At 57.7% G+C, this 424,980-nt stretch carries 414 protein-coding genes and 22 pseudogenes; 264 read left to right on the plus strand and 172 right to left on the minus strand.

Annotation, left to right across the window (positions count from 1 at the left end; translation table 11 throughout):
* The first annotated feature begins 100 nt into the window (after positions 1-100).
* From LDZ21_RS26315 to LDZ21_RS26340, 6 genes are all read left to right on the plus strand, one after another.
* Positions 101-709: a hypothetical protein gene (locus LDZ21_RS26315; protein WP_244797541.1), complete on the plus strand. Its 609-nt coding sequence runs from the start codon at positions 101-103 to the stop codon at positions 707-709.
* Between the two features lie 190 nt (positions 710-899).
* Entirely contained in the window at positions 900-1,961 is a 1,062-nt protein-coding gene (locus tag LDZ21_RS26320; RefSeq protein ID WP_238551644.1) for a toprim domain-containing protein, read from the plus strand.
* A 152-nt stretch (positions 1,962-2,113) separates the two neighbouring features.
* The gene (locus LDZ21_RS26325; RefSeq protein WP_244797542.1) at positions 2,114-2,626 is read left to right on the plus strand and encodes a hypothetical protein; all 513 of its coding nucleotides are present in this window, start codon (positions 2,114-2,116) and stop codon (positions 2,624-2,626) included.
* Between the two features lie 161 nt (positions 2,627-2,787).
* Complete coding sequence (locus LDZ21_RS26330; protein ID WP_244797543.1) at positions 2,788-4,752, plus strand: DNA topoisomerase IV subunit B; 1,965 nt, start codon at positions 2,788-2,790, stop codon at positions 4,750-4,752.
* Between the two features lie 16 nt (positions 4,753-4,768).
* The gene (gene parC / locus LDZ21_RS26335; RefSeq protein ID WP_244797544.1) at positions 4,769-7,195 is read left to right on the plus strand and encodes a DNA topoisomerase IV subunit A; all 2,427 of its coding nucleotides are present in this window, start codon (positions 4,769-4,771) and stop codon (positions 7,193-7,195) included.
* Complete coding sequence (locus LDZ21_RS26340; RefSeq protein WP_244797545.1) at positions 7,182-7,730, plus strand: YcbK family protein; 549 nt, start codon at positions 7,182-7,184, stop codon at positions 7,728-7,730. The genes parC and LDZ21_RS26340 overlap by 14 nt, the downstream gene beginning before the upstream one ends.
* 318 nt (positions 7,731-8,048) lie before the next feature.
* Here the strand turns inward: LDZ21_RS26340 and LDZ21_RS26345 are convergent, their stop codons facing one another.
* From LDZ21_RS26345 to LDZ21_RS26360, 4 genes are all read right to left on the minus strand, one after another.
* Positions 8,049-8,945 (minus strand): hypothetical protein, encoded by an 897-nt coding sequence (locus tag LDZ21_RS26345; protein ID WP_244797546.1) that lies wholly within the window; start codon positions 8,943-8,945, stop codon positions 8,049-8,051.
* 29 nt (positions 8,946-8,974) lie between these two features.
* Complete coding sequence (locus LDZ21_RS26350) at positions 8,975-10,318, minus strand: type IV secretory system conjugative DNA transfer family protein (RefSeq protein ID WP_244797547.1); 1,344 nt, start codon at positions 10,316-10,318, stop codon at positions 8,975-8,977.
* A 28-nt stretch (positions 10,319-10,346) separates the two neighbouring features.
* Positions 10,347-12,101 (minus strand): type IV secretory system conjugative DNA transfer family protein, encoded by a 1,755-nt coding sequence (locus LDZ21_RS26355; protein ID WP_244797548.1) that lies wholly within the window; start codon positions 12,099-12,101, stop codon positions 10,347-10,349.
* A 138-nt stretch (positions 12,102-12,239) separates the two neighbouring features.
* Positions 12,240-13,142: a hypothetical protein gene (locus LDZ21_RS26360; RefSeq protein ID WP_244797549.1), complete on the minus strand. Its 903-nt coding sequence runs from the start codon at positions 13,140-13,142 to the stop codon at positions 12,240-12,242.
* A 248-nt stretch (positions 13,143-13,390) separates the two neighbouring features.
* Here LDZ21_RS26360 and LDZ21_RS26365 point away from each other — a divergent pair, with 248 nt between their 5' ends.
* From LDZ21_RS26365 to LDZ21_RS26425, 13 genes are all read left to right on the plus strand, one after another.
* Positions 13,391-13,999 carry an OmpA family protein gene (locus tag LDZ21_RS26365; RefSeq protein ID WP_244797550.1) on the plus strand — a complete coding sequence of 203 codons (609 nt, stop codon included), beginning with the start codon at positions 13,391-13,393 and terminating at the stop codon, positions 13,997-13,999.
* Positions 13,996-14,280: a type IV conjugative transfer system protein TraL gene (traL, locus tag LDZ21_RS26370; protein ID WP_011876142.1), complete on the plus strand. Its 285-nt coding sequence runs from the start codon at positions 13,996-13,998 to the stop codon at positions 14,278-14,280. The genes LDZ21_RS26365 and traL overlap by 4 nt, the downstream gene beginning before the upstream one ends.
* Before the next feature lie 82 nt (positions 14,281-14,362).
* Entirely contained in the window at positions 14,363-15,070 is a 708-nt protein-coding gene (locus LDZ21_RS26375) for a TraE/TraK family type IV conjugative transfer system protein (RefSeq protein ID WP_244797551.1), read from the plus strand.
* Complete coding sequence (locus LDZ21_RS26380; RefSeq protein WP_244797552.1) at positions 15,067-15,918, plus strand: type-F conjugative transfer system secretin TraK; 852 nt, start codon at positions 15,067-15,069, stop codon at positions 15,916-15,918. The genes LDZ21_RS26375 and LDZ21_RS26380 overlap by 4 nt, the downstream gene beginning before the upstream one ends.
* 1 nt (position 15,919) lies before the next feature.
* A complete protein-coding gene (locus tag LDZ21_RS26385; protein ID WP_244797553.1) occupies positions 15,920-17,137 on the plus strand; it encodes a TraB/VirB10 family protein in 1,218 nt (405 codons plus the stop codon).
* A gap of 15 nt (positions 17,138-17,152) precedes the next feature.
* The gene (traV, locus tag LDZ21_RS26390) at positions 17,153-17,821 is read left to right on the plus strand and encodes a type IV conjugative transfer system lipoprotein TraV (protein ID WP_244797554.1); all 669 of its coding nucleotides are present in this window, start codon (positions 17,153-17,155) and stop codon (positions 17,819-17,821) included.
* Positions 17,822-17,849: 28 nt separating this feature from the next.
* The gene (traA, locus tag LDZ21_RS26395; protein ID WP_011876137.1) at positions 17,850-18,137 is read left to right on the plus strand and encodes a TraA family conjugative transfer protein; all 288 of its coding nucleotides are present in this window, start codon (positions 17,850-17,852) and stop codon (positions 18,135-18,137) included.
* Between the two features lie 135 nt (positions 18,138-18,272).
* Positions 18,273-20,732: a type IV secretion system protein TraC gene (gene traC / locus LDZ21_RS26400; protein WP_244797555.1), complete on the plus strand. Its 2,460-nt coding sequence runs from the start codon at positions 18,273-18,275 to the stop codon at positions 20,730-20,732.
* A gap of 191 nt (positions 20,733-20,923) precedes the next feature.
* Positions 20,924-21,403 carry a hypothetical protein gene (locus tag LDZ21_RS26405; protein ID WP_244797556.1) on the plus strand — a complete coding sequence of 160 codons (480 nt, stop codon included), beginning with the start codon at positions 20,924-20,926 and terminating at the stop codon, positions 21,401-21,403.
* A gap of 6 nt (positions 21,404-21,409) precedes the next feature.
* Positions 21,410-21,973, plus strand: coding sequence for a signal peptidase I (gene lepB, locus LDZ21_RS26410; protein ID WP_244797557.1), 564 nt, complete (start codon positions 21,410-21,412; stop codon positions 21,971-21,973).
* 44 nt (positions 21,974-22,017) lie between these two features.
* Positions 22,018-22,965: a conjugal transfer protein TraF gene (gene traF / locus LDZ21_RS26415; RefSeq protein WP_011876133.1), complete on the plus strand. Its 948-nt coding sequence runs from the start codon at positions 22,018-22,020 to the stop codon at positions 22,963-22,965.
* A gap of 16 nt (positions 22,966-22,981) precedes the next feature.
* A complete protein-coding gene (locus LDZ21_RS26420) occupies positions 22,982-24,433 on the plus strand; it encodes a conjugal transfer protein TraH (protein WP_244797558.1) in 1,452 nt (483 codons plus the stop codon).
* Positions 24,434-24,445: 12 nt separating this feature from the next.
* Positions 24,446-27,958, plus strand: a complete 3,513-nt coding sequence (locus LDZ21_RS26425) for a conjugal transfer protein TraG N-terminal domain-containing protein (RefSeq protein WP_244797559.1) — start codon at positions 24,446-24,448, stop codon at positions 27,956-27,958.
* A gap of 179 nt (positions 27,959-28,137) precedes the next feature.
* Here the strand turns inward: LDZ21_RS26425 and LDZ21_RS26430 are convergent, their stop codons facing one another.
* From LDZ21_RS26430 to LDZ21_RS26445, 4 genes are read right to left on the minus strand one after another with little or no spacing between them, the layout of a single operon-like run.
* Positions 28,138-28,695: a thiol:disulfide interchange protein DsbA/DsbL gene (locus LDZ21_RS26430; RefSeq protein ID WP_244797560.1), complete on the minus strand. Its 558-nt coding sequence runs from the start codon at positions 28,693-28,695 to the stop codon at positions 28,138-28,140.
* Entirely contained in the window at positions 28,658-30,307 is a 1,650-nt protein-coding gene (locus tag LDZ21_RS26435; protein ID WP_244797561.1) for a GspE/PulE family protein, read from the minus strand. Before LDZ21_RS26435 ends, LDZ21_RS26430 begins: the two co-directional genes overlap by 38 nt.
* 4 nt (positions 30,308-30,311) lie before the next feature.
* The gene (locus tag LDZ21_RS26440) at positions 30,312-30,578 is read right to left on the minus strand and encodes a hypothetical protein (RefSeq protein WP_011876128.1); all 267 of its coding nucleotides are present in this window, start codon (positions 30,576-30,578) and stop codon (positions 30,312-30,314) included.
* Positions 30,575-31,018: a lytic transglycosylase domain-containing protein gene (locus LDZ21_RS26445; protein ID WP_244797562.1), complete on the minus strand. Its 444-nt coding sequence runs from the start codon at positions 31,016-31,018 to the stop codon at positions 30,575-30,577. Before LDZ21_RS26445 ends, LDZ21_RS26440 begins: the two co-directional genes overlap by 4 nt.
* Before the next feature lie 45 nt (positions 31,019-31,063).
* Between LDZ21_RS26445 and LDZ21_RS26450 the strand changes: the two genes are divergently transcribed.
* Positions 31,064-32,047: a tetratricopeptide repeat protein gene (locus LDZ21_RS26450; RefSeq protein ID WP_244797563.1), complete on the plus strand. Its 984-nt coding sequence runs from the start codon at positions 31,064-31,066 to the stop codon at positions 32,045-32,047.
* Between the two features lie 58 nt (positions 32,048-32,105).
* Here the strand turns inward: LDZ21_RS26450 and LDZ21_RS26455 are convergent, their stop codons facing one another.
* The 5 genes and pseudogenes from LDZ21_RS26455 to LDZ21_RS26475 form a co-directional block, all read right to left on the minus strand.
* Complete coding sequence (locus LDZ21_RS26455; protein WP_244797564.1) at positions 32,106-33,353, minus strand: DUF1173 family protein; 1,248 nt, start codon at positions 33,351-33,353, stop codon at positions 32,106-32,108.
* 187 nt (positions 33,354-33,540) lie between these two features.
* A pseudogene (locus LDZ21_RS26460) lies at positions 33,541-36,034 on the minus strand (adenosylcobalamin-dependent ribonucleoside-diphosphate reductase).
* Between the two features lie 126 nt (positions 36,035-36,160).
* Positions 36,161-36,532 carry a hypothetical protein gene (locus LDZ21_RS26465; RefSeq protein WP_244797565.1) on the minus strand — a complete coding sequence of 124 codons (372 nt, stop codon included), beginning with the start codon at positions 36,530-36,532 and terminating at the stop codon, positions 36,161-36,163.
* Between the two features lie 45 nt (positions 36,533-36,577).
* Positions 36,578-37,102 (minus strand): hypothetical protein, encoded by a 525-nt coding sequence (locus tag LDZ21_RS26470; protein ID WP_244797566.1) that lies wholly within the window; start codon positions 37,100-37,102, stop codon positions 36,578-36,580.
* Positions 37,089-37,499: a metal-dependent hydrolase gene (locus LDZ21_RS26475; RefSeq protein WP_342346305.1), complete on the minus strand. Its 411-nt coding sequence runs from the start codon at positions 37,497-37,499 to the stop codon at positions 37,089-37,091. Before LDZ21_RS26475 ends, LDZ21_RS26470 begins: the two co-directional genes overlap by 14 nt.
* Positions 37,500-37,718: 219 nt before the next feature.
* Between LDZ21_RS26475 and LDZ21_RS26480 the strand changes: the two genes are divergently transcribed.
* From LDZ21_RS26480 to LDZ21_RS26520, 9 genes are all read left to right on the plus strand, one after another.
* Positions 37,719-38,138: a hypothetical protein gene (locus tag LDZ21_RS26480; protein ID WP_011876120.1), complete on the plus strand. Its 420-nt coding sequence runs from the start codon at positions 37,719-37,721 to the stop codon at positions 38,136-38,138.
* On the plus strand, positions 38,135-39,358 hold the full coding sequence (locus LDZ21_RS26485) for a hypothetical protein (RefSeq protein WP_244797568.1): 1,224 nt from the start codon (positions 38,135-38,137) through the stop codon (positions 39,356-39,358). Before LDZ21_RS26480 ends, LDZ21_RS26485 begins: the two co-directional genes overlap by 4 nt.
* A gap of 23 nt (positions 39,359-39,381) precedes the next feature.
* Positions 39,382-41,076, plus strand: coding sequence for a conjugal transfer protein TraN (locus LDZ21_RS26490; RefSeq protein ID WP_244797569.1), 1,695 nt, complete (start codon positions 39,382-39,384; stop codon positions 41,074-41,076).
* Between the two features lie 210 nt (positions 41,077-41,286).
* A complete protein-coding gene (locus LDZ21_RS26495; protein WP_244797570.1) occupies positions 41,287-41,706 on the plus strand; it encodes a hypothetical protein in 420 nt (139 codons plus the stop codon).
* Positions 41,707-41,846: 140 nt separating this feature from the next.
* The gene (locus LDZ21_RS26500; RefSeq protein ID WP_244797571.1) at positions 41,847-43,757 is read left to right on the plus strand and encodes a helicase-related protein; all 1,911 of its coding nucleotides are present in this window, start codon (positions 41,847-41,849) and stop codon (positions 43,755-43,757) included.
* 20 nt (positions 43,758-43,777) lie between these two features.
* Positions 43,778-44,347: a hypothetical protein gene (locus LDZ21_RS26505; RefSeq protein WP_011876115.1), complete on the plus strand. Its 570-nt coding sequence runs from the start codon at positions 43,778-43,780 to the stop codon at positions 44,345-44,347.
* Positions 44,347-44,697: a hypothetical protein gene (locus LDZ21_RS26510; protein ID WP_244797572.1), complete on the plus strand. Its 351-nt coding sequence runs from the start codon at positions 44,347-44,349 to the stop codon at positions 44,695-44,697. The genes LDZ21_RS26505 and LDZ21_RS26510 overlap by 1 nt, the downstream gene beginning before the upstream one ends.
* A 164-nt stretch (positions 44,698-44,861) precedes the next feature.
* Positions 44,862-46,733 carry a vWA domain-containing protein gene (locus tag LDZ21_RS26515; protein WP_244797573.1) on the plus strand — a complete coding sequence of 624 codons (1,872 nt, stop codon included), beginning with the start codon at positions 44,862-44,864 and terminating at the stop codon, positions 46,731-46,733.
* Between the two features lie 192 nt (positions 46,734-46,925).
* On the plus strand, positions 46,926-47,990 hold the full coding sequence (locus LDZ21_RS26520; protein WP_244797574.1) for an AAA family ATPase: 1,065 nt from the start codon (positions 46,926-46,928) through the stop codon (positions 47,988-47,990).
* 312 nt (positions 47,991-48,302) lie between these two features.
* On the opposite strand, the gene LDZ21_RS26525 is transcribed toward LDZ21_RS26520, so the two are convergent.
* Positions 48,303-48,515: a hypothetical protein gene (locus LDZ21_RS26525; protein ID WP_244797575.1), complete on the minus strand. Its 213-nt coding sequence runs from the start codon at positions 48,513-48,515 to the stop codon at positions 48,303-48,305.
* A gap of 310 nt (positions 48,516-48,825) precedes the next feature.
* Between LDZ21_RS26525 and LDZ21_RS26530 the strand changes: the two genes are divergently transcribed.
* The 3 genes from LDZ21_RS26530 to LDZ21_RS26540 all read left to right on the plus strand — a co-directional run bounded on the left by LDZ21_RS26530 (position 48,826) and on the right by LDZ21_RS26540 (position 50,951).
* Positions 48,826-49,383 (plus strand): hypothetical protein, encoded by a 558-nt coding sequence (locus tag LDZ21_RS26530; protein WP_244797576.1) that lies wholly within the window; start codon positions 48,826-48,828, stop codon positions 49,381-49,383.
* Entirely contained in the window at positions 49,380-49,712 is a 333-nt protein-coding gene (locus LDZ21_RS26535; protein WP_244797577.1) for a hypothetical protein, read from the plus strand. The genes LDZ21_RS26530 and LDZ21_RS26535 overlap by 4 nt, the downstream gene beginning before the upstream one ends.
* A gap of 159 nt (positions 49,713-49,871) precedes the next feature.
* Entirely contained in the window at positions 49,872-50,951 is a 1,080-nt protein-coding gene (locus tag LDZ21_RS26540) for a DUF3150 domain-containing protein (protein ID WP_244797578.1), read from the plus strand.
* 82 nt (positions 50,952-51,033) lie between these two features.
* On the opposite strand, the gene LDZ21_RS26545 is transcribed toward LDZ21_RS26540, so the two are convergent.
* The 3 genes from LDZ21_RS26545 to istA (LDZ21_RS26555) all read right to left on the minus strand — a co-directional run bounded on the left by LDZ21_RS26545 (position 51,034) and on the right by istA (LDZ21_RS26555) (position 54,241).
* Positions 51,034-51,669: an XRE family transcriptional regulator gene (locus tag LDZ21_RS26545; protein WP_244797579.1), complete on the minus strand. Its 636-nt coding sequence runs from the start codon at positions 51,667-51,669 to the stop codon at positions 51,034-51,036.
* A 259-nt stretch (positions 51,670-51,928) separates the two neighbouring features.
* On the minus strand, positions 51,929-52,717 hold the full coding sequence (istB, locus tag LDZ21_RS26550; protein WP_244797580.1) for an IS21-like element helper ATPase IstB: 789 nt from the start codon (positions 52,715-52,717) through the stop codon (positions 51,929-51,931).
* Between the two features lie 6 nt (positions 52,718-52,723).
* Positions 52,724-54,241, minus strand: a complete 1,518-nt coding sequence (gene istA / locus LDZ21_RS26555) for an IS21 family transposase (protein WP_244797688.1) — start codon at positions 54,239-54,241, stop codon at positions 52,724-52,726.
* A gap of 332 nt (positions 54,242-54,573) precedes the next feature.
* On the opposite strand from istA (LDZ21_RS26555), the gene LDZ21_RS26560 reads away from it, so the two are divergent.
* The 9 genes from LDZ21_RS26560 (at position 54,574) to LDZ21_RS26600 (ending at position 63,901) form a co-directional block, all read left to right on the plus strand.
* The gene (locus LDZ21_RS26560) at positions 54,574-55,557 is read left to right on the plus strand and encodes a hypothetical protein (RefSeq protein WP_244797581.1); all 984 of its coding nucleotides are present in this window, start codon (positions 54,574-54,576) and stop codon (positions 55,555-55,557) included.
* Positions 55,558-55,785: 228 nt separating this feature from the next.
* Positions 55,786-58,467 carry a DNA topoisomerase gene (locus LDZ21_RS26565; protein ID WP_244797582.1) on the plus strand — a complete coding sequence of 894 codons (2,682 nt, stop codon included), beginning with the start codon at positions 55,786-55,788 and terminating at the stop codon, positions 58,465-58,467.
* Positions 58,464-61,055, plus strand: a complete 2,592-nt coding sequence (locus tag LDZ21_RS26570) for an HD domain-containing protein (RefSeq protein ID WP_244797583.1) — start codon at positions 58,464-58,466, stop codon at positions 61,053-61,055. The genes LDZ21_RS26565 and LDZ21_RS26570 overlap by 4 nt, the downstream gene beginning before the upstream one ends.
* 4 nt (positions 61,056-61,059) lie before the next feature.
* On the plus strand, positions 61,060-61,299 hold the full coding sequence (locus tag LDZ21_RS26575; protein ID WP_244797584.1) for a hypothetical protein: 240 nt from the start codon (positions 61,060-61,062) through the stop codon (positions 61,297-61,299).
* Between the two features lie 49 nt (positions 61,300-61,348).
* Positions 61,349-61,888, plus strand: coding sequence for a hypothetical protein (locus tag LDZ21_RS26580; RefSeq protein ID WP_244797585.1), 540 nt, complete (start codon positions 61,349-61,351; stop codon positions 61,886-61,888).
* Between the two features lie 76 nt (positions 61,889-61,964).
* On the plus strand, positions 61,965-62,606 hold the full coding sequence (locus tag LDZ21_RS26585; protein WP_244797586.1) for an HAD-IB family hydrolase: 642 nt from the start codon (positions 61,965-61,967) through the stop codon (positions 62,604-62,606).
* Between the two features lie 183 nt (positions 62,607-62,789).
* A complete protein-coding gene (locus LDZ21_RS26590; protein ID WP_244797587.1) occupies positions 62,790-63,068 on the plus strand; it encodes a CppA family protein in 279 nt (92 codons plus the stop codon).
* Between the two features lie 128 nt (positions 63,069-63,196).
* Positions 63,197-63,511 carry a DUF7673 family protein gene (locus LDZ21_RS26595; RefSeq protein ID WP_244797588.1) on the plus strand — a complete coding sequence of 105 codons (315 nt, stop codon included), beginning with the start codon at positions 63,197-63,199 and terminating at the stop codon, positions 63,509-63,511.
* A 225-nt stretch (positions 63,512-63,736) separates the two neighbouring features.
* Positions 63,737-63,901, plus strand: coding sequence for a hypothetical protein (locus tag LDZ21_RS26600; protein ID WP_244797589.1), 165 nt, complete (start codon positions 63,737-63,739; stop codon positions 63,899-63,901).
* Between the two features lie 932 nt (positions 63,902-64,833).
* Here the strand turns inward: LDZ21_RS26600 and LDZ21_RS26605 are convergent.
* Positions 64,834-65,280, minus strand: a complete 447-nt coding sequence (locus LDZ21_RS26605) for a hypothetical protein (RefSeq protein ID WP_244797590.1) — start codon at positions 65,278-65,280, stop codon at positions 64,834-64,836.
* A gap of 454 nt (positions 65,281-65,734) precedes the next feature.
* Positions 65,735-66,178, minus strand: coding sequence for a CreA family protein (locus LDZ21_RS26610; protein WP_244797591.1), 444 nt, complete (start codon positions 66,176-66,178; stop codon positions 65,735-65,737).
* A 233-nt stretch (positions 66,179-66,411) separates the two neighbouring features.
* On the opposite strand from LDZ21_RS26610, the gene LDZ21_RS26615 reads away from it, so the two are divergent.
* Both LDZ21_RS26615 and LDZ21_RS26620 read left to right on the plus strand, forming a co-directional pair.
* Positions 66,412-66,873: a carboxypeptidase regulatory-like domain-containing protein gene (locus tag LDZ21_RS26615; protein WP_244797592.1), complete on the plus strand. Its 462-nt coding sequence runs from the start codon at positions 66,412-66,414 to the stop codon at positions 66,871-66,873.
* A gap of 360 nt (positions 66,874-67,233) precedes the next feature.
* Positions 67,234-69,525 (plus strand): heavy metal translocating P-type ATPase, encoded by a 2,292-nt coding sequence (locus tag LDZ21_RS26620; RefSeq protein ID WP_244797689.1) that lies wholly within the window; start codon positions 67,234-67,236, stop codon positions 69,523-69,525.
* Between the two features lie 181 nt (positions 69,526-69,706).
* On the opposite strand, the gene LDZ21_RS26625 is transcribed toward LDZ21_RS26620, so the two are convergent.
* The 7 genes from LDZ21_RS26625 to LDZ21_RS26655 all read right to left on the minus strand — a co-directional run bounded on the left by LDZ21_RS26625 (position 69,707) and on the right by LDZ21_RS26655 (position 74,973).
* A complete protein-coding gene (locus LDZ21_RS26625; RefSeq protein WP_244797593.1) occupies positions 69,707-70,657 on the minus strand; it encodes a universal stress protein in 951 nt (316 codons plus the stop codon).
* Between the two features lie 94 nt (positions 70,658-70,751).
* Positions 70,752-71,231 carry a hypothetical protein gene (locus LDZ21_RS26630; RefSeq protein ID WP_244797594.1) on the minus strand — a complete coding sequence of 160 codons (480 nt, stop codon included), beginning with the start codon at positions 71,229-71,231 and terminating at the stop codon, positions 70,752-70,754.
* A gap of 102 nt (positions 71,232-71,333) precedes the next feature.
* The gene (locus LDZ21_RS26635; protein ID WP_244797690.1) at positions 71,334-72,683 is read right to left on the minus strand and encodes an ATP-binding protein; all 1,350 of its coding nucleotides are present in this window, start codon (positions 72,681-72,683) and stop codon (positions 71,334-71,336) included.
* On the minus strand, positions 72,683-73,354 hold the full coding sequence (locus LDZ21_RS26640) for a winged helix-turn-helix domain-containing protein (protein ID WP_244797595.1): 672 nt from the start codon (positions 73,352-73,354) through the stop codon (positions 72,683-72,685). Before LDZ21_RS26640 ends, LDZ21_RS26635 begins: the two co-directional genes overlap by 1 nt.
* Positions 73,355-73,378: 24 nt before the next feature.
* Positions 73,379-74,107 carry a cytochrome b/b6 domain-containing protein gene (locus LDZ21_RS26645; protein WP_244797596.1) on the minus strand — a complete coding sequence of 243 codons (729 nt, stop codon included), beginning with the start codon at positions 74,105-74,107 and terminating at the stop codon, positions 73,379-73,381.
* Complete coding sequence (locus LDZ21_RS26650; RefSeq protein WP_244797597.1) at positions 74,079-74,567, minus strand: diheme cytochrome c; 489 nt, start codon at positions 74,565-74,567, stop codon at positions 74,079-74,081. The genes LDZ21_RS26645 and LDZ21_RS26650 overlap by 29 nt, the downstream gene beginning before the upstream one ends.
* A 46-nt stretch (positions 74,568-74,613) precedes the next feature.
* A complete protein-coding gene (locus LDZ21_RS26655) occupies positions 74,614-74,973 on the minus strand; it encodes a DUF1924 domain-containing protein (RefSeq protein ID WP_244797691.1) in 360 nt (119 codons plus the stop codon).
* A 370-nt stretch (positions 74,974-75,343) separates the two neighbouring features.
* On the opposite strand from LDZ21_RS26655, the gene LDZ21_RS26660 reads away from it, so the two are divergent.
* A complete protein-coding gene (locus tag LDZ21_RS26660; protein WP_244797598.1) occupies positions 75,344-75,841 on the plus strand; it encodes a hypothetical protein in 498 nt (165 codons plus the stop codon).
* Between the two features lie 129 nt (positions 75,842-75,970).
* Here LDZ21_RS26660 and LDZ21_RS26665 read toward each other — a convergent pair whose 3' ends face one another.
* A complete protein-coding gene (locus LDZ21_RS26665; RefSeq protein WP_244797599.1) occupies positions 75,971-76,924 on the minus strand; it encodes a cation diffusion facilitator family transporter in 954 nt (317 codons plus the stop codon).
* A 200-nt stretch (positions 76,925-77,124) separates the two neighbouring features.
* On the opposite strand from LDZ21_RS26665, the pseudogene LDZ21_RS26670 reads away from it, so the two are divergent.
* Positions 77,125-77,451: pseudogene (locus LDZ21_RS26670) on the plus strand (transporter substrate-binding domain-containing protein); the annotation flags it as partial.
* Between the two features lie 593 nt (positions 77,452-78,044).
* Here LDZ21_RS26670 and LDZ21_RS26680 read toward each other — a convergent pair.
* The 3 genes from LDZ21_RS26680 to LDZ21_RS26690 are packed head-to-tail and all read right to left on the minus strand — an operon-like array spanning position 78,045 to position 79,746.
* Complete coding sequence (locus tag LDZ21_RS26680; RefSeq protein ID WP_244797601.1) at positions 78,045-78,923, minus strand: ADP-polyphosphate phosphotransferase; 879 nt, start codon at positions 78,921-78,923, stop codon at positions 78,045-78,047.
* A gap of 57 nt (positions 78,924-78,980) precedes the next feature.
* On the minus strand, positions 78,981-79,349 hold the full coding sequence (locus LDZ21_RS26685) for a universal stress protein (RefSeq protein WP_244797602.1): 369 nt from the start codon (positions 79,347-79,349) through the stop codon (positions 78,981-78,983).
* Complete coding sequence (locus tag LDZ21_RS26690) at positions 79,321-79,746, minus strand: hypothetical protein (protein WP_342346306.1); 426 nt, start codon at positions 79,744-79,746, stop codon at positions 79,321-79,323. Before LDZ21_RS26690 ends, LDZ21_RS26685 begins: the two co-directional genes overlap by 29 nt.
* Before the next feature lie 67 nt (positions 79,747-79,813).
* Here LDZ21_RS26690 and LDZ21_RS31355 point away from each other — a divergent pair, with 67 nt between their 5' ends.
* Positions 79,814-80,233: a hypothetical protein gene (locus LDZ21_RS31355; RefSeq protein WP_342346307.1), complete on the plus strand. Its 420-nt coding sequence runs from the start codon at positions 79,814-79,816 to the stop codon at positions 80,231-80,233.
* Positions 80,234-81,043: 810 nt separating this feature from the next.
* Here the strand turns inward: LDZ21_RS31355 and LDZ21_RS26700 are convergent.
* From LDZ21_RS26700 to LDZ21_RS26725, 6 genes and pseudogenes are all read right to left on the minus strand, one after another.
* Complete coding sequence (locus LDZ21_RS26700; protein ID WP_244797604.1) at positions 81,044-82,276, minus strand: molybdopterin-dependent oxidoreductase; 1,233 nt, start codon at positions 82,274-82,276, stop codon at positions 81,044-81,046.
* 220 nt (positions 82,277-82,496) lie between these two features.
* Positions 82,497-83,312, minus strand: a pseudogene (locus LDZ21_RS26705) (sulfurtransferase); the annotation flags it as partial.
* 12 nt (positions 83,313-83,324) lie between these two features.
* Positions 83,325-84,143, minus strand: coding sequence for a sulfite exporter TauE/SafE family protein (locus LDZ21_RS26710; protein WP_244797605.1), 819 nt, complete (start codon positions 84,141-84,143; stop codon positions 83,325-83,327).
* 54 nt (positions 84,144-84,197) lie between these two features.
* Positions 84,198-84,653: a YeeE/YedE family protein gene (locus LDZ21_RS26715; protein WP_244797606.1), complete on the minus strand. Its 456-nt coding sequence runs from the start codon at positions 84,651-84,653 to the stop codon at positions 84,198-84,200.
* Between the two features lies 1 nt (position 84,654).
* A complete protein-coding gene (locus tag LDZ21_RS26720) occupies positions 84,655-85,089 on the minus strand; it encodes a YeeE/YedE family protein (RefSeq protein WP_244797607.1) in 435 nt (144 codons plus the stop codon).
* Between the two features lie 14 nt (positions 85,090-85,103).
* The gene (locus LDZ21_RS26725) at positions 85,104-85,421 is read right to left on the minus strand and encodes an ArsR/SmtB family transcription factor (protein WP_244797608.1); all 318 of its coding nucleotides are present in this window, start codon (positions 85,419-85,421) and stop codon (positions 85,104-85,106) included.
* Between the two features lie 83 nt (positions 85,422-85,504).
* Between LDZ21_RS26725 and LDZ21_RS26730 the strand changes: the two genes are divergently transcribed.
* Complete coding sequence (locus LDZ21_RS26730) at positions 85,505-86,365, plus strand: MBL fold metallo-hydrolase (RefSeq protein WP_244797609.1); 861 nt, start codon at positions 85,505-85,507, stop codon at positions 86,363-86,365.
* Between the two features lie 83 nt (positions 86,366-86,448).
* Positions 86,449-88,119: a bifunctional protein tyrosine phosphatase family protein/NAD(P)/FAD-dependent oxidoreductase gene (locus tag LDZ21_RS26735; protein ID WP_244797610.1), complete on the plus strand. Its 1,671-nt coding sequence runs from the start codon at positions 86,449-86,451 to the stop codon at positions 88,117-88,119.
* Positions 88,120-88,554: 435 nt separating this feature from the next.
* Here LDZ21_RS26735 and LDZ21_RS26740 read toward each other — a convergent pair whose 3' ends face one another.
* Together LDZ21_RS26740 and LDZ21_RS26745 are read right to left on the minus strand one after the other, a co-directional pair.
* Positions 88,555-89,118, minus strand: coding sequence for a cytochrome b (locus tag LDZ21_RS26740; protein WP_244797611.1), 564 nt, complete (start codon positions 89,116-89,118; stop codon positions 88,555-88,557).
* Between the two features lie 34 nt (positions 89,119-89,152).
* The gene (locus LDZ21_RS26745; RefSeq protein WP_244797612.1) at positions 89,153-89,527 is read right to left on the minus strand and encodes a cytochrome b562; all 375 of its coding nucleotides are present in this window, start codon (positions 89,525-89,527) and stop codon (positions 89,153-89,155) included.
* A gap of 151 nt (positions 89,528-89,678) precedes the next feature.
* Between LDZ21_RS26745 and LDZ21_RS26750 the strand changes: the two genes are divergently transcribed.
* The 10 genes and pseudogenes from LDZ21_RS26750 (at position 89,679) to LDZ21_RS26795 (ending at position 103,574) form a co-directional block, all read left to right on the plus strand.
* Positions 89,679-90,341, plus strand: a complete 663-nt coding sequence (locus tag LDZ21_RS26750; RefSeq protein WP_244797613.1) for a response regulator transcription factor — start codon at positions 89,679-89,681, stop codon at positions 90,339-90,341.
* Positions 90,341-91,690, plus strand: a complete 1,350-nt coding sequence (locus LDZ21_RS26755; protein WP_244797692.1) for an ATP-binding protein — start codon at positions 90,341-90,343, stop codon at positions 91,688-91,690. The genes LDZ21_RS26750 and LDZ21_RS26755 overlap by 1 nt, the downstream gene beginning before the upstream one ends.
* Positions 91,691-92,372: 682 nt before the next feature.
* Positions 92,373-92,824 (plus strand): annotated as a pseudogene (locus tag LDZ21_RS26760) (thiolase family protein); the annotation flags it as partial.
* 272 nt (positions 92,825-93,096) lie between these two features.
* Positions 93,097-94,863 carry an arsenical pump-driving ATPase gene (gene arsA, locus LDZ21_RS26765; RefSeq protein ID WP_244797614.1) on the plus strand — a complete coding sequence of 589 codons (1,767 nt, stop codon included), beginning with the start codon at positions 93,097-93,099 and terminating at the stop codon, positions 94,861-94,863.
* A gap of 549 nt (positions 94,864-95,412) precedes the next feature.
* Positions 95,413-98,349, plus strand: a complete 2,937-nt coding sequence (locus LDZ21_RS26770; RefSeq protein ID WP_244797615.1) for a Tn3 family transposase — start codon at positions 95,413-95,415, stop codon at positions 98,347-98,349.
* 458 nt (positions 98,350-98,807) lie between these two features.
* Positions 98,808-99,161 (plus strand): IS66 family insertion sequence element accessory protein TnpB, encoded by a 354-nt coding sequence (gene tnpB / locus LDZ21_RS26775; protein WP_244797616.1) that lies wholly within the window; start codon positions 98,808-98,810, stop codon positions 99,159-99,161.
* A gap of 31 nt (positions 99,162-99,192) precedes the next feature.
* Positions 99,193-100,776: pseudogene (tnpC, locus tag LDZ21_RS26780) on the plus strand (IS66 family transposase).
* A 113-nt stretch (positions 100,777-100,889) separates the two neighbouring features.
* Positions 100,890-101,915: a MerR family transcriptional regulator gene (locus LDZ21_RS26785; RefSeq protein WP_409015123.1), complete on the plus strand. Its 1,026-nt coding sequence runs from the start codon at positions 100,890-100,892 to the stop codon at positions 101,913-101,915.
* Between the two features lie 128 nt (positions 101,916-102,043).
* The gene (locus tag LDZ21_RS26790; RefSeq protein ID WP_280519449.1) at positions 102,044-102,505 is read left to right on the plus strand and encodes a GNAT family N-acetyltransferase; all 462 of its coding nucleotides are present in this window, start codon (positions 102,044-102,046) and stop codon (positions 102,503-102,505) included.
* Positions 102,506-102,632: 127 nt separating this feature from the next.
* Positions 102,633-103,574: an IS5 family transposase gene (locus LDZ21_RS26795; protein WP_244797694.1), complete on the plus strand. Its 942-nt coding sequence runs from the start codon at positions 102,633-102,635 to the stop codon at positions 103,572-103,574.
* Between the two features lie 274 nt (positions 103,575-103,848).
* Here LDZ21_RS26795 and LDZ21_RS26800 read toward each other — a convergent pair whose 3' ends face one another.
* From LDZ21_RS26800 to LDZ21_RS26810, 3 genes are read right to left on the minus strand one after another with little or no spacing between them, the layout of a single operon-like run.
* Complete coding sequence (locus LDZ21_RS26800) at positions 103,849-105,051, minus strand: aminotransferase-like domain-containing protein (protein WP_244797618.1); 1,203 nt, start codon at positions 105,049-105,051, stop codon at positions 103,849-103,851.
* Positions 105,052-105,089: 38 nt separating this feature from the next.
* The gene (locus tag LDZ21_RS26805; protein WP_244797619.1) at positions 105,090-108,041 is read right to left on the minus strand and encodes an FAD-binding and (Fe-S)-binding domain-containing protein; all 2,952 of its coding nucleotides are present in this window, start codon (positions 108,039-108,041) and stop codon (positions 105,090-105,092) included.
* On the minus strand, positions 108,038-109,072 hold the full coding sequence (locus tag LDZ21_RS26810; protein ID WP_244797620.1) for a DUF1338 domain-containing protein: 1,035 nt from the start codon (positions 109,070-109,072) through the stop codon (positions 108,038-108,040). Before LDZ21_RS26810 ends, LDZ21_RS26805 begins: the two co-directional genes overlap by 4 nt.
* A 119-nt stretch (positions 109,073-109,191) precedes the next feature.
* On the opposite strand from LDZ21_RS26810, the gene LDZ21_RS26815 reads away from it, so the two are divergent.
* On the plus strand, positions 109,192-110,127 hold the full coding sequence (locus LDZ21_RS26815; protein WP_244797621.1) for a LysR substrate-binding domain-containing protein: 936 nt from the start codon (positions 109,192-109,194) through the stop codon (positions 110,125-110,127).
* 65 nt (positions 110,128-110,192) lie between these two features.
* On the opposite strand, the pseudogene LDZ21_RS26820 reads toward LDZ21_RS26815, so the two are convergent.
* The 4 genes and pseudogenes from LDZ21_RS26820 to LDZ21_RS26835 all read right to left on the minus strand — a co-directional run.
* Positions 110,193-110,430: pseudogene (locus tag LDZ21_RS26820) on the minus strand (IS110 family transposase); the annotation flags it as partial.
* Between the two features lie 82 nt (positions 110,431-110,512).
* Positions 110,513-111,301: an IS21-like element helper ATPase IstB gene (istB, locus tag LDZ21_RS26825; protein WP_244797622.1), complete on the minus strand. Its 789-nt coding sequence runs from the start codon at positions 111,299-111,301 to the stop codon at positions 110,513-110,515.
* 2 nt (positions 111,302-111,303) lie between these two features.
* Positions 111,304-112,830, minus strand: a complete 1,527-nt coding sequence (gene istA / locus LDZ21_RS26830) for an IS21 family transposase (protein ID WP_244797695.1) — start codon at positions 112,828-112,830, stop codon at positions 111,304-111,306.
* A gap of 218 nt (positions 112,831-113,048) precedes the next feature.
* Positions 113,049-113,566 (minus strand): annotated as a pseudogene (locus LDZ21_RS26835) (IS110 family transposase); the annotation flags it as partial.
* Between the two features lie 674 nt (positions 113,567-114,240).
* Between LDZ21_RS26835 and tnpB (LDZ21_RS31455) the strand changes: the two are divergent.
* On the plus strand, positions 114,241-114,441 hold the full coding sequence (tnpB, locus tag LDZ21_RS31455) for an IS66 family insertion sequence element accessory protein TnpB (protein ID WP_409015122.1): 201 nt from the start codon (positions 114,241-114,243) through the stop codon (positions 114,439-114,441).
* Positions 114,442-114,816: 375 nt separating this feature from the next.
* Here tnpB (LDZ21_RS31455) and LDZ21_RS26845 read toward each other — a convergent pair whose 3' ends face one another.
* From LDZ21_RS26845 to LDZ21_RS26885, 9 genes and pseudogenes are all read right to left on the minus strand, one after another.
* A complete protein-coding gene (locus LDZ21_RS26845; RefSeq protein ID WP_244797697.1) occupies positions 114,817-115,680 on the minus strand; it encodes a tetrahydrofolate dehydrogenase/cyclohydrolase catalytic domain-containing protein in 864 nt (287 codons plus the stop codon).
* A gap of 20 nt (positions 115,681-115,700) precedes the next feature.
* A pseudogene (gene purU / locus LDZ21_RS26850) lies at positions 115,701-115,856 on the minus strand (formyltetrahydrofolate deformylase); the annotation flags it as partial.
* Complete coding sequence (locus LDZ21_RS26855) at positions 115,838-116,365, minus strand: hypothetical protein (protein ID WP_244797623.1); 528 nt, start codon at positions 116,363-116,365, stop codon at positions 115,838-115,840. The gene LDZ21_RS26855 and the pseudogene purU, both read right to left, overlap by 19 nt.
* Before the next feature lie 127 nt (positions 116,366-116,492).
* A complete protein-coding gene (locus LDZ21_RS26860; RefSeq protein ID WP_244797624.1) occupies positions 116,493-119,183 on the minus strand; it encodes a DUF2169 family type VI secretion system accessory protein in 2,691 nt (896 codons plus the stop codon).
* Positions 119,184-119,186: 3 nt separating this feature from the next.
* Positions 119,187-122,009: a type VI secretion system tip protein TssI/VgrG gene (tssI, locus tag LDZ21_RS26865; RefSeq protein WP_244797625.1), complete on the minus strand. Its 2,823-nt coding sequence runs from the start codon at positions 122,007-122,009 to the stop codon at positions 119,187-119,189.
* A gap of 39 nt (positions 122,010-122,048) precedes the next feature.
* Positions 122,049-122,444 carry a DUF4150 domain-containing protein gene (locus LDZ21_RS26870; RefSeq protein WP_244797626.1) on the minus strand — a complete coding sequence of 132 codons (396 nt, stop codon included), beginning with the start codon at positions 122,442-122,444 and terminating at the stop codon, positions 122,049-122,051.
* A 10-nt stretch (positions 122,445-122,454) separates the two neighbouring features.
* Complete coding sequence (locus LDZ21_RS26875; protein ID WP_244797627.1) at positions 122,455-123,123, minus strand: DUF3540 domain-containing protein; 669 nt, start codon at positions 123,121-123,123, stop codon at positions 122,455-122,457.
* A 20-nt stretch (positions 123,124-123,143) separates the two neighbouring features.
* Positions 123,144-124,151, minus strand: a complete 1,008-nt coding sequence (locus tag LDZ21_RS26880; protein ID WP_244797628.1) for a pentapeptide repeat-containing protein — start codon at positions 124,149-124,151, stop codon at positions 123,144-123,146.
* A 101-nt stretch (positions 124,152-124,252) separates the two neighbouring features.
* On the minus strand, positions 124,253-125,200 hold the full coding sequence (locus LDZ21_RS26885; RefSeq protein ID WP_244797629.1) for a hypothetical protein: 948 nt from the start codon (positions 125,198-125,200) through the stop codon (positions 124,253-124,255).
* A 1,139-nt stretch (positions 125,201-126,339) separates the two neighbouring features.
* Here LDZ21_RS26885 and LDZ21_RS26890 point away from each other — a divergent pair.
* From LDZ21_RS26890 to LDZ21_RS26900, 3 genes and pseudogenes are all read left to right on the plus strand, one after another.
* Complete coding sequence (locus tag LDZ21_RS26890) at positions 126,340-127,125, plus strand: hypothetical protein (RefSeq protein ID WP_244797698.1); 786 nt, start codon at positions 126,340-126,342, stop codon at positions 127,123-127,125.
* Between the two features lie 223 nt (positions 127,126-127,348).
* Positions 127,349-129,082 (plus strand): annotated as a pseudogene (locus LDZ21_RS26895) (ATP-dependent nuclease).
* Positions 129,018-130,492 (plus strand): annotated as a pseudogene (locus LDZ21_RS26900) (UvrD-helicase domain-containing protein). The pseudogenes LDZ21_RS26895 and LDZ21_RS26900 overlap by 65 nt, the downstream one beginning before the upstream one ends.
* Before the next feature lie 32 nt (positions 130,493-130,524).
* Here the strand turns inward: LDZ21_RS26900 and LDZ21_RS26905 are convergent.
* Positions 130,525-131,121, minus strand: coding sequence for a hypothetical protein (locus tag LDZ21_RS26905; protein ID WP_244797630.1), 597 nt, complete (start codon positions 131,119-131,121; stop codon positions 130,525-130,527).
* 269 nt (positions 131,122-131,390) lie between these two features.
* Entirely contained in the window at positions 131,391-131,891 is a 501-nt protein-coding gene (locus LDZ21_RS26910) for a hypothetical protein (protein ID WP_244797631.1), read from the minus strand.
* A 519-nt stretch (positions 131,892-132,410) separates the two neighbouring features.
* On the opposite strand from LDZ21_RS26910, the gene LDZ21_RS26915 reads away from it, so the two are divergent.
* Entirely contained in the window at positions 132,411-132,848 is a 438-nt protein-coding gene (locus LDZ21_RS26915; protein ID WP_244797632.1) for a hypothetical protein, read from the plus strand.
* 307 nt (positions 132,849-133,155) lie between these two features.
* On the opposite strand, the gene LDZ21_RS26920 is transcribed toward LDZ21_RS26915, so the two are convergent.
* From LDZ21_RS26920 to LDZ21_RS26940, 6 genes and pseudogenes are all read right to left on the minus strand, one after another.
* Entirely contained in the window at positions 133,156-133,437 is a 282-nt protein-coding gene (locus LDZ21_RS26920; RefSeq protein ID WP_244797633.1) for a hypothetical protein, read from the minus strand.
* Between the two features lie 1,435 nt (positions 133,438-134,872).
* Positions 134,873-135,198 (minus strand): annotated as a pseudogene (locus tag LDZ21_RS31460) (transposase); the annotation flags it as partial.
* Between the two features lie 148 nt (positions 135,199-135,346).
* Positions 135,347-136,093, minus strand: coding sequence for a hypothetical protein (locus LDZ21_RS26925; protein WP_244797634.1), 747 nt, complete (start codon positions 136,091-136,093; stop codon positions 135,347-135,349).
* 863 nt (positions 136,094-136,956) lie between these two features.
* Positions 136,957-137,325, minus strand: a pseudogene (locus LDZ21_RS26930) (hypothetical protein); the annotation flags it as partial.
* Between the two features lie 92 nt (positions 137,326-137,417).
* Positions 137,418-137,693, minus strand: a pseudogene (locus tag LDZ21_RS31230) (transposase); the annotation flags it as partial.
* Between the two features lie 70 nt (positions 137,694-137,763).
* Positions 137,764-138,632: pseudogene (locus LDZ21_RS26940) on the minus strand (IS630 family transposase); the annotation flags it as partial.
* 973 nt (positions 138,633-139,605) lie between these two features.
* Here LDZ21_RS26940 and LDZ21_RS26950 point away from each other — a divergent pair.
* Entirely contained in the window at positions 139,606-140,136 is a 531-nt protein-coding gene (locus tag LDZ21_RS26950; protein WP_244797635.1) for a helix-turn-helix domain-containing protein, read from the plus strand.
* Between the two features lie 187 nt (positions 140,137-140,323).
* Here the strand turns inward: LDZ21_RS26950 and LDZ21_RS26955 are convergent, their stop codons facing one another.
* Complete coding sequence (locus LDZ21_RS26955; protein WP_244797636.1) at positions 140,324-141,373, minus strand: IS110 family RNA-guided transposase; 1,050 nt, start codon at positions 141,371-141,373, stop codon at positions 140,324-140,326.
* Positions 141,374-141,378: 5 nt separating this feature from the next.
* Between LDZ21_RS26955 and LDZ21_RS26960 the strand changes: the two are divergent.
* The 4 genes and pseudogenes from LDZ21_RS26960 to tnpC (LDZ21_RS26975) all read left to right on the plus strand — a co-directional run.
* A pseudogene (locus LDZ21_RS26960) lies at positions 141,379-142,341 on the plus strand (IS3 family transposase); the annotation flags it as partial.
* A 41-nt stretch (positions 142,342-142,382) separates the two neighbouring features.
* Complete coding sequence (gene tnpA, locus LDZ21_RS26965; RefSeq protein ID WP_244797637.1) at positions 142,383-142,805, plus strand: IS66-like element accessory protein TnpA; 423 nt, start codon at positions 142,383-142,385, stop codon at positions 142,803-142,805.
* Entirely contained in the window at positions 142,802-143,146 is a 345-nt protein-coding gene (gene tnpB / locus LDZ21_RS26970) for an IS66 family insertion sequence element accessory protein TnpB (RefSeq protein WP_014194162.1), read from the plus strand. The genes tnpA and tnpB (LDZ21_RS26970) overlap by 4 nt, the downstream gene beginning before the upstream one ends.
* A gap of 30 nt (positions 143,147-143,176) precedes the next feature.
* Positions 143,177-144,761: pseudogene (tnpC, locus tag LDZ21_RS26975) on the plus strand (IS66 family transposase).
* A gap of 173 nt (positions 144,762-144,934) precedes the next feature.
* Here the strand turns inward: tnpC (LDZ21_RS26975) and LDZ21_RS26980 are convergent.
* The 10 genes from LDZ21_RS26980 to LDZ21_RS27025 all read right to left on the minus strand — a co-directional run bounded on the left by LDZ21_RS26980 (position 144,935) and on the right by LDZ21_RS27025 (position 158,443).
* Positions 144,935-145,879, minus strand: a complete 945-nt coding sequence (locus LDZ21_RS26980; protein WP_244797638.1) for an electron transfer flavoprotein subunit alpha/FixB family protein — start codon at positions 145,877-145,879, stop codon at positions 144,935-144,937.
* Positions 145,876-146,628 carry an electron transfer flavoprotein subunit beta/FixA family protein gene (locus tag LDZ21_RS26985; protein ID WP_244797639.1) on the minus strand — a complete coding sequence of 251 codons (753 nt, stop codon included), beginning with the start codon at positions 146,626-146,628 and terminating at the stop codon, positions 145,876-145,878. Before LDZ21_RS26985 ends, LDZ21_RS26980 begins: the two co-directional genes overlap by 4 nt.
* 40 nt (positions 146,629-146,668) lie before the next feature.
* Positions 146,669-148,447, minus strand: a complete 1,779-nt coding sequence (locus tag LDZ21_RS26990; RefSeq protein WP_244797699.1) for an acyl-CoA dehydrogenase family protein — start codon at positions 148,445-148,447, stop codon at positions 146,669-146,671.
* 73 nt (positions 148,448-148,520) lie between these two features.
* Positions 148,521-150,164 carry an acyl-CoA synthetase gene (locus LDZ21_RS26995; RefSeq protein WP_244797640.1) on the minus strand — a complete coding sequence of 548 codons (1,644 nt, stop codon included), beginning with the start codon at positions 150,162-150,164 and terminating at the stop codon, positions 148,521-148,523.
* Positions 150,165-150,263: 99 nt separating this feature from the next.
* On the minus strand, positions 150,264-151,268 hold the full coding sequence (locus LDZ21_RS27000; RefSeq protein ID WP_244797641.1) for an NADP-dependent oxidoreductase: 1,005 nt from the start codon (positions 151,266-151,268) through the stop codon (positions 150,264-150,266).
* Positions 151,269-151,328: 60 nt separating this feature from the next.
* Positions 151,329-152,486 (minus strand): iron-containing alcohol dehydrogenase, encoded by a 1,158-nt coding sequence (locus LDZ21_RS27005; protein WP_244797642.1) that lies wholly within the window; start codon positions 152,484-152,486, stop codon positions 151,329-151,331.
* A 104-nt stretch (positions 152,487-152,590) separates the two neighbouring features.
* The gene (locus LDZ21_RS27010) at positions 152,591-154,090 is read right to left on the minus strand and encodes a flavin-containing monooxygenase (RefSeq protein ID WP_244797643.1); all 1,500 of its coding nucleotides are present in this window, start codon (positions 154,088-154,090) and stop codon (positions 152,591-152,593) included.
* Positions 154,091-154,099: 9 nt separating this feature from the next.
* Complete coding sequence (locus LDZ21_RS27015; protein WP_244797644.1) at positions 154,100-154,987, minus strand: alpha/beta fold hydrolase; 888 nt, start codon at positions 154,985-154,987, stop codon at positions 154,100-154,102.
* A gap of 145 nt (positions 154,988-155,132) precedes the next feature.
* Positions 155,133-156,629 (minus strand): cytosine permease, encoded by a 1,497-nt coding sequence (locus LDZ21_RS27020; RefSeq protein ID WP_244797645.1) that lies wholly within the window; start codon positions 156,627-156,629, stop codon positions 155,133-155,135.
* Positions 156,630-157,078: 449 nt separating this feature from the next.
* Entirely contained in the window at positions 157,079-158,443 is a 1,365-nt protein-coding gene (locus LDZ21_RS27025; RefSeq protein ID WP_244797646.1) for a TetR family transcriptional regulator, read from the minus strand.
* A gap of 285 nt (positions 158,444-158,728) precedes the next feature.
* On the opposite strand from LDZ21_RS27025, the gene LDZ21_RS27030 reads away from it, so the two are divergent.
* Entirely contained in the window at positions 158,729-159,829 is a 1,101-nt protein-coding gene (locus LDZ21_RS27030) for an AraC family transcriptional regulator (protein WP_244797647.1), read from the plus strand.
* A 1,027-nt stretch (positions 159,830-160,856) separates the two neighbouring features.
* Here the strand turns inward: LDZ21_RS27030 and LDZ21_RS27035 are convergent.
* The 5 genes from LDZ21_RS27035 to LDZ21_RS27055 all read right to left on the minus strand — a co-directional run bounded on the left by LDZ21_RS27035 (position 160,857) and on the right by LDZ21_RS27055 (position 165,009).
* On the minus strand, positions 160,857-161,717 hold the full coding sequence (locus tag LDZ21_RS27035; RefSeq protein WP_244797648.1) for an NAD(P)-dependent oxidoreductase: 861 nt from the start codon (positions 161,715-161,717) through the stop codon (positions 160,857-160,859).
* A 112-nt stretch (positions 161,718-161,829) separates the two neighbouring features.
* Complete coding sequence (locus LDZ21_RS27040) at positions 161,830-162,123, minus strand: hypothetical protein (protein ID WP_244797649.1); 294 nt, start codon at positions 162,121-162,123, stop codon at positions 161,830-161,832.
* 19 nt (positions 162,124-162,142) lie between these two features.
* The gene (locus tag LDZ21_RS27045; protein WP_244797650.1) at positions 162,143-162,481 is read right to left on the minus strand and encodes a DMT family transporter; all 339 of its coding nucleotides are present in this window, start codon (positions 162,479-162,481) and stop codon (positions 162,143-162,145) included.
* Positions 162,482-162,627: 146 nt separating this feature from the next.
* Positions 162,628-164,067: an aldehyde dehydrogenase family protein gene (locus LDZ21_RS27050; protein WP_244797651.1), complete on the minus strand. Its 1,440-nt coding sequence runs from the start codon at positions 164,065-164,067 to the stop codon at positions 162,628-162,630.
* Positions 164,068-164,136: 69 nt separating this feature from the next.
* On the minus strand, positions 164,137-165,009 hold the full coding sequence (locus LDZ21_RS27055; protein WP_244797652.1) for a phytanoyl-CoA dioxygenase family protein: 873 nt from the start codon (positions 165,007-165,009) through the stop codon (positions 164,137-164,139).
* 348 nt (positions 165,010-165,357) lie between these two features.
* Between LDZ21_RS27055 and LDZ21_RS27060 the strand changes: the two genes are divergently transcribed.
* The 6 genes and pseudogenes from LDZ21_RS27060 to LDZ21_RS27085 form a co-directional block, all read left to right on the plus strand.
* The gene (locus tag LDZ21_RS27060; RefSeq protein WP_244797653.1) at positions 165,358-166,719 is read left to right on the plus strand and encodes a flavin monoamine oxidase family protein; all 1,362 of its coding nucleotides are present in this window, start codon (positions 165,358-165,360) and stop codon (positions 166,717-166,719) included.
* A gap of 275 nt (positions 166,720-166,994) precedes the next feature.
* Positions 166,995-168,143 carry a porin gene (locus tag LDZ21_RS27065; protein WP_244797654.1) on the plus strand — a complete coding sequence of 383 codons (1,149 nt, stop codon included), beginning with the start codon at positions 166,995-166,997 and terminating at the stop codon, positions 168,141-168,143.
* Between the two features lie 129 nt (positions 168,144-168,272).
* Positions 168,273-168,659: a nuclear transport factor 2 family protein gene (locus LDZ21_RS27070; RefSeq protein ID WP_244797655.1), complete on the plus strand. Its 387-nt coding sequence runs from the start codon at positions 168,273-168,275 to the stop codon at positions 168,657-168,659.
* 80 nt (positions 168,660-168,739) lie between these two features.
* Positions 168,740-169,492 carry an SDR family NAD(P)-dependent oxidoreductase gene (locus LDZ21_RS27075; RefSeq protein WP_244797656.1) on the plus strand — a complete coding sequence of 251 codons (753 nt, stop codon included), beginning with the start codon at positions 168,740-168,742 and terminating at the stop codon, positions 169,490-169,492.
* 63 nt (positions 169,493-169,555) lie between these two features.
* Complete coding sequence (locus LDZ21_RS27080) at positions 169,556-171,022, plus strand: NAD-dependent succinate-semialdehyde dehydrogenase (protein ID WP_244797657.1); 1,467 nt, start codon at positions 169,556-169,558, stop codon at positions 171,020-171,022.
* 206 nt (positions 171,023-171,228) lie between these two features.
* Positions 171,229-171,664, plus strand: a pseudogene (locus LDZ21_RS27085) (IS110 family RNA-guided transposase); the annotation flags it as partial.
* A gap of 98 nt (positions 171,665-171,762) precedes the next feature.
* On the opposite strand, the pseudogene LDZ21_RS27090 reads toward LDZ21_RS27085, so the two are convergent.
* Positions 171,763-171,990, minus strand: a pseudogene (locus tag LDZ21_RS27090) (transposase domain-containing protein); the annotation flags it as partial.
* 790 nt (positions 171,991-172,780) lie between these two features.
* Between LDZ21_RS27090 and LDZ21_RS27095 the strand changes: the two are divergent.
* The 3 genes from LDZ21_RS27095 to LDZ21_RS27105 are packed head-to-tail and all read left to right on the plus strand — an operon-like array spanning position 172,781 to position 173,648.
* Entirely contained in the window at positions 172,781-173,101 is a 321-nt protein-coding gene (locus LDZ21_RS27095; RefSeq protein WP_244797658.1) for a site-specific integrase, read from the plus strand.
* Positions 173,044-173,262: a tyrosine-type recombinase/integrase gene (locus LDZ21_RS27100; protein ID WP_244797659.1), complete on the plus strand. Its 219-nt coding sequence runs from the start codon at positions 173,044-173,046 to the stop codon at positions 173,260-173,262. The genes LDZ21_RS27095 and LDZ21_RS27100 overlap by 58 nt, the downstream gene beginning before the upstream one ends.
* Complete coding sequence (locus LDZ21_RS27105) at positions 173,259-173,648, plus strand: hypothetical protein (protein WP_244797660.1); 390 nt, start codon at positions 173,259-173,261, stop codon at positions 173,646-173,648. The genes LDZ21_RS27100 and LDZ21_RS27105 overlap by 4 nt, the downstream gene beginning before the upstream one ends.
* Positions 173,649-173,675: 27 nt before the next feature.
* On the opposite strand, the gene LDZ21_RS27110 is transcribed toward LDZ21_RS27105, so the two are convergent.
* The 3 genes from LDZ21_RS27110 to istA (LDZ21_RS27120) all read right to left on the minus strand — a co-directional run bounded on the left by LDZ21_RS27110 (position 173,676) and on the right by istA (LDZ21_RS27120) (position 177,417).
* Entirely contained in the window at positions 173,676-174,986 is a 1,311-nt protein-coding gene (locus LDZ21_RS27110; protein WP_244797661.1) for an IS256 family transposase, read from the minus strand.
* 113 nt (positions 174,987-175,099) lie between these two features.
* The gene (gene istB / locus LDZ21_RS27115; RefSeq protein ID WP_244797662.1) at positions 175,100-175,888 is read right to left on the minus strand and encodes an IS21-like element helper ATPase IstB; all 789 of its coding nucleotides are present in this window, start codon (positions 175,886-175,888) and stop codon (positions 175,100-175,102) included.
* 2 nt (positions 175,889-175,890) lie between these two features.
* Entirely contained in the window at positions 175,891-177,417 is a 1,527-nt protein-coding gene (gene istA, locus LDZ21_RS27120) for an IS21 family transposase (protein WP_244797695.1), read from the minus strand.
* Between the two features lie 730 nt (positions 177,418-178,147).
* On the opposite strand from istA (LDZ21_RS27120), the gene LDZ21_RS27125 reads away from it, so the two are divergent.
* Both LDZ21_RS27125 and LDZ21_RS27130 read left to right on the plus strand, forming a co-directional pair.
* A complete protein-coding gene (locus LDZ21_RS27125) occupies positions 178,148-178,300 on the plus strand; it encodes a hypothetical protein (RefSeq protein ID WP_244797663.1) in 153 nt (50 codons plus the stop codon).
* Positions 178,293-179,300, plus strand: a complete 1,008-nt coding sequence (locus LDZ21_RS27130; protein WP_244797664.1) for a tyrosine-type recombinase/integrase — start codon at positions 178,293-178,295, stop codon at positions 179,298-179,300. The genes LDZ21_RS27125 and LDZ21_RS27130 overlap by 8 nt, the downstream gene beginning before the upstream one ends.
* A gap of 100 nt (positions 179,301-179,400) precedes the next feature.
* Here the strand turns inward: LDZ21_RS27130 and LDZ21_RS27135 are convergent.
* Positions 179,401-179,823, minus strand: a pseudogene (locus LDZ21_RS27135) (IS66 family transposase); the annotation flags it as partial.
* Positions 179,824-179,830: 7 nt separating this feature from the next.
* On the opposite strand from LDZ21_RS27135, the pseudogene LDZ21_RS27140 reads away from it, so the two are divergent.
* From LDZ21_RS27140 to LDZ21_RS27160, 5 genes and pseudogenes are all read left to right on the plus strand, one after another.
* Positions 179,831-180,196, plus strand: a pseudogene (locus tag LDZ21_RS27140) (IS66 family transposase); the annotation flags it as partial.
* Between the two features lie 373 nt (positions 180,197-180,569).
* Positions 180,570-181,592 (plus strand): site-specific integrase, encoded by a 1,023-nt coding sequence (locus LDZ21_RS27145; protein WP_244797665.1) that lies wholly within the window; start codon positions 180,570-180,572, stop codon positions 181,590-181,592.
* On the plus strand, positions 181,589-182,536 hold the full coding sequence (locus tag LDZ21_RS27150) for a tyrosine-type recombinase/integrase (protein WP_244797666.1): 948 nt from the start codon (positions 181,589-181,591) through the stop codon (positions 182,534-182,536). The genes LDZ21_RS27145 and LDZ21_RS27150 overlap by 4 nt, the downstream gene beginning before the upstream one ends.
* Positions 182,533-183,528 (plus strand): tyrosine-type recombinase/integrase, encoded by a 996-nt coding sequence (locus tag LDZ21_RS27155; protein WP_244797667.1) that lies wholly within the window; start codon positions 182,533-182,535, stop codon positions 183,526-183,528. The genes LDZ21_RS27150 and LDZ21_RS27155 overlap by 4 nt, the downstream gene beginning before the upstream one ends.
* 88 nt (positions 183,529-183,616) lie before the next feature.
* Positions 183,617-183,865 (plus strand): annotated as a pseudogene (locus LDZ21_RS27160) (transposase domain-containing protein); the annotation flags it as partial.
* On the opposite strand, the gene LDZ21_RS27165 reads toward LDZ21_RS27160, so the two are convergent.
* A complete protein-coding gene (locus LDZ21_RS27165) occupies positions 183,854-184,162 on the minus strand; it encodes a hypothetical protein (protein WP_244797668.1) in 309 nt (102 codons plus the stop codon). The pseudogene LDZ21_RS27160 and the gene LDZ21_RS27165 overlap by 12 nt on opposite strands.
* Positions 184,163-184,304: 142 nt before the next feature.
* On the opposite strand from LDZ21_RS27165, the gene LDZ21_RS27170 reads away from it, so the two are divergent.
* A complete protein-coding gene (locus tag LDZ21_RS27170; RefSeq protein WP_244797669.1) occupies positions 184,305-185,351 on the plus strand; it encodes an IS110 family RNA-guided transposase in 1,047 nt (348 codons plus the stop codon).
* 993 nt (positions 185,352-186,344) lie between these two features.
* Here the strand turns inward: LDZ21_RS27170 and tnpB (LDZ21_RS31465) are convergent.
* Positions 186,345-186,497 (minus strand): IS66 family insertion sequence element accessory protein TnpB, encoded by a 153-nt coding sequence (tnpB, locus tag LDZ21_RS31465; RefSeq protein WP_425306866.1) that lies wholly within the window; start codon positions 186,495-186,497, stop codon positions 186,345-186,347.
* 262 nt (positions 186,498-186,759) lie between these two features.
* Positions 186,760-188,076 (minus strand): purine-cytosine permease family protein, encoded by a 1,317-nt coding sequence (locus tag LDZ21_RS27180; RefSeq protein ID WP_244797670.1) that lies wholly within the window; start codon positions 188,074-188,076, stop codon positions 186,760-186,762.
* A gap of 356 nt (positions 188,077-188,432) precedes the next feature.
* Between LDZ21_RS27180 and LDZ21_RS31470 the strand changes: the two genes are divergently transcribed.
* Positions 188,433-188,795: an acyl-CoA thioesterase gene (locus LDZ21_RS31470; protein WP_409015121.1), complete on the plus strand. Its 363-nt coding sequence runs from the start codon at positions 188,433-188,435 to the stop codon at positions 188,793-188,795.
* Positions 188,796-188,996: 201 nt separating this feature from the next.
* On the opposite strand, the gene LDZ21_RS27185 is transcribed toward LDZ21_RS31470, so the two are convergent.
* The gene (locus tag LDZ21_RS27185) at positions 188,997-189,686 is read right to left on the minus strand and encodes a TetR/AcrR family transcriptional regulator (RefSeq protein WP_244797671.1); all 690 of its coding nucleotides are present in this window, start codon (positions 189,684-189,686) and stop codon (positions 188,997-188,999) included.
* Between the two features lie 160 nt (positions 189,687-189,846).
* Between LDZ21_RS27185 and LDZ21_RS27190 the strand changes: the two genes are divergently transcribed.
* A complete protein-coding gene (locus LDZ21_RS27190; RefSeq protein ID WP_244797672.1) occupies positions 189,847-190,608 on the plus strand; it encodes a TetR/AcrR family transcriptional regulator in 762 nt (253 codons plus the stop codon).
* 742 nt (positions 190,609-191,350) lie between these two features.
* Here LDZ21_RS27190 and LDZ21_RS27195 read toward each other — a convergent pair.
* The 12 genes from LDZ21_RS27195 to LDZ21_RS27250 form a co-directional block, all read right to left on the minus strand.
* On the minus strand, positions 191,351-192,082 hold the full coding sequence (locus LDZ21_RS27195; protein ID WP_244797673.1) for an SDR family oxidoreductase: 732 nt from the start codon (positions 192,080-192,082) through the stop codon (positions 191,351-191,353).
* A 359-nt stretch (positions 192,083-192,441) separates the two neighbouring features.
* Positions 192,442-192,849, minus strand: coding sequence for a nuclear transport factor 2 family protein (locus LDZ21_RS27200; protein ID WP_244797674.1), 408 nt, complete (start codon positions 192,847-192,849; stop codon positions 192,442-192,444).
* A gap of 49 nt (positions 192,850-192,898) precedes the next feature.
* Complete coding sequence (locus LDZ21_RS27205) at positions 192,899-194,086, minus strand: porin (protein WP_244797675.1); 1,188 nt, start codon at positions 194,084-194,086, stop codon at positions 192,899-192,901.
* A gap of 49 nt (positions 194,087-194,135) precedes the next feature.
* Positions 194,136-195,638, minus strand: a complete 1,503-nt coding sequence (locus LDZ21_RS27210) for an APC family permease (RefSeq protein WP_244797676.1) — start codon at positions 195,636-195,638, stop codon at positions 194,136-194,138.
* Between the two features lie 413 nt (positions 195,639-196,051).
* Positions 196,052-197,362, minus strand: a complete 1,311-nt coding sequence (locus LDZ21_RS27215) for an IS256 family transposase (RefSeq protein ID WP_244797661.1) — start codon at positions 197,360-197,362, stop codon at positions 196,052-196,054.
* A gap of 193 nt (positions 197,363-197,555) precedes the next feature.
* Positions 197,556-198,713, minus strand: a complete 1,158-nt coding sequence (locus LDZ21_RS27220; RefSeq protein ID WP_244797677.1) for an iron-containing alcohol dehydrogenase — start codon at positions 198,711-198,713, stop codon at positions 197,556-197,558.
* Between the two features lie 425 nt (positions 198,714-199,138).
* Complete coding sequence (locus LDZ21_RS27225) at positions 199,139-200,668, minus strand: flavin-containing monooxygenase (protein ID WP_244797678.1); 1,530 nt, start codon at positions 200,666-200,668, stop codon at positions 199,139-199,141.
* Positions 200,669-200,675: 7 nt separating this feature from the next.
* A complete protein-coding gene (locus LDZ21_RS27230; RefSeq protein ID WP_244797679.1) occupies positions 200,676-201,557 on the minus strand; it encodes an alpha/beta fold hydrolase in 882 nt (293 codons plus the stop codon).
* Positions 201,558-201,909: 352 nt separating this feature from the next.
* On the minus strand, positions 201,910-203,700 hold the full coding sequence (locus tag LDZ21_RS27235) for a hydantoinase B/oxoprolinase family protein (RefSeq protein ID WP_244797680.1): 1,791 nt from the start codon (positions 203,698-203,700) through the stop codon (positions 201,910-201,912).
* Between the two features lie 2 nt (positions 203,701-203,702).
* Entirely contained in the window at positions 203,703-205,775 is a 2,073-nt protein-coding gene (locus LDZ21_RS27240) for a hydantoinase/oxoprolinase family protein (RefSeq protein ID WP_244797681.1), read from the minus strand.
* A gap of 326 nt (positions 205,776-206,101) precedes the next feature.
* Positions 206,102-207,430, minus strand: a complete 1,329-nt coding sequence (locus LDZ21_RS27245) for an aspartate aminotransferase family protein (protein WP_244797682.1) — start codon at positions 207,428-207,430, stop codon at positions 206,102-206,104.
* A gap of 144 nt (positions 207,431-207,574) precedes the next feature.
* Entirely contained in the window at positions 207,575-208,351 is a 777-nt protein-coding gene (locus LDZ21_RS27250; RefSeq protein ID WP_244797683.1) for an SDR family NAD(P)-dependent oxidoreductase, read from the minus strand.
* 306 nt (positions 208,352-208,657) lie between these two features.
* Between LDZ21_RS27250 and LDZ21_RS27255 the strand changes: the two genes are divergently transcribed.
* Positions 208,658-209,593: a phytanoyl-CoA dioxygenase family protein gene (locus tag LDZ21_RS27255; protein WP_244797684.1), complete on the plus strand. Its 936-nt coding sequence runs from the start codon at positions 208,658-208,660 to the stop codon at positions 209,591-209,593.
* Between the two features lie 105 nt (positions 209,594-209,698).
* Positions 209,699-210,127 (plus strand): HAD family hydrolase, encoded by a 429-nt coding sequence (locus tag LDZ21_RS27260; RefSeq protein ID WP_244797685.1) that lies wholly within the window; start codon positions 209,699-209,701, stop codon positions 210,125-210,127.
* A gap of 379 nt (positions 210,128-210,506) precedes the next feature.
* On the opposite strand, the pseudogene LDZ21_RS27265 reads toward LDZ21_RS27260, so the two are convergent.
* The 6 genes and pseudogenes from LDZ21_RS27265 to LDZ21_RS27290 form a co-directional block, all read right to left on the minus strand.
* Positions 210,507-211,014: pseudogene (locus LDZ21_RS27265) on the minus strand (transposase); the annotation flags it as partial.
* Positions 211,015-211,889: 875 nt separating this feature from the next.
* A complete protein-coding gene (locus LDZ21_RS27270; RefSeq protein ID WP_244797686.1) occupies positions 211,890-212,291 on the minus strand; it encodes a Cif family virulence factor in 402 nt (133 codons plus the stop codon).
* A gap of 42 nt (positions 212,292-212,333) precedes the next feature.
* Positions 212,334-213,557, minus strand: coding sequence for an acyl-CoA dehydrogenase family protein (locus LDZ21_RS27275; protein WP_244797687.1), 1,224 nt, complete (start codon positions 213,555-213,557; stop codon positions 212,334-212,336).
* 19 nt (positions 213,558-213,576) lie between these two features.
* Positions 213,577-214,236, minus strand: a complete 660-nt coding sequence (locus tag LDZ21_RS27280) for a hypothetical protein (RefSeq protein ID WP_244797322.1) — start codon at positions 214,234-214,236, stop codon at positions 213,577-213,579.
* Entirely contained in the window at positions 214,200-214,709 is a 510-nt protein-coding gene (locus LDZ21_RS27285) for a flavin reductase family protein (protein WP_244797323.1), read from the minus strand. Before LDZ21_RS27285 ends, LDZ21_RS27280 begins: the two co-directional genes overlap by 37 nt.
* Positions 214,710-214,772: 63 nt before the next feature.
* Positions 214,773-216,260 carry an APC family permease gene (locus LDZ21_RS27290; protein WP_244797324.1) on the minus strand — a complete coding sequence of 496 codons (1,488 nt, stop codon included), beginning with the start codon at positions 216,258-216,260 and terminating at the stop codon, positions 214,773-214,775.
* A gap of 867 nt (positions 216,261-217,127) precedes the next feature.
* On the opposite strand from LDZ21_RS27290, the gene LDZ21_RS27295 reads away from it, so the two are divergent.
* Together LDZ21_RS27295 and LDZ21_RS27300 are read left to right on the plus strand one after the other, a co-directional pair.
* Positions 217,128-218,234, plus strand: coding sequence for an S-(hydroxymethyl)glutathione dehydrogenase/class III alcohol dehydrogenase (locus tag LDZ21_RS27295; RefSeq protein WP_244797325.1), 1,107 nt, complete (start codon positions 217,128-217,130; stop codon positions 218,232-218,234).
* 84 nt (positions 218,235-218,318) lie between these two features.
* Positions 218,319-218,702 carry a VOC family protein gene (locus LDZ21_RS27300; RefSeq protein ID WP_244797326.1) on the plus strand — a complete coding sequence of 128 codons (384 nt, stop codon included), beginning with the start codon at positions 218,319-218,321 and terminating at the stop codon, positions 218,700-218,702.
* A 33-nt stretch (positions 218,703-218,735) separates the two neighbouring features.
* On the opposite strand, the gene LDZ21_RS27305 is transcribed toward LDZ21_RS27300, so the two are convergent.
* Positions 218,736-219,728: a GlxA family transcriptional regulator gene (locus tag LDZ21_RS27305; protein ID WP_244797327.1), complete on the minus strand. Its 993-nt coding sequence runs from the start codon at positions 219,726-219,728 to the stop codon at positions 218,736-218,738.
* 657 nt (positions 219,729-220,385) lie between these two features.
* Between LDZ21_RS27305 and LDZ21_RS27310 the strand changes: the two genes are divergently transcribed.
* Positions 220,386-222,089 (plus strand): site-specific integrase, encoded by a 1,704-nt coding sequence (locus LDZ21_RS27310; protein WP_244797701.1) that lies wholly within the window; start codon positions 220,386-220,388, stop codon positions 222,087-222,089.
* 265 nt (positions 222,090-222,354) lie between these two features.
* Here the strand turns inward: LDZ21_RS27310 and LDZ21_RS27315 are convergent, their stop codons facing one another.
* A complete protein-coding gene (locus LDZ21_RS27315) occupies positions 222,355-222,732 on the minus strand; it encodes a hypothetical protein (RefSeq protein WP_244797328.1) in 378 nt (125 codons plus the stop codon).
* A 538-nt stretch (positions 222,733-223,270) separates the two neighbouring features.
* Here LDZ21_RS27315 and LDZ21_RS27320 point away from each other — a divergent pair.
* From LDZ21_RS27320 to LDZ21_RS27345, 6 genes are all read left to right on the plus strand, one after another.
* The gene (locus LDZ21_RS27320; RefSeq protein ID WP_244797329.1) at positions 223,271-224,389 is read left to right on the plus strand and encodes a ParA family protein; all 1,119 of its coding nucleotides are present in this window, start codon (positions 223,271-223,273) and stop codon (positions 224,387-224,389) included.
* The gene (locus LDZ21_RS27325; RefSeq protein WP_244797330.1) at positions 224,386-225,537 is read left to right on the plus strand and encodes a ParB/RepB/Spo0J family partition protein; all 1,152 of its coding nucleotides are present in this window, start codon (positions 224,386-224,388) and stop codon (positions 225,535-225,537) included. Before LDZ21_RS27320 ends, LDZ21_RS27325 begins: the two co-directional genes overlap by 4 nt.
* A 983-nt stretch (positions 225,538-226,520) precedes the next feature.
* Positions 226,521-227,000, plus strand: a complete 480-nt coding sequence (locus tag LDZ21_RS27330) for a hypothetical protein (protein WP_244797331.1) — start codon at positions 226,521-226,523, stop codon at positions 226,998-227,000.
* 157 nt (positions 227,001-227,157) lie between these two features.
* Complete coding sequence (locus tag LDZ21_RS27335; protein WP_244797332.1) at positions 227,158-229,740, plus strand: EAL domain-containing protein; 2,583 nt, start codon at positions 227,158-227,160, stop codon at positions 229,738-229,740.
* Between the two features lie 103 nt (positions 229,741-229,843).
* Complete coding sequence (locus LDZ21_RS27340; RefSeq protein WP_244797333.1) at positions 229,844-232,498, plus strand: bifunctional diguanylate cyclase/phosphodiesterase; 2,655 nt, start codon at positions 229,844-229,846, stop codon at positions 232,496-232,498.
* Positions 232,499-234,096: 1,598 nt separating this feature from the next.
* On the plus strand, positions 234,097-235,587 hold the full coding sequence (locus LDZ21_RS27345) for a RepB family plasmid replication initiator protein (protein WP_244797335.1): 1,491 nt from the start codon (positions 234,097-234,099) through the stop codon (positions 235,585-235,587).
* 8 nt (positions 235,588-235,595) lie between these two features.
* On the opposite strand, the gene LDZ21_RS27350 is transcribed toward LDZ21_RS27345, so the two are convergent.
* Complete coding sequence (locus tag LDZ21_RS27350) at positions 235,596-236,813, minus strand: hypothetical protein (RefSeq protein ID WP_244797336.1); 1,218 nt, start codon at positions 236,811-236,813, stop codon at positions 235,596-235,598.
* Between the two features lie 121 nt (positions 236,814-236,934).
* Between LDZ21_RS27350 and LDZ21_RS27355 the strand changes: the two genes are divergently transcribed.
* Positions 236,935-237,153 (plus strand): hypothetical protein, encoded by a 219-nt coding sequence (locus tag LDZ21_RS27355; RefSeq protein ID WP_244797338.1) that lies wholly within the window; start codon positions 236,935-236,937, stop codon positions 237,151-237,153.
* Positions 237,154-237,181: 28 nt separating this feature from the next.
* On the opposite strand, the gene LDZ21_RS27360 is transcribed toward LDZ21_RS27355, so the two are convergent.
* From LDZ21_RS27360 to xseA, 5 genes are all read right to left on the minus strand, one after another.
* Positions 237,182-237,847, minus strand: coding sequence for an XRE family transcriptional regulator (locus tag LDZ21_RS27360; RefSeq protein WP_244797339.1), 666 nt, complete (start codon positions 237,845-237,847; stop codon positions 237,182-237,184).
* Between the two features lie 11 nt (positions 237,848-237,858).
* Entirely contained in the window at positions 237,859-238,683 is an 825-nt protein-coding gene (locus LDZ21_RS27365; RefSeq protein ID WP_244797341.1) for an HDOD domain-containing protein, read from the minus strand.
* A gap of 86 nt (positions 238,684-238,769) precedes the next feature.
* Positions 238,770-239,741 carry a 5'-3' exonuclease family protein gene (locus LDZ21_RS27370; RefSeq protein WP_244797342.1) on the minus strand — a complete coding sequence of 324 codons (972 nt, stop codon included), beginning with the start codon at positions 239,739-239,741 and terminating at the stop codon, positions 238,770-238,772.
* Positions 239,738-239,965, minus strand: coding sequence for an exodeoxyribonuclease VII small subunit (xseB, locus tag LDZ21_RS27375; RefSeq protein ID WP_244797344.1), 228 nt, complete (start codon positions 239,963-239,965; stop codon positions 239,738-239,740). The genes LDZ21_RS27370 and xseB overlap by 4 nt, the downstream gene beginning before the upstream one ends.
* A gap of 14 nt (positions 239,966-239,979) precedes the next feature.
* Positions 239,980-241,338, minus strand: a complete 1,359-nt coding sequence (gene xseA / locus LDZ21_RS27380) for an exodeoxyribonuclease VII large subunit (RefSeq protein ID WP_244797345.1) — start codon at positions 241,336-241,338, stop codon at positions 239,980-239,982.
* 120 nt (positions 241,339-241,458) lie between these two features.
* On the opposite strand from xseA, the gene LDZ21_RS27385 reads away from it, so the two are divergent.
* The 11 genes from LDZ21_RS27385 (at position 241,459) to LDZ21_RS27435 (ending at position 251,701) form a co-directional block, all read left to right on the plus strand.
* Positions 241,459-242,832, plus strand: a complete 1,374-nt coding sequence (locus LDZ21_RS27385) for a phosphoadenosine phosphosulfate reductase domain-containing protein (protein ID WP_244797346.1) — start codon at positions 241,459-241,461, stop codon at positions 242,830-242,832.
* A gap of 137 nt (positions 242,833-242,969) precedes the next feature.
* Positions 242,970-243,578 (plus strand): hypothetical protein, encoded by a 609-nt coding sequence (locus LDZ21_RS27390; RefSeq protein WP_244797347.1) that lies wholly within the window; start codon positions 242,970-242,972, stop codon positions 243,576-243,578.
* Positions 243,579-243,767: 189 nt separating this feature from the next.
* Positions 243,768-244,484, plus strand: a complete 717-nt coding sequence (locus LDZ21_RS27395) for a hypothetical protein (RefSeq protein ID WP_244797348.1) — start codon at positions 243,768-243,770, stop codon at positions 244,482-244,484.
* A gap of 181 nt (positions 244,485-244,665) precedes the next feature.
* Positions 244,666-245,427 carry a hypothetical protein gene (locus LDZ21_RS27400; protein WP_244797349.1) on the plus strand — a complete coding sequence of 254 codons (762 nt, stop codon included), beginning with the start codon at positions 244,666-244,668 and terminating at the stop codon, positions 245,425-245,427.
* 157 nt (positions 245,428-245,584) lie between these two features.
* A complete protein-coding gene (locus LDZ21_RS27405) occupies positions 245,585-246,217 on the plus strand; it encodes a hypothetical protein (protein WP_244797350.1) in 633 nt (210 codons plus the stop codon).
* A gap of 93 nt (positions 246,218-246,310) precedes the next feature.
* A complete protein-coding gene (locus LDZ21_RS27410) occupies positions 246,311-246,727 on the plus strand; it encodes a hypothetical protein (protein ID WP_244797351.1) in 417 nt (138 codons plus the stop codon).
* 18 nt (positions 246,728-246,745) lie between these two features.
* On the plus strand, positions 246,746-247,210 hold the full coding sequence (locus LDZ21_RS27415; protein ID WP_244797352.1) for a phage protein NinX family protein: 465 nt from the start codon (positions 246,746-246,748) through the stop codon (positions 247,208-247,210).
* A gap of 175 nt (positions 247,211-247,385) precedes the next feature.
* Positions 247,386-248,438: a hypothetical protein gene (locus LDZ21_RS27420; RefSeq protein WP_244797353.1), complete on the plus strand. Its 1,053-nt coding sequence runs from the start codon at positions 247,386-247,388 to the stop codon at positions 248,436-248,438.
* A 174-nt stretch (positions 248,439-248,612) separates the two neighbouring features.
* Complete coding sequence (locus LDZ21_RS27425; RefSeq protein WP_244797354.1) at positions 248,613-250,187, plus strand: DNA cytosine methyltransferase; 1,575 nt, start codon at positions 248,613-248,615, stop codon at positions 250,185-250,187.
* A 243-nt stretch (positions 250,188-250,430) separates the two neighbouring features.
* Positions 250,431-251,078 (plus strand): hypothetical protein, encoded by a 648-nt coding sequence (locus LDZ21_RS27430; protein ID WP_244797355.1) that lies wholly within the window; start codon positions 250,431-250,433, stop codon positions 251,076-251,078.
* Positions 251,078-251,701: a hypothetical protein gene (locus LDZ21_RS27435; protein ID WP_244797356.1), complete on the plus strand. Its 624-nt coding sequence runs from the start codon at positions 251,078-251,080 to the stop codon at positions 251,699-251,701. Before LDZ21_RS27430 ends, LDZ21_RS27435 begins: the two co-directional genes overlap by 1 nt.
* Before the next feature lie 47 nt (positions 251,702-251,748).
* Here LDZ21_RS27435 and LDZ21_RS27440 read toward each other — a convergent pair whose 3' ends face one another.
* On the minus strand, positions 251,749-252,393 hold the full coding sequence (locus LDZ21_RS27440; protein WP_244797357.1) for a DUF6939 family protein: 645 nt from the start codon (positions 252,391-252,393) through the stop codon (positions 251,749-251,751).
* A 117-nt stretch (positions 252,394-252,510) separates the two neighbouring features.
* Here LDZ21_RS27440 and LDZ21_RS27445 point away from each other — a divergent pair, with 117 nt between their 5' ends.
* From LDZ21_RS27445 to LDZ21_RS27460, 4 genes are all read left to right on the plus strand, one after another.
* Positions 252,511-252,891 carry a hypothetical protein gene (locus LDZ21_RS27445; protein ID WP_244797358.1) on the plus strand — a complete coding sequence of 127 codons (381 nt, stop codon included), beginning with the start codon at positions 252,511-252,513 and terminating at the stop codon, positions 252,889-252,891.
* 4 nt (positions 252,892-252,895) lie between these two features.
* Positions 252,896-253,459, plus strand: a complete 564-nt coding sequence (locus LDZ21_RS27450) for a hypothetical protein (protein ID WP_244797359.1) — start codon at positions 252,896-252,898, stop codon at positions 253,457-253,459.
* A 103-nt stretch (positions 253,460-253,562) separates the two neighbouring features.
* Entirely contained in the window at positions 253,563-254,066 is a 504-nt protein-coding gene (locus LDZ21_RS27455) for a hypothetical protein (protein ID WP_244797360.1), read from the plus strand.
* A 138-nt stretch (positions 254,067-254,204) separates the two neighbouring features.
* Positions 254,205-254,879, plus strand: coding sequence for a hypothetical protein (locus LDZ21_RS27460; protein WP_244797361.1), 675 nt, complete (start codon positions 254,205-254,207; stop codon positions 254,877-254,879).
* 104 nt (positions 254,880-254,983) lie between these two features.
* On the opposite strand, the gene LDZ21_RS27465 is transcribed toward LDZ21_RS27460, so the two are convergent.
* From LDZ21_RS27465 to LDZ21_RS27490, 6 genes are all read right to left on the minus strand, one after another.
* Positions 254,984-256,126, minus strand: a complete 1,143-nt coding sequence (locus LDZ21_RS27465; protein WP_244797362.1) for a hypothetical protein — start codon at positions 256,124-256,126, stop codon at positions 254,984-254,986.
* Between the two features lie 29 nt (positions 256,127-256,155).
* On the minus strand, positions 256,156-256,440 hold the full coding sequence (locus LDZ21_RS27470) for a hypothetical protein (RefSeq protein ID WP_244797363.1): 285 nt from the start codon (positions 256,438-256,440) through the stop codon (positions 256,156-256,158).
* A gap of 177 nt (positions 256,441-256,617) precedes the next feature.
* On the minus strand, positions 256,618-256,902 hold the full coding sequence (locus LDZ21_RS27475) for a hypothetical protein (RefSeq protein ID WP_244797364.1): 285 nt from the start codon (positions 256,900-256,902) through the stop codon (positions 256,618-256,620).
* Between the two features lie 375 nt (positions 256,903-257,277).
* Entirely contained in the window at positions 257,278-257,904 is a 627-nt protein-coding gene (locus LDZ21_RS27480; RefSeq protein WP_244797365.1) for a hypothetical protein, read from the minus strand.
* 105 nt (positions 257,905-258,009) lie between these two features.
* Positions 258,010-258,762, minus strand: a complete 753-nt coding sequence (locus tag LDZ21_RS27485) for a hypothetical protein (protein ID WP_244797366.1) — start codon at positions 258,760-258,762, stop codon at positions 258,010-258,012.
* A gap of 122 nt (positions 258,763-258,884) precedes the next feature.
* On the minus strand, positions 258,885-259,877 hold the full coding sequence (locus LDZ21_RS27490; RefSeq protein WP_011876205.1) for a YqaJ viral recombinase family nuclease: 993 nt from the start codon (positions 259,875-259,877) through the stop codon (positions 258,885-258,887).
* Positions 259,878-260,189: 312 nt separating this feature from the next.
* Between LDZ21_RS27490 and LDZ21_RS27495 the strand changes: the two genes are divergently transcribed.
* Both LDZ21_RS27495 and LDZ21_RS27500 read left to right on the plus strand, forming a co-directional pair.
* Positions 260,190-260,909 carry a hypothetical protein gene (locus LDZ21_RS27495; RefSeq protein WP_244797367.1) on the plus strand — a complete coding sequence of 240 codons (720 nt, stop codon included), beginning with the start codon at positions 260,190-260,192 and terminating at the stop codon, positions 260,907-260,909.
* Between the two features lie 123 nt (positions 260,910-261,032).
* On the plus strand, positions 261,033-261,299 hold the full coding sequence (locus LDZ21_RS27500; protein WP_014194192.1) for a hypothetical protein: 267 nt from the start codon (positions 261,033-261,035) through the stop codon (positions 261,297-261,299).
* Positions 261,300-261,411: 112 nt separating this feature from the next.
* Here the strand turns inward: LDZ21_RS27500 and LDZ21_RS27505 are convergent, their stop codons facing one another.
* The gene (locus tag LDZ21_RS27505) at positions 261,412-261,834 is read right to left on the minus strand and encodes a hypothetical protein (protein WP_014194193.1); all 423 of its coding nucleotides are present in this window, start codon (positions 261,832-261,834) and stop codon (positions 261,412-261,414) included.
* Positions 261,835-261,862: 28 nt separating this feature from the next.
* On the opposite strand from LDZ21_RS27505, the gene LDZ21_RS27510 reads away from it, so the two are divergent.
* Positions 261,863-262,573 carry a hypothetical protein gene (locus LDZ21_RS27510; RefSeq protein WP_244797368.1) on the plus strand — a complete coding sequence of 237 codons (711 nt, stop codon included), beginning with the start codon at positions 261,863-261,865 and terminating at the stop codon, positions 262,571-262,573.
* A gap of 34 nt (positions 262,574-262,607) precedes the next feature.
* Here the strand turns inward: LDZ21_RS27510 and LDZ21_RS27515 are convergent, their stop codons facing one another.
* Positions 262,608-263,291: a hypothetical protein gene (locus tag LDZ21_RS27515; protein WP_244797369.1), complete on the minus strand. Its 684-nt coding sequence runs from the start codon at positions 263,289-263,291 to the stop codon at positions 262,608-262,610.
* Between the two features lie 772 nt (positions 263,292-264,063).
* On the opposite strand from LDZ21_RS27515, the gene LDZ21_RS27520 reads away from it, so the two are divergent.
* Entirely contained in the window at positions 264,064-265,065 is a 1,002-nt protein-coding gene (locus tag LDZ21_RS27520; protein ID WP_244797370.1) for a DUF4238 domain-containing protein, read from the plus strand.
* 538 nt (positions 265,066-265,603) lie between these two features.
* Here the strand turns inward: LDZ21_RS27520 and LDZ21_RS27525 are convergent.
* From LDZ21_RS27525 to LDZ21_RS27570, 10 genes are all read right to left on the minus strand, one after another.
* A complete protein-coding gene (locus LDZ21_RS27525; RefSeq protein ID WP_244797371.1) occupies positions 265,604-265,987 on the minus strand; it encodes a hypothetical protein in 384 nt (127 codons plus the stop codon).
* 89 nt (positions 265,988-266,076) lie between these two features.
* Entirely contained in the window at positions 266,077-267,150 is a 1,074-nt protein-coding gene (locus LDZ21_RS27530; RefSeq protein ID WP_244797372.1) for a PD-(D/E)XK nuclease family protein, read from the minus strand.
* Between the two features lie 89 nt (positions 267,151-267,239).
* A complete protein-coding gene (locus tag LDZ21_RS27535) occupies positions 267,240-267,647 on the minus strand; it encodes a hypothetical protein (protein WP_244797373.1) in 408 nt (135 codons plus the stop codon).
* A gap of 87 nt (positions 267,648-267,734) precedes the next feature.
* Positions 267,735-268,181, minus strand: coding sequence for a hypothetical protein (locus LDZ21_RS27540; protein ID WP_244797374.1), 447 nt, complete (start codon positions 268,179-268,181; stop codon positions 267,735-267,737).
* A 31-nt stretch (positions 268,182-268,212) separates the two neighbouring features.
* Positions 268,213-268,842 carry a hypothetical protein gene (locus tag LDZ21_RS27545; protein ID WP_244797375.1) on the minus strand — a complete coding sequence of 210 codons (630 nt, stop codon included), beginning with the start codon at positions 268,840-268,842 and terminating at the stop codon, positions 268,213-268,215.
* A gap of 99 nt (positions 268,843-268,941) precedes the next feature.
* Positions 268,942-269,532, minus strand: a complete 591-nt coding sequence (locus LDZ21_RS27550) for an RDD family protein (protein WP_244797376.1) — start codon at positions 269,530-269,532, stop codon at positions 268,942-268,944.
* Positions 269,533-269,543: 11 nt separating this feature from the next.
* Positions 269,544-270,386, minus strand: coding sequence for a DNA/RNA non-specific endonuclease (locus LDZ21_RS27555; protein ID WP_244797377.1), 843 nt, complete (start codon positions 270,384-270,386; stop codon positions 269,544-269,546).
* Positions 270,387-270,396: 10 nt separating this feature from the next.
* Positions 270,397-270,897, minus strand: a complete 501-nt coding sequence (locus tag LDZ21_RS27560; RefSeq protein ID WP_244797702.1) for a VRR-NUC domain-containing protein — start codon at positions 270,895-270,897, stop codon at positions 270,397-270,399.
* Between the two features lie 5 nt (positions 270,898-270,902).
* Positions 270,903-271,580: a hypothetical protein gene (locus LDZ21_RS27565; RefSeq protein ID WP_244797378.1), complete on the minus strand. Its 678-nt coding sequence runs from the start codon at positions 271,578-271,580 to the stop codon at positions 270,903-270,905.
* Positions 271,573-272,595, minus strand: a complete 1,023-nt coding sequence (locus LDZ21_RS27570; protein ID WP_014194206.1) for a ParM/StbA family protein — start codon at positions 272,593-272,595, stop codon at positions 271,573-271,575. The genes LDZ21_RS27565 and LDZ21_RS27570 overlap by 8 nt, the downstream gene beginning before the upstream one ends.
* A 238-nt stretch (positions 272,596-272,833) precedes the next feature.
* Here LDZ21_RS27570 and LDZ21_RS27575 point away from each other — a divergent pair, with 238 nt between their 5' ends.
* The 31 genes from LDZ21_RS27575 (at position 272,834) to LDZ21_RS27725 (ending at position 293,002) form a co-directional block, all read left to right on the plus strand.
* Entirely contained in the window at positions 272,834-273,355 is a 522-nt protein-coding gene (locus LDZ21_RS27575; protein ID WP_238551665.1) for a hypothetical protein, read from the plus strand.
* A gap of 1,886 nt (positions 273,356-275,241) precedes the next feature.
* Entirely contained in the window at positions 275,242-275,541 is a 300-nt protein-coding gene (locus tag LDZ21_RS27580; protein ID WP_244797379.1) for a hypothetical protein, read from the plus strand.
* A 26-nt stretch (positions 275,542-275,567) separates the two neighbouring features.
* Entirely contained in the window at positions 275,568-277,367 is a 1,800-nt protein-coding gene (locus tag LDZ21_RS27585; RefSeq protein WP_244797380.1) for a UvrD-helicase domain-containing protein, read from the plus strand.
* A gap of 59 nt (positions 277,368-277,426) precedes the next feature.
* Positions 277,427-277,879 carry a hypothetical protein gene (locus LDZ21_RS27590; protein ID WP_244797381.1) on the plus strand — a complete coding sequence of 151 codons (453 nt, stop codon included), beginning with the start codon at positions 277,427-277,429 and terminating at the stop codon, positions 277,877-277,879.
* A gap of 145 nt (positions 277,880-278,024) precedes the next feature.
* Positions 278,025-278,636 carry a hypothetical protein gene (locus tag LDZ21_RS27595; protein WP_244797382.1) on the plus strand — a complete coding sequence of 204 codons (612 nt, stop codon included), beginning with the start codon at positions 278,025-278,027 and terminating at the stop codon, positions 278,634-278,636.
* 71 nt (positions 278,637-278,707) lie between these two features.
* On the plus strand, positions 278,708-279,061 hold the full coding sequence (locus LDZ21_RS27600) for a holo-ACP synthase (protein WP_244797383.1): 354 nt from the start codon (positions 278,708-278,710) through the stop codon (positions 279,059-279,061).
* A gap of 150 nt (positions 279,062-279,211) precedes the next feature.
* Complete coding sequence (locus tag LDZ21_RS27605) at positions 279,212-279,751, plus strand: hypothetical protein (protein WP_244797384.1); 540 nt, start codon at positions 279,212-279,214, stop codon at positions 279,749-279,751.
* 93 nt (positions 279,752-279,844) lie between these two features.
* Positions 279,845-280,414, plus strand: a complete 570-nt coding sequence (locus LDZ21_RS27610) for a hypothetical protein (protein WP_244797385.1) — start codon at positions 279,845-279,847, stop codon at positions 280,412-280,414.
* An 89-nt stretch (positions 280,415-280,503) separates the two neighbouring features.
* Entirely contained in the window at positions 280,504-280,953 is a 450-nt protein-coding gene (locus tag LDZ21_RS27615) for a hypothetical protein (protein ID WP_244797386.1), read from the plus strand.
* A 77-nt stretch (positions 280,954-281,030) separates the two neighbouring features.
* Positions 281,031-281,213 carry a hypothetical protein gene (locus tag LDZ21_RS27620; protein ID WP_244797387.1) on the plus strand — a complete coding sequence of 61 codons (183 nt, stop codon included), beginning with the start codon at positions 281,031-281,033 and terminating at the stop codon, positions 281,211-281,213.
* 233 nt (positions 281,214-281,446) lie between these two features.
* Positions 281,447-281,725 carry a hypothetical protein gene (locus tag LDZ21_RS27625; protein ID WP_244797388.1) on the plus strand — a complete coding sequence of 93 codons (279 nt, stop codon included), beginning with the start codon at positions 281,447-281,449 and terminating at the stop codon, positions 281,723-281,725.
* Positions 281,726-281,737: 12 nt separating this feature from the next.
* A complete protein-coding gene (locus tag LDZ21_RS27630) occupies positions 281,738-282,403 on the plus strand; it encodes a hypothetical protein (protein ID WP_244797389.1) in 666 nt (221 codons plus the stop codon).
* Positions 282,404-282,611: 208 nt separating this feature from the next.
* Positions 282,612-282,917, plus strand: a complete 306-nt coding sequence (locus LDZ21_RS27635) for a hypothetical protein (protein ID WP_244797390.1) — start codon at positions 282,612-282,614, stop codon at positions 282,915-282,917.
* Positions 282,918-282,938: 21 nt separating this feature from the next.
* Positions 282,939-283,121, plus strand: a complete 183-nt coding sequence (locus LDZ21_RS27640; protein WP_244797391.1) for a hypothetical protein — start codon at positions 282,939-282,941, stop codon at positions 283,119-283,121.
* A complete protein-coding gene (locus LDZ21_RS27645) occupies positions 283,084-283,446 on the plus strand; it encodes a hypothetical protein (RefSeq protein ID WP_244797392.1) in 363 nt (120 codons plus the stop codon). The genes LDZ21_RS27640 and LDZ21_RS27645 overlap by 38 nt, the downstream gene beginning before the upstream one ends.
* Before the next feature lie 41 nt (positions 283,447-283,487).
* On the plus strand, positions 283,488-283,778 hold the full coding sequence (locus LDZ21_RS27650) for a hypothetical protein (RefSeq protein ID WP_244797393.1): 291 nt from the start codon (positions 283,488-283,490) through the stop codon (positions 283,776-283,778).
* A 488-nt stretch (positions 283,779-284,266) separates the two neighbouring features.
* The gene (locus LDZ21_RS27655; protein WP_244797394.1) at positions 284,267-284,800 is read left to right on the plus strand and encodes a hypothetical protein; all 534 of its coding nucleotides are present in this window, start codon (positions 284,267-284,269) and stop codon (positions 284,798-284,800) included.
* The gene (locus tag LDZ21_RS27660) at positions 284,801-285,292 is read left to right on the plus strand and encodes a hypothetical protein (RefSeq protein ID WP_244797395.1); all 492 of its coding nucleotides are present in this window, start codon (positions 284,801-284,803) and stop codon (positions 285,290-285,292) included.
* A 67-nt stretch (positions 285,293-285,359) separates the two neighbouring features.
* Positions 285,360-285,686: a hypothetical protein gene (locus LDZ21_RS27665; protein WP_244797396.1), complete on the plus strand. Its 327-nt coding sequence runs from the start codon at positions 285,360-285,362 to the stop codon at positions 285,684-285,686.
* Positions 285,687-285,906: 220 nt separating this feature from the next.
* Positions 285,907-286,197, plus strand: a complete 291-nt coding sequence (locus tag LDZ21_RS27670; RefSeq protein ID WP_244797397.1) for a hypothetical protein — start codon at positions 285,907-285,909, stop codon at positions 286,195-286,197.
* Positions 286,198-286,256: 59 nt separating this feature from the next.
* On the plus strand, positions 286,257-286,508 hold the full coding sequence (locus LDZ21_RS27675; protein WP_244797398.1) for a hypothetical protein: 252 nt from the start codon (positions 286,257-286,259) through the stop codon (positions 286,506-286,508).
* Positions 286,509-286,890: 382 nt separating this feature from the next.
* Positions 286,891-287,277 (plus strand): hypothetical protein, encoded by a 387-nt coding sequence (locus tag LDZ21_RS27680; protein WP_244797399.1) that lies wholly within the window; start codon positions 286,891-286,893, stop codon positions 287,275-287,277.
* 72 nt (positions 287,278-287,349) lie between these two features.
* Positions 287,350-287,907, plus strand: coding sequence for a hypothetical protein (locus LDZ21_RS27685; RefSeq protein WP_244797400.1), 558 nt, complete (start codon positions 287,350-287,352; stop codon positions 287,905-287,907).
* 116 nt (positions 287,908-288,023) lie between these two features.
* The gene (locus LDZ21_RS27690; protein WP_244797401.1) at positions 288,024-288,287 is read left to right on the plus strand and encodes a hypothetical protein; all 264 of its coding nucleotides are present in this window, start codon (positions 288,024-288,026) and stop codon (positions 288,285-288,287) included.
* Between the two features lie 52 nt (positions 288,288-288,339).
* Positions 288,340-288,891 carry a hypothetical protein gene (locus tag LDZ21_RS27695; RefSeq protein ID WP_244797402.1) on the plus strand — a complete coding sequence of 184 codons (552 nt, stop codon included), beginning with the start codon at positions 288,340-288,342 and terminating at the stop codon, positions 288,889-288,891.
* A 79-nt stretch (positions 288,892-288,970) separates the two neighbouring features.
* A complete protein-coding gene (locus tag LDZ21_RS27700) occupies positions 288,971-289,423 on the plus strand; it encodes a hypothetical protein (protein WP_244797403.1) in 453 nt (150 codons plus the stop codon).
* Positions 289,416-290,156, plus strand: coding sequence for a hypothetical protein (locus tag LDZ21_RS27705; protein ID WP_244797404.1), 741 nt, complete (start codon positions 289,416-289,418; stop codon positions 290,154-290,156). The genes LDZ21_RS27700 and LDZ21_RS27705 overlap by 8 nt, the downstream gene beginning before the upstream one ends.
* Before the next feature lie 194 nt (positions 290,157-290,350).
* On the plus strand, positions 290,351-291,154 hold the full coding sequence (locus LDZ21_RS27710) for a hypothetical protein (protein WP_244797405.1): 804 nt from the start codon (positions 290,351-290,353) through the stop codon (positions 291,152-291,154).
* A gap of 19 nt (positions 291,155-291,173) precedes the next feature.
* Positions 291,174-291,446: a hypothetical protein gene (locus tag LDZ21_RS27715; protein ID WP_244797406.1), complete on the plus strand. Its 273-nt coding sequence runs from the start codon at positions 291,174-291,176 to the stop codon at positions 291,444-291,446.
* 113 nt (positions 291,447-291,559) lie between these two features.
* Positions 291,560-291,946 carry a hypothetical protein gene (locus tag LDZ21_RS27720; protein WP_244797407.1) on the plus strand — a complete coding sequence of 129 codons (387 nt, stop codon included), beginning with the start codon at positions 291,560-291,562 and terminating at the stop codon, positions 291,944-291,946.
* 291 nt (positions 291,947-292,237) lie between these two features.
* On the plus strand, positions 292,238-293,002 hold the full coding sequence (locus LDZ21_RS27725; protein ID WP_244797408.1) for a hypothetical protein: 765 nt from the start codon (positions 292,238-292,240) through the stop codon (positions 293,000-293,002).
* 400 nt (positions 293,003-293,402) lie between these two features.
* On the opposite strand, the gene LDZ21_RS27730 is transcribed toward LDZ21_RS27725, so the two are convergent.
* Positions 293,403-293,705 carry a hypothetical protein gene (locus LDZ21_RS27730; RefSeq protein WP_244797409.1) on the minus strand — a complete coding sequence of 101 codons (303 nt, stop codon included), beginning with the start codon at positions 293,703-293,705 and terminating at the stop codon, positions 293,403-293,405.
* A 286-nt stretch (positions 293,706-293,991) separates the two neighbouring features.
* Here LDZ21_RS27730 and LDZ21_RS27735 point away from each other — a divergent pair, with 286 nt between their 5' ends.
* From LDZ21_RS27735 to LDZ21_RS27750, 5 genes are all read left to right on the plus strand, one after another.
* The gene (locus tag LDZ21_RS27735) at positions 293,992-294,984 is read left to right on the plus strand and encodes a G1 family glutamic endopeptidase (protein WP_244797410.1); all 993 of its coding nucleotides are present in this window, start codon (positions 293,992-293,994) and stop codon (positions 294,982-294,984) included.
* 218 nt (positions 294,985-295,202) lie between these two features.
* Entirely contained in the window at positions 295,203-295,508 is a 306-nt protein-coding gene (locus LDZ21_RS31555; RefSeq protein WP_483305731.1) for a phiTE_015 family protein, read from the plus strand.
* Positions 295,508-296,260 (plus strand): hypothetical protein, encoded by a 753-nt coding sequence (locus tag LDZ21_RS27740; protein WP_244797411.1) that lies wholly within the window; start codon positions 295,508-295,510, stop codon positions 296,258-296,260. Before LDZ21_RS31555 ends, LDZ21_RS27740 begins: the two co-directional genes overlap by 1 nt.
* Positions 296,261-296,276: 16 nt before the next feature.
* Positions 296,277-296,855 (plus strand): hypothetical protein, encoded by a 579-nt coding sequence (locus LDZ21_RS27745; protein WP_244797412.1) that lies wholly within the window; start codon positions 296,277-296,279, stop codon positions 296,853-296,855.
* Positions 296,855-297,763: a hypothetical protein gene (locus LDZ21_RS27750; protein WP_244797413.1), complete on the plus strand. Its 909-nt coding sequence runs from the start codon at positions 296,855-296,857 to the stop codon at positions 297,761-297,763. Before LDZ21_RS27745 ends, LDZ21_RS27750 begins: the two co-directional genes overlap by 1 nt.
* 18 nt (positions 297,764-297,781) lie before the next feature.
* Here LDZ21_RS27750 and LDZ21_RS27755 read toward each other — a convergent pair whose 3' ends face one another.
* The 4 genes from LDZ21_RS27755 to imuA form a co-directional block, all read right to left on the minus strand.
* A complete protein-coding gene (locus LDZ21_RS27755) occupies positions 297,782-298,690 on the minus strand; it encodes a DUF72 domain-containing protein (RefSeq protein WP_244797414.1) in 909 nt (302 codons plus the stop codon).
* A 361-nt stretch (positions 298,691-299,051) separates the two neighbouring features.
* Positions 299,052-302,195, minus strand: a complete 3,144-nt coding sequence (locus tag LDZ21_RS27760) for an error-prone DNA polymerase (RefSeq protein WP_244797415.1) — start codon at positions 302,193-302,195, stop codon at positions 299,052-299,054.
* A 4-nt stretch (positions 302,196-302,199) separates the two neighbouring features.
* Positions 302,200-303,666, minus strand: coding sequence for a Y-family DNA polymerase (locus LDZ21_RS27765; protein WP_244797416.1), 1,467 nt, complete (start codon positions 303,664-303,666; stop codon positions 302,200-302,202).
* On the minus strand, positions 303,596-304,297 hold the full coding sequence (gene imuA, locus LDZ21_RS27770; protein WP_244797417.1) for a translesion DNA synthesis-associated protein ImuA: 702 nt from the start codon (positions 304,295-304,297) through the stop codon (positions 303,596-303,598). The genes LDZ21_RS27765 and imuA overlap by 71 nt, the downstream gene beginning before the upstream one ends.
* A 139-nt stretch (positions 304,298-304,436) precedes the next feature.
* On the opposite strand from imuA, the gene LDZ21_RS27775 reads away from it, so the two are divergent.
* Entirely contained in the window at positions 304,437-305,183 is a 747-nt protein-coding gene (locus LDZ21_RS27775) for a DUF5677 domain-containing protein (protein ID WP_244797418.1), read from the plus strand.
* On the opposite strand, the gene LDZ21_RS27780 is transcribed toward LDZ21_RS27775, so the two are convergent.
* Positions 305,171-305,494, minus strand: a complete 324-nt coding sequence (locus tag LDZ21_RS27780) for a hypothetical protein (protein ID WP_244797419.1) — start codon at positions 305,492-305,494, stop codon at positions 305,171-305,173. The two genes, LDZ21_RS27775 and LDZ21_RS27780, sit on opposite strands and share 13 nt — an antisense overlap.
* A 158-nt stretch (positions 305,495-305,652) precedes the next feature.
* On the opposite strand from LDZ21_RS27780, the gene ligD reads away from it, so the two are divergent.
* Positions 305,653-307,560: a DNA ligase D gene (ligD, locus tag LDZ21_RS27785; protein ID WP_244797420.1), complete on the plus strand. Its 1,908-nt coding sequence runs from the start codon at positions 305,653-305,655 to the stop codon at positions 307,558-307,560.
* A gap of 26 nt (positions 307,561-307,586) precedes the next feature.
* Here the strand turns inward: ligD and LDZ21_RS27790 are convergent, their stop codons facing one another.
* The 3 genes from LDZ21_RS27790 to ku form a co-directional block, all read right to left on the minus strand.
* Positions 307,587-308,087: a hypothetical protein gene (locus tag LDZ21_RS27790; protein ID WP_244797421.1), complete on the minus strand. Its 501-nt coding sequence runs from the start codon at positions 308,085-308,087 to the stop codon at positions 307,587-307,589.
* 96 nt (positions 308,088-308,183) lie between these two features.
* Positions 308,184-309,005, minus strand: a complete 822-nt coding sequence (locus LDZ21_RS27795) for a tetratricopeptide repeat protein (RefSeq protein WP_244797422.1) — start codon at positions 309,003-309,005, stop codon at positions 308,184-308,186.
* 2 nt (positions 309,006-309,007) lie between these two features.
* A complete protein-coding gene (gene ku / locus LDZ21_RS27800) occupies positions 309,008-309,946 on the minus strand; it encodes a non-homologous end joining protein Ku (protein WP_244797423.1) in 939 nt (312 codons plus the stop codon).
* Positions 309,947-310,083: 137 nt separating this feature from the next.
* Here ku and LDZ21_RS27805 point away from each other — a divergent pair, with 137 nt between their 5' ends.
* Complete coding sequence (locus LDZ21_RS27805; RefSeq protein ID WP_244797424.1) at positions 310,084-310,320, plus strand: hypothetical protein; 237 nt, start codon at positions 310,084-310,086, stop codon at positions 310,318-310,320.
* A gap of 718 nt (positions 310,321-311,038) precedes the next feature.
* Here the strand turns inward: LDZ21_RS27805 and LDZ21_RS27810 are convergent.
* Together LDZ21_RS27810 and LDZ21_RS27815 are read right to left on the minus strand one after the other, a co-directional pair.
* Complete coding sequence (locus LDZ21_RS27810; protein ID WP_244797425.1) at positions 311,039-311,371, minus strand: FxLYD domain-containing protein; 333 nt, start codon at positions 311,369-311,371, stop codon at positions 311,039-311,041.
* 97 nt (positions 311,372-311,468) lie between these two features.
* Complete coding sequence (locus LDZ21_RS27815; protein WP_244797426.1) at positions 311,469-312,335, minus strand: hypothetical protein; 867 nt, start codon at positions 312,333-312,335, stop codon at positions 311,469-311,471.
* A 589-nt stretch (positions 312,336-312,924) separates the two neighbouring features.
* Here LDZ21_RS27815 and LDZ21_RS27820 point away from each other — a divergent pair.
* The 8 genes from LDZ21_RS27820 (at position 312,925) to LDZ21_RS27855 (ending at position 318,468) form a co-directional block, all read left to right on the plus strand.
* The gene (locus tag LDZ21_RS27820) at positions 312,925-313,362 is read left to right on the plus strand and encodes a hypothetical protein (RefSeq protein ID WP_244797427.1); all 438 of its coding nucleotides are present in this window, start codon (positions 312,925-312,927) and stop codon (positions 313,360-313,362) included.
* A gap of 132 nt (positions 313,363-313,494) precedes the next feature.
* Complete coding sequence (locus tag LDZ21_RS27825; RefSeq protein WP_244797428.1) at positions 313,495-314,334, plus strand: hypothetical protein; 840 nt, start codon at positions 313,495-313,497, stop codon at positions 314,332-314,334.
* On the plus strand, positions 314,327-314,866 hold the full coding sequence (locus LDZ21_RS27830) for a hypothetical protein (RefSeq protein WP_244797429.1): 540 nt from the start codon (positions 314,327-314,329) through the stop codon (positions 314,864-314,866). Before LDZ21_RS27825 ends, LDZ21_RS27830 begins: the two co-directional genes overlap by 8 nt.
* 86 nt (positions 314,867-314,952) lie before the next feature.
* On the plus strand, positions 314,953-315,171 hold the full coding sequence (locus tag LDZ21_RS27835; RefSeq protein ID WP_244797430.1) for a hypothetical protein: 219 nt from the start codon (positions 314,953-314,955) through the stop codon (positions 315,169-315,171).
* A gap of 94 nt (positions 315,172-315,265) precedes the next feature.
* A complete protein-coding gene (locus tag LDZ21_RS27840; RefSeq protein WP_244797431.1) occupies positions 315,266-315,610 on the plus strand; it encodes a hypothetical protein in 345 nt (114 codons plus the stop codon).
* 302 nt (positions 315,611-315,912) lie between these two features.
* A complete protein-coding gene (locus tag LDZ21_RS27845; RefSeq protein WP_244797432.1) occupies positions 315,913-317,142 on the plus strand; it encodes a site-specific DNA-methyltransferase in 1,230 nt (409 codons plus the stop codon).
* Positions 317,143-317,280: 138 nt separating this feature from the next.
* Positions 317,281-317,715, plus strand: coding sequence for an SET domain-containing protein (locus LDZ21_RS27850; protein WP_244797433.1), 435 nt, complete (start codon positions 317,281-317,283; stop codon positions 317,713-317,715).
* Positions 317,716-318,138: 423 nt separating this feature from the next.
* On the plus strand, positions 318,139-318,468 hold the full coding sequence (locus LDZ21_RS27855) for a hypothetical protein (protein WP_244797434.1): 330 nt from the start codon (positions 318,139-318,141) through the stop codon (positions 318,466-318,468).
* 3 nt (positions 318,469-318,471) lie between these two features.
* On the opposite strand, the gene LDZ21_RS27860 is transcribed toward LDZ21_RS27855, so the two are convergent.
* The 3 genes from LDZ21_RS27860 to LDZ21_RS27870 are packed head-to-tail and all read right to left on the minus strand — an operon-like array spanning position 318,472 to position 320,766.
* The gene (locus tag LDZ21_RS27860; RefSeq protein WP_244797435.1) at positions 318,472-319,065 is read right to left on the minus strand and encodes a hypothetical protein; all 594 of its coding nucleotides are present in this window, start codon (positions 319,063-319,065) and stop codon (positions 318,472-318,474) included.
* A 10-nt stretch (positions 319,066-319,075) separates the two neighbouring features.
* Positions 319,076-320,032 (minus strand): nucleotidyl transferase AbiEii/AbiGii toxin family protein, encoded by a 957-nt coding sequence (locus LDZ21_RS27865; protein ID WP_244797436.1) that lies wholly within the window; start codon positions 320,030-320,032, stop codon positions 319,076-319,078.
* Positions 320,029-320,766 (minus strand): type IV toxin-antitoxin system AbiEi family antitoxin domain-containing protein, encoded by a 738-nt coding sequence (locus LDZ21_RS27870; RefSeq protein ID WP_244797437.1) that lies wholly within the window; start codon positions 320,764-320,766, stop codon positions 320,029-320,031. Before LDZ21_RS27870 ends, LDZ21_RS27865 begins: the two co-directional genes overlap by 4 nt.
* 431 nt (positions 320,767-321,197) lie before the next feature.
* Here LDZ21_RS27870 and LDZ21_RS27875 point away from each other — a divergent pair, with 431 nt between their 5' ends.
* The 6 genes from LDZ21_RS27875 to LDZ21_RS27900 all read left to right on the plus strand — a co-directional run bounded on the left by LDZ21_RS27875 (position 321,198) and on the right by LDZ21_RS27900 (position 334,153).
* The gene (locus LDZ21_RS27875; RefSeq protein WP_244797703.1) at positions 321,198-322,310 is read left to right on the plus strand and encodes a hypothetical protein; all 1,113 of its coding nucleotides are present in this window, start codon (positions 321,198-321,200) and stop codon (positions 322,308-322,310) included.
* A 112-nt stretch (positions 322,311-322,422) separates the two neighbouring features.
* Entirely contained in the window at positions 322,423-323,613 is a 1,191-nt protein-coding gene (locus LDZ21_RS27880) for a hypothetical protein (RefSeq protein ID WP_244797438.1), read from the plus strand.
* 529 nt (positions 323,614-324,142) lie between these two features.
* A complete protein-coding gene (locus tag LDZ21_RS27885; protein ID WP_244797439.1) occupies positions 324,143-324,871 on the plus strand; it encodes a hypothetical protein in 729 nt (242 codons plus the stop codon).
* 499 nt (positions 324,872-325,370) lie between these two features.
* Positions 325,371-326,750: a group II intron reverse transcriptase/maturase gene (gene ltrA / locus LDZ21_RS27890; protein WP_244797440.1), complete on the plus strand. Its 1,380-nt coding sequence runs from the start codon at positions 325,371-325,373 to the stop codon at positions 326,748-326,750.
* Between the two features lie 355 nt (positions 326,751-327,105).
* Positions 327,106-328,452: an autotransporter strand-loop-strand O-heptosyltransferase gene (locus LDZ21_RS27895; RefSeq protein ID WP_425306867.1), complete on the plus strand. Its 1,347-nt coding sequence runs from the start codon at positions 327,106-327,108 to the stop codon at positions 328,450-328,452.
* A 166-nt stretch (positions 328,453-328,618) separates the two neighbouring features.
* A complete protein-coding gene (locus LDZ21_RS27900; protein WP_244797442.1) occupies positions 328,619-334,153 on the plus strand; it encodes an AIDA repeat-containing protein in 5,535 nt (1,844 codons plus the stop codon).
* Between the two features lie 87 nt (positions 334,154-334,240).
* Here LDZ21_RS27900 and LDZ21_RS27905 read toward each other — a convergent pair whose 3' ends face one another.
* Positions 334,241-334,738, minus strand: coding sequence for a protein-disulfide reductase DsbD domain-containing protein (locus tag LDZ21_RS27905; RefSeq protein ID WP_244797443.1), 498 nt, complete (start codon positions 334,736-334,738; stop codon positions 334,241-334,243).
* Positions 334,739-334,874: 136 nt separating this feature from the next.
* Between LDZ21_RS27905 and LDZ21_RS27910 the strand changes: the two genes are divergently transcribed.
* From LDZ21_RS27910 to LDZ21_RS27920, 3 genes are all read left to right on the plus strand, one after another.
* A complete protein-coding gene (locus tag LDZ21_RS27910) occupies positions 334,875-335,354 on the plus strand; it encodes a DUF2726 domain-containing protein (protein ID WP_244797444.1) in 480 nt (159 codons plus the stop codon).
* 33 nt (positions 335,355-335,387) lie between these two features.
* A complete protein-coding gene (locus tag LDZ21_RS27915; RefSeq protein WP_244797445.1) occupies positions 335,388-336,284 on the plus strand; it encodes a helix-turn-helix domain-containing protein in 897 nt (298 codons plus the stop codon).
* Positions 336,285-336,487: 203 nt separating this feature from the next.
* Positions 336,488-337,558 carry a hypothetical protein gene (locus tag LDZ21_RS27920; protein ID WP_244797446.1) on the plus strand — a complete coding sequence of 357 codons (1,071 nt, stop codon included), beginning with the start codon at positions 336,488-336,490 and terminating at the stop codon, positions 337,556-337,558.
* Between the two features lie 152 nt (positions 337,559-337,710).
* Here LDZ21_RS27920 and LDZ21_RS27925 read toward each other — a convergent pair whose 3' ends face one another.
* Positions 337,711-338,082 carry a hypothetical protein gene (locus tag LDZ21_RS27925; protein ID WP_244797447.1) on the minus strand — a complete coding sequence of 124 codons (372 nt, stop codon included), beginning with the start codon at positions 338,080-338,082 and terminating at the stop codon, positions 337,711-337,713.
* Between the two features lie 159 nt (positions 338,083-338,241).
* On the opposite strand from LDZ21_RS27925, the gene LDZ21_RS27930 reads away from it, so the two are divergent.
* From LDZ21_RS27930 to LDZ21_RS27970, 9 genes are all read left to right on the plus strand, one after another.
* The gene (locus tag LDZ21_RS27930; RefSeq protein WP_244797448.1) at positions 338,242-338,946 is read left to right on the plus strand and encodes a hypothetical protein; all 705 of its coding nucleotides are present in this window, start codon (positions 338,242-338,244) and stop codon (positions 338,944-338,946) included.
* Positions 338,947-338,960: 14 nt separating this feature from the next.
* Entirely contained in the window at positions 338,961-339,146 is a 186-nt protein-coding gene (locus LDZ21_RS27935) for a hypothetical protein (protein WP_244797449.1), read from the plus strand.
* Positions 339,147-339,547: 401 nt separating this feature from the next.
* Positions 339,548-339,913: a hypothetical protein gene (locus LDZ21_RS27940; RefSeq protein ID WP_244797450.1), complete on the plus strand. Its 366-nt coding sequence runs from the start codon at positions 339,548-339,550 to the stop codon at positions 339,911-339,913.
* A 128-nt stretch (positions 339,914-340,041) separates the two neighbouring features.
* Positions 340,042-340,392, plus strand: coding sequence for a hypothetical protein (locus tag LDZ21_RS27945; protein ID WP_244797451.1), 351 nt, complete (start codon positions 340,042-340,044; stop codon positions 340,390-340,392).
* A 191-nt stretch (positions 340,393-340,583) separates the two neighbouring features.
* Complete coding sequence (locus LDZ21_RS27950) at positions 340,584-341,093, plus strand: hypothetical protein (protein ID WP_244797452.1); 510 nt, start codon at positions 340,584-340,586, stop codon at positions 341,091-341,093.
* Positions 341,094-341,115: 22 nt separating this feature from the next.
* Positions 341,116-342,234: a hypothetical protein gene (locus tag LDZ21_RS27955; RefSeq protein WP_244797453.1), complete on the plus strand. Its 1,119-nt coding sequence runs from the start codon at positions 341,116-341,118 to the stop codon at positions 342,232-342,234.
* Positions 342,235-342,345: 111 nt separating this feature from the next.
* On the plus strand, positions 342,346-342,849 hold the full coding sequence (locus LDZ21_RS27960) for a hypothetical protein (protein WP_244797454.1): 504 nt from the start codon (positions 342,346-342,348) through the stop codon (positions 342,847-342,849).
* Positions 342,850-342,994: 145 nt separating this feature from the next.
* A complete protein-coding gene (locus LDZ21_RS27965) occupies positions 342,995-343,543 on the plus strand; it encodes a hypothetical protein (RefSeq protein ID WP_244797455.1) in 549 nt (182 codons plus the stop codon).
* A 186-nt stretch (positions 343,544-343,729) separates the two neighbouring features.
* Positions 343,730-344,254: a hypothetical protein gene (locus LDZ21_RS27970; RefSeq protein ID WP_244797456.1), complete on the plus strand. Its 525-nt coding sequence runs from the start codon at positions 343,730-343,732 to the stop codon at positions 344,252-344,254.
* Positions 344,255-344,308: 54 nt separating this feature from the next.
* Here the strand turns inward: LDZ21_RS27970 and LDZ21_RS27975 are convergent, their stop codons facing one another.
* Positions 344,309-344,998, minus strand: coding sequence for an endonuclease NucS domain-containing protein (locus LDZ21_RS27975; protein WP_244797457.1), 690 nt, complete (start codon positions 344,996-344,998; stop codon positions 344,309-344,311).
* 143 nt (positions 344,999-345,141) lie between these two features.
* On the opposite strand from LDZ21_RS27975, the gene LDZ21_RS27980 reads away from it, so the two are divergent.
* From LDZ21_RS27980 to LDZ21_RS27990, 3 genes are all read left to right on the plus strand, one after another.
* The gene (locus LDZ21_RS27980; RefSeq protein WP_244797458.1) at positions 345,142-345,456 is read left to right on the plus strand and encodes a hypothetical protein; all 315 of its coding nucleotides are present in this window, start codon (positions 345,142-345,144) and stop codon (positions 345,454-345,456) included.
* Between the two features lie 51 nt (positions 345,457-345,507).
* Complete coding sequence (locus LDZ21_RS27985; RefSeq protein WP_244797459.1) at positions 345,508-346,209, plus strand: hypothetical protein; 702 nt, start codon at positions 345,508-345,510, stop codon at positions 346,207-346,209.
* Between the two features lie 152 nt (positions 346,210-346,361).
* On the plus strand, positions 346,362-347,330 hold the full coding sequence (locus LDZ21_RS27990; protein WP_244797460.1) for a deazapurine DNA modification protein DpdA family protein: 969 nt from the start codon (positions 346,362-346,364) through the stop codon (positions 347,328-347,330).
* Between the two features lie 55 nt (positions 347,331-347,385).
* Here the strand turns inward: LDZ21_RS27990 and LDZ21_RS27995 are convergent, their stop codons facing one another.
* Positions 347,386-347,670: a DUF4031 domain-containing protein gene (locus LDZ21_RS27995; RefSeq protein ID WP_244797461.1), complete on the minus strand. Its 285-nt coding sequence runs from the start codon at positions 347,668-347,670 to the stop codon at positions 347,386-347,388.
* Between the two features lie 16 nt (positions 347,671-347,686).
* The gene (locus LDZ21_RS28000) at positions 347,687-348,298 is read right to left on the minus strand and encodes a hypothetical protein (protein WP_244797462.1); all 612 of its coding nucleotides are present in this window, start codon (positions 348,296-348,298) and stop codon (positions 347,687-347,689) included.
* Between the two features lie 273 nt (positions 348,299-348,571).
* Here LDZ21_RS28000 and LDZ21_RS28005 point away from each other — a divergent pair, with 273 nt between their 5' ends.
* The 10 genes from LDZ21_RS28005 (at position 348,572) to LDZ21_RS28045 (ending at position 355,806) form a co-directional block, all read left to right on the plus strand.
* Positions 348,572-349,213: a hypothetical protein gene (locus LDZ21_RS28005; RefSeq protein ID WP_244797463.1), complete on the plus strand. Its 642-nt coding sequence runs from the start codon at positions 348,572-348,574 to the stop codon at positions 349,211-349,213.
* 456 nt (positions 349,214-349,669) lie between these two features.
* Positions 349,670-349,957 (plus strand): hypothetical protein, encoded by a 288-nt coding sequence (locus tag LDZ21_RS28010; RefSeq protein ID WP_244797464.1) that lies wholly within the window; start codon positions 349,670-349,672, stop codon positions 349,955-349,957.
* Positions 349,954-350,202, plus strand: coding sequence for an Rmf/CrpP family protein (locus LDZ21_RS31360; protein WP_309957947.1), 249 nt, complete (start codon positions 349,954-349,956; stop codon positions 350,200-350,202). The genes LDZ21_RS28010 and LDZ21_RS31360 overlap by 4 nt, the downstream gene beginning before the upstream one ends.
* Before the next feature lie 55 nt (positions 350,203-350,257).
* Positions 350,258-350,437, plus strand: a complete 180-nt coding sequence (locus LDZ21_RS28015; protein WP_244797465.1) for a hypothetical protein — start codon at positions 350,258-350,260, stop codon at positions 350,435-350,437.
* A 393-nt stretch (positions 350,438-350,830) separates the two neighbouring features.
* Positions 350,831-353,311: a spermine/spermidine synthase domain-containing protein gene (locus tag LDZ21_RS28020; protein ID WP_244797466.1), complete on the plus strand. Its 2,481-nt coding sequence runs from the start codon at positions 350,831-350,833 to the stop codon at positions 353,309-353,311.
* Positions 353,312-353,387: 76 nt separating this feature from the next.
* A complete protein-coding gene (locus LDZ21_RS28025; protein WP_244797467.1) occupies positions 353,388-353,633 on the plus strand; it encodes a hypothetical protein in 246 nt (81 codons plus the stop codon).
* Between the two features lie 28 nt (positions 353,634-353,661).
* Positions 353,662-353,835 carry a hypothetical protein gene (locus LDZ21_RS28030; RefSeq protein WP_244797468.1) on the plus strand — a complete coding sequence of 58 codons (174 nt, stop codon included), beginning with the start codon at positions 353,662-353,664 and terminating at the stop codon, positions 353,833-353,835.
* A gap of 127 nt (positions 353,836-353,962) precedes the next feature.
* A complete protein-coding gene (locus LDZ21_RS28035) occupies positions 353,963-354,217 on the plus strand; it encodes a hypothetical protein (protein ID WP_011876319.1) in 255 nt (84 codons plus the stop codon).
* A gap of 34 nt (positions 354,218-354,251) precedes the next feature.
* Positions 354,252-354,713, plus strand: coding sequence for a hypothetical protein (locus tag LDZ21_RS28040; protein WP_244797469.1), 462 nt, complete (start codon positions 354,252-354,254; stop codon positions 354,711-354,713).
* A 160-nt stretch (positions 354,714-354,873) separates the two neighbouring features.
* A complete protein-coding gene (locus LDZ21_RS28045) occupies positions 354,874-355,806 on the plus strand; it encodes a hypothetical protein (RefSeq protein ID WP_244797470.1) in 933 nt (310 codons plus the stop codon).
* Between the two features lie 153 nt (positions 355,807-355,959).
* Here LDZ21_RS28045 and LDZ21_RS28050 read toward each other — a convergent pair whose 3' ends face one another.
* Entirely contained in the window at positions 355,960-356,280 is a 321-nt protein-coding gene (locus tag LDZ21_RS28050) for a hypothetical protein (protein ID WP_011876322.1), read from the minus strand.
* A 97-nt stretch (positions 356,281-356,377) separates the two neighbouring features.
* Between LDZ21_RS28050 and LDZ21_RS28055 the strand changes: the two genes are divergently transcribed.
* The 27 genes from LDZ21_RS28055 (at position 356,378) to LDZ21_RS28185 (ending at position 376,840) form a co-directional block, all read left to right on the plus strand.
* Positions 356,378-356,707 (plus strand): DUF3846 domain-containing protein, encoded by a 330-nt coding sequence (locus tag LDZ21_RS28055; RefSeq protein WP_244797471.1) that lies wholly within the window; start codon positions 356,378-356,380, stop codon positions 356,705-356,707.
* Positions 356,708-356,854: 147 nt separating this feature from the next.
* Entirely contained in the window at positions 356,855-357,223 is a 369-nt protein-coding gene (locus tag LDZ21_RS28060; RefSeq protein WP_011876324.1) for a hypothetical protein, read from the plus strand.
* Positions 357,224-357,649: 426 nt separating this feature from the next.
* On the plus strand, positions 357,650-358,195 hold the full coding sequence (locus LDZ21_RS28065) for a hypothetical protein (protein ID WP_244797472.1): 546 nt from the start codon (positions 357,650-357,652) through the stop codon (positions 358,193-358,195).
* Positions 358,196-358,455: 260 nt separating this feature from the next.
* Positions 358,456-358,707 (plus strand): hypothetical protein, encoded by a 252-nt coding sequence (locus LDZ21_RS28070; protein ID WP_011876326.1) that lies wholly within the window; start codon positions 358,456-358,458, stop codon positions 358,705-358,707.
* Positions 358,708-358,804: 97 nt separating this feature from the next.
* Complete coding sequence (locus LDZ21_RS28075; protein ID WP_244797474.1) at positions 358,805-359,347, plus strand: DUF1643 domain-containing protein; 543 nt, start codon at positions 358,805-358,807, stop codon at positions 359,345-359,347.
* Between the two features lie 14 nt (positions 359,348-359,361).
* Entirely contained in the window at positions 359,362-359,730 is a 369-nt protein-coding gene (locus LDZ21_RS28080; RefSeq protein WP_244797475.1) for a hypothetical protein, read from the plus strand.
* 993 nt (positions 359,731-360,723) lie between these two features.
* Entirely contained in the window at positions 360,724-361,062 is a 339-nt protein-coding gene (locus LDZ21_RS28085) for a hypothetical protein (RefSeq protein WP_011876330.1), read from the plus strand.
* 48 nt (positions 361,063-361,110) lie between these two features.
* Positions 361,111-361,362 carry a hypothetical protein gene (locus tag LDZ21_RS28090; protein ID WP_011876331.1) on the plus strand — a complete coding sequence of 84 codons (252 nt, stop codon included), beginning with the start codon at positions 361,111-361,113 and terminating at the stop codon, positions 361,360-361,362.
* A 501-nt stretch (positions 361,363-361,863) separates the two neighbouring features.
* Entirely contained in the window at positions 361,864-362,904 is a 1,041-nt protein-coding gene (locus LDZ21_RS28095; protein ID WP_244797704.1) for a toxic anion resistance protein, read from the plus strand.
* A gap of 11 nt (positions 362,905-362,915) precedes the next feature.
* Positions 362,916-363,656, plus strand: coding sequence for a VWA domain-containing protein (locus LDZ21_RS28100; protein ID WP_244797476.1), 741 nt, complete (start codon positions 362,916-362,918; stop codon positions 363,654-363,656).
* 39 nt (positions 363,657-363,695) lie between these two features.
* On the plus strand, positions 363,696-364,718 hold the full coding sequence (locus tag LDZ21_RS28105) for a DUF475 domain-containing protein (RefSeq protein ID WP_244797477.1): 1,023 nt from the start codon (positions 363,696-363,698) through the stop codon (positions 364,716-364,718).
* 92 nt (positions 364,719-364,810) lie between these two features.
* On the plus strand, positions 364,811-365,467 hold the full coding sequence (locus LDZ21_RS28110) for a TerD family protein (protein WP_011876335.1): 657 nt from the start codon (positions 364,811-364,813) through the stop codon (positions 365,465-365,467).
* A gap of 61 nt (positions 365,468-365,528) precedes the next feature.
* A complete protein-coding gene (locus tag LDZ21_RS28115; protein ID WP_244797478.1) occupies positions 365,529-366,503 on the plus strand; it encodes a hypothetical protein in 975 nt (324 codons plus the stop codon).
* 55 nt (positions 366,504-366,558) lie between these two features.
* Positions 366,559-366,912, plus strand: coding sequence for a hypothetical protein (locus tag LDZ21_RS28120; protein ID WP_244797479.1), 354 nt, complete (start codon positions 366,559-366,561; stop codon positions 366,910-366,912).
* A 105-nt stretch (positions 366,913-367,017) separates the two neighbouring features.
* A complete protein-coding gene (locus LDZ21_RS28125) occupies positions 367,018-368,085 on the plus strand; it encodes a phage Gp37/Gp68 family protein (RefSeq protein ID WP_244797480.1) in 1,068 nt (355 codons plus the stop codon).
* Positions 368,086-368,177: 92 nt separating this feature from the next.
* Positions 368,178-368,906: a GIN domain-containing protein gene (locus tag LDZ21_RS28130; RefSeq protein WP_244797705.1), complete on the plus strand. Its 729-nt coding sequence runs from the start codon at positions 368,178-368,180 to the stop codon at positions 368,904-368,906.
* A gap of 81 nt (positions 368,907-368,987) precedes the next feature.
* Entirely contained in the window at positions 368,988-369,707 is a 720-nt protein-coding gene (locus LDZ21_RS28135) for a hypothetical protein (protein ID WP_244797481.1), read from the plus strand.
* A 270-nt stretch (positions 369,708-369,977) separates the two neighbouring features.
* Positions 369,978-370,949 (plus strand): signal peptidase I, encoded by a 972-nt coding sequence (lepB, locus tag LDZ21_RS28140; RefSeq protein WP_244797482.1) that lies wholly within the window; start codon positions 369,978-369,980, stop codon positions 370,947-370,949.
* Between the two features lie 122 nt (positions 370,950-371,071).
* Positions 371,072-371,359, plus strand: coding sequence for a hypothetical protein (locus LDZ21_RS28145; protein ID WP_011876343.1), 288 nt, complete (start codon positions 371,072-371,074; stop codon positions 371,357-371,359).
* 538 nt (positions 371,360-371,897) lie between these two features.
* The gene (locus tag LDZ21_RS28150; RefSeq protein ID WP_244797483.1) at positions 371,898-372,713 is read left to right on the plus strand and encodes a hypothetical protein; all 816 of its coding nucleotides are present in this window, start codon (positions 371,898-371,900) and stop codon (positions 372,711-372,713) included.
* A 112-nt stretch (positions 372,714-372,825) separates the two neighbouring features.
* The gene (locus tag LDZ21_RS28155) at positions 372,826-373,056 is read left to right on the plus strand and encodes a hypothetical protein (RefSeq protein ID WP_011876346.1); all 231 of its coding nucleotides are present in this window, start codon (positions 372,826-372,828) and stop codon (positions 373,054-373,056) included.
* Positions 373,057-373,061: 5 nt separating this feature from the next.
* Positions 373,062-373,685 carry a hypothetical protein gene (locus LDZ21_RS28160; protein ID WP_244797484.1) on the plus strand — a complete coding sequence of 208 codons (624 nt, stop codon included), beginning with the start codon at positions 373,062-373,064 and terminating at the stop codon, positions 373,683-373,685.
* Between the two features lie 263 nt (positions 373,686-373,948).
* Positions 373,949-374,491 carry a retropepsin-like aspartic protease family protein gene (locus LDZ21_RS28165; protein WP_244797485.1) on the plus strand — a complete coding sequence of 181 codons (543 nt, stop codon included), beginning with the start codon at positions 373,949-373,951 and terminating at the stop codon, positions 374,489-374,491.
* A 3-nt stretch (positions 374,492-374,494) separates the two neighbouring features.
* A complete protein-coding gene (locus LDZ21_RS28170; RefSeq protein ID WP_011876351.1) occupies positions 374,495-375,070 on the plus strand; it encodes an HD domain-containing protein in 576 nt (191 codons plus the stop codon).
* A 15-nt stretch (positions 375,071-375,085) separates the two neighbouring features.
* Complete coding sequence (locus LDZ21_RS28175) at positions 375,086-375,490, plus strand: hypothetical protein (RefSeq protein WP_244797486.1); 405 nt, start codon at positions 375,086-375,088, stop codon at positions 375,488-375,490.
* Between the two features lie 78 nt (positions 375,491-375,568).
* Complete coding sequence (gene cheY / locus LDZ21_RS28180) at positions 375,569-376,006, plus strand: chemotaxis response regulator CheY (RefSeq protein WP_244797487.1); 438 nt, start codon at positions 375,569-375,571, stop codon at positions 376,004-376,006.
* 225 nt (positions 376,007-376,231) lie between these two features.
* Positions 376,232-376,840, plus strand: a complete 609-nt coding sequence (locus LDZ21_RS28185) for a type II toxin-antitoxin system MqsA family antitoxin (protein WP_244797488.1) — start codon at positions 376,232-376,234, stop codon at positions 376,838-376,840.
* A gap of 438 nt (positions 376,841-377,278) precedes the next feature.
* On the opposite strand, the gene LDZ21_RS28190 is transcribed toward LDZ21_RS28185, so the two are convergent.
* Complete coding sequence (locus LDZ21_RS28190) at positions 377,279-378,241, minus strand: ParB/RepB/Spo0J family partition protein (protein WP_244797489.1); 963 nt, start codon at positions 378,239-378,241, stop codon at positions 377,279-377,281.
* Positions 378,242-378,367: 126 nt separating this feature from the next.
* Positions 378,368-379,342 (minus strand): DUF8359 domain-containing protein, encoded by a 975-nt coding sequence (locus tag LDZ21_RS28195; RefSeq protein ID WP_244797490.1) that lies wholly within the window; start codon positions 379,340-379,342, stop codon positions 378,368-378,370.
* A gap of 173 nt (positions 379,343-379,515) precedes the next feature.
* On the opposite strand from LDZ21_RS28195, the gene LDZ21_RS28200 reads away from it, so the two are divergent.
* The gene (locus LDZ21_RS28200; RefSeq protein WP_244797491.1) at positions 379,516-380,256 is read left to right on the plus strand and encodes a metallophosphoesterase; all 741 of its coding nucleotides are present in this window, start codon (positions 379,516-379,518) and stop codon (positions 380,254-380,256) included.
* 40 nt (positions 380,257-380,296) lie between these two features.
* On the opposite strand, the gene LDZ21_RS28205 is transcribed toward LDZ21_RS28200, so the two are convergent.
* A complete protein-coding gene (locus tag LDZ21_RS28205; RefSeq protein ID WP_244797492.1) occupies positions 380,297-381,082 on the minus strand; it encodes a hypothetical protein in 786 nt (261 codons plus the stop codon).
* Positions 381,083-381,183: 101 nt separating this feature from the next.
* Here LDZ21_RS28205 and LDZ21_RS28210 point away from each other — a divergent pair, with 101 nt between their 5' ends.
* On the plus strand, positions 381,184-381,738 hold the full coding sequence (locus tag LDZ21_RS28210) for a hypothetical protein (RefSeq protein ID WP_244797493.1): 555 nt from the start codon (positions 381,184-381,186) through the stop codon (positions 381,736-381,738).
* Positions 381,739-381,753: 15 nt separating this feature from the next.
* On the plus strand, positions 381,754-382,374 hold the full coding sequence (locus LDZ21_RS28215; RefSeq protein WP_244797494.1) for a YkgJ family cysteine cluster protein: 621 nt from the start codon (positions 381,754-381,756) through the stop codon (positions 382,372-382,374).
* Positions 382,375-382,950: 576 nt separating this feature from the next.
* On the opposite strand, the gene LDZ21_RS28220 is transcribed toward LDZ21_RS28215, so the two are convergent.
* Entirely contained in the window at positions 382,951-383,484 is a 534-nt protein-coding gene (locus tag LDZ21_RS28220) for a site-2 protease family protein (RefSeq protein WP_244797495.1), read from the minus strand.
* 189 nt (positions 383,485-383,673) lie between these two features.
* Here LDZ21_RS28220 and LDZ21_RS28225 point away from each other — a divergent pair, with 189 nt between their 5' ends.
* The 3 genes from LDZ21_RS28225 to LDZ21_RS28235 all read left to right on the plus strand — a co-directional run bounded on the left by LDZ21_RS28225 (position 383,674) and on the right by LDZ21_RS28235 (position 385,340).
* Positions 383,674-384,399 carry a hypothetical protein gene (locus LDZ21_RS28225; protein ID WP_244797496.1) on the plus strand — a complete coding sequence of 242 codons (726 nt, stop codon included), beginning with the start codon at positions 383,674-383,676 and terminating at the stop codon, positions 384,397-384,399.
* Complete coding sequence (locus LDZ21_RS28230; RefSeq protein WP_244797497.1) at positions 384,396-384,620, plus strand: hypothetical protein; 225 nt, start codon at positions 384,396-384,398, stop codon at positions 384,618-384,620. Before LDZ21_RS28225 ends, LDZ21_RS28230 begins: the two co-directional genes overlap by 4 nt.
* A 195-nt stretch (positions 384,621-384,815) precedes the next feature.
* Positions 384,816-385,340, plus strand: coding sequence for a hypothetical protein (locus LDZ21_RS28235; protein ID WP_244797498.1), 525 nt, complete (start codon positions 384,816-384,818; stop codon positions 385,338-385,340).
* 83 nt (positions 385,341-385,423) lie between these two features.
* Here the strand turns inward: LDZ21_RS28235 and LDZ21_RS28240 are convergent, their stop codons facing one another.
* Positions 385,424-385,882 carry a hypothetical protein gene (locus LDZ21_RS28240; protein WP_244797499.1) on the minus strand — a complete coding sequence of 153 codons (459 nt, stop codon included), beginning with the start codon at positions 385,880-385,882 and terminating at the stop codon, positions 385,424-385,426.
* A gap of 287 nt (positions 385,883-386,169) precedes the next feature.
* Positions 386,170-388,464 carry an autotransporter domain-containing protein gene (locus tag LDZ21_RS28245; protein ID WP_244797500.1) on the minus strand — a complete coding sequence of 765 codons (2,295 nt, stop codon included), beginning with the start codon at positions 388,462-388,464 and terminating at the stop codon, positions 386,170-386,172.
* 148 nt (positions 388,465-388,612) lie between these two features.
* Between LDZ21_RS28245 and LDZ21_RS28250 the strand changes: the two genes are divergently transcribed.
* From LDZ21_RS28250 to LDZ21_RS28290, 9 genes are all read left to right on the plus strand, one after another.
* Complete coding sequence (locus LDZ21_RS28250) at positions 388,613-389,047, plus strand: hypothetical protein (RefSeq protein WP_244797501.1); 435 nt, start codon at positions 388,613-388,615, stop codon at positions 389,045-389,047.
* An 8-nt stretch (positions 389,048-389,055) separates the two neighbouring features.
* Positions 389,056-389,658, plus strand: coding sequence for a hypothetical protein (locus tag LDZ21_RS28255; protein WP_244797502.1), 603 nt, complete (start codon positions 389,056-389,058; stop codon positions 389,656-389,658).
* 94 nt (positions 389,659-389,752) lie between these two features.
* Positions 389,753-390,487: an N-6 DNA methylase gene (locus LDZ21_RS28260; protein WP_244797503.1), complete on the plus strand. Its 735-nt coding sequence runs from the start codon at positions 389,753-389,755 to the stop codon at positions 390,485-390,487.
* 14 nt (positions 390,488-390,501) lie between these two features.
* Entirely contained in the window at positions 390,502-390,729 is a 228-nt protein-coding gene (locus tag LDZ21_RS28265; protein WP_244797504.1) for a hypothetical protein, read from the plus strand.
* Positions 390,730-390,912: 183 nt separating this feature from the next.
* Positions 390,913-391,362 carry a hypothetical protein gene (locus tag LDZ21_RS28270; RefSeq protein WP_244797505.1) on the plus strand — a complete coding sequence of 150 codons (450 nt, stop codon included), beginning with the start codon at positions 390,913-390,915 and terminating at the stop codon, positions 391,360-391,362.
* Positions 391,359-391,613 (plus strand): hypothetical protein, encoded by a 255-nt coding sequence (locus LDZ21_RS28275; protein WP_244797506.1) that lies wholly within the window; start codon positions 391,359-391,361, stop codon positions 391,611-391,613. Before LDZ21_RS28270 ends, LDZ21_RS28275 begins: the two co-directional genes overlap by 4 nt.
* Positions 391,614-391,769: 156 nt before the next feature.
* Positions 391,770-392,249 carry a hypothetical protein gene (locus LDZ21_RS28280; protein WP_244797507.1) on the plus strand — a complete coding sequence of 160 codons (480 nt, stop codon included), beginning with the start codon at positions 391,770-391,772 and terminating at the stop codon, positions 392,247-392,249.
* A 111-nt stretch (positions 392,250-392,360) separates the two neighbouring features.
* Positions 392,361-392,618 (plus strand): hypothetical protein, encoded by a 258-nt coding sequence (locus LDZ21_RS28285; protein ID WP_244797508.1) that lies wholly within the window; start codon positions 392,361-392,363, stop codon positions 392,616-392,618.
* Positions 392,619-392,652: 34 nt separating this feature from the next.
* On the plus strand, positions 392,653-393,000 hold the full coding sequence (locus tag LDZ21_RS28290; protein ID WP_244797509.1) for a hypothetical protein: 348 nt from the start codon (positions 392,653-392,655) through the stop codon (positions 392,998-393,000).
* A gap of 70 nt (positions 393,001-393,070) precedes the next feature.
* Here LDZ21_RS28290 and LDZ21_RS28295 read toward each other — a convergent pair whose 3' ends face one another.
* A complete protein-coding gene (locus LDZ21_RS28295) occupies positions 393,071-393,928 on the minus strand; it encodes a hypothetical protein (RefSeq protein WP_244797510.1) in 858 nt (285 codons plus the stop codon).
* A gap of 248 nt (positions 393,929-394,176) precedes the next feature.
* On the opposite strand from LDZ21_RS28295, the gene LDZ21_RS28300 reads away from it, so the two are divergent.
* From LDZ21_RS28300 to LDZ21_RS28320, 5 genes are all read left to right on the plus strand, one after another.
* Positions 394,177-394,500 carry an H-NS histone family protein gene (locus LDZ21_RS28300; protein ID WP_244797511.1) on the plus strand — a complete coding sequence of 108 codons (324 nt, stop codon included), beginning with the start codon at positions 394,177-394,179 and terminating at the stop codon, positions 394,498-394,500.
* Between the two features lie 71 nt (positions 394,501-394,571).
* Positions 394,572-395,204 carry a hypothetical protein gene (locus LDZ21_RS28305; RefSeq protein ID WP_244797512.1) on the plus strand — a complete coding sequence of 211 codons (633 nt, stop codon included), beginning with the start codon at positions 394,572-394,574 and terminating at the stop codon, positions 395,202-395,204.
* Between the two features lie 18 nt (positions 395,205-395,222).
* A complete protein-coding gene (locus LDZ21_RS28310; protein WP_244797513.1) occupies positions 395,223-395,438 on the plus strand; it encodes a hypothetical protein in 216 nt (71 codons plus the stop codon).
* Between the two features lie 163 nt (positions 395,439-395,601).
* Positions 395,602-397,407: an adenine nucleotide alpha hydrolase family protein gene (locus LDZ21_RS28315; RefSeq protein WP_244797706.1), complete on the plus strand. Its 1,806-nt coding sequence runs from the start codon at positions 395,602-395,604 to the stop codon at positions 397,405-397,407.
* A gap of 181 nt (positions 397,408-397,588) precedes the next feature.
* The gene (locus tag LDZ21_RS28320; protein WP_244797514.1) at positions 397,589-398,065 is read left to right on the plus strand and encodes a hypothetical protein; all 477 of its coding nucleotides are present in this window, start codon (positions 397,589-397,591) and stop codon (positions 398,063-398,065) included.
* Positions 398,066-398,130: 65 nt separating this feature from the next.
* Here the strand turns inward: LDZ21_RS28320 and LDZ21_RS28325 are convergent, their stop codons facing one another.
* A complete protein-coding gene (locus LDZ21_RS28325; RefSeq protein WP_244797515.1) occupies positions 398,131-399,051 on the minus strand; it encodes a hypothetical protein in 921 nt (306 codons plus the stop codon).
* A gap of 253 nt (positions 399,052-399,304) precedes the next feature.
* Here LDZ21_RS28325 and LDZ21_RS28330 point away from each other — a divergent pair, with 253 nt between their 5' ends.
* From LDZ21_RS28330 to LDZ21_RS28350, 6 genes are all read left to right on the plus strand, one after another.
* A complete protein-coding gene (locus tag LDZ21_RS28330; RefSeq protein WP_244797516.1) occupies positions 399,305-399,643 on the plus strand; it encodes a hypothetical protein in 339 nt (112 codons plus the stop codon).
* 23 nt (positions 399,644-399,666) lie between these two features.
* Positions 399,667-399,798, plus strand: coding sequence for a hypothetical protein (locus LDZ21_RS31235; protein ID WP_280519447.1), 132 nt, complete (start codon positions 399,667-399,669; stop codon positions 399,796-399,798).
* A 145-nt stretch (positions 399,799-399,943) separates the two neighbouring features.
* Complete coding sequence (locus LDZ21_RS28335) at positions 399,944-400,408, plus strand: hypothetical protein (RefSeq protein ID WP_244797517.1); 465 nt, start codon at positions 399,944-399,946, stop codon at positions 400,406-400,408.
* A 119-nt stretch (positions 400,409-400,527) separates the two neighbouring features.
* Entirely contained in the window at positions 400,528-401,319 is a 792-nt protein-coding gene (locus tag LDZ21_RS28340) for a hypothetical protein (RefSeq protein WP_244797518.1), read from the plus strand.
* A 114-nt stretch (positions 401,320-401,433) separates the two neighbouring features.
* A complete protein-coding gene (locus tag LDZ21_RS28345; RefSeq protein ID WP_244797519.1) occupies positions 401,434-401,982 on the plus strand; it encodes a hypothetical protein in 549 nt (182 codons plus the stop codon).
* A 396-nt stretch (positions 401,983-402,378) separates the two neighbouring features.
* Complete coding sequence (locus LDZ21_RS28350; RefSeq protein WP_244797520.1) at positions 402,379-403,221, plus strand: cysteine protease; 843 nt, start codon at positions 402,379-402,381, stop codon at positions 403,219-403,221.
* A gap of 127 nt (positions 403,222-403,348) precedes the next feature.
* On the opposite strand, the gene LDZ21_RS28355 is transcribed toward LDZ21_RS28350, so the two are convergent.
* Positions 403,349-403,948, minus strand: a complete 600-nt coding sequence (locus tag LDZ21_RS28355) for a hypothetical protein (protein WP_244797521.1) — start codon at positions 403,946-403,948, stop codon at positions 403,349-403,351.
* A 308-nt stretch (positions 403,949-404,256) separates the two neighbouring features.
* On the opposite strand from LDZ21_RS28355, the gene LDZ21_RS28360 reads away from it, so the two are divergent.
* From LDZ21_RS28360 to LDZ21_RS28375, 4 genes are all read left to right on the plus strand, one after another.
* On the plus strand, positions 404,257-405,198 hold the full coding sequence (locus tag LDZ21_RS28360; RefSeq protein ID WP_244797522.1) for a tyrosine-type recombinase/integrase: 942 nt from the start codon (positions 404,257-404,259) through the stop codon (positions 405,196-405,198).
* 447 nt (positions 405,199-405,645) lie between these two features.
* The gene (locus LDZ21_RS28365) at positions 405,646-405,984 is read left to right on the plus strand and encodes a hypothetical protein (protein WP_244797523.1); all 339 of its coding nucleotides are present in this window, start codon (positions 405,646-405,648) and stop codon (positions 405,982-405,984) included.
* A gap of 79 nt (positions 405,985-406,063) precedes the next feature.
* Positions 406,064-406,318, plus strand: a complete 255-nt coding sequence (locus tag LDZ21_RS28370) for a hypothetical protein (protein WP_244797524.1) — start codon at positions 406,064-406,066, stop codon at positions 406,316-406,318.
* 523 nt (positions 406,319-406,841) lie between these two features.
* Positions 406,842-407,264, plus strand: coding sequence for a hypothetical protein (locus LDZ21_RS28375; RefSeq protein ID WP_244797525.1), 423 nt, complete (start codon positions 406,842-406,844; stop codon positions 407,262-407,264).
* 41 nt (positions 407,265-407,305) lie between these two features.
* Here the strand turns inward: LDZ21_RS28375 and LDZ21_RS28380 are convergent, their stop codons facing one another.
* Positions 407,306-407,797, minus strand: a complete 492-nt coding sequence (locus tag LDZ21_RS28380; protein ID WP_244797526.1) for a hypothetical protein — start codon at positions 407,795-407,797, stop codon at positions 407,306-407,308.
* A 29-nt stretch (positions 407,798-407,826) separates the two neighbouring features.
* Positions 407,827-408,684 carry a SprT-like domain-containing protein gene (locus LDZ21_RS28385; protein ID WP_244797527.1) on the minus strand — a complete coding sequence of 286 codons (858 nt, stop codon included), beginning with the start codon at positions 408,682-408,684 and terminating at the stop codon, positions 407,827-407,829.
* Positions 408,685-408,829: 145 nt separating this feature from the next.
* Here LDZ21_RS28385 and LDZ21_RS28390 point away from each other — a divergent pair, with 145 nt between their 5' ends.
* The 5 genes from LDZ21_RS28390 (at position 408,830) to LDZ21_RS28410 (ending at position 412,928) form a co-directional block, all read left to right on the plus strand.
* Positions 408,830-409,546, plus strand: a complete 717-nt coding sequence (locus LDZ21_RS28390) for a DsbC family protein (protein ID WP_244797528.1) — start codon at positions 408,830-408,832, stop codon at positions 409,544-409,546.
* 165 nt (positions 409,547-409,711) lie between these two features.
* A complete protein-coding gene (gene traW, locus LDZ21_RS28395) occupies positions 409,712-410,341 on the plus strand; it encodes a type-F conjugative transfer system protein TraW (RefSeq protein WP_011876026.1) in 630 nt (209 codons plus the stop codon).
* Positions 410,338-411,375, plus strand: coding sequence for a TraU family protein (locus LDZ21_RS28400; RefSeq protein ID WP_011876027.1), 1,038 nt, complete (start codon positions 410,338-410,340; stop codon positions 411,373-411,375). The genes traW and LDZ21_RS28400 overlap by 4 nt, the downstream gene beginning before the upstream one ends.
* Positions 411,323-412,054: a type-F conjugative transfer system pilin assembly protein TrbC gene (gene trbC / locus LDZ21_RS28405; protein ID WP_244797529.1), complete on the plus strand. Its 732-nt coding sequence runs from the start codon at positions 411,323-411,325 to the stop codon at positions 412,052-412,054. Before LDZ21_RS28400 ends, trbC begins: the two co-directional genes overlap by 53 nt.
* Positions 412,055-412,115: 61 nt before the next feature.
* Positions 412,116-412,928: a hypothetical protein gene (locus LDZ21_RS28410; RefSeq protein ID WP_244797530.1), complete on the plus strand. Its 813-nt coding sequence runs from the start codon at positions 412,116-412,118 to the stop codon at positions 412,926-412,928.
* A 100-nt stretch (positions 412,929-413,028) separates the two neighbouring features.
* Here the strand turns inward: LDZ21_RS28410 and LDZ21_RS28415 are convergent, their stop codons facing one another.
* Together LDZ21_RS28415 and LDZ21_RS28420 are read right to left on the minus strand one after the other, a co-directional pair.
* Positions 413,029-413,271 (minus strand): hypothetical protein, encoded by a 243-nt coding sequence (locus tag LDZ21_RS28415; RefSeq protein WP_014194380.1) that lies wholly within the window; start codon positions 413,269-413,271, stop codon positions 413,029-413,031.
* A gap of 249 nt (positions 413,272-413,520) precedes the next feature.
* Positions 413,521-413,796, minus strand: coding sequence for a hypothetical protein (locus LDZ21_RS28420; protein ID WP_011876030.1), 276 nt, complete (start codon positions 413,794-413,796; stop codon positions 413,521-413,523).
* A 139-nt stretch (positions 413,797-413,935) separates the two neighbouring features.
* Here LDZ21_RS28420 and LDZ21_RS28425 point away from each other — a divergent pair, with 139 nt between their 5' ends.
* Positions 413,936-414,802, plus strand: a complete 867-nt coding sequence (locus LDZ21_RS28425; protein WP_244797531.1) for a hypothetical protein — start codon at positions 413,936-413,938, stop codon at positions 414,800-414,802.
* A 93-nt stretch (positions 414,803-414,895) separates the two neighbouring features.
* Here the strand turns inward: LDZ21_RS28425 and ssb are convergent, their stop codons facing one another.
* The 3 genes from ssb to LDZ21_RS28440 form a co-directional block, all read right to left on the minus strand.
* Positions 414,896-415,417 carry a single-stranded DNA-binding protein gene (gene ssb, locus LDZ21_RS28430; RefSeq protein ID WP_244797532.1) on the minus strand — a complete coding sequence of 174 codons (522 nt, stop codon included), beginning with the start codon at positions 415,415-415,417 and terminating at the stop codon, positions 414,896-414,898.
* 195 nt (positions 415,418-415,612) lie between these two features.
* Positions 415,613-416,518, minus strand: coding sequence for a recombination-associated protein RdgC (locus LDZ21_RS28435; RefSeq protein ID WP_244797533.1), 906 nt, complete (start codon positions 416,516-416,518; stop codon positions 415,613-415,615).
* Between the two features lie 62 nt (positions 416,519-416,580).
* Positions 416,581-416,847, minus strand: coding sequence for a hypothetical protein (locus tag LDZ21_RS28440; RefSeq protein ID WP_244797534.1), 267 nt, complete (start codon positions 416,845-416,847; stop codon positions 416,581-416,583).
* 932 nt (positions 416,848-417,779) lie between these two features.
* On the opposite strand from LDZ21_RS28440, the gene ligA reads away from it, so the two are divergent.
* Positions 417,780-419,798, plus strand: a complete 2,019-nt coding sequence (gene ligA / locus LDZ21_RS28445; protein WP_309958123.1) for an NAD-dependent DNA ligase LigA — start codon at positions 417,780-417,782, stop codon at positions 419,796-419,798.
* Between the two features lie 215 nt (positions 419,799-420,013).
* On the opposite strand, the gene LDZ21_RS28450 is transcribed toward ligA, so the two are convergent.
* From LDZ21_RS28450 to LDZ21_RS28465, 4 genes are all read right to left on the minus strand, one after another.
* Positions 420,014-420,760: a hypothetical protein gene (locus LDZ21_RS28450; protein WP_244797535.1), complete on the minus strand. Its 747-nt coding sequence runs from the start codon at positions 420,758-420,760 to the stop codon at positions 420,014-420,016.
* A 215-nt stretch (positions 420,761-420,975) separates the two neighbouring features.
* Entirely contained in the window at positions 420,976-422,433 is a 1,458-nt protein-coding gene (gene dnaB, locus LDZ21_RS28455) for a replicative DNA helicase (protein WP_244797536.1), read from the minus strand.
* Between the two features lie 25 nt (positions 422,434-422,458).
* Positions 422,459-423,382: a YdaU family protein gene (locus LDZ21_RS28460; protein WP_244797537.1), complete on the minus strand. Its 924-nt coding sequence runs from the start codon at positions 423,380-423,382 to the stop codon at positions 422,459-422,461.
* Positions 423,373-423,909, minus strand: a complete 537-nt coding sequence (locus LDZ21_RS28465) for a hypothetical protein (RefSeq protein WP_244797538.1) — start codon at positions 423,907-423,909, stop codon at positions 423,373-423,375. The genes LDZ21_RS28460 and LDZ21_RS28465 overlap by 10 nt, the downstream gene beginning before the upstream one ends.
* A gap of 368 nt (positions 423,910-424,277) precedes the next feature.
* On the opposite strand from LDZ21_RS28465, the gene LDZ21_RS28470 reads away from it, so the two are divergent.
* Both LDZ21_RS28470 and LDZ21_RS28475 read left to right on the plus strand, forming a co-directional pair.
* The gene (locus LDZ21_RS28470) at positions 424,278-424,490 is read left to right on the plus strand and encodes a hypothetical protein (protein WP_244797539.1); all 213 of its coding nucleotides are present in this window, start codon (positions 424,278-424,280) and stop codon (positions 424,488-424,490) included.
* 12 nt (positions 424,491-424,502) lie between these two features.
* Positions 424,503-424,910, plus strand: a complete 408-nt coding sequence (locus LDZ21_RS28475; protein ID WP_244797540.1) for a hypothetical protein — start codon at positions 424,503-424,505, stop codon at positions 424,908-424,910.
* Positions 424,911-424,980 lie beyond the last annotated feature (70 nt).

The following is a 424,980-nucleotide window of genomic DNA, read 5'->3' on the forward strand; positions in this document are numbered from 1 at the left end:
CGATCGCGGGCTTTTTCATTGCCCGTGTCGTTAGGCCGCTGTATCGGCCCATGTTCTGCATCTCTTCCCGCATGAAAAACCCTTCAACTGGAGATGCAACATGAATCAGCAGAACGACGGTCAAATCGCAACGACGACCCGCGCATATCGCGTCCATTTGTACGCTGTCATCCGCGTGCCGGTGAATGTGCCGGATGCTGTGTCGCAGCTTGACGCGATTGAAAAAGCCGAGGAATCCGTGAATCTCGAGCTCGACTGGAAAGGTGGTGAATATGCCGACGAAGTTGTCGGCGTGCTCGTCGACGAAGTTGGCGATGGCGAGTACATGAACACGCGCAACTACGTGGCGGACGCAGACTCCGGCAAGTGGGTTGAGGAGCGCCCTCAAACAAACGGGGCCCAGCAAACCGTCAACCCTGACGGCGCCTCGAGTGTCGAGCTCCGCCAGGCGCTCCGCAAGTTGATCGATGCGACAGCGAGTGCGAACACGAACAAGGCAATGGAGGCTCGCGAGACAGCCTATGCGGCTTATCGCAATTCCCTCAGCGCCAGCGAGCGTGAACGCGTCGTAAAGGAGGCGCAGTCGCAGCAGAAGTCGGCCCCTAACGGCCATTTTCTGAATGATCTCGATCCGATCGAAAGCTACGACGACGCCCTCCGAACCTTCGGAAACAGCCTCATTTACGAAGTTCTGGGCGCCGACGCCTGATCGCAACTACCCACCCCGTGCCTGTTCAAGTCAGTCACGGGGTTTTTCTTTTCTGGGGTCCCGTCGACGCCTTACCCACACGATCACCGGCGACCGTTTCTGATCTGACCGCGCCGCTGCCCGGCCGCCGCACTTACGCATCCGCGTTAGACATCACGCTGCACCAAGGATTTCCATCAGGAGCATCGCGATGAGTCAAAGCAATACAACAGCGGCCAGACCGGCACGCGTCGATTTCTCGAAGGTGCGCGATAAAGTTCCTCTCGACTGGTTCTTTGAGCATCTTCTGGGTGGAACCCCCAAAAAAATGAGTGGCTCGATCCGTTACACGGTCTGCCCGAATCCTCAGTGCGGTGAGTCGTCAAAGGATTCGGTAAAGATCAAGGTCACGGGCGACAGGTGGCAGTGTTACGCCTGTCGTGAGCATGGTGATGTGGTTGAGGCTGCTTCACTTTATTGGGGGAAGTCGCTCGCTGATGCAGGTGCCGAGCTGCTTGGTGCGGACGAGGACATTTTGAGGTCCTACGTCCCTCCCAAGCCGCTGCCTGCTATCAATCGAGACGACTCGGCCCTCGCAGAAGCCATCTCACGGCTTGTTGCGGCGCTGCCTGAGCCTTCGCGCGACGGTATCGAGTATCTCGCTGGACGGGGCATCCCTCCAGAAGTGACTCGCACCGGATGCAAGAAAGGCATCGTTCTGACGCTTCCATCGAAACCGAACGAAGCGAAGGAATTTCTTCTGGAGACACTCGGTCAGGAGCTCATGCTCCGAGCCGGGTTGTGGAAGGAGGGGGCCAAGGCGCCGTCGGCAGCCTTCCGCCCTTTGGTGTTCGTATCGAACAGCAAAAAGGCGGCGGAGTTTCGGTACCTGCGCAAGACCAAGCCTGGTGAGGTGAAGTCTTTGCGCTACGGATCGATTGCTCCGTGGGGATGGCTGGGCGAATCGGATCGGCGGATCTTGATTGTCGAGGGCTGCATGGACCTGTTGTCTGCTGTCGCGCTTGGAACGAAGCGCAGCATCATGGGCCTTCCGGGCTGCGAGAACTGGCGACCTGAGTGGTTTTCCAGATTTCGTGGCGCTGATGTCCTGACTGCCTTCGACGACGACGACGCAGGGCGCACTGCGTTCGAGAAAATTCGCCCCGTGCTTGAGGAAGCCGTAGGTGGCCCCATAGGCGCCTACAAGCACATGACCGGGGCGGAGGATCTTAACGAGGAGCTCTGCCTGAAACTGGGCCTCGCAATCGCCTAATCCACCCATGCCCGGCATTTTTTGCCGGGCTATTTTTTTGCCCGTCGTTTTCTCACCTCGCATCTCCTTGGCCGGTGCATTAGCGCTAGCTGTGGCCCATCACCTGGGTATGAGGACTATCCCGGTCCTCGCTACCACTCAGGAGAAGAGCAATGGAACAGTTTCACCTTTTTGATGAGGCCCGCCCCGATCACCATGACGTGCAAACGCTGCCGCCAGTATCACACCCCGTCGCCGCAAGCCCCGCAGCGCGACCTGACAACCCGTACGTGCAGCTTGCGTACGACAACGGGTGGTGGTCGGACATTCTCGCGTTGAGCGTTCACAAGGGCGAGATCCATCAAAGCATCAAGTCGCAGATGATTCTCAATATCGCGGATCGGACCGACGATCTGAGTGATGCTCGCCGCGCAGTCCGCCTGATCAGCGAGCGCATAATTGCCCTCATCCAGCAACATGTTCAAAACGAGCACGTGATCAAGGCAAAAGAGGGAGGCGTTTGGGACGACCCCGAGTCGCTTCACGTCCTGCTGACCGATCTTCAGGGCGCGTTACCGGACCGCAGGGCAACTGTCGCAAACAAGAGTCCAGCCGTCGCGGAGACCCGTCTGGCCGTGGCTGTTTTCGCTGCTCGGCTATCTGTTCTCCGTCAGCGCTTCAATTGATCACCGCCCCGGCTCCGCTTATAGCGGCCGGGGCTTTGTCATTCCGCCCCGGGAATTCTGTTCCCGTGATGTTGGTGCAGAGACTTGACAAAAAAAACGCGTTGCCCATCCATTACACGTGCCTATAATACCGTCTGTATTTATTCGATACAGGCGATGATATGACTCAGGAAGGCAAGGTCTACGACGAGTCCGATTTTGATGTGCTCGAAGGTCTGGAGCCGGTTCGACAGGTACCCGGCATGTACACCCGTACCGAAAACCCGATGCACATTATCCAGGAGGTTCTTGACAACGCCGCAGACGAGGCGCAGAACGGGCATGCATCCCGGATCGACGTGATCGTCCACAGGGACAACTCCGTCACCGTCGCGGACAATGGCCGCGGCATCCCCGTTGGTCTTCACCCAACGAAGCAGATTCCCGTTGTCGTACTCGCCTACACGAAGCTCCATGCTGGCGCCAAGTTTCGCAAGGGCAATTCATACCAGCGATCTGGTGGCTTGCATGGCGTTGGCGTAGCCGTTACAAACGCGCTATCGACCAAGGTCGAGGTCGAAGTAAAGCGAGAAGGGAAGGTTCATCGCGTTCACTTTCTGGACGGCGACCGCGAGATCTCCGATGTTGAACTGGTTGGCGATTGCGGACCTCGCACAACGGGAACTCGCGTACGTGCATGGCCAAACCCCAAGTATTTTGCATCGCCCCAAATCCCTCTCGCCAAGTTTGAAGAACTCCTCCGATCCAAGGCGATGCTGATGCCCGGGGTCACCGTTAACTACCGGAATGATGAAACCGGTGACGAACGCAACTGGTGCTACAAGGACGGAATTGGCGACTACCTCTCCGAACGCATTGCAGATCTGGAGCTCGTTGGAGAAGTCTTCACGGGTCAGGGGTACGTCGCTGAGAGCGTGGGCTCGATCGTTGAAGGTGATGGAGCGAAATGGGCGATCGCATGGACCGTAGAGTCAGGAAGGGGCGAATCGTATGTGAACCTCATCCCTACGCCGCTGGGCGGCACCCACGAAGCTGGATTGCGCGCTGGACTTTTTGAAGCTCTGAAGGCGTATTGTGAGCACCACGCCATGCTTCCCCGCGGCATCACGCTCCAGGCTGAAGATGTGTGGTCGCACGCGCAGTTCATCCTGTCGGCCGCCGTCACAAATACACAATTTCAGGGACAGACCAAAGACAAGCTCAACAGTCGGGAAGTTGTGCGTCTGCTGTCCAGTGTGGTGAGGGACCCCTTCGATCACTGGCTTATCGATCATCCTGAGGCCGCGAAGAAAGTCGCTGAGCTGGCGATCCGGCAAGCCACCGCACGTGCACGCCAGGGCAAGGTAGTCGAAAAGCGCAAATCGTCCGGTGTTGCGACGCTGCCGGGCAAGCTGACCGACTGCGAATCAACTGACATCACTCGCAATGAACTCTTTTTGGTCGAAGGCGATTCCGCCGGCGGCAGCGCTAAGCAGGCACGAAATCGTGAGTATCAAGCGATCCTCCCGTTGCGCGGAAAAATCCTGAACACGTTCGATACCGCTCGCGATCAACTCTTTTCGAACAACGAGGTGCACGACATCTCAGTCGCCATTGGCGTCGATCCCCACGAGCGCGGATCGGCAGTGGATCTGGCCGGATTGCGTTACGGCAAGATCGCTTTGCTCACTGACGCAGATGTGGACGGATCGCACATCCAGACCTTGCTGCTCACCCTCTTTTTCATTCATTTCCCGGAGTTGGTCGAACGGGGGCACGTCTATATCGCCCAGCCACCGCTATTCCGCATCGACGTGGGCGCACAAGGGAAGGGGCGCCCCGCGCGGAAAATCTACTGCCTCGACGACGCCGAGCGGGTCGCGGTACTTCGACAGCTCGCCGATGAAGGCGTGCGGGATTCAGCGCTGTCCATATCACGTTTTAAAGGTCTCGGCGAGATGAATCCCGAACAACTCAGAGAGACGACCATGCACGCTGATACACGGCGCATGTTGCAGGTCGGCGTCCCGGATGACGGACTAGCCGATACGCTGAAGGCGTTTCATCTACTGATGGCCAAGGGCGAGGCGGGGTCTCGTCGCGCATGGCTCGAAGAAAACGGCGATCTGGCAGAGCTGGACGTTTAATCGGGGAAACACAATCATGATCGAAGCAAACGACAACGGAACCGGCGACCTCTTCGCAGTCGTAGAGGCTGAACGCGAATCGCCCCAGCCAAACTCCGCCGACGCTGCAACGCCTGTCGCCGGTGGCGCCGATACGCCACCGCCGTCGCGCACCGTCGATATAAGCGAACTGCCCAACGGCCGAATCCCGATCGGCCGATGGGCCGAACGCGCGTACCTCGATTACGCGATGAGCGTCGTGCGCGGTCGCGCCCTCCCTGACGTTGAAGACGGTCAGAAGCCGGTGCAGCGCCGTCTCCTTTATGCAATGAACGACATGGGCCTGACGGCGACTGCAAAACCCGTCAAGTCAGCTCGCGTAGTAGGTGACGTTCTCGGTAAATACCATCCACACGGCGACCAATCCGCCTACGACGCTCTCGTTCGACTGGCACAAGATTTCTCGATGCGCTACCCCCTGATCGACGGCCAGGGGAACTTTGGGTCCCGCGATGGCGACGGCGCCGCAGCCATGCGATATACCGAGGCCAGGCTCACTCCGTTTGCCGATCTGCTGCTTGCGGAAATCGATCAGGGCACCGTCGACTTTCAGCCCAACTATGACGGGGCATTTGAGGAGCCATCGCTGCTTCCGGCTCGCCTTCCAGTGCTTCTCCTGAACGGTGCATCAGGTATCGCTGTGGGTATGGCAACCGACATTCCAAGCCACAACCTGCGTGAAGTCGCCGACGCATGTTCACTGCTAATCCGCCGTCCAGACGCAACCTTCGGTGACGTGATGTCGGTTCTTCCCGGTCCAGACTATCCTGGCGGCGCACAGATCATCTCCGACATCGCGGACATCCATAAAGTGTACGAAGGGGGCCGTGGCAGCCTCCGCGTCCGCGCCCGATGGTCGCTGGAGCAACTCGCAAGAGGGCAGTGGCAGATCGCGGTTACGGAACTGCCGCACGGGGTGTCAACTCAAAAGGTACTCGAGGAGATCGAGGAACTCACGAACCCGAAAATCAAGGCCGGAAAGAAAGCGCTGACGCAGGAACAGGGAAACATGAAAGCCCTTCTCCTGTCGGTGCTGGACAGCGTTCGTGACGACTCTGACGAGAAGCATCCCGTGCGCATCGTTTTCGAGCCGCATTCGTCCCGCCAGACGCCCGAGCAACTGATGAACGTGCTGCTCGCCCACACGAGTCTCGAGTGCAACGCATCCGTCAATCTCGTGACGATCGGCTTGGATGGCCGCCCACAGCAGAAGGGCATTGTGCCGGTCCTGACTGAATGGGTTGAGTTCCGATATCAGACAGTCACTCGTCGAACCGCGCATCGCCTCGCCGAGGTTGAACGTCGAATCCACATCCTCGACGGACGCATGGTTGCGTTCCTGAACATCGACCGGGTCATCAAGGTCATTCGCGAATCAGATGAACCGAAGCGCGATCTGATAGCAACGTTTCACCTGTCTGAAGTGCAGGCAGAGGACATCCTCGAAATCCGCCTGCGGCAACTAGCCCGCCTCGAAGGTATCAAGATCGAGAAGGAATTGGCACAGTTGCGAGACGAACAACGCCACCTTCAGTCGTTGCTCGCGGATCGAGCAGCCATGACAAATCAGATTCTCAAAGAGATCGAAGCGGACAAACAAAAGTTCGGTGACGACCGTCGCACGCTCATTGAATCCGCGGAGAAGGTAACGTCAGGCGCCGTCGTTCCTACCGCCGATGATCCGGTCACGATCATCGTTTCTCGGTCTGGTTGGCTTCGAGCGAGGAGCGGCCACGGCATCGACATTTCGACCCTCACGTTCAAGGCGGGGGACGATCTTCTCGCCAGCATCGAGACGCGCACCTCGACGAGTTTGGCCGTCTTCGACACGAACGGACGTTGCTACAACGTCGCGTCTGCTCTTATTCCCACCGGCCGCGGCGATGGCGTACCGCTCACATCGTTGATCGAGCTCCAAGGCGGCGGCCGACTGACGCACGTTATCGTCATCGACCAGACGGCGAATTACCTGATCGCCTCAAGTGGTGGCTATGGCTACGTCTGCGCAGGAGCGGATATGCTGACCCGCCAAAAGGCCGGCAAAGCATTTGCAACGCTTGAGCCGGGCGAAGTCATGCACGCGCCCGCGAAAACCGCAGGCAATACGGTTTCCGCCGTTTGCAGCGGTGGCCGCCTCGTTCTTTTCCCACTGTCCGAAGTCAAGGTGATGCCGAAAGGCAAAGGCGTGAAGCTGATGGAACTCGAAGCTCGCGAGACGCTGGTTGCTGTTGGGATCGGAGACGGAGCGTCCTGCGTCGTATCGACTACCAGCGGTAAACCAATCACGTTGACAGGGACGGCCTTGGACAAGTATCGCTTGCACCGCGCAAGAAAGGGTTGCCAGCTACCGGGCAAAGCCAAGCCCACCGGATTCGAACAGGGAGAGCCCAGTGGAGAGGCGTGATTTTCTTCGCATGGCGACGGGGGGCGTGCTGGCCGCCTGCACCGAGCCACTATTCGCCGCCACGCGGAATGACTTCTGGGACAAACCACGCAGTTTGTGGGTTAAGCATGAGATCAAGAAAGGCGTCTGGGAGGAGGTGAACGAAGTCTATTTTGCCAGTGGCAAGCTAGTCTGGCCCGGTTATGCCGCTATCTGCCGCCTTATGCGTGACACCCATGCGGACAAGGCGGTGCAAATGAGCCCCGTCCTGTTCGACATTCTGTATGGCATGCAGGGCTTCTTTGCCTTGCACAACCAGCACCGGGTGATTGTGTTGAACTCCGGTTATCGCACCAGGTTGACTAACGAGGCGGTCGGCGGTGTCGGCGATTCGCGTCATATGCGAGGGGAGGCAGCTGACATCGAGTTTCCAGGCGTACCAGTAAACTACATGGGGCGGCTCGCGCTGTACCTGCAAGGAGGCGGCGTAGGGTTCTATCCCTCACGAGGCTTCGTTCATGTCGATGACGGTGCTTTGAGAAAATGGAATGGATAGTAGCTGGGCACACACTTCCCGCTACAAAAACCCGCAACTCGTATTTATACCCTTGCTGTATCCTTTCGATTCTTTTAGAATTACGCACATTAGCTGATCATAATTGATCGCTTTTAGTGCAGCAGTGGTTTTGGGATCGTGACTGTTCCCTCCCATCGGCCTCTCTTCCTGACATGCTGAGAAGGCTACTTTTAAAGCCAGCTTCCCCCGAGGCTGGCTTTTTTTTTCGCTCGCTCAGCCCGGGTATGGGTCGCTTTCGACACACCGATAAAAAAGCCGCGCTTTGCGCGGCATTCCTTTTCATCAGCGAGCGACTCGTCAGAATTGCTTGGACCACGAGATCTGGCTGGTCAAGGGACGATATGGCGACGTTGACAGGTCGATCGCCCGCAGCATCGGGTTCCGGCCGGTCAGATACCACGAGTCAGCCTGCTGCGACATCAGATATCGCTCTGCCAACAGTTCAAGCGCGTGACGGTATCGGTCGACATTCTCGCCCGCTGAAGCCTCTTCAAGCAGGGCAGCCGACCGAATGCCCGGCTGAAGCCACGCAACCCGCGCCAAGTCGTAGCCCTCGTCGCCGGCGACGATGTAAACCTCCCCCTCGACCGCGTCCGGGACTGGATCGATCATGAACGGAAATTCGACCGGGAACACATACCAGCGCCGCCAGAACTCGTAATGAACACGCAACCGGATAACGTCCTTTCGTGCGCAAAGGGTCTCACAGCACTGCTGGAAACTGAAGTCTCCAAACGTTCGGCCGAATACCCATTGAGCAGCCTTCACATGGTCGGCTGCCTTCCGCTTCTTGTCGAAGAGCGCCTCCACATTTGCTTTGATGATCTGGAAGCTGAGCCGCTCCATCCCGGGCTCGAAGTCTTCTTCCGTGAGATTTCTCAGGTGTTCGTCTTTTTTCGGCCTTTTTGTTGCTCCAGCGTTGGGAACACCACTGAGCGCGGCGAGAGCAAGTTCCTGATTAAAAGGCTGTGTGAGTCCCACAGCTTCTTCATCCCCCAAAGAAGCCACTTCGCCGTCGCCGTCAGAATCGCCAAGATCGAAGGCGTCAAGATCTTTGAAAATATCGGAACAATCAAAGCTCTCAAGCCAGCTACGCACATCAGCAGGGTTAGACAGATCCCCCCGATCACCAGAAACACCATCAAGTCCGACGAGATCATCGCCTGCTCCTTTCGTTGCGAAAAAATCGCTCATATTGCACTCCTTTATTCTTCAGGCGAGGCTTACGCCATGCTCGTACGGGTGAAGCGGTCGGCACCGTCGCGCGGGGTGCCATGGCCGCGATTGAGTTGTTCGCGCGTGAATACGTCTTGACCATCATCGACACGCGGCGCGAAGCCGCGACGAGCCCTCGCATCCGGGGAAAGAAGCACGAACTCCCGCGACGCAAGATCGTGTAGATCGTCGGGGCACGAGACAACCGGATCGTTCATCTCATTGCTCCCACCGCCGGTGACCTCACGACCGAGGTAGCCGGCAAACAGGAGCGATTCGTCGATTCCTTCCAGGTTGAACACAATCTGAGACCCTGTGTTGGCGAGCACAACTTCGGCCAGTACCGCGCTCTTCTTCGCCAGATCACCCATGGATGCAACGCGAAGCCACGTCGATACACCCATGCTGCGTCCTTGTGCCAACAGGCGGTTTGCGAGAGCACGATCGCAGCTCGCCGCACCGTTGAAAACGATAATCGGCGGGACTCCCCCGACATCGCGCGATCGGTTGCCGAGTGCGCCCGCTACATCGAGATAGATCATTTCCCGAAGTGCCGTCGCGACAAGATGCTGTGCCGAACCAGGAACATCCATGTAGATGACCTTGGATTCATCGAGTGCACGCCGGACATCGACTTCGGGCGAATACGTGTTCAGAACCTTCCCCAATTTGCCGCTGGCGAACATGTACAACCGTCCGGCAATCCCTCCCATTCGTTGCTTGAGGGGGAGCGGATCGATCACCCCATCTTTGCGAAACTCATCAAGCCACGCGGACAACGCGTTGGTTTCAGCGCTGTCGGGCGCTATTTGTTCCAGTGACGCAAGCAGGTCCTGCAAGGATTCCGGCTTGATGATGAACAACGATAGGTCGAGGAAGCTGTAAGCAAGGCCTGCGCGTTTGAGCGCAGATATGATTACAAAAATGCCTCGGCGGATCTCTTCCCGGTTGTGGCGGGCCCCTTCGTTGTCTTCCTCTTCCGGCACCGTGGTGAACGCCTGGGCAACTGCCGCCTCCACGTCGCTCGATAGGATCACGTTGTAAGTGTTGCTGAGATCGGGATCGTGAGGCCTCACGACAAGGAGATCCTGCTGGCGAGAATGCTTTCTGCAAGCGCCTGCGAGCGAGTTGAGAATTGCTGTATCGGAGTCACCGTCGAACAGGATGATCGCGCCACCTCGTTCGATCTGTTGTGACAGCGCCTGCGCAAGCAGTTCTCGGGAGCCCGCGCCAGTAGGGTCGACGATCAGCACATGACGCTCCAAGTCTGCATCCTGAAGATGTACCGCAACAGCCTTGTCATTTTCTTCACCGAGCACGATGCCATCGGCTCGGACAATTTGTCCTGTCATAGTATGGATTCCAGAAGTTGTGAGTTACTTATTCGTTGGCAAGCTCTTGCGCGAAGTCGCGTTTTCGACCGCCTGTGGGAACGCTACTTCCGCCAAGGTACTTGTCACTGTTCTTGAAGAAATCTGCCCCTTCTACGCTTGGCTTACGGAAGTGATTGATGCGCACGCGGCCGATTTCCTTCTGAAGTTTCTTGTCGATCGAGATCATCGGCACGCGCAGGTTGAAGATCGTGTCACCTCCGTACATCACAATGCACTCGCCTTTGCTCAATGCCTTCAGATCATCCGGCGACACTTTGTATTCTTCCTGCTCACGCTCTCCCTCAGACAGCCCCGCGCCGCTGCCGGCACCGCCTTCTGGCGTCATGTTTAGCATCGGGCTGTTGATCGACTCATTTTGCGTCGCGCTTAGAGACTTCGCGATCCCAATCTGCATGCCTATCAGCTCCGCGAATTCCTTCGCAGTCTCTTGTGAACCCAGCTTGAATATGATCTTGGTCCATGTATTTCCGATCACCATTTCCTTGAAGTCAGCCGATACAACTTCAAGGTTCGCCAGCGTTTGTGCTGCCGGAAAGAGCGCGATGTGAGCACTGCGTGCCTGCTCAAAGGGGCGCGCGAGCGATGCAACTGCGTACGAGCCGAGTTCGTCCATGAAGACGAGAAAGGGCGGATTGGGCCGAAGGTTTTCCGGCAAAGCCTGTACCCATGAGATTGCGGTACGGAGATCCCCCAAAAACATCTTGCCGAAGTTCGACGCCGCTTCGTTCTTGCCCATCGTGGGCAGGGCGACGTATATGATCTTGTTGCTCCTGATGGCCTCAAACAGGTCAATATCCGGCGTATAGGTGTTCATCACCTTGCCAAAATTACCTGTCCCGAACATATACATCCGGCCGCCGACGCCACCAAACGTATCCTTCATCTTTTTGATGTCGACCATGTTCTCAAGGCCGGAGCCGGGCTTCCCGCCCCCCTTGTACTGCTCGAGGAACAGCGACAGGTTCTTCGTCGCGTCATGGTGAGGTTGCATCTTTTTCAAACGCGTTTCGAGCTCCTCGATCGCCTTGTGGTTCATCAGGAGGATCGAGAAGTCGATGAAGTTATACGCGAGGCCTGCCGTCTGGAGCGCCGCTACTAGCGTTGAAATGCCTTGGTTTGCACTTTGCTTGTAGTGGTCCGCTCCCGGATTATTTTCCGTGGATGGGATGAGCGACAACACGCGGGCCGAGACTTCATCCGGCTCGCCGCGAAGAATTGGGTTGTAGCTGTTGCTCATCGCCGGATTGCCCGGGTTGAGAATCAGAAGATCCTGTTCGCGCCCGCACCAGCAGCAATACTGATAGATCGTCTCGATATCGTCGGCGTTCATTTTCCCGTCAATGAACGCCAGTCCACCGCCACGCTGGATCTGCTGAAACATGAGCAGCTTCCCCAGCACGGTCTTACCGACACCCGACTGTCCACCAATGAAACCATGACGCATCAGGTCCTCATCGGGGATGTACATGGGCTGACCCGTGTCAGTCGTATATCCAATGAGTAACCCATCCGGTCTCGTCAGATCCGCAGCGGACTGGATGCTGATTTTCGATTCGAGAACGCTCTGTTGGCGCCAGAAATCAAACAAACGATTCCCGAGATAGGCGCTTCCCGCGGCGCCCAATGCCATTGGTACTGTGGCTGGCATGCTGGAGAAATATGGCGAAGACAGAAGTGCTCCCGTCCCGAGAGAGCTCAAGGCGAGCGTGTCCAACGACCCGCCAAGTTTCGTGCGGTACATCTGAGCTATGCTCACGCGAACGACCTCCAAAGAAACGCCGGTGCAAGCGGTACACACATCTTGTTCGGTGCGAGATTGCGCATGCCTTCGCCCAGCAAAAAAGCCCCGTATCGCGAAAGCGATCGGGGCTGGGTAGAGTTAAAGGAAAACGCCGTCGCCGCTGGGTTGCTCGGCTTCGGACAGTTTCAGGCGTTTATGGGACAGCAAAAGCGCACGCTCGATTTCCGTAAGCAACCCATCCGCTTGCACAGTCTTGCGCGCAAGCGAAACATCTGCGATGGGCTGGTTTTCGTTATCGAGACGCGACTTCAACTGGTTGTAGCGCTCAGAAAGCGTCTGCTGATCGCCGACATTTCCTCCGCCTTGCTTTGAGGGATTGGTAGCCTGTTGCGCAGATGGTGTCGAGTTCATCCCTCGAGCGCCAGCCGGCGCATTTCGCGATAACGGGGGAGCGTCGTCGTCGGCTTCTCCGTACACGGCCTGAAGACCTTCAACGTACTTCACGTCGCTGAAGAGATTCATGTGCACATCCGCTCCGAAGCCCAGCAGCGAAAGACATTTCGACATGCCGTCCGTGAGACTCTTCTTCGGCGCTTCTTCATCGGTGAAGATGCCGTGTTGGGTCTTGCCGACAAACGTCGTCTGACCGAAGTGGACGATTTCACCTTTCTGAGACTCGCCTGAATTGCTCTTCACCACGTACCACAGCTTCACCTTGAGGCGATGGATGATTTCCCGGCCCCAGAAGTTGCCATTGGGGTCCCAGCCGAGCGGAGCACCCTCCAGAAAATCCTCCTGGAGAATATCCATTCCCCAACCTATTCCCATCGGGCCAAAAATCTTGGTGGCCTTCATAGCAAGATAGGTCGGAGTGATCGCGGTTCCCGAGAAGCCACCTTTACGGTTGAAGCTCTTCGTGTATGCCGGGTCCGTGCTGAATACCTTGTCCCAGATCTCCGAACAACCTTCACCAAACGGCTTTAGCTGCGCGCTATCCGCGTTCTGGCTTTCGCCAGACTTCTTGTTGCCTTGTTCACTCATTCATCGACCTCCTGTGACTAATTCCGGGGAATTCCTTGCGATCGGATATGCGTCACAGACGCGGATAACTGCGCCATCACGTATCGACCACCACACCGATACAGATGCAACGCTTGCGCATACTTAACACGTCGTTATAATTATAGAAACGACACCGACAGTTTGCAATCTGATACACGTGTTGTTGTATTCGTTATCGTTACGTGTTAGCCTTCGCAACAATCAATTTCTGTATTCGAGACTACGTGATGACCAGATTTCCCAAACTGGCCCTTGTTGCGACGCTCGCCACCCTCGCATCTCAGGCTTGGGCAGTGGACGCACATCAGATGGTCGTTCCCCAGAACGACGGCATCGCGATCGAACCCGCTCACCGGGCTCAGGTGCTGGCGAACCCGAACCGGGACTTCGTGCTGCATCGGGAAGATGCGTCATGGCTCGTCACCGAGCCGCCTCGGACGCGTGCGATGATGCCGTTCGACGAAGCGCAACTTGCCGCGGAAGAAGCAAAGCTGAACTCGGACACGGAACTGGGCAACCAGGTGGTTCTCCACTACCGATTCAACTCGGTCATTCCGACTTCATGGGCTCCGCTCAGCAGCATCTTGACTCGGGCGCGCGACGACGAATCACCGATCAAGGTGGTAGGCCACGCCGACGAGGTGGGCGGTGATGATTACAACCAACGACTCTCCGTTCGACGCGCGACTGCCGTCAGCAACTATCTGGTCGCGAAGGGCGTCTCACGCAACCGCATCGAGTCCGAAGGGCACGGCAAGCGGGAACCCGTTTCTCCCGGCGTTGGCGCACAGAATCGCCGCGTCGTCATCGGCTTGATCGGGGAGGGCGCAGAATGACCGAGATCGACATCCCACGTTACATAGACAACCAGCCGCAACTGTTCTTCTGGGAACTGGACGAAGCGATTATTTTCATCGGTTGCCTCGCGGGTGGCATCTCACTGGGGGGCTATTTCACCCTCGTGAGCATGGCAATGGGCATCTTTGCAGTAAAGGCGTTCAAGCGCTTCAAAAACGGCGCCTTGGAGGGAATCCTCTATCACCTCTGTTATTGGGCCGGGGTTATTGGGCTGAACAAACAGTACCCGGACTCCTCGAAGCGCGACTTCTTCTTTTAAATCAGCAAAACGGTCGTTTTTCACGCAGCTAAATTATTGGTACGTGTTATGTATCGTTTTGCAGTCTGAAACCGGAGATTTGATGAAACTGCCTTTGCTGACCTCCTCATGGGAAGGGGCTAACAAGTTCGCGGGAGCGATGCTCGTCTCAAACGTCATCCTCGCGTCGCTGCTGGCCGTGTCCACCGTCGGGAATCTTTCCAGGCACGAGACGACGCGTCTCGTACCTCCGTATCTCGCTAAGGCGGTCTCTGTCGGCTGGGACACGGCCGACATGGACTACCTCGAGGGTATCGGGCTGTATGTCGCCACGCTGACGGCAAACGTAACGCCTAAGAACGTGAATTTCGTAGCCGATCGACTTTCGCAACTGTTGACGCCACGCGTTTACCAAGGTGTTCGCCAGCAGATTCTGGCGCTCGCGCAAGACCCTGTCTTCAATAGCAACGGCGGGTCAGTGCGCTTTGAAGCCACCAAAGTCGTTTCGGAAAAGGAGACGCAAAAGGTTTACGTGATCGGCCAGATGACGACCCAAAGCGTCAATTCGCGCGATACCAAGTCGGCCGTCATTGAAATGAAGATCGTCATGAAGGACGGTCGTCCGTGGGTCGACTCAATGGATCACTACGACGGGGCCGATCCGCACACGCTCACATGGATTGAAAAGAACCCGGGCAAGTTCCAGCAAATCCAGAAGCAGCAGGCCGATGTCGCCGCTAGTGCGACGCAACCGGTCCCCGAACAGTCTGCCCAAGCTTCGGCTCAAACCAACTCGGAGGTCGCGCAATGAAGCGCATTGCATTCGTCGTTGCTGCGCTGTTTGCGCTGCCAGCTCTCGCACAGGAGCTCCCCCCGCTTCCCAAATCCGCCAATGCTCAGGTGCGTCTCAATGCGCTTGCGGCCAAGCACGTCCGGAAGGTTGCTGCTCAACCGATGCCAGGTCTCGGAACGATGCCCGGTGATTCGTCGGTCTATAAGACAAACGTTGTCCGCGTCAGCACTGATCGGACCGAAGTGATCAATGTTTCCGGGCTGTTGCCGAACCGCATCGCGACGCCGTTCGCTAACCCGCAATCCATCGACAACCAGTCTGAAGACTTCGAGGTTCAGGCGGTAGGCCAGTCGCTCTATGTGACGATGAAGTCCGACAAACCCGTCGCGCTCTACGTCACAGGCGACAAGCCGAATGATCCCGTCATCTCGCTGACTCTGGTTCCGAAGAATCTGCCCGCGCAGACGGTGACGCTGCAACTGGACAAGCCGACGACAGGGGGCAGCGGTGATGCGTCCGACGGCAGCGAGCAGGCCCCCGACAGCAACGTCTACACCGACAAACTCCGTTACGTACTGCGGCAACTGGCGATCGGCAAGGTTCCTGAGGGGTTCAGCGAAGGTGCACTTCCGCGCTCTGTCGCACGTATGGGACAGGTCGTGGCGTACCCGCTGACCCGCTACAGCGGACCAAGCTACGACATTTTCCGCTATCGCATCGAAGCCGTCGCCGACAACGTCGAACTCGGCGAAGACGCGTTCTATTCCGCTGGCGTACGAGCGGTTGCGTTCTTCCCGAATGCATCGCTGCATCGCGGTGAGTCGACCGAAGTGTTCGTCGTGTCCGACAAGACGGAGAGCAACTGACATGGCTGGCAACCTCAAAGACATTCTGAAGAAAAAGTGGCTCGAACTGCCACCGAAGACGCGTACCGCGATCGCCATCGGTGCGCTTTTTACCGGCCTCGTTGCAGTAGGGTCGATCTTCGTTCATCCGGGTAACGCGCCGCGAAAGCAGAAGGTTGCGCCGACCGTAAGCAATCTTCTCCTTCCGAAACCGAAGGATCAGACAAGCGAGCAACTTGCGGCGGCAAACAAGGCGACCAACGACGAGGTCGCCAAGATCAAGACCGAACTCGACAAGAGCAACGACGAGAAAGCGGCCCTTCTCAAGAAGATCGACGAGATGCAATCGAACAGCGCTCATCCGGACGTGGGGGTCAATTCGGACATGATGAAAGAGCTCATGGCCATGAAGTCCCGTCTGGACGATCTCGAGAAGTCGAAGGGCAATGGGAAAACACCGGGTCTTAACGATCCGCTGCCGCTGCCATCGGCCGGCGGAAAGACCGACGACGACGCTCCCGTGGCGGCGGCCCAGCCCGAAAAGCCGCATCTCCGTGTGACGACGAACACGAAGGCAATTACGAAGGTGTCGGCAAAGCAGGACACGACGCCTGCGGCGTACCTCACGGCCGGCTCGATGTTTGAAGGCATCCTCCTGAACGGTATGGACGCGCCAACGAGCTCGGTCGCACAGAAAAACCCCGTTCCGGCCGTCATGCGGATCAAGACGGACGCGATTCTTCCCAACAACTACAACCACGACGTAAAGGAATGTTTCGTTCTGGTCTCTGGCTACGGCAGCCTGTCCAGCGAACGCGCACAACTGCGCACGGAGACATTGTCGTGTGTTGGTGACGGCGGGAAGGTGTTGGAGACCAAACTCGATGGATACGTCGTGGGTGAAGACGGTCGCGTTGGAGCTCGCGGTCGTCTCGTGTCCAAGCAAGGGCAATTGATCGCCAAGTCGCTTGCTGCCGGCGTGCTAAGCGGCTTCAGCGACGCGCTCACGCCTCAGCAAATCCCGCGTCTCGATCTCGGCTCCGGCAGTGGTTACATCAGCACCGAACGCGCAACCGCCGGCACCATCGCCGAAACCGGCGTTGCAAAGGGCTTTTCGACGGCCGCCAAGTCAGTTGCCGCTTTCTATCTCGATATGGCCAAGGAAATGACGCCTGTCGTGGAAATCGATGCGGGCCGGAAACTCACCATCGTCCTTATCAAGGGCGTGGAACTCAAATAAGCAAGGAAGCTAGTCATGTACAAGCGACTTCTGGTGGCCTCGCTGTTGCCGCTTTTGGCAACCGGGTGTTCCTCCGTGTTCAACACGGCCGACAACGATTCGTTTTCGTGCCCCGGCATGCCACAGGGAATCATCTGCAAGACACCGATGGCAGTCTACAAATCGACCAACCACATGCCGGCCCCGACGGACAGCGATACGCCGTACGGCCCGAACGTGAAGCAAGTGGGTGTGAAGTTCGGAGACGACCAGGGAAACGTTGTTCGCCCTGAGCTCGCTGCTTCTGCTTCCAGCAGCTTGCCAGGGCTGACCCCTGTCTCCGCGTCTGCGTCCGCCCGGCCAGTGCGTACACCAGCGCAGGTTATGCGTATCTGGATTGCGCCGTGGATCGACAGCAAGGACGACCTCCACTACCCGTCTTACCTCTTTACCGAGGTACAACCCCGTCGCTGGTCATACGGCAAGACTGAATTTGCCGGCAAAGGGATGGTTGTACCTCACCGCGAACTCGTCGCGGTCGCACCGGTTCAGCAGCAAGAATCGGCGCGACAGCGCGGGAAACCTGCTGCGCACGAATTGCCCGATGGGGATGCGCAACAGGTTGACACCGGCCTGACCGCGCCAAAGAGCGCAGACCTTTCAGTGCCGGGAATGCCATCCCCTTCGGACATCAATCTAGATTGATTCACCACTACGTTAGGAGAAGTTCTTCATGAAGCGTAACAAGCAAGCTCTGCTGACCCTCGCACTGTTCGCCGTCGCTCTCGCACTCGACGCGTCCGCCGCCAGCGATGGCACGTTCAGCGAAATCGTCGACCGCCTGACCGGCTGGATGACCGGCTCGCTGGGCACGACCTTCGCACTCGGTTCGCTGGCGGTCGGCCTGGCCATGGGCGTCGTCAAGCAGTCCGTCATGAGCGTCGTGACGGGCGTGGCCGTCGCACTGAGCGCATCGCTCGGCCCGAACGTTCTGCAAGGTCTTTTCACCGCAACGCTGTAATGGCGCCCGCCCGGTGCCCTGGGCTGACCCCGGGGCACCGCGGGGCGAACCATGTCGAACACGGGTTCGCGGCTATGCCGCGGACTTCTCGCCACCATCCCAATATCCAACATTTCGAAGTAAGAGAGGCTTCATATGCTCGGCTTTTTTAAATCGAAGGGTTCAAACGCCTCGCCGGTCATCGAGGGAAGCCGGGAGGACCTCCCTTACCAGAAGGTCACGGTTCAGGCGTGCGACCCGGAAAGCAAGGTGTTTCTCGCCTCTGACGGAAGCGAACACTATCTGGGGGCCTGTTTCGTCGCCGATCCCCTTAAAGGTGCTGACGACTCGACTGTAGACAAGTTTCGCTCGGCACTGAGCATGCCGTTCCCGGCCGGCACTTTCGTGCAGATCGGGTTGCTCGCTTCACCGGACGCCGACGACTATCTCGACGCCTACCTCGAAGGCAAATACCATGACAACGAAGTGCTCCGTGCGCTCGCGTTGCAGCACGCGGCGCTGGTTCGCAAAGGCAAGGATCAGGCCCTCGTGTCTCGTAGCGGCGTCCTGCTGAACCGACAGCGTCTCATCGTCACCATTAAGACGCCGTGCGCACGTGCATTGCCTACCGACGGCGATATCGCCGCGGCACGCGAGACCGCGGATCGTGTTCAGGAAGCGTTCAAGGCCGCGGAACTCCAGACCGTGCAACTCGACGCGGAGGGATATCTCGTCCTCTTGCGCCTCCTTACGAAGTTGTGGGATCACCCGAGCCACCACTACGACGAAACCCGACCGATCAAGGAACAGGTGTACTTCCCTGGCGACGCGGTCAACTTCGACGACCCGACAACCATCAAATTCAACGACGGCTCTCATTACGCGAAAGTGATGAGCGTCAAATACTTCCCAAAGAGGGCCAGTCTGGCGATCATGAACCATATGATCGGCGATCCGCTGGGGCTGTCGAATCAGATCACCGATCCGTATTACATGGTCCTCACGCTCCACTATCCGGACCAGGTGAAGAAGGTCGACTGGGTCAAGGGACGCTCTTCCATGCTGAATCATCAGGTCTTCGGACCGACTGCCCATATGATTCCCGCTTTGGGGTACAAGAAGCACGGCATGGATGTGCTGATCCACGATATCGAAGGAAAAGGCTCGATCGTTTGCGAGGCCAACTTTACGTTGTTCCTTTTCTCGCGCAGTCGAGAGAAGCTCAACAAGCTAGTTGCCGGTCTCCAGGCCTACTACACTTCGCTTGCGTTCGAAATCCGCGAGGATCGGCGCATCCTTGAACCGCTCTGGAATAACCTGCTGCCGCTGAACACGTCCCGCGAAGGGATCAAGAACCTGTTCCGCTTTCACACGATGGGCATTTCACACGCCGTCCAGTTCATGCCCGTGATCGGGGAATGGACCGGTAGCGGGCGAAGCGGCGCACTCTTGCTGGTCACGCGTCGTGGCCAGCCCGCGCTCATCGACCTGTATGAATCGAGCACAAACTACAACGGGGTGGTATTCGCCGAAGCAGGCGCCGGCAAGAGTTTTCTGACGCAAAAAATCGTCAGCGACTATCTCGCGGAAGGCGCCAAGGTATGGGCAATCGATGCAGGGCGCTCGTACTTCAAGCTGTGCAAGGCAGTAAAGGGCACGTTCGTTGAGTTCAAGCAGGATTCCGATCTCTGCCTGAACCCGTTCACGTTCATCGAAAACCTCGAGGAAGAGATGGACATCCTCAAGGCGATGCTCGCGAAGATGGCGGCCCCAGACGAGACGCTCGACGCGTATCCGATGTCACGCCTTGAGGAGGCGATCACTAGCGTCTATACCAAGTACGGCAAGAACGCGACGGTTAAAGCTGTCGCCGAATTTTGCCTCGCCCAGCCCGACGAGGACACTCAGCGCCTCGGGAAGCAACTGTTCCCGTTCGCTGGCGGCGCCTACACGCGATGGTTCGAGGGCGACAACAACCTGGACATGGACAACGCGTTCGTGGTCCTCGAGCTCAGCGATCTCAAGGGCCGCAAGGCATTGCAACAGGTCGTGCTGCTCCAGTTGATGTCGCGGATCAACTACGACATGTTCCTGACGCGCGGCCGAAAGAAGATCCTCATTATCGATGAGGCGTGGGAGCTTCTGGACGATCCGTTGATGGGAAAAGCCATGGAAGCCCTCTACCGTAAAGCTCGGAAAGAAGAGGGTGCCGTTCTTATCGTTACTCAATCGATTGAGGATCTCTACAACTCGCCGAATGCTCGCGCCATTGCAGCCAACTCGGCGTGGCAGTTCATCCTGAAGCAAAATAGCGAATCCATTGACGGCGCGATCGCTGGTGGGCAGTTCAAGATCGAGCCGTACGGAGCGGCAATGTTGAAGACTGTGCACACCGTGCCGGGTAAGTATTCCGAAGTGATGGTCAAACGCAGCGAGAGTGAGTGGGGAATCTTCAGGCTCACTGTTGACCGCTTCACGCAGGTGCTGTTCTCAACGAAAAACGACGAGCGCAATGCCATCTTCGACGCGATCGACCGAGGTGATAGCGTCGTAGACGCTGTCCACCAGTTCATCGACCGTGAGAATTCAGAGAAGGCCGAGTTGGAAGCTGCATAGACGTTCCGCCATACTCGTGCGTCCAGCCCGCCCCATGGCGGGCTTTTTTGTTGTTGATATTCCTATGCAAAAGCGGCAAAAACACGTTTCCAATACTGTTGGCGTATCTACACGTGTTATGATTCGATGCAATCAGCAGCGCTTTCCGAACCACCAAATTCTTCGTGTAATCAACGATCAAAGAGGCCGCAATGTCCGACCAGAACCAACTCCCGACCGAGGAACGCAAAGAGCCGACCGTATCTGGCACACAACCCACGCGCGCAATTGATGCGTCGACAGCAGACGCCAGCGCCACTGCATCCCGCGCTCCGGCCGGCGGTGTTTCGCTGATTACGGTCGTCGTTGTGTCCGCCTTACTCGCCGCATTCTCGGGTGTGCTCTCGTGGCAATTCTCGACAGCGAACAAACAGCAGGCGCCCCAGTTCGTCACGCTTGATGCACCAAAATTGGTGGCAATGCAGGCGAAAATCTCTCTTTCCCAACCGGGCATGACTGCGGAGCAAGCCGCGAAGGAGGGGCAGCAATTCGTCCAGCGTCTGAATCAAACCCTCGATGAATACACCCAGGCCGGCATTCCGGTTTTTAACGCCTCCGTTGTCCTGAACAGCCCCGGACAGTCGGACATCACTGCTCAAGTCGCGCAAAAGCTCGGCCTGAAGATGGAGTAAAAGCCCATGTTCAGCCTCTTTGATGTCAAGGCTTTTCCTGCGCGGTGCTCTTCGCTAGTGCGCGACCGCAGCCGGATGCGCTTCCTCCGCAATTCCCTGGTCGGAGTTGCTCTAGCCACCCTCGTCGCGGTAGCGGGTGTCTCCGCGTTTCGCGAACACTACCGGGTCGGGATTGACCTCACGTCCATCCGCTGCCTGCCGGAGCGCCTCTACTGGGTCAAACTCGGTGCGCCGAAGGAGCTGAAGCGAGGCGACGTGGTTGCCTTCTTTGCACCCAAGGGCCTGATGCTCCCGCGCTTCGACGGGAAGATGATCGCAAAGCAGATTGCGGGCTTGCCGGGCGATGTCATCACTGTGCGCAACGATCGCGCCTACGTGAATGGCAAGCTGATCGGCGCGTTGATCTTGAATAGCAAGCTTGGGCGCGGTCCAGGCGCGTTCGATCGCCAGGAGGTCGTGCCGCCCGGGAAGGTGTTCCTCGTGGGTACGATGCCCCGCAGTTACGACGGCCGCTATTGGGGATTTTTGGACCAGCGGGAGTTGGTTGGAAGCGTAACGCCCATCATCTAGCCGATCGATTTCGTCGGCTCGTTCGTATTGCTACGAGTAAAGGCATGAAATTAAATAAATTTGTATCGCTTCTGCTGCTCGGATCGCTGGCACTGCCGCTGTTCGCCCAGGAGCCCACAGACCAGTCAGGCCGATTCCTCGAGCGCAAGTCAGAAGGGTGGTTTTGGTACAAAGACCCCAAAGACGAGGTGAAAAAGGAGGTCCCACCGCCTCCGCCGCCCCCTCCTTCTCCGGAGGTTGATGCCAAGCAGCAACCCGCCGAGAAGCCGGATCAGCCTTTTTCAGTCGAATGGCTGCGCAAAAACATGCCGAGGTTTCTCGATGCTGCAATCAACAATCCGACCAAGGAAAACGTAGAAACCTATCTCTACGCCCAGCGTGTCGCCATGGACAAGTCGCAGCGCTACGCGGAGATGACGCAGCGTGTCGTGGCCGCCGACCCGTTTCTTGACGAAAACAACCGCGTGCCTATCGCGGCCTATACGAAATCGTTCTTCCTGCGTCAGTTCAATGCGGGCAACGCTGAGGCACTCAAGCACATCGCGAAGGTCGGCGGGTTGTGGGTCTTTTTCGATTCGAAATGTGAGTATTGCCGACCGCAGGCAAACAGCGTCCAAGAGATCACCAAGAAGTATGGCTTCGTAACGAAGTTCATCTCGATGGACGGCAAAGGACTGCCCAACGTAACCGAGTTCGTGAAGGACAAGGGCCAAGCAAAGCTTTTGAACTTGCGTCTCACACCAACGACGGTTCTCGTGGTTCCCCCGAACAACTACTTCATTGTTTCGCAGGGAATGATGGCGCAGGATCAGCTCGAACAGCGGATCGTTCTCGCTGCCGACTCCAACAACCTGTTGCCACCGGATATCGCAAAGAAGATTCGTACCTACGATCGCGGCGTGCTTTCAAACGACGACATGCAGAAGGGTGCAACCAAAGATCCGAAGGAATGGGTGAAGTATCTGAAAGACCGCCTCGAAGGGCGTTACTAACGCGGAGCGCAAGCACATGAAAATGAGATTCAAGCGAGTCATCCTCCTGATGTCGCTCGTTTGCAGCGTGGGGATGTCCTCGACGGCAAACGCTGGGCTTCAAGACGCCCTCGACGGCATGTTTATGTCGAACTCGACCACGCCGGACAGCTTTACTAACCAGTCGCGTGGGGGACTGGTCGGGGGTGGTGCGTCGGTACGCATGCCTATCCGGAACATCAACCTGATCTCTTTTGATCCGCCACGACTGTCGGCCGGTTGCGGCGGGATCGACCTCTTCGGGGGTGCTTTCTCGTTCATCAACGCTGACCAGCTCGTCGCGCTGTTCCGCCAGATCGCCGCCAATGCGGTTGGCGTCGCGTTCAAGGCAGCGATCGACGCGATCAACCCGGCACTCGGCAAGTTGATGCAGGACTTCCAGAACAAGATCGCCGCGTTGAACTCCATGATGAAAAACACGTGCGCGCTCGCGACTACGATCATGGACAAAACCGGCGTCAGTGGCGCGATTCGGTCATTTGTCGACGAGAACGTGTCGTCCGAGACGGGATCGAAGTCCGGCATGCTCACCGACATGTTCTCTGGTATCGATTCGTTCCTGTCCAACGCGAACACAGTCACGCGAAACGTCCAGAAGTCCGGCAAAGAGCCCGAGCTCGGCAACCTGACGTGGATGGCCCTGAACACCACGCAAGCGGGACAAATGCTCGGTAATCCCCAGACCGGCGAGACCGATGCCAACGGCGCCAACGAGATTGTCATGAGCCTGATCGGCACTGTCGTGAACGGCCCGGAGAACAGTTCTGACACTACCGCTTCAGATGGCAGCGTCGCCGTCGACAATGGCCGCTATTGGGCGCCGACCATCCGCCTGTTGGACCTCAAAGACGGAAACATGAGCGGCAACAAGCCCATGTATGCGCTGCGATGCGCTGATGGATACGACCTCAACAAGTGCATGAAGATCTCGAAACAGAATCTGTCATTCGGCGGTGTGAGTGGCTACGTCAATCTGATGCTGTTTGGCGATGCAGCCGGCCGATCCATCTCGACTGATTCGATCGTCGGCAAGCTGGTCTCGTGCTCAGGCAACGCTTGTGACTTTACGTCCGCGCAGAAGACGTTCATCGGCAACATCAGCGCCCCTGTGCTGGGTCTGATGAAGAAAGTGCAGTCGATGCCCGGGGCCGCCGCGCAGATGGCCGTGCTCACGGCGCCGATCGTGACCGACGAGCTCACACTCAAATATGCCGAGTCAGCACTTGTCGCTGCGCAAGCCGCGTTCAGTGGTACGACATACACGAAGGACGAGAAGATTTCTTCTGCCGAGCGTGACCTCTTGAACGAGGTTATTCAGCTCCGCACCAGCTCCTCTGCCGACTTCGAAAAGTTGAATGCTGCGATCGCCTACTCGAAGGCAATCAGTGAAAACAACCCGGCTGTCTTCGTGAAGCCGCCGATCAAATAACGAGGGGCGCACATGCCGAGCTTCAATATCTACGTCTTGGGGGACGTTAGCTCCTTCTACGCGACGCTGAATGCCGTCGCCATGATTTTCGCTCAGAAGGGCTTTCTGAATAGTGCGTTCATGGTCGGCGGTCTCGTGATGCTGATCTCCGGCATCCTGTACATGATCGGGAAACAGAGTGATGGATCTGTGCCCGGCGTTATGGGGCCGATTAGCGGGATGTTCGGGCTGTTCGCTGTCGTTTGGACTTCGACCATCCCGACTTCCGTCATGATCAACGACATCTACACCGGCAACGTTGCCAAGGTGGACAACGTGCCGTTGATCATTTCGGTGCCAGCGAGTGCATTCACCACGGCGAGTAACCGGATCTTCCAGTTGGCTAACACCGCGTTCCAAGCTACGAGCGGAAGCTACATGGCCGTCGGTGAGCAGGGCTTCATGATGCCCCTCAAGATTCTCTTCTCACTGCGAGGAGGCTTCGACAACGCCGATGCGAATCTCGACGCGAGCCTGCGATCGTTCATCCTGGACTGCATCCCGAATTCCGACACTTTCTCCATGGATGCACTGAAGCAATCGGCCAACTCGGTCGACTACATCCTTCAGAACGGGCGCCCCAACGGACTGACCACGTATTGGCCGTCCGCCGATGCCGCTGGCAATCCTTCGCCGACACCACAGGCGCAATCGGTGTCTTGCAGTCAGGCAAAGGCATTGATCGATACAGACGTGTTCGGCAAGTTCTTCTCAGGCTCTAACAAGAACCTCATGAACCTGATGAACCAGAACATGAAGGACAAGAATCCGCACGGTGCGTCCTATACACAGGACGATGCGGCGAACGCGTGGGCGGGCCTCATTCCCGCAACGTGGCAGGCAGCCCAGTCCGCCACGACCTTTATGTCCAACGCACTGACGTACAACACGATTACCAATACGTTCAACTGCATGGGAGCGAACGGGTCCCAGGCGAGCTATGACATGTGCAACGTGCAGATGACGCAGGCTTTCGAGCAGAGTCGTACCGACGCTGCTGCGGCCGGCTCGTTCTTCTCGAAGATGATGATGCCTGCAATGATCTTCATGCAGCTCATGTTCTTCGGGTTTGCGCCCTTGGTTGTCATTTACGGCGTAATGAAGGGCGGTGGTGCGCTCGGGATGTATGTGAAGTATCTCCTGTTCGGTATCTGGACCTCGAGCTGGCTCCCGTTCGCCGCTGTCATCCAGATGTACATACAGAATGACGTTCTCAGCAAATTCGCCGAGATCAAGTCGAACGGTCTGACACTCGGCAACTTCTCACCGATCTACTACGATCTGCTGGCCTCCCGCCTATCGGTGGCGTCAGATATGCTTGCTGCCACGCCGCTTGTGTCATTGGCGATGCTCACCGGTTCAGCGATGGCAGTCACGTCACTCGCCGGTCGCTGGTCTGGGCGTGACCACGTCGACGAGAGGCAATCGAGCCCTGATCTGCTGAAGAATGGCGGGCTCGTCGACGTAGGCGCGGCGGCCAAGTACGGCCCTTCTCAAACGGGGGATCGACTGTCGGGCTCGCTGCGCACCGACGCATCGCTTCCGAGCTTCCGGATGGGTGAAGCGACGGACAACAGCGTGTCTAGCGCATCAGCGCAGGTTGCGTCGAGTCGTGCAGAAGCCGCACAAAGCTTCGAGCGACTGCTGAATCAGATGAAAACCCACTCCACTGGCTCCAAGGTGTCGGATTCCGACATCAGCGGCATCGCCAAGGACTATTCGAGCCGGGCAAGTCAGGTCCACGAGCAGGCAAACGCAATGATGGACCGGCTTGGCTTCAGCCAGGAGCAGAAGTCGTCCGTGCAAGCAGGGGTGGAGGCTTCCGGCGGCTTTAGTAGCCCATTTGGCGGCGTAAAAGTAACTGCACAAGCTATCGCCAACGCCAGCAAGGGCAAAGTGAGCGCTGAGGAGGTTCAGAGCTCGATGTCCTCGAAGATCGGGACAGACGAAAGCTGGGCGACCAGCATTACCAACAAGGCGCAGCACGCGGTTGATCACTATGTCGGCGACGACAACAAGACTGCCCAAGGTCTGGCTGCGTCTGCTCGCGAGTCCATTGGGCGCGTCCAGCAAGCCGAGCAGAGCTTCCAGCGAGCCACCAGCCTGAAAAACTCCGTCGGAGCGGATTTTTCCGTTCAAGGATCGGAGCTGGGCGCGAAAATTCTCGCGAACCCGGCCGCGAAAGCAGAACTGGACAAGGATCACGCTGAACACCTGAACGACAGCGGTTATCACGCACGCTATGAGGCCGCGAGGGGGCAGGTGGCGCGTGCAGGTGACATTCGCGGAGGCGAGGAGCTTGCGCGCTTCATGGCGCTCGCGGGCCATAAGGGCGGCATGGTTGGTGCGGCGACGGTGCTGTCGATGTTGAGTGGCGTCAGCGCTCCGAAAGACTTCGACGCTAACGCTAACCAAAATGTCGGCGCAGCCGCGAACGCAGTCCCCGCGGACCCGTCACGCCGAGCGCTCAGTCTGCGCGACCCTCACGTGCTAGCTCACAGCGCCCCATCGCCCTCGGGCGGAGCGTCGGCGCCGGGGAGTGGTCCAACCGCAACAGGCGGCGGTAGCGGCCCGGCAGCCCGGCAACCAGCGAATCATCGGGTGGCACCGACCCGCGCCGCTGCACCGAGTGCACCGACTGCGGGCGGCAGCCCTGCCAACATGAACGACCTTCAGTCACGGGTGAACGCGCTTGCGGCAAACTCAATCCCCGATTTCGACGCACATCGGGCCGAGCTCGGTGCAAAGACCGGTGGCGTGGACCAGGCGATTGCGGATCAGCGTGCTGATCTTGGGGCATCGGTTCCGGTGCTCTCGGCTGAGCAAGTGCAGGACGTGTTCCATCGCGAAGTTGGAACCGTACAGAATGCGCTTGCCGGTGCCGGAATGGCATATGGGGACTTTGAGCAGGCGCATCCAGTACTTGCGGCTGGAATCGAGATCGGTATGACGATGATTCCGGCGGTACGTCTCGCAAGCGGCGGCATGAAGGTGCTGAAGTTGTCTCGCGTCGCGCAAGAAGGCTGGAAGGGTGTCGAAGCGGCCAAAGCGGGGGTGTCGGCCGCACTGAAGGAGAAGACAGCGATGGAGGCAGCCTTCACGTCCAAGAATGGCGCATTGCTGGGCGGGGGACGGACGCTTGACGCTCGGCGAGTTGCTGATATGGGCTTCAAGAGCACTGACGAATTCCTTGACGCATACGCGAAGGCTGGCAAGAACGTCATCGGCGCCGAGAAACACCTGGCGGAAACGGCCACCGATTACACGAAAAAATTCGGTGCTAGCCTCGGCGAAGGTGGGCTGCCCAAAGATGCCACCATCGGCTTCGTTGCCAAGAACGCATCTTCACAGGTTGCGTCTGCCGGGAAATCCGCCGGCGGAGCGGCATGGCTGTCGATGTCCAAGTACGAGGCGAACGTGCATCAACAGGAGCTCGAGCACGAGAAGGAAGTGCGCGACCTTCGAAAGGGTGTGCGCGGCCGATAGCGGATCTGCATCGCTCAAACTGAAGTCCTGCCCCTCTCCAAAGAGGGGCTTTTTTTTGGGCAGTGCTCGCGCCGATCGGCAGGGGAAGGTCCACATAGATACTTCCCCCGCTGAGCGACCAACAAAAAGCCCAGCAGCTTTCGCTTGCTGGGCTTTCTTACGTCGAGAGACGCGGGCGATCAGTTCATCGACTTCGACACCATCCCATTTGCCAGCTTGAAGAACAGTTCCTGATCCCCGTTAGTGTTGTCCGGGGTAATCACGTAACGCCCGCCAATCGCGATCGACGGCGTCGCGTCGATCCGATAGCTGACCAGCTTGTCGAATGCATCTCTGAGCGACTTCTCATCCACCTTCTTCCACGCTTCGTCGAAGCCATCGAGGTGCGAACTGCGAGCAATGTAGTCCCACGTCTTGCCGTCGTCGACAGGCATCCCACGGTCCTGAATTGCCGAGAACGCGTACGTCATCCACGTCGGAACGTAACTCGCATTCACGAGCTTGGCTGCATAGAAGGCTCGCGCAGCAATCACCGTGTCCCGCTGCGGCTCCACGACGGGAACAAACTCTGCCTTCCATCCCGGCGGCAAGGATTTCGCCCACTTTGCCAGTTGTTCGTGATATCCCGCGCATACCGGGCACGTGAATGAAATGAAGATCAGCGCTTTCTTGCTGTCCTCCGCCTTCGGCGCGACCTCCCTATACGGTAGCTGCGGCTGCGTTGACACCTGCTGCATTGCTTCCTGAGCCATTGTAAGGGCGGGCAGTGCGAGCAACGCGGCGGCCAAAAAATTGAATGAGCGACGGATCATTGAAATCATCCTGTGTGAGGTGGTTGAGTTCGAAGTAAAGATGAAACAGTGACTGGCCAGCCCTTTCATGCCGCCATCGCGCTTCGACCTCAATGCTGAGACTCTGGGAAACCCGCCCGTTCAAAACAAAGTAGCGGATCATTTCCGGGGCGCCTTCGGTGAAACCGATCGCCTCGATAACCTGCTGTGCGGTACACACACCGGTCTCAATCAGAATCTCGCCGATACGTCGCACCTTGCCGCGCTTTCGCAGTTCAACCTGCTGCTCCGCGGCAGCGAACGTCTGCTCGGGTGTGGCGCATCCAAGATCGACCAGAACCTGCCCCAGGCGTTTGATCTCCGGAACGGGTGGTTCATCGCGGTCCAGTTTCATCGCGCGTTCCAGAGTCGTGAAGCCGGCCGCCGCCAATCGCGTCGAGGCCTGCGCCATTGTCTCGAACTGCACTTGTCGCATCGCCGCATTGAACACATCGATCTCGCCACCGCGAGAGAGGATTGCCTCGCGCACGCGGCCATCGGCGCGGAAGATCTCCATGACGGGCATACGTCCGGCGTAGTCTTCTTCGGTCACGTTCGCGGGGAAGCGCAGGCCAGCATGATGGATTCCGGCATTCTCCATCCAGTGCATTTCGGCTTCAGTTGCTTCGCGCATCATCCGTTCCGGATTCGGCGTCAGCTTGTCGACGAGCCGCTGCGACAACACGCCGCGAAGGGCGTCCGCAATCGTCTTTGGATCAAGACCCATGTCTAACAGTCGAGTGACCGCCATTCCGGAATTGTTCGCATGCACAGTTGCCAGCACAAGATGCCCGGTGTTAGCAGCCTGTATCGCGATCATGGCCGTTTCAAGGTCTCGAATTTCACCGACCAGCATGACATTCGGTGCCTGCCGTAGCCCAGCTCGCAGGCCGCCAGCAAACGTCATGTGCTGATTGATAGGCACTTGCGTGATGCCCGGAATGATCTTTTCGACCGGATTCTCAAGGGTGTATATATTGCGGGTTCCATCGTGCAACTCCATGATGGCCGCATATAGCGTTGTGCTCTTTCCGGAGCCTGTGGGACCGCAAACGAGGAAAATCCCGTTTGGCTCCATCAGGATGTCCAAGAGACATTGACGCACCATCGGGGTCATCTCGATCTCGGCCAGCGTCGAGACCGATTCCGAATCGTCTGTCAGGCGAACGACGATTTTCTGGCCGGAGATCGTGGGCACGATCGAGACGCGACCGTCGACGATGCGGTCCTCGAATTTGAGGCGCAGCCTGCCGTCCAAAGCGGTATGACGATCCGATGCTGCAATGTTCGCGCGAGCGCGCAACTTGTCATCGAGTTGTTTCGCGAGTGAATTCGAGACACGGTCAACTTCGACCAGTCCGCCCGAGATACCGTACTGGATCAGTGTGGTATCGGACTCAAACAACATATGAACGTCTGCGGCCCGCCGTTGCGCTGCTCGCAAAAACATATTGTTCAAATAGTCCGCAGCAACGCGATCGTGCGAACCGGTCGGGAAAAAGAGGTCTGGTTCTTTCATGTTGTCACTGACGGCAATCGAGGGAAGGGCCGTAAAAAAGACGACCAAGGAATTTTTGCGTAACGCCGTCGGCAGAGATGCTCCATGAAATCAACCGGAGCCTGCTGTCCTGCGTGAGGAAGTTGTGACCTCCCCATCGAACAGCGTCGAAAGCGATTCGCACAGGTGCGGCGCCACGATAGATGCGTTCGCACGGCTGCTCGGCGAAAGCTGCATAGAGCAGCCAGCCAACGAAGACCACAACAAAGGCACCACCAAATATCTGCTTCATCTACTCTCCTTATTGAAATTCCGCCAAACCTTGGTGATGTACCGTCGTTGCGCGGCTGTGTCGTCCGAATACTTTCCGGTGTTGAAGGCGCCCACCGACTTCCATGTAGCGCCATACCGAACTTGAGCGTCGCGAAGCACCCATGCCCCCACATTGACGTTGATGCACGGGTCCATCAGCCTCTCGCGATCGATCCCATATTTCTTCAGCTCCGGCAGCCAGATCGTGCTGATCATCATCAGGCCGATGTACTCCCAACCATCCTTATCCCGGATCACTAACCGAGGGTCATACGCCGCGTTTTCTGTTCTGGCAATCGCCCGCAGGAGGCGTTCATCGACCTGGTAGCGGTCCGCGGCTTCCTTGAAACAGAAAGCCAATGCGTGCGTGCTCGCGACCGCGAGTACGGCGAACAGTAACGTGGTCAGTAGCTTTTTCATCGCTCGAATAATACAATACACGTATCTATAATCCAAGGGTATCACATGACACACTGGAAGTTTCACGGCGGAAACGTGATCGCCGCGGCGGCGCTGGTCCTGTCATCCTGCCCGGTATATGCGGATCAAGTCGTCTCCGCCCCGGACACACCGTCAACCGAGGCCGTACGCCAGGTGGTTGGCGGCGCCCGACCCGATTCGTTGCCGGCCGAAACGGGCACGCTCGATATCACGGAGAAGATGGGCAATCTCCTCACTACGGCCAAAGAAACTGGTGAGGTGATGAAGCTATACGCGGACTGGAAGTCCGGTCGAGCCGATGCGGTCGCCGACATCTTCACGCTTGCGAAGAACGGGAACGCTCGAGCTCAGAATCTCGCCGGCTACATGCTGGATAATGGCGAGGGCGTCAAGCAGGACAGCAAGGCCGCCGCTGCCTACTTTAAACACGCTGCCGATCAGCTTCCTCTTGCCAAATACAACCTCGCGGTCCTGAACTTCTACGGGCGCGGCGTCAAGAAGGATGAGCGGACCGCTATGGCGCTCTTCAAAGACTCCGCAATCCACGCCGGGGTAGAACAAGCCTGTGTCCAGTTGGCCCTCTATTATTTGCGCACGAAGAACGAGGCAGAGGCTTACAAATGGGCGAACGAGGGCGCCAACCGGGGTAATGTGAAAGCGTTCTATATCTTGGGGCGCATCCTCTATCAACGAAAGCAGTATCAGGCTGCGTGGACATGGATACAGAAGGCGGCGAGCGCATCGGAGCCCAATGCACCCGCCATCGTGTCGCTTATGTATCGCGACGGTCTCGGCACAGGGAAAAACCCGATGATGGGCGCGGCGTGGTGGCTGGTCTATACGGGGATGAGCCGCAAACAGGTTGGCAATAACCTCGCGTCAATCTCCTCCTTCAATCTCACCGAGGACGAACAGCGCCGCGCGATCAACTTCGCGAACAACTGGATCGCCAATCATGGCAGAGACAAGCGTGTCGACTACCAGAAAACTTTGCTTCAGACGAGTTGAGCAGTGGGCGGCGGCCAGGCAGTCCGGATACTGCACCGCTGCATCTTTAGTCACTCAGTCAATCACCGGTCTCAAAGTCTGGAGCGGGGAAGGGTGGCATCTCCGTGCCTGTCAGTGGCTCCCATTTCCACCATTGGGATACTCCGTAGACCCTGTTGTAGTACTCCTCCTTAACCGTCTTCCGCGCCGCGTAGTCGAGGTCGCTTCGTCCAAAGACCTCCATGGGGGTCCCGCGCTCACCACCGGCGTCCCGCAGCACGAAGTCAGGGAAAACCTCCTCGAGATCGGCATCAAACTTGAGTGGTTTCTGAAACGATCGCGAAGCGGTAACCAAGGCATTCGCAACCTCGCGCTCGTAGCTCGACTCAACACTGATCCAGTGATCTGTTATCTGCATTAGAGCGATTCCAACTATTTCACCCCTATAGCTTGACGCTGTCTGACGGTTGGGTTCGAACTGCGCGATCGCCAAGACTTTGTGACCGTTTCGCCATGCCGAAACCGCCAACGGGAAGCGATTGAGCGCCTGGCGCCAGACATCGCCCAGCAATGTAAACTCGATTTGCGGTAAAAAGTCAGCAAGCCCGAACTGTTCCGCCTCCGGCCGGCTTGAGTTCCAACCAGAGAGCGGTGCAACAAGGAAGGCGCGTCTTTGGCGCTTTACCGATGTCTCCAAGACGGCTTTGCTGGCTTTAGTGTTTGAGAAGACCATCAGGCATTCAGATAGACGCACCTTGCCAACAAACACGCGCTCGGCGCTTTTCAATAGCCTGAATCCGACGTTTCCACGTAGGTCGACTGTCGCCGGCGCACAGTGGTTCAGGCGGGATTTCTCCCATAAAAGATGAAGCAAGCCGACGAGGGTCACTCGAGGCACCTTGGAACCGGGAACACCCGTTTCCGTCTGTCGATGAAAGCTGGAGGCGGGCGTTTCGTCAGCCATCTTGAGGCCCATACCAACGCGAATCGTGAATTCACCTGAGTCGTCGTCGACCACGCCCACCGCATAAGCCCCCAAGCCCGATTTCGATCGGTCTGGCGCGTAGAAACGGCATTCATCATCGTGTTCCTGCCCAGTCAGTTTCTTCTTGGCCAGAAAGAAGATGCTCTCCAGGTTGCGCACTTCCAGTTCACGCTCACCATCGCCCCTCGCGCCACGGCAAAGACACTGAAGGCGCTGACCGGCTACATGCGCCGTCTTCAGGACGCTTTGCCAGCTTGCCCGGGTATTGGTTTCCGTTTGAAAGCCTGCCGAATATGTCTTTTGATTTGACGGGTTGTAGATCGTGCGATGGTTGTCTACCATGATTCTCGGGACGGATTGGGTTCTAGAAGGCTATCACGACCGCAAACGGACGTAAAAAAGCCCCGAATCTCGCGATCCGGGGCCTGTCAAGCTAGTTTTGCTTATGTCGAACGACATTTCACCTATCGTTTTTCATATATCAACTTATGGTGTCTTGTCGGCCGATTTTTTGTGATGGCGCCGTGGCTTAGCCGCAGGAACCTACGTAGCCACACTGGCCGCACTTCTGGCATCCGTCCACTTTGTGAAGCTCGTGGGCACCGCAGTCGGGACACTTCTTACCAAGACCCGATAGCGGAACAGGACCGTTTTCCAGACTGCGGTTCTCTTCCACCTGGCCGATCGCGTTGTCTGCATCCCTGCGTGCCAGACGACTTGCAAGCGCCGCAACGGGTACTTGATTGCCGTCTGCGTCCAGAAGCCCGCGTTTAATCAGGATGCGTTGGAGCGCATAGCCGAGCGCCGCGACCTCGGAATCATGGTACATCGGAACCTGCGTGCCGTCTTCCTTGGTGAAGAAGCCGTAACGCACCGTGCCTTTGTTCCCAGACAACTTCCCGCATGTCTGCCAGCGCTTTGGCCACTGATCCGCCCGAGCGGGCAACCATCGACAGCAACCGCATGTTAGACGTGATCCACTGTTGGCCGTCATTGCGCTGGCCAGCAGGCATGAAGAACTCGACCGGACGTTCGATCTCGACCTCATTGCCATCAACCACGCCGTTCACACGCATGAAGTTCACAGTCAGGTAGACCGTCGATTTGCCTTCGTAGGTCATGTACTCGACTTTTGAAGTGACACCTTCCAGATCACCAGCCGGACGACTGTCGAACTGCTTGCGCAGTGGGTCTTCTCCGACAATCGGCGTTACCTCTGCTGCTTTCTCTGGTGCCGCTGGTGCATCGACCGACAATACCGAACCGAGAACCGAGTTCGGACGGTAGGTAGCCAAGCCCTTCAGGCCCGCCTTCCAGGCTGCGAAGTACAGGTTCTGAAAGTCCTCGTACGGGTAATCCGCGGGGACGTTGACCGTCTTGCTGATACTCGTATCGATGTAGGGCTGGACCGCCTGAAGCATGCGCAAATGGTCCATCGCAGACATCTCGAGTGCCGTCACAAACGAACCTGGCAGGCTGTCGGTATTGCCACCGCGGTGGCGATACAGTCGATAAGCATGATCGGCAACTTCGAAGATCTCATGCGTCCCGTCTGCCATACGCTTCTTGCGGTTGTAAGTCCACGAAAACGCGGGCTCAATCCCGTTCGATGCATTGTCAGCAAACGCCAACGTGATGGTGCCAGTCGGCGCGATCGACAACAGATGCGAATTGCGAATACCGTGCTCGCGAATCTGCGCACGGATGTGCTCCGGAAGACGCTTTGCAAAGCCGCTTTCCAGATACTGCTCGACCTCGAGAGCCGGGAATGCGCCTTTCTCCTTCGCAAGTTCGATCGAGGCAAGATAGGCTTCGTCTCGCATCACTTCGGAGATCTGCGCGGCCATCGAGCAGCCTTTGTCGCTGTCGTAACGAATCCCCAGCATGACTAATGCACTTCCGAGTCCGAGAAACCCGAGACCGATCCGACGCTTCGCCATCGCCTCATCCCGCTGTTCCGGGAGCGGCCAAAACGTAGCATCGAGAACCAGATCAAGCATGCGCACACCGACACGAACCAGATCTTTGAACCCCTCGAAGTCGAAGTAAGCCTGGTCTGTGAACGCGTTACGCACGAACATGGTCAGGTTGACGGAACCGAGATCGCAGCACCCATACGGCGGCAAGGGCTGTTCACCGCACGGATTGGTCGTGCGAATCGTTTCGACGGCGTGAAGGTTGTTTTCTTCGTTAATCCGCGAAATGAACAGGATGCCTGGCTCAGCATGATCGTAGGTCGAGAGCATTACGGCCTCCCAGATTTCCCGGGCACGCTGCTTTCGATATACCCATGTCCCGTCCTCACGACGGTACGTATCGGGCTGCTTAACATCCGGGTGCGGCTCCGCCGCATGCCAGAGTTCAACTTCCTCGTCCCGCTCAACCGCACGCATGAATGCGTCCGTCACGCCGATGGAGATGTTGAAATTCGTCAAGTCACCCTTGTCTTTCGCGTGAATGAAAGTCAGGATGTCGGGGTGATCGACGCGAAGCGCGCCCATCTGTGCACCGCGCCGGGCGCCCGCCGACTCCAAGGTCGCACAAGATGTGTCGAAGACTTTCATATAGGAAACGGGGCCAGATGCGCGCGAAAACGTTCCGACTACCAATGCACCCGCGGGACGGATCTCACTGAAATCATAGCCGACTCCTCCGCCGCGACGCATCGTCTCCGCCGCCTGCAAAAGCGCGGGGTAGATACCCGGCACACCGTTTTTGTACTCCGAGACAGAGTCACCGACCGGCTGGACGAAGCAGTTGATGAGCGTCGCTTTGATGTCCGTGCCGGCAGCCGAGTTGATGCGTCCGGCCGGAACGAATCCGTGCTCCAGCGCTTCGTAGAACACAATCTCCTTCTCCGCTCGGATCTCCGGGCTTTCCACTGCCGCCAGAGCGCGAGCAACGCGGCGACGCACGTCTGCTACCGTGACTTCATCGCCCTTCGCATACTTCTCCCGCAGAACTTCGACGGAGATGGTTTGATCCGGCATCGCGCCATGGACAATCTTTTCATTTGCATTCATCTTGATACTCCTGAGTGAGTTGAAAATTTCGGCGCTAAGTCGCCGTGCTCCTTGCAATCGGTAATGTGATTCACGTGGCAATAAAAAAGCCCTCTCGCAACAAGACGAGAGGGCTTTGCTGCTGGATTAGAGAAAGAAATCCGGAGAGAAAGCCTCTCCCTTGTTCGGTGGCGGCTCAGCCTCTGGCTGCTTATCGCGCGTCGGCTCGGGCAGATCCCAAGGCAGAATCGACTCGTCTGGCTGGCCGTTGCCTTCAGGTACGGCGGGGGCGGGCGCCTGCGGCGATTCGATGACCGCGTCGGGAATAGGTCCGACGCGAAGGTTGAAGTCGCCGCAGCCGGCGCGATTGGGATTCAGATACACGGCCTGGACAGTGATGATCCCGGCTCGACGCGCAGCCTGGCCGGTCTGGCACCACAGCATCCCCTCCATACCCCTCACGGTCGCTCTTGCGGAGGACGTGCAGTTTCCGCACGTTTTGCCGCCTTCAATGTTCATCTTGAACTCCTGATGCAAGGTTGTTTTGACGGTGGGATATGCGACTCATGGATGCGGAATCCATGCGAACCAGGCGATTGCGCCAGCCGCGAGATAGATAGGCCAGGAAAGGAGAGAAAGACGCAGATCCGTCGAAGACGGCCAGCACGTCAGAAACTGCGGTGCAAGAAGCGCCCATAGCAGGATGTCCAACGCTTCGAAATGCCAGCCGCCGTTCACTCGCAGCCATGCCACGAACGCCAGCAAAGGCAAACCGAGCAGGGGAGCAAGGCAAGCTGGCGCTGCGTTGTACCAGGTAAGATTCTCAAATGTCACTGATCCCATGACGTAGCCGCGCTTATCCGCCGATCTACGGGGAAACAGACTCATTGAGATGGGGCGAGCGCCCGTCAAGGCTCCGACAATGGCATGGAGGAGCTCGTGAACCATCGTGCCCGTGAGCGTTGCAAGCGCGAAGACGGCGATCCGTCCAGAAAGCGATCGCAACATCAGCGCTGCAATCGCGGGCGGGACCAGGTAGGTGAGCATCGCGGCCTCGATGGCCGTCAGTCCGAGATTATCGGCAGCCACGATGCCTCCTCGACCGCCTGTAAGGGTGAAGCACCGGAACACCCATCGGTGTCGTGGCATCCATGATCACGTGGCACAGGCCGCTCAGACAGAAGCCGAAGGCGACGCACCAACCAAACGTTCCGACCTCAACCGCTCGTACTGCGACCCACAAGCACACGCAAATCCATCCGAGGAGCCAGTGCGTAATCGTGCGGTGAGGAATCAGAGAGATCCGCTTCCCCCATATCCACGACTTGATTTCCAGCGTATCCGGGGCGCTTGAGCCCATGAGGCATCCCACAAAAATGGTCAGCAGTTGCCAGCCTGAGAAGACATCGACGGTTGCATAAACAACGCCGGCGCCGAGCACGACTCCCGCCGCGTAATGGGCCGTTTTTGAACTCATCTCCCGCATCCATCCCTATTTATTTCTGGAACCCACTATTCGTTGGGAAAAGACCACGAACGAACTCATAAAAACAATACATAACGCGTACTAATACGTTTTCACGGTGAAAACGCCCGCAACGGGCAACGCTCCCCGCTACCTGTCCCCCTTGCAAATACAGACAACACGCGCGAGAATACATAACATTTACGCGTACTACAACAGTATCCATTTTGAGGGATTTCAATGTATTCGAGTCATGCTCGCCGGTTCGCCCGCGGCTTAATCGGGCTAACGGTGCTGATCAGCTGCGGTCAGGCCGTCGCGGCGGAACCGAAAGACATTCTTTTTGCGGCGATCCGCAACGGGTCCGCTTCCGAAACACTCAGCGGTGCCTTCCTCGAAGGCTGGCAGTCAAGGACCCATTCGACCTCACCAATCCTGATGACCGCAGAGGTCGTGAAGCGCTACCAGCAGCAGGATTGCGCGCGGCTGCGAGTGACGATGCGACAGGAAAACATTCCGAAAAAGGATGGAAGCACCGGTCCGCTCCAGTTTTCCTACGAACTGAACCTGTGCACCGATGGAATGCCGCCGGCTGAAGCGGTCGACTGGTCGAAAGTGCCGCCGGAAAAATCGGCAGCTTCTCCGGAGCAGATCAAATGAGACGATTTCTACTACTCGGTGCTCTTAGCTGCGCTTTGGCCTTGCAAAGCGGCCTCGCTCTGGCTGACGCGCACTCAGACGGGCTCAGCTATGGCAAAGGCCAGCTCGACAAGCTGAACGGCAATATCACGAACAACAACGCCAAGAACGTACCTTTCTATACGACGACGCCGAGCCAGAGCTCAAGCTTCGGCGGCCCGTCGCTCTTCGACGTGGGCGTGAGCCGGATCACGTCGTGCAAAACAGCGACCCACGGAAGTGACGCCGTCGCCAACCAGGAGTGCGACGCTGTCAATTTTCTCGCCAAGAACCCGGATAACCGGGTCAAGGTGCCGATCGGCAACGACGATCCGATTATCAAGGGCATTGGCGACACCATCAACAACGCGAACGGCCATTACAACGACAACGGCTGCGTGCCGGCGACGACCACGACGCCCGATCAGCACTCGACCGAAGTTTGTAATGAGTATCTGGTCACGGACGACAAGTTGTGCAACATGGGCCAAGTGGTTGAGGTCGACGCGGACAGCAACTACCAGTGCAACGTGACGAAGAACAGCCTTTACACGCAACAGTGCGACAAGGTGCTCAACGTATGGTGTCAGCCTGGGCAGGACGGCTGCGATAACGGGGGCATTGTTCCCGGATCAACGCAGGGCGACATGCGCGTCTGGCTCGGTCCGGTCGGGGGAGGCACATGGGATCTTCAGTTCGGCACATTCGCGGACAACTACTGGGCCGGTGATAAGACCAACGGTGCTGTCTTCGACCGATCGCTGAGCTTCAACATTCGCGACATCACTCAACTTACCCAGTTCACTCTCGTCAGGGCGGCATTCGACGACTGGCTGTGGGTACAGGTCAACGGCATCACCGTGTACGTTGGTCCATACGGTGGCGACCGTCTTTACCAAGTCCAAACGTCGTATCAGGCTAGCTGTGGCGGCAAGGACTCGGGGATGTGTACCTACTACCACACACAGATCCAGTACGGGCCGAATTCCTTCGGCAACGCCGAACTGGGTAGCAGTTGGAACATGGGGCTGAACATCGACTTGCGACCGTTCCTCCATAACGGCGAAAACACCATCTGGACTCGCACGATCGTCGCAGGCAATGGCGAAAGCGCGCTCGATATCTACGCGCGCATGTATTGCCCGGCCGTTTGCTACGACAGTTGGGATAACCAGTGTCAAAACCTCGAGTCGCGATCGTGACCTCAGGCTACCAGGAGCCTCGCATGACAAACAACCGAAACGGCCTTTGGGCACGCGCCATTTGCGCGTTTGCTCTCTGCCTCGTTTCCGCATTCCTATCTTTGCTCGGTCCGCAGAATGCGACCGCGGCCGAGTGCCGTCGCACCGGTGAGGTATGCGTCGAGGGCGGGGGCACGCGCAATATCTCAGGCGTCGACGTCTATCGCGATTGCTGGCGCTATCGGGATACCTACGAATGCAAGAAGCCGGAGTCGATCGATTACTGTGCGCCTTTTTACGCGATGGCGGGATGCTGGCAGACTTCTACCACCTGCGTTGCGACTGCGTGGGACGGTACCTGTTTGACCGAGCAGCGCACATACCGATGCGGCGATCCTTCTACGCCACCTCCGACTAACACGGTCAAGCTCGGCGACACCTACACAATTGTGAAGGATGCCCTTGACACCAAGCAATGCGATCCCTACAGCCAGAATCCGCTCTGTACACTCGCATCGCATACATGCGTTGAAGGCGCAGAAACGCGAGTGATCAACGGGCTGCCGGTGTACAAGGATTGCTGGAAGTGGCAGGACGACTACGCCTGTATCAACACGACACCCAAAAACGATTGTCAGGAGTACATCGACAAAGGTTGCAAGAAGCTCGACGAAACCTGTGTTGAGAGCACCGATCCTGTTGGTTGCGTAATGAAGCAGATCACCTATAGCTGTGTTACGAAACAGGGTACGACGACGACAGGCGAAGATTGTAGTGCGCGCACGTCCTGCTACGACGGGACTTGCTGGGATACTGGCTATCCGCCCGATACCGATTTTGCTACCGCGGTAGCAGGCATGGAGGCGGGCCGCGAAGCCGGTGTCTATGGCGCAAAGGCCATGGACCTGTTTAAGGGTGAACACGAAGAATGCCGCAAAGGCTATGGTGGTCTGAAAAACTGCTGCAAGACCGATCCGGGTGGCAAGAGCAACAACACCATCATGCTTTCCGCGGGTCTTCAGGGCGCTAAAGTGGGCTCGAAGTACATGTTCGACTACATGTATCAGAACACTGAGTGGATGCAATCGGCATTCAGCTCGATGGGCTTTGACGGCATTGACATGGCTTCGCACTTTGGCTCGTCGTTCTCGATGTACGGCCTTTCGTGGACTGCTGGATCGACCGCCCTTGCGGCCGGCGAGACCGGAACAGGCGCGTTAGGGCAGACCGTCTACGGCCTCGGTAACGGCTTTGCGTTCGACCCGTACTCCTTTGCAATCATGGTCGCCATCCAGATTGTCATGTCGCTGATGGAGTGCAATGCAGGCGAGCAGCAGCTCGGCATGCATCGTGGCTCAAATCTTTGCCACTATGTCGGCGACTACTGCTCGAAGAAGACGTTCGGTGTTTGCCTGCAAACCAACCAGTCGTACTGCTGCTACAACTCGAAGCTGGCCAAGATCATCAACGAGCAAGGCAAGCCGCAGATCGGCAAGGGTTGGGGAACGCCCGAAGCGCCGAGTTGCGACGGCTTCACCGCTGAGGAGTTTCAGAAGATCGATTTCTCGGCAATTGATATGAGCGAGTTCGTCGGCGACATCATGGATGCAACGGACATCCCGGACATCGGGAATCTCCAGAAGACCATGTCCGACAAAATGAAGGGGCTTTCGACCAATCCGATTGGCAACACCTCTGGCGTGTCGACTGGCTCCGCGCAGACCGGCTCGACAAAGTAATAATCCTCCGCAGCAACCGCAAGTGGCCCGCATGATCTGCGGGCCATTTTTTATCCTCGCACGACTGGCTTCGAGCGCAAAACTCACCTGTTCTGGTTGTGTATTGCGCAATCCACATCCTCCGGGGGTTTCTTATTCTGCGTTCTGCATCTCCGGGCTGTCAGGTCATCGCAAGTGGCTTGGCGCTCTCAAATCACACAGGAGATCGCTATGTTCCGCGCAGGAGAATGGGTTGGAGCAGGGAAGTGGGCAAACCGGGAATCGCATCCGAGCGCTTGGGGGCGACCCTTTCTCGGTTGCGTGCTGGACCCTGCCGATTTCAGGGCATGGGCCAACTCGTTCGAGTTTCCTGAAAGTCAACCCGATCTGGGGCAGATCATGTCCCTCGTAATCAGACTCAAGGCAGAGAACAAACTCGCAGACCGGGTGCCCGTTGAATGGAACTTCAACAACGTTCGCATCGTGAAGTGGGAGCTGATCAGCAAACTTCGCACGGCAAAAGAGGAGCACGCCTTGTGGAATGCTATGAAGCTGCAACGCATCGACGAGCTGAATCACCCACGCCGTAGGAAAAAGCGCCCTTTAGCCGACTTCCTGTCCGACGGATTCACGCACCTTGTCACGGCTTGAAAATTGATCATCCGCGCCCTTAAGCTTCATGCTTTGGGGCGCGTTTTTCTTGATACCCATAGACTGGATTGTCTTCACATTGCCTTACGCTTACGTGTGATGTATTATTTTTCCCACTGCAATCAAAACCCGCACGCGCCATGACTGACAAGATTGGCAGGTTGTCGCGGCTCGGCTTCCGCTCGCTGGCTGAGTGCCTCCTGTCGGCGCCGAAGGAATATCGCGACTACCTCGAACCACTTCACATCCTGCCGATCCCTGACACCGGCATAAAGCATTACCTCGTCCTCACGCTTACCGAGAAGACCCTCTACGACAAGCAGCGAAATGTGACGAGTCTTTGGAAAAACGCTAGCCGCCTTGTGATGCGTGGCGTTGACGGGCGCGGAGACGGGATTTCGATCACCGTATTCGGTAGTGTCTGGCCGTGGAAGGAATTCAAACTCGGCGACGAGCTTCACCTCTTCGGCGAGGTGACGACCTGGGAAGGGCGGCGTCAGCTCAACAATCCGGACCTCGTTCTCGCTTCAGATCGCGGGCGGGTTGTCCCGCTTTACCAAGGGAAACCCGGGCAGGTGAAAGGCGAGTTGCTTTCGCAGGCAGTCGCTCAGGCGTTACCGATGGTGAACGATGCCTCGTGCATGCTGCTGGAGCAGGCAGGCATGCGTGAGTCTGACTTTCGAAATGCCACTGGTTTCAACGATCCCGCCGACCTGATTCGCATGCTCCACCTGCCGCCATCAGTTCGGGAAGGGGCTGCTGCCGTCGATACGGCACGCAGCCTGTCACTGAAGGCCATACTGAACCGTGCGATCAGAAACCAGTCGCACCAGCCGGTCGCGGGCTCGTCGATCGCCGTCGATCGCGACAAAGTAGGCAGACTTGTCGCTGCACTCCCGTATCCACTCACCTTGGACCAGGCGAAGGCCATCGACGAGATCGTTGCAGATCTGCGATCACCCTTTCCGATGCGTCGCCTCTTGTCCGGTGATGTCGGCACTGGCAAATCCGTCACCTTCATGGTGCCGGCCGTTGCTGCGCATCTGGAGGGGGCGCGCATCGCTATCATCGCGCCGAGCCAGCTTCTTGTTGAGCAGCTCGCAGGGGAAATCCGCCAACTCTTCCCGGGGACGCCCGTGTGCGAAGTTGTATCCGGTTCGAAGATTGGAGAGGGAATCGTGGTCGGCACGACCGCCGTCATCTCCGCAGCGAAAAAGAGCGCCATTCAGTTTGACCTCGTCGTCGCAGACGAGCAGCACCGGTTCTCTGTCGATCAGAAGGCCAGTTTGCTCGCATCTCACACGAACTTTCTGGAGGCCACCGCCACAGCTATTCCCCGAACCCTTGCACTCGTGCAGTTCGGTGGCGTCGCGGTCTCGATCCTGCGGGAGTGTCCGGTGACGAAGCGAGTACGGACACGCATCGTCAACCGGAAAGACGGCGGGAGGCTATTCGACTTCGTCTACCAGCAGATCCAGGAGGGTGGTCAGGTCGCGGTCATTTATCCTCTGGCCGAGGACAAGGGCGACGGAGATCGCAGTTCCGTTGAAGCCGCGTACGCGCGATTCCACGCGAAGTGGGGTGATCGGGTCGGGATGCTTCACGGAAAACTATCGGATGACGAGAAGAATACAGTTATTGCTAAAATGAAGGCTGGCGGCATCGACATACTCGTTAGTTCGACCGTCATCGAGGTCGGAATCACACTGCCGTCGCTCCGGGCCGTGGTTGTGGTGAATGCGGATCGGTTTGGCGTGTCACAGCTCCACCAGCTCCGCGGACGGGTGGCCCGGAAGGGCGGAGACGGGTTCTTCTTCCTGTATCTTCCCGAGGACGCGGAAGACGACGCGATGGCGCGGTTGCGACTCGTCGCGGAATGCAACGACGGATTCACGCTCGCCGAGCGCGACGCCGATCTCCGCGGGTTCGGGGATGTCGAGAGTTCGAGCGATGCCCAAACGGGCAATTCGCGGCTGTTGTTCTGGGGAGTAACGATTGAGCGGAAGGAAATAGAAAGCGGCGCAAGAAGCATGGGGCTGGTGTCGGCGTAGGAATCTGAGAGGCGTTTAGCTTGGCAAAGGCAACACCGCTACCGATCAAGGTGGCGATCTACCACAGAATCATCAACGGAGACATCTCCCGCGTGGTTGCGAAGGACTTTCGGATCAGTCAGCCGACAGCCCTGAAATACGCCGCGGATGTCATCGAGATGCTGAGGGGGCGGGATGACGTAGAGTCCGCGCCCAGCCTTCGCGCGTTCATGGCCCGAACGATCAAGAACCAGTCCTTCCAGTACGCCGACGAACCAGAGGTTCGTGCGCTGCTTGAGCCGATTCTTGCCCCGTACCTCGCGCAAGCCGAGACGATCGATTTCGCCGAGCGCGAAGGGGCTGATAACCCGCTTTCCACACGTGTCAATGCGACAACGTTCGAGCGGTTTCAGGGGATCGTCGCTGAAATGTCGGTGGATCGGCCCGACCTGACGCCTTCTGAACTTCTCCGCGAAATTGTCGAATCGTTCTGCGAACAGGCGGTCGTTCCGGCGCCGACCGTGAATATTGCTGATCCGAAGCACTTCCGTGACGCACTCACGGATTCGATCACGGATGTCCTTCGGAAGTTTGGCATTTCGGGCGTTTGATGGCCGCAGATAACCCGTTCGACCGCCCATCAGACGGCCCCGCCGTGCACATCGCAGCAGACGGCGCTCTTATCCGCCCTGCGCCGGTGAAGGATATGGTCCGCGAGCTCGCGTCTTCGCTCTCCGACCGTAGGCTGAACATTTTCGCTCCTCCCGACCTCAACTACTGGCACGCCTTTACGTGGGACGGCCAACGCTACGCCGCCAACCTGTACATCTGCGACAGCACCGCTGAGACCTTTCTCGACCTATTTCCGCTTGTCGCTGACGCGGCCGATATGGGTATGCCCCTTGCCATCGGACAGCGCGTTGCAGACTGCATTTTTCTCCTGCCTGCCGGAAACGCGTAGCTGATCGTTCGATCTCGCTCGCGGCACATCACGTTCCTATACACACCACGCCGAATGGGGGCGCGGAGCACGTCCGGCGCACGATTCCGTCTGCCTGTAGTTCATCCCGGAGTGCAAGGCTTTCGCGCGTAAGCGCGGCTACCAACTTCACTCAGGAGATCAACATGCAACAACAGAAGAAAGTGTCAATGCGGCACCTGTACCTGTACGCACATCTGCTGCTGGCAGAAGCAAGCCGCAAAGGTAAGGCCGTCCGTATCCAGTGGGCGAATATCCCTACCGCGTGCATCGGCCCTGATCCGGCGAATCCCAGCGGTCTGGTGATGACGCTTCCGCACATGGCGGCCGTGGGGACCGAAGAGGACGCGAAGTTGCTCAAGGCATTGGTATCGCATGAGATTCTTTGTCATGGGCACCATACCGACTTTACAGTTGTTCCAGCAAAGGGTATCGCAGGCGATCTTTCGAACGTTCTCGAAGATCCTCGCGGTGAACTGCTTGCGGCCAAGAAGTACAAGGGCTCGCAAAAGGTAATCCGAGAGGGAATCGAGATCCTGGTCGATCGGCAGATCTTCCGTGGTCCTGACCCTGACAAGGATACGCCCGCCTCGATCCTCGTGAGCTGGCTGGTCACCGAGCTGCGTTCTGAACTGCTTGGGCAAAACTGTCTGGAGCAATTCTCTATCGACTTCCGCAAGCTTGCGATTGAGCAGTTTGGCGCGAAGTTGACGGGTAAGGTGAAGGCCATCGCACTTGAAGGCGCCACCGCGATCGATACGCTTACCGCTGATAACGCGGCGCGGAAGATCGTCGAGTTGTTGAAGATGGCCAAGGAGGAACAGGAGAACCAGCAGGGACAAGACCAGAGCAACGGTCAGTCACAGCAAGGTGATCAGGGCTCCAACGACGCCGGCAATCAACAGCAGCAGAGCGATTCTGGCTCTGGGAGTGGCGATAGTCAGCAAGGCGGAAACCCGGGAGATCAGGGTGGCAAGCCGTCAGGTAGCAGCGGCCAGGGCGACCAACAGGGCTCCGGCTCGACGGCGAGTGACTTTGAACCAGCCCCCGGAGACTTGATCAAAGCGATCGACGATGTCCTGAACGCTGACTCGGCCGACCTCGGCAACTACGGCAAAGGGCTGGAAGATGTGCTGTGCTCCGGTAACGAAGCGATGCAGGAGGCGAAACAGGGCGGTCACGGTCAGAGCCACACTTCGGAAATGACGGAACGGCAAGCACCTTCGTATGCTTCCGCCGACAACCGGTCGCGTCTTCGCGCGGGTGCCAAGGCTACTGCCGCAGCACTGGCTCTGAAGATGGAAGATCTCCTCGAGGCGTTTTCGGCAGCCGTTCGGCGCAATTCGTCATCGGGTAAGCTTCGACCGAATCGCGTCTACCGCGTCGCGCTTGGTGACACTGACGTGTTCCGGAAGAAGGCTCGAACCGAAGAGCTCGATACCTGCATGTACCTGCTCGTGGACGAATCGTCGTCAATGAGTACGTGCTTCGACAGGGAACGGGCGCCGCAACTTCATAAGGCACAGGCCAGTCCGAACGATCCGCACCAGCATTTCGACGTATCGAGGGCTGTCGCGGCAGGACGCGTTGCTGTCGCGGCAGGTGAAGTACTCGATGGTGCGCAGATCCCGTTTGGCGTGGCGAGCTATAACACCGCAGTTCGTGAGTGGCAGGATTTCGACGGTAACTGGTCGAACACGCTGCAACGTTACGAGGCCGCAGCAACTGGCAGCACGAACACACACCTGGCTGTCGTGTGGGCGCTGCGCAAGTTTGTGGACCGGAACGAGCAACGGAAGGTACTCGCTGTGGTCACTGATGGCGATCCCGGCGACGCTACCGTTCTTGAGGCTGCGCTGAAAGAAGCGGAGATGTTTGGTGTCGAAGTTCGCTTCATCCTGATCGGTGCCAGCGAAGAGGTCCGTTACAAGGGCCTTTCTGCTGCGTACGGCGTAGCGACCAACGTTCGAGAGCTCGCCAAGGCAGTGTTCGGTTCTCTCGAAGCGGCAATCTGCTAACCCACGACCCCAGCGACTTTTGTCCTGGGGTTTTTTTTTGTTTCCTCGCCTCTCATCTCCGGGCGCTGACCGACAATATTCCGCGCACACACGCACCCACGCCGCGTCTCGCGATTGCATACCCGTGTTTCACATCACCCTCCTGTCAGGCCTTCGCAAGGGGCCATTCATTCCCACCTCAGGAGAAAAAGCATGGAAGCAATCGTTCGCAAGACAATCGACGAAGTTTTTGGTGTCGACGCAGCACCGTTCAAGGCAAGTGGCAACCAATCGACGACCTCGGTTCGCGTCTTTGCTGCCACACCGGAGACACCCGAGACAATCGACGGTTTCGCGTTTGAAGCAGACACGCTGCGTCGCGTGATGGTCTGGATGGCATCGGGCACGCTCCCGGCAACGTTCGCGAAGGCGAAGATGAAGCGTAACCTGATGGTATTTGGGCCGACCGGATGCGGCAAGACGGCGATGATCAGCCAGGTCTGCGCGCGAACCGGACGCTCTATGTTCCGCTATCAGTGCAGCGAAGACTCTGAGGCATCGCAACTGTTTGGCACGTGGAAACTGTGCGGCCCACAGGAAGTTAGCGAAAGCCAGTCGAACGCGCCTCAGATGACGTTTGTTGATGGGCCAGTTCTTCGCTGGGCGCGCACGCCGAATTCGATTCTGCTTCTAGACGAATTTGACCAGTTGGCCCCGTCGGTCGCGATGAGCCTCAACGGCGTGCTCGATGGAGACGACATCCTCGTGCCGGAAACCGGCGAGCGTATCAAGATCGCCGCCGGCTCGCTCATCGTAGCTACGGGTAATACCAACGGCCGTGGCTCGGCTGGCGGTAACGGAGGGAGCGCATCGCTGTATAAGGGCGTCAAGCGGCAGAACATCGCCAGCCTCGACCGCTTCTTTGTCATCAACGCAACCTACCTCGGCGAAGACGAAGAGAAGAAGCTGCTCCAGCATCAAGTCGGGATGGCAGAGAAGGCCGCCGAAGCGATGGCGAAGCTTGCAGCAACCGTTCGAAGCCAGTTTCTTGGGCTGAACGAAGATGCCGGTCAGAATGGTGAACCGTTGGAATTCACGATCACCACGCGCAACCTGCTCAACTGGGGCCTCACCCATCGTTTGCTGATGGCGATGGGTCTCGACAGCACGAGCGCCTTCAAAGAGGGCCTCCGCATGACGTTGCTGGACTTCGGGACGGTAGCTGAACGCTCGGCGATTCTCGACTCGTGGGACAACATCATCGGAGACATCTCCTAACCCCCATACCCTCGGCTTCGCGCCGGGGGTTTTTTATTTTGCAAACATCACCTCGCAGCGCAAATAAAAAACCCCTCAAGCGACATAGTCGACATGAGGGGCGGTCACGTTAGCGTGCATCTTTTTGGGGAGGCGTTGTCCTTGACCTCCATTACCGGCTCGTGCAAATACCACGATCCATGCGCTTTACAGCAATTCCCACACAACTGATCACCAAGCCTACGCTTGCGACCAAGCTGGCTAGGAAAAGTTGTGCTGCGTTAAGACTTTCCATGTCTAATTCCCCAAAAAAGGCGCTTGCCTAAACAGCTCTTACTCGTCTTTCAGCAGCCACAGAGCGACTGCGTTGAAGGTTACGAAAAGAACTGCGCCGAGGATAGCGAAGCCCACATCCGACAGGGTCAGGGCGGTGCCATTCAACATCTTTTGAACAGCGCCGAAGCCGAGCAGACCCCAGGTTGCGACTCCGATATCCTTCAACAGGCCAGCGAGATGCTCAATGACCTTTACGTGCTTCTTGGCCATGATTGAGCCGTCCTTTCTACAGTTCGTCTCCCGCGAGACGGTTGATGATAGCCCCTAGAGGCGGGACGAGAGTGTTGCTCTCGCACTAGGTTTGTCTGTGCGAGATAGATATGAAGAACACAGTCGTGTAATCGATCGTGTCTTAGGAGAAGAGAGAAGAGCGGGGCAGGGAGGAGGATACGGTACGCGGCAAAGAGCAAGCGACGAATATAACGACGCCGCCGCCTATACGTTCCCGCGCTTACGGACTTCGTATAGCCCGGCGTTTCGCATATCCATCTGCTATTTCAACCCATCAAGGAGCTATCCCATGAATCAGCAGAAAGATCATGCGTTAACAGAATCATCCGAAGTTGTCGAGCTGACCGTCGAAGCTTTACTGACTGGCGATCGGGTCGATCTACGGTCGTGTCCATTTCTGCGGACGCGTGCTACGGTCGAGTTCGAGTACGCGGTCGTCGAGTCGGTAGTGCGTGAAACACCCGACTGCGTCGCTGTCGCATACGAGGACATCGATGTCGTTGGCTATCGCGTCGGTACCAAGCTGAAAGTGTCGCCCGTAAAAGTAGAAGTGCCCGACATCATCTGGGAACACGCCTTCTGTACCGGAACCGCCAAAGTGAATGGAATGGCGATCGGCCATATTTCACTCCGCGGCAGGCCGGACCAGAAGGGCGCATTTGAGGTGGTGCTCTATAACTCTAACGGGGAAAAGAACAGTTGGTCCGGCAAACCTTTGCCGGCGGCCACCGCGAACGTCACTGGAGAACAGGCTGCTACTGCGCGTTTCCAGAGGTTGGTCAAAGACGCTCTTGTAAAACGGACGCCCAGTGATGTACTGAATGCCGTGGCGGGAGACAAAAAATGAAGAAACTTGCTATCAACACGCTCACCTTGTCAGTGGCTCTCGCCCGTCTTCTCGTAGCAAATATCGCGCATGCAGAGGATCAAGCTTCTGCTCCTGATAGCAGCGTGACGGTCGTCACACTCCACAGCGAATGGCGACCTGTCAACGGTGCCATCACACGCAACGGAGACCAGCTTTCGCATCAACCCATCAGGATCGTCGATGGGGGCGTGAAGAGCGCTGGCGATTCGTGCTGGAAATTGAGCGACACGGGTCAGTTGGTGTCCGTGCCAGGCAATTGCTACATGCTACGCTCAGCAGAAATCGGCGAGACTACGCCGGCACGATGACTGGTTTGGACCGGTCGACTTTGGTAACCCTCGAAGCCCTCTTTCTCACTGAGATTGAGGGTTTTTTCTTTTCGTTGAGCGATTACGCGTGCATGTCCTGCATCCCGGGTCACCAGGCCTTCGCAAGGGGTCTGTCTTTTTAACTCCTGGGAGATTCAGATGAGCCAAGCAGCAAACGACGCAGTCGCTGAAATGCAAGTTTTGAACAACGTCGCACTCTTCGACTTCATCATCGGCGGCAGCACGGGTGAAAAAACGGTGGAAGCCGACGATTTCATCCGCGAAGTCGGCAAGATGCTTCCCCGCGGTACCTTTTCGTGGGTATCGAAGTATCGCTCCGAAGCCAAACGCGAAATCCTGAAGGTCGGGGTTGCTCGTCGCGTCAACAACCGTGTTCGAGGCTACTTCGTGCCACTCGAGCAGGCGGGTTCTCTGTCGACAAAGCTGAAGAAGATTAAGGCTGATTTTCAGGCCGAGAAATCAAAGTTCCTCGCCAACCTGCCGATCATCATCGAAGATTGGGCTAACAGCCCGGTCAATTCCGGTGTGACCAGCAGCGGCCAGTCGAGGGCGACTTTGATCCGTCAACATGCGCCGAAGCGAGAGGATCTCGATCGCTTGCTGTCATTCGACACGTCGGCGATCCGGGTCGGTTCAACCGAATTCTTCGGGGCAGACGACGCATTGCAGACGGAAGTGAAGGGCTTGGTCGGTCAGGCAGCACTGGAAATCGCCGACGATGTGAAGAAGTCGTGGAAGGGTCCGAACGCAGGCCGCACGAGCAGCCGGGTGCTCGGTCTGATCCGTCGCATTCGCAACAAGGCCGTCGCGATGGGGGTTCTCTCCCCGAAGTTCAGTCGACTGGCCGAGATGTGCGACAAAGTGCTGTCCGCTGTGCCTGAAGGACAGAACATCGAGGGCATCGAATTTCTGATGGTCTCATCGTTGCTGTCGCGCTGCATGAAGCCGGAAGACATCCTCGCCGAGGACTCTGTCAAGTTCGATCCGCTGGATGTTCAACTGCCGGATACGGGTGTCGAAACACAACAACCCGCAGCTCTTGCACAGCCGGACACGTCCGATCTCTTCCTTGTGATCGGCGACGCAACGCCTAAAATTGAGGCAGCCCAAGCCACCGACCAAGGTGACGCTGAGCAACCTGCTTCGGAACCGGTGACCGCCGAGCCCGTTGCTGAAGCCCCAGTCGAGCCGCAGACCACGCTGGAACTGGTCCTGTAAAGTAAATCGCCCCAGTCTTCTTTCGAGAAAACTGGGGCGCTTTTTTTGTACGGGACTGATCGAGCGACTACTTATCCACAGACTACTCCACAGTTTCTGTGGATTCCTGTTCTCCCGGCGGACCAGCCAACTCGGGCACTTCGATCTGGGCCTTCTTCGTCAGCACCCTGTTGAATTCACGTTCATACAGCGCAGCAAAACCGGCCCGAAGCTTGATCGGGAGCGCGTGCCACTCCTCCTTCGTCGGGGCGTATGCGGTCCACTGCGTGTCTGCGGTCATCTTGACGATGGAGAGCCACATTTGATCATCCAGCGCCTTCGAATTCATGAAGTCCGATGGATCGAAGAAGTCAGCCAGAATGTAGACCTGAATCGTGGGGAGCCCCAAGAATTCTGCGACCTTCGAGAGCTTGTCCTTCCCGAGAGATTTGATCGTCCGGTTCCCGTTGGTCATCGAGTTCCAGTAAATCGGCGTGACACCCATGATGTCGGAGATGGTGCGCTCTGGGAGGTCACGTTCGACGAGCGTCTTCTTGATCAAGCGGATCAATCGGAGGCCCTCAACCTTTCGCTTATCGACTGCGGGCTGCGACTCCGCCTCTGCCAACTCGAGTTGCTCCGGGGCCTTCGAACCTCGCCCTTTGACCGTTTTGGCCGAAACTCGACGCTTGGGAGAGGGCGTGTTGGCCGCCGATGCGGCTTGCTTTTTGGTGGTCATAGCTCGACTCCAGGAAGGCTACGGCTCGTTAATAGGGTCCGGGGTCTTTGTACACCTTGAGTCGGATGCATCTACCCCGCATTTTCTTAGCAATTCGATTCTACACACATAACAACAAGATACAAGCACTTTTGCCGCTGAAACAAGTGGCTTTTTCTTACGTTACGCCACCTATGTCACGGATCGTCGTAATGACGCCGGGGATGATCGCCGTAATGGCGCCAGTTTGAAGTGGAGTAAAACGCGGATTCGAACGTACTCAAGGATGCGTTTTTTTAGCCGATTTCGCAAGCCGCATCTGGTCGGGTTCGGGCATTGGTCTGGGCGCCCGGAAACTGTCACCATCAAGCACGATGCGATAGGCGCCGTGTCGTAGGCGATCGAGTGTCGCAGCGCCCAGGATGCGGTTGCCGGCGAACGCATCGCCCCATTCGCTGAAGTCGAGATTACTCGTCAGGATCGTCGCGGCGCTCTCGTACCGTTCCGCGATCAGGTCGTGGAAGTCTTCATCCTGCGGCGAGCGCAGCGGCTTGAGCGCGAAGTCGTCGACGATCAGGACCGGTACGCCTGCAAGCTGCTTCAGTTTGCGCTCATAGGTACCGGTCGCGCGCGCTGCCTGCAGACTGTTCAATAGCCTAGTCTGCGTGGCGAACACGACATCACGCCCCTGCCGGGCGGCGCAATTGCCGAGCGCCTGGGCTAAGTGCGACTTGCCGGTACCGGTTGGCCCGGCAATGAGAATCGCGACCTTCTCATCGATATAGCGACCGGTAGCGAGGTCGTGGATATGGGCTCGATTCAGGTTCGGCAGCCGGTCGAAGTCGAACGTTTCCAGGGTCTTGCCCATTGCGAAGCCAGCACGGGCCAGACGGGTGCGCAGCTTCTTCTGGTCACGTCGGGCGACTTCATCGTGCAGCAGCATGGCGAGGAACTCCGTGTAGGCGAGCTGGCCGTCAATGGCCTGCCGGTTGCGTTGCTCAAGGGAATCGAGCACGCCAGACAGGCGCAACTGCTTGAGGGTCGTGTTAAGTTCAGGACTGGGATTCATGCGCGTTTAGTGGATCAGCAGGGATTGGAGATTGCGACCGAAGCGGCCACCGTTGACGTAGGTATCGGTGAGCGTTTGCGGGGACTCTGCGATGGGCTCGCTCTCCAGACCTTTGTCCAGAATCGTCTTGACGGTTCGCCACCTCGGGCTGGCATGCGCTAGCGCCCGTTCGCATGCAGCATCCAGCCGGGTGTCACCAACCTTGCCGCGAAGCCGGATGATGCCCTGCGCGCCGCGCAGGTTGACGAGCACCTCATCGTTGAAGAGCGCTAGAACCAGCGCGTGGCAGGACGGACCGATTTCTTTGGCCTGCGCCAGACACCATTGCGGATCGTGTTCGAGCCACGCCTGTGCTGCCGGCGGCTGATGATCGCGAACGGTTGAGCGCGCACCGGGTTTGCGCAGCCGGGGATGGGTGGCGACGAGTTCGTGCTGATGGAACAGCTGCACGACCGTGTCTGTTGCCTTCACCCACAGCGTCTTGCCGACCAGGGCGAACGGCACCGAGTAGAGCGCCTTGTGATGCTGGATGTGAGCATCACGATGAACGGTGACCGTGGACCATGCTGCGAGCACCGGCGGCACATCGGGCAACGCCGTCAACAGCGGCTTCTCGATGGCGAAGCGTGCCAGCGGCTGTTCGCGTGTCGTGCCGTGTTCACGAACGCTGGCTTCCCGCATGATCCATTCGCGCAGTTGCCGATTGGCATCCGGAAGATCACGAAACGCGCGCAGCGGCATGAAGGACTTCTTGACGTATTTGACGCCCGATTCAACGACGCCCTTCTTCTGCGGGTCGTGCGGGGGACAGGCATCGATCCTGAAGCCATATCCTTCAGCGAGGCCCGCGTATGAGCGCTGGACCTCGGGGTCGTACGTGCATGCCCTGATGATCGCGCACTTCGCGTTGTCGATGATGATTCGCCCGGGGCAGCCGCCGAACCACTCGAAGGCGCGCCGGTGGCAGGCCAGCCACGTCTCGACGGTCTGATCGAACACAAGTTCGACATACTGATGACGCGACCAGCATAGCGTCATGACGAAGAACCACGTCTTGAGCGTGTGACCTGATTCGTGGATGAGCGCGGGACCGGCGCCGAAGTCAACCTGCGCGGCATCGGCCGGCGGGAAGTCCAGAATCGTCGTCGCGGTGACACTGCGTTCGGCCTCCAGATGCTTGAGGAAGCGGCGCACAGCCGAGTAGCTGCCGGTGTAACCATGGTTACGTTTGAGTGCACTGTGAATCGTCGTGCCCTGCACGTCAGCCGCGAACCAGTTGCGGATCTGCTCGCGAAAGGGCTCGAGGGTCGACACGCAGGTGCTGGGCAGATGCGGCGTGCGGCCGAACTGACCGGCGATCACAGTGTCTTGCGGCAGCGGCAGCGCCGGATCGAGCCAGCCGAGCTCTTGCGCGGTGCGCCTTACGGCGGTGAGCTTCTTGCGGCCCATGAGCCCGGCGCGCGCTATGTCGCGGTCGGAATCGCCTTGCCGCATACGGACAAGGACTTGGCGGTACTCAAACAATTCGAACCTCCGGTTGGCCATGGGCGCTCCGCTCAGAAAAGAGCGAAGCGTACCCAGCTGGGAAAGTTCGAACCGCGTTCTGCTACACGGCGCAGGTGGCGCCTATACGCCGATCATCGGGTGGCGCCATTACGGCGATCATGGACTGGCTCCATTACGCCGATCCTGCGCTGGCGCCTATGCGCCGATCATCAATTGGCTCCTATACGGCGATCCGTGACAACCTATGACAAACGATTGGTATAGCTTTGTCGTTTCGTTGTATTATCGATACGTGTTCAGTATAATTTCTGTGCGCGAACGTACCGATCAACTCAATCAGGAGATTCTCCATGCTGCCCATGGACGCCAAGAAGAACGCCGACTCCTATTCGTATCCGAACGGGATGCTGAATTCGGGGTATATCGGCGGTGTGCTCCGCAAGCCGGGTGATGGCGTGTGCTACATCCAGCAAACCCGCAGTGAAAACCACATGCTTCCGATCGAATTCGATCCGAAGAAGACGCCGCTGCCCCGAAACCTCCAGGAAGGCGATCTGGTCTTTGCGATCTGCCACGCCTTTGGAGACAAGGAAGGCGACCAACGCGTCGTGCGGCTTCGCAGTATTTCGTTCGAGCAGCCGAACACCATGCATATGGACAAGCGCTATGCAGAAGACCTGCTGCGCAAGTGGGGTACGCTCGTGCACGAAGCGGCGAAAGACTCTGGGGTTCCCAGCTCGATCAAGCGCCTCGAAGAGCAGTTCGGACGGCCGGAAGACACTCAAAAGCGACTCGACGCAATCGACTGGCGCGTCATGGGGCTGAACCGCAACGCGACCAACAACGTGCGTGTTGCTGGCTTCATCCAAGCGAAATCGCTTGAACGCAATCGCGTCGGCCCCGAAGGCAAGCCGCTCAACGATCGACTCGTGGTGCTGTTGCGCCAAACCAAGGACGCCGACAAGTGCCTCTCGATCCGCTGGTACGGGAAGAACCTTCAGCCGCTCGCCGACAAACTCCAGCGCGGATTTGCGGTCAGCGTCAGTGCTGAATTCCGGCTCGACGTGAAGGCCATTGGCGCCCCCGATCCGGAAACGAAGATCGCGCCAGTGTCGATCATTCCTTTTCTCCAGGCGAAGGATTTTCCGGCTCCCGTTCCTCCGGGTTCGGAATTCATCAAGGTCATCCCCGCGTGGGCCGTCGAGCTGTTCGAGCGCGAAGCACGTCCGGTCCGCGAAGCCGCAGCAACGGCCACGAGCGCGGAAACGCCCGCCGGCGGGGATGTGGATCGCACGGCACTTTTCGCCTCCGCCTTCAACCAGCCCGAGCAGTAAAGCGCGGAAGGCCCCTGTAAGTCTTGAGGGCGCAGGGGCCAACGCAGAAGCGGAGTAGGCTGCGCTCGCTGTAAGAACAGGCGCCGCAAGCCGATGTGGGCTGCCACATTCAGCAGCCTTGAACGGAACACCCTATCTTGCCCGGTGGCCGGCCGGCAAATTCAGCCACCCTGCGGCTGGCCCCCTGAGCAGTAATCACACACCCAAATTCAGAGGGGAACACAGTCGATGGGGAAAACTCTCATCATTGCCGAAAAGCCTTCAGTTGCTAAGGACATCGCTCTGGCGCTGGGGGGGTTCGGGCGCGTCGATAATTGGCTTGAAAGCCCGGATGTCATCATCTCATCGGCGCAAGGCCATCTGGTTGAGGTTTTCTCGACGTTGATGGACACATCCGGCAAGGATCTCCAGTCACTCCCTGTCATCCCGCCTTCATTCGATCTGCGCGTGATCGACGGTGCCAACAGGCCTCAACTATTTGCGCAACTCAAGCGTCTTATGTCTCGCCAAGACGTTGACGCCGTAGTTAACGCTTGTGACGCGGGGCGGGAAGGTGAACTGATCTTCCGCCTGATTTACAAGCTGGCGGGCTGTACGAAACCAATGAAGCGCATGTGGTTTCGATCAATGACCCCCGAGGCTATTCGGGAATCGTTCCACTCGATGAAACCTGGCGCGGATTTCGACGGGCTATCAGACGCCGCGTTCTGTCGCACCGAGGGCGATTACCTTGTCGGGATCAACGGGTCACGTGGCGTAACTCGCCTGTACGAACGACAGACGGCATCTGTCGAGAATCGTTCGGTTGGTCGCGTCCAGACGCCGACGGGTGCGCTGGTCTACGATCGGGAAATGGCTATCCGAACCTTTAGAGCCAAGGACTATTGGGAAGTCCATGGTCATTTCGGCGTCGCTGCCGGAAACTATGTCGGAAAGTGGTTCGATCCTAATTTTAAGGCCTCCGGCGAACAACAAGAGCTGGGTGAGGGCGGCGGCAGCGGAAAATCGGACGAGACCGCTAACCGGTTCTTTGAGAAGGACAGGGCGGACGCGATTGTCGCAAAGTGCAGCGGGACGAACCCAACCGATGTCCGCGAAGAGTCGAAGCCGACTGCGAAGGGATCACCGCGGCTATACGACCTGACGAGCCTACAGCGCGAGGCCAACCGCAAGCTGGGCCTTTCGTCCAAACGCACTCTCGACATCGCGCAGGCGCTCTACGAGAAGCACAAGGTCACAACCTACCCTCGCACTGACTCCAGCTTCCTGCCGGAGGATTACGTCGCAAAAGCGCAATCCACGATCGAGTCACTGGTGGGCACGACATACGAACCGCACGCGAAGCGCGTGATCGATGGTGGCTGGGTAAAACCGGACAAGAAGATATTCGACAACGGCAAGATTAGCGACCACTTCGCCATTATTCCGACGGGCAAGCGTCCCGAAGGCCTCACGCCGGAAGAGGGAAAGGTGTACGACATGATCGTGCGCCGCTTTCTCGCCGTGTTTCACCCGGCGGCGCAATACCAGGTCACAACCCGAATCACGGTCGTCGCTGGCGAGCATTTCAAATCATCCGGCCGCGTGCTGATCAGCGAAGGCTGGATGGCTGTCTACGGCGCAGATGTCGACGATGAAGATAAGAAGACGCCAGCCTTGGTGAAGTATGAAGCGGGCGAGGCGGTAACGACAGTCAGGATCGAGCTGAAGACGCTCAAGACGAAGCCGCCTCTTCGGTACACCGAGGACACGCTTCTTGCCGCCATGGAGAGCGCCGGCAAGTTCGTCGATGACGACGAGTTAGCGGATGCCATGAAGGAAAGGGGGCTCGGCACCCCCGCGACGCGTGCAGCGATTATTGAAGGGCTGCTCGCAGACAAAGACGGAAAGGGTAATCCGAAAGAACCGTATCTGAAGCGCGACGGCAAAAGCCTGGTGCCCACGCCCAAACTCATCAGCCTGATCGAGTTCCTGCGTAATAACGGGATCGAACTGCTTGCGTCGCCAAAGCTGACTGGGGAATGGGAGCACAAGTTGCGTCTGATTGAGCGGGGCGAATATCGACGCGATGCGTTCAACAACGAGATCGGTGATTTGACGCGCCAGATCATCGACGCAATTCGCAAGAAAGCAGCTGAGGTCGTAGTAAAGAAGCTCGACGCCAAATGCCCTCAATGCGGCGGCGAGATCGCGATCGGTGCAAGAACGTTTGACTGCGAATCGGCCTGCGGCTTCCGACTGTGGAAAGAGATTGCAGGGCGTCAACTGAAGCCATCAGAGGCCAATACGTTGCTGACCACGCGCGTGGTCATGAACCTCAATAACTTCATCAGCAACAGCAAAAAGAAGTTCACCGCGTGCCTGCGTCTCAATGACGAGCACAAGGTGGAGTTCTTCTTTGACGAAACTGTAAACACCACCGATGCATCTGGCAATCCGGTGCATTGCCCCGTCTGCGAGAAGCTGATGCGTCGGATTTCCGGTGCTAATGGTCACTTCTGGTCGTGCACTGACCGTGAAAATTGCAAGACGACACTGGATGACAGTGCGGGAAATCCCGTGCCGAAGGTGGCCGCTCAGCCTTGCCCCAAATGCAGCTCAGACATGAACCGCGTCCGGGGAAAGAAAGGTTACTTCTGGTCTTGTACAGATCGGGAAGGCTGCAAAAACACGATGGACGACAAGGACGGTGCCCCGGTGACCAGGCCCGATCCAATTGCGTGTCCGGATTGTGGAGCGCAGATGTTCAGGCGCGAGCGCCGCGATAAGAAGGGCTACTTCTGGGGTTGTAGCGCGTTCAAGAAGGATGGCGGTGGATGCGGCTGCATTTTGCAAGATGACAACGGCAAGCCGGTAATGAAAGCTGGTGCTAGTGCTACCGGTGCCACGAGCGAAGGAGCATTCCTGTGAACTCGAAGAACCGGATCTTCCGGGCCGCACTCATGGTCTTCGGCTTCTGGTGGATCATACTGACCCTGGTCGAGTTCGGCGGCTCGCCGCTCGAAGTGATTCAGAACTGGGGCTACGTGTCCTACTCCCTTGGGTACTGGTTAGCCGGCACCTTGGGCGGCTTCGGCATCGGCGTCTGGCTGATCTGGTTCGAACGAGTTCAGGCGATGAACCGGCTCTACAAGGGCCGGGGCGGCAACGCCGTCAACGGGATATGGTCGACACTCGGTCATGTCCCCATGTTGGCGCCCGCGTCCCCGCGCGTCCCGACTGCTTCTCAGCGCCTTCCGATTCAAAGCAAGATCGTGTCCGGCTGGGTAGAGAAGACCAAGGTCGAACACCCCGAGCATGCGGCATTCTTCCTTGCAGTATGGGATGTGTACTCTGCTCACAAGGGGCACCCGGCAACCCACCGGAAGGGCGGCCATGCAAATCGCCGGTTGTGGGAGCATTGCCTCGCGGTGACCGAGATGGCTCTCCAAGAGGCTGGAGCTTGGACATACGAAGGCGTGCACGCGAAGAAGCGCGGGAAAGCCAAGCGTCTCATCATCGCCAAGCGCAATCCGGAATATGTGTTTGATGCGGCAGACCCGCTGGTGCCGATCATCGCGCTGGCTCACGACTTCGGCAAACTCGAAGCCTATACGATCAACGAAGACGGCAGCATCGCCACGCGCGAAGAAGGGTCGAGTACCGACCACGATGACGACCGCATCTTTCATGACTCGTTGGGCGCCCGGATGCTCGCGCGTCTCCCGGAATATTGGAAGCTGTCTGCACGCGATCGCCGTGCCATCAACCTCGTGATTGGACATTACCATCATCCGAGCGCCTTTCCCGTGGATGAAAATGGCCTCGCAATAGATGACCGGATGTCGGCGTTGATGGAATTCCTGATCTATGTCGACAAAAAAACTGGGCTGATCGAGAGCGGCCGTGATGCCGCGGACGAGGATGACGAAATCACGGAAGAGCAAGCGACCTCTATCTACAACGCCTTTGTTGAAGTGGTCACGGAATTCGGCCGCGTCAACGGCACTGGCGACAAAGCGCGCGATGCCACGTTCAAGATCGGGCAAAAGCACGACGGGCTGATTGTCGTGAAAGAGCTTGAACTCCGGCGCCTCATTCTCGCGAAGCTTGGATGGTCTCTCGACGAGGGCGAATCCCGTTATCGCGTGACCATGAACCTTCTGTTCACGCTGGGCGAGAAGGGGTTGCTCTACGACCAGCACAACGGCATCGATTTTGCGCGCTACCACCCAATGTATGCGGTCTCTTTCCGCAGTAGCAAGAACGGGCAGCATATTTCGACGTGGGAACCTGTCGTCATCTTCAAACCGCTGACGACAACGCCTGAATTTGCGGAGCTAGGTGGCTTGCCGAATTTCGGCTCACGAATGGTGATCAATAAGCCTATCTATACGCACAATCCGGGCATTCGTGATCCCGAGGTGCTTCGTGACCTCGTCCGCCGCGCGTTTGGCGACGACGTAGCCCGTGGTATCAAGATCAGTGGCAGAAGCGAGACCAAGGCGCAAACGAAGTTGCGGCTTGAGAAGGGCCCGGTCGCGACCACCACAGAGCCTGCGGTGACACCTGCCCCAGCCGCGACACCTGCCGCGTCCCCCCCTGTGAACCAGTCTCCGGCGGCTGTTTCGGCGGCTGTTCCGGCTGCTGTTCCGGCCACCGCAGCGGTGAAGACGGCAGCGAACAGCGTATCCGAGAACTCGAGTGCCAACGTCAAAAACCCGGATGCGAGCGCAGTCGCGGCGCCGGTGGACGTGCCTTCCGTCCCAGTGAATGATTCTGAGGCACTCTCAGTAGCCGCGGATGCAGATGAGGATAACAACCACGAGCTCGACGCATCCGATATACCAACGATCGGGGGCGATTCAGACTCCGCTGTTGAGGGTGATTTGCCGACGATCGGACCCGTCGAAGCATCGCACGCTGAAGATCCGTTCGACGATATTCTGCCCAAGGCTGGCGAAGGCGCTGAAGACATGGGCTCGATATTTGATGGCGGAGACTTCGCTGACTTCCCGTCATCCTCAGTGGGTTTAGACGGCACTCCGCCACAGGCCTCAGTGCCAACGGTCGAGGTTCCGCCGGCGCAGCCCGCCGCTGAAGACTTTACCGCTAGCCAGGCTTCGGAACAGCCGCTGATCGTTGACCGGCCGGGGATCGCCATACCCGACGCCGATATGCCGAACGTCCGGAAGAAACAGTCACCCGAGAAGGAGGCTGCCGCGCTCGAAGCCCTGTCTGCGCTAGGAGCGATGACCGATCCGCTGTTATTCAGCAAACGAACACCAAAGGTTAAGCCAGTCAAACGTACCGCGACGAAAACGCTCGAACGGTTGAAGGATCTTATCGCCTCGAAGCAACTGGTCGTATGCGGCAACAGAAATGGCTTCAACTATGTTCTCGCCACTGACATCCCGAAGGTCGCGAGCGACATCGATATCGAGGAACTCGCCAAATCCGCCAAACTGCCAAGCATTGAGCCTCAGCCTGGCGCAATGATGGTCGGCATCCCGGAGTGACCACATGGATACGTTGCTGCGTAGGCCGACAAACGCTCGTGAGCAGATGCCGGAGACCACGGCGTTTATCGATGCGCTTCGCCAGGCATTCGGACGCGAGACCATCGACGACGCGTATAGCAAGGGTAGAAAGAACGGGGAGTTCTGGGCGATCGAAGGGGAATTTGTAGTTGGCCTGCCGCCGACCAGTGTGATCGAAAGGCATTCTCATCGGCTTGCGGAGAACAGTTCGCTTGTCGAGTAGATGCGGCTGTTGTGCATCACACGCACACGGTCAATGAGGAGAATCAACCATGCACTACGCCAGTGAAATCCAACATCTTTCCCGTTTCCTAGCGGCGCGGGGCTTTAAGGCCGAAGTTGTGCCCGGGTCAGTCCCGGGAGAGAGCGCGTCTCTCATTGCTTCGAATGGCAACGTGATCGAGCCGGACGCCGCTCCCGAGGGGGTAGCGGCAGCCGCACATCTGTGGTCCCTACTGCACGATCTGCGCGATAACGTCATCACCAAAGAGGCATTCGACAGTTTCGGCGGGAAGCGCTGCCGAGATCTCGTGCGGAGAGAATGGTCACTGTCGCCCAAGGCGCCGAAACCACAGAAACTGTTAGAGAGTCTCGCGGCGAAGTTGCACGGTGCGAGATTCAAGCTGTCACAACGGCGTACACCGCTTGTTGTGGTCGGAACGCGCAGCATCTGTTGGTTTGGAACGAACCGTGTCTATCGGGTATTCGACGATCACGGTGTTTTCACAACGAAGCAAAAAAAACGTGATTTCCCGTCGGAAGAGGAAGTGTTGAGCTTCTTCGAGTCACAGGGTATCTCTGTAACCCGATGAACCGCCATGCCCCGATGCGCGTCATAGCGCGCTCGGGGCTTTTCTTTTTTTATCCCGCAAAACTTCCATTGCCTGAATGCCATCAGATCAGACAGTAGCCGCGTTCGACTTCGACGGCACCATCACCACCCAGGACTCGCTCAAATCTTTCATACGTCACACAGTGGGACGCACGCGCTTCGCATTGGCCGTTGCTGCCGCGCTGCCGTGGCTAATAGGGGTGCCATTGGGTCTCACCGATCGCGGCAGCGCCAAGGCCCGATTCCTCCGTCATGCTCTGCACGGTGTCTCTGTTGGTGCCTTACAAAGCGCGGCTGAACGCTTCTGCTCGACGCGGCTGTTGGAAATCGTCCGGCCAGAGATGCTTGTTCGAATCCGCGATCATCAATCTCTCGGACACACCGTGGTTATCGTAAGTGCCTCTCCATCGCTTTACCTAGAGATCTGGGCGAGAACCCACGATATCGATACGGTGCTGTCCACAGAGCTCGAGATCGGTGAGCGAGGCTTTTCCGGCCGGCTACTCTCGGCCAATTGCTGGGGACCTGAAAAGGTTCGGCGCCTGACGCGATGGTGGAATTCGATGCCTCCCTCGACACTATATGTGTACGGAGACAGTAGAGGGGACCGAGACATGGCCGCGATCGCTACGTTCGCATGGATTAGAGGAGAGCGGCAGTTACCTGCACTGGCCAACTGGACACAAACGTCGCGTTGACACCCGAAAAGAAAGGCCCGCCAGAAGCAGGCGGGCCGAATCCATATCAGGAGGAGACATGGAGGAGACGGAGTAAGTATAAACCCTCATGCCGACAATACAAGCTACATTTCGCGCCTCATTGATGTTTTGGGCGATACTGTTTATATTTACAGCACTGTGTTTACGTACAGGATAGCGCGAATGGAGCACCTTATCCGTGTGCAAAACGAGCGAGATCGAAAGCTCATGTGCTGGCTGCGGGAACGGGTCAGCGACGAATCGATTACCGCTGCTGCAAAGCGTTGCGGCGGTAGCTCGAAACCATATCTTTCTGCTGTCTGCCGCAAACTCGGACTGACGGCGCCTTCATATCTCTTGCACCGTCACGCAAACCCGAGTCCGATTGCCGAGAAATCGCTTGCAGCGATCCGGGAAATTCTTGCCGCGAAGACGAACGCTCCCGGCCGATCACCTTATTGATCGACTCGACTCGCCGATCTGAGGCTGCCTGGGACCACCGCATTTCCGTCGGGGCAAGCAAACTTTCCTCTAGTTGCCGCGAGTGCTCGTTTCCGCCCATACTCTCCAAAAACGATGAAGGAGAGCGTATGCGCCCCGAACAAATGCTGCCTGCGGAAAAAGAGGCCCTCGAACGACTTTTGGCAATCGCGTCCGGCTACACCGACCAGAGTCGCCGCGTCGCCGATTTCCTGCTGGCATGGTGGAACCCAGCGAACTGCGGCAGCTATGACATTACATCTGGCTGGGGTCTCGACGAGGACATTACAGAGGACGTGTGTACTGTGTTTCGGCTTGCTACGCGTGCAAATAGTTACCCAGACACCCTGGGATACGAATCGCAGTTCGAATCGGTGGTACGCGCATGGCGCCCCGAACTCGTTGACAATAGCGAGGCCGTGTAGACCTTTGCGCACAATCTGGGCGCAAACACCTTGTTTTAGCGAACGCTGCCTGCCCCAAAACGCTACACATCGTTGCTGTTGATTCTTGGCACTTATGGCGTGGTGTTGCGCGCGATCTACCGGATAATATGCTCGTCTATATCTCAGGAAGGCTCTCGGCGCGGTAGCGTCTACCAGAGGAGGTTTCAGCATGTCGCGCTATCTAGAGACGAGCGTAGCGCCATCTTGGCGAAAAAAGTAAAGCAGTTCCGCGAAGATCTAGGCGAGCTGGGTTTCGAGTCCTCGTTTTTTTATCGCTCGCCAGGATCAGCAGAAGCTCCCGTCGCCTATCTGCTGATTGGAGAAACTTCCGGCGACGTAGAGGAAGCGCGCACCGAGAAGGCCCGGTAACGCTGAGTAACAAACGCCGATGAGGTGTTGCGTGGTTCGACGGTCGGTTTCTGTTGCGCGAATTCTGGCCGTGCGCCTTGATCGACCGTCACCGGACGCCCGAAAAACGCAACAGCCCCAAACATACCAACAGCGGTGATAATTTATATTATGTCAAATTAATCAGGGCAATTGTCAAAAACCGACAGCCGAGTCGGCTTGGGCAACCAGACAGGTGTGACTTTGATTTCTGAGCAATTTTCCGGTTAGGGGCATCTAGGCATGGCGGGGGTCTGCCTTGTGGACCTGTATAAATTACCTTTGCAATCAAACACGTGCTGACTAACTGTTTAGTCTCGACAGCAGACCTCCAGATCGTGGAAGTGACAGCGACGTTACCGCTACTTCGAACTGGCATCGATAGCTGCGACAGGCGGCTCGGCCCCGTGGCGGTCTATGGTATCTGCGCGTTTCATGTTTCGCGGGGCATGTGCTTGATGTGGCAGGCGCCGACGCAATAACGACTGTGCACCCGAGGAGCCACCTGTGCTTTTCAAGTCCCAGGCTTCCTGGCGGGGTGCGTCCGATGCAACTGGAGCCTTGCACGGATTCCTGAATACTTATCCCGCGCCCGGGTCAATGGAGCGGACAGACCGCTGAGGCTGGCGATCTGCCTGCGAAGGCTTGGATGAATGCAGGCCAGTCCCAAGACGAAGAAGGCTCCGGGTAGCATCAAAAGGCCAACGATTGCTGCGCTTTTCAACATAACTCCTCCAGAAACCGCATTTGTGTCGCCATGGACCCAGCATAGGTTTCGTGTGTCCTGACAGATTGACGTGTGTCAAGACCATCGTAACGCGTGTGCTGTTCCTCGCATCCGATTCTCGTCGTCTGATGGAGCCGTTCGTTGAAAGTGAAAACGGCATCCCATTGGAGCATCATGAGTGGTCCAACTACATGAGGAGAGCAGGCTGACGCAGATGATTTGTAGAGAGTGTTATAAGAAGGGCGACGGCACCGATGGTGACACCGGTGACGATCAACCATATAGAAAGCACGTAGCCGATCCGCTTCCAAAACTCGGCAACGCGTTCTAGGAGAATCAAACTTGTATAGGAAGTTGTGTCGCCGGCGGCGTTGTGTCCTGTCGCCCGGTAGAAAAAGTACGAATGACGGGCGTCGTCGTCGGTCAGGGATGCGAAAAGCACGGAGCCCGGCGCTATGCGTCCGACTCTCCCGCACTCAGATGACATCATTCTAGTCACAATTGCGTTTTCCGTTGGATGATTGACGACCGCGCTCAGCCAGGTCGTGGCGATCGCCAACAACGTCTTCACAGCGGTCGCATATACGAATCCGGTTCGCCGATTTTGCCGGCGGCGATCGCTTTCGAGTTTCAACGCGCTGCTCCGTGACTATATTCACCCGGACTTTCTCGCTGGCAAGGGGCACATGACCCGGCTCAAGCGACGCGTAATATAGAGCCCTTGGACCTGGCATGGGCAGAAACAGGCGTCTCCCTCCTGGCTTGATCTGAATCAATAATTCAAATAATTCGCGCGACGCGAGTGATAGTTTGAATTCGACCGGGGTCATCCATGTTGTGATGCACCGGATTCAGTCTCGGTGCGTCTTCAAGGGGGCGACATGGTCAGGTGGCTTCTTATCGGATTTGCATTCATTGCATTGATCGCCATCGCGGCGTTTGCGGTGATGCAGTACGTCATCTGGCAGAATGCGGATTGAAGCGATAGCGGTCGCTATGGCAAAAATGGCAGCTTGAAGTCGACGGCTAACGGGAGTCGAGCAGATACGTTGCATCTATTCCGCAGTCGGCTTGCCACGCGCTGGCAGTCAGATGACGTCAACATGACCGGGCAGATCGCCGGCGAGTTCACTTTCCGTGTAAATAAGGTAAAGCATCACCAGCCGCTCTGAATCGAGGATGCGGATCACGTGCAGGGCTTTGAAGATCGGGGCTCGCGACTCGTCAAACACAATAGCCTGTTTTGGCACTTGCCCCGATACACTCAATTTCCCGACCTGATGACAGGAGACGTCGGCTTGGGACATTGACCTTGTTTGGGCGTTCCCGGACCGGTTGTCTTCGTGATTCCTGGAAAGGTAGCAGGTTACGCCCTTCAGGAGGGGATCGTCATATGCCGATATTTCTACTTCACCACCATAGCGTTGCGAATGGGTCGAAATTCTGGCGAGTTCTTCGCCGTGCGCAGCCTGGTTCGCGAATAGCGCTACCGCTATCACCAGGCTGCGCTGCAGCACAAGGTATCGTGTCATGAAGTATCTCCTCACCAGCGGTTGGACGCCGACATAAAGTCGTGAACATCTTTCGCGCGCCACTGGCATCACACTACGTCGACTCATCCATCAGAGCTTGACGCACGTCAAACGATTATTGGTCCCGGGCACCATGCTGGTGTGGTGAACACTCTTTTCTCTGGGCCAGCGCTTCTTCTGTATATATGCGTGGCAGTTGCCACGCGCCCGAGAAGCGGGGCCGGGAGGTATCCATGTTGATCTTTCTTGCTCGAGTATTTTCAACGTCGCTTCTCTTTAGCGCAATAGTTTGCGCCAACGTGTCGGCGCAGCCGCTGCCCGTGCCTGCAGAGCACAACGGTATCCGATATGTAACGGGCGGCATCGGAGAAGATGAAGTCAAGGCCTTTCGTTCAGTCGCACCCAGATACAACGTGCGAATCACGCTCTCGGCCAAGTCTGGTCATTACCTGTCCGATGTCGATGTGAAAATCTCGGCGAAAACACGATCTCTTCTGTCGGTGCGGACGGCAGGCCCATTCCTCTTTGTGCATTTGCCCGCTGGCCAGTATCAGATCTCTGCGCGTGACAGGCACGTGACAGAAACAAGGAAGATCGTGGTTCCGCCACGAGGCGGCATCGACGTTCATTTTTCCTGGGAGGATCCGGACAGGCATGACGTCATGCAGATATGTACTGGATGCCGCGCTCCTTGATCACCAGGTATTCTCCTTGGCGAACAATTCGTGCTCGCTACGGCATCAGCGCCTATCGGTCTGTTGCTCGGATATGGCATCTGCGCGTTGCTGATACGACGCCTGCCACCGATCTGTACCGTCTGCCGCTTGTTAGTGTTGTGCGCGGGTCGGTTCGATTATCCGCGCAATCAGTTTCAAGCTCGTCACATCGACGTTCAATGTTTCGCGATGAGCCTGCAGTCTGATCTTCCCGGAAATATCGGTTCGACGCAGGCCGCGTACCGCACGGATGCATTCATACCTTATGCTGAAAGCAGCGATTTCAAATCAGCTCCAGCTTTTTCATTTGAAACTCGAACCCCTTGTGATCTTTCCGCCATGCCACGTCCGTTTCACTCAGTCGAGCTTGTCCTGCTGGCCGTCTCGGCCGGAAGCCTCGTAACGGGCATCGTGCTTGCCGCGCTCGGACACGTCGCGCTCGCGCAGGTACTTTGGGCCGTTGGAACCTTGCCTGTCCTGCTGGCGCTGCTGGTGTCGACCGTCAAGGCGCTGCGGCGGCATGAAGCGGGCGTCAATGTGCTCGCGCTTCTTGCCATCGGTTTCGCACTAGGCCTCAGCGAGTTTCTCACCGCCGCCGTGATCTCGCTGATGCTGGCGAGCGGACGGGCGCTCGAAGCGTACGCGCAGGAGCGGGCACGCCGCGAAATGACTGCCTTACTAAGCCGCGCTCCGCGTCACGCCAACCGCTTTGAGGGCGGTGAGTGGCGCCGAGTCGAACTGGATGCGGTACATCCCGGCGATCGTCTGCTGGTCCGAAGCGGTGATCTCGTTCCTGTCGATGGCTCGCTAATCGGCCACGCTCAACTGGATGAGTCCACGCTCACCGGGGAGTCCATCATCCAGCAACGCTCACCCGGCGAACCGGTCAATAGCGGCGTCGTAAGTGTCGGTGCGGCGTTCGAGATGGTCGCTGCGGCGAGCGCGGCAGACAGTACGTTCGCCGGGATCGTGCGAATGGTGCAGTCAGCGCAGCGCGAGCGCAGTCCGGCAAGCCGTCTTGCCGATCGCTACGCGCTGTGGTTCGTGTTTGCCGCCCTTGCCCTTGCTGCAGGTAGCTGGCTGATCTCCGGAGAAATCACCAGGGCGCTTGCGGTGCTTGTCGTTGCAACCCCGTGCCCGCTGATTCTTGCGGTTCCCGTGGCCATTGTTTCCGGCATGTCGCGTTGCGCGAAGCGCGGCGTGCTCGTCAAAGGTGGGGCTGCATTGGAAAGGCTCGCGCAAGCGAGCGTGCTGTTCTTCGACAAAACGGGAACGCTGACGGGAGGGCACGCGCGCCTCGTCGCAATTGAAGCCGCTACCGGCACCTCTCCCGAGACGGTCCTGCGCCTTGCTGCATCTCTTGGCCAAGCGTCTGCGCACGTCATATCCGAAGCGGTGACTGTGGCTGCACGCGAGCGCAATCTCGTCTTGTCACTACCTGGCCGGGTCGAGGAGCAGCCCGGTGCCGGGGTAAAGGGCGAAGTGGATGGCCATTTCGTCGCGATCGGCTCTTATGTCTTTGTGGCGTCGCTCGCGACGCCAGCACCCTGGAGCGAAGTTTTCCTTCAACGCCTGACGTACGAGGGCGCTTCCGCCGTGTTCGTCGGGGTGGACGGCAGCATGGTCGGGGCCCTACAGATGGCTGATCAGATCCGGCTTGAAACCCCACGCGCGCTGCGGCTGCTCAGGCACGAGGGCATCAAACGGCTTGTCATGCTCACGGGCGACAGACGCGATGTGGCCGAAACGGTGGGGGCAATGCTGGGCGTCACGGAGGTGCGATCCGAGCTGTCTCCGGCGGACAAGCTTGCAGCGATCCAGGCGGCACGCCGTGAAGGGCCCGTTGTCATGGTTGGCGATGGCATCAACGACGCGCCCGCGCTTGCAGCTGCGGACGTCGGCGTTGCGATGGGCGCACGAGGCGCGGCGGCGTCCTCCGAGGCGGCGGACGTGGTGCTGCTGGTCGACCGGCTGGACCGGCTTGTCGAGGGGTTTCGGGTGGCGAAACACACGCGGCGAATCGCCGTCCAGAGCGTGATGGCGGGCATTGCACTGTCGGTGGCGGCAATGATCGTCGCCGCGTTCGGGTTTCTGCCGCCCCTGCCGGGCGCGTTGCTTCAGGAGCTAATTGATGTGGCTGTCATCGCGAACGCGCTACGGGCGTTGCGGATTCGTTCCACGGCAATGGTGGGCAGCCTTGCCCGTGACGACGAAGATCGCCTGAAGACCGAGCATGTTGAACTCGGCCCAGTAATCGAGCAGATCAGGGAACTCGCGGACAAACTGCCCGGTTTGCCGGGACCATCTGTGGCGGGCGCCCTGGCCAGCATGAACGATTTGCTGGCACACAAGCTCGTTCCGCATGAACAGCACGACGACCTGGAAGTCTATCCGGGCCTTGCAGCCCTTCTCGGCGGAGAAGACCCGATGGCGGCGATGAGTGCTATGCACCGAGAAATCTTCCGGATCTCCCGCTTACTTCGGCTGATGACGGACACAGTACCAGCCGCGGGACCCGATCCCGATTGCATCCGCGAATTCCAGCGCCTGCTGTATGGACTCGATGCGATCGTACGCCTGCATTGTGCCCAGGAAGAGGAACTGTTCCATACGCTCGGGGAAGGAGCGTAAAGACCGATTTCCTGTATGTGTGCGCTGGTATCGATGCGGGCAGCGAAATACATCAGGGTCGATTACCCGGCATCCTGACCGCGAATATAGGAATTCCGTCTGAGTTCAACGGCACTGTCGCGGCAGTGCAGGTTTGGTCCCACGATAATTGAAATTGCAATCGGTTTATGTGCGCTGCGGCTCAGGCGTCCTGTGTGCCGACGAGCAGTAGTGGGGATTGCGCAAGATGCGCGACTCGCCCCGCAACGCTACCAAACAGCCAACGTGATATACCACGCCTGCCATGCGTGCCCATCACAATCAGTTGCGCGTGACAGTTGCTGGCTTCGCGAACGATGGTATGGGCCACATCGTCGCTGGTACGCCGCGTCTTGACAAGTGCGGTACTCGACCGTATCGACACATGCGAAAGAACCGGCTCCGCGGCCGCGAGTGCATGCCTGCCTTCATCGAAGAAAGCGTCCTCCAGTGCGTCGATGGGAACGAAGTCGCTCAGCCGTACCGCGCGATCGATCACATAGATGGCTCGCAAAGAAGCGTCGGGTGCCGCAAACCGCACACCAAAGCGCAGCGCGGTTGCCGCATGTGGACTTCCGTCGACCGCGAACAGGATGCGCTCCGGCAAGTGTTCGTTCTCGACGTTATAGCCTTCGGGTACTACAAGCAGCGGGCAGTGCAGAAGCTTTGACAACGCCTCGGAGACGGTCCCCTCAACCCAGCGCGTCAGCCCATGGTGGTGGCGCGCGCCTACGACCATCAGTTCGGCTTGCCATGCATTGGCTGCATTCACCAACGCTTGAACAACGACCCCGCCGCGCTTCGAGAGGTCAACCACTTCCGTCTCGATGCGTACGTCACATGACGCCAGTACAGCTTGGGCCTGTTCGAGCGCCGCGGCCGCATCCTTCAGCAGTTCTTCGCGCACTGAATCGAGCGTGTGGCTGACATGCCGACCGCTCGGAAAGAGTGTATGCGGATTCTCGGCCACGCTCACGAGCCGGACTTCGCCACCGTGCGGCAGGAGGTGACTCGCGTACGCGAGCGCGTTCCGCGATGCTTTCGATGAATCAACGGCGATGAGTACTCGGCGTGGCAATGCAGGATTGATGTCGTCGGGTCCGTTCGAATTCATGGTTTACCCAGTAAGGTTATCGACCGCCATCCGTCAAGCCGGACGCTTTTGCCGCGGCTCGCTCAAGCCGGCATAGCCGGGAGACATACCAACTTCAGAAGCGATGGTCGTAGTTGAACCGGATCTTTGTCGGCTTCGGCTGATCCTTCTGCGTAACAGTCAGATCAACGTGATAAATGCCACTCCACGGCATCTGGAAGTCGTTGTCATAAGTGACGGCGCCGCCCACCTTGACGGCATCCAGACGCTTCTCCACAGGCTTCGTGTGAAAGTGTGTATCGTGGGCGCGGGGGCCTTTGACGCTGGCAAGTACGGTGGCGTCGCTCAAGCGTCTGCCCGTGGCCGCCTCAAAGATTGCGACGGTCAGATGGTACTGGTTGGGACTCGGAGCGGTGATGTTGCTTGCTGCGTTCGATCCGGATTCTCCCAGCTTGCTGGATGGAATCACGCCGTAGTGAACAGTGAGACCGTGTGCAGTGACACTGTGCGAGAGATCGTCTGCGTAAGCGACAGCGCATACGCCAAGAAGAAACGTCGTAAAAATCGCGCTGATCAGCTGTAGCCTGATTCGCATGTGCACCTCCCACCTGTTTGATCGTGCAGACTATGGATACCTTTGATCCAAGACTCCTCAATGGTATGGTCAGGCCTTGTGGGTATGGCGCCTTGATTCAGATCAAGCATTGCCAGCATGCCACTTTACCTCGACTTCGAGACCCCCGAGGGACTTCGAGCGACGCACGTCGACGGTTGCCGCGTGAAGGTCGACAATTCGCTGGACGATCGACCAGCCAAGACCACTTCCGCTTTCGTTGGTACCCGGAACCCTGAAGAAGCGCTCGCCCAACCGCGAGCGATCCGCATCGGCGAGTCCTGGGCCGCTGTCTCCAACCGACAGGGATGCGGTGGCGCCATCTGTCGTCGTTCTGATCAACACGGATGCGCCAGACGGGCTGTAACGGATGGCATTGTCCACGAGGTTGCGCACCAGGGCCGCGAGCAACATTTCGTCGCCTGCGACGTGGCAGGGTCTTTCGCCTTCGAATTCCAGTGACAGCTGCTTCGCGATCGCCGTTGGCGCCAGTTCTGCGACGACGCGCTGTGCAAGCGCACTCAGGTCCACCTTCGTGAGTGCGAGGGTTGCCCCGGACTCGAGTCTTGAAAGCACCAGCAGCTGGCTCACGAGACGCGTCGCGCGATCACACCCTTCGAGAGTGGCGCGTAACGCGTGCTGACGAAGGGCGTCATCCGTTTCGGCCAGCGCAACTTGAGCCTGCGTCCGAATCGCCGCAATAGGCGTGCGCAATTCATGTGCGGCGTCCGCAGTGAACCGGCGTTCTGCTTCCCATACCGTCTGGATACGCTCGAAGAGCTGATTGAGCGCGTCGAGCACCGGGGACAGCTCGGCAGGGGGTTGGGGCATCACGACGGGAGCAAGATCATCCGGGCCACGCTGGGCAATGCTTCGGCCCAGTTTCTTGAGCGGCGTCACCCCTTGCCGCACGGCCCACCAGGTGGCAAGTCCAAGAAGGGGCAGGGCGGCGGCCATAGGCCATAACGTACCGCGCAATACCGCTAGCAGTATCGCGGTGCGCGAATCGATACGCTCTCCGACATAGATGCGTGTATCTTCATCCGTCCCGCGCACGGAAAACACACGCCACGCATTACCATCAATCTGCACGGTGGCGAAACCCTGCCCGAACTCACCACCGGAGGGAATCATGGGCTCAGCCGGTGCATTGGCCGAACGCACGATTGCCTGTCCCTCATGAAAGATCTGGAAGGCAACCTTAGGCGCATACGGATGCGGTACGCGTGTATCGATCTCATCATCATCGTCAATCGATTGCGTCTGCTGGACAATCAGCAACGCCGCTGCCTGAGCAAGGTGGCTATCGAGCAGTTCGTCGAGCTCGCTGCGGGCGTCACGCCAGATGAACACCGCGGTAACCATCCATATGCCGATCACGCTCCCGATCACCAGGACCAGCAGACGCCCCTGCAATGAGCGCGGCAGGAGCATCACGTAGCGCAACCCTCTCGCATCAGTACGTACCCGACCCCACGAACTGTCCTGATCAGATCGCTGCCGAGTTTGGACCGCAGGCGATGGATGTGCACTTCAACTGCGTTGCTCTCTACTTCCTGACCCCAGCCGTACATGGCCTGTTCCAGCTGTTCGCGCGACATCACACGGCCCGCATTCAGCATCAGCACGTACAGGAGGTCAAACTCTCGGGTGGAAACGGACACGGTTTCTCCATTGCGGTAGACAAGCCTCGCTGCCGGTTCAAGTGTGACGTCCTGCACTTCCAGCTTTTCCTGCGGCTGGCCGTGCGCGCGGCGCACGAGCGCTCGCAGGCGGGCGGCAAGCTCCAGAAGGTCGATGGGCTTGACGACGTAGTCGTCGGCGCCGATGTCGAGTCCACGGACGCGATCGGGAACCGTGTCGCGTGCGGTCAGCACCAGTACGGGCATGGTCACGCCCGCGTGACGTACCGACGACAGGACGTCGATACCATCCTTGAGCGGAAGTCCGAGATCGAGCACGGCCGCCGCGTAGGACCGGGTACGCAGTTCCGTTTCGGCAGCCTGACCGTCGCGAACCCAGTCGACCTGAAACCCCGCTTGCCGAAGGCCCGCGCGAATTCCATCGCCAAGCAACAGATCGTCTTCGACGAGCAGGATACGCATTATGTCCTTGACCTTTGAGGGGCATCAATCGGCATCATCGCGGTCGGTCTGGTGTGAAGTCGCTGCGTTGCTACCGGGCGCTATTGGCGCAGGTGCGACTTGCCACTGCCACCACCAGAACGCAAGCACACTGGCGAGCACAATCGCCGCGACGCTTCGCCACACGCGCTTGATGCCTGCGTCGGGGTGCCCGGACTTATGTCCGCTCAGCATCGCGCCGACCAGGTTTTCCCGATGAAGCCAGCTGCTCACGACGACGCCGGCCACATGTACGCCAACCAGCGCAAGCATGATGCTGGCCAAAGCCTCGTGCACTTCACCTGGCCAGTTTCCTCCGACATCGTTATAGGTCGCCCAGCCCGTCATGGTCAATGCGCATGCCAAAGCTAGCATGGCGACGATGACGACGGCGCCGGCCGGGTTGTGTCCGACATGGCGTTGCGGGTGGCCACGCAATATCCCCAGGAGATACCTCCACACGGAGGCCGGGCCGCAAACGAAGCTGGAAAAACGGGCGTATTTCGTTCCGACCAGCCCCCATGCAAGTCGAAAGATCACGAGACCACCTGCCGTGTAGCCTAGCGCGACATGGACGAGCCGCCAATGCTCGCTTTCCGCGGTCAGCCATGCACCGGCAAAGCAGGCCGCGAACAGCCAGTGGAAAAGCCGTACGGGCGCATCCCAGACCAGAATGCGACGTTGCTTCGTATCGCCTGCGCTGCTGCTATTGCGGTATGCGGATGAAGTGTTCATTGAAGTTTCCTTGTTCGGCGCGGGTATGGCACGCCGCGCAATTTGACGCACTCTTGATCATGGGACGTTTCCACACAGCGGCGGGCACTTCTGCATGCTCCTGCCGGAACCAGTTCGCGCGGGTGATGCGATCTTCGGGCAGGAGAGCGTGCGCGGCCGCGTCTCCTGCCGAATTTGCGGCGAGCCACGTTGAGATCTGCCTGACCGAGTCTGCGTCGAGTGACGCATCGTTGCCGAAATGGTGCTGCAGGTTGTCGAGAATGCGCTGCCATGACGCGGCAGGCAGCATGCCCGGCGGATAGGCAATATGGCAGGTTGCGCACTCTTGCCGATACCTGGGCAGCACATTGACCTGACCAGGCGTCACTTCAGATTCGGCGGCGGCGATCGAGGCCGTCAGGGCAGCCACAAGCGCGACGGCACAAACATGAACAGGGCGGGGCACAAGGTGAAAAAGCATGGGAAGCGCTCCGGCGGAAAGAACCTTCGATAGTGGAGAAAGGCGCCTACGGCTTCAGCGTCAAAAGCCACGCAAGCAGATCCGCCTTCTCGGCTGCGCTGCACTCACGTCCGACGACGTCGTTGCAATTGCGACGGAACCATTTCTCGGTCTTGGAGGCGTCCGTAAAGCGCTCCGGGTTGAACGCAGGGGCCAGAGGTCCAATCGATTTACCTGTTACAGCATGCCTGCCAGCCTGTGTGGGCACTGCGCCGTGGCACGAAGCGCAACGCCACTCATGGCCATGTGACGCATTGAAGAACTGTTGCCCACGCGACGGGTCCGCTTCCGCATTGCCCGACTGGTTACGGTAAGAGACGAGAAGATCCGATGGCGTGGCAGCGTTGGCTGTCGACATTGAAGTCATGGCAAGGACCAGCAGAAGTGCCCCGTACAAACCCTGCGGCAAGAGAGGCGATTTGCTCACGAGAATCTCCGGTAGATGCTGATCATCCTGGGCGAACTTCCTTACCGGAGTCTTAACGCTTCAATCTCGCCGTTTGCTCACGATGCGATTGCTGTAACAGCGCATCGGCTCCGACTTCGGCTTTCCGAAGTCCGTTAGCGGCACGCGCATAACGGCGGAAATCACGCCTCCTCTCACCTTTTTGCGGGAGGTGCAGACCGTGCTCGCAGCGCGTCAATCCTTTGATGCGCGTCAAGGGGCGGCGCCGATCGGCGGGTAATGTTGAATAAAGACAGCTTCAATCCCGCTTGCCGCCACCGCGGAAACTTCCATGAAAAAGCTTCTGTTTCCTGTCGCAATCTGCATTGCGTTGAGTTCGCCGATGCTTCATGCGGCGTCAAAGGACGCAACTGCCGCACAAAGCACGTCAAAGGCCCAGAGCACGGATACGGCGGCATTCGACAAGAATCTGGCTCAATTCCAGGAGCAGATGAAGACGATGCAGGCGCAGATGAACCAGATCCGACAGGCGCAGGATCCGAAGGAACGCCAGAAGCTTCTGCAGCAACACTGGGCGACAATGCAAAGTGCGATGACCACCATGCACGGGATGTGGGGCTCCGGCACGATGGGGCACGGAATGATGGGGCAGGGGATGATGAGCGGCGGCTGGGGCCATATGGGAGGGTACTACTCCAGACTCAGTCCCGAGCAACTGCGGCAGCGTCAGTATATGACCGACCAATACCTGCAGATGCAACAGGAAATGATGAACAACATGATGTGGCAACAGCAGTATTCAACGCAGCCTCCCGCCTCGCCGCAGTGAAGTGCACGACGGCCGGTGGTCGGATTACCTGCAGGACTGGTAACTGCCGCCGATAAGCGCGGTTGTTCCCGGACTCCGCAAATCAAAAGGTTTGCTGTTTGAAGAGCGCACCGGGCGTAGTTTGGGTTGTCACACACCCTGTTGTATAGCGGCGCCGTCAACCCCGTTCAACTTGCGCGGATCCACATGGGTCATGACATTCAGCACGCGATGGCGGGCCAGCACATGCTGGCGCGCAGCGACCGCAATTTCGTGTCCCGCCTCAACCGAGATCGCAGCGTCGACCTCGATGTGCACGTCGACCACAATCATATCGCCCATTTTTCGCGTCCGAAGATCATGCACGCCGATTACGCCGGGCGTGGCGAGCAGCGTCTGGCGGACGGCGATTACCTCATGCTCGTCGGCCGAACGGTCCATCAGATCATGCAGGGCATCCCAGCCGAAGTGCCATCCCATCTTAACGACAAGCAATCCGACGATCAGTGCCGCGATCGGATCCAGTATCGGGTAACCAGCCAGATTTCCGACGATGCCAACTCCCACAACGAGTGAGGAGGCAGCGTCCGACCTGGCGTGCCATGCGTTGGCGACGAGCATGCTTGACTTCGCACGCGTCGCCGCCGCCAGCATGTAACGGAACAAGAGTTCTTTCGCAATCAATGCGCCAATGGCAACCCAGAGTGCGGCAATGTGAACGCGCTGTACGGTTGCGGGATCTTCGAGCTTGCGAACCGCGGACCAGAGCATGCCGATGCCCACTGCGGAAAGCAGGGCGCCCAGCGCCAACGACGCGCCAGTCTCGAAACGCTGGTGGCCGTATGGGTGCTTTTCGTCAGCGCCCTTCCCGCTATGATGGCTGGCGAAGAGCACCACGAAGTCGGCGACGAGATCGGACAGTGAGTGAACGCCATCGGCGATCAGGCCTTGAGATCCGGAAAAGATGCCGGCGATAACCTGGGCAAGCGTAAGGCACAGGTTGACGCCGACGCTCACCCACGTGCTGCGGGCAGCAACAGCGGATCGCTCGGCGGGGGAGTGTTCCGGATTCTCAGAGTCGTCGAAGAGTGCTTCGGATTTCATAAAGTAGGCCTTCCGGTGCGGTGAATGCTGGCCATCTCTCGCTGGGTGACAGCGGTCAAGGGGCAGCAGTTGTAGCGCCCCCGCTCTGGCACCGGGGAAGAAACGGCAGGACGCCGCCAGCAAGGTTCAAAGGTACAGCCTTCAATTTTGCTCGACGCTTCAGTTGCGTCAATGGCGAAACCCCGTTCCAAGGCAACGGCGCCGGCGACAGGGCAACAGCGCTGGCAGTCGACGACGTTCTGCTCTAAGGGCTGCGTGCGAACGCGAGCGATCCGCATACGTGGTAGGTCGTCGGTAAGACGGCGCAGATTGAACCGTATGCGTGCATGGTCCGAAAAGATGATCCGACGTTCAAGCAGCTCGTCGATGGTACGCTCGCAAGGCTGATGAAGAGCGGCGAATTCGCGCGTCTCTACGCAAAGTGGTTCGAATCGCCGATCCCACCGCGCGGCGTGAATCTCAAGATGCCGATGAGCGTCGAGTTGAAGGAGAACCTGACTGAACGCAGCGACCGCCCCACACAATGAGTAGAGGCGATCACCCGGACATGAGCGTGTCGTCGATCACTCGTTGCCCCGCGCTAAACCCTGCCATGAGTGCTGCCGCTTCTGTTCCAAACGGTTTCTGATTGTCATTCATCAGGCGAATAGGAGACAACAGCGCAGCAGGCAAGCCCTTTACTCCGATCGATACGATCGCGACATAGCCATCCAGTGGCGATGGAACGGCGCGGCGGGAGGATAACCATACGGGTTCGAGGGATACAGTTACTTCGAAGCAATTGTAGGGGTAAGTCCTTTGCATAGGGGGCGTGGATAGTCCTTCAACAGGGCCGAAGTGTACGCGTTATGCGTCATTTAAACCTGAAGGCGACATTAAGATACGCAGAATGCGTTTGCCGAAACGTCACCCGGACTACGCGCCGCGTTGCGAACTGATTTCAGAAATGCCGAATCAAAGAGTTGCTTTTCAAGCACCGATCTAGGTGGGCAGATTTAGTCCCATAATGTCACTCAGCTTTCATCATTGGGCGCCTCATAGGCTCCAAATGGCGTTCGCGAAGAGGAAGAACATAAACGTGTCTTCCGACTTTCGCCTGAGCGCGACTTCTTGGCGCTACCTATGACTGCTCCCGGTCGAGCCCCGCACGAATCTGGGCCAATTCATTGCGGCGCTGAGTCGTGGCTTCGGGATACCGAAGATTCAATTTCTCCAGCATGTTGAGAATGATCTGGGAAACTATTAGCCGAGCGTTTTCCTTGTCATCGGCAGGCACGACATACCACGGGGCGTTTTTTGTGCTGGTCGCACTGAGACACTGCTCATAGGCTTTCATATACTCCGACCAGAACTTGCGTTCTTCGACATCGGCGGTACTGAATTTCCAGTTCTTGTCGGGTTCGTCGATACGCGCGAGGAAGCGCTTTCTCTGCTCTTCCCTTGAAAGGTGCAGAAAGAACTTGACGATCCGCGTGTCGTTGCGATGAAGATGACTCTCAAGATCATTGATGGAGCGATAACGGCCCTGCCAGAGGGCCGCCTCCGCGCCTGGAGAGCCAGATAAACCCTCTGCGCGAAGTATCTCCGGATGGACACGCAGGATCAAGACCTCTTCGTAGTATGACCTGTTGAAAATCCCGATTTGTCCACGCTCAGGGAGGTCGCGCGTAGTACGCCAAAGAAAATCATGTTGAAGCTCAGTCGCGCTCGGATGTTTGAAACTGAAAACCTTGCAACCCTGCGGGTTGACGCCCGACATGACGTGCTTGATCACCCCGTCTTTTCCTGCCGCATCCATTGCCTGAAGTATGAACAGTACCGCGTAGCGGTTATCGGCATACAGGACGCTTTGCAATGCGCGCAACTGTTTGATGTGGTCCGCCAGCATGGCGTGATAGTGCTCTTTCGATCCGTATGCGGGTGCCACACGCGATGGCCATTTGGCCAGGTCAACTGCCGCACCTTCGTGGATGCGAAATGCATCTGAGTCGATCTTCATGCCTATCCTCCCGACCGGGACCGATTGAATACTTAAGCAATCCGCGTACCGGCCGGCTCAGACCGCTGGCGGTGAGACGACCGCACCAATCTCTCTTGAGCTTTCTGCATGGTTCCGCAGCGGCACAATGAGCACCGGAATGTCGGCGCTGCGCAAAAATGATTCGGCGGTACTGCCGAGCAGGATGCGCTCGACACCACTGCGGCCATGTGTGCCAAGCACCATCAGATCTGCGCCCCATGGCGTTCGGTTGTGCGCTGCAGGGTCATTGAACCCGGGGCCGGGCCAAACGATGTCCGGCGCGCTTTCGACCACGCTGACCGCGTGAATGGCAGCCCCGTCCATCGCAGCAAGACGGATCGCCTCGGCGAGTGCCGAAACAGCGATCTGACTGCCGTCAATTCCAACCGGGATGCGTCTGAACATAGGCGTTCAAGGGCGTGTGACCCTTCCTCCGAAGCAAGGCAAGGATGGCGGCTTTGGCCGTCTCCAGCACACCAGCAAAAAAGAGCGTAGCAACAAGCAACGCCGAAATGGCCAACGGCCGCAGCGGCGCCATCATTACACCGCTGGTGGCCAAGCCAATCGTAAGTGCGATGTCGATTAGAGAGGACGCGACGAGCCATGCACCCGGACGTGAATGCAAAACGCCATACCGCTCGCGCGCCACATAGACGATCGCTTGGCTGCCGAATACCAGTGTGACGAAGGCGAGGGTACGCAGCGAGTCCAAGGTGAAATGGAGACCATAAAGCGCTGCAGCGATCACACCAGTACCCAACGTCAGCTGGCAGACGTCATATAGCGTTGCGAGCGGTGTCACGTATCGCGTATCCCATGCCGCTGGAGATGACGAGGGCGTCACTCGGTCGACTGTCAAGGCCATAGTAATGAAGTCCCCCGTCACGAGCAGCAATGCCATGAGCAGTGGCGTCAGGATAGCGTGGCCGGTCATCACAACGCCCGGCGGCGAGGAACAGCACCAGATGGAATTTTTTGGCGAGTGCATTCAGTACATAGGTTGTAAGTCGCTCAAACGCGCATCGCGCTTCGATAATCGTCGTGACGATTCAATTAAAACCAGGCTTCGCGAGGACAACCGCAGCGGCCGCTCTCGCGACATCGGTCGCTGTCGCCACTGCGATTCCTGCCTGCGCCTGACGAAGCGCGGGCGCATCGTTGAGCCCGTCTCCGCACATGGCGACCACGTGCCCGCGATCCTGAAACGTCCTGGACAGCCGGAATTTGTCTTCCGGATAAACCTCAGCATAGACGTCGGCGTCTTGCCACTGGCCGCCGCGATTTCTTGACCGACCGCCGGTGCGCACTCGAGTCCACCGCAGCGAGCATTCCAATACCCGTCGTTCAGTACGGCCACCTTTTGAACGTGCGCGTAACGGGCACCTCTGAGCCTTGAGCGTCCGCTTCAGGAACTCTCCTCGAATAGACCTTCTCGTGGATTGATCATCGTCAACCGGAAGGCGTTTATCACGAAGACGAGCGGTTCCATGAGAGTTGCACTCTCATACCGGCGGTGAGCCCCTTATCATTAACGGTGGCAGGGACGGGTTCCGTCGCACGCTGCGGGGTGTTGGGCACGTTCTCCGGACTGTTTGTCGACGAAGCCTGCGGGGCAGGCGGACGGCTCCCGACCGCCTTTGCGTGCGTGTCATCAGGTGGCGCAAGCGGAGTGTTCGGCGGCGTGATAGGACTATAAACCCAGGCGCCCGTGGGCTTGATACGGCGGCGACGGTGTGTGAAGTCAGCTACGGCTTCCCGTTGATCGCTGACAGGTACCGCGCTATCTCCTCGATCTTGTCGGCAGGAAGCGGCGCTGCATAGACCACCCGCATCTTGTCGACCTCAGCCTTCCACTCTCCGAACGACAAGGGCGGTTGTCGCAATACCATTCCGGGAGAGTGGCAAATTACGCAGTGGGCGTTGGCCAGTTCAGAGCCCGGGGCGGGCGGAAACGTAGTCCGACCGGTAGGCAGCGACACTTCGACCGTTTGCCGATCAGGGGCAGTCGGGGGCGGGGCGGCCCCCGTTGTCTCTGACACGGCGAGGCAAGTGAAAGTCGCCATGGAGAGAACGGCCATCTGAGCCTTCATACCATCTCCTCAAGCAGCAAACACATCAAGCTGTTCGACTGCATTACGCATGTAGCCGCCGGGGTTCCAGTTTGGCGTGTCCGGCTGGGCAATGCCTTCTGTGTTGGTCGCCTTCACCTTCAGTACGTACTGGCCGCCTTGTCGGGGTGAGAACTGCGATTCCCATCGGCGGAAGCTGTACTTGCCGAAGTCACGACCGAGTCGCGCAGGCGTCCACGTCGTCCCGTTATCGTGCGAAAAAAGGACCTCGCGCACACCGGCATCGCCCCCAAACGCGATCCCGCGCACTATCTGCGTCCGGCTCAGGTCGAGCACGGCGCCATCACCGAGGTTCGTGAAGAATGACCTCGGTACCATCGCGCCGATCGGAATCGTCTTTACGTTCGCCTGTCCTGGCGATACGTCTGCGTGAGGTGTATCCGGTATCTGGTAGGCCTTGGCCATCCAGAAGTTGGTATCCGGGGTGTCAATGACCTCGATATCCGCGAGCATCTTCATCCAGTACGTGGAGTACCATCCGGGTACGACGAGGCGAAGCGGGTAGCCATTCAAAAGCGGAAGGGGCTTGCCGTTCATGGCAAAGGCGACCATGACTTCGCCATCACGCGCGTGATCCACGCTGAGCGTCTTGACAAAATCGGGCGTGTCGGCAATGACGCCCGTGTCAAGGCCGTTGAAGCGTACCTGCACGGCGCCTGGCTTTACGCCGGCGCGGTCGAGAATGTCCCTGAGACGCACCCCTGTCCATATCGCGTTGCCCATTGCGCCGTTGGCCCATTCACCTCCCGCGACACGGGGCCTGAAAAACCCACGCGAGTTCCCAGCGCACTGGTTCACGGCAGCGATCTCGACGCGCTCGAATTTTCTCGACAGGTCGTCAAGACTGAGGTCTAGTTCACGGTTGACCGATCCCCGCACTTTCACGTGGAACGCCCGGGCATCAATGCGTGTAGGAATGCTTGCGAGGTGCCAGCGGACGAAAAAGCGATCGTTCGGCGTGAACACGCCTTCGTCGAAGACAGAGAATGGGGTCTCCAGGAGAGGCGGGCGGCTGCGGAGGAGCAGCATTTCGCCCTTTTGCGGAAACGCGGTTGTCAGTTCGCGCAGTCCGTTTTCGAAGGGAAGGGTGACCGCATTGGCGGCTTGCGTGAGCCTCGGCAGTCCCAATGCCAGACAACCTGCGCTTCCTGCCATGAGTGATTGCAGCACGCGGCGGCGCCTGGTATCGCATCGGTCGTTCATCACCGCTCCCTATCCTCTGTCCACATCCCGCTCTTGCGTCGGGACCTGACTCAATATATGCGCCGCGAAGCGCCTGCTCCATCAGGAATACCCGCAATCGCGCTATGCCGACAAGGTAGCCCGGCGGCCGGCGATGCACGACGGTGCAAATGCGAGGGTGGCGCATCGGTGCAAGCTTGCGGCTACCGAGTCGCGTGCCGGTTTCGCGGAAAATCAGGCCCTACGCCATGGCGACGACGCGATCGTCCTTGTACGGCAAACCCTGTTCGATGGGAAGGCGCGGGTCACGCGACCATTCGTTCCACGAGCCAAAATACAGCCTGACGTCTTTGATGCCCGCCTCCTCCAAGGCGAGGAAGGTATTCGAAGCACGGGCACCCTTGAAACAGAAGACAATGACAGGCGTGGCCCGGGAGATGCCGACGGTGGCGCATTCTGCAAGAATCTCCATGGGTGACTTGAACATCTGCCCCGTGGGTGTGGGCTTCATCATCCGGTACCACTCGATCCAGACTGAACCCGGAATACGCCCCTTGCGCGGGCAGAAGTCCTTGCCGTACGGTGAGGAACTTTCTCCAATCCACTCGTCGACGTCACGGACGTCAAGTTTGACCACGTCTGGCCTCGATACAGCATCTTTCATCGCAGTGAGATCCACAAGTATCCCGCTGCCTGCCGGATCGAATGGAAACGTCCCGGAATGCCTGGCAGGTACTTCGGTTGTGGCTGGCAAGCCTGCCGCGCGCCAGGCGGCAAAGCCGCCGTGCAGGACCTTGATCTTGTCCTTTGGATAGCAGAGATAGCGCAACAGCCCATAGCCGCGACATGACTGGCCGAAACCTGTTGCCATGGACTGTTCGTAAATGACAGCGGTTTCGTCTCCAGACAGGCCCGGGTCGCCGAATGCCCTCGTGAAGGTCTCGCGCAAGGCGGTCAACCCCTCGCGTGTCGATGTCGCGAGATACGTAAAGATCTCGTGGATGTTCACGGCGCCGGGCAGGTGTGCTTCGGCGTAGCTTGCCGCATCTCGCGCTTCTGATCGGAGAACTCAAACGGACATGGCGACCTTGGCGACCATGCCGACGGCAATGAGACCGGCGACGACCGCGAAGCCCTGTTGCAGCCTGTTGGCGCTCAACCGGCTGGCAACGAGCCGCCCGGCCAGCATGCCGCCCAGGGCGCCTGCAGCAAAGGGCACGCCCACTGGCCAGTTCATGTGGCCTGAGATCGCCGTCGAGATGACGCCGGAAGCGGACACAAGTGTGATGACCGCGAGCGATGTCGCCATGATTGCCGGTACCGGCGCATTGGTCGCTTTCCTCAGCGCAGGGACAATGACGAACCCTCCACCCACGCCAAGCAGGCCTGACAAAAAGCCCGCGCCGATACCCGCAAGGGCAAGTGCGCGTGTGCAGGCCGCGGTCCACACGAAACGGCCTGTGCCGCTATCGAGCTGACAGGGTTGTAAAGCAAAACCGCTGCGAACTTCAGGAGGCGTGACGACGGCAGCCTGTCGGAACATCCGGAGCGCGACGTACGCCAGCACGCCGGCAAAAACGAGCGTGAGAGGTCCGTTCGGCAGTCGATGGGCAAGCCACAGGCCGACGGGAGAGAACACCGTGCCTGTCACGGCCATCAGCGCTGCGGCGCGGTACCGCACGATGCGGGCCTGCAGCCCCATCAATGCACCAAACGCGGCGGAGATGCCTACGGCCAACAGGGCGATGGGCGCGGCCTCGGTGATGTCCAGATGCAGCACAAACAGCAGCAAGGGCACTGCAAGGATGGCACCGCCTGCCCCCGTGAGCGCGAGGATGAGGCCGACGACAAGACCGAGTGCGGCGCTGCTGGCAATCACGTGTTCCATCTGACAACCTCTGTTTATTCAACTGCGAGCCTTGGCAGTCGGCGCAGGCCGCACTCACGCGCGTTGCGTCGTGGCTTTCGTCCGCTCGATCAGTTCAAAAACGGCCATGCCGGCGACCATTGCCGCCACGAAACCGACGGCTTTGGGGTAGCCCGCGCCCAGCGCAACGAGCGCGGGACCCGGGCAGAAACCGGCCAGCCCCCAGCCGATACCGAAGGTGGCGCTACCCAGCACGAGTCTCGGCGTAATGGCCGTGCTGACGGGAAGTTGCATTGGCAACCCAAGGTATGACCTGTCACGGCGTCTGGCTGCGAAAAATGCAAGTGAGCCGACCGCGATGGCGCCAGCCATCACGAAGGCGAGTGATGGATCCCATCGGCCTGCGAGATCGAGAAAACCCAGCACCTTGGCCGGGTTCGCCATACCTGACACCATCAGGCCAACGCCGAAGAGAAGGCCGGCCAGCAATGCCGTAACCGGCGCGATGAGCGTTGTCTTGAGGGCTGCCATATCAGCCTCCGATCAGGTGACGTTGTACGAAAACAGTCAGAAATCCCGCGGCCATGAAGGTTGCGGTAGCGACGAGCGAGCGCACGGACCCTCGGGAGAGACCACATACGCCGTGGCCACTGGTGCAGCCGCTGGCATAGCGGGTGCCCATACCGACAAGAAGCCCGGCCGCAAGGATCGTGACCCAGCTCGCCTCGATCTCTGCCTGCGCAGGCTTGCCCAGCAGTCCTGCGATGACCGGCGCGCCCACGAGCCCAGCCAGAAACGCGAGACGCCAGTTGATGTCATCGCGCGGCCAGCCCAGCAGGCCGCCGAAGATGCCGCTGATGCCGGCGACGCGTCCGTTGACCAATATCAGCACAGCAGCCGCGGCACCGATCACGAGCCCGCCTGTCAACGAGAGGCCCGGTGTGAAATGTTCAAGATCGACCAGCATGATGAGCCTCCTTACTACTTCGGGCAGAACTGTTCATAAAGTACGGCCATCACGGCGAGCGCCTGCGGACTCGCCACCGAATAGAAGATGTTCTTGCCTTCCCTGCGAGTGGCGACGAGGTCGTTTTCCCGTAATACGCCCAGTTGCTGCGACAGCGTGGGCTGACGGATCCCAAGTTGCTCCTCGAGCTCACCGACCGACATCTCGCCTTGGGAAAGCTGGCACATCAGCAGCAGGCGGTCAGGATTGGCGAGCACCTTCAGCAGGGCGCACGCATTCGCGGCGCCGGCCTGCATCGTGGCGAGATCGATGGTCAAACGAGGTTTTTTCATGGGCGATGTTCAATCTATGTCAACATAGTATATTGCAAAATAGATTGTATGTGAATAGAATGATTTCATTCCCGGAGATAGCCATGCGGCCGACCATTCATCCTTTCTTTGACCCAGCCACCTGGACCGTGACTTACGTGGTGTTTGCCGAGGGCCATGCCGGGTGCGCCATCATCGACCCGGTGCTGGACTACGATCCCAAGGCTGGACGGACATCGACAGCCAGTGCCGACAAGGTGATCGCTTTCGTACGTGAGCGTGCGTTGCGTGTCGAATGGATTCTGGAGACACATGCCCATGCCGACCATCTTTCTGCTGCCGCGTATCTCAAGCGGGAACTGGGTGGTCGGGTCGCGATCGGCCAGCACATCCGGCGTGTGCAGGGGGTGTTCAAGACGCTCTTCAACCTCGAGCCGGCGTTCCGTCTGGACGGCTCGCAGTTCGACCACCTTTTCGAGGACGGCGAGACGTTTGCCATTGGAGAGCTGACGGGCAGGGCGATGCATGTGCCAGGGCACACGCCGGCCGACATGGCGTACCAGATCGGGGACGCTATGTTTGTCGGGGACACGCTTTTCATGCCCGACGTCGGCACCGCGCGGTGCGACTTTCCAGGCGGTGATGCGTATGAGCTGTATCGCTCGATCCGCAAGCTGCTGGCCCTGCCGGCCGACATGCGGCTATTCATGTGCCATGACTACCCGCCCGAGGGACGCGAACCGGCATGGGAAACGACGGTCCGCGCACAGCGGGAACGCAACATCCACGTGCACGACGGTGTAAGCGAAGAGGAGTTCGTTGCCATGCGCCAGGCACGCGATGCGACCCTCGCGATGCCGACGCTGATCCTGCCCGCGGTGCAGGTCAATGTTCGCGCGGGCGAGTTTCCACCACCTGAGGCGAACGGATTGCGGTACCTCAAGATCCCTCTGAATGCTGTCTGACGTACCACAGATCGTGCGCGTCCGGCAGGTGAGGGCGCATCCCGGTGTGATGTCCACAGTTCAACTGTTTCAGGAAGCAGGCCATGGATGTACATTCCCTCACTCCAGATGTTTCGGTCTCCCCGCAGATTTCCGTCGCTGACGTCTCGACGCTACATACGCTAGGATTCAGATCAATCGTTTGTCATCGGCCGGATGCGGAAGCTCCGGACCAGCCTAACTTCGATGTAATTGCGCAGGCGGCAAAGACCGCCGGACTGAAGGCAGTTCATCAGCCGGTGCCCGCAGGCCAAGCCTCAGATAGACAGGTGGCCGCCTTCGCAGCGCTTCTCGCGGAACTACCCAAGCCGGTGCTGGCTTATTGCCGCACGGGTACGCGGTCCGCGACGTTGTGGGCGTTGTCACAAGCGAACACGCTGAGCGTGGCGGAAATTGAGCGAACGGCGGCGAAGGCGGGCTACGAACTCGAGGCAGTGGTGCGGCGTATTGCCAATGCCGGAAAAGTACCGCCAGGCGTTGTCGAGGCAGAACATACTGTAGTGATTGTCGGTGGCGGTGCAGCCGGTATTGCCGTGGCCTCCAGCCTGCGCGCCCGCGATCCTTCACTGGATATCGCGATTCTCGATCCCTCCGACGTGCACTATTATCAGCCCGGCTGGACGCTCGTGGGAGCGGGAGTATTCGAAGCGGGGGACACCGCGCGCACGATGGCGTCGCGTGTGCCTCGCGGCGTGCGTTGGCTCAAAGCCGCGGTGGTGGCATTCGAACCGGACAGTCACGTGGTGGTGCTTGAGGGGTGCCGGAGCATACGCTATCAGCGGCTCGTCGTTTGCCCGGGCATCAAGGTTGACTGGCACGGTGTCGAGGGCCTCGTCGAGACGATGGGGCAAAACGGCGTGACGTCGAACTACCGTTTCGACCTCGCGCCGTATACGGCGGAACTTGTCAAGACGCTCCGCGGTGGCAAGGCACTGTTTACGCAGCCGCCGATGCCAATCAAATGTGCCGGCGCCCCGCAGAAGGCCATGTATCTCTCGTGCGATACGTGGCGCAGAAACGGTACCTTGCACAATACGCAGGTGCAGTTCTTCAACGCGGGCGCGGCGCTGTTCGGCGTGCCTGACTACGTACCGGCGCTGATGAAGTATGTGGAAGCGTACGGCGTTGACCTGCGTTTTGGCCATACATTGAAGAGTATCGATGGTCCTCGCCGGCGCGCTGTATTCGAACGCGCGTTGCCTGACAGCCGCAGGGAAACAGTCGAAACCGACTTTGACATGATTCATGTGGTGCCGCCACAGACGGCCCCGGATTTTGTTCGCGCGAGTCCGCTTGCCGACATTGCTGGCTGGATAGATGTTGACGCTGGCACATTGCGCCACAAGCGGTACGAGCACATCTATGCGCTGGGCGATGCCACCAGCACAACGAACGCCAAGACGGCGGCAGCTGCGCGCAAACAGGCACCCGTCGTTGCCCATAACGTGCTGGCGAGTCTTGGTCGCGCCAGCGGATTGGCGACCTACGATGGCTACGGTTCGTGCCCGCTCACGGTCGAGCGGGGTAAGGTGGTACTGGCCGAGTTTCTTTATGGCGGCAAGGTCGCGCCCAGTTTTCCCGCGTGGCTGCTCGACGGCACACGGCCGTCGCGTCTTGCCTGGTTTCTCAAGGAGCGGATCCTGCCGTCGCTCTACTGGGACGGCATGCTCAAGGGGCGCGAGTGGCTGGCGCGACCCGCACTTGATGATCGATAGCGCGACGGAAAGAAACCGTCCGATGGGAAGAATCGCGGCAGCATCGCGGTCAATGCCGAATCGGGCCTGGCCCACTGCCGCAAGTAGCTGTGTGAACAATCAAGGAAGGTGCCGTGGTCAGCCTGACCGAGATTTTTGACGAAAACAAGCTCTATCGGGTCTCTAAGGTGAGCCGACGGTCGAAAGCTGGTTGCGCACTATCAAAATCGTCGTCAGCGTTGCCCTTACTCCGTTTAACTGAATTTGCTTTCCTCGTGCTTTGAATTATCAGAGGAGTTCGTCGAAGACCGCTGCTCGTGACCGCGGGTACTCGTACCATGCCAAGAGCGAAAATGACCTTCGAAAAAGGCAGCGAGCAGTCGTTGCTATTTTCTGAATGCAGAGCGTGCCAGCGGCTTGTCCAGTCGCATTTGATCTGATTACCGCGCGGACGACTCAACCTCGATCACTTGTTGGCATCTTCTGCTCGACACGCCTGGGCAAAGGCAGGATCCGGGGAAGAATGTTTTCCGACTTGAGTACCCGGTGCGCCAGCGCCCCCAACACGTGCAACCCGACGAGTGCAGCCAGCCCGTAGGCCGTCAGCGCATGCAACTCCCCCAACCAGTGCGACAGATCGCGGCTTTTCGATACCAGCGTTGGCAGCGAGAAGAGTCCGAAGCAACTTGCCACGTGTCCTGCAGCATTGGTCTTCAGCCAACCGAGCAGCGGAATAGCGAGCATCAACACGTAGAGGAGGTGATGAACGGCCTTCTCGGCGAGGTAAGCGGGCGTACCGGGCCGGTTGGTCGACGGCGGCAGCCGTCGCCGCATCCGCAACCGGTTCGCGACGCGAACCGAGACCAGAAAGAGGATGACGATGCCGATCGACTTGTGGAGTGTTAGCAGATCCTCGTTGTCGTCGAGCATCCAGCCGATGATCAGATTGCCAAGCAGCGCGACCGTCACCAGCCAGTGCAGCAAGCTGATCGAGAAGGGGTAGCGGGACGTGTGTTTCATGTAGGGATTCCTGTGCAAACGCGTTTCAGGTTTGTCAGCCCAGCAGGTCGTGATAATGCTTCCTCGTACCGTTAATCCGGCGCAATGCGCGCTTGGCGGCGTCCATGTCGTCTGCCTGGATTGCACGGTCGACCTCGGCCAGTTCCTGCTGCAGCGCCTGCATGCCCTCATCGTAGGTGGATGGGTCGCTGCGATAAGGCTGATGGCTTGCCCGCTGCGCGTCGCTTTCGAGCCTGGTCACGTAGCCGCGCAGCTCGGGTATCGTGGTGCTGGACATCGCGCCCTGCATGGCCAATTTCATGTCCTTCATCAGTGTTTTGATCTCGCCTGCATGGGCCAACGGCGCGGCCACAAGCAGCGAGACGCACAGCAACGTGCGGAAATGTGGGGGGAACGGCAGCTTAGCCATGGGCATTGATCCTGTAAGGACGGTGAATGCCCGCGAGAATAAGCAGGTCAGGTTAACGGAATCTTAACGAACCGCCATGGCGGCGCACGGGCTTGATACACGCCCGTTTAAGCGGTTATCGTTGCCGCCTGGAACGAACAGGAGCACCACGATGCGCGTATTACTGGTCGAGGACGACAGGCTGATTGGCAGCGGCGTGGAAGACGGCCTGATCGAGGCTGGCATGACGGTCGACTGGGCGTGCGACGGCAAGCACGCACAACTAGCGCTGGAAACCACGCCATACGACCTGGTCGTACTCGATCTTGGCCTGCCCCGCGTGTCGGGAACCGAACTGCTCGACTGGATTCGCAAGCGCCGTGATCATACTCCCGTGCTTGTCATGACCGCGCGCGACACCGTTGCCGACCGGGTGAGTGGCCTGAGCGCCGGCGCCGATGACTATCTCGGCAAACCGTTTGACCTGACGGAACTGGTCGCGCGTTGTCGCGCGCTCGTGCGGCGTTCGCAGGGCCGAAGCACGGATACGATTGAATACGGCGACCTGCTGGTTGATCCCGAGCGCCTGACGGTTATGCGCGGAAGCGAGCGCATCGCGCTCAGTTCGCGCGAGTGCGCACTGCTGGTCGAACTGCTGGCGAATCAGGGCCGTCCTCTTTCTCGCGCGCGTCTCCAGGACAGCCTTTACGGCTGGAACGAGGAGATCGAAAGCAATGCGATCGAGGTGCATATCTCGAACCTGCGCAAGAAGCTTGGCGCCCAGTTGATCCGGACGATCCGCGGCGTCGGCTATGTGGTGGAGAAGGCAACGTGATGCGGTCGATCCGGCGACGTCTGACCTTGCTGGTGTTATCTGCCATCGTACTGGTGTGGTTGTACTCGCTTTATTCGAGCTATCACCAGGCAATCCATGAAGTCGAGGAATGGGACGAAACACGCATCGAACAGGTCGCCCGTGCGCTGCTCGTGCTCGACGTGCGCGATCTGCCGGCTTTTGCGGGCGCGAGCCTCGCGCCTCGCGACGACGACGGAGACAACGATTCGTCAATGCGGCTGCTGTATGAGGTGACTGCTGCAGATGGACGGTTGCTGGCCGCGAGTCCCGGTCTATCGTCGCTTGGCCTGCCGGCACGGCCGGCCCAAGCATCCGGCCTGCTACGGGTCGACGATGCGAAGTGGCGTGTCTACGTGCTCGGCGATACCGCGCGCGGCCGTACCGTGCGAATCTTCCAGCAGCGCATGCATCGCTCGGAGCTCTCCTCGATGGTCGCGCTGCGCATCGCCCGTCCACTCGCTTTGGTGTTGCCTGTGCTGGCCATGCTTGTCTGGTTTGCGATCGGCCGCAGCCTGACACCCTTGCGCACACTATCGGAAGCGATCGAGGCACGATCACCCGACAGTCTCGACGCCGTCGCGGACAAAGGCGTTCCAGACGAGGTCTTTCCGCTCGTCGCTGCGCTCAATACGCTGTTGCAACGTCTGCGCCAGTCGCTGGATCGCGAGCGCGCTTTTACCGGTGACGCGGCACACGAACTCAAAACCCCGCTCGCCGCTATCAAGGTCCAGGCACAAGTCGCGCTCACCGCGCGCGATCCGGAACGTCAGCGTCGCGCCATGCAGCGCGTCGTGGAAGCGGTGGACCGGAGCACGCACCTGGCCGATCAGTTGCTCGCGCTGGCGCGGCTCGAGGAAAGCGCGCCGCTTCCCAGTGCGCGAGTCGATCTCGCGAACATGGCCAATGCATGCATCGTCGACCAGCATGCCTTTGCGGATCACAAGCAGATTTCGCTGACGCTGCAGGCCGATGCAGCGACCATCGTGCGTGCGCCGCCCGCGCTGGTGCGCATACTGCTAGACAATCTCGTCGACAATGCAATCAAGTACGGGCACGCGCAGGGGCGCGTGGAAATTGCTATCTGGAGCGATCCCGACGCGGTGTTTCTCGAGGTGCGCGACGACGGCCCCGGTGTCGCGCAGGAGAACCTGCCACGTCTGCACGATCGCTTCTTTCGTGCAGCGAATCACGTCGAGAAAGGAAGCGGGCTGGGCCTGTCGATCGTCGCACGCATCGTGGCCAAATTGCGCGGGAAACTGGCGTACACGTCAGGAATTGATGGGAAGGGGTTCGGCGTGAGCGTCGCGCTTCCTTTGCATATGCCCTAGTCGACAGAGAGGCAGGACCAGACGGTTCGTGACATTATCGTTGACGAACTCTTCATCGACGCCCCGACAGAGCCGATTGGTCATCCGCGTATCGAATATCTCGTGAACAGCTGCCGCACACGTCGGCGAGTCTCCTACAGCCGGCATTGCTGCCTGAAGTACGGTCATCATCGCGTCCGCCTGCGCCTGCATGAGACTGATCCGTTTCCACAGTCCGCCGATTTCCCGCTCGAAACCTTTCAACTCGGCTTCCTTGCTCTGTTGCAGATGCTGTGGCCCAACCTCGTCGTGTCAGTTCGCCCATCGGCGTCGGTACAGGCATTGACACACGTCAAAATGAATCGAACTCCCGCAGGCATGATGAAAGGCCATCCGATGCAAGACCACGACACGTCATCGTGATGAGGCCCGGCCATGTACCCGATGCAATGAGGCGCTCCCGGTCAACGGACACATATGCTATGTCGAGATGCATCTCGTGAAGTCCGCCAGGACCGCCCCCACGTCTCGAATCAATCGACGAAGATTGTTGTCGACACTGACGAGACCTATCGGTAAGGGAATCGCTGCACCTGAACGTAGAGAAAGATCGGGTGGTATTCGATACATCCGCTCCCACATTGCCAGGACACGGTCCGCCGTGCCACGTCGTTCACGCGTCATTCCTGTCAGGAGCAAAGTCATAAGCAACGTCGAAGTCGTCTTGTGCAGCCCGGTGCGCACCGCGATAGGCACCTATGGAGGAGCACTCAAGGACCTGCCCGCGCCAGCGCTGGGAGCTCCGTTATCCGCGAATGCCTCAAGCGCGCCGGATTGCCGGCCGACAAAGTGCAGGCGCTGGTCATGGGAAATGTCATTCAAGCAGGCGTGAAGATGAATCCGACGCGACCGGCCGGTATCTCCGGCGGAATGCCGATCGAGGTCCCGGCGCTCACGGTTAACCGCGTCTACGGATCGGGCACGCAGGCGATCGCCAATGCTGCTACCGAAATCGAGGCCGGCATGATTGATTGCGCGATCGTGGGCGGCATGGAAAACATGGAACGTAGCCCCTACTTACTGCCGCCGGGGCGCTGGGGAGCACGAATGGGCGATGTGACGCTGTTCGACAGCATGCTGCTCGATGGGCTCAACGCGGAAGGCGGGGCGGTCATCCGATCGGCGCGAGCTGTGCGGTACTGACCACACGGTTGCTGCAACCAGATGCAGCGCGGCGGAGGCCGACGCGGAATCGTGACGCTGTGCTTCGGCGGAGGGCAGGGCATAGTGCTGGCGCTTGAGACGCTGTGATACGCGCACTGATTCTTCCTCGGAGCGCCCCGGCCATAGCGTTATTGTTGCGGTGAATCTCAGACGGTGACAACCGAATGCAAGATGATTAAAGGTCAATCAGAACGGGAAACCACATGCCATCACGACTCGCGTTACTGGAAGCACCGACCAGATACATGTTCTTCACCGGAAAAGGTGGAGTGGGAAAGACTTCGGTTTCCACCGCCGTGGCTATCGCGCTGGCCGACGCCGGCAAAAAGATCTTGTTGGTTAGCACAGATGCCGCGTCCAATCTTGGCGAAATGCTCGGTATTGAATTGATCAATACTCCGGTCCCGGTACCGGGCGTGGTCGGACTGCGCGTACTGAACATCGACCCAGACGTCGCCGCGGAGAACTATCGCGTTCGCGTTGTCGAACAGATGGACCCCGAGGCGAGTGCCGACGAAATTGCGACCGTGCGAGAACAGCTATCAGGTGCCTGCACCACCGAGATTGCCACGTTTGATGAGTTTTCCAGCTTGCTTTCTCACGGCGCCTCTGACTTTGATCATGTGGTATTCGACACAGCCCCCACCGGGCACACGCTGCGGTTGTTGAGCCTGCCCAAAGCGTGGAGCGGGTTCCTTAAGGGTAATGACCGAGGGGCGTCCTGCCTGGGGCCGCATTCCGGCTTGAAAATGCAGGAGAAACTCTTCAATCAGGCGTTGGCGGCACTTAACGACGCGAGTATGACAACCATCGTGCTGGTAGCCCGGCCCGAAACTGGCGCATTGGAAGAGGCCGCGCGTACGTCATCCGAGCTACGAGATCTGGGGCTGGCAAATCAGCGCCTTGTCCTGAACGCGGTTTTCCAGGCAAGCCAATCCCATGACCGCATTGGCGACGCTCTTGATGCCTTGGGAAAGAAGGCTCTCGCAGCCATGCCGGAAGCGCTGCGCCGGCTTCCTACGGATTATGTGCCGCTGCGCGCAGTGGACTCAGTGGGCTTACCTGCGCTCCGAGCCCTCTTGGCCCCGGAATTGACATGGGTAAGCAATGTTCCTCGCGGCGTGCCCACGCACCTTGCACACCACCCGATGTCGGAATTGGTTAAGGAATTGGCCCACGCCGATCGGGGGCTGATCATGGTCATGGGCAAAGGTGGCGTCGGCAAGACAACTATCGCGTCCGCTATCGCCTTGGGGCTGGTTCGCTGCGGGAAGTCGGTGCATTTGACCACTACTGATCCAGCTGCGCATCTGGCGATGACCCTTCAGGGAAATGTCCCGGGACTCACTGTGGGGCGCATTGACCCCGAAGTGGAAACCAAGAAGTATGTGGACAAGATCGTGGCTGCACGTGCGCCCCGAATGACAGAGGACGAGAAGGCACTGCTCATTGAGGACCTACGATCCCCCTGTACTGAAGAGGTCGCTGTGTTTCATGCCTTCTCGCATGTCGTGTCTCAGGCTGGCAGCTCATTCGTGGTACTGGATACCGCTCCGACCGGTCACTCTCTGTTGCTGATGGACGCCGCGGGCGCCTACCATCGTCAGATGGTACGCGCGTTTGACGACAAGGCTCCCGGCCGGATCGTGACACCGTTGATGCGATTGCAGGATACTAACTACACGAGGATCATCTTGGTCACGTTGCCAGAAACGACGCCGGTGTCACAGGCAGCGGCATTACAGGAAGATCTACGCAGGGCCGATATCGAACCATTTGCATGGGTGGTCAACCGGTCATTGCTGGCCACGGATACTAATGACTCAGTGCTGCTGGCGCGTTTGAACAGTGAAAGAAAGCAAATGGAGCGGGTGGCAACGCTATCGAAACATGGGGTCTATGTGGTTCCATGGCGAGCCGATCCACCGGTGGGAATCCTTGGGCTTGAAAAGCTACTTGAAGGCGACTGACGGCCGAGGCTGCCTTTGAAGCATATACACGCGCCTTGGCTCGGGTGACAGTCGCGAAAGGGTTCGCACTGTTCGCCGTCACATTCGTGCCAGCGACATCGGTCGGCCGCTCATCGCAGCCGCCCGACACGTGGACCGACGAGTCGGTCATACGTCAGAGATCGCGTGATGAAGAAGCATAGGGCGTGGCACACCCAAGCGAATCTTGAATAGGACTCTACGTATTTGACATAAGCTTTATTATCAATTTTTAATAGGAGTCCTATATTTTGCTACGACACCTCATCGACGAAAAAATTCGTTGTATTGGATGTCAGCTGCGGATTGGAAATCTCGGGCGTGGCCACTGAGCCATCCGGCTAACGCCGCGCGTCACGCGATCCAAATGAGAAACGATCAAACGTGCAGAAGCGCCGATCAACCGACGCCGTGTTCCGGCACCATCCTTAGTCGTTGCGCTCAGGACAGCCATCCCGATTTCTACTGTAGCGCAACTGATTTTGCCTCGCTACGCTTGGTCGCTCTCATCGTCGATGCGGAGCACTCGAGATGGATCACTGGCGAATGGCATATCTCGGGATCCGGCAGGTGCCGCGTGAACTCAGCGAATTCGAACTCAATACGTTCTTCACGTTTTCCAGACGCGAACTTGCGAGCATCGACTCCCGGCGCTCCGATCTCTACCGTCTGGCCATGGCATTGCATGTCGGGTTTATACGGATGACCGGTAGGACACTCGACTCGTACAAGCAGATCCCCACCGTCCTCCTGCGACACCTCGGCCGACAATTGGGCATACAGTCGCCGGACGTCGGGACGCTTCGATCGATCTACGATGGCAACCTGAAAACGTTGTCTGATCACCAGAGGTTCGCCCAGACCGTCGTCAATTTCCGGTCGATCGCAGAGCATCAGCGTCGATACGTCATCAGATGGCTCAAGGAACAGCTCACTGGCCGTCCGGAACGCGGCCAGCTGATGAGTGAGCTCAAGCGCTGGTTCTACGAGCACCGGATCGTGATACCACCCGATCGCATGCTGAGACAGTTTATCGTTCAGGCAGTGCATGATATCGAGGCACTCCTGCACGAGACGCTTCAGCAGTCGCTCGGTGAGGAGAGGCTGGACAGCTGGGCGCGCCTTCTCCCCCTGCCGCATGGAGACCATTCCAGTTTGCAACGCTGGTTGTGGGCTGTGCCTCTTCGCGGATCGACTCACCAGATGGGCGAAGTGCTCGACAAGGTCAATCTGCTCACCATGTACGGCGTGGCCGCGAACTGGCCGGCTGGGTGTAACGATGCGATCGTTCGTCACTACGCGCGCCGTTGCGCCAGCCGGCCACCGTCGATCAGCAAGCGGATCGAGCCGCACGGCCGAAGGCTGGAGGCCGCATGCTTTATGCGATATGCCCTGTGTACATCGACAGACCAGGTGCTTTCAATGCTGCGACGCTGGGTACAGAAAGCCGTCAACGACGCATCTCATACCGTCGACGCTGCAAGGGTAAAGGCCGCGGACCAGCTCCACGAATTTGCTGTCGCCGTGAAAGCATTGGCCACCGACGATTCGCTGTCGCATGAAACCCTGCGTATAGAGCTTTGCGTGTTGGCCGATCAGGTTCTGCAACCCCATACGCCAAACAGGCGCAGCCAGATCCGTCAACGCCTCATTCTTAGACGTCATTCCGCGCGCAATCTGCTCATGCGTCTTGTGCAATTGCCGTTCGAAGCGGAAGCGGCACATCCGGTCCTCGACGCGATTGTCCTGCTGCGAGGTCTCTATCGACGTCATGTTTATCTGCTGCCCGATGGCGTGAACGTCCGGCTCGGTCGGGCATGGCGCGAAGCGATCGACGGCTACGACCGCCTCAAGGCAATGATCGCTTTTGAATGGGCCACGCTGTTTGCCCTCCGGGTCGCGTTGCGCAATGGCACCATCTTTGTCCGGCACAGTTTCTCGTTCCGCAGCCAGACTCACATGCTGATCCCTGCCGACGAGTGGCCAACGAGGCGGAACAATCTGTACGGGCATCTCGGCCTACCTCAGGACCCCAAGGAATTTCTGGATCCGATCCTGGCGCACCTTGACCAGCGCCTTGAGTTGCTTCGCCACGCAGTGGACGACGGTAAGGTGCGGATCGACACGGCGGTACATCTGGATCCGTTGCAGGCCCAGCCCGAAAGCGCAGAGACCGATCACCTGCGGCGCGCAATCTTCGAAGCCCATCCGCCCGGCCAGTTACCAGAAATCATTCTCGAGATTGATAGCGCGACCCGCTTCAGCTGGGTCCTGCTGGGACGTGAACCCCGATCGCGGATCGAATTGCTGATGGTTTATTCGGCTGTACTGGCGCACGGAACTTCGCTTTCGGCCGCAGATATCTCCCGGATGGTTCCGGAGGTCTCGCCCGCCGCGATTCGCCAGATGATGAAGCGACTCGAGGATGAAAGGATGCTTCGTCTTGCAGCCGATGCCGTTCTCGAGTTCATGCATGAGCATCCTGTCGCTGCTCATTGGGGGCGGGCAGATCTCGCATCATCCGACATGATGTCACTTGAGACAACGCGCTCTGTCTGGCAGGCCCGCGCTGATCCACGGCGTCGTACAGCATCGATCGGAATGTATACGCACGTGCTCGACCGTTGGGGCATCTTCTACGATCAGCCCATTGTGTTAAATGAGCGTCAAGCCGGCGCGGCAATCGAAGGTGTCGTGCGTCAGAGCGCAACCACCGATATTGCGCAGCTTGCGGTCGACACGCATGGATACACTGATTTTGCGATGGGCATGGCGCGGATACTCGGCTTTGATCTGTGCCCTCGCCTGTCGCATCTTCGCGACCGTCGCCTTCACGTTCCCCGCAGGCACAACGTCCCGCCGCAACTTGCATCGATTACTGATCGCGATGTCAGAGTCGATCTCATCGCGGAAGTCTGGGACGAGTTTGTGAGGATCGCCGCCTCCATACGTTCGGGAAAGTGCACAGCAGTCGACGCCCTCACCCGCTTCGGCTCGGCAGCGCGTGGACAGACCGTGTACGAGGGTGGCGTTCACATCGGCCGTCTGTTCAGAAGCATCTTCCTGATCGACTACTTCACCAACATGGCGTTCAGGAGCGAGCTGCAGCATGTGCTGAACCGGGGAGAGGCAGTGCACAACGTCCAGCGTGCGATCCATATCGGCAAGATTCCTGTTGAACTCGCTCGACGTCAGGAATCACTGTCTGCGGTCTCCTCCGCACTTACACTTCTTTCGAATATCCTGATGGCGTGGAACACCACGCACATGCAACGTGCCCTAGATGAAATACAGATTGCCACGGGTCAGCCACTGGATTCTGAACAGTTAAGGCGGATTGCCCCGACGCACCTCGAGGGCATCAATCTGCGCGGGACATTCAATTTCCCGGTGGCTCGGTACGCGCGACGAATCTTGCCAAGTCTCGCGAGTGATCCGCGCGCCTCTGCCGCTAGTCGCCAAGCGTAATCGATCGAATCCTGCGCGCTGAACCGATATTCCAGACAGCGTCTGGAATTTCGCTCATTTACGCCGCACGCAAACTGGAGGGCTTCGACCGGGTAGTCAGCAGGTGCTTGATAGAAAGATGAATTTATACGGGGACACAAGGCGGAGCCGCGTCTGGCTTGGGCAGCCCTACCCGGAAAAATGCACCGAAATCAAGGGCACCCCTTTACGGGAAACCAAGGCAATCGACAATGTGTCGATCGACATGGCACCCGCCCGGTCACGAGCGATCGATCCTCCGCAGCAGCCTTTTGTGCCGGTTATTGCGGCACCACCACCGATATTTCCTTCACCGGCGCCACCGTCGATGACGCTCGCGTTGCAGGTTCGGCTGCCCAACGGTGTCGAGCTCGAACTCGGCGGAACGATTGCAACTCAGGACGAACTGAGACACTCGTCCAGATTCTGGGGAGGTTGCCGTGTTCCGGTTCGACGAAAAGCTGAAAGTGTATCTGCATCGCGATCCGGTCGACTTCCGCTACGGGATGAACAACCTGTCGATACTCGTTGAGCAGGCGATGCACCTCAATCCGATGGACTCCTCGCTCTACATCTTCGGAAACCGGCGTCGCGACAGAATCAAGATCCTTTGCTGGGATGGTAGCGCGTTCTGGCTTATGACGAAACGCCTTGAAACAAGCCGCTTCTGCTGGCCTGACAACAAGGCGGAGGTCGTGACGCTGACAACCAGCGTATTGCACGCACTGCTCGACGGTGATGACATCACGACGATTCGCCGACACCCGAAGCATGACTATCTACGTGTGAGCTGAACAGCCGGTCGGCATCATGGTCTAATGCAGCATGTCGGTCAACGTCACGATCACCGCCGAGGAACTGAAAGCGCTGCTCGCCGAGCGCGATGCTGCTCGCGCATTGCGCGAAGAGCAGGAGGCGTTGCGCGGGGCCTTGCGGTTGGTGACTGCGGAGCGCGATCTTGCCGAGGAGCGCCTGCGTGCGTACCGCCACGAGTTATTCGGCGCCAAGAGGAAGCACGGAATTTCGATCAACCCGGCCTGTTCAACGAAGCTGAAACGCTCGGCTTGAATGCAACGCCTGCGCGGGAGCACACTCCGGCAACGACGGTGGCCGCACACACGCGCAAGAAGCGTGGTCATCGCAAGCCACTCGATCCTAACCTGCCGCGCGATATCGTGCGACATGAACTGCCAGAATCCGAACGTTTCTGCGCCAACGACGGGCACGCACTCGTCGAGTTTGGCGTGGAAATCAGCGAGCAGCTCGACGTAATACCTGAACAGCTTCGCGTGATTCAGCATCAGCGCGTCAAATACGCCTGCCCGTGCTGCGATCTCGGTATCAAGGTCACACCCGCGCCGGCACGCATCATCCCGCGCGGACTGTTGAGCGAATCGGCGCTCGCGTGGATCGCCACGGGGAAGTATCAGTTCGGCATGCCGCTGTATCGTCAGGCTGGTTTGCTGCGTCGGTTCGGCGGGGACATCTCGTCGAACACGATCGCAGCCAGCATGGTCCGTGTCGGCCTCGCAGCACAGCCGGTGGTGAACCTCATGCGCGACGTGCTGCTTGATGCCGGGCTGATCTACTGCGACGAGACGACACTCCAAGTGCTAAAGGAGGAAGGTCGTCGGCCACAAACGAAAAGTTACCTCTGGGCGCAGATGACCGGTTCGGGCGTTCCCGTTCGTTGCTTTACCTATACCCCGGGGCGAGGCACGAAGCTGGCCGACAGGCTGTTCGCCGGCATTCGCAGGGGAACAGTCCTGATGACGGACGGCTACGAACCCTATAACGACATCGCCCATCGCCACGGACTGGAACACCTTGGATGTTGGGTTCACGTTCGGAGGTACTTCGTTAAGGCTGAAGACAGTGTGCCGAAAAAAGCGCGCACGCCCGACCTGCTCGCCACGCGTTTCATCAAGCTGATCGGAAAACTGTTCGCTGCCGAGGCACGCAGTGAAACGTGGTCTGCACAACGACGACAGCGGCTACGACGACGATACACACGTGTGCTCGAAGCGATCAACACTCTGATGATAGAGCAATCACCAGGTGTAGTACCCAAAAGTCTGCTTGGCAAAGGGCTGACCTACCTACGCGCGCAGTGGCCCAAGCTAATTCGTTACGTTGAGAACGGGGACCGGCCGCTTAGCAACAATCCTTGCGAAAATGCGATTCGTCCATTCTGTGTTGGACGCCGCAGCTGGCTGTTCAGTGCCACCGTCGACGGCGCAAACGCGAGCGCTAACCTTTATACGCTCGTCGAATCGGCAAAGGCCAACAGCATCGACCCATATCGTTACCTGACCTGGTTGTTCGTGCGACTCCCACTGGCAAGCCGCCGAAGACTACGACGCGTTGCTGCCTTGGAACATGCCCGAGTCAACCAAGGCGACTCCGTAATGGTGGTGAGGAAACAGGCAGTGTCTCGGAAAACAGTCCGATAATGTGTTGACTCGGCCCTTGGGGCCGCCCTCATGCTGGCTGCACTTGGTCAACACAAGGACGACGGACTTATGTGCTCTTCTAATTCGTGGCTGAACGCTTCGGAAGCAGCCAGACGGCTTGGCGTATCGATCAAGGCTTTGCGCATATACGAGCAGCAGGGCTTGATAAATCCCGGGCGCACACCGGCAGGGTATCGGACGTACAGACCTGACGATATAGTCCGAGCTGCCGAGATTGTGACTCTGCGCACGCTCGGACTCAGCCTGGCTCAAGTTGCGCGCGTATTGGACGGTGACCCCGAAAGCCTAAACGCGGCGTTGTCGACACACGAAGCGGCACTCGACAATGAAATCCAAGGGCTTATCCATAAACTGGACAAGCTTCGAAGTATCCAAGCTGATCTGGCTCGCGGCCAGATGCCGTCCGATGGAGAGTTGACCGGTTTGCTGAATCGATCCGCCGAAATCGGTGCGGCGTTTGCGCTCCCATGGCCTTGGGATGGTGAGTGGTTCGAAGTTCGGGATATTCGTCCTCTGAACTACATCATTGGCTCGCTAGGCAGCGGAAAGACCCGGCTAGCCCATCGTCTCGCGGAGACTCTGCCAAACGCAGCTTTCGTTGGTCTGGATCGGCTCGACAATGGATGCGCCGCAGCGAAGACCTTGCTGGAAACTGAGCCTGCTCGCAGATTGCGCATCACCCAGATCATGGACTGGCTCGTTGACGAGGGGACAACAGAATCTGATGCGCTGACTGCGTTGCTTGTTGCTCTCGAAACGGAAGGCCCCGCTGTATTGGTGATCGATATGGTCGAACAGGATCTCGACCAGTCATCTCAGGAAGCCTTGATGGTCCACCTTCGTCAACGTGCGAAGATCGGAGGACGGCCACTGTTCTTGATGACACGTTCATCAGCAATCCTGGATCTTGCGGCCGTTGGACCGGATGAGGCAATCCTGCTTTGCCCCGCAAATCACAGTCCTCCGAGCCGCGTAGAACCGTACCCTGGCGCGCCGGGGTACGAGGCTGTTGCGACATGCCTGGCATCGCCAGAAGTACGTGAGCGGATAGCGCGACGCCGCGAGCCGGCCTGACCGCGCGTATTACCTCGAAATTCGGCGACGCCAAGCGCTCTCGCTAGGTTGGCCTCGCTGTTTAGGGCCTTATCGAAGGCAAACTCTAAGCGACTACGAAGATCTTCTACCTTGGAACTCTGTACGTGATGAAGACCTCAGGCATTCTCATCCGTGAATCGCGATCATCGGATCACGTAACAATCGCGCTCTTGCTGCAGCAACTAGGCTACCAGACAACCCCGGCCCTAGTCCTCCAGAGGATTGAAGCGATGCTTCTGAGCCCGATGGATAAAATCATTGTGGCATCTGTACGAGAACAAGTCATCGGTAGTATCAGCCTTCACGCCCTACCGTTGTTCCACGTGGCGGGCAGTCTCGGACGCATAACTAGCATGGTCGTTGACGAGCGATATCGAGGAAAGGGAGTTGGTAACGCACTGATTGACGCTGCAGAACACTGGTTTCGGCAGGTCGGATGTGTAAAGTTGGAAGTGACGAGCGGAGACCACCGACAGGCTGCTCACCACTTCTACGAGCGCCATGGTTTCTTGAGAGAAGGCCAGCGACTCTCCAAGACGGTCCCTTCATTGAGGGGCGTCATTACCTGACCGCATACGATCTATCAGTATTCGCCCGCTAGAACGGTTGCATGAAGTTCGGGAACCTCTGCATAACCCCCACCATTGAGCGAAGATGAGAGAAGATTGAATCATGCTCAACGAACGAGGTGTGATGATGACGCAACTGGATCTGGGCTTGAATCTGTCGACCAAACGCACCCGCAAGCGTGAATTTCTCGATGAGATGACCCGCGTGGTGCCGTGGCAAAAGCTGATTGCGCTCATCGAGCCGTACTACCCCAAGGGTAAAACGGGGCGTCCGCCGTTTGGGATCGCGACGATGTTGCGCATTCACTTCATGCAGCAGTGGTTCAGCCTGTCGGACCCGGCGATGGAGGAAGCGCTGCATGACATCCCGCTGTATCGGGAGTTCGCGCTGCTGGAAGGGGGCGTGAGGAGGCTGCCTGATGAGAGCACGATCTTGCGGTTCAGGCATTTGCTCGAAGCACACGCGTTGTCGGGCGCAATGCTCGCGACGGTCAACGAGATCTTGCAAGCGAAGGGGTTGATGCTCAAGGTGGGCTCGGCGGTCGATGCGACCCTGATCGCAGCACCCAGTTCGACGAAGAAGCCCGGCACGCGAGACCCTGAGATGCGCCAGACGCAAAAAGGCGGCAGTTGGTACTTTGGGATGAAGGCGCACATCGGAGTCGATGCCGATTCGGGCTTGGTGCACACCGTGAAGTGCACGTCGGCGAACGTGCACGACATTACGGTGGCGCATGAGTTGCTGCATGGCGAGGAGCGCATTGCATTTGCCGATGCGGGCTATCAGGGCATCGAGAAGCGAGGCGAGACGGGCGCGCTTGAGTGGCACGTGGCGATGAGGCCGAGCAAGCGTCGCAAGCTGGACAAGAGCAAACGGCTCGATGGGATCTACGAGAAGATCGAGCGTTTGAAGGCGAGCGTGAGAGCGAAGGTGGAGCATCCGTTTAGAGTGCTGAAATGCCAGTTTGGATATTTGAAAGCGCGGTATCGCGGCTTGGCGAAGAACACGGCTCAGATCGAGACGCAGTTCGCGCTGGCCAATTTGTGGATGGTGCGCAAGGTGCTGTGACGGTCGAAGAAGATCGAATGCACAGCGCCAGCGCGCGGCTGCACTTATCAAAGCGCGCGCAGCAGCAGTCCAAGCGATGCGGATGGCAAACCGATCTTCATGTCGAATGCGTTCAATTAGAGATCCAAAGCAGAAAATGGGTTGTTCAGAGGTTCCTTCGCTTTTTACACAATGCGTTAGCAGTTTTCTGCCGCTTGAACAGATACTAGTCGGCTTCAGCCGGAGGAAAATCGGCACGCCCGTAGCTCGTCTCCTATGTTTTTAGCCGACGCGATCAGCGACTAATATCCGCGAACGCCGCGGTAAGTCGATTCACGCCTTCTTTGATGTCGGCGACCGACGGAGCCGCGAAGGACAGTCGAAGTGAGGATAATTCAGCGTCGCTTGCGAAGAACGCAACGCCGGGTACAAAAATCACGCTGCGATCAATCGCACGCTTCAGAAGCTCGCTTGCATCAATCCCGCTGATGAGCCTGGCCCACACGAACATGCCTCCCTCAGGTCGAAGAAACTCGATTCTCCCATCCAGTAACCCCTGAAGTTCATTGCACAATGCGTCGCACTTCGCTTTATACGCATCACTGATGAAATTCAGATGTCCGGGCAACCGACCGCTCTGCAGATACTTGGCAGCCGTCAACTGGGTCCAAGGAGTGCTGCACAAATCAGCCGTTTGCTTGGCAATCGTGCATCGTCTCGTTACCTCTAGCGGTGCGACTGTCCAGCCCACTCGCAAGCCCGGGGCAACAACTTTTGAGAGGCTCGAGAAGTGCACTACCCAGTTCTTGGACCCGGGAACGTCCTCCGTCATAGCCAACAATGAGGGAATGGGTTCGCCCGCAAACCGCAGGTCGCCGTATGGATCGTCCTCGACGATGAAGAGCTCATAGCGAGTAGCGATTTCCAGAAGACGAAGGCGACGCTGTTTCGAGAGTGTCGCGCCAGTGGGATTGGCGAAGTTGGGTACCGTATAAAGAAATTTTGGCCGCTCGGTCTTCGGGAGCGTGCTCAAAAGCTCTTCTAGCGCGTCCACGTCAAGCCCATCACGATCAATGCCTACGGCTCTCACCTTCGCTCGTTGCAATTTGAGGGCTTGGAGCGTTGCCGGGTACGCCGGCTGCTCGACGACAACGGAGTCACCCGGTTCCAACAGAACGCGAAGAAGGAGATCAAGGCCTTGCTGAGAACCGGTCGTGACGAGAAGTTCCGGCCCAGCGACCTTAGCTCCTCTACAAGCCATCAAGCGGACCAGTTCATCCCGCAGTTCTGGAATGCCATCCGTTGGGCCGTACTGTAGACATACGTTGCTCCGTGCGTATGCCGCTTCGGCGGCCACGCCGAGACCTTCGACGTCAAAAAGATCCGAGGCCGGATAACCACCGGCGAACGATATCATTCCCGGCTCGCTCAAGTATTTAAACAGTTCTCGAATGGGGGAACCGATCGGGTTGGTAAATGGGGCACTGAATTTATACATGTAGATTTCTCGGAGGGTGGCGTATCAGTTGTTCGCCCTTAGGCACACACAGGTTCAATTTGAGGAAAATGAACGTCTCTCGCACTAAGCACTTCGAGAACGAACTCGGCAATGTGCATGACGCGCCTGCCTGTGCCATCGTGAATTTGTTCACGGCAACTGAAGCCGTTTGTGATCACGACCGTGTCGCTGTCCGTTTCACGAATAGCCGGAAAAAGGACGTTTTCTCCGATTTTTTGCGACAGGTCGTAATGCTTTGTGTCGAAGCCGAACGATCCTGCCATGCCGCAGCATCCGGAGTCCAAAACCGTGAAGTTAGCTCCGATCTTCTTCAAAATGGCAACGTCGCCGGCCATTCCGAAAACAGACTTTTGGTGACAGTGCCCGTGAAGAAGTACGCGCGTCTCGACCCTAGGCCAATCGATGTGGGCAGTACAGAGGAATTCAGAAAAAAGATGCGTCTGCGACGCCAGCCTGCGGGCCAGCAAGTCGTCCGGTAACTGCTTGAGGAGCTCATCTTTGAACACTGAGAGGCATCCAGGCTCCAGTCCGATGAGCGGCAGCCCCGCCCAGATCTCTTGACTTAGGTTTGTAAGGACCCGCTTCAATTGCTCTTTTGCTTTCTTCAAGAGCCCGAAATCATAAAGTGGACGTCCGCAGCAGAGCCCCTCCGAGGGAATGATGACCTCATAACCCAGCCGCACAAGAACCGTAAATGCAGCACGGGCGACTTCGGGCGTGAAATTGTCGTTGAAGGTGTCGACCCAAAGGATGACTTTCCTTTTAGCCCCGTCGGAAACTGCTGCCCTCTTCGCCGGCGCCACGCCCCTTCGGAACGTCGTCGTGGCGAACCGCGGGAGATTTCGCTGCGGGGCGACTCCGGCGATGCGCTTGCCGATAGACGCTAAGACAGGCGCAGAAGTCAGAAAATTCATCAAGCGCGGAAACTTCGAAGCTATCGGTGCCCATTGTCCGATCCGTCCCATGAAAGCCGCTTGCCGTGGGCGCACATGAGTCTCGTAGTAATGTGAAAGAAATTCGGCCTTGTACGATGCCATGTCTGTGTGCGTCGGGCAGTCAGATCGGCACCCCTTACAGGCGAGGCAGGCGTCAAGTGCCTCCTTCACTTCTTCACTTTTCCATCCGTCGACGATGACGTCGCCTTGAAGCATTTCCCAAAGCAGGTGAGCCCGGCCTCGAGTCGAATATCGCTCCTCTCGCGTCGCTCGGAAGCTGGGACACATGGTGCTGCCTTCTAGGGAGCGGCACTTACCCATCCCTATGCAGCGTTCGATTCCACGTTGGAGGCCATCCCCTTCTCGGCTTTTGAAATCTAGTTGAGTGGTCAAGCTGACCACCTTGTACGCCGGTCCCATACGAAGGTTTTCGTCGGCGCGATAGGCTCGTACCACCTTGCCGGGATTCAACCGGTTCTTGGGGTCCCAGATCGATTTGAACTCTTCCATTGCGCGCATCAGGTCCGGACCGAACATGATGGGAAGAAACTCAGCTTTTGCTTGGCCGTCTCCGTGCTCGCCCGAGAGTGAGCCACCATACTCAACGACAAGCGTGGCAGCTTCCCGCAAGAAATTCCGCCACTTCGCGACACCGTCGGCGGTTCGAATATCAAAGGTGATTCGTGCATGAACGCAGCCATCGCCGAAGTGACCGTAGAGGCACGTCTCATAGCCGTAACGATCGACTAACGCTTGGAAGCCACGAAGGTAGTCCCCCAGCCGAAGGGGATCGACGGCTGCATCCTCCCAGCCGACGATCGGGTCCGGCTTGTCAGGATCGATCGTCAAAGCGACAGCCGAGGCGCCCGTCTCCCTGATCGACCAGATTTTTCTCTGAGATGCTGCGTCAGCGAAAGCTCTCGTCGATATAGGGCTTTCAGCTGCCTCCCTTTCGAAATATTCCTGTGCCTTCTCTGCGCGTTCGACAGCTTCCACGAGTGTGTCGGCGCCGAATTCAAGAACGACCCATGCATCTCCTTCTGGAAGAAGCGAGATCTCTTCTGCTTTCAGCCCTCGCGCTTGCAGACCCCGGATAATGCCACGATCAAGTCCCTCAATCGCGATTGGTGTCAGACGCATGAAATGCGAGACGGCGTCGGCGGCCACGAAGATGTTGGGAAAGCTGACGACGACAATTGTCCTGTGCTGCGGGCTCTTCACGAGCCTTACTTTCGCGTTTAGGACGACAGCGCAAGTGCCCTCGCTGCCGACCAGTGCGCGGGCGACATTGAAGCCATTCTCAGGCAGCAACTGATCGAGGTTGAATCCCGACACCCGCCGCTTAATGTTTGGAAACTTACTACGGATTAAAGATGCATACCGATCGCGCAGAGACAAGAGTTGCGCGTAGATTTGACCCCGGCGGCCACCGGACGCGATGATTGCGCGGAGTTCCTCCTCACTCGTCGGACCGACCCAGAAGCGTGCTCCGTCATACGTCAAGATTTCGAGGGCTTCGACGTTCTCTACTGTTTTGCCTGCCATAACCGAATGCGCGCCGCAGGAGTTGTTCGCAATCATGCCTCCTAGCGTGCATCGACTATGCGTCGCAGGGTCCGGCGCGAACGTCAAGCCGTGCTTCTCGGCTTCATCGCGGAGTGTGTCGCAGATGGTGCCCGGCTGGACGATCGCGTAGCCCTCGTCAGGAACCAGATGGGTCACTCTGTTGAGGTATTTGCTGGTATCCGCAACGACGGCGACATTAACGCCCTGTCCGTTCTGAGATGTGCCGCCACCTCGTGCGAGAAACGGTACGTCATGCTTGGCGCAAAGCGCCACCGTCGAAACCAGGTCGTCGACAATTTTCGGAATAACCACACCAATCGGCACCTGCCTGTAATTCGACGCGTCCGAAGAATACAGAGCCTGACTTGCGCGGTCGAATCGGACCTCACCCTGAATCACGCGTGCAAGATCCGACGTGAGCGCTGTTAAGACCCCGGCCTCGATGCGAAATGGCGTGGCATTGCTCATTGGGTACCTGCCTGACCTGCCGTCATCTTGAAGATTCCTTGCGCGTTTGCAGCATCGAACCGCAGATCGACTTTCCATGCTCCAGTAGTGCGATCGAGCTCCCGACGACGAGTGATGAACTCGTAGAACGATCCGGGAACCTTTCGCGCAATCCGCGTTCCGCCAGCATCGATGAGTTCGCGCTCTACGATGTCTGCACGGTAAGCCGTCTGGAACACTCGGCCCGATCGTGAGCGCTCTACTTCCTCCTTCATGGGCCGGCCCTTGCGTTTTTCCGCATCGCTGAGCGCGAATACATCGGTGACGCGATCGGTCGCATGATTGAACGCGTTCCCTTCGGTCGCGATCCACGCCATTTCGGGGGACTCCTGGAGCAGCATTTCGTAATCGGAGACAGTTGGAACGTCATGCTGCCGATTGAAGCTTCTGACGAGGACCGGGAGCAACGCGGCGGCCACTTCCAACGGCAATGTTCCGTCCCGCTGTAACTCAAGCAGTTGCGACTGCGCGAGGGGAGTGAGCGGGTCACGCGACGATTTCACGACGTTCGTTACAGCATCCTGGAACTTCGTCGAAAAGCGCTCGGGATGTAACTCGCTAACGAAGAATTGAGCGATTTCTTCCGGGTCGTCGATGTGTGCATAGGCGCGCCCCGTCATTCCAAGCCGATCGAGCGGATAGCGGCCATTCAACTTGAAGCCGAGAGGAAGCAAGATGCGAGTAAATGCCGCTTCGCCCGGTGGCAACGCGCCGTTGTTGGCCCATCGCACCGTACGAATTGCACCGTGATCGAAAAATACACCGCCGCCCTGGGCAACGGCGTCCTTGGTGTACTCACGACCCTGCGGCGAGCGTTCGACGAGATCGTCGAACAAAGCCATATTCATAGCCTGAGCGAGTTCTGCGCGGGTAACGATTCCGGGCTCGAAGTCGCGAAGGGATTTCGGAAAGTTGAGGATGGACGTCAGATACTCGGCCTTCTCCGGGCCGACAGCACCGTCGAGGAGCCGCTGGATATTAGGGTTGTACATGGGACAAGCTCCGCTATGAGATAAGAAGGAATCGTCTCGATGTATCTATTCTCGACCCCTCCGCATAGGGCGTAAAGCGAGTTAAACTTGCTAGTTAATGCGTTTTTGGAACAGGCGACGTGAGACGTTATCGAATTCCGAGCGTGGGGGCGCTGGTCGCTTTTGAGGCGGCCGCTCGCCACGAGAGCTTCACGCTGGCTGCCAAAGAGCTCTCGCTTACTGAAAGCGCAGTGTCGCGCCAGATCAACGGCTTGGAGGACAGTTTGAACATACAGCTGTTCGTTCGCGTCAAGCAGCGCGTGGTCTTGACGAAAGCGGGACGCCTCTACAGCTCTCAGGTCCGAGACGCGCTACAGACATTGGATCGAGACACTCTCTCGATCGTCGCCCACGGTTCAGGCGGAGGCTATTTGGAACTGGCAGTACTTCCGACGTTCGGTTCCGAGTGGCTCATCCCTCGGCTATCTGACTTTTACAACGACCGTCCTGACATCCGGGTAAACATGGGCGTCCGGACCAATCCATTTTCGTTTGACGAAGCGCACTTCGAGGCTGCCATTCATTATGGTCAACCTACGTGGCCGAGGACGACGGCTGACTTTTTGTTCGGCGAGCGCATGATCCCCATCGTCAGTCCTGCGCTGGTCGCTGATGTCCGCAAGCCCGTGGACCTACTGCGCTATCCTTTACTGCACTCGACCACTCGGCCAGAAGCTTGGACGCATTGGTTCGACGTCGCGGGCGTCGAGGACGAGCGCACGACAAGAGGCGTGCGATTCGAACTCCATTCAATGCTCATCCGCGCTGCCGAGAGCGGTTTAGGCGTTGCACTGGTGCCGGAATTCTTAATACCCGCCTACCGCAACGAGGGAAAATTTGTGCAGCCGTTCGACTTCGCGCTGACGAGCGAAGACGCCTACTACCTCGTCTATCCCACGGACTTGAGCCACAGTGCCCCTTTGCAGGGATTCCGCGAATGGATACTCAAAGCGGCTAAGGAATTTGAACAAGCCCCGCACAGTGACGACCTAAGGAACGGCTTATTGACATTGTGACGAACTGCATCGTCATAAGCGCATCTTTTACGACGAAGACGGGCACTCTGCAGTTTTTGTGTGGCACACTCGTCGATACGCTGCTGATAAAAGTCGTACAGCGCAAGCGCCTGCTTCAAAGCGAAGACGTGCTCTGGCTGGGTAGTTACCCACCAGCGCGCTGCGAATGGTCTCAAGGCTTTCCTTGCAGCGGACGTCGCGCATCGCGGCCAAATTGTCTGGATCGCGTTCACCGGCGACGATCGTGCGGATGATGCGCATTCCAGTGAAACCTGTGATGTTCGTGATCACGTGTTGCAACTGTTGCTTTTCGCCGTAAAGGAGCCGGGTGTTTTCGGCGTAATGGCGCCAGCGAAAGGCGCCTGATTCGGGGCTCGAACGGGGATCAAGAATCCTTGTTTTTACCTCCTTTCGCAAGTGTTGATTTGTTGCTCTCGGGCATCGGGCGTGGAACACGGTAGCTCTCGCCGTCGAGCACGACGCGGTATGCCGCGTGTCGCAGGCGATCAAGCGTTGCGGCGCCGAGCATTTTGTTGGTCGCGAATGCGTCACCCCATTCCGTAAAATCCAAATTACTCGTTAAGACAGTCGATGTACGCTCGTACCTCTCGGCAATCAGATCGTGGAAGTCTTCGTCTTCGGGCGTGCGCATGGGTTTCAGTCCAAAGTCGTCAATGATGAGCAACGGCACCTTGGCAAGCGCCTGGAATCGCCGTTCAAAGGAGCCCACGGCTTGCGCGTTGCGTAGCGTGCTGAGAAGCCGGGTCTGAGTCACGAACAGGACATCGTGACCTTGCCGGGCAGCGGAGTGGCCCAGTGCCTGCGCCAGATGGCTTTTGCCCGTTCCGCAAGGACCGGCGATTAGCACGCTGACCTTCTCATCGATAAAGCGACAGGTCGCGAGATCATGGACGACGGCGCGATTAAGATTGGGTAGACGGTCGAAGTCGAAACCTTCCAGTGTCTTCTGTCCACGGAAGTTCGCGCGGCGCATGCGGGCGTCGAGCTTTCGGTGATCGCGCCGTGCGATCTCGTCCTGGATAAGCAACGTCAGGAAATCGGTATAGGCGAGCTTACGGTCGATGGCTTCACGGTTGCGTGCTTCGAGCGTGTCGAGGATGCCGGACAGTCGCAATTGCTTAAGAGAAGACGTGAGTTCGGGAATTGGATTCATGTTCAATGGATCAGGAGAGTCTGAGTATCGCGGCAGAAGCGGCCGCCGTGGGTGTAGGTGGTCGCGCCTGATTCAACAGGTTCAATCGACAGCCAGGTCTGATCGAGGCCTTTCTGCAAGATCAGCTTGACGGCTTTGTAGCTCGGCGTGCCGAAGTGATTCGCGCGACGGCAGGCCGCCTCCAGGCGCGATGCGCCGAACTGCTGAGCGAAGCGCAGCACGCCCTGGACGGCGCGCAGCTTGATGAGAACCTGATCGCCGAAGAGCGCGTGAACAAGCGCGTGGCATGATGGCCCGATACGTTGTGCTTCTCTCAGGCACCATTGAGTGTCGTGCATTTGCCAGGCCTGTGCTGCTGGCGGCATGTGATCGGCCACGGTGATACGCGTTCCCGGCGTAGTCTGGCGGACATGCGATGCCGACAGTTCGTGCTCGTAGTAGAGCTGCACCATGTTGGCGGTCGCCTTGAGCCACAGATCTTTACTGGCAAGCCGGAACGGCACAGAATAGTAGGCGCGCTCGAATTGCACATGGGCGTCGCGATGGACCTTCACGCGCGCCCAGGTTGCCAGCTCGGGCGGCACATCGGGAAGCGGCTGCAACAGCGCCTGTTCGACATCCTCGAAACGCTTGAGCGGCACTTCGCGCGTCGTGCCATGCGTCCGGGTGCTGGCCTCGTGCATCACCCAGGCTCGTGCTTGCCGGTTGGCGTCGTCAAGGTCACGGAATTCGCGAAGAGGAAGGAAGCTCGACTTCACGTATTTGACGCCCGACTCGACAATTCCTTTTTTAGCCGGGTCCCTCGGCGGACACGGATCGATCTTGAACGAATACCCTTCGGCGCATTGCGCATAGGCCCGCTGGACTTCGGGTTCGTAGATACAGGCCTTGACGATGGCACACTTGGGGTTATCGATGATGACGCGCCCCACTACGCCGTTGAACCATTCGAAGGCGTGACGGTGACATAGCAACCATGTGTCGACGCTCTGATCGCGGACAAACTCAACGTATTGATGCCGCGACCAGCACAACGTCATCACGAAGAACCACGTCTTGTGGACCTCGCCGGTGTGTGCATCGATGATGGTCGGACCTGCGCCGAAATCAACTTGCGCGGCTTCTGCAGGTTTGAACTCAAGCCGCATCGGAACATCCGGCGTGAGCTCCGCCTTCAATTGCTGAAGTAGCCTGTAGACGGATGAGTAGCTTCCCGCGTAGCCGTGGTTGCGCACCAGCGCGCTGTGAATCGTCGTGCCGGGGACGCCCGCGTCGTGCCACTGGGCAATCTGTTCGCGCCACGGTTCGGCCGACGAGATACAGCTCGCGGGCAGGAACTCCTTGTGGCTGAACGCTGTAGCAAGCTGCGCGTCATCCGGCAGAGCGTTGTTCGGAGAAAGCCACCCGCGCTCGGTTGCGATCTCCCGCACGGCTGCCAGCTTCTTACGGCCCATGATCTTCGATCGGTCGATATCCCGGTCGGAGTCACCCTGGCGCATTCGCACCAGAACCTGTCGATATTGGTACATCTCGAACTTCCTCTTCAAGCCACCCTCCGGAGCAAATGCGTGCCGGGAGGGTAGCGGTTGGCGGAGTTCGAGCGCCCGACTCAGACGCCAGTGGCGCCTTTACGGCGAAAATCTACTGGCGCCTATATGCCGAAAAACTTGCGGCGCCTAAACGCCGAAAACTCCCTGGCGCCTTTATGCCGAAAACGGTTTGGCTCCTTAACGGCGAAAGTTCACAGCAACTGGATATTTATGAAGGTAAGCACCCTTTGCATGTGCTGAATTTGGGCAGCAGCATAGTCGGTGTGCTTTTCGCGGCAGCGCAAGTACCCGCGTAATTCCGTAATTCCGCTATATCCCGGCCAGGCCGGAAACTCGCCCGTAGTAGCCCACACGCGTGCAATCGCTGCAGCCACTGAGCGTCGTTGACATCACTCTTCCTTCCAGGAACTGCGCGCGCCTCGCGCGCATTCGCAAGAACGACTTCAAGCCCTCGGGACTCCAGCACCTCGTACGCGGCGACCCAATCCATGCCGGTCGATTCCATCACAACCGTCTTCGTGCCGGTCGAAACGAGCCAATCGGCCATGCGTTGCAAATCAGCGGTAAAAGCCTGAAACGTCTGCACCTGCTGGCTCGTCGCTCAAATCCGGACGACGGCGACCACGTGGATCCGTGGACCGATATCAATACCGGCCGCAAACGGATGAATGATCGGCAACCCTGAGGGCTCCGATCGGGTTCGGACTTCTGGCATCACCCACCTCCTGATAATCAGGCGCAGAACGGGGTCTCGGAATAGATCAATTTCCTGAACGGGGTTGCCCAAAGACGCTACTACAGATGAGTCCGCAGCTTCCTCTGGGCCAGGTTTTTTGACGGGGTTCAAACCTCCAAGAAGCTTATGGGCACGGTCTCTGCGTGAATCGAGTGTACTCCTTGAGAGTTTCTACTCACGAGGGAGGCGCGCAAGCGCCTGGGGCGGTTTATTAGAACGTCACGCTCCATCGTGACTGCTGCGAGCTCTCGCTTCACCCGTGCCAATTCCGCTTTGAGTTCGCTTTGCGGCTTTTACGTCTCACCAACTTTGGCCAGCGTCCCCTTGCGCTCAGCAACCACCCAGGCGCCCAGCGTCTTGACCGACAACGATGAACGGCTGGCGGCTTCCCGCTGCGTGAGTCCATCACAACCACGAGTCTCACCGCCTGCTCGCGACATTCCTTCGTGTAGGTGCCCTTCGGTACCCGATTCATTTGATCTCCGTTTTCGCTAATTCTGCGAAACATTGATCTCTACTTTCGTCAGCCTATCTCAAGTGTCCACTGATTCGAAACAGTGGACATAGCCTGCACGCTCAGATCAACGAGTTCCAAACGTCCATTTCTTCGCGCTTACGGTACGCGTATCTGGCAAGCGGCCGGCGTGACCGACATGCGCTGCGGGTTCCAGGGGCTGGCCGCGAAAGTGCAGACAGCACTCGAAGAGAATCCGCTGGGCGGCCACCTGTTCATCTTCCGCGAGCGTCGCGGTGATCTCGTAAAGGTAGTGCATGTCTTGAAGCCGCGTCGCCGGCTATTGCAAGGGAGGCGGATGCGTTGGCGCCTTGAGTCTGCGCGCGCTACATGTCTGTAACGCCGCGTCTGGCGGCCAGATCTTCGAGTTGGGTCTCAAGGGTAAGCGTGGGCTTTCCGCCGGGGAATACTCGCTCACCGACTCTACCGTATCTCGTTCGACCAATAACGATCATGGCAGAAGCGAAGCTGACCTCACTCAATTACGGCGATAGCTGGCGATGTCTTGCTGCGGAGCGCGCATTGCCAGCGCACGACCGCGCCCTTCTGCCGACGCGATTCTCATTGCCACTGCGCATGAACAGTCAAGACCATATCCGGTGCAGCGTGGACGTGCACTAGCCGGGCAGGCCGTTCACGGCGACCACGGTTTATCTTTTGCGACTTTTTCTTTAGCCCCCCGCGCGATGTGGCCGCCGTGACGCTTAAAGGGAATCTACTGAGCGGCCTGCCAGGCATTCTTGGCTGCTTGCACCGTCTGGGCGATCAAGGTGATGATGGTCATTGGACCGACGCCGCCTGGCACGGGCGTATATGCGGCAGCTCGTGCTGGCAGCTGACTTGGCTCGACATCACCGTAACCACCCGGGTGAAACCCTGCGTCGACGACAATCGCGCCTTGCCTCACCCAGTCGCTTCGAATAAAATGAGGCTTCCCAACTGCAGCAACTACGATTTCGGCACGTCCCACCTCCTCGGGGAGGTCAATGGTTCGCGAGTGGCAAACTGTCACCGTTGCATTCGCATTGGTCAGCATCTGCGCCATCGGACGACCGAGGATCGGACTACGACCAATCACAACTGCACGGCGCCCTGCGAGTTCGATTCCGTACGCCCCCAGTAGAGACATTATCCCCGTCGGCGTCGCGCTGCCATAAGCACGCTCACCTAGCGCCACCAGCCCGAACCCTTGGCTCGTCACACCATCGACGTCCTTTGCCAGCGCAATCCGATCGAAACAGAGCCGCTCGTCTATCTGTGCCGGCACCGGATGCTGCAGCAAAATCCCATGCACCGATGGATCAGCATTGAGGTCGTCAATGCTTGCCAGCAGTTGCGCGGTCGTAGTATGTTCCGGCAGGACAATCGCTTTGGACTCGAGTCCGGTTCGCTGACAGGCATTGCGTTTCATCCTTACATAGGTAGCCGATGATGGATCATCACCGACCAGGATGGTTGCGAGAACTGGAATATTGAATCCCGGCTGTTGCCGTAGCAACGCTACTTCGCGTGCAAGTTGTTCAGCCCATTGTGTAGCGACGGCTTTACCGTCGAGCACGGCTGCTGCAGATCTGTTCATGATCGGACGGGCATAAAAATTTAGTCGGGAAAAACCACCGTCTTTTTTTCGTTCAGCATTACGCGAGCGCGTAAATGCCACGCTACTGCTCTGGACAAGACTCGTCTCTCGATATCGCGTCCTTTCCTGACAAGCATGTCCGGACTGTCGACATGTGTCACACGTTCGACATCCTGCTATTGATGAAGCGCCGCGCCGACGTGTAGTAGACCCACGTCGCGCCCGGCAGATTCGCCATGATCGTCTTGAACGGTCCGTTCAGGCTCAGCGCCATTTGCAGTTCGCGATCGAGCGCCGGCGTGCGCGGACCGACGAGGCCCGTGAGATTGCCGGCGTCGGCGGGGGTCCACGGCACGGGCAGCGCATCGAGCTGGATGCTGCCCGGCTCCTTTCCCGGCATGAGCGCGTTGAGCAACGCCGTATCGGGCGCGCCTTGCGGATGCAGCCGCAGCCATGTCTCGCCCTGGATCCGCATCGCGTTGACGGAATTGGTGCTGCTGCGCACGAGCGCGTCGAGTGCGATCGCCTGTTCCTGCATGCGCTGGCTCACGCCGGAGGTCTGCGCCTGCAGCGTCATCCGGTATCGCAGATACACGAGCGCGCACGCCACGACGAGCACGCCGACGAGCGCAATGCGCATGACGCGGTTATAGCGGGCGAACAAGGCCGCCGTCAGATCGGACATACGCTGTTTGAGTTATCGGTCGGAATTTGGCAACACGAGTGTAACGACGCACGGCGCGCCCGATATGCCGAAACAAGCGCCAAAAAAGGCGACTGTTCGCGGCTTTGGACGCGCCTTCACGCTACGTTCAGACGGCCGGCGGACGGTACTTGAGTATCGTGCGCTCGATGTTCGAGCCTTCGACGGTCGCCAGCGTCGGCCGCGTCTCGTCGAAATTGACGCCGTACAGGTTTGCGTGCGTGAGCAGCGTGCCGTCGAGTCTGGCCTTGCGCAGCGATCCCTTGAACAGATTGATCGCGCTCAGATCGGCGCCGCTCAGGTCGGCCTTCGCGAACTTCGCGCCCTGCGCCGATGCGCGGCGGAAGTTCGCCGTCACGGCTTGGGCTTCGCTGAAATCGGCGTCGTCGAGCAAGGCACTTTCGAAGTTCGCGCCGTGCAACTGCGCGCCCTGCCAGTTCGCACGCACGACGTTCGCGCCGCCGAATTGCGCGCCGTCGAAACACGCCGTCTGCGCGCGCGACGCACTGAGATTCGCGCCGATGAACACCGCCTTTCGCGCCTGTGCGCCATGAAAGACCGCATGCTCGCCGCGCGCGCCTTCGAAGTTGCCGCCATCGATCACGCTTTCGCGGAACGTCGCGCGGTCCAAAGCCGCCTCGCGGAAGTTCGCGCCGGTGAGATCGGCGGCATCGAACTGGGTTTCGTGCGCATGGCACGCCGATGCATCGACGCCCGCCATCTTCGCATTGCCGAACAGCGCCCGATCGAGCCGTGCACCGCCGAGGCGCGCGGCGCTGAAATCGGCTTTCGAGAAATCGCCGGCCGCGAGGTCCGCGGCACGCAAGTCGGCATCGGCGAATAGTGCGCCGCCGCCGCTCGTATCGATCAGTTCCGCATGCTGCAAATCCGCGCCGCTGAAGTCCGTCTCCTTGAGCAACGCCTGGCTGAACTTCGCGCCTTTCAGCGTGCTCTTCGCGAACGAGGTCTTTTCAAGGAGCGCCGTCGCGAAATCCGCACCGGACAAATCGAGTTCCGACAGATCGACGCCCGACAAGTCGTACCCGGCGATGCTCTCGCCTGCCGCGTGCCGCGCGATCACCTGCTCGCGCGTCAGCTGCGCCGTGTGCGGTTGCGGCATCGCCGGCTCGGGAAACGGCGGCGCATCCGGCATCGCGGGCGCGGCCAGCGCGGCCAGCGCGGCGAGCGCGGACGGATCGACGGCGGGAAGCGGCGAGCCGGCCGGCGGCAGCGCCGCGAGATCGGCGGTCGACGGATTCGACGCCAGCCATCCCGACACTTCGCCCTCGCTCATGCCGGCCTTCTTCAACATCTCGCGCGTGGCGTCCTGCATCTTCGCCGCCATCGACGGCAAATTGGCGAGGCTCGGCTCCGGTCCCGGATCGGCCGCCTTCAGCAACGGCGCGAGATCCGCGTCGCTCAGACCGTGCGTCTGCATGAACGCCTGCGTGCGCGCGTTCTGCGCCGCCGTCATCCGTTCGATCTCGGCAAGGCTCACCGGAGCGGGCGGCTCGTCGACCTTCAGGAACGGTTCGAGATCCTTCCCGGTCAGTCCGTGCCTGCTCATGAACGCGCCGGTCTGATTGTTCAGTTCCGCGGTCATCGACTCGACCTGCGCCAGTTCCTTCGCCGCTTCGTCGGAGACCGGCGCGGGCATCGCTGGGACGGCGGGGAGAGCGGGCATGTCGGGCGCGGTGGCTGACGTCGTCGCCGTAACCGGCGCGGCGGGCGCGGCGGGCGCGGCATCGGCCGGCTTGGCGAGGCTGCCGAGCAACTCATCGCGATAATGCTCGAACGGCAATGGCGTCGACGTCAGCGTTTCCCATGCGGCCAGCATGTGCGTGACGTCGCTCGCATCCGAATCCGTGACCGCCGCGAGCGCGCGATACAGCACGATGCCGAATCCGAGTTCGGGAAAGAGCCACACGGTATCCGCGCGCGCTTCGACCTCGCGCACGAGCGGCGCTGCCGCCCCCGTCGAATCGATCGCCGGACCGTACACGAAGCAGCGCGCGCGCAAGCCCGGCAGACGGCCTTGCAGCGCCGGACGCCGCGCATCCATGCCTTGAAGCTCGAAGGTCTCGTCGCCGCTGAAATAGCCGGACGCGAGCCATTGATCGGAAGGCGCGCTCATGAAGAATTGCTGGCGCGTATCGGCGGGCAGATGCGGCCAGTCGGTCGCGAGCCAGCGCTCGTCGCACGTGCCGAGGTATTGCCGGCGCTGCGGCGACATCGGTTCGAAGGCCCAGAAGCCCGCCGTCTCCGGACGATCGCTACGGCCGATCATGCGCCGCGCTTCGTATTCGACGTTGGGCAGCGCCTGCCGCGCGCCGCCGTCCTGCCCGGGCGACACCCAGCCCTTGCCCGCCGGATTCGCGGCCCAGTCGGCGCCGCCGAACGCGGTCGCGGGAATGATCGGCATACGCGTGTACGGCGCCGCGCGCGTCGGTATGCCGCCGATGCCGAAGTGCCGCTCGCCGCTGACGACGAGCGTCTTCGCAAGCCGCCCCACGCGCACGCTCACGCGCATCTGTTCGACTTCGGTGCCGTGCGGCGCGCAGGCCGCGCCATAGACGAGATATTCTCCCGACGGCTTCGGATAGCCCTGATCGAGCAAGCCGTTCTGTCCGAGCGCCTGTTCGACGAGCGCCCAGACTTCGTTTTCGCAAACGAGGCCATCGACGCCGCCTGGCGCATCGAAACGAAAGCACGCCATCAGGCTCAGTGCGAGCGAATCGCGCCGCGCAAAGCGCAACGTGCGATAGAGCAGCGCCATGTCGAGCGGTTTCAGGACTTTCATCGATCAACCCAACTGAATCAGTTTGCCGGTGCAGGCGACCCACGCGTCGGCGTACAGGAGCACCGTGGCGCCGCTCACGGTGGTCGGGCCGAGGCCTCGCAGCACGGCCTTGCCCGCGGCGTTGATCTCGACATCGGTCACCGCATCGAGCGAAACGGACTTGCCGGCGCTCAGGCTCGCGTCCGCGACAGCCTTGAGCGACAGGCTTCCCGCCGCCTCGACGGTGACGGCCGGCGCCTTGATCGTCGCCGTGGCGACGCCGGTGATCGCGACGTCGCCGCCCGTCGCGCCGAATTTCGTCGGCGTGTTCATCGCGATGCCCGCAGCCGACATCGACAGCTTCGCGAGCGAGCCCGCCAAACCCACGGTCATGTCGACGCTGGCGTTCGCGCCGGAATCGGGCGTCGACATCGCGAGCTTCGCGCCCGCGCCCGCTACGCCGACGCTGAGATTGACGCCACTGCTGTCGAGCGTGGCGTTGCTCACGTAGGCGACTTCGGTGTTGAGCGTCGTGGCGAGCGATCGCGCCGCGTACTGCATGAAGCCATACACGCCGAGCGCCTCGGCACCGGCGAGCGCGTACTGCGCGTCCAGCAGCCCGGTCGTGTTCGGCGTCCACGCGCCGGCTTTCGCGCCGTCGCTCTGATAAGCCTTGTAGGTCGAGGCGATCGCGAGCGCCGCCTGCGCGGCGAGCGCCGTGCTGGCCGCGATCTTGACGCCCAGCTTGACCTTGTTCACGGTCTCTTTGACGACCGACAACTGCCCTCCGGAAAGCGTCACTTTGTCCACCGCGCGCTGGTTCTGCTTCTGGTTCAGCGTGATGCCGGTCGAATCGTCGATCGTCAGCGACTGCACCGAAGGCGACAGCCACGAGCCGACGCCCGCTGCGCCCGCCGCCGCGCCGATCAGACCGCCGACCGCCGCACCCGCGACGGCACTCGGCGCAACCGACGATCCGCTGTCCGATGTCGCGGCGATCGCCCCCATGCCCGCGCCGCCCGCCGCGGCGCCCGCGATGCCGCCGACCACCGCCGCGTTGGGAAGCCCGGCGAACACGCCGTTCCACGTCACGCTCATGCCTGCCGACATCGCGAGCGTCGCGCCGAGCGTCGCGTTGTTGTTGACCGCCGCCGACAACGTCGTCGCCGCGCCGACCGTCAGCGTGTTCTTTCCGCCGACGCTCGTCGCGTTGGTCGTGCCGAGCGTGACGGTTTCGCTGTTGCCCGCCGTGCTGCTCCAGATGCTGCCGCCGCCCTTCGGATCGATCGAGCCCAGGCCGATCGTGCTGTTATGGAACGGTGAATGCAGCCACATGACTTCCTTGCCTTCGCTGTCGCCCATGTGCAGCATGTTGCCGCCCGCCGTGCTGATGCGGTTTTCGTGCGCGCTCGCCTGTTCGACGACGCTCGGATTCTCCGAATTCGGCACCGCGCCGACGATCACGGGCCGGTCCGGATCGCCGTCGGAAAACGACAGCAGCACTTCGGCGCCCTTGTGCAGCGGGAAATGCATGCCGTGATCGCTGCCCGCGTAGGGCGTCGCCATGCGCACGCGCGCGGAGCCCTTGTTCGGATTCTTGTCGGTCAGATCGAACGGCAACTGCACCTTGTACTGGCCGAATTCGTCGAGTTCGGCGTACTGGCCCGAGCCTTCACTGTCGATGAACGCGGTCATCGTGCCCGCGACACGCGGCTTCGATGTCGTGCGCGGCGGACGGAACTGCACGTTCGCGGGAATCGCGCGGAAGCTGTTGCGATACGACGTCGCGCCGCTCGCACCGCTTTCGCCCGCGAGAAGCGCGCCCGCCTGCGTGCCCCGGTGATGAATCTCCGTCACGAGATAGGTGTCGTTGAAGTCCTGCCGGTAATGGCCCGCGAGACGCGCGAAGAAGCCGCTGCGCAAGCCGACCGCCGTCGCTTCGCCGGAAAACACCCGGCCCTGGCAGACGAGCGCCTGCGCGCGCACCTTCGCGTAGCGCCGGCCTTCGGACTCGCCGCGAAAATTCTCGCCGTAGAGCATGACCTGCCCGAGCCCGTCGCCGGATACGGTTTCGACGATCTTCAGCGGCACCGCCGCCTTGCGATGATTGAACTCCTGCAGGATCACTTCCTTCGGCAGCGGCTTCTGGCGGCTCACGAAATCGCGCACGGAGCGGCCGGAAACGCCGGTGTCCATCTCGTCGTCGGGACGATAGTCGACCTGCACCGCGTTCGCGTCGTGCATCACGCGGTCGTCGACCACGATCAGTTGGCCGCCCGCGTCGTGATCGAAGTAGTAGTACATGCCTTCGTTTTCGAGCCAGCGCGACAGAAAGTCGAGATGCGTCTCCTCGTACTGGCAGACGAAACTGCGCGGCCGGTATGCGCCGTTGCGCTCGAAATCGCCGCTCAGCCGGAACGCGTAATCGCTGTCGGTGAACTGGCTGTCCTTCAGCACGCGTTCGAGCGTGGCGGGAATCGGCTGTTCGTCGAGATACACCTCGGAGATGCGATACAGCGACAGCCGCCAAAGACGCGGCACCAGCACGGCGCGATAAAACACGTAGCCGTCGGCGCGATGCAACTGGTCGAATTCGGCGAGCACGCCGTGATACGGCACGCTGTCGCGTCCGTCGGGCGGATAGATCAGGAACGTCGCCGGATGCTTGAGCATGGCGTCGGAATCGATCGACGGATCCTCCGACACGAGCGTCAGCGTGAAGCGGAAGGGCTGCGAGATCGCCTCGAAGCCTTCCATCTCGACGACGGCAAACTTGCCGTCATCCTGTGCGGCGGACCGGAAATCGAAGCGCCGGTTCGCCAGTACCTTGTCAGACAGTGCATTCACAATGCGTTCCTCGCAGGCTCTTCCTTGTTCGAACGAGCCTCAGCTCATCACCATGACGATCGCCTGGCTCGGGGCCACCACCGAGCCGACGATATTGCCTTCGTTGTGCTGCGTCATGTCGCCGAGGCGCACGGCGGGCGCGCCTTCGAGCATCACGCACACGCTGCCGAGCGGGAAAGCGACCGGCCCCATCACCCGATTCGATACGACGCCGCCCGCGACGCCCGCCTGATCTCCGTCGCTCATCGAGATCTGCGACGCGGTGGTCAACGCCGGCATGCCGCCGATCATCACCTTGGTCGTCGCCGGATTGCCGAGCATCGGCATGCCGATGTTTGGATACGGAATCGGCACGGGCGGCGCGGGCGGCGCCGGCGTCTTGCAGACATCGGGCGCGCCCATGCATTGCCCGGCCTGTTTGGTGACTGCGAACATGTGGGTTCTCCTAGCCGAGATCGATCTTTTCACCGTCGATACGCACGTGGCCTTCGGCCAGCACGCTCGCATGCTGCGCGGTGACGTGCAGCCGCTCCTCGACCTGCATCCGCACGCGGCCCGCGCGCGTTTCGTCGATGTCCTCGGTCCAGCGAAAGCTCGTGCGCGCTTTCTGCACGAGCCGCCCGACCGTCGACGTAACCTGCTGCGCGACCGTTCGCACGATGCCCAGGCGCGCCGCAGTTTCGCGGATCGACAGGTTCATGCGGTCGAAGGCGAGATCGCCGATCACGCCCTCCACGGCCACGCGCGGCGCAGCGATCGCGACCTCGGCACTGGCGTTCATGCGGATGCGCACGGCATCGATCGTCAGGCCGCCTTGCGCCGCGTGCAGCGCGACGCCGCCCGGCAGCACGAGATCGGCGCTGTCCGCAGCGGCGCGCGCGAGCACGGCCAGCACGTAGGCCGCGACGTTGGCGCCCGCGTGGCAGACCAGTACCGAATCGCCGCAATCCGGCTCGACGAGGCAGCTATCGGCGCGCAGCGCGCGTTCGAGCGAGCCATCGGCCGCGCTCAGGAAATACCATTGGCCCGCGCGCCCGGTCACGGTCGCATAAACGAGACTGGCGGCTTCGTCGTTGCCGGCCCGCATCATCGGGACAAGATTGTTGTGCTTCATAGTTCGCTCCACTGATCGTGTCATCGGGCACGCCACTGTTCGGCCTGCAGCAGCAGGTCATCCGTCGGACGCATGTGGTTCAGGTTCGCGCCGTCCCAGCGCGTGCCGTCTTGCTTCAGCGCATGTGCGTTCGAGCCGCTCAGATCGGCGCGGGAGCCGTCCGCGCCCGACACGTCCGCATGCGAAAGATCGCAGTAGACGAACCGCGCGGTCTTCAGCGATGCGCGCTGCCAGCACGTCTTCTTCAGTACCGAACGTTCCCACTGCACGCCATCGGCGCGCGCCGAGGAGAAGTCCGCGCCGCTCGCATCCGACATGTCGAAGCGCGCGCCCTGCAAGTCCGCTTGCGCGAGCCGCGCGCCGAGCAGCGCCGTGTACTGGCCGTTCACGCCCGCGAGAACCGCGCCGTCGAGCTGCGCGTCGATGAAGCTCGTGCGGTCGAGCGCGAGTCCGCCGAGATTCGCGCCCTGCAGTTGCGCGGCGTCGAGAATCGTCATGCTCAGGTCGCACGTGCGCAGATCGTGGCCTCGCAGATTCGCGCCCTTCAGATACGCATTGCGCAACGACGCGCCGCCCAGCTTCGCGCTGGCGAGATCGGTGTCCATCGCGGTCCAGCGCAACAGCACGGCCCTGGTGAAATTGGTTTCGGCGAACACGCTGCCATAGGCATCGGCGCGGACGAAACGCGCTCCGGCGAACGATGCGCCGCTGCAGTCGCACGCATTGAAATGCGCGCCGGAGAAATCCGCGTCCTGTGCGAGCGCCGTGCGCAGATCGGCTCGCGTGAACGTCGCGCCGGCCGCCTGCGTGCGCGTCATGTTCGCGCCGCGGAGATCGGCTTGCTGGAAATCCGCGTTGGCGAGCTTCGCGCCGGAGAGGTTGGCGCCGGCGAGCGATACGTTCGTGAAGCGGCTGCCGGACAGATCCTGCCCGGACAGATCGATGCCGCCCAGATCGAGATCGGCGATCTGCCGGTCGCGCGCGAGCGCCTGCTTCACTTCTTCCGGCGTCATGCCGCTTCGGTTCATCGCTTGCTCCATCGTTCTTGCTCGTGCATCAGTCTCGCTCGCCGGTGCTACCGCCGTGTTGCAATTCCCGCTTGCCGCGTTACGGATGTAACCGGACACGTTCACGCGGCGATACCCGGCAGGCTGTCGACGGTTTGGGTCCGCTCCTGCCGCGCGCCGCCGTGGCCGAGCAGCTCGAGGCGCTTTTGCAGCACGCTCGCGCTGGTCAGTTCGAGGATCTCGGAGAACGCCATGCGCGTCATGGACTTCGGGTCCGCCGCGCGCGCGCCCTGCTCCGCCTTCAACGTGACGATCACCTCGCAATAATTCTCGATGCCCGCCACCATGATGTCGAACCAGCTCAGCCACGCGGCCTCGATGGTCTCGTTCTGCATGAGCAGCTTGCACAGACGACCGATGCGCGTTGCCTGATCGAGCAGGATCACGTCGATCTCGCTCTCATTCGCGGCGAGACGCTCGCGCAGGTCCACGTCCCATCGGACGCTGATCTCGGGAAGAAAGATATAGCGCAGCCCCTGCACGATGCCGATGCGGCTGTCGGCCGAGGGAATCATCGTGAAGCCGTCGATGGCCCAGCCTTCGCCCGGAAAGCCGACGATCTGCCGCACCAGTTCGACCGTATCCGCGATGCGCGTGGGCGCCTTGAAGAGGATCGTGAGGCCGGGACGCGCGTTGTCGGTCCATTCGCCGGGCGGCAACACGCGGCCGACGAACGCATCGGTCTGCGACGCGCCGTTCGCGAGCGAGAACACGCTTGCGGCGAGGCGGGCGGCGTCGAAGCCGGTGTCGGCCTTCACTTCGAGCCCGACGGACAGCTCCTGGCTCGATCCATACCGGCCGAGCACGGGACGCAAAACGATCTCGCGCACGCGCTGATCGCGTTCGAGCAGCGTGACCAGCGGCTCGACGAAATTCCTGAAGCGCGCGCCGACCGGATACACGAGCGACGCGGGCATCGTGGGCGCGCCGTGACCGCGCAGGCGCGCGAGTCCGCCAGCCGAAACCTGCTGTGTCAGGCCCACGAAATAATGATCCACAGCGTCGGCCATCGCCGTTCCTTTCCTGTGTTTAAGCCGCTTCTTCGAGTAGGTCGCAGTGTAGCGATGCGCGGCGCGGCCAAAGCCCCGAGCAGAGCCCCAAAGAGGCGACTATTCGTGGCTTTGCCGCGCCGCTGGTTTTACTGCGCGCTTACCCGCAAGCGGAGCGGCGTGGCGTGGCTTACGGTAAGGTCCGCGCTTACGTTCGTGTCGGGTGACACAGGAAGTGAAATTCGCGCCAGCTAGGTGAAGAATTGGCGACGTGGTTAGTGAAGAGATCGGGGCGGCGCGCCCTTCCCCGACGGACAGTTGACTGCCAAGACTGACCACTCCGGTCAGACCGCCGTCTCTGAAGCGGTACGTTAGTCGAAGCGAGGGCTTGGGATTGGAGTGCCATGTAGCGGCCGTTGGCGAGCTGGCCTGATCGGCCATGAAAGGACGTTCGTCCGGTTCCGCGCTCGGACGTTGAGACGGCCGTTTCACTCATCAAACAGCCATTCGATCTACGACGGCTGGCGCACGGTCGTCGGCCTTTGCCGTCATTCGAGCATCGGCTCTCGTCAGGCGCCTGACCACCGCTTTCCGGCCGTTCGCATCTCAGACTGTCTCCAACGACCGGTCACGCCGTCCGCCAATGCGAACTCCCGACCCACTGCAGCCGCTCGAGTTCCGACCGCCAATGTCCGCTTGGTCACGAGCCGCGGCCGGTGAAATAATGGTCCTGCGCAAGGTTGCCGACGCCTGGATTCGCCGGCCCTGAATGGGGCACGCGCGCGAATCCCATCGGATCGCTGTGAGCTTTGATGTAATGGAGCGGGACGCCCTGCGGAAGGGGCCGCCGCTGCGCGGCACCGCCACCGTTGGCAACTCGCAATACTGCTGACGTTCAAGAAAGCCGCGTCGAACGTCCCGCAAAGGCCGAAGCTCGCACGCCGGTCACCCGACCGGGGTCGGCCATGAAGGGAAATTCCTTGCTTGCGGCGCTTCGCCATTCAAAGGTGGCTCAGTGTTCGTTATCCGCTGCTCGATGCGGATCTGGTCGAAGGCAACTCGGGGTCGGCAAGCGAAAGCGGTCTGGGTAATCGCGGCATCGCCGGCCCTCGCGACCCCACCACACGTTAGAATGCGGCTTTAAGCGCCTTGAGATCATGATGCTCGCGCTCAAGCTGACGCTGGTCCCGCTGTTTCTGCTTGTCGTTTCGATGTCGGGGAAGTGGTGGGGACCGTCGATCGCTGGCTGGTTGGCTGGATTGCCGGTGGTAGCTGGGCCGATCTTGTACCTCTTGACGCTTTCACACGGGTCTGCCTTCGGAGCCCGCGCGGCGAACTTATCGCTGGCGGCAATCCTAGCGTCCGAGGCGTTCAATTTCGCTTATGCGTGGACGTGCCGATCGCGCAGTTGGCCAATCGCGTTAATTGCAGGCGTCGTCGTCTGGTTCCTGTCCGCATGCGGTCTCTCGCTCCTGCCGACCTCGCCTTTGTGGGCCTCGATCGCTGCAGTTACAGCAGTTTGCTGTGGTCAGTCGTTCTTGCCGAGGACTTCGGCCGTTACGGCCGGTGCGCCTCTTTATCGGTTTGATCTGCTCGGCAGAATGACCGCCGGGGCCATTCTGACTTTGTGTGTCACATCGGTGTCGGCCTGGGTCGGCCCAACGTGGAGCGGGTTGCTTGCGGTCTTCCCGCTGCTCGGGATCATCCTTTCCGTTTCGTCCCATCGCGCGCACGGTCCGGCTTTCGTGATTTCGCTATTGCGAGGTATGGTGCTGGGGCGTTTCTCATTCGCGGCGTTTTGTCTGGTTCTGACGTTCGCGCTTCCGTTCCAACGACCCATCGTGGCGTTCCTCGAAGCGGCGTTGCTCGCGATGATTGTTCAATGGTGCACGAGGCGCATTGCAGCGAGGCAAGAACAGGCGTCAGTCGTCGTTGCCGCTGAATGACGCATTGCTTCCCGTGCCAGTTGAGCGTGGCGGATCGGGAGGCGAGCACCGGCCACTAAAAGATACAATCTGAGCGGCCGATTTAGGCTGCATGCGGTCGGCCGCGTCTAGATCCTCGGTGGCCGGTTCGCCTGAGACAGCTGACGTTAAGGGATACCTGACAAGTTATCCGTGCATCCCTTCGGCAGCTTCCGTCGGGATGCCAGACCAACTAAGAGGAAACATGACGCGCGTCCGTCGCCTTGAAATTCGCAATTTCCGCTCGATACAGATGCTCGACTGGATACCGTCCAACGGCGTGAACTGCCTTATTGGACCGGGTGATAGTGGCAAGTCGACCATTCTCGATGCCATTGACCTGTGCCTTGGAGCGCGGAGGAGCGCACCTTTCGGTGACACGGACTTCTTCGGCCTGGACGTCACCCGGACCATCATGATTGCGGTCACGCTCGGCGCACTACCCGACGCGCTGAAGAACATCGACACCTACGGAGAGTTCCTTCGCGGATTTGATCTCGGCACCGGGCTACTTGAAGATGAGCCGCGCGCGGGACTTGAAACGGTTCTGACGCTGAAGCTCGAGGTCAAGAGCGACCTCGAGCCGAGTTGGACCCTCTATTCCGACCGAGGCGCCCGCCAGCAACTGGAACGGCCTCTGGCCTGGAAGGACCGCAGCCTCCTAGCACCAGCCCGAATCGGCACCTACGCAAACACGAACCTTTCCTGGGCCAGGGGCTCCGTGTTGAACCGGCTCACGGAAGAGCGCGCGAACCTAGGCTTGGAACTCGCCGGCGCGACACGCGCCGCCCGGGTCACTTTCGGCGCGCAGGCTGGTCCTCAACTCGCCCAGACCCTGCAAGTGGTCACCCAGACAGCTACAGGCCTAGGCGTAGCCGTCGGTGCGAGCGCTCAGGCGCTACTCGATGCTCACTCGGTGTCGATTGGCGACGGTGCTATCGCGCTCCACAGCGAGACCGGCATTCCGCTGCGGTCGCTGGGCACCGGTTCGGGGCGGCTCCTTGTCGCGGGGTTGCAAAGGGCCGCAGCGGCGGCCGCCACCGTTGCCCTGGTAGACGAAGTCTAGTACGGACTAGAGCCGCACCGGCTCATGCGGCTGCTCGACTCACTCGGAGCGAAGGACGCGACCCAACCGCTGCAGGTCTTTTTGACAACCCATTCACCAGTGACGCTCAGGGAGCTCGCTGGCAACCAGCTTTTCGTCGTGCGCCAGCGTTCGGGTATCCATACGGCCACATGCGCCGGTACGGACGATGGCATTCAGGGCACACTGCGCAAGGCGGCCGAGGCCTTCCTGTCCAAGTCCGTCATCGTCTGTGAAGGCGCCAGCGAAGTCGGATTCGCTCGCGGGATGGACCAGTGGTGGGTCCACTGTGGCGCGACGTCATTTCTGGCCCACGGAGGCTCATACGTGGACGCAGGCGGAGGAACCCCCGTCCAATGCTTCACACGAGGGGAGGCGTTCCTCAAGTTGGGCTATCGCGTCCTCGTCTTCGTCGACGCGGACAAGCCCGTTTCGACCGTCGGACTCGTCGAGAGATTCGTTGCGGCTGGCGGTCAGTACCTCACGTGGCGGCCTGGTTTGGCACTCGAGGACGAGCTATTCCGCCATTCAAGCAATGACGCGGTGCACGCGCTGCTTAATAAGGCGGATGAGATGGTCGGCCGCGAGCTCATGGCCGAGCACATCAAGTCGAAATCAAACGGACAAGTCACCTTGGATGCCATAGAGGCCGAACGGCTGAATGGTGGCTTTACACCTGCGAGCCGAGCATTGCTCGGACTTGCCGCTCGCAACAACAAGAACGGCTGGTTCAAGTCTGTGAGCGGTTTCCAGGAAATCGCCAAGGACGTCGTCGGCCCTCATATACTGAATGCAGAGGCGGGCTTCGTCCAAATTACGAACCAGCTCTGGGGGTGGACCAGTGCCGCCGCCTGAAATCAACATCTTTCAGGCGCGCCTAGGCTCAGTTACCGCCCCAGCCGGATGCGGCAAGACTCAGCTCATCGCGGACGCGCTGGGTCAGCACACCCACAACAAGCCAGTCTTGGTGCTGACGCACACCAACGCTGGAGTTGCCGCTCTGCGTGCTAGGCTCCTGCGTGGCGGCGTCCCGAGTTCGGCGTACAGGGTATCTACCATTGACGGTTTCGCGATGCGGCTAGCGGGCAAGTTTCCGCTCCGCACGGGCCTCGACGCGCGCGTTCTCGAACTGGCCAACCCGAACGCCGACTACCCTGCTATCCGAGGTGCGGTGCAAGGGCTCCTACAGGCCGGTCACATCAGTGACCCCATAACCTCGACATATTCGCGCTTGCTGGTCGACGAGTATCAGGACTGCAACACCGCGCAGCACGCCATCGTCTGTTTCATCGCGCGGCTACTGCCCACTTGCATCCTTGGTGACCCGATGCAGGCGATATTCGGCTTTCGCGACCCACTGGTCCACTGGGAACGTGAGGCTCAAGCTGCGTTCCCGCCCATCGGTGCACTGCAGACGCCTTGGCGATGGCGACTCGCCGGCATGGACGCGCTGGGTGCCTGGCTACTTCAAGTCCGCGCGTCATTGCAGGCTGGCCAAGCTGTGGACCTACGTGGAGCGCCAGAAGGAGTCCAGTGGGTCCAATTAACCCAAGGCACGGAACTTCAGCAGCGACTAGTGGCCGCCCGGACGGAAGCGCCAAACCGAGATGGCCGCGTTCTCGTCATTGGCGCCTCCATCAATGTCAATGGTCGCCATCAACTCACCATGCAGACGCCGGGCGCTACCTCCGTCGAGGCGGTCGATCTGAAAGACCTGGTGAACTTCGCCCGCCAGTTCGATTTGACAAGTCCCAACGCGCTGCGACAAATCGCCGAGTTCGCGAGTTCACTGATGACCGGCGTAGGTGCTGCAAACTTCGTCACGCGAGTCGAAACGATACGAGGCGGCCGAGCCCGCACTACCGCGACGCCTGCAGAAGCCGCGGCAGTGGCGTTCATGGCGGCTCCGAGCCTCACGCGCTCAATTGACCTGCTCCATTCTCTCGCGGACCAACGCGGTGCGCGCGTCATCGACCCGAAGTACTGCACTGCTGTATCTCAGCGCTGAGAGCGGCTGGGGGCGAAGGTGGGTTCATTGGCGCGGCGATTCAGGCCCGCGAGCGAAACCGCCAGCTGGCTCGGCCGCTGGGCCGGCGCGCCGTTGGCAGCACGCTTCTTCTGAAAGGGCTAGAGGCTGACGTGGCGGTCATTCTTGAGCCCGAGCGCATGACTGCGCAACACCTCTACGTGGCTCTCACGCGAGGCGCAAGGCGAGTCGTGGTTTGCTCGTCGACGCATTTGCTCACGCCCGCTAGGGGGCGCTAGCGAACGCTCATTCAACGACCGAGCTCACCCTCTCAGTGGTGGCATTCGGGCCCTCGACGGCCGCTGTGCGCTGCGAATCGGACGTGTGTGCTACCGGGCACCGAGCTTCTTCTTCCGGTCAACATTGACACGCGTGGGTCGAGGTCGAGCGCGGATCGCGGGAAGACGAAGACAGCGAGCAAGTTTTCCACTTCACGGATATCGGCGACCACGACACCGAAACAGTGACGTACGAACGCGGCGTCGGCTGGGCGAAGGCGAGCTAGACTCGAACTACTGAAGTAGCGCAGACCCGGCAGGCGGGATCCTGCAGGGTCAGTTTCCGGTGTACTGATCAGCACGTTTTCTGAATGGATCACTGTCCATTCTTTGCCTTCATACATGGCCGCTTCTGCATGTGCGACGTCCTGTCCTTGCTTTCGCGCTACCGTGTACACGGCATCACCCATATCCGAACAGTACGCCGGCTGCGGTGTAGTGCGGCGAATATCATCACGATGGATCATAAATGCCACGCCTGCTCCAAACACAACGGCTGCGACCACGATAAACCCCAATGCTACTCGCCAGAACGCCACTAGTAGAACCAACAGGATTATCAGTAGAATTCCACCAATTAGTACTTGCATCTTCCGTTTCCAAAACGGTCGCGTGACCGCTGACCGAGTTCCGTTAATTTCTCTGCGTGCTTTGTCCAGCGCAGATCGGTGCGAGCGACCGGCGACCTATTCTTCTCGACTCCGGATCGTATAAGGCCCATCCGCCCGGGCAAGTATCATTTTTGGAACTAACGAACCTCGCGGTATCTCCACCAGCCACACGCCTGATACTTCAAAGGTGCGGATAACTGCTACGTGAAGTTCCAGAAGCCCATGCATTGCGTCTACCGTTTTAGCAATCAATTCAGGAAGGCCCTCGAGCGCATCGCCGGTATTCCACGGATTGTGACCGTGGAGATGCTTGCCCAGACGGTCATACACGCTGATAAATTGCGCTTTGGTAAGGCAGCCGGATTCCCTTCGCTCGAAATGGAAATGATTGCGAGGCGCCCCTTTGGAGCTATGTTCTTGCCGGGCAAAACCGCTACCGGATAAAAGTCTGGGTTGATCCTGCCTAGATCGTTGAATATCCGCTTTACATGATAGTCCTTGGTAAAGTCCTGATTGTTTTCCGCTTTCGCGCGATGCGCCGCGTATGCGGAATGATTCGGGGCTATAGCGGCGAAGGCCATCGCCTCTAGTGCTTTACGCAATTGCAGCGCGGACGCTTCCACATAGCCAACGCCCTTACCATCGCTGAACGATTCCAGGAATGTGGTCGCTGCGGCAAGCCGGGAAGCCGCTTCGCTAACCATCGCGGCGCATATGTCGGTCAGCAGTTGCGTCGAGAGAGTCATCATGCCGACCTTATTGCATTCCGCGAGAAAACTTCAGAGAAATGCAGCAGCTAAATCCTCGCCTTAATAGTCATCGTCGTCGCCTTTGTCAGTACTGGCTGCTGGATCTGATGACTCTTTGTCCTCCATGATCTTACGAAGGCCGGGGAAGTACACGTCGCATCTCACGTTCATCGACGCGCTTCGGCTTGAGCAGCGGTCACAAGCCAAGTAATTGTAAAAATATTGAAAGTCCTCTAAAACTGCGTATCCGCGCTAGTCGCGTACTGGCGGTCGAGCGCTCAAAACCTCCGCCAATATCGCGTCCGGGCTTCCGTAGCACATGCGCATTTCTCGGCAGCCGTTTGAGGGACATGTTTTACTGCTCGCATTGAACGGGCGGCAGGGGACGCCGCGCGGCGCGCGCGATCGCGGCGATTCTGGCGACCCGCTTCAAGGCGTACGCGCGTTCGATTTCGCGCCGCGGACTTGCCGGCGATAGTGTCTACCGAGTGCGATGGGGTCGCGGACGAGGGAACCAAAATGTCAGAGTTAACGGTGATAGTGGTCGCGGCAATCGGCGCTTACCTTGGTAGCGTCTATGCCTTTATGCGACATTCAGGCGGCGTGACAGCACCGGAGACGACCGCGCAGGCATACCGCGACGTGATCACGGTGCTCGTTGATCTCCGAAGTTCCGCCGTTACTGTAAGCTTGAACCCTAAGGAAAGGCCGCGCGAGCGGGAGGATAGGGACGAGGATTGGATCGCATACGACCACGCCTCTTTCCGGTTAGGAAGTCTCAAGGAGAGTACGAGATTTTTGCTTTCGCAAAAAGACTTCGATGCGATTTACGAAGTACACGAGGCGCTCTACGGCGTCCACCTTTCGAAAAACTACCACGACGCTATCGAACCGATTGACAAAGCGATCGAGGTGTTGCAGCAATCGGCGTTCCGATTATTCCCGCGTCGAGCTTGACGAGCGACGTCAACCGAGCGCGGTTGGACCGTGATGGCTTCCCTCCCCACCGAGTAGCCTTGCCGGCCATGCGTGTCTATACCTGCGCACATGCGGGAGACTATACGTTTGAGAGCTGCAGCGGCGGCAGCAGCGCCGGCGTGCAGTCCAGTGGCTCCCCCCAACGACCTCGAGCAATACTCCAAGACCGACATTTTCGAGACGGCGACGAGCCGCGCCCCTGGATTTGCCCCCTGCATGACCGGTCAAGCGGTTACGCTTCGGTCGGGGACGCCCTCATCGGCGCTCTTTTCAGTCTGCTGACCCTTCATTCCCCCGTGACCAATGCCGAGTTGCCGGTCGTAAGGTCCGTCACGAGGTTCCCCGATCGCATCATTTGGTGCAGGTCGCCAGTCTGCATGTCCATTACCGTGTTTTTCCCGGTTTGCATGTACATGTCGCCAGTGCTCATGTTGGTGGTCATGTTGCCGTTCGTCGAGTATTGGTTAAGCTCGCCCGACTGCATGTCCAGCAACGTATAGTTGCCAGCGTATGCAGGCATCATTGCGACGAGAAAAGCTACCGCAAGTCCCGTTCTTGTCGTCTTCATTTTTCCCGTCCTTTTCGTTGTTTGTTTTATGGACAGTGTAGCTGCCTGTCGCCCGCCGTTAGGTACGGTGCCAAACCAATCGCTGCGACTGCATTTCCTCTATGTATCACCCCTTGCGTGGGCGAATCGGCGACCGCGGCGTTGCGTCCACCGGGGCTTTGCCGATCGTGGAAACCTATCCCTCGGGACTTGGCGCTAAGGCTGTAGTACTAAGGCGCTCAAAACGGCGGCAACGGGCGTCCTCGAGCGGCTGCCCGCATTGTCGTTCCAGGTCACCTCTCCCACCTCGTAGAATCTCATGTTCTCGTCTATTCGCAATCGCGAATCTTCGCAGCTTCCATTGCTGCCGTCGTTGGGGACTTCGCCATCAACACCGGAGTGCATCGCGCGTTCACCAATGGTGGGGCTTTCGCATGCCGACGTCATCCACAGATGGGCCCGCTGTGTTCGTTCGGGTACTGCACTACCCCGGTAGAGATGCGACTCTCGCACCTGCTTGGCACTCAGAACAATAACTACACATTGGAGCATATTGAAGATTATGCATATCTCCTGTATACGTTCCCTGCTGATTCTCGCCTCTATGGCTTTTTCCTCGCCAGCACTTCCAAATGACGCTTGCGTCGAGAAGCAGCTAATAGACCTTAACAAGTATGTTGGTGAAGTCCGAGCTAACTTGCCGCGAATCTCGAAATTCCAAGAGGCAACATTCTTATCAATTGTTCAAAGGCGTGCTACTCCTGATATTGAGGTTGCCTCAAGATCGGAACCCACGCGTAGTCCGTGGCTCATTTGGTACTTTTCAGACCGCGTAAGAGCAAGTTTCGAGGCAGCCTCGAAGGCAACGAAGATCACTAACAAAATTGACAACGTGGTCGGCGCTATCACCCTTTCAATTGCATTGAGGGCCAACCTCGAGGAGTATGATCGTCGGACAGACAACGTTGTCGCGCGGGATGTACTTTTCGTGAAACTTTCAGGATCACTAGCGCATCACATTGCGACTTCCGGCGTCGAACAGGCTGTCCGCTGTTATGTCGCCCTATTAGACAAGTAGCGGCTTACCACGTTCCGGCGAATAGGTCGTTGGGCTTGGGCCAATGAAGATTGAGATGGCAAGCTCCGGCAGCAAGGCCGGACGCGAGAAATAGTCTTCGTTGGTGTGTAGACGCTCTGACAACCCGCTGGACATTCGAGAATGTCTTGTTATCCCCAAGACTTTCTGACATGCGTCGATGCGCAGTTTCGACCCCTTGTCGTTAGAAGGACTCCTTTCGCTGCGCGGCGCCGTCGCTGTCAACGATCTGCCAAACTGCCGACTTTCAGAAGGCGTTCGTCGAACGTCCGCAAAGGCCGAAAGGATGCGCCTGCGTCGACTTTCCGGCAGGCCATCAGTCGACAGAGTTGACGGATGGGATGACCCCGCGCTACGTGCCTAAGATTCGTCTTCAGTTAATGTCGACATCGTTCTCAGTTTAAATGAGACTATTGTCGCGCAGATGTTGCCAAGACTGGATCGAACGCAGGCGTGTGCCTTTTTGCGTTCGTAGAAGCGTCTGGCCTGCGGGCAACAGCGCAGGGCCGCAGCCGCGGCTTCGATGAAGGCCAGGCGAGATAGCGGTTGCCATTCTTCGCGTTGCCCTCACCCTTCGTCCTGCCGTTCGACACGCGCCGGCTTTCGACGCAGCGGCAGTACGAGCTGAACTGGCCTGGACGGGGGAACCGCATGATGGTGCCGGTCTCCAGCCGAACGGTACGAGCAAACTATTGCATGAACCGGGGTTGACTCCGCCATAAACAGCCGGCCTCAGGCCAGCCTCCGATTCTTTCAAGAGCCGATGATCTGTTCTTCGGCGAATCGCTTCGGCCTGACACGGCGGCATGGCCACAGGCATCCGTGATCGATGAATCAACTATTCCCGCCGCCGGTGATAAACTTCACGAGTGCTTGAACCGGCTCGCTGAGAAGAAACGAACCTATATTGCCCGCGGCGGCGGCTACCTCTGCCGCTTTAAAGACAGCCTTCATGAACTTGTTGCCTGCTTCGGTGCCCTTGATGGCATCCCGGTAGCCGGGATCAATCAGTGCGTTCCCAATGGCACCATTCAGGGTGTCCATCAGTGAAAATATCCCGGTGATAAAGTATTCATCGATGCTGGCGATTATGAGGTTCAAATGGCGAACCATCTGCAACTTCACATCATCTGGAATATCGCCTGCTTCAATGATCTGCTTCCGTGCTTCCTCGAACGAGATCCGCTGATCGCGCAGCGTCACGCTTGGCGCCTGCATGCTCTCACGTTCGTTTAGCATCGTGACCATGAAATGCAAATGGGTGATCGTCTGCGGGTGAACGTGCGTGAGGAAAGTATCCCATTGGCCGTTAAGATTTTGCTTGGACACGGCGTCGATCAGCTGGTGTTGCACCCCTTTCATGTAGGAGAGGTACGCCGGGAAGACCCTGTTGGTTTCAATGACGACATCTTCCGCGAGCAACAACAGTTTAGCGAGGCGACTAAGCAACTCGTCTTCCTTGTCCGTCTGAAGCAGTTGCCGCCAATGATCACGGCAATTACTCTGCGGCGCAAGGGAATGAATCCCTTTCAAGATTTCGTAAAGGCGGGCTGCGGGATTATCTTTTACTTTTTCGGTCATTGGTAGGTTGTTCGCGATTTGCCCATCGAAGATTATATCGGCCCAAGCTGAGCGACGGGGCGGGCGAACGCCCTAGCCCCGCCATAGGTGCGGAAAACTTGTCACGACTCTCGCTCTGAGCTGGAAGTGGCCATCGGCCTCGGCTGGCCCGCGTCCCGGTCAAACACTTCGCATATTTCCAAGCGTCTGCATTCAGACACGTCGAACGTCCCGTGTGGGTCGTGATGTCTCATTCGCGCTTGCCGAGGTGTCGTTCTCCAGCGCGGGCCGGCGAACGACAGCAAACGAACGTGCAGCAGCCGCACAATCGGTGACCGGCCAAGGTCGGCTACGGCCGACAAGCGACCTGCATCAACAACGCGGCCGACGCGCCGATCGCGTCTTGATACCTTTTTACTGAGTACAGGTTCACCAGCTGCACATATCATGTTAGCGACGAAAATCGGTCCGTCACGACGCTGACACGAACGGCCTTGAACGCGAGCGTCCCTGGTTTGTGCTCAACCGGCAATTGGGATTGGGGTTCTGAGCGCCTGCGGTCCCGCTTCGACCCGGATACCTGGGAACCTTCCATGGCCATTCCGAAGATCGGCTCTGCAGAATGGGTTGAGACCCAGATTCGGCACTACCTCACGACCGGAGACTATGACGGCTTTTTCGTCGGCTGGCCAGGGAAGGCTTTGAATAACACTGCTTCGCGCGCCACACAGCAGTTGCGCGCTGCGCTCATCGCTGACACTCTGCTCCGCGCGAGGGATTTAATAGGAAGAGGCGCGACATGTGCCGGCGAACGTGCTGACCTCGGTGTTGCCCGCGGATTCCGCGCGCAAGATCGACACGGCATCGGCCAGATAAGCGTCGGGCTAGTGCGGTCGATAAGCATCGAGCAGGCCTTGCACGATGTCCGCCGACACGTAATGCGGCCCGTCGAAGAGATACGTCTTGTAGCCGCGATACGCATCGATCTGCGGCTTCAGCTCTTCGACGGTCGCCGAGCGGAAACCGCCGCCCATTTGCGGCCTGAACGCCTCCGCGATGATCCGCACGCGCTTGCGCCCGAGCTTCGCCGCAAGCTGATCCGCATATTCCCGCGCAATCTTCGGCTCGCGTGCATACACGCCGCATCCGTCCTGGAGCAACACGCCCACATCGCGCGGCAACCACTGATCGAGCCATTCCGCGATGGCCGCGCCGCCCACGTTCGCGCGGTCATACACGCTGACCCAGAGCGGGCCTGAACAAGCGTGCGCAGCAGCGCAACAATCTGTGCTGCCGGCACGCTCTCGCGACGTGGCTCGACAAGATGTAGTGCCAGCGACGCCGGTTCGGCCTTCTCGTCTGTCGGTACATCCGGCAGCGCGACGGGCAGCAACACCGCCGTGCCACGTGTTACGCCGTCAAACAGGCCCGCCCGCAGTTGCCGGCGCCACTTGAACACCATATTGGGATTCAGTCCATGCGCCTGCGCGAGCTTGGCCACAGAAATACCCGGCTCGCTCGCCGCCACTGCAACTTGCCGTCGGTACTCCGGTGCATAATTCGGTCGCCCCTTGCGGTTCGATGGTCTCGCATTCCGTGTGTCCAAAGTAGTCCCCACCACTTGAAGTAACGGACATCACTTTGGACACCGGGAACAGCTCTGTCCATGCGGCCTTCAAATGACGCTTACAAGACGTGTACGTCGGTGTGAATGCAACCGCACGTTGCGGTGTTGCTGCAGAAACTCCTGCACACGTGCGGTTTTGTGGCTGCTGACGTTGTCGCAGATCACATGAATTTCTTGCTTAGGCCGTTGGCTGGCGATCACGCCGGTGAGGAAGGCGACGAACTGCTCGCTGGTATGCCGTGGCGCGGTTTTGCCGATGACTTCCCCGGTCGCCGTGTTGAGCGCAGCGAACAGGCTCAGCGTGCCGTTACGTTTGTATTCGAAGCCATGGCTCTCGGCTCGGCCTGGCGACAGCGGCAACATCCGGTCCTTACGATCCAGGGCCTGAATGGCCGTCTTCTCATCCACACAGAACACCGCCGCATGAGCGGGCGGGTTCAGATAGAGGCCTATGACGTCTGCAGCCTTGGTCTCGAAGTCAGGGTCGTTCGAGACCATGTGCGTATCGAGTCGATGAGGGCGCACGCCATGCTTGCGCCAGATACGCTGTACCGTCGAGGCGCCCACGTCGCCCAATGCCGCAGCAAGCTTATAGCTGCTCCAATGCGTGGATCCGTCCGAGGGCCGGCGCGTGAGCGTGAGCTTTAGCACGCGCGCCTCGAGCTTATCAGGCGGATGCACGGGAGCTCGTCCAGGATGGCGCGCATACAGGCCTGCCAGCCGCTCGGCCAAGAACCGACTCGACCATCGCGAAATGAAGCGCGAGTCACATTGCAGCCGCTGCATGATCGCCTCGCGTGTTTCGCCGTTGTCAAGCATCAGAATCAGCCGAGCGCGCCGGGCGTCAGCTGCGCGCACCGTCTGGCTACGAGTTGCTGACAGCAATTGTTCGCGCTCGAGCGCGCTTAAATTCATCTTTTCCATGCGTTTCATTGAATACCAAATCGGGTGCTATTTCAATGACGCAACGGACTAGTCTGGGACGTCGTACGGCTTGATGGCGACCGGATACGGAGCTGCCTCGTCAGCCGAACCTCAGAAAATAGCGCTGAGCGGCCCGCTTAGCGCCTTGTATCTGGGAGCCGAAGCTGGAGCCGCTGCGATTGTACGGGAGAAGCTGCACTCACCACTCATTTCTATAGATACGCTGGACAGGATCCGCTTAGTGCTTGAAGACGCAAGTTATTTTTCGCGATGACAACCGAGCCCCCCGCTCGTGAAGCAAGCGTTTTGTATCCACACTGAACCGTTCGAAATATCGATGGCATCACACTCATCAACGGTCGAACGCCGGGCCAGTGGCAAAGCCCCAGGAATTGTCTTTTGCACCTGGCAATTTCGTAATGTTACCAGGCTTCGTATCAAACCACGGCACCGCTACCACTTTGCGCTCGTTTTGGATGTCCGACAGATAAACAGAACACGTTTGATTCGAAACGAAATTTATTTAGGGTTGCAACGGAGTGGTGCGCCAGGCTTAGGGGCGTCTAACCGGAACCATGCACGAAAATCAAAGGGATACCGTGGCGGACCTTCGTGGCGGCGACCGAACGCGGCTAAAGCTCCAGCTCAAGCCCGTTGCAAAAATCAAAATGCGGATTGCGGGGGCGGTGAAACGTTGTCATGCGTCTTTTCGAGCGGCGCGCCGCAACAACCGCCGGTCGGTTTCCCATTCATCGCGGGCTCCGGGCACGATTTGCGTGAAGTCTGGATGACTGGGGTTGAGGAGATAGTTTATTTCGGCAGGGACGACCGCGCTCGGCACCGCAAGCACCGCGCTCGTTCGCTTCTGCACCGTATGCGTCTCACGTCGGCCGTTCTCCGGGCAGCAGTGAACGGGGGTAATTTGGTTCCCACCAAATGTTTGAACTGAACCCCGAAGGTTGGACATCAACCAGAGGGGTTTATGGGAAAATATACGGAGCAAGTCAAGCTTGCGGCAGTCAGAGATTACTGCTCTGGCGAGGCCGGTCTGAAGACTATCGCTCATCGGCATAACGTCGGCGTTTCATCGCTGCGCCAATGGATCGCTGGCTATCGCGCACACGGTGAAGCTGGTGTAGCCGGGAAGAAGCGGGAGTTCTATAGCGTCGAATTGAAGCTTGCAGTTTTGAAGCGAACGCGTGACGAGGGGCTGTCGCATCGACAAGCCGCCGCATTGTTCAACATCCGGCGTTTCAACATTATTGGCCGCTGGGAGCAGCAATATAATCAAGGCGGACCGGAGGCCCTGTCGTGGGGTTCCAGGGGACGTCGCAAGAAGATGATGAAGAACGCTCCATTACAAAACAAAGCGCGGGAAGCCGATGATGCGAGAAGCCGCCAGGAATTGCTGGACGAGCTGTGCTGTCTCCGGATGGAGAACGCATATCTAAAAAATGTATGGTCCGCCCCGGTTTTGCAAGCAGGCACTTTTCATCCGAAGCAGTTTGCGTAAATGTATCCGGCCTCTCGCGAGTCAGCCGCTTTTGACGGCAAGGCCATGATGGGATATGCGCGTCCGGTTCCCGCTAAGCTTCGTCGGCCTCTGAGGCCGGTTTTTTTGAGCCGGGTTTACCGAACGCCGTCGCGCTGTTTCGTCATCAGGTGCAGGCAAGCAAACTATGAAGGGGTTGCAAAGCCTTTTATTGCTGCTGCGGTTGTCGCAGATACAGTGAGCCGTGTCGTGTGAGTACAGCCCAGGCAATGCGTGCGAGTTTGTTGGCCAGCGCCACGATCACCTTGTTCCGGTGTATTCCTTTCGCTTCCATCTGGTTCAGCCAGACACCGAGATGATCTTTGGTTCGATCGAGGTGCAGGACGCACGTTCGGGCACCATGCACAAGCAACTTGCGCAAATATGAGTTTCCGCGTTTGCTGATACCGAGTAGACGCTGTTTGCCGCCTGTAGAGAATTCGCGCGGCACGAGCCCTAGCCATGCAGCCAGATGGCGCCCAGACTTGAACTGCGTGCCGGTGCCCGCAAACGCGGTAATGGCCGTCGCTGTCAGTTGACCGATGCCGGGCACAGACGTCAACCGGGTGGCGACATCGTCGGCACTCGCAATAGATTCGATCTGATGCCGAAGCTGAAGCAGCCGCTCCTCGATGGCACGGTATTCCTGCCACAGTTGGTCAAGCAGACTGCGCATTGCGGGCGTAAGCCCGTTCTGGTCGTCTGACAAAACCGATGGCATGTCGCGGACGAAGTAAGCCGCTCCAGCCGGCAGAGTAAGCCCGTATTCGAGCAGGAACGCACGCGTCTGGTTAATGACGGCGGTCTTGTTGTAGACAAGCCTTTGCCGTACACGATGTAGCGCCTGCAGATCGAGCTGTGCTTCGGTCTTTGCTTGGACGAAGCGCATCGTGGGACGCGAAATCGCCTCAGCTATGGCTTCCGCGTCGACAAGATCAGTCTTGTTCGACTTGACGAATGGTTTGACAAACTGCGCGGGAACAATCCGGACCTCATGCCCTGCAACGGTGGCTTTCCTCGCTAGCCAGTTACTGCCGGGACAGGCCTCCATTCCAACGATAGTGGGCGATGCGCGCGTCAGAAATTCAATGAGACGCTCGCGCGTGAAGCGCCCCCTGAAAATCGGCTTCCCAGTGGCGTCGAGACCGACGACGTGGAATGCCGATTTGCCAATGTCGATGCCCATACGGGCCACGGCAGGTGTAACGCGCTGAGTCATGACACACCTCCTCGGAAGCTTCCGTGTCAGCCCTGATTATGCGACTACGGGAGGGGCGGACCATCCTATTAGCTGAAGGCCTTGGTTCAAGCGAACGAGCTGTCAGCGCGAGAGAGCGAACGCAAATCGTGCTTGAGCTAAGGCAACAATATCCGCTCGCAGGCCTCTTGAAGGTGGCAGGCCTTGCGCGCAGCACTTTCTATTACCAGCAGAAGACATTGCAGACGGCCGACAAGTATGCGGATCTGAAAGTGAAGATTCACACATTGTTCGATCTACATAAGGGACGGTATGGCTATCGGCGGATCACTGCCGCGATCCGGCGCGACGGTCACTTGATCAATCACAAGACCGTCCGACGATTGATGCTCCAGCTGCAATTGAAATCCTGCGTGCGGGTGAAAAAGTATCGCGCCTACAAAGGGCAGCTCGGTCACGTGGCGCCCAATGTACTTGAGCGAAGATTCGACGCGAGCCGGCCGAACGAAAAGTGGGTGACGGATGTCACAGAGTTCAACGTGGGCGGTCAGAAGCTGTATCTGTCGCCGATCCTGGATCTCTACAATGGCGAAATCGTCTCGTATGAGATGGCCAGGCGTCCGTTGTTGAATATGGTGAGCGCGATGCTAGGAAAGGCGTTCAACCGGTTAAATCCCGGCGATAAACCAGTCCTGCATTCTGATCAGGGCTGGCAGTATCGGATGCCCGAATATCGACGTCGCCTCGAAGAGCGCGCAATTGTTCAGAGCATGTCTCGCAAAGGAAATTGCCTCGACAACGCAGCCATTGAAAGCTTCTTCGGTACCCTCAAATCAGAGTTCTACTATCTCAATGAATTCCGCAATGTGGAGGAGTTACGAACCGGTATCGACAGCTATATCAGGTACTACAATCACGACCGTATCAAGATCAAGTTGCAAGGATTTAGCCCGGTGGAGTACCGAGCTCGGTTTGCCAAGGCTGCCTAGTCGTTCACTGTCCAACTTCTCGGGTTCAGTTCAGTTTTTTGATGGGAACCAAAGTGGCCGAGATTGTGGATGGCAAATGCGAGGCACCGGGCAAGCGCCCCAACTTTGCGCGCGAATTCAAACGACAACTGGTCGAACAGACGTTCGAGCCCGGGGCGTCTGTATCGCTGGTCGCGCGTCGCAACGACATAAACACCAACCTGCTGTTCAGATGGCGTCGCCAGTATCTTCAGGGTGCATTTGGGGCGCCGCGTCCTTTGGGGCCTGTCAGACAGGAAGCCGATGGTGACGTTGCATCGTTACTTCCAGTCAGCATTGTCCCGGAAGCCGAGGCCTCGATGCCGGCCCGCGAAGCCGTGTCGGAGGACGCCTGCGAGATCGAATTTGACCGTGCACGCTTGCGCATTCGCGGTAACGTGTCGCCGGATATGCTGCGGCTGCTGATCCGGGAGCTGTCCCGATGATCGGCCTGCCGCCTGGCACTCGCATCTGGATCGCCGCAGGCGTCACCGACATGCGTAGTGGTTTCCCGGCTCTTGCCGCGAAGGTGCAATCGGCACTCGAAGAGAATCCGCTCGGCGGCGACGTGTTCATTTTTCGGGGACGTCGCGGCGATCTTGTAAAAATTCTATGGGCAACAGATGACGGACTATGGCTTCTCGCGAAGCGGCTTTCGCATGGGCGGTTTATTTGGCCCCAGGCGGATGGCGGCAAGATCTTTCTGACGTCGGCGCAGCTGTCGATGTTGCTGGAAGGCATCGATTGGCGACAGCCCCGTCGCACGGCCGCATTGTCCATGTTGTAAACCGCATCGAAGGCTCGTAAACTGCGGTGCATGCCCGATCATGCTCCGCTTCCGGACACCATTGCCGAGCTCCACGCCTTGGTGCTCGAGCAGCAGGCATCGATGGCAAAGATGCGCCAGGAGATCGCCGAACGCGACCGGGAGATTGTTGAACGGGACCAGGAGCTCGAGCGCCTGAAGGCGCAGATCGACAAGCTCAGGCGCATGCACTTCGGTCGCAAATCCGAACAACTCGACCGGCAGATCGATCGGCTCGAAACCCAACTCGAGGATTTGGCAGCGGGCAGCGGCGTCGCCGATGTTCGCCGTGCGCGCGCTCGTGCATCGAGCTCGGGCGTATCTGCAGCATCCCCGAAGGAAGCCTTGGCGCCCCATCTGCCACGCGAAGAGCACGAGCTTGAGCCCGATTCCATCTGCCCGAAGTGCAACAACGCCATGGAGTTGCTCGGCGAGGATGTGTCTGAGCAGCTCGCGCGCGTCACGGCAATGTTCAAGGTCATCCGCACTATCCGTCGCAAGCGGATCTGCACCGGTTGCGGCCATATCGCGCAACCTCCTATGCCGGGGCTGCCGATCGAGCGCAGCATCGCGCATCCGAGCTTGCTGGCCGAGAACATCGTCGCCAAGTATGCAAATCACACGCCGCTCTATCGGCAATCCGAGATCGCAGCGCGCGACGGCGTACGTCTCGATCGGGCCACCATGGCACGTTGGATCGGGCAATGCGAAGAACTCTGCCGGCTGCTGACTGAAGCCCTGCGTCGCTACACAATGGCGACTGCCAAGCTCCACGCGGACGACACGCCGATCCCGGTGCTCGCGCCTGGGAACAAGAAAACCAAAACCGGTATTGTGGGTCTACGTGCGCGATGATCGCCGCTCAGGTTCGAACGAACCTGCTTCTGTCTGGTTCGCTTACTCGCCGGACCGCAAGGGCATTCACCCCCAGACCCATCTCGCCGGATTCAAAGGCATCCTTCAGGCGGGCGGCTATGCCGGCTTCAACGAGTTGAACGAAGGCGGCAAAGTTCGTCTGGCATTTTGCTGGGATCATGCGCGCCGATACGTATTCAACGTCCATGAGACAGCCCCGTCGGACACCACGAAGCAATGGCTCGACATGATTGGCGAGTTTTATGGAATCGAGGCTGATATCCGCGGCAAACCGCCGGATGAGCGGCGACGCGTCAGGCAAGAAAAGACCAATCCATTGCTCGCGGCCCTCAAGACGTCAATGAGGGAGAAACTAGCGACTCTTTGGCCGAAGGCACCGCTGGTCGAAGCGATCAACTACTCTTTGAACCGCTGGGACGGGCTCACACTGTTCTGCGATGACGGCCGCGTGGAGATCAGCAACGTGCTCGCCGAAAATGCTTTGCGCTGCGTGGCCCTCGGCCGGCGCAATTTCATGTTCGCTGGCTCTGACAGCGGTGGCGAGCGAGCCGCCGCAATGTATAGCTTGATCGGCTCGTGCAAGTTGAATGGCATCAACCCACGCGCCTACCTGGAATACGTCCTTACGCACATTGCGGATCACCAGGCCAACCGCATCGACGAACTGTTGCCCTGGAACGTCGCGAAGCACCTGCTTCCATCTGCACCTTCATCGGGTTGATCCCTTCTGTCTGCGGCAGGCTTAGCCTGCCGCATTCTCCAACGCTTGTCCAAAGAATTCTCAACGGCCCTGGCGCGACGCATACTCTGCACCCACGGTAAGCACCCAGGCTTTTTGGGCGGTAAGCGACAGCGGTTCCGGGCCGTCGGCGCTCATCCGTCACCAAAATCACATCAGAGTAGTTGTACAAACTCGGGGATGGCACTGAAAAGATCATCGACGAGACCGTAGTCCGCGATGTTGAAGATCGGCGCCTCAGGATCCTTATTGATCGCCACAATGACCTTGCTGTCCTTCATGCCAGCTAAGTGTTGGATCGCGCCCGAGATTCCAACAGCGACGTACAACTGCGGGGCCACTATCTTACCCGTCTGTCCGACTTGATAGTCGTTCGGCACGTATCCCGCGTCCACTGCCGCACGCGAAGCCCCCAGCGCCGCGCCCAACTTGTCTGCAAGCGGTTCGAGCGTCGCCGCGTAAGCCTCGCCGCTCCGCAAACCACGGCCTCCCGACACGATCGTGTGAGCGCTGGTTAGTTCGGGGCGAACCATTTGGATGATTTCTCGCGACATGAACGACGAAATGCCTCTATCCGCCGCCGCCTCAACTTGCTCAATTGGTGCATTGGCACCCTCAGCTGCCACAGGTTCAAACCCTGTTGTACGGACGGTGATAACCTTGATTGCGTCATTCGACAACACGGTAGCAATGGCGTTTCCCGCGTAAATCGGGCGCTCGAAGGTGTCGGTAGAAACGACTTTAATGATGTCGCTGATCTGCGCGACATTCAGTTGCGCCGCGATACGCGGCGCGACATTTTTACCGTAAGCGGTGGCTGGAACGAGGATGTGCGAGTAGTCGTTCGCTAGCTTCAGCACCGTTTGTTCGAGATTCTCAGCCAAACCTTCAGCGAGTTGAGGAGCATCAGCGAGCAGCACCTTAGACACGCCTGCGATCTTTGCCGCCGCGTTAGCTGCGCCCAGGGCGTTGTAACCTGCGATCAAAACATGGATGTCCCCGCCGCCGAACTTTATAAGTTCTGAGGCCGCCGCCACCGTGTTCAACGTTGCCGCTTTGATCGACGCGTTGTCGTGTTCCGCAATTAAGAGGCTTGTCATCGAATAACCCTCGCTTCGTTCTTCAACTTTTCGACCAGTGTGTTGACGTCTGGCACGATGGTGCCTGCGTCGCGCTTAGCAGGCTCGACGACCTTCAATGTCACCAAACGGGGCGTGACATCAACACCTAGGTCCGCAGGCATCATTGTCACCAGTGGCTTCTTCTTTGCCTTCATGATGTTCGGCAGCGTCACATAACGCGGCTCGTTGAGCCGCAGATCCGTTGTGATGATGGCAGGTAGCTTCAGCCACAACGTTTCGTCGCCGCCATCAACTTCACGTGACACGGTGGCTTCGCCTTCCCCGACCGTGACTTTCGAAGCAAACGTCGCCTGCGGCAGATTAGCGAGTGCGGCGAGCATCTGGCCAGTTTGATTCGAGTCGTCGTCGACTGCCTGCTTGCCAAGAATGACAAGCTCCGGCGCCTCCTGATCGACAAGCGCCTTCAGAATCTTGGCAACAGCGAGCGGCTGCAGTTCGTCTGCCGATTCGACTAGAATTGCGCGATCCGCGCCAATGGCGAGCGCTGTGCGAAGCGTTTCTTGACATTGCGTCACCCCGCATGATACGGCGATCACCTCGCTCGCGAAGCCCGCTTCTTTCAAACGCACCGCTTCTTCTACTGCGATCTCGTCGAACGGGTTCATCGACATTTTCACATTGGCAAGGTCTAAACCGGAACCGTCAGCTTTAACTCGTGGCTTGACGTTGTAGTCGAGCACCCGCTTTACTGCCACCATGATCTTCACAAATATTCCTTCTAACAAGGAGTGCGATGGACGCACCCAATTACAATTGTTCGTCTGCGAGTGCGAGCGTGCTGTCGGCGCCCTTAAGAACAATGTCTCGTTGGTGAAACGCCTCCCCTAGGAAGTGGGCAGCGTAATGTCCGGCAGTCACGAGCTTGGCTGACATGAAGACCGCGTCAGCACCTTGTTCGAGTTTGGTGAGGGCTGCCTCGCCCAATCTCGCTGAAAGCCATCCGCCGATGACCGTCCCTGAAAGACGCAAGAATGGAACAGCCCCCGCGGCACAACGACTGAAATCAGTTTGATTATCCAAGACCCAGTCCAAGGCTTCACGCAGCGCAGAGATGGCCGCTTGCAACCTCATGCCGATCTGGGACAACATCTCATTCTCTCGCTGGTTCATGCGTCGCGCGTCTTGACGCATCCGATGAATCAAAGCTTTCATCGTGGCCCCATTGTCGCGTGCTAACTTTCTTCTAATGAGGTCGTTGGCTTGAATACCCGTAGTTCCTTCATAGATGGTTGTGATTCGTGAATCGCGCAGGTATTGGGCCGCACCCGTCTCCTCGACGTATCCCATGCCTCCATGAACTTGGATGCCATCTGAGGTGATCTGCAGCGCACTATCGGTGCACCAACCTTTCACTACTGGAGTGAGTAGGTCGACCAATGCACCAGCTGATAAACGCTCGTTCGCATCAATGGAGCCCTTCGATTGGTCCATCAGTCCTGCACAGAAATACGCGAGCGCTCGCATGGCCTCGATACGCGCTTTCATGTCCATCAGCATACGTCGAACATCCGGGTGGCCAGCTATTGTGCTGCTTCCCTCGAGTGACGGGCGTCCTTGTTGGCGCTCAAGCGCGTAAGCACGCGCATGTTGATATGCACGCTCCGATATACCCACTCCCTCGAGGCCAACGTTCAGCCGAGCGTGGTTCATCATCGTGAACATGCAAGCGAGCCCCTCATTTGGCTCCCCAACCAGATATCCTATCGCCCCGTCCGCTTCACCGAAAGTCATTGATGCGGTCGGACTCGCGTGGATGCCCATTTTGTGTTCGATCGAAGTACACACTAAGTCGTTCTTTGCGCCCAGTGAGCCATCGCTATTAACAAGAAATTTCGGACATAAGAACAGCGAAATGCCCTTGACCCCCGGAGGCGCTTCGGGAAGCCGGGCAAGCACAAGATGCACTATGTTTTCCGCCAAGTCGTGCTCGCCCCAGGTTATAAAAATCTTGGAGCCGCTGATTCGGTAGTGGTCATCTTCGGGAACTGCGCGACTCGCGAGGGCGGATAGATCCGAGCCCGCTTGGGGCTCGGTTAAATTCATGGTTCCCGTCCACCGTCCTTCAATCAACGGCGCAAGAAAGCGGCTTTTTAGCGCAGCGCTGCCATGATGTGAGATGGCCTCAACAGCGCCCATTGTCAACATTTGGCATAGACTAAACGCCATGTTCGACGACTTCCACATCTCGAGTACCGCAGTTGAGACTAAAGTTGGTAATCCTTGACCGCCCCATTCGACGGGGGCGGGCATACCGTTCCAACCGTTTGCGCAAAAGCTCTCATAGGCCTCGCAGAATCCGTCAGCGGCAAACACGCGGCCTTCGCGCCACTTCGCGCCCTGAACGTCGCCAATGCGATTGAGCGGATCCAGGACTTCTCGGGCAAAGCGTGACGCCTCCTCCATAATGGCCATGACGACGTCTGGTGTCATATCCTCGTTGCCGCGATAAGCGCAAACTTCATCCAGCCTTCCAACCTCCTGCATGGTGAAAAGCATGTCTTGCAGTGGCGTGGCGTATGTTGACATCATCGATCCTTATGCCTATCGGTCTAATTGGTCGCGACCGGTGCTTGACTCTACAAATCCTTCGTGTGACTGCCTATGCGATGGCATTGACTGATTGGACGCGATCGCGCAACTGGAATTTCTGAATCTTTCCAGTTGACGTCTTGGGCAATTCACCGAAGCAAACCCGCTTTGGGAGCTTGAATTTAGCTAGTCTCGACCGACAAAACTCGACGATCTCTTGTTCGCTCACCTCATAACCATCTCTGAGTTCAACAAACGCACAGGGAACTTCGCCCCATTTATTATCGGGCAACGCGACAACCGCGGCTAGCAAGACCGCCGGGTGGCGGTGAATAACATCTTCGACCTCTATCGAGCTAATATTCTCGCCCCCGGAAATGATGATGTCTTTGCTTCTGTCGACGATCTTCACGTATCCGTCTGGGTGCAAAACGCCAAGATCCCCAGTGTGGAACCACCCTCCGGCAAGCGCTTGCGCAGTAGCGGTCGGATTTTTCAGATAGCCCTTCATAACGCAGTTGCCGCGGAAGAAGACCTCACCGATCGTCTGCCCATCTGCCGGCACAGCTTGCAACGTGTTGGGATCAAGTACCGTTACGGACTGCTGAAGTGGATAAGTCACTCCTTGCCGACCGTTGAGCTTTGCTCGTTCCTCCACTGAGAGGTCTTTCCAGTACTCTTGCTTAGCGCAAACCGCCGCTGGCCCGTACGTCTCGGTGAGACCATAAACATGCGTCAGCGCGATACCGTTTTCCTCGCAGCCCTCAATGACGGACGCCGGAGGAGAAGCGCCGGCGACAAGTCCGTGCATAGGATGGTCGATGCCGTTGCGATCTTCGCTCGAAGCGTTAAGTAGCATGCTGTACACGATTGGCGCTCCGCAAAGATGTGTGACTTTATGGCGACGAATAAGGGCCCATGTAACGGAGGGATCTACTCGACGCAAACAAACATTCGTTCCCGCAACCAGCGCTATCGTCCAGGGGAAACACCACCCGTTGCAGTGAAACATAGGGAGAGTCCACAGGTAGACCGGGTGATGCGGCAGAGCCCACGCAATCACATTGTTGATCGCATTGAGATAGGCGCCTCTGTGGTGCGTGACAACTCCTTTCGGATCACCGGTAGTACCGGACGTGTAGTTGAGTGCGATAGCACTCCACTCGTCGGTTGGCAATTTCCACTCATAGCAGGGGTCGCCGCCTTGTAGAAATTGCTCGTAAGCCGCTGCGCCCGCCAGCTCAACACTCGGCGCTGTCTCGTCCTCCACCGCAACGACGTACGGTTGTGTCCCTTCTAGCAATGCGAGCGCCGCAGTCAGTAACGGCGCGAACTCACCGTCTACCAGTACAACGCGTACGTTTGCGTGTGCAAGCATGAAAGCAATGGCAGATGCATCGAGCCTCGTATTGAGGGTATTTAACACTGCTCCGCACATGGGAACGCCGAAGTGTGCCTCGAACATCGCGGGTACGTTCGGCAGGAGCGTGGCAACGGTGTCACCAGCGCCAACCCCACAGCTTGCTAGTGCGCTACCTAAGCGTCGACACCGCTCATAGGTCGTCCGCCAGTCCTGCTCAATATTTCCGTAAATCACCGCGGTGCGTTTCGGATATACGATTGCTGTTCTTTCAAGAAAGCTTAAAGGCGAAAGAGCAATGTAGTTAGCTGCGGTACGGTCGAGGTCCACATTGTAGTGATTGAACTTCTGCATGATCTCCTCCTCAGGCGATGGGCCTCTCGGGGCCTTTGGCAACAAGTCCGCCCGTGCCGTCGGTCATTATTCGTTCCCTAAATACAATGGAATTGCGAACTAAGCGAGCTTTACTAGCTGTTTTCCGAAGTTTAGACCCCTAAGCAAACCGAGAAACGCTTCTGGCGCATTTTCAAGACCTTCTACGATCGTTTCCCGATAGACGAGCTTCTTGTTTGCCACGGACTCAGCTAATTCTTTTAGCGCCTGCGGCCATACGTCCATGTGCTCCGTCACGATAAAACCTTGAAGAGCGAGGCGTTGAGTAAGTAGCAGACGTGGCCAGCGTAAGGGCGCGGCGTCGCCCTGGTAACCGGAAATCATTCCACAAAGTGCGATACGTCCGTGAGCGTTCATGCATTGAAGAACGGCGTCGAGTACCGGTCCCCCGACGTTTTCGAAGTAGCCATCGATGCCCCCAGGAGCAGCGTTCTGCAAATCGCCCGCAAGCTGACCTGCTTTGTAGTCCACGCACGCGTCGAACCCGAGCGTGTCGACGACATAGCGGCATTTTTCCACACCGCCCGCGATGCCTATCACCCGGCAGCCAACAGCCTTCGCTAATTGGCCGACAACGCTTCCAACTGCGCCACTTGCAGCGCTGACTGCAATCGTCTCGCCCGCAACAGGAACGATTATCCTGTTTAGTCCATACCACGCGGTAACTCCCGGCATCCCGACGACCCCGAGATACGCTGAAAGCGGAACCTTACTTACGTCCACCTTTCTTAAGTCGCTACCATCGGACGTCCCGATTTCTTGCCACCCCGACATGCCCACAACATGGTCGTGGACCACGAAAGCGGGATTCAGCGACTCAACAACAACTCCCGCCGTGCCGCCGATCATCGCCTCGTTGAGCGGCTGAGGCGTTGAATACGATCTCGCTTCGCTCATCCGACCGCGCATGTACGGGTCTAACGACAGATATAGGTTTCTTACGCGCACCTCGCCAGCTTTTAAGGCTTCGAGCGGCCTTTCAACGAGTTTGAAATTCGAAGTCGACGCCTCTTTTTCCGGGCGCGACACAAGTAACACCTGCCGATTCATCTTCGTTCCTTTCATCCGGGAAGCTCCTTCTTCGAGCGCGCCACGACGGGAGTTTGTATCGTCTTGACGTCTGCGTCAGAAAGCTGACTGATAGATATTCAGGGCATCGCTCTCGGTGACCTGTCGAGGGTTGTTCACGAGTAGCCGCGTTTGCTTCATGGCATCAGCCGCTAGTTTGGCCAATGCCGTCACTGGGATACCGACATCACGCAATCGCGAAGGAAGTCCCAACTCCCCCGACAAAGCAGCTAAGCTTTCAATGAAACGGGACGCCCTGTCCGATTTGGTCACGCTTAGCAACTCAGGGAACGCATCAGCCGCGATCTCGCAATAGGCGGACGACGCAGCATCCAGGTTGAAACGTAAGACATGCGGAAGCACCAACGCATTCGAAAGTCCGTGGGGCACATGAAATTGGGCGCCGATCGGGTACGCAAGGGCATGCACGGCGGCAACCGGCGAATTTGCGAACGCTTGACCAGCCAACATTGATCCAAGCAGCATCGATTCGCGCGCCGCCACGTTTGTACCTAGGGACACTGCATCACGAATATTCGCGCCGAGAATTTGCAAGGCCTGCCGTGCAAGCCCTCGAGAGATTGGGTTGTTGGATGTGGAAGCAGACGAAAAGGCTTCAATAGCGTGGACCATCGCATCGATGCCCGTAGCGGCCGTAATGTGGGCTGGCAGGCCTAGCGTCAACTCTGCGTCAAGTACGGCGACGTCCGGTAGCAACAGTTTGGATACAATGCCTTTTTTCTCGGCGGCCCCGGTCGTCAAGATGGCGATAGGTGTCACTTCAGAACCCGTACCGGCCGTGGTCGGCACTAAGACTAAAGGAATACGCGGACCCTGTGCTACCCCGACGCCATATACGTCGCCCAAGGACGCTTTGCTACCAAGCAGTAGCGCGGCAACTTTTGCGACGTCCATCGGAGATCCGCCTCCGATGCCGATCACACCTGTCGCGTTAATGGACTGCGCCGCTGCCACGGCACTCATCACATTACTTTCGGGCGGGTCCGCATCGACACCGTCATACACAACGAGTTCATGGTTAGCTTCTCGAAACTTCGCAAGGATCGGGTCAAGTAAGCCAAGTTTCACCAGCCCCGCATCGGTCACTATCAGCAAGCGCTTACCAAGGCCGGGACCGAGTGTCGATGGCATTTTAACACTGCAGCCGCGACCACAGATTATCGACGGTGTTGTGTTGAAGGCGAAACTTGACATGGATTCGTTCCCATAGAGTCTGCGTAATTCCGGTGCCGATGCCGCTAAAAGCGAAAAAGCGTGCTGCACCGTCTCAATCGGGCGCAGCCAGGTAGGAAGCACATTTAGGCGAGCTGCTCGGCGTCAACGTGGAGTTTGTAATCGGCCGCGCGAAAGGGCGTAACCTCATCCTCGAACGTGTGTGAGTAATCGGGCCACAGCGTCGTCAGCCGGCCATTTCGCTCGTCGACGTACCACGCAGTGCAACCGCCAGTCATCCAGACAGTGGTCGCCGCACGCTTATCCAAACTGGCCCGGAACCTATCTTCAGCATCCGAACGCACTTCGATCGCTTGCGCCTTCGAATGATCGAGATACTGAATAACCTTAAGCACGTGTTGAATCTGGGCCTCGAACATGTAGACCTGGGAGTTATGACCAATGCCCGTGTTTGGACCGCCTAGGACAAAGAAATTAGGGAATCCGCTGACTGACGTCGTTGCGAACGCCTCTGCCCCCTGATCCCATCTTTTGGCCAGCGAACGACCTCCCAAACCAACTATGCGTTTCGCAATGGGCAAATCCGTGGCCTCGAACCCAGTGCTTAGTACGAGCGCATCAAGCTGGTGCCGCACACCATCTGTTGTCACGATCGCGTCCGAATCAATGTAGTCGATACGATCAGTCACCAGATCGACATTGGGACGGCATAGCGCTGGGTAGAAGTCACTTGACTTAAGGATTCGCTTACAGCCAATCTCATAGTCGGGGGTCAGCTTGCGGCGCAACTCCGGATCGGGTACTTGATCCTCCAGATGCTTAAGGGCAATGGCCGTGGCCTTTGCAAGCAACGATGGAACCGCTGCGCGTTGGGCATAACGTTCTTCGTTTTCCCAAAAAATAGCGGTGCGAAGCTCTTGCATCTTCTCTGGAAGCTTCCTAAACATACCCTTCTCTGCATCAGTGAAGTCGCGATCAGGACGCGGAACGACCCATGATGCAGTCCTCTGGAATACCGTCAGGCGAGATGCAACCTTTGCCACTTCGGGGATAATTTGAACGGCGGACGCGCCGGTACCGATGACACCAACTCGTTGTCCTTCCAGCGGAATACTGTCGTTCCATCGCGCCGAATGAAAGATTGCTCCTTTGAAGGAGGATAGCCCTTTAATATCGGGTAGCTTCGGCTCTGACAGTAGGCCCGCAGCGCTGACGAGTAGTCTAGCGGTAAACATTCCTCGTTCAGTCTTGACATCCCAACTCCTACGCGAATTGTCCCATCGAGCTTCTACCACTTCTTCATTGAAGCGGATATGCGAAAGCAGTCCTTCTTCTTTGGCGACGTTGCGCAAGTATTCGTGAATCGCAGGCTGCGCCGAGAAAACGCTAGGCCAATCGGGGTTCAGTCGAAAAGAGAAGGAGTAAAGATGCGAAGGCTGATCACACGCTGCTCCGGGGTACCGGTTATCGCGCCAAGTCCCGCCGACATCACTCGCGCGCTCAAGAATCAAGATGTTGTCATTTCCCCGACGCTTCAACTGCGCGGCCATGCCAAGTCCCGAGAAGCCCGTGCCGATGATGATTACATCGTAGACTGCACTGTTTCGTTCAATTTGATCGTTCATACTGACCTCCTACAATTGAAAACCGGCAAGCTGTTTCAGGCTTGGATCCGTGAAAACGGGGAACGAATCGCTTGTAGCGTTCAGACGCACAAATCGATCAATGATTCGGAATAGTTCCGCAGGTCGCTCAGTGACGGAGCCGTGGCCCGACTTCACTTCGGCAAGCAACGCGTTATCAATACCGCCTGCAAGTTCGAGGCTGTATTCGAGAGGTATGAGTTGGTCATATGTACTTCCAACCACTAAGGTCCGTGCCTTAACTAAACCCAGTCGGTCCACGATATCCAAGTTTAGGTTCAGGGCCATTTGTTTGTCGCTTCCGGGACCGACGACATAGTCGCTGCGCAGTTGCTCAATATCTTTCCAGCCGCGAGCATTCAAAAAGGCTCTGCCATAGACACTCGAGATCATGAATTCCGCGAGTGCAGCGCGGTCCTCAGAGTCGCGAAGGCGCTTCCAGAGCGACAGTCTCAACTTCAACGCATTGTCTGTTTTCGCCCAACCGTTGAGCAAGACCAAGTTGCTGACCTGTTGCTTTAGCTGCAGGGTGGCTTCTACTGCGACTGCAGCACCAAGCGAATACCCGATCAGATTAACTTTGCCGTCAGACACGAGATGTCTTATCGCGCCCGTCACCTGAGCACCGAGCGCCTCGACGGACAACTGCCGGGATGAACCCCTGCCACCGGGTTCATCCGACAGATCCAGACCAATAACGCGATGCCTCGATGCAAGCATCGGAAAGAGCGTGAAGAAGTGCGTCTCTGCCCTTCCGCCGGTGCCGTGCACCATGACGATTGGGGCGGCGCTACTGTCGACCTGACCGCCGTCACAAAACCGCACGGTGAACCCGTCGACATTGACGGTACCCTCGGTCACGCCGGGATAGATACTCATTGCCAAACTCCTCCACAAATCTCGGTTTGCTGATTCGCGCACTCGAATAAAAGCACCGCTTACAGCTACGATGTTAGTTGTCCTATAGGACTGTCGGAAAACCTCGGACGCGCTCTAGATCATTCTCGCAACCGGCGTCTAGCGACTACAGTGATACGGTTACAGAGCCCGACTCCGCAGGCCGCCCGACTGTGGCCCTGCTTAAAGGTCCGACGTCTTCGCGATAACCACCGAGTGCCAAAGGAACCAGTATCACTTTGGTAGCGATGTAATACACAAAGCCTGACAGAACTACGACGGGAATGGATGCTCCGAAATATTTGAACGGCTCGGCAGTCGCGCTAGTCACCGGGTTATAGAGCCACAGATACAGCAAGACCGAAAGCCCAGTGATAACTATCGCTATCCAGTTCACCCCACCCCAGAACGTATATTTACTTCCGCTGGAAGCGAAAAGGTGGGCAGGATCGATGCGTTCCTTCCGAAGGAAGAAGTAGTCGACCAAAGTAATACCTGTGATGCCAACGAACATTACGCCGTTATAAGAGAGCCAGCTCATGACAGCGGACAGCAACCATTCTGTCTTGAACGCAAAATAGATACCTGGCAAAAGCATGGCAGCAAGAAGAAGCTCCCATTTAATTCTCGCGAAGAGTGGGATCTGCTGCACCGAGACTCCAGCGAGATAAATCATGACGACCATCGTTGCGATATTCGCTAAGAGGACAACGCCCATAGTTACACTGCCGAATATCGGGCCGGCAAGTTTAATCATCCAGATCGTCGGATCATGGGTTCCTGCGCTGATCGCTGCAAGAGCTGCAACTGTCGAAACGAAGGCGGCGCCAAGCAAACCCACACCCAGTACAGAAGGACCCATTACGTGGGAACGTCGCTTAACAAGACGGCTCAAGCCGCCCATTACCGGCCACCATGTCAACGCGTTTGAGAATCCAAATTCGACGGCTAATGCAAGTCCACGAGTCTTGTCATGTGTGAGCATTTGGTCTGCGGGAAGTTGGTTCACCCACAACGCATGCAGTCCGAAGCGATAGACGAGAATGCCGAACATTCCAACGGTGATCAGCATATGTAACGGGCCGATGTATCCGTTTAACCGTTCAAAGAGCTTAGGACCTTTCGCAGCGATGAGCCAGACTATGACCAGGGCTCCAAGCGCGACGATTATGACGAGTTTCTCATGCGCCGCACTGGACGGACCCGTGCCGGTGATAGTGGCGGCTATGTTGGCCGCGCCTCGAGAGGTTAAAGCCTCGACAACAAAAGACCACCCAATGAGCGTCGCTAGCAAACCGATAAGTGGAACAATGATGCCCCGATAGCCAAAGGTCGCCTTTGCGCTATCGATGACGTCGGTGCCGTATTTAAAACTCGCAGCGCCGGAAGCCAGGGTGACAATCGACATACCGATGACTAGCCCAATGACGTACCCGGCGACGCCCAATCGCCAATCTCCAACATACGGAAGGAATCCGCCGATCAGGAACGCCCACGTCGCCGCACTGAAAGCGCAACAGGTCCAGAGGAATGATCCATACGACCGGTAGATCCGCTCATTGAACAGAACCGGTAACCGCCCTGCCAAAGCTTCCTGCTCGACGCTTTTCGCATTGTGTTCCATGGCACGGCTCCTAGGAGAAAAGATAGAGCGTTGCTACCCAAAGGGCTGCTCCGAACGCGCTCCAAATGGCGCCTTCAAGCAGCATTAGGCGGCCCGATTGCCAGCACTCAGATGATGCGTGGGCGCCACTGACCATCTCGTTTATCTGAGCGGCCAAATCTATGTTCAATTGGAGCCCGGAGTCAGTGAGATCTGACACCAGCTCGGCAGGGGACGTCGTCATTACTCGCTCCGCAAAGTTAGGAAAATGGCCCGCGCTTCAAGAGACGCTGTTGGCTAGCGCTCGTAAGTTCTTTGCAAGGAGCGCTCAACTGCACGGTGAAGCATCAGAGTAGTTGCCACACAATCCCTGAGGAATGTGATCGAAGGTCAAAATGTGTGTGGCGCATGGACACGGCATCGGACAAGTTGACAACGCTGGCGCGCTCGTCGTCAACAACCTCATGATTCTACGACGCGGAATCTTGGGGAAGACCCTGCCCGATAAGGACCGCCAGCGACGTCAGCACACGATTCACAGCTGCAAACCGACCCGGAGCGCCAGCGAGGCTTCTTCGATAGAGCATCAACCCCTCGAGCGTTGCGGCGATCAGCGTCGCCCGGGCGTAGCACTCCTTGCTTGATGCTGCAGGATCGAGCTCATGAACCAGCGACACGAAGATCTCTCGGTACGCCCGGTAGACGCGGATCAGAAGCTCGTTGGCAACCTCGTTGCGCTGTGCCAGAGCAAACATCTCCAGCGAAAAAGAGACGACATTTGGGTTCTTAATTTCTGAGACCAAATCAGTAGTTATTTCGTCCATACGCGTCACCGGAGATTTATTGGACGCGACGCTGATCGCGGAATAACGAACTAGGTAGGTGCTCATCAGAGCGTGTAAGGTCGCGTGGAGGAGTTCGTCGTGAGTCTTGAAATAGTGTTGCAAGTTGGAAGTCAGGATACCCGCCAACTTTGCGACCCGTCCCTGCGTGAAATTTGCGTACCCTTCCGTCGACAGGAGGCCGGCGGCAATTCTGATGATTTCACGGACCTTCTCCGCACGTCTGATGCTCTGCATCGTCGGCCGTCGATGTGCCGTGGCGCTTTCCGTTGATTGGGGGAAGCTAAGAGTAAGGGGTGCCTGGCCCGCGGTGCTGAGATCCGAATGAGAGGCTTCGGGTACTCCATCCTCGAATTCGTCGTGAATTTGCGGCGGCAGCGAAGCAAGATACCGCGCGCTCCGCTTCATCGTCCTTGCTACCTCAAGATTATCCTTCTCCGTGTCACCGCCGCGGAAAGCGAAGATCATCAGCCCCTCGGTTTGGGACGCGACAAGGGTCGCTCGAACAATGGACTCTTCTTGAGATAGCGCCGGGTTGATCTCCAAAATCAAACGCGCCAGGATCAATCGGTAGTGCGCGTAAGTGCGCTCAACGATTTCCAGCACCTCCGGCTCGTGTTGAGCTACCGCCCACGCTTCAAACATCAGCCGCGGCACGTTTGGCTCGTTCACGTCATCAAATATCTTTTGTAAGAGATCATTTAACTTGCGCTGTGGCAGCCCATGACCCTCAGCAATAGAACTGTAGGCATGTAGGTAAGCCTCAAGAAACGATTCCACCGTCTCCCGCAGCAAGTCCTCTCTGCTCGGAAAGTAGTACTGCACGGTACTTAACGTGGTTCCAGCCTTTGCCGCAACGCGACGCGCCGAGAAGGCCGCGTACCCCTCCTCACTAAAGACGTCTCGTGAGAACGCGAGAAGTTGATCGATCCGGCTTGCCCGGTTTCGCGTTTGCGTCGAGCCTTCCGTGCCAATTTTTTCATCAAGTTCCACTATCCGCCCCCAATTATCATAACAAACCACGCGCTTGGCGCCGTGGAATTATAGGTCGCTTAACCCGCTGACGATAAGAATACAGACCGCTTACCTGCAACAAAACTCATTTGCCCTCGCCACGGGGCGCCCCAACGTAGGGAATGTCCTGAGCCGAAAGTATTTTGACGCGCTGGAAATTCGGTCGGTTAGCCAATAAACTTCGGTCACGTAACCAAGTTGTCACTGTAACCGCACGAAGCCTGCTTGTCGACAATGTAGGCGTGCCTTTGGCTCGGAGCATCAATGCAACGGTTCGAACTTTCGTTAAACGCCCCCTTTGCGGCTTCACAGTTAGCAGAGGTGGCTGTAGTCACCGACGTCGCCCGCAAGCTTGGGGTGTCGCCCCTGTGCGTCTTGGACCGTACGGGGATAACCTTGGGAAGCCTGGAGGGCAGCGAACAACGTCTGGTCTCGATGGACCAATTCATCGGCGCCTTGACAAACGGAGTCGAGCGAACGCATGACAGATGCTTTACCGTTCGGGCAGGCAGCAGAGTGCACCTTTCAGCATTCGGGCTCGCCGGATACGCGCTATGGAGCGCGGCGTCGCTGCGAGCCGCGCTAGAACTCGCTTCCCGCTATAAACCTCTGCTTAACCTGAAATGCGGACCCACCTTATCGGTTGAAGATGAGGTGGCAAACCTATACTTCTCCGCGCCTCAAGGACTGACCCAAGACGAGGCCGATATGTGTCTTGAGTTTGAAGTCGCAAAAGTCCTGACGTTTATTGCAGACCTCCAGGTCCAAGCTTTTGATCCAGAGATCCATATTGCATCAAGCTCATTGCCCATCAAGGGCACAAGCTTGATGCTCATGGAACGCCCCGTTCACTGTTCTGAAGGGGTTACGAAGATCGTCTTCAAGTCGAGCCTCCTCGATCAACCGCTCGTGCAATTCAATCCGGTCACGAATAAGGCGTGTATCCGGTCATGCGACGAGACCCTCTTGAACTTCGATAGCTCGACCGACCTTGTTAGTAGAGTCCGCACGATACTCTGCGATGCGTCGTTGGGCGCAATACCTACGCTGCCTGAAGTTGCGAGCCAGTTATGCATGTCTGCACGCACGCTGAGACGACGTCTTGAAACAATGGAAACCTCGTATAGCGAAATACTCGACGGGGTGCGCCGTAGTCTCGCAATTCGCTACGTCTCAACCACGCAGATGACAACCGAATGCATCGCAGAACGGCTGAACTATAGTGACGCCGCAAACTTCAGCCATGCGTTTAAGCGTTGGACAGGACACGCTCCAAGAGCATACCGGACGCGTGCTGTAACCGAACAGCAAACTATCCATTCACGACATTCACCACCTGAACTCCTTGCAAGTGCCGTTGCTTGAGCAACTAAAGAGAAACTGCCTTCCAGTTCGCGGTTGCAACAGCCTTTCGGTTTAACCGCTCGCTGTTTACTCGCGCGGCAGGAAGCACCCTAAAATTACGGAATCGAATCCATTTGTCTTCGAGCGATGGGCGGAGCGGACGGCGGCGCCGAATCGACGATCATGGCGGCGAGTTTGTATGACCATCAAGGATGGTCGCACGCTGCGACCGATTCGGATGTGGGGAAACAAAACACTTGCCCGCTTGGACGCAGTATTCTCGCGCACGTACCAGAGCGACGCGGAATGAGGGTCGTGTAGGGTCGATCCTGAAAAGCGAGGCTCGCGCCCATCGTTGCGAGTGCGACAGGATCGAGACCATCGAGACGGCGCTTGTAGCGAACTCCCAGCATTCAGATTACAAATACGTTTCCAGCTCCCATCGGCAGCCTCCCAAATCCTGAACGCGAAAGCATATTGCATTTGACCACTTGGAATGCCTGAGTGGAAATTACGCTCCATCCATCTAACGGAGGTTCGTAAGACTCGCGCCATGGCACGACGCCTTGCCACACCTGCCGCGAGCTAGGTGAGCCGGAATGGTCTCGTGCTGGCAGCACAGGGGACGGAGGACCAAGGCATCGGCAAGCGGGATCACTGCTAGTTGCAAATGCTGCGTGACCCGCGGCCATTCTAATGCGCTCGGTGGCAAGAACTTTGAACTTCGACTCTGCCGGCTTCATGGCAAGGTGCCCATCAATGTGATGCCCAATTTGGTGCAAAACATTCTCGCGGGCACCTTGGCGATCGACCCACGAACCGCGCGACGGTCTAGTCACGCTATCAGTGAGCGGAAAACGTAGGAGTCGCATCAAAGTCAGCATCAAATCATCCGACACTATCTCGCTTAATTTCTTTCAAAAAATTTCGAAAAATTGGGCGTTTAACAATGAGGATTCGAACGCCTTGCCTAAGATTTTCTCGTATGTCGCCAGTCCGCCTGGTGGCGGAACTCAGCGATCGAACAATATTGCACGAAATCCGCTGCTCACAATACCTTGATTATCGAGGCCATTGTGTTGCCACCATGCCCTGCGGACGACGCTTTCGCGAGATCGTTCGCAATAATGCTCGCCAGAAGGGCTCGGCCAGGCAATGCCTTCTCCATGACCTTGCTCGCCATCTGCACTGCGCCCAAATGTACGTCGACAGTTGCCTGGTCGGTACTGAAGTCTTCTTTGCTGATCGCGTCGATCGCGACCGAGATTTGTTCCTCCAAGACGGGGATCAGCGCAGGAACGGCCCGCTTGATGCTATCAATGCTTACTCCTTCACGCAACGCATACGTTGCGGATTCAATGAAAGCCCCTAATGCCGTATGGAAGAAGCTGATGGCCATAGCCATATCAATGACAGCGGGTGCGCTGATCTTTTCCCCTGCGTACCATGTCGCGCCTCCGAGCGCACCAAGCACATCACGGATCTGCTCCCATTTTTGTTCGGGACCCGCGACGATGACTCCAGCGCCGGACTTTCCGATCTGGTCCGGAAACGCCGGAATCGTCCCGTCCAAGTAAGTCGCACCTACTTCGGTGAATAAACGCGCAGTTTTATTTGCATCCTCAGGCGTGCTTGTATTCAGATTCAACACCGTCTTGCCCCTCGCCGCTCTCTTTGCATTCTCATCCATAAATGCGTCGATAACGTCATTGTTAAGTACGCAGATTACGGTCAGCTCGCTCGCAGCGAAGGCGTCCGCGGGGCTTTCCGCAATGCGAGAAGCACCGAGCCCTTCCGATGCTGCGCGGGTGCGGTTCCACACGGTAACTTGATGTCCTTCTTCGATAAAAGCACGCGCAAGCGCTCGTCCCATGTTACCTAGACCAATAACAGATACTGCATACGACATAGTAGACCCCCAATAAAAATAAAGCCGCCGTGCGGATAATCGGTGCGATTAAACGCTAAACCCTCTATGCGCCCGGCAGCACGCTGTGGAGCGAAGCCGCGTGAGAAAACACCTACTCAATCGAACAGCGGAGAAAAACCGGCTTGCCGCTTGTCAATTCGTGCCCAGTCAATCGAATTGGTCGAGTCGCATTCGCTCGTGCAAGAGCTGCAGCCACCTCAAACACAATCGGCTGCACGCGCGCAAAAGCCTCTTGACGAGAGACGACATAACTAACATCTGCAGCCTCGATCAGCGCTTCCTCGCAAAGCTCGCACGGCACGACCTCGTCATCGATCTGCAGATCGAAGCGGATCGCGCCATTTTCTAATTCGATGTTTGTTACGTTTTCTCTATTCCGATTCATTTCGACTCCTGTTCACGGTTTAATGGGTGTTCATCTTTGAGAGACCATTAAGCACCATGACGCCCGTAACAATTAGTCCCATTCCGAGTACTGCAAATGCATCGGGCTTTTGCTTGAAGAGAAAAATTGCAATGAGTGTAATAAGCGTCGTTCCCGCTCCTGACCAAATTGCGTAAACGATCCCAACTGGCAACGTGCGAAGGGTCAAGGATAGCGAATAGAAAGATATGCCATAGCCAACCGCGACAATCACCGAAGGTAGTACGCGAGTGAATCCTTCAGATGCTCGAAGCGCGGAGGTCGCAATGACTTCTGCAGCGATCGCCACCGTAAGCAACAAGTAAGCGGTGGAACGCATTAGGATACTCCATTCTCAATTTCGCTACGGTAAGTGCTTTTCCAACTGCCGTGGGCACTGATTACACGAGCGACAGGTGCCGCGCTAACAGATGCTGCATCTAGGCGAGTAGACCCTCACGCATCCACTCGCCCACAAAGGCTTGGTCAAACGTTGAAACCCATGATCGCTTTGGTTTCCAAGAACTCTTCTAGTCCTGCGCGTCCCCACTCGCGACCGTTGCCGGATTGTTTATAGCCGCCAAACGGCGCATTGAAGTCGGGTCCCGCGCCGTTGATGTGGACCATTCCGGTGCGCATCCGACGTGCGATAGCGCGCGCCCGATCCAAATTCGACGAACTAACATAACCCGACAGTCCATAGACGGAGTCGTTGGCGATCTCCACTGCCTGATCTTCGGATTCGTAGCCAATGATAGTGAGAACTGGGCCGAAAATCTCCTCACGTGCAATGCGCATCGTAGGTGCAACGTCTACGAACACCGTTGGCCTAACGTAGAAACCCTTTACCAGCCCGTCCGGTCGCCCGGGACCTCCGGCGACGAGCCTTGCCCCCTCTTCGATTCCGATGTCAATGTAACGTTGAATCGAATCAAACTGCTTTCTCGACGCGACGGGACCTAACGCGACGTCGGTGTCGAAGGGGTCGCCCACGCGGATGTTCGCAGTTACTGTCCGCGCTACTTCCGCCGCCTCGTCCATGCGATGCATCGGAACCAACATTCGTGTCGGCGCGATGCAAGTTTGCCCAGAATTATTAAAGCAGGCGGCAACTCCAGCCGACACGGCACCCGCGAACGAATCGTCGTCGAGAATAATATTCGCCGATTTTCCGCCCAACTCCTGCGACACGCGTTTCACTGTCTCAGCGGCATTAATCGCTACTTGAATGCCAGCGTTTGTTGATCCGGTGAAGGAGACCATGTCCACCTCGGGATGCGAGGACATTGCGGGTCCCAACTCTCGACCCGAACCGTTGACCAGATTAAAGACGCCCGGTGGGAAGCCGGCCTCCTCGACACACTCCGCAAAGATCATCGCTGACAGAGGTGAATTTTCGGCTGGCTTGACGATCATCGTGCACCCAGCCGCGAGGGCAGGAGCGACCTTACACACTAGTTGATTAATGGGCCAATTCCAGGGGGTGATTATCGCGCAAACACCGATCGGTTCTTTGACGATGGTGGTAGTGCCTGCCTGCTGCTCGAATTGATAGCTCTTCAGTAGTTCGATCGCGACGCCAATGTGCCAAACTCCGCACATCGCTTGCAAGCCCTTGGAGAACTCATACGGCGCGCCCATCTCAATCGTGATGGCATAGGCGAGCTCTTCGTGCCTCCTTTCAAGAGCCGCAACGGTGCGTTGAAGCAACGACACTCTTTCGTCCTTGCTCACACCGGACCAATGGGCAAACGCGCGCCTTGCCGCGAGCACTGCTCGATCGACTTCTTGCGTCGTGCCTTGTGGGATGACCCCGACAATTTCCTCTGTCGCTGGGTTGACCACGTTTGTGCGTCTATCGCTGAACGGCTCAACCCATTGGCCGTCGATAAAATGCTTGGCACGCCCTGCAACCTTCAGTTCCATCGCTGTCTCCGTCGTCTACCTCAATGCTTCAGCCGGCCCGAGGGCGGTGCCAGAATGTCGAATGAGGAATTAGTAAAGGTTGGTGGCCGTGGCTACGCTGAAGTCTTCGTTCTCAAGCGTAATCGCCGGGCTTTGCATTTCGACCCAGCCACAAAACGGCGGGCAGACCGAGTAACCAAGGAGTTGCTGAATGTGTGGCGGATACTTGAGGACGGTTTCCTTTGGCACTACGAGATATTGGTTTTCTTCTTGTCGAAGGTAACCAAGCGTGAGCGAGATGGCGATAGCGGTACGCGTTTCGGCCTCTGTAGTATTGAGGCCGCCCGCGTGATAGGTCCCACCAAGATAGATCAGACCTGAACCTTTTTTCATCACAGCCGGTACGGCCTCCTCCATTTTCGGGAGGCGCTCGTTGTCCCATTTGTGACTGCCTGGAACGACGAGCGTTGCCCCGTTCTCCGCAGTGAAGCGGGTCCCCGCGTAAATGACTTGAACCTGCGACTCCGGCCCGGGATGCGGGCGGTGATGAATGGCGTCGTCACGATGCAAAGACTGTGCGCCTTGCCCTGGCCAAATCTGAATCGCTTGCGTAACGCTCAGCTGTAGTGTAGGCAGCATGCCTTCGCCGCTTACACCAACGAACTTATAGGGCTGTTGCAGTAGGATTTTCTCGGCGGCACCGTGAAAATGCTTCTGCGTAAGGAACTCAGCGGTGTGAAGGGACTTGGCCATCAACGCCGAGCACCGGCGAGTCTTATTACCAGTGAAGCCCTCCTCGCCATAGGGCGTGCGCTCTAGATACGGACCGATGTCCGCAAAAAAGCGTTCCAGCAACTCGGGGCTGAGCATGTCTTCAACAATGACGCCGCCGTCCCGATCAATAACTTCCACAACGTCATCTACGTTCGCACTCGCAGGGAGTGTCGTCAGACCTTTTGCCATGTTGAGCCTCACTTGTTCGTCAATGTGTGACACAGATGTGCCAGTGAGGCCAGATTAGTGGTTACAGAATCCCAGAACCATGTGTCGAAGGGTCAGCGTCTTTGTGTCGCAAGGACAAAAGCTTCGATGCAGAACCAGCAGCCTACGACTGTCGTCCGTCTTGTTACCAGCCTACGATGCGACGACCGGGGCCCTTAGCGGCCAAGACTGCTGCACTTTTGGCCTCCTGCAACATTTCCAATCGCACTGCCGCTCCGTATGCTGCGACTACGAATCGAAGCGTTGCTTTGCCCGGCAAAAAATTTGCCGAGGACAGACGACTGAACCAACTATCAGCAGGAGCCGACCATGCAGAAATTGGATTGCGACATCGTTATTGTGGGCGCAGGAATGTCCGGCCTTTCGGCCGCCCGAGCGGCCACACGTGCCGGTAAATCAGTGATAGTTCTGGAGGCCCGCGACCGCGTCGGCGGGCGTACCCTGAGCAAGACGCTTGACAACGGTGTCACTATCGACCTCGGGGGTCAATGGGTCGCGCCAACGCAAAAGAGAGTACTTGCACTCATCGAAGAGTTTGGGCTGAAAATCTTTAAAACTTACCAAACTGGCGATTCCATCGCGTATCTCAACGGAGAGAAGGTCCGCTACGAAGGCGTAATTCCGAAGCGAGACCCTGAAACGGACGCCGACATCGAGAACGGCATGGCGCTCCTAGAAGAATTGGCTGCGAGTATCCCACTGGAGGCGCCTTGGACTCATCCAAGGGCTCTTGAGTTAGATCGCCAAACCTTCGCCGATTGGATCAACGCAAATCTCAAGACGGAATTCGGACGCTGGGTGTATGACCGCTTGGCTCCCGGTGTATTCTCCGTCGAAGCGTGTGAGCTCTCGCTGTTGCATGTCGCGTTCTACTTCGGTGCTGCCGGAGGGGTCGACCGACTCACATCGACAGACGGCGGTGGCCAGGACAGCCGTTTCCAGACGGGTGCACAACAGCTTTCAATCAATCTTGCAAAAGAGCTCGGCGAGCGAATTAGACTCGAGCAAATTGTGACCAAGATTGAACAAGACTCCGTCGGCGTCACCGTCACGACAGAGGATCGCAAATACGTTGCTCGGCGCGTTATCGTCGCATTGCCGCCGACGCTTACGGGACGCATCCGCTATGTACCTGCACTTCCCGCATCGCGCGACTCCCTCACTCAGCGTATGCCGATGGGAACAGCATTGAAGACAATGGTTCGTTACAGGACGCCATTTTGGCGAGCCGATGGCCTGAGTGGTCTTGTCTTCACCGATCACGACACTCCGCAACTGGTCTACGATAACTCGCCGGACGACGGTTCATGCGGAATCCTCCTTCTCTTCACGGAAGGCATCGCGGCTCGAAAATGGAGCGAGAAAACTGCAGAGGAACGCGAAGCAGCTGCTATCGAGGTGCTTGTGAAGTGTTTCGGGGCGAAAGCAACAGAATACGAAGAATTTATCGAAAAATACTGGGTAGACGAGGAGTTTTCGCGCGGATGCTACGCAGGAACCATGCCGGCGGGCGCATGGACAAGTTTTGGGCCGGTTTTGTCTAGACCTGTTGGTCATATTCATTGGGCGGGAACCGAGACTGCCACCTGCTGGAATGGCTATATTGAGGGGGCAATTCAAGCCGGCGAGCGCGCATCGCTAGAAGCTATAACTTCAATTGATGACGCTTGATCCACCGCGTCTACCCATCGATGCACTCGGTCCGCCTGTCGATCAACGCGCGGGCCGATAGCGTTTCCCCTGGCATGCCACGAAGTGAAACTGCTGTTGGCCTCATTTAACCGGTCGCGCGTCCTTTCGTAACATTTCGTCATCCCGATTACGACGTTACCATTTGACGTCAGGTCATAGAGATGCGGCGCTGCCACCCGTTGTTTTTTTAGCTGGACTCCCCCGCAAACGATCGCAGACGGTGATCACCGATCCACCTTATTAAACAGGGCGTTATGAAAACTCAGGCTTGCTTGATCGCTGCGATGCTCGGAGTATCTGTCCAAGCGTCGGCGCAAAGTAGTGTCACCCTCTTCGGCGTCTTGGACGAAGGGGTGAACTACACGAACAACGCGGGGGGCAAGTCAGCATGGCAGACGTCGAGTATCGATCTGACGACGAGCCGGTGGGGCTTGAGGGGTGTAGAAGACCTTGGCGGGGACCTGCACGCCGTTTTCGATGTTGAAAGCGGAGTAAGCTTGGATAGTGGTCAAGCATTATATGGCGGCCGTCTTTTCGGCTACCAATCGTACGTAGGCTTGCAGTCCGATTCTTTGGGTAGTGTAACTGTCGGGCGGCAATATGATTCGGTCACTGACGTAATAGGGCTGGCCACAGCTAACGGCAATTGGGGCGGCTATCTTTTCTCCCACCCCCTGGACAACGACAACACGGATGCAACGTTCCACGCGAACAACTCCGTCAAATATCAAAGCCCCGTCATTGCGGGATTCTCTGCTACCGGGCTCTACGCGTTAAGCAATCTGGCGGGCGGGTTCGCGACAAACCGCATGTACAGCGCTGGAATCAAGTACGCCACTGATACGCTTACGATCGGAGCAGTCTTTGAGAATCTTTCAGCTCCTGGCAGTACAACGGTCGGTGCCGTGCCGTCTGATGATTATGTGACGTTTGCGGCAAACAACCAGAAGATCTATGGTATCGGGGCAACCTACGGATTAGGTCAGTCGAGCTTCGGCCTTGTCTACACTCACGTCGTTCTTCAACAACCGACGTCGTCTGTCTTCATCGGGTCACTCGGAACACCAACGGCCAATCCCGATAGCCTGCGGTTCGACAACGTGGAGATAAACTGGAAATACAATATTCGCCCGGATCTAGCGGTCGGCGCGATGTATACGTACAGCTTAGCTCATCTAGCGTTGGGTGAATCTCGTGCATCTCTGCATTGGCATCAAGCCGGGCTTCTTGGTCAATACCTTCTTTCCAAACGAACCGCGGTTTACTCTCAGGTTGTCTACCAGCAAGTGAGTGGCGGAAATACGGGAACTTCACTGGACCACGCATATATTCCTGGTTCGGCGGGACCGTCGTCTAACTCACATCAGGTGGTGGCTCGGATAGGTATCAACCATTCGTTCTGATTGACGCGTTTTGTTATGTTTCCAATTTTGCAAGTTGGCCTACGGGCACCTCTACGGCGCCGGAAGGTTCACTTATCTTTGTTCGCGCTCGGCCAGACGACCGACGCTATCATCTTTTAGGATTCTTTTATGCAGACCTCTGAACACTTTTCCCGCCAAGAGCTCCTCAACAACCTGACTGATGCATGGAACACGCAGGACGTCGATAAGGTGATGAACTGCTTCGTCGATCACGCGACGTACCACATCGCGTTTGGTCCCGAAGCGCTCGGCCAGTCGTACGAAGGAAAGACTGCGATTCGGAGCGCGGTAGCCCAAGGTTTTGCTTCCTATAAGGACGGCAAGCTTAGCGTTACGTCGATGTTCGTCGCCGGCGAGCAAGGGGCAGCGCGTTGGCTCTTTTCCTATACAGGCGTCGATGGCAAGCCTGCTGTCATTCATGGAGTCGACGTCTATGAATTTTCAGGCGACAAGCTTAAGAGCAAAGACGTTTATGTGAAGTACTTTGTTGCCTGAGGCATCGCAAGGCTGCAATTGCCTGGTGGCCGCATCGTAAGCGCCACCGGATCCAATGAACGAATCCGAGAGCGAAAAACATGCTTGAGTTCGCCGATTTCAACTCGAAAGTTGCCGTTGTTACGGGCGCCGCAGGGGCGATTGGACAGTCTGTTGTGAAGCTGCTTGCGTCAAATGGAGCCTCCGTCGTCGCAACCGACTTGCACGAGGCGCAACTCCGCGAGACCTATGAGCATCTACTTGGCTCAGTCGACATTCGTTGCCTTGACGTGACAAACGCCGAGGACTCGCGGCGTCTTGCCGCCGACATACAAGCGCAGTATGGGCGACTGGACGTGTGGATCAACAACGCTGGAATTCTCGAACGGCAAGCTGCTCTCGAAATCAGCGCCGACGATTGGCGTAGACATATCGAAATCAACCTCAACGGAACGTTTTTTGGCTCACAAGCTGCGGCCAGTGTCATGGCGAAAAATGGCGGAGGCTCCATCGTGAACCTGAGTAGCTTTGCCGGAACTCGCGCCCGACCTGGTGTGCCCCACTATGCTACAGCCAAGGCAGCGGTCGCACACCTGACACAGTGTCTTGCGCTTGAGTGGGGCAAAGTCAAGATCCGGGTAAACGCAATCGCACCGGGTTATATACAGACGCCAATGACGAGCTGGCTCCATTCTGATCCGGCTTACGCAGCACCGTTTCTTGAGAAAACTCCGCTGGGACGACTTGGTCAACCAGACGAAATCGCTGAGCATATCCTTTATCTGGCGTCCGATGTGTCGTCGTTCATGACCGGCAACATCCTCGTCGTTGATGGCGGCGTAAGACTTAGCTAGCGCTCGCGCCGTCAGCAATATGTAGCATTGCGGCTTCGGTCGCCAACAACGTGTCAAAAAATTATGACTGTACTAGACCTGCGCGACCCATCATTGCTTCGTCGACAATGCTTTCTGAACGGACAGTGGTTAAACGCCGACGACGAAAAAACCATCGCGGTCGTGAACCCGGCCACGGGCGCCGTTATCGGAAACGTCCCGAGCATGGGAGCAGCGGAAACAAGAGAGGCAATAGACGCCGCTAATGCGGCGTGGCCTGCATGGCGAGCACTCACCGCAAAGAGCCGTGCTGTAATCATTAGATCATGGTTTGAATTAATGATTGAGCATCGCGATGACCTCGCTTTGATACTCACTTCCGAGCAAGGTAAGCCCCTCACTGAGGCTAAAGGAGAGATCGAGTACGCTGCGTCCTTCCTGGAATGGTTCGCCGAAGAAGGAAAGCGCGTCTATGGCGATGTAGTACCGACAGTGGCCAGTGACAAACGCATAATCGTCACAAAAGAGCCAGTCGGTGTGTGCGCGGCTATCACGCCGTGGAACTTCCCCGCTGCGATGATCACCCGGAAGGCCGGCCCGGCATTGGCGGCGGGCTGTCCGATCATTGTTAAACCTGCGGCCCTAACGCCGCTAACGGCCCTCGCCATCGCAGTGCTTGCAGAACGCGCCGGAGTGCCGAAGGGCGTCTTTCAGGTCATCACTGGAAAGTCGAGCGAGATCGGATCTGTATTGACGTCGAGCGACGTCGTTAGGAAAATGTCATTTACGGGTTCGACAAATGTTGGTGCAGCACTCATGGCCCAATGCGCTCCGACGATTAAGAAGCTCTCACTCGAGCTGGGCGGTAACGCTCCATTCATCGTTTTCGATGACGCCGACATTGATGCGGCAGTTGAGGGAGCGATCGCTTCAAAGTATCGCAATGCGGGACAGACTTGCGTTTGCACCAACCGCATGTATGTGCACGACGCAATCTACGATGCATTTGTTGAGCAGCTCGCGAGGGCTGTCGCAGGCTTGCGGGTAGGAAACGGGTTGGAGGATGGAGTCACTCAAGGGCCGTTGATCGACGAGGCCGCTGTGCAGAAGGTGGAAGCGCACATCGCTGACGCGGTTTCTAACGGCGCTCGACTGATCACTGGTGGACGGCGTCACAACTTAGGACATAGCTTCTTCGAGCCGACGATCTTGGCGGATGTGACCGCATCAATGTTAGTCGCCCGCGAGGAAACATTTGGCCCTGTCGCTCCCGTCTTCCGTTTCCATAGCGAAGATGAAGTGATCCACTTCGCTAACGACACCGAGTTTGGCTTAGCGGCCTACTTCTTCAGCCGCGATGTTAGGCGGGTGTGGCGTGTCGCTGAGCGATTGGAATATGGAATGGTTGGTGTTAACACTGGCCTGATTTCTAACGAGGTCGCACCCTTCGGTGGCGTGAAGCAATCTGGCGTAGGAAGAGAAGGATCGCATTTCGGAATTGACGAGTATCTTGTGATCAAGTATCTCTGTCTCGGTGGAATGGGCGCCTGACGATACCTAGTGACGTCAATCGGAGGTACAGACGCAATCCTTGCACTGTCGCCCGGTTGTAAACGGGTAAGAATTTATAAGCGATGCACCTGAGAGCGCGAAGCTTGAGCCCGGCCCCCGCCGGGCTTTAATGAGATGGTCAGCCTGACCGAAATGTCCCGATCGGCTTACGCTGATCGGGCCATTTCCTCTTTCCGGAGGCCATCATGACGGACGCGACGCTCATCGGTATCGATCTGGGCAAGCATTGCTTCTTCGTGCACGCGCAGGACGCACGCGGTACGCAGATTTGGCGCAAGAAGATGACGCGCAAAGCTCTGCACATGCCTGGCCACCTGTCCGGTCGCCGTTCTAGCGATGGAAGCTTGCGCAGGCGCGCATTGGCTGGCGCGCAAGGGCCAGTCGTATGGACATCAGGTTCGCTTGATTGCGCCGCAGTTCGTCAGGCCGTTCGTCAAGGGCAACAAGACTGACTTCGCCGACGCCGAAGCCATTTGCGAAGCCGCCTCGCGCCCCTCTATGCGCTTTGTCGCAGTCAAGACAGCCGAGCAGCAGACGCTGCTCGCGTTACATCGGGTGCGCGAATCGCTTGTCGGCGAACGCACGGCAACCAGCAATCAGATTCACGCTTTTCTGCTCGAATGTAAGCGCCTCGCGTCGGCCGTTCACGATGCATCGCGCACGTATGGCACGCTAGTGGCAGTGCGGTGACTAAAGGCGAATGGGAGGCGTTGCGGAGATCAGCTTGTCGCTGACGGCGGCGTAAATTGCGTGGGCAGTTTGCTTTTCACATTCCAAGGCAGCAGCTCGTCAATGTGACTGATTTTGTGGTCTGCGATGTGAGTCAGGACGTATTCGAGGTAGGCGAGCGGGTTGATGTCGTTCAGTTTGCACGAGCCGATTAAGCCGTACATTGCGGCGGCCCGCTCACCTCCGTTATCAGAGCCTGCGAACAGGAAGTTCTTCCTGCAATGCACATAATTGCATTGCAGGAATAATGCGCAGCCAGAAATTATGCGGAGTTTGCATGGTTCGGCTCGTCACGGGCGTCAGTGCGACGCGCCTTGCCTGGATCGTTGGGTAGCAGCAAACTACACATAAAAAGTGCTTTCCTGTTTGGGTTGTAACCCATTCAGGAGAAACATCATGATCGGCTTGGTTCCTCTACGACCGCAGCCTCAGGCGTGGTTATGGCGCAGCGTCCTTTCTCCTTTCGCGGAGCGCTACTGCGAATATCTCGTTGAGGCCGGCTACGCGGCTTGCACCGTCAACCGTTACGTGAGGTGCGTCGCGCACTTTGCGTACTGGCTCACAACACACCGCATAGCCTTAGCTCGCGTCGACAATCGACTCGCCTGCGGCTTCGTGAATGACCATTTGCCTCGATGCACCTGCCCCGATCCGATTCCGAGATGTCGGACAGACGTCAACGCGGCACTTCAGCATTTGCTGGTCGTCCTGGGCGCGTGCGCTGTCCTCCGGTATCTTTGGGCAGAACCGGATTCGGTACAACAGGAGGTGTGTCGATTCACTGAGTACCTCAAGGACGTTTGCGGCCTTGCCGAGTGCACGCGATATCAGCGTGGCCGAATCATTCGCGATTTCTTGCATCAACGCTTTGGTCGCGGACCCATCGATATGAAGCGGCTAACGATTCGGGATCTCCGTCGATTCGTGACACGTTACCCTGACGGGTGCAAAGCCGGAACAGCTCACGTAGCAGGCATAACGTTGCGCAGTTATCTGCGATTCAGGAGCATGCAATATAACGAGCAGGTCGCAGAGTTGATCGCGGCGGTGCTGAACGTAGCAGGATGGAGGTTGGCGGCATTACCTCAAACGCTTTCGGACGCAGCGATCGGACAGCTCCTGAATTCCTTCCATCACGAAACGGCGGCCGACCTGCGTGATTACGCAATGGTACGTTGTCTGGCAGATATTGGATTGCGTGCTGCGGAAGTCGTGCAAATACAGCTCGACGATTTAAACTGGCGCGACGGCACGCTGCAAGCCATCAGGCGGTGCATGCCGCATATGTTCGCTGCGGCTGGACTGAACAATCTGGAACTCATCTTCTGAGGCACAGCGTGGCTCGACGGCTGCTTCGTTCCGGCTCGTCGTTGAAGGAAGTGGCCGACGTACTGCGCCATCAAAGCATCGACACCACCGCGATTTACACGAAGATCGACCTGCAAAGTATGGAGGCTGTCGCGCTCCCCTGGCCGGGGAGCAAATCATGAAACGCTTCGTCAACTCGGCAGACACTATGGTATCGCTGGCGCAGGCATATCTCGCCGAACGACGCTGTCTTGGCTTCGACCTCAAGATCTCTGGGCACGTATTGATGAACTTTGCCCGCTTCGCGGACGCGCTGGGGCATCGTGGTCCGATCACGGAAGATCTGACTCTCAGCTGGGCGCACTCGACACCGAGCGAAAGGGCCATTACATGGGCGCGTCGGATCGAGGTAATCCGCCCCTTCGCGAAGTATCTCAAGCAGTTCTATCCCGATACAGTTGTTCCGCGACGCGACTTGTGCGGGCGGGCCCATCGTCGTCTGGCGCCGCACATCTACACGGAGCAGGAACTCGGCGAACTCCTCAGGCGATGTCCCGAAGACAGTTGAAGGTTGGGACGGCGGGTGCGGCATAGGTTAGGCAACCTTCCGATCATGGTCAATTGATTTCGAGCTTGACCGTTTCAAGGCCGCAGCGAGAATCCAGAGTTCATTCACGCCGAGGATCTTTCGGAAGTGCTTCTCAGCTTCTAGGAAGCCCGCGGCTGTCCAGCGCAACGCCGTGTCGGCGTCGCGATAGCGCTTCACGCGCCCCGCGACACGGCGCACCGCGCCGTTGGGATTCTCGATGATGTTGGTCGTCGACAGCCCGCGCATCAGCGCCGGCGTCAGGCCCAGCTTGTTCACCGTGAAGGTTTCCTCCAGCCCCTCGAGCAGTGCGGCCGAGGCGTCCGGATGGTCGGCCTTGAGCCACGCCGCGTGCGTCTTGAGCTTGGCGATGCCATCGTCGGTCGACAACTTGTAGGCGGCCTTCATGATCGCGGCGGTTTGCGAAACGCTCTCCTTGGGCAGGCGCTCGAGGACGTTGCGCTGCTTGTGCAGACGGCAGCGCTGCACGTGGGCGCGTTCGCCGAAGAACTCCTCGATGGCCGAGCGCAGCGCTCTGGAACCATCGATCACGAACAGGTATTCGCGATCCGCAGGCAGGCCGCGCTCGATCAGTCCGCGCAACAGATCCTTGACGACCTGGGCGTTCTCACTCGACCCGCTCGCGAGACCCAGGAGGTGTTTCTCGCCGGGGCTGTCCACGCCGATAGCGGCGATGATGTGACGTGAGTCGACGATGATGCCGTCCAGGTAGATCGCCAGGAAGTCCTTGTCATCGAAGCGCCGCCCCATCAGCTCCGTGAGCGCCGTCTGGCTGGCCTTGATGAACTCGCGGGAGACGCTGCTCTTGGAGATGCCAACGGTGCCGGCCATCTCGGGCAGGACCTTGGCATATTTGCGCGTCGACACGCCCGTGACCATGATCTCGTGCACGCGCTCGGCGAGCCGCGGATTCGCGTTCAATTGCTCGTAGGCGGGGACCGGCACTTCGCCGCCGCCACGACGCCGAAGGCGCGGCCGCTTCACGTTCAACTTGCGTTCGTCCATCACAATCTGGCCTTGCTGCGAGCCGTGCCAGCGGATCTCGCCGCCTCTGCGGCCCGGATGCTTCTCGCCGGCGACTTCCGTCGCCGAGATCACCAGCAGTTGCTCGACAAGGCTACGGCCGGCTTCGTGCATCAACTCGTCGATGCTCGCGCGGGTGTTCTGAATCAGATCGAGCATGGGCAACAGGAGCTGACTGTTCTCGGCAAAACAGGCACGCAGTCCTTCCGGGTCCTGCTTGGGCACCACGTGCAACGGCGCGCTGGCGCTTTGGGGCTTCTTCTTGGTACGCTTCATTTGGCGGTTCTCCTTGGTTCCCTGTCCGTTGTTGCTTTTCGCCGTAAAGGAGCCGGGTGTTTTCGGCGTAATGGCGCCAGCGAAAGGCGCCTGATTCGGGGCTCGAACGGGGATCAAGAATCCTTGTTTTTACCTCCTTTCGCAAGTGCTGATTTGTTGCTCTCGGGCATCGGGCGTGGAACACGGTAGCTCTCGCCGTCGAGCACGACGCGGTATGCCGCGTGTCGCAGGCGATCAAGCGTTGCGGCGCCGAGCATTTTGTTGGTCGCGAATGCGTCACCCCATTCCGTAAAATCCAAATTACTCGTTAAGACAGTCGATGTACGCTCGTACCTCTCGGCAATCAGATCGTGGAAGTCTTCGTCTTCGGGCGTGCGCATGGGTTTCAGTCCAAAGTCGTCAATGATGAGCAACGGCACCTTGGCAAGCGCCTGGAATCGCCGTTCAAAGGAGCCCACGGCTTGCGCGTTGCGTAGCGTGCTGAGAAGCCGGGTCTGAGTCACGAACAGGACATCGTGACCTTGCCGGGCAGCGGAGTGGCCCAGTGCCTGCGCCAGATGGCTTTTGCCCGTTCCGCAAGGACCGGCGATTAGCACGCTGACCTTCTCATCGATAAAGCGACAGGTCGCGAGATCATGGACGACGGCGCGATTAAGATTGGGTAGACGGTCGAAGTCGAAACCTTCCAGTGTCTTCTGTCCACGGAAGTTCGCGCGGCGCATGCGGGCGTCGAGCTTTCGGTGATCGCGCCGTGCGATCTCGTCCTGGATAAGCAACGTCAGGAAATCGGTATAGGCGAGCTTACGGTCGATGGCTTCACGGTTGCGTGCTTCGAGCGTGTCGAGGATGCCGGACAGTCGCAATTGCTTAAGAGAAGACGTGAGTTCGGGAATTGGATTCATGTTCAATGGATCAGGAGAGTCTGAGTATCGCGGCAGAAGCGGCCGCCGTGGGTGTAGGTGGTCGCGCCTGATTCAACAGGTTCAATCGACAGCCAGGTCTGATCGAGGCCTTTCTGCAAGATCAGCTTGACGGCTTTGTAGCTCGGCGTGCCGAAGTGATTCGCGCGACGGCAGGCCGCCTCCAGGCGCGATGCGCCGAACTGCTGAGCGAAGCGCAGCACGCCCTGGACGGCGCGCAGCTTGATGAGAACCTGATCGCCGAAGAGCGCGTGAACAAGCGCGTGGCATGATGGCCCGATACGTTGTGCTTCTCTCAGGCACCATTGAGTGTCGTGCATTTGCCAGGCCTGTGCTGCTGGCGGCATGTGATCGGCCACGGTGATACGCGTTCCCGGCGTAGTCTGGCGGACATGCGATGCCGACAGTTCGTGCTCGTAGTAGAGCTGCACCATGTTGGCGGTCGCCTTGAGCCACAGATCTTTACTGGCAAGCCGGAACGGCACAGAATAGTAGGCGCGCTCGAATTGCACATGGGCGTCGCGATGGACCTTCACGCGCGCCCAGGTTGCCAGCTCGGGCGGCACATCGGGAAGCGGCTGCAACAGCGCCTGTTCGACATCCTCGAAACGCTTGAGCGGCACTTCGCGCGTCGTGCCATGCGTCCGGGTGCTGGCCTCGTGCATCACCCAGGCTCGTGCTTGCCGGTTGGCGTCGTCAAGGTCACGGAATTCGCGAAGAGGAAGGAAGCTCGACTTCACGTATTTGACGCCCGACTCGACAATTCCTTTTTTAGCCGGGTCCCTCGGCGGACACGGATCGATCTTGAACGAATACCCTTCGGCGCATTGCGCATAGGCCCGCTGGACTTCGGGTTCGTAGATACAGGCCTTGACGATGGCACACTTGGGGTTATCGATGATGACGCGCCCCACTACGCCGTTGAACCATTCGAAGGCGTGACGGTGACATAGCAACCATGTGTCGACGCTCTGATCGCGGACAAACTCAACGTATTGATGCCGCGACCAGCACAACGTCATCACGAAGAACCACGTCTTGTGGACCTCGCCGGTGTGTGCATCGATGATGGTCGGACCTGCGCCGAAATCAACTTGCGCGGCTTCTGCAGGTTTGAACTCAAGCCGCATCGGAACATCCGGCGTGAGCTCCGCCTTCAATTGCTGAAGTAGCCTGTAGACGGATGAGTAGCTTCCCGCGTAGCCGTGGTTGCGCACCAGCGCGCTGTGAATCGTCGTGCCGGGGACGCCCGCGTCGTGCCACTGGGCAATCTGTTCGCGCCACGGTTCGGCCGACGAGATACAGCTCGCGGGCAGGAACTCCTTGTGGCTGAACGCTGTAGCAAGCTGCGCGTCATCCGGCAGAGCGTTGTTCGGAGAAAGCCACCCGCGCTCGGTTGCGATCTCCCGCACGGCTGCCAGCTTCTTACGGCCCATGATCTTCGATCGGTCGATATCCCGGTCGGAGTCACCCTGGCGCATTCGCACCAGAACCTGTCGATATTGGTACATCTCGAACTTCCTCTTCAAGCCACCCTCCGGAGCAAATGCGTGCCGGGAGGGTAGCGGTTGGCGGAGTTCGAGCGCCCGACTCAGACGCCAGTGGCGCCTTTACGGCGAAAATCTACTGGCGCCTATATGCCGAAAAACTTGCGGCGCCTAAACGCCGAAAACTCCCTGGCGCCTTTATGCCGAAAACGGTTTGGCTCCTTAACGGCGAAAGTTCACATCCGGGAAGTTGGTCGTCGAAACCCGATTCTCTCGGATTTCCAACGGGGAACCGCCGCCTTCAACCTTCAACTACGCCCGGGACATTGCCACTCCTCACGGCGTCGGTGGCAATGTTACCCGTCGGTTCGATCAGACCGCTTACATATGAAGCGCTGTTTGGATTGATTGCCGCAACCGGCTTGCGTATCTCGGAAGCCATCAATCTCTCTCGAGACGACGTGAATCTTGCCGAGGGCACGCTTACGTGCGCTGGTCGTCGCCGCAGAGCCGTGCGTTTCGTTCTTTGTGAATCTTGATGGCAGGAAGTTGCAGGCCCGAACGGTGCATTGGGTGTTCGGTCGGCTTCGCGAGCAACTCGGGTGGACTTCTCGGTAGACAGCGTCAAGCGGCACGGCCGGTCGGCCAAAACAATTGTCGCTGCCCATCTCGGGGTGACCACGCGTTGCCCCGAATCCATGATCTTCGCCATACGTTTGTGTGCCGGTGCATTCTCAAGTGGTATCGGGACGGCGTGAACGTCGACAACCGGATGATTGCGCTGTCGACATATCTGGGGCACGTGAAGCCGAGCGATACCTACTGGTATTTGACTGCGGTTCCCGATCTCATGGAAATCGTGAGCCAGAAATTTGCGCGCTTTGCTGAGGGGGTACGTCATGACTAAAACCTGCGTGGCTCCTTCCTTTGCGACTCTCCTGCAGGACTTCTTCGTCGAACGGTTGATGCATCAACGCGCGGTGAGCCCGGAGACGATATCGAGCTATCGCGATTCGTTTCGTCTGTTTCTTCAGTTCGCATCGGATCGCCTCGGGAGGTGTCCAACTGATTTGACGCTGTCGGACATGGATGCACCTCTGATCCTCGCGTTTCTGCGACACCTCGAAGTTGAGCGGCGCAACAGCACGCGGACCCGCAACGTTCGACTCGCAGCGTTGCGCTCGTTCCTGAAGTACGCAGCACACCGTGACGTCGCGTCGTTGGCCGTTATACAGCGTGCACTCTCCGTGCCGATGAAGCGTTGCGACAAACCTATGGTCGGATTCCTGTCACGCGAAGAGATTCAGCAACTGTTGACGGCGCCTGACCCGGACACTTGGGCGGGTCAACGCGACACGGTTCTGCTGGCAACGATGTATAACACGGGGGCGCGCGTCTCGGAGATCCTGGCACTACGCGTCAGTGATGTCGTTCTGGGTACATCACCCTTCGTTCATATTCTTGGCAAAGGACGCAAGGAACGAACGGTGCCTTTATGGCGATCCACAGCAAAGCTCCTCAAGGGGTGGTTGCCGCAGATCCAGGATGCATCAAGTCAGAGGCTCTTTCCAAATCGATCGGGAAACGCGATGACACGCTCCAATGTCGCCGATCGGATGAGAATTGCCGTAACGCGCGCGAAGGACCAATGTCCGCAACTCGCCAAGCGACGTGTTTCTCCGCACCTGGTTAGACACGCGACAGCCATGCATCTACTTCAATTAGGGGTCGACCTGTCGGTCATCGCCTTATGGCTGGGACACGAAAGCCCATCGACAACACATGGCTATATGGAAGCTGATCTGACAATGAAGGAGCGAGCGTTGAACAGGATTCAACCGCCGCAAGTAAAGAATCGTCGATATCGACCACCGGACCGCATCCTTCAGTTCCTGGAGTCGTTGTAATTATGCGTAGCTCGCCGAACCGCGAATCCTTGCGGATCGCTTCGGCGACTCGCATGGCACTATTCGACAGTGACGGACTCAACATAATTTCTGGCTGCGCATTATTCCTCCCCAGACTTACGCAGCGCAGAGCGTTTTCGGCGAGGGCGTTGCTGATCTCGACGCGACCGTCTTCGCAGTACAGAACGAGCGCGTCCCATTGATTGAGCGAGTAGCGGATTGCCTTGGCCAGCTCGGATTTCGCCGACAAAGTCGCGATCTTGTCGGTCATCCATGACTTGATGGTCGCCAGCACCGCGAGGCTCGTGTGCTGTCGCACGCACAACCGTTCGGCTGCGGGCTTGCCCCGGATATGCACCTCAATGCCATAGAGTTCGCCGATCAGTTCGAGTACATACCTTGTCGACTCAGTTGGCGTGCGCACATGAACGTCGTATATATACCGTCTCGCGTGATCCCAGCAAGCCGCCTCACGGATCTTGCCGCCCGCATACAACTCATCGAAGCCGCCGAAATGTTGCGCATAACATTTCGGCGGTTATAACGCGATCTACGAAGTCGGTGACGTGCGCGAGGCGGGATGCATGGCACACGCACGCCGCAAATTCCATGATCTGTTCGTCGCACGCAAGAACGAGGTCAATACCGAAGCGTTGCGACGGATCGGCGAACTGTATGCAATCGAGGCTGCGATTCGCGGCAAGCCACCCGACGAACGTAAACGTGTCAGGCAGGAGCAAGCACGTCCGCTGCTAGATTCGTTCGAGACTTGGCTGCGCTCGACATTGAGCACGGTGTCGCAAAAAGGAGATACCGCAAAAGCCATCAACTACGCGCTGAATCAATGGGCGGCGCTCGAGCTGTATGTCGATGATGGTCGTGTTGAAATCGACAACAACCCGTGTCATGCCGCTAGCGGCATGACACGGGTTATGCCGACTCCCCGATTATGCCGCGTCATGCATGCGCGCGACGGTGGATAGGGTCGTTCGTGATTGCTGTGTCGGCATAACCGTATGATTTCTCAGGCTGGCTATCTTGCTGGCCAGGAGAGATCAAATGAAGGTGACACGCAGAGTCAGCGAATCCGGCGGGCTGCCGGCCCGTCACATTGATGCATTTCTTGACCGTCTACGCGCGGCACACTATTCCGAGGTAACGCTTCGCAAGAAACGGAGTGTCCTGTGTACATTCTCTGGGTGGATGAGGAACAGGAGCATCGACCTGATTAGTCTCGATGAGTCTGTCACGGCTCGCTTTATGAGGCGCATGATCGACGCATCACAAGACCGTGTCCAGCGTGCGCGTCCCACTTTACGGCAGTTTCTCGCCTACCTGCGCGCCGAAGCCATTCTGTGCCCGCCGACGTTAAGTGGCCAGTCGGAGATTAAGAACATCCATTGGCGATACCTGGATTATCTAAGGCAGGATTGCGGACTAGCGAAGAACTCGCTGCTTGTCTATGGGCCTTTCATTCGCGACTTTCTCGACAGCCACGCGGCCCGCGACGGAAGCAAATTGCCCGATGCATTTGACGCGGTAACGATCCGGAATCATCTTCTTGCGCGCAGCAAAGGTCGATCGGCAGAGTACACGCGGCTGATGGCAGCTGCGCTTCGCTCGTTCTGCCATTTCCTCTTTCTGCGTGGGGAAACGGCCCGAGACCTGTATGAGTCGGTGCCCTCGGTTCGTAAGTGGCGACAGTCGACTGTGCCGACGTTCCTCACGCCTGAGCAGCAAGAAGCGCTCATTGCATCTGCAGACCGCTCGACTCCGACTGGGCGTCGGGACTATGCAATGCTGCTTTTGTTGGCGCGACTCGGCTTACGTGCCGGAGAAATCGTCGCAATCGAGCTCGACGACATTCACTGGCGTTCGGGGGAGCTCGTCGTTCATGGCAAGGGGAAGGTGGTCGAGCACGTCCCGCTGCCATCGGAGGTCGGAGAGGCAATCGCAACATATCTTCGCGATGGTCGTGGAGCGAGTGCATCGCGGCGCGTCTTCCTTCGCAGATTGGCACCTCGGGTTGGTTTGGCGGGGCCGGCGGCGATTGGCAAGATTGTTTGTCAGGCCTTCGCACGTGCCGGTTTCCGCCCCGCGTGCCGGGGCGCCGCACATCTGTTCCGTCACGGTCTGGCGACGACAATGATTTGCCACGGGGCCTCGATGGCAGAAATAGCCGAGGTCTTGCGGCACCGCTCACCGGACAGTACCGCGATCTATGCAAAGGTCGCGTTTGAGGACCTGCGCAAGGTCGCGCGCTCGTGGCCCACGGCTGGAGGTGCAATATGACTGCGATCCGCGACTCTCTCGCGCGGTACGTGGCGGCCCGCCGTGTTCTCGGGGCGTCATTCTATGAACCCGCCTTGGCACTCGGTCATTTCGTTGATCTTCTGGAAAGCGAAGGCGCCGAGTTCATCACCACCGATCTGGCTCTGCGCTGGTCGACCGCGTCCGTAAATGTCGAACGTGGCACTTGGGGACGGCGCCTTTCGCAGGTAAGAGGATTCGCCAGATGGATGAACGTCATTGACAGTCGAAACCAAGTCCCACCAGCAGGACTCCTGAGCGTCCGCAGACGTCGCAATGCTCCGCATATTTACACTGAGCGTGAGATTGCCTTGCTTATGACTCAGGCCGCCCAACTGCGCTCCCGGACCGGCATGCGAGCACTGACCTATTCGACGCTCATAGGTCTGCTTGCAGCTACGGGCCTCAGGCCAGGCGAAGCGCTTCGACTCGACCGGTCTGACGTTGACCTCGTTAGCGGGATACTCTCCATCCGGGAATCGAAGTTCGGCAAGTCGCGCTTTGTTCCTGTAGCAGAGTCGACCCGGGCGGCACTCGAACATTATGCCCAGAAACGCGATCAACTCTGTCCTTTACGATTGAGCGAGGCGTTTCTGATCAGTGAGCGCGGCAACAGACTGAAGGCCTGCAGTGCGCGAAGCATGTTCGTCAGAATGTCGCGCGCCATTGGTCTGCGACTGGCGACGGAGGATGGGCGCGATGGTTACGGCCCGCGCCTCCAGGACTTCCGGCATAGCTTCGCGACTGGGAGGCTGGTCGAGTGGTATCGCGCCGGTCTGGACGTCAGTCGGGAATTGCCGAAACTCGCCACCTACCTCGGGCATGTCAACATCGGTCTTACGTACTGGTACATCGAAGCGGTTCCTGAGTTGCTTGAACTCGCTGCAGGCTATCTCAACAAGAATTGTCCGGGAGAACGGCCGTGAGCGCGGCCAGTCTTCCCTCCCTCGTTCAAAGGTTCTTTACCCAACGCCTGCTCGAGCAGCATGGTCTGAGTTCGAATACGGTTGCAAGTTACCGTGACACGTTCCGGCTGCTGCTAGCGTTCGCCACGAAGCATATCGGGCGCGCGCCGTCAAAGCTGCGAATCGAAGACTTCGACGTGTCGTTGATCGAGAAATTCCTACAGCACCTCGAACATGGCAGAGGCAATTCGGTGCGGACACGTAATACGCGGCTTGCAGCGGTGCATGCATTCTTCCGGTTCGTCGCGGTCAGCGAACCAGCGTTGTTTCTGCAGTGTCAGCGCATTCTTGCAATTCCATCTAAACGCTGCGAACACGGCCCTGTTGAGTTTCTTACTGAGAGCGAGGCCGCCGCTCTGGTAGAGGCGCCTGACGTACGAACATGGATCGGTAACCGCGATCGAACACTGCTTCTTGTAGCGGTTCAAACGGGTCTGCGCAACAGCGAATTGACTGCGCTCCGGCGTCAGGATGTGATGCTCGGCACAGGCGCCCACGTTCGTTGCCTTGGCAAAGGCAGAAAGATGAGATGCACGCCGCTGCGACAGGACGTCATTGCCGTCCTGAAAGGATGGCTGTTGTATCAACCAGGCGAACCAGGTGATCCGGTCTTCCCCAGTTCGCGCGGCGGACATCTCAGTGCCGATGCCCTTCAGCGACTCGTGTCGCGCAACGCCGAAATCGCGCGTCTCTCGTGTCCCTCGCTGAAGAAAAAATCCGTAACGCCCCACACGCTTCGACACGCGGCGGCGATGAGCTTGTTGCATCACGGCGTAGACCTATCCGTGATCGCGCTCTGGCTCGGGCACGAATCCTCTGAGACTACTCAGATCTATTTGCACGCCGACATGCAACTCAAGGAACGCGCGCTCGCGCATGCAACAGCGAGCGGCATCGCGCCAACACGCTACAAACCCCCAGACCCGTTGCTCGCCTTCCTGGAGGCTCTCTGATAATGCCGACAATCCGACCAAACCGGAACCGGGATCCGCCCAATCGTTATGGAAGTTGATTCATGACGCGGCATAAACGGGGAGTCGGCATAACGCGGCCGAACGCGCCTTGCGCGCTATTGCCCTCGGGCGCAAGAACTTCCTGCACTTCGGTTCCGATAGCGGCGGCGAGCGAGGTGCCGCTGTTTACACCCTGGTTGGCACCGCAAAACTGAATGGCCTGGATCCGGAGGCCTATTTACGCCATGTCATCGCTCGAATTGCGGAGCATCCAGTCAATCGCGTTGCCGAGTTGTTGCCGTGGGTCGTTGCCGATCAAATCAGGTTAGTCCCTTGATTGCTCGAGCGAAGGAGTTCGAACAGCCTTACGCATTTCCTCCACAACGCAATACGACCACTTCGCGCCGTAGTCTATCGACCCAGCCGCATAGCGTTCCGCACTGACGACTTCATCCATTGTTGGAACACGCAGGCCGAGCTTCTGCGCTTGGTGCGTTGCTTCGCGAAACACGGCATCGCATTCTGCAGCCTGCCACTGGTCGATGCTGCGACCTTGGCGTTTCGTCGCTTCAGCCTGGAACGCGTGGTAGATGCTACGAGCAGGTTCGTGGCGGGGTTCAAAAATGTCTTGCATGATGTCGTGTCTTGTAAGCAATGATATGAACGCGTCCCACCCGTGAGTGTGGGAACAGAGGATAGTGGATCCTCACGGGCCAACGGCATCGATGTGCCCAGGTGGAAAATGCTCGCATTTCCCGGCAACCGGAGGATCCAAAATGAATGTTACGCCAGTTGGAATTGACATTGCGAAAAGCGTGTTTCAGGTGCATTACGTCGACCCGGAAACGGGCGAGGTAGTGAACAAAGCTGTCAAACGGGCACAGCTGCTTGGGCATTTTGCAAACCGGGCGCCATGTCTGATCGGGATGGAGGCGTGCAGCAGTGCTCATCACTGGGCCCGGCAGCTTTTACAGATGGGTCATCAGGTCAGGCTGATGCCGGCACAGTTTGTAAAGGCGTTCAACATCCGCAACAAAAGCGACGCGGCCGACGCGAAGGCGATCTGGCTTGCGGTGCAGCAGCCATGCAAGGCCGTAGCGGTGAAAACCGAAATGCAACAGGCGGTGCTGATGATGCACCGGCAACGGGAGCAACTGGTGAAGTTCCGCACGATGCAGATCAACGGTCTGCGGGGAATGCTAGCTGAGTTCGGGGAAGCGATGGGAAAAGGCCGGCTTGCACTGACGAAGGCAATCGCCGACGCGTTCATTCGCATCGAGGAGCGACTGCCGAAGGTGTTGATCGATTCACTGCGTGAGCAGTGGGCGCGAATTGAAAAGCTGGACGAAGAAATCGCGAGAATCGAAAGACGATTGCGCGAATGGAAGAAGGAAGACAGGGCCGTGAAGGCGATCAGTGAAATTCCAGGCGTGGGCTTGCTGACAGCAACAGCGGCTGTCGCAATGATTGGCGATCCGAAAGCGTTCACCTCTGGGCGTGAATTTGCAGCTTGGGTCGGACTTGTACCAAAGCAGACGGGATCAGGCGGCAAGGTGAATCTTCACGGGATAAGCAAGAGAGGCGACGCCTATCTGCGCAAATTGCTGATCCACGGTGCGCGATCAGTATTGACCCATGCAAAGGAGCCCGGTCCGTGGATCCTCCAAATACAGGCGCGGCGACCGTCGAATGTGGTAGTCGTAGCGTTAGCCAACAAAATGGCGCGAACAATATGGGCGATGCTTGCCCATGACCGACCGTACAAGAAGGATTACGTGAGTGCAAAACCAGCCCAAGCCGGCTACGCACATTCCGAAAACTAACATTCAACACGGGAAACACCCAAAGGTTGCGTTGGCGAGTGTGAGATGACAAGACAGGTCGGACCGGGACTTGCTAAACCTGAGTGGACCGCCGAGCCTTGAGCTCGCGTAAGCAATGAGGTGCAAGTCAGCGGATTTCATCGGGGGCCGCAGCGTCTATGGCTGCAACAAGCCCGGATATACGACTGCAACCCATCCTGTCCAGGTCGAATCACACAAAAACTGGCGCAAGCGGGACGCGTTCATATATGCGGTCCAAGGGTAGAGCACGCACCGCGTTGATTTACTTACAGCTTCGGCAGCGAAATCGCTATCCGACCTGGCGATAGATGGCCGGACCGTCGATCAACCCAATCGCGATGATTTCGGTGCGACCGTAATTGCGTGACTCCTTGCGGACCTCGTATCCATCTTCATCCCCGTGCAGTCGAGCCAAATGCTCCGCAACCGTAGCAACTTCATTCCGCACTGCCGCGAGATCACGCATCACCAGATCACCTGGAAGCGACCCGAGGCATTCCAATAACGTTGGCACGTCAATTCCCGATATCCGTGATTCAAGCCCGGCGCTTGACTAATACGCGTCATCTTACACGGTGCCGTAGCGCGTCAAGTCCGGCGACCCGCAGTGCGATCAGGAGAGACGTCTATGACGAAGCGGAGCCTCGGTCAATACGTCGTTGGTCGGACGCTTACAGCGTGCACTTCTCCTTTAGAAAAGGGAGGCGTTCATATATTGCGCATGTTCACCCGGTGCGCGGGCATGCTCTCTCCGGCAAAAGCCGGCGAGCATAGCTCGCGTGGTTGATGTCATGCGCAACGCCAGTCCTGCCGTCCGGGCCGTTCGGTCACGTTCCCGAAACGGCCGGTCACGATCCCGAAACGGCCGGTCACCTTCGTCCGAAATACACATGCGCCAACGTCTGCCAGGGCAGCGCGATCACAAGTGCGTGGAGTTGCTCGAGATTTAGTGTCTCAGCGACATCGCCATGATCACTGGCCCAAACGAAATGACCCTTGTTTCAAGCGTCGCGCAGCAAGCCAGACACCAAATCCGTCGCAGACCAGGACCTTCATGCGCGTCGAGCGCTGATTGGCAAATAAACATGCGGGGTGTGGCCGTGCGGACCCCAAAACCTTCACCACGCGTGCGAGGGACTATGGCACTCGTTTTCTCACTGTTAGCACGCAACGTGTGCCCGTTCAGGTAGCAGTGCTCCCGGGAATAGCCCCTTATCATCTAAATTTTTGATATTCATAGTTGATAGCATCATGTTGATTCAAGCAAGTGGATGACGACGATTTTTTGAACTCACGAAGCTAAACGCTAAACGCTGACTTACTTAACAAACTCCGGGGCTCATAGGATGCTAATAATGGCCAGATGACAATTCATACGATCACTTCCTTAATCTAATAATTCAGTGCGTCGCGCTGGTGATTTCAGAAGACAACTTCCGACGTACCAAAACAGCGGTGCCGCAATGGTCGTTGGAATCGCCAGCGCACTGAGGCTCGGTCCCAACACTCCACGATCTACCGCTATGCCGATACCAGTCGCGACGATGACCGAGAGCAGGTTGCTCCAGTGACATGGCTCGATCATACCTTCAAAATTCGGACTTGCCGCACGGTATCTCGATGTGTTTGGTAGATACGACTCGATGAGAAGTACGCACACAAAGGCTGCGGTGAAGATGCCAAGTACTCCTAGCGTTTTCTGCAACAACTCGGTCGCGTCTGATACCAGTATCAAAGATGCCACTGCTGCAAACAGTACGGTTACCAGGCGACGACTCATCCTGATATTTAGCGCTCTCTCAAATGCGTTCACAAAGGCTAAAGTGCCAGAATACATATTGCTAATGTTCGTTCGGAGCTGGGTAGCACATGTGAATACAATACCGCCTACGCTACCGAGTATCTGAACAAAATAGACGCCTGGATTCGACTCGCCAAGTTGTGCGGCAAACCAGATGCCGGCTATCCCAGTAACACCATAGCAAAACGCGGGGAATACAATGCCAATGGCTATGGTACCCGCAGATAGCTGGTCTCGCTTTATGAATCGAGCATAGTCAGCGGTTAAAAGACCAACGACAAACGCCACTCCGTTCATCATTGAAATTGCCGACGCAAGGCCGACGATAGTATCCCCCCTGAAGATCCCAACGCTCGGGCTGCCGCTGTGTCCTCCAACAGTTACATAAATCGCAGCTGTAAGCAGCCCGCCATAAATGATGATCGAGAACTTCTGGAATGCGCTAATTGCCCTCATGCCGACCCACACCAGTGGCAACATGCAAAGCACAACACTAGGCAACAGAACGGTATTACTTATCTGAGGTAACAGTGACCGCAGCGATGCACCGATGATGCCGGCTTCTGCCACAAAGTACGTTAGGCAAGCGGTTCCATAAAGAATACTAAAGAGAGCTGCACCCCGATGTCCCAGAGCGGCTTTAGCAAGAATATTCGTGCCACATCCACTTTTAATAGAGAGGCGTGAAATAAGCACACCGATAAACGCCGACACGACGAACCCATACACGACACTCAAAAGCGCGACGCCAACACCTGACTGACGTGTGATGATTGACGTAATCTGAGCAAAAAATAGCGCCGTGCCCACGCCGAGCGTTGCGGCAAAAATACTTTGCCATGACCTTCGCTGGCTTTCTGGGACCAATGTCCCGGCAAAATCATCGTCCGAAAAGTTCGCCATCTTGAGTCTCCAGAAAACTGCGCATCAAAGCCATGCCAAATAAATGTGCGGTGCCGAAACGTACGAATCACTCGCTTGCGAATGAACATTCATTTACTATAGTGTAGATATCGGATCGCAACGTCAAGTGCGAAAAGAGGATTCGCCGTCAAGGAGGGATTCAGAGCAGCCTGCGCGCCATAGCCCGGCGCCGCCCGCAAAAGGCAATCCGTGAAAACACCTATATAGATGGATGACGGACTGGAACTTTGAGCTCTTCTTGAATAGCTACGATTCGTTCGCCACGGTTAATCGCCCGGCACTGCCGCGAGTCGGCAATATTTTCGTAAAACAGGAGGTTAGAAAATGTCTCCCAAATCACGCAAGTATTGATTAAACCGCGTTTCAGCGAGACTGACCAGAACGGTCATATCAGCCACACAGTTATACCTGTTTGGATGGAGGAAGGTCGGGTTGCACTACTCGATCACCATCAAATCAGGGAACTAAAGCTGGTCGTGGTCAATTTGACAATTGATTACCGAGCGGAAATGAAATTCGGCCAAGCCGTAAGCGTTAGTAGTCGAGTAACAAAAGTTGGTAGAACATCGATCACGGTTGCCCAAAGCCTGAAGCAAGGTCGGACTGTTTGCGCGAGTGGTTCCACCATTCTGTGCAACATCGACGTCGTCTCCGGAATGCCTTCTCCTATCTCGGAAGATCTGCGGGCCTTACTATAGCCGTCTCAAATTAGCTTGCGAAGCAGCGTTGATATCGTGCTTCGGGCCTAACCCAACGCGCAAGGTGAGCAGGCACCCGTGGCGCAAAATCAGCGCGGCCGATGACCGGCGCTCTTATCGGGGACCGCGTGAAGGGTCGCCGAACCTAACATTTTTTCATAAACGAAAAATTCGCATTCGAGACATTGCCTAACTGTCCTCTCATGGAGCACAGATTACTCGACGGGCTAATTCGCAACACTGCCTTGCAACCTCTTCCGGCGAGGAACCGCGTTTTGGATCGAAACGCTCACCAGAATGATCAGCGATCTGATAAACCATGAAAGCGCGCGTTTCTGAGTCGATTAGAGGGTCCTTCCCTACCTGAGCGTCGATGAGTTCCTCAATGATTTTGATGTACTCTCTCACCGCCGTCTCGAATCGTTTCTTCACGTCTGCTGGCAGGGTTCGACTCATGAACTCATCGTTGAGCAACGCGACCGCTGCTCGATCCCAAGTTCTTTGGGTGGTGCAAAATAAGCAATGGCGCCGCAAAATTTCGAACAAGATATCTTTCGCCGACGATTGCTCCAGGTCCCCAAGCACGCTCTTGAAGAAGACGCTGAGAACATGATCAGTCGCAGCTATCAGTAGCTCAACTTTTGAGCCGAAATGATTGTAGATCGCTGGCGCACCAACGTGTACGGCCTTTGCCAGATCACGCATCGAGCAAGCATCGTAGCCCAACGACGCGAAGACCTTGATCGCCTCAACCATGAGCTGGCCCCGCGTGCCATCAGGCACCGAGTAGTCCGCGTTCTCCAGACTATCAAGGTGGATTCTTCGCAAGAAGAAGTCAGGATCGACCGGACGCTCTTTCGAGCGAGAAAGCGACTCGATATTTGATTTCACGACGTATTTCTCTGAGCTAAAACACCATCTTAACAGAAATGACCGTTCATTAGCTAACCGTGCTCGCCAACCGTGCTGCTGTCAGAAGAGCTCCCTAACATGGCCGGACCGGGCATAAACACTCCTTGACTAAACAGCCGTCTGTCTATAAGTTGAGTGAATGAACATTCATGTACACGCTGCAGGTGCTTTTCTGCGGCCACGCATCGCTGAGGACGCAGCCTTGTTAGAACCAATCGAGTTTCTTTTACCAAGCGCCGAGAAGTTTCCGCGTAACAGATACCTGTTACGAATCCAACTGGACGGCCTGCAGCAGGACTATCGCCTCGGCGACCCCACCACGCGAACACGCATCCTCAGAGAAACCGCCCGGCTGTTTTGTGTTCGGGGTTATCATGGATGCTCTATGCGCGACATAGCAAAGTCCGTGAAGTTAGGCGCACCTGCAATTTACAATCATTTCGAATCCAAAAACGAATTGTTGGTTGATACTTTGGATTTTTTACTATCGCGATTTTATCGGGCTGTATTGGGAGAAGTAAAGGCGATCACTGCTCAAGGTGCACTGCTCGAGATTCTTAGAAATCACGCGCGATTTTGTATCGTCGAACGCAACGATGAGAAGACTGCGGATGCACTGCTGAATATTGATTTTATGAGTCGGGAATTACCCGTTGACGACAATGTGAGGCTGCGAAATGCAATGCGTGAGTATCGGAGGATAATCGGTGAATTATTAGACGAATGCTGCGGACAGGATGACACGCTAGAGTCTGATTTGCGGACATATTACGTTTTCAAGATCATCGACAGGGCAGGAGAAGCTTATGAGTTCAGCACACGGTCTGATCCAGACCTCGTTATCGATCAATGTATCAACGCGGCCTGTCGCCTAGTACGCCTTCCGTGCTCGGTCGAATAGTCTTTCGACAGCGCTCTACGGCTTGTCTCGTTAACAACGAGAAGATTTAAGTGCATTGAGCTCGTAGGGCGAGAGTACCCGGGTGGGCCAGAGTATGGCCTATCGTACGTTCAACATGGCGTAGAGAGCAAGCGGCCGTACGCTACAGGCGCGAATGGCTGGCCAATCAACGGACTTGTGAACGTTACGCCTAAAAACCATAACGACGGCTCCCTGATCGCGGTCATACATACGATACGTCTTGGTTTTCATATCGCGGATAGTATGAGAAATATATTGTTCGGTCGTTCCCCGTCCTCTACCCTATCGCTCCAACGATTCCTTGGCGGTAACAATAACCCCGTCGTCACCGTCTTGAATCGTCTCAGATTGATTCAATAGATCCTAATGATTTAAGTCATTTTCAGGAGCGCTCAGGTCCAACGATTGTCGAAATCGCAAAGACAACTGTTTTTTCCTGCAAAAACGCTATTGACCGGTTTGAATTGAAAAAGAATCTCTTGACAAAAAGCTTCCGCCGGCCTTGAAGTCGCCTTCCTCTCCGTAGCGAATTAAATTAATTGTTGGGTTTCTCAACCGCCTCTTGCTCAGCCTGGAGGCTCAACGTGCGTATGCTAGCGCCCCAAAACAGTCTAGCGGGTTTGACCGATTCGGATCGGGTCGACCCGCCATGCTCGTGTACTCATACCAGAGCCTTCAGTGTGTGAGATCCCCGAAGATCCCTGGATGGATGTTACTCGACTTACTGAACGGAGAAACCACCATCGATCACGTGCTCAGCGCCGGTGGTATAACGCGACTCATCCGATGCCAAATACGTTACCAGCGCCGATATTTCATCAACTGATGCATTCCTGCGAAGCGGCACGTCCGCTACCGAATATCCTTTGTTCTCGATCATCGGCGTGTCCGTATTACCAGGATGTATGCTATTCACTCGTATGCGAGCTTCCGCAAGATCAAGGGCGGCCGCCTTTGTCATTCCTCGTACAGCCCATTTCGCAGTTGTATAGGCAAAGATTCCTGCGTAACCAACAATACCGGCCGTCGACGAAACATTGATGATGGATCCACCGCCGGCCCGCCGCATAGAGGGCGCCACCGAACGCATTCCGAGGAATACCCCAGTCTGCATAATCTCCGTGCACAATCGATATTCCGACAAGGTGGTCTCTTCCAAACTCGCTTCGCGCAGAATCCCCGCGTTATTCACAAGGATGTCAATCGGGCCACCTAAAAGGTTCTCCGAGTGTTCTACGACCTGTGTCCAGTTCGTCTCGTCGGTTACATTTAATCGTTCGAACCACACACAGTTGTCGAACTGCCGAGCCAGTTCCTGGCCCCTCTCCGCGTCAACATCGGCGATCACTACGACAGCGCCTTCGCGGGCGAACCAATGAACCTGAGAGGCACCCATACCGCTCGCGCCACCCGTGATGATTGCTCTCTTCCCTGCCAATCGTCCTACTGTCACCTGAGTTCTCCTGAGAAACACCCACACTCGTACATCGAAGCTTCAACGGACCTGAAAAGAGGGCTAATATTCTCGCCAGCTCAACAGCAAGTTCTGCGCAGCGCATCAGGATTGCGTTGCAACTGCCTTCAATCTTCCTTGCGCTCCAATGTACGAGTACCATACCTTAGCGCTGACCCCACTCGTGCCTAAAACATGCCTTCGTCCCCGTTTCGTCAGTCCCATCGCTATGTCAAGCACCCATAGCGGCATCTAGGGACCGTTGCCTTCATCGCGTCAAGCAACGGCGTCTAGCTTCCGACGAGAAACACTCCAGCAGGACGGGGCGAATAGCAGCCGAAGGAACGGCCTTCCAACCATCAAGCCCAGAAATCATCGATAGCGCCTTGATCGCCGTCATACATACGACACGTCCTAATTTTCTTATCGCGGATAGTATAAACAACGAGTTTTTCGGTATCTATCCGTCCTTTACCCTCGCGCTCCATCGATTCTTTGACGATAACAACAACGCCGTCGTCCCCGGACAGAATAATCTCAGGTTGGTTCGAGACGTACCAACGATTATCAGTCATTTTCAGCAGCGGCTGGATCCAACGATTGTCGAAATCGCGTGGACCATCATATTTTCCCGCAAGCGCGCTATGGCCGGCTTGAAACGAAACAAAATCATCCGCCCAAAAGCTTTCGCCGGCCTTGACGTCGCCCCGCTCCCACGCGGCGAAGTAGTCCATAATCAACTGTCTGTTTTCAGCTGCGTTGCTCATGTGTCGTTTCTCCCGTTAAAAAATACATCACGTTGACGTCTTTGACTAACTAGAATTTGTGGCGAAGTCCAAGTGTCACTAAGCCTTGAGAGCTCTTTCCCGAATCAACGACTAATGAGCCGATCACAGCCTGCGCTGGCCCCTGACCGTTTTCACCGCTTGCTCTCTGATACGCCAATTGACAGTACACATCGGTTCTTTTACTAAAAAAATAGTCGGCGCCGGCCGCAACTTGGTGATAGCGCGCGGACGAGTCACCGCCTGACGCGGTGAATGTATATCCGGCCTGCAGCGAGAGATCGGGACTTGGCTGCCAATTGGCGAACGTTGATACAGTCTGGTAACGTTCAGCAGAACTAAACGTTGAATAGCCGTCGACCGAGTAGCGCGCGTAACCATAGTATCCGCCTACGGTGACGCTTCCTAGAACATAAGCGAGCCCTGCGCGAGCAATGTCGATCGCCCTTGCCGATGCGTATGCCGCATTGACAGAACCATTGAATAGAGAATCTGCGCTGGAAACTCCGCGAGTCGAGAATTTCGGATTGCCATTGTCAATGTGCAGATAGCCCGCTGCGGCAGTGAGGTTCCCGACTACGTAGGCGAGTGCTCCACTGTACACCTGCCCAGAAGACACTGAACCAGCGACCCCGCCGAAGGAGTACATGGCTTCCACATTGAGCCCTCCCCAAGTCGGGCTTGCCCACTTTACCGAATTGCTAAACAAGGCAATGTCGTCGGCGTTATCTACATCTCCCGGTGTTGTGAATACTGCTCCGAGCCGATAGTCGCCTTGCGTCTGTTGAACTAAGTCTGTCAGCGGATCAAATTGTCGCCCCACTGTCACCGTGCCGAAGCTTGGCGTCGTCAAACCAACCCATGACTGCACCCCGAAAATCTTGTCCGGTCTCACCAGTTCCCCGTTGGCCACGCTGAAGAAACTCTCGAGTTGGAAGACGGCTTTCACGCCTCCGCCAAGGTCTTCATTTCCTTTGAAACCGAAGATGTTGTACGAAAGGTTACTTGTCGTCATGCTCAATCGCGTGCTCTCGCCCGCCACGTTGTGCATGTATGTCAGTCCCGCGTCGATAGCTCCGTATAGTGTTACGCTACTTTGAGCTTTTGCATCCTGGCCGCTCAGCAGATATGCAACAAGTGCAAGCGATGCCGTACACCTGAACCAGTCCACGGGTCGCACTCGGTCTTCGGTGACCGATTCAAGTTGTTCTTCGTGCATATGTCTCCCGATTTTTGTGCGCCAGCACAATTAGAAAAGTGAGTAATGGTTAGAGCACCTGGTGCTCGGGAGCTTCTCCGGCTCCAATCATTCTATAAACTCTTGGCTTCCGAGCCCTGTAGTACAGGGCGGTGCAAACGCCGACAACAAAGATCGCCCCAGTGAGTATCTCCAGCTCAATTGCCTCCTGCGGAGATCCCCCAATCAACGTGTCAAAATTTTTGATTGCCAATATCAACACAGCGGTCAAACTAACAGCGGAGAGAATCGGGAGAATCACGGTCCTGAGTACACTTACATTACGAATATGTTTAGCGCGCCCAAAAAACACGACAACCGCGATACTTGTCATTGCCATCAAAACGAGTACAACAAAAGCGCCGACACCGGCCACTCGTGCATACAGCATAGTGGGGTCTGTCTTAGCTAAAGTGAAGATAACGCCTAGCACTAACCAAACAAGACTGACCGTAAAGGATGCGACATACGGTGACTTGTGCTTGGGATGCACCGCGCCTAAGAATCGTGGCAGGACGCCGTCTGCACCAAGCTTGAAGACGTATCTCGATACGACGCTTTGCGTCGAGATAGTTGATGCAAATATTGACGTTACAACAAGAACGCGCGCGCAATCGACCCCGACCTTACCGACATATTGCGACATCGATGTCGCGAACATACCAGCAGCGTCCTTATTTGCTGCGGCTCCAACTCCATGAACGCCAAAGCCGATCACGAGTGCCCAGGCAGAGATTGCGTAGAAACCTCCGATTAACAGCACAGCCGAATAAGCCGCTAAGGGAACGGTCTTATCAGGATTGCGCACTTCATCCCGAAATACCGCAGTTGCCTCAAAACCAAGAAAGCAGGTGATTGCGAAGAGTATGGCGATGCCGAGCGATCCGCTACCGATGTTGAGGAATGAGAAAGGGGCAAGACTCAATCCTTCCGGCCCCCCATTGAACCCTACTGCGACATCGTAGACCGCCACAATAACCACTTCTAACGTCATTGCGACGGTCAGCACCTTTGCTGATAGATCGATGCGAAAATATGACAAAATTGTGCTTAACAGCCAAAACAAAAGCCCATACCAGTACCAAGCAATCTCACGGCCGCCGAATGTACCCGTTATCAGCATATTGCTGTTCACCGCGTTGAAAGGCAACGTCGTGAACCCCAGTAACATGTAGCCGAACATTGCCAGGAAGGCAGCGCCCAAGCCTACCGTTCTCCCGAGGCCCGATGTAATAAAGGCGTAAAACGCACCGGGATTCGGGACGTATTTCGCCATGGTGGTAAATCCAACGGTGAAGGGCAAAAGTATCAACGTTGCTATTAGGAAGACCGCGGGCGCCCCGCTGCCATCAAAATAGATTACAAACGGGATGAACCCGGACACTACGGCCACGGGTGCCGAGTAAGCGAGAACGGTACACAGGAGTTCAAATAATCCTATGCGGCCGGTCAAACGTCGCGACGGGTGCAACTCTTCGGCAGCCGCGCCGCTTCGCTCGGTCACGGGGCTATTGACGATAGTGTGTTGAGGCATACATATGTCCCTGGAAGCTCACAAGCTACTTGATTACTGTCTGCTAACGACTTAGAAATGAACGTTCATTTACCGATGAGCTTAGCGCAATTTCGTGCTGTGTCAAAAATCAATTATGGTTGGGACATACCCTGAGACCACTGTTTGCCGAAGGGCAAGCCGTTCTTTGAGGCAAGACCCAACACTCTCGAGGAAGAGTCGGTGCGGCATAGACCGTCATGCAGAGATGGTCGAAACTAGCGTGTTCGTGCTCGTAGCCGACCATCCAAAAATCCAGCGCGTGTTGGTGACGCGCCGGGTGCATCGTCCCTGCGAACCAGCAGTTACTTGAAACCCGGCGATACGTAAACGTTCTTTTGCCAAGGCGATGTCCCGAAGACAGTTGAAGGTTGGGACGGCGGGTGCGGCATAGGTTAGGCAACCTTCCGATCATGGTCAATTGATTTCGAGCTTGACCGTTTCAAGGCCGCAGCGAGAATCCAGAGTTCATTCACGCCGAGGATCTTTCGGAAGTGCTTCTCAGCTTCTAGGAAGCCCGCGGCTGTCCAGCGCAACGCCGTGTCGGCGTCGCGATAGCGCTTCACGCGCCCCGCGACACGGCGCACCGCGCCGTTGGGATTCTCGATGATGTTGGTCGTCGACAGCCCGCGCATCAGCGCCGGCGTCAGGCCCAGCTTGTTCACCGTGAAGGTTTCCTCCAGCCCCTCGAGCAGTGCGGCCGAGGCGTCCGGATGGTCGGCCTTGAGCCACGCCGCGTGCGTCTTGAGCTTGGCGATGCCATCGTCGGTCGACAACTTGTAGGCGGCCTTCATGATCGCGGCGGTTTGCGAAACGCTCTCCTTGGGCAGGCGCTCGAGGACGTTGCGCTGCTTGTGCAGACGGCAGCGCTGCACGTGGGCGCGTTCGCCGAAGAACTCCTCGATGGCCGAGCGCAGCGCTCTGGAACCATCGATCACGAACAGGTATTCGCGATCCGCAGGCAGGCCGCGCTCGATCAGTCCGCGCAACAGATCCTTGACGACCTGGGCGTTCTCACTCGACCCGCTCGCGAGACCCAGGAGGTGTTTCTCGCCGGGGCTGTCCACGCCGATAGCGGCGATGATGTGACGTGAGTCGACGATGATGCCGTCCAGGTAGATCGCCAGGAAGTCCTTGTCATCGAAGCGCCGCCCCATCAGCTCCGTGAGCGCCGTCTGGCTGGCCTTGATGAACTCGCGGGAGACGCTGCTCTTGGAGATGCCAACGGTGCCGGCCATCTCGGGCAGGACCTTGGCATATTTGCGCGTCGACACGCCCGTGACCATGATCTCGTGCACGCGCTCGGCGAGCCGCGGATTCGCGTTCAATTGCTCGTAGGCGGGGACCGGCACTTCGCCGCCGCCACGACGCCGAAGGCGCGGCCGCTTCACGTTCAACTTGCGTTCGTCCATCACAATCTGGCCTTGCTGCGAGCCGTGCCAGCGGATCTCGCCGCCTCTGCGGCCCGGATGCTTCTCGCCGGCGACTTCCGTCGCCGAGATCACCAGCAGTTGCTCGACAAGGCTACGGCCGGCTTCGTGCATCAACTCGTCGATGCTCGCGCGGGTGTTCTGAATCAGATCGAGCATGGGCAACAGGAGCTGACTGTTCTCGGCAAAACAGGCACGCAGTCCTTCCGGGTCCTGCTTGGGCACCACGTGCAACGGCGCGCTGGCGCTTTGGGGCTTCTTCTTGGTACGCTTCATTTGGCGGTTCTCCTTGGTTCCCTGTCCGGGAAGTTGGTCGTCGAAACCCGATTCTCTCGGATTTCCAACGGGGAACCGCCGCCTTCAACCTTCAACTACGCCCGGGACATTGCCTTTTGCCAAAGACGGACTTCAGCGGATCTGCGTATCACCTCAAGCAAGACCCGGTTATCGAGCGACCGATCTGCGCTAGTTAGAACGCACTTTGGTAGATCGCGAGCGCATCTTGTTCGGTGACTTCTCTCGGGTTGTTAACTAGCAACCTCGTCTGCTTCATCGCGTCACTCGCTAGCATCGGCAGCGAATCTTCCGGAATCCCGACATCACGCAGACGGGTCGGAAGGCCGAGCTCGGATGTCAAGGCAGCCAATTCCCTCACAAAACTTCGCGCGCGCGAGCCTTCGTCTTGTTCGGCGAGGAAAGGGAAGACGTCTGCTGCGATGTCTGCGTAGCTTCTCGTCGCGCGTTCAAGGTTGAAGGTTAGCACGTGCGGAAGCACTAACGCGTTTGACAGTCCGTGCGACACGTGGAATCGCGCCCCTATTGGATAGGCTAAAGCGTGCACGGCAGCAACGGGAGAGTTAGCGAACGCTTGGCCCGCTAACATCGAACCAAGAAGCATTGCTTCGCGCGCAGAAGCATTTGACCCATTGCGCGTAGCTTCCCTGATGTTTGCAGACAACAGCTGAAGTGCTTGCCGGGCCAGGCCGCGCGAGATCGGATTATTGGCCTGAGACATTGATGCATACGCTTCCACGGCGTGCACCATTGCGTCTATGCCCGTCGATGCAGTCACCGCGGATGGAAGCCCAAGCGTAAGGGCTCCGTCAAGGACGGCGACGTCTGGGAGCAACCAAGGAGAGACTACTCCCATCTTGGCCGCTTCGCCGGTGGTAACGATAGATATCGGGGTCACTTCTGATCCAGTGCCGGCGGTGGTCGGCACGAGTGCGAGCGGCAGGCGTGGCCCAGTCGCCTGCCCCACGCCATACACTTGCTTTAAGGTCTGCTTGCTGCCAACTAGAAGCGCTATGAGCTTCGCCACATCCATAGGGGAGCCGCCGCCGATCCCAACAATGCCCGTCGCGCCGAACGTTGTCGCCGCATGAATCCCAGACATTATGTTTGACTCTGGGGGGTCTGCGATTACATCGTCAAAAACACTGACTTCAACCCCGCAATTAATTAAGCTTTCTATAATCGGGGCGATCAATCCCAGCCGGGTGAGTGACTTGTCCGACACAACCAAGATCCGATTTCCGAGGCGGTGGTTTAGAACCGCTCCAAGATGTTGGGATACGCCGTATTTGCAGACAATCGACGGTGTCGTATTGAAAATAAAGCCGTCCATGATTTTCTTTCCGTTGCAATCCGGTCAACAATACCAAACGTAGCGTTTTACAGAAGTGCAGGCACCAAGGCGCTGGCAAATCGCTACGTACCTATGAAATTTCGATTAGTGGCGCCTAAAGTGAACACCTTCCTTCAACGGGCCCGCTTTGGGTCATCGATAAAGAATCGTCTCACCGAACGCGCTAGCTGACGAGTTCGCGGACTCACGATGACCGCGTGTCTCGACGTCAATAGACGCAATTCGCTGCGCGCGTTGTTGTCACAGTTGATTACAATTCTTGGCGGAGCGACATCTGCATTTCGTATCGCTCCACGGTCCCTTTTCTTGAGACTAAACCGTCACCATGTCAACCAAAAGACTTACCTCCTTCAACTACCTAGGCCTACAATTCTCAAGGCCTTTTCAACTACGATACTGATAAATCACTTTCGCAACGCAGATTCGCTGATCGCTTCCGAAAGAGGCATCTTTGGGGCGCCGTAAATGTAGTCAGCTTCGCTGAACGGCGAGATTTCTTCCTGAAAAACATGAGAATAGTCGGGCCATAGGGTGGTGAGGCGACCACTTCGCGGATCGACATACCAAGTCGCGCAGCCGCCCGTCATCCATACTGTGGTCGACGCACGCTTTTCAATACCGTTCCTGAATCGGTCCTCCGCCGCTGGGGAAACCTCGAGGACGTTGGACCCTTTCTGCCGCATCGAATCCATTGCGCGAAGGACATGCTGCATCTGCGCTTCGAACATATACACCTGCGAATTGTGTCCGATCCCCGTGTTGGGACCACCTAACACAAAGAAGTTGGGAAAGCCGCTGACAGACGTTGTCGCGAATGCCTCTGCGCCGTCGGACCAGCGTGACGAAAGAGACTGTCCGTTCCTGCCAAAGATTCTGCGGGATATTGGCAACTCGGTTGCTTCGAAACCGGTGCTGAGAACAAGCGCATCGAGCTCAAAACGCTCACCGCTCCTTGTGATCACGTCCCGGCCATCGATCTTTGCTATACCATCCGTCACCAATTCCACATTACTGCGAACAAGTGCTGGATAGTAGTCACTGGACTTCAGAATTCGCTTACAGCCGATCTCGTAGTTGGGAGTCAGTTTGTTCCTCAAGACCGGGTCGGGAACTTGCCGTTCAAGATGTGCGAGCGCGATATCCGTCGCTTTTTTGAGCAGCGATGGAACTGCGGCACGCTGCGCAAATCGCTCTTCATTTTCCCAAAAAATCGACGTACGCAACTCCTGCATTTTTCCTGGCACTTTGCGAAACATGCCCTTTTCGGCTTCCGTGTAGTCTCGATCGGGGCGGGGCACAATCCACGGAGCCGTCCGCTGAAACACGGTAAGCTTTGACGCGACCTTTGCGACTTCTGGAATGATCTGAATTGCTGAGGCTCCAGTTCCGATCACGCCCACGCGCTTGTTCTCAAGCGTACTATCATGATTCCATCTCGCCGAATGAAACATCTCGCCACTGAAGCTTTCAAGCCCCGGGATGTCAGGAAGCTTAGGGTCTGAAAGAAGGCCGGCTGCACTGATCAGCAGTTTTCCGCGAAACGATTTACTCCCGCTTCGAACGACCCAGCAATGCTCTTTGCCGTCCCAGCGCGCGTCCTCCATGTCCGAATTAAACCGGATAAAAGGCAGCAATCCTTCTTCGTTTGCTGCAGTCCTAAGGTATTGCCAGATTGCCGGCTGCGATGAAAACACGCTGGGCCATTCCGGATTGAGTCGGAAGGAAAACGAATAAAGGTGCGATGGTTGATCGCATGCCGCACCAGGATACTGGTTGTCCCGCCAAGCACCGCCAACATCGCCGGCGCGCTCGAGGATGATCATCGACGTGATGCCGCGCCGCTTAAGTTGGCTCGCAATTCCGATCCCGCAAAATCCGGTACCTACGATAATCACGTCAAGGACGTCGGTGTCTGCAGTTTTAAAGTTGTCCATTGCTCGATTACTCCGAGAAAACGTTCAATTGATTCAGACTGTTGTCGCTGAAATATGCCTGAGCACGCGCAATCGACATATCTCGCGAGAACTTGTCAATTAGGCGAAAAATCTCAGCAGGCCTCTCTGTCACCGAACCATGACCGCAATGCACTTCCGCAAAAGCAGCGTCCCTGATGCCGCCGGCCAACTCCTGGCTATACGAGAGCGGGATCAGCTGGTCGTAGGTGCTGCCAATTACCAACGCTGGACATGCGACGTTTTCTAAGTGTTTTGATACGTCAAGGACCTTGTTCAAGGCCATCTGGCGATCGCTTCCGGGGCCAACAGCATAGACCTCGCACATCTGCTCGACATCAGTCCAAGAGCGAGCCGATAAGAATGCACGACTGTACACGTTCAAAATCATCGTTTCCGCGAGAGCAGACATGTTGCCGCTGGCACGCAAGGTTTGCCATTGGCTAATTCTGAGACGAAGCAAATTGTCGGACTTCGCCCAACCATTCATTAACACAAGCCCCGCTACGCTGGCAGGGCTTCGACTAGCGGCTGAAACGGCAACTGCAGCACCTAAAGAATAACCAACGAGAAGTGCGGGCTTGCTCGCGCACGCACTATCCAAACAGGCGAGCACCTGACTCGAAAGACTTTCGATAGTCAGCTCATTTTGACCATCGGGATCCACGTCAGACAGATCGATGCCGATAACCCTATGTCGCGACGCGAGCATCGGATACAAGGTGAAGAAATGAGTACTGCATCTCCCGCCGGTACCGTGGATCAGTACAATTGGTGCTCCGTCGCACCGATCGCTACCGCCATCGAAGTAACTCACTTCACAGCGGCCAACGTTAAGAGTCTTCGCTACCACTCCGGGATAAATACTCATTCGAACAACTCCAAATCGACCATTGGGACGGTCTATAACGTTTTGATGACTTCGGCAGTGAGCTTTGCGCCCAACTCGTTGGATGGCCAGACTGCAGTGATCCGTTCACGAACCATTGCACAGCGGTTGCAGGTGCTCGCCTCCGAAGAATTCCGCCTACCGGTCAGTTATAGAAACAAGCACCACTTTCGTTAAGTCAAAGGTTACCTTGCGAATCGCCTCAAGACCGTGACAACGATATCCTTTCGGTTTTGGGGCTCGTCTTACTTAGCGCGTCTGCAAGACGTCTCGTCATCTTTAGGATAAGCCGCGTTCACTGCGCGCCACGCAAGAGACCGCAGCCCTTCCATAGTTACTGCTTCATGCGTTGTCGTCGGGAACGCGTGCCACTAGCGTCAATACTGAAACTTTCGTTAAAAGGGTCTCCGCTGAATTCAACGCCGTACACGTCTGCCGCCTGCTTAATCGACACGTAGCCCTCCAGAACGTCTTTCAATACACGTTCTTCGTCTCGTTCTGTTGGATTACCAAACCCACCACCGCCCGCGTCGATACCAACCAACCGCTGCTTGTTGTCAACCGTCAACTGGCCGATAGGGGCGATCTCCTCCTCCCTGCCTGACTTTAAATCGAGGACAGCGACGTACGCTCGTTGCCCTGCCGCACCTCCTTGCGCTCCTCGCGCCGGGTTGGTAGCAGAGTCAGCGAAGACGGCTACGCTCATGTCGTGAAACCTCGGCCCATATTGCACTCTAGTGCTTGCTCCGCCGCGGTAAGTCCCAGCCCCACCCGAGTCCGGTACGACTTCAAGCGAATCGAACAAAATCGGGTATTTCTGCTCGTCGACTTCGATCGAGTCTCGTTGCAGCAGCCCGCCAGTCACAGGAATCCCCATCGTAAGCCATCCGTCGCTCACGGCCGATGCGGCTCCGCCCATCGCGGTAGCGACAAGCTGATTGACATACGGCGTGTCGTTCTTTCTCGCATCCTTACCGGCAATGACGGCGGTGCCGGAAGCGAGCGATGCCCCACCTTCTGCAAGTCCGAACGCGCTGGCTCCGGACAAAGCGGACTGCGTTGCATTAATCACTCGGTCTGCGAGGTTGGTCGTGGCCATCGAACAGGATGTGGGGTGAATTGGATAGCCGACAATGCAATTTTCCCGAATGGCGACCTTGACCCGAGCCAGCGCCCCGTGGTTATGAGGCATATCGGGGTCGAGCACGTTGAAAAGTCCCGTCAGAGCACTGTTTGTGGAGGTAGCTCGTGAAAGGTTGATGCCGGCTGCGAGGCAGTCTCGGTTATTACGCAAGTCGATCACCACCCGTCCTTCGTCTGCATCAACAGTCGCGGTGACACTCACAGGAATACTCTCCTCAGAGATGCCCGGCAGCGGGTCGTGAGAACTGACTGCTGCGTAGGTGCCGCTGCGAAGCTTCTTAATCGCCTGCACCATTCGGCGCTCGGAATAAGAGAACCATTCCTCAATGAAGCGGTCGATCACGTCCGCGCTGTACTTTTCCACAAGCTCTGTCAGCCTTTTTTCCCCAATGCGAGCCGACCCGAGACATGCGAGATAATCGCCGTACCATTGATCCGGAACTCGAATACGAAGTCGACACATGCGGATGATGTCGGCGACGTCCTCATAGTTCCGCTGGATGCGCGTCGCCGGGAAGAAGAGCGCGCCCTCCTCGTAAATGTCCTTGGCGTAGGGCATATACGTTGTTGGATAACTGTTTCCGATGTCAGCCTGGTGCGCCTTAGCTACCGCGGTGAACATGTGCTTTCCGCCGATAAACACCGGAACCAGAATCGTATGATCGGCAGCGTGAGTGTTGCCACTGTACGGATCGTTGTGCAGGAACGCGTCGCCTTGCGCAAGGTCGGCGTGGAGTTCCGACATCGTCTCTGTCTGCAAATGAGAACCAAAGATATGGACAGGCAACCCTTCGGCGGTCGCCAACAAACGATTGTCAGCGGTCACAATTGAACACGAAAAGTCTCGTGCGGTGGTAAGGATCGCCGAACGACCGCTGCGAAGCAGCGTGTTCGTCATCTCCCGCAGGATCGCGTTTATCCGATTGGAGATGACTGCCAACGTTGCGGGGTCGAATGTGTCTTTGCTCTTAACGGTGGACATTCTCATGCTCCCAAATCGATCAGATAGTTCTTGTATTGAGTGACGTTAGCCACCATCCCCGGGTAGACAACGACGGTGGTCGTAGGCTCTTCGATAATTGCAGGGCCTTCAATCCTCGTACCGATCTTCAAGCGAGGACCGTCATAACAAGGAGTGTCGACCGTACCTGTGTCGAAAAAGTGCGCTTTTCGGATATCGCGCGGCGTTGCCACGTCGCCGGATGACTGAGGCACGAGCTGCGGCTTGTCAACCGTTGCTGTCATTCGCGCTTTCCACGAGACAGCTTCGACATTCGATCCGCGATCGACTACAGCGAATACTCGCTGATGGGTCGCATGAAAATCTTCAACGAACGCACCCAGTTGTTCCTCGCTCTCAATTCGGCTGCCGTTCAAGGGCACTTCCAGCTCCCAGGCTTGACCCTCATACCTTGCTTCTGCGTAATAGGTACGCTTCACTCCGTGGATACCTTTCTTCGCCAGCTCTTTCTCGACCGCATCAATTTTGGCGTCGAAGCCGGCCAATACTTCATTGACCTGCCGAAGGTCTGGCGCACGAGTGCTGAAAAGCGATGCCGCAGAGAACTCTGAGATGATGTCTGAGAACTGAGCCCCACACGCGCTCAGCCCCCCTGCCGTTCTTGGAATGAGCACTTGCTTAGCGCCGGTTTCTTTGACGATCGTTGCGATGTTCAGACCAGCCGCTCCGCCACCCGCGACCATCAAGCACGATCGTGGATCAACACCCTCGTTCACCGTAATTTCCTGCACGGCCTGAACCATGTGTTCGCTTGCGATGCGCATGATTGCGACGGCGGCTTCTTCGGTGGACAGGTTCAGTTTCTCCCCTACCGTGGATACTGCGCGGCGCGCGGCAGCGACGTCCAACGTCAAGCGGCCGCCGAGAAAGTTTGCAGGATTGAGATAGCCGAGCACAGTCGCCGCGTCCGTGACGGTCGGCCGGTCTCCACCGCGTCCATAGGCGGCAGGGCCGGGTTCACTACCTGCGCTCTCGGGACCTACACGAAGCAGACCTCCCTCGTCGACCCACGCGATCGACCCTCCCCCAGCACCAATACTACGAGCATCGACCGAAGAAAGGCCGGTCAAATGTCCAATGAATCGCCCCCCCAGCCATGTCTCGCCGGTAAACACGACGTTCCCGTCCCGGACCATGCTAACGTCAAAACTCGTTCCGCCGGTATCGCAGATAATCACGTCCCGCGCGCCAAGCTCAGCGCTTCCATACGTCCTTCCTGAGATAGGTGCCATCGAAGGACCGCTTCGAGTCGAATAGATGGGCCGATTGACCAAGTCCTCTACCCGCATGACGCCACCGAAAGACGTGGCCGTGAATAGCTCGCCTACAAACCCTGCCTTGACAAGGTCTTCCTCAAGGTTGCGTAGATGTTGCTGCATCAGCGGCTTAAGAGATGCGTCGATCACGGCTGAGGATGCACGACGATATTCCCGTATCACAGGATTGATGTCATGTGACAACGTGTACGGAACGCCGGGAAGCGACTCCTCAATAAGTTTTCCAATGCGCAACTCGTGCTCGGGATTCACAATCGACCACAGAAGTGAAACGCCAACGGCTTCCACTCCCGCCGCCTTGATTCTCGCGAGCACTGACCTGACCTGGTCGTCATCGAGCGGCTTGACTACATTGCCCTCTGCATCAATCCGCTCATCGACCTCGAAAGAGAACCGACGAGGCACGTACGGATCGGGATAGTCTTTCGAAAAGTCAAAGGCATTCGGCCGCCCCCCCTCTCGAAGCAAGAGGGTGTCCTTAAAGCCCTTCGTCGTAAGAAAAGCGGTTTTTGCGGTTTTTCCTTCGAGGATCGCGTTAGTAGCCCGGGTTGTCGCATAGATGAAAATCGTCGTCTCAGCGATAAGTGCATCAACCGTGATGCCTAACGATTTCGCCGTTACGCCCAATGCCTCTTTGATTCCATTAAAGACGCGACTATGGTCCGTAAGCGCCTTATTCACAATGAGATTGTGCTTTGAATCGGCGACCACGACGTCGGTGAACGTACCGCCCGTGTCAATTGCAATACGATAGGTCATACGACACTGCTCCGCTAAGAAGATATCTAATCATCCATTTACAAACGCTCGGTGCTAACGTTGTTACGCACCTGTTATTAAATGAACGTTCATTCATATGCCATATTAGGCGGTCCGTTCGATAAGTCAACGAGAACAAAGTCAGTGTTCACCCTAACTTTTTTGCGACAATCTCACCCTATGCGCGGCGACGACACTAATGACGAGCCCCTTCGGCCGCCACGAGCGCATCACAACGCAGAAGCCGCATCGTGGACCGGCAAACTCTGCAAGACCCGCGCTATTTTTGGCGGGCTGAACCGCGACTGGATGAATCTAAAGTCGCATCACGCACGTAGCGCCTCGTTCATAGCCGGAACAATGGCACGGAATCCTTCAATTGTATGATCAATTACGTCATCGTTCATCGCAGTTGATACATAGATCGTCCCTCGAGGTGAAAGGAAGATTCCATTGTTAAGTAAGGCCAGGTGCTGCACTGTGTACAGTCTTGCCGCGGTCGTTCCAGGCGCCACATATTCTGTCGGCCGATCCTGGACGAAGTGCACATGCAACATCGAACCTGCGGTGGTCACGCAGGCGGGATGGTCTAGATTTTTAAACGCATCGGCAATGCCTGCCTCTAGCCGTGATGCTAAGCGATTGAGCTCCTCAATCGCATGTGTGTCGAGCAACTCAAGCGCCTTCATTCCCGCGGCGAGAGAAATGTTATTGCCGCTAAACGTGCCGCCATGCTTTACGACGTTGTCGCTGCGTGGGTCGAACATCCGCATAACGGCTCGCTTGCCGCAGACTGCCCCTACAGGAAAACCACCGCCGATCACCTTTGCGATTGTGGTGAGGTCCGGCGTGACCGAATACAGCTGTTGCGCTCCCCCTAGGCTCATTCGAAGAGTCTGGATCTCGTCGAACACGAGTACGCATCCGTATTCATCAGCAAGCCGTCGCAGGCCTTCGAGATAGTTAGGCTTGGGTAAGATCATGCCTGCTGCACCCATCACCGGTTCCACCATGATGGTTCCCACTACATCAGCATGCGCGCGTAGTACGTCCGAAACCGACTCGAGATCGTTGAAGGGCACGACAAACACCTCGGTGGCGGCTCCCTTCGACATTCCAGCAGAATTAGGCTGAGCGCCTCGCCCGTTGCGAGTGTCAGAGAATTCGACGGCGTCGTGAAGTCCGTGGTAACCGCCCTGAGTCTTGATAAAGCCTGTCTTTCCGGTGTATGCCCGCGCGGCTCGCAGCGCAAACATCGTGGCTTCTAGGCCCGAGTTACAGAATCTAACCATCTCCGCGCTAGGAATGCGGGAAGAAAGCATCTCGGCGAACTGCACGTGTTCAGGGATTGATGCGGCAATGGCCGTTCCGTGCCGCAACCGCTTTTGCACTACCTCAATAATTTCCGCGCGAGTATGACCGTGGATTAGTGATCCATAGTTGCAGACGTAGTCGATATAGCGATGACCGTCAGCGTCAACCATATAGCAGCCTTCTCCGCTGGTGACCGTTAACGGATAAGGCTCATAAAAATTTGTAAATCTCGTTACGCCTCCCGGGAGGAAGCGCTGCGCTTCCTCGTACATCTTCTTAGACTTCGGAGTACGAAGTTCATATTCTTGCTTTACTTTTGTAAGAGAATCGTCGCCAGACATAATTTCCTCATCGCTGTGCAATCAAGACCGCATTTTCCGAGCGCAAATACAGGATTTTCAGTAAACGCAAAGTGAGGTTCGGCTTGCTCAAAGCCGTATGCAGTAGGGCCTTTCCTAGACGGTTCAGCACACGGCTCCACTCCGTCACTGCGCTGTCAACCCACCGTCGACAAGAATTGAGGTTCCGGTAATCAGACTAGACTCGTCTGACGCGAGGAATACAGCGGCGGCGGCCACTTGCTCAGGTTTTCCGGTTCCGAGAGGCTGCACCGTTTCAAGCATCTTCTCAACCGCATCCAACCCGCCGAGGTTTTCGATGTATTGGGTGTTCATCGGCGTGTCAATCCAGCCGGGACACACCGCGTTGGCGCGAATCTTGTCTTTGGCATATTCAATGGCGATACATTTTGTCACCAACAAGACGCCACCTTTAGAAGCGCAATAAGCGACGTGAAGCGGTTCTCCTACAAAGCTATTTACGGAGCCGAGATTGATGATGGAGCCTCCCCCGGCGCGTTTCATCGCTGGAATAGCATACTTAGCGCCGAGAAACGTGCCCTTAAGGTTGACATCGATGGTCCGGTCCCAATCCTCTTCAGAGGTTTCTTCGATAGTTGCATCGGTAAGAATGCCAGCATTACAACAAAGAATGTTCAATTTACCGAACTTCCGCTCCGCCAAATCGACGAGTTCCTTCACATCGGCTGCTTTGGACGAGTCAGCGTTGACTGCTTCAATCGTTCCCTCTGCTGCCATCGATTTCGTCTCAAAGAGGCCGTCCATGTTGCGGCTCGTAGAAGCGATCACTTGCGCGCCCTCGCGAGCGTACGCCAGAGCAATTGCTCTTCCGATCCCGCCGGCGGCGCCGGTAACGATCGCAACCTTTCCCGCCAGTCTGCCATTTTCTAAAACCGATGCCATGATGTTTCTCCGTCATGTGAATGAACAGTTGTTCACATGCAGTGTGCCACATGTTCTCCTTGGGTCAAAATTAAATTCGAGGTTCGCCACTCCGTGTTTCCCCCTACTGCCAACAACGGGTAAACCCCTTTATTTTAGGCTTGGAAATGAGCGTTCATTCATATAAAGTTCTCGTGTACAGACGTTGGCGCGCTAAGGGGTATGCGCCGTTGGCTGTATCTCGTTCGTCCCAATAGAAATCGCCGTCGACTCGGCTATTGAATATCCACACGCCCCCTGCGGGTGTGCTCCGCATAGGAACCAGACATGTCAACGAAGGAACTGAATCGTCTCCCCCGTACTGCCAGCGTTGAAGAGGTGATGGCGCGGATTCGCGACGATGGTTATTGCATCATCGAGGATCTTGCCGGTAACGCGCTGATGGACAAGATCGCCGCAGAAATGGACCCGTGGATCGACCGCACCTGCTACGGCCGGGATCAGCTTAATGGCTTTTGCACGCGCCGCACGGGAGCCTTGATTGCTCGATCGACGTATGCGCGAAAGCTGGTTACTGATCCGCTTGTGCTTGGATGCGTTGAACAGTGGCTGTCTCATGCTTTCTCATTCCAGCTAAATCAGGCGCAAATTTTGTCAGTCGGTCCGGGTGCGCGATCGCAACCTGTGCATGTTGACGAGGTAGCCTGGGACTTCTACGAATTCCCTGGCGATTATCATATTCAATGCAATACGATCTGGGCGATGACGGATTTCACCGAAGAGAATGGCGCGACGCGCATCGTTCCGGGTAGTCATAAGCTGCCCCTTGGGCTGAAATACAAGTTTGAAGACACGGTGCCTGTTGTGATGAAACGTGGAGATGCTTTTATTTACTCTGGCAAGCTTTACCACGGCGCCGGGCCCAATACAACCGAAGATTTCGTTCGCAAGGGCATTAATATTACCTATTCAGTTGGTTGGGTGAAGCAAGAAGAAAATCAGTTCCTGAGTGTTCCTATGGAGATCGCCAAAACGTTGCCAGATGACCTTTTGCGACTCATGGGCTATCAGCTCGGCGCGCCTGGGATCGGTATCTATCGTGATTCCGAAGATCCCATTGCAGCCGTGCGCTCAGTGCCGTACGAGCAATACCACTACGCGCAGTCTGTCAAGAAAAGTTCCGCTGCAAAGAGTACGAGCTACAAAGACGACTTCCTGAAAGAAATCGAGGAACTCACTGCAGATAGCGAACAGCGTTCCTAACTTTGAGGTCCGTCATCGGAGCAGCCTGCTAAGCCTGCAATACCACCCTAATTGCATGCAGGCTGCCCGCTCCGGACCTAACATATACAACAGGTCAGAGCCAACATGAGTCTCGATGCAGTTATTGTTATCGTTGATGCGGCGCTCGAGCAATATCGAAGATCCGATTCGGGGGACGCGTTTGCGCAGGCGCGCACAGCCTTCCCCGCCACACTTCGATCATTGACGCAGAACGGCTATCGTCTGGCACTCGTCAGCTCGCTTGAGTCTCGTACGCTTGAACCACTTTTCTTAGAATGTTTCGGAATGGCGATCGACTGCTTCACCACCGTGGTCGCGGGAAATCCCTTTTCACTGTCAGGAAACTGCCTCGACCCTATCGATCTCGCGCTTCACACAATGGCAGTCACGCCGGACTTCGCGGCATCGTTGACCACATCACCGCATGAACAACGGCAAGCGACACTTCGCGGTATTTTGAAAGCCGTCACGGTCGAGCAGACCGCGTCTGCCCCGGAAGCCTTGTTAGCTTAAGACGGTTACCGATCCGCATCATTAAGTTGCGCGTGAAGGAAGATACCCGTACATCTTTTCGCCGCGAACGATCATCGCCGACGCCCGCATTGTAGCAATCGCTTTAAGCCCTATGTGGGTGGTGTTTATTTATCATTCGCAGCCGCAGGCGGATCCGCGAGCGCTGTTCGCTTATCAGGCTTATGCGTGAAGGCACAGAATAGTACTTAATTGTCTTCAAAATGAACTCTGCCATTTTATTAAGTGGCGTCGAACGAACGGGGGCGGCAGCGGCTCCTCAATCAACTCGCGATCGAAACTACGCATTCGCTGGTCGGTATTGACCAATACTCACCTAGCTAACCGCTATTCAATGGTTTCCCCGAAGGGGCGAAGCGTTGCCCGGCATCCTGGTCGCGCGAGCACGACAGCCATTGCGCCAGTCAGCCGGCCGCACCCGCTTCACCGCCACACAAGAGCGTGCACGCCGACGACTTCAGACCGTTTTCATCGGTCGTCCCCCGGGCGCGAGGGCGGGCGCGCACTCAGGTTTTTTGAGCGGCCGCAATCTACGGCTTCTTTAAGAATTTTCACCTCCAGCATCTTCTTTCCGAGGAGCCGTTGCAGTTCCATGATTTCTTTGATAGCGGCGGATAGCTCCAGATGCGGGTACAGCAAATTCACCTGCCTTGACCGTTGCCAGACTGCCCTCCTGGTATTGCTAGCGCTACGCGAACATTTGGTTAGCGTTGACGCCATACCGACGCGCCACAGCCGATACCGAAGCTCCCAATTCCAGCGTTTCGAGCACGGTGAAGATTTTCCCTGCGCGGTGCGCCGACGATGGCGTCCGGCCGGGTCGGAATATCGGCGCATTCCATGTCATAACCAGGCTTACCGATAGGCACAAGACTACCTCTTAATTAAGAGTGTCCTCGTGTTCTCAGATAGGTGGGGCTGCTCCAGTGACATCGTTGCAGGTGCGAAGGCGAGCGCTATGATCTATAGCCTGATGCTAACTCGCCGGGCTTGCAACGTCGAACCTTATTCATAACTCTTCTACACCCTTCACACGCAGGATCCGTGACATTAAGCCGCCCGTCTGGCGACGGATCCACCTCGACGGCAATATCAGCTTGCGCAAGCTGCATCACATTCCCTGCAAGCCACCTCGGGGTCGACCGACTCGCATTTGCATGACTTCGAGATCGACGGGCGGATGTATCCGCCCGAGGACGTCGGTGGCAGCTACGGATATGCAGAGGTGTTTCGCATTCTATGCCTGGAGCCAGACAGCGACGAAACAAAGCGTTATGGAAAATGGGCTGTCGACCTTTGTTGCCGAACTCTCGACCAACGGGCAGCCAACTGGACGCTTCTAGGCATGGCAACTGCGGCAAAAAGTAGACAGGCCTGAACCCCGTTCTCCGATGCCTCTGGCGATCGAGTGTGCTTTAGCTATCGCTTACGGATGACGATTCATGCTAACGCTTGAGGTCACGTGTTGATCGACAGCTTTGCCATGACTCTAAAGGTCGAACGGAAGGATCCGATGGACTACGAAACGCGCGTCCCATCTTAATCGATATCATCGACTGAATTGAGCGTCACTACAATCGGCAACGCCCGCACGCCTCTATCGTCTTCTCTCTAGTTGCTGTCGAAAAAGCAGTTTGATCGGATGCAGCAATTTGCGGTACGGCAAACCGAAGCAGAATTATCAATAGCGTGGTAAGAAAACGAGATAGGCTATGATCAACTGCCGACCATAGCCTCCGCTTTCCTAGCTTCCTTGACTCTGTGTCCCGAGTTTCCCGTCGACATACATCTGGATTCCCGCGCGCCAGGTTTCTCCCACCTTTTGCCATACAAATAAAAGCTTGAAGTGGTGGCTGTCGCTTTCGTGCTTCGAACGAATTGATGCTTCTGCCAAATCCCACGCCATTGCGTCTGTAACCTTCGTTACATTTGGCGATGACGTCCAGTTGTACGCCGTCACAAAGGAACTAAACACTTTCTCGATCGCAGCTCGACCGTGAAAGTTGTTTTCAGCGGCACCGATGCACCAGCCGTCTTCGCTGAACACCTGATTTGCGATAATCGATGCATCTTCACGGCGGAATGCCTCCGCGATGAGAGCATGCTTCTCTTCAATAATCTTTTTAACTTCATTTTCATCAGACATTTTTCTTCGTCTCTACGTTGAGTTAAGCCATGGGTCAATCTTTCAAAGAAGCGGCGCGATCTGCGTACCACCTAGAAGGTGCGCACCATAAATTTGCGCGTTGGTGGTATTAAGTAGATAGCCGTGTCGACTTGCTACCGAAAGGTCTCTCCAAGCGCGTTGGATTTGGTTTGAACGCAAGAACACGCCGGCCCCTGATGCATCGAGAACAAAATCCACGGCATCTCGGCTCTCCTCACCCATGACGCCGGTAGCCATACGTACTCGTGCGAAGTCTTCGACACTCAATTCCTTCCCGCTCGTTACAGCACTATCAATGCCGTCAGCTGCTGCGCGCATATGCATGAGCGCCGTATCGATCTTTGAACTGGCCCGAGCGATGCCAATCTGGATTGTCGGCGCGTCTTTGCCCTTTGTGTAGGTGGTGTACGTGACGGGCTTTTCGCCGACATTTTTGATAGCAGAGTCCAGCGCATGTTGCGCAAGGCCTGGCATCGGGGACGCAGTCATCAGGTTCAGCGAAGCAGTGAAGGCCGACTGATAAAGCGAACCTTCATAAGCAGATGTCCTGTTACCTTGAGCGGCAGCCATGATGTCCAACACCATGTAGTTTGGAACAAACACCTCTTCTGCGCTTACATGATGGCTCGAAGAGGCACGCAAGCCCGCTGCATCCCAGGTACGCTCGATTCTACACTTGCTCATAGGAAGTAAAGCCTGACCGTAGCCTGCGATTCCACCGTTTTCGTCCGGGATCGGAATTCCCATGAAAGCCCAATCAGCGTGCTCGCTATTGGAAGACCAACCCCATCGCCCGGATACAATAATTCCACCGTCAACACGGCGAGTTTTTGAAGTAGGGGCAAACGTGCCACAGAAGCGAGGGTTCGTGCTTACCGAATAAATATCATCTTGTGCATTGCCGTTCAGAAAGCAGACTACAAATTGTTCGACGGTGGATATCATCATCGCCCATGCCGTCGATCCACATCCCGATGCGATCTCCCTAATCACCTCGACGGTCGTCCGGACATTAGTTTGGTAACCGCCCCGGGCACTTGGTCGTGTAAGACCCCACAGCCCAGCCTCGGACAAGGCTGCGATGTTTTCGTCCGGGATCACGCCATCTCGATCTGCCTGCTCCGAATTTTTACGGAGAAGCGGAACCAACGCAGTCGCCTTGGACAAGATGTCGGTGTCAACTCCGACAAAACCGTCTGTCGGATATTGATATTTCAGGTAAGGCACCTCATTCTGGACTGTCATATTTTCCTCACTAGGAAGGTCAGTGTTCGATGGTCGTGAAATCAACTTCGAGCGCAATGCAAGCATCGTTGATGCTTCCATTGCGACGAATTGATTCACAGCATTTTGCGATTACATCTTCGTGCTTAACGAGTAGGCCAGCCAGTGCCCGATCGTTCGGATTGGAACTCATGTCGAGCATAGATGCGAACCCTTTAACGGCCTTTTTTACCTCGGGCTCTAACCATTCGAAATAAGTGTCCACCGAAGTCCCTTCGAACAAGGCTGCAACTCTGTATCCTTCGCGCGCAAATATCTCCCGGTCGGGCGGTGGCACGCCATATTTTTTCATATAAGCACTCACCTGCTCCAGCGTGACCGTTTCGATTTTTGCGAGTGCATCCCACAGTCTCCGCTCCTCCCGGTTTTTTGCGAACGTGTATAGACCGCGAAACATTGCCTGGCCGAAAATTTCCCCAGCCGCTGATGAACGCACTGCAGCGTCGAATTTAGTCGCACCGTCTAGAGCGAACAATCTCTCAAGTTCAGCATTTATGACCGCATAATCTGGCTTATTCACACTTTCCCCTTCGCGTGGCACTCTCGTTAAATACCCGTTTTTTCCACCGCACCTCGGAGGTGCCACGGCAAATGTCTTGAAAATCAGGCGAATGTTGCCAACGGCAACAGCCTCGCGCATTCGCCCTCGAGCCAACCCAAAGGTTGACTATCCGGCTTTGTCTTCACGTCTGTAACGCGCCCGATAAACAACTCGTGCGTGCCAAACGTGGTACTGCCCTCCACGTCACAGAATATGTTGCTCAAGGCATCCCTTAAAAAGGGAAGTTCATCCTGAGTAGACCAGTCCTTCCCCGAAAAGCGCTCTGCGCGCCGTGAAGGGTCGGAGAATAGTCGCACTAAGTCGGAATGCGTATCAGTGAGCATGTTTACGCAAAAACGCCGGTGACGCGTTAACACAGGATGTAGGCTGGTTGAATGATTGATCGAGATCAACATTGACGGTGGATCCATTGCAACTGGGATGACCGCCGAAACAGCCATCCCCACCGGCCGACCTTGTTCGACGTCTAAAGCGGTAATCAGGGATACCGCCGAAGGCATCTTTCTCATGGCGATCTTTAGGCTTGCTGCCAATAATTGGTCGTCCGTCATCACATCACCTTTTTCTTGAACTTTGAAGTCAATTGAACTTCGTTGACCATTTAGCGTTTAAAACTAAATCTGCTGACCGCCAATCCGTGCATACACATTCGGCTTCGTCGTTTTATAAAGCCGTGCAAGCAAAACGCCTGATACAAACGTAATCCAAACAAGCGCTTGCATCACCTCTGATAGAGTATCCGAGCCGCCAATAAGGAGAGAAAAATTCTTTACCGCGAGAACAAGGATGGCAGCGAGGCCAACCGATGCGATAGCAGGAGCAATCAACGTATGCCACAAGGTAGAATCTTGTACATGCGACGAGCGCCTGAAGAAGATCACGACAGCAACACTTGTTAGAGTCATCAAAATCATGATGGCAAAGGCGCCGACGCCCGCCACGCAGCCGTATGTTACGGCCGGATCTGCACCCGAAGCAGCAATTCCGATAAGCATAACCAGCCAGACCGCACTTACAACGATCGCCGCCACGAATGGCGACTGATGCTTGTTATGCACCTTACCGAGTACGGCGGGCAAAACCTTATCCGCGCCCAAGTTAAAAAGATACCGAGCAATGATATTTTGACCGGACAAGGCAGCAGCAAAAATCGAAGTGACGACCAACAAACGTGCAGCATCCGATGCGGCTTTGCTTACATAACGAGTCATCGCAGTCGCAAACATGCCCGCCGGGTCCTTGTTCGCAATATCCACTACATGATCTACTCCGAAAGCAGCGACAAGGGCCCACGCAGACATCGCATAGAAGACGCCAATAAGAATTACAGCGATATAAGATGCTAAAGGCACCGTCCTTTTTGCGTCTTTCACCTCGTCGCGGAAGACAGCGGTCGCCTCGAAACCGAGAAAACAAGCGACCGCAAACAGCATCGATACACCGATTGCCCCGGAAGAGGCAGCATGGAACGTCCAGGGTTCAAAAGGAACTCCCGCGCTACCGCCATGCGCGAACACTGCACCGTCAAAGAGAAGTACGACGATTACTTCAAGCGACATTGCAACGGTCAAAACTTTTGCGGAAAGATCAATTCGAAGATACGAAAGCACCGCGCACAGCCCCCAGCTAAGTAGTGCGTACCAATACCATGAAATGTTGGGTCCTCCGAGCGTATCCGCGACCAACATTTTTAGGTTAATTCCAAAAAATGGAAGGGCCGAGAAGCTAGCGAGAAAGTAACCGATGATCGCAAGGAACGCTGCGCCCAAGCCAATCGATTTACCGAGGCCAGCGGTGACATAAGCGTAAAAGGCACCGGGCTTTGCGACGTATCGCGTCATTGTCGTGAAGCCGACTGTGAAAAGCAGCAGAAGTACTGCGCACAAGGCGTAAACGGCGGGAGCGCCAATGCCGTCGAATACAATAACGAATGGCACATATCCGGACACAACTGCAACCGGCGCGCAGTATGCGAGAACTGTACATAGGAGTTCGAATAACCCGATTCTCCCTTTCAGACGATGCGCCTCCCCGTCTGAACTATCGAAATTGATAGTATTTGCTTCACCTAGCTCCGCACTGGAGGATCGGATGTCACTCATGTTCAATCCTTCGAAAAGATCACCACTTCCTTACGATTGAGGGGATAGCGTTCGACGTGTTCCGCTACCTAGCGATTTCACTTCAAATGAACGTTCATTAATGCGCAGCTTAGCGCAGGTTCACCTTGAGACAAAAACAAATATTTGGTGGGACTTTCCCTAGGGCTTCAGTGATGAGTGCCGGCGCGACGCGGGCTATGTCTCTGTGGGTGAGGTAGAAGAGGGAGTAGCGTACGCGGGCGCAAAGCCACGTGCTGAAGCTCACGCAACATGACGAAATGCAGCCGTCCGACATGCTCATGGACGAGATATCGCGCCCTCTCTAACGCCAGGGAAGCTTCGTGTTTTCGTGACTTCGCAGGGTCGGAGGCCGTGTTTAAGCACTCTGGGACAAGCGTAACAGCCGAACGAGCGCGTGCGTTGTGGAACGCTATCAGCTTTATCGAACCATTCGGGGGCCCGCCGGCGCCTGCGCTAATGTAGTAAGCGTTTTGCGCACATAACAACGCTCAAACTGCCGCCTTGCTCAAGAACGTGAACTTTTCGAGCCGAGGCACATGCTGGTCGCCCCACAGGAAGGTCACCGCGAGGACGGCGACGATACCACTGGCCGGCGCATTAACTCATCGCTTTGTGAGTCCGTACCTACCAAGCGGGTCGCGAAGACTTTTTTGAAACGACCAGTAGCGACGGCCTCGCAGCGCCCGTTTGCTTGTTCCGATGGCTGACAGGCCCGGGGCAACCAACGGCGGGCATTGGACTGTTTGGCCAACCTGCACTGAGTTTAGGCCAGATTTCGTGTTTTTGAACCGGTTCAAGTCGCTCGGTCAGACATCATGTCCAAACACATTTGCATGGGATCTGACAATGAGAACGAAAGCCGCTGTCGCGTGGAAAGCAGGCGCTCCGCTGACGATTGAAGAAGTTGAGCTCGAAGGCCCTCGCGCTGGTGAGGTGCTCGTTGAGGTGAAAGCCACCGGCATCTGCCACACCGACTACTACACTCTCTCGGGTGCCGACCCAGAGGGTATCTTCCCCGCGATTCTTGGTCACGAAGGTGCTGGCGTGGTTGTCGATGTCGGGCCGGGCGTTGGTACTCTCAGAAAGGACGACCACGTCATTCCTCTATACACGCCCGAATGCCGTCAGTGCAAGTTTTGTCTCTCGCGCAAGACCAATCTCTGCCAAGCGATTCGCACCACGCAAGGCAAGGGATTGATGCCAGATGCAACGTCGCGCTTTTCCATCGACGGAAAGCCCCTCTTCCATTACATGGGGACGTCAACGTTTTCGAACTACATCGTCGTACCGGAAATCGCGCTTGCCAAAGTGCGAGAAGATGCGCCGTTCGACAAGATTTGTTATATCGGCTGCGGCGTAACGACTGGCATCGGCGCGGTCTTGTTCTCGGCGAAGGTAGAGGCCGGAGCGAATGTTGTCGTGTTTGGACTTGGTGGCATTGGTCTGAATGTCATTCAGGGCGCAAAGATGGTCGGCGCCGACAAAATCATTGGCGTCGACATCAACCCGGGCCGCGTCGCACTCGCAAAGAAGTTCGGCATGACGCACTTCATCAACCCAAAGGAGGTGAAGAACGTCGTGGACCATATTGTCCAGCTTACCGACGGCGGCGCCGATTACTCGTTCGAGTGCGTGGGCAACACAGAGCTGATGCGCCAGGCTCTGGAATGCACGCACAAGGGATGGGGACAGTCGTTCATCATCGGTGTGGCCGCTGCCGGTCAGGAGGTCAGCACCCGCCCGTTCCAACTCGTGACAGGTCGCGAATGGAAGGGCTCCGCGTTCGGTGGTGCTCGGGGTCGCACCGATGTACCTAAAATCGTCGACTGGTACATGGAAAGAAAAATTAACATCGACGACCTTATCACGCACCACCTCAAGCTCGACGAGATTAATGAAGGCTTCGACCTCATGAAAAAGGGCGAATCCATCCGCAGCGTCGTCATCTATTAAGGATGCTCGCTGCGTCTCAATCGACGTGGCGACGTCTTTTCGTGCGGTTTCATCTCACCAGTATTACTGACTTCAAGGAATAACATGGCCGTCTACACTCACGTCACTGTTGGCACGAACGACTTGGACAAAGCACGCTCCTTCTACGACATCGTACTGGGCGAAATTGGCCTGAAACGCGTTGCCGACCTCGATAACAACGGCTCGATTTGGGGCGAGAGCGCACCGTCGTTTTTTGTTCTGAAGCCCGCGAACGGGCAGCCCGCAACTGTAGGCAATGGCGTAACCATTTCCTTCGAAGCACCCAATCGCGCGTCGGTTGACTCGTTCCACGAGCAGGCTTTGGCTCAGGGTGGCAAGTGCGAAGGTGCCGCTGGCCCGCGTGGCTGGGCGCCGAACGCGTACGCTGCATACGCTCGTGATCTCGATGGCAACAAGCTGGCCGTGTACTGCTTCACGCCGGAATAAACAAGCATGTCGTAGGCATACGCCTTCGCTGCCTTACCCCTCGGCGCTGCTTCCCGCAGTGGCGCCGAAGCGGTCACGATAGGCAATTGGCGTCACGCCAAGCACCGTTTGAAACGCCTTACGCATCGCGTCGTAGGTCTTAAATCCCGAACTTGCGGCTATCGTCTTCGCTGGTAGGTCGCCTGCCTCCAACATTCGCCTGGCCGCTTCGATTCGAGCATGTAACAGGAAGGCTGTTGGAGTCGTCCCCGTTGCCTTCTTAAAGCATCGATTGAAACTACGGACGCTCATTGCAACTTGAGAGGCCATCTCGGGAATCGCGAGATCCTTAGCCAAATTTCCAAGCATCCAGTTCTGCAGGTCACGAATGCTTACATTCTGAGTCGCATTGCAATCAAGATGTACACTAAACTGAGACTGGCCGCCTTCGCGTCGCAGGAACACGACCAGGTCTCGTGCGACATCTAGTGCGATGTCCGCACCAAAGTCCTGTTCTACGACCGCCAGAGCCAAGTCGAGCCCCGCTGTTACCCCTGCCGACGTCCAGACCTTGCCTTGCTGAATGAAGATACAGTCCGAATCCAGTTCCACGGCCGGATAGCTCAACTGCAGCATATCGGCGACTGCCCAATGTGTCGTGGCGCGTTTTCCGTTCAGCATCCCAGCTTGCGCGAGAAAGAAGGCGCCCGAGCACAGGGCGATGGTCCGTTGCAACTGCGACGTACACGCTCTGAACCATTCGACGATATCGGACGCGTTGTTCACGGCGCCTTCAATGTTCCAAGCTCCGACTATAATTGCAGTATGAGGGACGTTGAGAGATGAGAGCTTCTTTTCCGCAAACAGCGGAATCTCAGTTTCCGACAAGACCGGTCCGACGGACATCGAGGTCAATTTGACGTCGTACCCGCCCGGGCGACCGCGCTGTTTCAAATGAGCATTGGCATATTTGAAGACGCTGAGTGCGCCTACTGCTTCCAGCGCCTTAAACCCTGGATAAATGATGACGTCGACTGTGATGTTCATGTGCCGTTCCCGTTTTCTTCCGCAGGCCGCGTGGGGTTAGCCCCGCGCTGAAGCGTGGCCCCAGAACGCAACTCGATTTTAGTCTCTCGGCGCAAAGAGGCCTAGCCGACCAAACGGCTGTCGGAGTTCTCCGTCGGGCGCAAGCGACCGTGACTCGCTCTTACTGCAAGATTCATCCGCAGCTTTAGCCGCGTGATCCATACGTCAGTGTGACTATCCGTGACAGCAAGAGTTGGCGTGGCGTGTGGCATCAATGTGGCCAAACACCACTGCCAGAGCCGCATGGGTGGGGCTGGTTGCACCCTTGCAGCTTTCTCACTGAGGTACAGAATTGCTACTCGACGTTATGGAAATGGTGACGTCACTGGTTGGCCGTGTACATCTTTCTTCCTGGATTCGAAGACTTGCGCGCGCCCCTATTCATGCGACCATTTCATCCTCAGCGCTTGTAGCTGGCACTGGTGGAGAAGCCGCTTGAATGGAGCATCGCCATTGTACTTGCGATCAGAAGTCGCACTCCATAAGATCAAACGTTCCTTGCCTGCGGTAAGCCTGCACCCGCGAGGATCATGTTCGACGCTTTCGCAACACAAAACGCAGCTATTAGGATAACTCTTCTTATCTTAATGGCTCCATTTTTGCGCTAAACTCATGATGATGAAAACGCGTCACACCCTGCCGCTGCAATCCAGCGATGAAGTGCCCGGAGATTTTCCCGGTGCCGACGAGCTTGCCGCGCTGCGCGCCTGGTATGCCGGCCTGTCCACGCGGGAGGCTGTGCTTCGCTATCTACCATTAGCGCTCGGTGAAGGGAGATCGGCCCGTGGTGTGCTGGGCCAGATAAGGCGAAGACTCGTGGCCATCGCTGAGGCTGCGCAACGCGACGACCTTGTCGAACTGCTTGTTCATCCGGCGCATACTCGCGACCAACATGCTAAAGCCGTCGCGCTGGCGATTGAGGCGCTCCGAACAGCGCGCCCGCCCGAACCCGGAATCGCCGACGATGTTGCGCGATGGTTCGCGCCTCGAGTCGTGCGGGTACTTCGCGCTCACGGGATCGAGACACTCGCCGACCTGACTGTCCGAATCCCGCGCCGTCGTCAATGGTGGAAGGCAGTGTCTGGGTTGGGCGCAGCGAGCGCACATTCAATAGAGGCGTTCTTTGCTGCCTGGCCCGCTTTGACGGACAGAGCTCGTGCACTTATCGCAGCGAGCCAGCACAACGACATAGTGCCGTGGGAAGCCATCAGGCTGCCGCATGAGGTTGACGGCTCCGAAGGCAAGTTCCGGGCGCCACGCGCAACCTGCACGCTCGACGCGTCGAACGACTACGCAGCAGTCCAGACCTGGCTCGCCTTGCACGAGTCGCCGTCAACACAGCGGACCTACAGGAAGGAAGCCGAGCGACTTATCCTGTGGTCGATTGTCGAACGTGGCCGCGCGCTTTCGTCTCTCACGACCGAGGACGCGATCGCTTACCGCACGTTTCTACGGCACCCGACGCCGCGTGAGCGCTGGATCGGTCCGGTCCGTCCACGCAGCTCCCCTGACTGGCGACCGTTCAACGGTAATCTCTCCGCCCGCTCGGTCTCGCATGCACTGTCGATCGTGGGCGCGCTGTTTCGCTGGCTCGTCGAGCAGCGCTATGTCCTCGCCAATCCGTTTTCCGGGGTGAAAGCACGAGGTGGCGGCGCAGTGACGCTTGATGCTTCACGCGCCCTCACGGAAGGAGAATGGGCGCTCGTTCGAACCATCGCCGATGGGCTCGAATGGTCGAACGGCTGGACGGCACCCGCCGCGCAGCGTCTGCGCTTCCTGCTCGACTTCGGCTATTCGACTGGATTGCGCGCGAGCGAATTGGTTGGTTCGACGCTCGGCCAAATGGAAACGGACGCACGTGGCGATCATTGGCTCCGTGTAAGGGGCAAAGGAAATAAGCTGGCAAGGGTCGTCGTGCCCCCGCTAGCATGGGATGCTCTGGCTCGCTACTTGTCCGAACGAGGTCTTCCAGTCGTGCCCGTTCGCTGGCACCCGGAAACACCGATCATCGGGAGCCTGGAAGCAGACACTGGCTCAGCGATCAGTAGCGTTCGACTGTGGATGGTCATGCGCCGGTTCTTCCTGCTCGCCGCCCAAGCGATCGAGGCGGATCGCGCGCCACTCGCTGACAAACTGCGTCGAGCCAGCCCGCACTGGATGAGGCATACGCACGCCACACACGCATTAAGTCGCGGAGCGGAATTGACAGCCGTACGTGACAACCTCCGCCATGCGTCGGTATCGACGACTTCGATTTACCTTCACAGTGACGAGGTCAAGCGAGCGCGTCAAATGGCAGATGCTTTTACCGCACGCAAGTAATTGTTTTGGAAGTCGCTACATATTACGTATCGTTTGTTACGCCGATTCGAAGAGTTGTCACGCGGGCCTACTTGCCTCGCAGTTGAGCCATTTTTCTACGCGGAAAAACAAATGTCACCGTGAAACATTCTGTGCAAATCCGGCTTAGACGCCCGTGCATCAACATGTTTCAAGGAATCGACAGCGTACGCGCGATGTTTCACGAAATGCCACTGGAAGAACTGCGACGACGTAATTTTCGTTCACGAATGCGCCGTCGTCGGACCTAACCAACTTGTTCGGCAGCTCCCGTTTTGACTGGCCCCGTCTCGTGCAGCGCCATGTGCACAATGGCAAAAAAAGAAGATATCCCGGCCAACGGCAAAACGATATGGTCGTGATGGACAAGATTTGTTAGCAGCCGCTCTGAGAAAAAGGACGCCGCCAGGGCGAGAAGCGGAAACAGTCCCCCACCCGTGACGAAATCTGTCCCGGTAGTCATGGACCAGAACCCAGTGTCGGTTGCAGCCCTAAAACGCCGTCGCCTTCTCCGGGCGATGATAACGAAGGCAACGGCGACAATCAGCGATACCGTGTCGACGAAATCCGCATGAAAGATGATGCCTTCGATGAACTCGACCTGCTTGTCGCCGAGCAAGCCCATTTAATTTCCCCTCTGATACAGGAGGAGGAAGCCTACGGCGAAACAGATCCCCAGTATGCACCAGTAGGCGATCCGCACTTCGGCCCAAAATTCCTGCGGAATGTCTATATGCCTGAGAATCAGGTTCGTGATCAGCGCGCCGACTAGGGCAGCTCCGAATCCGTTCCGCAATCTCCGCACTATTTGCGCAGCCCCTGTTCCCGGCGGGGCCTTGATTGAGCCCGCCTGCGAGTCCGCAAAGATGTCCATTAAAAACTCCCCATTTTGGGACGATTTCTACTCACCTTAGTAAAAAAAATGAAGGACGCAAGCAGCGAAACCGTAGGTGTTTATGCCCTTGCCCAACGCGACGCCCAGAATACCCTACGGGACAGGATACGAACTCCGCGTCCTCTAAAGCTGATGGCTATACGGTAAAACGTCGCTTTTATGGCGAAAACTATATAGCGATCCCCGTTTTCCCTTGCTCCTCTACCGTCTAGCGCCTAGAATCTGCCGGAATTGATTTTTCACCCGGTTCGTGCTTATAGGGTTGCCCATGACGGTCACTGAACTCGAAGTAGATGCGTATACAGATTTTGCCAGTCTGTCTTTTCCTCCCCAGTTCGCGGCAGACGCGTTGCGGATTAGCCCGCAGACCCTCAAGATCATTGAACGCGACAACCAACTGAAGATCTCCCGGGTCTCACGCGGCTCAGTCGAGGTCCGCAGCTACTCCCTTGCAGATATCTTCCAGATCGCACGCATTCGTCGCGATAATAAAAGCACCAAGGCGTTCTCCCGGCCTATCACCGTCGCCAACTTCGTTCCGAAAGGCGGCACTGGCAAAACAACCACCACGTGCGACTTCGCGATCCAGTTCGCATACATGGGTCTGAAGGTGCTGGTGATCGATAACGACCAGCAAGCCGACGCGTCGACCATGCTCGGATACGATCCCGACTTGACGGCCGAGGAACTGATCGAATTGGGCGTGCCGGCGGATCGTGGTATCTCCGGACACATTGGCAACCTGATGCGCATCGGCAACTTTTATCAACCGATGACGTTGGACGAAGTGATCAAGAAGCCGTTCGGGGAGCTTGGCCCCCACCTGATTCCGGCCGAGGACTCGCTGGATGACATGGACGCTGCGCTACGCAGCGCCAACGGTTCGGACTTCCGCTACTCATTGTTCTTTGAACAGGCTCGCGCAGGGGAGATCCCCCACTGCGACCTTTCGGGGTATGACGTGATCATCATCGATAATGCGCCGGCCGGCTCTCTGCTCTCGCGCAATTCGATGGTCGCAGCGGACTTTCTGATTTGTCCCATCCGCATGGACAAATTTTCGTATCGCGCCCTTTCTCGTCTGGCCTACAAGCTGAACGAGTTCGCAAAAGACTTCAAGCGAGCGCCTGAAATTGTCGCTATCCCGACAATGTACGTAAAAAACCGTCCCCGAATCGAGCGCAATCTGTCGCAGCTCGTCGCATTGTTCCCGGGCAAAGTGACTGAGAGCCGGCTGTTCTATTCCGAGGACTATTCCAAGAGTCTCGATGAAGGAATTCCTTTGTCTATGTGGCGCCCAGGAACCGACAATTCTCTCGGTGCAATGCGCGACGTGTTTGATGAGTTTGTCGCGAGAATTCGCGCGTTTACGGAGGGCACGAAATGAAGCAGTCTCGAAGGCTAGGTTATGATCCGCAGCCAGGCAGCAACGGCGAAGATCAGCCTAAGCATATCCAGGGCGTCAGAGTAGCCGAACTCCCGCCCACGAACATTGATCGCTCAATGTCCGAGATCCTTCGGGAAAAGGGTATCGCGGTCGATGGCGCTGCCGGTGCTGCGACGCCCGCGCCCACGATGCCCTCCCCTGCCGTGAACGGCTCGGCGCTGGAACGTTCCGACGCTCCGCAGAGCGCGGCGCCCCACGCTACCTCCGTGTCCCCCGCTCGGCCCCAAGCGAAGGGAGTAGGCCGTGCGACCACACCTGACGTGGCTCCCAAGGCCTTAAATGCGGCGGTACTGCTGGCGCTGGAGATGATTGATCCGTCCCCATATCAGCCACGGATCATCTTCGATGAGGAGGCCCTCGCCTCTCTCGCAGATACGATCTCCGACTCCGGCTTAAACAATCCAGTCATCGTTCGCCTTAAATCTGACGGGCGATATGAATTGATCGCCGGTGAGCGCCGGCTGCTCGCCCATAAATTGTTGCGCCTTCCCACGATCGCCGCATTCGTGCGCGAGCTCAGTGATGCAGACGCCGCGATCATGGCCACAACGGATAACGACGCTCGCGAGGATCTGGCTGACTTTGAGCGAGGGCGCAGTTACAAGAGGCTGCTCGACGACAAGGTAGTCGAAAACCAGCGCGAACTCGCGCGACGCGTCGGACGAAGCATGGCCACCGTCAGCCGTTGCCTCGCTTACTTCAAGCTCCCGTCCGAAGTCGTTGAGATGCTCACGGTCAATCCTCTCTTGGTCGGTACGAAGGTCGTTGCCGATTTGGTATCGTTTGCCGAGCAGGGTTACCGGCCTCAGGTTATCGAGGCGGTGTCGAAGATCGAGAAGACCAAGCTGTCGCAAGAGAGCGCGCTCAATTGGCTCAAGACGGAGGTGCGGCGGATGAAGAATCCGAGCGTCGTGCTCGCGCCTCGCAGTCTGCATATCGGCGGCAAGTCGGTTGCCGAGGTCAAGGTGGACGGACGAAAGCTAATCCTTCAATGCCCTAAGGATGTGAACCCGGAGACGCTTCTGAAGGCCATCGAGAAGATGCTTACTGGCGCCGACTTGGTCGACCTGACGCCCACATCCGAGTAGCTCTCACTTTTCACCGTGAAAACCCGCCCGAGGCGGGTTTTTTTTCGGCGGTGACATGCTCCAGAGTTTTCACCGTGAAAAATGAAATCCAGCACTTCCGCAACGGCCGACGAGACGGCGCGCACGTTGCGCCGAAGTTTTCACCGTGAAAACGCGTTCGGCAGCGACCGCGAGCGCACGGCCGACAGATCGCTCACACACACGTAGGTCAAACGCGGTACGAGCTCGCTCGCAAGATCAAACCCGCCACGCGAGATGTTATTGCCCAGTCGCCGCCGCGAACCATAGCAGCTTCCTTCGGCGCATTCGTCGCGAATGCGCTGATATGGGATGCGACGACCAATGAGCACAACGCAATGAGCATTGCGCATTGCGCATTGCTCATTACCCATTGCTGATTGCTCATTGCCCGATCTGCCACGGCCGCCCAGATCGCTCGCCGACGCCATTGTCTGTCGTGAGCGAACGTTTTCACGGTGAAAAGCCGCCTGTCCAGAAAAGGTGCTCGCGAGCATTTTCACCGTGAAAACGCAATGTCCTGCGCCCGGCGTACGATCGGGTTCGTCGCACGCAGCGCAGACTAACACCGCATGGAGACGGATGTTCCGTTTTCACCGCGAAAATTGAAAAGATGCGGGACGACAGAGGAGTGTTTTCACCGTGAAAATATCGCCACGATCTCGTTCGCTAGCAAAAGTAGAGGGCACCACCTCCGTTGAAATCAAGTTTTCACGGTGAAAAACCTTCTTTACCTTGTCACCACGGTCGGTATGCTGGCGCCGATTTGCGTATCTGCAAGAATGTGAAAACTCCAGATGGTCGGGCAGACTCGATATATAGATACTGACACCATATTGCTACGTGTTATGTATTGGTATATAACCGCGCTGTGCCTGAATACACTCTGCTGTGTTCCATATCCGGACACCAAGGCAACCCGCAAGTTTGTCTCGGCACTCACCAACCTTTCTGGAGATTCAACCATGTCGGTCGCAATCGTAATCAAGTCGGGAGAAGGTGCTCTTTTTCCGAATCACGATAAGAGCAAGCCCAACGACCCGATTCTCACGGGCTTCCTGAAGATCCCGCTCGACGAGAACAAGAAGAATGTCCTCACTCTCGATGTCGCGGTGTGGACGAAGAACAACGGCAAAGACTACTACTCACTTTCCGTCGGCGGCATTCCTGCCACGATGTTCAAGGAGGAGAAGAAGAAGGACGCCGATTCACCCGACTACGCTGGCAGCTTCGGGCTTGGCCGCGAGATGCGCATATCTGGCTGGCGCAAGCAAAAAGACGGTCGCCCGTACATCAGCATCGCGCTCGTCGAGAAGACCGGCACCCGCGCGGGTCAGGAACAGGCAGCACCTGAGCAGGTACCGACTCCTCCTCAGGAGAACGGGCAGCGTCAACCCGAGCAGGCCGACCAGTCCGAAGGTGTTCCCGGCTTCGACTTCATTTAACCCCCTAAAACACCCCATCGACTTTCGTCGTGGGGTGTTTTTTTGCCCTCTATTCCCGCAATTGCGTCGCAGGACCGCTTCGTATAATTACGTGTGGAGAAATCCAACCAATCGCGAAATTTTGAAGGCTGGGAAGACTCTGGCTGGGAAACGGGAAGTGGAAGACGGCAAAGTACGTAAAAAGGTGCGTGGGAAGAAGCCCAAGCGGATGATCATTGCCGTTGGGTTAATGTCTAGTCTTATCCTGACATCCATCGCAGGCTACGAGGTTTGCGATCGGCGGAACGACGCATACCGCGAAGCTCGATCCGACATTTCTGTCTATTCGGCAACCCTTTCACGACAGGCTGCGGATATCGTACGAAGCCAGCGCGTCGTGATTAACGAAGTAGGGCGCACCCTTCTGCGCAGCGAAGACGCTCATCAAGCACAGGATGAGACTGTGCAACGAGTGCGCGCGATCGCCCTACAGTCGTCAGTAGACAATCTCTTCCTCTACGATGCTGCCAGCAACTTCCTCTTTGACGCGTCCGAAAAGCCCTTGGACTCGCCGCCATATGCCCCGGCACTGGCGTCACTCGTGTCGGAGGGTTTGGTGTTTGAAGGGCCAACGCCAGCTTCTCCAGGACATGTCTCCGCCTCACAGGCCCTCCTGAATCGCTCAGGACGATCTCGCTGGATAGCAACGAGCTGGATTGACTTTTCGCCTTTTGAAAAGACGGTGAGCGCGGTCATCAACGACAAAGGTGTCAAGGTTGCTCTTATCACGGCTGCCGGTCGGCCTTTGATTGCTTCTTCAACCGACGGGATCGACCTGCTAGCCTTCGGTCAGGAGGCTGTCGATGCATGGGGGCGAGGCGTTTCGGACGAGCCTGCCACCGCTATATTCGCCAATGCTCCAGTGCAAAAGATCGTCCGGCAAGTGGGCGGAGCCCCGCTACTACTACATGTCTCTATCGATGATTCTGTTGTCGATGCCCGCTGGATCAGGACGGCGTTCTACATCGCCGGGTTGACTGCGGCCGGTCTGATATTGATCTGGATTCTTGTGTTCTTTGTCCTTCGTCAGGTAGACCGTCTGATTGATCTCGCCAACCGGGCAGAGAAGGGCGAAGCCACGTTTATCGAGATTCTTTCGAAGTTGGGGGATGGGGTGATCTCCACCGACCTCAACGGCCGGATTCGATTCGCAAACCATCGCGCTCTCTCCCTGCTAGGTGACACGACCGGGCTTGGACTAAGCGGGAAGCAGCTTCAATCGCTTTTGCCTCCAGTGGCACGCGATATGTTTGCAGCCTTGGTCTCGAAACAGACAACTGTTTGTCCCGCTGGAATGCATTGGGATGGCCGTCTCTTGGCTGATACCGGCAGAATGGTCGATTCTGAGATCAAGGCGTTCCTCACAGGACGCGTCCAAAAGGACGGTGTCGTAGTGACCATCCACGACGCAACCGAACAGAAGGTTCATGAGGCCCGCCTGATCGACGCCGCGACGGTTGATCCTGTCACCCACCTGTCTAACGTCGTCACCTTCAGCGGTCGCCTCGCAGAATTGTTTAATTCGGCAAAGGATACCGATGCATGTCATGCGGTCCTCGCGGTGCATGTCGATCTCGCCGCCGGTTTGCCGCTCTCGGAAAGCGTTCAGTCTCTCGCCGCCGACCGCCTGCTAACAATCACTCGCGACTCAGATTCGTTGGCATCCGACGGATTGGGACGCTTCTTTATCCTGTTGCGAAACATCGTCGAACCTGTGGATATGGCGCGCGTTGCTCAGAGAATTATCGCTGCCTATGAAGCGCCACTACACTTGGGCAATAGCAAAGTGCAAGTTGCTAGTCGAGTTGGCATTGCACTTTTCCCGTTTGACGGAACCACTGACGATACTTTACTGGCTTCTGCGAATGCCGCCGCGTCTTCTACCGACGTGAGGCCGTATAGATTTGCCAACGACGCGGTCCGCCGTCAACTCGTTCGGTTCCAGAGCCAGGCAGATACGGTCAGTGAAGCAATCAAGAACGGCCATGTCTACGCATTGTACGATCCGCTTATTGAGCTCGAGACGGGCAACGTGATCGGCGCACTCGTTTCTCCGCACATTCGGATGGCGGAGCGCAACGCGCCCCTGGACCGATTCCTCTCAATCATCGAAGAGGCCAACCTCTGCCGATTGGCCGATACGAGCGTCCTCACGGCGGTACAGCAAGACATCGCGACGATCGCTTCGGGGCGAGGTGTGCCACAACTGCTCATCCCGGTACAGCAAGACTGTTTTCTCTCGGGCGAGCTCGTCCATATGTTTTCGTCAATGAATTGGAGCGCTTCACCGACCGCTCGCGTCGGTATCTTCGTCTCAGAATTGTTCCCAAAGAAGAAACTTGACCACGCTCGAGCAACCATTCGCCAACTTCAGAAGGCAGGCTTCACCACCTACCTCGGTGATTTCGGGGTCGGGCTCGCATCTCTGACCGAACTGTTATCGCTTGGCCTCGATGGCGTCATCGTGGACCATTCCATCATCAATGCGGCAGTTGAACAGGACGACGCGTTTGCATTCATGACGGCTCTCACTGCCGCCGCGGCCGCAGGCGAAATATGTGTGATAGCCACCGGAGTCGAAAGTGACGAGACAGCTTCGATGCTGTCGAATATGGGTGTCAACCACGCGACCGGTCCGCTGTTTGGCCGCGCGCTTACAGCAAACGCACTTGCCGACACACAGCCCGTTGGACTCCCCTGAAATTGCGTGTTTTTATACATAACACGTATAATTAATTTTCTTGTTTTCGGATTCGGCCTTCACCGCACGACCAGTTCTGAAGGCCAGTGGAGTGAATACGGCTATGGTTCGCTGGGGCGGTAAAGGATCGAAGAACACGCGAGGGGTCTTCCTGCCTCTCGTGTACGTGGGAGCGGCGATTGCTGCGCTGGTCTTCAGCTTTGTCATCTACGAGATCTATGACGCACGCGCGGACACACAAGATGAAGTTCAGCGCGACCTGAAGGTTTTGTCGTCGGCCGCTGCCTCGCAGTTGAAGGACTACATGGACTCGGTCTCCGACGTGTTGTCGGCCGCGGGAATCTCGGCGCGTCCTGGTCTTCGCGCACCGCAGTCCGGCCCAGACGCTGCCCAGACCCTGGCCGCCGTTCAGAGTACTCAGATCGGCACCCCTGTGTCCTCTTTAGTCGTCGTCGACACTGCCGGGGCGCCGGTCCTCCATACCGGACCCGACCCGGTCCCGTGGTCATTCACCATCGGCAAAATCGCGATCGGTGCTGCTCGTACCGCTCACACCGATCGAATCATTTTGTTGGGACCAGTTCGCTCCGACGTGGATGGTTCTATCGGGGTGTATGCAACCAAGCGCGTCCTTGACGGCTCCGGACAATTGATTGGCGCCGTTATAACACCCCTGACCGTATCGAACGTTGCGTTCGTCGGAAAAGAAGCGATCCGCAAGACGGGCGTGTTCGTCTCCGTCATGTCTCTTGAGGGCAAGCTCATTGCTCGCTTCCCCGACCCCGGCTCGATGAAGAATCTCAAAAGCTACGGTGGCGACGCCGTACACAGAGAAATCTCCACACACGTGTCCGGCTTCGTGACCGCGACCAGCTCCATTGACGGCGTGAAGCGCTTGATGGCCTACGAGCGGGTCGCCGGCTACCCCCTTGCGATTATCACCGGCATGAACGAGCAAGAGATACGAGCTCGCTGGCAGGCAGATGCAGTCCGGTTTATCCTTATTGCCTATCTGTCACTCGCCGTTGTGGTCTTACTCCTCGTCATCATCCACCGTCAACTCAGGCAACTTTCTCGACGCACGGCCGCTGTCGAAGAAAGTGAGCAACGGTTTGATCGCGTGCTTCAGGAGCTAACCGACGCTGTATATGTACGCGACCGAGACGGACAAATCGTAGTAGCGAACAGGAAATTCGGCCTGCTGTTTGGTGCGGGGGACACACGTTCGCTGATTGGCAAAAACGTCGTTGATCTGCTTGCCCACACGACGAAGCAGATGGTCACGGAAGTTAACAACCGCGTGTTGAATTCCCACGGTGCCCCGTTGTCGCTAGAAATAGAAACAGCAACACACGACTCCGTGCTTCCGATTGAGTACACCTTCAGCGCGGTGGACATTTCCGGCCAATCCCACGTCCTGTGCCAGATGCGAGACGTAACGACCCGTCGACAATACGAGGCCCGACTTGTTAAGCAGGCCACCTTTGATGAAATAACAGGACTTCCGAACCGCAGGCTGTACATTGACCGTCTTTCGAATGCCCTCCACCGTTCAAAGCGAGACGGGACGAGGTGCGCGGTCATGTTTATCGATCTCGACCATTTCAAGCGTGTAAACGACACCCTCGGGCATCCATTCGGCGACCAACTGCTGATCGCCGCGGCACAGAGGCTCTCTGGCCTGTTGCGTCCTGGACACACGGTTGCTAGATTTGGCGGTGACGAATTCGTGCTCCTGATGTCCGACTTCACTGACCCGATGGAGTGCCGGATTGTCGCCGAAAGCATCGTCGAAGCATTTGCAGCACCCTTTGAGGTGGCCGCCCGGTCTATCTCCGTAGGCGCGTCGGTAGGGGTCTCGGTCTTCCCTGGTGACGGCACCGAACCGGACATACTTCTCCAGCACGCTGATACTGCGATGTATGAAGCGAAATCAGCTGGTCGGAGCGCGTTTTGTTTTTTCGATCACGACATGAACGCGCGGGTGCACGACATGCTCCGCATCGACGCGCGGATTCGATCCGCACTCGCACGTAATGAGATCAGCGTCCTCTATCAACCGATCATCGATCCTGTCACGCATGAAATCGTCAAAGCCGAAGCGCTTGCAAGGTGGCATTCGCAAGATCTCGGCCACGTCCCGCCGGACAAGTTCATCCCGGTCGCGGAAGAGAACGGGTCGATCGCACAAATCGGAGACTGGGTTCTGCAAGAGGCATGCATGAATGCCGCAAAGTGGTCGCGGGAGTTAACCAGCCCTATCACTGTGAGCGTGAACGTAAGCGCCAAGCAGTTCGATGATCCAACTTTCGTCGATTCCGTGTTCGCCGCCCTCGAGACATCGAAACTGCCCGCTCATCTGCTTGAACTCGAGATCACCGAGCGAGTCCTAATTTCAGACGACGAAACCGCGCTTGAGACTATTAGCGCACTCCGAGAAATTGGCGTTGGCCTCTCGCTCGACGATTTCGGCACCGGTTACTCGTCGCTCAGCTACCTTACGAAATTTCCGTTAAACACAATCAAGATCGATCGCGCGTTTGTACGAGATCTCGAGCATGATGAGCAGACGCAGAATCTCACCCGCGCCATCATCGCGATGGCAAAGAGTCTGGACCTGAAACTCATCGCGGAAGGGGTTGAAACGCAAGAGCAGGCAGACAAGCTTGTTCTCTACGGCTGCGAGTATCTGCAAGGCTTCTACTTCGGTCGTCCGATGACCTCAGGCGAACTCATCGAGCTCAGTAGCAAAAACTGATTGATTGACGCATTTCCTCTTCGCGACGATGGCGTAAGCAGATGTGCCATCTTTAGTACGTCCTGACCAGATTGGGCCGACAGAAAAGCTTCGATGACGGGCGTTCCCCCTGTTTGCAAGGCCGCGCCTGCGAATTGTGCCATGGTTAGTCAGGCCGACCTCGGCAGACACCCAAAACAAGAACTCAAATGTGCCACGGTTAGAGTGGCAGGCTGGCCGCCTCGCTGTCTCGCACCAGCAAATGTGCCACGTTTGGTGCTCCGAACTCGAAGCGCGTGAATGCCGAGCCGGCAAATGTGCCACGTTTAGTAGGCGGACCGTTTCGGGCCCGCACCGAGGCTCTCACACACCCGAAGCAAGCCCTTGTTTCTATTGGGATTAGACGAAATGTGCCATCGTTAGTACGTTCTGTACGATTTGCTCCAAGGGCCGCGCGCAGACGGGAAAACGACAAAAAACATCCCGCGGGGGCGCCCGGCAGCGTTTGAAGGAACGCTGTGCAGGCCGAAATGTGCCATGGTTAGTAGCCGTGGTCCTGTTGACGCCAAGGCTTCAAGGGGAAGTCGACAGGACTGAAAGGCGGAAATGTGCCACGTTTAGATTGCCTCAGCCCACCGCCTAGTTGCGTTTGCAAGCAGAGTCTGGCTATCTGTCATTAAGTTTTCACCGTGAAACAACGGGTAGAACGCATATCTCTTGCGCGGTCGGTCATTCTCGTTTTCACGGTGAAAAAACTAAATCCGTTTGTATTGTTTGTCCGTGTTACCGGAATCTAGCGGCGACTAGGATCGCGCGAATTGTGCCACGGCTAGTCGGTTTTCGGGACTAGCGGCCCTCCCGACGACAGCCAACACCCCAGTGAGTCGCGAAATGTGCCGTCTTTAGTGGGGGGGCATTGCACGACCACGGGCTGACACGCCCCACACAGCGACCAAATGTGCCGTGATTAGTCGCGGCGGCCCAACAGGGGGAAAGTGCCATGCTTAGTGTCTGTACGACCTGGAGAAGCCCGCTGCCACGGTGAAATCGCCGGTTTTCAGCGAATCAGCGGAGTCTGGGACAGGTATCGGTGCCTTCTATAGTGCCAAATGTGCCGCGCTTAGTATGCATGTCGCTACTTGTCCACAACACTGCGGTCCCAACAAAGCCTTACCAGATAAGGCTCCGAAGTAAATGTGCCATGTTTAGTTGCGGCCAACTCTAACGTTGGCACATCTACCTAAACGTGGCACCACGGCTTACTAAGCGCGGCACAGATCTCTACACACGGCACCCTAGATCACTAATCATGGCACGTTCACGACTAACTTCGGCACATCACCACCTGGGCATGGCACCGAGGATGGTCCTATCTATTTGATTTTGCGTAACAATTTCGGTGCGTAATGTTTACTTCAATGTTTTTTCAAAAATATACACAACAAGTTGTTGTACTTTGAAAAAGCCGAACCTTCCAACCGCCCCCTCGCGTTCAGCCTTAGAAATACACCATCGACTAAACGTGGCACATTTCGCACGAAGCTTGGAACCGAGTTTACGTTGACACTTCCCTCGGTTAACCGTAATGTGCCGCAAGCACAGATACGTGGCACATTTCGATGACAGCACAAACTGACCTCGCACTCAGCGAATCGCCCGAGGCGACCGACCTTGACGGGGAGAGCACCTCGCAAGTGAAAACTCGCCGGCAACGTCGCAAGCGTGCTGTCGTGGGTCGGACAGAGAGTTCGCGATCGAAGATGGTGGTCGTGAGGGACGAAGAAGCTGAAACTCGGGTGGAACTGCGTAAGGCGCCGGAGACGATCATCATCCGCAACATGTCGTCCAATGGCGAGATCACATATCTCCAACGCAAAGCATACAACGCGATGGTCCACATCGCGCAGAAGAACAGGAAAGGCGACGAAGTCACCTTCGAGGTATCGGTCGCTGAGTTCGCATCCCTGTGCGGGCAGAACACTCCCAACAGCAGGGACTACCTCAAGCAGATGGCGCGTGAAGTCGCCTCGATCCGTGCAGAGTTTGACTTCAGGGGCGACTCCAAGAGCGGTCGCAGCGGATGGGGCGTCGCAAACATGATTGCCGAGGTCTATATCTCTGACGACGGCCAGTCTATAAAGTTTTCGTTTCCCTCAGAGCTCGCCAAACGTGTCCTCGATCCGGAGATCTACAACCGGATCGACATGAGGATGCAGAATGTCTTCACAAGTCACTCCGCGCTTACCCTGTGGGAGATAACTACGCGATACTGGGGGTCCCCCAACCGCAGGACGTTCCGTGAACATTGGACAACGTGGAGCGTCATTCTCTCCGGGCAGAAGGAGCCGCATGCGCAGTTCCGCGACTTTAACAAGATGCTGGTTCGCGCACTTGACCAAGTCAATGCACATGAATCTCGATTCAAGGTAATTCCGCATCTGTCGAAACAAGGCCGGAAGATGGACGAACTCTGGTTCGTTCTCGAGGACCAAGAACAGCCGCAGTTGCCACTGGATTCTCTACCGGCTATGGTCAGTGAGGAACTGATTAAGCGTCTACGCGCGTTTGGCCTCCAGGACGATGAGGTCTCATCAGTTGCCCTAAGCTATGACGAGGAGTATCTGCTCGCTCAGGCCGACTACACTGACAAACGACTTAAAAAAAAGGACGATCCTGTCACGAGCCCCAAAGCGTTCTTCATGAGCGCCGTTGAAGGCAACTATGCGAAGTCACCGCGCCGTACTGCGCAACCGGCAACGCAGGCTCTTCCTCGGCCACTGGAGAAGCTGCCGGCGAAGCACGATGCAAAACAGGCGTTGAGCACCGTCAAAGATGCATGGAAAAAGGCGAAGCTAGAGGAGATCCGCGCCACGTTTGTCGTGCAGACCGACGAGAAGCAGGCCGAGATCGTCGCCGGTGTTGAAGACGACCTACGGAAGATCGCCATTGCGTGGAAGCAATACAGCAGCAAGGGGATCACCAAACTGGTCGAGACGACCGTCATAGACCTGATCTTCAAGAAAAACGTACCGGAGCCGAGCGCGGAAGAACTGCTCCAGTTTGCGCTTGAGACGGGCAGCCTTACCGCAGGTGCCGCCGCATCCACCTGATCGGTGGATCAGTTCGCGTAGGCTTGCTCACGCGCAGGCCTACGATTTCCCTCCGCGTTGCCGGCAGTGCCTCGTTGGCCCCCCAGATGCAGCTCGCCCTGTTTCTTGACGATCATAAGGAGAGCTTCTGAACTCAGGAACGGATCGTTCTTCAGCATCTGGCGCATGATCAGGGTGCAGATTGAATACGCATCACCGGCCATGATCGGGACGCCGCGAACGTTTTTCCCCTTGCAGTTCACCGACAAGTACAGCTTGCCTGCCTGATTCTCGAGTGCGAACCACTTCTCGTTGTTGGCGCCGTGCCCCTTACCTTCAAACAGGGGTAACCACTGCATCATCGTGGCGAGGACCAACGGAAGCTCCCGGCTCGATAGCTGAATCGATACCTTGTCCTTCCAGTCATATTGACGTTGACCTTTGGATTCCGCCGCCTCGATTCGGACGGTAGCCGTTCCTGATCGCGTGGTGTCCGCCGAGAAGCATGCCGCGGCCTTGCCACCGTAGATATGCTGACTCAGGTAGTCCTTCTCTTGCTGCTGCGGCACGTCTTCGCCTGGGGGCGCAGGGGAATCGTCTCGATCATCCGGCTGCCGCTGGCCGCGGGTCGCCTCGGGGGGCTGTTGGCGCTGTTGTGGCGGCGGGGGAGGACGATTTTGGCCGCTTTGATTGCTGCTGGGTCTAGACGATTGCTGCGTTTGCTGGCGTCGATCTGGTGCGGGCGCGGACGCGCTCCCATCTTGGGCGGCGGGCGTTCGAGGTCCGTGTCGCTGCTGGCGCTCGTGCGCTTGCCCATTTCCCTGACGCTGATTTGGGGATTGTTGCGGCCGGCTCGTGCCGTTGCTTTCCTCCGCCTCCTGCTGAAGAAATTTCGCCATCGTGAGGCGGACGTATCTCGAATCGTCCCCGTCCTCGCCAGCCTCATCCCATTGCTTAAGACGACGGGCGAACTGGGGCCCCTCCCGTTTCCCAATCTCCACAAGTACCTTGAGTGACGGAATCATCATGTTCCGTCTCTGGAGACGCTCTTTCAGGGTGGGCGTGACCGTAAAGAAGATTCCCCGGAGGTAGTGCAGGGCACGTTCATTGTCACGATCGCATTCCGGCACCGCCTTCGTGATGTAGTCGCCTTCGAGATCGTAGACGCCCATCAGCGTATTGCGGTCGGGTGGAGGGATCTTCAACCTGCGAAGATCAGCGGCAAACGCCTCGGTGTTCAGGGACATCCCAGTCTCCATCGTCGGATTTGCAAGAAACGCTAGAATTGAGAGGGCATGCTGGCGTTGCCAGCGGTGCTAGCATTTTGATTGATGGTAGCAAACTGCCAGTATCTTATCAATACGTGTTATGGACGCGATCGACATGACGGACGACAAACCGAACAAGGTGCCGGGTGGATTCCGGTTCAAGCAGAGTACGCTGGCGGATCTGCTGAAACTCGCTGCCTTAGAGACGGTAGCGCGAGGGGAGAAGGTTCACCAACAGACGTTGGTCGAGGAGGCCGTTGATCTCTACGTTCGGAGGCTCAAGGAGAAGCACGGGTTGGAGCGAGGGGAGAGCCGCTGAGGCTGGTTTGTTCTCCCCGAGGCTGGGTTTACCAGATCTCCACGTCCAGAGCTGCGTTAAGCTCTTTCTCAAAGTCGATCAGTTCCTCATGCAGAAGAAAGTCTTGACGTTGTAGAAGCCCAAGGGAGCCCATCACGATAGGGGTCCCCATTTCCATTGCTTCAGCGATTAGACGCACTTCTTTCAAATCGCCGAGGCCTGGCGTGGTCACGCGATTTTTCCATGACAGTAGTTTGCGATAGCTGACATCGACCTTTGTACATGCTTCAGCCAAAGTCTTTGACCAGGTCGCTGCAACGAATTCTTCGACAATGAATTCAGGCGAGCCGAATATGTTTGCTTGAACGACCGAGCGAAGGTAACTGGCTGCCTCGTTCGCTTTCCCTTCTATCTGTGATTTGTCTACTACGAATACGCTGGATGACGATATGAGCCGGTAGTCATGCCATTTGAAAACATCGGCGAGCAGAAAAACACGGAACCCCGAGCAATCAAGAAATTTCGAGATTGCGTTGATTCGCTTCCGAGTCAGGATTTCGTACAGATCATGAGGTTTCTCACGCGTTGGCTCCCCAAAGCAACTCATGAGGAGGTCTGCACTAAGTTCGCACGCAGAAGCCGCGACTTCGAATTCGATGTCGAGCGTCTGAGACTGATCGATTATTGCCTGATACAGGCGAAGTCCTGTTTGCACTGGCAATACCTTTACCCCGAAATCACGATCGAATCGACCGACTTGGCTATCATTTCCCCGCGGCCTTCCACCCATTCCCCAGTCAGCCCAAGCTCGTTGATCATTTTCTTATCAAGCGAAGACATTAAACTCCGTGTTCCAAGACCGGAGATTCTGGTCCAAGCATAAGCCGCAGACACGAATATTATTTTACAAAGCAGACTGCCGTGCATTGATTTTGAATAATACAGGATAGCCTCGCATATGCTCTTCGGAAATCGCCAGCGGGCAAGCAACTCGGCCGAAACCTCATTATGGGTAAATCCTAACACCTCGCGTTCCACCTCAAGTCGGCTCGCCAGATCCAACGGGCTTACAGATTCTCCGATAATCTGCGCCTCGTCGGGCATTTGAAGATGTATGAGAAGCACGCCCAAACCCAGCATCAAACCGGCGGTGAAGGCTTCCTCCACATCGACCGTCCCGTTGAGCCTTGCTAGTTCAAGGGCCATGTACGCGCTTGTAAGGCCGTGGCGCCAATATTGGCCCATTTCCATGCCTTTCACGCGGGGGAAGGCGGCCATGACACCTGTAGTGATAACAGTGGTACGGAGCGTGTGGAGCCCCACAATCTTGATGGCCCGCTCGACGCTCGAGATACGACCCCGTTCCCCATAGAAGCTGGAATTTGCCACCCTGATGACCTTCGCCGACAGGGCCTGATCTTGACGAACCTTTTCGATCACATCCGTGAGTTCGACATTGTCATCTCGGGTCATCTCCACGAGCTCAAGCACCACCTGAGGAATGGTGGGCAGTTTGACAATTTGTTCAAAGACCTTGTCCAAGGCGTTCATATCACGGCTCCAGGTAATGCTCCGGCGATCCAACCCTGCCGGCAAAGCGACGGCGAGTGCGTTAGACGTGATTTTATCTCTACGCGTTAAGATCGGGCCGACAGCGCGGCAACTGCCCGTTGCATCTCCCCAAATCCGAGGTGATCGGTGCTGCGCTCGAACGGCGAGATGAACTCCCCGACGTTCTTGAGAATCGAGCTGAAGGAGAAATGCTCGGCCCAGTCGGTGAACACGATATGGTCCACAGGCTCGCGCGAGACGACAATCTCGGACTCGGTGAGTTTGGGCGCCGCAGCCAGATCCATCAGCTTCATGTTGCGGGCAAAAATCGCGCGGCCTTCAACGGATGCCAGCGAGTTGAGCGTCTTTTTCTTGAGATCAACTTTGCCAGCCTCTGCGTGTGCGTAGAATGCTTCCATTGAACCACCGAATTGCGCAAAGACCTTCAAGGCAGTGGTGATGCCGATTCGCGGTACGCCAGCGATTGTGTCAGACGTATCACCCGCAAGCGCCTTAGCCTCTATATAGGCGCGAGGGTCGCTGGTTCCTACGTGCGCTTCCATATCGCTCGCAGTGGCGATGAACTTGTCTGTCTTCGGATCAAGCCAGCTCAGCCCCTCCTGATAGCCTTGCAGCCACTCTGTGTCGCTGGTCACAAACAAAACTTTGTGACCCATCGAAATCAGGATCAGGGCGAGTTGGTACCCGACGTCATCGGCTTCGGCGCACGGCGCCACGATCTGGGTCAAGCCCAGTTTCTCGGCCATGATGCGCAAGTATGGCTGCTGTTTTTCGTACGCGGCACGAGCGGCACGGGACGACTCGCTCTTTAGACGGTTGCTCTTATAGTCAGCGCAAAGGTCGAATCGCCACTGCGCCCGGCCATCCCAAAGGACGATGGGAAAGAAATCTGGATATTCTCGGATGCGCCTCGAGATCGACCGCAGAGTTCCGCTAATGGCTTGGACCTGCATCCCTTGTGAGGTCAGAGTGTGGCTGTACTGATTCGCGTATCCGACAGAGTTACCGTCGATCAGCATGAAATGAAGGGGTATCATTTGCCCTCCACACCGAGCTTCTGGTTGAGCAACAGACGTACGGCCTCGATTCGTTGCGTGCAGATTGCATAGTTGGCGACAGCCGAATCGACCATTGGAACCAAGGCGTCAATGTCCGGTTCCTGCTGTGACCGCATGGTTTCGGCCGTTTGCTTCAGTTTTGCGTATGCTTCCTTGAACGATGTGGCTTCGGGAGTTCCGGAGTGGGTGGTTGGAGTAGTCATCGGAATCTAGTTTTTCAAGGGTTGGTGACATCTGAGACGATCGAAACCGCGATCCGTCCGTCCGAAAATTCGAGCTCAAGATCAGATAGCGATCTTGCTTGTTCCATACGGCTGACCGCCTTGCCAGCATGGCGTGTGATGACGAAACCGCGCTCAAGTGTTCGCTTTGGCCCCATACCGATCACGGTAGCGAAGGCATTCTGTGCCTCGCGTTTCGCGGTATCGAGTAGGTGATTCGCGGACATGCAGATAGTCTCGAGCGACGATGAGATCCGCTGCTCCGCATGCACAAGCGATGCCTTTGCCGTGGCGGTGACCATCTCGATGTGCGACAGCGACCGAACTTCGGCCAGCTCAAGCCACTTCTGCCCGCCGACCTTGACAGCCTGGATCTGTGCTTCGGTCGCTTCTTGGGCGACCGCAACAGAACGCATGGCAAAGGCTGTGATGAACTGCCAGTCGCGCATGGCGGCCTGCGCATTATTGAAAATGATCGAAGTGATGTAGGCGATGAGCTTCGATGGCGTATGCGCCGAATAGCACGCGACTTCGTCGAGTATCACCGAGTCACGCTCGTGTCCGATGCCAACCATCACAGGCAAAGGCGTACGGCAGATTGCGTTCGCGATGGCGAAATCGTTGAGATGAGCGAGATCGGCGGCCGACCCACCGCCCCGAATAATGACCAAGGCGTCGTAGTGTCGCCCTTGGGCTGCGTCTCTGTTACGGATAAGGGCCGCCCGCATTGCAGACACGATCTCGTCGGGAGCGCCCTTTCCTTGAAAGCGGGCGTGGAAGTACTCAAAAGAGCAAAGTCCCGCATCCTCGAGGATGTCCGCTTGCGACTTGAAATCCCCGAGCCCCGCAGCGTCTTGCGGCGATATCACGGCGATCCGAGCGAACTCGCCCGGCACATTGCGATTTCGGTTCCAGTCGATCACGCCAGAGGCAGCCAGATCAGCCCTGATCTTAGCGAGTTTGCGCTGCATGTCACCAACCGTGAAGGACGGCTCAATATCCTTGACGATCACCGCGAGGCCAAACTGGATGTGGAACGTGGGAGCGACGCGCAGCAGCACCTTCATTCCGGCCTCGAGCTTTGACCCGGTCTCCGCCTCGAACTTGCCGAGGACCGCCTGCTTTGCTCCTGCCCACATGTTCGCACGCACCTTCGCGATCTCCTGACCCGCGTCATCGTGCTCGACGAGATCAAGGTAGACATGTCCCGCTCCGCGTGACGAGGAAAGCGAAGATATTTCGGCAACGACCCATGCCTCATCGGCGTGCTGTTGGATCACGGTGCTGATTTTCTTCAGGAAAAACGAGAGGGATTCGCCTCGCTGTTCTTCGTTCGTGTCGGGGGTCTGGTTCATGCAACTATTATACTGTCGGCGTATGTGTATGTGTTACGTTATCGGTTGTTTCACTTCGGCTGAGATGCATCCCGTTTCATCAGGCCATCGCAAAGGCCTTCATCTCAGGAGTGTCACATCATGGATATGTCCGAAATCAAGCATCTGAGTTCGAAGTTGCCCGGCTGTTACCAGCTGCCCGGGAATCCCGAACGCGACGTGTATATCGTTCCGCTCAGTGGTGGCGCGGATAGCTCTGCTCTGGCGATCATGTTGCGAGCGATGTTTCCGCATGTGTCTTTCGTGTATGTCTTCACCGATACCGGTGCTGAAGAGCCGGAGATCTATACGACACTCGATAAGCTTGAGGAGTTTCTTCAGCAAAAGATCGAGCGGGTTTTCAACGGTAAAGGCCTATACGAACTGATTGAGGAGTGGGGCGGATTTCTCCCATCACCTCGCGATCGTTGGTGCACCTCGGCTTTTAAAGCACGACCGTTCGCTGATTGGGTCAAGAGGTATGCAGGCCAGCAGAAATACATGTTTGTTGGCATCCGTGCTGATGAGCAGAGGCTCGCCTTCACTATGGATGAGGTTTCGACTGAAATGCCATATGTAGACCTTGGCGTGCGGCGCGAAGATGTTTTCAACGTCCTTCAATCGACCATCGGAATCCCGAAGTTCTATGCTCGACGTGTGCGCAGCGGGTGCAGTTGTTGCCCGTTTCAACGTCGTTCGGAACTCGCTGGCCTCCTTCAGGAGAAGCCGATCGAGTTCAGACGCGCGATGAGTTACGAGAAGCTCTCTCAGGAGGACGTGTCCAGGCAACCCGTCGCTGTCTCCTTTTCCGAGGAGAGCGGAGTCGCGGGTAACTGGATGAGTCTTCCGTTGCCATCGGGAGATTCGCTGGCAGGGCGGGCGGGGCGCAAGGACAGTCTGTCGTTGTTCCCCGAAAAAGGCATCTTCGTCGGTGCCGAATTTTTTGTCGACAGCGGGCTCGTTGGTGACGAGTTCATCTGGCATCGTCGCGTCGTCTCGTATTCTTCGTCGCTAGCGGGCATCAAGCGCCAGCTTCAGGAGAGATACAAGCATTTGCTGTCGACATACGAGGCGGTTGACTTCAGCAGCGCCGACGAGGTTAGGGCAAAGGCTCGTTTTGCCGTCTACTACATCCAGGCACCGGGCGATGTCTTCGACCCCGATGGACCCTCGGGAGAAGGGACCTATACCTGGCATGCAGGCGAATCCATGCGACAGATGGAGCACATCATGAGCTGGGCGACCCGTATCCTGCACGCGGAAGGAATGCGGCAGGAAGCGGACCAGTATGCTGGCGCTCGGGAAACGTCATGGGCCTATGAGCAACATCTCGGTGCGGTTGCGGCCCTCCGCAAGGTGAGGGGCGAGACCGGCCAGGTGGTGAACTCGATGTGGTTTGTGCCGAACGAGCCGCAGGCTGTTGACGAGTCTGACCTCGACGAACGGTACATTGCCTGTCCGATGTGCCAGCTTTAAGCAACCATCCACCCGACCCCGTGGCGCGTAGCGCTCCGGGGTCTTTTTTCGTCATCGCTGTGTTTCATTCCCATTGCACGAGGCAAATGCAAGGGCCTTGTTTTTTCTCAACGACATAAACAGGAGCAGGTATGCAAATGTTAGTGCAAGAACGGGTTACTGATTCGGACATGGCGAGCGCTCCGTCCACACTGTTCGTGGTGCGAGAAGTGGAAATCGCTCGCATGGCGCCAAATCGATCACGGATTGCTGGCATCAGACTCCCTGGCGCGATCGTATCGATCGACTATCACTTTAGCTGGAAGTCCTGGACGTTGAGGACCGAACCATTCGAACAACGTGCTACGGATTACGTGCGTTACACGCTACCGCAGGCGGTTGCGGCATTCGAGAAACTGGTCGGTTTGCATCTACCCGACATTCGCGTCATCGAGTATGGGGTTGGGCTATATTCTGCGGCTAGCTCGACGATTTCTGAAAATCCGTGGGCATTGCGTGACGGTGGGACGTACGAGGTCAGGCACCCCTCGAATGGATGCAAGCGATACAGCGCAAAGATCCGACACGATCGCTGTATGGTCGTGCCGCTTGCCCGGAATGGAGAACCGATCACGGATGCGGAGTTCGACCCGCGGTTGTGGACCATCGAGGAGTGGAAATCACTTCGGGAATGTCCGGCTGCCGCGCAGGCACAAACGGGTCTCAGCGTAGGTCCGCTCGGTCTTGATACTACGGCGGCGAACTGACCCATCAGTCAAAATCACTCAGCTGGACCCTCTGTAACCATGCCCGCCAGATCTTCCTTCGTGAACCTGGCGGGCTTTTTGTTTTTTTGTTTTGCCCGAGAGCGACATTGCATATCCATGTGAACCATCACGGAGAACGAGGCGAACGCAAGCGCCTTCCTTTTCCAACGACGCAAGGAGATATGCATCATGATCAAGTTTAAAAGCACCCTTACCGACGCGGCTGGCTTTTCGGGCAGCTACCGTGGCGAGATCGTGCGAGGTGAGGTGAAGACTTCGGGCGTGCTGTGGGACGCCGGTCGCGATGGAGATGCTCACACCGAAGTCTACGATCTCGAGTTCGAGGATGGCCGCAAGTTCAGCATGGCTGGCGACGCATACCGACGGCTGGACGAGCATGGACTCATCCCCAAGTTTGAACTCTTGGCTGCGCTCAACCCACGTTCGGCCGAGGAGGTTGTGTCCATCGTCGAGGAATCGGATACCGTGTTTCGCGGTCTGGTTACGACGGGTGATGCCACGCTGTCGTGCACCGTCTACTCGGTCAGCGATGACCCAGATGACATGCTGTCGGACGCTCAGGAGTGCGGTGACTGGGAGCTGAACGAAGGAAACCCCATTTCGGAGGTGTATTTCGGCGGTGGCGCGGACGAGGACGTGGAAGAGTTGACGATGTCGGAGTTCGTCGACGAGTTGCTGGAGCGCGCAGTAGCTACCGCGAAAAGCCAGGCGATGACGAAGGCTTTGTCTCTCGCCCAGCAAATCGCCCGGTTTTCAAAATGGGGGGAAATCGTTGACGGAAAGCAGTTCCCGGAAAATCGGAACTCCGACGATCTCGAAGACTCCCACCAGACGCTCATGCGGCTGATCGACGAAGCTCGCTCGATCACCAACATCCCGATGTGACGCGATCCAACTAACCACAGCCCATCAGACATCCGTCTGGTGGGCTTTTTTATTTCTCCCCTTGTGCGGTACTGCTGGTTGGCAAGCGACTGGAAGACGAACCGTGCGCCGTGCGACTTGTGTATCAACTGGCGTTGCTCATATCCGATCGCTAGTCAACACTCAAACACGGAGTTATCCCATGAGCAATCAGGAACATCAGAATCTGTCGCAGCGTCGTTCGTTTGTGTTACAGGTGCGGATTTGTACGGAAAGCGCTGTCTCGCCGGACAGCATTGGCGCGGCGGTTCAAACCCTGCTCGACGTGGGCATTGCTGACGCCCATTCGACGCTGGAGGACAAAGAGGGGGGTGACCAGGATGCGGCGCGGTTGGCCACCGACCTCGAATTCGGCCCGATAGAAGTCTGTAGTGCTGTGAAGCCGCGGGGCGCTCTCCCGGCGGACATTGGTTTGTCCGACCAGGAGGTTGTCGACGGTGCAGAACGCATGGCGCGTGTGCTGTTGAAGGCTTGGGGTTTCAAATTCTCCGGCGAGTCTGTTCGGAGTAGCAAGAACCCTCGTTGCTCGTCGGCTTGGAGCGTCGTTTCCGCGATGTTGGAGGAGTTCAACGGCACGGACCTCGTTAGCGCAGTTGATGCTTGTGAGCCCGCGAAGACCCCGGCGAAGGACCTCGACGCCAAACGCGAGGTTGCACAGTCGCAGTTTGAGGCGTACGACTTCGGCACTGGGGTCATGGTGCATGGTCACGATCTGTGGGAAACGGGCGATGCACGGGATTTCACCAAGATTGCCTATCTCGAGTATCCCGAGGACGAGCCGGACGTTGATTCGCATAAGGCAACGTTCCACGTGCGCTTCGACGATCAAGGCAACTTCTCGGAGGCATATGCTCTAGAGGTCGCGTCAGGCAACATGATCGGTGTTCGGATCGCGCATCCCTGAAATCGAAACGGGCGCCGCTCGCCCGGTCGCCTTACTGAAGACCAAAGAACCTGGCCCCGCGTATCGACAGATACCGGGGCTTTTTCTTTCGTTGCGTATGTCCGGTTGAGATTCATACCGACAGGCAAGACCAACTCAACCTATGGAGAAATCGCACATGAACATCAAGGCATCTATCGCGCTTTACAAGGGAATCACGGCTGCCGGCTTCCGATTGTCCAAGGATCAGTCGATGGAAACGCGAAACGGGATCTGCTGGAGCACGATCCTTGTTCTCGGCAAAACGCAAATCTTCGAAGCGAGCAATGAGGGGCGTGGCGGTGCGGACCAGATCCGCGTCTTGCTGGCCGGAGACACCTTGGATCAACGTGTGGTTGCGATGCGGCCGTTCGTCGACAAGCTCTATGCTGTGCCCGAGGTCGCGACCTTTATTCGAACGCGAGTCACCGAGCATCTCGAGTTTTCGCGCCAATGCAAGAGCCCGAATGATATCGGCAGGGACTTCGCAGCAGAAATTGAGGCTGCGAAGGTCGGACCGCTACCGCGAGACGAGGAGACGATAGCAAGCGTCGCTGGTGCGATCGCCGACGCAAAGAAGACCGTTTCGGTCCTGAAACGCGCGGCGCGGGGCAAGATCTGCTGGCTGGAGAAGCAAACCACGCCGGGCGCACAGGATGATGGCTACATCTCGGTGAAGGCTGAAGACAACCCGGCCAATCGGGCTGCCGTCATGAAATTGCACGGCGAAAAGATCGACGTTTTTATAAATGACCTGATCGCTGGACTGTAAATGGCTGTACCTGCAACCCCCGGGTCTCCCGGGGGTTTCGCTTTTCCTGTGCGACATAACCTTTCGCTCGTTCAACCACCCAAGGAGAGGTATATGAAAGTCGCAATCATCATCGAAGGCGGCGCGATCCGTGAAGTTTTGTCGGACATGCAAGGCGCGGAGATCCTCGTCGTCGACCGTGATACAGACGGCTGCGGCAACGAAAACGTCCTCTGTGCAATCGACGGCGGGCCGGCTGCCGTGGACGCCATGCATCAAGCGTTGCCGTGCTCGCAACCCACGCGCGTGCATGGAATCTTTGCTGCCGCGAAAAGCAAGCTCAGCAAGCTGGAGTCTGATAATGCCCGCGAGATCTTGAAGGCGATCTACCCGCCAGCCGCGGGCGAGACGTTCTCGGACGTTGTCGATCGCAAGGGTTGGGGAAATGACACGGAACTGGATGTCCTGAAGGACTTCGTCAGCGAAATGGGCTTGGACGACCAGTTGGTCGACTACGCCAAGACGCGCTAACCAACCAGGAGACTACCGATGCCGGATTCGCATGCAAAAACCACGTCCGTCAAGGTTCGAGATTTGACCGGGCAGACCCTCGATTGGGCGGTAGCTAAGTGCGAAGGTTTGCCGATTACTCACGACCCGATGGGTTTCAAGAGCGGATCGGAAGCCGGGTACTGGATATGGGACAACGCGCCAAAAGGCATGATGGCCAAGATCGGGAGAAACTACACGCCTTCAAACAGTTGGGCACAAGGCGGGCCAATCCTCGATCGCGAGCGTCCGCACCTTTGTCCGATCTTGCTTGATGGGCTTCCTGCGTACGAAGCATGGCCAGACGGTAAGCGCGACGGCCGGCAGTACGGCGAAACCGCACTCATCGCCGCGATGCGTAGTTACGTCGCGAGCAAGCTTGGCGAAGATGTCGATGTGCCTGCCGAACTGGTGAACGACGCGGCCATGGAGCAGCTTCGACGCAACCTATCTGCCTGCCAGTAGCCATCAACCACCCACGCCCGCAGTGCGCCTTTCCGAAGGTGCCTCGCGGGCGTTTTTCATTGGCCTAGCCGGTTTGCCTTCTCATTGTTCGACGAAGCCCTCCTACCTCCAACCGTGTTGCAGAGTCGTGTTTTGCATATCGGACTGCCTACCCAACCCGATAAGGATACTTGACATGAACACGAAAACAGCTCTGAAGGAATATAAGTGGACGAAAGAAGACTCGGCAGTAGCGGACGCTGGAGGCTGGGGACTGTTTGAATCGCTGGGCAACAGTCTGGAACTCCAGTTGCAACGTTGTGATGAAGCTGCTGTTTTTGAGAACGACGAAGCGGTCGCAACGCATGTGCAGACGATGGCCGACCGAGGCGATCCGGTAGCGATCCGCGCGATCCAAGCGCTTGTGGCAGCCGGTAGTTCGGATGTGGTCCGGTTCGGGTTGAAGGTGCCGGACGGGGAAAAATGCATCAAGTCGGTTTTTCAGCCTCAAGCGCAGGAGCAGCCTGTTGAGAAGCCCATGATGCTGACGCCATCCGGCCGATTCATCACGGATGATCGCGGGCGCAAGATTGCCGAGATGTTCCAGCCGGGAGATTCTCCGGCGGAACAGGAGGCAATCAAGCGCCGCTTGGTCGGATCGTTCAATGCGTTGCCTTCGATCGTTGGCGTGCTGATCAGGGCCGACAAGGAGGGCACGTTGACCCGAGCTCTATACAACGAAGGTATCACTGACGCGTACGACGAAGCACTCGGGCAAGCGGTGCAGGCGCTCGGCGCGGAAGGTATAGCCATGGTGGCACATCGTTACGAGCTCGAACCGGAAGTCATACATGCGAAAGCGGCGGGTTCTGTCGCGCCGATCGCCACGGTATCGGAGCAAAGCCAAAAGCAGCAGCACGCGCCCGATGCTCACACTAGCGGCAGCACGACGGATCTGATGGCGCTCGACGATCATGTGCTGATTGGGGAACTCCGACGCCGGGGAATTGTGTTGTCGGCCTGGGGGCTTGCGGACGTTACATCCACAATCGAAAACGACGGCGCAACCGATGCCCTGACGGACGAGCAGTTCGCCCAGCTTGAAGAAAAGCTCTTCGAAAGCGCTGCTAAATCGCTGGAGGATCTGCTTACGAATCGTGGCAACCAGCATATCGCCGACACCTGGGAGATCAATCGCACCCAACTCATCGGAGAGGTGTGCGGATCGCAAGCATCGCCGACCGCGTAATAGACCAACGTAACACCGCCCGCCGTGCACTCCGCAATGAGTGCCGGTGGGCTTTTTTCTTCCGTGGCGCACGTGCCTGGTGCTGCTGCCGACTTTCCCCTCTCTACTTCTGGCGCTTACAGCCCTGCGTTCCGCATATCCGTCTGCTATTAACCCACCCAAAGGAGATTCACCATGAATCCGCAGGAAGAACGGAAAATGCAGGATGTGCAGATCAGCAAGCGCGGCTATACCGAACGTCTGAATCAACTGATCCTGTCTGCGTCCCACGCCGCTGTGGTATCGCTTCAAAACTTCAGGATTGGCGGACAGGTGCTTCGCAGCCGTCTAAATGTTGAAAACACCAGTAAGCTTCGATCGTCAGGCTTGTCGGCGGGCGCGCGATTCACTGCGCACTACGCTCCGGGCATCATCGAGGTCGTTAAGGATGACGCCGGAACAAACGTCATCTCGCCAAAGCGGTTCGTCAAGCGAGATGGCAGTATTGAGATCGGCGGCCGTATTGACTTGCGCTCTCAGCAAGTGTACGAGAACCTTGGCGGTGAGGAGAGCGCGCTCGCCCTATATCTACCGGGACGTGTTGTCTTTCTGCATTTGCCGAGCGTTGCACGAAACTGCGACCGTATTCAGCGATTGCTCGACGCCGTCCAGGCGGGACAGATCAAGACCGTAGGTTTGTACGCGGGGATAGGGACGCTGGAAGCGGCGCTTCACGAAGGCTTTGCCGACGCCGGGCTCGAGAGCACGACGATCTTCGCGAATGATTCATGGGACGAAGCGATCGATTGTCTACTCACCGACAATCCGGCCAGCACGCGCAAGACCAAATCCTTCGCGGGTGGAATCGAGCAGTTCATCGCGTCCGGCATACGTATCCCGGGAACGACGCTGCTGACGATAGGTTTGCCTTGCAAGGGGGCGTCACGCTTAAACCTGCAAACCCGTGACCTTCCAGAAATGCATCCCGTCGCCGGCCATCAGGTCTTGAACGCGGTCATGGCGATTCAGCAACTGGAATTTCCGCCGCTAGTGCTAGTCGAGAACGTGCTCGCATGGACTGACACAGTGTCCTACAGCATGTTATGCCGTGTGTTGAGCGAGCAGGGTTATCAGACCGCTTTGGTCGGGGATACCGACGAGCAAGGGAAGTACTGCGGTTTGAACTCCAACGACTTCGGTGACATCGAGCGACGCGTACGGATGGCGCTGTTGGCGTATCCCGCGGGTATCGATATCAGTTTTGATGGCATGCGAAAATCGGGTCCCTCCACCAGGACGGTTGGCGATATCCGTATGCCTGAAGAACTGATCGATCCGGCGGAGTATGAAAAAGGCGCTCATCTGTCATCCGAGCACAAGGCCGCAAACGGATGGCACATGCGCGTTGCAAACGACGCCGACAACCGCACGTCGTCCTTGTCAGCTGGATGCTGGAAACAGCGCATCGAAGACCCTCGGTTCAAGCATCCCGAAGATCCTTCGAAAACGCGGCTGCCGATGCCTGAAGAACACGCGAGGCTGAAGGGTCACGATCCGAGGCTGGTCAACTCGCTGGCGTCGAACACGCATGCGCACACGGCTCTGGGCAACGGAACGGCGAAGCACTGCTGGGTGGAATTTGCGCGTGTTCTTGGAGAAGAACTTCGGGCAAAAACCACGGATATGGTGAGCTATCTGCGCCGCATCCAGCAAGGGGTCACCGTTATGCTGCATTCTCAGGAACCGGATCTGTTTTCCGCGCTGGCGTAACAACGTTCGGTAGTTCCGCGCACGTAATCTATCAACCTGCAATCCATGACCCGCCGATCGAAAGACGGCGGGTTTTCTCTTTCCCGCGTGACTCTTATTTCGACGGGGCTCGCACCCCGAGTTTGGTGCCGATCCGAAGGGGCCGCGCCACCACGTTTTCTCCTTATGTTTTGGTGTTACGCATTACCTCACATAAGGCGGTCAGGCGCCGAAGCCCCAACTCAAAATCACACGGAGAAGTACATGGTCACTGCTATCCAAAACCACACTGCACAAGCTGTCGTTCGTGATCTCACCATCGTCGGGACATACCCGAGCGGCGAGGCCTATTCCAATACCGTACAAGCGGGCTCCTCTTTTGAGGCGATGATTCGAGTTCTGGCTGACCGGCGCTACGCTGATGACGGCGGCGACCTGGCGATCTCGCGTGTCCTTGATGCGCGCACAGGTTTGCCCGTCGACGGCGTTATGCTGTCTGCCGAGCACGATTTGTTGCCTGAGGCGGAAGCCATCGATCAAGTAATCGAGAAGGTGACTTCGCTCTTGCCGGCGTTGTCATTCGGAGCGTTTGGGGGCAAACACGCCCTCAGCAGCTTCGATGCCCTTCGCGCGTACGCGGAGTATTTTGGACTAGTGCTCTCCGAGGCACCTTTTGCTCTTGAAGGTCTGAGCCATGGTGCCGGTGTTTCGTCGGACGAAGATATGACCTTGGAGTTTGAAGACAGCCAGGGTGTTGTGCACGAATTTGAGCCCGCGCTGGCGCTTCTGGCTTTGGCCGAAGCTGTCCTGGAGCGCGGGATGTGCGCAGCGGCGTTGCAGGTAAAGACGCTCGCTACGGTGGCGCGCAGCTCGCTGAATCTGGCTGCCGTCGATGCACTTGGCGACTACTGATGACGCCACAGGAGATCCCCCTCGGGGATCTCTTTTTTTTTGTCAAAATGAATCAACCGGGGCACGCCCGGGAATCTGATGGTTCCGACCTACCAGTCCATCTCTACCGGTTCCATCTGTTTGACTCGGCCGACCAGATACGCGCCTTCTCCTTCTGCGTACGCTTCGATCAAGAGCCGTTGGGAATGAAACTCTGGAGAGTCATGCCACACTACTTTGTAGGTTGGGATCGTGCATCGCATCCTTCCCGTGAGGTCGGCTATCCAGAACGAGAAGCACGGCTCACCCTCGACGGTCGCGAGCTCGGGTTTTTCGCGGAGTACATAGATGCCGCGGAAATGAAGGCCCGATTGAAGTGTCGCGACGTGATCATGCTGGCCGCTCGCTGCAAAATCCCGCGCGTTGACTCGCTGCCTGCTCACTCTTTGTCCCGTGTTGTCGAAATCGCTTGGAATAGTCCTATACCGATCTTAATCGCACTGCGTTTGTGCGATCGCCATGATTCAGTCAATGGCTGGTCGACGGCATGCCCTTTGAAGCGCGCCCGAAATTGGCGCGTTAGGCTGCATTGTCATGTTCTTCCGCTGTCAAAAGCAAGTCGGTCGTCTGAGGAGCAAGGGTGAGAAGCATAAAAAAACCCCGGGCCGGAAATCGGCACGGGGCGGGGTAGTTAGAGTAGCTGGAATTGCGGAGATGCTTTCCGTTGCTGGCGTGAATCGGCGAGAACCATCTCAGGCGTAACGTCGGGACCGTACAGCAACATTGCCTTCAGGACGAACGCATGGCCCATGGGCCGAGAATCGTCCAGCAACACGTTCGCTAGGCTCAGTCCGATCGTTTGATGGTCGAACCCATCGAAGTCCCACAGAACAATCGTACGATCCCGGGCGAGCCTGACCAATTGATTGAATGCTTCGGTTTGTCGCACAGCGTCGCGATAGAGCGGGAAGTAGACCTTCAGCCGTGCTTCGATGTAGCCCAGCTTCGTCCCGTTCCACCAGCAAAAGACCGGTTTGGCGCCTTTACCTCGCGGGTATCGGTCCGCTCGCATCTTGCCCCAGCCCGCCTTCGCCCATGCCCAGTATGCTTCGTTCGGGTTCCCGTCGGCACCCAACTGATCGGCGTACACCTTGGCGTATTGCCAACCGTTTTCCACTGTCCGCGCGACATGGCCGTCGTACAGATCCGCGGGCCCAAGATAGAACGGCGAGAACGCTCGAGACCAGGAAGTTGCGGATCTGCTGGTGGTGTCTACGACAACCGCGTCAGGCGGTGTACTTCCTCGCTCACGAGGCCCTGTCACTACGATTTTCATATCAATCTCCAGTAAGTTGAACGTGCCCGATGAGATGTGTCACACGCGGGTGGATTTTCTTCATGGTCGGTGTGAGGCATCTCCACACCGTATTGGTCAACTACAGGAGAGATCCAGATGATGAGCAGCAAGGACCTGCTGGTAGGGTCAAATGGAAGCGTTCTGGTCGGGCGTTTGCGGAGGCCTGCCGGGCTGGAGTATTTCGCATACGCGAAAGGAAAGCAGTCGATTTTGATCCGCAAGGATGATGGGCAGATCTTCTCGATCGAGGTGTCGCACGGCAGCTCGCCGATCGAGGTCATTGCAAATCTGGCAGCATCGGAGGCTCCGCTCGAAGCCATTGAGAACATGCGCCGAGAAGGAGTGATCGAGGGAGCAGTGCAATACCTCGGCGAAGATTCTTTCGTCGGCGAATGGGCGCCGCTTGTTCAGACCGTGATTGAAAAGGCTGTCTCGGTTGGCGGGGCTAACAACGAGGTTCTGGTACTGGAGATCTGAAAGAATGCAACTCGAAACCCTTCAACAATTGATGTCCGATCTTGACCTCACGCCAACGACCCTCCAGCCACGTGACATGGTGCCGCTGTTCCCTGATGTAGCGTGTTTCGATGTCACCGTTGAAGTTACCAACAAGAACTTTGTTGTCGGCGATCTGATGAAGAGCGAACGGGTATCCTCAGCCAGTCATCTGCTCGAAGTTCCGAATGAGATCACCAACCGTGCAACGCCGGCCGCAAGCGCGGCCTGGAAAGTTAGACTCAAGACGGGCGTAACGCTGATCATGGTGGGGCGCGTTGAGCCTGCTGGATCGATGTTCAGTTCGCTGCATATCGCTATGGCGGTCCATGTCGTAGAGGACGAGTTGTTTGTCCCCTTCGTTGAGGACTTGGCGGTGGAACGTTGTCGTCGCAGTGCGCTCGGAAGCCTGCAAACGCAGATGGAGCACTACTGCAAGTCGGTGGCAGCACTTCTCGATGGCACGAAAGGAGAACGTGCGTCGTTCATCGTTCGAGAAATCGAAAAATCCTTCTCTAAGGAATTGAGCGCGACTCTGGTCGACCTCTAACATCCATCGACCCCGCGGCACATGAGCTGCGGGGTTTTTCTTTTTCTGTTCTCGCGTGCGGCATCTCCTGAGTGTCACGAATACCAACTTTAGGAGAATCAACATGCAACGTATCCACTGTAAGGCGATTGTGCTCAACGAAACGGAGTATTGGGCCGCGGATATTGTGCGTCGCGCTGGAGGTGCGATCTTTCGGACCTACCTGGTCGATGTGCAGAAGCGGGCGAGGCTTTGCGAGATGCGACCTTCCTATTCCCTTCATCCTCTTTACACGACCCCGCTTGTAGACGACGAAGGTGGGTCACTGGCGGCAGAACTCGCGACTCTAGAAGACTATGACGTGATCTATATGCACTGCGCGAACGTCGATCGGCTACCCGTAGGTGCCGTCTACGACTTTGGTGAGCAGGAAATTCCACCAACCGAAACTCGCGAATCGATGTTCCGCCTTTTCGAGCATCAAGCGCGAGGCAATGTGGTGATCGAGGTGCCGGAAGGAATGGCGCCACAACCTTCGGGGAAGTCCAAGATTCCCGTGCGTTCGACCCCCGCGCCCCTCGTACCCGAGAACTTCACCGCGCAAGCGGAGATGGCGATCGAGATCTAGCGTCGGTCCGACGCCAACTGTTGAGTCACCACCACCCGAGAGAGGCCTGCCTCCTCGGGTGTTTTTGCATCTGCGTGTGGCTCATCTCACCGGTACCAAGGCTTCGCAAGGGCCTTTTCTTCAACCGGGAGATCATCCATGCAAGTTTCAATCAATAACGACCAGCGCCTGTTTGTCATTCCCTCAAGTGGCGGCTATTCGTGCTTCGGCTTCGACAACTGCTACCGGGAGTCACTCGGGCTAGCGTTGGCCATGGGCCTCGATGAAAAGCGGCCGAATGAGGCTGAGATCGGGACACTCGCGCAGTATGAGCAGTATCGCGACCTCTTGAAGCTGGCGTCGCAGCATCCGGGCTTCAAGGCCGCCACGTGGTTCGACATCGAAACGCCGCTGGAGGTACGGGACGCGTTGGAGCGTGCGCGAACGAACGGGGCTCGCCTGCGGATCTTCTACGGAGACAAGGAGACGGGAAGAGACTGGCTGAGCGAGTACGATGTGATCGGTCGTATCGGTCGTTCGATGGGAACGCTGAAAGTCCCGTTGATGATCGCGAACTCCAGCAGCAGTGGTGGGCCGGCGATTCTCGACGCATGCATTGTCAGGATTATCGAAGCTGAGTCGAAAAGGGAGTGGTACCGTCACGTCCGGTATCAGACCCCCGAGTTCGAGCTCCTCCCCGAAGGACATCCGGAGATTGGAGATGACTACGCCGCGGCTGTGAAGGTGAATGGATCACTCCATGCCCGATTCAAGAAGCGTGCGTCGGCCGGACGATGGATAGCCTTTATGAAGGGCGAACGCATGAGCAAGTAACCGTGGTGACCCGTGCCTCTTCGGCACGGGCTTTTTCTTGCGTGCAGAAAAGACAAAGCCCGCGCAGGTGGCGGGCTTGTTTGCTGCTGATCGAGCGACGATGCTTACTTGGATCGACTGTTGAGTTGCTGTTGCCGCATCTTGTACTGACGAACCTGCTGTTCGTATCGGCTCAGTGAGGTCTGATCCGGCTTAGTTTCGTTGTTTCGCCAACGATGAATCGTCATCTTGGTAACACCGAGCGTAATCGCAAGGTCGTTGTCGTTGTCGACCTCGAGATCCTTTGCCCACTGGTTCAGCAGTTCGCTCATTGGAATGTCGAACCGCTTCTGGCGATCGACCGTCTCGGGATCTTCATCTCGCAGCTTGCGAGCCAGTTCCATAATGTCGTCCGGAACCGTCGCGGTGCGGCCGTAGATGTACGACGAGAGCCGTGGGAGACCGATCCCCAACGATGCGGCGAAGTCCTGATTGCGCATGCCGAGTTGCCCACAGATTTCGACCAGCTCTTGTTGCTCCGCGCTGAGGTCCTTCGTACTTGCGGCACCACTCCGCCGCGTACGAGCGCGATTCTTCAGGGCAGCGTCGATCGCTGCGTCTTCCTCTGGCGTCGAAGGCGGCGCAGCCACACCGGACGCCATGAGGGGATCAAGGTCGAATACGCCGTGATTGTTCAATTTCTGTTCTCCGTTCAGATGCCTTTGGTAGGCCAGGGCCATTTTCGCAGCAGCGATTTGGGAATCTAACTGTTGATCCCGGTCTAGTTGCTCGCTGTCAACGAAGCTGGATTGCTCCAGCTCCTCACCACGATCGCGCATCTCTTCGATCGAATCGTGATTCACGGTAAGTGTGAGTGAATCTCTCACCACTTCCCGACTGACATTGTTCGCGATCGCATAGATCACCGCATAGACCGCGTCGGCCTCTCGTAGCTTTGCAAGCTGCGAGTCGAAGAACACGATCATTACCCGTTGGAGAACGTCTTCCGTATCCCGAAGATCGGCGCCATTCTTCAACGCTCGCACGCGGCAGATCTTGCGTACGCGCTCGTCGGCGAACATGACCCTGGCGAGCTTATCAACGAAAGCCCGAGAGCGATTTTTGCCTGCCAAGTACTCGGCGCATAAGCGCTGTAACTCGGAGACTTCGCTCGCTTCCAAGTTCCCAATACCGCCCTCATTGTCGTCATCGACGAGATCGGCCGCCGCCTCGGCAGGAATGTATTCGTCTACTTCTTCAGTCAACATTGAACGGAGTCCGTTGTGATGCGGTATTTCTATGCAGCCGCCCGGTCCACCACCCGATCCAGACGAGGAAGAACAATGCGATGCACTTCGTCAACTGACCCGACAAGGTCAAGCATCAGGTGCATACCCGCGACCAGGATGTCCGACTTCAACTCCGGATAGCGTTGCATTGCGCTTTCCATGCGCTCCTTCACGAGAGAGACCGCTTCGTCGGCTGACTTTCCTTCAAGCTCGAGGGTGATGACCGGATTCTGGTCTTCGCCTACGCCGAGCGCGTCGAGGCCGAGATCGATGGGGCTGTACTCACGATTCATGTGACTGTTCCTTCCAGTGGCCGCATTCTGCCGAGCGGCTCGATAACGATTATACGTACGTTACAACACGTGTCAATAAAGCGAATCTGGCAGAATCGACTCTTAACGCGTATGTATGACTGTGGTGAGGAGGGGTGACACTGATCGACGCGTGTCTCCGCGGCCGGCCGTTTGTCCTTAGGCGGCTGCGACGCTAACGGCGAGCTCCATCTTCGGTATGACGCGGCGGATATCCATGATCGTCTTCGCCGAGCGGCTGACGATCGAGAGGCCTGCGACCAGTACCTCTGCTTGTGCTTCAGGAAAGTCTTGCATAGCCTTTCCCATGCAAACGATTGCCCGCGAACCTGTGCAAGTCGTGCCAAAACGCGGGCAAATCGGAATGCCCTCGTCGCTAATGCAACCCATCGATGCCATACCAATCTGGGTGGCTGAAATAGAAACCCCGAATTCTTGTTGCATGCTATTTCCTTGTTCCGAATCTGTTGTCGCTTGCTTTTTTTGGTCCCCGTGATGACGGCCTGTGCATCACTGTAAGAATTATAGTTACGCGTGTAACAAAAGGTCAACGAAAAAAGCCTTTAAAAACAAAGGATTAGCGAAGACAAAGATTGGTATACGTAAAACGTGTTTACGTCTTTTGGTTTTCGTAAGGCACCTACGAAAAGTGGGAATTTACAAGTTACGTTACAGATCAATGACTTATAAACGGGGGTGGATACGACCTGCCCGGAGTTGCGTTTTGTGTTGGCGATTTGTGTAATTTGTAAATAATGCAAATCGCATCACGGCAATAAAACGACCCACCACGCAGGCGCGTGATGGGTCGAACTGTCGTTATAAAAACACATCCTGATGCACGACTTGCTCGTTCAAGGCCGCTTCCTGTTCAGGGAAGAGAGGAAGGGAGAACTCGTCCGGATGTCGGGCTCGGCGTTGGTGTTTCGACTGCCAGTACGCCTGCGCTTCATCCGACGATGGTTCATCACTCACACTCGGTAACGTCGGCGCCACCGGCACCGATTCCGTCGACACCGCCGCGCGAGACGACTTCGAAGAACTAGTCATCTTGCGGGAAGATTTCTTCGGCGGGTAGCTCGTCTTCGTATAGCCCGGCGGTAGGGGGATATCACTCAGGTCGATGTTGGAGGCTTTTGCTACCCGAGCCTCGCGATCTGCCGCGCGAACCATATCGATGGATGACGAGGATCTCCGCTTGCGCGGGCTGTCTATTTCGAGTGAGACAGTCTTCGGTTCATCTCGTGCTTCGTATGGTGCCTGATTGCTCATCGCGAAGCCGAACTTGCCAAAGTGGTGCTTCACGAGGAACGGCCAGATCATGACGAATACGAGCAGCGTCGACACCCACCAGAGTCCCCATTTGGGGTGCGCTGTGATGAAGACTACTGACGCGGATGCTGCGATGTAGAACGACCCGAAGAGAAGCTGACGTTTGAGAGGCATGGCGAACTCCGTTATAGGCTGTACGCTGTCGAGATGGCCAACATCTGCGCGGAAATCGAAAGAAAAACCCGGTCAGCAGGACAACGCTGAACCGGGTCGGGGTAGTTATGCGAGAGACAGAAGTCGCTCCCATTCTGCGGCGATGTCCCACGACTGCACCGCTGCGAAGCGCTGCATCAGTTCGTCGATCGTGAACGCGTGCGTTGGAGAGTCCTGCGTCAAGAGATCGTCGATTTCTGCGTGACCACTCTCGAAGACCTCCAACGTCGTGAACACGTGGTCGAGTTCGTCGTTCGGGAAACCATCGTTATCACGCTGCTGCACGGCGGGGGTGGGAAGGCCGACCTGGTGAGCGATGATCTGGCAACCGTCCTCCAGCTTCGAGCGAATCAGTTCCAACTGCTTCGACGAGATCGCTCCAGCCAAGACAACCGTCTCGCTGACGCGATAGTTGCCCGCGTCGCAGTAGGTGAGATCCAGCCGCGTGTTTTCCCCTTCATAGCGGATGCCCTTGTAATGCTGTTCCCCGAAGGTCGTTTCCACCAGATCGCGAAACTCGGGCGGGAGAGTGGGGGCATCGTCGCCGGCCGCGACGTTGTCAAAGTCGACGGTCTGAACGTTCACATTCCCATCTTGCGCGGTGTCGCTGACGCCACCCGATACCGATACAAGGACAAGAGCAGGGGCGAGACTGCCACCGTTCGACATGGCCGACTCCACCACGGCGATCGCGGTTTCCAGCCCACCTGGATCGTTCTGAACCGGGTCGTACAGGTTTTCGTCGATGCCGCTCTTGATATCCTCGAGCTGGGTGTTTGCCGCATCGATGACTTTCTTCAGGGCTTCGTGAAGTTGCATACATACTCCTGGTAGTTTGTTGAGCCGACCCCTTGCGTAAGGCCTGGCGTGGTGTGATGCCGAACAGGCGCAAAGAAAAACGCCTTCCATGGATCTGGAAGGCGTTGTATGGCGGTTGGCAATCAGATGACGAGGTCGATCGACTCCTTGTAGGCACCGAGATCCGGCACATCTGGAACTGCGACAGGCTTCGATGGCTTGATCGTCAAGGCCGTCGGATCGACGTTGTTGAGATCCACATCCTTGGAAACCTTCACGGTTACAGACGAGCTTCCCTTCTTGCGATAGGTATCGAGTTCGGCATCGGTCAGGGTGATGTTCTTGTCCGCGAGGATTTTCGCGTAGTCGACGGTCCCCTTCTTGGAAACACGCGTGACCAGCACGCCGCTCCCTTCCCGCTGGTTCTCGGCCTCGCCGAGCAGGTCGATCAACGCCTTTCGAGCCATTTCTTCTCGCTCCTGGACCTCCTCGAACTCCGCCTTCGTCAGCAGGTACAGGGTGGCCGCGGCTGCCCATTCGTCCGACTCCCACACACCCGACTGAACCCGTAGCCAGAATTCGACTTCGGCCGCTACGATTTCGTCGATGCGAGCCTGATCGCGCGGAACACGAATCAGACAACCGTCTTTTCCGTCGAAGGAGTAGTAGTTCGCGAAGTCCGCTTCAGCAACGAACATCTGATGCTGTAGCTGATCGACATACTCATCCGGCACCACACCGCCGAGCGCAAGTGCATGGGCCTTGTCGCCTGGACACTTGATTTCGGTTGGCTCACCGGAGAACGTGTCGATGCCGTCGAACGATGCGCGGATGAAGGGATGAATAGAGCTTTGTGCTACGAGGGGCGTGACAACATTCCCCGACACCTTTTCGTACGCCGCCCTTGCGAGCGGTTCCAACCGATGACCACGTTCCCGGATACGGGCGAGAATCGGATTGGCTTTCGGATCTGCTCCTTTACCGGTTTTATGTTTGAACAACTCGTAAGCACGAGAGTATTTGGACTTGCCCATGATGATCGGGGCATCGGACGCGCCGATTCCCTGCAATCGCCACGCGAGCCATTCAGGTGAACCCTGAATAGTCTCTGGCCCATTCAGGACTTGCATTGCCATTGGAGATCTCCCACTGAGGTTTGCCGTGCGGACGCACGACGCCAGACATCGCGATTTGCCTAGCTTTGGGAGATGCAGAACGGCCATACAGAAACTGGCGCTTCACTTGGCGTGTTGACTGGCCACGCCGCGGCGCGATATATTTTGGTTATCTCTCGGCTGCCCACCTGAGACAATGGCGACTCGAACGGGTGCTTCAATTTGAGATTCTTTTGCGCGCAATCACGCGTCGCAATTGACCGACCACTCCGGTTCTTCGTGCGGATGGATCGCCATTAAGCGGTATCGCACGACTTTGAACGGGAGCAGTTCATGACCTACGATCTGAGCAAGATCGCCATAGGTGCGCGTCGCGCACTTTCCGAATGCGGGATACCGCTTAGCCAAGGGCACGGGCTCGAGGTCGCCGCGGGCCTTTTCAGTTACGGCACGTACCGGCAATATCTCGAGAAGCCTTATACGTTGCCCGATCCCGGCTATCTGATTGAGCTTCTCACTCAACCTTTCGTCGTGCTCGATCACCGAATGGCCATGCGGCGTCTGGAGGAGATCAAGGAAACCCGCGAGCGCCCGAAGCCGGAACTCGAACAGATTGTGTCGACGTTCGCCATCCACGCGCAGCAGGCGGCGCCGGAAACGACTTTTTTCGACGAGAACGATTTCATTGATCGTCACATTCTGACTGCGCACAAGGCAGCCGTTCTTGTCTGTGAGCCGGTGCGGCAGGTTATGGCCGAGATCGGCGTCGTCTGCACTGTCTACGAAGAGGTCGAGCGCGACTTCTACGAGCTCACATTTTCTCGTGGGCCAGATTGGCGTCTCGAGTACGGCGGACACTTTCGCTCTCCGACATCAAACGGTGGCGAAGCGGAGAACATCCCTGAAGTTGCTTTCCGTGCGACGCTGCTTTTCCCGAGGCTCGCACCGGCTATGTTGGGCAGGGCATGGACCAGGATCAGCGCATGGTCACATTTTCCGAGTGACTGGCGATCAGCCGATCGCGGTGCGCCCACTTACGTCGGCCAGTTCTGATTTTCCCTACGTGGTCCGCTGCGCGCGGATCTGCGTTGCGCGTCACCACGCGCGCAGCGGGACCATCTCGATCGATATCGCAATCTTTGGCGCCGTCGCGGCGTCGAGAAGGAGAGAGCAGCTATGAATCTGCTAGGAACAGTAACCGTAGAATTCGGTGGCAGGAAACACAAGGTGCACGGCAAGGATTTTTCGCTGGAAGAAGATCAGAACCGGCACTTGGGCGAAGGCGACTTTCAGTACGAGGCACTCTTCATCTATTTCGACCCCGACCAACGCTTCAAGATTCTGGTTCAGGCGACAAAGCTCGATGGCAATGTGACCTTGTATGACCCGTCGGTCGAAGGCAATGCCAAGATCGTCGACGATTCGCTCGACGTGTCCGGCTAAAGAGCGGCTCCACTCGCACTGAGCGGTTGCGCGCAATCGCTCCGCTCAAACAATAGCCCCCCAATCTCAAGGATGGGGGGCTTGAAACATCAGTTAATAAATCGACAGCGCGTCAGTCGTTTCGCACGAAAATGCCGGGCAAAATACCCAGCCCGCCAGCTCGCCCTTGTTCACAGTCCTGACACCAGTAGGACTTTTCACCCAACATGTTCAACTGCATGGGGTTGCGCGCGAGCATGAACGCGTCGTGCGCGTCGGGGACAGACACGGCAACCGAGTCGTCGAGATGCGGGAACTTCTTCCACGTAATCGGGAAGGTGCCTTCTGTCCCAGCCCATTGACTGCCGGGAGATTTGACGACTTCGGCAACACCGTCACCCTCGCTGTTCTTGTCCGTGAAATGGTTGAACTTGAGCTTGACAGTCACGCCGATGTCCTGGCCGCCAAACATCTTGCTGGCGGTGTAGACGGCAGGCTTGTCCGAACAGGCGGACAGCGCTAACGCAACGATTGCCAGGCATACGAGTTTAAACATAGGGTTCTCCTGTTGATTGAGTGAATGCATGGAAGAGGTCCAGAAATCCGTGCCTGGAGAAATGCAACACACGATCCAATACTTCAGCGGCCATCCCGGGCTACTATTCGTGCATTTGACGGAGATTGGTGTGGCCTACGACATCGACGAACATCGCTATCGCTTTGCTGTCTGGGCCGCTGGTCGCGCATACGCGCGTGGCGGCAAAGATGGAGCGGGATGCACGGTCTGGATGGCGAAGCGGTTGATTGACAGGTCGGGCTTGGGGGCTGTCCGGAGTGTCCAAGATCTGCCCGAACGGCCAACGGAAATTGATCGTTGGGTATTCACGATGATCGCGCGGGTGCGCCTTGCTTCGCGTGGAGAAACCTACAAGATCCGAAGCGCTGGCGCGCATGAATCGAAAAAGCTGAGATTGAGTTACGGCCGAGCACAGAAGCTCGTCAACATGTATCTGAAGGCGATGCTCGTTTGTGGTGGGCAACAGAGCGATTCGCGCATCCGATTTCTACATCCGCCGATTGATGGTGTGCTACTCGACACGCTGTGTAACGTGACGCCAGGTGATCGAGCAAAGGATTTCCCGACGCTGTTCAGCGCTGCACAAGAAACCGGGAAGAGATGGACCAAGTTTCAGAGGCGCGGCTACGTCGCCTACCTTGACGCAATCAAAGTCTTACAGGGCGACGAGCCGTTGTGGGCGGTGGAGGAGCATTGGTCGCCGGGCCGCGACGAGTAGGTCAGACTCCACACGCCCCACATCAGCGATAGAGTCAGTCACGCTTCACGCTGATCGCGCGGGGCATGCCTTCGACCGCGTTCGCGTCTCGAAGCTGGTCCAGCGTGATCGAAGTGTTTGTCGACGAGGCATATGCCATCGCGCATGAGCCGATCTGGCAGATCTGATTGACCACCAGCAAGTGAGCGGGCGTTGCGGCCTGCTTCGCATCCGCATTTTGGTGATAGCGCAAATCGGCTGCGGCGGCATTAGCGTCTTGCGTGAGGCTGTTCCCGAGGACGAGCGGGTTTGAGCAGTCGCTCAGCAACCAGCAGGAGAGCCCTACGGCGACGCCAGTTCCAAGGACGCTTGTGACGGTACCGGCCGAGATATTGTCGGAGGCCTGTGCGGGCTTGTACTGGTCAGCAGGACCTGCGTAGACCTCCTTGACGGTGTACTGGATCGTCGGATGGTCCGCGCTTACCTTAAAGCCAGACGCTGCGATCGCGCGATTGAGCTTCTCCGCCACGTCCTCGCGACCGTCCAGCGACGAGGCGTGGACCGTGCCGGAGAAATGGATCGGTCCGCCAAAGTTGCGCTGACCGTGGACCGCGAGCACGTGGATATCACCGAGGTCAACCTTGTCGACCTTTCCGGCGGGAGACGTGGCGCAGCCGGAGAGGGTAATTACTGCTGCTCCAGCCAGAGCGACTGAGAATTTTCTTTTGATCTGATTCATGGTCCCTCGGTTTTTGTTCGTAACGCGTATGTATATTTCACACGAAATAGAATCGTTGCGCAAGGTATTTTGTGAGGGGCTGGGTGGCTCGGGCGAAGCGCAGGACGGAAGGGCGGGGAGGCGGCTGACAGACGAAAAAAAACTGGGCTCACGTATGACGTAGAGCCCAGCCTTGAGATGATCGGATGCCGCGGCATCGATCTAGGTGGCAATCCACCGTTTCACAAGACTGGGCTCATCCTCACTCGTTTGTCACCTCTTCAGTATCGTCGATAGCAGTACGACGATTCACGGCTCGGTGAGCCTTGCGACCCCCGCCAAGATGCACCTGGCTGCTATGCTAGGACGTTGTGTCCGGGGGATAGTCATTTGCGCTTGTTCACATGTGGTGAACAACCTGAGGCTTGTATCTCTACAACCCATTCTCCTTTGTTTCCTTGCGGAACACATGTTGTCCAACGCTCGGGAGACACCCGGCTTGCGACTGTTGTCGGTTCTCGTGATTACGGTGGCAAATGAGCCACTTTTATCGAAGACGCAGGCTGTGCATAGCCTTGTCGAGCACTCGGGACAAAAACATGTGGGAGGTTGGGGAAAGATACGCTCAGGCGGCGATGGGGCATTGCGCTAGCCCGTCACCAAAACATGACTACAGGGAGGCGTCGCGCACCTCGGATCAGACCGGTGTCTCCAGTTCTGCATCCGTGAACCTTACGCCTTCGATATGCAGCACATGGATCAATAATCTCGATCATGGAAGGGGCTATGCATCTTGAATACACCGGCGAAGGCAAAAGAAACTGGCGGTGCGCGTAAGCACCACTATGTCCCGCAATGCTATCTGAAGCGATTTACAAGCACAGGCAGCAAAGGCGCTCAGCTTTTCGTGATAGACGCTCAGCAACGGCGTGCTTTCACAACGACGCCGGCAAATATCGCGGCAGAGCGGGATTTCAACCGGGTCGACATCGAAGGGGAAGACCCAAACCTTGTCGAATCCAGCTACGCGGAGTTTGAAGCGAGACTTGCGCCGGCGCTCGTGCGGATTGACAAGCGTGGCGCACTCACTGACGACGCGGATTTATCGCTGGTGCTGGAGCTAATCGCCATTCTCGCAGTGCGCAATCCCAGTCGGCGCGAGAACAAACGAAAATTCCATGAGCAAACGCATCGTCGCGTGATGGAATTGCTGGTAGAGACCCCAGAACGATGGGCGGCACACACGAAAAAGGCGATAGAGGCGGGCGCGATCGAAGCGCCGGGGCTGGGCTATGAAGAGGTACGAGATTTTGTTCAGCGGGGAGAGTTTACCCTCGACGTTGAAACGACACAGCATGTGCGGGAGGAGCTGAAATCTCTCACGACCGTCTACGAGTTGCTCCACCGCCGCAATTGGGTCGTCGTGAAGGCGGGAGCGTTGTCGGGCGGCTTTGTCACTTCGGACCACCCCGTGACGCTGTGCTGGGACGACGAAGAGATGGAGAGCAGTTTCTATCCTCCAGGCTTCGCGTCGCGCCGCACGACGATTTTTTGCCCACTGTCCAGACAGGTTGCCATCCGCGGTTCTTTTGACGGCCGGCAGGGTGCGGTCGAGGTGCCGCCTGAAATTGTGGCCTCCATCAATCTGCGCACGATCTTGTACGCTGGAAGGCAGATCTACGCCGAGAACGACAGCTTCCAGTTCATGAGTGAAGAGGGGAAGATGCGGCCGGGGCGTGAGTTGCTTGATCTGTTGCGACAGGTCGCCACGCAGGATTCACGTTCGGACGATTGACGACGGACCATGGCGATTTCACCGTGAAACGCAAAGTGGACGCATCGAGGTCGCCCTCTTGTTCGGTGCGAAGTGGACAACAAAAAGCCCCACGACCGCACGAGTGCGGCTGTGAGGCCGGGAGGGTAATGCAGTTCGTCTCTACTTCATCGACACGACGTACGTGACTACCCCGTACGCGATTAGAGACATCTGGAGATAAATGACGAGTTGAACGCGGACGGGTTGTGCGGAGACGGCTCTCATTGACTCGCGCAGATGGCAAGCGATGAAAACGACGAGCAGCAATGCGTTGAAGGCGACAGATACGACCATTGCCAGACCACGGACGAGCGAGATTGCCATAGCAATCAGTTGGAACAGAAGGTAAAGCAAGGGGATTCCCCATATAAACGAGACCCGGCGGGCGCCGGAGAAACCCACGCTCATTGAGCGTGGACAGCGGCCCAGGTTTTATCTCCTGCGCCGTGGTTCGTATAGCGCCGCGGAGCACTGGATTGACCCGCCTTGACTCAAACTCGCTTATGATATTTTCGACTTACGCATCGCCAGTTAATGCCGTTTGGTTATAACTGGGCATGTACTGGCCACACCCCATGACCCAACGGCCTTCCTGCTCAAGGTCATACTCCGAAAACGCCCGGCCTCCTGCGGAGCATTTAGTCTCGTTAGCAATGGCACTTTCGAGGCGGATGATTTCCGTCTGGTTCAACGGGCGTATCTCGATAGGGTTCTCCTCCCGATGGCGCTGAAACCATGCGTGATACTCGCGGGTGCCGTGCTTGTTGAGCCACCGGACATGCTCGTGCATGGCCTTGTCAGACTCGAACCCCAGCGCTGCCGCTTCGTTGCTAACCGTGACGATCTCTTTCTCTGACTTGAGCCGATGTTGCATAACACTCTCCTGGTTGAAATTGAACATGCGAGAGCGATATGCGGAACACCGGCGAAGAACTTGGTGAGAAAGAGCAGTATAGAGTTCGCATCGCCGGCGAAGCGTAATGGCTCCGGTTAGCCCTCGACAACGTCGGCGGGAGTAGGCATGGGCAGGGCGTGCGCGTCCTGAGCGGGTTTGTCCACGCAGGCCTTCAGGATGGCCTCGGCTTTGCGCATCGATCTCACGGTCTTCACGATGTCGATAGTCCCGTCAGCGTTGGCGACGGCAAACGGGATGAGTAAGGCCACCGTCATAGTGGTGCCTCTTCCGAGACGCCGAGGGCGCTGGGTTTCAACGCCGATCCTTCTTCCGGCGGCGAGCACTTCCTTCTGCCATCGAGTGCGCAGCGCAGCAACGTCGCCTCCCCGGGGGACCGAAACCTTGAAGCACAAGTCGAGTCGACCATCCTCAGCTTCGATTTGCAGGTGTAGCTTGCATCCGTCTTCCCGCGGTTTCCCCTCATGCCAGATGAAGGCATAGAAACCGCCGCTTGGATTGGGAACATATCGCCAGTTCGCTTCCGGAAACTCGACTTGCAGGGCCATGAAAAATCCCATCCGCGCATTCCGTGACCAACTAAGGGGCGGGGTTGAGCGGAAGCTCTGCACTTCAGATTCGATACGACGGAGACGGCGATAGAAATCCTCCGCAATATCGCTCGCTTCGCGTGCGGCACGGCCTGCGGAGCCTTCCAGAAGGCCCAATAAATCGAGACGGCTCAGCACGTGATAGCCGGAAGCGCGCACCCGCGTGTATTCGGCTTGGTTGCCTGTCTGAAGGTAGATCAGAACGAGCGGCTTGTCGTCTCTGCCGAAGCCAAGTTTCTCAAGCCGGCGGCGGTAGATACTGAGCTGGTCCGAGTGCTCCGTCGTGCCGACCTTGTCTTCGATCAGGAAGGCAATGGTGTCGTTCACCACGCAAAGGATGTCGATGCCCTTAAACTGGCGCCGCACCTTAACGGTTCGGATGTCCAGACGGGGGGGAGCGCCAGAATTTCTGGCGAACATCAGTTCGAGGAACTCACGACCAAGGGCGTGGATTTCCGGACGACCATGCCAGTGGCTGGGGGCAGCGTGGGCCAGCAGCCAGCAGAGAAACGCGTCCTGAGATAGTTCGGAGGGAGCAAAGTCGAAGAGATTGGGATGCACACGTACTCCGCCGATCATAGAGGAAAGCGCAATGTTACCGGCACAGTAAGAAAACCCCGGCCAGCAATGCTGAACCGGGGTAGGGAGAGTTATTGCAGCTGGCATGCCCCACCGGTTCGCTTGCCGGTCAAGGTAACCCACAGAACCGCGGCGGACAAGGTCGCGGCCGTGCCATCCAGAAGTGGCTTCAACGCGTTGCGATGGCTCGCAATTTGAGGGTCGAGCAGGCCAGAAATGTCGGGCTGCTTCGCCAGCTCGGCGCGAATGTCGTTCGAAGCACGGCACACGACGGCGGCAAGCGCGCTCAATTTGCTGAGGAGCGTTACCGAATTGTCCGCGACAACCGGGTCCGCGACGCCGATCGCGTTCGCCACGGCCTCGATCGTCACCGCACATTGCTCCGCGATAAGAAGTACGTGGCCGATGCAGTCGAGATTGAGTTCCAATGTGTCGCAAGGAACCGTTTCGGCCGGCGGCCGTTGTGGTTTCATCGTCATGATTGCTCCGTTCAGAAAGAAGGCACCAAACCTGGGGGATTGGCTGGGCAATCCAGTGATGACGTACACCAGGTGATACCAGTGAACTTACGCCTTCAGAAGGAGGCGGCTGGCCGTGAACCAGCGGAGCCGCGCCAGAAAGTAAATGGCGTAGGCATGCCGCATTCGACGGCGCACCAATGGGTTCGCGCCGTCGGTCGGCAGCAGCAGTGGCACGCCGAAGCGTTCGGACGCGACTTCGGCGACGGCGGCCGACCTGGAGACACCGTCGTGGCAATGAATTGCCAGTTCGTCTATTCCGGCCCTTGCCTGCTGCTCGATGAACCGGACAATTCGCAGGGCTTGCGCCAACCCCATCAGCTTGAAGTCGCCATACCGGCTGTCGATATCGTGAAACGCTTCCGCGTGGATCGCGCGCCAGCCAGCGTCGAAGTCCGGTGGCTCCGTTCCAGGATTCCGGATCGACACCAGCGCGCCGTTGGGATTGGAGTCGCGATAGGCAATATCGCGCCAGTTGAAGAAGGAAATTTTCATAGTGCGGATTGAGAGTTGTGAAAGGGCGGTCTCACGTTTCGACGACGCAAAGCGCCTTCTCCTGTTGTGCCATCGAGAGAAGTCGATCCAGTTCCGCGGCGATCATCGCGCCAGCGCGAGTGAGTAGTTCGACGCGCTCGGCGGTCGTACACGTAGCCGGATCTGCCGGCAGGCTGCCGCTGTAGAGCCGACGTTCACCGACTTCGCGTCGAAGGTCGGGGATGCGGGCCCATGGCCATGGGTCTGCCATAGTGCAGTCATCGTCGCCGCCATCGAGCGTGAAAAGCTGTTCGGTGGCCGCATAGCAGGCTGCGGCCATCGCAAGTTCCCCATCGTCTGTCGCAATACACGAAAGGCCATCGTCGGCAATCAACCGAGCGTGCGCTTCCGCTATCAAATTAATCCCAGTCATTCTTGTGCTCCCGACATCGAGCCTTGCAAACCCGATACCTATTGCCGCCCCGGTCGGCGCGGGGCAGCGCGGTTTTATCGAATCCCGTCGCCGCACAGGTTGAGTCACCTGGCGCGCAGGCTTCTCTCGAACGTCATGCAGTAAGTGCCCGCTTTGAAGCGCGACGACGATTGCGTCCACGTGCTCCTCAAGCGTGAGTGCCAGCCGAAGGCCCGCTTTCTCCTTTGTCAGGTCAATGCTTCGGAACATTGAGACGCGGTCCAGACGAGTTCTCGATGCTCAGATCTTCCCGACTGCGCGCTCACCTCGTTGGCGAATCTATCGCTCGCTCGGGTCATGAGAGGCTCCTCAGGCAGGCTTGCGTGCGCGCCATGCGGCCCAGCTCGCTTTCGAAACGACGTTCGTAGCGGGTATGAAATCGTGAAGGAACTGACCGCGGGAGGTGACAACCGGGATGGCGAGGAGAAGCACGGCCGCTGCGGCGAGGACAATCGGCGAGCCAATGAAGAGCAGACTAAGGATAGTCATCACTTTCATCGAGCTACGGAGAAGAACTTCGCCGAGACGCGCATCTCGCTCCTTCGCACTGGTGGTCTTCAGGCAAAAGAGCCATTTGCCGGGAGTGCACCTGAATTTCTTCCACGAGAAGAGGGCGTCATAGAGCCACCAAGCCGCGGGAAGGGTCGCGAACGCGTATGGCGCCATCCCGCGTGCAATCGCCTGATACCAGGCGAAACGAAGTTGGTCGAGTGGCACGTTGTGAAAGAGCATCTGCAATTGCCCCAACGCGGGCTGATCTTTCACAAGGATCGCGACGGCTGCCGCACCGATGGTTGTGATCGCGGCACCGGCCGACAGCACGAACGCGTCAGCAGCAGTCGCGAGGAGTCGGCGCGCAATAACGCCGAGTCGGGAGAGAACTTGGTCTTTCTTGATCATTTGACTTTCCTTTAACGGAGGAGATGCTGGATCGAACGAGTGATCGACTTCAGGGCATGCTCCTCGGAGCCATAGCCTTGAGACGAGTAGCCGCGTGTTGTTGGGCGAGGCAAGGGCATTGCGTCCCGCTTTGCTGCGTCAGACATACCGGGGAAAAAGTTGATGCCTGCGACCTGTTCCAGTTCTGCAATCGACATAACGGAGTAGTCGTCGACGGGTTCGTTGTCAGCCAGGTAGGCCGCGCCTCGACCAGTCCTGGTGTCGACAACGATCTTGAAGATGTGTGTCGGGACGAGTACACGCCCGTTTAGTTGACGAACCGTGCCGCCCGAAAACAGGGGTCCCGTGATCGTGTAGATGTCGCCGCGTTTTTCCGCGAGACGCCTGACGCTCTTCTCAATATCGGCCCAGAGGTGTCGGTTGAGAATGGCGTTTTGAGCGACCACGTTCCCGAGGCTGAAGGATTCGAGTTGCGCCGAAGGGGTGGCCATATCGCCGCTGGGCGCGAGATGCCCCCGATCGAGTCCGCGCTGGTGCGCGTAATCAGCAAGCTCGGCGCGATCATCTGACTCAAGCCGCTCCTCCGCGTGAAACGAATTCACGCGGTCAATTTCGCGAGCGGCTTTCACGCGATCAGCGGTCAGATGTTCGGCGGACCACAACGCGGTGCGGCTGATGCCCGAGTGCACCACGGCGAATTGCTGAAAGCAAAGCGCCTTCGTCTTTTGCGCCAGTTTCGCGTTGGTGATGACCGGGGCGGTGCCATGGAGGTAGCTGTCGGCGCAGTTCGTCTGATACGCGTTGGCCGTCAAGGAAGCAGCCGCGAGGACGGCGCCAAGGAAAAATGTCTTCACAAGTCGATCCTTATTTGGGGCTGTAGACCGGACAGAGGAGAGGCTTCAGACTGAGGCGGTTCGGGATGAAGTTGCGCAACTGAGTCGGATCATCAACCCAGCCGGCGACACCGCCGCCTGACGCCACATTCCGCAGGAAGGCCCATTGATCGTCCGTCGGCGTGTTGCCCGGCCTCTTGACTTCGACGGCCAGAAAGCGACCGTCTTTCAGTTGGCCGATGATGTCCGAGACGCCCGCCTCGGAAAACTTGACGAAGCGTTGGTTCTCGCCTTCGCCGAACACTGCCGCTCCGGTGTTCATGCGCATGCACCATGCAATAGCGGGGTGGCGCTCGAGCAGCTCGAGGCATGCAAGCAGCACGTCTGTCTCGCGGATCGTCGGAAGCTCGCTCCGAACTGCCGCTTTCACTTGCGCGACCGATGGCTTGGAGGCTGTCTCTGTAGGGACGGTCGGTTTCCCGCGCCGTCCCTGGAGCGCCGCGAACTCGGCTTCTGTGAACCGGATGCCCATGTCGCTCAACTGAACATGTTGTCCAACCCGTCCATCGCAGAGAGCGTCTCTGCGTCCAGCTCGGACAGGTTAGGCATCTGGATCGGCTGCTGGTCACCGCCACCGACGCTCGCGCCGATTCCGGTGGTCGCTGCCATTGGCGCCGCGGCGATAGCTGCCGGTTCGCCGCCCGTGATGAGATGAATCGGCTGGTTCGGCGCGCGATGCGCTTCTTCTGCTACCGGGAGAACCGGCGGTCGTGGGGCGGCGTTGGCGATCTGCGAGGAAACGGATATAGCTTCCGGCGCCTGCGGAACTTCGACAGACGGCGGCAACGACTGTGCTTGTGCCGACGAGTCGGAGAGGGCGGGCCGCGGAGTGGGCCTCGCGTTGATCGAACGCTGTCGAACAACCTTGGTACCACGAGCACGAGAGGGCGCTTTCTTCGGCTGACGAGCCTGAGCTACCGCTTCAATGAGACCGCCCGGACCTTCAAGCGCCTCATTGATTGCCTCATCAAGCGTCCCGGCTTCCCGGTGCTTGATGAACCATTGGTAGACGATGCCCCGCATGAGCGGAGTCTCCGTGCGGAACGGCATCTCCGCAAGGAACTCCAGCAATCCGGGGCAACCGTCCTCTCGGATCACCAGGTTGAATCGACGCTCTGCCTCGAGGGCGTCGAAAACCCGGATGAGCTTAGACATTCACCGATTCCTGTTGCGAGCGCATCGCGCGGCGCAGGGCGATGCCCATGCCATAGCGGCAGAAGCCGTTCGCGACCGCCATACGCGGGTTGTCGAGGAGCACGCAGTGCGGCCATTTTTTCGACAGTTCGTCATACAGGAGTGGGGCGCCGCCGCCCGCGAGCAGTACGCCATGCAGCTTGCGCACGTCGGTGGACAGGAGCGAGTCCGCCTTGGAGATGATCTTCTGCGCGACGTGCGAGACGGCTTCGGCGACTTCTTCCGCAATGTCCACGTCCCGACCATACTGAAGAATCGTCTTCGTCCGGATCGCCAGTTCGCACTCGATCAGATTCGAATGAATGTCCTTTGCGTTCAGGATGCGCAGCAGATGCTCGGCCGCGAAGTTCAAGCCTTCGCACGAGCTCGCACCGCGCTCGATGTATTGGCCTTCCAGCATGAGGAGGAAGTCGGTCGTGAAGTGGCCGACCTCGATGACCGCCCAGCTCTTCTTCCGGCCGGCGTCATCCTGCATGTGCGTCTTGACGGGCACCCCCGACTTGTCGAGATAGAAGTCGCAGTAGGCCCCCATCGGTTGCGGCAGTACGCGGATTTCCGCCTGAACGATCTTCAGCGTTTCGGCCTTCAACTGCTCCTGCTGCGAGCCGTACAAGGAAGCCGGCGTACCGATCACGAGGAGCGGGTCAGTCAGGCCCGGGACCCCCTTCGCCGCGAAGCGCTTCATGGTCGAACCGACCAGAGCGAGATATTCCGGCGTGCTCGTCCAGTTGTGAGAAAGGCCCACGGTCGTCCCGGCACTGCCTTGGAGGCGCGCGGTGTCGCCGGTGAAATAGCGGCGACCGGCAACCACGATGGTCTCCGCTTCAGCCTTCCGGGCCGTGGACTCGTCGGTGAGATCGATGGCCGGCGAGACGATCGAGGGGAAGGTCAACGGATAGAACATGCCACTGGCGAATGCCGTCGCCTTGACGGCGCTACGCCCCACGTCGAGGCCGATGATGGTCTGGTTCTGCATGGAAATCCTCTGGTTAAGGGTGCGAAAACGGCTTTTCACGGCGCGCTTTCAATGCGCATTGCGTTATGCGCTATGTGCAATGCGCATTGCTCACTACACATAGCTGATTGCACACTGCGAGTCATTCTAGGATACATAACACGTATTGACAATACACAAAGACACGAAAGACAATCTGGCCGTTATGCCGCCATCCGGCGCATGGTACAGGACCCCCCCAGAGCACGCTTAATACATTGTGGATAAGACCCCCCCGACGATCGCCGAATTAACGGACCTCAAGGAGAAGACGTGCCGAGCAGTTGCGGCAGCGGTCGACTTCATCGCTGACATCGACTCAACCCTCGTTCTGATCGACGGATTGATGTACGTAACCCAACCTTTTAAGAGCGGCAGAATAGGCATCAAATTCATCCAAAACAACGGGAAACTGCGCCCGCAAGTTCGCATCTTTACGCGCCTGAGAAACGGGAAGTGGATTTCGGACTACGTGACTCACAAAGGGCTCGTTCGACGGGTCAAGAAATCTCGCGAGTTCGAGGCGAACCACCAATACCTGCGGACTCTCTGCGAGCACATCACCACGCTGATCCAGATTCGGCAGGACATGATTGATCGCCTGAAGCACGCTGACCTGTCGTTCACGAACACGCTCAAAGCGCGCTCCCGGTACGTGGGCGACACATCTGCGGTGATCGGAGCCATGCACGAGAAGACGATGACCCGGTTCGAAGGCGATATGGACATGGACGACGAATAGGCGGAGTGATCGCTTTGCAAGTCAGGAGCCCTGGTGCCGAGTGGTGCCGGGGCTTTTCTTTATGCGCGGCGAGCGGGCGGCCATGCGGAGGATCGGGCGGGGCGGATCGTGGGCTTGGCGTAGGGGGAGCCGACTGATTGGCCATGCGAGATCACGGGCGCGGTGATCGTTGGGCGCTGCTCGATGCGCAGTTGACCAGGCGGCAATGCGAGGGACTGGGCTGGGCGGGGCCGAGGCTTTGCCCGGGTGTGGTGGACTGTTGGCCATGCGGAAGATCGGGCTGAGTGCCGGGCTCTGCTCCGCATGAGGGAAGTGGGCTCTTCTGCGACCGGAGGATCGGGCGTTGGTGGCTGCGGCTTGACGATGGTGGTCGTGGTTCTCTCGCTGGGGCGGCCGTCGTCCCTTTGGTCCCTTCTTCTCTCTGTGTGTTTCTGTGTGGGGGCCGGTCGTGCCGATGGTGCAGGTGCGGGTTGGATGGATGTGGATTGTGCAATCCATGTTTAGTGACCGGTTGCCCTGCGGTGGCCTGAGTGTGGTGATCGAGTGGCATGCGGTAGCTCTCGGTGTAGTCGTCTCGGCGGCGCATTGACCGCCGATGCCTTTGCTGTCGCCGGCGCCATGCGCGGCCCGGGACGGGGTTTATGGTTCTGCCGAGGGGATAACTATTTGTCCACCGCCGCTCTGATCTGCCTGTGTGACCTCTGGGTTTTCTGCCCGGCTCCGGCGGGCTATGGTCTCGCCGTGGGCATAACCATTTGTCCGCTTGCCCGTGGCGCCAGTGAGAGATCGGCCTCCGCGTTTTGCCGGTGTGCGCACTGTGCTCTCCTGGGTGAAGTGGATTTGTCTGCCCTCTTTCTTGTCCGGTGCTCTTCCTGCGGAACAACTCGCCCGACGTAGACGACTGCCCGGGATCACTGCACGTCTGGGGCGGGGAGCTGGATGCGCGGAGGCCCGGTGCGATGGGATCGATGGGATGGAATGGATGGAGATGGGGCGGTGGTGCTGCCAACGTGTTGAAGAGACAGGTGTGGGTTGGCGGAGTGATCGCTTGGCCATGCGAGGGAATGGGCGCAGTGAGACTTCTGCTGGCGGGAGATCGGGTGGAGTGTCGTGTCTGCGAGCGGGGGATAGCGGAGTGATGTTGCGGCTGGCGTGGGACTGGGCGGAGTCGGTGTTTTGTCGACGGGAGATCGGGCGAGGTGGTTGTGCGGCTGAGGGAATAGCGGAGTCTGGGATCGGCTGGCGGCATGGGCGGAGTGAGTGTATCGGCGGGCGGGGGATCGGGCTGAGCGGGATGTGCGCTGGCGAGGGATTGGGCGAGGTGAAATTGAGCGCGGTCGAGGATGGGGTAGCGGTGTGCCGACGCGGGTGGGGAGGGTGAGGTGAAGGTGTTCGCTGGCGAGGGATTGAGCGGGGTGATCGATTCGCGTGCGGGGGATCGGGTGAAGTGGCGATCGGGCTGGATGGGTGGAGTGAGCGGTTGGTATGCGGAGGCTTGGTGCGGAGCGAGTGATGCGCTCGGCGTAGGTGGAGTGAATCTTGGGCGGACATGATTCGGAGTGGGCGTTGGCGCCTGGGCGGCGGACGGTTTTGGGCTGCGGCGCCGGGATAAATGGTTGGCCCGGCGAGGACCTATAGGGCGCTACCTTGGGGGTAAATGGTTGGCCCTACACCGATCCTCTATGCGGAGTGAATTGGGGATAAATGCTTGGCCCCGTCTCCCTGCGCTTCCCACTTCCGCTCGCCGAAGCGTTACCCTATACGTGGCGACCCCGGATAAATGGTTGGCCTGTCGCTCGCTTAACACGTATGTATAATTTCCTTGCTCGTACACGATACTACGGGTATCATGAAGTCATAAATGGTTGGACACGAAGGAGTCCGCGATGAACACGAAACTGAAGGTTGGGATGACGGTGGCAGGCGCAGCGGTGATCGCTGGTGCGATCGCTTCGGCTGCGGTGCTGAACCACATGCCCCTCGTGAAGTGGGCGCTCGTCGCAGTGGGCTTCCTGATGATGATGCCCCTGTGGGCGCTGTTCAGTGGCGTCACGCCGTCGGCGCCGAAGAAGGCAGAGCCGGATCTGTTCTCCAAGAACCTGAACTATGTGCCGGACGACGTGAACCACGACAACCTGTGGCGGCCCGTCGGCGGCGACCGTAGCGGTTTCGACGATCACCTGTAATCCGAAGAACGACAAGAGATTCCGAGATGAGTGCAACGAGCGAACAACTGAAGGCGGTGGAGAGCACGGTTCATCGACTGATCGTGCAAGCCTACGCAGGTGCGGGCAAGACTTTCACGCTGGTGGAGTTCGCTCTGGCCAACCCCCATGACCGTATCCTCTATCTCGCCTACAACAAGGCGATCCAGGAGGAAGCATCGGCCAAGTTCCCCTCGAACGTCGAATGCCGGACCACGCATTCACTCGCCTGGCACTTCGGCCGCCGCTTCAAGGACGCGGGCAAGCTGGGCAATCTGCGCCCGAGCGATCTGATGCGCGCCTTCGACCTGAAGGTGGGCTTCGCCCGCGTGCTTCTCACCACGATCGAGAACTTCCTGTTCTCCGCTGACAGCGAGTTTGGCGAAGCGCACGTGCCGTCGACTGTTGCGGAGAAGGACGTACCGATGGTCGTGAAGTGGGGCGTGTACGTCTGGGCGGCGATGCAGGACCTCGAGCGCAAGGACGTGCCGATGCCGCATGACGGCTACCTCAAGCTGTTCCAACTCTCGGGCCCGGATCTCTCGCGCCGCTACGAAATCATCCTGTTCGATGAGGCACAGGACGCAAACCCGGTGACGACGGCGATCGTCGCAGCGCAGGACTGCCGCCTGGTGATGGTCGGCGACAAGTACCAGTCGATCTACGCTTTCCGGGGTGCCGTGAATGCGATGGAGCGGATCGAAGCGGACGAGACCGTATATCTGACGGAAAGCCGTCGCTTCGGCGCCGGCGTCGCGACGCTCGCTACCATGCTGCTGACGCACTTCCGTGGCGAGAACCACCCGGTGCGCAGCGCCTTCCCGGAGCACGAGACCCTCTATACCGTTGACCGCACCCAGCCGTACGCGGTGATCGGTCGCACGAATGCACGGCTGTTCGGCACCGCGGTGGCGCTGCTCGGCCTGCGTCGCATGCACTTCGTCGGTGGCGTGGAGAACTACCCGTTCGACAAGCTCGTCGACGTGTGGCACCTGATGGACAACAAGCCTGCGATGGTCAATGACCAGATGTTCAAGACGTTCGGCTCGTTCGGTGCGCTGGAGGACTATGCAACGAAGGCGGACGACAAGGAGATTCTCTCCCTGATCGGTGTGGTCAAGGAATATCGCAACAAGGTGCCGGAGCTCGTTCAGAAGATCAAGGACGAAGCAGTCGAGCGCCAAGAGGATGCAGACGTGTGCCTGTCGACCGCGCATCGTTCGAAGGGTCTGGAGTTCGATCAGGTGGTGCTGCTCGACGACTTCGAGGATTTTGTCACGGACACGGGTGACTTTCTCGTGCTCGACACGCCAGAGCTTGTACAGGAACTTAATCTCCTGTATGTGGCTGTGACTCGCGCGGAGCGCGTGCTGGAACTGAACCACCAGATGCGCGAGATCGTCGAAGCCCTCTCGGTGCGCGACCCCGAAGCGCAGTCGATCCTGAGTGCGAGCGTCACCGCGCAGGGTGCGGGTACGGTTGGCCTTTTGCCGGGTTTTGATTTCGCGCCGCGTATCAATACGCGTGATGAATCCAAATTGCGTCCGGAAGAACAGCGGCTCGTTACGTCGGGCGCGCAAGTCGCGGGCGGCGCAGTGGGCGTGGGTTCTGACATCGAAAGCATGGTGGAAAACGCCATCCTTCGCCAAGGCCTGTTGCAGGTTGCGCGGCTGGCAAAAGAACTCGGCTATGAGCGCAACGCGATGACCAACGTGATCGTCGAGATGATCCGCAAGGGTCGGCTCGCAGAAGTGCTGTTCGTCAGCAGCCCGGAAGTTGCCGCCCGCCTGCACGAAATGACGTTCTGATGCACGGCCAGCAACTCGGTGCTGCGTGAGTTGCTGGCGTCACAACACGGGGAATACGCATGTTCGAAATCAACATCTACGGCGAGCCGCCGTCGGCCGAGAAGATCCGCCAGTTGAAGGGATCGTTCGACGACAGCGCCGCCTTCACCGTTTTCATGATGGTCCCGATCCCGGGCGTCGACATTCTCGCGGGCCTCGCCACCTACGCGATCGAGGAAACCGTGCGCGGCACCGATTTCTGGGATGCCGACGGTGCGATCGAAAGCGACTGGTCCATGTCGATGATCACCCAGCGGTATGTCGAGAAGGTCCGGGTGCAGCATCGGCAGCTCGTACGCGTCGAGGTCGACGCGCTCAAACGTCACCTCGCGATCGAACTGCCAGCGCGAGAAGCAGCATCGGCCGCAGCGTCGGCCGTCGCGGATGTGCTCATCGCCAAAGGCAAGGAGGCAATCGGTGGCGCCGCCGGCGACGCGATGCTGAAGGGGATCAAGGGGTTCTTCGGCAAGTGACCGCGACGGGCTCCGATTTAAGAATTCGCTTCACAGGCCGTTAAACCGCACGTGTCGATCAGCCCCTCTCGACAGCACGGTGTGCAACGCGCGAGGGAATCGTCGGGCGATCGCACGCCAGACCAAAAACATGGAGAGAAAACCGTTGAAATTTCTGCGCAAACAACTGTCATTGGCCGTCAGCCTGGGGCTGCTCGCCGTATGCGCCTCCGCGTCAGCGCAACCGCGCTCAGTGGATGCACGTCAGCTCGATGTCGCTGGCGTCAAAACGGGGATGGACTACAACGAGGCGCTGACCGCCGCCTCCAACTACCTGCACGTGCCGAAGAGCCAGTTCAAGCCGGACCAGTATCCCGGCGTCAACCAGGTGACCGGGAAGCGGGACCCCGCATGGTTCACCTACGACAACAACGGCGCAAAGCTGACCGTCTACTTCGAGGGGCGGGTTCCTGTCGACAAGGCCCGGCCGTTGGTCGTGTGGCTGGTGCGATACGAGGTACCGTGGTCGCAGGACAACGCCGCAGCCATGGTCAACTCAGCTTCGCAGAAATACGGCGTTGCATCGAACGCTCCCAATACGCTGCCGATGCAGTGGTGCGATAACCCCAGCCCCAACACCGGCTTGGGTTGCCCGAAAAACATGAGCGACGCCTGGGTGGAACTGACACAGACCGCGGTCGCGCTGACTGATACGTCGTGGCAACAGGCGCGTTTCAGATTCGTGGATGCGAAAAAGAAAGTAGCGCCGGCGTTCTGATCCTCCCGGCGGACGCATCTTAGGCAATTGCGTGTAGCGCACGTCGCGCTGGCGCAGAGGAGCAATTCAAGGTGAAACGAAACGCGGCAAACTCGAACTCAGACGGCTCTGCACCGTGTCAGGCGCACCACCTAGCCAACGCATACACGGAGGCGACGGAAGTCGTCGGCGGCCTCTTCGTGGTCAGGATGAGCGATGGCGGTTGGAGCATCGCGGACGGTCCGGGGACGACACTCTCGGCGCCCGATGAAATCGAATGCGCGGGATGGCATCTGCCCGTGCGCTTTGCGTCGAAGGAAGCCGCCGTCGGCGCGATCGGGTCCGGTCCGGACGCCTGGTTCGACATCGAGATCGACGGGCCGTGGGTGTTGCACTGTGTCGAGCGCGGTGCCGTTATCTCCGAGGCTTACCGACGCGCACATTGACCTGACAGGAAAGAGCGTTGTGGGGAAAACCGTCTCGGTCACACTCCCGTTGGGCGTATGGGCCGACACGTCAATGCTCCGCAACGTGTGTCTCAACGGGTTCGCACGGTGGCACATTGATCACCTCGACCCATCACCGGAGATCCAGCAGTGTCTGAATTTTCCATGGCGTTAGCCGCTCGCGTTCAGTGGGCGCTGCATCGCGTAAGCGTGGTTGCGGAGAACCAGAGGGCCGCTCAGACTCATTTGTCTCGCGCGCTCAATGGCGCGAAGACCTGCGGCGACAATGCCGCCTGGACGGACGAAAATCTGGCGTGTCCGGCGCTTCTCGCCGACGTGCCCGATCTTCGAGGGGCTTTTACGCAAGCGTTCGACCGCGTACGCGAACAGCGGCAAAAGCGGCGCACGCGGGATGGCCTCACGGAAGAGCTCACCGTCATGGCCGAAGAAGCGAGCCGCGGTTGTGGCCAGTCCTACGAGCTGTTCGTGAAGCGATTTTCAGCGGATGTCGATGACCTCCTCGAGCTCGTTGAATCGCCTTACCAATCGATAGCGCTTGAAGTAGCCGTTTCCAAGGGCTACGCCACGCCGGCGGAGCGCGAAAAGATGCAGGAAGACATCGAGAGTGACGGCGGCTGTTCGTTGACTGGAATTGATCCGCATTACTGTCCCTGCGGCAGGCATGAATAAGTCGTGTGAAACGTTGCAATTGAGTACGTCAATTCGTACAATTGGCGTATCAATACGTGTTATGTATCTTCGCAGGTTCGGAGTCGAAAAACGATGATTCAGTACAGCGCGATCGAGGTGGCGAATCCGGGAGAAACGCCGATGGAAGATCGGCTTGATGAGCCGCGTCGCTTTGTCGACATGGGCAACGGGCTTTTCTTCGTTCCGGAACAGAGCGAGAAATTCGAGCGCTATGTCGCCGAGGCGACGGCAGATCTCACGGATGGACCCCAAGGGGAAGTGGCACTCAGCTATTCCGGCGGCGCGTGGGAAGGACAGGTCGGACCGATCTCGGCACGGCCGCTGGCGGAACTGTCGGCGCCGCGATATACCGCGCTCGAAAGCGCGAAGGAACGGGGCGCCCAGATCTCCGCCAGCGACCTGATGGAAAAGGGCGATGCGATGTACTGGCCCGCGACAGTGACCGTGCTTCACGAAGGTCGCGCGGCGGGGCTCGCTGCGCTCGATAACCGGGAGTTCGCCGACGAGGCGAGTTTCATCGCGGCACTGCGCGAATGCACCGCGTCAAGACCGCCGCGAGCATTGCGTGTCGCGTCGCCGTTGCTTCGCGAGATCGCTCTCGCGTTTCGCGAGTGGGGCCGCGGCGGTGCCGCGCTTCACTGAGCAGGTGATCGCCACGCGAGGTGGTGGCATCAGTCCAGATCCTGTGTCCCATTAGGCAAAACTATTCACCAACTTCTCTCACCACAACAATGAAGAAAATCCTCCTTGCGGCTTCTGTCGCTCTGCTGCTCTCCGCCACTGCCCATGCCGAGTGCTCGATCACGTACTACACGGGCCCTTCGACGTGGGAAGCGCTTGAGAAGAACGGCGGGGTCGAATTCAGCAACTACAAGTCTGTCTGTGAAAAGCTGCGTCGCGCGAACGCTCGCGTCAATATCACTGGGGCAGCTACCGTCCTCAACAACATGTCGATCGGATGGGCGCAAGTTAGCGTTCTCGACATGAATACGTCCGTCGGAACGACGGAATATGCGTCGTACAGCACTACCGCCAATCCGTTCGCAAGCATTGACAAGGCAAACGAGCTGATGCTCTCGTCGGTTAACGCGGCGATGAATAGTTGGCGCGAGCTCGACAACGCTCTGGCGAAGCTCGAGGCTGAGCGCAATCGTGCGCGATTGACCTTCGCTCGGCAATAACACGCTTCCGTCATTGTCATCGCACATAGCCTGCGGCACGTGCTTCAGTGATACCGATAGGGGCGTCCCCGTCGTTCATGAAGGAGAAAAAGGAATTGAAGGCAAGCGGCGTGATATTGCTCGCGGTGATGGTGCTCGGCAGCCTGACGTTCGTCGTTCACACTGAGGCACTGTCCTTCAACGTCCAGATCGCATGGGCCTCCGTGATGATTGCGGGAGGCCTGATCGCCGGGGCTCTCATGTACTTTCAGGCCGATTAATCAGAGCGGAAAAACCGATGAAAAACATCTCAATCGCGGCATGTACTTTTGTGCTGCTTATCATGACGTGCTGGTTGATGACGTTCCGTTTCGGTCTGCGCTTTGGCACGCAGGATGCGAATCTGAGTTACGTCGCATTTCTGCTGATTGGCGGCTCTGTGGTGGCTTCGTGCGCAAGCGTCCTTTCTCGCCTCTTTCATGTCCGCCGAAGCGTTCGCGACTAGGCCAACGTTATGACCGAAAAACGTCTCTCATCGATCGCCGTCCCCAGCGCCAGCATTCACGCGGCGCTGTTGACGTTTCTGCTGTCCTATCCATCGGTTGCGCTGATGCGATTCCTTCAGCACTTCGACCCCCAACGCGCGAGTGTTGCTGACGCCGGTCCATGGTGGGCGACGTGGCTTCTGCTGCCCGTCGCACTCGGCCTCGGCGGAGCTATCTGGGCGGCACTCGCGTGCCTCGCGTATAACGCGATTGCGAAAGTGCTCGGCGGCGTTCGTTACCGTGCATAGGGAGCGGTTGTCATGTTGAGCCGCCAGCACTACAAGCGTCTGCGGTTTTACTGGCAGGGACGCGCGAGCGGCGGCGCGGGGATGACGGACGGAATCGACCTCGATCTGGCCGCACTAGGGTTCGTAGAACGGTTCGAGCGTCTCGGCTCTGGCGTCTGTTTCCGGATCACGCAGGCGGGGGAGCAGGAGCTGGCCGCCGAGAAGGCACGAGAGGTCGAGCGACGCCGCCCGCATCATGCGCTCGCCGATCGCGTCGCCCAGTGGCTTCAGGATCAAGGCCGTGTCACCTGGACGAATATCGAGCTCCTCGTTGATCGCGACGCCGGCGGCAGACAGGCGATTCGTCCGGACGTGTTCTCGATGGCGGCGACCTACGACGCGAAGCGGATCAACCCGTGCGTGCATGAAGTGAAGGTAAGTCGCGCGGACTTTTTTGCAGATGTCGCGGTGGCGGAAAAGCGGGCGGGATATGCAAAGATCGCAGAGGTCGTGTATTACGCCGCTCCGGCGGGAATGATCGCCGCAGCAGAAGTGCCGGACGGGTTCGGTTTGCTCATCGAGACCGAGACCGGCACGTTTGAGATCGCAAAACGGCCGAAGAAGCGCCCGGTCGCCCTCACCACTCATCACTTCATGAATCTCATCCTCAAGCCGGGCGTCTTTACACCGGCTTGGTAGAGGCAAGACTATCCTCACGTGGATATTTGAGGAATGGATACGACAACACGAAAAGAGGTGGTTCGTAAGCCCGCAAGGCGCATGGTGGCCGAAGTCACCGGCGCATTTGTGTTGTTGATCATGCTGTTGCTCGGAGCGCACTGGATCGCACAATCGGTGCTACCGGCAGTCGGACAATAACTGATCGGAAAACAGGAGTTTCCAATTTATGAAGATTTCAGAATGCATCACCGAAACATTGGCCAGCCTCGAAGCAATGAGCCGTGTCGGCTCAAAGGCGATTGATCTATGTTCAGGCGTGCTGTATGAACCGCACTCGGAGTTTCCGGACGGGGAATGCTTGGCGGCAGAATTGCCCGGCGGCAAAATTGTTGCGGTGGAGACGCACAAGTTGCTTGACCATTTGCTGCTACGGCACGCCAATGCCCAAGCGACTCGCGAAGGTGGTAGCGCTCGGAGCGTGTACACGGATATTCGCGACCATTTCGTACGAAAGACTGGCTTCGAATTCTGATCGGAAAACAAGAAACGACAAATGGAAGCAATCTTGCGCCGCACGCAGAAGGTCCGCGATTATGGTTTCTGGATTCTTGGGCTTGGGGCACTGATCTTGCGCCTTACCGGATACAGCACGTCCGCGACGGTGCTTTTTGTCGGCGCTATTGCGCCTGCACTTCCTGATGGCTTCCGGTTCGGAAGTCGCAAGCGTCTTGGATAACGGATACCGAATGAAATTTGATGCAGATGTAGAGCGCGGCATCGAACTGCTCGCGCTCTGTCAGAAACTGCAAAGCGAGAAGGACGGCGTGGAGCGTCCCGATCCGTTTGCGATCGAAAAGTCGAAGGCGCTCGACCAGTTCGCGATGGACGTGAACACAGCGATCACGAACATGGCGGCTTTGCGCAAACTGCTTCCACAGATGCTCAGTCTGGCAGAACTCGGGCGGAAGCTGGCGAACGAAGGCAAAATCACGGTGGACCACGGTGAGGACTATTCGTCGGCCGCGCTGCGTTTTGTCCGGGGCGAGCATGGCTTAGCCTGATCAGGCGGGCCTCGACAACAGTCTTCTCGAAGAAGGAAAACATGAAGCGCCTTTCGATGGTTCTTATCGTTCCTGTGTTGCTAAGCGCGTGTGGTGAGCATGCGCAGCCGGGTTCGTCGCTGGCAGCGCGATATGCGGCTGCTGAGTTTGTGGGAAAGGCCTACAACGTCGATCCGGTACGCGTCAAAGACGAACCGGTCATTGTGGGTGAAACGGCAAACGTAACCACAGAGTTCGACGGCGGCACGTGCAAGCTCGTACTGGTGAAGCAAGTGGACGCGGACCAGTACGGTTGGCTCGCAAAGAAAATCGCGTGTAACAAGACCGCGTAGCGAGCGTAGGCGGGTCGGATATTTGCCCTTGGCGTTGCTGACAACACCTCGTTCCATTTCATTTGTCACCTCGGCAATTCTTATAGTATTATGCGTACGTGTTTAACCACGTGACGGTGCTGAAGCTTTCGTCGGCAAATCGCACGAAGTAGAGGTAACGATTTATGGGACAAGCGAAGCAACGAGGGACGCGCGAGCAGCGGGTCGCGGCGGCAATTCCCAAGGTCGCACGACCGAGCGCTGACCAACGCCGCGCGCAGCAGGTGAAGGCGGTCGCAGGTGCCGTTGATGTTGTGATGCGTCCGCTGCTACGCGCACTTAACCGCTGAGGCAGCACCGTTAAATCGCCTTCGGTCTTGTGAGGCGTTATTGCTACGTGTTTAGTATCGAATTGTGTTTGAGAAAGTTCTCCAAATGTGCCGCCGTTAGTATGGATCGACAGGTGTTACGAGTTGGACGTTTCGACAAGAACGAAGGAAATCGCGGGCATGAATACCATCGAGATTGACGGTCGGCAGTTGCTGATAGACGTGGTCTACCACGACTCTGGCGAAGAACCCGAGTCCGCATGCGTGAACCGGATGGTCAGTACGCGCGTGGGGGATGTGACCTATCAGCGCCCCGGCGACGACTGGCGTGCTGCCGTCGATTGGGCCGTGCGGCAGATTACGCGGAACGCCTCTGTATTTCAGGTCGATTCGGTGCCGCCGTTCGTGAAATGGCAAGGACGTAGCAGCAGTGGAGTCGTCGAAACACAACCGGCGTCCGCGAAGCGCCAGATCATCACCGTCGTTGTCTCGTCGTACGCGGAAGCGTTCGAGATTGACTGGTCCATGATCGTCAGCCCGTTGACGAAGGCTCGCGCGATGGGATTCGACATCAGCAAGCTGACGGCGCCCCCGGGCAGCAGCGTAACAGTGATCGACCCTGCGCCGCTGGCCGACGCGACCCGAAAAGCAATCGGCGGCGTCGCAAGCTCTGCTGGTGTGCCGGGTGCGCGTCTCGACCACACGGAGGATTGAATGCGCGTTGTCCTTCTTTCCGCGGGGTGGTATCTCAACGCCACAGTCAGCATGAATGGCACTTTCTATGTGGCGGACTCGCTCGCACCCCGTCAGGAATTTGATCCGGGCTGTCACTTCTATGGCCCTGCGGCATGGGGTGGAAAGGTTGGCCCAAGCTACGGCCGCGAGCTAATCGCCCTCCGGCCACTGCACTGGGACGAGTGGTTCTCGAGCGCAGAAGACGCACTCTATAGCGGCGCCGCGTATGCCGAACCGCTACGCGTGTGGCCGGCACGAATCACCGTTACGTCAGCGGGGCGGGACAAGGGTCTGGGTCCGCTCGACGGGCTGACGATTCAGAGCGAGAGCGAACTGGTGTCGCAGGTGAATTTCTTCGCGGCACGACACGCTACCCAACAGCCCCAACTCTACACGGCAGCCGGCCGGCTCCAGAGTGTGGCGGCGCGGTTTCCCGGGCAGCTCGGAGTCGAAACCGCGCTGGCGCACTAAGCATGGCACATTTCCGCCGTCACTAACGGTGGCACATTTCACGCACACTCAACCAGGAGAAACAACTATGGGTTCCATCCGCGTCGTGGCCGCTGGCCTGACCATCGCGTCGCTGCTTATGGCGATCGCATTCAAGCAGATCTTTCGCGCACTGCACCAGTCCGACATCTTCTCGTTCGCACAAACACTGAAGCTGCTGAGCCCCAACATGGCAGATCTGCTGGGTGTCAAGTACATCATCGCGGCGATCGTCGTGCTCGCATTCGTGGGCATGGGCCTTTGGATCGCGAGCGTAATCGACGGCCTGCTGTATGCCATTCACGGATCGATCGCGTACGGCGTTGGTTACGTGAAGGGAAAGATCACGAAGCGCGACTCGGTGGTGGCGCACTAACGACGGCACATTTCGGCCGGCAGTTGTGTGCGACGAACGGAGATCCCGTCTCAAATCACAGCGATGTTTGGAGTTTGCGACCTGGGGCGGGTGATTGCCGCACATCGGATCAGGGTGCGGTAAAGCGGGCGTCACTAAACGTGGCACATTTCGCGGCTGGATCGCCGCTTTACTAACCATGGCACATTTCGCAATTTTGACAAGTCGGGAAGCAAAATCGATGCGCCAGACCGTACATAAAGATGAGGAGCCGTTCGACGGTTTCGCGATAGCGCTCAATGCGAGCGTTGCATGGGCGATGTACCGGATTGAGCTGATCGCGGGGCATAGCCGTGGCGCCGCGGCGGACGAATGGGCGGAGAAGGCTCTGAACTACGCGGAAGAACACGGCCAACGCGGCTATCCGGACACGCCGATTTCCTGTCAGATCCGCAGCGTGCCGGAGCTCGCCGCAGTCTGGCGCATCGGCCGCGCGAAGGGACAGGCTCTCTACAGGCGGCACCCTGCGTGAAATGGAGACCGCAACGCATGCGCAACTGGCATGGCAATCGATCAGAAGAGAGGTAACACATGAATATTAAAGCGCGGCTGCGTGGCTGGCTCTCCGAGCGCGAAACCTTGCCAAACGGAGTGAGGTCGCGATATACGCGCGGCCAGACGATCGTGGGACAGATGCTTTGCCTCGTGGCGTTAGCGCTGCTGATGAGCGTGGCAGCACTGGTCTTCGTCGTTCTCCCGAGTCTTCTCGGTAATTCTGGGCACACCTCGATTGGCGGGGTTGCCGCGCACGGTGTCAAGCTGGCGATTCTCAGCCTACTTTGATCGCCCGAGGCTACTCAGGCCTCCCTCCGCCGAGATGACAGGAAGCGGTTGTTCGTGTGATGCACAGCTCGGGGAATGGGCATGAAGATAAATATTTGGAACCGGATGATAGGACTGCTCCTGCTTGCATTCAGTGCAGGGGTCTGGGCATGGATGCTGGGATGGCTCGCGAGACCGTTCCCTCCCCGCAGTCTCGATGACGCCCCAATGTTGGCTGCGTGGTTGGCGCCAGGCTTGATGGCCTTCCCGACATTGGTCTCAATCATCGCTTGCCTGGTTGGGCTGCTATATGTCGCGGGTGTCCTCCCGGGCCGGACTGACCAGCAATAGGCATCAGCGCAGTCGCGGATGATGAAAACGGAAGAGAAAAAAGGATCAATGCATGAGCACGACTGAGGGCTGGCCGCACGAGCGGAACGCACATCGATTTTCCAAACGCCATTTCTTGTGGCTGTTTCCCCTCGCACTGCTGGCGACGGACTACTACGCGGACTGCTGGAAACGCGACGTAACGAACATCGAAGCGCCGGTCAAACTGCCACCGCGCGCACAGGGTGAAGTCCTCGTCACCTGGCCGGTGCTTGTGGGGCAGTTTGATCGGAGCAAGCCGGAGTGCACCCCTCTGCGTGAGCGTGCTGAGACGGTAGCTTCGTCGTGGCAGGGTTTGGTGCCTCTGCCAGTGAACATCTGGGACGACCAGCTTCTGAAATTCAAGCTCAAAGCGCGGCAGGCCGGGTGTCTCGTGCTCGACAAGGGCGAAACTTATTGATGGCGGCGCTTGCTGGCGGCGACTACCGGTCCGCCTGCAGGGCCACTTCTGACACAGACAAAAGGAAGAACAGTGAACCCTTCTCAGATCCAGATATTCGGGCTGGCACAACGGTTTGCCCTCAATCTCCGCATCAACGCGCCCGTGGTGCTCTTCAAGGAGCGGCACCACGGCCTCAAATACCAGTCGATCACTAACCGCATCATCGTCGGCGGGGACTTCTACTCCCGCTCGCAGGAGGCTCGCGAAGTCGCCGTTGCACAAGCCATCGGTCTCGCTGCACAGCGAGAGGACTTCTTTCGATTTATGCGGCCGTTCTGGGCGGGATCGCTATGGAGCGTCGCATTGATCGTCGCGGGCTTCGTCGCTGGCAAATTCTTCGATTCGTGGACCGTCCAACTTACGATGCAGGTAGTTGGCGTTGGGATGTTCGTCGTGGCGCAGCGACGCCTGAAGAAGGGCTATCCGAAGTTTCAGGTCAAGCGCGCTACTTACGCCGACAAGGTGGCAGCACAGATCTGCGGGCCGACTGCCGTGCTATCCGCCATCGAGAGCACACAGGCCAAACCCATGTCCGATCTCGACGCGACACGCATTGAAAAACTACGGGATTTTGCAACCGTAGCTTGACCACCCGGCTCTTGCCTGACCCACTCCGAACAATGTGGTTTGTCGTTAGTAGAAACTGCATGTATTATTGCGACGTGTAGAGAATCATGATTCGATTGTGCGAAAAGGGGAAGAGCATGTTCTTCGACCTGAGCGACCGGGAGATCACGATCTTGGGGTGTCTCTCGATTTTGCTGACGTGTGTCGGCGGTCTGGGGCTGTGTGGCGTCGTGATCGGGCACGGCGTTCAGGTTGCGGGATTAGACACGTCCGGTGTCGTCTCGGAAAAGGCCGGTGCGGTGGGGGCGTTCATGGGTCTCGCACTCGCACTAGCGATCGGCGCATGCGCATTCATGGAAGGCCGGAAATCCGAGCGGCGTGACGCCTCAGACGCGGCCTGATCGGTCGTGAATCTATCGGGTTGAATTTGACAAGTTCAAAGGAAAATACGCAATGAACCTGAACGCGGCCCAGGCACTCGTCGATCGATTTGCGGACGAGCAGGGCATTCGGTCACCCGTCGTGGCGCTCAGCAAGCGAGCAGATAGCTGCTTCTATGACTTCATCGGCAACCGGATCAGAGTCGGAAAAGACACGCTGAACCTCGATCAGAGCGTCGTCGAGGTCCTGCTGGCATATGAAACGGCTTTGACGGCGGATCGGCGAGGCCTGGTCAGGATCTTCTTGCCGTACGTCTGGATGCTTTCTCTCGTTTTTATCCTGCTGGTTGTCGGGATCGTGGCATGGATCGGGTCCAGTTTCCCGCTGTCCGTCACGTGTTTCGTGATGGGTGCGCTGACGGGTGTCTATGCCACCAGGAAAATGGACACGTCCATCGACGCGGAAGTGTTCGTCCTTGAAAAGCAGGCCGACGCGGTTGCGGCCAAGTTGTGCGGAGCACAGCATGCGTTGGCAGCCCTCGAGGAGTACTGCGCGAACCGGCCGCACATCAGGAACCACACGAAGCGGATCAGCTACCTGCGCCAACTGGCGGCCGGCGCGTGAGACGATGAACGAGTGCCCGAACGATCGCGTTGCGACTGACGCGCCGCGCAGACCACTCAGCCCGGCGCCGGAGGCCTTGGTGCTCGCGCAGGAAATACTCGGCTCGCGATTCGAGGCCGATCACAAGCACATCAACGCATTCCTCGCAGCGTTGCGCGCGAACGGACTGCCGATTGAGCTCGCCTGCTTTGGGCCCCGGGCGGTGGATGCGAAGCCTGTCGTGCTCGAGGTGGCAGATCGAAATCTCCGCGCAGCGGCGGAGCCTCGGATCAGACGGCGCATCGAGTCCATCAATCGAAAGATAGGCGGTTCTGTGGCGGCTACCGTCAACCAGTTCGATTCGGCCCGTCTCGGAGGCTCTGGCGCCGCCGGTCGACAGCGAGACCGGGCACGAGCCTCTGAAGTGCGCAACATCCTCAGGTCTCAGGCGGATCGACTACAGGCCGAGCTCGACAGGCGAGCCAACGAGGCTGCCCAGACGCTTCATCATACCGACGGTGCAAATCTGCGTGAGGAACCACGCCATGAGTGACAACGGAATCGACACGACTCGTGATGCGGGCGTTACTGGCGGCGCGTCCCGGTTTCGCGACCAGCTTGAACGTGTGCTGGCGGACCTTGACGAAATGACTTCAGCGTCGCTCTCTTGCGCGTTGGTCGCGCTTGCACGTCAGGCGGATCACGAGGCAGCGGCCGAGGCGTTTTCGCAATGCGATGGCCGTCATGCATCAGGCGTTGAAGCGGATGCGTCGGCGGCGGCGCTCGCCGTACCCAGCAAGGAAGCCCTGGCGAAGTCCTTCATCGCGGGGATGCTCAAACTCGGTCACACGATCGAAGAAGACAAGGTGCAGATCTTCCGCTCGCGCAAAGACAGCGGCAATGCACTTCATCAACTGATTGAAGCGGTGACGAGCTCGATCGCGGACAGCGTCGCGGCCTCGTCGCACGAGGCGCCAGCCGCTCCCCCTCCGGTGGGCTGGCGCTGGCGCTCGGCGCGTAGCGAGCACTGGACCTACGTAGACGGGCAGCCCAGTGCAGAACGAGTCGCGTGGCTTCGACGCTTCGGTCACTCGTTCGAGCACCTGTTCACGGCCGCGCCTCGTTTGACCGTCGATATCCCGGACAGCGAAGCGCTTCTGGAGATGGCGCGTGCGACGGGCTTGCGTCAACTGATGATGGGCGTGCGCGCGACAGAAGCGCGGGATGTGCTGTCCGCCTTCGTGCAGCGCGTTTCCACCTTCGAAAGCATCTCGCTCGCTGCCTAGATCATGGCCTATCAAATTGAGTGCCGATCGTGCGGCGAGAACGGCAGCTTCCCGCAGAAGCGGGGGATGCGGCTCGCAAGCTATACCTGCCGCTGCGGCGGCGAGCTTCGCCGCATCGGATGGCAGGAGATGTATCGGCGGCGTGCACAGTCGGCCGCCGCGAGGCGACAGGAAGCAACCGAAGGGAGTCGTCCATGAGCGGGTTTATCGCGCCTCGACCGGTCAAGCCGAGCGCAATCTTACGGTGGTGCAGGCAGGCGGCTGGACTCATGGGCCGAGGCTTTGCCGCGTGGCTCACGCTCATGGTGGTCTTCTGCCTCGCTATATACGTCCTGCGGGCGTCCGCGTTTTTGAGCCAGGTCGTTTCAGGCATTGCCTTCCTGTCAGGTATCGGGGTCGCTGCGCTTGTGGATGACTCCAAGCCCAAGTCTATTTCCGATGTCTTCGATGTCGCGCGAGTCCAGTTGCCAATCACCTTCCGGTACGCGGTGTGCATTGCTGCCGCTGCGGCCGTCGGCGGCGTGCTGCTTGTCGTGTTCGCGGGGCATCCGGATCTGTGGATACGGCAGTTCTACAGCCCGAGAATTCTTAGCGTGACGCTGGATGCCGATGGGTTGATCGCCCTCAATCAAATATTCGCTACTGCGGTGATCGGGCTGTGGGTATTCCACCTTGGCTGCCTGTTGCCGTTGGTCGCGTCGCCATTCCAATACCACCTGTATTCGGCATTCGGGATGCGTTGGATGGCAGCGTACTACCGCGGTAACGGTGGCATGCCTGCGTTCAATGTCATGACGATGCTGATCTACAACACGGGCACGATGCTCCTGATTCTCGTGGTGTGGGTGTTAGCCCCTGTTGTTGCGCCAGTTCTGTTCGCGTTTCTCTCTGCACTCTCCTATGTGGCATTCCGGGACATCTATCTCGGGATAAGCGAGAACCGGAAGATCGCGGGAGCGGTTTGGCGTAACAGCGTCGGAATCAAACCGGCTGGCTAGTGACGAAACGAGGACCAAGATGAAGATCAAGACCGGCGCGGACGGCAATGTCGCTTTGTCCGCGCCACAGCAATGCTGGATTCCGGGGCGCAGCGGTAACCCGGCAACCTTGCAGACGGCCGTTTTTGCGGGCCACGTTGTCATGGCTATCACGGACGACGACGGTGGATTTGACCTGCACTACCTGGGCTTCGAGACAGGCGGTTTCGCAACGATGGATGCCGCCAAAAAAGCCGCTCCAGAGTTCGTGCGCGGCGTGCTTGCCCACATGTCGAAACTGATCGTGGACTAAGCAACGAAGGCATGCGATCCCTCAGCGCGATGGACCGCCACGCGTCTGCACGTAAGGAAGGCGCAACGGCGCCGCAGCAAGTCATAAGAGCAGCACCGTACAGGAAGATGGCCATGGCCAAGGACGATTTCATACGAATCAAGTACTCACGCGAGGTCGACGGTCGCAAGAAGCGCACGTCGGTGTCCGTCGACCCAGACCTGTTCCAGATTTTCGCGAAGATCCGGGGCAGTGTGCCGGCGGCGCGGACGGTGCTGCGTCAATGGGCGGCCGAGATCGACGGCGATCGTCAGTGGAGCGAAGGACTCGGGAGCGACGGGGGGATCGGATCGTCCCGTCTCGTTCAGCGTCGCATGTTCGCGGAGATCAATGAGTTCGTGGACAAAGGCATGATCGTTGTTCGGCAGGAAGAAGTAGAGCGGCATCCGAACGCGCCCCGCCCGGATGTCAGGGCTTCAAAAAAGCGCACGCGCGATAAGCGCACTTTCGCGATGGCGTAGGGGCCAGTCCTTCGGGAATAAGACATGTCACATTTTTAGGAAGGTTCAAAATGAAGCCAGATTTCTTTCTGCTAGTAGGCCTGGGAAAGGTGGCGGTAGCGATTGCTGCGCTCACTGTTGCTTATATCGTGGTTTTCGTGTGCGCGAAGCCACTCGTTGGCAAGCGCGAGGCGCACCTAGCCGGACGACTCAGCGGTGGTCTTGCGGCTCTCTCGACGATGTGCCTTTTGTTCGTGGTCTTCCCATGACGGGAATTTGAGAAGCAATCACGCTTCGTCCCGGAGCGAACCTATGATTCAGATATCCGTCCCCTCGCCCGAGGATCGGCTCACCGTCGCGATGTACCTCGCGGCTCGTGACTGGCTTCTGGCCAACGATCCCGACGCGGCCCGAATACTGACGTGGTCTCGTCGCGAAGTAGCTCCTCCCCGGACACCTGAAGACATGGCAAGGGAGATCGTCTGGATCATTCTGTGTGCCGGACGCTCTGCGCAGGCCGCTCGCACGATCGAGGCGAAGGTGTGGAGAGCGATGGAATCTGGTGAACCAGTGGTGTCGGCGTTTGGGTACCGCGCAAAGGCTGCTGCGATCGAACGAGCGTGGTTCGATCGCGACAGGGACTTCGTCGCGCTCCAAGGCGTAGTCGCGACCGGTGATCCGGAGGCGCTTATCGCGTGGTGCAAGACGCTACCGTTTGTAGGGGATGACACGAAGTATCAGTTAGCGAAGAATTTTGGCGCCGACGTGTGCAAGCCCGATATCTGGCTGTGTCGACTCGCTGGCATTCCAGATAAACCGCGGTATCCGATCAAGATGCGATTTCCGGCGTGCATGGATCTATGTCGCATGCTTGCTCGGGCAACGAATGACAGAGCCGCAGCGGTCGACAGTCTGCTTTGGCTGGCCTGCAACAAGGGTGTGCTTGTCACAGATGCGCAAGCGAGCCCGATCACTCTAAACAACAACCCGCCTCGGATGAGGTCTATCTACGAAAGCTCAGCGGACGGAACCAAAGACGCGACGAGTAGGCAGTCGCAACTGGCGCTAGATCTCTGATTGCCGAACGACACCGCAGATGAAAGCTACTCGACAATTAAAAAGCCGGAGGATCAACGCCTGCGTCGCTTCTGTTTCCGTCGCGATGTTACTTGGCGTTGCAATCGCTTTGCCGAGCGATTGTGACATCGGTCGCAGCTATCTCTGTAGCCACAGAGCGGCTGTGGTCCTTATTCTCCTGGTCTGCGTTTTTGTATCCTGCTCCCTACTGATTGTCCGACGACAGAGCGAGATCCAAAGGCCGAACTGCGATTGGAAGACGGCGGTGTATAACCCGAAAGAATTCAGAAGGCGCCCGAACGATCGCTAGAGTTGCACAAGAGGAGAGCGGGGACGCGAGCACCGGCGTCGCGGAGCAGATATCGAGACGGGCGCTCAAGATTGATGCGATCGTGGTACTTCAGACTTGGCTTTCGTCGAGCCAGCTCGCGGCGACCTTTGCTGCTGCTGTGCGCGCAGCGGCGGACACGTCGCCGTTTACGATTTTCTCAACGAGTGGTTCGTTACCCATGCCTCCGTCGGCGACAATCTGATCGTCGGTCGGACGCGAAAACGAGATCCCAGTCGCGATCAATAGTCGAAGGCAGTCGTCGCTGTTGCCAACCACATCGACAGTTTCAGGTCCCACACCTTGGGGCAGACAGCCCGCTTCGTCTGCAAATGCGGCGAGAACGGCCCGACGATTCAGTTCTTTTTTATCCATATCCGTTTGATTTGAGCGTTGTCTCAACGATGAAAAACCGAGGGCGGCCGGGCTGGCCAGCCGACTCTCTTTTAACGGCAGGGCCGAATCGAAACTTGAGGGAGGACGCGTTCCGGCTACTCCTGCGGCGCACTCGGGGTCGTGGCGGGGCAAATGAAGGAACTGTTTAAGCAGCCCTCCACAGCCAAATTCCCGCCATCGTCTTGATTTGCTGCCTGCGCAAGCTATAACGATGACTGCGAAGCCCTCAACCCCAGCAACGTGTCTAAGAATACCTGGAGGCAACATGGAGCTTTCTCTCATCGACAGCGCGGTAGAAGGAATCAAGTTTTTCTCACCGCCGCCAGTGGGCTTCGACGCACTGGCCGCCACCGACGACCAACTCCGGAAGTATGGTTTCCCGAGGCGGCCGAACCCTTCTGTTGCCACCAAACGCACGATCGCACGGTGGCAACGTGCAGTTTGCGCCACGCGGGTGGTGCCGGACCTTGTGCTGACCGAATATGTCCACGGTCCCATCCAGAAAAGGCCGCAGCGCGCTGGGCTGCCGCCTACGTCAAACAACTGGTCGGGCTACGTCGCACACGACACGACTAATGCGTTTCAGGACGCTCGCATTACGACGGATTTCGAAATTCCGAAGCCTCTGAATTTGATAAACCCCGGGCCAAATCACCTGTCCATCTGGGTCGGGTTCGACGGCGACGGATCACCCGATGTCCTGCAAGCGGGAGTTCACGTCATCACCAGCGGGAAATTGCAAGGCCAATCCACGCAGTCCTACCTCTGGATCGAGTGGTTTCCTCAGTACGAAGTGCGAGTTGGGGGGCTACCAGCGAATCCGGGCGACTGGGTTGAAATTCAGATAGAGCACTATCCAGCTGTAGGAGGTTTTCCGCCCAGGGGAGGAGCAAGTCTCGCGAACATCTCCACGGGTCAGTCAGTTGGCCTCGCTATCACCCCTCCGGCGGGAACGGCGTTGGTGGGGAACTGCGCAGAATGGATCGTGGAACGACCGGGGGTGAACAACGTGCTCAGTAGTCTTCCGGATTTCGTCACAACGATTATGATGACCTGTGACGCGACAGGACCCGGGATATATTCTCCGGGCAAGGTGCCGGCTACCGCAACGATCGTCGATTATGCGATGACGGATGCCGGCGGCACAATCATCATGCAAGCCAACCTTGCTCCACCCCATCTGAAAGCGAACGCTCCCACCGAGTACGGATACACCAACGTCACCTTTCTCGGTGGCACCACAACGGGCAATCCATAAGGAAAAAGAGCGCTTCCCCCTGTTCGCGCCGTTCGAAAATGGCGAGGGAGCGCTCCGCACCGCAAAAAGTCACAACCATTTGCCACTCGATCTCGAATGACGCGCAGACATGATACATACCCGTTATGTATGTGGATCGTACCATCGATTCATCGAATGCTCGCTTCGGGTACTGTGCGAAACTGATGCGCAGGCTCCCTTTTGTTGGAGAGACGATGATGAATCAAAGGGAAGCTTTTGAAAATTGGCACAAGGGAATGTACGGACCGGTGCGATCGCGTCGCGACGGCAATTACCTCGAGCCTGAACAAGGCCGCTGGTTGGCTTGGAGTACTTCCCGCAGTGTGCTTGTGGAAGAAGTGGAGCGCGTAGTGACGCCAGCGATGACTGAGGCAATCAGCAGGTTCGAATTGCTCGGGAGGCAAAGGGACCGCGTGGACATAGATCTGGGGGCCGGCGCAAAGGGTCTTCGTGTTGCGCTCGCCTTCGTCTATGATGCGACCCGACCATCTGAGGACGTTTGATGCCATTCAAGGACTACAACGTAGCCGCGGAAGAAAGCGTGCGCGATGCGTTCAATTCCCCGACGACAGAACTGCGATTTTTTGAGAAGGTTGTCGATCTGTTCCCGAGGACGATCCTCGCCGGTGAGGCGGACGGGCCGGTGGAAGCGCTTATGCTGTGCCTGAATTCGTTCCAACTCTTGCTTGCTGGTGGACGGATTGCATTGACGGGACATGCGAGCGCTATGTTCCCCGTCGTGCGCACAGCCCTCGAATCTGCCTGCTATGCGTTCATGATTCTCGAGAAGCCCGAGCTCGCGGTTGTGTGGAGAGCGCGCCACGAATCCAGATCCAAGATGGACAAGTGCCGCAATACCTTCGCAAACGCCATTAAGGTTGTTTCTCGCGAATGCTCCTGGACTCCGGAGGGAAAGCAGCGGTTGGTCGACACCTATCAAGGCATGATCGACTATGGCGGCCATCCGAATCCCCACTCGATTTTCCATGCAGTAACGATTGATGACGGTGGCGACCATTGGCTTGCCAACCTGAATTCGGTGTACGAGCCTGATTCGGGCATGGCGAGGTGGGTGACGCTCGCGTGCGCGGAAGCGGCGCTATGTGTTGCTGCTGTGCTGGCGGAATGTCATCGAAAGAATGACACAGCGACTTGGAGCGTAATACATGAGCGGATGGACGAGCTGTCAGCACTGAAGACGGCGATGCAAGCCGAAGCTGGTCAGGACAATAACCAACATGATGCAATGAACTAACCTCTACAGCAGCTCAATGAACTATAGCGAAGAACACGAAAGACTGCTCCGAAGTATGGGCCGCCATCCGGACCAAATCGATGCTGGCGCCGCGCTGTGGGCAAACGCGAAAAAGTTGATCCGAAAGCCGCTTTCCAAGTGGCCGCAATTTGAGCCGGTGTGGGACTGCAACGAGGCGAACTTTTACTTCGCGCTCGACGGAGAGTCGCCAGAAGCATTTGCTAGCGACTACCCCCAAGGCGTTCGCTGCTGCGACGTGGACCTGTCCGAACTGGACGCACGTTTATGCGCGGGCAGTCGCCGCTCGGCAGGGGAAGTTTGGGGGTTCGCTGATTCGAAGGTGGCAGAAGCGATTTGTTTCTGGGCGGAAGGTGGCAAGATGACCCCACCGATGATCCTCCTCGTCACCGTCGGAGGAGAGGCTCAGTTGCACGTAAAGGGTGGCAACAACCGATTGGCTATCGTTCGCGCCAAGGGGATCGCGCGAGTCAAGGTTCTGATCCTTCGCGATGAACTCACAGCGGTGAAAGGCATGCTGCCGTCATTGATCGAGTGCACGACCCAGATGGTACAAGATGCCGGAGCGAAAACGTAATGGCGGCATTCGAATCGCCGTCCCTAGTGCGGCTACACGGCGTCGAGCGTTCCGATCGCGTTTCGACCTACGCGGAGGTTGCGGCCTTGGTCAACCGCTGTAGAGAGGCATTGACCGCGGCTAACGTGCACATAAAGCCCAACAGCGCGTTGGGAGCGCTCTTCTCTAAAGCGGATAAGTTGAATCGTTTCTGGATCGCCCAAACAGATCAGGAGGACATTCGTACTTTGATCGAAGCTGATGAGGCCGCTCGGATTGCCGAATCTGTGCTGTCAGCGGTGAACGATCCGGCGGCATCTCAGGCAATCCGGCGCATCACCAAGAGCGATATGCACCTGTCGACCCGGCAGCCATCGCAAGGGAAAGACGCTCTCTGGGAACTGTCGTTGAGGAGGTTCCTGCAATTGCGGAACGTGCCGACACGCTTCAAAGATCCGCCCGACCTTGAGATTATGTTTTCGAAATTCGGTGATTATGGTATCGCGTGCAAGAAGGTCTATTCCCAAGAGTCCGTCGGGAAGCAACTGGCTAAGGGGTTGAAGCAGATCGAGCCATACCGCGGCTCTGGGATGGTGGCCTTCAACCTCGACGACTTGACGCCGGGGGAAAGCATTTTGGCTGCGGCCACGAAAAGCGAAGCTTCCGCGCGCCTCGCGTCTATAAATGTGGCGTTCATTGAAAAACACCGATTGCGTTTTCAGACGGCAATCAAACAGGGCAAGTGTGACGGAATCTGGGTTTCGTCGACCGTCCATGCCGACATTGCAGGCGTGTCCCCGCGTTTTAATCGCATAACGGAGAACACATTATGGACAATCAACGAGGCTCGGTTGGGAACGCATATGCGCATTGCGGAGATTCGTCAGCTAATCGACGGAGGTGGGCGCGCTGATGCGTTGACAGGCTGAATGCTGGTCGGAAAACGATCACGGAGGGATTGCGTCGCTACCGAGAATCTGCATCAACGATCTTGCATTGCGCTGCCCCTGGTCCTCGAAATTATTGTTGAATACCACTTGAGCCCGTTCGACCTTGCGCGCGATCAAGATGATCTGTGATGCGAGTTCACCCAATTCCTGATCGGTGTAGTCGTAATTGAACCGAGCGGACGCAGACGTAGCACCCTTGATGTTCCACGTCTCGTGATTCCGGCCGTGTAAGCGCACCAGCGCCAGTTTGCTGTTGGTGACCTCCCAGACGGCCGGGATGGAATTGGACGTTGTGTTGGGCTCGTCGACGATCACATTCACCAGGCGCCGCGCACGCTCGAATGCCAGCGTGGCCTCACATGACTTTTCAGAGAACCACGACGCGTGACGGAACTCGGTGGCGACAACATAGTCCGCCATCACGTCCGCACAGTGCTCTACGTGAGCGCGGCCGTCGGCGTTATTGACCACCCACGGAGCAAATTGAAAGTGCACCGCGCCCAACTTGCCGGCGGCGCGAAGAGGTTCGATGGCGTCGGTGAATCGCTTCCAAAGTTCTCGAAGGATCTCGCCCGGCGTGTCTTTGTAGTAGAGGTTCTTTTTGTCGCTTGGAGGAAGTGCCGCCTGGATGTCTTTTGGCAGTTTGCTGCGATCCGTCTGGTGGCCGGTAAAGAGACGAAACGCCTTCAAATTGAACGTGAAGTGAGGCGGCGTGCGCTCGGCCCATAAGGCTGAGTTGGAAGCGCTCGGCATCGCGTAGTAGCTTGAATCGACCTCGACCATGGGGAACTGTGTTGCGTAGTGGCGGAGCCGTGCTTCCGCGCTCGTGCACCCCGGGGGATAGAACCGTTTGCATGCGATCAGCGTTGGATCAGTCCAGGAGGCGGTCCCGACTTCGATCTTCATCAGTTTTCCCCTATCACGATTGCTTCAATGGATACACATAACGGGCCGGTGTCTCGCGGCCGCGGTCGTTATGAAGTCCCTCACTTCGATCCAGTCTTGGTTGTCCATGAAGGGCAATGGGCCGGAGACTAGACGGCAATACTGGCGAAATAGTTCAACATCCACAGGTGCTTCGTTGTCTAGCGCTGTCATTGCCGTCGGATCGATTCGAGTCTGATGCCAGCCGTCTTCGTCGAAGTCTCGCCGAATTTCCGCCCATCGGCTCGCGAGACGGATAACAAGTGATGCGCATCGGCCGTTGTTCAACGATATCGTTCGATCAGTGTCCACAAACAGTTTGCAGATGGTGGTCATTGAGATCTCAGTGAAAGTTGCGACTCGTTGTGGCCAAACTACCGAGCAGGTGCGTCAGGTCCACCAGCCGGTTGGCGACTAGATGCTTCACATCTCCCTCTTTCTGCCACACCCCATATACGCCGAGCAGCGCCGCGCCTAACGCTTCCTTTCTGAACTTCTCAACCAGAGACGGCCAGACTATCACGTTGATCTGACCGGTCTCGTCTTCCAGTGTGACGAAGAGGACGCCGTTGGCTGTACCTGGGCGCTGCCGGACGGTCACGATGCCGCACGCCTTGGCAAGACGCCCGTCAGGATATGCCGATAGAGTGGAGGCAGGATAGATCCTCTGCTTGTTCAATCGCTCGCGCAGCAGTGCGAGCGGATGGCGATTGAGCGTGAGCCCAGTTGAACGGTAGTCGCTGACGATCTCCTGCGCCTCCGACGGTGCGGACAGTTCCGGGAGTTCCTCTTCACGATCCGTTGCACGCAACAGGTCTTTATCTGGAACGGCTGCGACTGCCTGCCATAGTGCCTCGCGGCGGTTTCCTGCCAAGCCGGCAAGGGCGTTCGAATCGGCGAGAACCTGCAAGTCATGACGATCGAGCCGGGCACGGTTTGCCAGATCATGCACGTTCGCAAACTGACGCACCGATCGTGCAGCTTCAATGCGTGCTGCTGATTCTTCCCGCATCCCTCGAACAAGCGACATGCCGAGTCGCACAGGTGCCATCGAGCCTTCGCCCTCCAACGCTGAGTCCCAGTTGCTGATCGTCACATCGATGGGCAATACCCGGACCTTGTGCCGTTTGGCATCCTGCACAAGCTGAGAGGGTGAATAAAATCCCATCGGCTGGCTGTTTAGCATCGCGCACAAGAATGCCGCGGGCTCGTGGCATTTAAGCCAGCAACTCGCATAAACAAGCAGAGCGAAGCTGGCGGAATGGCTTTCGGGAAATCCGTACTCCCCAAAGCCTTGGATCTGGGCGAATATCGATTCGGCAAAATCGCGATCGTAGCCGCGCTGGAGCATCCCTTGTACGATGCGGTCATAGTACTGTTCCAGACCGCCCTTGCGCCGCCACGCGGCCATCGCTCGCCGTAATTGATCTGCTTCGCCGGCTGAGAAGCCGGCGGCAAGCATCGCGACCTGCATTACCTGCTCTTGAAAGATGGGAACGCCGAGCGTCCGGGCAAGTGCCGTTTCCATCTCAGGACTGGGAAACGACACGGGCTCAAGTCCCTGGCGTCGACGCAGATACGGATGGACCATCCCACCTTGAACCGGGCCTGGTCGCACAATCGCGACCTCAATGACCAGGTCGTAAAACGTTCTCGGTTTAAGTCGTGGGAGCATGCTCATCTGTGCCCGCGACTCGATCTGGAATACCCCTACGGTGTCGGCGCGACAGATCATGTCGTAGGTCTCAGAGTCTTCGGGTGGGATGTCCTGTAGCTCAAACGGTTCGCCACGCTGCTGACCGACGAGGTCAAGAGTGCGACGGATTGCGGACAGCATTCCGAGCGCAAGCACATCAATTTTCAGAAGCCCAAGCGCCTCGAGGTCGTCCTTGTCCCATTGGATTACGCTGCGATCGACCATCGCCGCATTTTCGATAGGCACCAGTCGTGATAACTTGCCCCGCGCGATAACGAAGCCGCCTGTGTGTTGCGACAGATGTCGAGGAAAATTTAGAAGCTGTGAGGCGAGAGCGGCCCATTGCTGAATAACGGGTGCGTCGGCGTCGAGGCCAGATTCAGTGAATCTTTTCAAAAGGTCTGCGCTTGAGTCGAACCACTGATGCGCTTTCGCCACCTTGTCAACGATAACAGGATCGACACCCAAGGCCTTGCCAGAGTCGCGCAGTGCGCTCTTAGGCCTATAGGTTGTCACAGCGGCAGCAAGTGCTGCGCGTACACGTGTGTATTTTCGATAGATGTACTGAATGACCTCCTCTCTGCGCTGGTGCTCGAAGTCAACGTCGATATCGGGCGGCTCACCGCGTTCCTTAGAGATAAATCGTTCGAACAGCATTGAGCTGCGGGCGGGATCGACTTCCGTGACGCCGAGGCAAAAGCAAACCGCTGAATTGGCGGCCGACCCGCGGCCTTGACATAGGATGCCCTGACTGCGTGCATACCTGACAAGGTCGTACACAGTAAGAAAATAAGGCTCATATTTCAGATCGGCGATCAGCGCGAGCTCGTGTTCGATCTGCTGCTGCACCTTGTGCGGTATGCCTTCAGGGAAACGCCTGTGAGCGCCTATGTAAGTCTCTTGCCGCAAGTATGCGGTGGGTGTGGTGCCCGGCGGTACAAGTTCATCGGGATACTCGTAACGCAGTTCGTCGAGTGAAAATGCGCAGCGGTTGGCAACGTTGAGCGTCTCAGAGAGCGCCTTCTCTGGGTATAGGTTGGATAGGCGCAATCGTGCTCGCAGATGCTGTTCCGCGTTTTGCGCAAGCTGAAAACCGCATTCCGCGATAGAGCGGTTCAGGCGCACTGCCGTGAGTGTGTCTTGCAGCGGCTTGCGGGACCGCACATGCATCGTTACGGCGCCCGTGGCGACTGTCGGCACGCCGTGCTTTTCTGCGACGTATTCGACTGTCCCGCGATGAATGTCGTCCATTGCGCGTGCATGAAGAGTAAGCGCTACCCAGCAGCGATCCGGAAACGTGTCCGCGATCCATCCGACTTGCGAGTCAAGTCGCTGCTCCTTCGCCGGATATTCGGGCGACAGGACTGCAAGGCAGTCAGGAAGACCTTTGAGGTGATGGTAAGGCGCGTCTGGATGCGAGAGATCATGCGGCGTTAGGACGTAGGTTCCTTTGGATGTGCGAGTCCTGGCAAGCGTGATCAGCTCCGAGAGATTGCCGTATCCCTCGCGGTTTTGGGCCAGCAACGTCAACGCGAGCGCAGGCGAACCATCGGCATTGGTCAACTGGAAATACGCGCCGACAATGAGGCGGATGTTGGCCTTTTTAGCAGCGACGTGCGCACGCACGATGCCGGCGAGCGAGCATTCATCTGTTATCGCGATCGCCAGGTAGCCAAGTCGCTCCGCGCGCTCAATCAGCTCCTCAGCGTGCGATGCACCACGCAGGAATGTGAAATTGGAGAAGCATTGCAGCTCGGCATACCCGGGCAGCATTGACGAGTAGATGTCCATCGCATCACCCGAAAAGGCCGTGCAGGAACCACCGAGGATCTTCTTCTTCGCGGCTGCCCACGCGCTCCCGGTATATCCAGTAGCACGTTTGATCGTCAGCCTCGGCAACAAAGTAGTCGCGGGTTACCAGTTCGCCATCCCACCATCCACCTTCAACGCGTTCGCCTGGGGATACCGTGCGCAACGGGCTACCGTAAAACGGGCGATGCTGTCGCGTCATTAACTGGATGGGCTTTTCAAGCAACCACGCGGGTCGAGGCTGCTCGCCCGGGAGATCGCAACCCTTGGCATCGCTCGTTACAGGTACCCAGTTCGCGATTACCTCTGGTCGATGGTCGGCGATGGGCGCTGGACGAAGAACGTTCTCCGGACCAAGTCGAGCAACTAGCAGCTCCATCAGGCGGGCGTGGTCTTCCTTGTTGCCGCCGGGGTCAGGAAAGAGGGAATCCGATGGCGGCTCCGCGAGCGCAACATCATCGACCTCGAGCCGGACAGCGATAACGGCGGCATCAAGCGCAGTGCGGCCAAGGCGCTCTTTCAGGAGTCGCGTCAAATGCTCTTCGTGCCACGTGGGCTCGGCCAAAGCTACGGTAATTTGCGTCGGCGGGACGGCTGAGCGACCACGTTCGTGTTCCAGCAAAACGGAAAAACGTTTCAGGGCGAGTTGTTTGCTCGCGAGCCATCCTGTGAGTTGCACAATGAGTCGTCGCGCGCTGAAGAGAACAGCTTCAGCGTGTTCGACACGATCCGGCAATTCAATGCGCGCGTTGAATGTCGGCGGGGTTTCAACCCAGTGGAAAAGCTCTGGTGCTTCGCCGACCATTCTGTCGAGCCGGTCCAGCAGGGCGGTTCCGCATCGCTTTTTCAAGCCTGCCCGGGGAAGGCGGCGCAGATCGGCGACGGTCTCACAACCAAGACCAGTGAACCAATCAGAGTAGCGTCGCGTGTCTGGTATCAACAAGGCTGGCAAAGCCGGTAGTTGCCGCATCAGCGAGCGTACAGAGAGTCGTTGCCCGCCGCGGAACCTGGCCATCAGCCATGCAGCCTCGCCGGTCGGCGCGACTCCGATTTGGACAGTGAAGCCGAATGCGGCTAGGGATGCGCGCATCGCACGCCTGATCGCGCGTATGCCTCCGAACAAGCGCAGACTCGCCGAGATGTCGACGAGTATGGTTTCTTCTTCCGCGATGGTCACCAGCGGGCTGAACTGCATGAGAGCCGTAGCTACGTCCACGAGAGTCTGCTGTTCGCGGATCTCGTCGCGATCGCAGATGCGGGCGTTGGGTACAAGCGTGAGAACGCCGCCTTTGCGCATGCCCGTGCGAACTCCCGCGTCGATCGCGCGCTTGTCGCATTCCACCACCCGCTCGCGATCCAAAACGACGAGACCGTGGTCCGAATCAAGAGACCACTTCGGCTGGAAGACTTCGAGACTGAGGTGCGGCAGATACGCGCCGATCCAGACTTGCATGGCGATTCAAAAGGATGGGCGAGTGTGAAAGTTGGACGATCAACGGCTCGTCGCGCGCTGGGCCACGGCGTTTGACGAAGTCGAGCGCCACGCTGTCGCGCCGCGGTCTCACCGCGAGCCGAAGAGGGGCGGGCGATGTGTCGCTGGCAGTGGCCAACGGCCGAACCATGAAGAAGAGCGTCTCGCTGGTCTGTGCAGCAAGATGGAGGCGTCTCAGGGAATCCTGGCGCACGTGCGATTGCCAGAAAATCAACGCGCCGAAGGTGCCAGCACGCAAGATCTGCTCCGCGGCCCAGAGGGCATCGGCAGTCTTCTGTGCGCGGATCACGTTGAACGTCGAGTGCGGCAGTTCCCAGTAGGCGGCAGCCTCGGGATGGAACGTGTGCGGGGGCAGTAGCAATGCAATCGGCCGGTGCGCACATTGGCGCAATGCCGGCAGCAGAAGACGGAGTTCGCCCACGCCGGGCTGCTGCACCAGCAGATCGGTCAGGGCGCCCCTTGGCCAACCGCCTCCCGGCAGCTCGGCGGCAAGCTCTGGAAACCCGCACGGCATGACATTCGCCCGGCCAGCCGCTAGTTGCGAGCCGAGCCAGAGCGAAGGATGGATTGTCTCCGGTGCCGGAAGTCCCACGGAAGGTCGCCTATCGAGTACTGTATGAATGTACAGTATATGTCACTCTTGTCTCGCTTGCACAACTCGTAAAAATGGGGTGCGATCAAGTCAGGGCGGCTGTAGTCGTATGATGGCTCTTTGTTCTCGTTGGAAGAAGATGACGGCAGACGACAATTTCGGGACGCGGGGATTTCTGTCGGCGGAGGTCGAACATCATCGCAAGGAAGTCCGACAGCAATTCCCGTCGCAATTCGCGGAGTGCGATGGCTGGTCGGATGAAGCGGTCAGGCAACTCCACGAAGCAACCTTCTCCGATGGTTCGCCGGCAAAGCTGTTTGCGGCAGCTTATTGGATGAAATGCGTCCGGGCTTGCCAGGGAGCAATCATCCTCGCGGAGCGTGGACTCATCCCCGATTCCATGACCCAAACTCGAACTGCCGCGGAAGCGCTTTTTCACGCTGTCGCCCTTGTCGTTGAGCCGAGCGTCGTAGAAAAGTTGATCGCGGAGGATATGCGGCAAAAGCGGAAGCAGGTGCAGGGCATGACGAGAGAGCAGACGGTCAATAGCACGCTATCGGAAGGCGACAGAACGGCATTGCTCGCCCTGCTTGATGCCGAGCACAAGAAGGGCGAGTTTTCCGCGTTCGATGCCGCCCACATAGCAGGGCTCGATTATCTATATCAGACGATGTATCGCGGACTGTCGCTAGCGGCTGCGCACAGCACGCTAACGGCGCTTGATCATGAATTTGTCCGAAGACCTAGTGGCGAGGTCGATCTCGACTTCGGACCGTCTACGGACAATCTGGAATTCGCGCTGGGCATGGTATCGGCATGCCTGAAGATCGGGATAGAGAAGATGTCGGCGGCTATGTCCGACACGGGGGAGGGTCATGGCGTGTAAATGCCGTGCCGAATCAGGTATTCCTTAATGTCTGTGTGCGCCTGTCTCAGAAGGATCGAATCCAGAGGGTAAGTATTAGCGAGCACTCGGCCACGACTGCCAACACTGTCAAAAAACGAGGGGAGATCGGCAGCATGTGCAAAATGCGCGGCCATGGCAAAGCTATGAATCGTGTACTGGTCGCCCATCGCCTCGATCGTTATGGAGGCAGACTCTCCACTGCTCAGAAATAGTTCAACCGAGGTGAACATTTTGCCGACGTGCTGGAGTTCGATCCTCAGGACGGTCTCGAGAAACTGGTGTACGTTCATGTGCTGGCGAATTGGGGACTTGCAGGCTTGGGCAAGGATTATCGCGCGTTATCGAAAGCGTTGGGTCTAAGGAAGTTCGTGCGTTCGCTTATCGAAAGGGAGCGATGCAAGTGCCAGTTGGGATGAAGAATGTTTCGACCAGACGAAGGCGGCCATCAATGCAGAAGATGCCGGATGCGATTGCCCCGCAACTCGCAACGCTTGCCAAAGCCCCCCCGACTGTTGGCGAATGGTCTTACGAGATTAAGTTCGACGGCTACAGGCTGATGTGCAGGCTTGAGCGCGGACAAGCCCGGCTCATTACGCGTGGAGGCCACGATTGGGCCAGCAAGATGCCTGCGTTGGCTCGCGAGATCGAGACGCTACCGAGCGAGACAGTATGGCTCGATGGAGAAGTCGTGGTCTTGAACGACAGCGGATTGCCAGACTTCAACGCGCTTCAAAACGCCTTCGATCGCCGGAGCACATCGGATTTGACCTACTTCGCTTTCGATCTGCTCTTTATAAACGGACAGGATATGCGCGAGTCGCCGCTTCGTGAAAGGCGAGAGGCCCTCATCTCCCTGCTGGCAGATTTTCCAAGCGAAAGGATTCGTACCAGTGAATCTTTCACTGACGATCCACATTCATTGCTGGCGTCCGCATGCCGGATGCGTCTTGAAGGCATCATGGGCAAGCGCCTGGATGCTCCATATCGTTCTGGTCGCTCCACTGATTGGATCAAACTGAAATGCTTCCTGAGGCAAGAGTTCGTCGTTGGTGGCTTCACCAGACCCTCCGGTGCGCGATCAGGAATTCGGTCACTTATGATTGGCGTCCACGAGCGTGATGGGTCGCTTCGATACGCGGGTACGGTCAAGGCGGAATTGCGGACCGCACAACGGGCAGAGCTTGAACAGCGGGTCGTGGCATTCGCTACTACGGAGCCGCCGTTCTACAACCCACCGTCGCACAAGCGAGGCACGGAATTCGTGTGGCTGACGCCCGAGATTGTGGTTGAGGCGTCGTTTCTCGAATGGACACCTGGTGGAGAAGCGAGGCACGCCACATTCAAAGGCCTCCGTTACGACAAGGCGGCCTCGTCCATCACTCAAGAGGCGGCGGTTGACGTTGGCACTGTGAGCGGCCAGACGGGCGAGGGGGCGCCGCTAGGACGAGCACAAACTGGTAGCGCTCCGGTTGTTGTTGGCGTCAAGATTTCCAATCCCGATCGGGTAATCGACAAACAATCGGGAATCCGAAAGATTGAACTGGTACGCTACTACGACGAGATTTCCGAGTTTGCGCTTCCGTACCTCATGGATCGGCCGGTTTCTCTCGTGCGCGCACCCGAGGGGATACAGGGGGAGTTGTTCTTCCAAAAGCACGAGGAGCGATCCGCGATACCAGGCATCACGCGGTTGCCTTCAGACTTCTTTCCGGGACATCAACCCTTGTTGGTAATTGACACCAGAGAAGCGCTCGTTGCCGTCGCGCAGATGAACGCGGTGGAATTGCACAGTTGGAACGCGAGTCAGCCCGACTTGGAACACCCCGATAGATTCGTGCTGGACCTAGATCCAGACCCCTCGCTTCCCTGGCAAATGATGACGGATGCGGCGACCCTCGCGAAGGTTTTGCTTGACGAGATTGGGCTGAAAAGCTTCATCAAGACTAGCGGAGGGAAGGGCTATCACATCGTCGTGCCGGTCACCCGCAGGCAAGACTGGGAAGACATCAAAACCTTCTCTCAATCGATTGCGCGTTACATGGCGCGGCTCATGCCGGAGCGATTCTCGGCGGTGCTCGGTCCGAAAAATCGCGTCGGGAAAATATTCATTGACTACCTCCGGAACAGCAAAGGCGCGAGCACTGCCGCAATATATTCTGCTCGTGCAAGGCCTGGTATGGGCGTCTCGATGCCAATCGCCTGGGAGGAGTTAAACGACGTGGCATCAGCCGATCAATGGACAATTGCGAATGCGGTGCAACGTATGCGGTCGTTGGGCGCTGATCCTTGGGCCGGATATCACAGAACGCGGCAGGGCCTGACGGCTGCAATGCGCCGCGCTGTCGACATGAAGTAAGTCGGCGGTGGAGCAGCGATTCATTATTAGCTTTTTTTGGTCGACCTGTGCTTGCTCAATTCGGTACTAACTGCTCTACGCGCTGCCGCCCGCTCTCGGGCGAATCGCGAGTGCCTGTTCCAGTGGAAGACAGTGCCGCGCTGCGTGTTGACAACCGGCTCCTGTACGGTCTTCGTCTGAAGAAATTCGACTGCGGACTGGACATTGTCAATGGTGGCGACTTGTTCTGCCAAGTCAGCACGGACGTTGCCGCAGACAACTAGTATCCCCTTGCCACAAAAATGGCGCCGTAAGCTTTCTAATCCCAATTTGAGTGTGAAAGCGAACGTCGCATAGGCCTCAGGTGGCTCGAGTAGGTCTTCTTCCGCAGTCACCATGTCGACGGTAGACTCGTCGTCAGCCATATCAGTCCACAGGTTAGTCATCTCAAGGCATTCTGTGTCGAGTAGAGCGGGGGCGCGATCAAAACCGTTGCTCACCTTCGTAACAGAACGCTCAAGCGGATCTATCAGATAGGAAACAAACATTGCCGCCTCTCGAGTACACGTTAGGTCGTGCTTCATCGATTGTAGGTTCGCAAGTCGTGTTCCGCATGCACCGGATGCTCGCCACGCGCCGGTGCGTCACTTCTGCAAATTGCGATAACGGTTGAAGTGCCGGATTGCTTTTGTTGCCTCACCCAGTTCTTCGTGTATCCGAGCGGCGTTAAAATGCGCGTCGGCGAAGTTCGGCGAGCGGCGGATGCATTCCTGATACGAATCCAATGCGTCCCGAAGTTGCCCAGAGTCCTCGAGCGCCACCCCGATATTGAAGTGCAGTGTTGCGTCGTCGGGCTGATATCTTAATGCGGCCTTATACACCGTGATGGCGTCATTGAATCGCTCCGTTTCTACGAGAATGCACCCAAGATTCAAAGACGCGTTGATGTAGTCGGGCGCCAGAAGTAGTGCTTCCCTGTACATCGTTTCTGCGGCTTCAGGATTTTCTCCCTCGAGATCCCGCGCCTCATAGAAGAGATCCTCAGCCGACGATCGCGTCTTTTCCAAGCGCGGACGTTCCAGTGACGCGACGTTCCCGCATGCTGGCTTTGGTTCGAAATCCAGCAGCAACTGGCCAGACTCTGCGTCCCATTGCCGACTGGTGTCGTCGCGCACGGCGACGCGATCGCCGACGGCAGCGATCCGGACGCTAGTCAGCGAGCCGTCTCGAGACCAGCTTTTTTGGAGGTGATCAAGTGCGCGGACGATTTTCATCGGCGAGACGCCTGCGACGCGCAAAGCATGCGCGGTCCGCAGAATCACGACATCTCGGAAGCTAAACCGGCGTTCGCGGCGTTCGCCAGCGCTCGGCGTTACGAAACCGGCAGCAATGAGCCGTTCGACGACGCTTCGCGAGACGCTAAGCATTCGTTGGACTTCCCGCAGGCTGTAGCCGGCGTCGCGCATGCTCACTTCTTCGTGCCAGTCTTCCGGGCCGGTGCTGGCTGCTCATCGGCTGGCGCCCGGCGCACTGCACGACGTTGAGTTGCAGCAGGCGGTTCGCCGGCAACTTGTCCCGTCTTCGCAGTTTTCCCTACGGCGGCGCGTGGCGCGGTTCGTCCGTCGGCTGGGGGCTTTTTCTTCAGGCTGGCACGTAGGGCCTCGACCAGATCGATGACCTGTGCGCTCGCCTGTTCGACTGAAGGGGCAGCGGTGATTTTGTTGCCTGCTATCTTTTTATCGATCTCGGCGAGAATCCGCTCTTTTTCCTCGTCCTTGTACGCAGAAGCATCGTAACTGTCGACCCGGTACTGATCGATTAGCTGCTCGGCAAGCTGGAGCTCAGCCTGTTGCACGTCGCCCAGTCGGATGCCGATTTCTGCCTGCGATCGCACTTCGTCAGCATAGAGCAGAGTTTGCAGGATGATGCCGTCTTGCCCGGCCCGGATCTGGACCATGTGCTGTTTTCCTTTCCATACCCACTTCGCAATCGCACATGTATCGCTATCCTTCATTGCCTGATAGAGCAACTGATAGGGCTTGTCTCCGCGTTTGTCGGGGCCAAGGAAGTAGGCTTTGTCGAGGTAGATCGGGTCTACAGCACCAGTCGGCACGAACGACACGATGTCGATGGTATGGCTAGCACTGACCTCAAGTGCTTCCAGTTCGGACTTGTCAAAGAGGACATATCGCTCCTTCTCGAATTCATACCCTTTGACCATGTCGGCTCGCTCGACCACCTTCGCGTCATGCGGGCAGACGTACTGTTGCTTCAGTCTTGTGCCACATTCTTTATGCATGAGATTGAACCCGATGCCGGACTTCGACTCGGTGGCTGTGAAGACTTTGATCGGCACTGAAACAAGTCCGAAGGAAAGTGTCATAGAAGCGATCGATCGGGCAGCCATGTTGCTACTCCTCAGAAGTCCGCTTGGGAACTGTACTCCAACGTCTCGACGCATGCGCCAGCTTCGGCGATTAAGCAGGAAAGATGCCCGTCCGACCGCGCAGGAAATGGGGCACGTTGCGAAGGTGAGGAGGATTTATGAAGACGAATTCCATATTCGAGGACGAAGGGCGTGATGGCCAGCTCGCTAGGGCGCTAAATGCAGCACTGCACGCCCTAGCCGTTCACGATCGAATGCGGGCCATTAGCGAAGGCGAGGAGATTCATCTGGACTTCCGCGGAGAGATCGAAGTGATTCGGGCCGCCCTTGAGCTTTTAGGCGTGACCCGAGAAGAGGTGTTGCCGTTCCCCGGCCCGCCTCCCGAGCCCGACTGATCCACACTTTGATAATATTGGCCCGGGATAGCACCGTTAAGCCTCCGGCTATCTAGACAACTGTTTACCTTAGAAATTGTAAGGCGCTCCTTGCACCGCCTCACGAATTATGTGTTGAAGAAATAAAGTCTGACCTCTGGGTGCGTGCGAATGACAAAGCCTGACGACCTGACGCCTTCACAACAGTGGGCGCTACGCGATTGCGCGAATTACCCTCCGGGCAAATATGTCTGGAAGCGCGTGACAATGCGCAAACTCAGCGCGCTCGGTCTGACTCTCGAGCTGGACGGCGGCGCCTATGCTCTAACCATGGCAGGCGAACAGCTCGTCGAGGAGTTGCGCGGGGCACGACGGCAACGATAGGGCACCGGGAAGCGGACCATGAGATTGAAGACTCAAAGGCTGCGGCTGATGGCCGAGATGGAAGAAGCGGTGCGACGAGGCGAGGTGCTGGTGCGGCCGACATGCGGACCTGTCTACGATGTCACTCTGACGAAGAGCGGCGCCGTCCAATGGAGTGTCGAAGGCAAGCGATGCAGCCGTGAGGATGCGTACCGCTTCCTTGTTCGTTGCGATCACGAATGGATGGGCATGCCAATGACAGGGGCTTCGCCCGGGCCAACGGCCGATGCTAGTGGCGACCGGGCAGGAGAGGGAAATTGATGTGATGACCCCAGCTGGGGTGTGTGGCCGACTGCGACGGGTCCATAAAAGGTGGTTACATCGCCGTGACTTTCTTCACCTTGGCGTGGTGGAAAGGAACCGGCACCAGCGCGTTGTAGATCCACGGTTGCCCGGGAGCGAGTTGAAACGCTTCGGCTAGCGTATTCCCGACAAGCCGATCATTTTCATCCAGCAGATCAAACTGGATGACAGCAACCGGTATCACCTTATCCGAAGTGTTCACCGCGGTGCCAGTGAGCGAACCATACGGCGACTGGCTCGGAACAGCATGCAGATCATCGGAGAGTGCGATTGGATTGTCAGCAGCGAAAGCGGACGCGGACAAGAGAGCGGTCAATGCTGCAACGGTGGCAAAAAGGCGACGCATGGTAGACCCCATAAGTTATTCGTCAGACGATTCTAGCAACGAAACAGAAAAGCCCTTCACAATCGAGTGAAGGGCCTTGATCCGACCGCAGGACGTGTTACGAGCACGAAAGAACTGCGACACCGTTCACGGTCCCCGTGGTCGGCGCCTGAATGCCGTACGAGAGCATCAGATACGGTTTGGCCGGGTCAGCGCCAACGAAGTAGTTCACGATCGTCGATTTGCTGAGGCGGCTCATCACGCCAGCATTCGTGAACACGCCCGTCGTTCCAAACGTGACATGCGAGTCGGAGCCGATCGAGTAAGTGAGCGTCAGATCCATCGTCTGGCCAGTCGGGCTACCCGAAGCGTCCTGGGTGATTTTTGCTGTCGCCGCTTCGAGCGTGCCGATGTCAGTGTTGCCATTGGCAGAAGTGGGCCTGGTGGCAGCGACCAGCGAGCAGTTGAGCGTAGCGTTCGCAGCCATCGTGACCTGGAGTGGACTGCCGACTGCATAGGTACGACCCTGCTTGGCGTTGTACGTCCCGCCCAGCGTGTCGCTGCCATTGGTCCAGCGGCCGATGGCGAACTGGCCGTTGCCCGCCACGTCTGCGATCGTTGCCGACGAGCTCAGCGTCGCAACGGTGGTTCCGTTGCTGATCTCGCTGTAAGCGCCCGGCTTCTCTTCCTTCAGGCCGCTCGCAGCGATTGCTGCGCCCATGAAGTAGCTGCCGCTGGCGATCGAACCGTCCGAGGTCCAGCTCGGCGCCGACAGGATGACGCGAACCTTGCCATCGACCGCGGTGACCGACTGCGCGGAGCCTTGAACCGTGATACCTGCGGGCGGTGTGGCCGCAGGCGTGGAAGCTGCCGCGGCCGTTGCCGCGTTGCTGGAGCCACCACCGCCACAGGCGGACAGGGCAACGGAACCCAACACCAACACGGCTGCAAAAATTGCGTGCTTACGATACGAATTGACCTTCATCTACCCCTCGCTGGTTGTTCGTTTATTTCAGTTTGATACGGCGATCGAATCGTAACACGTGGTAATACATGGGAAGTATCTTAATTGTGTTTTCGCAACGCGCAAAGCGCTTAGATTTGACAAATGCAAACTGATAGATTGTGCATACGTGTTATATTGCGTAGCGCGGCGGTGTGTTTCCGGAGGGGTGCATATGCGTATTGGGAATAACGGAGTTACCGTCCCGACTGACAGTGCGGTGACGAGTTCTCTGGACGTGCTTCTCGAGTCAGTGTTCTGGCCGAAATCTCTATCGATCGGCGCCGCGTATTCGCGAGTCCACGACGATTGCGATGGCCAGCGAGGTGCGGAGCACGAGTTGACGGTCGTCATCGGCCGGGACGGCGATCTGCATGTTCTACAATGTGGCGAGATTTCGCTGCGTTTTAGGGAGCCTTTCGGAGGCGGCGCGAGTCCACGCGTGCGTAATGCACTGCTTGTGCTTGCGGAGGCGATACGCCGGGATAATGCCGCCGACGCCTCGCACACACGGTCCGGATAGCTCAACAGGGTGCGCGCATCCTTTGACCCTCTCTTTTTTCACTCGCACATGCAAAACAAGTCCTTCTTCTCCTCATGGACCTACATCGTCCTGGCGCTCGTCGTGTATTACGGCGTCTTTCGGATCGTCTTTTCGTTTCAAAGTATCGACCCGGCGACGGTAGTGCTTCAGGGCGAGCTATGCGCCGTGGCTCAAGAGAAACCGGATGCGCAAGGTTATTGCACCGCGACTGGCCGCCTGACATCTTCTCTGACCGGTGATCGCTTTTTCTCCCCGAGAGACCAACTGGGCGTACAAATCCCGTTGGGCAAGGAACTGGGCTTCTCCTATCAGCGGGGCGCTGAGCATTTTCCCGGAGGCAGTTTGGGGATGTTGATCGCTCTGATCCTGCCTTGGGTGCTGCTCTTCGCGCCGACAGGGGTGGCTTTAGTGAGGCAGGCGAGCAGTCTGATCGACCGCTACCATCGGCTATTTGGCAAGCGCTGACCGAATCACCTCCACCTCGTCACAGATTCATTGAGTCGATGAGGTGGTTGAATTAACGTCGTCAGAGCGGATAAAATTATAGGTACGTGTTAAGTATCGAAATGGATCATGTAAAATCCTTCCCCGTGAGACATGATGAGAGAAACGATTGCAACCGATGATGTTCTGGACAGCCTTCGTGCCGAACTGATGATGCTTCGCGAGGCACTTGGCGTTGCAGCAGAGCCCGCTTCCACGCTGAAGGAACGCACGCTCGTGGCAGCGAGGGATGCGCGCGAAACTTTGGGGCGACTCGTGCTAGGCGATCTCCGTGCTACGGTCGCCGCAGCATATCGGGTGCAGGGTGACACGGTGGCGCCGGCTGGCTTTGTGAGCGTTCAGGATGGGCTCCCACCCTATGACCAGGCGCTTCGGGTTCTCGCTTTCACACAAGGCGTCGACTTCGCAGGGGAACAGTTCTTCGACATCAAAGCGGACGATCTCTACCCGTCAGAAGATCCGGACAGTGTCGCAGCAGCCCGAACGGAAGTGGCGCAGCACGTCACACATTGGCGGCTCCACAGCTATCCGGCTTCGACCGTAGCCGATGGTGTCTGCGAAGCCCCTATCGTCATGGCTACCCGTCTTGCTCTCGAGCGAGCAGCTGAGCTTTGCGACTCCAAAGCGGCGGAATTTCGTGCTCGCGACTTCCATGGCGACTACCTGGGCGCGATCGCGTGCCGCAATGCTCTCCAGAGGGTGATCGCGGAGATGCCGCACGTCCCCGAGGTCCCTCAGGCCGAAGCAGATCCATCGGTTCTCACCGACGAGGAGAGGATGGATGTCCTCCAGTCGATCATCAAGTACCAGCCGGGATTTACGGCAGACGTTACCGTGCACGAGCAGTTCGAGACGGCGCTGATCGATTGCAAGGGCGACCTGCGGCGTGCCGCTGATCGTATCGCAGGCATGGAGGGCCAAAACCATGGCTGAGAAGTACACAGTGCGCCTGCAACGACGGAACAGTCAGGCCAAAGCTACGTTCGAACACCTGGTTCAGCGAGACGATGCGAGCGCGATTGTCTACGCGAAACACTGGCTGGCGGACCCGCATGGGTGGGACACGGTCGAGGTGTTCAATGAGACCTCTGGCCGGATGATTGCGACTCTCACCGATGTCGGCGCCGCAGCAGAGGGCGCCTCGAGCGTGACCAGAATCGGCGAGTGGAGCGTCAGTCGGTATGGTGGCGGCTGGTGTATTGCTGAGCCGGACGGACGGGTGCACATAGCTCACGACAGCCCATCAAGCGATGAGACCGAACGCACGTTGGCGCGGCTGTGTACGCTCATCGCTGGCGACGCCGCAACGTCTGATGCCGACCCGTACAGCGATATGAGGCTGTGCCTGATCATCAAGGAGGCACGCCGGGCGGGCAGTTACAAGGAAGCGTTCGCCCGGGTGAGGCGCGACATCATTCCCAAACTGGTGGATCGGCCCGTCGATGCGGAGAAAGGGGAGCATTGAGCGTGCTTTATAGTCGATTCTCTCGCCGAGAGAACGGACGCGACGACCGCAACGCGGACTTTCGCGCGTCCACTGATGCGGACCGCATGTTTGCCACGGCCGAGGAGCTGCTCTCCCGGCTCGCTTTCGCGGCCGGAGTGCTGATCGCGTTGAGCGTGGTCGTTGTGGCCGCGCGTCATTGGCTGGCGCTTGACCCAGCGATGCGCGCCCGCGAACTGGTCGAGTTGGCGCCGGTCGTTGCTGTTGTGATGCTGCTCGCATTTGGGGCCTATCGTGTGTTGCGCAAATCCGACAATCCATCCTGAAAGCGGACGGAATTGCGCGTCGGCTTGCACCAGCCGTCGAAATGGATATGCTGGCGGGAAAGTCGTTGTTAATCACCTAGTTAGGGGGGAAGTTATGTTGATCTTCACGCGTCGTCGCCAGATCCCGTGGGAAGTAGCAGTGCTTGAGGCGATCTTTATCGTTGGCGCCGTCAGCGTCCTGTTTGCCTCAGGACTCGCGGTGACACGTTTCTGGCAAGCTGACCTCTGGTCAGGTGCCTGGGTTCTCAATGCGGTCATGATTGTGTTCGCCCCGATCATGGCGGCCTGGATCTACTTCGGCGGTGTCGACCGCGACCGTTTTGTGCCTTCGCTGATTCTTGGCTCATGGGCCGTCGGTGTCTCGCTTGCGATCGTCGTTCACTATGCCGCGATGGCTTTCTATGCATGGCAAGACGCACATCCTTACCTGTTTTCTTGAGCACTGACCGGGCCGCGCCGATGCAAGTCGCATCTTTTCTAATTGAAATACAGATAAAGTACGCGCACGTGTTATACTGAACTCCTCTCAGGTTCTGGCGCGGCCCTCGGAATACCGCCAGGACATTTATGCCGACACATTCTCGTGTGTCGGCTTTTTTTTGCCTTTTTTCCTGCTCCCTGTATCGCATTACTACGGGCATAGAGAACAACGGCGTCGTGCCGTTACCATCCACAACCTTCGCGGGCACTTCCGAGCCCGCAAGGGCCCGAGTCCGCGAGGCTTCGATCAAGGAGCAGAAAATGCAGCATACGCAACAGCAAATCGTTCTCCCGTTGTTAAACGCAATGGACGACAACGGTGGTCGATCGCGTACGGCTGACTTGTACGATGCCGTCGCAACCAAGTGCGGAATCTCCGAGGAGGCCCGGGAAGCAACCGTCCGTGTAGGTCGCCAGAATGTGAACGTCTACAAACGCTCAGTTCGGTGGGCACAGCAGCGCGCCCGACTTCAAAACCTGATTACGCCCATTGGAACCGGGGAATGGGAACTCACTGGGAAAGGGAAGGATGCACTTCGTCGAGCGGCGCCCGGCATTGTGATCACCATCTTTTGCACTGACATGGGCACTGCGCTTTTTGGGAATTCGGAGGAAGCGATAGGGTATCTGGACGATGGCTCCATCCAGTCGATCATCTGTTCCCCTCCATACCCACTTCTTCGTGAGAAGCAATACGGCAACAAGCACGTCAACGAGTATCTGGATTGGTTGCTTCGTATAGCGGAGCAGTGGCCGAAAAAGCTGACTGCGGATGGGTCGGTGGTGATCAACCTGGGTGACGTATGGACCGCAGGTGAGCCGTACATGTCGCTGTATCAGGAGCGTCTTCTGATCCGCCTCGAAGACGAGCTTGGCTGGAAGCTTTGCCAGCGGTACGCCTGGCACAATCCGGCAAAGATGCCAGCACCAGCGGAATGGGTCACGATTCGACGCGTGCGCGTAAAGCCATCGCTAGAACAGATCTACTGGCTTGCGCCCAACGGGGAACCGTACGCGGACAACCGGAACGTGCTGGTGCCATACAGCGAGGCCATGCGATCGCGAATTGCGGCCGGTGGGGAAACGGGTGGTACACGTCCGAGTGGTCATCATTTGGCCGCAGGAGCATTTGATGTCGACAATGGCGGTGCGATACCTACCTCGCTCCTGGTCGCGTCGAACACTTCCTCAAATAGTGACTACATCCGCAAGTGTCGTGAGCAGGGGCTCCCGGTTCACCCGGCGCGGTTCCCAGCCGATCTGCCGAGGCATTTTGTGGCACTCACTACGAGGGAGGGAGATACGGTTCTTGATCCCTTTGGTGGCTCACTGGAAACGGGCGCCGTTGCAGAAGAGATGGGACGACACTGGATCGGCATTGATTGCACTCTGGAGTACCTCTATGGCGGCGCCAATCGCTTCCCGAACGCGCGTATGACCCGAAGCAGCATCGACAGCTATCGGCCGGCAGGGGACTTGTTCTCCGCCTGAACGCTGTCTTTAACTACGGACGGACGCAGCGATGCATCTCGTCGACAGGCCCACGTTTCTTCTCGAAACGTTGGGCCTTTTTTTCGGCACGCTGTCTCGGATACACTCGCATCTTCATCTACTTTGGCTTTCTCAATCATGCGTCGTGTTGCTGTTCGTCGCTCGCCCATCCACGGCAAGGGCGTTTTTGCCTTGCGCCAGATAACCGCGGGCGAGCGGATTCTGGAATACAAGGGGATCGTTACAACGTGGAAATCAGCGATTCGCCGGCACGAACGTGAGGGCGTGGAAGGGCATACATTCCTGTTCGGTCTGTCGGACGGGCGCGTGATCGATGGCGGACAGGAGGGCAACAGTGCACGTTGGGTCAATCACGCATGCGCAGCTAACTGCGAGGCGATCGAGGAGTCGGGGCGCGTCTACTTTCATGCGACGAAGGATTTGGAGCCGGGAATGGAGTTGCTGATTGACTATGCGCTCGAACTCGACGTGCCGGTGACTGACGAGATCGCGCGAGGCTATATCTGCCGCTGTGGCTCTCTGAGTTGCCGAGGCACGATGCTTGGCATTTAGTTTGTGAAGTTTTTTTGCGGGCCACGATCCCCGTGGCTAGCGTGTGTTCGGGCGCCTGTGTGGCGCCCTTTTTTTACGCTCCCCATTGCTCGCTCTACGATCCAATACGTATTCCTACATGTTATGCTTCGAACGGTAATGTGAGCCGTTATCACGGCGTGAATTTGGCAACGCTATTGTGAGGTCACGCATGCCGCGCAGAAAGAGAGTGGTCAGCCCTGGCAAGAACAAGCTTGCGCACTACAAGGACAGAGTGGTTCGGGTGCTCGGTGAAGCGCGTCACGAACGTTCGATGATTGAATGGGTGGACGAAGAGGGGCGTACGCACAAAAGCGCGGTGAAGTGGGCAAACCTTCGTCCGCTATCCGGCCAACTCTTTTGAGCAATCAAGAAGTGTCACAGAACAAGAAGAGGTGCTTTGAGATGAGTGAGAAGTCGTTCGACTTGACGCGGTTTGGCGAGCAGATCGTCGCAGCGTCGAATCTGCCTGCGACGCGAAATGGGATGACGGTCAGTCTCGAAGGTATGTTGCGCAATGCTGCGATCGCTCTTCGAGCAATGGCCGAAGCTCCCGACGGTGCCACAGAAGAACAACTCGAAGAGCACGAAGAGCGGTGCTTCAACATTCAACCTCAAGCCCACGCCTTCGCGCTTGAAGAGTTGCTCGGCCACCTAGGACAGTTGAGAGCGGCCGTCGAGTCTGGCGATACGAAGGCTGTCCGGGATTTCCTGGACATATATGCTTCTGCGTAGTCTTTAATGGTTGCGAAACTGCTGGTGGTAGTCTCGTAGCGCCTTGGAAATGAATGGGTCGGCTTCCGTGGGGTCGATACCCTGCATGATTCCATTGGCTGTGATGGTGAGGTTTTGCAGCAAAGTCTCAGCGTCCTCTTCTTCCAGATCAAGTTCGAACATCCTGTCCGCAGCCCGCTTTATCGCCTCGACGAGAACCGCTTCGACCGCCTCGTTATCGATTTTGACCATCAGCGATCCCGCTTCTTTGCGCTGGATCTGTGGCTTCGGAATAAGACAACAGACCCAGGTCAACGTCAGCGTGGGATGCAATAGCGCTATCCACCACGGCACCTTTGTAGTCAGATCGCGGATGAACGCCCGCACCTCGTCGATCTGGTAGAGCTCGCGAGGGTCGGCATCGTAACCGCCGATTCCCACGAGCAGCTTGCCGGCGTTGGCCGACAGGTGGGTTCCACCTTCACCAATCATTGTGAACTTTGCTGCCAATCGGTCGGCGGCGCCCGAGAGAACGATCTCGTTCGGCACGTCACAGACGAGCAGCCGCCCCTGAATGGGGTCTTGGATCAGCATCAACTGGATTGCGTCATCGATCATCGAGTGTTCCTCATTCCGGCGTCCCGCCGGCGTCAATCTCGTCGAATTTCTGGCGCAGCAGCGCCTCCTGTTCAGCAAACCGTTCGGCGCTTTTCTTCTTCAGCTTCTCGAGGTTCTGGATCTTCCACTTGATCGCGGGGAGCTCGTTCAAATGTCCATACGGCATCAGTTCCCAGTTCGGCTCCAATCTGACAAGTGACAGAAGGAACTCGCGATGTTTAGCGGTCAGTGCAGCGGGTAGCTCGCGATGAAGCTGATCCTGTGTTGCCTCCAGCGTCTTCACGTCAACCGCTTCGATGGTCAGGCCGACAAATTCCTTTTCGTGCGCGTCCGCCATCGGGTGCTTCGGAGCGAACAGGACTTCGTGAATAGGTCTGTTATGGCCTGCGAGGTAGCAGACGAACGCATCGAGAATATCGCTGCGCAGTCCAAGCGACGGCGCGGAATACATATGGAGCACGTCGTACAGATCGCGCGGGTGCTGCCGGTCGAGTGCTGCAACCAGCTTGCTGCCGTAAAGCTCTGCTTCGTGCAGGGTTGGCACGGTAATGCTGGTGTTGAACATCTCTTCTGCCGCCTTCACAAGCGGACGGCTTACGGGTTCGAGCAAGGTGCCCCTGAACACGTAGTTCACCTCGACCTTGACAGACGTTTGTCCGGAGATGACGGTCAGTTTCACCTCGTCGCCTTTTGCCTTGCCGGAGGCGGTTGCTGCGGAGACAGCGTGCCCCTCCGCTTCGATCTGCGCACGGGCGCGGTCCAGTTCGTTGCTGATCGCAGCGATTGCATCGTCGCGGGCCAGTTGTCGGTCAACCATAACCACGTCGATATCGACCGAGAGTCGAGGCATGGCCTGCACGAAAAGATTCAACGCCGTCCCGCCCTTCATGGCAAACAGGGGCGTATCGAAGATGATGGGTGCGATGCCCAGCATCAGCCGGACGGTATCAAGGTAAATGTCGTTCATTGCGGTTTCAGTGTCAGTCGTTTTCCATCTTTGGTTTTATGCGTCCACCGCTTCCCGTGACCGAGACGATCGACGTGCTTCTGAAGATCCTGCGCCCACGAAAATCCTGCCTCGGCACCGAGGTCTCGGACAAGCCTGACGACTTTGACCCTTGTGCAGTGGCTCAAGAACTTGTCGAGCACTTGCGGCCGGATATTTCGCAGGCCGACCATGAGGTTTCTGGCCTCTTCCAGGGTTTGACCTTTCCCGACATCGCTGGCGAGCTCAAGTAGTGCTCGCTCCGGGATCGACACCAGCACGGCCGGGTCGCCCGATGGCAGTGGTTTCAGACCTTCGCCGTAGAGAAAGTCGTCGTCGTACAAGGTGGTGGTCTGGTATGAGTAGAGCAGGTGTTCGCCTACCCAATCGGGGAAGGCATAAGGCTTCTGTCCCCACAGAACAACGCGCTCCCGGAACGCAATGTTATGGCGCACGCCTTGCCACGAGAGAGCGGTCTTCCCTGCGACGTGCATTCCTGGCACCCGCCGGCTTAGGAACGCGATGGTGCCGTCTCGGCTGGGGACATCACCTGTCATGAGATATGCACCCCTTGAGAGGTGCTGAAGCCAGCCCGATTTGACGAGGTCGTGCGCGAGCGCCGCGCTGATGCCCATGTCCCGTAGCATTTCGGAATCCAGTGGGCGCCCGCGTTGGGTCTCTTGCAACAGTCGCTGGATGCTCGTTCGGTTGCTCATTTTCGACGCATAGTTTATTCGTAGAAATTTCCTGTCAAACTTGATTATCTACCAATATTTTATGCGTGTGCAAGCACTGGATTTGGTACGACCCTACTATTGATTTAGGGCTAATGCATAGTTTGCTTGCAATAAATCAAGTATAGGACCTATTTGTATCGATGAGAATACGCATTTTGGCCTTTGGTATCGGGGCGGCATGCTCGTTTCATCGGCGCTCGGCGGCGGGGGGGATGCCGACACTATGAAACGCCAGCATGGGCTTGCTAAAAAACGACTTGCATGTCTAAACAATCTATACGTATTATGTGTACGTGTTATGTATCGTTACCGAGATGGGGACACGCAAACGCGGACGTGTCGATCACAAGGAGGCCCTGTCCGCCGGAAGACTCGGGGTTTCACACACAACGCAAACGGGGAAAGCAATGATGAAGGTGAAGACCATCGGCAAGCTGACACTGGCAACGGGCGCAGCCATGCTGGTTTCCAGCGCACCGGCGCACGCGCAGTTCATGGGTGTGTTTCAGGCAGCAATGTCGGTCGTCAATCAGGCGACGGGCAAGCTGGGCAGCAAGATCATGGGCGCCGACAAGCCTAGTGACCTGGAAGCCGAACGCGCGAAGTTTTTCAACGCGGTCGAAACGCAGACCACCGGGATGGACAAGGCATCGAAGGCTGCATTTCAGGCGCAGTTGAATAACCAGTGGGGGTCGATGGAAAACGCGCTTCTGATGCGCAACGCGCAACTCCAGCACGAGAAATCGGCGCCGCTCATTGATCTGAAGAAGGTTGCCCAGGACGCGATGGGTGGCATGGCTGTCCAGATGAACATCAGCTCGATCACCGGCGGCGCGGGCGGCATCGGCGATCTCATGCAAGGCGCGGCAATGAACGGAATCGTCTCGGGCGTAAATGGCCAGCCGCAGGGCGCAAACCAATATGCGCGTCCCGTCTATCACAACGGCACGATGGCTGATGCTGTCACGGGCGGCCTGACGAATGGCGCGGGAACGGCCGTTTCGGGTGCTGTGTCGGGCGCGGTGAAGTCCGCTGTCGACAACGTCGGTGGCGTTTTCGGCAACAGCACTTCGGGCGACTACGAGATCACCGAGGGCAACGACCCGGCAGTTTTCTTCGGCAAGGCGCCGGCCGAGCTCAGCGCGAAGGATCTCTATCGCGAAAACGGCAATCTGGGGTGGAAGCGCCTCGACGGATCGGTGGCAGGCGCGGAAGCATATGCACCCATCGCGGGCGATGAGGTCGCAAAGGCTGCCGTTTTCAACTTCGATCCTGCGACCGGGCAGCTCAAAGCGGCGTTCCGTGTTCTGAAGGCGACACAGGTCGACTTCAAAAAGGTGGTCGACGCGGTTTCGAAGAAATATCAGGCTCAGCCCCGATTCGCAAGCCAGGGCTCGGTCCTGCGCGCGGTGTGGGAGAACGGCATGTTCGTCGCCGCTGACTCGACGAAGGTTTCAGCAGGCTGGTCGAGTCTCGTGAACTCTACCTACCAGAAGGCGACGCCAGCCGTAGCCATGAACTGATCGCGACGCGAAGTCCGGCACGAGTCGATCGAGATTGGCCGGACTACACCGGGCTTATCTCAAAAATCGCCGCAAGATGAATGGCGAAAGACACCCACACATTGGAGGCACGGTGAGCATCGAGCGCCCTATAAACGACGTTTTAACCGAATTGAATGCCGTACGCCCGACGGTGGACCAGTACCTTCAGGCGCATGGCATGCCTGCGCACTATGCTGACATGCTCGCTTTCGCCTCGACGATCCATCGGGAAGCGGCGCCGGCAGTCAAGTCGGACACAAGGCTCAATGCAGATACTGTGACGCGCCTGAAGCTGCTTTGCCGGCTGCTCGAACTGGAGACGGCATTTCCTGAAGATGTCTACAGCGATCCCGAAGCGCTATTCGCAATTTTCGGCCGTATGCGTTCGAAGATCGAAGCCTTACCCCTCGCATCCCACGCAGCGCTCGTCACTTCGGGCTCAGCCAGCCGTATGGTGAGTGTTTTCGGTGCCTTGGTGCCCGAGTGCAACGGTTCGCACGACGCTGGTGAGATTGCAGCAGGCGCGACTGAATGTACTGGCTGCACCGGGGAATCCGAGACCGCGCAGGAAGCGGCGGAGGGCATCAGAGGGCAGGGCCTCGCTCGATCTGGCCGACGTGCTGTACCCAACGAAGTACGAGCCGCTGTCGAGCGAATGTGCAAGCCGCTGGATGAATCAGTACTGAGTGGAGCGACAGCGAAAGCCGATGGCTATTGTATGGCGCTGATCCGCGAATACGTCCTTGGCGGAGACTGTGGCGCCTCAGAAGAAATGACCCAGCCTGCGGCCGACGGTGCGGGCGCTCGCGACTTCGTAGCGAAGCACGCAGGCACGCTGGTGCGCCTTCTGGGCATCGAAGAATGGCACGACATCCAAGAGCGAGATCTGAAGGTCGAGGTTGCGCTTAATCGCATGTTCCGCGGCGCACCGATCGAAAGCGATCCCAAGTACGTGATCCGTATGGCCGCAATCAGCTCGGCGGCCTGCGGCTACTGGACAACGTCCGATTCGATCAGGCCGGAGCACGATTCGCTCACGCTTCAGGACGTGGCGTCGCTTTACAGGAAATACACACGCCAGTTGGGTATAGGTAAGGATCTACGAAGCGAAATCGAGTCGCTGAAGCAAGCTGCGCCACGACATGCGCCGGGCCAGCATCTTACCGACGAGCAACGTCAAGCCGTCCAGGTAGCGATCCGGATGATGACGGACGTTGGCTCTGCCGCCAAAACTGTTGCTGACCTGAACTCACTTCTGAGCGAATCAGAGAGTGGAAAATGACCAAATACTCGATCCCTATCCTCCTGACTACGTTTGGCATGGCTTTTACGGCAGGCGCAGCCGCACAATCGAACTGCGCTATACAAGACCCCATTTCGGGAAAATGCCTTGCGACGGGCGGAGCGGTGGCAGGTGCCGTCCAGAATCATCCGGCGGCGCGGGTCACGAGCAGCGGTCGGAACGTCGGCGACTTGCCAATAACCGGTCCGTATGGGCAGGTGAGTGCTCCATCGGGCCAGCCCGGATCACTTGGTGGCGTCTCCGAGAGAAGTGCGTACTACGAATGCGCGGTGTATGACAACGAACGGCAGCGCTGTACGGTAAAGGCCTCGTCTGCCGAAGAGCGTGAGCGGGCTCTCCAGGCTGGCATAGAAGCAGGGCTTAACGGAGCGCGAGTTATGCACGAGGTACAAGTGCGTGCTGGCCTAATTCAACCGAGTGCAGCGGCTACAATGCCCTCCGACCTCGCGGACGGACTGCCATCTGCGCGTCCGTCGCCGGTCGCCATACAGGGGAGCGCAGAGATGTCATGCATTCCAGCATCTGTGAAGCGCAAAGCCAAAACCCTTGGTCGTTCGCTAACGGCGGGGGAAATCAAGAATATCGTCGAGTCTTGTCAAAAATGAAAAAAATACTCCTTCTGGCTACCATGCAAGCGTTCATGCTGTTCTGCCCGGTCGCTCACGGGGAAGAAAGCATATTTTGTCCGAAAGACCTGCCTGACGGCCTGCGAAAGCAGAGTTGCGATTGGTACGACAAGCGCAAAGCCGAGAAAGAGTTGGGCGAAAAGATTCTGGAGCGCTCCAACGCGGAGTTCAAGTCGGATCTCGCAAAGACGGGCGCCAAGATATTTGTCGGCGCAGTCACTGCCGCCGCTGCTTCTCAGGTGATACAGGCCAGCACGGGAGGCGATTTAAACATGAGCGAAGACTGTGTTAGTCCGGCGATGATGGTTGTCGACGATCTCATGGGCAAGAGGCCTGAGACGGACAATCTGATCAACGTAGCATTCACAGGTATTGTTGCGTTCCTGGCGGCGCGGCAGGCGGAAGCCTTCGCGGCCTGTAATGGGTACACGGGCCTTTACAACGCCAAGCTAAGACTCAACACCGACACGCCCGAAGAGCTTAAGGAGCTTCGAATGGAGATGATCGGCGCGTGCTTTAAAACCGAGAAAGACCTTCGGAAGGTCCAGCGTTTCACGGATTTTGCAACCACACTGGTTGCCAAGAACATTGCTGCGTGCGCTTCGAACTGAATTTGCGACGCCGCGGCCGGCTACTAGTCGAAGTATAGAAAGAACGGCACGACAACAGGCCACTTACCCTTGGTAGGTGGCCTTTTTTTTGTGCGCCGAGCATGCGCAACAGCTTGGGGGTGCAAGTCCCCTGTCCAGCCTGATGGGGCGAAGGACTAGTGAAACGCAAGGGCGTCGTCGTGAGGCGGGGTCTGAAGGAAGCGTGTAGCAAAGCCATGACCTGACGAACAGAAACCAGATATGAGGCCTACCCGGGCGGACGAGCGAGCAAATGATCGCGAAGTCCACAACCATCAAAGCACGGGGTGGTAGATCTGGCAGGTGTGTGGTGAAGGCGGTTGAGCTTACCTCGGGAGGCCTGTGCGGTGTCCTGGAATCAGGACTGGACGCTCCGCAAGGGGCGTTGATCGCCGTGCAGGAGTCAGCAGCGGGCATAGTAGGGCGGCGACGCCCGAAGGCCCAAACGGAAAGGAGCGGCGAGTAAGCCGGAGAACTCGACATGGGAGCGCAGCAGAAAACGCAACGCGTCCTCGACAGCGGAGGCAAGGGTGAAGCCCTGAAGGCTGCTGATCGAGGGGCTGAACCTATGTCGGCGAACCCCGAGTCTGAAAGCCCGTCGGCTAGTGACCGACTGATGGAAGAAGTCTGTGAAAGGGAGAACCTGAAGCAGGCGTTGAAGCGTGTGAAAGCGAACAAGGGTGCACCGGGCGTGGACGGCATGACGGTTCAGGCGTTGCCGGCGTACCTGCGCGAGCACTGGCCGTCGATCCGGGTCGCGCTGCTGAGCGGCACGTACAGGCCGCAACCTGTCAGACGGGTCGAGATACCCAAGCCGGACGGAGGTGGCATGCGCAAACTCGGCATTCCCTCTGCGCTTGATCGATTCGTCCAGCAGGCGGTGTTGCAGGTGCTGCAAAAGCGGTGGGACCCGACGTTCTCGGATTCCAGCTATGGCTTCCGTCCGGGACGCTCGGCGCATCAGGCCGTGGCAAAGGCGCAAAGCTACATCCAGTCGGGGTATCGATGGGTTGTAGATCTGGACCTCGAGAAATTCTTCGATCGCGTGAGCCACGATATCCTGATGAGCCGGGTAGCAAAGCGTGTCGGCGACAGGCGAGTCCTGAAGCTGATCCGTTCCTTCCTGGCGGCGGGTGTGCTGGAAAACGGGCTGGTTGGCGCAACGGACGAAGGTACGCCCCAAGGCGGTCCCCTGTCGCCGTTGTTATCCAATCTGTTGCTCGACGATCTCGACCGCGAGCTTGAGCGACGCGGACTGCGATTCGTGCGGTACGCCGACGACAGTAACGTCTACGTACGCAGTGCACGCGCGGGCCAGCGGGTGATGGCGGGCCTGAAGGCCTTCCTTACCGGCAAGCTGAAGCTGAAGGTCAATGAGGCGAAGAGCGCGGTCGCACGGCCACATACGCGCAAGTTCCTTGGATTCACGTTCGCTATGCAGGCACACGCTAAACGGCGTATAGCGCCTAAGGCGTTGGCCCGCTTTAAGGAACGCATCCGGGAACTGACCAAACGCTCGTGTGGGATCAGTGTCGACCAGATGATCGGCTCGCTGAAACGATATCTGACGGGCTGGCGCGGCTACTTTGGCTTCTGTGAAACGCCTCGCGTACTGCACCAACTGGATGAATGGATTCGCCGTCGCCTTCGCTGCTTTCTCTGGAAGCAGTGGAAACGCGGTCGCACCCGATTCCGGGAACTGACGGCGCGTGGGGTGAGCCGCAACCTTGCTGCCTCGACAGCCGGGTCGTCACACAGTGCATGGCGTTTGAGTTGCAGCCCGGCACTGAGCAAGGCGTTGTCTAATCGTTACTTCCGTTCGCTGGGTCTTCCGTCGGTGGGTCCCTCGCCGATCAACTGATCCGAACCGCCGTGTACGGACCCGTACGCACGGTGGTGTGGGAGGGGTCGGGCCGTGAGGCCTGCCCCTATCCCGATCACGAATCTCGCAACGTAGGCGTTACAAAATATGCAAACTGCTTGTATGCCTAAGAATCTATCAGTATTATCGCTACACGGTATGTATTAGGGCGATACAAAATGTTTGCGTTTGGCCTGACCCGTGCCGCGTGCCTCTACCAAACCCGGAGCTATCTGACCGATAAGCCGGTTTATTTGGGTCGCCTGCATGCGGCAGGGCCGATTTTCCGACCAAGGGTGCATCTGGGAAATGGCGGGGCAGCGTGACGCGCCCCAACATTTCTGAGGCATTCAGCATGGCAAACCCGGCTCTGGCAACTACCGCGACCGATTCCCAACAAAGCAAGTCCGATCTCTCCGCGACAGCACCGAAGGGTGAGACTGTAGTTAATTTCGTCAAGTCGGAATCGCACCTTTCCGTAGTTTCCGCCAAAGCCGAGTCGAGTTGCTTCCGTGCGCCGGCAAGGATGTGCACGCAGGCTGGGCCAGAGGGTATCCGCTTTGATTTCAATGACGGTTGTCGCGTTTCTGTGCCGTCCGGAGAGTGGCGTGTGGTGGTTCGCGATTCCGAAGCAAACGTAACGCTGTTTGAAATGCCCATCTCGACTCCAGATGGGCAAACCGGTGGAGCAAGTAGCACCAAGAAGTACTTCGTGCCGTTTCAAGTTGAGGTTTGGAAGGAAAACAAAAAGGTTTTTGAGCACCATATGGATCTCAAAGGCAAGGAAGTGCTGATCGAGCTGCCCGTCGGCACGCTTGGAGACACGATGGGGTGGTTTCCTTACGCTGCGAAGTTTGAAAAGCAGCACGGCTGCAAGCTCACCGTCTCGATGGCGAAGCCGCTTATTCACCTCTTCGAGAAGATGTACCCGACGATCCGCTTGTGCACGCCGGAAGAGGTGAACGTCGACAGCTACTACGCAACCTATCGTATCGGTCTCTTCTTCAGCGACTCCGATAACAGGCACCAGCCCTCCGATTTCCGCCTCGTTGGCCTACATCGCACCGCGGGCTACATCCTTGGTGTCGATCCAACGGAGGAGCGCCCATTGCTGCACATCCCTGATGAGACGCGTCCGATTTCAGAGAAGTATGTCGTCATTGCTACGCAAGCGTCGACGCAATGCAAGTATTGGAACAGCGTGACAGGTTGGCGCGATGTGATTCAGTTTTTGAAGTCGGAAGGCTACCGGGTCATTTGCATCGATCAGAAGCCGGCGCATGGTTCGGGCGTTATATGGAACCACATTCCGCATGGTTGCGAAGACCAGACCGGCGATCGGCCACTTTCGGAGCGCGCACGCTGGATCAGGCACGCTGAATTTTTCATCGGGCTATCGAGTGGTCTGTCCTGGCTGGCGTGGGCGACGGGTGTTCCTGTCGTAATGATCAGTGGTTTCACACATCCCACGAATGAATTCTTCACGCCCTATAGGGTGATCAATTACCACACGTGCAACTCATGCTGGAACGACCCAAAGGAACTGTTCGATCACAGCGATTTCATGTGGTGTCCGCGCAAGGCAGGTACACCGCAGCAGTTCGAGTGCACCCGGCTGATCACGCCGGAGCAGGTGAAGAGAGTCATCAGGACCATTCCTTCCTTCGCTGACCGGGCGAAGGAAGTCGAAATCTCGCAGTAACGCATGTGGCCGCGCGGCGCGACCAAAAAACGGCTTCGGCAGCTTTCTTGTTGCGCCTCAAGAGCGATCAGGTTGATACGCGTGGCCATTTGGCTTTAGCAGTGCATACGGAGCGGGCTGGCACACGCCCCGTCCCAAATCCATCTCTCCCTCTTGGAGTATCTCAATGAAGCGTTTGACCTATCGACGCAAGTATTGCGTTCATCGGTTCGGCCTGCGCAAAGCGAGCGTGCCTCGGCTGGTCAGGCTGCTGATGTCGGCGGTCCTGTTAAAGACGGCCATCGCCGTCGACCCAGCTATGGCAGCAACTACCACGCTCACAAATGGGGCCATCTCGAATGTGGTCATCATGCCAGGAGATCAATATAACGTCTCAGGCACCGGAGAGTTGGACAACGTAACCGTCCAAAGCGGCACGGTTGTCAACGGCGGTATCGCAAACAGCGGCGGTAACTTGCTGGTTGGCAATGGTGGGAAAGTGAGCGGGGGTGTAGTCAGCAAAGGGGGCGGGCTCGCCATGTCGGACCCGACTGTCGGATTTTCTGGCGCCAGGGTAACAGATCTCGTTGTCCATGCTGGTGCGCGGCTGAACATCGGCGGCGCCAAAAGCTCTACGAGCGGCAATATCCTGTCGGGCATCTACGTTGCCTCAGACGGTACGTCTCACTCTTTCTCGATGGGCAGTGGTCACGTCAGTGGTCTCGTTATCGAGAACGGCGGCACTCTCACGATGAATGGCTGGGACAATGCTGTCGCAGAAAACCTGATCATTGGTGGCGGAATTCTGCACACGAGTAGCGGTCTCATCGGTGGCGGCGGAACGGAATATGTGAACGGCGCAAACCTTGGGAGCCAAGGTGCGAACGTTGACCTCAACGCGACAATTCTCGAGAAGGGTGTGCAGGTCCTCGCCTATGGCGGGTCGGCCATTAGCGCTAACGTGAGCTCGGGTGGCAGTCAGGTGGTTAGCTACGGTGGCGTTGCCCTCAGCTCAACCGTGAATAATGGCGGGAGCCAGACGATTTCGTCGGGTGGCGTTGCCAGTGGTACTTTGATCAATAGCGGCGGCTCGCAATTGGTCATGGGTGGCGGCAAGACCTTTGGTGCGCAGCTCGCATCCGGCGGTACGCAGCGCGTGTGGGCGGGCGGAAGTGCAATCAACACCATTGTATACGCGGGAGGTATTCAGATCCTCTCGGCTGGCGCGATCGTCAGCGGCAACTCTTCTTCGACCGCAACGGGTCCCGGCGCTGGGGGTACCGTGATCAGCAGCGGTGGTGTGCAGATTGTGTCCTCTGGCGCGTCAACGACAGGAACCATAGTCAATGGTGGTGGTACCGAGCTTGTGTCGGGCGGATCTGCAACGAGCACAACGATCAAAAGCGGTGGTGTTGAAACTGTCGCCGGAGGTGGCGTTGCCGCGGGCGCGATCATTAGCGATGGTGGCTTGCAGGCCGTGTCGTCGGGGGGCATAGCTATCGGCACAGTGGTCTCCAGCGGAGGCACAGAAAACGTCTTATCAGGCGGCGTTGCAAGTGCAACGACGGTGAGCGGCGGCGGGACGCAGAATGTCTCGTCAGGGGGCAAGTCGGTTAATGCAGTAGTTAGCAGCGGGGGTACTCAGACAATTCTCGATGGTGGTCAAGCCAGCGGAACGAGCGTTGCGGGCGGCGGTGCCCAGAACGTTGGTTCGGGTGGTACAGCAATTTCGACAGTTGTGTCGACGGGCGGTACCCAGAATATCGCGTCGGGAGGTACCGCTACTTCTTCGGTGGTGCAGGGTGGCGGCACGCAGAATGTTGCCTCCGGTGGCACGGCAAGTTCGACGGTGGTGTCCAGCGGCGGCACGCAAAACGTCTCCTCCGGTGCTTTGGTGTCCGACTCACAGATCCTCTCTGGCGGCACGCAGAATGTTCTATCCGGAGGTGAAACTACTGGTGCTACTGTCTCGGCCGGCGGTCAACAGACGGTTACATCCGGCGTAGCTATCGGTACTTCGGTGGGCTCGGGCGGATCGCAAGTTGTGAACAGTAGTGGAGTCGCCGAAGAAACGACAATTGGCTCGGGCGGTAGTCAAACGGTCGGCCCTGGCGGTCTAGCGACTAGTGCTTCCGTGCAATCTGGAGGCTCGCAAATCGTTTCAGGCGGTGTCGTCTCGGGAACGGTTGTGAGCAGCGGCGGTCAGCTAGGAGTGATCGCCTCGGGCAGTTCTGTTGATACTATCGTCCTCGGCGGCGGCAAGGAGACCATCTCGGGGGGCGGGCAAGCGATCAGCTCGACAGTGTCTGCGGGCGGCGTTCAGTGGATCGGTAGTGCAGGCTTGGCCACGGGCACGGTGCTCAATGGTGGAACGGAGGTCGTGGGTCCCCAGGGCGCCACGACCGGTACTCATGTCAACGGCGGTGGCAATCAAACCGTGTCCGGGGGGACCGCTTATCAAACCACCGTGAATGCAGGCGGAGCCCAGGACGTTTCCGCTGGCGGAACGACCATCGGCACCGTTGTCGAAGCAGGCGGCGTGCAGAACGTATCAAATGGCGGCATCACTGTGGGCTCCGTGGTCGACAATCTCGGCACGCAGAATGTGATGTCAGGTGCTGCGGCCACGAACACAACTGTATCGAGCGGCGGTACACAAAATGTGAACGGCGGCACGGCCGTTGGCGGTGCCATTCTCAGCGGTGGCGAGCAGATCGTGGTCTCCGGTGGCTTTGGCTCCGGTGTGTTTATCGATGCCGGCGGCTCGCAAATCGTTGGCGCTGGTGGATTGGTCAGCACCACTACCGTCAATGGAGGCGCGGTACAGACCGTAGCATCAGGAGGCACAGCAGACGGAACATACATTAAGTCGGGCGGCGTTCAGGATGTTGCGTCCGGCGGTGCTGCGCATGGCGTGGTGGTCTCCGGTGGCGGCGTGCTTGATGTCTCCGACGGTGGGACTGCGACAGGAATCACGCAAAGCGCAGGCGCCACAATCGCCGCCTCGACCGACTCCAACCTCACTGGGATGTATGTGTCTGGCAGTTCGACAAGCTACTTCTCAGTTGGTGGCGGCAACGCCAGCGGCGTTGTGCTTGAGAATGGCGGTGTATTTACCGTTCACACTGGCGGCGGCGCGATTGCTACAACTATCAACTCAAGTGGTGCGCTAAATGTGGAAGGCGGCGGTGTTGCCACCGGCGTAGTCGTCAACAGCAACGGCGCACTTACGGTGGCCGACGGCGGGACTGCGACAAACATCGTTCAGCATGCTGGCGGCGTTCTTCATTTGACCACTAACGAAGAGATAAGCGGTGCATACGTGTCAGGCGGAGTCTCGGCGCCGTTCTCTATCCATGACCACTTGGCGAACAGCGTAGTGCTTGAAAATGGGGGAACGCTGGCAGTGCTTGCGAGCGGCACTGCCATCAGCTCAATCGTGAACAGTGGTGGCGTGGAGAACGTGTATGCCTCGGGCGTAACAAGCAACACTACCGTAAATTATTCCGGGCTACAGGTTGTTCACTCCGGCGGTCAAACAGTTGACACGACGGTAAATAGCGGCGGAACGCAACTTGTTCAGCACGGTGGCGTTGCCTCAAACACGATCGTGAACAGTGGCGGCGCGCAGATCTTGCAAGATGGAGTGGTAGCTTCCCGGACCATGGTCAGCTCGGGGGGCACCCAGAGCGTCAACTCGGGTGGCATAGCTGCGAATACCATCGTTGCTAGCGGCGGTGTTCAGAACGTCTATTCGGGCGGGGCGGCACTGGACACGAACCTGAACGCCGGCGCCACACAAAACATTGCGTCCGGCGGCGTAACTTCGAACACAACCGTTGGCAGCGGCGGCGTAGAAGCGGTTTACGGTGGAGGAGCGTCATATAACGCCATCATCAAGGCTGGCGGCTTGCAGTACGTCGACGGCGATGTCGAAGGCTACTCATACAACGCTGTGGTGGAGTCTGGCGGCACGCAGCAGGTTGCATTCGGGGGCGAAGCCGATAACGCTCTTGTGCGTGCTGGTGGTCTCCAGACAGTCGACGCCACAGGCATTGCCGTGTCCGCTTCGATTGCGGGTACGCAGATCGTTCATCTTGGCGGCGAGGCAAGGGAGACGGTAGTCCTCCCGGGTGGCGTTCAATCCATTGAAGTTGGCGGGTTGGGCACGAGCACGACGGCCACTTCCGGTACGGTTATCGTTGATGGTGTGCTGAACAAGCTTACGGCCAAGGCCTCACAGATTGCCGGTATTGGAACGATCGGGTCGGACCTTGAGGTCACTCAGGGAAGTACCCTGCACGCCGACATGCCTGCCGCTGGTCTTCACGTGAACGGGAATCTGTCGTTTGCGTCAGGTTCGACGTATCAGGTTGCTGTCACACCGCAACAAGCAGGCGTGACGAACGTGAACGGCAACGTTACGGTAGCCGAAGGCTCAACGCTTCGGATCGTCGCGTCGCCTGGTGCGTATTCGCCAGCAACGCAATACGCGCTTGTGAAATACACGGGGACTGAAACCGGTCAGTTCAACGTGATCGAGACGAACCTTGCCTATCTGACGCCGACTGTCAGCTATAACGTCGGCGAGATCTCCCTTTCTCTGAAGGAGAACTCAGGCTTCACAGGTCAAGGTTTCGTGCTTCCCGGAGCTGCCAATAATGCTAATGGCGTCGCGGTTGCACTGAACAGCATTTATGCAGCCGGCGGTAATGCGCTGACGGCCGCGCTCATCACTGCATCGCGCGATCAGGCCGAGAGCATCATGACTTCGCTGAGTGGCGATGAGCTGGGCGTCACCACGCAAGTCGCAATGAATCGCACCAGCCAGATGCAGGAACTCATCGCGCAACGCATGACGACCAACGGCATCGACCGCGGCAACGGTCTGTGGGCAGCGGCGGCAGGTCAGCACGATTCCGTCTCGAGCGACCCGGCCACGGGTGCGAGCGGCTGGCAGGACACTTCGGCAATCGTCGCAGTGGGCTACGATCGCAGCGTCGGTGCGACAACGAAGGCTGGCGTCGCAGTCTCGTTTGGCACCGATGACGTTAGCTTCAATTCGCGCGATGCGGATAGCCGCATCAACGGTGTCCAGGCCGTCCTGTACGGCGCGTGGATGCCCAGCACCACAGCGGCCTACGTTATGGGCGAGGTAGGCTTTGGATACTGGAATACCAATGAGCATCGTAAGGTCGCCATCGGTGATTCCACATTGAAGGCCAACGGTTCGTTCACGACGCTTGCTGAAACCGCATACCTCGAAGGCGGGCTCGACCTCAAAACCAGCGTGGGTGCTGTGAAGCCGTACGCAGGCCTGCGGATCGGTCACTATGGTCAGGACAGCGTTAGCGAAGGGGGCGATACGATCGCGTTGAACGTTGGCAGCACGTCGTACAACGCTGTGTCGAGTGTCCTTGGGGTACGCTTCCAGAGCGTGCCGCGCAATGTCTTCGGCAAGGCCGTGCAGTTTGAGGCAGACCTGTCGTGGGATCACCGTCTCAACGGTGGTGATCACGCCGTGACAGCGTCGTTCATCGGTGCGCCCGGCGCTAGCTGGCAGGCGTTCTCCACCTCGACCGAGCGTGACTCGGGCCGTCTGTCACTGGGCGGAACGTTGCAAGCGACAAAGAGTGCATCCGTTTTCGGTCGTGTCGTCGGCCAGATTGGCGGTCATACCGCGGACTACGGGGTGCAAGCGGGCGCAGAGTGGAAGTGGTAACGATCGCCAGCGACCTAGCGTAACGCCATAGAAAAGCCCGGCCTTCGAAAGGTCGGGCTTTTTTTCTTCTCCCGCCGCGACGACAGCCTATGGCCGAGCGAAAGAAAATTCACGCGTTTGCGGGGGGTAGCACACGCCTACGACCGCACATCCTTGATAGGTGACTTTGATCTTCAGCGCCCCCTTAAAGGAGCTCGCCACGGGCACAACCACATACGCGCCGTGCCGATAGATCACCTGGCGGCCGAAGAACTGGTCTGTCTTCACTTCACCATCCGGAAATGCCGGCTGCCCGATCTGGTCTTTCAGGGAAGCGACAACGGATATTCGATCGCGATATAGGTAGTATCCCTCCGCTGCCTGGAGGATCAGCGACACGTGGTCCCCATTGAGGCTCGCTCTTGCTGAGAACGCCTTTTCGGGGCTCAGGAGCTGATTGGCCTGGGGTGGTGGTCCGAGACCCTCCAGCGCGCTTGCGAGCGCCTTGTCGGCCAAGGCAGCCTGTGCGACCGGGCAGGCACATAAAGGAAATGCGACGGCAACAGCAGTCACGGTGATGCGGAGAGCGTCAGTGAGGGAGGTCATGCCCATAGCGGTTTTGTAACTGTATGATCGGCAACGGAAACGGTTTAGAATACCAATATTGTATAGTGACGTGTTATGTATCGAATTGGTAAATTTCGATGCGTCTGCAAATGCCAACTCAGCCCGGACCAATGAAATGGGAATTGACTTCAAACTGATCGCAGTGTGCTTTGTCGTTGCAACGGTGATGGCGTACATCCTGCTTGGAAAGCTTCAGTCGAGTGCGAAATATTCGCCGAAGCACTACCAGACCATACCGTTGCTCACAGAAAACGAGCAGGGCCTGTTCTGGCGGTTGCAAGAGGCCGTTGGTCGTGAACTCTTGGTCGCTCCCCAAGTGGTGTTTGGCGCGTTTTTGAAGGTTAAGGGTACGGCGCTGGTGGACAAGACCAAGGCGAGAAACGCCGTCGCACATAACCGGGGCGACTTTCTGGTGTGCAACAAGAATTTCGAAGTCGTTGCTCTCGTCGAACTCGATGACTCCACCCACGATAAGAAAGAGCAGAAGGCGTTGGACAAACGACGGGACGAATTGATGAAGGCGGTAGGAGTGAAGGCGATCCGTTACCGAAACTTGCCCGAGATCTCGAAAATTCGTTCTGACTTGGGGCTGTAAGGCGTCGCTGGATTTGAACGAGGGGAAACGGACATGGCGATTGATGCTCACTCGCAACGCAGCACCAGAATTCTGATCAACCTGGCCGCCGGCATGGATGAGCTCGGAAAGCCGATCGCCGATGGCACGTTCAAATTGACATCAAATATCAGGCTGGCCGCCTCGGCCGGGGCGGCGGCCCTTAGCCAGCTACAGGGTATCCATGCTTCCGGAGAGACGACGAATGCGAGGCACGAAGCATCGGATACGTCCGTGCCGCGTGAAGTCAATCTGCTCACGCCTGGTGATTGGCTCGATCGACTGAAGACCGCGAAGGGTTTCCATGCGGATATTGCGCTGGCTGAATATCTCGGGATCTCCAAAAGCCTTTTCTCCCAGTGGCGTACCGGCAAAGTTGCGCTGACGGTTGAGGAAAGCTGGCGGCTTGCACTTGAGCTTGGGGTAAGCCCTCTACAGGTTATCGCTAGCGTTCAGTATCATGCGGCCGAGGGCGAAAAGCGGACGGCCTGGCGTCACCTCGCTGCCTCGATTGCCGACGCCAAAGGTGCTAGCGTGATCGAGCAGACCGACCGACCAATGCGGCCGGCGGCGCCCACCCCGGAAAAGCCGTCTGCTGGCCCGGCAGAATCCAGCGCGGGTTCGGAGAAGCAACCGGGACTCGAGTCAAAGGGCACCAAGTGGCCCTCCGAGGAGGATGAACGACTCGTGCGAGAGTACCAGGCTCTCACCCCAATCCCGGAAATCGCGCTTTTGCATCGGCGCTCGATCGCTGCGATCTTGTATAGACTGTACAAAAACCACAAACTGATTCCGAATGACGTGATGCAGGCGCTTTGCGAGCGCTATAAGGTCAAGTTCAATTCGATCGTGCCCGACGCCCAGAGCGACGGCGCTACGGAGCAACGCGGAGGAGAGCGTTTGTTTCTGTAGCTGGAACTGTCATATCGTGAAAAACAGCGTATTCTGCGCGGGAGCTGTTTCGCGGGTAAGCGGGTTCCAGTCGCGAATGGGTGTTGCCAGCGCGGACACGGCGACGCCACGCTTGTGCATCTCGTCGACGACTATTCATTTCTGACTTAGAGGTCTTTCGGGTAGCGCCAGCATAACGACATCATTCCTCGAAAGGTGCAAATATGGCTGACACCGTTTTCCCAAAAGTGCGGACCGTCGCACAGGCTCTGAACCTACCGGACCTCCAGAAGGAGGTCGCTTTCAAACTGAAACTGTCACCATGGCCTGACGTTCGCGAACAGATGTTAGTCGCTTCTCGACGCTTGCGGAGCATCCTGACATTTGACGATATCGTCCCGGAAGATTTTATCTCGGAACAATACGGCCACCAGCATGACTGGGCCACTCTGAGCCAGGCGATTGACGAGCTCGAGGCGCTTGATGTTTGGCGCGTGTTAAGGCGTGACGTTACGCCAGACTTTCACAAGCGAATGGCAAAGACAGAAGACCATCCCGCCGTTAAGGCGATTCTTCCATCGTATTACTTAGGGCTTTCCAGAAAATGCGGTCGTTGGCTAACCGAAACGGCGCCGCTGAAGTCATTCAGATTCGCGGATAGCGAGCAGCTACTTCTAATGCACAAAACTTGGTATAGGATTTCGACCTCTGAAATCAGAATCAAGTTTGATCTTCGAGATATTTGGCGAGCGGTGTTCGATCTGCCCTATGTTGTTCTGGCGGACGTTCGAAGGTGGGGCGAGGAAGATAAAAATAAGGAGCCAACGACCTACCTTTTGAAGGATGAGGAATTTGTCCGGAGACTTGGTGAAGTGAGTCGACGCTTACTGGCTTCGGGGGCGTTTCGTCCACTGCACGATAACCGGAGGGTTGCGCGTTGGATGAGTATCGCTGAACTCGAATCGCGGCTGTGGGATGTGGGTCCGGACCCACTCTCAGGTGATCCCGTCTCGGTAGCCATGATCCTTCAGTTATGCAAATCTACTTCGACTAGGGTAAGAGTAAGCTTGTCCTACGATGAGCGATTTACCCAACCGTTTCTCAGGGCTACCGGCGTCGTTTGTGAGATGCCGCTAGTGAAAGGCCTCGCTCGTGCGGGATGGCCTCTACAAGACATCGAGCCAATCGGTGCCGAGACTAAGCAGGAGGTTGAAAACGATACCTGGCCACTTGCGTCTGAGCATCCTTGGTTTTGCCTTTCTCAGCCTGATTTCTTCGTCCCTGCCGACTACTGACTCACAGGACGACTGTCTTCTATCAGACGGTCACTACCCGGATTCGCACACAGGCGCCAAGGGAGCGGGGTCCGCTTCTGTCCTCCTGGAAGATGAGAAAACAAAAGGCCCGCTCGTCATGAGACGGCGGGCTGGTGCTGCGGGTTAAATTTCTATCGGATTGCGTCGAAACGGTTCTTCATCTCTGCCGCTTCGACCTTCGCCTCTGCGCAGGTTCTCGACAGCAGGTAGTTGATGCTGCGTTCGCCCCCGTCGAAGCCGAGGGACACAAATGCTCGCGCCATATAGTCGTATGCGATCCCCTTGAATTCCGGCAGCAGTTCGGACGTGTCCCAGTTCCTCACGGTCATCTTTCCCTGTTCCATCGAGAAAGCGGGAGCGTCGCCACGCCAGTCCGCCGGCGGTGTCGCGCTCATTCCCAAATGCGCTCGCATGGCAGTGCCGACCGGGCTGCTGCTTCGGCTTGAGCGAAAGATGGCGAGATCTGCTGGTGACTGTGCAGGTTTCGCGTTCAGGCTTGTCACGATTTTTCTCCTGTTGAGTTGAGTTAGGCCTTGCGGGGAGTGATGCGCAACAGGCCTGTCTACATCCCTTGCACGGTAAGGCGATTTTCAACAGCCGCTTGTCAAAATATATAGATCTAGTATTATTGGGACGTGTTAAGAATCTAAAAAGGAAATGCAATGCTCAGGTATCTCTTGGGGGTTGTGGTGACCGCGACGCTATGTAGTTTGTCGGCCTGCGGTGAGGTCCACGACGGGCAGGCGGCGATGCGTGCCGCGAATGATGCGACGCTCACCGACTTCCAAAAATATGTCGCGCTGAGCGGTGTCAGCGAGCAGATGGGGTGTGATGGGCTGACGATCTTTTCTGGCCGAGATCGCGATTGTCTGGATCTGAAGGGGCGGGTCGCGGCGCAGGCGACCAACCATCTTGGCATGGCGGTGGCCGCGGGCGACGTGAAAGCAGCCCGCGAACTGTTGGGTGACTCGTACATCCAGCGGGCAACGATGGAGAGGTTCTCCGCCGCAATCCTCTCGCGGGCCGATGGCTTGCAGGGCGCAAAGTCCGAAGAGGCCAAAATCTATCTGCGGCTCGCCGGCGCGATTCTCAGGGACGGCATCGGAGTACCGCGTAACTATGACCGTGCGGTCACGTTTTATCGCGCATCTTGGGTCGCTGGAGAGTCCGACGCCGCTGGCCTTGTTGCCGGAACGTACGAGCAGGCGCGAGACGTGAAAAATGCCTACCTTTGGGCATTGCGATGCGGAAACGCATGTGCAGGGGGGCCTTGGATAACGGCGACGACGCTGGAGCGGCAGCTCGATGCGGCGTCAATCAAGCTGATCCAGAGCAAGGCCGCGGACGGTTCCGTGATGTCGCTCTGACGGGTAGCCACGACATGATCCAGGCATACCAGATTCTCTCCCGGATCGAGGCTGGGGAAACGGTTGAAATCCCTGCCATCAGGTTGGAGGAGTTTTTCGCCCAAGCGGCCCGGTTGCCAGGGCCGATTGCATTGGGAATTGTGATCGATCAAGGGCTGGCAACAGTACAGCGCGGTAGCAACAGCGTCGCAGTGAAATGAACGGAAGGCGCGATGCACTGCTTTGCGAAATTGGGGAAGCAGGCAAATAATATTGGTACCCATCAAAGTTCGATGGGTATCCTTATTAATAACCTTGTGTGTGTTAGTGGCAACGACGTGGCGCATCCATTTTCGCGCTGCGATTTCGTGCGCTTTTGCGTAGATTCATTCCCGTTTTCGCACTACCCCGTGGTAAATTTCATTGCTGATATGGCTGGGCGATGGTCTAATATTCACATGCCGGGCGACAAAGCCCGAACGGCATTCTGACGCTCCTGAGTTGAAAAAACGGCCGCGAGGCCGACCTTGCACCAAGAAGCCCACCATATGGTGGGCTTTTTGGTTTTTGCCGTTCTGTGATCTATAACGATATCTCAAGCGCGTGAAATACGAGGTGCGTCATGGACATGATCGAGTCGCTACTTCATTGCGACGGACACTTGAATTTCGACAATCTCCCCGCGCATACAGAGGTCGAATTGACGTACGCGCTGCGACTCATCGACGAGGAAATCGCACATCGCCCGCACGCGATCGGGCGCCGGCGCCGTCGGCTGCAAAACGACAACTTCGACTGGTCATATCTTCACTTGTGCGTCGTTGGCCAGCTTCGGGAATTTCGCGAACAGATAGACGTTGAATTGAAGCGTCGCCATTGGGCGGAGGACATTCGACATCTCCGCGCAGTCAAGGCAGTGAGACGCCTGCACAAGCGGGAACAGCAACAGGCCGCCAGAGGCGGCACGCGGTCTGCCGCGCGATCCTGAAGCTGGCGCCCTCAAAGCTAATGGTAGTGGTGAAGCCACGGACGGAAGTCGCACTTCTCACCGATGGCCCTGCTTACTGCCTGTTGTGACGCATTTCCCTCCTGCAAGGCAACCTTGAGGAGAGATCCATGCAAACCTTCCTTCACTGGCAAGACGCCGCTGTCCAGGCGGCCATCATCGGGGCTGTAGGTAGCATCCTAACCAGTTCAATTGCAGCCATCTGCGCGGCCATCATCGGGAAGCAGATCTCCGGCCGCAAGAAGCTTCAGGACAAGCTCCTCGTCGCGCAGGACGACATCGAGTTTCTGCTGAAAGTCGAGCAGAAGCATTGCGAGATGCACGAGAGTCGCGGCGGAACGTCGAACAAGCTCAACGTTCGAAAGGCAGTCAAAGAAATGGGGCACGAGTGGAGCGGCAAGTTCACTCCGGGTCGTGTAGCCTATAACGATGGGCCGGGCCGCCGATACAGCAAGGGCTGAGTAGGTCGCACACTGGTGCAAACGTAGATGCAGGGGTTGTGACGTTGCCGCGTCGCAGCCCCTTTTTCACTTTCTCGGGCCTGTCCACCACGTGATCGCGGCTGAGCTCTATTCCGCTACATAGTGCAAGGGACGCATAATCTGGTTTCTGGTCGCGGTAAGGGTGCCGCGGGCTCACGGAAAGGAATGAAATGGACGAAAGAAGCCCAGTGGACGTGAAAAGAACGATGACCCTTGAGGAACTGGGCGCGCTCACTGATCTGAACATGCTGAAAGTAATGTCGACTGACGAGCTTTGGGGCTTTGGTTCTGAGCGTGGTCACCGCGTCGCCCAAAAAGTCACCGCGCCGGAAGTGGGCACGGAACATTGGACGAGAGAGCACAGACGCCTTGTGGTGAATACCCGGAAAAATGCGATCCTGATTATGGAATCCCACGCGTTGCACATTGAGCACGGTGAGAGGGAATGCCCGGAATTCATGCTGATCGCGACGATGATCGACAGCCGCCCCGATCGCGAGCAAGCATGGGAATCATTCGAAAACGGCGTGGAGATTGGAATCGGAAGTTACATTCGAAACGTAATTTGTGCTGGCTACTACCTGCCGGGCGAGCTTGACCAGACCGATCCGGAATATTTAGTACCCGCGTTTCGCGGCGGCTTACGTGCCGCTGGCGCTCATTTCCTCGCACCTGGCTAATTCTCACCGAGGAGTGAACGAAATGAGCGAACTGAACGGAAGCGCAATGATTGTGCAAGAGCCGCCCGCGTGGATGCTGGAGAGGTTGGGGCAGGTGAGGAAACTTGCTGTCTCATCGGCACCCATTGAGGCCACCGACGTGAAGGCAGTCTGGGACCGGGTGCACATGGACGGCGCCGCCGCACTTGCAGGCGGAGGGGTGGTCCGGGCGGTCGTGCTCGGCCCAGATCCGGAAACCTATGAAGGCGTCGCGATGGTCTTCATTGAAGGCGGTGTGCCCGAGCGAGTTCTCGTCCGCGGGGAGTCGATCCAAGGCGTGCATTTCGAACGGGCGCTCTACGTTGCGCTGACGCAGTACAGGTCGATTGTCGGGCAGCCTGGGGGGACTCTTGCCCCGACGGCTGACATGCGCAGAGTCAGTCCGGAGGTGCAGACCGTACAAGTCGATAGGTCTGAGGAACGCGATGAAGCGGTGATCCCTGTGGACCTCAGCACGCTCGACAATCGCAACCCGATCGACGCTCAGATCATCACTGCGCTGAATGGCGGAGTTGTCCTGGGCGAGGCCGACGTGCGTATCATTCGCGACGAGTTTGCACGCGCAGCGGAGTTTGAGCGGCGAGCCACACGCGCGTCGTCTCTGGGCGCTGATCCGATGAACAAGGGCCACTCTTTTCCCTTGGGTGTCGGGTTCACGCGGATGACGAAGCGGGCGTCCCAGAGCCTCGACGCGTCCGTTCGTAGGGCGGGACAAGCGGTGAAGCTCTACCAGCGCGCTGAACGGGCACGAAACTTCGCACTGGCTTTGCTAGCTGGTAAAGGAACCCGAGCCGATGCGATCCGGCGGAGGCAGATGCGATCGACGACTCAAGAACTGCTCATCAGGGAACTGCTGGGTTGGGTCAAGGGAAAATCGATCATGCAGCTTGGCGTGACGCGCGTGAACCGAGACCGGGATGGCTATCCGGTTTCATTTACGATCGAAGGTCAAGGTATCGTGAAGGGCGTTTCGGACAAGGTCGATGTCGTTCGGGAATTCTTTGCCGGCAACAAGCTGGCGTTTCGATCTCTCGTCGACAGAATCCGACTTTCAACCGCGCAGTGCACCGTCCGTGTAGGCGTCGTAGACCCATCTGCTTAACCAAACCAACGCCGTGTCTCGCATCTCGCGACACGGCGTTTTTTTTTGTGGTCCTGTGTGGGACATCACCGTTGCATCCAGTCAAAACCCCTATCGTCAAAGGAGATCGTAATGGGAAACTGCGAAGCGCAAGGAACGTTGCTCATGACAGATGCAGTGTCGCGGTTAAACAGTGCTGCGCAGGCCATGCTGGACGCCTTCGGGGGAAACGTTCCGGACTGGTTGCGTACCGAATATTCGGCGCTGGAAACATCGCTGCTGGAAATGCGAACGGTGTCTCAGGTATCAGAGCAAGCCGCCAGCGACGCAAAGTTCCACGTCTGCGAAATTCTCGGAGAGTTGATCGACTATTCAACTGGTCGATCTGGCCTCCAGGATTTTTACCCTGGCGAAGTCGAGACTGCAACGGGCAAGCTTTCACTCGATCGAAGCGATCGTGAAGTGTCTCTTCACGTGCGTGACGGTCGCCCGTACTGCTGCATCCGACAAAACGATAACTGGTCTCGATACCAGGTCACCGAAGAGGGTGTTGCCGTCTTGACGCGTGAATCGGTCGAACTGGTCGTTGCTGACGCTGACGGGAATGGCCGGAAGACGGTGCCCGCCGCGCGTTGACCTGAATCTTGGCACATACGGCCCGCCTGTCCACAGGGACGGCGGGCTTTTTTGTGCCCGACGCCCCAACAGCACCCCCTGCCTTGCTGTCGCCTGTATCGCATATCGAGGGGCAAGGAGTTTTCCCAACCCCAAGGAGAAGCGCATGGTTAATCTGAAAAATGTGAAGGTCGTGAGGAGCATCGGTGGCGTTGAGCTCGCTGCAACCGTCGATCCGTGTTCGTGGATGTACCCCGGCTACGGTTTGCAGATCAGCGTGATGATGGATGGCGGAGGAAAGGCGCATCTCCACCAGAAGTCGCTAGCTTTTGTGCAGGCTACCGAGAGCGATGTGAAGACGTTGCTCGAGGGCGTTCGCATCGTGCCATGCAAACAGTGCAGCAAGCCCGCGTTCGATCCGACGAGCGTGTCAACCAATCGCGAAGGAGAATGCGAATCCTGCTTCATGGCGAAGCTCAACGCGGAGTTTGCCGCTTCTCAGGAGAAGGAGAGGAAAAAGCTGGCGAAGCTTGATGCCAAGTACAAACGCCAAGGCTTTACGCATCGCGTGGACGCGTGGATTCATCCGTCCGGCGGCGGTGATGATCGGCAGGTGAGTTACTACATGACCGATCCCACCGATGAGCAGATCAAAAAGGAGCTGAAAAAGTCCGGCAGTTGCGTCCTGGATGACTACAAGGTCATTCCACTGTAGCGCCTCAAGAGCTATCCGCGCCCCTACTACCTGCGCAAGGTTGTAGGGGCTTTTTCTCGCTTGTCAGGTGAAGCAGGACGCGGCCATTGAGTGATGGTCATCTGCACGTGGGTCACCTGTTTGTAGACGCGTGTGTTGCATTTCGCTGGGCAGGGAATTTTCCATTCAACTCACAGGAGCCGAAAAATGAATGTGCAATCTTGCAGCACCGCTCAGCAAAACGAGATGATCGAGCCCTCTCGGGTGCTTTTCCCGATCAATCGAACGCTGGACTACCGCGTCAGCCAACGCTACCTCGTAGCCGCGGAGGATTTCGACAAAGCCGAAGCCAGGTTGCACGAGTATCTCGACCTGGATGGGTCCATGACCGCGGCGGCCGCGTTGGGTGTGGTGCAGGTATTTGACCGGATGGAGCAGATCGACGATTCGCACGAGATCTCCCACGGGGATGCACCCATCCGGGTGAGTGGTGAGCCAGTGTTGGACCAATCGATGAAAGATCTGCTGGTCACCGCCAAATCTGCGGAGATGCTATCTCTGCTGCGCAAGATCGCCGAACGGCCGCAGATGTTCCATCATTGCGTCGCCGATCTCGGAAATGAAGTGAAAGCGTTTGTAGATGCTGTCGACGCGTCGTTCGACGAAAGCGAGCGCTTGCTGCTCGCGGTCAAAGCAAAAGCCCACGCAGAGGATGTTGACATCGACGCCTAACGCTACCCGCCCCAGTGCCACTTCGGCCTGGGGTTTTCTTTTGAGCGGGCTGGCTCAGGATTCGAGGGTGGCGCGATCAAAAGCGAACTGAACCCTGTAGGTGATGAGCGCCAGGTCGCGGACCGCTTCGGCCGCATAGCGAACCGGTTCAGGGAACTCGCTCGCAATGAGCATCCCGCGGGGAGGTTTCCCGTCGGTTCGCGCGTAGTAGCCTAGGTAGCGTGCAATCTGCCCGATCGCCGCGTCTTTTGCCTCGCCGACCTTCAGCTCGATCACCACCCGCCGGCCGCTCGCATCCTCGGCAAGTATGTCGATGCGCCCGACCTCTGTCACTTCCTGTCGGCCGACGAACCGGAGCCCTTTCTCCAGCGACTCGAGGTTTCGAATGAGGTGCTCTTCCACGTCACGTTCAAGGCTGATCGATGTTTCGATCAACTGCTCGATCTCTTCGTCATCGATCTCATTTCCGCCGGCGCCGGGCGCCCACACGTTCGGGCCATGGATCGCCTCGTCGTATATCTGAAACCTGCCGTCGTCTGTCTTGTAGAGAAATTTCTCGGCCGACGGATGGTGGCGGTAGGCCTTTGGTTGATTGACCGCGCATCCGTACAGGTGGGCAGTGAGCGTCCCCGGTGTCCAACGACCAGGGTGCTGCGCGTTGATATGGGTTTTGATATCCGCCGACGTGACGCCAGTAGGTGACGTTTGAACGTATTGCCGGATCGCTTGAGCCATTGTCGTCATATGGACTTCTTTCTCCGCTTGGTATTGGTATTGCGTCGTTGCAAGAAGGCAAGCCTGTACGGGTGAGACCAGGGACATGGGCAAATACAGAGTGCTGTTCCGCATACCGAGGTGCATGTTCAATTCACCCAGGAGAAGCATTGATGAAACTGATTATCCAACGTCAGGAGTCGACAGCAGTTGCCGAGATGATAGCCAAGAAGGTTCGAATCTACGACAACGGCGGGCAGACAGCCGATCGCTACACCGCAGTTTATATGTTCGAGCCCGAGCGCAACGGCCTGTTCGGCGCACGCGGTATGGATGCTAATCCATATCACCCGCTGGGAATCGGTATGTGCTGTACAGCCGCCCCCGGTCGTCATCTCGGCCGTCGGGTCGGACTCAGCGACATGCCAGAAGCCTGTCAGCGTCTCATACGTAACGACGTGCAGAGCTTTCTACAGGCCACAGCCTGAAATGTCGACGTTTGTGAGGACCAGACCAGAATCTTTCTAGGGGCGATACCGATGAAGTACGAAGTGATGCTGAGTGGGTTCAATGGTGCAACTGACGAGACTGACGATCGCATCCTGTGGATCAGCAGCGAAATGTCGCAGGAGCAACTCGAACTGTGGTTGCGTGGGAAAAACCTGTTGCTGGCGGATAGAAGCGGAGTCGTGTGGGCTTGTGGACCGCTGCCCGAGTCGTTTCCCACCGAGTTTGACCTCCCACGCGATGCCGCGTCCTTCGAGCAACTGATCCGGGAACGTGTGGGCGTCGAGACGATGACGGAGCGCGAGTTTCGAGCGCTCCTGGAAGAGGTCAAGCGTCGCGAGTTGTCGGTTTCCCAGGGCCAAGGCTCGGCGGAGAACGACGCCCGCCTCCTCGTGCTCCGTGATCTGCTGAGAAGAGCACCTTGGAGTATTCACGTGGAGAGCGGGCGATCCGTTCCGGCAGTCACCGGACTCGGTGGCTGGGTCAGAACGGATACAGAGCGTGCAGTTCAGTACGACGCTGACGGACGAAAGCTTGCCGTTCGGTTCGGCCCTGAGATTTGTACGTTTGCGGAGCTCGCAGAGCGCCTCCATCGGGCTGAAAAGGGCGACGACGTGCCGATACTCATGTCCGCGTTCGGCTGCGATTACGACGGCGCCTGCGATCTTGTTTTTGGAGACCAGCATACCGTCGCCCTCGATGCACTGGATCGAGCAGCAAATGGCTGTACGTGATCGCTAAAAACCTAGCCGCCGCCTAACTTCGATTGCCCTCGTTCTCTCTGAGATCGAGGGCTTTTCTTTTTGCTCGCTCGCTCAACTTGCTTTTCTCTGTGCGTCATCTCCCTCCGCAAGGTTTCAACCTCTGATCAACTCAGGAGAAAGATATGACACACGAAATGATGGGATTGCCCGTCAATCAGGCAAATGCTGTACTGGACGACGATTTGATGGTTCGGGTCGGTATTCCTCACAAAGGCGGTCGGCTAGCGTTTCACGCCTTCAATCAGAACTATCCTGCCATGGTATCGGCATCGGCGTTCTGGAATGCTAGCAAGAGTTGTTTTCAATTTCCGAATGCGACAGATATATCGGAGCTGGACTTCGCGTTGGACTCGGCAGGCTTCACCGCCATGTTGGCGTGGAAGACCAAAGGCACCCAGCCTGGCCTCGGGGGAATTTACCCTTGGTCGATCGAAGACTACGTGTCGTTTGCGGCGACGTGCGGTTCGCGTTGGTTCAGCCAGCCTGATTGCTGTGTTGAAGAGGCGATCGCTACAGATCGCAAAGAGGTCGACTTCCGCATCAACGCAACAGCGACCTTCCTTGAGGCTACGTTGCGCGTCTTGTACACATTGCAAGATCAGGCGTCCGCTACTTGCTCAGCAAGGGTGATCGCCAACATGTTCAAGCCGTGTGTTCCGGTTCTCCAAGGGCGCTCGAAGTCAGACTATCTCAGGAGTCTCGATCTGATGCTTAACGTATGGGAGAGATGGACTCCTTGGCTGGCTATGCCGACGCTGATCGGTATCGGTTCCGTTTGTCGGCGGGATCTGCATCATAAGACAGAGGGCTTGTATGCAGTGCTGTCTGCGTTGGAAGGAAATCTGCCCCCTGGTTCTCGCGTTCATCTCTTCGGAGTAAAGGGCGCCTGCCTCAACGAGATCAGAATGCTCGACTACGTGGCTAGCGTTGATAGCATGAGTTGGGACTATGGTTCTCGAGTAAAAGCCTTCCGGGCCGGTGTCTCGAATACGATAGCTCACCGATCGTCGGAAATGACTCGATGGATGTCAAAAGCCGAGAAGCAAGCAAAGCCAGCCGTTGGCGATCAGTATCGCTTGAGCCTTTTCTGATCAACGTAACTGCCGTGGGACCCATCGTAGCTAGCGCGCGATGGGTCTTTTTTTGTTATGCGCTGTCGAATGCCGCGGTTCGTGACGAGTTTTCGACGAGACGCTTCGCGGCCGAGAGCAGTTCACGCGCGGTTACCTCATGGGCTCCCGCTTTGAGAGCGGCTTCTCTCTGTTCGGTGGTGATGTCGTAGTGAGGATGGCGGGCGCCGCGATGGAACCAGCATCGATTGACGCCGATCTGGTGAGCGAAGTCGTGCAACTCCCCGAGCGTATCCGCGGTCATGTGGTAGCGAAGCTTTCCTTTGTACATGATCGCTGCATCGTCGACGTATGCTGTCATTGGTTCCGGCTAAAGGCTAGAGATCCTTGATATCGTTCGGCCCGATGACCTGAATGTTGGGATTTCGATAGAGCAAGATGAGGTTATTAAGGTCCACCTGATCGATGGCGCCCGCCTTGTGCTCGACATATCGTTGCAAGTCGTTGTGCGGCCGGTAGAAAAACAGCCCCTTCGTTTTCATGGTCACGTCCTCCAGCGACGAAACATCCGTCCCTAAAGCGGCAAGATAGTCAGGGCACCAGTTGACGTTCGTGTGGCCGCCGTCAAGCGCGTCGAGTTCCGCGGCTTTGCGGCGAAGCTGATAGGTAGAAAAATCGAGGATGAGCCGGTGGGCGCTCTCTGCTGGTCCTATCTCCAGCCATGCGTGGAATGGTAGTGCCTCGGGTTGCGGTGCCATCCCCTGCAATGGCGCATGCACGATCACGTCCCCATGACCGTCGCCAACGCGCCAGGCGGCAAACCCGATTACGAGGCGCGACTCCACGCCATGTTGCTTCAGCAACTCCCGGCACAGGTCGGCATGCAGATAGCAGTCTGCACCGACATGGCTGCTGGCGGCCTCTGCCAGTTTGCGTATTGCGCTCGAGACGCGAGCGAGGTCAACTGCGCTGTCGATTTGCTTCACCATCCGAAGTTCGACTTCGCGGAGTGTCGCTTCCTGCGTGCTTCGCCCATAAGATTCGCTCCTTAACACGTACGCATAATACAAATGGAGCCGATGACGCGCAAGAGGGTGCTCAGGTCGGTCGCGTCCGATGGAGGCGATTACGCCTCATATCTCGCGGCAACAAACGACGAAAGTCCGCGTCCCGAACGGCTTCATTGGTGTGCGGCGCTTTCGTTTTGCTAATACAAACAGTATTATCGGGACGTGTTAGAACATTGACCGCTAGGATGAACCATGAATGATCTTCAGGCGTCGAAACGGCGCATTGCCGACGAAGACGAGATCGGCTTGGCACGTCAGAAACTGCTTGCCGTCATGGAAGAAAAATTCCAAGACCGTACGTTCTCCGGCTATATCACTTCGGAGCTCGCTGGCGACTTTGCGTTCGAGATCGCGCGTGTCGTGACCCGATTGGAACAGGCGGATCTGCCGACACTTTTGCTAGCGAGGCAACTTCGGGAGGAGCGCGACGCGTGGACCAGAGCGCTTGAAAATCCGTCGGCTGGTGCCTTCGTTGTCGGTTTCGGTAAGGAGCGGGTTGCTGGCATATCGGCCGTTCTTGAGGTCGTCGAGCGGGCAGCGGCGTCACCGCTGGATAGCATCCTCGCTCGGTATTCGTTTCTCTCGCGCAAGGAAGTCATCGCATTTAATCGTTTCTGCGATTGCGCTGAGGATGGCGAAGGGTATGACGTTCCGGTCACAGTGATGCAGCGGCTCTCGGAAGTTGGGCTGGTCAAAAAGGTCCGCGGGAGTGTCTACGAAGCGACAGGATTCGGCGGCGTGGTGCGCGACGCTTATACAGATAGCCTTGACGTGGTCCGCATGGCGGTGGCCGATTCGCGGTCTGCCGACACGCCATCGCAGTGTGCGGCATGATGAGTCTTTGTGCCAACTTTGGCGATTCACCTGCGCGACTTCGCCGCATGAAGCCTAGGCAGAAGAAGAAGTCGGACAGGAGCGCCCTATCACGCGAGGAGGCGATCATCGCTGCTGGATATGCGCGCTGTGATTTCAGCGCAAGCTGTCGGTCTGATTGTGATGTTTGCCGGAATGCAACGATAGGCGCTCGACTGTTCGTGGCTATCTCACGGGGCGAGGTTACAGAGACCGATCACTACGCATGCCCCAGTTGCGCCTTGGTCAAGGCCAGTGAGATCGAGATGGAGCGCGCCTGGTGGGAGACAGCTTTGCCGTGCCCTGCTTGTGGCGGCATCAACGCGGCGCCGATCGCTTTCGAGCTTCAAAGTCCAACCTGCGAGCACTGTGCGCCTTATGGGCTAGTGAGCCCAGAGGTCGCGGCGAAGCTGGCTGGCTTGTCGATGGGGACCGCTCATGGCTGAACTGATACTTACCGCGGAAGAACGAGCAGCCGCAACGTGGTTCGAATTGCCCGACGAAATCGTGGGGATGCTCACCAAGTACAGTGCGACGAAAATGTTGGAGGTGTGCTCCCAGCGAGACAAAGTCTGGCAGTTCTCAATGTATCTGATGATGATCCAGTACGCGGTCAGTTGCGGTATTGAGTCCGTGGAACATACGGTCGCGGATTTAACGCTCGGTGACGAGGCGCTCGGAAGTTGGCGGGTGAGGATTGAGCGCGTGCCCGGGGGCTGCGAATGACTGAAAGGAGAAATCCGACTGAAGCGGCCGTGCGACGTGGTGCGCAGGCCGCGCGTGATGGCCAGTCCGAATCTGATTGTCCATATCGCGACAAGCGCGTGCATTCGAGCCATCGTCTGTCGTGGTCGAGATCATGGATCAATGCGTGGCTGCGCGGGTTCCGTGAGGAGAAACAGAAGATGCAGCGAGATCCACCGGCTGACCGCGCCTCCGGGCCAGGCAATGAGTTTCACAATGGATGTTGAGCATTTCCGTGTATCAGGCCATCGCAAGCGGCCTTTACACAAGGAGATCGACATCATGACTCTGTCACAAGCCCAGCATCGCGCAATCAACTGCATGGACCGCACGACTGTCGTTGGCATTCTCGAAAACTACTGTTTTCAGTGCTACGAACATGAGACCACCTCTGAACTCCGCGACGCGCTGCGTAGCAATCTCGAAGACCGCACGATCGATACCTGCGTTCTCGATATTTGAGTAACCAGCCGAATTATTCGGCGATGCCCCTGTTCTGTTCACGGACAGGGGTTTTGCTTTTTTGGGCCGGGAGGAATGTAAGCGGCTGCCGACCCCATGATCGCTGGTGTCCATCCGATGAAGTGGCAAGTGACCTTGACCGCGTGAATAGCCGGAACAGCTTCCCCCTGTTCGGTGCTGTCACGACTGTTTCGCGGCAATTTAGCGTCGGTGTCGTTGCGAGCCATTTGACGGGCCGTGAGGTGATGGGCGGACCCGATGCGTAACACGGAAAAATAATACGGATAGATTTAAAAAGACGACAACGAGTGTAGAATCCAACCGAATTACAGCTACGTGTTAGAGACGCCGGGCGCAGGCTGGCCCGCACGCATGTTTGGAATCGGGGACAGAATGTTATATCTCGCCATCTTCAGCGGGCTCGTCAATCTAGCGGCCCAATCGGTGTTCATGCGCGTGGTCAGCGCGGCGAACGGCGATTACTACCTTACGTACTTTCTGACAACATTGTCGTTCATCGTCTTTTCGTCGGTGGGCAACCTACTTGGATATCGCCTGCGAAAGTGGCTACCTGCCATCGAGCTCGGGGCGGGAGCTTATGCCCTGGCTATCTTCGGGCTGATTCGAGGCGGCATGCTTGCTTCATTCGGGTTGCCAACCGTGGTGGTCGTACTGGTCCTCATGCCGCCCGCGTTTGCTCTTGGGACCCACATCCCGCTTTATGCGCATTTCGTTCGCCAGCGCATTGGTCTCACGTACGGGCTATATCACCTGGGGGCGGCTCTTGGGGTGCTTGCGATCGAATGGTTCGTGCTTCCGTACGTACCATTGTCGGCCGCGTTGGGCATCTTGGGGGTATCGCAAGTTGGGCTTGGGCTGGTCGTTGGGAGCGTCTTCTACGTGCAGAAGTTCGCGCAGGGAATTGAGACCATGGTACCCGCGGTAGCTTGGCACACCTGGGCGAGACGCAACCAGCACGCCCTGATAGCCGTTTTCCTCGCGAGTCTGGCGAGTTACCTGGCGATTGGCTGGGGACTCAAGAACCTGGAGAATCTGCTCCTTCCGACGCGAATGCACAACGGCGTCTACAACGGCGTCGTGCTGTTGATGCTGGCAGCGGGTGGCTTGGGGTCGCTCCTGATGTCCCGAATGCCGCTCGCCGTCCTCGCGCCAGTCGCAGGGATCGGAGGCCTCGCCGGAATGGCTTTCTACAGCGCGTTGCCGGACCTGTTGCGGAACGCCACCTTTCTCGCGATCGAAGTCAGCGTTTTCACGCTGGCATTGCTCTTCTCGATTCCAGTTCTTCTTTCTGCGGTGGTTTTCAACCGGGTCGCAGATGGAATGTCCGGTGAGCGTGATATGAATACCGGTCGGCTCATGTTTGTGGCAGCGGTCGGAAATCTCGCCGGCGGGTTCGCCGTGATCCTTGCAGGTCCCGTCATCCTGACAGTGTGGCCTGCGCTTGTGGCAGGCTCGCTGCTGGCCTTCGTCCTCATCGCGTGGAGCGGCTTCAGGGATAGCGCCGTCGTCGCACTGGGAAGCTTCGTCCTTGCTGCGATTTCTCTCGGCGGAATGACGAAACTCACCTTTGATCCCGTCCAGACAGTATTCAGCCTTCGGTCGCCGCAGCTCCGTTTCGAAGGTAGCGAGTTCACCAGCAATCTTGGTAGCACCGCGGGATACGTGTACGGACGCCAGATAGGTGGTCCCGCGGATTCCTTGTCGGACCTGATGGTCTACTTCGTCGACGGCCACGATTCTCATAACATTCTGTCTGATATGGAGACAGCAGTCGGCCTGCTCCCCTCGCAATTTATCTCGAGACCGTTCAAGAAGAGCATGGTGATCGGTGTCGGATCGGGCCAGACTTCGTATGGCGTGAGTACGATTTCGGAGCGCACCGATATTGTCGAGATATCCCCGGCTGTGATCGAAGCCCTGCCGATGTTCAGCGCCTACAACCACGAGGTGTGGAAGCATGCCGGCACAGAGATCCACAAAGACGATGGCCTGAACTTCGCGCGGCACTGCTCAGCAGGGACCTACGATTACATCTTCAATACTTCGACGTATCCGATGATGTTCAACGCGTACAAGCTATATACGAACGAGTTCGTTGCTGCCGCGAAGCGCTGCCTGCGGCCCGATGGGATACTCCAGGTCTATTTCGACGACAACGCTGGAAATACTGTTGAGCAGGTGAGAGCGATACTCGCCCCGCTGGCGAAGCACTTCAAATACATCGGCATCACGCCCAATCCGTATCCAAACGTGTTCGCGTCTGATCATCCGCTGGTGCAGAAGAACGTCATCGATTTGACCGCGATCGTCCGCAGCGACAGAGACCGGCAGATCCTTCGAAAGATGCCAGAGGTACTCCAGGCAATAGGGTGCAGCGGATGGTACGCGCCGGAGCCGTTGATGCCAACGCGATCGACGCCGCTGTCGACGCTTGATGAACCCTTTATCGAGCGAACGTCGATGTTCCAGAGGCTAAACATCCTGACGCATCAAAGCCATCCGCAGCAGTCGGAAGTCTACAGGCTCATGCAGTCTCACAATCCGCGCTATACGTCAGCAGCATGCCAAGGTCCACAAGATCAAACGCACGCCGGAGGAGGGTTGGAAGCTGCGCTACACGTGCGCGTTCATACTCCAAACGATGTCTACGAGGCTGCGGCCGAGGAGCCTGCGCAACGCGTCAACCTGATTCAGGATGTCCGGGTCACGGCTGAAGGGGTGAAGGTAGTCGATGAGCAGCCACGGGCCCTGTCCGCTGCCGCCCAGACGGTCGATCAGTTGTCGCGCCACGACTCGAGTTCGATTGAGGTCCACTCGGGCTCGAGTGATCAGGCCGGATCGAGCGTGCGGTAGGCCCGAAAGACCGGCACTTGCACACCTGTGTCCAGCATTACCGTAATGCATGATCAACTTTCCAACGGAGATGCGGATGAGCAAGCTAACGGTAAATTCTGACCTGACCTATACGAAAGATGATGTGGAGCGTATCCCCCGGTTCGGCGATGTGACGGACGGCGGCGTGGTGTTTGACTACTGTCTGGTGACCGCAAACGGTGCGCGATTTACGCTGATTCGCGAACCCCAACATAGCGACGGCGATATCGAAGAGGCTGCACGACACTTGCGGTATCACCGCGATGCCGTTGGCAAGATCCACATTGCTCGCCAGGAATAGGCGGCAACCAGGCCCCCCATGAGAGCCCATGATTATCGTAATCGTAACGAGCGAACGAGACCCCAAGACGGGGCGCCTGCGTCGGGTGGTATCGCACGGCGTAGATTCGCAGACGGATCGGCTGGTTGTCCTGCCATGCGACCCGCCCGAAGCAATCGGCGCGGTGTGGAACGCCGACATCGGTGAATACGTCATTCTCTGAACGAAGTCCGGCCCTCCGCTTTTCGAGAGGGCCTTTTTCTTTTGCAGCAATGCGGACTGCAATGAGAACGAACGCTTGCATTTGCCAAAGTGGAGCGAGATCGTAGCTGTCGATGTGGAGCATCACGATGAGCCAGTTCAATCTCAAAAGGAGAAAACAGATGTCGCTCATCCTGGAACAGCATCTTCCGATCGCAGCTCGGTGTGCACTTGAGACATTCGCAGCATCAGGCGAACGATCCAAAGGGCGCCTATTTGAGCTACTCGATCATTACTTTCGCGCAACGGGACTCAGTGGCGACGAAAACCGCAAGGTTTACGAGGACTCGGTTGTGCAGATTGCGGTGAAGCGATTCTCGCTCGGCGCAAGCGAAGGCTTTTGATTGGGTCATCAACAACATCAAAGGAGGTCGACAAGTGCAGAAAGTGATCACAGCGGAGTTCTCGAAGGCAAGCATCTCTGCGCCTGTGCGAACACATTGCCGTTTGGATGGTGGTCAGGCATTTACCCGTGAGGTACGGGTGGTATTGATCCGTGCTGTCGCAAGCGCGGGCGTCACCGGGTGGTATGGGATCGTCGCTGATAGCAAAGACCGAGTGGGCGCTTCCGTGACAAACGCAGCGGCAGATTTCATCCTTGCAGGTTGCCGCCTGCTGGCCGTGCCGCTGCTTCCGAACGAGGTTGCCTGGTTTCAGCGAGATTCGATAGGTCGGATTGACCGGATGGTTTATGGTTCGCGCGGCGTTGAGTTCTCGCAGTTAGATCGGGACGAGGTTCATCCCAGCACAGTCGAGGCGCTCATCTTGACGTTGCGGGAAGCCGGAATCGATACGGAAGAGGAAGACGTACGTAATGCGCTGAACTGGGCGCTTCTCTAATCAAAGTAGTCAGCAATGCCCGCTTACGTCGACGACGACGCAAGCGGGCTTTTTTTGTGCCCATGAAGTATGCGCGGATGTTGCCCATATCGGGGAGCGAGGTCGAAACCTGAATCCCTCAGGCCTTCGTTTTCCCATCCAATTCTCTCTGGAGCAACTCATGCAATCGAATCAATCCCTGCGCCTCATGATCGCAATCGCGGTATCGGTCGTGCTTTCTGCTTGTGGTGGTGGCGGCGGTGGTGACAAGAAGCCGGAGGGCGGCCCTATCATCAGCACCCCGGCTGCCTCCGACACGCCTGCTGCCAGCGCACCAGCAGCTACGCCGCCGGCGGCTTCCGATCCTGCGGGCACGCCCCCCGGCAACACTCCCGGGCTGAAGGTGACCGGTAGTGCGTCGCTGGTAGGGGCGCAGAACGTCGCCGTGGTGTTCGCAGGCAACGCGCTGAAGAGCAGTGGGCTCGGCGGAAACTTCCTGTCCACTTTGTCGGCATTGTACTCAAATCAAGGCGTGACGCCGGAGGGTGCCTTTACGGCTCTCGCGGCTAACAACGGCGCGATGACTGTGAAGCTCTCCGACATCGGTCAGATCGATGATGTTGCGGGTAACGGGCAATACGCGATCGGTCGCTGGTCCGCTGGTCAGTTCACCGTGACCACACCGAGTACGAACAACACGCAGACGATCGGCGCTAATCAAGGCTTCCCGTATGCAGTGGGCATTCCGCTCGACCTGTACTCGGGTCCGAGCTCTGGCGTGCTGTCGTGTTCTTACGACGCGTCAACGAAGCCGACAGCCTTCAACGGTTCCGTCGTTCCGGGTGTTGTGAATTCCGCGTTGAGCTCGGCCACGATCAACCTGAGCAACAAGTTGATCAGTCTGAACCTCAACCTGGACATCGGCGGGGATCACGGCGTTACCGTCACGAAAAACTCGATGATTCCGGACATGATCACATCTGCCAGCGGTTCGACGGTTGTGGCAAACACTGTTGGCGCGGATGTCACGAAGCCCTATCTGGTGGTCTCGTACGGCACATCGACGCCGAGCAGTGGCGACGTGGGCGGTATCGTTGTGTTCCATTGCCAGTAACGTAGTCAGCCAGCCGCCTCCGGGATTCCCGTGGGCGGCTTTTTCTTTGCCACCGTCGAAGGTGCTGCTCGCTGTAGAGACTTTCGCTGGTCTGCTTATGACCTGAACGGAAAAAAGCCCTCCGAACGCTCAGACGCGCACGGAGGGCTGTGGTTACATTCGCAACAGACGGACCGAATACGCGCCAGCGATCTTTCGTTCCATGTCTGCGACGAGCATCGCGATCGTCTTTTCAATCTCGGCCGAAGGCATGTCGATCGGAAGAATCGCATGGGTGGCCGCTAGAACGTTTTCCCCCGCACTAGTGAAGTCGCCGCTTCTGATCCACCAACGATTGCATTCCTGGTCGAAGCTCAACCAGATGCTGGCTTTTTTCGGCGCGACGACGGTTGCGAAGGTCTTGCTGAAGGCATCCACAATTCGATCTTTGTGCCAACCAAATCGCGCGAGGCATTCAACGATGACATCTTTCATGATTTGCTCCTGGTGTTGGTGATTGCCATGCGCATGGTTATGCCCCACACGCGCATGGAACAAAGCCACGTCTTCATCTGGAGGAAAGAAGAAGAGTATGTTGGCCACCATTGAGGTTCTGGGCACGGATAGAATGGCTGGCGATACGACTTCAGGTGTTCATATGGCAGAGATCCTTGGTATCGACGCGAGCCGGCGGCCGATAATGTTCACTCGATACGAGACTGAAAATCTCGATCTGTTGCAGGGTGCAGTCGACGGCGACATTTCCGTGCGAAAGCTTGGTGACGGGCGTTTCCTCGTTCTGAATGAAGATGGCGAGCTTCGCCAGTTACCGTTGAACGCGCTTGCAACTGCATTGCTCGGCGAGTCCGTCTTCGGGACCGTTGTGCTCCTGACGGGAGAAGAGGCGGACAAGTATCTTTGATACACATGGCCCGGGGCCATGTGCCTGGGGCGCCCGGCCTCCGCTTTGATCAGATTAGGGACGGAGCACGCCTGTCAACCTGAACGGCCAGGTGGCGAACGCGCTGTAAGACAAAAGAGAACGGCAAGAAAGCCATATTGAACGCTGATGAGCATTTCCTCCTGCACTGTCAATGAACCAGAGGGAGCCGCCGCCCTGCGGCATCCTCGCTTCACAGGAGAAAAAACGATGCTCGATCGGCTCATCCGCCGAATTCGCCTCATCCTACAAAACGCGCCCGTTTCGTTGCGCCCGATTTGGGACGTAACTCGGCAGGCTTTTTTGCATCCGACGATCAAGCAGCTCGAGTACTACGGCCGGATAGCCCAAACTCTTTCATCGGCATCCTTTATCGGTTTCGTAACAGTAATAGTTACCGATAAACGGTCCGCGTGGACGTTCGTGGAGGCACTCATGCTGCTGGTAGTCGCTGTGCTACTATTGGTTTTAGGTGCAATCTTGAGCAAGGGAGAGTGAAATGGCTCTGACTCTGACTATTGGATTCCTCGGCATCCTGCTCGTCGGCGGGGGAGTCTGGATCGTCTCCAACCATCTTGCGGACGAAAAAGCGAAGCACGCGGACAAGCGTCACGCATAAGTTCGGAACTTCGTCGTACAGGCCCAAGGGATCATGTTCCTTGGGCTTTTTTCTTTTCGGTGCGGTACCCCGGGGTATTTTCGCTTGCAGTGAATTCACCTGCTGAGTTGTAATAGCTCCAACAAGGCGTACGCCTGTTTCAGAATCTCCTCCTGAGTTGGGATGCGACCGGAAGGTCGAACTTGCAGCCGAAGGCCCGCCCGAATGTGCGGGCCTTTTGCTTTCCGGAGCCAAACAAGGGATTGCGATACTTATCGGATACAGATACGTGTAAAGTATCGAAAAGGAAATAAGGGAGCGCTCGCATGAATCTTTCCAATCTTGCTGCTTCAGTTGCGGCCAAGTATCCAGGGATGTCGATCGAGGATATCCGTCCCACCGCAACGCGTGGCCTATGGGTAGTCGAAACGCCGTGCGGGGGAGCAGAGCACGGGTGCAAAAACACGGTTCACAACCTCTGTCCCGAGAACACGTCGTGCCTGCGTCAAGTCACGTTCCTTGACGATGTGCACGATGATGCGCCGGCCGCGCGTCGCTTTGCGTCTTGGCGCGAACATCGGCGATTGCTGGACATGAATCCGCCGCGGATTTTCCGCGCCAAGCTGAAGTCAAGAAGGGAAATGGAACGAGCCATTCCGCGCAACGCGTTGGGCTGGTGGCACGACGTGTGCCCCGGCAAGACGCTCTATCTGCGCGACGCGACGGAGCGAGATCTGGCTCGATGTATCCGGAACCCCGGAACCTCAATTGAGCCTACTGACTACTGGTGTGAGCTGCCAGAAGATGGATCTCTGGTGAACAAGCTGGCAATCAAGAGTCTCGTCGAGGTTTCCCTTGAAACAGTCCTTTGAGATAACTCGAGGCTTGTGCCTGAACCGAGTCCTCGCTCGCATTGCCTACGCGCACGATCAGGCCTTGTACGCGCTGGCCTGCGACGCAGAGGCGAGCATCCATTACGGCCTGAATGAGCATGCGTCAATGATCTGGCAGATCCGTTTGTACGTGTGTGGGGCCTTAAAGGGGCTCATGACAAGGACGATTCCTGACCACATTTTCAACGCGCGAGTTCGCCGTCTGTCGGCAGCGTGCTCGACGAAACCCACCTTGCACGATGGAGATATTCATGAAGAAAATTGCGGTAGTCCTGTCGGTGTTCTGTGTTCTCGCAATGTCGGCGAACAGTGCGAACGCGGCGGGTTGCTTTAAAGGCGCGATGGCTGGAGCGCTCGTCGGGCATTGGGCGGGTCATCACGCTGTCGCCGGTGCGATCGCCGGGTGCGCTGTTGGCCATCACCTTGCGAAGTCTCAAGAACGGGAGCGGGCGTCACGTCAACGGCACACCCGCTGGGAACAGGCGAATTGATGGGTTTCTGAGATAGGAAAAGCTGCGTTTGTTTCCATTGTCCTCTTTGCGTAGTATTATGCGTACGTGTTAGGAATCATTGTCGGACATTACTGCAATGACACTTCTGAACAGGGTTGCTGTCCCGAACTGGGTCGAGGAGGGTGCCTTTTTCTCCGACGCCGAGCATCGAATCTGGTTGCGCCGCAAACTGGGCATGTTTGGAGTGCCTGTGGCCTTCATTCTGCATAATCCGAGTACGGCATCGTTCGTTGAGAACGATCCCACGGTGCGGCGGGGTATCGGATTTGCGGCTAGCCTTGGTGCGAGTGACCTGATTTTCGTGAACGCCGCGACTGGCGTGGCGACGAACGCGGACCAGCTCGCTGATATGGACGATCCGATTGGGCCAATGGCCGATGAAGCGCTGCGGGTGGCTGCCGAGTTTTGCCTCTCACGTGGCGGCATGTTGATCGCAGCCTGGGGCGCACCGAAAGGCAAAGTTCGAACCAGGCGGCTGATGGACGCCCGGTTTCAGGAGATAGCAAGGATGGGACTCCCGCTGCACGTCCTGCGGCTCACTTCAAGCGGGTATCCGGAGCACCCGTTGTACCTTCCGGCTTCGCTTCGACCGGTCCCGTGGACATACCATCCAGCATAAATGAACGAGAATCTATGAAAATCGCCAGTAGACTCAAAGATCAGAGCACGTATCCCGAGACGTTTGTTGTACTCGACACCACCACGCCAATCGGCAAGTTCTCGGTCAGCCTCGGTGTCGGCGGGATCGAGGGCAAAAATCTGTTCCTCACCGAGGTTGGTCAGTGTGCATATGGTCGTCTCACCGAGACGAGTGCATCAAAGCTCGCCAAGATTCGCCTCGTGGAGGTTGTCACAGGCTTCAAGGCGAAGAAGCTTGTACCTGACACGTTCATGCGCGCAACGGACGGAGATTCAATCTTCTTCGTGTGCAAAGATAGCGCCATCTACGACAGCGTCTATTCGTTGCTTGCAGTGGCTACCGACATCGCTGTTCCGGCGTGAAGGTGCGCGTATGCTATCCAACCACATCAAGCGATACGTCAGAACGTGTCACACGTTCAACGGTGGCGACGCGGTCGACCGCTCCGTCGTTCTGGAGGATATCCTTCCCCGGCTCCTCCAGGTCCGCGCAGATCTGGTCCGGTCGGCCCGTGCTGAAGGCCGCAACACGAACCCGGAAATTGGCACCCGCAAGCGGACCCTCGAGACGCTCGCAACACTTCGGGCTGCGATTCGGACGGCAACGCGGACGCTTTCCGCACGATCGGGCGAGCTCGGTGCAGACGCTAACGAGAGACTGGTTCATCCTGTCCGGTAGCATTGAGGGAGCTGCAAAGCAACCGGATGAGAGAATGGAATCTTGCGCCAGTAAAAGTGAAGAACATGAGATGACAGAGAGGGATCTACCGGTCAACGCCCACGAGATCTGTGTCTCAGCGAGAGGCGACATAGTGTGGGTCAATTCCGCGGACGGTAGCTGTATCGGCCGGTTCAGCAAGCGGTTTGGAATTGACGTTCACCGGACCCTTACCGACCAGATGAACGGTGCTGACCAGTGTCTGTACTGCACGCACGGCGCCGCTGGAGCGGATGCATGGGAGCAGTTCCGCTCGGCGATGAAATGTCATCACGGAATCGATGTCCCTACGGATACGCTTTCGTTCCCGTAAATCCTCACCTTACCCCTCAAGCACGTTCGCGTTGCGCTGCGCCTGACACGCAGAAGAACTGGCTGCGGAAGCTTAATCCGGCTTGGAGCACCGCAATGCGACTCTCGATCAGATGCCCCCGTGCTGACTCAACCGCGCACCATAACTTGTCGGTTTCCCGGAATCTCGCTCCTGTAAATTCTCACCAATCGCATGTCTTCGCGAGTGCTTACGCGGCCACTTTCATAACACGTAGACGTACGTCAATAGTATGGAAAAGTTTGCCGACTAGTTTTATACTGCGTCCGTAAATTCAATCCGATCATTTTCTCGACAGGAGAAGAAGGTGGGCGAGGCTAACATACGCAGGATGGAAGTCGAGCGGGTTTTGACTCAGGTCTCAGGCCGTCAGATGAGTGCGCGCGAGGCAGCGAACAAGATAGTCGGTATTGTGATTCCGCTTCTCGACAGCATTCCCGCAGGCGATCCCCAGAAAGCAAGAGCGAGTGCATGGATCGAAAGAGTGCTGGCGGCTGAGCCGACGATCTCTGTCTCCGCGCTCAGCGAGCGATGCATCGGACTCGGAGACCTGTCGGGGCCCATCAACGGTGAGATTGGCAACTTTGCCGGGCGATTGCGATTGCTCGCAACCCTCGATCCACGTTTGGATGCTATTGAAGTATAGCTACGTGTTATGTATTATTGGTGCTGTCACCCTTGACTGAGGATTTCGATGTCACCGCTCATCATCGCGCGTATCGCGCTCGTCATCTTTGCTTTCATTTTTCTTATCGGGATCAAGCGTCGTCGCCGCCTTTTCACGGTGAAAACAGCAGACCCGACCCGTCTGGCCCCCTTGGTCCACACCTTCCTGGGGGAAGAGCTGCGGGAGAATCGGCTCCAGCTCGTGCTTTCTGGTTTTTTTGGCGCGTTAGCGCTCACTTACATCGTCTATACGCTCTACGTGCCGGCGGCGGTTTCGTAAGACGAATGTTTCCTTCAGGTGTGTCTCCTTGGTGCCCCGCAAGCATGCGGGGCATTTTTTTTAATGTCGTTGGAGGGTTTTTGGATGTGCGGCGGGCGCGGATGTTGGAAGTGCGCTGATGCGGATGGCGCGGGGATTCTAAAACTCTTGTGTGCATTGTTGCTAGGAGCCGCGTTCTACTGCGGGCTAGGTTGGTATCGAACGTTCAGTGCACTCGAGTCGACGTTACCAACGAACGAGGCCGGGACCTGCGGTCAACGACAACAACCGCACGGAAAGCCAGATCAAAGGTCGCCGCTTCGCGGAGCACGACTGGCAACATGATTAAGTTTGATCGATACAACCAGTATCGAAACGAAACTTTCTGAATAATCCACTTGATGGCAAAACTGAACGTATGTAGTATTGCGAAATGCCGCGTATGTGTACGTGTTACGAATCGAAAACGAGGAGAAATCTTTGAAGCCGCTTTTTGACGATGAAAAGCAGAGTGCTCCCCAGATGCCGGTTGTCCAGCCGGTGCCGTCGCCGGCCGGGGTGGGCCTCGTAGCGGCTCGTGCAGGCAACGTCGGCGTTCCGCGCAGGTTGATGAGTGACGACGAGATCGACGCTATCGGAACGGAGCATGGTGCCGCAGCGGCGTCCATGTCGCGAACGTACCTCTCAACCGTTCGTGCGGCCGACGGCGGCGCGTTTGGCGAGAAGCTGAACGAACTGATCGCAATCGCGAAAGGCCTTGACCCGAAGGCGATGCATAAGGGATCGCTGCTTGGCCGTGTCGGCAGTCTGTTGAAGTCGACGAAAGAGCGCCTGCTTGCTCAGTATGACGACGTGAACCAGCGTATCGACACACTCGTCGCGCAACTCGAAGTGACAGCGAAAAAGCAGAAGGACGGCATTAGCACACTGGAGCAGATGTACAACTCCAACTATGCCACCTATCAGGGCCTGGAAGAGGGTAAGCGACGGTGCGAGAGCGCACTGGCCGACTATCGCGCGGCGCTTGAGGCGGAAGGACAAGCTAAAGACGCGTTCGCGGCCCAGCGGTTGATGGATATGCAGCGTCGCATCGATGCGCTGAAGGTGAAAGTCGATGACCTCGACCGCGCAATGCTCTTGACCAAGCAACTCGCACCGCAAATCCGTACCGAACAGGATCGAAAGCGGACGCTGGGGAGCAAGTTCGCCACCGTGAAGACAATCCTGATTCCCGCGTGGACGAATGCCTTCTCGCTGTACCTCGAACAGTTGGATACGAAGGTGGCGACTGACCTCGTCAATGCGACCTATGACGCAACCGATGCAGCGCTTCGAGCGCAAGCGGATCTCGGCAGGCAGAACGCGCAGGAGGTCGCAAGGCTCAGTCAGCGGCCTGTTGTTGCGACTGAGACATTTGAATACGCCCAGCAGCAGCTATTTGGGGCGCTCGACGACATCAACCAGATCGTCGAAGAAGGGGAGCGCCAGCGCGAGCAGGACGCGTCCCGCCTGCGTCAGCTTGAGCAGGATCTGGTTTCCCGCTTTTCTCCGAAAAACAGATAAGGACAACACGCATGATTACTCTCGAAAAAAGAGCCGCAAAGGTCTCCATCGTCCTCGAAAAGCGCCAACTGGCGAAGCCGCCGGTCGTGCGCGTCGGGGCAGCGCTCGACATTTCCGGTTCGGCAAAAGCCCTCTACAAGTCGGGGATCGTTCAGGAGACGCACGATCGCATGCTGGGTATCGCGCTGAAGTTCGACGACAACGGTGAAGTCGATACCTGGACGTTCACGGAAGGCTTCACCCGTTTGCCGACGGCGACGCCTGAGAATTACGGCTCGTACATCACCGAACACGTCCTCAACGCAGACATCGCGAAGTGGGGCGGCACGAAGTACGCGCCGGTGATGTCCGACATCGTCAATTTTTTCTTCGGCAGTCCCGAGCCGAAGCCAACGGCAGAAAAGCGCAGCTTCCTCAGCCGCCTGTTTGGCGGACCCTCGGAAGAGCCCGCTGCTATCCCGGCGGCGCCGGCGAACACGATGCCTGCATGGGTGCTCTTCGTCACCGATGGCCAAAACCCGGGCGCCGATCGTGAGCATGTGCGCCGGCTGCTCGAAGGCTCGAAGAAATTCCCGATTTACTGGTCGATGGTCGGCGTGGGTGATCCGAGCGAGTTTGGCTTCCTGCAAGAGCTCGCAGACGATCTGCCGAACGTCGGGTTCCTGCATTTGCCGTCGCTGGATGTGTCGGACGAGGTGATCTACGAGCAACTGATCACTCCGGAGTTCTGCAACTGGGTCCGCGGCAAATAAACGGGCATCCCAGCCCACACTTTTAGAGGAACAACTCGCATGTTGAAAGAATTCAAGATCCCACTGGCGTTGACGCTGGTTGCCCTGGTCGCTGCTTACCTGATGGGCGGCGTGAAAGACATGATCATCGTCGGCGTGCTATCAGTGCTCGAGATCTCGCTGTCGCTGGACAACGCCGTCGTCAATGCGTCGGTCCTGAAGCATTGGTCGAAGAAGTGGCAAGACCGCTTCATGGTCTTCGGCCTGCCCATCGCAGTATTCGGCATGCGTCTCGTGTTCCCTCTGCTGATCGTCGCAATCATCGGGCATATCGGCTTCTGGGAAGCGGCGTCTCTTGCGCTGAAAGATCCTGCCCAGTACGCCTCGATCCTGACTTCGGCGCACCATGAGGTTTCCGCATTCGGTGGCGCTTTCCTCCTGATGGTGTTCTTCAAGTTCATGTTCGACTCCGGCAAGGAGGAGCACTGGATCGGTTTTGTCGAGCAGGCGATGGCACGTCTCGGCCGCATCACCGCTGTCGAGGTTGCCTTGACTCTCGGAATCGTCGTGTTGGCGTCGTTCCACGTGCCGGCACAGGAACAAATCGCCTTTTTGCTGGCAGGTGTGTTCGGCGTGATCAGCTTCGTCGTCGCTCATGGCATCGGTGATCTCATGGGCGGAGAAGACACCGGTACGCGGGTTGTGCGTGAAGGTGTCGCTGGCTTCCTCTATCTGGAAGTTCTCGATTCGTCGTTCAGCTTTGATGGAGTGATTGGCGCGTTCGCATTGTCTGACAATGTCTTTCTGATCGCGATCGGCCTCGGCGTCGGTGCCGCCTACATCCGTGAAATGACGCTTGTCCTGCTGAAGAAGGGTACGCTCGCGAGCTACAAGTATCTCGAATGCGGCGCGTTCTGGGCCATCGGGGCACTGGCGACGATCATGTTCCTGAACGTCAAGTTTGAAGTCCCGGAAGTGGTGACCGGTCTGATTGGTGCGGTGACGATCGGTCTGGCTGTTTGGACCTCGATCATCTCGCAAAAGAAGGAAGCTACACAGACGCTGGTGGCAGGCAACCAGTAATTCATTTTTGTACTTCGTCCGATATGCGTACGTGTTGTGTATCGGACTAACACTCAACTATTTCCGTTTGTGGATCTGAAAGGAGCAAAAGCATGATCAATCTGTCGAAGGGCGGTCGCATCAATCTGTCGAAGGAAGCGCCGGGCACGAAGAAGTTCCGCATCGGCCTCGGGTGGGACGCGAACGCGACGGACACGGGAACCGATTTCGATCTGGATGTCTCGGTGTTCCTGTGCAAGTACGACCCGCAGAGCAACCCGAAGCTGGTCGACGACAAGCATTTCATTTTCTACAACTCGGAGATTCGCACGGAAGACCGCGTGGCTACCTTCTTCCAGCCTGGCGCCGAATTTCCGAAGAAGGGCATGCCCGCGTCGCCGTGCCTGGGCGTCGTTCACAGTGGCGACAATCGGACCGGCAGCGGCGCGGGCGATGACGAAGTCATCTTTATCGACGAGTCGAAGCTCGCAGCGAACATCGAAGAGATTTCGGTGATCGTGACGATCGATTGCGCGGCCGAGCGCAAGCAGAACTTCGGTCAGGTCCGGAACAGCTATATCCAGATCTCCGATGAGGCCTCCGGCCAGATCATCGCGAAGTATCCCCTCGAGGAGGATTTCTCGATGGAGACTGCGGTTCAGGTCGGCAGCTTCTATCGGCGCGATGGTCAGTTCATGTTCAAGGCAGTCGGCACGGGTTACAACCGTGGGCTGGGCGACTTCGTGAAGGCATACGGCGGTAACCTGTAACGATCTGATGCAGATGGGGCGGCGCGGGTTGTTGGCGTCGTCCCGTCGATGCGAGAAATCGATGTCGCGACAGTATCGTGAGCCCAAGGCTCTGCGCTTTGACGATCACTGGCCAGAACCCAGAGCCTTGCAGTTTGACGATCAACCCCGGAAGACTTTACCCGTGTCGGAACCCAAGAAACTCGACTTCGGCCAGTCGGCTCCTGTCGAAGCCGGAGCGAAAGCGGAGACGGCCACACCTAGACCGATCCAGTTCGGCGAGCAGCACGCCGAGGCAAGAAGCCAGAGCGCTGTCCCGGGCAGGCTCGCATTCGGCCAGCCGGAAGAACTTCGGCCGGTTCAATCCCCAGCGCACGCTGGCAAACCAAAGGTGCTGTTTGGTGACACCGAGCATCCGCTTCTTGAGCGGTGTTTTGAGGTTGCCCGAGCGCGCTTTCCTGACCTATACCCAGCGCATCAGGTTCGAATCGAACGGGCTATCCGGCAACTGCTGCCGCCGACCTTGGCGACAATCCTGACCATTGCGGAACTGCCATTACAGGCTTCGGGCGAAGTGGTCGAGACCGTCGCGAGAGTCACAAGGGAGTTCAACGAACTTGACGCTGCGTCCCTGATGTCGAAGCTTCTGGAGACGGTAACGCGCAAGGATGGACTTATGGATCGCTTGCTTCACGGCAAGCCAGAGGAGGTTGATTACCGATCAGCCTTGATGACCGTAAAGCACGCGTTGAATTCGTTCCCGAACCGGACTCTGGAATTGCTGGCAAAGGTTGACCGCGCGAAAGTCGGCTTGGTGGTATCGCTCGCCGCGCTCAGTGCCGTCGGAGACGTGATCCAACTGCCAGAAGAACCCGCAGTTGAGACCGCGTTGCGAGATCGTCGAGACATTGTTAGGCAGGCGTTTCAACAGATCGAGTTGCTGCCAAGTCAGCTCCAACGTATCGATGAGAAGGTCGTAGGCCTGTTGTCTCGAGCCGACCATCTCATGAACGTGACGCTGCCGGCGGCGATCGCCGTGCGTTCACAGACAGGTTGAATGTGCGGATGGTTGGCGTCGCACTTCCCTCAAATGCAGACTCAGGAGCTTCGGTATGAAATTCAGCGTTCGAGATCTTGTTCTTCGAGCATTTTTTATTGGCAGACCAGCGGCGCCTCTTTCCGGTGCGCCAATGTCTTCGCAAGAAGGACGTTTCCCCCCATTCTTCCCGGACACGAGTGCAACCCGGCAGGGCATCGTGCTGGTCCGAATCGCCACGTGGCTGATGGCTGCGTACGCTCCTCTGAACCATGCGAAAGGACTTCAACCTCTAGCGCATTTGACCCGGGCGGGATGGATTGCATGCGCAGGTATTGGTCTCGTCTTCATGGGCATCGGTTTCTATCGCGCCAGCGCAGCACGGGTTCGTGCGGTCATTAACCGAAGAGCAGAGGTTGTATCGGAGTAAGGGGTAGCTGCGCCGCGCACCAAGTACGAAATCTCGGCAATGCGTAGTGACGCGTGAAACCAGTCACGACGAAGCAAGATAATAAAACGGATTTTCGTTGGAACTATGAGCGAACAGACCAACATCGAGTGGTGTGACAGCACCTTCAATCCCTGGACTGGCTGTACCAAGGTATCCCCTGGCTGTGACAACTGCTATGCCGAGGGATGGGCAAAGCGCAGTGGCATCGTCCAGTGGGGCGCCCAGGCAGAGCGCCGTCGTACCAGCCCCGCGAACTGGAAGAAGCCGATGCATTGGGAGCGTGAGCACGAGGCGTTCTTCATCTTGCATGGCCGCCGTCGGCGTGTGTTCTGTGCTTCACTGGCCGACGTGTTCGACAACCGGGTGCCGGCATCGTGGCGAGCCGATCTGTTCCAGCTCATCGAGCGCACGCCGCACCTTGACTGGTTGCTGGTCACAAAACGAATCGGCAACGTCGAGTCGATGATGCTGGAGGTTGCGCGCCATCATCAGATCCACAACCTCGAAACGCAGATGCTGCCCTCGAACGTCTGGCTTGGCATCACCGTCGTCAACCAGCAGGAGGCCGACCGGGACATCCCCAAGCTGCTCGATACGCGGGCGAGCGTGCGCTTTCTGAGTATGGAGCCGCTGCTAGGGCCGGTAGACCTGACAAGCCTTGAACCAAAGATATTCGCTGCCAAGGCCAATGCGTTGACCGGACGGTGGAAATGGGAAGGCGGCCCCACAAGGACTGAGACGGGGCGTCTTGACTGGGTCATCGTCGGCGGCGAAAGCGGCCATGGGGCGCGGCCGATGCATCCCGATTGGGCACGAGATATTCGCGACCAGTGCGCTGCTGCTGGCGTGCCGTTCTTGTTCAAGCAATGGGGTGAGTGGGGACATTACGTCAACGAGGAGCACTACACGCATTGCGGCGAAGAACGGCGCGCTCATGCTTGGGTGGACTCGCTAACGGGCGCACATGGCAAATGTTGGGTGGTGGACGACGACGGAACTTGGTCGAACCACACCGGTGAACCACCGCAAGGCAACGAGGATGGTTCGGTCGCATCCACGGTCGCCGTCATGGGATGGCACGGCAAGAAAGCCGCAGGCCGGCAACTCGACGGCCGAACGTGGGACGGCTTTCCACACGAACAATCTCACTAGCCATGAACCAAATTCCACACATAAATCCGGATAGCCGTAATTTCATCGGGGCATTAAAACGGATGACAGGTTATGGGCGGTTGACCGCGGCTATGACGGCAGCGTATGGGTTGTTGACCCGGATCGCAACAGGCGCCTTTCGGGTTTCTGGCAATTCGGCAAGTGCCCTTCCGCGCGTGCAAGCCGACGGATTATTCAGCGAGGAGCGTGGGCTTCATGTTCCACCGAGGCTTCACGTGAGCGGACCGATTGAAGTGGTCTTCCATCAGCTTCCCGACTCTCAGCTTCGCGTGTCGGTCGAGGAAGCGCCGTTGCTGCGACGCGTGATTACGCGCGTCGATGGCGACCTGTTGATTATTGATCTCGAGCCTGAGCGTGCTTCCAAGAGATCGCGCCCGCTTGGAGGTGGTCAGAACCCGCCCCGCGATTTCACCGGAGCGTCGAGGCAGTCGGGTCGCGTCATCGTGGGGATCGCGGCCCCGCGGCTCCGCGATGTCAGCGTCACAGGAGCGGCTGTCGTTGACCTCTCCAGCATAGCAGCCGATGAACTGCTGCTTCGTGCAACGGGCGCGGGACGGATCAACGGCCGCGGCGAATGCGGCCTTCTTACCGCGGAGGCCTCTGGAAGTGCCGTTGTGAAATGCACCGCCCTGTGGTCTAAGGGGGTGACCGTAGATGTCTCTGGCGCGGGGATTCTTCGTGTGCACGCGGAATCTTACGTACGGGGCAGGGTAAGCGGCAGTGGAGTGCTCGCGGTGTCAGGTCAACCACGTGATCGGAGCGTTAAACGCTCTGGCAGTGGGCTGGTTCAATACAAGTAGACGCGCGGAGAGGAATAAGACGTGTTTTGCTTCGAAGACGGGACTACGAGCGTCCGTCCACCGCAATGGCCCCGCGATCGTATGGAGTCTGGCTTCTTCACGCAGATCGATACCGCGCATGCGGGTGAGACGTTTGTGCTGCCTGGAAGAGAATCAATCATCGTCTCGCATCAGATTTCGGCGAACTACATGGCGCCCGATCTGCACACCGAGGCGATGGGATTCCGCGCAACGGCCTTTCGTCGCGACGATCCATTGCCCGTGGCCTATGTGGAGTTCGACGTGATCCGGGCTAAAAGTGGCTGTAATGTTGACGACGAGACGTTCGTCAACGCCTGTGACACTATCAATGGAACGCTGAGCGCGTTGGCCAACGCGGTGCTTGAGTCGTCAATCCATGGCATCCGTACGGTCTTCGCGCGTGGCCCATTGCTCCATCTGTCGCGGCTGGAGGTAAGGGGTGATTGCGCTGGCAACGGTGTCGGGGCTCTCCTGGGCCTTACGGCTTTGCAGTGGTTGCAGCGAGAGACAAAAGCCGTGCTCCTGTTGCTACAACCATTTCCCTTGCAGTTTGAGAGTTGTGCGCCTTCGCACGACTCACCAGATCGGGCTAAGTTCGAGGCATCGTACGCAGAGGCTGAATCGAGACTCACGAAGTTTTACGAGCAGACGTTCGGAGTTCAGCGTGCGAGGCCGGGTGAGGCTTACCTGATGGCCGCACTTGGCGGGTTCGAACTCGCTGTTGATGATTATGGGTGGTCCTTGTGCCATCCTGAAGAGGAGGGTATCGATGGGAAATGACTGTATGCTGGCCGGGCCGCGCCCGCGCTCCAAGATCCATTCGGCGTTGCGGACCGCATTTAACGCATTCGCGGTGGCCGCATTGCTCGCGTGCATTGGCGTAGCACTGCGAGACCTCGTTCATAGCCAGATCTGGTACCAACGTTTCTGGTACGTGGCCGAGATGATGGTCGTGATCGGTTTAACGCGCATCGCTTTCGCACTTTTTGGCGCGGTCTGCCGAGGACTAAGGCGTCGCAGAGAAAATCGGATCTCAGGGAAGGGTGAACGATGAGTCTATTCCTGTACGGTGCCGCGTTCACTGTGCTGGGGCCGGTACTTGTATCTTTCGGCCGCCGGCGAGGGGAAACCGATGAGGAGAATAGTCGCCTGCTCTCGATGGGCTATTCGCTAGGTATCTGGGGTCCATTCCTTCTGCTGTCTTACCTGCTGACCATTCCCCGTGCGTTGCTTGTTGCTTTCGCACTGAGCGGCACCCTATGGATTCTCGATCGGGTGGTTGTTGCGCGTCGAGGTCATCGATTCACGTCGGGCGCCGCGCGATACGGCAGCGATGCTTTCCTGCTCGTTTGCATCATTTGCTTTCTGCGCTTTTTTATCGTCGAACCGTTCGTTGTGCCGTCGTCGTCGATGCGGCCGACACTCGTAGTGAGCGACTTCATCATCGCGGACCGTTTCGCATACGGTCTTAGATTGCCCGTCACGAACAAGGTGATCGTTGCATGGGGCCGCCCTGAGCGCGGCGATGTGATTGTGTTCCAGTACCCGCGCGATCGCTCGAAGACGTTTGTGAAACGTGTCATCGGATTGCCTGGCGATGTCATTGAAATCACCGGACGTTCCATGACAGTAAACGATAAACCAGTGGACGTTAAGCCCGGTGGGCCCGAGTCATATGAGAGCGAAGACGGCGAACACGTTTCGGTAAGCCGGTTTTCCGAACGCGTTGGACGACACAAGCATGATGGCTTTTACCAATCGGAAAAGGAGTGGATCGACCGTGACCTCTTGAGCTCGTACTCAGCCACCGACGGATGCCACCTTGCAGGCGAGACATTGCGTTGCATGGTGGGCGCAGGTCGCTACTTCGTCATGGGCGACAATCGAGACAATAGCCTCGACAGCCGTTACTGGGGGTACGTTCCAGACGATCACATACTTGGTCGTGTGGATGCCATTGCTATCAATTTCAGCGATCTATCCCGAATCGCGCTTGGCTTACGATCGAAGCTTGATCATTGACGGTACGCGTACGCGTTATGTATTATTTAGATCCCACGCGTATTACAGACTTTTGAGGCGATGGTTCAGGTCCGGTGGCTCAACACCACGGGCATCTCATCAACAACAATCGAGGTGAATCTATGAGCACGATGCAAGTCCTGCGCGCGAAAGGCGCGAACAAACCCGTCAGCCACAAGGTCAAGATTCCGGCCGAACTCGGTCGCCGTATCGCTGATCTCGACAAGCGTGTGCAGGCGGCTGGTCTGGAGGTTGACTGGGACGGTCCCCTGATCAATACGCTGACGGGTCTCGCCGACGCCGTCGAACGTGATTTGTCCGGTGCAGCATCGACCGGTGAGCCGGGAAGCGAATCGGCAGGCGCAGGAGGCGCCGCGGCGGCAAACGCCTCGGCAGCCCTGGTCGCCTGATCCGAAGGCCTTCGTGCGTGAAGCCCCGCAATTTGCGGGGCTTTGCCTTTTTGGCGGATAAATTTTTGAACATGCGAGGGGCAAGCGATGACAGGCGCAGCGGCAAGTTCTGAGGCGTTGGTGGTGATCACGCTGGACGAGGACGAGTGCGGGCCGAGAGCCACCGTGCACGGAGTAAGGTTCGAGCGATCGATGGCGCTCGAGCTGGCTCGGCAAGTCGCCTCAGATCAAAAGGCAGCGATTGAAGCAGAACTAAAGCGCGGACAGGACTCGCCATCCGAACCATTGACCATCGTCGAGACGGATAGCGGATTTGTACTGTTGGCCACCGGCAGCTACCCATACGCCCGGATCGAGGTTCGGACGGCGCCCTGTGCCCCCTTCTCCACGGCGACATGTGAATCCGCGGAACTCTGCCTCGTCGCCGCATAGTCAGCCGTTCAGGTTGAGTCCCACGCTTATTTTTGGCCGTGCGCCATACCCTTTTGCCAGGCTTCGCAAGGGTCTGTGCTTTTTCTCATCTGACAGGAGTGATGTAATGCCGACAAAGGAAGAAGGGAAGCAGTGGCTGCGGACGGTCATAGCCAAACACCTGCCGACGGGTGTATCGCACTACAACGGTTTCGTGTATGCCGGTGGGCTCGTGACGAACGCGTTTGGGGGAGAGTGTGATCCTCAGCCGCAGGAGGGCAAGGTTGTCGACGAGTCAGCCGAATGGCTGCTCGTGAAGGTAGCCACGTCGTCAATGTTCGCCATCGGCAAGGGGCTGCTGGAACACGTCCCGGAGGTGGGGGCAGTCGTGCGCATCACCCCGTATGCCCGTCGTCGTTTCGATGGCACCCGACTCGACGTGCCAGCAAAGAAAGATGCGATCGCTGGAACGGTGACAAACGTGTTTGTCATCTGCGAGGCGCGTTCCGAGTTGCCAGTTGACAAGGGTTCCATTAGATGTCCCTTTCTCCGGGATCTGGTGGAGCAGGTGGAAGAGCGCGTCGCACCCGATGGAATCCGTACGATCGCTCAGGTCCTGATCGATGCCGGCGCTGTCAATCTGCCAGTGGGAATGCGAGATCCATCGGAGGAAGATGAAATTCTGGCTCCGCCGACCTTGCAGTTCCGCATCAACAACACCCGCTTCAAGGGCTTCCTCAACATCGTGCTCGATCGGGCGACTGACAGCTTTACCGTCCAGCTCGCTGAACACGATACATGGTCCGTCGTGAAGGAAGAGCGGCACGTCTATTTCAGTTCGCTTGCGGCTGTGATCGTGGGTCTCGTCGACGATGGCAAATGGCGCTTCGCCAAGGTCGATGTGCTGAAATCCGCGCCCCGTCGGACAAAAGCCGCAGCTTAACCGCCCCATCAAGCCCCGGTCGCCATGCGCCCGGGGCTTTTTAATATCCGAAGCGATACACAACGGGTAGAAATAATACTAAAATTGCGACATTGAAAATCAGGAGAATCCGATGAAGCACATCCGCTCTCACTGGCGCACATACAGGCTGGCGGCGATCGCATTGGTCGCGGTCACGCTTCTCTTCTACGCGGTCCTCCTCCCGGTGCTTGGGGTTGCACTGCACTTGTTCTCGATTGCAAAGATCGCAGTGATCCTGTTGATCACTGGCGCGTTGCTGCGTTTCCTGATTCATGCCGTCGACGACGTTGAGCGCAAGCATGGCTCAGTGTCCGGTCAATAGGCGTCATGTTCGGCCTCGACGAGCAGATCGACGCTGAATTCCCTCGTCACGCTCATCTGCACGGTGAAGTAGGCCGGAACTCGGGAACTCTGCCAGCATCAGCCATCGACTGGATTGCAGCAATGGACGGCCTCCGTGCCGCGAACGCATGGACCGACGCAGACTTGGGGAGGGCGATCGGGCTAGGGCCGTCCATGATCAACCAGTGTCGCAGTGGCCGCCGGCCACTCCCGCCCGCGGCACGTATTCGGCTCCTGTCACGTCTCGGCTTTCGGATCACTCGGGCGAGACTGCTGAGTGTCGTGCCGGACGAGATTCGGGATGCCGTTCTCGAGGGGGACTCCCAATCTTCGTTTGTTCAGGCCACGTTGGTCGATCAATTCTTTGACCAGATAGATGAGCCGTCCGACGGGGCATTCCAGGCAGGGCCATTTCTGAAAGGCCTGGCCGATTTTCGCCACGAGAGCATCCACGCATTGGGAAGCACGATCGGGCTGTCACCGGCAGACCTAAAAAGGGTTTGCTCCGGCCAAGCGCGCCTTCCGTTCCGATCGAAGGCAGCAATCATCGAGCAGTTCAGCGGGTTCGAGCTCGGGGCGGTTATTCTGAGCTTGCCAGGTGAGCCGTAATTTCTGCGCATCTGCATCGAACGTGCTTCGCGCAGTAGTGTGCCCCCTCATCCATCGGCTACTTCTCTGCTTAAGCCCCGAAACCGCTGTACTAAGCCTCGATGCCGTCAAAGGATCGGGGTTTTTCCATTCGGTTTCTTGACCAAATTGCTAGACATGTGATTCATAACGCGTAACAATACGAATTGTGAATCAATGAGGCTATTCGCAATGAAAATGTACGGAGCGGTCGTCCACTCGCATCGAGATCGAGGAGCCGGAGTGTGACGATAAAACTCCGCGAACACGCGGCGGCAGCCGTTCTATCGGTGGTGACTGCGGGCGTTGTGCCGCATGCCCTTGCCGAAGCCAATACCTACGGCATATTCGATGGCTCGAAGTACAAGCCAGAGCAACTGGCACTCGCGGCGCGCTCACCGATCATGATGGAGGCGCCACGCTTCGAAAAGAACGCCTACTACGTGCCCAGATCGCCGGACGGTCACTACTACGTGTCGGGAGCGTTGAACAATTTCCCGGTCGTATTTCTCGTGGACACGGGAGCCACCTATACCACGATCCCGCTCCAGCTCGCGCAGAATTCGGGACTGCGGGCGGGCCGGCAGGTTGGCACTTCCACGGCCAATGGGGAGTCTGCTGCATGGGTTAGTGAATCGAACGTCATGACTGTCGGGCCGTTCACGGCAAAAAACTCGACGGTTGCCGTAAGCAAGGCTTTGCAGTTTCCGCTGCTTGGCGCTGACATTCTCAACAGGTTTCGGGTCGTGTACGCCAACGGGTACATGATCCTTCAGATCCCGGGATAAAACATGACAAATCTCCACTGGACCCTCGGCGATGTCCGTGACTATGCAGACCGGGCGCATCGCTCGGTCAATCAGAGACGGAAATTCACAGGAGAGCCGTATCTCGTTCATCCGCTGGCAGTGACAGGGCTGGTCGCCACGGTCGAAGGCCACACCAAGGAGATGTTGGCCGCGGCCATCCTTCACGATGTGCCTGACGACGTGGGGAGCCGTCGACGCGATGGCCCACACAGGTACGATATCGATGAGATTCGCTCACTCTTCGGCCCCATTGTCGCGCGATATGTGATGCAACTGTCAAACGTCTCGACGCCGCACGATGGTGATCGGGCGGCCCGCATGGCGCTCGAGCGAGCCCACACGGCCCAAGCCGATCCTGAAGTGAAGACGATCAAGCTCGCTGATGTGATCAGCAACACGATCAGCGTCGTGGTGGTCGATCGGGAATTCGCGCACACGTATCTACCCGAGAAGAAGCTGCTGCTGGAAGAACTGCGCGAGGGTGACCCTGGCCTGCTCCGGATGGCCAGCGACATTGTCGAAAGAGGACTTGCCGAACTGGCGGGCCACGGTAACTAGAACAAGGATCTCACAGTGAAAAAAGTCATCCCCACGGCGTTGGCCATGCTTTTCCTGCTCGGTGTCGCCCCTGTAGCGCACGCGGTGGACATGGTGCTGACTTCGACCGACCCGATTGTGGACAAGGCGAAGTTCTCGGAAGTGGTAAATCGCTTCCTTCCCGACAAGGTCAAGGCGCTTGGCCCGGAATACCGGTTGTACGGCACGCTGGAAACGGCATCATACCGCGACGGAGAGAGCTTCTACTTTTACAGCATCATGCTTCATCGCAAGGTCGTGGAGACTGGTACGGGCAAGATCTACTGGGCGATCACGGGTGGCATCCGTGCACATGGCATCACCGCAGGGGGAGAAGAACTGGTCAAGCACGTGAGAGAAGACATGGTTCTCGGGACCAATTCCTTCAAGACCGACCAATAAATTGCGCATTTTGTTCTGATTCGACGTTACGTGTACGCGTTATGTATCTCGTAGCGGATTGCACCAATAGGGTTTGTTGTGAAAGCTCCAGAAACATATCGATTCCTCGTTGTTGATGACTTCCCGACCATGCGGAGGATTGTGCGAACGCTGCTTAAAGAGGTCGGATATTCCAACTTCGACGAGGCCGAAAACGGCGTTGCTGCGATGACCATGCTCCAGACGCGGAACTTTGATTTCGTGGTCACGGACTGGAACATGCCACGTATGGATGGGCTCGAGCTTTTGCAGGCCATTCGCAGCTCGGCGGAACTGCGGCATTTGCCTGTGCTGATGGTCACGGCCGAGGCAAAGAAAGAGAACATTCTGGCCGCCGCTCGCGCGGGTGCAAGCGGCTACATCGTCAAACCCTTCACTGCGGCAACGCTGGCCGAGAAAATCGCCAAGATCATCGAACGCACAGCGGGAGCCGCCATCCTCCAAAACAACGAAGAAGGTGCTCTCGCACATGGATAAGCCGCATCCGACAGCCACGGCTATCTGTAGGCGCTGTCTCGACTCTCGCGCTCGCTCGACGCAGTCGCGGGCTGGCGATCACGAAACGCAGACTGACCTTGCAAAGAGGGGATGATGATGGTGAATCTGGCAACAGCAAACACGGGTGGGCCTACTCGCGGAGTCTCACGCGGCGCCCGCAACGTGACAACTCACACGGGGGCCCGGCGGCGCACGGACTCGGCAATGCAGGGAATCTCGCGCGACGAGCGACCAGGACGCCCAGCGGACGCTGGTTGGCGCGTTCGTCTCTACAAGGGCGGCATCTATGTGGCCAACCGCCACTTCCGCGATGCGGCCTACGGCAGCCGCGATGGTTCGCTGTACGCTGCGCAACGGTTTCGTGATGACAAGGCGAGGGAGTTCGGCATCCGTCGCCGCGAAGGCCAGAGCAGTTTCCTGTCGAAGATCCGTGTGGACGCTGGCTTATCTCAGGGCACCCTTGCGAGCTGGCTACATGTCTCAACCCCGTTGATCGCTCGCTGGGAGAAGCAGGGAGCTCCCGTGGCCGCAATAAGGCTTGTCACCGCGCTGATTGCCGGCCGGGTGACGCCTTCTGCCGAGATGCCGACGCCCGATCTCAACAGGGTGCGGAGTTTGTTGGGACTGAGGCAGGACGAAATGGCCGACAAGTTTGGCCGTGGATACAACGCCTATGGTGAATGGGAACGCGGCAAGCGTCGGATTCCGGGTTGGGTGAACGTCTATATCGACAGTATCACTAAGGGCTGGGACGAAAAAGGTGCTAATCTTCCGGCGGAAGAATCGAACCCACCGCCCATTCCCGACTCGTGACATCATCGTCGCCCAACGCATTCACCGAATGGGAGGAGTCCCCAGCGCTGTCTGAGGCCCTCCCAATTCGTTTTTCTGACGGATCTCAGGCGCCATCCATCCGAATTTCGTGCGCCGGCTGTGGGCGGAAGTCCGGACCGCAACAACAGCGCGGCCATGTCAAGAGCGTCTATAGCGATGTTTTCCAGGTGACCGGACTTCTCGCGTGCGGCCGATGCCGAGGCCTGACCCGCTTCCACTACCGGGTACGCTGTACCGACGGCATGCTCAGCCTCGAATGGAACCGCGGTGGCAAGTGGCAGCGTACGGACTTCGAAATGCGCCCGTGGCAGCGTGTGTGGTTCAGATGGCGCTCCCTGCTTGCGAGGAAGAGACCCTCCAGCTGAGCCGTGGGCGAAAAAAAAGACCCGGCACAGAGTGCACGGGTCGTGGGTTGGTTTAGGCAGCAAGCGATTCCTGGCCAGAACTATCGGCCGAGGCGACCTTTTCAGCCAACTGATGCTCTTCGTTCTCCGCCGCTTTCAATGCATCGAAAATGGCATCGATCGTCGTACGTGTTTCCGGCGCGAGTTGTGCATACGCCGGATCGGTTTTGACCGATGCAATGGCGGTGCGCATCTGCGGTGCTGCGCGCGTAATGGCCTTTTTCACGAGAGCGCCGGGAACGTGCTTCGCGGAAACACTCTTGCTTCCCTTTGCTCTCGCGCGCAAGAGCGCTTGTTCGACGATATCGACGGCCTTGTTACCGTATTGCTTCATGGTATCGATCGCGAACGTAGCGGTGATCGTACGCTTGCGGACGTACTCCCGGATGGCAAACGGTCCATCGATCAACATCAGGAGATCCTGCACGTAGCCGGCGTCGAGTACGAGCTTCTTCGCGATGTCGGAAGGCTTCTCGATGTACACCGACATCAGCTTTGCGAGCTTGGCCAGTTCATACGGTTGCAGCTTGTCGCTATCGTTGTCGCGGTGCAAATCGGCGAGCATCTCCTCTTCCGAGGTGTTGGTGCTCACGACCGCGTAAACCACCTTGAAGGTTGCGCCCCGCGCGATTGCGCGTTTTGCAGCCTCAAGTCGACGGTGACCGCTTTTCAGACGGATGACATCCTTCCCGTCTTCCCTGACGACGATTACCGACAGGGGCGTATCGCGTTTAAAGCCGACGGTCGGGTCCAGCATCGACCGCGTAAGGCTTTCGACTTTCGCCTCATAGTCTTCGTCAATTTCTCTGATGTTGTAGCGACGAATGACCTCAATGCAGTCGGGCGGGATAGACCAGAGGTCTGCCGACGACGCGCCAGCTACTTTCATCGCGCTTTTCAGGTTACCCTTGACGACGGGGTCCATGAATTGCAACTCGAGGTTTTGCGGTGCGGCCTCATTTGCGTTTTGTTCCATCTCGATTCTCCTTGGTTGGGATTAACGTGCTCCTGGAGATGGTCGACATCTGGCAATAAAAACGGCCTACCTCCGCAAAAAGCGCGCGGGTGGTAGGCCGGGTGGGGTTCGTTGGGCGAACAAGGATCAGATAACGAATTCCTGCTGCACAACGTCGAGCGGGGACTGTCCGAGCTTCGTCAGCTTTTCATCCATGAGTGTCTTCACCCTCTGGCGCAATGCCATAATCACCTGCCCTGCGGGCGAGTATTCGTCGAAGATCGTCTGCGGATACCTGTCGTGTTGTTCATGAAACGATCGATTGGCGATGTCCAGGTGGGCTTTTGAGGCCAGCGCGTCTTTCGGCACCACGACAGTAACCTCCAGCAGATGCTGCTCCTGCCCGCGAAGATCCTGACTGTGGTTCACGTCTGCCAGCCCGAACACGATGACTTCGACCTTCTCCTCGCCGTTGACCTTGATGACGCCTGGTAGAAGGATCTCAAACCGGTCGGAAAGGATGTCCTGGTCGCCAAGATCGCGTTCGCGCTCGCGATTTTCACGCTGCGCCAATGCCTTTGCCTCCGGGAGTTGCCTGAGGGAAAAGTAGCGCTCGCGATGGCAGTGGATGCGAAAGTCGTGATGCACCTTCACGTACACGCCATAGGTCGATTCGTCATCGACGTAATAGCGAGGCTCGTCGACCGGCTCCCACTTCTCGCCATCGATCACGATAAAGGTCGCTGCCCAATCCGCGAACTGCTTCCGACATTCGGCCGCCGTGTTGTAGGGATGATTGCGAGAAGCGTGTGCGCCTGAGGCCGTGGCGTCGATGACAGCCGCGGGAGCCGGGCCATGCGGAGTGCCGAAGTTGAATTCCACCTGCATTCGGGTCCAGAGTCGTTCCTCGAACCACCGATACTCGGCTGTATCGAGCACGGTCTTGCCGTCGTAGTCGTATCTCCGGTGAACGAGAGCAACCGGCGCTTCGTCCTTTGTCACATACCGGATGTCCACGTCGACCACGCCATCGTGAAAACGCATGTCACGCGGCTTGCGGCATTTCGGAGGGGTGACAGATTCGGTATAGCTAAAAAGAATCTTCGTTTGGGTGATGTTCATGCGAGCTCCTTGAGTAGGGTTGAACCAGACTCGAGGAAATGACGAACAGAGGCGGTGATTGACTGCTAATATATAGATACGTGTTATGAATCTCTTTTACGGGGTGATCTTTGGGCGAAGCGTGGCGAGCCGTTCGATACTTCGAGCAAAACAACAAGGGACGCGACTTTGTCGTGGGCGACATTCACGGCGCCTATGATCTCGTGCTGCTCGCGATGCGAGAGGCCCGGTTCGATCCATCGCGAGACAGGCTATTCAGCGTGGGCGATCTTGTAAACCGAGGGGAGGGCTCGTACCGCGTGCGGAAGTTTTTGGACCAGCCCTGGGTGCACGCTTGTCGTGGCAACCACGAGGATATGCTCATCAAGGCTTATGCAGACGGGGAACCGTCGCAGGGGACGCTTGAATGGCTTGCCCGACAGATCGGCATGCATTGGTGGTTCGGCGTTGGCCGGGCAGAGCGCAACGCGATTCTGGACGCCATCCGGAAGTTGCCCCTTGCGATGCAACTGGAGACTAATCGAGGCACTGTCGGCTTTCTGCACGCGGACGTGAGGTCGGGCATGAGCTGGCCTGATGTGCTGACGCGTCTCGAAAATGGCGACGATCAGGTAACCAAGACTGCTCTTTGGGGACGCGATCGCCTCGATAACGACGACGCTTCAGGGGTAAGCGGCATCGGTCGCCTCTTTGTAGGTCACACGCCGCAATGGGGTGGCGTTCGCCGGCTTGGAAATGTTTTTGGCATGGACACCGGCGCGGTTTTCGCCTCGCTGAAGCCTGAAAAGGACGCACGTCTTTCGATGTTCAACGTTGTGGCCGATACCGATCTCCTGGCGGAGCGCCGTGAACGTCGTCTCATTGACGTGCGCGATAATCAATCGTTCGATCTTCCTGCTTTCAATGATCTGTAGAGCTGACGGCCCGGGATGAAAAATGCCCGAGCCTTGGTGCCTAGTTCAGTGCCCACGTAGTTGTCTCGTGGGTGATGCGCGTCGTGTCCCAATGGACTCCTCGCCCATTCGGGTACGCCTCGATCTCTAAGCCATCGTTAACAAGCGCTCTCCACTCGTCCTCTGATCCGATCGTAAGCCGGGGGTCGGCCGCAACGATCAGTGAGCCGGTCACCGCCGCGAATCGTCCGCCCGTCTCGTCGAGCGGGTCGTGAACGTTTTCGAGACTCAGGTGCTCAATCGCCCCATTTCCGATCGCGAGTCCAGAGCGAAGCACCTCCGCATCGGGAAGCCTGACGCCGACGAAGAACCGGTTCGCGAGGTCTGATGCTTGCACGGCAGCTCCTGCGATTGGAAACCGCTTGACGAAAGTTACACGTCGGGAAGGCCAGCTATCCGGCGGCGGTGCGTCTCCCGTCTGGGAAGACCAGATTCGGTGGCATGTAAGGATCTTGTTGCGCGGATAGTCACGAGCGTTATCGGGGCTGTGCCAGTGCCTGTCGGTGGCGTGAGAGCGGATTTTGACGACCTCGCGATCGCAACGGAAAGCGACGAGCTCAAGTGTCGAGCTGGCGTCGATCGCGTATTCGCGGCAAATTCGTTTGCCGGCTTCCCGGGCATCCTGTAGCACGGCCTCGTTCGGCCAACAGTATGTCGGCCCTTCTTTCAGGCAACTGCCACCATGCCAGAACGAGAACTGCACCTCGATCTCTCGGAACCAGCCGATCTCCTGCGTGGTGTGCTCCAGAAACTCGATCTTTTCGATGCGGTCGGGATTTTTCGTCATCAGCGCGCTCCTTGTAACAGTAGCGGATTCTATCTGAATCGGTTTGATACTGAAACAGATACGTATAAAATGAGCGAGTCCGATGTTACATTGGAATCCAGATGAACGTTAAAGGCGGTTTTGAGATTCTTCGCTCCGCGGTCGACAGCGTCACGGCAGACCTCGGGGGCAGCCAGGCCATGCGTCTTGTCGTGGCGAGAAGCGCACACGACCTGCTGCGAACTTGCACCGAAGCAAGTTTTAGCCTGGAGGATCGTCGTGAGATGCTCCAGAGCTACTACCTGTTCGCTACGCACGAAGCATTCGAGCGGGCAAGCACGGAACTCAGGCGGATTTTCTCTCTGGAAGGTCTGTCGCCCGTGATCGCATCGTCCGGGCCCTATCAAGGCGGCAAGCTTGTTCTGCGAGACTGCGCTTTGCGTTTTGAGACCGGATCGGGAGGGTTCGCGCTCGCATTAGCCCACCAGGAACGCCACTCTGAAAAGTGGCGCGTGTTTCTGACCACGGGTGGCGAGGCGATCGCCGACAGGTACGGCAAGAAGCCATCCGTCGGCACCTCATATGCGAAATCCTTGGACGGGGTCCTGAAGTCATTTCGTCGGCTAGCCGGAGAAGTCTTCAAGACAGAGGTTTCGCCGTCTCCAGCGGCAGATTAAAGCATCAGGAACGAAATGGAAAATATTGTCGGCGCAATCCCGGTTTCGATCGAACTGCGGGCAAACGCGAGTCTGGAGTCTGGCAAACGGAACTTTGCCGTCCTGCTCCAGCGGTCCCCGTGGTTAAAAACCCTCGAGAAGGAGGCCCTTGCATTGGCGAAGGAGAACGCCAGTGCGCGATCGAAATACCGCAGGCTGGTCCGCCTCGTAGATCGCGTTTCCGACGCGATAGCGCCGTCTGCCGCCTGCGCGAGGGGCTGTTCGCATTGTTGCCATCGATCGGTGGGCGTCTCAGCTCACGAAGCCGAACTGATCAGCGAATTCACGGGCAGACCGATCAGAAAAATGGAGCGCACCGCCGTGCCGATGACCGTCGCGGAAGATGCCCCGCGTGAGCCGTGCCCGTTTCTGCGAGACAATGCGTGTTCTATCTATGAGCACAGGCCTGTGGCATGTCGCATCAACTTCAATATCAGCGATGATGCGTTCTTCTGCGATCCGTCCACAGCGCCGGAAGGCTCCCAGCCCCCGCAAATGCGACTGGATGCTCTCCTGATGGCCTATGCGATGGTGTTCCTGAAGCAACCACTCGCCGATATCCGAAGCTTCTTCAGCCCTCTCGACAGCACAACGTGACCATGCCAGGTGACCTGCATCAGCAACTCGTCAGACTAGGGGCGATCTGGATCAGGCGACAGGGGTTTGGTGTCGTTGCCACGGAGATTTCGGTCACGGGCTGTCGTGAGCAACCGGACGTAATCGCATTCCGGCAACAGTGCTCCGTCCTCATCGAGGCGAAGGCGAGCCGCACGGACTTTCTGGCCGACTCGCGCAAACCGGAGCGTAACCACGAGCGGACTGGACTCGGGGTGTACAGGTTCTACATCTGCCCACCAAACGTCATCGCGATAGCAGATCTCCCGGCTGGCTGGGGTCTGCTCCACGTGGACGGAAAAAAGGTTACCGAGGTCGTTCGGCCGTTGGGGAATGCGTGGCCAGCCTTCGGCCGAGCGTTGCCACAGTTCCCGGCATGGAGCCCGTTTCAGCATCAACCGAACCTCGAAGCCGAGCGGGCTGTTCTCTTTTCGATCGCGCGGCGACTGTCTACGTCCGCGCCGGCAAATCGCCACTGCTGCGCGGAATAGACGAGGCTGCATAAAAAAAGCCGGGCATTCCCTGGCTTTCTGTGAAGCTGATCTTGACGTGCGTATGCTATACGAGCAAGGTCACCACCATCACTGCCACCATGCCTGCGCAGAGCAAATACTGGCGTCCCCGCGGCGTGATCCTGATGCCCAGCTTCTGGATCAGAAAGTGCTCGATAATGGTCCAGCCATCGAGCGGTGGAAGGGGGATCATGTTCGTGACCACCAGAAGCAGGGAGCCCTTTGCAAGCAGGCCCACCAGCCAGATGGGATGAATGTAGTTGACCAACAGAAAGCCGATTCCAGTCACAAGCGACATCACAGGGCCCGCCGCCGCAATGATTGCCCGTTGATACGAGTCAGCTCGCTCGTAATGCTTGCTTGCCACATATCCCCATAGTGGGATCAAGCCAATCTCGAATTTCAGGCCACCGATCTGAAGGTCAAAGAGCCGGACGGAGCCAATGACAACCTTGTCGGGCCGGATATTGAGCCGCTTCATGGCAAGCAAGTGTCCGTACTCGTGGATCGCCAGCAGTACGACGATGAGATTCCACAGAATGTACGCCCCGAGGAACAGCAGAAAAACGGTGTGCAGCATGAGTTATAAGGTTCGTAGTCCCTGTACGAGCCATTCTCTTGGATAAGTCAATCCGATTCAAGTGAAATTATGCATACGTGAGTCGTATCGCACAGATGGATTGCACAATCCATTTCCGATTGAATCCGCCTGTGACCCATCTCCCTTCACCAGGTCTTCGCAAGACCTTTTTTCCACGGGAGATCAAGCATGCGATTCAAATCCGTCATGATGTTTTTCGACAAGCTGTATAGCAAGTCCGACTGGCTCAACCTCTCTCTTGCGGGACGTGTGACCGGAAGCTATGAAGACTGGCGCACTGCAAAGATGCATGAGTGCGCACCGGGCGAGGGGGAAACCTTTTCGATCTGCTACGAGGAGCGCGACGGTGGACTCGGCTTCCGCGTGCGTAAGGCGGGGGACTTCATCGCGGAGGAATGGCGAAGCGGTGCGTTGCACGCTACGTTCGCGGCTGGGGACTTTCACGGCACGTTGCTTTGGATCGCCGACAGTCTGCCGGGCCACAACCAGTGGCGTACGGACGTAATGCTGGAGAAATTGATCGGCACGGCATGGCACCACGGCATTACTGCGGGTAGTGACGCGCGTGCGAATGATCTGGAGCAGCACCTTCGGACGATGTGGTCACTTCTCTCGCGTGAACAGAAGGAGGACTTTCTGACATCGCGACGGGTCGCCGAAACATTCCTCGGGGCAAAAGGAGCCGTGGCGCTCGCTACGGACGACGGTAGTCTTACGGGAAGCGGTCTCGAACCCGGAGAGTGGTACGTCAGCAAACGCGGAACGTTTGTTCGGCCTGTATCCGTCAGTGATCGCCTCGTGACGACCCTCGGGATCTTCGAGGATAGTGTCATGACCATCGAGCTCGGACGCTTCAACGACGAATTTTGTCGAGCAGCGGAGGTTGCACGATGATCCTTGCTGCCTACGTTGTCGAAACGTCGTCCATCGGCTTCGCTCCCTGCTGGTGGCCTGCTACCTCAATGAGAAACGCGATCGCACTCGCGAAGTCACTCTCCGAGCAGTTTCGCGATGACAAGCGCTACCCGAACTCTTTCTGGGTGATCGGATCGCAAGACAAGCCCGCGTGCAAGTTCTTCCGCGGTGAACGCTACGAGGCAAACGAGCCCATCTAACTAACCTTCCTACCACGCCGGCACTGTACGTTGCCGGCGTTTTTTATTGCCCTCGGTAATGAGGCACCACCGGACATCGAAGACACCGACCTCTCAGCACTCGAGGCACGACTTTTTGCGGGCTTTCTCTTTTGCTGTGCCGACTTGACCAATATAATCTGATCGGTACCCCTTCTCTCGCATACGGTGTGTTTCATGGCCGCTCACGATCGCCTCACAGAGCATCACTTCGGTCTCTCCAACGACGACTCGTTGCCTGTTGGCGAGCGCTATCGCCAGCTCGCGGCGTACCACGTCGCCACCGGCAATTTTCGGAGCGCCATCCAAGCTATGTGCGCGTCGACGGCGAGTGCGGTGGACTACATCCCTCTCGATGCGCTAGCGAGCACGCTGCGCGCGGAGCCCATGCCGCAATGGCTCAGGAATTCAGGGGAAGCCGCGAACTACCCCCGGAGCGAGTCTGATGTCTGGGCAGATGTTGAAGGACTCGCCGAACAGCACGCCGACATCAGCCGGATGGCAATTTCACCGCGCGTAACGTCAATACATGGAGCGATCGCATACATCCTCTCTGGACGGTATGGATTTGCAGTGCAGTGTCTGAAATCGGCGGAGATGCACTCGAGCGGAGATGAACTCTCGCTGGATGATCTGGCAGCGGGAAGCGTTACCGTTGACGCCGATCCTGCGTGGCTGGACTGCTGGTCAGATCGAGAGTAGCTGCGGCCCATCATGAATGCTTCGGCTTTCCGTCTTCGCGCAGAAAAAAACCCCGCAGCGCATGGCGCAAGCGGGGTTGGGAGTTACTTGGTACGCGCAGCCAACTTCGCTTTGCGTCGCTCAGCCCGTTGGGCTTCTTTGATGACAATCTCCAGCACATCTGCACTATAGCCGTCGTAGATGCCGCGCTTAGCAGCAATCCCCACGTAGGGAAGTATGTGACTGTATTCAACGCGCTCCACACCTCGAGACAGAAACAGTCGAGATTTATCCAGAACTTCGAACCGGTCAGGAACGATGTTTGTCACCTTGCCGTCGGGAAGAAGCCCCAGGCGGTACGGCTTGTGGCAGCGCAACTCTGTGTTCGTCGTGCAATAGCAGACCAGGACTCGACGCCCAAGGTCCTGCAACACGAACATCCAGCGAGCGCTTTCTTCTACCTGGCCTCTACGTGTTGGCTGCTCGTGGGGGAAACGTCCCCTCACAAGGTCGCCAAAAGCGTACACCGGGTAATGGTGCAACGGGTCACGTTCACGGAACATGGCTTATCTCCCGCTCATCTCATTGAGCAAAAGACATTTCAAGGGAACGCCGTCAAAGTGAGATCCGTACTGATCAGGCACGGCAATGACGACGGCTTGGCCGTAGGCTTCGCAGCGTAGAGATGCGTGACAGGAGCGCGTAACGATCGACATCGTGCTGGTCGCAGCAGATATGAACGACGACGACCAGCCGAGAGACAAAAAGGCCACCCGAAATCGCCGGGTGGCCTATAGTTTTTTGCTGATGCATCACAGCCCGCGGGGCGGGCGTTTGCAGTGAGCGAGGATCAGAATCCCATCGTGAAAGACACCGAGGCGATGTCACGCGCAACGCTTGTGCCGCTTGCGAAACGATGGCCGTAGCCGATGTTCACGCGCGAAGCCTTGGCGGGGCCGGCGAATTGCACGCCGACAGCGACTTCGTTCCAGTGCTCCGTCGTGTCCTGATTGATCGAGAACGAACCGAGGCCGAGAACGTCGCCCGATACCGGATCGTTGTTCTTGTTCAGGCGCTGGACATGCTTCAGGCCCGCCGAGACGATAGCCTTGCCAGCGATGTTCAGATGTCCGTTCACACCGACGGTGCCATACACGTTGTCTTCATCGCGGCCGTTGAAGCGAACCGGAAACTGGCCCGTGGTTTCGGTGTAGCCATCGATCTTGGTGCGAAGGTAATCGACGCCGACGTATGGCATCACGGCAATGTTCTTCACGACAAAAACGTAGCCAGCTTGCGTCGACACAGCGCGTTGCCCGATCGCCGTTTCGCCCTGCGAGTTATCGAGACCCGAGCCGGTCAAATATGAACGGTTGACCGTCGCGTCACCCTGTTGATACGCAATCGCGGCGCGGGCGAAAACGCCTTGGCGCAGACGATTGCCGTACTCGACGAATGCGCCAAAGGTATCGGCGCGGCTGCGAACCGTATCGTTACCGACTTCGATCTTGTAGGACGGACCCTGATAGCCGAAGCCAGCGACCCAGTTCGGGCTGAAGCGGTACGCGATGCTAAAGTCGCCCTGCCAGTTCGAACCGCTCACCTCGCCAGCGTTGTGGCTGTAAAGGGCACCCGTGGACACGCAGATGCCGCGCAAGTCGAACGTATCGCAATGCATGCCGCCTTGCAGGAAGCCTTGCACTACAGACTGCATCGCCTGGCCGTAGAGGCTCGCGTTGTGCAGCGAGTCGCCGAGGTCGAAGAGACCGATAACGCCTGCCTGTGCGGCGTCGTGCGAACCGGCACCCGAACCGCCGGCAGCCGTTGTGCCGCCGCTCGACGTGCCACCCGCGGTGGAACCCGTGTTGCCGCCCGTCGTGCCGCCCGTGGTGCCGCCCGTGGTGCCGCTGCTGCCACCCGAGGTGCCGCCGCTCGGGGGCGTCGTCGGTGTAGTCGGCGGAGCACTCGGGATGACGGGCTGCGCGATTGCGCCGTACGTGCGCGCAACGAACGGTTGAGCGCGGCCGTTCAGGGTGCCCACGCCAAAAACGGTGTTGCCGTCGCCCGACACGCCATACGCGTGATCGAGCGAGTTGCCGGGCAGCAGGGTATAGGTCGCGTCGTTATCGTGCAGCCAGTCGATCAGCGCCTGCATACCTTTCTCGTACGTCCAGCGGAAGCCTGTCGTTGCGCCGCCCGTATCTGCGTCGCCGACGACCACCGCGCCGTTCGCGGAAATTCCGAAGGCCTTGGAGAACGTGCCGCCACTCAGATAGCCGAGGCCTTGCATGCCCGTCACATCGCGATACAGGAATGCCTGCGAGCCGCTGCTGCTGTCGCCGTATCCGGCGATCGCCGCGCCATCGGAGCTCACCGCCGTTGCGACCGAATTGTTGCCGCCGCTCAGATGACCGAGGCTTTGTGCGCCGGCCGTTCCGATCCAGCGTACGGCGTCTGTGTTGCCCGTCAGCCCATCGAGCGCGCTGCCCACCGCAACATTGCCGTCGGCTGACACCGCATTTGCGCTGCTGGTCGTGCCACCGTTGAGATTGCCCAGAGCGCGGACCGTGCCAGCGCCGACGTTCCATGCGACGGCGTTTATCGCCCCGGCCGCCGCGCCATCCGCGGAATCGCCGACGATCACCTGGCCGTCAGCCGAGACGCCCTTCGCGATGGAATAGTTCCCGCCGTTCAGGTCCGTCAGTCGGACCATGCCGTTCGTGCTGTCCCATCGATATGCGGAGGTGTCCGTGCTCACGCCGTCGTTTGCGGAGCCCACGATCACGCTTGCATCCGCGTTCGCCGCGTTCGCCGTCGAGTTTGCCCCGCCATTGAGCGAGCCGAGATATTGCTTGCCACCGAGCAGGGTCCAACGGTAGGCGGCCGTGATCCCGGTAGTCGTGTTCTTTTGCGTACCCACGAGCGTGTCGCCATCCGACGAACCGCCCATCTGGGAATCGTAGTCCATCGTTGTGCCGCCCAACGAGGGCGCATAAACGTCGACGCCCGCAGCATTGACGCTCATGGCGTGCAGGGCGAGGTACATGGCAGCACCGAAAACGGTCATTCGGGGCGCGAAGTTGGGTTGGTTGCGACGATGCATCAGTTCTTCCTCGGGAATCAGTTCGTTGTCGGTGTGATACATAACACGTGGCAATAATACATACAGTTTGTTTTGACATCAACCCACGATTACTACGTGGTAGTTGTGTATTGCTGGTCCGTGATACGCATTCCGGGAGGCACGGTCATCGCAAAAGGCCGCCTTTCCCTCAACCTCCCAGGAGATATCCATGCTTCAGATCCCCAACGTTCTCATCAAGTCCCCGTCGAAAAGCTCCCTCCATAGGTCTGGGAAGGCCTTCCTGCGTTCTCTGGCCACGGCACTCAACCTGAAAGTCGGCGAGTTTGACCTCCGATCAAATCAGGGCGGAGATGCAGTCATGGGCGAGGTCACGCTGCATGCCGATTTCATCTATGTGCAGATCGGCAGCGCGGGCCTCCGCGCAGGGGGCGTACCCCGCATCCTGTATCGCACCTGCAACGGGCGACGGGATTACTGCGGGGATCAGAACCGCTACGTCTATCTCGACGCGCTGGTGGAGCAGAGCGGTCAGGCCGCGTTCCTGAAAACACTCGGCCGTCTGGTTTCGGAAAAGCGTCGCGATGCGATCGTCGACGGCGCCGCAAAGACCGCTATCTCGCAGCCTCTGGCACTCGCAATCTGAGGTGGCTGATGAACGCCCAGAACATCAAAAGCCTGCGCGATGCGTTGAGCGACGCGGTTGCGAAGTTCCATCTCGCCCAACGACGGTTGCGTCTGCACAATCACGCCTGGAAGGTGCTTTCTGCCCCGCTGGGCGAAATCATCGACCGGATGTGGACGGCGGAGCGCCTTGTGCCCCATCCTGATTGGGTGCCAAAGGATGTACGTGATCAGGGCGAGGCGGCTCTGAAGCTGTGCGCCGACGCGAATCTTCGCAAGGAGGAACTGACGCTGGCTTGCTTTCAGGCGCTTCAGACGGTGTTTCTGGCCTTGGGTGCCTACTATGGCGCCCTGATGGCCCGCGACACTGCCGGCAGCCTCCTGACGCGCTTCACGCGTCATCTGTCGGCCGCATTCCGCGAGCGAGAACTGTGCATCGATCATCGGCGGCTGAACGCGTCTGATCCGCTCGCCTTCGAGTCCTTTGATTCGATGAACACGTGGGCTAAAGCACTTGGCTATCGATCCCCACGAGCGCTGTTCGCAGACCTGGCGCTCGAGATCGACATGCGCCGCGGGGCTCGCGCTTTTTGCGCCACTGAGGCGGTGCGACTCGGCTTTTGCGCTTCGTAAACGTTTTACCCAGCCGCCCCTCGCAAGGGGCGGCTTTTTATTCGCGCCTAAAAAGCATCACCGAAGGCAAGTTAATAACCCTTCGGAGGTGTATGTGGGCAGTATCGTTTCCAACCATTCGACAAAAGCAGTCAAGTCAATTGCTCGTGAACTGGATGATGGCTATCGTCATCGTCCCGGCGAGATGATGCGGTTTTTTCTCGCAGAAATCCTTGTGACATGGGGGTTTAAGCCATGGATGACTGTTCCCGACGATGTTCGAAGCAAGATAGCTCGCGCGATCTCGGCGTATGACGCTGCAATCGCAGAAGAGGAGCCGTTTTTCGATATTCTTGGTCCGCTTTACCAGGAACTTGCGAGCCACGGCGGAAAGCAGCTTTTGGGTCAATTCTTTTCTCCCTGGCCGCTAGCAGCTCTCATGGCGACGATCACTGAGCCTTGGTCAACTGAGATCGACGCCGGGCGCCTGGCGGTTGCTTGCGATCCTGCGTGCGGCAGCGGCATCATGATGCTCGCCACCGCGCACACGATCCTGAATGCGCAAGGCCCCGCAGCTCTGAAGTCATGGAGCTTTGTCGGCTGCGACATAGACGGCATTTGCGCTCGCATGATGGCCATTCAGTTTCTGGCCAACTGCGCTGTCCACCGGATCGAGGTGGGCGAAGTGATCGTCTTCTGCGGCGACAGCCTGCGCGTCGATCAGCCGAAAGAAATCGTCGTTCACGCATCGGCACCCGGCATCAAAGTGGCACCGGCAAATGCACCGTACAGGCAGGCGATGCTCCGCAATGCGGCGCAGTCAGCCGGTGTTGTTTCTGAGAACGCGTAAAAAGGGAGGGCGCGATGTTTCACGACCAGCGGAAGAAAGCGATCGAGGAGATACGCGTGCGTGCCAGGCGTGACGCACAACGCGATCACGTTGATGGGCGCTACAGGACGATGCCTCCTCCCGACCTGATGGGGCTGGACAGGGTCCACTACGCAACGGCATACGACCTGGCCCATCCGGACGGAGTCGAGGGCGGAGCACAACGGTTGGACCCAACCGCGGCAGTCGTGCTCGCCGTCTGAGATGTAGTAGAGGGGGTGTGATTCAAGTCACACCCCTTTTTGTTTTTGTGGTGAGTTGCTGGGTTGCCTCCACGCGTGCTGACCAGATCGAGATGATCCTCATCCCACTGCCAAGTATCCGCCCGCTACGTGCGCGTGTGCTTCATCACTCTCCCGTTATGTCAACCACCCTGGGAGAATGTCATGCGGAACCGTTTGCTGTATCACTCGACGCCGTCGTCGAATCGCGAAAACATCGTCTTTGAAGGGCTATCCGAGCATTTCGACCGGACGGGCTCTGGAGCCGTATTTCTCACGGATGTCCCGCCGCCCCGGAAATTGGGTCTCGACGTGTGGCTGGTCGATGCTTCCGGACTGCACCTTGAACCCGATCATACTGGCGAGCCGGAGGGCGGCGAAAGCTGGCAGATGTTCTACGGAACGATCGAGCCTGACCGTCTTACGCTCGAGAAGATTCGCTTGCATGTCGTTGCCACATCGGCGGAACTGCACGGCGAGATGCTTGTTCGGGTCACGAACCCCGAAACGGGCGAGGAGTCGGCGCTGTACAGGCCAGACGAAGCCATTGAGATTGTCCGCCTGGCGCAGACTGGCCAGCTTGTCGGCTCGTTTCTTTCGGGAGTGGCAGCATGAGCGTGGCCGAGGCATCCACCAGCCGGAGAGACCACCTTCTCGCAGCAGCCAACCAATGGCGAGAGCAGGAGGCGTTTTATGCGTCTCAGGCGACGCGAGAAGGCAATCCAGCAGCTCGTGCGTTGGCGCGTACGTGCGGCGACACCGCGAAATCCCTTGAGCTGGAATCGGAAGATGGTGTCGCTCGCTGCGTCTGCTGCCTCAAACCCTTCGGCAGTCACAGGGATCTGCTGCCGTACTGGAAACGCTGATAACCCGAACCGATTGTAGAATTCCAGCAGTATCTGGCCACCCTCATCGCAGGGTGGCCTTTTTCTTATGGCAGAACAACGTGGTCGTGCCCATGGCCGCGTTCATCCCGCGTGTTCGACATCCCAAAGGCGTTCAGTCAATCAAAGGAGTAGGTCGTGAATACGCTGATCCAACTGCTTGCCGCAATCGTAGGTATCTTTCTGGCGACCGCTGCACACGCCGGTGATCTCAATGAAACCGTCGGAATGGTCGCTGAGACGCACCAGACGACCCTCGCAACAATTAACGGAAGTGACGCACAGGTCATCTATGTCGGCAGGTTCAATGGCTGCGAGTCAATCGCAGTCAGATCGCACGGCGACCACTACCAGCACTTCCGGGTGTGTGGCGGCCGGATCGAACCTCGAAACACGGTCGCGCCAAGCTGGCCGGACGACTCGAGCGGCAAGCGGGTCCTCGCGGCTGTCGTGCAGAACGCCATTCTCTACGGTCAGGCGAGCCAGTCTGACGAAAATGGGTATCTGATCACCGCGCGTACGCTGGGGTCCATCGAGGCTTCGTGCAGGAACATTGAAGTCGTAATTTCCTACGACGGAGATCTGGTCGACCGCGGATTGAAGAAGGTCTGCGGTTAGCCACGTCTTCCAATTTGCCCCGCCCGCCCGGTTCTTCAACCGCGGCGGGCTTTTTTCATGCTGCCTGTCTCACATCACGTTCCGTATGTTCAATTCAGACAGGAGAACGCGATGAGCAATATGAACGATGCTGTCCCCGCCCAGTCGGGCAAAGACCAGGCGGTCGACAAGGACGCGCTGACCCGCGCCGGGTTCCGGATGCACTGCGGAGGTCGTTTCGACGGTGCACTGTGCGGGCGCTGGTGGTGGACCTTATGTCAGCCTGGTTGGTCCGGCGTAGAAACCGCGGCACTCGACTTCGAGACCGAGGACGAAGCGTGGGCGGATGCTGCAAAGCACCTTGAAAACGACCCGGAGCTGTCGCAGTAACGCGCGCCGAAATCGATGCATTCAGGGAGGTTCAATGGCACTCGTCTCATGGAAGTCGACGTACAGGGCGGAAGCGGATTTTCTGGTGCTGGCTGGTCCGCTGGCCGGTGAAACGATCAGTGTGCGGTTCTTGACGGCCGACTTTTACGCAAAGGACTTTCGCGACAGTAAGACGGTCTGGCGCTGCGACTGGGAAACCTACGAGCGGGAAGTCATGACATCGGTCGGAAAAGTTAGGCGCAGGGGAGGACGCGACGTACCAGAGGAAATCGTTGCGGCCGTCAACGCGTATTTCGACGACTTCAGGAAGCTGGACATCGGGCTCCTCGCCTCGTTCCAGGGCGCGACCTACGATCCGCAACGTGGCTGGCTTGCACACTGACGCACTGACTAACGTTGTTGTGGCCACCGGACATTCCAGTCTGGTGGCCTTTTTCTTTTGCAACGCGCTCCTATGCTCGCGCCAGCTCAACAAAGCTCGTCGATTCGCCGCTCCATTCATTTTCGTCAATGGGCGCGGGCAGTGCGTCGAGCGCCGCGACGATCGGCTCGAGCGGAACGCCCGTGTCGTTGCGCGAGCCGAGGATGAGGCCGGTCCCACCGTATGGCGCATGCATTCCGGCCCACGATGGTTTGGCGAAGGAGAAGCCGTAGCGTTCGCCCCACGCAAGCCTCTCTTTGTCGACGAAGACTGTTTCCGCACTGTAGGGCTCATCCGTCACAAGATATCGTCCCTCGGCGTCCATCCAGATGTCGGTGTGGTCCTGACTGGGGATATGCAGTGCGCTCGGATGTCGGCCGTTCGGGTATGCCCGCCGGCGACCGGATGACGGGCGCAGCCTGGTTGCGTCGATGAACTGGAGCGTTCTGGCGGCCATGCAGACAACCGCACGGGCTTCAGCCTGATCGCGGTACGAATGCTGACGGCTAAGCACAGAGGTTCGATCACCTTGCTCCGTGGACGGCTCAGGCCGCATGCCTACAAGCCCGCGGGCGTCATCCAGTTGGCGTATCGCGATCAGGTCATTCCACCTCGCCGACAACTCAATCGTCAGCGATTCCCGCCCGCGGGTGCGAGACTCACGCTCGTACCAGTATGCGCAGAGAGTAAGCGGAAAGCGGCTCATCGCCCCATCACCTTGTCCGGTGCGGGGTAAGACGTTCTGCGCATGCCGGAAATTGTCGAAGCCGTATTCGCGAGACGCCTCGTTCAGCGCCTCGGAATGCTGGATTCCCTTCTCTTTCTTTATCGCCTTGGCGGCGCGTTTGATGGCTTCAATCGAAGCCGGGCGGCGTTTTGGTTGATGCATGGTTGGCTCTCCGGATTCTCACCACCGTCACCCGTCTACCAGCGTGAATCTGAAAAGTAACCTGCACTCGGTGCGATGTGCGTTACAGGCAGTGCCGATACAGCTTTGCTACGACGGGTGGCGGGCTCCTGCCAGAGCCAGCCGCAATTTTGGCATCAGGCGGCGATCAAGCGCAAGGTATTTGTGTGTCGGCATGCGCCCGTTCAACCTGGATAAAATCCTGCCTTCTGCTGGAGAATTTGAATTTCATGAGCAATATTCGAGAGCTTCGTGCGCAACTAGGTCATGTCAACCTGCTTCTCTCTGAGGCGAAAGAGCGGGAGAAGGCGGAGGCGCTTGCCGCCTTCAAGGAGCAGGTGGATTTATATGGGATCAGCGAAAAAGAAGTGCTCACCGCCCTGGGGTTCGCGAAGGGGCGCAAGGCCCGTGCACCCGCGAAATACTATGACCCGTCGAGTGGGAAGTCCTGGACCGGCCACGGTCCGCGCCCAAAGTGGCTGCAAGGGCGCAACCTCGACGACTTCCTGATCCGGGAACATCCGCCTCAGCCCTGGTGGCCCGAAAAGGTGTAGCCGCTTCAAAAGTTACACGTACCTGTTTTGCCTCTCCTGGATGCAAGTTCTATCCACTCAGGAGATTCAAAATGCAAGATACCCGTTTCATGCTGTTTTCGCCTTCCGAGGCAGCCAACACAGGCGCAGGATTCTGGTCATCCGAAGATGGCTGGTCGCAGTTCGACAGCGCGTCCGAGTTCGACGAGGTGGTACGTCATCGCATCCCCTTCCCCAAGAGCGCCCGGCGCGATGCTGGTTGGGTTTTGGTCGGCAGCATCCTTCATATGGCCTTGGCTCGAGACTTCTCGAAGCTGGACGCCGCGTCGAAGTTCGATCAGCTCGCGGATCGTTACGCCGACAAAGTGATCACCGGACGCTCTCATCTTTTCGATGCCCTCGAAATTCAGGGCGTTCGCGAGGACCATCAACCGGGCAATCCGTGGGGTAGCTGCATCGAGGTGAATAACGAAGACCCGCAGGTGTATTCGGTCTACGCGCATCAGATTCACAACGGTGAATTCGGCGGAGTGGAATGCATCGGCGACTTCGCCCAACATGCCGCCGCCGTGACGTTCGCTGCGGAGCTCCGTGCCGCGTATGGTTGGCCGGTGCACGACTACGTCCCCGAGACTTCGAGGACACCTCGCAAGGAGTGCTGGCTCGCCGGCGGACTTGGCTATCCCTCTCCGTTCACGCACGCGGCGATCGCCGCGCGCATCTGATCCCGGACGGAGAGGCACATGCGCCCAAACGATCGTGTTGTCTTCAACGCCGCGGTGATTCGTCGATGCCTGCATGACCCAGACGTCGTCAACTTCTCAGGTGAGATCGAGAAGCTTGAGGCTGGCGGAAAGCTCGCTGTCGTGAAGGTTGACGGTGGCGGCTCCAGAACGATCCCGGTTGCCAATCTCGCTCGCAGCACGAGGACACACGGGATCATCGACCCTACCAACTAGCAGCACTACGAGGCCGTCTCATCATCGAGACGGCCTTTTTCTTTTCCTCTTGCCTGTCACTCATCACCGTTCATACGGAAAACGCGGGCCGCAAGGCCTGACGACGACAATTTAACCACCCTGCGGGAAGCTTCCCGCAAGGGAGAGCACCGCGATTTCAGTGATGAGGATCTGGATAATGGAAAAGATCGAGGCTGCAATCAACGTAGTGCTTGACCTGATTCGGAAGGGCGCAACTTTCACCATGGCACTGTCCGGCGGGAAAGATTCGATGACAACCACGTTGCTCTGCATGGAGGCGATTCGCCGTGCCAAGCTCGAGGGCGTGCAGCAATCTACACACTATGTCACGAGCGCATCGACGGGGGTGGAGAACCCTGCGATGGAAAGCCACCTGCTGGACATTCATGACGAAATCACCGCGCACGCATGGAAGACAGCTCTGCCAATAGAGGTGAAGCTTGCTCACCCTTCGATCGCTTCTTCGTTCGTGGTTAGCACAATCGGTCGGGGGACTTTGCCGCGGTTCCCAGAGAACTCTAAGCACAGGTCATGCAGCGTCGATTGGAAGGTCAGGAGTCAGCAACGTTTGGCATCCGAGCTATTAAAGAGCGCGACTTCCAGAGGGCTCCACGAGCCTATTGCTGTCATCGGTACCAGGTTCAGTGAATCGAAAGTTCGGGCAGTCAAAATGTCGCGACGTGGCGAGTCATCCGTTGTTCCAGTGCGCGATGTGAATGGTCGGCTGTCGCTCTCGTTGATCGCTGAATGGGAGTTGCAGGACGTTTGGGATCTGCTGGAGCTGTTTCTGGACCCGACGACGGCGCCTTTCCCTACCTTCACGGACGGAGCGAGCATCTATCGACTTTTCGAGCTTTATCGCGAAGCGAATGAAGGCGCATGTGGGATCAATCTGGGCGACGGAGGCAACAAGGCTCCTTGTGGTCCCAGGTTTGGTTGCTGGGTGTGCACGATCGCTGGCCAGTCGGACAAGAGCATGGAATCTATGTTGAGAGAACCCAGGCACCAGTACATGCGAGGGCTCAACGATTTCCGCAACCTCCTGATGGCTACGCAATATGACCTAAGCAGACGGGAGTTGGTGGGAAGGCAGATCAGCGAGGCCGGGTATTTGCCCGTGCGCCCTGATGTCTACAGCCTGGGATTCAGGCGAGACCTCTTGGCGTATCTAATTACCCTGGACGTTCTCGAGGAGGAAAGGGCGGAACAGATGGACGCCGATATCTGTGCTGGCAGAGTGCCTGACACGCGCGAGAACCGGCGCCTAACGACGCCCCAGTTCGAAAACGTCTCGCTTGCACAGCTCGTCGCTGTTGACTTCCAATGGTCGATGCATCACTACGCCCCCCATGCTTTTCCTGCGGTCTCATTGTGGTACGAGATCAGAATCTTGGGGAGGCGGTTCCCGGTACCCAAACTGGAGACGTTTCCCAAGTCTCCGATCCCGGCAAAGCGGTGGTTTCCGGTTGGCAGTTTTGACCGCGACGCTCCGACCGACGGCCTGCGGGACTACAAGGCAGAGCAGTGGAACCCCTACCTTCACCCCGAACGTCCGCTGTCGCACCGCCAGGTGAACGGCGAGCGAACGGTGTGGTTCGAGGAGGAGGATGGGCTCGAGGTCGATGCAGAAAGAGCCTGTCAGTTCGTCACGTGCGAGTATGAATCGATGATGATCGAAAGCCGGCGACATTCGGCGATCGAATCAGCACGATTCTGGCTCAACGAGGAGATCGTGAAGCTTCCGTCTGGCATGGCGGCGCGGTATCAGCACATTGCCAAGCGGGGCCAGTACTTCGCGCATCTGACCGAGAGACTCAATTGCACGGCGGCAGAACTCGACGCGTATCTCGTGAAGCACTCGATCAGCGACGCGGAACACAGCAAACTGATCGGCGAGGCCCCGGAACCAGAAGTCATCCAGGGCGACCTGTTCTCGATGGCGGCCTGATGCCTGTCTAACCCACCAGCCCGGCTCTCCTTCGAGAAGCCGGGCTTTTTTACATGTTCAGCGCCATCACTACACCGCGGCATCACCCTGGCATACTTGAAGGGGCGGGTGGCAAGCCTTACTTACGGATGTGGTTCATTCCAGCTCGTTAAGCCAAAACCTAACCGAGAGGACAAGCAACATGACTGACGACCTGCAAGCCGATCGCGAGTATCAGGACGCGGACGGATACCGCATCGTAGTATCAAAAATGGGAGACGAGGTAGAGTTTTTCCCGCAGGGCGGTGGATTTCTGCACCGGATGAACCGGGCCGAGTTTGATCAGAAATTCTCGGTCGCGCAACCGGCGCCGTTCGCTCGCGTGAACGTCACGGGTGATTGGCTTGACGATGGGGTCTCGCTCCCGGCTTATAGCGACGGTCGTCGCTGGAACGGGTGGGCAATGCCGTACTTTACGCGGGAGGAGGCCACGCGGTTAGCGACGCTGATTGGTTGCATGCATTTCGATGCCGACCGCGATGCGTTCGTGGCGCGGCTCGAAGGCGACGACGAAGACTACGTGTTTGCATCCGTCCGGATTCACGTGGACGCGGCCGACATCGTTGCGTATCCGATCGGCGCCGGTTGCTGGTGCTGGGAGGATGCTGACGAGATGTAGTGCGCAGAAGAAACGTTCATAAAAAAGCCCCGAATAACCCGGGGCTTTTTTCACGGCAGGCTCTGCTAATTGGCTTCATCGAAATCTGTCCGGACCCGCTCCGACTGACCCAGGGCTGTCTCGATCTCACCCATGATGTTCATCACTACCTGTGCCATGGAGTCTTGCAGAGCCGGCATCACCACTTCAGAACCACCCCTTTCCGAAGGGTCCCGTTCGGATGCCGCCGGGAGGAATTTGATTCTCTTCGCGAGCGACTGTCCTGTACCGAGCCCGCGCATCTGGTCCGCCATCAGATCCCCATACTGCCTTCGAGCGGCGAAGTCATGGTGCCTGAACAGTCGGAGGGTTTCTACTTTGGCCGCGATCGCGGGCACGACGGCCATTTGCGCATCCTGCGTGACCAGTGTGACCGTCGCACACTCGTGAATCGCGAGCTCGCTCAGCATTTTCAGGAACCACAGCTCATGAGCGTACAACTGGACTTCGTCGGCGACGAGGAAGATCTCTCTGAGATCTGGCTTCTGGAACCCAAGGTCCTTGCAGGTTGCAGCGATTCGCGGTGTTTTAGCGGCAAACCCGTCCCACGTCAGCAGGCAGATATTCGAGATGCCCTTGGACATCGTTACTTCGCCGTCAGGGCTGACGACGCATTCTCTGCCCCCCATCGATTTGACCAGTTGCTGGTACTCGTTGAAGGGTGAAATTACCAATACCGGTCGCTGTGCCGCGACAGCTTCGACCAGCCGCCGCTTCGCATAGACGCTCTTCCCTGAACCAGCGGCCCCCGCGACGAGTTCCGACTGATTGGCGACGGGCGGCTCGTCGGCCGCGCGTGCAGCAAGCACATTCCAGTTTGCGCGGGGGATGCCTTCTTCTGCCGCGATCGCAATCAGGCGTTCGCTCGCGGAAAGACTTAACCCGAAGTTTTCGTAGAGATGTTTGGCGAGGCGCGACGCACGCACCTTATAGGATTCCAGACCCATGATTTCCTTCTGAACGGTGGCATTTCGAGTGCTCGCAATTGTCGACGCCGGTTCATATGGACTTGGGCATCAGAAAGCTTTACCACGCTGTTTTCACCACCTTGGAAACCAAGGGCGAGCGGCAGGAAACAGAAAACCCGTGAGCAAGTATATCAATACTTGCATCGTATGCCTACGCGTTATTAGCCGCCGCCACATACAGGGCGATGTAGCGCATATCCGGAGCGCCAGGGCTACCAAAAGGAGAAACGCTTTGAAAGTCGCACAGATTGGAACGGTAGGGGATCTTGCCGAGGTCCGCGCTACTCGGACTTATGCAGACGGGAGGAAGGACAATTTCGAGCTTGCTCTTGCGATCACACCGGACATGGTTCGATCTGGAGGGCGCTTCCACAACGGTGCAGCACTCACAGCACGAGGTGACCGGATCAGGTTGACCGACTTCGAACGTGAATTCATCGAATACAGCGTCAACGAGGGCGGAGTACTGGCGTCGAGCACAAGCGACGGCGTCGTCAGTCCGGCCGAGCCCGTTTTTCACTTCGCGGTCGTCACCATCGGTGGCCGCGAGGTGGAAGCTTCGGCTACTTGACCATGCAGAATAGGGACCACTTCATGGAACCGAATCAGGCCAGTAACCAGCCGGAAGGCGAAACGCAGGAAACCGCGGAGGATGACTTTCTCGCGGGTATCACGCCTCAGGAGAACGCCTGCCCGCTGGACGGCTCGTGCGAGAGTTGTCAGTAGAGACCGGCATCCTAACTTCCCATACCCCGTCGTCGCCAGATCAGGCGTCGACGGGGTTTTTCATTCTACGTTCGTGTGCGCCATCTCCACGGGCTAGGCGATCGCAAGTCCCCTATGCGCCCACTATCCCTTCAGGAGATCGAGTATGAACACGGTTGTTTCGCAAGCAGAAGAAACGGCATTCGTTGCCGCAAAAATTCCGATCGATCGCACGCAGATCGCTTCGGCCGCATTGCTTCACCTGGTCGAACTGGTCGAAGTGCTCCGCGCCCCCGACGGGCAACGCACGCTCTGGCAGCTTCTGGTGGATGCAGGCGCCGACATCGAACACATCGTCTATCGCGACGTTCCGGAAGAACTGCTGGGCAGCCGGGATGCGGCCCTTCAGTTCAAGGTCGATACCTCGAAGCTGAAAGGGTTCCTCGTCATCGAGGACAACCCGCTGGATCGCTGCTTTCGCCTACTCGTGCAATCCGAGGAGACAGGCTTCCTGAAAACCGTCGCAGACCGCGTCTTTCTCAAGAAGTTGCCGGAACGGATCGCCGCGCTGATCGACGACGGCACCCGCCGTTGGGATGACGCCGTTGGACACGCCATCCTCCAGGACTAACCCCATAAGCCCCATCGCGCTCATAGCCGATGGGGTTTTTCTTTGACTGTCACTCCTATCACCTTAGGTCAACCTGTGCCGCATAACCATGGGCCTAATCAACGACACGGAGATTTGTCATGAAATCCTTTGTATTGCATCAACCGACCAGCGGTCGACTCGTGGTTCGACACGCCGATTCGGGCCAGGTGCTGCTCGGCGTGTTGTGCCTGCCCGAAGCATTCGCGGTAGAAGAGGGCGCAGCCTACGTTCTTATGATGGCTGGCGGGCAGGTATCCGTTGTCGATCAAAAGATTGACAGTGGACTTCCCAGGGAAGTATCGGGCTTTGGCATCGACAGTTATCTCAGGCACGCATGCTGGCGGGCAACTTCGGTCCCAGGCACGCTTGTCGTACGTTTTCTGCGTGTCTTCGGCGAAACGGGGTATGTGGTGTTTGGCCCTTCGCAGAACTCGATCGTTGATGACCGCCTGTTCAACCGAAGTCACGCGTGGTTCGACGTGATCGATGGCGAACTTCGTTCCATCGACGCTCCCTTCGATGCGTGCGGCTCCGCCTGCTCCCAGCTCCTGAACTCGAACGTCGTTTGGCCAGACCCCTCTGGTACGTTGTACGCTCTTCCAACGCATCAGTCGGCATGGCGCCCGGTGTATCTGCAACATGCATTGCTGATGGCCAGTCTCGGCGCCGGCGAGATCACAGAGGAAACGTTCATCGAAACCGTACACGCCGATCCGCGGCTTTTCCATATCCGATCGCGGTCGATCGACAGGGAGTATGCGAAGTATCTCGCACGACTTCGCCAACTGGATGGGATTTGCGAGGCCGGGCCGAAAACGGCCGATCAGTATCAGCGGACGATAGAACTCGCACAGCAGGCCTTGCGCGACACCATGTCAGCCATGGCTTAAACGCATCAATCATGCCCCTATCGTTGCGACGACGGGGCATTTTCATTGCCGGATCGTCGCATTGCGTGTGCGTCATCTCCTGATCGCATCGTCAACCCTTCTCAGGAGATTCAAGTGAAAGTCATCGACACGCAACTCGGCCGTTCGGGTCAACAGGTTTTTTTCAGAAAGCTGATCGAACTCGCGGGGGCGCTCATGCTCATCGAGATCACGGTGGATTCGATCGATTATCAGAGCAAGGCCAAGATCAGTAAATGGAGTGGGGACACGTGGGAGCCGTGCTATTCGATCCAGCCCACTGACATGGATGTCGACTTCAAGCTCGCTTATGCGCGGGAGCCCTTGCGGGAAAAAGCGCTTGAGGGCATTACCTCTCGACTCATCGCCGTCGCCGAACAGATTGTCGCTCCGGCTACAACTCTCGTTAAGTATCTGGCGGAAGGATGTTCGGTGGATGGGCTGAGTGACGCCGAAAGGAAAACGCTCGGCCGCAACAGCGACGTATCGACAGCACGAGTGGAGCTCGCCAACGGTCGTTCCTTCATCGCGCAGGGCCCGTTCGAAATGGTCGATGGCATGTGGAAGGTCTGGACGCCTCTGGAGCCCGAGACATTCGCACTCGTTCAGCCGCAGCAGATCGCAACGATCGCTTTCTCGGAATAGGCCTAACGTCCGCCCTCAGCGCGCACATCTTCTCTTGTGCGACTGGGGGCTTTTTCATCTTCTCTTTCCCTGTTGGCCATCTCCAAGTCGCAAAGTCAATCCCATCAGGAGATCCCAACATGGTATCGCGAGCTTCGGCAGGAAACACCTACATCTACGTCCTCAACGGTTGCCGTTTCACGGACCTGCGAATTAATGGCCAATGGGTTACGCATCGCGTAGAACCCTTGCCTCTATAACCGATTCCAGCCTTCCAGTCAGGAATCCCAGACCCTCTTCTACGCCATGCGTGAGAAGAGGGTTTTTTCTTTTCGGCCGCTTTCACTGCCTGTGTTCGCCATACCTCGTCGTCAGGCCTTCGCAAGGGGTCTTTTCCTTCCTTTTCAGGAGATCTTCATGCCTCATTTCGTAAAAGCTGTCGACCGTCGGTCCCGCAAAGCCATGATCTCGTTCCTTGAGACGCATGAGCGCTACCACACTTTAAACGTGAACAGTCGAAGCACTTCGTACGCGCACTGCATCAAGTTTCATCGTCTCGGACTGACCAGTGAACAGGTCGATGCGGCCTACAAGCTGCTCGGCGTCGAGGACTACTGGGACCACATTGATGAGCCGATCGCCAATTTCACCAGGGCGATGCACGGAGACTACACGATCGGAACAAATGGGCGGAGCGGGGGCTTCCTGGTCGTGTACCACTCCCGATACGAGTCGACCGAACACAAGTCGTGGTGTCCGTCGTGTGGTCAACGCAACTTCAAGCGGGTTGCAAAACCGCTGGAAGGCGCAGAGGCCATCATCGGCGCCGAAATCCTCCGGAGCAATTCAGCATGGTTCGACAAGGTGTATCTTGGTCAGTCGGCCATTCAAGCTCTCACGCTCTCAGACGACGAAAAGCTGACGCTGATCGCCAGGCTGAAACGTGAGCTGAAGGACTGCACACTGGGGAATCGCTGCGGCCGGTGCGGTGCGGAAGGTGACCGAGGACGAGTTAATTTCGCCCAGTCGCCACGCCATCTCGTAACGTACTCCGGTCGCGCACTGGATCAGGACGAGGATTTTGCCGAATGGTCGATTGATCAGTTGCGTCGGCGTGTCGAACTTGTCACCGCTTTTGATCAAGCGTGTGACGAGATAAGGTCAGCGTTCATCGACTTGCTCGAGGAATACACGCCTGTCGAAAAGACCGTCATGGTCCCCAAGAAGGTCACGGTTCTTGAACCGCGGGCCTCCGCCTAAACCACCCAAGCCCACCTGACATTCCTGTCCGGTGGGCTTTTTATTTCTCAGGAACCACCAGATAAAAAATGCCCCGGAGCAAAACTCGCGGGGCATTTAGGTTGGTTAGGAAGAAACGACTTTCAGGTCATTCGCGAACGTGGCCGAGCGCCTTGCTGATGCCCGAAAGCGCGGGTGAGAGCCTGTTCCAGTCGTAGCCTCCTTCTGCTTCCGAAAGAACATTGATCTCGTGAACCGCAAGCATCGCTGCATGCTGCTCAGGAAAGAGCGTTGCAAACAGATCAGCGGGAGCACCGGCTAGCAGCGCAGAAAGCTGGTTGATCACCTCCTGAATCACGGCGTTCCCGTCGCGCATTTGCGAAAGGGATTGCAATCCCGCCGATAGCTCGCCCCGATGCTTCTCGAAGTTGTCCCCAAGCGGCACAGGGAGGTCGGGCTTCAGGAAAACCCTTTGCGGGAACTTTAGAAAGTGGGCATCACCTTCGAAATCCTGTGCGACGAAGGCGTCCCCGACCCAGCGACCAGCGGCGATGTTCTCTTCGTTGAAGCGCGTCGACATCTCCATCCCGGTCCGATCGAACCAGTCAAGAAACAGCACGTCAGTCCCGTCGATGCCAGCCGGCTCGGCGACCTGAACTTTCGCCAACGTGTCATTGATAAGAACGTGCTCGACGGACGCAGCCATTGCCAGGACTTGTGCCACAACTGCGGAAATTTGCTTGCTCATCGGTTATCTCCGTGGAAAGTTGAACGTGCGGCAGGAGATGCTTTCCAGGAAGACGTACGCATGAGGCCGATCTGCGTAGAAAGAAGATTACGGCGTCGGTCAACCGGCGCGTCGGTTTCGATCTGGCATTTTCAACATGGTTTTACTCCGGAGCACTATGGCGTCACGTCGCAAATGTGATTAGTATTTGAGCAACTCCAATGGCGCAGCTAACAGTCGGCGCTTTCCGTACCCACGACATATCCATGCCCCAGATGACACAGTCAAGTCTGTTCCCTACAGCGCCTTCAGAGTGGGAGGCCGATCCCATGAAGGCGTTCGAAAACTGGTTGCGGAGTCTACAAACCGGCCGACTGGGTTCGCCCGAGCTAGACACGTCCACGGCTGATATTTACAGGGTGCAATGGCGTAAGTTCGTGGATTTCTTGTCAGATCGACACGTACGTCTAAGCCGATTGAGCGCAGCAGACATCAGCCTGTTCCTTGAAGGGCTACCAGATAACAGAAGCCAGAGAGACCGATATAGAAAGCTGATCGAGCGCGCACTGACAGCGATGTATGACGGCAAGCCCCCTCGGGGCTTCCTGAATCCGGCAGCCGTTGCAATGAAGGAGGCCGGCGCAGCCTGGAAAGCGGTAGAAGGTAACCGCCCAACCGGTTTCCTGTCGCCGACGGAGCGGGAGATGCTCGTTGCGCATCTGGTGTCCCCGATCTCAGCTCCGGATCAGATGTCCAGATGGCGTGAGCTTCGGGACCGAACCATCGTAGCAACCTTTCTCGGAGCCGGGCTGAAGGTATCTGAGGCCGCGGGGCTGACTGTTAGCTGCATGCCGACCAAGGGTGAGCCGTGGCTGCAAGTCGACAAGAAAGAGTCTCGCTACTCACACAGGACGATGCCGGAGCCGTTTGCGGTGGGCCTGCTGCGACGCTGGTTTGCGGAGCGTACAAGCGGTCTGAACGAGGGTGGCACGCAGTCAACGACACTGTTTCCGGGTCAGGTGGACGGCGGCCCTATGCACTCTGTGACGATGTTGCGGATCACGGAAGCCATTGTCTGTGCGAGCGGGGTCGCCGACGTGCGGCCGGAGCGGGCCAGCCCTCAGACCATGCGCAACTCGTTCGTTGCTGGGATGTTCGAGTCCGGGGCGAGCACAGTCGCTGTAAGCGAGAGTCTCGGCTTCGCACTGATTACTGCGGAACGAATGAAGGTTGCATGGAGCAAGTGGAAGCAGGCTTCTGAGCGGCGGTAGTCGGCGCGGCGGTGGACGCCCACAAACCAAAAAGCCTGCCCTTTTTAAGGGGCAGGCCTCGTGGTCGCAAGTTCAACCTTTCGGTTGTTTCCCAACTTCAGGAGATCCGCCACAACGCCTGGCGAGCCAAGCATCGGAGGGATGGGGGAGCAGCGTCGCCGCTGCCATGTGAAAGATTAGACCAAATCCCCGACGTGGGCGCAAGCACCTTTACTCCGGGGTTAGCGAATGCGCGGCACCGCTAGAGTCAGCACAGCAATACTATGTCGGAAAACCGTTGCCGAGTAAAACTATGTCGAAAAAGCGGGATACGACCGTCCACGTATTTTCGACATAGTCTTGCTCCAAAACCCTTGCTATATGCGTACGCTTTAAGTATCTGATTGATACTGATAAAATATCAACACGATATCTTACCGACAAGGCTACTGCATGCGTCTGATCCTAATGCTGCTCGTCGCGGGCTGCGGCTATCACTTCGTCTCGAACGCCCTGGACGATCGCAATCCGACGGCTGCCGCGCCGGAATCGAAGGTTTCGTCAAACGGCGCATCGGTCGAGTCGATGCTGAACTGGGTTGATGCTGCGAAGACCTTCCTGGCAGGCGCGAAGACGCAGGCAAGTTCCATAGCCGATGAGGCGACCAGCGCGCTGCCGCGTGAGACCCAGTCCCGGCTTTCGCATGCCACGCAGACGGCATCTGACAAGTTACACCTTCGAGGCGCTGGCTGCGGCGAGCCCGACGCAACCGGTAACCTCCGTTATTGCTTCAATGAGCAGCGGTAAAGCACGTGCGCAACTCAGAACTTCTTCAAGTGACACTGAGGGCCCTAGTCGACGCGGACACCCCGTGTAGCCGTGAGTCATGCTCTTTGTTTTTCCGCCGTTGCTTGCCCTCCGACCGACGAAAAAAATCCCCCGCGCGTCGAGCCGGGGGATTCTGACTTTTACTTCAGTTCGTTCGTTCATCTATCTGCGCATTCACACACAGGCCTACGACAAGCAGCAACAAAATGGCATGGCGATTCAGCGCTGCGATGAGGCTGTTCAAACCGGCCGCATCGACAATCCCAGCTCGCGTCCGGGGATGCAAACACAAGACCGCCAAAACTACGAATGACCCTGGCATCGCAAGAAAGGTCGCGAGAGCAAGTTTTTTCATGGTGACTGTTCCGTTATCTTATTGAACGGATATGTTCCACGCACGAAAATAACCGCCGGCCCCTGCTGTCGACCAACCCACCCACCGATACAAGCGCCGGGAGCGGTTTCTTGTCCCGCGTGCGTCATCACCTCCTGCAAGACAACCTGACAGGAGAAACCGATGCATTTTCCCGACCTTACGCTGCCTCCGATCAACCTATGGAACGTTCCCAGGCGGCACGAGCCAATCACCGCTCGGACTGTTCCATCTACCGGCGCGCAGCACGCCGTTCGTCAGCATGTGAAGGGCGACTCCCATATCGCCGCTGAGATTCGCAGGCTGACGCGTTCGCGATGACCAATCCTTATATTTCACGCCCCGGATCTGAGCTTGTTCTGTTCGGGGCGTTGTTATTCCCGCCTGTTAACCATTCCAGCACGCAAGGACTTTTAACCCCGGAGCAGACGCTTCCGAACGCTCAACAACAGGAGAATGAAATATGCCAATCAATTCGCTTAGCGCCGCAGGAAAGAGTGCAACGGTCGCAGCCGCGGAAGTTCTCCGCGATCTCACTCGCAACACCAGCAAGGGCAGGGATGAACGACTTGAGGCCGTTATAGAAAAGGGACTGTCCGGCGATCCGTGGGCTTTTTGCGGATTGATCGACCAGCTAAGGGCCGTGCATCTCAACGCCTGTGGCAAGGTCAAATCGGCCGCAATGGATGCAATACGCAAGCTGGAGCCATCTTCTCTGGACACAGACGCCGAGATCCAGGCAGTCGGTATCGCGAACGTCACGAGTGTCGGCAACGAAAATGTCTACCTTGAAAAAAATGGCGTCTCCTACTACTTCAAGCCCGCGTGCAACGAGCGATTCCGCGAAGGCCTTCACGATTTTAGCCGCGAGGTCGTTTTCGGATGAACCCTTGTATGTGCAATGCGCTATACGCATTGCACATAGACCTAACCAGCAGTAGCCCCGGCGTGCACCCGGGGCTTTTTTCCGCCCTCGATCCACGCATCGACGAGTGCAGGTTGTGCAAGATTATTGGTTTCGGATCGATGGGTTTCTGCGGCTGAGATCAGAGCGCGGTAGTAACTCGCGTCTTCACCGTTCTCAAGGCTACAAAAGACTCTTCGTTCACACTCCTCGAAGCGGGCGGCTGTTATGTCTGCCCCAAGCTCCCAGCACATTGAGCCGAATCTGACCAGGGCGGCGCCGAGCGGTCGACCGCGCTCGCCGATTATCTCGACCCAGTCAATCTGACCGACGATTTCGTCGTCGTCGATCGCATCAGCCAGACTGCGCTCCCAGAGCGCCTCAATGTAGTCGATTGACATGACTGTCGTTGCCACGTCGGCGCGACAGGGAACCAGCTCGAGCTTCACCGTCACTCGGCGATTCCCATCGCCCACGCCGATCCATCCTCGCATGTGCACGGCCATGGCTGTCATTTTCCTCACCTTTGTCATCGTTGTTTTAATCAGCCGCGCTGCTCGAAGGGCTTGTTACAGTCGTTGCAGTTCGCGTTCAGGCCAGTGCTACTCCAGATATTCCGCCCACAGCCAGCGCATGAGTATTTCACCCGGTTGCTGCTGTTCGATCTGCCGCCCGACGAGCTTCCGGTGCCAACCACTCCCGCGATTTCGAGGCCATTTTCCATCGGTATTGGCGAAAAGACTGGAAGCTCGACAGACGCGCCATCTAGCTTGCTGCCTTCTTCCTCCGACTCTGGCTCACCCTCATCGATGTTGGACGACACTTCAATGCCACGGCTTCCCGTGGCCACAGCGAGTTTGGCAGGCACCGCCACTGTTCCAGCGTATGCGTAGTCTTTTCCGGAGAGCTGCGGATATCGATCAAACCAAATGATCCCGAACGAATGCGTCAGCAGTTCCTTGCACACCTTAATGAACGGTCCATCAGGCACGACGTAGTGGGACATCTTTTCGCCAACAGCTTTTCCGCCAGGACTACCAGTCGAGCTTGGCTGAAGACCGATCGACTGCATCTTGCTACTCCACTGCTTGTCGTGATAACAGCGGCGCGGTGGCGTCCCTGCGTATTCTCGCCACTGATGACATTGCTCGTGAGCCAAAGTCGACAAAACGTCCTCGACAGGGCGTGAACTAAACAGGGCCGGATTTAGGTTTATTTCGTCAGTGATATCGCTCGTTCGGTTCACGAAACGCTGCGGTGAAAAGTGACCGAACGACCGCCCGGTGCGATTCAACGTGATAAGGCACCCCCGCAACTCGCCATTGAAAAGGCGTTCATTGAAGAAGTCATAGGCGAACTGAAGCGCCTCATACGCTTCTTTCGTTGGTTTCAGCTCGCGCATCACCCGCGTCCCGTTAGTGATATCCACCCCGAAATTTTAAAATACAATGGACGTACACGCACGTGTTATGTATCTAAAAGCTTGACTATCGCTAACACGTACACGTAACATCCGGAACGGCACGTTCAATAACTGAGGGATTTCCATGAAGAAGTTTGCTGCTGCACTCCTGCTGGCTGGCCTGTCGGTCGCTGCATTCGCGTCGCCCGAAACGGACAGCGTTCTCGCGACGCTCAAGTCGAAGTATCCGAATACAAACTTCACGTCGATCGAGGCCTCGCCGCTGCCGGGCATCTACGAGCTGACGATGGGCAAAAACATTGCCTACTCGGACAAGGAAGGTCATTACTTCCTGTTCGGTAGCCTCTACGACATGGAAAAGCGTCAGGATCTGACCGCGCCGAAGCGCGAAGCGGCGAGCAAGATCGACGTGAGCAAGCTGCCGCTGAAAGACGCGATCGTGCGCGTGAAGGGCAAAGGCACGCGCAAGCTGTACCTCTTCACGGACCCCGACTGCCCGTTCTGCAAGGAACTCGAGCGCGATACCCTGCCGAAGCTCGACGACGTGACGATCTACACGTTCATGTTCCCCCTCGATTCGCTGCATCCGCAGGCACGCGCGAAATCGGAATCGATCTGGTGTCTGCCCGAGAAAGAGCGCGGTGCCGCCTGGGACAAGCTGCTGACCACCGGCACGCCGCCGGCATTGGCGAAGTGCGACAACCCGCTGGCAGAGCTGTCGTCGCTGGGTGACAGCCTCGGTGTCCGTGGCACGCCGACGATGTTCAGCGAAGACGGGCGCATCCTGCCGGGCGCGGCAGCGCCGGAGCGTATCGACGCATTCCTGAACGCAGGCAAGTAAGTAGGCGTGGCGCTTTGCCTCCGTTACGCCGAGAGACGGTGTGACGACAACAACCGCGGCCGGATCTACGGCTGCGGTTTCAGCGTTTGAAACGCTCAGGCCCAGCGCCTCGTTTCCGCTGCAACCGCTTAGCGCCATTACAGTGCAACGCCAATCGGAGCCGAAATGAAGTTGAAACGCATCATTCCATGCGTCGTCGGCCTTTCTCTGTCGTTGTTCGCATCCCTGTCGCCCGCCGAAGACCTCGGCAACTATGGCAATACCTGGAGCATCCAGGAGCAGGACGCGATCGACATGATCAAGGGTCGTCTGACCCAGATGGAGAAGAAGGGCCAGTTGAAGAAATTCTGGGAAGACTACAGGCAGAAGCAGCTCTCGAACCTGGAAAATCCCAAGCCGCTTCCGGGCATCACAACAGCCACCGGCCCACGTGTATGGACGTTCGATCCGACGTACACGTACCCGGACAACGTCAAGGACCATCTGGGCAATATCCTCGTACCCGCCGGTACGAAGATCAATCCGCTCGACTATACGGCGCTGTCGAAGTCGATCGTGTTCATCGACGGCCGCGACGAGCGGCAGGTCGCCTATGCGAAGAAGCGGATCGACGCGAATCCCCGCGATAAAGTCGTTCTCGTCGCCGGGTCGTTCCTGAAGCTCGACCGCGCGTGGCACAGACCGGTCTATTTCGATCAGCAAGGCATTCTCGTCCACCACTTCGGTATCAAGCGCGTGCCGGCCGTCCTCTCCCAGAAGGGGAAACTGTTGCAGATCGAGGAGTTCGCACCGTGAAGAAAATCCTTCTGGCCTTCAGTCTCGTCTTCGGCCTGTTCTTCACGGCGTCATCGGCAAACGCCGACGATCTCTGTCAGGGCAAATTTCCGAATCTGATCACCGATGTCTGCTGGTCCTGCGTGATGCCGATCAAGCTGTTCGGCAGCATGACTTTGCTCTCCAGCGGGCAGGAGGACTTCGACTCAGGCAGCGGCAAGGCATTCTGCTTCTGCCAGAACCCGCCCAAGGTCGGCATCCCTACGTCGTTCTGGGAATTCGACATGATGACCGACGTGACGGCCGTCCCCGGCTGTTTTCCGCTGCTCGGCGGGGTACGCGTCAGCACAGGCGTGAACGCAGATGCCTTCGGGCAGGTATCGGATGACCAGTCCGGGGAGATTGGCGAGACCCGCGCTTCGTTTATGCAGGTGAACCTTTACATCAATCCCGCAATGTACGTGCTCGGCGCAATCCTCGACGACACGTGCATGGACCAACGCGGCATCGACATCCCGTGGGTATCGTTTGCCGATCCTACCCACAACGATGACGAGCTGGCCGGCATCATCACGCCTTACGCGTTCCCATTCGGGGGGATGCTGGCAATCGGGGCGATGTCTGCGGACGCTGTGGCGGCCACCGCCGGATTTCCGCTGCAATCGATCTTCTGGGCGGCAGGCACTTACGGGCATATGTATCCGCTCACGGGCAACAACGAAGCGCACATGAGCAACGAGCAGAGCGCGCGACTTCAAACCACCCGGATACTCGCCAAGCTGCACGCGGCCGGCACCCAGTATTCGGCCTTTGGTGATGACGCGATGTGCGGCTACTACCCGCAGATCATCATGGACAAACGGCAGTACAAGTTCACGCGCCTGTACCCCATTCCGCAGACGGCGAAGATCAACGGCCGGTGTTGCGATCCGATCGGACGCTCCACCATTCTTACCCAAACGAACACTGAACTGCCCATGCCGGGCTGGAGGGATTTCGGATATGCGATTTTCCGCAAACGCGATTGTTGCGGCGGCGCTATTGCTGGCCAGTAGTGTGACCGCGATCTCGGCAGGCGCGCAGTCGCTGCAAATGCCGTCAGATGCGCAGATCCGCGCGCAGATGGCCAAGCAGCAACAGGATGCCTCCGCCGTCCTTGCCCAGAAGGTCGTGCCCGTGAAACCGGGCACGTTCAAGGCCGACGTGCCTGTGATCAAGGCTCCGCCACCGGTCAGGACGCAAAGCCTCGACGAGGTCATGCAGCAGTATGCCGAGGCGAAAAAGGGGCCGCAAATCAAGCGCGGTGCGAGCGACCTCATCATCTTCGTGTCGTTCTCGATGCCGAAAGAGGTGCTCACGGAACTCGCGCGGCAAGCGCGGGCGAGCGGGGCGGTGATGGTGGTTCGCGGGTTCAAGGATGGCTCACTGATGGAGACCAAACGTGCTGCACTCGAGGTGAACCGAGCTGGCGCCCCATGGGAAATTCACCCGGAGCTCTTCAAGGCATTCAAGGTGAAGACTGTGCCGACCTTTGTGGTGGCGAACGCTGAGGCCGAGTCCGTGCTCGACGACGGCTGCTCACCCGAGGCGAGCTATTCCTCAGTGTCGGGCGATATCTCCGTGGACGTGGCACTCGACACGATCCGACGGCGAGCCCAGCCTGCGATCGCCAAGATGGCTGAGAATCGGATCGCGATGATCCGTGCGCGCAACCAGCAGGGATCGTTGCACTGAGTGCCGCCAACGCCCCCGGTCCTGATGCCAGGGCAGGGGGAATTGTGCTTCCAAGGCGCCCATGGGGCCTACTCATTCAAGTGGAAAAACGAGGTACTCAATGTTGAAAAAACTCGCCTTTCTGGTCGCGGCTTCGACCCTCTCGATGGCCGCGGTTGCCGCAAGCACGACGGTGATCAAGTCACCCTTCTCGGGAATCGTGCCCGACTCATCCGTTCTGCCAGCAGTCAAGCAGATCAACGGCATTGACGGCGTCAAGGCTGGCGATGCGCGGTCCGCCTCTGCCGGCAAAGCCCTGGTCAATGTCACAGTATCCACGAAGACGACAACAGCGTTCGTCGAAGTCGTGCGCGAAGTGTCGCTCACGACCGGCGATGCGACGCTTACGCTGAGACCCGGTGCCAGAATTGCTCCGGCCGCTCGTCTCGTTGACGCGAACGGGAAGCTCTTCTATCTCGTGAAGACCGACCGGAACACGAGCTCGTTCTTCAAGACCAACCGGTTCTTCGCCGTGACGGAAGAAGGCGCGGTGCTGGACCATGCGTTCAGCGCCACCGGCGATACCTACGAGGCTCGCGAGACGGTATCAGTGACACCGGGCGACATGGTCGTTACGACGAAACTCACGACCGGGCCGGCGCTTTGCGGCCTGACCGCGGTCTATCTTGGCGGCAGTGAGGGGGTGGCCAAGTTTCGCGTCTTGCGCACGTCGAGCGATGGCCGCGTGACTGCGGAGCACGAACGCGCGTTCGCGAGCGATCTCAAGTTCATCAACCTGTCCGGCACGGACTTGACGATCGACAAAATCGACGCTGACGCGGTGCGAGTGAAGGTGCGTGGCCTGGATCAGCCGAGCTGTACGGGCACGATCTAGTTTCGGGTCGCAGCCACGCGCGAGGGGTACGACGCCCCGGCACCCGACGGTCCAGCAAAAGAAAAAGGCGGCACGGATGAAGTCCGTTGCCGCCTTTGTGCTATTTAGCGACTAGCGGCTCTGCCTCCGCGAGTTGCCTGAAAACATCAGCCAACTGGCTGAACACCGTTCGATCGCTGGGCAGCTCGATCAAGCACGTACCCAGTTTCCCACGCGACGTAATTGGCTGAACCTGAACAGCGCCAGCCGTCTCGCGTATCACCACGCCCGCCGATTTGAACGTCCCGTTGCGCCCCGTGAAAAGGCCCAGTTTCGGATACTTGACTGCCTGCTCGTTTGTCATTGCTTGCTCCTGTTTGAGTCGAGGGTGCGATTACCTTGCAGGAACGTTATGCGCCCCAGACTCACGTAAAAGAAAGGCCCGAATCCGATGGATTCGAGCCTTCACTGCATTAGTCATCGTCGCCCGAGAGATCCTCCGAGTCATGCGGCTCGATCTCTTTGCGACACGACGGACAGCGATCGTTGCATGCGCAACTCCACTTGTCGGTCCATTTTTCCCCGCACGTGCATTCGTAGTGGTTCAGGAACGTCATACGGCAGGCTCCTGTTCAGCGCTCTCCAGCTTGGAGCGGAGTGCATCCCATTCCTGTACGGTGACCCGCCGACGATGCTGCTCGTGCACCTCCCCGTTCACTACATGCCGATACTTCACGATGAAGAATCCGGGCGTGACGCTCGGCGTGCCTTCACATTCGTACAGGTTGAACCCGAAAGCATCGGTGCGCTTGGCCGTCACAACCTGCGACCGGAACATCCAGTTGCGAAATGCGATCAGAACCAGTTTGAGAAATTGCAGGAATTCCATGATCATCTCCGAGTTGATGCCAAGCCCTTGCGTTGGCTTGGTCTCAGGAGATGCGAATCAGGCAAGCTGAAAATCAGAGGCCGCTCGCGCGTACGCTACGGCAGGACGACGCACGGCGGCTGCAAGGTGATGGGCGTGCGTGGCAACAATCAATCATCGTGAAGTTGCGCAACAAAAATGCGGGAGTGATATGGATGAACGGCTGAAGCAGTTTATGGATGATTCTGAGCGAATTCGAGCTCACCTACGGGATTTCTCGGTGACGATCGTGACGATGACCGCGGAGCCGAAACCGGCTGCCATAGGTTCAGGGACACTCGTGAAAATCGGCGAGCGCTACGGCATCTTTACCGCCGCCCACGTCGTCCGCGACGTTCCGAAGGAACGATTCTGCCTGGTCTTCGCGGAACGGCAGGAGGGGCTCAATGCCTTTATTAGTAGCGTACGTCTCGAAGGAGGACGCACGTACCCGGACGGGACCTCTGATCTCCTCGACGTGGCCTTCCTCGAGCTGAGCGCAGAGGGCGTGGAGACTGTCGGACGACATAAGCAGTTCCTGCCCGAGAGCCGAATCGAGGTCGGTACAGCTTATCGCGATGCACGCTTCGTGGCGTATGGCACCCCGCGAGCGCTCCTCACTGGCCGCGAGAAGCAACTTGAAGCTAAGCCACTCTTCTATGTGACAGAAGCTACCAACGTTCGTGTGAACGGTCGAACCGTCGCCGATCATATCTTTCTGGAATATCCGGAAACTGAGAATATTCACCTTACTGACGGTTCCGTGTTCGGCCTGACGCCCAAAGAAGGCAGACTGGTCGCGGACCCTGCTGGAATCAGCGGCGGTGGGATCTGGACACCACGCCTTGAGGGCGGTGATTACTCGCAACCGGAAACGTTCGTTCTAGTCGGCGTTCTTACTAGCTTTACCCCCGAAGTCCGCCACATCGTTGGTAACCAAATACAGCACGCCCTTAAGGTTGCAAACAAGGCTATTGAGCGGGATTGACCGCCGTCCCGGGGACGAAGGAGCAAGCGCACAGCACGCTCCTTCTCCCCCAATACTACTGCCTTATGGACTTTCTACGTCAATGGCCACGAATCAAAACGGAATGGAGTCGTCGTAAGAATCAGAATCATTTCTGGAAGGCTGGCCGCGATTTTGACCATTATTTTGCTGATAGCCGCCTTGGCCACGACCTTGACCTGCACTGCCGGCACCTCGGCTGCCCTGATGTCCACCCTGGTTATCCCCACCACGGTCCTGATCCGAGTGTCCACCACCTTCACCTCGACCACCCAGCATCTGCATCTGCTCCGCGACGATTTCGGTCGAGTAACGATCCGAACCGTCTTGAGCCTGATACTTGCGTGTGCGAATACGACCCTCGATATAGACAGACGAGCCCTTCTTCAAGTACTCCGAAACGATCTCCGCTAAACGGCCAAAAAACGAGACGCGGTGCCACTCGGTGGCATCGCGCATCTCGCCCGACTGCTTGTCCTTGTATCGATCAGTGGTTGCGAGACGGATGTTGGCGACTGCATCGCCACTGGGAAGGTAACGCACTTCTGGATCTGCGCCGAGATTCCCGACGAGAATGACTTTATTGACTGACGCCATTTCTGGTGTCTCCTTTCCAAACCCCAAAGTGGGGATTAACGATGTGGGAGGTAGTGCACACTGTCCTTACTACCACCCTCTGGGTTTCTCGATTCACTGGAACGAGACGCCAGCTTCCGACATCCAACTACGCCACATCGAAAGTAACTGCATCAATCACAAATATACATACTTTTTGGATACCTAACTACAACTTCATTCAGCCTCGTACTCAGCCTCTCCACCGAGACTTTCGACGAGATCCGGGAAGAACCGCGACAACTCAGCGGTCATGATTGCGAAGGTCGAATGGAACACTGCATCAGCATCCTCAGCATCGAGATTGATCTCTTCCATCACCGCATCGAGAAAGACAAGCTTTTTCACCTGCCCCTTGTCAGTGAGGATGAAACTGGCGCGATCATCCCAGGTCATTGCGAGCTTGGTCGGCCGCTTGCCTTCCTCGATGTGCTGGCGGATCTCGTCACGCTCAAGCGACAAGCGTGAGTATTTGACCGTAGGCTTTTCGTCTTCTGTGCCCTTGAGTTCGCAGTCACGGTCGACCGTAAAGTTGTCTGGCGCCTCACCCGATGTCAGCCAATCCGCCATGGCTTGAGCGGGCGACTGATTGGTGCGAACGAGCGAGATGGGTGCAGTGGAGGTCGTCTCAATTAGCGCGGCCACGACATCATCGGCCTTCGATGGCGTGGACGTGTTCATCGCGATCCAGCCAGACTCAGCGTTGATCCATACCTGAATTGTCGCCTGCTTTGGAAAGGCGCGAGGGAGCAGCTCCATGAGTGCCTCTTCCTTCATGTCTTTGAGCACCTTGCGGCCCGGCTTGTACCCGTTCCGCTGCTCGTAGTCCTTCGACTTCTCCGCGACGGCTTTCTTGATCGCATCCCCAGGCACCGACTTCGTTTCAATCCGAAGTGCTAGTAGCCATTGCCGCCCCAAAGCATGCACGAGCGGGCCGCGCTCCTGAGGACTGACCCACCCGGCGGATTTCTGGTCCTGGCTCCCGCATGGCTGAAACGGCCGTTTCCCGACCAGTTCCTCCAGACGCTCAGCCGTCATGTCCCACTCGCGGGTAAGTCGATAAATGTGCAGGTTTGAAAACATGGTCAGACCTTTAGGCTGGAAACATAAATTTTGAATGCCTTACGCATGACAAGGCACCCGATTCAGATGTCAATGGAGGAGGGCATCTGGGCTCCTTTGCCCATACTGTCCATGGCAGTAGCCTTCAGATGTTCAATCTCCGCAGCGATGAGTGCGCCCGCAGTGACGAGCTGCTTGATACGTGACTTGTCGGAGAGCAGGCTTTCGGACCATTCGCGCGGCCAGGCTCCCGCCACCCACTTGGTGTCACCGAACAGGAAGCAGGCCGCGAGTTTCACGAGCTCGCCTTCTTCCAATGCTGCGTCGCTTTCGATCGTGAATCCGCGCATCCTGTGGGCTGCTAGCTCCTGTGCTATCAGATCCGTCGACGATCCAGCGTGCACCCGGGAATCGTCGGAAAATCGACTTGCATCTGCCGGTCTAAGCATCGGCAGCTTCCCGCAACGGGGCGCCAACCAGAACCGCGGGTGAGATCCGTCCTAACTCCGCGTCTGTCAGTGTCTGGATCGAGATTCCAAGCCGCGTGGCAGCCTGAGATGCCGTCTCTTTCACAGCCATACGCGCTTGGCGATATGCTCGGCCGCGGTTGATCCAGTTGATCTGTTCGTCACTGATACGACCGATACCACCGCACATCGCGCAGGGCGCCTCAGCCGTGATTCGGGTCTTCCCAGATTCCGGCTCGGTCACAAACCCGCAGCATCGTTTTTTGCCTTCGCACGAAGGACAAGAATGCGTTCGCTCCATACCCGTTCACCCATAGCGATCAGTTAGACTCGCCCCTATTTGGGCTTTAACACTTGTGTATAATACTATCAGTATTCGAAACGAACGTCACCAAACAACATTTACAATGTTTCGACTCCCGACACGCGTATCCGCGCCAGCCGGATTTGTCGACCCACGCTTTCTCGGGGTCGTAGGCCCGCAACTTCTGGAAATCGGCGATAGCGCCTATGCGCTCACAAGGTTCGAACTAGGCGCTCTTCACCGTCTGTTTGTCATCACAGAGTTAGCGGACAACGGCGGACAGCCCCTGTCGTTTGCAGCCGAGCACGTGGCAACGGAAGTGTTGCGCAGATATGGAACCGATCTTGAGCCGTGCAACGCCGTTTTCGTGGAGCACTATGATCCCGGCGTTTCTTTTCGGAGCGCGGCCACTGCGTGCTGTGAACGCTTTCTTGAGTGGAACGTTACCTGGCGCAACCGCCGAGCCGTGTTTATCCAACCGAAGCCCATTTGCAGACAGGGGACGCACTGAATGACCGCCATGCCGACTGTTCATGAACAACTCGCGGAACTTCGCGAACGAGTGGCCTATCACGCCCATCGCTACTACGCACTCGACGATCCCGAGATCGCTGATCACGAATACGACGACCTCTTCCGCAAACTCGAGGGTCTGGAGGCCGCGCATCCCCATCTGATCTGCGCGGAATCGCCAACACAGCGCGTCGGAAGTGTTCCACCTGACCAATTTCACCCTGCTGCACACGCGGTACCCATGCTGTCCCTCAAGGACGGGATGACCGAGGACGAAGTCATGTCGTTTGTTGAGTCGAACGCGCGAGAACTTGGTCAGCCGGAGGAGCGGCTCGAATATTCCGGTGAGCCCAAGTACGACGGCCTGGCCGTCGGGCTGCGGTACGAACAGGGCGTCTTTGTGCGGGCAGCAACGCGTGGCGATGGTGCCGTCGGCGAGGATGTGACCGCCCAGATCAAGACGATCCGCAATATTCCGCTCCGTCTGCCGGAACCGGTCGATCTTGAAGTGCGGGGAGAGGTGGTCATGCTCAAGCGTGATTTCGCCATTGTGAACGCGCAACAAGAGGCGAGGGGGGAAAGAAAGTTCGCGAATCCCCGTAACGCCGCCGCAGGCAGCGTACGGCAGCTCGACCCGCGCGTGACGGCTGAGCGGCGGCTATCCTTCTTTGCATACGGCGCCGTCCTCCCCGATGGCTCCGCGCCGCTTGGTGTGGCCTCTCAGGTCGATCTGATCGACTGTCTGCGTCGACTTCACTTTACGATCAGTCCGCTCGCCGCTCGCGTGGTCGGAAAGTCCGGGGTCAGGGAACTCTTCGCGCGTATTGGGGCGGCCCGCGCAGACCTCCCCTTCGACATCGACGGTGTCGTCTTCAAGCTCAACGACTTCGCTGCACAAGCACAGCTCGGCTGGAACAATCGGACGCCCCGTTTCGCGATTGCCGCCAAGTATCCCGCAGAAGAGCGTACGTCAACGGTGCAACAGATCGTCATCCAGATCGGCCGGACGGGCGTGTGCACGCCAGTCGCGAAGATCGAGCCGGTATTCGTTGGAGGAGTGACTGTCTCGAGCGTGACGCTGCACAACCTCGACCAGATCCGGCTGAAAGATATCCGGGTGGGCGACACGGTGGTTGTTCGTCGTGCCGGCGACGTGATCCCTGAGATCGTGCGTACGCTCACCGAGTATCGCCCCGCGTCCACTCCGGAGTATCAGATGCCTGCTTCCTGTCCGGTGTGCTCTTCAGCCGTGCACCAGGCGGCTGGGACTGCCTTTCATGTCTGCACAGGCAATCTGCGTTGCCCAGACCAGCAACTCTATCGGCTCGCGCATTTCGCGTCCCGGCTCGCCATGAACATAGAGGGAATGGCGGAGGGCACCATCAAAGCGCTGGTCGATGCCGGACTGGTCAAACTGCCGTCCGACTTCTACACGCTTCATGCAGAGGCGATCGCCCGCCTTCCGAACTTTGCCGAGGTTTCGGCGCGGAAGCTCGTCGACGCGGTCGCGGCATCGGTCGCCCCCGAACTGCACCGATTCGTTTTCTCGCTGGGAATTCAGAACGTCGGAGAGAAGACCAGCAAGGATCTGGCTTCCGCGTTCGGGTCCTGGCAAGCTTTCCGGAACGCTACGGAGCAGGATCTATACCGTGTGAGCGATGTCGGCCCAGTCACTGTGCAGAGTGTGATGGACTTCTTCGCCGACGCAATGCTCGGCCAGGAAGCCGACAGGCTTGCGGATTTGGTCAGGCCTCGCGACACGATCAAGCGTGAAGGTGGGCCGTTATCCGGCTGTACCATCGTGCTCACGGGTACGTTGCCATCGATGACCAGAGAGGAAGCGCAACTCATGATTGAGGCTTGCGGCGGCAAAGTGTCGAGCAGCGTTTCGAAGAAGACTCACGCTGTCGTCGCAGGAGAAGCGGCGGGAACAAAACTGGAAAAAGCGACGGCGCTCGGTGTGGCTATCTGGGACGAAGCGCGTCTTCGAAGCGAGTGTGCGGCACTCGCAGACTGAGTCGGGCCAAAAAAGGGCAAAGCCCCCGGCCGACCGGAGGCTTTGCCACACTTACGATCAGAGGGCGTCCCCTCAACATAGCGCTGCTGCATTACAGCTTAGCCTGTTCATCCTCTTCGGATCGCACCTGACAGTCGGGAATGGCGATCATCGGCTGATAAGTCAAAAATCGCCCCAAAAAAAAGCCCGCCGTACATAACGGCGGGCTTGATTGTTTAGTTGGAGACTATGGGTGCTTGCAGTTCCGACGCCTTTGCACCAACAATACTTCTCCACGCGGCATCACGTGCTGCTTTGAAGCTGTCACCCAGCAATTCACTGGTGCTGTACGGCTCGCCATTGTCGGCAGCGTTGAGAATGTCTTTCAGACCTGCTGCCAGAATGACCTCGTCGTTCGTGCTGAACCGCGCATCGAAACCGATACGTTCAGCGTCATGACGAGCGATCGCATCAAGAATCGACTGAGTCAATCCCGTCTTTCGGTAGTTGAGGTTCGTCGCCTGTGCGCTGGCCAGCAGTAGCGTTCCGAGGGCAGAGCCAAGTATCATCCCATCCGTTGTCGACGCGCTATCCGAGAATGCGTACGCGTAGCCTGGATCGGTCTTTGTAGGATCGTCTAAGGTCACCCGACGCGTCGACAACCCCTTCAAGGCGCGAGCGAAGAAATAGCCCGAACCGGCGCTATCCTGATCCCCTGTTGTAACTTGAAACTGGAGTTCCGGACGGGCGCCATACAGCGGATTGATCCGCATACCGATCGCAGCTATCGCCACGCGTTGATTCGCATATGGCGCGAGAGCGGGCAGCTTTTCGATAGCTTCCGTCGAGAACTCGGCCGAATGAAACAACGCTCCATACGCCGGCGCTCGTCGCTCATCGGCAAAAACAGGCGCGGTACCGCTGACGCCATCAATGTGTTGCTGCTCTTCGACTACTGCTTTGGGCATCCAGGTCGTTTCCATCGTGCACTCTCCTTATCACAGTTGAATTAACTTGCAGGAAGGAGATGAGGAACATTTTGCTATATCGGACTTGAGGTCACGCGACCGAGAAGAGAGACACGACACGACACGGAGAGGAATCATGCTCGCCGGATTTCCTGAATGGATGTCGGCGCGGTGACATACGCAACCACCGGGCCAGTGCCTTAGCCCGTAGCCAACCTGCCACCGTCCGCTCAGTCGTTTGGCCGGTACGAGAACCCTCCACGTGCGCCTTGTGGTGGCCTACCCACCATAGTCTCGCTGTCGTCGGCCGGCAGCCGACCAGCGAAGTCTTTGAAGTGCGCTTGAGACCCTACGAATTGGAGACCCACCGTTCCCGTTTCACCCATCCGTTGCTTACCAATGATTGCCTCGGCAATTCCACGGAATTGGGAGTCCGGGTTGTAATACTCGTCCCGGTACATGAAGATGACTAGGTCTGCGTCCTGCTCTATCGACCCACTTTCGCGCAGATCTGACATAAGCGGACGCTTGTTTGCGCGTTCCTCCACCTTCCGCGAAAGTTGCGAAAGGGCGACCACCGGAACGCCGAGATCCCGCGCCATTGCTTTTAGCCCGCGTGTGATTTCGGAAAGCTCCTCAACGCGCCCGCGACGCGCGGCCGACTCCGAACCGGACATCAGTTGCAGATAGTCGACGATGATCAGGCCCAAGCCGTGTTTTCGCTGGAATCGCCGCGCTTTCGCGTGCATCTTTGAGATAGAAATGCCCGGCGTCTCGTCGATGAAGAGTTTCGAGTTGTGCAGGCGCTCGACCGCTACCGTCAGCTTTGCCCAGTCTTCAGCGTTCTGCATTCGCGTGGGCGACCTGAGGAGGTTCAGATCGACCTTGCCGGCGCTCGACAGCGATCGAAGCCCAAGCTGGAGATTACTCATTTCAAGAGAGAAAACTAGAACGGGGCAACCGTCGACAATGATCGGCGCTCCGCTAGCGTCTACAAGCGATGTCACCCCCATACTCACGTTCTCTGCGAGATTCTGCGCCATCACTGACTTTCCCATGGCCGGTCGTCCGGCCACGATCACGAGGTCTCCATCCTGAAGACCCGAAGTCTTGTCGTCGAGCCCTTTAAATCCCCATGACCGTCCTGTCAATGGTGAATCCGCGCTGTGGCGTTCGTCAATCCATTCGAGTGTGCCACGGACGACTTCGGACATCGACTTCGGCTCGTCATCCACCGTCGATCCTTCTGTCAGATGCATCACCAGACTCTGCGCAGCATCCATCTGCTGTCGAACATCGCCCGGTTCGTATGCGAGCTCTTCCATGCGTCGCGATGCATCGATCAATTGCCGCTTCATGCGACGCTCGACAATCACCTCTGCGTACTTGCGAACGTTTGCGGCCGAAGGCGTAGCGCGTACGATCTCTTCGAGGTATTCGCGGCCTCCGGCCTGCTTTAGTACTCCGAGCGCCTCCAGTCGTGCTGTGACCGTCACAACGTCGGCAGGCTGCCCCGTCTGGACTAAGGTCCCGACGATTCGATACAAGATCTGGTTGCTCCGATAATAGAAGTCGCTGTCCGCCAACAAGTCCGCCACCTTGTCGAAACAATTGCCCCCTGTTAGCAACAAGGAGCCGAGCACGGCCCATTCTGATTCCGCGCTATGCGGCGCTTCATTTCCACGCATTCAAAATTCTCCGGTGAAGCGATAATCAACGGTGATAGTTGCCTTCGAGGATCTTGGCGAAGTTCTTCGGCCGCACGATCCATTCGAGGCTTGCGACGAAAGGCGCTGAGTCACCTCGAGGCGGAGTCCTACCGCTCAGGAAGGCGGAATTCCCACAATGACTTAGAAAATGCTTCCACCACGCCAACCCTTGCTCGGTCGTCTTGTAGCCTTCGCCGAGTTGATCACTTCGCGTGACGGCCATTTCGCGCCATCGTGTCCGCAAGAGCGCTTCCCGCTCCTTGTTCCATGTCAGAACTCGAGGGTTCGTTGGCATCAGCTCGTGATAAAGCGCGATGATCTCCTGCTGCGGGCACGAGGGTATCGCGTCAGCGGCTCGCGGCGGTCTCACAACGTCAGCGCTCTCATTACTTTCGAACAGGGTTCCGCTCCGCCCGTCGGCGGCTGCGCCGGCGACATGCATACCGGAGGTATGCATATTCATTGAAGCAGTTGCAGGTGCAGATGCAGTTGAAAGGCCATCGCTTGCCATTGCCCCCGATCGTGCATTGCCATTTTCCCGCTGCGATTCCGCAGGTAACTCGTTGTTCCAGCGACGATCCGCGCCGATTTTTCCGGCGGCAGATCGGACTTCGCGATTGGTCGCCTGCTTCTCTCGCTCCCTCTCGAGACGTGCCTGGACAAACCGGTTCGGCAAATCCGGGTGGGGATCGAAACAGGAGGCGATTTCGCCCCATATCTGCTCCATGTCGGCCACACTTTCACCGGCCAGACGTGCAAGTTTCGAGAACTCGCCCGGGATCGAGCCTTCGAGCCACGCGTAGCACATCAGGCGGACGTACGCGCCCAGCGCCTGATTGCTCATCACGGCGACGTTCTCATCCGAGAGAAAATCACGGGCATAGAACTGGAACGCCGGGGATTTTTCGACGGCGGCTCTCACAACCATCCCCCATTCGAATCGTTCAGGTCCTTGCGGGTCTCAGGCCTAATGGTGAAAAAGCCGAGCACATCTACGTCCAGCAGCGCATTGTCCGTGAGGGACTGAAGCTGCTGCTCGCCGCGATCTCGGTCCACACCCAATTTGTGCAATGCGAGGTCGCCCTCGAAGGGCAACGATTTGTACTCGCGCGAAAGCTGTAGCAACAGTTTGGCCGCATCCTTGCCGACTGCCCTCAGCCGCTCAGCGGTGGTGTCCCCCACGGGCGTCGGACTGCCGACCAGCACCGCTGAGACCAGCCGGTTATCCGTCGAGCTCACATGAGGGTAGTGGTGGTCAACGATATACCTGGCCACGCTCTCAGTCAGAAAGACGCAGCCCCCGCGCCCAAGCCGGCGCCGCCGAGGAAGCTGCGCCTCCGGAATCTTCTTCACGGTATTGGGATGGCTTCTGAGCCTGATCGCAACCTCCGTCGTTTTCATGAAGTCGCCGTACTGGTTGCACAGCTCCTTGGTGAGTTGATCGAGAGATTTCATGTGACTGTGATCCCGTTAGCGTAATTCGTTAGTATCGTTTTGCGACTTAACACGTCGCAATAATTTAACCTCAAAGATTGGTTACTGCAACCAAAGAACCGATAGTGGAATTTATAGAGCCAAATCGCACTCGTTTTCTGGCTCAGTCATCTCGGCGCGATTCGCATGTAATTGAGCCCGCCAACGCTGCGTCATTGCACAGGGTTGGGACGCCGTCCCTCTTGCTTTGGCATCTCGATAGTGTCGAGATGACGCTGCCAACGTGTGTTGCTCGGGCCAGGCCCCTCCCGCGGTTGCTTGTCCCTGTCGCGCATCACCGAACTGCATGCATATCGCGGCTCGGCCGCATCATTCTTGGGGAGCAAATCATGCTAACGAACGTTGAACCAATGGCTTGCGGCAACTGCGGAAGCGGCGGTTTTCGCATCTTTCGGCAAGAGCAACCGTATGGTTTCCGGCTTGTCGTTGAGTGCGAAAAGTGCAAGAGCACCTCGATCATTGAACCTAAACCGGCTGAACTGACGATCGAATTCGGCGAGCAGTCGGATGGTCGGCTTTGCCGCATGGAACCGAACGACTAAGGAGGCCGCGCCATGACTGTGGGACATCATTGCAATCACGAAGACAGCAGGTCGCCGGTGGTAGTCGATGTCGATCTTGCTAATGCAGCAGAGGTGATCGGTGCTCAGATGTACGCAAAACTGCCGGGTGGTGAGGTAGTGGTGGAGCCGGCGAGCGACGGACGCAGCGTCGAAATCGTCAAAATCATGGCCGGCACCGAGATCAGAGGAGATGGCACGCGAGCGATGAAAGTGGCGACCACCCTCGCCGACGAATTGGGGATCACACTGACGCTGACCCCGGACGGGAGCTACTATGTCGACGAGGCAGCGGCCGAGGCTCGATTGCGTAGCTTCTATTCGCGATTCGGATTTCGTTCGACGGAGGAGGGCGCCATGGTTCGCTATAGCGGCGCTCCGTTAGGCCGTCTCTGCATTTGAAGAATCGAACCAATTTGCTTCTGCTAAACGACGAAAGAGCAAAATACACAAGCCCGCGAGTCGACTCTGT

The sequence above is a fragment of the Caballeronia grimmiae genome (assembly GCF_022879615.1).
Taxonomy (GTDB): domain Bacteria; phylum Pseudomonadota; class Gammaproteobacteria; order Burkholderiales; family Burkholderiaceae; genus Caballeronia; species Caballeronia grimmiae.

Excerpts from the sequence above, each read along its gene's own strand:
- LDZ21_RS26315 (WP_244797541.1), top strand. The coding sequence starts at position 101 with ATGAATCAGCAGAACGACGGTCAAATCGCAACGACGACCCGCGCATAT.
- LDZ21_RS26320 (WP_238551644.1), top strand. The coding sequence starts at position 900 with ATGAGTCAAAGCAATACAACAGCGGCCAGACCGGCACGCGTCGATTTC.
- LDZ21_RS26325 (WP_244797542.1), top strand. The coding sequence starts at position 2,114 with ATGGAACAGTTTCACCTTTTTGATGAGGCCCGCCCCGATCACCATGAC.
- LDZ21_RS26330 (WP_244797543.1), top strand. The coding sequence starts at position 2,788 with ATGACTCAGGAAGGCAAGGTCTACGACGAGTCCGATTTTGATGTGCTC.
- parC (WP_244797544.1), top strand. The coding sequence starts at position 4,769 with ATGATCGAAGCAAACGACAACGGAACCGGCGACCTCTTCGCAGTCGTA.
- LDZ21_RS26345 (WP_244797546.1), bottom strand. The coding sequence starts at position 8,945 with ATGAGCGATTTTTTCGCAACGAAAGGAGCAGGCGATGATCTCGTCGGA.
- LDZ21_RS26350 (WP_244797547.1), bottom strand. The coding sequence starts at position 10,318 with ATGACAGGACAAATTGTCCGAGCCGATGGCATCGTGCTCGGTGAAGAA.
- LDZ21_RS26355 (WP_244797548.1), bottom strand. The coding sequence starts at position 12,101 with ATGTACCGCACGAAACTTGGCGGGTCGTTGGACACGCTCGCCTTGAGC.
- LDZ21_RS26360 (WP_244797549.1), bottom strand. The coding sequence starts at position 13,142 with ATGAGTGAACAAGGCAACAAGAAGTCTGGCGAAAGCCAGAACGCGGAT.
- LDZ21_RS26365 (WP_244797550.1), top strand. The coding sequence starts at position 13,391 with ATGACCAGATTTCCCAAACTGGCCCTTGTTGCGACGCTCGCCACCCTC.
- traL (WP_011876142.1), top strand. The coding sequence starts at position 13,996 with ATGACCGAGATCGACATCCCACGTTACATAGACAACCAGCCGCAACTG.
- LDZ21_RS26375 (WP_244797551.1), top strand. The coding sequence starts at position 14,363 with ATGAAACTGCCTTTGCTGACCTCCTCATGGGAAGGGGCTAACAAGTTC.
- LDZ21_RS26380 (WP_244797552.1), top strand. The coding sequence starts at position 15,067 with ATGAAGCGCATTGCATTCGTCGTTGCTGCGCTGTTTGCGCTGCCAGCT.
- LDZ21_RS26385 (WP_244797553.1), top strand. The coding sequence starts at position 15,920 with ATGGCTGGCAACCTCAAAGACATTCTGAAGAAAAAGTGGCTCGAACTG.
- traV (WP_244797554.1), top strand. The coding sequence starts at position 17,153 with ATGTACAAGCGACTTCTGGTGGCCTCGCTGTTGCCGCTTTTGGCAACC.
- traA (WP_011876137.1), top strand. The coding sequence starts at position 17,850 with ATGAAGCGTAACAAGCAAGCTCTGCTGACCCTCGCACTGTTCGCCGTC.
- traC (WP_244797555.1), top strand. The coding sequence starts at position 18,273 with ATGCTCGGCTTTTTTAAATCGAAGGGTTCAAACGCCTCGCCGGTCATC.
- LDZ21_RS26405 (WP_244797556.1), top strand. The coding sequence starts at position 20,924 with ATGTCCGACCAGAACCAACTCCCGACCGAGGAACGCAAAGAGCCGACC.
- lepB (WP_244797557.1), top strand. The coding sequence starts at position 21,410 with ATGTTCAGCCTCTTTGATGTCAAGGCTTTTCCTGCGCGGTGCTCTTCG.
- traF (WP_011876133.1), top strand. The coding sequence starts at position 22,018 with ATGAAATTAAATAAATTTGTATCGCTTCTGCTGCTCGGATCGCTGGCA.
- LDZ21_RS26420 (WP_244797558.1), top strand. The coding sequence starts at position 22,982 with ATGAAAATGAGATTCAAGCGAGTCATCCTCCTGATGTCGCTCGTTTGC.
- LDZ21_RS26425 (WP_244797559.1), top strand. The coding sequence starts at position 24,446 with ATGCCGAGCTTCAATATCTACGTCTTGGGGGACGTTAGCTCCTTCTAC.
- LDZ21_RS26430 (WP_244797560.1), bottom strand. The coding sequence starts at position 28,695 with ATGCAGCAGGTGTCAACGCAGCCGCAGCTACCGTATAGGGAGGTCGCG.
- LDZ21_RS26435 (WP_244797561.1), bottom strand. The coding sequence starts at position 30,307 with ATGAAAGAACCAGACCTCTTTTTCCCGACCGGTTCGCACGATCGCGTT.
- LDZ21_RS26440 (WP_011876128.1), bottom strand. The coding sequence starts at position 30,578 with ATGAAGCAGATATTTGGTGGTGCCTTTGTTGTGGTCTTCGTTGGCTGG.
- LDZ21_RS26445 (WP_244797562.1), bottom strand. The coding sequence starts at position 31,018 with ATGAAAAAGCTACTGACCACGTTACTGTTCGCCGTACTCGCGGTCGCG.
- LDZ21_RS26450 (WP_244797563.1), top strand. The coding sequence starts at position 31,064 with ATGACACACTGGAAGTTTCACGGCGGAAACGTGATCGCCGCGGCGGCG.
- LDZ21_RS26455 (WP_244797564.1), bottom strand. The coding sequence starts at position 33,353 with ATGGTAGACAACCATCGCACGATCTACAACCCGTCAAATCAAAAGACA.
- LDZ21_RS26465 (WP_244797565.1), bottom strand. The coding sequence starts at position 36,532 with ATGAACATTGAAGGCGGCAAAACGTGCGGAAACTGCACGTCCTCCGCA.
- LDZ21_RS26475 (WP_342346305.1), bottom strand. The coding sequence starts at position 37,499 with ATGCGGGAGATGAGTTCAAAAACGGCCCATTACGCGGCGGGAGTCGTG.
- LDZ21_RS26480 (WP_011876120.1), top strand. The coding sequence starts at position 37,719 with ATGTATTCGAGTCATGCTCGCCGGTTCGCCCGCGGCTTAATCGGGCTA.
- LDZ21_RS26485 (WP_244797568.1), top strand. The coding sequence starts at position 38,135 with ATGAGACGATTTCTACTACTCGGTGCTCTTAGCTGCGCTTTGGCCTTG.
- LDZ21_RS26490 (WP_244797569.1), top strand. The coding sequence starts at position 39,382 with ATGACAAACAACCGAAACGGCCTTTGGGCACGCGCCATTTGCGCGTTT.
- LDZ21_RS26495 (WP_244797570.1), top strand. The coding sequence starts at position 41,287 with ATGTTCCGCGCAGGAGAATGGGTTGGAGCAGGGAAGTGGGCAAACCGG.
- LDZ21_RS26500 (WP_244797571.1), top strand. The coding sequence starts at position 41,847 with ATGACTGACAAGATTGGCAGGTTGTCGCGGCTCGGCTTCCGCTCGCTG.
- LDZ21_RS26510 (WP_244797572.1), top strand. The coding sequence starts at position 44,347 with ATGGCCGCAGATAACCCGTTCGACCGCCCATCAGACGGCCCCGCCGTG.
- LDZ21_RS26515 (WP_244797573.1), top strand. The coding sequence starts at position 44,862 with ATGCAACAACAGAAGAAAGTGTCAATGCGGCACCTGTACCTGTACGCA.
- LDZ21_RS26520 (WP_244797574.1), top strand. The coding sequence starts at position 46,926 with ATGGAAGCAATCGTTCGCAAGACAATCGACGAAGTTTTTGGTGTCGAC.
- LDZ21_RS26525 (WP_244797575.1), bottom strand. The coding sequence starts at position 48,515 with ATGGCCAAGAAGCACGTAAAGGTCATTGAGCATCTCGCTGGCCTGTTG.
- LDZ21_RS26530 (WP_244797576.1), top strand. The coding sequence starts at position 48,826 with ATGAATCAGCAGAAAGATCATGCGTTAACAGAATCATCCGAAGTTGTC.
- LDZ21_RS26535 (WP_244797577.1), top strand. The coding sequence starts at position 49,380 with ATGAAGAAACTTGCTATCAACACGCTCACCTTGTCAGTGGCTCTCGCC.
- LDZ21_RS26540 (WP_244797578.1), top strand. The coding sequence starts at position 49,872 with ATGAGCCAAGCAGCAAACGACGCAGTCGCTGAAATGCAAGTTTTGAAC.
- LDZ21_RS26545 (WP_244797579.1), bottom strand. The coding sequence starts at position 51,669 with ATGACCACCAAAAAGCAAGCCGCATCGGCGGCCAACACGCCCTCTCCC.
- istB (WP_244797580.1), bottom strand. The coding sequence starts at position 52,717 with ATGAATCCCAGTCCTGAACTTAACACGACCCTCAAGCAGTTGCGCCTG.
- LDZ21_RS26560 (WP_244797581.1), top strand. The coding sequence starts at position 54,574 with ATGCTGCCCATGGACGCCAAGAAGAACGCCGACTCCTATTCGTATCCG.
- LDZ21_RS26565 (WP_244797582.1), top strand. The coding sequence starts at position 55,786 with ATGGGGAAAACTCTCATCATTGCCGAAAAGCCTTCAGTTGCTAAGGAC.
- LDZ21_RS26575 (WP_244797584.1), top strand. The coding sequence starts at position 61,060 with ATGGATACGTTGCTGCGTAGGCCGACAAACGCTCGTGAGCAGATGCCG.
- LDZ21_RS26580 (WP_244797585.1), top strand. The coding sequence starts at position 61,349 with ATGCACTACGCCAGTGAAATCCAACATCTTTCCCGTTTCCTAGCGGCG.
- LDZ21_RS26585 (WP_244797586.1), top strand. The coding sequence starts at position 61,965 with ATGCCATCAGATCAGACAGTAGCCGCGTTCGACTTCGACGGCACCATC.
- LDZ21_RS26590 (WP_244797587.1), top strand. The coding sequence starts at position 62,790 with ATGGAGCACCTTATCCGTGTGCAAAACGAGCGAGATCGAAAGCTCATG.
- LDZ21_RS26595 (WP_244797588.1), top strand. The coding sequence starts at position 63,197 with ATGCGCCCCGAACAAATGCTGCCTGCGGAAAAAGAGGCCCTCGAACGA.
- LDZ21_RS26610 (WP_244797591.1), bottom strand. The coding sequence starts at position 66,178 with ATGACACGATACCTTGTGCTGCAGCGCAGCCTGGTGATAGCGGTAGCG.
- LDZ21_RS26615 (WP_244797592.1), top strand. The coding sequence starts at position 66,412 with ATGTTGATCTTTCTTGCTCGAGTATTTTCAACGTCGCTTCTCTTTAGC.
- LDZ21_RS26620 (WP_244797689.1), top strand. The coding sequence starts at position 67,234 with ATGCCACGTCCGTTTCACTCAGTCGAGCTTGTCCTGCTGGCCGTCTCG.
- LDZ21_RS26625 (WP_244797593.1), bottom strand. The coding sequence starts at position 70,657 with ATGAATTCGAACGGACCCGACGACATCAATCCTGCATTGCCACGCCGA.
- LDZ21_RS26630 (WP_244797594.1), bottom strand. The coding sequence starts at position 71,231 with ATGCGAATCAGGCTACAGCTGATCAGCGCGATTTTTACGACGTTTCTT.
- LDZ21_RS26635 (WP_244797690.1), bottom strand. The coding sequence starts at position 72,683 with ATGCTCCTGCCGCGCTCATTGCAGGGGCGTCTGCTGGTCCTGGTGATC.
- LDZ21_RS26640 (WP_244797595.1), bottom strand. The coding sequence starts at position 73,354 with ATGCGTATCCTGCTCGTCGAAGACGATCTGTTGCTTGGCGATGGAATT.
- LDZ21_RS26645 (WP_244797596.1), bottom strand. The coding sequence starts at position 74,107 with ATGAACACTTCATCCGCATACCGCAATAGCAGCAGCGCAGGCGATACG.
- LDZ21_RS26650 (WP_244797597.1), bottom strand. The coding sequence starts at position 74,567 with ATGCTTTTTCACCTTGTGCCCCGCCCTGTTCATGTTTGTGCCGTCGCG.
- LDZ21_RS26655 (WP_244797691.1), bottom strand. The coding sequence starts at position 74,973 with ATGACTTCAATGTCGACAGCCAACGCTGCCACGCCATCGGATCTTCTC.
- LDZ21_RS26660 (WP_244797598.1), top strand. The coding sequence starts at position 75,344 with ATGAAAAAGCTTCTGTTTCCTGTCGCAATCTGCATTGCGTTGAGTTCG.
- LDZ21_RS26665 (WP_244797599.1), bottom strand. The coding sequence starts at position 76,924 with ATGAAATCCGAAGCACTCTTCGACGACTCTGAGAATCCGGAACACTCC.
- LDZ21_RS26680 (WP_244797601.1), bottom strand. The coding sequence starts at position 78,923 with ATGAAGATCGACTCAGATGCATTTCGCATCCACGAAGGTGCGGCAGTT.
- LDZ21_RS26685 (WP_244797602.1), bottom strand. The coding sequence starts at position 79,349 with ATGTTCAGACGCATCCCGGTTGGAATTGACGGCAGTCAGATCGCTGTT.
- LDZ21_RS31355 (WP_342346307.1), top strand. The coding sequence starts at position 79,814 with ATGAAGTCCCCCGTCACGAGCAGCAATGCCATGAGCAGTGGCGTCAGG.
- LDZ21_RS26700 (WP_244797604.1), bottom strand. The coding sequence starts at position 82,276 with ATGAACGACCGATGCGATACCAGGCGCCGCCGCGTGCTGCAATCACTC.
- LDZ21_RS26710 (WP_244797605.1), bottom strand. The coding sequence starts at position 84,143 with ATGGAACACGTGATTGCCAGCAGCGCCGCACTCGGTCTTGTCGTCGGC.
- LDZ21_RS26715 (WP_244797606.1), bottom strand. The coding sequence starts at position 84,653 with ATGGCAGCCCTCAAGACAACGCTCATCGCGCCGGTTACGGCATTGCTG.
- LDZ21_RS26720 (WP_244797607.1), bottom strand. The coding sequence starts at position 85,089 with ATGCTGGTCGATCTTGAACATTTCACACCGGGCCTCTCGTTGACAGGC.
- LDZ21_RS26725 (WP_244797608.1), bottom strand. The coding sequence starts at position 85,421 with ATGAAAAAACCTCGTTTGACCATCGATCTCGCCACGATGCAGGCCGGC.
- LDZ21_RS26730 (WP_244797609.1), top strand. The coding sequence starts at position 85,505 with ATGCGGCCGACCATTCATCCTTTCTTTGACCCAGCCACCTGGACCGTG.
- LDZ21_RS26735 (WP_244797610.1), top strand. The coding sequence starts at position 86,449 with ATGGATGTACATTCCCTCACTCCAGATGTTTCGGTCTCCCCGCAGATT.
- LDZ21_RS26740 (WP_244797611.1), bottom strand. The coding sequence starts at position 89,118 with ATGAAACACACGTCCCGCTACCCCTTCTCGATCAGCTTGCTGCACTGG.
- LDZ21_RS26745 (WP_244797612.1), bottom strand. The coding sequence starts at position 89,527 with ATGGCTAAGCTGCCGTTCCCCCCACATTTCCGCACGTTGCTGTGCGTC.
- LDZ21_RS26750 (WP_244797613.1), top strand. The coding sequence starts at position 89,679 with ATGCGCGTATTACTGGTCGAGGACGACAGGCTGATTGGCAGCGGCGTG.
- LDZ21_RS26755 (WP_244797692.1), top strand. The coding sequence starts at position 90,341 with ATGCGGTCGATCCGGCGACGTCTGACCTTGCTGGTGTTATCTGCCATC.
- arsA (WP_244797614.1), top strand. The coding sequence starts at position 93,097 with ATGCCATCACGACTCGCGTTACTGGAAGCACCGACCAGATACATGTTC.
- LDZ21_RS26770 (WP_244797615.1), top strand. The coding sequence starts at position 95,413 with ATGGATCACTGGCGAATGGCATATCTCGGGATCCGGCAGGTGCCGCGT.
- LDZ21_RS26785 (WP_409015123.1), top strand. The coding sequence starts at position 100,890 with ATGTGCTCTTCTAATTCGTGGCTGAACGCTTCGGAAGCAGCCAGACGG.
- LDZ21_RS26790 (WP_280519449.1), top strand. The coding sequence starts at position 102,044 with ATGAAGACCTCAGGCATTCTCATCCGTGAATCGCGATCATCGGATCAC.
- LDZ21_RS26795 (WP_244797694.1), top strand. The coding sequence starts at position 102,633 with ATGACGCAACTGGATCTGGGCTTGAATCTGTCGACCAAACGCACCCGC.
- LDZ21_RS26800 (WP_244797618.1), bottom strand. The coding sequence starts at position 105,051 with ATGTATAAATTCAGTGCCCCATTTACCAACCCGATCGGTTCCCCCATT.
- LDZ21_RS26805 (WP_244797619.1), bottom strand. The coding sequence starts at position 108,041 with ATGAGCAATGCCACGCCATTTCGCATCGAGGCCGGGGTCTTAACAGCG.
- LDZ21_RS26810 (WP_244797620.1), bottom strand. The coding sequence starts at position 109,072 with ATGTACAACCCTAATATCCAGCGGCTCCTCGACGGTGCTGTCGGCCCG.
- istB (WP_244797622.1), bottom strand. The coding sequence starts at position 111,301 with ATGAATCCAATTCCCGAACTCACGTCTTCTCTTAAGCAATTGCGACTG.
- istA (WP_244797695.1), bottom strand. The coding sequence starts at position 112,830 with ATGTACCAATATCGACAGGTTCTGGTGCGAATGCGCCAGGGTGACTCC.
- tnpB (WP_409015122.1), top strand. The coding sequence starts at position 114,241 with ATGCGCTGCGGGTTCCAGGGGCTGGCCGCGAAAGTGCAGACAGCACTC.
- LDZ21_RS26845 (WP_244797697.1), bottom strand. The coding sequence starts at position 115,680 with ATGAACAGATCTGCAGCAGCCGTGCTCGACGGTAAAGCCGTCGCTACA.
- LDZ21_RS26855 (WP_244797623.1), bottom strand. The coding sequence starts at position 116,365 with ATGTCCGATCTGACGGCGGCCTTGTTCGCCCGCTATAACCGCGTCATG.
- LDZ21_RS26860 (WP_244797624.1), bottom strand. The coding sequence starts at position 119,183 with ATGAAAGTCCTGAAACCGCTCGACATGGCGCTGCTCTATCGCACGTTG.
- LDZ21_RS26870 (WP_244797626.1), bottom strand. The coding sequence starts at position 122,444 with ATGTTCGCAGTCACCAAACAGGCCGGGCAATGCATGGGCGCGCCCGAT.
- LDZ21_RS26875 (WP_244797627.1), bottom strand. The coding sequence starts at position 123,123 with ATGAAGCACAACAATCTTGTCCCGATGATGCGGGCCGGCAACGACGAA.
- LDZ21_RS26880 (WP_244797628.1), bottom strand. The coding sequence starts at position 124,151 with ATGAACCGAAGCGGCATGACGCCGGAAGAAGTGAAGCAGGCGCTCGCG.
- LDZ21_RS26885 (WP_244797629.1), bottom strand. The coding sequence starts at position 125,200 with ATGGCCGACGCTGTGGATCATTATTTCGTGGGCCTGACACAGCAGGTT.
- LDZ21_RS26890 (WP_244797698.1), top strand. The coding sequence starts at position 126,340 with ATGCTCGCGCTCAAGCTGACGCTGGTCCCGCTGTTTCTGCTTGTCGTT.
- LDZ21_RS26905 (WP_244797630.1), bottom strand. The coding sequence starts at position 131,121 with ATGCAAGTACTAATTGGTGGAATTCTACTGATAATCCTGTTGGTTCTA.
- LDZ21_RS26910 (WP_244797631.1), bottom strand. The coding sequence starts at position 131,891 with ATGATGACTCTCTCGACGCAACTGCTGACCGACATATGCGCCGCGATG.
- LDZ21_RS26915 (WP_244797632.1), top strand. The coding sequence starts at position 132,411 with ATGTCAGAGTTAACGGTGATAGTGGTCGCGGCAATCGGCGCTTACCTT.
- LDZ21_RS26920 (WP_244797633.1), bottom strand. The coding sequence starts at position 133,437 with ATGAAGACGACAAGAACGGGACTTGCGGTAGCTTTTCTCGTCGCAATG.
- LDZ21_RS26925 (WP_244797634.1), bottom strand. The coding sequence starts at position 136,093 with ATGACCGAAAAAGTAAAAGATAATCCCGCAGCCCGCCTTTACGAAATC.
- LDZ21_RS26950 (WP_244797635.1), top strand. The coding sequence starts at position 139,606 with ATGGGAAAATATACGGAGCAAGTCAAGCTTGCGGCAGTCAGAGATTAC.
- LDZ21_RS26955 (WP_244797636.1), bottom strand. The coding sequence starts at position 141,373 with ATGACTCAGCGCGTTACACCTGCCGTGGCCCGTATGGGCATCGACATT.
- tnpA (WP_244797637.1), top strand. The coding sequence starts at position 142,383 with ATGGGAACCAAAGTGGCCGAGATTGTGGATGGCAAATGCGAGGCACCG.
- tnpB (WP_014194162.1), top strand. The coding sequence starts at position 142,802 with ATGATCGGCCTGCCGCCTGGCACTCGCATCTGGATCGCCGCAGGCGTC.
- LDZ21_RS26980 (WP_244797638.1), bottom strand. The coding sequence starts at position 145,879 with ATGACAAGCCTCTTAATTGCGGAACACGACAACGCGTCGATCAAAGCG.
- LDZ21_RS26990 (WP_244797699.1), bottom strand. The coding sequence starts at position 148,447 with ATGTCAACATACGCCACGCCACTGCAAGACATGCTTTTCACCATGCAG.
- LDZ21_RS26995 (WP_244797640.1), bottom strand. The coding sequence starts at position 150,164 with ATGCAGAAGTTCAATCACTACAATGTGGACCTCGACCGTACCGCAGCT.
- LDZ21_RS27000 (WP_244797641.1), bottom strand. The coding sequence starts at position 151,268 with ATGAAAGGAACGAAGATGAATCGGCAGGTGTTACTTGTGTCGCGCCCG.
- LDZ21_RS27005 (WP_244797642.1), bottom strand. The coding sequence starts at position 152,486 with ATGTCAAGTTTCGCCTTCAACACAACACCGTCGATAATCTGTGGTCGC.
- LDZ21_RS27010 (WP_244797643.1), bottom strand. The coding sequence starts at position 154,090 with ATGAACGATCAAATTGAACGAAACAGTGCAGTCTACGATGTAATCATC.
- LDZ21_RS27015 (WP_244797644.1), bottom strand. The coding sequence starts at position 154,987 with ATGAGTATCTATCCCGGCGTGACCGAGGGTACCGTCAATGTCGACGGG.
- LDZ21_RS27020 (WP_244797645.1), bottom strand. The coding sequence starts at position 156,629 with ATGGAACACAATGCGAAAAGCGTCGAGCAGGAAGCTTTGGCAGGGCGG.
- LDZ21_RS27030 (WP_244797647.1), top strand. The coding sequence starts at position 158,729 with ATGCAACGGTTCGAACTTTCGTTAAACGCCCCCTTTGCGGCTTCACAG.
- LDZ21_RS27035 (WP_244797648.1), bottom strand. The coding sequence starts at position 161,717 with ATGTCGTATGCAGTATCTGTTATTGGTCTAGGTAACATGGGACGAGCG.
- LDZ21_RS27040 (WP_244797649.1), bottom strand. The coding sequence starts at position 162,123 with ATGAATCGGAATAGAGAAAACGTAACAAACATCGAATTAGAAAATGGC.
- LDZ21_RS27045 (WP_244797650.1), bottom strand. The coding sequence starts at position 162,481 with ATGCGTTCCACCGCTTACTTGTTGCTTACGGTGGCGATCGCTGCAGAA.
- LDZ21_RS27050 (WP_244797651.1), bottom strand. The coding sequence starts at position 164,067 with ATGGAACTGAAGGTTGCAGGGCGTGCCAAGCATTTTATCGACGGCCAA.
- LDZ21_RS27055 (WP_244797652.1), bottom strand. The coding sequence starts at position 165,009 with ATGGCAAAAGGTCTGACGACACTCCCTGCGAGTGCGAACGTAGATGAC.
- LDZ21_RS27060 (WP_244797653.1), top strand. The coding sequence starts at position 165,358 with ATGCAGAAATTGGATTGCGACATCGTTATTGTGGGCGCAGGAATGTCC.
- LDZ21_RS27065 (WP_244797654.1), top strand. The coding sequence starts at position 166,995 with ATGAAAACTCAGGCTTGCTTGATCGCTGCGATGCTCGGAGTATCTGTC.
- LDZ21_RS27070 (WP_244797655.1), top strand. The coding sequence starts at position 168,273 with ATGCAGACCTCTGAACACTTTTCCCGCCAAGAGCTCCTCAACAACCTG.
- LDZ21_RS27075 (WP_244797656.1), top strand. The coding sequence starts at position 168,740 with ATGCTTGAGTTCGCCGATTTCAACTCGAAAGTTGCCGTTGTTACGGGC.
- LDZ21_RS27080 (WP_244797657.1), top strand. The coding sequence starts at position 169,556 with ATGACTGTACTAGACCTGCGCGACCCATCATTGCTTCGTCGACAATGC.
- LDZ21_RS27095 (WP_244797658.1), top strand. The coding sequence starts at position 172,781 with ATGCAATATAACGAGCAGGTCGCAGAGTTGATCGCGGCGGTGCTGAAC.
- LDZ21_RS27105 (WP_244797660.1), top strand. The coding sequence starts at position 173,259 with ATGAAACGCTTCGTCAACTCGGCAGACACTATGGTATCGCTGGCGCAG.
- LDZ21_RS27110 (WP_244797661.1), bottom strand. The coding sequence starts at position 174,986 with ATGAAGCGTACCAAGAAGAAGCCCCAAAGCGCCAGCGCGCCGTTGCAC.
- istB (WP_244797662.1), bottom strand. The coding sequence starts at position 175,888 with ATGAATCCAATTCCCGAACTCACGTCTTCTCTTAAGCAATTGCGACTG.
- istA (WP_244797695.1), bottom strand. The coding sequence starts at position 177,417 with ATGTACCAATATCGACAGGTTCTGGTGCGAATGCGCCAGGGTGACTCC.
- LDZ21_RS27130 (WP_244797664.1), top strand. The coding sequence starts at position 178,293 with ATGACTAAAACCTGCGTGGCTCCTTCCTTTGCGACTCTCCTGCAGGAC.
- LDZ21_RS27145 (WP_244797665.1), top strand. The coding sequence starts at position 180,570 with ATGATCGACGCATCACAAGACCGTGTCCAGCGTGCGCGTCCCACTTTA.
- LDZ21_RS27150 (WP_244797666.1), top strand. The coding sequence starts at position 181,589 with ATGACTGCGATCCGCGACTCTCTCGCGCGGTACGTGGCGGCCCGCCGT.
- LDZ21_RS27165 (WP_244797668.1), bottom strand. The coding sequence starts at position 184,162 with ATGCAAGACATTTTTGAACCCCGCCACGAACCTGCTCGTAGCATCTAC.
- LDZ21_RS27170 (WP_244797669.1), top strand. The coding sequence starts at position 184,305 with ATGAATGTTACGCCAGTTGGAATTGACATTGCGAAAAGCGTGTTTCAG.
- LDZ21_RS27180 (WP_244797670.1), bottom strand. The coding sequence starts at position 188,076 with ATGGCGAACTTTTCGGACGATGATTTTGCCGGGACATTGGTCCCAGAA.
- LDZ21_RS27190 (WP_244797672.1), top strand. The coding sequence starts at position 189,847 with ATGAACATTCATGTACACGCTGCAGGTGCTTTTCTGCGGCCACGCATC.
- LDZ21_RS27200 (WP_244797674.1), bottom strand. The coding sequence starts at position 192,849 with ATGAGCAACGCAGCTGAAAACAGACAGTTGATTATGGACTACTTCGCC.
- LDZ21_RS27205 (WP_244797675.1), bottom strand. The coding sequence starts at position 194,086 with ATGCACGAAGAACAACTTGAATCGGTCACCGAAGACCGAGTGCGACCC.
- LDZ21_RS27210 (WP_244797676.1), bottom strand. The coding sequence starts at position 195,638 with ATGCCTCAACACACTATCGTCAATAGCCCCGTGACCGAGCGAAGCGGC.
- LDZ21_RS27215 (WP_244797661.1), bottom strand. The coding sequence starts at position 197,362 with ATGAAGCGTACCAAGAAGAAGCCCCAAAGCGCCAGCGCGCCGTTGCAC.
- LDZ21_RS27220 (WP_244797677.1), bottom strand. The coding sequence starts at position 198,713 with ATGGACGGCTTTATTTTCAATACGACACCGTCGATTGTCTGCAAATAC.
- LDZ21_RS27225 (WP_244797678.1), bottom strand. The coding sequence starts at position 200,668 with ATGGACAACTTTAAAACTGCAGACACCGACGTCCTTGACGTGATTATC.
- LDZ21_RS27230 (WP_244797679.1), bottom strand. The coding sequence starts at position 201,557 with ATGAGTATTTATCCCGGAGTGGTAGCGAAGACTCTTAACGTTGGCCGC.
- LDZ21_RS27235 (WP_244797680.1), bottom strand. The coding sequence starts at position 203,700 with ATGTCCACCGTTAAGAGCAAAGACACATTCGACCCCGCAACGTTGGCA.
- LDZ21_RS27240 (WP_244797681.1), bottom strand. The coding sequence starts at position 205,775 with ATGACCTATCGTATTGCAATTGACACGGGCGGTACGTTCACCGACGTC.
- LDZ21_RS27245 (WP_244797682.1), bottom strand. The coding sequence starts at position 207,430 with ATGTCTGGCGACGATTCTCTTACAAAAGTAAAGCAAGAATATGAACTT.
- LDZ21_RS27250 (WP_244797683.1), bottom strand. The coding sequence starts at position 208,351 with ATGGCATCGGTTTTAGAAAATGGCAGACTGGCGGGAAAGGTTGCGATC.
- LDZ21_RS27255 (WP_244797684.1), top strand. The coding sequence starts at position 208,658 with ATGTCAACGAAGGAACTGAATCGTCTCCCCCGTACTGCCAGCGTTGAA.
- LDZ21_RS27260 (WP_244797685.1), top strand. The coding sequence starts at position 209,699 with ATGAGTCTCGATGCAGTTATTGTTATCGTTGATGCGGCGCTCGAGCAA.
- LDZ21_RS27270 (WP_244797686.1), bottom strand. The coding sequence starts at position 212,291 with ATGTCTGATGAAAATGAAGTTAAAAAGATTATTGAAGAGAAGCATGCT.
- LDZ21_RS27275 (WP_244797687.1), bottom strand. The coding sequence starts at position 213,557 with ATGACAGTCCAGAATGAGGTGCCTTACCTGAAATATCAATATCCGACA.
- LDZ21_RS27280 (WP_244797322.1), bottom strand. The coding sequence starts at position 214,236 with ATGCGCGAGGCTGTTGCCGTTGGCAACATTCGCCTGATTTTCAAGACA.
- LDZ21_RS27285 (WP_244797323.1), bottom strand. The coding sequence starts at position 214,709 with ATGACGGACGACCAATTATTGGCAGCAAGCCTAAAGATCGCCATGAGA.
- LDZ21_RS27290 (WP_244797324.1), bottom strand. The coding sequence starts at position 216,260 with ATGAGTGACATCCGATCCTCCAGTGCGGAGCTAGGTGAAGCAAATACT.
- LDZ21_RS27295 (WP_244797325.1), top strand. The coding sequence starts at position 217,128 with ATGAGAACGAAAGCCGCTGTCGCGTGGAAAGCAGGCGCTCCGCTGACG.
- LDZ21_RS27300 (WP_244797326.1), top strand. The coding sequence starts at position 218,319 with ATGGCCGTCTACACTCACGTCACTGTTGGCACGAACGACTTGGACAAA.
- LDZ21_RS27305 (WP_244797327.1), bottom strand. The coding sequence starts at position 219,728 with ATGAACATCACAGTCGACGTCATCATTTATCCAGGGTTTAAGGCGCTG.
- LDZ21_RS27310 (WP_244797701.1), top strand. The coding sequence starts at position 220,386 with ATGAAAACGCGTCACACCCTGCCGCTGCAATCCAGCGATGAAGTGCCC.
- LDZ21_RS27315 (WP_244797328.1), bottom strand. The coding sequence starts at position 222,732 with ATGGGCTTGCTCGGCGACAAGCAGGTCGAGTTCATCGAAGGCATCATC.
- LDZ21_RS27320 (WP_244797329.1), top strand. The coding sequence starts at position 223,271 with ATGACGGTCACTGAACTCGAAGTAGATGCGTATACAGATTTTGCCAGT.
- LDZ21_RS27325 (WP_244797330.1), top strand. The coding sequence starts at position 224,386 with ATGAAGCAGTCTCGAAGGCTAGGTTATGATCCGCAGCCAGGCAGCAAC.
- LDZ21_RS27330 (WP_244797331.1), top strand. The coding sequence starts at position 226,521 with ATGTCGGTCGCAATCGTAATCAAGTCGGGAGAAGGTGCTCTTTTTCCG.
- LDZ21_RS27340 (WP_244797333.1), top strand. The coding sequence starts at position 229,844 with ATGGTTCGCTGGGGCGGTAAAGGATCGAAGAACACGCGAGGGGTCTTC.
- LDZ21_RS27345 (WP_244797335.1), top strand. The coding sequence starts at position 234,097 with ATGACAGCACAAACTGACCTCGCACTCAGCGAATCGCCCGAGGCGACC.
- LDZ21_RS27350 (WP_244797336.1), bottom strand. The coding sequence starts at position 236,813 with ATGTCCCTGAACACCGAGGCGTTTGCCGCTGATCTTCGCAGGTTGAAG.
- LDZ21_RS27355 (WP_244797338.1), top strand. The coding sequence starts at position 236,935 with ATGGACGCGATCGACATGACGGACGACAAACCGAACAAGGTGCCGGGT.
- LDZ21_RS27365 (WP_244797341.1), bottom strand. The coding sequence starts at position 238,683 with ATGAACGCCTTGGACAAGGTCTTTGAACAAATTGTCAAACTGCCCACC.
- LDZ21_RS27370 (WP_244797342.1), bottom strand. The coding sequence starts at position 239,741 with ATGATACCCCTTCATTTCATGCTGATCGACGGTAACTCTGTCGGATAC.
- xseB (WP_244797344.1), bottom strand. The coding sequence starts at position 239,965 with ATGACTACTCCAACCACCCACTCCGGAACTCCCGAAGCCACATCGTTC.
- xseA (WP_244797345.1), bottom strand. The coding sequence starts at position 241,338 with ATGAACCAGACCCCCGACACGAACGAAGAACAGCGAGGCGAATCCCTC.
- LDZ21_RS27385 (WP_244797346.1), top strand. The coding sequence starts at position 241,459 with ATGGATATGTCCGAAATCAAGCATCTGAGTTCGAAGTTGCCCGGCTGT.
- LDZ21_RS27390 (WP_244797347.1), top strand. The coding sequence starts at position 242,970 with ATGTTAGTGCAAGAACGGGTTACTGATTCGGACATGGCGAGCGCTCCG.
- LDZ21_RS27395 (WP_244797348.1), top strand. The coding sequence starts at position 243,768 with ATGATCAAGTTTAAAAGCACCCTTACCGACGCGGCTGGCTTTTCGGGC.
- LDZ21_RS27400 (WP_244797349.1), top strand. The coding sequence starts at position 244,666 with ATGAGCAATCAGGAACATCAGAATCTGTCGCAGCGTCGTTCGTTTGTG.
- LDZ21_RS27405 (WP_244797350.1), top strand. The coding sequence starts at position 245,585 with ATGAACATCAAGGCATCTATCGCGCTTTACAAGGGAATCACGGCTGCC.
- LDZ21_RS27410 (WP_244797351.1), top strand. The coding sequence starts at position 246,311 with ATGAAAGTCGCAATCATCATCGAAGGCGGCGCGATCCGTGAAGTTTTG.
- LDZ21_RS27415 (WP_244797352.1), top strand. The coding sequence starts at position 246,746 with ATGCCGGATTCGCATGCAAAAACCACGTCCGTCAAGGTTCGAGATTTG.
- LDZ21_RS27420 (WP_244797353.1), top strand. The coding sequence starts at position 247,386 with ATGAACACGAAAACAGCTCTGAAGGAATATAAGTGGACGAAAGAAGAC.
- LDZ21_RS27425 (WP_244797354.1), top strand. The coding sequence starts at position 248,613 with ATGAATCCGCAGGAAGAACGGAAAATGCAGGATGTGCAGATCAGCAAG.
- LDZ21_RS27430 (WP_244797355.1), top strand. The coding sequence starts at position 250,431 with ATGGTCACTGCTATCCAAAACCACACTGCACAAGCTGTCGTTCGTGAT.
- LDZ21_RS27435 (WP_244797356.1), top strand. The coding sequence starts at position 251,078 with ATGACGCCACAGGAGATCCCCCTCGGGGATCTCTTTTTTTTTGTCAAA.
- LDZ21_RS27440 (WP_244797357.1), bottom strand. The coding sequence starts at position 252,393 with ATGAAAATCGTAGTGACAGGGCCTCGTGAGCGAGGAAGTACACCGCCT.
- LDZ21_RS27445 (WP_244797358.1), top strand. The coding sequence starts at position 252,511 with ATGATGAGCAGCAAGGACCTGCTGGTAGGGTCAAATGGAAGCGTTCTG.
- LDZ21_RS27450 (WP_244797359.1), top strand. The coding sequence starts at position 252,896 with ATGCAACTCGAAACCCTTCAACAATTGATGTCCGATCTTGACCTCACG.
- LDZ21_RS27455 (WP_244797360.1), top strand. The coding sequence starts at position 253,563 with ATGCAACGTATCCACTGTAAGGCGATTGTGCTCAACGAAACGGAGTAT.
- LDZ21_RS27460 (WP_244797361.1), top strand. The coding sequence starts at position 254,205 with ATGCAAGTTTCAATCAATAACGACCAGCGCCTGTTTGTCATTCCCTCA.
- LDZ21_RS27465 (WP_244797362.1), bottom strand. The coding sequence starts at position 256,126 with ATGTTGACTGAAGAAGTAGACGAATACATTCCTGCCGAGGCGGCGGCC.
- LDZ21_RS27470 (WP_244797363.1), bottom strand. The coding sequence starts at position 256,440 with ATGAATCGTGAGTACAGCCCCATCGATCTCGGCCTCGACGCGCTCGGC.
- LDZ21_RS27475 (WP_244797364.1), bottom strand. The coding sequence starts at position 256,902 with ATGCAACAAGAATTCGGGGTTTCTATTTCAGCCACCCAGATTGGTATG.
- LDZ21_RS27480 (WP_244797365.1), bottom strand. The coding sequence starts at position 257,904 with ATGCCTCTCAAACGTCAGCTTCTCTTCGGGTCGTTCTACATCGCAGCA.
- LDZ21_RS27485 (WP_244797366.1), bottom strand. The coding sequence starts at position 258,762 with ATGCAACTTCACGAAGCCCTGAAGAAAGTCATCGATGCGGCAAACACC.
- LDZ21_RS27490 (WP_011876205.1), bottom strand. The coding sequence starts at position 259,877 with ATGGCAATGCAAGTCCTGAATGGGCCAGAGACTATTCAGGGTTCACCT.
- LDZ21_RS27495 (WP_244797367.1), top strand. The coding sequence starts at position 260,190 with ATGACCTACGATCTGAGCAAGATCGCCATAGGTGCGCGTCGCGCACTT.
- LDZ21_RS27500 (WP_014194192.1), top strand. The coding sequence starts at position 261,033 with ATGAATCTGCTAGGAACAGTAACCGTAGAATTCGGTGGCAGGAAACAC.
- LDZ21_RS27505 (WP_014194193.1), bottom strand. The coding sequence starts at position 261,834 with ATGTTTAAACTCGTATGCCTGGCAATCGTTGCGTTAGCGCTGTCCGCC.
- LDZ21_RS27510 (WP_244797368.1), top strand. The coding sequence starts at position 261,863 with ATGGAAGAGGTCCAGAAATCCGTGCCTGGAGAAATGCAACACACGATC.
- LDZ21_RS27515 (WP_244797369.1), bottom strand. The coding sequence starts at position 263,291 with ATGAATCAGATCAAAAGAAAATTCTCAGTCGCTCTGGCTGGAGCAGCA.
- LDZ21_RS27525 (WP_244797371.1), bottom strand. The coding sequence starts at position 265,987 with ATGTTCAATTTCAACCAGGAGAGTGTTATGCAACATCGGCTCAAGTCA.
- LDZ21_RS27535 (WP_244797373.1), bottom strand. The coding sequence starts at position 267,647 with ATGACGATGAAACCACAACGGCCGCCGGCCGAAACGGTTCCTTGCGAC.
- LDZ21_RS27540 (WP_244797374.1), bottom strand. The coding sequence starts at position 268,181 with ATGAAAATTTCCTTCTTCAACTGGCGCGATATTGCCTATCGCGACTCC.
- LDZ21_RS27545 (WP_244797375.1), bottom strand. The coding sequence starts at position 268,842 with ATGTTCCGAAGCATTGACCTGACAAAGGAGAAAGCGGGCCTTCGGCTG.
- LDZ21_RS27550 (WP_244797376.1), bottom strand. The coding sequence starts at position 269,532 with ATGATCAAGAAAGACCAAGTTCTCTCCCGACTCGGCGTTATTGCGCGC.
- LDZ21_RS27560 (WP_244797702.1), bottom strand. The coding sequence starts at position 270,897 with ATGGGCATCCGGTTCACAGAAGCCGAGTTCGCGGCGCTCCAGGGACGG.
- LDZ21_RS27565 (WP_244797378.1), bottom strand. The coding sequence starts at position 271,580 with ATGTCTAAGCTCATCCGGGTTTTCGACGCCCTCGAGGCAGAGCGTCGA.
- LDZ21_RS27570 (WP_014194206.1), bottom strand. The coding sequence starts at position 272,595 with ATGCAGAACCAGACCATCATCGGCCTCGACGTGGGGCGTAGCGCCGTC.
- LDZ21_RS27580 (WP_244797379.1), top strand. The coding sequence starts at position 275,242 with ATGAACACGAAACTGAAGGTTGGGATGACGGTGGCAGGCGCAGCGGTG.
- LDZ21_RS27585 (WP_244797380.1), top strand. The coding sequence starts at position 275,568 with ATGAGTGCAACGAGCGAACAACTGAAGGCGGTGGAGAGCACGGTTCAT.
- LDZ21_RS27590 (WP_244797381.1), top strand. The coding sequence starts at position 277,427 with ATGTTCGAAATCAACATCTACGGCGAGCCGCCGTCGGCCGAGAAGATC.
- LDZ21_RS27610 (WP_244797385.1), top strand. The coding sequence starts at position 279,845 with ATGATTCAGTACAGCGCGATCGAGGTGGCGAATCCGGGAGAAACGCCG.
- LDZ21_RS27615 (WP_244797386.1), top strand. The coding sequence starts at position 280,504 with ATGAAGAAAATCCTCCTTGCGGCTTCTGTCGCTCTGCTGCTCTCCGCC.
- LDZ21_RS27620 (WP_244797387.1), top strand. The coding sequence starts at position 281,031 with ATGAAGGAGAAAAAGGAATTGAAGGCAAGCGGCGTGATATTGCTCGCG.
- LDZ21_RS27625 (WP_244797388.1), top strand. The coding sequence starts at position 281,447 with ATGACCGAAAAACGTCTCTCATCGATCGCCGTCCCCAGCGCCAGCATT.
- LDZ21_RS27630 (WP_244797389.1), top strand. The coding sequence starts at position 281,738 with ATGTTGAGCCGCCAGCACTACAAGCGTCTGCGGTTTTACTGGCAGGGA.
- LDZ21_RS27635 (WP_244797390.1), top strand. The coding sequence starts at position 282,612 with ATGAAGATTTCAGAATGCATCACCGAAACATTGGCCAGCCTCGAAGCA.
- LDZ21_RS27640 (WP_244797391.1), top strand. The coding sequence starts at position 282,939 with ATGGAAGCAATCTTGCGCCGCACGCAGAAGGTCCGCGATTATGGTTTC.
- LDZ21_RS27645 (WP_244797392.1), top strand. The coding sequence starts at position 283,084 with ATGGCTTCCGGTTCGGAAGTCGCAAGCGTCTTGGATAACGGATACCGA.
- LDZ21_RS27650 (WP_244797393.1), top strand. The coding sequence starts at position 283,488 with ATGAAGCGCCTTTCGATGGTTCTTATCGTTCCTGTGTTGCTAAGCGCG.
- LDZ21_RS27655 (WP_244797394.1), top strand. The coding sequence starts at position 284,267 with ATGAATACCATCGAGATTGACGGTCGGCAGTTGCTGATAGACGTGGTC.
- LDZ21_RS27660 (WP_244797395.1), top strand. The coding sequence starts at position 284,801 with ATGCGCGTTGTCCTTCTTTCCGCGGGGTGGTATCTCAACGCCACAGTC.
- LDZ21_RS27665 (WP_244797396.1), top strand. The coding sequence starts at position 285,360 with ATGGGTTCCATCCGCGTCGTGGCCGCTGGCCTGACCATCGCGTCGCTG.
- LDZ21_RS27670 (WP_244797397.1), top strand. The coding sequence starts at position 285,907 with ATGCGCCAGACCGTACATAAAGATGAGGAGCCGTTCGACGGTTTCGCG.
- LDZ21_RS27675 (WP_244797398.1), top strand. The coding sequence starts at position 286,257 with ATGAATATTAAAGCGCGGCTGCGTGGCTGGCTCTCCGAGCGCGAAACC.
- LDZ21_RS27680 (WP_244797399.1), top strand. The coding sequence starts at position 286,891 with ATGAGCACGACTGAGGGCTGGCCGCACGAGCGGAACGCACATCGATTT.
- LDZ21_RS27690 (WP_244797401.1), top strand. The coding sequence starts at position 288,024 with ATGTTCTTCGACCTGAGCGACCGGGAGATCACGATCTTGGGGTGTCTC.
- LDZ21_RS27695 (WP_244797402.1), top strand. The coding sequence starts at position 288,340 with ATGAACCTGAACGCGGCCCAGGCACTCGTCGATCGATTTGCGGACGAG.
- LDZ21_RS27705 (WP_244797404.1), top strand. The coding sequence starts at position 289,416 with ATGAGTGACAACGGAATCGACACGACTCGTGATGCGGGCGTTACTGGC.
- LDZ21_RS27710 (WP_244797405.1), top strand. The coding sequence starts at position 290,351 with ATGAGCGGGTTTATCGCGCCTCGACCGGTCAAGCCGAGCGCAATCTTA.
- LDZ21_RS27715 (WP_244797406.1), top strand. The coding sequence starts at position 291,174 with ATGAAGATCAAGACCGGCGCGGACGGCAATGTCGCTTTGTCCGCGCCA.
- LDZ21_RS27720 (WP_244797407.1), top strand. The coding sequence starts at position 291,560 with ATGGCCAAGGACGATTTCATACGAATCAAGTACTCACGCGAGGTCGAC.
- LDZ21_RS27725 (WP_244797408.1), top strand. The coding sequence starts at position 292,238 with ATGATTCAGATATCCGTCCCCTCGCCCGAGGATCGGCTCACCGTCGCG.
- LDZ21_RS27730 (WP_244797409.1), bottom strand. The coding sequence starts at position 293,705 with ATGGATAAAAAAGAACTGAATCGTCGGGCCGTTCTCGCCGCATTTGCA.
- LDZ21_RS27735 (WP_244797410.1), top strand. The coding sequence starts at position 293,992 with ATGGAGCTTTCTCTCATCGACAGCGCGGTAGAAGGAATCAAGTTTTTC.
- LDZ21_RS31555 (WP_483305731.1), top strand. The coding sequence starts at position 295,203 with ATGAATCAAAGGGAAGCTTTTGAAAATTGGCACAAGGGAATGTACGGA.
- LDZ21_RS27740 (WP_244797411.1), top strand. The coding sequence starts at position 295,508 with ATGCCATTCAAGGACTACAACGTAGCCGCGGAAGAAAGCGTGCGCGAT.
- LDZ21_RS27745 (WP_244797412.1), top strand. The coding sequence starts at position 296,277 with ATGAACTATAGCGAAGAACACGAAAGACTGCTCCGAAGTATGGGCCGC.
- LDZ21_RS27750 (WP_244797413.1), top strand. The coding sequence starts at position 296,855 with ATGGCGGCATTCGAATCGCCGTCCCTAGTGCGGCTACACGGCGTCGAG.
- LDZ21_RS27755 (WP_244797414.1), bottom strand. The coding sequence starts at position 298,690 with ATGAAGATCGAAGTCGGGACCGCCTCCTGGACTGATCCAACGCTGATC.
- LDZ21_RS27760 (WP_244797415.1), bottom strand. The coding sequence starts at position 302,195 with ATGGACATCTACTCGTCAATGCTGCCCGGGTATGCCGAGCTGCAATGC.
- LDZ21_RS27765 (WP_244797416.1), bottom strand. The coding sequence starts at position 303,666 with ATGCAAGTCTGGATCGGCGCGTATCTGCCGCACCTCAGTCTCGAAGTC.
- LDZ21_RS27775 (WP_244797418.1), top strand. The coding sequence starts at position 304,437 with ATGACGGCAGACGACAATTTCGGGACGCGGGGATTTCTGTCGGCGGAG.
- LDZ21_RS27780 (WP_244797419.1), bottom strand. The coding sequence starts at position 305,494 with ATGAACGTACACCAGTTTCTCGAGACCGTCCTGAGGATCGAACTCCAG.
- ligD (WP_244797420.1), top strand. The coding sequence starts at position 305,653 with ATGCAGAAGATGCCGGATGCGATTGCCCCGCAACTCGCAACGCTTGCC.
- LDZ21_RS27790 (WP_244797421.1), bottom strand. The coding sequence starts at position 308,087 with ATGTTTGTTTCCTATCTGATAGATCCGCTTGAGCGTTCTGTTACGAAG.
- LDZ21_RS27795 (WP_244797422.1), bottom strand. The coding sequence starts at position 309,005 with ATGCGCGACGCCGGCTACAGCCTGCGGGAAGTCCAACGAATGCTTAGC.
- ku (WP_244797423.1), bottom strand. The coding sequence starts at position 309,946 with ATGGCTGCCCGATCGATCGCTTCTATGACACTTTCCTTCGGACTTGTT.
- LDZ21_RS27805 (WP_244797424.1), top strand. The coding sequence starts at position 310,084 with ATGAAGACGAATTCCATATTCGAGGACGAAGGGCGTGATGGCCAGCTC.
- LDZ21_RS27810 (WP_244797425.1), bottom strand. The coding sequence starts at position 311,371 with ATGCGTCGCCTTTTTGCCACCGTTGCAGCATTGACCGCTCTCTTGTCC.
- LDZ21_RS27815 (WP_244797426.1), bottom strand. The coding sequence starts at position 312,335 with ATGAAGGTCAATTCGTATCGTAAGCACGCAATTTTTGCAGCCGTGTTG.
- LDZ21_RS27820 (WP_244797427.1), top strand. The coding sequence starts at position 312,925 with ATGCAAAACAAGTCCTTCTTCTCCTCATGGACCTACATCGTCCTGGCG.
- LDZ21_RS27825 (WP_244797428.1), top strand. The coding sequence starts at position 313,495 with ATGATGAGAGAAACGATTGCAACCGATGATGTTCTGGACAGCCTTCGT.
- LDZ21_RS27830 (WP_244797429.1), top strand. The coding sequence starts at position 314,327 with ATGGCTGAGAAGTACACAGTGCGCCTGCAACGACGGAACAGTCAGGCC.
- LDZ21_RS27835 (WP_244797430.1), top strand. The coding sequence starts at position 314,953 with ATGTTTGCCACGGCCGAGGAGCTGCTCTCCCGGCTCGCTTTCGCGGCC.
- LDZ21_RS27840 (WP_244797431.1), top strand. The coding sequence starts at position 315,266 with ATGTTGATCTTCACGCGTCGTCGCCAGATCCCGTGGGAAGTAGCAGTG.
- LDZ21_RS27845 (WP_244797432.1), top strand. The coding sequence starts at position 315,913 with ATGCAGCATACGCAACAGCAAATCGTTCTCCCGTTGTTAAACGCAATG.
- LDZ21_RS27850 (WP_244797433.1), top strand. The coding sequence starts at position 317,281 with ATGCGTCGTGTTGCTGTTCGTCGCTCGCCCATCCACGGCAAGGGCGTT.
- LDZ21_RS27855 (WP_244797434.1), top strand. The coding sequence starts at position 318,139 with ATGAGTGAGAAGTCGTTCGACTTGACGCGGTTTGGCGAGCAGATCGTC.
- LDZ21_RS27860 (WP_244797435.1), bottom strand. The coding sequence starts at position 319,065 with ATGATCGATGACGCAATCCAGTTGATGCTGATCCAAGACCCCATTCAG.
- LDZ21_RS27865 (WP_244797436.1), bottom strand. The coding sequence starts at position 320,032 with ATGAACGACATTTACCTTGATACCGTCCGGCTGATGCTGGGCATCGCA.
- LDZ21_RS27870 (WP_244797437.1), bottom strand. The coding sequence starts at position 320,766 with ATGAGCAACCGAACGAGCATCCAGCGACTGTTGCAAGAGACCCAACGC.
- LDZ21_RS27875 (WP_244797703.1), top strand. The coding sequence starts at position 321,198 with ATGAAGGTGAAGACCATCGGCAAGCTGACACTGGCAACGGGCGCAGCC.
- LDZ21_RS27885 (WP_244797439.1), top strand. The coding sequence starts at position 324,143 with ATGCATTCCAGCATCTGTGAAGCGCAAAGCCAAAACCCTTGGTCGTTC.
- ltrA (WP_244797440.1), top strand. The coding sequence starts at position 325,371 with ATGGGAGCGCAGCAGAAAACGCAACGCGTCCTCGACAGCGGAGGCAAG.
- LDZ21_RS27895 (WP_425306867.1), top strand. The coding sequence starts at position 327,106 with ATGGCAAACCCGGCTCTGGCAACTACCGCGACCGATTCCCAACAAAGC.
- LDZ21_RS27900 (WP_244797442.1), top strand. The coding sequence starts at position 328,619 with ATGAAGCGTTTGACCTATCGACGCAAGTATTGCGTTCATCGGTTCGGC.
- LDZ21_RS27905 (WP_244797443.1), bottom strand. The coding sequence starts at position 334,738 with ATGACCTCCCTCACTGACGCTCTCCGCATCACCGTGACTGCTGTTGCC.
- LDZ21_RS27910 (WP_244797444.1), top strand. The coding sequence starts at position 334,875 with ATGGGAATTGACTTCAAACTGATCGCAGTGTGCTTTGTCGTTGCAACG.
- LDZ21_RS27915 (WP_244797445.1), top strand. The coding sequence starts at position 335,388 with ATGGCGATTGATGCTCACTCGCAACGCAGCACCAGAATTCTGATCAAC.
- LDZ21_RS27920 (WP_244797446.1), top strand. The coding sequence starts at position 336,488 with ATGGCTGACACCGTTTTCCCAAAAGTGCGGACCGTCGCACAGGCTCTG.
- LDZ21_RS27930 (WP_244797448.1), top strand. The coding sequence starts at position 338,242 with ATGCTCAGGTATCTCTTGGGGGTTGTGGTGACCGCGACGCTATGTAGT.
- LDZ21_RS27935 (WP_244797449.1), top strand. The coding sequence starts at position 338,961 with ATGATCCAGGCATACCAGATTCTCTCCCGGATCGAGGCTGGGGAAACG.
- LDZ21_RS27940 (WP_244797450.1), top strand. The coding sequence starts at position 339,548 with ATGGACATGATCGAGTCGCTACTTCATTGCGACGGACACTTGAATTTC.
- LDZ21_RS27945 (WP_244797451.1), top strand. The coding sequence starts at position 340,042 with ATGCAAACCTTCCTTCACTGGCAAGACGCCGCTGTCCAGGCGGCCATC.
- LDZ21_RS27950 (WP_244797452.1), top strand. The coding sequence starts at position 340,584 with ATGGACGAAAGAAGCCCAGTGGACGTGAAAAGAACGATGACCCTTGAG.
- LDZ21_RS27955 (WP_244797453.1), top strand. The coding sequence starts at position 341,116 with ATGAGCGAACTGAACGGAAGCGCAATGATTGTGCAAGAGCCGCCCGCG.
- LDZ21_RS27960 (WP_244797454.1), top strand. The coding sequence starts at position 342,346 with ATGGGAAACTGCGAAGCGCAAGGAACGTTGCTCATGACAGATGCAGTG.
- LDZ21_RS27965 (WP_244797455.1), top strand. The coding sequence starts at position 342,995 with ATGGTTAATCTGAAAAATGTGAAGGTCGTGAGGAGCATCGGTGGCGTT.
- LDZ21_RS27970 (WP_244797456.1), top strand. The coding sequence starts at position 343,730 with ATGAATGTGCAATCTTGCAGCACCGCTCAGCAAAACGAGATGATCGAG.
- LDZ21_RS27975 (WP_244797457.1), bottom strand. The coding sequence starts at position 344,998 with ATGACGACAATGGCTCAAGCGATCCGGCAATACGTTCAAACGTCACCT.
- LDZ21_RS27980 (WP_244797458.1), top strand. The coding sequence starts at position 345,142 with ATGAAACTGATTATCCAACGTCAGGAGTCGACAGCAGTTGCCGAGATG.
- LDZ21_RS27985 (WP_244797459.1), top strand. The coding sequence starts at position 345,508 with ATGAAGTACGAAGTGATGCTGAGTGGGTTCAATGGTGCAACTGACGAG.
- LDZ21_RS27990 (WP_244797460.1), top strand. The coding sequence starts at position 346,362 with ATGACACACGAAATGATGGGATTGCCCGTCAATCAGGCAAATGCTGTA.
- LDZ21_RS27995 (WP_244797461.1), bottom strand. The coding sequence starts at position 347,670 with ATGACAGCATACGTCGACGATGCAGCGATCATGTACAAAGGAAAGCTT.
- LDZ21_RS28000 (WP_244797462.1), bottom strand. The coding sequence starts at position 348,298 with ATGGTGAAGCAAATCGACAGCGCAGTTGACCTCGCTCGCGTCTCGAGC.
- LDZ21_RS28005 (WP_244797463.1), top strand. The coding sequence starts at position 348,572 with ATGAATGATCTTCAGGCGTCGAAACGGCGCATTGCCGACGAAGACGAG.
- LDZ21_RS28010 (WP_244797464.1), top strand. The coding sequence starts at position 349,670 with ATGGCTGAACTGATACTTACCGCGGAAGAACGAGCAGCCGCAACGTGG.
- LDZ21_RS31360 (WP_309957947.1), top strand. The coding sequence starts at position 349,954 with ATGACTGAAAGGAGAAATCCGACTGAAGCGGCCGTGCGACGTGGTGCG.
- LDZ21_RS28015 (WP_244797465.1), top strand. The coding sequence starts at position 350,258 with ATGACTCTGTCACAAGCCCAGCATCGCGCAATCAACTGCATGGACCGC.
- LDZ21_RS28020 (WP_244797466.1), top strand. The coding sequence starts at position 350,831 with ATGTTATATCTCGCCATCTTCAGCGGGCTCGTCAATCTAGCGGCCCAA.
- LDZ21_RS28025 (WP_244797467.1), top strand. The coding sequence starts at position 353,388 with ATGAGCAAGCTAACGGTAAATTCTGACCTGACCTATACGAAAGATGAT.
- LDZ21_RS28030 (WP_244797468.1), top strand. The coding sequence starts at position 353,662 with ATGATTATCGTAATCGTAACGAGCGAACGAGACCCCAAGACGGGGCGC.
- LDZ21_RS28035 (WP_011876319.1), top strand. The coding sequence starts at position 353,963 with ATGAGCCAGTTCAATCTCAAAAGGAGAAAACAGATGTCGCTCATCCTG.
- LDZ21_RS28045 (WP_244797470.1), top strand. The coding sequence starts at position 354,874 with ATGCAATCGAATCAATCCCTGCGCCTCATGATCGCAATCGCGGTATCG.
- LDZ21_RS28050 (WP_011876322.1), bottom strand. The coding sequence starts at position 356,280 with ATGAAAGATGTCATCGTTGAATGCCTCGCGCGATTTGGTTGGCACAAA.
- LDZ21_RS28055 (WP_244797471.1), top strand. The coding sequence starts at position 356,378 with ATGTTGGCCACCATTGAGGTTCTGGGCACGGATAGAATGGCTGGCGAT.
- LDZ21_RS28060 (WP_011876324.1), top strand. The coding sequence starts at position 356,855 with ATGAGCATTTCCTCCTGCACTGTCAATGAACCAGAGGGAGCCGCCGCC.
- LDZ21_RS28065 (WP_244797472.1), top strand. The coding sequence starts at position 357,650 with ATGAATCTTTCCAATCTTGCTGCTTCAGTTGCGGCCAAGTATCCAGGG.
- LDZ21_RS28070 (WP_011876326.1), top strand. The coding sequence starts at position 358,456 with ATGGAGATATTCATGAAGAAAATTGCGGTAGTCCTGTCGGTGTTCTGT.
- LDZ21_RS28075 (WP_244797474.1), top strand. The coding sequence starts at position 358,805 with ATGACACTTCTGAACAGGGTTGCTGTCCCGAACTGGGTCGAGGAGGGT.
- LDZ21_RS28080 (WP_244797475.1), top strand. The coding sequence starts at position 359,362 with ATGAAAATCGCCAGTAGACTCAAAGATCAGAGCACGTATCCCGAGACG.
- LDZ21_RS28090 (WP_011876331.1), top strand. The coding sequence starts at position 361,111 with ATGTCACCGCTCATCATCGCGCGTATCGCGCTCGTCATCTTTGCTTTC.
- LDZ21_RS28095 (WP_244797704.1), top strand. The coding sequence starts at position 361,864 with ATGCCGGTTGTCCAGCCGGTGCCGTCGCCGGCCGGGGTGGGCCTCGTA.
- LDZ21_RS28100 (WP_244797476.1), top strand. The coding sequence starts at position 362,916 with ATGATTACTCTCGAAAAAAGAGCCGCAAAGGTCTCCATCGTCCTCGAA.
- LDZ21_RS28105 (WP_244797477.1), top strand. The coding sequence starts at position 363,696 with ATGTTGAAAGAATTCAAGATCCCACTGGCGTTGACGCTGGTTGCCCTG.
- LDZ21_RS28110 (WP_011876335.1), top strand. The coding sequence starts at position 364,811 with ATGATCAATCTGTCGAAGGGCGGTCGCATCAATCTGTCGAAGGAAGCG.
- LDZ21_RS28115 (WP_244797478.1), top strand. The coding sequence starts at position 365,529 with ATGTCGCGACAGTATCGTGAGCCCAAGGCTCTGCGCTTTGACGATCAC.
- LDZ21_RS28120 (WP_244797479.1), top strand. The coding sequence starts at position 366,559 with ATGAAATTCAGCGTTCGAGATCTTGTTCTTCGAGCATTTTTTATTGGC.
- LDZ21_RS28125 (WP_244797480.1), top strand. The coding sequence starts at position 367,018 with ATGAGCGAACAGACCAACATCGAGTGGTGTGACAGCACCTTCAATCCC.
- LDZ21_RS28130 (WP_244797705.1), top strand. The coding sequence starts at position 368,178 with ATGACGGCAGCGTATGGGTTGTTGACCCGGATCGCAACAGGCGCCTTT.
- LDZ21_RS28135 (WP_244797481.1), top strand. The coding sequence starts at position 368,988 with ATGGAGTCTGGCTTCTTCACGCAGATCGATACCGCGCATGCGGGTGAG.
- lepB (WP_244797482.1), top strand. The coding sequence starts at position 369,978 with ATGAGTCTATTCCTGTACGGTGCCGCGTTCACTGTGCTGGGGCCGGTA.
- LDZ21_RS28145 (WP_011876343.1), top strand. The coding sequence starts at position 371,072 with ATGAGCACGATGCAAGTCCTGCGCGCGAAAGGCGCGAACAAACCCGTC.
- LDZ21_RS28150 (WP_244797483.1), top strand. The coding sequence starts at position 371,898 with ATGCCGACAAAGGAAGAAGGGAAGCAGTGGCTGCGGACGGTCATAGCC.
- LDZ21_RS28155 (WP_011876346.1), top strand. The coding sequence starts at position 372,826 with ATGAAGCACATCCGCTCTCACTGGCGCACATACAGGCTGGCGGCGATC.
- LDZ21_RS28160 (WP_244797484.1), top strand. The coding sequence starts at position 373,062 with ATGTTCGGCCTCGACGAGCAGATCGACGCTGAATTCCCTCGTCACGCT.
- LDZ21_RS28170 (WP_011876351.1), top strand. The coding sequence starts at position 374,495 with ATGACAAATCTCCACTGGACCCTCGGCGATGTCCGTGACTATGCAGAC.
- LDZ21_RS28185 (WP_244797488.1), top strand. The coding sequence starts at position 376,232 with ATGCAGGGAATCTCGCGCGACGAGCGACCAGGACGCCCAGCGGACGCT.
- LDZ21_RS28190 (WP_244797489.1), bottom strand. The coding sequence starts at position 378,241 with ATGGAACAAAACGCAAATGAGGCCGCACCGCAAAACCTCGAGTTGCAA.
- LDZ21_RS28195 (WP_244797490.1), bottom strand. The coding sequence starts at position 379,342 with ATGAACATCACCCAAACGAAGATTCTTTTTAGCTATACCGAATCTGTC.
- LDZ21_RS28205 (WP_244797492.1), bottom strand. The coding sequence starts at position 381,082 with ATGACGAAAAATCCCGACCGCATCGAAAAGATCGAGTTTCTGGAGCAC.
- LDZ21_RS28210 (WP_244797493.1), top strand. The coding sequence starts at position 381,184 with ATGAACGTTAAAGGCGGTTTTGAGATTCTTCGCTCCGCGGTCGACAGC.
- LDZ21_RS28215 (WP_244797494.1), top strand. The coding sequence starts at position 381,754 with ATGGAAAATATTGTCGGCGCAATCCCGGTTTCGATCGAACTGCGGGCA.
- LDZ21_RS28220 (WP_244797495.1), bottom strand. The coding sequence starts at position 383,484 with ATGCTGCACACCGTTTTTCTGCTGTTCCTCGGGGCGTACATTCTGTGG.
- LDZ21_RS28225 (WP_244797496.1), top strand. The coding sequence starts at position 383,674 with ATGCGATTCAAATCCGTCATGATGTTTTTCGACAAGCTGTATAGCAAG.
- LDZ21_RS28230 (WP_244797497.1), top strand. The coding sequence starts at position 384,396 with ATGATCCTTGCTGCCTACGTTGTCGAAACGTCGTCCATCGGCTTCGCT.
- LDZ21_RS28235 (WP_244797498.1), top strand. The coding sequence starts at position 384,816 with ATGGCCGCTCACGATCGCCTCACAGAGCATCACTTCGGTCTCTCCAAC.
- LDZ21_RS28240 (WP_244797499.1), bottom strand. The coding sequence starts at position 385,882 with ATGTTCCGTGAACGTGACCCGTTGCACCATTACCCGGTGTACGCTTTT.
- LDZ21_RS28245 (WP_244797500.1), bottom strand. The coding sequence starts at position 388,464 with ATGTATCACACCGACAACGAACTGATTCCCGAGGAAGAACTGATGCAT.
- LDZ21_RS28250 (WP_244797501.1), top strand. The coding sequence starts at position 388,613 with ATGCTTCAGATCCCCAACGTTCTCATCAAGTCCCCGTCGAAAAGCTCC.
- LDZ21_RS28255 (WP_244797502.1), top strand. The coding sequence starts at position 389,056 with ATGAACGCCCAGAACATCAAAAGCCTGCGCGATGCGTTGAGCGACGCG.
- LDZ21_RS28265 (WP_244797504.1), top strand. The coding sequence starts at position 390,502 with ATGTTTCACGACCAGCGGAAGAAAGCGATCGAGGAGATACGCGTGCGT.
- LDZ21_RS28270 (WP_244797505.1), top strand. The coding sequence starts at position 390,913 with ATGCGGAACCGTTTGCTGTATCACTCGACGCCGTCGTCGAATCGCGAA.
- LDZ21_RS28275 (WP_244797506.1), top strand. The coding sequence starts at position 391,359 with ATGAGCGTGGCCGAGGCATCCACCAGCCGGAGAGACCACCTTCTCGCA.
- LDZ21_RS28285 (WP_244797508.1), top strand. The coding sequence starts at position 392,361 with ATGAGCAATATGAACGATGCTGTCCCCGCCCAGTCGGGCAAAGACCAG.
- LDZ21_RS28290 (WP_244797509.1), top strand. The coding sequence starts at position 392,653 with ATGGCACTCGTCTCATGGAAGTCGACGTACAGGGCGGAAGCGGATTTT.
- LDZ21_RS28295 (WP_244797510.1), bottom strand. The coding sequence starts at position 393,928 with ATGCATCAACCAAAACGCCGCCCGGCTTCGATTGAAGCCATCAAACGC.
- LDZ21_RS28300 (WP_244797511.1), top strand. The coding sequence starts at position 394,177 with ATGAGCAATATTCGAGAGCTTCGTGCGCAACTAGGTCATGTCAACCTG.
- LDZ21_RS28305 (WP_244797512.1), top strand. The coding sequence starts at position 394,572 with ATGCAAGATACCCGTTTCATGCTGTTTTCGCCTTCCGAGGCAGCCAAC.
- LDZ21_RS28310 (WP_244797513.1), top strand. The coding sequence starts at position 395,223 with ATGCGCCCAAACGATCGTGTTGTCTTCAACGCCGCGGTGATTCGTCGA.
- LDZ21_RS28315 (WP_244797706.1), top strand. The coding sequence starts at position 395,602 with ATGAGGATCTGGATAATGGAAAAGATCGAGGCTGCAATCAACGTAGTG.
- LDZ21_RS28320 (WP_244797514.1), top strand. The coding sequence starts at position 397,589 with ATGACTGACGACCTGCAAGCCGATCGCGAGTATCAGGACGCGGACGGA.
- LDZ21_RS28325 (WP_244797515.1), bottom strand. The coding sequence starts at position 399,051 with ATGGGTCTGGAATCCTATAAGGTGCGTGCGTCGCGCCTCGCCAAACAT.
- LDZ21_RS31235 (WP_280519447.1), top strand. The coding sequence starts at position 399,667 with ATGGAACCGAATCAGGCCAGTAACCAGCCGGAAGGCGAAACGCAGGAA.
- LDZ21_RS28335 (WP_244797517.1), top strand. The coding sequence starts at position 399,944 with ATGAACACGGTTGTTTCGCAAGCAGAAGAAACGGCATTCGTTGCCGCA.
- LDZ21_RS28340 (WP_244797518.1), top strand. The coding sequence starts at position 400,528 with ATGAAATCCTTTGTATTGCATCAACCGACCAGCGGTCGACTCGTGGTT.
- LDZ21_RS28350 (WP_244797520.1), top strand. The coding sequence starts at position 402,379 with ATGCCTCATTTCGTAAAAGCTGTCGACCGTCGGTCCCGCAAAGCCATG.
- LDZ21_RS28355 (WP_244797521.1), bottom strand. The coding sequence starts at position 403,948 with ATGAGCAAGCAAATTTCCGCAGTTGTGGCACAAGTCCTGGCAATGGCT.
- LDZ21_RS28360 (WP_244797522.1), top strand. The coding sequence starts at position 404,257 with ATGAAGGCGTTCGAAAACTGGTTGCGGAGTCTACAAACCGGCCGACTG.
- LDZ21_RS28365 (WP_244797523.1), top strand. The coding sequence starts at position 405,646 with ATGCTGCTCGTCGCGGGCTGCGGCTATCACTTCGTCTCGAACGCCCTG.
- LDZ21_RS28370 (WP_244797524.1), top strand. The coding sequence starts at position 406,064 with ATGCTCTTTGTTTTTCCGCCGTTGCTTGCCCTCCGACCGACGAAAAAA.
- LDZ21_RS28375 (WP_244797525.1), top strand. The coding sequence starts at position 406,842 with ATGCCAATCAATTCGCTTAGCGCCGCAGGAAAGAGTGCAACGGTCGCA.
- LDZ21_RS28380 (WP_244797526.1), bottom strand. The coding sequence starts at position 407,797 with ATGACAGCCATGGCCGTGCACATGCGAGGATGGATCGGCGTGGGCGAT.
- LDZ21_RS28385 (WP_244797527.1), bottom strand. The coding sequence starts at position 408,684 with ATGCGCGAGCTGAAACCAACGAAAGAAGCGTATGAGGCGCTTCAGTTC.
- LDZ21_RS28390 (WP_244797528.1), top strand. The coding sequence starts at position 408,830 with ATGAAGAAGTTTGCTGCTGCACTCCTGCTGGCTGGCCTGTCGGTCGCT.
- traW (WP_011876026.1), top strand. The coding sequence starts at position 409,712 with ATGAAGTTGAAACGCATCATTCCATGCGTCGTCGGCCTTTCTCTGTCG.
- trbC (WP_244797529.1), top strand. The coding sequence starts at position 411,323 with ATGCGATTTTCCGCAAACGCGATTGTTGCGGCGGCGCTATTGCTGGCC.
- LDZ21_RS28410 (WP_244797530.1), top strand. The coding sequence starts at position 412,116 with ATGGGGCCTACTCATTCAAGTGGAAAAACGAGGTACTCAATGTTGAAA.
- LDZ21_RS28415 (WP_014194380.1), bottom strand. The coding sequence starts at position 413,271 with ATGACAAACGAGCAGGCAGTCAAGTATCCGAAACTGGGCCTTTTCACG.
- LDZ21_RS28420 (WP_011876030.1), bottom strand. The coding sequence starts at position 413,796 with ATGGAATTCCTGCAATTTCTCAAACTGGTTCTGATCGCATTTCGCAAC.
- ssb (WP_244797532.1), bottom strand. The coding sequence starts at position 415,417 with ATGGCGTCAGTCAATAAAGTCATTCTCGTCGGGAATCTCGGCGCAGAT.
- LDZ21_RS28435 (WP_244797533.1), bottom strand. The coding sequence starts at position 416,518 with ATGTTTTCAAACCTGCACATTTATCGACTTACCCGCGAGTGGGACATG.
- LDZ21_RS28440 (WP_244797534.1), bottom strand. The coding sequence starts at position 416,847 with ATGCGCGGATTCACGATCGAAAGCGACGCAGCATTGGAAGAAGGCGAG.
- ligA (WP_309958123.1), top strand. The coding sequence starts at position 417,780 with ATGACCGCCATGCCGACTGTTCATGAACAACTCGCGGAACTTCGCGAA.
- LDZ21_RS28450 (WP_244797535.1), bottom strand. The coding sequence starts at position 420,760 with ATGGAAACGACCTGGATGCCCAAAGCAGTAGTCGAAGAGCAGCAACAC.
- dnaB (WP_244797536.1), bottom strand. The coding sequence starts at position 422,433 with ATGCGTGGAAATGAAGCGCCGCATAGCGCGGAATCAGAATGGGCCGTG.
- LDZ21_RS28460 (WP_244797537.1), bottom strand. The coding sequence starts at position 423,382 with ATGGTTGTGAGAGCCGCCGTCGAAAAATCCCCGGCGTTCCAGTTCTAT.
- LDZ21_RS28465 (WP_244797538.1), bottom strand. The coding sequence starts at position 423,909 with ATGAAATCTCTCGATCAACTCACCAAGGAGCTGTGCAACCAGTACGGC.
- LDZ21_RS28470 (WP_244797539.1), top strand. The coding sequence starts at position 424,278 with ATGCTAACGAACGTTGAACCAATGGCTTGCGGCAACTGCGGAAGCGGC.
- LDZ21_RS28475 (WP_244797540.1), top strand. The coding sequence starts at position 424,503 with ATGACTGTGGGACATCATTGCAATCACGAAGACAGCAGGTCGCCGGTG.